Annotated in this window: 372 protein-coding genes, 3 tRNA genes, 1 pseudogene and 1 riboswitch (1 of these 377 only partly in view); of the genes and pseudogenes, 219 read left to right on the top strand and 157 right to left on the bottom strand. The window is 59.3% G+C overall.

Features of this window, described 5'->3' with window-relative positions; all coding sequences use genetic code 11:
• On the bottom strand, positions 1-779 hold the 5' portion of the coding sequence (locus tag HDF16_RS01885) for a 1,9-bis(guanidino)-5-aza-nonane synthase (RefSeq protein ID WP_184213468.1). It extends 295 nt beyond the left edge of the window; only the first 779 of its 1,074 coding nucleotides appear in the window; it begins with the start codon at positions 777-779; its stop codon lies off the left edge, out of view.
• 340 nt (positions 780-1,119) lie between these two features.
• On the opposite strand from HDF16_RS01885, the gene HDF16_RS01880 reads away from it, so the two are divergent.
• Positions 1,120-3,561, top strand: a complete 2,442-nt coding sequence (locus tag HDF16_RS01880) for an ABC transporter permease (RefSeq protein ID WP_184213467.1) — start codon at positions 1,120-1,122, stop codon at positions 3,559-3,561.
• A 1-nt stretch (position 3,562) separates the two neighbouring features.
• On the opposite strand, the gene HDF16_RS01875 is transcribed toward HDF16_RS01880, so the two are convergent.
• The 3 genes from HDF16_RS01875 to HDF16_RS01865 all read right to left on the bottom strand — a co-directional run bounded on the left by HDF16_RS01875 (position 3,563) and on the right by HDF16_RS01865 (position 4,802).
• Positions 3,563-3,763, bottom strand: a complete 201-nt coding sequence (locus tag HDF16_RS01875; protein ID WP_184213466.1) for a helix-turn-helix transcriptional regulator — start codon at positions 3,761-3,763, stop codon at positions 3,563-3,565.
• Between the two features lie 2 nt (positions 3,764-3,765).
• On the bottom strand, positions 3,766-4,191 hold the full coding sequence (locus tag HDF16_RS01870; protein ID WP_184213465.1) for a hypothetical protein: 426 nt from the start codon (positions 4,189-4,191) through the stop codon (positions 3,766-3,768).
• Positions 4,192-4,271: 80 nt separating this feature from the next.
• On the bottom strand, positions 4,272-4,802 hold the full coding sequence (locus HDF16_RS01865; RefSeq protein WP_348641215.1) for a DUF2062 domain-containing protein: 531 nt from the start codon (positions 4,800-4,802) through the stop codon (positions 4,272-4,274).
• Positions 4,803-4,918: 116 nt separating this feature from the next.
• Here HDF16_RS01865 and HDF16_RS01860 point away from each other — a divergent pair, with 116 nt between their 5' ends.
• From HDF16_RS01860 to HDF16_RS01850, 3 genes are all read left to right on the top strand, one after another.
• A complete protein-coding gene (locus HDF16_RS01860; RefSeq protein WP_184213464.1) occupies positions 4,919-5,719 on the top strand; it encodes a lysophospholipid acyltransferase family protein in 801 nt (266 codons plus the stop codon).
• A gap of 147 nt (positions 5,720-5,866) precedes the next feature.
• The gene (locus HDF16_RS01855) at positions 5,867-6,715 is read left to right on the top strand and encodes a GNAT family N-acetyltransferase (protein WP_246408573.1); all 849 of its coding nucleotides are present in this window, start codon (positions 5,867-5,869) and stop codon (positions 6,713-6,715) included.
• A 5-nt stretch (positions 6,716-6,720) separates the two neighbouring features.
• Entirely contained in the window at positions 6,721-7,527 is an 807-nt protein-coding gene (locus tag HDF16_RS01850; RefSeq protein WP_184213463.1) for a lysophospholipid acyltransferase family protein, read from the top strand.
• A gap of 6 nt (positions 7,528-7,533) precedes the next feature.
• Here the strand turns inward: HDF16_RS01850 and HDF16_RS01845 are convergent, their stop codons facing one another.
• A complete protein-coding gene (locus HDF16_RS01845; RefSeq protein ID WP_184213462.1) occupies positions 7,534-8,379 on the bottom strand; it encodes a purine-nucleoside phosphorylase in 846 nt (281 codons plus the stop codon).
• Positions 8,380-8,524: 145 nt separating this feature from the next.
• Between HDF16_RS01845 and HDF16_RS01840 the strand changes: the two genes are divergently transcribed.
• Positions 8,525-9,073 (top strand): AhpC/TSA family protein, encoded by a 549-nt coding sequence (locus HDF16_RS01840; protein ID WP_184213461.1) that lies wholly within the window; start codon positions 8,525-8,527, stop codon positions 9,071-9,073.
• 2 nt (positions 9,074-9,075) lie between these two features.
• Here HDF16_RS01840 and HDF16_RS01835 read toward each other — a convergent pair whose 3' ends face one another.
• From HDF16_RS01835 to HDF16_RS01825, 3 genes are all read right to left on the bottom strand, one after another.
• Positions 9,076-10,314 carry a NupC/NupG family nucleoside CNT transporter gene (locus HDF16_RS01835; protein ID WP_184213460.1) on the bottom strand — a complete coding sequence of 413 codons (1,239 nt, stop codon included), beginning with the start codon at positions 10,312-10,314 and terminating at the stop codon, positions 9,076-9,078.
• 95 nt (positions 10,315-10,409) lie between these two features.
• Entirely contained in the window at positions 10,410-11,066 is a 657-nt protein-coding gene (locus HDF16_RS01830; protein WP_184213459.1) for a hypothetical protein, read from the bottom strand.
• A 153-nt stretch (positions 11,067-11,219) separates the two neighbouring features.
• Positions 11,220-12,431 (bottom strand): phosphoglycerate kinase, encoded by a 1,212-nt coding sequence (locus HDF16_RS01825; protein ID WP_184214160.1) that lies wholly within the window; start codon positions 12,429-12,431, stop codon positions 11,220-11,222.
• Positions 12,432-12,564: 133 nt separating this feature from the next.
• Between HDF16_RS01825 and HDF16_RS01820 the strand changes: the two genes are divergently transcribed.
• Positions 12,565-13,227: a DUF6629 family protein gene (locus tag HDF16_RS01820; protein ID WP_184213458.1), complete on the top strand. Its 663-nt coding sequence runs from the start codon at positions 12,565-12,567 to the stop codon at positions 13,225-13,227.
• Here HDF16_RS01820 and HDF16_RS01815 read toward each other — a convergent pair.
• Positions 13,193-13,846 (bottom strand): pyridoxamine 5'-phosphate oxidase family protein, encoded by a 654-nt coding sequence (locus HDF16_RS01815; protein WP_184213457.1) that lies wholly within the window; start codon positions 13,844-13,846, stop codon positions 13,193-13,195. The genes HDF16_RS01820 and HDF16_RS01815 overlap by 35 nt on opposite strands.
• Positions 13,847-13,984: 138 nt before the next feature.
• Entirely contained in the window at positions 13,985-14,992 is a 1,008-nt protein-coding gene (gene gap / locus HDF16_RS01810; protein ID WP_184213456.1) for a type I glyceraldehyde-3-phosphate dehydrogenase, read from the bottom strand.
• 225 nt (positions 14,993-15,217) lie between these two features.
• Here gap and HDF16_RS01805 point away from each other — a divergent pair, with 225 nt between their 5' ends.
• The 7 genes from HDF16_RS01805 to HDF16_RS01775 all read left to right on the top strand — a co-directional run bounded on the left by HDF16_RS01805 (position 15,218) and on the right by HDF16_RS01775 (position 21,447).
• Positions 15,218-16,069: an ATP-binding protein gene (locus HDF16_RS01805; RefSeq protein ID WP_184213455.1), complete on the top strand. Its 852-nt coding sequence runs from the start codon at positions 15,218-15,220 to the stop codon at positions 16,067-16,069.
• Between the two features lie 56 nt (positions 16,070-16,125).
• Positions 16,126-16,890 (top strand): ATP-binding cassette domain-containing protein, encoded by a 765-nt coding sequence (locus HDF16_RS01800; protein WP_184213454.1) that lies wholly within the window; start codon positions 16,126-16,128, stop codon positions 16,888-16,890.
• Entirely contained in the window at positions 16,890-17,525 is a 636-nt protein-coding gene (locus tag HDF16_RS01795) for an ABC transporter permease (protein ID WP_184213453.1), read from the top strand. Before HDF16_RS01800 ends, HDF16_RS01795 begins: the two co-directional genes overlap by 1 nt.
• Complete coding sequence (locus tag HDF16_RS01790) at positions 17,522-18,505, top strand: glycine betaine ABC transporter substrate-binding protein (RefSeq protein ID WP_348641214.1); 984 nt, start codon at positions 17,522-17,524, stop codon at positions 18,503-18,505. Before HDF16_RS01795 ends, HDF16_RS01790 begins: the two co-directional genes overlap by 4 nt.
• A 91-nt stretch (positions 18,506-18,596) precedes the next feature.
• Positions 18,597-19,076, top strand: coding sequence for a DUF1203 domain-containing protein (locus tag HDF16_RS01785; RefSeq protein ID WP_184213452.1), 480 nt, complete (start codon positions 18,597-18,599; stop codon positions 19,074-19,076).
• The gene (locus HDF16_RS01780) at positions 19,069-19,566 is read left to right on the top strand and encodes a DinB family protein (RefSeq protein WP_184213451.1); all 498 of its coding nucleotides are present in this window, start codon (positions 19,069-19,071) and stop codon (positions 19,564-19,566) included. The genes HDF16_RS01785 and HDF16_RS01780 overlap by 8 nt, the downstream gene beginning before the upstream one ends.
• Before the next feature lie 180 nt (positions 19,567-19,746).
• A complete protein-coding gene (locus HDF16_RS01775) occupies positions 19,747-21,447 on the top strand; it encodes a uroporphyrinogen-III synthase (protein WP_184213450.1) in 1,701 nt (566 codons plus the stop codon).
• A 19-nt stretch (positions 21,448-21,466) separates the two neighbouring features.
• Here the strand turns inward: HDF16_RS01775 and HDF16_RS01770 are convergent, their stop codons facing one another.
• Positions 21,467-21,916 (bottom strand): DsrE family protein, encoded by a 450-nt coding sequence (locus HDF16_RS01770; protein ID WP_184213449.1) that lies wholly within the window; start codon positions 21,914-21,916, stop codon positions 21,467-21,469.
• Positions 21,917-22,007: 91 nt separating this feature from the next.
• Here HDF16_RS01770 and HDF16_RS01765 point away from each other — a divergent pair, with 91 nt between their 5' ends.
• Positions 22,008-23,063, top strand: coding sequence for a radical SAM protein (locus HDF16_RS01765; protein WP_246408571.1), 1,056 nt, complete (start codon positions 22,008-22,010; stop codon positions 23,061-23,063).
• A 79-nt stretch (positions 23,064-23,142) separates the two neighbouring features.
• On the opposite strand, the gene HDF16_RS01760 is transcribed toward HDF16_RS01765, so the two are convergent.
• A complete protein-coding gene (locus HDF16_RS01760) occupies positions 23,143-24,309 on the bottom strand; it encodes a lactonase family protein (RefSeq protein WP_184213447.1) in 1,167 nt (388 codons plus the stop codon).
• 78 nt (positions 24,310-24,387) lie between these two features.
• On the opposite strand from HDF16_RS01760, the gene galK reads away from it, so the two are divergent.
• From galK to galE, 3 genes are all read left to right on the top strand, one after another.
• The gene (gene galK / locus HDF16_RS01755) at positions 24,388-25,542 is read left to right on the top strand and encodes a galactokinase (protein WP_184213446.1); all 1,155 of its coding nucleotides are present in this window, start codon (positions 24,388-24,390) and stop codon (positions 25,540-25,542) included.
• Positions 25,543-25,677: 135 nt separating this feature from the next.
• On the top strand, positions 25,678-26,730 hold the full coding sequence (locus HDF16_RS01750; protein WP_184214157.1) for a UDP-glucose--hexose-1-phosphate uridylyltransferase: 1,053 nt from the start codon (positions 25,678-25,680) through the stop codon (positions 26,728-26,730).
• A gap of 168 nt (positions 26,731-26,898) precedes the next feature.
• A complete protein-coding gene (gene galE, locus HDF16_RS01745; RefSeq protein ID WP_184213445.1) occupies positions 26,899-27,876 on the top strand; it encodes a UDP-glucose 4-epimerase GalE in 978 nt (325 codons plus the stop codon).
• Between the two features lie 195 nt (positions 27,877-28,071).
• Here galE and HDF16_RS01740 read toward each other — a convergent pair whose 3' ends face one another.
• Both HDF16_RS01740 and HDF16_RS01735 read right to left on the bottom strand, forming a co-directional pair.
• The gene (locus HDF16_RS01740) at positions 28,072-28,638 is read right to left on the bottom strand and encodes a hypothetical protein (protein ID WP_184213444.1); all 567 of its coding nucleotides are present in this window, start codon (positions 28,636-28,638) and stop codon (positions 28,072-28,074) included.
• A gap of 142 nt (positions 28,639-28,780) precedes the next feature.
• Positions 28,781-30,385, bottom strand: a complete 1,605-nt coding sequence (locus tag HDF16_RS01735) for a DHA2 family efflux MFS transporter permease subunit (protein ID WP_184213443.1) — start codon at positions 30,383-30,385, stop codon at positions 28,781-28,783.
• Between the two features lie 62 nt (positions 30,386-30,447).
• Here HDF16_RS01735 and HDF16_RS01730 point away from each other — a divergent pair, with 62 nt between their 5' ends.
• Positions 30,448-31,866: a M28 family peptidase gene (locus tag HDF16_RS01730; RefSeq protein WP_184213442.1), complete on the top strand. Its 1,419-nt coding sequence runs from the start codon at positions 30,448-30,450 to the stop codon at positions 31,864-31,866.
• A 385-nt stretch (positions 31,867-32,251) separates the two neighbouring features.
• On the opposite strand, the gene cobA is transcribed toward HDF16_RS01730, so the two are convergent.
• From cobA to HDF16_RS01690, 7 genes are all read right to left on the bottom strand, one after another.
• Entirely contained in the window at positions 32,252-32,980 is a 729-nt protein-coding gene (cobA, locus tag HDF16_RS01720) for a uroporphyrinogen-III C-methyltransferase (protein WP_184213440.1), read from the bottom strand.
• Positions 32,977-33,630, bottom strand: a complete 654-nt coding sequence (locus HDF16_RS01715; protein WP_184213439.1) for a precorrin-2 dehydrogenase/sirohydrochlorin ferrochelatase family protein — start codon at positions 33,628-33,630, stop codon at positions 32,977-32,979. The genes cobA and HDF16_RS01715 overlap by 4 nt, the downstream gene beginning before the upstream one ends.
• A 145-nt stretch (positions 33,631-33,775) precedes the next feature.
• Positions 33,776-34,723, bottom strand: coding sequence for an AI-2E family transporter (locus tag HDF16_RS01710; protein WP_246408710.1), 948 nt, complete (start codon positions 34,721-34,723; stop codon positions 33,776-33,778).
• A 218-nt stretch (positions 34,724-34,941) separates the two neighbouring features.
• Complete coding sequence (locus HDF16_RS01705; RefSeq protein ID WP_246408569.1) at positions 34,942-35,550, bottom strand: shikimate kinase; 609 nt, start codon at positions 35,548-35,550, stop codon at positions 34,942-34,944.
• Between the two features lie 235 nt (positions 35,551-35,785).
• Complete coding sequence (locus HDF16_RS01700; RefSeq protein WP_184213438.1) at positions 35,786-36,100, bottom strand: hypothetical protein; 315 nt, start codon at positions 36,098-36,100, stop codon at positions 35,786-35,788.
• Positions 36,100-36,795 carry an RNA polymerase sigma factor gene (locus tag HDF16_RS01695; RefSeq protein ID WP_221312422.1) on the bottom strand — a complete coding sequence of 232 codons (696 nt, stop codon included), beginning with the start codon at positions 36,793-36,795 and terminating at the stop codon, positions 36,100-36,102. Before HDF16_RS01695 ends, HDF16_RS01700 begins: the two co-directional genes overlap by 1 nt.
• Before the next feature lie 121 nt (positions 36,796-36,916).
• Positions 36,917-38,014 (bottom strand): ThiF family adenylyltransferase, encoded by a 1,098-nt coding sequence (locus HDF16_RS01690; RefSeq protein ID WP_184213437.1) that lies wholly within the window; start codon positions 38,012-38,014, stop codon positions 36,917-36,919.
• A gap of 287 nt (positions 38,015-38,301) precedes the next feature.
• Between HDF16_RS01690 and HDF16_RS01685 the strand changes: the two genes are divergently transcribed.
• The 5 genes from HDF16_RS01685 to HDF16_RS01665 all read left to right on the top strand — a co-directional run bounded on the left by HDF16_RS01685 (position 38,302) and on the right by HDF16_RS01665 (position 48,586).
• The gene (locus HDF16_RS01685) at positions 38,302-41,622 is read left to right on the top strand and encodes a POTRA domain-containing protein (protein WP_348641213.1); all 3,321 of its coding nucleotides are present in this window, start codon (positions 38,302-38,304) and stop codon (positions 41,620-41,622) included.
• Between the two features lie 32 nt (positions 41,623-41,654).
• Positions 41,655-42,401 (top strand): peptidylprolyl isomerase, encoded by a 747-nt coding sequence (locus HDF16_RS01680; protein ID WP_184213436.1) that lies wholly within the window; start codon positions 41,655-41,657, stop codon positions 42,399-42,401.
• Complete coding sequence (locus HDF16_RS01675) at positions 42,398-46,774, top strand: translocation/assembly module TamB domain-containing protein (RefSeq protein ID WP_184213435.1); 4,377 nt, start codon at positions 42,398-42,400, stop codon at positions 46,772-46,774. The genes HDF16_RS01680 and HDF16_RS01675 overlap by 4 nt, the downstream gene beginning before the upstream one ends.
• Before the next feature lie 51 nt (positions 46,775-46,825).
• Positions 46,826-47,638, top strand: coding sequence for a BON domain-containing protein (locus HDF16_RS01670; RefSeq protein ID WP_246408567.1), 813 nt, complete (start codon positions 46,826-46,828; stop codon positions 47,636-47,638).
• A gap of 81 nt (positions 47,639-47,719) precedes the next feature.
• A complete protein-coding gene (locus HDF16_RS01665) occupies positions 47,720-48,586 on the top strand; it encodes a UbiA-like polyprenyltransferase (protein WP_184213434.1) in 867 nt (288 codons plus the stop codon).
• Positions 48,587-48,641: 55 nt separating this feature from the next.
• Here the strand turns inward: HDF16_RS01665 and HDF16_RS01660 are convergent, their stop codons facing one another.
• The gene (locus HDF16_RS01660; protein WP_184213433.1) at positions 48,642-48,971 is read right to left on the bottom strand and encodes a CsbD family protein; all 330 of its coding nucleotides are present in this window, start codon (positions 48,969-48,971) and stop codon (positions 48,642-48,644) included.
• 93 nt (positions 48,972-49,064) lie between these two features.
• Entirely contained in the window at positions 49,065-49,214 is a 150-nt protein-coding gene (locus tag HDF16_RS01655) for a lmo0937 family membrane protein (RefSeq protein WP_184213432.1), read from the bottom strand.
• Positions 49,215-49,384: 170 nt separating this feature from the next.
• Between HDF16_RS01655 and HDF16_RS01650 the strand changes: the two genes are divergently transcribed.
• The 5 genes from HDF16_RS01650 to HDF16_RS01630 all read left to right on the top strand — a co-directional run bounded on the left by HDF16_RS01650 (position 49,385) and on the right by HDF16_RS01630 (position 55,200).
• Entirely contained in the window at positions 49,385-50,251 is an 867-nt protein-coding gene (locus HDF16_RS01650; protein WP_348641212.1) for a prephenate dehydratase, read from the top strand.
• A gap of 207 nt (positions 50,252-50,458) precedes the next feature.
• Positions 50,459-52,912: an endopeptidase La gene (gene lon, locus HDF16_RS01645; protein ID WP_184213431.1), complete on the top strand. Its 2,454-nt coding sequence runs from the start codon at positions 50,459-50,461 to the stop codon at positions 52,910-52,912.
• 152 nt (positions 52,913-53,064) lie between these two features.
• Positions 53,065-53,463 carry a DUF6321 domain-containing protein gene (locus HDF16_RS01640; protein ID WP_184213430.1) on the top strand — a complete coding sequence of 133 codons (399 nt, stop codon included), beginning with the start codon at positions 53,065-53,067 and terminating at the stop codon, positions 53,461-53,463.
• Between the two features lie 43 nt (positions 53,464-53,506).
• Entirely contained in the window at positions 53,507-54,205 is a 699-nt protein-coding gene (locus HDF16_RS01635; RefSeq protein ID WP_348641211.1) for a molybdenum cofactor biosynthesis protein, read from the top strand.
• Positions 54,202-55,200 (top strand): VWA domain-containing protein, encoded by a 999-nt coding sequence (locus tag HDF16_RS01630; RefSeq protein WP_184213428.1) that lies wholly within the window; start codon positions 54,202-54,204, stop codon positions 55,198-55,200. Before HDF16_RS01635 ends, HDF16_RS01630 begins: the two co-directional genes overlap by 4 nt.
• Before the next feature lie 11 nt (positions 55,201-55,211).
• On the opposite strand, the gene HDF16_RS01625 is transcribed toward HDF16_RS01630, so the two are convergent.
• The gene (locus HDF16_RS01625; RefSeq protein ID WP_246408565.1) at positions 55,212-55,682 is read right to left on the bottom strand and encodes a DUF1810 domain-containing protein; all 471 of its coding nucleotides are present in this window, start codon (positions 55,680-55,682) and stop codon (positions 55,212-55,214) included.
• Positions 55,683-55,730: 48 nt separating this feature from the next.
• Here HDF16_RS01625 and HDF16_RS01620 point away from each other — a divergent pair, with 48 nt between their 5' ends.
• The 5 genes from HDF16_RS01620 (at position 55,731) to HDF16_RS01600 (ending at position 60,879) form a co-directional block, all read left to right on the top strand.
• The gene (locus tag HDF16_RS01620) at positions 55,731-56,606 is read left to right on the top strand and encodes an inositol monophosphatase family protein (protein WP_184213427.1); all 876 of its coding nucleotides are present in this window, start codon (positions 55,731-55,733) and stop codon (positions 56,604-56,606) included.
• 45 nt (positions 56,607-56,651) lie between these two features.
• Positions 56,652-58,103, top strand: a complete 1,452-nt coding sequence (locus HDF16_RS01615; RefSeq protein ID WP_184213426.1) for a hypothetical protein — start codon at positions 56,652-56,654, stop codon at positions 58,101-58,103.
• 88 nt (positions 58,104-58,191) lie between these two features.
• A complete protein-coding gene (locus HDF16_RS01610) occupies positions 58,192-58,452 on the top strand; it encodes a 4Fe-4S dicluster domain-containing protein (RefSeq protein ID WP_184213425.1) in 261 nt (86 codons plus the stop codon).
• An 85-nt stretch (positions 58,453-58,537) separates the two neighbouring features.
• Positions 58,538-59,290 carry a DNA repair protein RecO gene (recO, locus tag HDF16_RS01605; RefSeq protein ID WP_184213424.1) on the top strand — a complete coding sequence of 251 codons (753 nt, stop codon included), beginning with the start codon at positions 58,538-58,540 and terminating at the stop codon, positions 59,288-59,290.
• The gene (locus HDF16_RS01600) at positions 59,287-60,879 is read left to right on the top strand and encodes a hypothetical protein (RefSeq protein WP_184213423.1); all 1,593 of its coding nucleotides are present in this window, start codon (positions 59,287-59,289) and stop codon (positions 60,877-60,879) included. The genes recO and HDF16_RS01600 overlap by 4 nt, the downstream gene beginning before the upstream one ends.
• Positions 60,880-60,881: 2 nt before the next feature.
• Here the strand turns inward: HDF16_RS01600 and HDF16_RS01595 are convergent, their stop codons facing one another.
• Entirely contained in the window at positions 60,882-62,507 is a 1,626-nt protein-coding gene (locus HDF16_RS01595; protein WP_184213422.1) for a hypothetical protein, read from the bottom strand.
• Between the two features lie 105 nt (positions 62,508-62,612).
• Here HDF16_RS01595 and HDF16_RS01590 point away from each other — a divergent pair, with 105 nt between their 5' ends.
• Both HDF16_RS01590 and glyS read left to right on the top strand, forming a co-directional pair.
• A complete protein-coding gene (locus HDF16_RS01590) occupies positions 62,613-63,575 on the top strand; it encodes a glycine--tRNA ligase subunit alpha (RefSeq protein ID WP_184213421.1) in 963 nt (320 codons plus the stop codon).
• 91 nt (positions 63,576-63,666) lie between these two features.
• A complete protein-coding gene (gene glyS, locus HDF16_RS01585) occupies positions 63,667-65,748 on the top strand; it encodes a glycine--tRNA ligase subunit beta (RefSeq protein ID WP_184213420.1) in 2,082 nt (693 codons plus the stop codon).
• 70 nt (positions 65,749-65,818) lie between these two features.
• On the opposite strand, the gene HDF16_RS01580 is transcribed toward glyS, so the two are convergent.
• Both HDF16_RS01580 and HDF16_RS01575 read right to left on the bottom strand, forming a co-directional pair.
• On the bottom strand, positions 65,819-66,373 hold the full coding sequence (locus HDF16_RS01580) for a hypothetical protein (RefSeq protein ID WP_184213419.1): 555 nt from the start codon (positions 66,371-66,373) through the stop codon (positions 65,819-65,821).
• 239 nt (positions 66,374-66,612) lie between these two features.
• Positions 66,613-67,275 carry a hypothetical protein gene (locus HDF16_RS01575; RefSeq protein ID WP_184213418.1) on the bottom strand — a complete coding sequence of 221 codons (663 nt, stop codon included), beginning with the start codon at positions 67,273-67,275 and terminating at the stop codon, positions 66,613-66,615.
• 104 nt (positions 67,276-67,379) lie between these two features.
• Between HDF16_RS01575 and HDF16_RS01570 the strand changes: the two genes are divergently transcribed.
• The 11 genes from HDF16_RS01570 (at position 67,380) to HDF16_RS01520 (ending at position 80,489) form a co-directional block, all read left to right on the top strand.
• Positions 67,380-69,887, top strand: coding sequence for an LptA/OstA family protein (locus HDF16_RS01570; protein ID WP_184213417.1), 2,508 nt, complete (start codon positions 67,380-67,382; stop codon positions 69,885-69,887).
• A gap of 2 nt (positions 69,888-69,889) precedes the next feature.
• A complete protein-coding gene (gene lptB / locus HDF16_RS01565; RefSeq protein WP_184213416.1) occupies positions 69,890-70,618 on the top strand; it encodes an LPS export ABC transporter ATP-binding protein in 729 nt (242 codons plus the stop codon).
• Positions 70,619-70,822: 204 nt separating this feature from the next.
• Positions 70,823-72,649, top strand: a complete 1,827-nt coding sequence (rpoN, locus tag HDF16_RS01560) for an RNA polymerase factor sigma-54 (protein WP_184214141.1) — start codon at positions 70,823-70,825, stop codon at positions 72,647-72,649.
• 53 nt (positions 72,650-72,702) lie between these two features.
• On the top strand, positions 72,703-73,356 hold the full coding sequence (gene hpf, locus HDF16_RS01555) for a ribosome hibernation-promoting factor, HPF/YfiA family (RefSeq protein ID WP_221312421.1): 654 nt from the start codon (positions 72,703-72,705) through the stop codon (positions 73,354-73,356).
• Positions 73,357-73,436: 80 nt separating this feature from the next.
• Positions 73,437-74,417: an RNase adapter RapZ gene (rapZ, locus tag HDF16_RS01550; RefSeq protein ID WP_184213414.1), complete on the top strand. Its 981-nt coding sequence runs from the start codon at positions 73,437-73,439 to the stop codon at positions 74,415-74,417.
• 10 nt (positions 74,418-74,427) lie between these two features.
• Positions 74,428-74,877, top strand: a complete 450-nt coding sequence (locus tag HDF16_RS01545; RefSeq protein WP_184213413.1) for a GNAT family N-acetyltransferase — start codon at positions 74,428-74,430, stop codon at positions 74,875-74,877.
• An 88-nt stretch (positions 74,878-74,965) separates the two neighbouring features.
• Positions 74,966-76,819, top strand: coding sequence for an ABC transporter ATP-binding protein (locus tag HDF16_RS01540; RefSeq protein WP_184213412.1), 1,854 nt, complete (start codon positions 74,966-74,968; stop codon positions 76,817-76,819).
• Positions 76,816-77,736, top strand: coding sequence for a YicC/YloC family endoribonuclease (locus HDF16_RS01535; protein WP_348641210.1), 921 nt, complete (start codon positions 76,816-76,818; stop codon positions 77,734-77,736). The genes HDF16_RS01540 and HDF16_RS01535 overlap by 4 nt, the downstream gene beginning before the upstream one ends.
• A gap of 56 nt (positions 77,737-77,792) precedes the next feature.
• Positions 77,793-79,589, top strand: coding sequence for a glycoside hydrolase family 13 protein (locus HDF16_RS01530; RefSeq protein ID WP_184213411.1), 1,797 nt, complete (start codon positions 77,793-77,795; stop codon positions 79,587-79,589).
• A gap of 128 nt (positions 79,590-79,717) precedes the next feature.
• A complete protein-coding gene (locus HDF16_RS01525) occupies positions 79,718-80,170 on the top strand; it encodes an SRPBCC family protein (RefSeq protein WP_184213410.1) in 453 nt (150 codons plus the stop codon).
• Positions 80,151-80,489, top strand: a complete 339-nt coding sequence (locus HDF16_RS01520) for an ArsR/SmtB family transcription factor (RefSeq protein ID WP_184213409.1) — start codon at positions 80,151-80,153, stop codon at positions 80,487-80,489. Before HDF16_RS01525 ends, HDF16_RS01520 begins: the two co-directional genes overlap by 20 nt.
• 23 nt (positions 80,490-80,512) lie before the next feature.
• Here HDF16_RS01520 and HDF16_RS01515 read toward each other — a convergent pair whose 3' ends face one another.
• A complete protein-coding gene (locus tag HDF16_RS01515; RefSeq protein ID WP_184213408.1) occupies positions 80,513-81,613 on the bottom strand; it encodes an alpha/beta hydrolase in 1,101 nt (366 codons plus the stop codon).
• A 4-nt stretch (positions 81,614-81,617) separates the two neighbouring features.
• Positions 81,618-82,391, bottom strand: a complete 774-nt coding sequence (deoC, locus tag HDF16_RS01510; protein ID WP_184213407.1) for a deoxyribose-phosphate aldolase — start codon at positions 82,389-82,391, stop codon at positions 81,618-81,620.
• Positions 82,392-82,572: 181 nt separating this feature from the next.
• Between deoC and HDF16_RS01505 the strand changes: the two genes are divergently transcribed.
• The 6 genes from HDF16_RS01505 to HDF16_RS31515 all read left to right on the top strand — a co-directional run bounded on the left by HDF16_RS01505 (position 82,573) and on the right by HDF16_RS31515 (position 90,929).
• Positions 82,573-83,568, top strand: a complete 996-nt coding sequence (locus HDF16_RS01505; protein ID WP_348641209.1) for an LLM class flavin-dependent oxidoreductase — start codon at positions 82,573-82,575, stop codon at positions 83,566-83,568.
• A gap of 47 nt (positions 83,569-83,615) precedes the next feature.
• Positions 83,616-84,647: a purine-nucleoside phosphorylase gene (locus HDF16_RS01500; protein WP_184213405.1), complete on the top strand. Its 1,032-nt coding sequence runs from the start codon at positions 83,616-83,618 to the stop codon at positions 84,645-84,647.
• Positions 84,648-84,956: 309 nt separating this feature from the next.
• Positions 84,957-85,709: a hypothetical protein gene (locus tag HDF16_RS01495; RefSeq protein ID WP_184213404.1), complete on the top strand. Its 753-nt coding sequence runs from the start codon at positions 84,957-84,959 to the stop codon at positions 85,707-85,709.
• A 43-nt stretch (positions 85,710-85,752) separates the two neighbouring features.
• Positions 85,753-87,201 (top strand): DUF4331 family protein, encoded by a 1,449-nt coding sequence (locus tag HDF16_RS01490; RefSeq protein ID WP_184213403.1) that lies wholly within the window; start codon positions 85,753-85,755, stop codon positions 87,199-87,201.
• Positions 87,202-87,235: 34 nt separating this feature from the next.
• A complete protein-coding gene (locus HDF16_RS01485) occupies positions 87,236-88,612 on the top strand; it encodes a tetratricopeptide repeat protein (RefSeq protein WP_221312419.1) in 1,377 nt (458 codons plus the stop codon).
• 19 nt (positions 88,613-88,631) lie between these two features.
• Positions 88,632-90,929 carry a sulfite exporter TauE/SafE family protein gene (locus HDF16_RS31515; RefSeq protein ID WP_221312417.1) on the top strand — a complete coding sequence of 766 codons (2,298 nt, stop codon included), beginning with the start codon at positions 88,632-88,634 and terminating at the stop codon, positions 90,927-90,929.
• 2 nt (positions 90,930-90,931) lie between these two features.
• Here HDF16_RS31515 and HDF16_RS01475 read toward each other — a convergent pair whose 3' ends face one another.
• From HDF16_RS01475 to HDF16_RS01465, 3 genes are all read right to left on the bottom strand, one after another.
• Positions 90,932-91,570 (bottom strand): CPBP family intramembrane glutamic endopeptidase, encoded by a 639-nt coding sequence (locus HDF16_RS01475; protein WP_184213400.1) that lies wholly within the window; start codon positions 91,568-91,570, stop codon positions 90,932-90,934.
• 13 nt (positions 91,571-91,583) lie between these two features.
• Positions 91,584-92,891, bottom strand: a complete 1,308-nt coding sequence (locus HDF16_RS01470) for an NCS2 family permease (protein WP_184213399.1) — start codon at positions 92,889-92,891, stop codon at positions 91,584-91,586.
• Positions 92,892-92,990: 99 nt separating this feature from the next.
• On the bottom strand, positions 92,991-93,383 hold the full coding sequence (locus tag HDF16_RS01465) for a hypothetical protein (protein ID WP_184213398.1): 393 nt from the start codon (positions 93,381-93,383) through the stop codon (positions 92,991-92,993).
• Between the two features lie 198 nt (positions 93,384-93,581).
• Here HDF16_RS01465 and HDF16_RS01460 point away from each other — a divergent pair, with 198 nt between their 5' ends.
• Positions 93,582-94,088, top strand: coding sequence for a cupin domain-containing protein (locus tag HDF16_RS01460; protein ID WP_184213397.1), 507 nt, complete (start codon positions 93,582-93,584; stop codon positions 94,086-94,088).
• Positions 94,089-94,180: 92 nt separating this feature from the next.
• Here the strand turns inward: HDF16_RS01460 and HDF16_RS01455 are convergent, their stop codons facing one another.
• From HDF16_RS01455 to purU, 3 genes are all read right to left on the bottom strand, one after another.
• Positions 94,181-94,678, bottom strand: a complete 498-nt coding sequence (locus tag HDF16_RS01455) for a M15 family metallopeptidase (RefSeq protein ID WP_184213396.1) — start codon at positions 94,676-94,678, stop codon at positions 94,181-94,183.
• A 114-nt stretch (positions 94,679-94,792) separates the two neighbouring features.
• Entirely contained in the window at positions 94,793-96,448 is a 1,656-nt protein-coding gene (locus tag HDF16_RS01450) for a cryptochrome/photolyase family protein (RefSeq protein WP_184213395.1), read from the bottom strand.
• Between the two features lie 67 nt (positions 96,449-96,515).
• Positions 96,516-97,370 carry a formyltetrahydrofolate deformylase gene (gene purU, locus HDF16_RS01445; RefSeq protein ID WP_184213394.1) on the bottom strand — a complete coding sequence of 285 codons (855 nt, stop codon included), beginning with the start codon at positions 97,368-97,370 and terminating at the stop codon, positions 96,516-96,518.
• Between the two features lie 127 nt (positions 97,371-97,497).
• On the opposite strand from purU, the gene HDF16_RS01440 reads away from it, so the two are divergent.
• From HDF16_RS01440 to HDF16_RS01430, 3 genes are read left to right on the top strand one after another with little or no spacing between them, the layout of a single operon-like run.
• Entirely contained in the window at positions 97,498-99,057 is a 1,560-nt protein-coding gene (locus tag HDF16_RS01440) for a glycoside hydrolase family 32 protein (RefSeq protein WP_184213393.1), read from the top strand.
• A gap of 30 nt (positions 99,058-99,087) precedes the next feature.
• A complete protein-coding gene (locus HDF16_RS01435) occupies positions 99,088-99,912 on the top strand; it encodes a penicillin-binding transpeptidase domain-containing protein (protein ID WP_221312415.1) in 825 nt (274 codons plus the stop codon).
• Positions 99,909-101,612, top strand: coding sequence for a SpoIID/LytB domain-containing protein (locus HDF16_RS01430; protein ID WP_184213391.1), 1,704 nt, complete (start codon positions 99,909-99,911; stop codon positions 101,610-101,612). The genes HDF16_RS01435 and HDF16_RS01430 overlap by 4 nt, the downstream gene beginning before the upstream one ends.
• Here HDF16_RS01430 and HDF16_RS01425 read toward each other — a convergent pair.
• The 3 genes from HDF16_RS01425 to HDF16_RS01415 are packed head-to-tail and all read right to left on the bottom strand — an operon-like array spanning position 101,609 to position 108,140.
• Positions 101,609-102,352: a hypothetical protein gene (locus HDF16_RS01425; protein WP_184213390.1), complete on the bottom strand. Its 744-nt coding sequence runs from the start codon at positions 102,350-102,352 to the stop codon at positions 101,609-101,611. The two genes, HDF16_RS01430 and HDF16_RS01425, sit on opposite strands and share 4 nt — an antisense overlap.
• A complete protein-coding gene (locus tag HDF16_RS01420) occupies positions 102,349-107,070 on the bottom strand; it encodes an alpha-2-macroglobulin family protein (protein WP_221312413.1) in 4,722 nt (1,573 codons plus the stop codon). The genes HDF16_RS01425 and HDF16_RS01420 overlap by 4 nt, the downstream gene beginning before the upstream one ends.
• Entirely contained in the window at positions 107,067-108,140 is a 1,074-nt protein-coding gene (locus HDF16_RS01415; RefSeq protein ID WP_221312412.1) for a DUF1175 family protein, read from the bottom strand. The genes HDF16_RS01420 and HDF16_RS01415 overlap by 4 nt, the downstream gene beginning before the upstream one ends.
• 142 nt (positions 108,141-108,282) lie before the next feature.
• Here HDF16_RS01415 and HDF16_RS01410 point away from each other — a divergent pair, with 142 nt between their 5' ends.
• The 3 genes from HDF16_RS01410 to HDF16_RS01400 are packed head-to-tail and all read left to right on the top strand — an operon-like array spanning position 108,283 to position 114,165.
• Entirely contained in the window at positions 108,283-109,449 is a 1,167-nt protein-coding gene (locus tag HDF16_RS01410) for a recombinase RecA (RefSeq protein ID WP_184213387.1), read from the top strand.
• Complete coding sequence (locus HDF16_RS01405; RefSeq protein ID WP_348641208.1) at positions 109,446-110,948, top strand: DNA polymerase Y family protein; 1,503 nt, start codon at positions 109,446-109,448, stop codon at positions 110,946-110,948. The genes HDF16_RS01410 and HDF16_RS01405 overlap by 4 nt, the downstream gene beginning before the upstream one ends.
• Positions 110,941-114,165, top strand: coding sequence for a DNA polymerase III subunit alpha (locus HDF16_RS01400; protein ID WP_184213385.1), 3,225 nt, complete (start codon positions 110,941-110,943; stop codon positions 114,163-114,165). Before HDF16_RS01405 ends, HDF16_RS01400 begins: the two co-directional genes overlap by 8 nt.
• Before the next feature lie 57 nt (positions 114,166-114,222).
• Here HDF16_RS01400 and HDF16_RS01395 read toward each other — a convergent pair whose 3' ends face one another.
• Positions 114,223-117,933: a TonB-dependent receptor gene (locus HDF16_RS01395; protein WP_184213384.1), complete on the bottom strand. Its 3,711-nt coding sequence runs from the start codon at positions 117,931-117,933 to the stop codon at positions 114,223-114,225.
• Positions 117,934-118,132: 199 nt separating this feature from the next.
• Here HDF16_RS01395 and HDF16_RS01390 point away from each other — a divergent pair, with 199 nt between their 5' ends.
• The gene (locus tag HDF16_RS01390) at positions 118,133-119,224 is read left to right on the top strand and encodes a LacI family DNA-binding transcriptional regulator (protein ID WP_184213383.1); all 1,092 of its coding nucleotides are present in this window, start codon (positions 118,133-118,135) and stop codon (positions 119,222-119,224) included.
• Between the two features lie 92 nt (positions 119,225-119,316).
• Positions 119,317-121,452, top strand: coding sequence for a beta-glucosidase (locus tag HDF16_RS01385; protein WP_184213382.1), 2,136 nt, complete (start codon positions 119,317-119,319; stop codon positions 121,450-121,452).
• Positions 121,453-121,476: 24 nt separating this feature from the next.
• Here HDF16_RS01385 and HDF16_RS01380 read toward each other — a convergent pair whose 3' ends face one another.
• The gene (locus HDF16_RS01380; protein ID WP_348641206.1) at positions 121,477-122,244 is read right to left on the bottom strand and encodes an IclR family transcriptional regulator; all 768 of its coding nucleotides are present in this window, start codon (positions 122,242-122,244) and stop codon (positions 121,477-121,479) included.
• A 574-nt stretch (positions 122,245-122,818) separates the two neighbouring features.
• Between HDF16_RS01380 and HDF16_RS01375 the strand changes: the two genes are divergently transcribed.
• Positions 122,819-126,427 carry a TonB-dependent receptor gene (locus tag HDF16_RS01375; protein WP_184213380.1) on the top strand — a complete coding sequence of 1,203 codons (3,609 nt, stop codon included), beginning with the start codon at positions 122,819-122,821 and terminating at the stop codon, positions 126,425-126,427.
• 126 nt (positions 126,428-126,553) lie between these two features.
• Positions 126,554-128,743, top strand: coding sequence for a glycoside hydrolase family 3 C-terminal domain-containing protein (locus tag HDF16_RS01370; protein WP_184213379.1), 2,190 nt, complete (start codon positions 126,554-126,556; stop codon positions 128,741-128,743).
• Positions 128,744-129,371: 628 nt separating this feature from the next.
• Here HDF16_RS01370 and HDF16_RS01365 read toward each other — a convergent pair.
• The 3 genes from HDF16_RS01365 to HDF16_RS01355 all read right to left on the bottom strand — a co-directional run bounded on the left by HDF16_RS01365 (position 129,372) and on the right by HDF16_RS01355 (position 135,501).
• Positions 129,372-131,489: a glycoside hydrolase family 3 C-terminal domain-containing protein gene (locus tag HDF16_RS01365; protein WP_246408563.1), complete on the bottom strand. Its 2,118-nt coding sequence runs from the start codon at positions 131,487-131,489 to the stop codon at positions 129,372-129,374.
• 246 nt (positions 131,490-131,735) lie between these two features.
• A complete protein-coding gene (locus HDF16_RS01360; protein ID WP_246408561.1) occupies positions 131,736-133,937 on the bottom strand; it encodes a GH92 family glycosyl hydrolase in 2,202 nt (733 codons plus the stop codon).
• A gap of 145 nt (positions 133,938-134,082) precedes the next feature.
• Positions 134,083-135,501 (bottom strand): DUF3863 domain-containing protein, encoded by a 1,419-nt coding sequence (locus HDF16_RS01355; protein WP_184213378.1) that lies wholly within the window; start codon positions 135,499-135,501, stop codon positions 134,083-134,085.
• 475 nt (positions 135,502-135,976) lie between these two features.
• Between HDF16_RS01355 and HDF16_RS01350 the strand changes: the two genes are divergently transcribed.
• From HDF16_RS01350 to HDF16_RS01320, 7 genes are all read left to right on the top strand, one after another.
• Positions 135,977-136,984: a LacI family DNA-binding transcriptional regulator gene (locus HDF16_RS01350; protein ID WP_184213377.1), complete on the top strand. Its 1,008-nt coding sequence runs from the start codon at positions 135,977-135,979 to the stop codon at positions 136,982-136,984.
• Between the two features lie 25 nt (positions 136,985-137,009).
• Entirely contained in the window at positions 137,010-138,137 is a 1,128-nt protein-coding gene (locus tag HDF16_RS01345) for a glycoside hydrolase family 76 protein (protein ID WP_246408559.1), read from the top strand.
• An 83-nt stretch (positions 138,138-138,220) separates the two neighbouring features.
• The gene (locus tag HDF16_RS01340; protein ID WP_184213376.1) at positions 138,221-141,763 is read left to right on the top strand and encodes an alpha-mannosidase; all 3,543 of its coding nucleotides are present in this window, start codon (positions 138,221-138,223) and stop codon (positions 141,761-141,763) included.
• Positions 141,764-142,336: 573 nt separating this feature from the next.
• Positions 142,337-145,762, top strand: a complete 3,426-nt coding sequence (locus HDF16_RS01335) for a TonB-dependent receptor domain-containing protein (protein ID WP_184213375.1) — start codon at positions 142,337-142,339, stop codon at positions 145,760-145,762.
• 139 nt (positions 145,763-145,901) lie between these two features.
• Complete coding sequence (locus tag HDF16_RS01330; RefSeq protein ID WP_184213374.1) at positions 145,902-147,083, top strand: tetratricopeptide repeat protein; 1,182 nt, start codon at positions 145,902-145,904, stop codon at positions 147,081-147,083.
• Complete coding sequence (locus HDF16_RS01325; RefSeq protein ID WP_348641205.1) at positions 147,073-148,719, top strand: tetratricopeptide repeat protein; 1,647 nt, start codon at positions 147,073-147,075, stop codon at positions 148,717-148,719. Before HDF16_RS01330 ends, HDF16_RS01325 begins: the two co-directional genes overlap by 11 nt.
• 14 nt (positions 148,720-148,733) lie before the next feature.
• Positions 148,734-149,663 carry a tetratricopeptide repeat protein gene (locus HDF16_RS01320; RefSeq protein WP_184213373.1) on the top strand — a complete coding sequence of 310 codons (930 nt, stop codon included), beginning with the start codon at positions 148,734-148,736 and terminating at the stop codon, positions 149,661-149,663.
• Positions 149,664-150,252: 589 nt separating this feature from the next.
• Here HDF16_RS01320 and HDF16_RS01310 read toward each other — a convergent pair.
• Positions 150,253-151,584, bottom strand: a complete 1,332-nt coding sequence (locus tag HDF16_RS01310; protein ID WP_184213369.1) for a sensor histidine kinase — start codon at positions 151,582-151,584, stop codon at positions 150,253-150,255.
• Between the two features lie 83 nt (positions 151,585-151,667).
• Positions 151,668-152,345 (bottom strand): response regulator transcription factor, encoded by a 678-nt coding sequence (locus tag HDF16_RS01305; RefSeq protein WP_184213368.1) that lies wholly within the window; start codon positions 152,343-152,345, stop codon positions 151,668-151,670.
• A 192-nt stretch (positions 152,346-152,537) separates the two neighbouring features.
• On the opposite strand from HDF16_RS01305, the gene HDF16_RS01300 reads away from it, so the two are divergent.
• From HDF16_RS01300 to HDF16_RS01290, 3 genes are all read left to right on the top strand, one after another.
• Positions 152,538-155,528, top strand: coding sequence for a TonB-dependent receptor domain-containing protein (locus tag HDF16_RS01300; RefSeq protein ID WP_184213366.1), 2,991 nt, complete (start codon positions 152,538-152,540; stop codon positions 155,526-155,528).
• Between the two features lie 51 nt (positions 155,529-155,579).
• Positions 155,580-156,509, top strand: coding sequence for a WG repeat-containing protein (locus HDF16_RS01295; RefSeq protein ID WP_184213364.1), 930 nt, complete (start codon positions 155,580-155,582; stop codon positions 156,507-156,509).
• Positions 156,510-156,572: 63 nt separating this feature from the next.
• Entirely contained in the window at positions 156,573-157,472 is a 900-nt protein-coding gene (locus HDF16_RS01290) for a WG repeat-containing protein (RefSeq protein WP_184213362.1), read from the top strand.
• A gap of 163 nt (positions 157,473-157,635) precedes the next feature.
• Here the strand turns inward: HDF16_RS01290 and HDF16_RS01285 are convergent, their stop codons facing one another.
• The gene (locus HDF16_RS01285; RefSeq protein WP_184213360.1) at positions 157,636-158,607 is read right to left on the bottom strand and encodes an alpha/beta hydrolase family protein; all 972 of its coding nucleotides are present in this window, start codon (positions 158,605-158,607) and stop codon (positions 157,636-157,638) included.
• Positions 158,608-158,700: 93 nt separating this feature from the next.
• Entirely contained in the window at positions 158,701-160,461 is a 1,761-nt protein-coding gene (locus tag HDF16_RS01280) for a hypothetical protein (RefSeq protein ID WP_184213358.1), read from the bottom strand.
• Positions 160,462-161,031: 570 nt separating this feature from the next.
• Between HDF16_RS01280 and HDF16_RS01275 the strand changes: the two genes are divergently transcribed.
• The 5 genes from HDF16_RS01275 to HDF16_RS01255 all read left to right on the top strand — a co-directional run bounded on the left by HDF16_RS01275 (position 161,032) and on the right by HDF16_RS01255 (position 173,713).
• The gene (locus tag HDF16_RS01275; protein ID WP_184213357.1) at positions 161,032-163,695 is read left to right on the top strand and encodes an RNA polymerase sigma factor; all 2,664 of its coding nucleotides are present in this window, start codon (positions 161,032-161,034) and stop codon (positions 163,693-163,695) included.
• Positions 163,696-163,744: 49 nt separating this feature from the next.
• Positions 163,745-167,749 carry a TonB-dependent receptor gene (locus HDF16_RS01270; protein WP_184213356.1) on the top strand — a complete coding sequence of 1,335 codons (4,005 nt, stop codon included), beginning with the start codon at positions 163,745-163,747 and terminating at the stop codon, positions 167,747-167,749.
• Positions 167,750-167,757: 8 nt separating this feature from the next.
• Positions 167,758-169,062: a hypothetical protein gene (locus HDF16_RS01265; RefSeq protein WP_184213355.1), complete on the top strand. Its 1,305-nt coding sequence runs from the start codon at positions 167,758-167,760 to the stop codon at positions 169,060-169,062.
• A gap of 69 nt (positions 169,063-169,131) precedes the next feature.
• Positions 169,132-172,515 (top strand): MBG domain-containing protein, encoded by a 3,384-nt coding sequence (locus tag HDF16_RS01260; RefSeq protein WP_184213354.1) that lies wholly within the window; start codon positions 169,132-169,134, stop codon positions 172,513-172,515.
• Positions 172,516-172,729: 214 nt separating this feature from the next.
• Complete coding sequence (locus HDF16_RS01255) at positions 172,730-173,713, top strand: YncE family protein (protein ID WP_184213353.1); 984 nt, start codon at positions 172,730-172,732, stop codon at positions 173,711-173,713.
• Positions 173,714-173,953: 240 nt separating this feature from the next.
• Here the strand turns inward: HDF16_RS01255 and HDF16_RS01250 are convergent, their stop codons facing one another.
• From HDF16_RS01250 to HDF16_RS01240, 3 genes are all read right to left on the bottom strand, one after another.
• The gene (locus HDF16_RS01250; protein WP_432432227.1) at positions 173,954-174,499 is read right to left on the bottom strand and encodes a glutathione peroxidase; all 546 of its coding nucleotides are present in this window, start codon (positions 174,497-174,499) and stop codon (positions 173,954-173,956) included.
• A gap of 309 nt (positions 174,500-174,808) precedes the next feature.
• Positions 174,809-174,883: transfer RNA gene (locus HDF16_RS01245), tRNA-Cys, on the bottom strand.
• 81 nt (positions 174,884-174,964) lie between these two features.
• Positions 174,965-175,039: transfer RNA gene (locus tag HDF16_RS01240), tRNA-Gly, on the bottom strand.
• 366 nt (positions 175,040-175,405) lie between these two features.
• Between HDF16_RS01240 and HDF16_RS01235 the strand changes: the two genes are divergently transcribed.
• The gene (locus HDF16_RS01235) at positions 175,406-176,854 is read left to right on the top strand and encodes a PAS domain-containing sensor histidine kinase (protein ID WP_184214128.1); all 1,449 of its coding nucleotides are present in this window, start codon (positions 175,406-175,408) and stop codon (positions 176,852-176,854) included.
• A 311-nt stretch (positions 176,855-177,165) separates the two neighbouring features.
• Entirely contained in the window at positions 177,166-178,677 is a 1,512-nt protein-coding gene (locus HDF16_RS01230; RefSeq protein WP_184213352.1) for an ATP-binding protein, read from the top strand.
• Positions 178,678-178,700: 23 nt separating this feature from the next.
• On the opposite strand, the gene HDF16_RS01225 is transcribed toward HDF16_RS01230, so the two are convergent.
• The 3 genes from HDF16_RS01225 to HDF16_RS01215 all read right to left on the bottom strand — a co-directional run bounded on the left by HDF16_RS01225 (position 178,701) and on the right by HDF16_RS01215 (position 184,136).
• Positions 178,701-179,150, bottom strand: a complete 450-nt coding sequence (locus HDF16_RS01225; protein ID WP_184213350.1) for a hypothetical protein — start codon at positions 179,148-179,150, stop codon at positions 178,701-178,703.
• Positions 179,151-179,557: 407 nt separating this feature from the next.
• Positions 179,558-182,104 carry a transglycosylase domain-containing protein gene (locus HDF16_RS01220; protein ID WP_184213348.1) on the bottom strand — a complete coding sequence of 849 codons (2,547 nt, stop codon included), beginning with the start codon at positions 182,102-182,104 and terminating at the stop codon, positions 179,558-179,560.
• A gap of 160 nt (positions 182,105-182,264) precedes the next feature.
• Positions 182,265-184,136: a proline--tRNA ligase gene (locus HDF16_RS01215; protein ID WP_184213346.1), complete on the bottom strand. Its 1,872-nt coding sequence runs from the start codon at positions 184,134-184,136 to the stop codon at positions 182,265-182,267.
• 328 nt (positions 184,137-184,464) lie between these two features.
• Between HDF16_RS01215 and HDF16_RS01205 the strand changes: the two genes are divergently transcribed.
• Positions 184,465-185,157, top strand: coding sequence for a Crp/Fnr family transcriptional regulator (locus HDF16_RS01205; protein ID WP_348641203.1), 693 nt, complete (start codon positions 184,465-184,467; stop codon positions 185,155-185,157).
• Positions 185,158-185,441: 284 nt separating this feature from the next.
• Here HDF16_RS01205 and gcvP read toward each other — a convergent pair whose 3' ends face one another.
• From gcvP to HDF16_RS01175, 6 genes are all read right to left on the bottom strand, one after another.
• Complete coding sequence (gcvP, locus tag HDF16_RS01200; protein WP_221312410.1) at positions 185,442-188,441, bottom strand: aminomethyl-transferring glycine dehydrogenase; 3,000 nt, start codon at positions 188,439-188,441, stop codon at positions 185,442-185,444.
• A 122-nt stretch (positions 188,442-188,563) separates the two neighbouring features.
• A riboswitch (glycine riboswitch) is annotated at positions 188,564-188,667 on the bottom strand.
• Between the two features lie 95 nt (positions 188,668-188,762).
• Entirely contained in the window at positions 188,763-189,293 is a 531-nt protein-coding gene (locus tag HDF16_RS01195; protein WP_184213342.1) for a hypothetical protein, read from the bottom strand.
• A gap of 141 nt (positions 189,294-189,434) precedes the next feature.
• Positions 189,435-190,217, bottom strand: coding sequence for a tetratricopeptide repeat protein (locus tag HDF16_RS01190; RefSeq protein ID WP_184213340.1), 783 nt, complete (start codon positions 190,215-190,217; stop codon positions 189,435-189,437).
• Entirely contained in the window at positions 190,207-190,989 is a 783-nt protein-coding gene (locus HDF16_RS01185; RefSeq protein ID WP_184213338.1) for a hypothetical protein, read from the bottom strand. The genes HDF16_RS01190 and HDF16_RS01185 overlap by 11 nt, the downstream gene beginning before the upstream one ends.
• 75 nt (positions 190,990-191,064) lie before the next feature.
• A complete protein-coding gene (locus HDF16_RS01180; protein WP_184213336.1) occupies positions 191,065-191,646 on the bottom strand; it encodes a DUF7002 family protein in 582 nt (193 codons plus the stop codon).
• A gap of 44 nt (positions 191,647-191,690) precedes the next feature.
• Complete coding sequence (locus HDF16_RS01175; RefSeq protein WP_184213334.1) at positions 191,691-193,007, bottom strand: MFS transporter; 1,317 nt, start codon at positions 193,005-193,007, stop codon at positions 191,691-191,693.
• Between the two features lie 136 nt (positions 193,008-193,143).
• On the opposite strand from HDF16_RS01175, the gene HDF16_RS01170 reads away from it, so the two are divergent.
• Positions 193,144-195,120, top strand: a complete 1,977-nt coding sequence (locus HDF16_RS01170) for a hydantoinase/oxoprolinase family protein (RefSeq protein ID WP_184213332.1) — start codon at positions 193,144-193,146, stop codon at positions 195,118-195,120.
• Complete coding sequence (locus HDF16_RS01165) at positions 195,117-196,700, top strand: hydantoinase B/oxoprolinase family protein (protein WP_184213330.1); 1,584 nt, start codon at positions 195,117-195,119, stop codon at positions 196,698-196,700. Before HDF16_RS01170 ends, HDF16_RS01165 begins: the two co-directional genes overlap by 4 nt.
• An 87-nt stretch (positions 196,701-196,787) precedes the next feature.
• On the opposite strand, the gene HDF16_RS01160 is transcribed toward HDF16_RS01165, so the two are convergent.
• The 7 genes from HDF16_RS01160 to rsmA form a co-directional block, all read right to left on the bottom strand.
• Positions 196,788-197,624: an SDR family oxidoreductase gene (locus HDF16_RS01160; RefSeq protein WP_184213328.1), complete on the bottom strand. Its 837-nt coding sequence runs from the start codon at positions 197,622-197,624 to the stop codon at positions 196,788-196,790.
• A 117-nt stretch (positions 197,625-197,741) separates the two neighbouring features.
• A complete protein-coding gene (locus HDF16_RS01155; protein WP_184213326.1) occupies positions 197,742-198,083 on the bottom strand; it encodes a DUF6632 domain-containing protein in 342 nt (113 codons plus the stop codon).
• Between the two features lie 251 nt (positions 198,084-198,334).
• A complete protein-coding gene (locus HDF16_RS01150) occupies positions 198,335-201,361 on the bottom strand; it encodes a M14 family zinc carboxypeptidase (RefSeq protein ID WP_184213324.1) in 3,027 nt (1,008 codons plus the stop codon).
• Positions 201,362-201,638: 277 nt separating this feature from the next.
• Entirely contained in the window at positions 201,639-203,036 is a 1,398-nt protein-coding gene (locus HDF16_RS01145) for an amidohydrolase family protein (RefSeq protein ID WP_246408557.1), read from the bottom strand.
• On the bottom strand, positions 203,036-204,355 hold the full coding sequence (locus HDF16_RS01140; RefSeq protein ID WP_246408555.1) for an amidohydrolase family protein: 1,320 nt from the start codon (positions 204,353-204,355) through the stop codon (positions 203,036-203,038). The genes HDF16_RS01145 and HDF16_RS01140 overlap by 1 nt, the downstream gene beginning before the upstream one ends.
• 227 nt (positions 204,356-204,582) lie before the next feature.
• The gene (locus HDF16_RS01135) at positions 204,583-205,041 is read right to left on the bottom strand and encodes a single-stranded DNA-binding protein (protein WP_184213322.1); all 459 of its coding nucleotides are present in this window, start codon (positions 205,039-205,041) and stop codon (positions 204,583-204,585) included.
• 44 nt (positions 205,042-205,085) lie between these two features.
• Positions 205,086-205,898 carry a 16S rRNA (adenine(1518)-N(6)/adenine(1519)-N(6))-dimethyltransferase RsmA gene (gene rsmA, locus HDF16_RS01130; protein WP_184213320.1) on the bottom strand — a complete coding sequence of 271 codons (813 nt, stop codon included), beginning with the start codon at positions 205,896-205,898 and terminating at the stop codon, positions 205,086-205,088.
• A gap of 99 nt (positions 205,899-205,997) precedes the next feature.
• On the opposite strand from rsmA, the gene glgA reads away from it, so the two are divergent.
• Entirely contained in the window at positions 205,998-207,446 is a 1,449-nt protein-coding gene (gene glgA / locus HDF16_RS01125) for a glycogen synthase GlgA (RefSeq protein WP_184213318.1), read from the top strand.
• Here glgA and HDF16_RS01120 read toward each other — a convergent pair.
• The 3 genes from HDF16_RS01120 to HDF16_RS01110 are packed head-to-tail and all read right to left on the bottom strand — an operon-like array spanning position 207,443 to position 210,558.
• Entirely contained in the window at positions 207,443-208,807 is a 1,365-nt protein-coding gene (locus HDF16_RS01120; protein ID WP_184213316.1) for an APC family permease, read from the bottom strand. The two genes, glgA and HDF16_RS01120, sit on opposite strands and share 4 nt — an antisense overlap.
• A gap of 42 nt (positions 208,808-208,849) precedes the next feature.
• Positions 208,850-209,659: a hypothetical protein gene (locus HDF16_RS01115; RefSeq protein WP_221312409.1), complete on the bottom strand. Its 810-nt coding sequence runs from the start codon at positions 209,657-209,659 to the stop codon at positions 208,850-208,852.
• Positions 209,660-209,682: 23 nt separating this feature from the next.
• On the bottom strand, positions 209,683-210,558 hold the full coding sequence (locus tag HDF16_RS01110) for a DUF488 domain-containing protein (RefSeq protein WP_184213314.1): 876 nt from the start codon (positions 210,556-210,558) through the stop codon (positions 209,683-209,685).
• A 255-nt stretch (positions 210,559-210,813) separates the two neighbouring features.
• Between HDF16_RS01110 and HDF16_RS01105 the strand changes: the two genes are divergently transcribed.
• Positions 210,814-211,107 carry a BrnT family toxin gene (locus HDF16_RS01105; RefSeq protein WP_184213312.1) on the top strand — a complete coding sequence of 98 codons (294 nt, stop codon included), beginning with the start codon at positions 210,814-210,816 and terminating at the stop codon, positions 211,105-211,107.
• Complete coding sequence (locus HDF16_RS31145) at positions 211,082-211,333, top strand: BrnA antitoxin family protein (protein WP_221312407.1); 252 nt, start codon at positions 211,082-211,084, stop codon at positions 211,331-211,333. The genes HDF16_RS01105 and HDF16_RS31145 overlap by 26 nt, the downstream gene beginning before the upstream one ends.
• A 306-nt stretch (positions 211,334-211,639) precedes the next feature.
• On the opposite strand, the gene HDF16_RS01095 is transcribed toward HDF16_RS31145, so the two are convergent.
• Positions 211,640-213,247: an ArnT family glycosyltransferase gene (locus HDF16_RS01095; protein ID WP_184213308.1), complete on the bottom strand. Its 1,608-nt coding sequence runs from the start codon at positions 213,245-213,247 to the stop codon at positions 211,640-211,642.
• A 54-nt stretch (positions 213,248-213,301) separates the two neighbouring features.
• Complete coding sequence (gene uvrC / locus HDF16_RS01090) at positions 213,302-215,353, bottom strand: excinuclease ABC subunit UvrC (protein ID WP_184213306.1); 2,052 nt, start codon at positions 215,351-215,353, stop codon at positions 213,302-213,304.
• 241 nt (positions 215,354-215,594) lie between these two features.
• On the opposite strand from uvrC, the gene HDF16_RS01085 reads away from it, so the two are divergent.
• Positions 215,595-216,374 carry an OmpA family protein gene (locus HDF16_RS01085; protein WP_348641202.1) on the top strand — a complete coding sequence of 260 codons (780 nt, stop codon included), beginning with the start codon at positions 215,595-215,597 and terminating at the stop codon, positions 216,372-216,374.
• A gap of 167 nt (positions 216,375-216,541) precedes the next feature.
• Here the strand turns inward: HDF16_RS01085 and HDF16_RS01080 are convergent, their stop codons facing one another.
• The gene (locus HDF16_RS01080; RefSeq protein ID WP_184213304.1) at positions 216,542-216,757 is read right to left on the bottom strand and encodes a DUF3311 domain-containing protein; all 216 of its coding nucleotides are present in this window, start codon (positions 216,755-216,757) and stop codon (positions 216,542-216,544) included.
• A gap of 136 nt (positions 216,758-216,893) precedes the next feature.
• Between HDF16_RS01080 and mazG the strand changes: the two genes are divergently transcribed.
• The 3 genes from mazG (at position 216,894) to menC (ending at position 219,924) form a co-directional block, all read left to right on the top strand.
• On the top strand, positions 216,894-217,757 hold the full coding sequence (mazG, locus tag HDF16_RS01075) for a nucleoside triphosphate pyrophosphohydrolase (protein ID WP_184213303.1): 864 nt from the start codon (positions 216,894-216,896) through the stop codon (positions 217,755-217,757).
• A gap of 144 nt (positions 217,758-217,901) precedes the next feature.
• Positions 217,902-218,684 carry a GNAT family N-acetyltransferase gene (locus HDF16_RS01070; protein WP_184213301.1) on the top strand — a complete coding sequence of 261 codons (783 nt, stop codon included), beginning with the start codon at positions 217,902-217,904 and terminating at the stop codon, positions 218,682-218,684.
• Positions 218,685-218,790: 106 nt separating this feature from the next.
• Positions 218,791-219,924 (top strand): o-succinylbenzoate synthase, encoded by a 1,134-nt coding sequence (menC, locus tag HDF16_RS01065; protein WP_184214108.1) that lies wholly within the window; start codon positions 218,791-218,793, stop codon positions 219,922-219,924.
• Between the two features lie 8 nt (positions 219,925-219,932).
• On the opposite strand, the gene HDF16_RS01060 is transcribed toward menC, so the two are convergent.
• On the bottom strand, positions 219,933-220,775 hold the full coding sequence (locus HDF16_RS01060) for a hypothetical protein (RefSeq protein ID WP_184213299.1): 843 nt from the start codon (positions 220,773-220,775) through the stop codon (positions 219,933-219,935).
• 181 nt (positions 220,776-220,956) lie between these two features.
• On the opposite strand from HDF16_RS01060, the gene HDF16_RS01055 reads away from it, so the two are divergent.
• Together HDF16_RS01055 and HDF16_RS01050 are read left to right on the top strand one after the other, a co-directional pair.
• Positions 220,957-221,364: a bactofilin family protein gene (locus tag HDF16_RS01055; protein ID WP_184213298.1), complete on the top strand. Its 408-nt coding sequence runs from the start codon at positions 220,957-220,959 to the stop codon at positions 221,362-221,364.
• A gap of 89 nt (positions 221,365-221,453) precedes the next feature.
• Entirely contained in the window at positions 221,454-222,089 is a 636-nt protein-coding gene (locus HDF16_RS01050; RefSeq protein WP_184213296.1) for a class I SAM-dependent methyltransferase, read from the top strand.
• 153 nt (positions 222,090-222,242) lie between these two features.
• Here HDF16_RS01050 and HDF16_RS01045 read toward each other — a convergent pair whose 3' ends face one another.
• From HDF16_RS01045 to HDF16_RS31140, 3 genes are all read right to left on the bottom strand, one after another.
• A complete protein-coding gene (locus tag HDF16_RS01045) occupies positions 222,243-222,545 on the bottom strand; it encodes a hypothetical protein (RefSeq protein WP_184213293.1) in 303 nt (100 codons plus the stop codon).
• A 135-nt stretch (positions 222,546-222,680) separates the two neighbouring features.
• Complete coding sequence (locus tag HDF16_RS01040) at positions 222,681-225,128, bottom strand: APC family permease (RefSeq protein ID WP_246408552.1); 2,448 nt, start codon at positions 225,126-225,128, stop codon at positions 222,681-222,683.
• Positions 225,129-225,205: 77 nt separating this feature from the next.
• Positions 225,206-225,337, bottom strand: coding sequence for a hypothetical protein (locus HDF16_RS31140; RefSeq protein ID WP_281383390.1), 132 nt, complete (start codon positions 225,335-225,337; stop codon positions 225,206-225,208).
• A gap of 50 nt (positions 225,338-225,387) precedes the next feature.
• Here HDF16_RS31140 and lnt point away from each other — a divergent pair, with 50 nt between their 5' ends.
• From lnt to HDF16_RS01005, 7 genes are all read left to right on the top strand, one after another.
• Positions 225,388-227,121, top strand: a complete 1,734-nt coding sequence (gene lnt, locus HDF16_RS01035) for an apolipoprotein N-acyltransferase (protein WP_184213291.1) — start codon at positions 225,388-225,390, stop codon at positions 227,119-227,121.
• Positions 227,122-227,173: 52 nt separating this feature from the next.
• On the top strand, positions 227,174-227,998 hold the full coding sequence (locus HDF16_RS01030; protein WP_184213289.1) for an alpha/beta fold hydrolase: 825 nt from the start codon (positions 227,174-227,176) through the stop codon (positions 227,996-227,998).
• Between the two features lie 66 nt (positions 227,999-228,064).
• A protein-coding gene (prfB, locus tag HDF16_RS01025) for a peptide chain release factor 2 (RefSeq protein WP_184213287.1) occupies positions 228,065-229,196 on the top strand; the annotation gives its coding sequence in 2 pieces (ribosomal slippage) (positions 228,065-228,133 and positions 228,135-229,196; 1,131 coding nt in all).
• Between the two features lie 100 nt (positions 229,197-229,296).
• Positions 229,297-230,028, top strand: a complete 732-nt coding sequence (locus HDF16_RS01020) for a class I SAM-dependent methyltransferase (RefSeq protein WP_184213285.1) — start codon at positions 229,297-229,299, stop codon at positions 230,026-230,028.
• A 68-nt stretch (positions 230,029-230,096) separates the two neighbouring features.
• Positions 230,097-230,588: a DinB family protein gene (locus HDF16_RS01015; RefSeq protein ID WP_184213283.1), complete on the top strand. Its 492-nt coding sequence runs from the start codon at positions 230,097-230,099 to the stop codon at positions 230,586-230,588.
• Positions 230,585-230,989 carry a CoA-binding protein gene (locus HDF16_RS01010; protein ID WP_184213281.1) on the top strand — a complete coding sequence of 135 codons (405 nt, stop codon included), beginning with the start codon at positions 230,585-230,587 and terminating at the stop codon, positions 230,987-230,989. Before HDF16_RS01015 ends, HDF16_RS01010 begins: the two co-directional genes overlap by 4 nt.
• 39 nt (positions 230,990-231,028) lie before the next feature.
• Positions 231,029-233,140, top strand: a complete 2,112-nt coding sequence (locus HDF16_RS01005; RefSeq protein WP_184213279.1) for a protein-disulfide reductase DsbD family protein — start codon at positions 231,029-231,031, stop codon at positions 233,138-233,140.
• Between the two features lie 128 nt (positions 233,141-233,268).
• Here the strand turns inward: HDF16_RS01005 and HDF16_RS01000 are convergent, their stop codons facing one another.
• Positions 233,269-233,727, bottom strand: coding sequence for a VOC family protein (locus HDF16_RS01000; protein ID WP_184213277.1), 459 nt, complete (start codon positions 233,725-233,727; stop codon positions 233,269-233,271).
• 134 nt (positions 233,728-233,861) lie between these two features.
• Between HDF16_RS01000 and HDF16_RS00995 the strand changes: the two genes are divergently transcribed.
• Positions 233,862-234,527 (top strand): hypothetical protein, encoded by a 666-nt coding sequence (locus HDF16_RS00995; protein WP_246408550.1) that lies wholly within the window; start codon positions 233,862-233,864, stop codon positions 234,525-234,527.
• Between the two features lie 98 nt (positions 234,528-234,625).
• Here HDF16_RS00995 and HDF16_RS00990 read toward each other — a convergent pair whose 3' ends face one another.
• The 4 genes from HDF16_RS00990 to HDF16_RS00975 form a co-directional block, all read right to left on the bottom strand.
• On the bottom strand, positions 234,626-235,960 hold the full coding sequence (locus HDF16_RS00990) for a replication-associated recombination protein A (protein WP_184213275.1): 1,335 nt from the start codon (positions 235,958-235,960) through the stop codon (positions 234,626-234,628).
• On the bottom strand, positions 235,957-236,772 hold the full coding sequence (locus HDF16_RS00985) for a TrmH family RNA methyltransferase (RefSeq protein WP_184213273.1): 816 nt from the start codon (positions 236,770-236,772) through the stop codon (positions 235,957-235,959). The genes HDF16_RS00990 and HDF16_RS00985 overlap by 4 nt, the downstream gene beginning before the upstream one ends.
• A 9-nt stretch (positions 236,773-236,781) precedes the next feature.
• Positions 236,782-237,276 (bottom strand): GNAT family N-acetyltransferase, encoded by a 495-nt coding sequence (locus HDF16_RS00980; protein WP_184213271.1) that lies wholly within the window; start codon positions 237,274-237,276, stop codon positions 236,782-236,784.
• Between the two features lie 101 nt (positions 237,277-237,377).
• On the bottom strand, positions 237,378-237,977 hold the full coding sequence (locus HDF16_RS00975) for an HAD family hydrolase (RefSeq protein ID WP_184213269.1): 600 nt from the start codon (positions 237,975-237,977) through the stop codon (positions 237,378-237,380).
• A 105-nt stretch (positions 237,978-238,082) separates the two neighbouring features.
• Here HDF16_RS00975 and HDF16_RS00970 point away from each other — a divergent pair, with 105 nt between their 5' ends.
• The gene (locus HDF16_RS00970; RefSeq protein ID WP_184213267.1) at positions 238,083-238,727 is read left to right on the top strand and encodes an L-threonylcarbamoyladenylate synthase; all 645 of its coding nucleotides are present in this window, start codon (positions 238,083-238,085) and stop codon (positions 238,725-238,727) included.
• Between the two features lie 48 nt (positions 238,728-238,775).
• Entirely contained in the window at positions 238,776-239,444 is a 669-nt protein-coding gene (locus HDF16_RS00965) for a YdcF family protein (RefSeq protein WP_184213265.1), read from the top strand.
• A 17-nt stretch (positions 239,445-239,461) separates the two neighbouring features.
• On the opposite strand, the gene HDF16_RS00960 is transcribed toward HDF16_RS00965, so the two are convergent.
• The gene (locus tag HDF16_RS00960) at positions 239,462-240,394 is read right to left on the bottom strand and encodes a DUF92 domain-containing protein (protein ID WP_184213263.1); all 933 of its coding nucleotides are present in this window, start codon (positions 240,392-240,394) and stop codon (positions 239,462-239,464) included.
• Between the two features lie 109 nt (positions 240,395-240,503).
• Between HDF16_RS00960 and HDF16_RS00955 the strand changes: the two genes are divergently transcribed.
• On the top strand, positions 240,504-241,862 hold the full coding sequence (locus tag HDF16_RS00955; RefSeq protein WP_184214102.1) for a YncE family protein: 1,359 nt from the start codon (positions 240,504-240,506) through the stop codon (positions 241,860-241,862).
• Between the two features lie 77 nt (positions 241,863-241,939).
• Here HDF16_RS00955 and HDF16_RS00950 read toward each other — a convergent pair whose 3' ends face one another.
• Both HDF16_RS00950 and HDF16_RS00945 read right to left on the bottom strand, forming a co-directional pair.
• Positions 241,940-242,806 (bottom strand): anti-sigma factor, encoded by an 867-nt coding sequence (locus tag HDF16_RS00950; protein ID WP_184213261.1) that lies wholly within the window; start codon positions 242,804-242,806, stop codon positions 241,940-241,942.
• Positions 242,803-243,348, bottom strand: coding sequence for an RNA polymerase sigma factor (locus HDF16_RS00945; protein WP_348641201.1), 546 nt, complete (start codon positions 243,346-243,348; stop codon positions 242,803-242,805). The genes HDF16_RS00950 and HDF16_RS00945 overlap by 4 nt, the downstream gene beginning before the upstream one ends.
• 253 nt (positions 243,349-243,601) lie before the next feature.
• Between HDF16_RS00945 and HDF16_RS00940 the strand changes: the two genes are divergently transcribed.
• Positions 243,602-244,384, top strand: coding sequence for a TlyA family RNA methyltransferase (locus HDF16_RS00940; RefSeq protein ID WP_184213257.1), 783 nt, complete (start codon positions 243,602-243,604; stop codon positions 244,382-244,384).
• Positions 244,385-244,404: 20 nt separating this feature from the next.
• A complete protein-coding gene (locus HDF16_RS00935) occupies positions 244,405-245,256 on the top strand; it encodes an NAD(+)/NADH kinase (RefSeq protein WP_184213255.1) in 852 nt (283 codons plus the stop codon).
• Positions 245,257-245,414: 158 nt separating this feature from the next.
• Here HDF16_RS00935 and HDF16_RS00930 read toward each other — a convergent pair whose 3' ends face one another.
• The 4 genes from HDF16_RS00930 to HDF16_RS00915 are packed head-to-tail and all read right to left on the bottom strand — an operon-like array spanning position 245,415 to position 249,877.
• Entirely contained in the window at positions 245,415-246,164 is a 750-nt protein-coding gene (locus HDF16_RS00930; protein WP_348641200.1) for an ABC transporter ATP-binding protein, read from the bottom strand.
• The gene (locus tag HDF16_RS00925) at positions 246,157-247,263 is read right to left on the bottom strand and encodes an ABC transporter permease (protein WP_246408548.1); all 1,107 of its coding nucleotides are present in this window, start codon (positions 247,261-247,263) and stop codon (positions 246,157-246,159) included. The genes HDF16_RS00930 and HDF16_RS00925 overlap by 8 nt, the downstream gene beginning before the upstream one ends.
• Positions 247,260-248,594 (bottom strand): ABC transporter permease, encoded by a 1,335-nt coding sequence (locus HDF16_RS00920; protein ID WP_184213253.1) that lies wholly within the window; start codon positions 248,592-248,594, stop codon positions 247,260-247,262. Before HDF16_RS00920 ends, HDF16_RS00925 begins: the two co-directional genes overlap by 4 nt.
• Positions 248,594-249,877 carry a Fe-S-containing protein gene (locus HDF16_RS00915; RefSeq protein ID WP_184213251.1) on the bottom strand — a complete coding sequence of 428 codons (1,284 nt, stop codon included), beginning with the start codon at positions 249,875-249,877 and terminating at the stop codon, positions 248,594-248,596. Before HDF16_RS00915 ends, HDF16_RS00920 begins: the two co-directional genes overlap by 1 nt.
• A gap of 175 nt (positions 249,878-250,052) precedes the next feature.
• Between HDF16_RS00915 and HDF16_RS00910 the strand changes: the two genes are divergently transcribed.
• The 3 genes from HDF16_RS00910 to HDF16_RS00900 all read left to right on the top strand — a co-directional run bounded on the left by HDF16_RS00910 (position 250,053) and on the right by HDF16_RS00900 (position 252,229).
• Positions 250,053-250,922: an RNA polymerase sigma factor gene (locus HDF16_RS00910; protein ID WP_432432232.1), complete on the top strand. Its 870-nt coding sequence runs from the start codon at positions 250,053-250,055 to the stop codon at positions 250,920-250,922.
• A gap of 48 nt (positions 250,923-250,970) precedes the next feature.
• On the top strand, positions 250,971-251,474 hold the full coding sequence (locus HDF16_RS00905; protein ID WP_184213247.1) for a hypothetical protein: 504 nt from the start codon (positions 250,971-250,973) through the stop codon (positions 251,472-251,474).
• A gap of 116 nt (positions 251,475-251,590) precedes the next feature.
• Positions 251,591-252,229, top strand: coding sequence for a DUF3106 domain-containing protein (locus HDF16_RS00900; protein WP_184213246.1), 639 nt, complete (start codon positions 251,591-251,593; stop codon positions 252,227-252,229).
• A 148-nt stretch (positions 252,230-252,377) separates the two neighbouring features.
• On the opposite strand, the gene HDF16_RS00895 is transcribed toward HDF16_RS00900, so the two are convergent.
• Entirely contained in the window at positions 252,378-253,355 is a 978-nt protein-coding gene (locus HDF16_RS00895; protein WP_184213244.1) for a KpsF/GutQ family sugar-phosphate isomerase, read from the bottom strand.
• Positions 253,356-253,504: 149 nt separating this feature from the next.
• Between HDF16_RS00895 and HDF16_RS00890 the strand changes: the two genes are divergently transcribed.
• From HDF16_RS00890 to alaC, 3 genes are all read left to right on the top strand, one after another.
• Positions 253,505-254,182 carry a TlpA disulfide reductase family protein gene (locus tag HDF16_RS00890; RefSeq protein WP_348641199.1) on the top strand — a complete coding sequence of 226 codons (678 nt, stop codon included), beginning with the start codon at positions 253,505-253,507 and terminating at the stop codon, positions 254,180-254,182.
• A complete protein-coding gene (locus tag HDF16_RS00885; RefSeq protein WP_184213242.1) occupies positions 254,179-254,664 on the top strand; it encodes a protein-disulfide reductase DsbD N-terminal domain-containing protein in 486 nt (161 codons plus the stop codon). The genes HDF16_RS00890 and HDF16_RS00885 overlap by 4 nt, the downstream gene beginning before the upstream one ends.
• A 115-nt stretch (positions 254,665-254,779) precedes the next feature.
• Positions 254,780-255,961: an alanine transaminase gene (gene alaC, locus HDF16_RS00880; protein ID WP_184213241.1), complete on the top strand. Its 1,182-nt coding sequence runs from the start codon at positions 254,780-254,782 to the stop codon at positions 255,959-255,961.
• A gap of 163 nt (positions 255,962-256,124) precedes the next feature.
• Here alaC and HDF16_RS00875 read toward each other — a convergent pair whose 3' ends face one another.
• Positions 256,125-257,681, bottom strand: a complete 1,557-nt coding sequence (locus tag HDF16_RS00875) for a GGDEF domain-containing protein (protein ID WP_184213240.1) — start codon at positions 257,679-257,681, stop codon at positions 256,125-256,127.
• Between the two features lie 374 nt (positions 257,682-258,055).
• Between HDF16_RS00875 and adh the strand changes: the two genes are divergently transcribed.
• Genes adh through HDF16_RS00860 form a run of 3 tightly spaced genes read left to right on the top strand, consistent with a single transcriptional unit; the run spans position 258,056 to position 260,922 of the window.
• Positions 258,056-259,591 (top strand): aldehyde dehydrogenase, encoded by a 1,536-nt coding sequence (gene adh, locus HDF16_RS00870; RefSeq protein ID WP_184213239.1) that lies wholly within the window; start codon positions 258,056-258,058, stop codon positions 259,589-259,591.
• A gap of 19 nt (positions 259,592-259,610) precedes the next feature.
• Positions 259,611-259,997 carry a DUF779 domain-containing protein gene (locus tag HDF16_RS00865; RefSeq protein ID WP_348641198.1) on the top strand — a complete coding sequence of 129 codons (387 nt, stop codon included), beginning with the start codon at positions 259,611-259,613 and terminating at the stop codon, positions 259,995-259,997.
• A 31-nt stretch (positions 259,998-260,028) separates the two neighbouring features.
• Positions 260,029-260,922: a DUF1684 domain-containing protein gene (locus HDF16_RS00860; RefSeq protein WP_184213237.1), complete on the top strand. Its 894-nt coding sequence runs from the start codon at positions 260,029-260,031 to the stop codon at positions 260,920-260,922.
• 3 nt (positions 260,923-260,925) lie between these two features.
• Here HDF16_RS00860 and gltX read toward each other — a convergent pair whose 3' ends face one another.
• The 4 genes from gltX to HDF16_RS00840 all read right to left on the bottom strand — a co-directional run bounded on the left by gltX (position 260,926) and on the right by HDF16_RS00840 (position 266,565).
• Positions 260,926-262,449, bottom strand: a complete 1,524-nt coding sequence (gene gltX, locus HDF16_RS00855) for a glutamate--tRNA ligase (RefSeq protein WP_184213236.1) — start codon at positions 262,447-262,449, stop codon at positions 260,926-260,928.
• A 34-nt stretch (positions 262,450-262,483) separates the two neighbouring features.
• Positions 262,484-263,581: a glycoside hydrolase family 130 protein gene (locus tag HDF16_RS00850; RefSeq protein WP_184213235.1), complete on the bottom strand. Its 1,098-nt coding sequence runs from the start codon at positions 263,579-263,581 to the stop codon at positions 262,484-262,486.
• 281 nt (positions 263,582-263,862) lie between these two features.
• The gene (locus HDF16_RS00845; RefSeq protein WP_184213233.1) at positions 263,863-265,059 is read right to left on the bottom strand and encodes a glycosyltransferase family 61 protein; all 1,197 of its coding nucleotides are present in this window, start codon (positions 265,057-265,059) and stop codon (positions 263,863-263,865) included.
• A gap of 174 nt (positions 265,060-265,233) precedes the next feature.
• Positions 265,234-266,565, bottom strand: coding sequence for a sugar porter family MFS transporter (locus HDF16_RS00840; protein ID WP_184214094.1), 1,332 nt, complete (start codon positions 266,563-266,565; stop codon positions 265,234-265,236).
• Positions 266,566-266,944: 379 nt separating this feature from the next.
• On the opposite strand from HDF16_RS00840, the gene HDF16_RS00835 reads away from it, so the two are divergent.
• From HDF16_RS00835 to HDF16_RS00815, 5 genes are all read left to right on the top strand, one after another.
• Entirely contained in the window at positions 266,945-268,063 is a 1,119-nt protein-coding gene (locus HDF16_RS00835) for a substrate-binding domain-containing protein (RefSeq protein ID WP_184213231.1), read from the top strand.
• Between the two features lie 237 nt (positions 268,064-268,300).
• Entirely contained in the window at positions 268,301-273,265 is a 4,965-nt protein-coding gene (locus tag HDF16_RS00830) for a GAF domain-containing protein (RefSeq protein ID WP_184213229.1), read from the top strand.
• A gap of 5 nt (positions 273,266-273,270) precedes the next feature.
• On the top strand, positions 273,271-273,648 hold the full coding sequence (locus HDF16_RS00825; RefSeq protein ID WP_184213227.1) for a response regulator transcription factor: 378 nt from the start codon (positions 273,271-273,273) through the stop codon (positions 273,646-273,648).
• A 7-nt stretch (positions 273,649-273,655) separates the two neighbouring features.
• Positions 273,656-275,215, top strand: a complete 1,560-nt coding sequence (locus HDF16_RS00820) for a PP2C family protein-serine/threonine phosphatase (RefSeq protein WP_184213225.1) — start codon at positions 273,656-273,658, stop codon at positions 275,213-275,215.
• A 49-nt stretch (positions 275,216-275,264) separates the two neighbouring features.
• Positions 275,265-275,684 carry a VOC family protein gene (locus HDF16_RS00815; RefSeq protein ID WP_184213223.1) on the top strand — a complete coding sequence of 140 codons (420 nt, stop codon included), beginning with the start codon at positions 275,265-275,267 and terminating at the stop codon, positions 275,682-275,684.
• An 11-nt stretch (positions 275,685-275,695) separates the two neighbouring features.
• On the opposite strand, the gene HDF16_RS00810 is transcribed toward HDF16_RS00815, so the two are convergent.
• A complete protein-coding gene (locus HDF16_RS00810; RefSeq protein WP_184213221.1) occupies positions 275,696-277,789 on the bottom strand; it encodes a beta-galactosidase in 2,094 nt (697 codons plus the stop codon).
• Between the two features lie 331 nt (positions 277,790-278,120).
• On the opposite strand from HDF16_RS00810, the gene HDF16_RS00805 reads away from it, so the two are divergent.
• The 6 genes from HDF16_RS00805 (at position 278,121) to HDF16_RS00780 (ending at position 285,436) form a co-directional block, all read left to right on the top strand.
• Positions 278,121-279,410, top strand: coding sequence for an MFS transporter (locus tag HDF16_RS00805; RefSeq protein WP_184213219.1), 1,290 nt, complete (start codon positions 278,121-278,123; stop codon positions 279,408-279,410).
• A 101-nt stretch (positions 279,411-279,511) separates the two neighbouring features.
• Positions 279,512-280,744, top strand: a complete 1,233-nt coding sequence (locus HDF16_RS00800) for an ATP-binding protein (protein ID WP_348641197.1) — start codon at positions 279,512-279,514, stop codon at positions 280,742-280,744.
• A 124-nt stretch (positions 280,745-280,868) separates the two neighbouring features.
• Entirely contained in the window at positions 280,869-281,492 is a 624-nt protein-coding gene (locus HDF16_RS00795; RefSeq protein ID WP_184214081.1) for a response regulator, read from the top strand.
• A gap of 16 nt (positions 281,493-281,508) precedes the next feature.
• Positions 281,509-282,261, top strand: a complete 753-nt coding sequence (locus tag HDF16_RS00790) for an RraA family protein (protein ID WP_184213217.1) — start codon at positions 281,509-281,511, stop codon at positions 282,259-282,261.
• A gap of 176 nt (positions 282,262-282,437) precedes the next feature.
• A complete protein-coding gene (locus tag HDF16_RS00785) occupies positions 282,438-284,000 on the top strand; it encodes a PLP-dependent transferase (protein ID WP_348641196.1) in 1,563 nt (520 codons plus the stop codon).
• A gap of 17 nt (positions 284,001-284,017) precedes the next feature.
• The gene (locus HDF16_RS00780; RefSeq protein ID WP_348641195.1) at positions 284,018-285,436 is read left to right on the top strand and encodes an amidohydrolase/deacetylase family metallohydrolase; all 1,419 of its coding nucleotides are present in this window, start codon (positions 284,018-284,020) and stop codon (positions 285,434-285,436) included.
• 7 nt (positions 285,437-285,443) lie between these two features.
• Here HDF16_RS00780 and HDF16_RS00775 read toward each other — a convergent pair whose 3' ends face one another.
• From HDF16_RS00775 to HDF16_RS00755, 5 genes are all read right to left on the bottom strand, one after another.
• Positions 285,444-286,196: a beta-propeller fold lactonase family protein gene (locus tag HDF16_RS00775; RefSeq protein WP_184213213.1), complete on the bottom strand. Its 753-nt coding sequence runs from the start codon at positions 286,194-286,196 to the stop codon at positions 285,444-285,446.
• A gap of 15 nt (positions 286,197-286,211) precedes the next feature.
• Positions 286,212-287,702 (bottom strand): FAD-dependent oxidoreductase, encoded by a 1,491-nt coding sequence (locus tag HDF16_RS00770; protein WP_184213211.1) that lies wholly within the window; start codon positions 287,700-287,702, stop codon positions 286,212-286,214.
• Between the two features lie 23 nt (positions 287,703-287,725).
• Entirely contained in the window at positions 287,726-288,220 is a 495-nt protein-coding gene (locus HDF16_RS00765) for a RidA family protein (RefSeq protein WP_184213209.1), read from the bottom strand.
• A gap of 23 nt (positions 288,221-288,243) precedes the next feature.
• Entirely contained in the window at positions 288,244-289,533 is a 1,290-nt protein-coding gene (locus HDF16_RS00760) for a selenocysteine synthase (protein WP_184213207.1), read from the bottom strand.
• Between the two features lie 101 nt (positions 289,534-289,634).
• Positions 289,635-293,018 carry a TonB-dependent receptor gene (locus HDF16_RS00755; RefSeq protein WP_184213205.1) on the bottom strand — a complete coding sequence of 1,128 codons (3,384 nt, stop codon included), beginning with the start codon at positions 293,016-293,018 and terminating at the stop codon, positions 289,635-289,637.
• Between the two features lie 392 nt (positions 293,019-293,410).
• Here HDF16_RS00755 and HDF16_RS30160 point away from each other — a divergent pair, with 392 nt between their 5' ends.
• The 11 genes from HDF16_RS30160 (at position 293,411) to HDF16_RS00705 (ending at position 306,351) form a co-directional block, all read left to right on the top strand.
• Positions 293,411-293,671 carry a hypothetical protein gene (locus HDF16_RS30160; protein WP_221312403.1) on the top strand — a complete coding sequence of 87 codons (261 nt, stop codon included), beginning with the start codon at positions 293,411-293,413 and terminating at the stop codon, positions 293,669-293,671.
• Between the two features lie 46 nt (positions 293,672-293,717).
• On the top strand, positions 293,718-294,806 hold the full coding sequence (locus HDF16_RS00750; RefSeq protein ID WP_184213203.1) for a sugar kinase: 1,089 nt from the start codon (positions 293,718-293,720) through the stop codon (positions 294,804-294,806).
• A 14-nt stretch (positions 294,807-294,820) separates the two neighbouring features.
• A complete protein-coding gene (locus tag HDF16_RS00745; protein ID WP_184213201.1) occupies positions 294,821-295,471 on the top strand; it encodes a bifunctional 4-hydroxy-2-oxoglutarate aldolase/2-dehydro-3-deoxy-phosphogluconate aldolase in 651 nt (216 codons plus the stop codon).
• A 980-nt stretch (positions 295,472-296,451) separates the two neighbouring features.
• The gene (locus tag HDF16_RS00740) at positions 296,452-297,987 is read left to right on the top strand and encodes a clostripain-related cysteine peptidase (protein WP_184213199.1); all 1,536 of its coding nucleotides are present in this window, start codon (positions 296,452-296,454) and stop codon (positions 297,985-297,987) included.
• A 13-nt stretch (positions 297,988-298,000) separates the two neighbouring features.
• Positions 298,001-301,000 (top strand): CHAT domain-containing protein, encoded by a 3,000-nt coding sequence (locus tag HDF16_RS00735; RefSeq protein WP_221312401.1) that lies wholly within the window; start codon positions 298,001-298,003, stop codon positions 300,998-301,000.
• A 41-nt stretch (positions 301,001-301,041) separates the two neighbouring features.
• Positions 301,042-301,629, top strand: a complete 588-nt coding sequence (locus tag HDF16_RS00730) for a hypothetical protein (RefSeq protein ID WP_184213195.1) — start codon at positions 301,042-301,044, stop codon at positions 301,627-301,629.
• Between the two features lie 7 nt (positions 301,630-301,636).
• On the top strand, positions 301,637-302,485 hold the full coding sequence (locus HDF16_RS00725) for a hypothetical protein (protein WP_184213193.1): 849 nt from the start codon (positions 301,637-301,639) through the stop codon (positions 302,483-302,485).
• A gap of 304 nt (positions 302,486-302,789) precedes the next feature.
• Positions 302,790-303,209: a hypothetical protein gene (locus tag HDF16_RS00720; protein WP_184213191.1), complete on the top strand. Its 420-nt coding sequence runs from the start codon at positions 302,790-302,792 to the stop codon at positions 303,207-303,209.
• A gap of 373 nt (positions 303,210-303,582) precedes the next feature.
• Complete coding sequence (locus tag HDF16_RS00715; RefSeq protein WP_221312400.1) at positions 303,583-304,746, top strand: hypothetical protein; 1,164 nt, start codon at positions 303,583-303,585, stop codon at positions 304,744-304,746.
• A 106-nt stretch (positions 304,747-304,852) separates the two neighbouring features.
• The gene (locus HDF16_RS00710) at positions 304,853-305,929 is read left to right on the top strand and encodes a C1 family peptidase (RefSeq protein ID WP_184213187.1); all 1,077 of its coding nucleotides are present in this window, start codon (positions 304,853-304,855) and stop codon (positions 305,927-305,929) included.
• Positions 305,930-305,940: 11 nt separating this feature from the next.
• Complete coding sequence (locus HDF16_RS00705; RefSeq protein ID WP_184213185.1) at positions 305,941-306,351, top strand: hypothetical protein; 411 nt, start codon at positions 305,941-305,943, stop codon at positions 306,349-306,351.
• 340 nt (positions 306,352-306,691) lie between these two features.
• On the opposite strand, the gene HDF16_RS30155 is transcribed toward HDF16_RS00705, so the two are convergent.
• Both HDF16_RS30155 and HDF16_RS00695 read right to left on the bottom strand, forming a co-directional pair.
• Positions 306,692-307,456 carry a type II toxin-antitoxin system HipA family toxin gene (locus HDF16_RS30155; RefSeq protein WP_221312398.1) on the bottom strand — a complete coding sequence of 255 codons (765 nt, stop codon included), beginning with the start codon at positions 307,454-307,456 and terminating at the stop codon, positions 306,692-306,694.
• A 485-nt stretch (positions 307,457-307,941) separates the two neighbouring features.
• Positions 307,942-308,304, bottom strand: a complete 363-nt coding sequence (locus tag HDF16_RS00695) for a helix-turn-helix domain-containing protein (protein WP_184213181.1) — start codon at positions 308,302-308,304, stop codon at positions 307,942-307,944.
• 192 nt (positions 308,305-308,496) lie between these two features.
• Here HDF16_RS00695 and HDF16_RS00690 point away from each other — a divergent pair, with 192 nt between their 5' ends.
• Positions 308,497-308,784: a helix-turn-helix domain-containing protein gene (locus tag HDF16_RS00690; RefSeq protein WP_184213179.1), complete on the top strand. Its 288-nt coding sequence runs from the start codon at positions 308,497-308,499 to the stop codon at positions 308,782-308,784.
• Here the strand turns inward: HDF16_RS00690 and HDF16_RS00685 are convergent.
• The 3 genes from HDF16_RS00685 to HDF16_RS00675 are packed head-to-tail and all read right to left on the bottom strand — an operon-like array spanning position 308,781 to position 309,995.
• On the bottom strand, positions 308,781-309,089 hold the full coding sequence (locus HDF16_RS00685; RefSeq protein WP_348641246.1) for a DUF6036 family nucleotidyltransferase: 309 nt from the start codon (positions 309,087-309,089) through the stop codon (positions 308,781-308,783). The two genes, HDF16_RS00690 and HDF16_RS00685, sit on opposite strands and share 4 nt — an antisense overlap.
• Positions 309,090-309,124: 35 nt before the next feature.
• Entirely contained in the window at positions 309,125-309,310 is a 186-nt protein-coding gene (locus tag HDF16_RS00680; protein ID WP_184213175.1) for a hypothetical protein, read from the bottom strand.
• Positions 309,311-309,317: 7 nt separating this feature from the next.
• The gene (locus tag HDF16_RS00675; protein ID WP_184213173.1) at positions 309,318-309,995 is read right to left on the bottom strand and encodes a helix-turn-helix domain-containing protein; all 678 of its coding nucleotides are present in this window, start codon (positions 309,993-309,995) and stop codon (positions 309,318-309,320) included.
• A gap of 501 nt (positions 309,996-310,496) precedes the next feature.
• Here HDF16_RS00675 and HDF16_RS00670 point away from each other — a divergent pair.
• Genes HDF16_RS00670 through HDF16_RS31760 form a run of 4 tightly spaced genes read left to right on the top strand, consistent with a single transcriptional unit; the run spans position 310,497 to position 312,715 of the window.
• On the top strand, positions 310,497-310,748 hold the full coding sequence (locus HDF16_RS00670; RefSeq protein WP_184213171.1) for a PqqD family protein: 252 nt from the start codon (positions 310,497-310,499) through the stop codon (positions 310,746-310,748).
• 11 nt (positions 310,749-310,759) lie between these two features.
• Positions 310,760-312,130 (top strand): phosphotransferase, encoded by a 1,371-nt coding sequence (locus HDF16_RS00665; RefSeq protein ID WP_221312396.1) that lies wholly within the window; start codon positions 310,760-310,762, stop codon positions 312,128-312,130.
• 19 nt (positions 312,131-312,149) lie between these two features.
• Positions 312,150-312,524 carry a lasso peptide biosynthesis B2 protein gene (locus HDF16_RS00660; RefSeq protein ID WP_184213169.1) on the top strand — a complete coding sequence of 125 codons (375 nt, stop codon included), beginning with the start codon at positions 312,150-312,152 and terminating at the stop codon, positions 312,522-312,524.
• 5 nt (positions 312,525-312,529) lie between these two features.
• Entirely contained in the window at positions 312,530-312,715 is a 186-nt protein-coding gene (locus HDF16_RS31760; protein WP_221312394.1) for a DUF4113 domain-containing protein, read from the top strand.
• On the opposite strand, the gene HDF16_RS00650 is transcribed toward HDF16_RS31760, so the two are convergent.
• Positions 312,708-313,214, bottom strand: a complete 507-nt coding sequence (locus HDF16_RS00650) for a hypothetical protein (protein WP_184213168.1) — start codon at positions 313,212-313,214, stop codon at positions 312,708-312,710. The genes HDF16_RS31760 and HDF16_RS00650 overlap by 8 nt on opposite strands.
• Positions 313,215-313,267: 53 nt before the next feature.
• On the opposite strand from HDF16_RS00650, the gene HDF16_RS00645 reads away from it, so the two are divergent.
• From HDF16_RS00645 to HDF16_RS00630, 4 genes are all read left to right on the top strand, one after another.
• Positions 313,268-315,463, top strand: coding sequence for a DEAD/DEAH box helicase (locus tag HDF16_RS00645; RefSeq protein WP_184213167.1), 2,196 nt, complete (start codon positions 313,268-313,270; stop codon positions 315,461-315,463).
• Positions 315,447-316,958: a hypothetical protein gene (locus HDF16_RS00640; RefSeq protein WP_184213166.1), complete on the top strand. Its 1,512-nt coding sequence runs from the start codon at positions 315,447-315,449 to the stop codon at positions 316,956-316,958. The genes HDF16_RS00645 and HDF16_RS00640 overlap by 17 nt, the downstream gene beginning before the upstream one ends.
• A 71-nt stretch (positions 316,959-317,029) precedes the next feature.
• Positions 317,030-318,229, top strand: coding sequence for an HNH endonuclease (locus HDF16_RS00635; RefSeq protein WP_184213165.1), 1,200 nt, complete (start codon positions 317,030-317,032; stop codon positions 318,227-318,229).
• A gap of 487 nt (positions 318,230-318,716) precedes the next feature.
• Positions 318,717-319,583 carry a hypothetical protein gene (locus HDF16_RS00630; protein WP_184213163.1) on the top strand — a complete coding sequence of 289 codons (867 nt, stop codon included), beginning with the start codon at positions 318,717-318,719 and terminating at the stop codon, positions 319,581-319,583.
• Positions 319,584-319,847: 264 nt separating this feature from the next.
• Here HDF16_RS00630 and HDF16_RS00625 read toward each other — a convergent pair whose 3' ends face one another.
• On the bottom strand, positions 319,848-322,241 hold the full coding sequence (locus HDF16_RS00625) for a hypothetical protein (RefSeq protein ID WP_184213161.1): 2,394 nt from the start codon (positions 322,239-322,241) through the stop codon (positions 319,848-319,850).
• A 294-nt stretch (positions 322,242-322,535) separates the two neighbouring features.
• On the opposite strand from HDF16_RS00625, the gene HDF16_RS00620 reads away from it, so the two are divergent.
• Entirely contained in the window at positions 322,536-323,957 is a 1,422-nt protein-coding gene (locus tag HDF16_RS00620; RefSeq protein ID WP_184213159.1) for a zinc dependent phospholipase C family protein, read from the top strand.
• A 187-nt stretch (positions 323,958-324,144) separates the two neighbouring features.
• Here HDF16_RS00620 and HDF16_RS00615 read toward each other — a convergent pair whose 3' ends face one another.
• Together HDF16_RS00615 and HDF16_RS00610 are read right to left on the bottom strand one after the other, a co-directional pair.
• Complete coding sequence (locus tag HDF16_RS00615) at positions 324,145-324,963, bottom strand: AAA family ATPase (protein ID WP_184213157.1); 819 nt, start codon at positions 324,961-324,963, stop codon at positions 324,145-324,147.
• Positions 324,960-326,432 (bottom strand): Mu transposase C-terminal domain-containing protein, encoded by a 1,473-nt coding sequence (locus tag HDF16_RS00610; protein WP_184213155.1) that lies wholly within the window; start codon positions 326,430-326,432, stop codon positions 324,960-324,962. The genes HDF16_RS00615 and HDF16_RS00610 overlap by 4 nt, the downstream gene beginning before the upstream one ends.
• Before the next feature lie 160 nt (positions 326,433-326,592).
• Between HDF16_RS00610 and HDF16_RS00605 the strand changes: the two genes are divergently transcribed.
• Entirely contained in the window at positions 326,593-327,168 is a 576-nt protein-coding gene (locus HDF16_RS00605) for a recombinase family protein (RefSeq protein WP_184213152.1), read from the top strand.
• A 29-nt stretch (positions 327,169-327,197) separates the two neighbouring features.
• Here HDF16_RS00605 and HDF16_RS00600 read toward each other — a convergent pair whose 3' ends face one another.
• Entirely contained in the window at positions 327,198-327,911 is a 714-nt protein-coding gene (locus HDF16_RS00600; protein WP_184213150.1) for a hypothetical protein, read from the bottom strand.
• Positions 327,912-328,684: 773 nt separating this feature from the next.
• Between HDF16_RS00600 and HDF16_RS00595 the strand changes: the two genes are divergently transcribed.
• Positions 328,685-329,140: a nuclear transport factor 2 family protein gene (locus HDF16_RS00595; protein WP_184213148.1), complete on the top strand. Its 456-nt coding sequence runs from the start codon at positions 328,685-328,687 to the stop codon at positions 329,138-329,140.
• A 113-nt stretch (positions 329,141-329,253) separates the two neighbouring features.
• Here HDF16_RS00595 and HDF16_RS00590 read toward each other — a convergent pair whose 3' ends face one another.
• Complete coding sequence (locus HDF16_RS00590) at positions 329,254-329,694, bottom strand: nuclear transport factor 2 family protein (RefSeq protein WP_184213146.1); 441 nt, start codon at positions 329,692-329,694, stop codon at positions 329,254-329,256.
• 303 nt (positions 329,695-329,997) lie between these two features.
• On the opposite strand from HDF16_RS00590, the gene HDF16_RS00585 reads away from it, so the two are divergent.
• The 3 genes from HDF16_RS00585 to HDF16_RS00575 are packed head-to-tail and all read left to right on the top strand — an operon-like array spanning position 329,998 to position 333,438.
• A complete protein-coding gene (locus tag HDF16_RS00585) occupies positions 329,998-330,714 on the top strand; it encodes a recombinase family protein (protein WP_184213144.1) in 717 nt (238 codons plus the stop codon).
• Positions 330,715-330,717: 3 nt separating this feature from the next.
• Positions 330,718-331,461 carry a DUF2971 domain-containing protein gene (locus HDF16_RS00580; protein ID WP_184213142.1) on the top strand — a complete coding sequence of 248 codons (744 nt, stop codon included), beginning with the start codon at positions 330,718-330,720 and terminating at the stop codon, positions 331,459-331,461.
• 30 nt (positions 331,462-331,491) lie between these two features.
• Positions 331,492-333,438, top strand: coding sequence for a hypothetical protein (locus HDF16_RS00575; RefSeq protein ID WP_184213140.1), 1,947 nt, complete (start codon positions 331,492-331,494; stop codon positions 333,436-333,438).
• A 335-nt stretch (positions 333,439-333,773) separates the two neighbouring features.
• On the opposite strand, the gene HDF16_RS00570 is transcribed toward HDF16_RS00575, so the two are convergent.
• Entirely contained in the window at positions 333,774-335,048 is a 1,275-nt protein-coding gene (locus tag HDF16_RS00570) for an ATP-binding domain-containing protein (RefSeq protein ID WP_184214078.1), read from the bottom strand.
• A gap of 31 nt (positions 335,049-335,079) precedes the next feature.
• On the opposite strand from HDF16_RS00570, the gene HDF16_RS00565 reads away from it, so the two are divergent.
• Complete coding sequence (locus HDF16_RS00565; protein ID WP_184213138.1) at positions 335,080-335,853, top strand: hypothetical protein; 774 nt, start codon at positions 335,080-335,082, stop codon at positions 335,851-335,853.
• 33 nt (positions 335,854-335,886) lie between these two features.
• Here HDF16_RS00565 and HDF16_RS00560 read toward each other — a convergent pair whose 3' ends face one another.
• Positions 335,887-336,927, bottom strand: a complete 1,041-nt coding sequence (locus tag HDF16_RS00560) for a tyrosine-type recombinase/integrase (protein ID WP_184213136.1) — start codon at positions 336,925-336,927, stop codon at positions 335,887-335,889.
• 143 nt (positions 336,928-337,070) lie between these two features.
• Positions 337,071-337,157 (bottom strand) — tRNA-Leu (locus HDF16_RS00555).
• A gap of 172 nt (positions 337,158-337,329) precedes the next feature.
• On the opposite strand from HDF16_RS00555, the gene HDF16_RS00550 reads away from it, so the two are divergent.
• Positions 337,330-337,590: a UBP-type zinc finger domain-containing protein gene (locus tag HDF16_RS00550; protein WP_184213134.1), complete on the top strand. Its 261-nt coding sequence runs from the start codon at positions 337,330-337,332 to the stop codon at positions 337,588-337,590.
• A 50-nt stretch (positions 337,591-337,640) separates the two neighbouring features.
• Here HDF16_RS00550 and HDF16_RS00545 read toward each other — a convergent pair whose 3' ends face one another.
• From HDF16_RS00545 to uvrB, 8 genes are all read right to left on the bottom strand, one after another.
• A complete protein-coding gene (locus tag HDF16_RS00545; RefSeq protein ID WP_246408543.1) occupies positions 337,641-337,874 on the bottom strand; it encodes a hypothetical protein in 234 nt (77 codons plus the stop codon).
• Positions 337,874-338,428: a DUF420 domain-containing protein gene (locus HDF16_RS00540; RefSeq protein WP_184213132.1), complete on the bottom strand. Its 555-nt coding sequence runs from the start codon at positions 338,426-338,428 to the stop codon at positions 337,874-337,876. Before HDF16_RS00540 ends, HDF16_RS00545 begins: the two co-directional genes overlap by 1 nt.
• Entirely contained in the window at positions 338,428-339,420 is a 993-nt protein-coding gene (gene cyoE / locus HDF16_RS00535; RefSeq protein ID WP_348641194.1) for a heme o synthase, read from the bottom strand. Before cyoE ends, HDF16_RS00540 begins: the two co-directional genes overlap by 1 nt.
• A gap of 89 nt (positions 339,421-339,509) precedes the next feature.
• On the bottom strand, positions 339,510-340,298 hold the full coding sequence (locus HDF16_RS00530) for a dienelactone hydrolase family protein (RefSeq protein WP_184213130.1): 789 nt from the start codon (positions 340,296-340,298) through the stop codon (positions 339,510-339,512).
• Between the two features lie 50 nt (positions 340,299-340,348).
• Positions 340,349-340,942 carry a YdcF family protein gene (locus tag HDF16_RS00525; protein ID WP_348641245.1) on the bottom strand — a complete coding sequence of 198 codons (594 nt, stop codon included), beginning with the start codon at positions 340,940-340,942 and terminating at the stop codon, positions 340,349-340,351.
• A gap of 128 nt (positions 340,943-341,070) precedes the next feature.
• On the bottom strand, positions 341,071-341,331 hold the full coding sequence (locus tag HDF16_RS00520) for a hypothetical protein (RefSeq protein WP_184213126.1): 261 nt from the start codon (positions 341,329-341,331) through the stop codon (positions 341,071-341,073).
• A gap of 266 nt (positions 341,332-341,597) precedes the next feature.
• Positions 341,598-342,548 carry a PQQ-like beta-propeller repeat protein gene (locus tag HDF16_RS00515; protein WP_184213124.1) on the bottom strand — a complete coding sequence of 317 codons (951 nt, stop codon included), beginning with the start codon at positions 342,546-342,548 and terminating at the stop codon, positions 341,598-341,600.
• Between the two features lie 34 nt (positions 342,549-342,582).
• Positions 342,583-344,571 carry an excinuclease ABC subunit UvrB gene (uvrB, locus tag HDF16_RS00510; protein WP_184213122.1) on the bottom strand — a complete coding sequence of 663 codons (1,989 nt, stop codon included), beginning with the start codon at positions 344,569-344,571 and terminating at the stop codon, positions 342,583-342,585.
• A gap of 42 nt (positions 344,572-344,613) precedes the next feature.
• On the opposite strand from uvrB, the gene HDF16_RS00505 reads away from it, so the two are divergent.
• Genes HDF16_RS00505 through HDF16_RS31510 form a run of 3 tightly spaced genes read left to right on the top strand, consistent with a single transcriptional unit; the run spans position 344,614 to position 348,078 of the window.
• The gene (locus HDF16_RS00505; protein ID WP_184213120.1) at positions 344,614-345,201 is read left to right on the top strand and encodes a histidine phosphatase family protein; all 588 of its coding nucleotides are present in this window, start codon (positions 344,614-344,616) and stop codon (positions 345,199-345,201) included.
• Positions 345,202-345,224: 23 nt separating this feature from the next.
• Positions 345,225-346,370 (top strand): glycoside hydrolase family 5 protein, encoded by a 1,146-nt coding sequence (locus tag HDF16_RS00500; RefSeq protein WP_184213118.1) that lies wholly within the window; start codon positions 345,225-345,227, stop codon positions 346,368-346,370.
• Between the two features lie 49 nt (positions 346,371-346,419).
• On the top strand, positions 346,420-348,078 hold the full coding sequence (locus tag HDF16_RS31510) for a M20/M25/M40 family metallo-hydrolase (RefSeq protein WP_348641193.1): 1,659 nt from the start codon (positions 346,420-346,422) through the stop codon (positions 348,076-348,078).
• Positions 348,079-348,084: 6 nt separating this feature from the next.
• Here the strand turns inward: HDF16_RS31510 and HDF16_RS00490 are convergent, their stop codons facing one another.
• The 5 genes from HDF16_RS00490 to HDF16_RS00470 form a co-directional block, all read right to left on the bottom strand.
• On the bottom strand, positions 348,085-348,780 hold the full coding sequence (locus tag HDF16_RS00490) for an HAD hydrolase-like protein (protein WP_184213116.1): 696 nt from the start codon (positions 348,778-348,780) through the stop codon (positions 348,085-348,087).
• 25 nt (positions 348,781-348,805) lie between these two features.
• Positions 348,806-349,726 (bottom strand): DUF4097 family beta strand repeat-containing protein, encoded by a 921-nt coding sequence (locus HDF16_RS00485; protein WP_184213114.1) that lies wholly within the window; start codon positions 349,724-349,726, stop codon positions 348,806-348,808.
• Positions 349,727-349,759: 33 nt separating this feature from the next.
• Positions 349,760-350,962 (bottom strand): efflux RND transporter periplasmic adaptor subunit, encoded by a 1,203-nt coding sequence (locus tag HDF16_RS00480; protein WP_184213112.1) that lies wholly within the window; start codon positions 350,960-350,962, stop codon positions 349,760-349,762.
• Between the two features lie 88 nt (positions 350,963-351,050).
• Positions 351,051-351,659, bottom strand: a complete 609-nt coding sequence (gene lexA, locus HDF16_RS00475; RefSeq protein ID WP_184213110.1) for a transcriptional repressor LexA — start codon at positions 351,657-351,659, stop codon at positions 351,051-351,053.
• Between the two features lie 80 nt (positions 351,660-351,739).
• On the bottom strand, positions 351,740-353,392 hold the full coding sequence (locus HDF16_RS00470; protein WP_184213108.1) for an alpha-L-fucosidase: 1,653 nt from the start codon (positions 353,390-353,392) through the stop codon (positions 351,740-351,742).
• A gap of 311 nt (positions 353,393-353,703) precedes the next feature.
• Here HDF16_RS00470 and HDF16_RS00465 point away from each other — a divergent pair, with 311 nt between their 5' ends.
• Positions 353,704-355,977: a putative bifunctional diguanylate cyclase/phosphodiesterase gene (locus HDF16_RS00465; protein ID WP_221312390.1), complete on the top strand. Its 2,274-nt coding sequence runs from the start codon at positions 353,704-353,706 to the stop codon at positions 355,975-355,977.
• A 545-nt stretch (positions 355,978-356,522) separates the two neighbouring features.
• On the opposite strand, the gene HDF16_RS00460 is transcribed toward HDF16_RS00465, so the two are convergent.
• Positions 356,523-357,110: a TetR family transcriptional regulator gene (locus HDF16_RS00460; protein WP_184213104.1), complete on the bottom strand. Its 588-nt coding sequence runs from the start codon at positions 357,108-357,110 to the stop codon at positions 356,523-356,525.
• A gap of 115 nt (positions 357,111-357,225) precedes the next feature.
• Here HDF16_RS00460 and HDF16_RS00455 point away from each other — a divergent pair, with 115 nt between their 5' ends.
• Both HDF16_RS00455 and HDF16_RS00450 read left to right on the top strand, forming a co-directional pair.
• On the top strand, positions 357,226-357,606 hold the full coding sequence (locus tag HDF16_RS00455; RefSeq protein ID WP_184213102.1) for a DUF4267 domain-containing protein: 381 nt from the start codon (positions 357,226-357,228) through the stop codon (positions 357,604-357,606).
• 159 nt (positions 357,607-357,765) lie between these two features.
• On the top strand, positions 357,766-358,197 hold the full coding sequence (locus HDF16_RS00450; RefSeq protein WP_184213100.1) for a DUF1772 domain-containing protein: 432 nt from the start codon (positions 357,766-357,768) through the stop codon (positions 358,195-358,197).
• 9 nt (positions 358,198-358,206) lie between these two features.
• Here HDF16_RS00450 and HDF16_RS00445 read toward each other — a convergent pair whose 3' ends face one another.
• Positions 358,207-358,992 (bottom strand): LytR/AlgR family response regulator transcription factor, encoded by a 786-nt coding sequence (locus HDF16_RS00445; RefSeq protein ID WP_184213098.1) that lies wholly within the window; start codon positions 358,990-358,992, stop codon positions 358,207-358,209.
• Positions 358,973-360,013: a sensor histidine kinase gene (locus HDF16_RS00440; RefSeq protein ID WP_246408541.1), complete on the bottom strand. Its 1,041-nt coding sequence runs from the start codon at positions 360,011-360,013 to the stop codon at positions 358,973-358,975. The genes HDF16_RS00445 and HDF16_RS00440 overlap by 20 nt, the downstream gene beginning before the upstream one ends.
• A 287-nt stretch (positions 360,014-360,300) precedes the next feature.
• Between HDF16_RS00440 and HDF16_RS00435 the strand changes: the two genes are divergently transcribed.
• The 3 genes from HDF16_RS00435 to HDF16_RS00425 all read left to right on the top strand — a co-directional run bounded on the left by HDF16_RS00435 (position 360,301) and on the right by HDF16_RS00425 (position 363,803).
• Entirely contained in the window at positions 360,301-360,834 is a 534-nt protein-coding gene (locus HDF16_RS00435; RefSeq protein ID WP_184213094.1) for a nuclear transport factor 2 family protein, read from the top strand.
• A 63-nt stretch (positions 360,835-360,897) separates the two neighbouring features.
• Complete coding sequence (locus tag HDF16_RS00430; RefSeq protein ID WP_184213092.1) at positions 360,898-362,088, top strand: hypothetical protein; 1,191 nt, start codon at positions 360,898-360,900, stop codon at positions 362,086-362,088.
• Between the two features lie 200 nt (positions 362,089-362,288).
• Positions 362,289-363,803 (top strand): serine hydrolase domain-containing protein, encoded by a 1,515-nt coding sequence (locus HDF16_RS00425; RefSeq protein ID WP_348641192.1) that lies wholly within the window; start codon positions 362,289-362,291, stop codon positions 363,801-363,803.
• 76 nt (positions 363,804-363,879) lie between these two features.
• Here the strand turns inward: HDF16_RS00425 and HDF16_RS31505 are convergent, their stop codons facing one another.
• Positions 363,880-364,506: a TetR/AcrR family transcriptional regulator C-terminal ligand-binding domain-containing protein gene (locus tag HDF16_RS31505; RefSeq protein ID WP_184213088.1), complete on the bottom strand. Its 627-nt coding sequence runs from the start codon at positions 364,504-364,506 to the stop codon at positions 363,880-363,882.
• Positions 364,507-364,627: 121 nt separating this feature from the next.
• Between HDF16_RS31505 and HDF16_RS00415 the strand changes: the two genes are divergently transcribed.
• Together HDF16_RS00415 and HDF16_RS00410 are read left to right on the top strand one after the other, a co-directional pair.
• Positions 364,628-365,599 (top strand): cytochrome D1 domain-containing protein, encoded by a 972-nt coding sequence (locus HDF16_RS00415; RefSeq protein WP_246408539.1) that lies wholly within the window; start codon positions 364,628-364,630, stop codon positions 365,597-365,599.
• A 54-nt stretch (positions 365,600-365,653) separates the two neighbouring features.
• Positions 365,654-366,487: a COG4705 family protein gene (locus tag HDF16_RS00410; RefSeq protein ID WP_184213084.1), complete on the top strand. Its 834-nt coding sequence runs from the start codon at positions 365,654-365,656 to the stop codon at positions 366,485-366,487.
• A 196-nt stretch (positions 366,488-366,683) separates the two neighbouring features.
• Here the strand turns inward: HDF16_RS00410 and HDF16_RS00405 are convergent, their stop codons facing one another.
• Entirely contained in the window at positions 366,684-367,652 is a 969-nt protein-coding gene (locus HDF16_RS00405) for an alpha/beta hydrolase (RefSeq protein ID WP_184213082.1), read from the bottom strand.
• A 109-nt stretch (positions 367,653-367,761) separates the two neighbouring features.
• Between HDF16_RS00405 and HDF16_RS00400 the strand changes: the two genes are divergently transcribed.
• From HDF16_RS00400 to HDF16_RS00390, 3 genes are all read left to right on the top strand, one after another.
• Positions 367,762-368,418 (top strand): TetR/AcrR family transcriptional regulator, encoded by a 657-nt coding sequence (locus tag HDF16_RS00400; protein WP_348641191.1) that lies wholly within the window; start codon positions 367,762-367,764, stop codon positions 368,416-368,418.
• Between the two features lie 238 nt (positions 368,419-368,656).
• The gene (locus tag HDF16_RS00395) at positions 368,657-369,127 is read left to right on the top strand and encodes a DinB family protein (RefSeq protein ID WP_184213080.1); all 471 of its coding nucleotides are present in this window, start codon (positions 368,657-368,659) and stop codon (positions 369,125-369,127) included.
• Positions 369,128-369,539: 412 nt separating this feature from the next.
• Positions 369,540-369,878 carry a response regulator gene (locus HDF16_RS00390; RefSeq protein WP_246408681.1) on the top strand — a complete coding sequence of 113 codons (339 nt, stop codon included), beginning with the start codon at positions 369,540-369,542 and terminating at the stop codon, positions 369,876-369,878.
• A 79-nt stretch (positions 369,879-369,957) separates the two neighbouring features.
• On the opposite strand, the pseudogene HDF16_RS00385 reads toward HDF16_RS00390, so the two are convergent.
• A pseudogene (locus tag HDF16_RS00385) lies at positions 369,958-370,257 on the bottom strand (transposase); the annotation flags it as partial.
• Here HDF16_RS00385 and HDF16_RS31500 point away from each other — a divergent pair.
• Positions 370,193-370,342 (top strand): hypothetical protein, encoded by a 150-nt coding sequence (locus tag HDF16_RS31500; RefSeq protein ID WP_348641249.1) that lies wholly within the window; start codon positions 370,193-370,195, stop codon positions 370,340-370,342. The pseudogene HDF16_RS00385 and the gene HDF16_RS31500 sit on opposite strands and share 65 nt — an antisense overlap.
• Before the next feature lie 264 nt (positions 370,343-370,606).
• Here HDF16_RS31500 and HDF16_RS00380 read toward each other — a convergent pair whose 3' ends face one another.
• The 3 genes from HDF16_RS00380 to HDF16_RS00370 form a co-directional block, all read right to left on the bottom strand.
• Positions 370,607-371,155, bottom strand: coding sequence for a DUF4145 domain-containing protein (locus HDF16_RS00380; RefSeq protein ID WP_221312389.1), 549 nt, complete (start codon positions 371,153-371,155; stop codon positions 370,607-370,609).
• Between the two features lie 286 nt (positions 371,156-371,441).
• A complete protein-coding gene (locus tag HDF16_RS00375) occupies positions 371,442-374,696 on the bottom strand; it encodes a vitamin B12-dependent ribonucleotide reductase (RefSeq protein ID WP_184213076.1) in 3,255 nt (1,084 codons plus the stop codon).
• A 396-nt stretch (positions 374,697-375,092) separates the two neighbouring features.
• Positions 375,093-375,932: a Crp/Fnr family transcriptional regulator gene (locus HDF16_RS00370; RefSeq protein WP_184213074.1), complete on the bottom strand. Its 840-nt coding sequence runs from the start codon at positions 375,930-375,932 to the stop codon at positions 375,093-375,095.
• A gap of 178 nt (positions 375,933-376,110) precedes the next feature.
• Between HDF16_RS00370 and HDF16_RS00365 the strand changes: the two genes are divergently transcribed.
• The 5 genes from HDF16_RS00365 to HDF16_RS00345 all read left to right on the top strand — a co-directional run bounded on the left by HDF16_RS00365 (position 376,111) and on the right by HDF16_RS00345 (position 380,631).
• Positions 376,111-377,835: an amidohydrolase gene (locus tag HDF16_RS00365; RefSeq protein WP_184213072.1), complete on the top strand. Its 1,725-nt coding sequence runs from the start codon at positions 376,111-376,113 to the stop codon at positions 377,833-377,835.
• A 151-nt stretch (positions 377,836-377,986) separates the two neighbouring features.
• Positions 377,987-379,384, top strand: a complete 1,398-nt coding sequence (tldD, locus tag HDF16_RS00360; RefSeq protein ID WP_221312498.1) for a metalloprotease TldD — start codon at positions 377,987-377,989, stop codon at positions 379,382-379,384.
• On the top strand, positions 379,384-379,692 hold the full coding sequence (locus tag HDF16_RS00355; RefSeq protein ID WP_184213069.1) for a hypothetical protein: 309 nt from the start codon (positions 379,384-379,386) through the stop codon (positions 379,690-379,692). The genes tldD and HDF16_RS00355 overlap by 1 nt, the downstream gene beginning before the upstream one ends.
• A gap of 231 nt (positions 379,693-379,923) precedes the next feature.
• Positions 379,924-380,235: a hypothetical protein gene (locus HDF16_RS00350; RefSeq protein WP_184213067.1), complete on the top strand. Its 312-nt coding sequence runs from the start codon at positions 379,924-379,926 to the stop codon at positions 380,233-380,235.
• Positions 380,236-380,259: 24 nt separating this feature from the next.
• Complete coding sequence (locus tag HDF16_RS00345) at positions 380,260-380,631, top strand: type II toxin-antitoxin system HicB family antitoxin (RefSeq protein ID WP_184213065.1); 372 nt, start codon at positions 380,260-380,262, stop codon at positions 380,629-380,631.
• Positions 380,632-380,658: 27 nt separating this feature from the next.
• On the opposite strand, the gene HDF16_RS00340 is transcribed toward HDF16_RS00345, so the two are convergent.
• Positions 380,659-381,879, bottom strand: coding sequence for a VWA domain-containing protein (locus HDF16_RS00340; protein ID WP_184213063.1), 1,221 nt, complete (start codon positions 381,877-381,879; stop codon positions 380,659-380,661).
• On the opposite strand from HDF16_RS00340, the gene HDF16_RS00335 reads away from it, so the two are divergent.
• The 3 genes from HDF16_RS00335 (at position 381,878) to HDF16_RS00325 (ending at position 385,045) form a co-directional block, all read left to right on the top strand.
• On the top strand, positions 381,878-383,281 hold the full coding sequence (locus HDF16_RS00335) for a TldD/PmbA family protein (RefSeq protein ID WP_184213061.1): 1,404 nt from the start codon (positions 381,878-381,880) through the stop codon (positions 383,279-383,281). The genes HDF16_RS00340 and HDF16_RS00335 overlap by 2 nt on opposite strands.
• A gap of 154 nt (positions 383,282-383,435) precedes the next feature.
• Positions 383,436-384,710, top strand: coding sequence for a sugar MFS transporter (locus HDF16_RS00330; RefSeq protein ID WP_184213059.1), 1,275 nt, complete (start codon positions 383,436-383,438; stop codon positions 384,708-384,710).
• A gap of 68 nt (positions 384,711-384,778) precedes the next feature.
• Positions 384,779-385,045, top strand: coding sequence for a hypothetical protein (locus HDF16_RS00325; protein ID WP_184213057.1), 267 nt, complete (start codon positions 384,779-384,781; stop codon positions 385,043-385,045).
• A gap of 223 nt (positions 385,046-385,268) precedes the next feature.
• Here the strand turns inward: HDF16_RS00325 and HDF16_RS00320 are convergent, their stop codons facing one another.
• A complete protein-coding gene (locus HDF16_RS00320) occupies positions 385,269-387,353 on the bottom strand; it encodes a S9 family peptidase (RefSeq protein WP_184213055.1) in 2,085 nt (694 codons plus the stop codon).
• 215 nt (positions 387,354-387,568) lie between these two features.
• On the opposite strand from HDF16_RS00320, the gene HDF16_RS00315 reads away from it, so the two are divergent.
• Together HDF16_RS00315 and HDF16_RS00310 are read left to right on the top strand one after the other, a co-directional pair.
• On the top strand, positions 387,569-388,357 hold the full coding sequence (locus HDF16_RS00315) for a TPM domain-containing protein (RefSeq protein ID WP_184213054.1): 789 nt from the start codon (positions 387,569-387,571) through the stop codon (positions 388,355-388,357).
• 89 nt (positions 388,358-388,446) lie between these two features.
• The gene (locus HDF16_RS00310) at positions 388,447-389,028 is read left to right on the top strand and encodes a LemA family protein (protein ID WP_184213052.1); all 582 of its coding nucleotides are present in this window, start codon (positions 388,447-388,449) and stop codon (positions 389,026-389,028) included.
• 134 nt (positions 389,029-389,162) lie between these two features.
• Here the strand turns inward: HDF16_RS00310 and HDF16_RS00305 are convergent, their stop codons facing one another.
• Both HDF16_RS00305 and HDF16_RS00300 read right to left on the bottom strand, forming a co-directional pair.
• Entirely contained in the window at positions 389,163-389,510 is a 348-nt protein-coding gene (locus HDF16_RS00305; protein WP_184213050.1) for an STAS domain-containing protein, read from the bottom strand.
• 14 nt (positions 389,511-389,524) lie between these two features.
• Positions 389,525-389,965: an ATP-binding protein gene (locus tag HDF16_RS00300; protein WP_184213048.1), complete on the bottom strand. Its 441-nt coding sequence runs from the start codon at positions 389,963-389,965 to the stop codon at positions 389,525-389,527.
• Between the two features lie 235 nt (positions 389,966-390,200).
• Between HDF16_RS00300 and HDF16_RS00295 the strand changes: the two genes are divergently transcribed.
• From HDF16_RS00295 to HDF16_RS00280, 4 genes are all read left to right on the top strand, one after another.
• On the top strand, positions 390,201-392,261 hold the full coding sequence (locus HDF16_RS00295; protein WP_184213046.1) for a M13 family metallopeptidase: 2,061 nt from the start codon (positions 390,201-390,203) through the stop codon (positions 392,259-392,261).
• 35 nt (positions 392,262-392,296) lie between these two features.
• On the top strand, positions 392,297-393,571 hold the full coding sequence (locus HDF16_RS00290; RefSeq protein ID WP_184213045.1) for a magnesium transporter MgtE N-terminal domain-containing protein: 1,275 nt from the start codon (positions 392,297-392,299) through the stop codon (positions 393,569-393,571).
• 121 nt (positions 393,572-393,692) lie between these two features.
• Positions 393,693-394,748: a CgeB family protein gene (locus HDF16_RS00285; RefSeq protein ID WP_184213043.1), complete on the top strand. Its 1,056-nt coding sequence runs from the start codon at positions 393,693-393,695 to the stop codon at positions 394,746-394,748.
• A 181-nt stretch (positions 394,749-394,929) separates the two neighbouring features.
• Positions 394,930-396,180, top strand: a complete 1,251-nt coding sequence (locus HDF16_RS00280) for an Nramp family divalent metal transporter (RefSeq protein WP_184213041.1) — start codon at positions 394,930-394,932, stop codon at positions 396,178-396,180.
• 6 nt (positions 396,181-396,186) lie between these two features.
• Here the strand turns inward: HDF16_RS00280 and HDF16_RS00275 are convergent, their stop codons facing one another.
• Positions 396,187-398,064 carry a SpoIIE family protein phosphatase gene (locus HDF16_RS00275; protein ID WP_184213039.1) on the bottom strand — a complete coding sequence of 626 codons (1,878 nt, stop codon included), beginning with the start codon at positions 398,062-398,064 and terminating at the stop codon, positions 396,187-396,189.
• Between the two features lie 114 nt (positions 398,065-398,178).
• On the opposite strand from HDF16_RS00275, the gene hemW reads away from it, so the two are divergent.
• The 3 genes from hemW to HDF16_RS00260 are packed head-to-tail and all read left to right on the top strand — an operon-like array spanning position 398,179 to position 400,887.
• A complete protein-coding gene (hemW, locus tag HDF16_RS00270) occupies positions 398,179-399,351 on the top strand; it encodes a radical SAM family heme chaperone HemW (RefSeq protein WP_184213036.1) in 1,173 nt (390 codons plus the stop codon).
• Positions 399,348-399,830, top strand: a complete 483-nt coding sequence (locus HDF16_RS00265) for a GNAT family N-acetyltransferase (RefSeq protein WP_184213034.1) — start codon at positions 399,348-399,350, stop codon at positions 399,828-399,830. Before hemW ends, HDF16_RS00265 begins: the two co-directional genes overlap by 4 nt.
• Positions 399,831-399,864: 34 nt before the next feature.
• The gene (locus HDF16_RS00260; RefSeq protein WP_184214072.1) at positions 399,865-400,887 is read left to right on the top strand and encodes a GntG family PLP-dependent aldolase; all 1,023 of its coding nucleotides are present in this window, start codon (positions 399,865-399,867) and stop codon (positions 400,885-400,887) included.
• On the opposite strand, the gene HDF16_RS00255 is transcribed toward HDF16_RS00260, so the two are convergent.
• Together HDF16_RS00255 and HDF16_RS00250 are read right to left on the bottom strand one after the other, a co-directional pair.
• Complete coding sequence (locus HDF16_RS00255) at positions 400,884-402,695, bottom strand: CHASE3 domain-containing protein (protein WP_184213032.1); 1,812 nt, start codon at positions 402,693-402,695, stop codon at positions 400,884-400,886. The genes HDF16_RS00260 and HDF16_RS00255 overlap by 4 nt on opposite strands.
• A gap of 75 nt (positions 402,696-402,770) precedes the next feature.
• A complete protein-coding gene (locus tag HDF16_RS00250; RefSeq protein WP_246408536.1) occupies positions 402,771-403,202 on the bottom strand; it encodes a response regulator in 432 nt (143 codons plus the stop codon).
• Between the two features lie 322 nt (positions 403,203-403,524).
• Here HDF16_RS00250 and HDF16_RS00245 point away from each other — a divergent pair, with 322 nt between their 5' ends.
• The 8 genes from HDF16_RS00245 to HDF16_RS00210 all read left to right on the top strand — a co-directional run bounded on the left by HDF16_RS00245 (position 403,525) and on the right by HDF16_RS00210 (position 410,817).
• A complete protein-coding gene (locus HDF16_RS00245) occupies positions 403,525-404,229 on the top strand; it encodes a winged helix-turn-helix domain-containing protein (RefSeq protein WP_184214070.1) in 705 nt (234 codons plus the stop codon).
• Positions 404,230-404,276: 47 nt separating this feature from the next.
• Complete coding sequence (locus HDF16_RS00240) at positions 404,277-405,701, top strand: sensor histidine kinase (RefSeq protein ID WP_246408534.1); 1,425 nt, start codon at positions 404,277-404,279, stop codon at positions 405,699-405,701.
• Positions 405,702-405,825: 124 nt separating this feature from the next.
• Complete coding sequence (pstS, locus tag HDF16_RS00235) at positions 405,826-406,833, top strand: phosphate ABC transporter substrate-binding protein PstS (RefSeq protein ID WP_184213030.1); 1,008 nt, start codon at positions 405,826-405,828, stop codon at positions 406,831-406,833.
• A 231-nt stretch (positions 406,834-407,064) separates the two neighbouring features.
• Complete coding sequence (pstC, locus tag HDF16_RS00230; protein WP_246408678.1) at positions 407,065-408,036, top strand: phosphate ABC transporter permease subunit PstC; 972 nt, start codon at positions 407,065-407,067, stop codon at positions 408,034-408,036.
• 2 nt (positions 408,037-408,038) lie between these two features.
• Positions 408,039-408,959 carry a phosphate ABC transporter permease PstA gene (gene pstA, locus HDF16_RS00225; protein WP_184213028.1) on the top strand — a complete coding sequence of 307 codons (921 nt, stop codon included), beginning with the start codon at positions 408,039-408,041 and terminating at the stop codon, positions 408,957-408,959.
• The gene (gene pstB / locus HDF16_RS00220; protein ID WP_184213026.1) at positions 408,959-409,717 is read left to right on the top strand and encodes a phosphate ABC transporter ATP-binding protein PstB; all 759 of its coding nucleotides are present in this window, start codon (positions 408,959-408,961) and stop codon (positions 409,715-409,717) included. Before pstA ends, pstB begins: the two co-directional genes overlap by 1 nt.
• On the top strand, positions 409,717-410,379 hold the full coding sequence (gene phoU, locus HDF16_RS00215; protein WP_184213024.1) for a phosphate signaling complex protein PhoU: 663 nt from the start codon (positions 409,717-409,719) through the stop codon (positions 410,377-410,379). The genes pstB and phoU overlap by 1 nt, the downstream gene beginning before the upstream one ends.
• 96 nt (positions 410,380-410,475) lie before the next feature.
• On the top strand, positions 410,476-410,817 hold the full coding sequence (locus HDF16_RS00210; RefSeq protein WP_184213022.1) for a hypothetical protein: 342 nt from the start codon (positions 410,476-410,478) through the stop codon (positions 410,815-410,817).
• On the opposite strand, the gene HDF16_RS00205 is transcribed toward HDF16_RS00210, so the two are convergent.
• Together HDF16_RS00205 and HDF16_RS00200 are read right to left on the bottom strand one after the other, a co-directional pair.
• Complete coding sequence (locus HDF16_RS00205) at positions 410,798-414,403, bottom strand: UvrD-helicase domain-containing protein (protein ID WP_184213020.1); 3,606 nt, start codon at positions 414,401-414,403, stop codon at positions 410,798-410,800. The two genes, HDF16_RS00210 and HDF16_RS00205, sit on opposite strands and share 20 nt — an antisense overlap.
• On the bottom strand, positions 414,396-417,125 hold the full coding sequence (locus HDF16_RS00200; protein ID WP_184213018.1) for a PD-(D/E)XK nuclease family protein: 2,730 nt from the start codon (positions 417,123-417,125) through the stop codon (positions 414,396-414,398). Before HDF16_RS00200 ends, HDF16_RS00205 begins: the two co-directional genes overlap by 8 nt.
• 78 nt (positions 417,126-417,203) lie before the next feature.
• Here HDF16_RS00200 and HDF16_RS00195 point away from each other — a divergent pair, with 78 nt between their 5' ends.
• The 3 genes from HDF16_RS00195 (at position 417,204) to HDF16_RS00185 (ending at position 420,546) form a co-directional block, all read left to right on the top strand.
• On the top strand, positions 417,204-418,133 hold the full coding sequence (locus HDF16_RS00195; RefSeq protein WP_184213016.1) for an SCO family protein: 930 nt from the start codon (positions 417,204-417,206) through the stop codon (positions 418,131-418,133).
• A 95-nt stretch (positions 418,134-418,228) separates the two neighbouring features.
• The gene (locus HDF16_RS00190; protein ID WP_184213014.1) at positions 418,229-418,612 is read left to right on the top strand and encodes a hypothetical protein; all 384 of its coding nucleotides are present in this window, start codon (positions 418,229-418,231) and stop codon (positions 418,610-418,612) included.
• 38 nt (positions 418,613-418,650) lie between these two features.
• Complete coding sequence (locus HDF16_RS00185; protein ID WP_184213012.1) at positions 418,651-420,546, top strand: ABC transporter ATP-binding protein; 1,896 nt, start codon at positions 418,651-418,653, stop codon at positions 420,544-420,546.
• 66 nt (positions 420,547-420,612) lie between these two features.
• Here HDF16_RS00185 and xylB read toward each other — a convergent pair whose 3' ends face one another.
• Positions 420,613-422,085 (bottom strand): xylulokinase, encoded by a 1,473-nt coding sequence (xylB, locus tag HDF16_RS00180; protein ID WP_184213010.1) that lies wholly within the window; start codon positions 422,083-422,085, stop codon positions 420,613-420,615.
• 309 nt (positions 422,086-422,394) lie between these two features.
• On the opposite strand from xylB, the gene HDF16_RS00175 reads away from it, so the two are divergent.
• The 4 genes from HDF16_RS00175 (at position 422,395) to HDF16_RS00160 (ending at position 427,065) form a co-directional block, all read left to right on the top strand.
• The gene (locus HDF16_RS00175; protein WP_348641190.1) at positions 422,395-423,906 is read left to right on the top strand and encodes a TolC family protein; all 1,512 of its coding nucleotides are present in this window, start codon (positions 422,395-422,397) and stop codon (positions 423,904-423,906) included.
• Positions 423,903-425,174, top strand: a complete 1,272-nt coding sequence (locus tag HDF16_RS00170; RefSeq protein ID WP_184213007.1) for an HlyD family secretion protein — start codon at positions 423,903-423,905, stop codon at positions 425,172-425,174. The genes HDF16_RS00175 and HDF16_RS00170 overlap by 4 nt, the downstream gene beginning before the upstream one ends.
• Positions 425,175-425,281: 107 nt before the next feature.
• Complete coding sequence (locus tag HDF16_RS00165; RefSeq protein ID WP_184213005.1) at positions 425,282-425,875, top strand: Dps family protein; 594 nt, start codon at positions 425,282-425,284, stop codon at positions 425,873-425,875.
• A gap of 158 nt (positions 425,876-426,033) precedes the next feature.
• Positions 426,034-427,065 carry a VTT domain-containing protein gene (locus HDF16_RS00160; protein ID WP_184213003.1) on the top strand — a complete coding sequence of 344 codons (1,032 nt, stop codon included), beginning with the start codon at positions 426,034-426,036 and terminating at the stop codon, positions 427,063-427,065.
• On the opposite strand, the gene HDF16_RS00155 is transcribed toward HDF16_RS00160, so the two are convergent.
• Positions 427,049-427,777 (bottom strand): energy transducer TonB, encoded by a 729-nt coding sequence (locus tag HDF16_RS00155; RefSeq protein ID WP_184213001.1) that lies wholly within the window; start codon positions 427,775-427,777, stop codon positions 427,049-427,051. The genes HDF16_RS00160 and HDF16_RS00155 overlap by 17 nt on opposite strands.
• Before the next feature lie 225 nt (positions 427,778-428,002).
• Here HDF16_RS00155 and HDF16_RS00150 point away from each other — a divergent pair, with 225 nt between their 5' ends.
• Together HDF16_RS00150 and HDF16_RS00145 are read left to right on the top strand one after the other, a co-directional pair.
• The gene (locus HDF16_RS00150) at positions 428,003-429,601 is read left to right on the top strand and encodes a UbiD family decarboxylase (protein WP_184214067.1); all 1,599 of its coding nucleotides are present in this window, start codon (positions 428,003-428,005) and stop codon (positions 429,599-429,601) included.
• Complete coding sequence (locus HDF16_RS00145) at positions 429,598-430,374, top strand: acyloxyacyl hydrolase (RefSeq protein ID WP_184212999.1); 777 nt, start codon at positions 429,598-429,600, stop codon at positions 430,372-430,374. Before HDF16_RS00150 ends, HDF16_RS00145 begins: the two co-directional genes overlap by 4 nt.
• Before the next feature lie 18 nt (positions 430,375-430,392).
• Here the strand turns inward: HDF16_RS00145 and HDF16_RS00140 are convergent, their stop codons facing one another.
• Positions 430,393-430,785 (bottom strand): hypothetical protein, encoded by a 393-nt coding sequence (locus HDF16_RS00140; RefSeq protein ID WP_184212997.1) that lies wholly within the window; start codon positions 430,783-430,785, stop codon positions 430,393-430,395.
• A gap of 31 nt (positions 430,786-430,816) precedes the next feature.
• The gene (locus HDF16_RS00135; RefSeq protein WP_184212995.1) at positions 430,817-431,395 is read right to left on the bottom strand and encodes a hypothetical protein; all 579 of its coding nucleotides are present in this window, start codon (positions 431,393-431,395) and stop codon (positions 430,817-430,819) included.
• A gap of 59 nt (positions 431,396-431,454) precedes the next feature.
• Here HDF16_RS00135 and nuoI point away from each other — a divergent pair, with 59 nt between their 5' ends.
• Both nuoI and HDF16_RS00120 read left to right on the top strand, forming a co-directional pair.
• Positions 431,455-431,958: an NADH-quinone oxidoreductase subunit NuoI gene (gene nuoI, locus HDF16_RS00130; RefSeq protein ID WP_184212993.1), complete on the top strand. Its 504-nt coding sequence runs from the start codon at positions 431,455-431,457 to the stop codon at positions 431,956-431,958.
• A gap of 259 nt (positions 431,959-432,217) precedes the next feature.
• A complete protein-coding gene (locus HDF16_RS00120; protein WP_184214066.1) occupies positions 432,218-432,823 on the top strand; it encodes a DUF4126 domain-containing protein in 606 nt (201 codons plus the stop codon).
• A gap of 252 nt (positions 432,824-433,075) precedes the next feature.
• Here the strand turns inward: HDF16_RS00120 and HDF16_RS00115 are convergent, their stop codons facing one another.
• From HDF16_RS00115 to HDF16_RS00100, 4 genes are read right to left on the bottom strand one after another with little or no spacing between them, the layout of a single operon-like run.
• Entirely contained in the window at positions 433,076-434,434 is a 1,359-nt protein-coding gene (locus HDF16_RS00115) for a cytochrome c3 family protein (RefSeq protein ID WP_184212989.1), read from the bottom strand.
• A gap of 46 nt (positions 434,435-434,480) precedes the next feature.
• Positions 434,481-435,362: a hypothetical protein gene (locus HDF16_RS00110; protein WP_184212987.1), complete on the bottom strand. Its 882-nt coding sequence runs from the start codon at positions 435,360-435,362 to the stop codon at positions 434,481-434,483.
• A complete protein-coding gene (locus HDF16_RS00105) occupies positions 435,363-437,636 on the bottom strand; it encodes a cyclic nucleotide-binding domain-containing protein (RefSeq protein WP_184212985.1) in 2,274 nt (757 codons plus the stop codon). It abuts the gene before it with no gap.
• On the bottom strand, positions 437,633-439,405 hold the full coding sequence (locus HDF16_RS00100; protein ID WP_184212984.1) for an NADH-ubiquinone oxidoreductase-F iron-sulfur binding region domain-containing protein: 1,773 nt from the start codon (positions 439,403-439,405) through the stop codon (positions 437,633-437,635). The genes HDF16_RS00105 and HDF16_RS00100 overlap by 4 nt, the downstream gene beginning before the upstream one ends.
• 209 nt (positions 439,406-439,614) lie before the next feature.
• On the opposite strand from HDF16_RS00100, the gene HDF16_RS00095 reads away from it, so the two are divergent.
• Positions 439,615-440,976: a multiheme c-type cytochrome gene (locus HDF16_RS00095; RefSeq protein WP_184212983.1), complete on the top strand. Its 1,362-nt coding sequence runs from the start codon at positions 439,615-439,617 to the stop codon at positions 440,974-440,976.
• Positions 440,977-440,999: 23 nt separating this feature from the next.
• Positions 441,000-441,644, top strand: a complete 645-nt coding sequence (locus HDF16_RS00090) for a DinB family protein (RefSeq protein ID WP_184212982.1) — start codon at positions 441,000-441,002, stop codon at positions 441,642-441,644.
• 34 nt (positions 441,645-441,678) lie between these two features.
• Here the strand turns inward: HDF16_RS00090 and HDF16_RS00085 are convergent, their stop codons facing one another.
• Positions 441,679-443,298 (bottom strand): GlcG/HbpS family heme-binding protein, encoded by a 1,620-nt coding sequence (locus HDF16_RS00085; RefSeq protein WP_184212981.1) that lies wholly within the window; start codon positions 443,296-443,298, stop codon positions 441,679-441,681.
• A gap of 150 nt (positions 443,299-443,448) precedes the next feature.
• Here HDF16_RS00085 and HDF16_RS00080 point away from each other — a divergent pair, with 150 nt between their 5' ends.
• The 8 genes from HDF16_RS00080 to HDF16_RS00045 all read left to right on the top strand — a co-directional run bounded on the left by HDF16_RS00080 (position 443,449) and on the right by HDF16_RS00045 (position 452,308).
• A complete protein-coding gene (locus HDF16_RS00080) occupies positions 443,449-445,407 on the top strand; it encodes a CHASE2 domain-containing protein (RefSeq protein WP_184212980.1) in 1,959 nt (652 codons plus the stop codon).
• Positions 445,404-446,201 carry a DUF928 domain-containing protein gene (locus HDF16_RS00075; protein ID WP_184212979.1) on the top strand — a complete coding sequence of 266 codons (798 nt, stop codon included), beginning with the start codon at positions 445,404-445,406 and terminating at the stop codon, positions 446,199-446,201. Before HDF16_RS00080 ends, HDF16_RS00075 begins: the two co-directional genes overlap by 4 nt.
• A gap of 27 nt (positions 446,202-446,228) precedes the next feature.
• Positions 446,229-447,116, top strand: coding sequence for an MBL fold metallo-hydrolase (locus HDF16_RS00070; protein WP_221312387.1), 888 nt, complete (start codon positions 446,229-446,231; stop codon positions 447,114-447,116).
• Between the two features lie 96 nt (positions 447,117-447,212).
• The gene (locus tag HDF16_RS00065; RefSeq protein WP_221312385.1) at positions 447,213-448,892 is read left to right on the top strand and encodes a vWA domain-containing protein; all 1,680 of its coding nucleotides are present in this window, start codon (positions 447,213-447,215) and stop codon (positions 448,890-448,892) included.
• Positions 448,893-448,917: 25 nt separating this feature from the next.
• Entirely contained in the window at positions 448,918-450,114 is a 1,197-nt protein-coding gene (locus HDF16_RS00060) for an extracellular solute-binding protein (RefSeq protein ID WP_184212977.1), read from the top strand.
• Between the two features lie 37 nt (positions 450,115-450,151).
• A complete protein-coding gene (locus HDF16_RS00055; protein ID WP_184212975.1) occupies positions 450,152-450,904 on the top strand; it encodes a PspA/IM30 family protein in 753 nt (250 codons plus the stop codon).
• Positions 450,905-450,928: 24 nt separating this feature from the next.
• Positions 450,929-451,738, top strand: coding sequence for a hypothetical protein (locus tag HDF16_RS00050; RefSeq protein ID WP_184212973.1), 810 nt, complete (start codon positions 450,929-450,931; stop codon positions 451,736-451,738).
• 54 nt (positions 451,739-451,792) lie between these two features.
• The gene (locus HDF16_RS00045) at positions 451,793-452,308 is read left to right on the top strand and encodes a GNAT family N-acetyltransferase (RefSeq protein ID WP_184212971.1); all 516 of its coding nucleotides are present in this window, start codon (positions 451,793-451,795) and stop codon (positions 452,306-452,308) included.
• Positions 452,309-452,327: 19 nt separating this feature from the next.
• Here HDF16_RS00045 and HDF16_RS00040 read toward each other — a convergent pair whose 3' ends face one another.
• The 3 genes from HDF16_RS00040 to HDF16_RS00030 form a co-directional block, all read right to left on the bottom strand.
• Positions 452,328-453,428, bottom strand: a complete 1,101-nt coding sequence (locus tag HDF16_RS00040) for a gluconeogenesis factor YvcK family protein (protein WP_184212969.1) — start codon at positions 453,426-453,428, stop codon at positions 452,328-452,330.
• 129 nt (positions 453,429-453,557) lie between these two features.
• On the bottom strand, positions 453,558-454,121 hold the full coding sequence (locus HDF16_RS00035; protein WP_184212967.1) for a TPR end-of-group domain-containing protein: 564 nt from the start codon (positions 454,119-454,121) through the stop codon (positions 453,558-453,560).
• A 147-nt stretch (positions 454,122-454,268) separates the two neighbouring features.
• Positions 454,269-454,919 (bottom strand): DUF4254 domain-containing protein, encoded by a 651-nt coding sequence (locus HDF16_RS00030; protein ID WP_184212965.1) that lies wholly within the window; start codon positions 454,917-454,919, stop codon positions 454,269-454,271.
• A 155-nt stretch (positions 454,920-455,074) separates the two neighbouring features.
• Between HDF16_RS00030 and HDF16_RS00025 the strand changes: the two genes are divergently transcribed.
• From HDF16_RS00025 to HDF16_RS00005, 5 genes are all read left to right on the top strand, one after another.
• Positions 455,075-456,160, top strand: a complete 1,086-nt coding sequence (locus HDF16_RS00025) for a glycosyltransferase family 9 protein (protein ID WP_246408532.1) — start codon at positions 455,075-455,077, stop codon at positions 456,158-456,160.
• A gap of 51 nt (positions 456,161-456,211) precedes the next feature.
• Positions 456,212-457,717, top strand: coding sequence for a D-glycero-beta-D-manno-heptose-7-phosphate kinase (gene rfaE1 / locus HDF16_RS00020; protein ID WP_184212963.1), 1,506 nt, complete (start codon positions 456,212-456,214; stop codon positions 457,715-457,717).
• Positions 457,714-458,694, top strand: coding sequence for an ADP-glyceromanno-heptose 6-epimerase (rfaD, locus tag HDF16_RS00015; protein WP_184212961.1), 981 nt, complete (start codon positions 457,714-457,716; stop codon positions 458,692-458,694). The genes rfaE1 and rfaD overlap by 4 nt, the downstream gene beginning before the upstream one ends.
• Before the next feature lie 45 nt (positions 458,695-458,739).
• Positions 458,740-459,945 carry an ATP-grasp domain-containing protein gene (locus tag HDF16_RS00010; protein WP_184212959.1) on the top strand — a complete coding sequence of 402 codons (1,206 nt, stop codon included), beginning with the start codon at positions 458,740-458,742 and terminating at the stop codon, positions 459,943-459,945.
• Between the two features lie 376 nt (positions 459,946-460,321).
• Complete coding sequence (locus tag HDF16_RS00005; RefSeq protein WP_221312383.1) at positions 460,322-461,101, top strand: WecB/TagA/CpsF family glycosyltransferase; 780 nt, start codon at positions 460,322-460,324, stop codon at positions 461,099-461,101.
• Positions 461,102-461,373 lie beyond the last annotated feature (272 nt).

Below are 461,373 nucleotides of genomic sequence, written 5' to 3'. Positions count from 1 at the left end.
GCGAAGTTCTTCGGAACGCCACCGCAGACCATCAGCAGGCCGGTGGAGGGATTCTCGATCTTCAGCTTGGTCAACTCGTAGAAGTCCTTGGCGGAGTCGATTGAGACGACCGGCTGACCCTGGCGTGCATGCTGGTGGGCGACCAGGCCGAAACCGGCCGAGCAGTCCGAGAACGCCGGGATGAAGATCGGCACATTCTTCTCATAGGCCGCGTGAACGATGGAGTCGACACCGCCGGCGGCGAGGGTGTGGCCCTTCTTCTCGAGCCATGCGCCCATCTCGCGGAGAAACTCGCGCGAGCTGTAGGGGCGCGTTTCGAGCGAGTTGGTGATCTGCTCGATGGTGTCGTCGCAGATGCGAAGCTCATCTTCGTCGATGAAGGTGTCGTAGATGCGGTCGATGGCGAGCTCGCGAAGGGTGGCGTCTTCGTTGCCGTACTTGTACTGGTCCTCGGCGATGTAGTGCTTGAAGCCGAGAGCCTCGAAGAAGTCCTGGTCGACGATGTTCGCGCCGGTCGAGACGATGGCGTCGACCATGTTGTTGCGGATCAGGTCGATGAAAATCTGCTTCATGCCCGCCGAGACCATGGAGCCGGCGATGCAGAGGATGACGCCGCACTCGGTGTCGCGGAGCATCATGTCGTAGATGGAGGAAGCACGGTGTACGTCGCGGGAGCTGAAGGCCATATCGGCCATCGCGTCGACCAGCGAGACGACGTTGTGCTGCTTGATGTCGAGGTGAACGATGGGGCGGCTGAGAAGTTCTTTTTTCGTTGTCATATCACTACCAGAATATCAACTCCCGACCGCTGCGGACGCGGGTTTCGATAATTTCCGATGAACGGAATTGCCGCAGACCCGTATCTCCAGGGAGGCTATTTTCAGAAGGTCGACGGGTGGGCAGACCTCCGGCTTAGGTGTCCATTGATGGGAGGTGCTGTCCGCGTCTGGACAGTCGCCGAACTCTACGCTCGAACGCAGTATGGTGGAGGGTCTCGCAAATCGCTGGAAACAAACGAAAAGGTCCGCCAAGCAAACGGGCTTTTTGTTGGGCATGGAATTGCCTTTCCCAGTTACGGATATCGGGCCAGGATAGATTCGCGATTAGCCGGGAGGCGATATGAAGGTCTTGCTGCAGGATGTTCGCTACTCGTTACGGCAGTTGGTAAAGAGCCCCGGATTCTCGATTACGGCGATCCTGTCGCTGGCCTGCGGCATTGCCGCGACCTCTGCGGTCTTCAGCGTCATCTGGGCCGTGCTGATGAACCCGTACCCTTACGCGAACGCCGACCGGATGGTCCATATCAATCTGCGTGGCGCGCGGCCGGGGGGCGAGCAGGGCTTCGGCACGACGGCATCGCAGTGGCAGCAGTTCCGCAAGAATCCAGCTATCGAGGACGCCATCATCACCGATGACTGGAGCCTTACGGTCACGGGACAGGACATTCCTGAAGATGTGAGCGGGTGCTTCATGTCTTCCAACGGCTTCGATTTCTTCGGAGTCGCGCCCGCGCTTGGCCGCAACTTTGAACCCTCGGATGCGATCGATGGGCAGGAACCGTCGCCGGTGGTGGTGCTGAGCTACAAGTTTTGGCAGAGACATTACAACTCTGATCCGTCGATCATCGGCAAGACGATCGAGATGGTGCGCAAACCGTATACGGTGATTGGAGTCGCGGCACCGCGGTTCACCTGGAACGACTCGGACGTATATGTTCCGCTGAAGATTACGCAGGAGACAGCGCATGCCTATGATCTCGAGGCGCGGTTGAAGCCAGGTGTAAGTCACGCGATTGCCGAGCAACAGTTGCAGGGGATGGTGACGCAGTTTGCGAAGGACTCTCCGACGCACTATCCGCTGAAGCCGGGGCCGGTGCTGGTACAGGGCTTGAACGATATGTTCCTGGAGCAGATCGGCGGGACGCTGGCGATGCTCTTTGGAGCCGTCCTGTTGTTGCTGGCGATCGGCTGCGGCAATGTTTCGATCCTGCTGCTTGCGCGAGGAACGGCGCGGGAGCACGAGTTCGCTCTGCGAGCCGCGATCGGAGCTTCGCGCTGGCGGATCATGCGACAACTCCTGACCGAGTCGCTGATTCTTTCGCTCACAGGAGCTGCGCTCGGCGTATTGCTTGCAATCAAGCTGTTGGCGGTCATCGTGGCATTGCTGCCTGATGGTGCCTTCCCGCATGAGGCGGTGATTGCGATCAATCTGCCGGTGCTGGTCTTCAGTGTGGTGGTGGCGATTGCGACTGGCATCGTCTTCGGCATGATGCCCGCGTTGCGGCTGTCGCGACCGGATGTGCGCGAGGCAATGCAGGCGGGGAGCCGCAAGGTCGCTGGCTCGGTCAGTGGTAAGGCGACCAGCAACGCGCTGATCGGAGCCCAGATCGCCCTGACCTTATTGATGATGGCGGTTGCGGGCGACGCCGTGCAGGGCTTTATGAAGCTGCTGCAGCGGCCGCTGGGATACAACCCGCATAACGTGATGTCGGTGGGCATACCGGTTCACGAGAACACCCACAAGACGATCGCGGAACGGACAGCATTCTTCGAGGCGCTGCTCGAAAAGACGGAGCAAACACCAGGGGTACAGATGGCGACGATCTCGACCAACGCGACCCCGCCCTCGAACGGCTCAAAGCTGGAGTTCGAGATCATGGGGCAGCCATCGGCGGCGGGTCAGCCGATATGGGTGAACTGGGTAGGTGAGGGCTACTTCCCCGTATTGCAGATAGCGCTCAGCCAGGGCCGTTTCTGGACACGGACGGAAACCCACAACGCAGCCAAGGTCGCCGTGATCAACCGGACCATGGCGGATAAATACTTTCCTCACGGTGACGCGCTGGGCCACTTCATTCGCGTATCGGCCCAGAAGGCGGAGCCGCCTTTTTTTCTTACCGCTGATGGCGCGGATAGCTGGCTGCAGATCGTTGGGGTAATGGCGGACAAGCTGAACAACGGGCTGCGGAAGCCGGTCACTTCGGAGATCTTTATCCCCTACACGCTGGCAGAACCGATGCATACGCAGATTCTCGTGCGAGCAGCAGGTTCACCGCTGCCGATGATCCACAGCATCGGCCAGCAAGTACAAACAGTGGATGCCGATCAACAGATCAGTGGACGCATCTTCGACCTCGACCATTGGATCCAGCGCGAGCCGGAGTACGCGCAGGGACAGCTGGTATCTTGGCTGTTCGGAGCTTTTGCTGCGCTTGCGCTGTTGCTGGCTGCGGTGGGTCTGTACAGCGTGGTGTCCTACACGGTCGCGCAGCGGACGAACGAGTTTGGCATCCGGATGGCGCTGGGCGCTTTGCATGCCGATGTGCTGGGCCTGGTCTTCCGCTCGATGACGGTGAGCGTAGGCGGCGGCGTTGCGGTTGGAGTGCTGCTGGCGCTGTCGCTGCATAAGCTGCTGGCACATCTGTCATCGGACACGGAGCAGGGGTATCTGGCACTTCTGCTGGCGATCGTCGTGCTGACAACGGTTGCGCTGGTGGCGAGCGGAATTCCCGCCCGCCGCGCTGTGAAGATCGAGCCGATGGAAGCGCTGCGGTACGAGTAGCCTATGCCTGCTCGTGGCCGTCAAAGATGGCCTCGATGGTGGTCTCGAAGAGCCGGGCAAGCTTGAACGCCAGCGGAAGGCTGGGATCATACTTGCCCGTCTCAATAGCATTGACGGACTGGCGCGAGATGCGGAGTTCCTTGGCCAAATCGGCCTGGGACCAACGGCGTTCTGCGCGGAGGACACGGAGGCGGTTTTCCATGCCTATTCGTTGCCTACGGGGTTGCGGCGGAAGATCGCAACCTTGGCGATAGCGGTGATCGTCATAAAGATGGGGAAGTTGAATAGGACGTCCATCCGCGGAATGCTGGTGTGGACCTCCAGCAGACCCCAGACGCAGGTGATGGCGAGCAGACCGCCTACTCCCCACATCATGGCCTCGGTTAGCAACTTGCGCTGAAACTCGTCGCGCTGCCGGGCGAAGCCGGCGGCGGCGGCAATCAGCATCGCGACCATCGAAACGCCAGCGGCAAGATCGATTGTCCATGCTCCGACGCTATCTTTGACCGGCTTGGAAAAGATGAGCAGGAAACAGAACGGCATGTAGATGGCGTAGAGGATATAGAACGGCCGCATCGCGCGGATACGCTCGCGGCGGGTCATGTTGGGGGAGCAGGTCGAAAAGAGCATGTCTAGTCTCCTTGAATAAGTGACAAGGAGACTTTACTTATATAGTGACGACAATGTCAAGGGTCATTGACATATCTTTCCTAAAAAGTCGAAATGGGTGTCGCTAAGGCCGCGTGATGGGCCTCCGCGCGGACCAGCATGCGCCGAAGCACGGGAGTCAGAATCGCAGCGATCAGCGGTAGCAGGATCGCCCCAGCGATTGCCCACATGGCGAGCGCATGCCACTCCCACAGCCAGACGCTCTTGATGAGAGTCCACGGATGGGAGCGGACCTCGGCGAAGAGGACTTTGGGAGCCAGAGGAATGGGGCCGGTCTGGAAGACGAAGGCCCCGAACTTCAGAAACGGGAAGAGCAGCACGACCTCCACCGGGTACATGAGGTGGTTGGCGAGCTGCGATGCCGGCAGGTTCAGCCGAAAGAGCAGAGCGAGGCCGAGGCATAGAAGCGTCGTGGAGCCGAGCAACGGATTGACGCCGACGACGAGTCCCAGCGCGATGCTCCACGCCAGCTTCTGTGGGCTGGCGCCCATGCGCAGCAGGGCCAGCACGGGCAGCACAATGCTGCGATACAAAAACGGATGGCGGTGCTCGGGATGGGCGGGGAGGCTCACAGCAGACAGGATAGACTGCAAAACAGTGGCAAACGATTAAAGCTGCGTAGGAATTGGTTAAGGTACCAATTACGAACCGGGAACTCCGAGTTTGAAGTGCAGGAGCAAGGCAGAGGATGGGGAGTTTGCGGGCGGTAGCGCGCGGCATCAAGTTGATGGGGTACTTTATGCAGGCGGCGGGTGAGTTGATCGTCGACCAGCCGGAGACCAGGCAGCGCCGCGCGGAGTGGTTGCACCTCTTCTGCTCGAGAGCGATGAAGGGCATGGGCATCAAGGTCGATTTGGTGGGCACGTTTCCCAGCCATGGCGCCGTCATCTCGAACCACCTCAGCTACCTGGATATCGTTACCCTGGCCTCGCTGCATCCGTGTGTCTTTGTCTCGAAGATCGAGATTGCGGACATGCCGGTGCTGGGCTGGATGACGACGCGGGCTGGAACTGTGTATGTCGAACGCGGCCGTGGCGGCTCTGCCTTGCGGGCCAGCAAGGCGATGAAGGCTGCAATGGACGACGGCTTGCCCGTCGTCTTCTTCCCGGAGGGAACCACGTCGAATGGGCGCAAGCTGTTGAAGTTCCACTCTGGCCTGCTGGGGCAGGCGCTGGCGGCGAATGCGCCCATGACGGCGGCGTTTATCCGCTACAGCCTGAAGGAGAAGAATGATCCGGGAGTCACCGTGGGCGAAGATGTCTGCTGGGGCGACAAGTCCTTGTGGCAGCACGTCTTCGGCTTCCTGGGTCTGCGCGGTGTCCATGCCGAGGTGCGGTTTGGGGATGCACCGATTGAGTTCTCTCAGGACCGGCTGCATCGCAAGGCGGCGTCGGTGGAGGCGCAGGCAGCGGTCGCCGCGCTGGGAGGCGATATTCCGGTTGAGTTCGACAACCCGGTGGTTGCCGGTGCAGACCTCGTGCGTGAGTAGTGCGTGAATAGCCTGTGAATACGGGGTTGTATCGAAAAGTGTGCACCATTTTCGATTCAACAAATGTTTACGTGACGTAGACGTGCTGTAACAAATCGCGCCGCAGACTCAGAGTCGAAGTCAGATCCTGAAGTCTTCGGAGAGTCGATGCTCACAGTGACCGCGTCCCCTTCCGTACTCATGCCCCCGCCTGCGGTGCTCGATCCGGCGGTAGACTCCAATCTTCAAATCGCGACCGAAGTTCGCGCTCCGCGCAAGGAGGACCTGCGGCTGGAGGCAGGCGCCTACGTGGCGCGCCTAGCGGTGACCGAGCAGGAGCGGAACGACACCTACCGCCTGCGCTTCATGGTCTTTAATCTGGAACTGAATGAAGGCTTGCAGTCGGCCTATGTCGACGGCTACGACAAGGACAAGTTCGACGATGTCTGCGACCACCTGATTGTCGAAGAGAAGGCGACGGGCGAGATCGTCGGGACCTACCGCATCCAGATGGGCGACGTGGCGGGCCGCAACTTCGGTTACTACAGCGAGCAGGAGTTCTGCTTCGCTCCGTATGAGTCGATGCGCTCGCAGATCGTGGAGTTAGGCCGCGCGTGCATTCGCCGCGACCATCGTTCGCCTGAGGTGTTGAACCTTCTGTGGCGCGGGATCGCGCGCTACTCGTTGATGAACGGCGGAAGATACATGATGGGCTGCTGCTCGCTGACCTCGCAGAATCCCGACGAGGGCTACGCCGTGCATGACTCGCTGAAGAACTGGATGGTTGAAGGTGCGCTACAGACTGAGGCGAAGGGCGAGTTCCGGATGCCGGATCGGACATGCGCGGCCTCTGAGGAGCGCGCGCCCAAACTGCTGCGGGCTTACCTGACCATTGGGGCGAAGATCTGCAGCGGCCCGGCGATTGATCGCGAGTTCAAGACCATCGACTTTCTTACACTGCTCGACCTGCAGACGCTGCACCCGCGCGTGGCGACACGGTTCCTCGAGGTACGCTAACGAGTATGGTGGTACGGTTCTTCCGGAGTCTGACACGGAGTTTGCTGCTGGTGGCGCTGCTGCTGGCGGCAACGGTGGATCTGTGGATTCGACGGCCAAAGTATGGCGCGGGCGGTGCCATCTGGATACACGGGTGGTGCCGCAGGATCGTCTCGGCGATGGGCATCAAGGTCACCGTGACCGGTTGGTTACCGGAGTCCGGCGCTGTAGTCTCGAACCACCTCAGCTACCTCGACATACTTCTGTACAGCGCGACGCGGCCGTTCATCATGGTGGCCAAGAGTGAGATCAAAGGCTGGCCGTTGCTGGGCCGCCTGACCGCTCAGGCGGGGACCGTCTATGTGGATCGCGGCGGTGGGCCGCCGACTTACCCTGCGGTCAATCGAGCCATGGCCGCGGCGTATCAGCGCGGCCTGCCGGTGCTCTTTTTCCCTGAGGGAACGACGACCAACGGCGAAGGTGTGCTGCCGTTTCGGCGCGGGCTCTTCCACTCAGTACTGAATAACGGCATCGTCATGCGGACTGCGGCGCTGCGGCTTTCGATCCACGGAGAGAATGGCGCGGCGATCGTAGCGGATGACGTGTGCTGGTGGGGTGATGCGTACTTCGGCCCGCATATCTTCAAGTGCCTGGGGCTTGAAGGACTGGCAGCGCAGATTGACTTCAACGACACCCCGGTTGAAGGTGCGGACCGGTTCGTTCTTTCAGAGAATGCGCAGGCGCGAGTGGCGGAGAGCTACGCAGCTTTAGCTGCGGAGGGCGTCTTTACCGCGAATCTGCAAATTCATCGCGAAGTCGCAATCTCGGCCTAAGATTCTTCAGCCTGCAATTTGCGGCACCAGCGCTACTAGCAGCGACGTGAACTTCTTCTCGACGTTCCTACCGATCTCCAGCACATCCTCGTGGTCGATCGCCTGATCGACCACCCCGGCCGCCATGTTGGTCACGAGAGAGATGCCCAACACGTCGAGCCCCATGTGGCGCGCCACGATTACCTCATGCACCGTTGACATGCCGACAAGGTCTGCGCCGAGCGTGCGGAAGGCTCGAATCTCCGCAGGCGTCTCGAAGCTTGGCCCGAGCACGGCGAGGTAGACGCCCTCAGTCAAGACGGATCCCTGCTCCTTCGCCTCGTGCACGGCGAGTTCACGGAGCCGAGGCGTGTAGACCGTGCTCATGTCGAAGAAGCGTTGGCCTGCACCGGGAGTCATGGCGAAACGAGGCTCGTTCGCTCCACCAGCTGCGTTCATGCCGGTCAGGTTGATCTGGTCGGAGATGACGACGAGTGAGCCTGGCGACAGAGTCGTGCGGATGCCGCCGGCGGCGTTGGTCACGATGAGCGTTTTGCAGCCGAGCAGCCCGAGGACGCGCGCGGGGAAGACGACCTCCTCCACGGGATAGCCCTCATAGGCATGAACCCGACCCTGCATGACGGCGACCGGAACTCCGCCGATAGTTCCGAGTACCAGCTTGCCGGAGTGTCCCACGACGGTCGACTGCGGGAAGTGGGGGATTTCGGCGTAAGGAATCGTGACGGCATCCTCGACCTGCGAGGCGAAGGCTCCGAGACCGGAGCCAAGGATGATGCCGATGGCAGGTACAGACGGGCTTAGGCTGCGGATGTGTTCAACGGCGGCGGTGGCGAGGGTGTATTGGTCGGTCATAGGAGGTCAGTAAAGTGTACTTGCTGCCGCAAAGATCGGCGTATGCCTACCGCGAGATGGCAAGGTGGCCATCCTTGTCGCCGCGCGAAATTTCCTGCTTTCTATTTTTGCGGACTGTGCATAGAGTTTTGATCGAGGTGAAGTTGTGGCGACGGCGCAATCGTCGGTGGGCAATCAAAGCGATCTCGCGAAGATGCTTGCTGGGATCCATACCGAATCCGGCAAGGATCTTCTTTCGCTCACGGCGGAATCGCCTGTGCTGCTGGTCTTTCTGCGGCACTTCGGTTGCTCGTTCTGCAGGAAGGCGATCAGCGATGTCGCCGATCTTAACCCTGAACTGAGTGCTAAAGGGGTGAGGCCCGTCTTCGTACATCTCGGCACCCGCGAGATTGCGAAGGCGCACTTCGACTTCTACAAGATCTCCGAGGTCGAGCGCATTCACGACCCGCAGGCGAGCATCTACCAGAGTCCGGCTTTTGGGCTGGGCCGGAGTAGCCCATGGCTGACGCTGGTCAATCCGTTTGTATGGTTCGGATGGCTGAAGGGCAATATCTTCAAGCACGGCATCGGAAAGATCCAGGGCGACGGACACCAGATGCCGGGAATCTTTCTGCTGAAGGGCGCGAAGATCGAGCGGAAGTTTATCTATCGCCAGATCTCTGACGAGCCGCCGTATCGCAAGCTGATCTCCTGAAACTATTTGATGAGCATGGACACGATGCTTGCCGACATCAGGTTCGCCATCGTACCTGCGAGCATCGCGCGAAGTCCAAGTTGGGCAAGATCGTTGCGACGGTTGGGAACGAGTGCTCCGATGCCGCCGATCTGCATGCCGATCGAGCCGACGTTAGCGAAGCCGCAAAGGGCGAAGGTCGCGATAGAAAAGGTGCGCGGCGCGAGGGTTGATTTGATTGCGCCAAGCTGAGTGAAGGCGACGAATTCATTGATCATCGTGCGTGTACCGAGGAGATTGCCGATCACTTTCGCCTCGCGCCAGGGGATGCCGATGAGCCACGCGACCGGCGCTCCGACAACGCCAAGGATTGCGTTGAGCGAGTGTGGGAACGGAATGTGTCCATGGGCCCAGGCGAAGTTCGAGATGCCGAGCATGATCGCGTTTGCCAAGCCAACCAGCGCGACGAAGCTGATCAACATGATAGCGACGTTGAAGGCGAGCTGGCCGCCGTCGATGGTGCCGCGCGCGATCGCGCCGATGAGGTTGTCTTTCTCATGGACCTCTTCACGTGGCATGTTGACCGTGCCAGCGGTGGCGGGAACTTCGGTCTCAGGTACGAGCATCTTCGCGACCAGGATCGTTCCCGGGGCGGTCATGATGACGGCCGAGAGCAGGTCCTGCGCGTTGATGCCGAAGCTGATGTAGGCCGCCATGATGCCGCCCGAGACGTGCGCCATGCCGGAGGTCATGATGACCATCAGCTCACTGCGCGTGGCCCCGGCGAGAAATGGCCGGATGGTCAGCGGAGCTTCGGTCTGCCCCATGAAGATGCTGGCGGCGACGTTGGTGGACTCAGCGCCCGAGGTTCCCATCGTCCGCTGCATGATCCAGGCGACGGCGCGGATGACCTGCTGCATGACGCCGATGTGATACATCACCGCGAAGAAGGCGCTGACGAAGATGATGGTCGGCAGCACGGCGAAGGCTAGCGTGGCAAGGGGATCGCCCGGTGTACCGATGTGGCCGAAGACCAGAGAGGAGCCGTCCGCGGCGTGGCCGAGCAGCGACGTGATCACGGTCGAGATGCTGTGCAGGATCACCTGCCCGGTGTTCCACCTTATGACCAGGAAGGCGAAGAGGATCTGCAGCCCAAGGCCCCAGGCGACGGTGCGCCACTTGATCGCTCGGCGATTGGTGGAGAAGGCATAAGCGAGGCCGAGGAAGACGATGAGGCCGAGAAGACCGGTGAAACGTGCCAAATGGAGGCTCCTGAGAGTAAGCGGGCAACTTTGCGAATGGGCTGAGTGTACTGTACTCGGGGAAAATTCAGCGGGACGATCAAAATCAGATTTGGTCACTGCTTTCTGACAGGTACCAAATTCCATGTGCATACGGCTGGCAGATTGAGGAGCTCGGATTCTGTAAGTTTCTTCTCAACCTCATGTTTTGACAACGAAATGATGAAACCCTCAGTGAAGTCGGAAGAGCAGACTCCCGAAGACCACGCATTAATCGCAAGCAGGAGATGATCATCATCCAGCCACTTGATCGCTGTGGTGTTTATCCCAGGAGTTTTGCAAACGAGCTTCGCATCTGCCACGAACTTGTTTTCCGCGAGCTGAACCAAAGTCCTATCTTCGATGATGCTTCCGGCGGAGGCAACTCGAAAGAGCTGTGTTTCTGCACTCGATGCATTCTCCTTCCATGTCGTGGCAAACGCCCCCGTTCGGGAGACCGTAAGCCAACCCTGCGCTGCTTCGAAGTCCTTAATGTTCTGAACTAAGGTCTTGCCATCTCGCTGAAAGCTAAGTACAGCTTCTGTGCTTTTGGGGTCGTGACGCTCAATTCGAATTGCAACTCCGTCCCGCTCGACCCTTATCGGCTTAGCAGGATCGTCATCCATCGCATAGAAATACGCACCGTCTTGAGCACACCTGTCGATGGCTCTATGAGGAATGGTGGCGTGCGTCGAAACAAACGAAAACCATATGGCGAGGATTACAGGGTTCATGAGCAGCAGGCTATCAGGAGAGAAGAGTTTCGCTCGTCCCACTTTGTATAGCAAGAGCGAAATGGGGGCCTCTCCGCTACGCCTCTCGCGATAAGCTGCGAGAGGCTCCGGTCGAGATAACGAGTTCATTTGAGAGACATGGTTTGGCGTGGGCTATTTATCTGTCAATGCCGCAACTCCCGGCAAAGTCTTGCCTTCCAGATACTCAAGGCTCGCCCCGCCGCCGGTGGAGATGTGCGTGATCCTATCGGCAAAGCCGGACTTGTGGATGGCTGAGACCGAGTCGCCACCGCCGACGATAGTCGTCGCCTCTTCGTTGTGCGCCACTGCAGCCGCGATGGCGTTGGTGCCGTGTGCGAAGGCGGGCATCTCGAAGACGCCCATGGGGCCGTTCCAGATGATAGTGCGGGCGTTGGCGATCTCATCGGCGAAGAGCTTGATGGAGGCAGGGCCGATGTCGAGCGCCATCAGGTCGGCGGGAAACGCTCCGTCGCCGGAGAAGATGGTCGTCGTGGCTTCGGGGGAGAACTTGTCGGCGAGAACGTGGTCGGTGGGAAGAAGGAAGCGGACGCCCTTCTCCTTCGCCTTGGCGAGTGCGGCCTTCGCGATGTCGAGCTTGTCGGCTTCGACGAGCGACTTGCCGGTGCTCTGACCCTGCACGTTGAGGAAGGTGTACGCCATGCCTCCGCCGATGATGATGGCGTCCGCCTTCTCGAGTAGGTTGTCGATCACGCCGATCTTGTCCGAGACCTTGGCTCCGCCGATGATCGCGACGAAGGGCTTGTCGGGTTCGGTAAGAGCTTTGCCCATGTAAGTCAGCTCTTTCTCCATCAGCAGACCGGCGGCGGACTGCTTGACGAAGTGGGTGATGCCTTCGGTGGAGGCGTGGGCACGGTGGGCGCTGCCGAAGGCGTCGTTGACGTAGATCTCGCAGAGGTTCGCTAGTTGCTTGGCGAAGGCGGGATCGTTCTTCTCTTCTTCGGCGTGGAAGCGGAGGTTTTCGAGCAGAAGCGTCTGGCCGGATTCGAGGTTCATGGCGATCTCGGTGGCCACTTCGCCAACGCAGTCGGGAGCGAAGGCGACGTTCTCGTCCTCATCGAGCACATGGTCGAGCAGGCCGCGCAGGTGGTCGACGACCGGGCGCAGGCTCATCGTCACGACGGGCTTGCCCTTGGGGCGACCGAGATGCGAACAGAGGATGACCTTGGCGTGGTGGCGGAGCGCGTACTCAATTGTGGGAAGGGTCTCGCGGATGCGGGTGTCATCGAGAATGGCGCCATCGGGCGAGAGGGGAACGTTGAAGTCGACGCGGATGAGCACGCGCTTGTCTTTGAGATCGAGATCGCGAATCGAGAGCTTCGGCATGATGGGATCAGGATACTTGATGTCAGTGGAGGAGGTATTGGCGGCATATTGCACATCTCAGAGTCGAGACGTGGGGCACCCGGCTTTGGCGGGAAGTCGAGTATGATCGGCAAAAAAGCAGGAGAGCGTGCGTATGTGTTTTTCGGCTACGGCCAATTTTGTTGGGAGCGGTGTGCTCGCCGGTCTTGGAGTGTTGACCTTCACAAAGGTGAAGCATCGGCGCGAACTGCTCTTTGCCGCGCTGCCGACGATGTTTGCGGTGCATCAGTTTATCGAAGGGTTTGTGTGGCTGGGGCTCGATGGCGTTCTGTCTCCTGCTGTTACGCACGGCGCGGGGGAGGCATTCGTTCTCTACGCACAGGGATTGTTGCCGTTCCTTCTGCCGTTGAGTGTGTGGTTGTTCGAGCCGACAGCGACGCGACGCAGAGCCATGCTGCCGTTTGTAGCGATCGGGACGGTGACGAGTCTCTACATGTTGTGGGCGCTGATGACGTATCCGTTGGAGATTTCGGTGCGCGGGAACAGTATCGTCTACGTGAACCAAGGGACGAACTACACAACGCTGGCTATAGCGTATGTGATCGCTACCTGCGGATCGCTCTTCTTTTCAAAGGTGCGCGACATGGTCATCTTTGGACTTGCGAACCTGGCCATTCTGCTGACAGTGATGGCGGTGAAGCGGTATGCGTTCACTTCGTTGTGGTGCGCGTATGCAGCCGTCGCGAGCGTCGTTATCCTGGCGTACTTCTGGAAGAGCCGGTTTACCCGGCCGTTCCGGTACGGCGAGGCGATATAGCGTCAAGCTTGCCGCGAAGGGCTGCGTTCTCGGCCTCTAGCGCCTTGATACGATCACGAATGGGTGCGAGCGACGGTTCCAGTTCTTCGATGGTGTAACGCGGCGTGATGTGCTGCGGGCAGTTCCAGTCGAAGGCCTCGACGTGGATGAGAATGACGCGCTCGGCGACATCTTTTGGGCTTGCTGGGCGCAGGGCCTGGAGGAGTTCTAAGGCGCGGGCATCGTTCTCATGGACTTCGACGCGGCCGAGGATCTTCAGGCGCGTCTGGTTGGGGTAGTCCATGAAGAAGAGCGCGACGCGGGCGTCGTGTTCGAGGTTGCCGACCGAGATGTACTGCTTGTTGCCGCGCAGGTCGGCGAAGGCGATGGTCTTCGGATCGATGACGTGGACGAAGCCCTTCTCGCCGCCGCGATGCTGGACGTAGGGCCAGCCGGTCTCGCCGACGGAGGCCATGTAGAAGCTGTCGCGAAGGGCGATGAAGGTGCGCTCGCTAACGCCGAGGGAGTCGTCGGGCGGCCCGGACTCTTCCATGCGCTGATACTGGGCGCGGCTGTTGTGCTGCTTCTGGTGGGCTTTGACGAGAGGAGTGAAGGCCAGTTCGGGGAATCGACGGCTCATGGCGGCGGTGCTCGTTCCGGGCAGGTGGACTCGCTGCCTAGGATTGAGATTCGAAAGTCGGCCCTAAGGTTCAGAATTCGTATCAGCAAACAAAAAGGCCGGAGCTGGGCTCCGGCCTCTCGTGTATACGAAATATGACTACAGGCCCTTTTCCACCAGGAACAGAATCAAGTCCTTCACCCGGCTGGAGTAGCCCCACTCGTTGTCGTACCAGCTGATGACCTTGCCGGTGTTGGTGCCAACCACCTTCGTAAGAAGAGAGTCGAAGATGCTGCTGAGGGGGTTGCCGCGGAAGTCGGTCGAGACGAGCTCTTCGTCGGTGTAGCCGAGGATGCCCTTCATCGGACCTTCTGCTGCCGCCTTGATCGCGGCGTTGATGGTGTCGATTGTGATCGGCTTCTCGGAGACGAAGGTTAGGTCGACGACCGAGACGTTAGGGGTCGGGACGCGGATGGCGAAGCCGTCCAGCTTACCGGCCATCTCGGGGACGACTAGCTTGAGTGCTTTTGCGGCTCCAGTCGAGCTCGGGATCATCGACAAGGCAGCGGCTCGGGCGCGGCGGAGATCCTTGTGCGGCGTGTCGAGGATGACCTGGTCGTTGGTGTAGCTGTGAATCGTGGTCATGATGCCGCTGGCAATCCCGAAGGTGTCGTGCAGAACCTTTACGACCGGGGCAAGGCAGTTCGTCGTGCAGCTCGCGTTCGAGATCACGTTGTGCTTTGCGGCGTCGTACTTGTCGGAGTTGACGCCGAGGACGAGAGTGATGTCTTCGTTGGTCGCCGGGGCGGAGATGATGACCTTCTTTACGGTCGAGCCAAGGTGGGCTTTGGCCTTCTCGGCGTCGGTGAAGAAGCCGGTGGATTCGACGACGATCTCCGCGCCGACGGAGGCCCAGTCAAGCTTGGCGGGGTCTCGCTCGGCGAAAACCTTGATCTTCTTGCCGTCGACGACGATGCTGTCGCCTTCGACCGAGATCTCGTTCTTCAGGTTGCCGAGGATGGAGTCGTACTTGAGCAGGTGGGCAAGAGTGGCCGGCGTGGTGAGGTCGTTGACGGCGACAAATTCGATATCTGGATTGCCGAGGGCGGTGCGGAATACATTGCGTCCGATACGGCCGAAGCCGTTGATGCCAACCTTAACTGCCATAAGTCGATAAGCTCCTGTGGTGCGTCGTTCTTTCCGGTTCCAATTGTAGTGCGAGGGGAGTTTCGCTGCATGAAGAGAGGTGGACAGAACCCCATCTCAAGATCGAGATGGGGTGATCCGGAGTTTTGAACGGGTATCGGGGAAGGTGCGCCTCATTTGCGGCGGCGCGGAGCGCCCTGTTATAACCTCCACATGCGCGAGTTGCGCGAATGGATAAGCGACAAAATGAGAAGACGGACGAAACGTGGACCGAATGAGTCGGAGTCCACAGGCAAGAGCGGCCAGGAACTGCCCTCAGGCCAGCAAGCTCCTTTGAGGCCCAATTACCCGGAACCGATCGCTCCCCGGCCGGTTCAGGCGGAGGCTCCCCAGACCGTTCGTCAGTCATTTGACGCGCCGTTGACCCCGATTCCTGAGCCCTTTTCTCCGGCTACGGGCGAAGAGAAGATTGTGGTCGAGACGCAGCCGGAGAGCCTGGGCGCGGCTGCGCCATCGGCTGAACAGGCGGCTGCAGCTGCCAAGTCGCCTCGTGGGTATGTCGTGCTGACAATCGGCCTGCCGGGTTCCGGCAAGACGACCTGGTACAAGCGCCGCGGCGTCACACCGCTTTCGAGCGACCTTCTGCGCAATCTGCTATTCGACGACATTACCGAGCAGCGCTACCAGGGGTTGGTGTTCTCGACGCTGAGGTCACTGCTGCGGGCACGGCTGATCGCCAAGATGCCGTGGAACTATGTCGACGCGACAAACCTCTCCGCGCACGAGCGCAAGCAGTGGATCAAGATGGCGAAGAGCTTCCAGTATGAGGTTCAGGCGGTCTTCTTCGACGTCCCCCTGGCCGTGTGCATGGAGCGGAACCGTCAGCGCGAGCGCGTCGTTACCGATGAGGTCATGCTGAAGATGGCGGAACGTCTGCGGCCGCCTTCGTTCAAGGAAGGCTTCGACAAGATTACGGTCGTCCGCGTGAAGGGACAGCCGGGGAGCGGACTTGACGCCGCACCCGAGGCCTCCGCAGAGCCGGAAGCACCCGACGCGGCCCCAGAGATGGAGCCGATTGCGGAGCAGGCGACCGAGTAGTTTTCGGTGCCATATCGGCGCGGATTCTAACGCTCTTCCATCGCGAGAGGGACGAATTGACCGAGGCTGGCGTCGAGTTCGCAAATATCAGTTACACACTGCCCGGACAGGGGAACCTGCCCGGGCGTTCTCTTTTGCGCGATATATCGCTGCGGCTCGAAGCAGGAACGACGACCGCTTTGCTTGGCCGCAGCGGCTCCGGTAAGACAACACTCTTGCGGATGGTCAATGGATTGGTCTCACCGACATTAGGCGAAGTGTTGGTTCAACAAAACGCAGTAAGTCAATCAAATTTAGATACTTTGCGACGATCTATCGGCTACGTCATCCAAGAGGAGGGGCTTTTTCCACATATGACTGTGGAAAGGAACGCAGGTATGGCACTGGAGCTTGCGGGACAGTCGAAACAGCAGATCTCGCGGCGTGTGGCCGAGGTGCTGGGACTCGCGGGCCTCGACTTTGATGAGTTTCGCGGACGGTATCCTTGGCAACTCTCTGGCGGACAGCGGCAGAGAGTCGGGCTGGCGCGGGCCCTGGCGACCGATCCGGCGATCCTGCTGATGGATGAGCCCTTCGGGGCGCTCGATCCCATGACACGCGCCGAGATGCAGACCATGCTGCAGGATCTCCTCGGGCGGATGAAGAAGACCGTTCTTCTCGTCACCCATGATCTTGACGAGGCGCTTTATCTGGCGCAAAGGGTCGTCTTTCTGGAGCAGGGCGAGGTCGTTGCTGATGTATTAGCGAGTGAGGTTCTCGCGTCGGCCAATACTCATGTAAAACATTATGTTTCGGCTGTACATCGCGCGGTGCAAGCTTGATGGCATTTAAGCAATTCCTGCATTCGCACGGCTGGGAGATAGCTCGTCTCACCCTCGAGCATCTCTGGCTGACTTTAAGCGCGATGTTGCTTGCGGTTGCGATAGGACTGCCGCTGGGCATACTTTTGACCCGGAAGCAGAAGCTTGCAGGTCCGGTCATCGCTTTCGCAAATGTGGTGCAGACGGTGCCTTCGCTGGCGCTGTTTGGGCTGCTGCTACCGGTGACCTGGCTCGGAGAAAATGCTGCGCGGCTGGCGATTCTGGCGCTTACTGGATACGCTCTTCTGCCTATCCTACGAAATACCTATGCTGGTGTGTCCAGCGTCGATCCGGCGTTGATCGATGTATCCAATGCACTTGGAATGAATGGATTGCAGCGACTTATGAAGGTAGAACTTCCGCTATCAGCGAGCGTGATTCTCGCCGGGCTGCGGACGGCGATGGTGACTTGCATCGGGGTAGCGACGATTGCTGCGGCGATTGGAGCTGGAGGGCTGGGCGAACTCATCTTCCGGGGAGTCGCGAGTGTGGATAACGGGCTCGTCCTGGCTGGGGCGATTCCGGCGGCGTTGCTGGCACTGGCGGCGGATACCGGACTGGGAATGCTGGAGAAGCGGCTGGCGGTGAAGAGGTGAGGCGGAGGGAGAAGGGACCGGCAAGAAGGGGGAAGGCGGCTGGGTGGGGTCTGATTCTTCTTCTGGTTCTGCTGATTGGCTGTGCGCCGCCGAGGTCTTCGCGGATTACGATTGGGGCGAAGAACTTTACTGAGCAGGTGGTGCTCGGGGAGCTGCTGGCGCAGGAGATTGAGGCGGTTTTTGCACAGGAGGGACAGGCTGGCTATCGCGTCGAGCGGCGGTTCTACCTGGCGGGGAGTTACATTTGCCAGCAGGCTCTGGTAAGCGGTCGGATCGACGGCTATGTGGAGTACTCGGGGACGGCGCTTACGGCGATACTGAAGCAGCCCCTGCCGCCGGTGGGGCAGCGGGATGCAGCGGCGGTCGCGACGACCATTGCGCGGATCTATCGCGAGCGGTACAAGGTCGAGGTTGGACCGGGGCTGGGCTTTGAGGATACGTTTGCGATGGTGGTTCGAGGTGACGACGCGAAACGGCTGGGCGTGAAGACAATCTCCGATGTGGCTCGGCTGCAGGGGGCTGACCCCACATCTCAGAATCGAGATATGGGGGACCCGGGCATTGAGCGGCTCGGAGTTGGGTATGAGTTCGAGGAGCGGCCGGATGGGCTGAAGGGGCTCGAGTCCACTTATGGGCTGAAGTTTGATGGCGCACCGAGGGTGATGGATCTTGGGCTGCTGTATCGGGCGCTTTCGGCCAAGCAGGTGGATATGGTGGCGGGGAACTCGACCGACGGGCCGATACGGGCGCTTGGGTTCGTGATCATGGCGGACGACAAACACTACTTCCCTCCGTATGAGGCGGTCCCGCTGTTGAGGCAAGATTCGGTGGCGAAGCATCCGGAGATTCAGACGGCGATTACGCGACTGGCGGGGCAGGTGGGTGCGGACGAGGTGCAGACGATGAACGATGCGGTCGATGGGCAGCACCGCGACGTGGGCGACGTCGTGCGGGAGTTCCGCAGGCAAAAGGGATTGTAAGTTCGCTTGAACAAAGCGGAGTGTCAGATGGGGCGTGAAAGGCGATCCTTCTTCTGACGGCTGATCGTCATGGCCGAGGAGGAAGGGAATAATGGAGATTCAAGCGATCGCTTTACCGACTGAGGTTGCGGAGCGGGTGTGGAAGACGATGAACTCGCCGGGGTATGGTCATCCGGCGTCGAACGCGTTGGCGAAAGGACACGGGCCATGCCGGCATTGCCTGCGGCCATTCCGGATTGGCGAAGAAGAGCGGACGCTCTTCACCTACAGTCCATTTCGTGAGAATGGGATGATTCCGTTGCCAGGGCCGGTATTTATCCACACGGAGCGCTGTGAACGATTTCAGCAGCCGAGCGGGTATCCGGTTGAGTTGGTGGCCTATGGCGCGGTTCTTGATGGCTATGATGGCGATCAGCGGATGGTAGCGCAGCGGAAGGTTGCCGACGGCGGCCATGAGGCGATGATCGTGGAGATGTTCGAAGATGTGGCTGTCCGCTATGTAATGGTTCGGGATCTGAAGGCGGGATGCTTCGATTTTCGCGTGGAAAGGAAGGTAGATTCCGATGGTTGAGCCGTGGCTGCGGGGGACGCTGATTGACGTGGACGCGGTGCGAAGGCAGGTGCTCCATGCGCTGGAACTTGCGGGCGAAGATGTAGAGCGATGGTGCTCCGGGCTGAGTGATGTGGAGATGAATGCGGGGCCTTTCGGGCTGACGCCGGTGGCGTTTCATCTGCGGCATATTGCGAGGAGTCTCGACCGGCTGATGACGTATGCGGAGGGGCGGCAGCTTTCAGATACTCAGATGAGCACTTTGCGGAGCGAGCTAGAGCCAGGGGCGGTGGCTTTGGAGGTGCTTGGGGAGTTCCGGGCGGGTTTGAAGACCGCGACGGAGCGGGTGCGGGCGACCTCTCAGGCTACATATGAAGAACCGCGAGGCGTGGGGCGTGGGATGTTGCCAAGCACCGTGGGAGGGTTGCTGGTGCATTGCGCTGAACACACTCAAAGGCATGCGGGGCAGACGGTGACTACGGCCAAGGTGGTTGTGGGGATGCGGGGTTGAAAGTGGCTCCGCTAGCCGTGCCTACTCGAAACGGGTAACATTGTGAGCGTCAGGCTAAATAAAATTCTGTGAAAAGACGCTAGTCCAACCGTGGGCAAGGTCTAGCCAGTTCAGCGCAGTTTCTTCGGGCGTTCAAGAGCCTGTCCGCCACGTCGCGGCAGGACTCGGAAGGAGATACACATGGCACATGCCTCATTCGACGGATTACGCGTTCTGTCGCTGGAGTCGCGCCGTTCCAAAGAGGTTGCCAAGCTGATCAAAACGTACGGAGGAGAGGCGTTTGTCGTCCCTGCCGTGCGCGAGGTGCCGCTGGATACTCCACAGCCTGTCCTCGATTTCGCAGCATCGCTGATCGCCGGCGAGTTCGATATGGTGGTCTTCTTCACCGGGGTTGGAGTCAAGGCGATGATGCAGATCATCGAGACGAAGTACTCTTCGGTGGAGTTTCTGACGGCGCTGCGCAAGACGCGGGTGGTAGCTAGAGGGCCGAAGCCGCAGGCGGCGCTGCGGGAGTTGAATGTGCCGAGCTCCGCCATTGCGCCTGAACCATCGACCTGGCGCGAGTTGCTGGACACGATCAAGAACGAGTTTGCAGATGTCCTTCCGGAGATGCGCGTCGCCGTGCAGGAGTATGGTGCGACAAATCCGGAGTTCCTGGCGGCGTTGTCGGAGATGACGACGCAGGTCACCAGGGTGCCGGTGTATCAATGGGCGCTGCCCGAGAATCTTCAACCGTTGCGAGAGTCGGTGCTGGCGGTTGCGAACGCCGGGGTCGACGTCGTGGTATTCATGTCGGCGGTGCAGGTGATCCACCTCTTTCAGATCGCGGAGCAGATGGGATGTGTAGACGACCTGCGCGCGGGAATGGAGACGATTGTGGTGATCTCAATCGGGCCCACTACCACGGAGGTGCTGTTGCACTACGGCGTGCAGCCGGACTTCGAGCCCTCGCGACCGAAGATGGGGTTCGTCATCAACGAGGCAGCGCAGTACGCTGGCAAAGTGCTGCGGCAGAAGAAGAGTGGAGTAGATGTGGCGCTGGCTACACGCTTGGCCGGACTCACGTTTTCATCCAGTGCCGCGAAGACCGATCAAAACGGGGATGGAGAAGCGGTAGCCATTGCAAGGCCGGTGCGTAAGGTGGCGGCGTCTACGCCGACCATGGCAGGCTTCCGCGATGGGCTGGGGCCGATGGACTTTCTGCACGAGATCAGTAGCCGGATCGCGGCGGCGGACTCCTTCCACACGGTGCTGGAGCGAATCGTCGAGTTTGTGACAACGGCCGTCCCGTGCGACTCCTGTTTTATCTACGTGCTGGAAGACCAGAACCTGGTGCTGCGGGCTTCGAAGAATCCGCACTCCGAGGTGGATCGCGTTGGCATGCCGATCGGGCAGGGCATTACGGGGTGGGTCGCGGAGCATCGCGAGCCCGTGGCGATTGCCGCGAACGCCTCGATCGATCCGCGATTCAAGGCGTTCAAGAACCTTCCGGAGGACCACTTCGAGGCGATGCTTTCGACGCCGATCATGACCGCAAGTAAGGTCGTGGGCGTCATCAACCTGCAGCATCGTCTGCCCTACCAGCACAAGACTTCTGAGATTCGTCTGCTCTCGATGCTGGGCTTTCTTGTGGGCGCAGAGATTGAGCGGGCGCGGCTGGAGAGCGAGAACCTGCAACTGGCCAGCCGCCTCGAGACGCGCAAGGCGGTTGATCGGGCGAAGGGAATTCTGCAGCGCGACATGACGATCAGCGAGGACGACGCCTACCGGATGATGCAGCGCGAGAGCCGGCAGAGGCGGAAGTCGATGCGCGAGATCGCGGAGGCGATCCTGTTGAGTGAGGATCTGCGGAAGATGCGGCCGGAATCAGTCGCAAAGTAGATCGGGTTGCTTGCACGGGTTATTCCGTGATGACGCGGTCGGCCCATTCGACGAGCGAGACAAAGATGGGCGGGCTGCCGAACTTCGCGCCCCACTGGTCTAAGTCTGTTTGCATGACTGCTCGTGCACGGCTGCAGGCACCGCAGGCGTAGATCTGAACATGCCTTTCAGCAATCTTCGTGAGGGTCTGCTCTAACGGCGCCCAGCCAACTGGAACAACTGCGGCGGCAACTGACTTTCGCATAAGCGAGACTGCCTCTCCAAGCAGGAAGATCTGCACCGTGTGTCCTGCCTCAGAGAGAGCGAGGCCGTGCAGGAAGGGAAACGCGGCCTTGGTCGGATCATCCGATCCCCAGGCGCTCTTCATCATGATGTTCAGGGATTTATGTGGAGTTCCCTGGCCTAGCGCCGACGCTGCTCCGGCAAAAGGTAACGCGACTAATTGACGAAGGAATGACCGACGCGCCATGAGAGACCTCCCAAGTGCGAGCGAAGTATAGCATTCGGTCTGGCGGGGCTAAACTGTAAGTATGGCGCTCGCGGTGGAAACAAGGCTTACGTTGGCGGAGATATCCGCAAAGATAGATGAGGGAACTCGCATCGATGTGGATGAGGCGCGGTGGCTCTGGCTAAACGCTTCGGCGGAGGAATTACAACAGCTTGCCTATAAAGTGCGGGCGCGGTTCCACGCGCCGGGCGAATGCACGTACATGGTTATGCGAATCATCAACTACACCAACGTCTGCGTGGCGCAGTGCGACTACTGCGCGTTCTACAAACTGCCCGGTCAGGCTGGCGGATACGTGATGTCGCATGACGATGTCTTCGCGAAGATCGATGAGTTGATCGCGCTGGGTGGCGATCTCGCGGCGTTCAACGGCGGCTTCAATCCGGCACTTCCGCTGAGCTACTACTGCGACTTGTTTGCAGCGATACGGGCGCGATACGGCGACTCCGTCGAGTTCTATGCACTGACGATTGCGGAGTTTATGTATCTTGCGGATCATGCGAAGATCTCGAACGCAGAGGCTGCGCAACGGCTGAAAGCTGCGGGTGTGCGGTGGATCACTGGCGGCGGGTCAGAGATTCTGACGGAAGATTTTCGGTCGCGGCACTCGAAGTTCAAGTACACGGTGACGGAATACTTTGAAGCGCAGCGGGCAATCGTCGAGGCCGGGTTGAAGACGACGGCGACCATGGTGATCGGGTTTGATGAGACGCTCGATGAGCGGCTGGAACATCTCGATCGCACGCGACAGTTTCAGGACGAGACGGGCGGGCTGGCGAGCTTTCTCTGCTGGACGTTCAAGCCTTACTTCACGCAGATTGGCGGGATCGAGATTACAACAGCGGAGTATCTGAAACATCTCGCGCTTTGCCGGATCTTTCTAGACAATATCCCGCGGATTCGGACCTCGGTGCTGACGCAGAATCAGCAGGCGCTCGAGGGGTTGAAGTATGGAGCGGATGACTTCGATCTGCCGATCGAGGATGAGGTGACGCAGAAGGCCGGAGCTACGATCAGTTTGGACTTCGAGCGGATTCTTAGCTATGCGCGGGAGTTGGGGTTCGAGCCGACGTATCGCCATGTGGCGCTAGCGGCCGCAAAAGCGTAGGGCGGTTCGTGCCTTGCACGAATGTCCCATCCACGACCAGGTGCGAGTCATGGATGGGGCACCCAGCGTGTCGCACGCTCTAGCCGCGCGGGAAGAGCAGACATTGCGGCTTCGAGAGCGGGTAGCTCTTACCGATCTCCGATAGCTGGCCGGAGGTGACGTCTCTCGGGAAGACTGCGATGTTATCTGAAGCCTGATTGGCAACGAGCAGGAAGCGCTCGGTGGGGTCGAGCGTGAGGTGGCGCGGAATCTTGCCGCCGCAGGAGCTGCGCCGCTGAAAGGTGAGGCGGCTGCCGTCGGCGGAGACGGCGATAGTGGCGATGAAGTCGTCGCCGCGATTGATGTAGTAGCCGAAGCGGGCGGTCTTATCGAGGACGATGTCGCAGCCGGTGACCTCACCGGGATGGGGCTGGGTGGGGAGCTTGAGTATTTGGCCGGTGGTCAGGGTGGCGGTGTCGGCGTCCCACTTGAGCACGATGATCTGGCAGCCCATCTCGGTGACGCAGTAGGCGAACTTGCCGTTGGGATGGAAGTGCAGGGTGCGCGGGCCGACTCCGGCTGGTGCCTTCCACGCGGGAGTATCGGCGGGAGTTAGCTTCCCGGTGGCGGCGTCGAGCGCGTAGACGTGGATCAGGTCGAGGCCAAGATCGTTGACGAGCAGATATTTGTTGTCCGGCGAGACCGTGACGCGGTGGGCGTGCGGAGCTTCCTGGCGTTCGGCGTTGGGGCCATGGCCGGTGTACTGCTCGAACGAGACGGGATCGCTAAGATGGCGATCGCCCTCGAGCTTGAAGGAGATGGCGCTGCCGCCAGAGTAGTTTGCGGCGAAGACGGAGGCGCCGGTTTGGTCGGTGGTGACGTGACAGGGGCTGCCGCCTTTGGAGGCTTGCTGGCTGAGCTGGGTCATGGTGCCAGTGGCGGGATCTAGGGAAAAAGTTGAGACGGCGCCGCTCCTCTGACCGCCGAACTCCTCGAGTTCATTAGCGACGATAACGGTCTTGCGGTCGGGGGTCATGATGAGGAACGTCGGATTCGCGGCGGCGGCGGCGAGGCCTACTTTTTTTAGCTCGCCAGAGACGGAATCGAAGCCATAGGCGTAGACGCCCTTGCTGGTCGCGCCGGTCTGGGTGCCCACGAGTAACAGCTTTCCGGGGATGGCGCTTTGGGCGGATACGAAGGGTGAACGCAAGGCAATAGTCGATGCAGCGGAGGTAGCGAGGAAGGCGCGCCGTGTAATCGAATTCATCACGCCATTGTCTCTCAAATCAACAGGTTTTGCCGGGCCGCACTTCGTGCCGTAGGATAAGCGGGGAGAAAGATCGCCTTGAACGCTACAGAGCTAAAGACATTCCATGAATCCGCAGAGGGAACTTCCGCGCGCGTCTTTCGGGCGCCGGGCAGGGTCAATCTGGTTGGGGAACACACCGACTACAGCGGCGGCTTCTGCATGCCCGCCGCGATCAACTTTGAGACTTTGATTGCCGCCTCACTCCGTGCCGACCGCATCTTGAAGCTGACCTCCGTCGACTTCGGCGATAGTGTGGAGATCGACCTGGACACGCTGCCCATGGACCGGCAGAAGCACTGGAGCGGGTACGTGATCGGGGTGGTATGGAGCCTGCGGCAGGCCGGGATCGAGGTTCCGGCAGCCTCGTTGACGATTACGGGAAACGTTCCCCTGGGTGCCGGACTGAGTTCTTCGGCATCGCTTGAGATTGCGACCGGCACAGCGTTGCTCGCCCTCGGCGGCAACTCGATTACGGGTGCCAAGCTGGCGCGTCTTTGTCAGATCGCTGAAAACGATTACATGGGAGCGCCCGTCGGCATCATGGACCAGTTCGTCTCGGCCAACGGTAAGGCGGGAAACGCGCTGATTCTCGATACGCGGGCGTTGACCTTCGATCTTGCGCCGATTCCACCTCATCTCCGGCTGGTGATCGCGAACTCCATGGTGAAGCATTCGCTCGCCGACGGCGGAGCTTACGCTTCGCGGCGTCGCGAAGTAGAGGAAGGCGCTGCGGCGATTGCAGCATACAAGCCCGGCGCGACGCAGTTGCGGGATGCCACGCTTGCCGATCTTGAGGTCTGCAAGCCATACATGTCTGTTGAAGCGTACAAGCGGAGCAGGCACGTGATCTCGGACAGCCAACGCGTGCTCGACGGTGCGGAGATGCTGCGTAAGGGAGACATTGAAGGCTTCGGCGAGATGCTGAACGACGCGCACCGGAGCTACCGCGACGACTTCGAGGCGAGTTGCCCGGAGTGCGACATCCTGCAGGTGATCGGGCAGACACAGCCGGGCTGTTATGGCTCGCGGCTGACCGGCGGCGGGTTTGGCGGATGCGTGGTGAGTGTGGTCGAGGCCGAGGCGAGCGATGCCTTTGTTGCGGCGATCAAGGCAGAGTACATGGCACAGACCAGCATTCATCCTGAAGTGTATGTTTGCGCGACGGCGGATGGGGCGGGAGAGTTGAGTTAGGGGCGATCTGCATGAGAGGGCTTGCGGGTTCGAAGTGAAAGCAGATCCTCCGCTTCGCGAAGGATGACAAGTGCAGGGCGCGGGATGACAAGTGCTGGGCGATTACAGGGTTGTTGGGAAGGAAAGAACGTGGCAATGAATGAAGTGCTGAATAAGAGACCGCACCGCCGCTATAACCCGCTGCGGAAGTCGTGGCTGCTGGTGTCGCCGCAGCGAACGCAGCGCCCGTGGCAGGGAGAGACGGATACGAGCAAGCCAGTTGCTGGGGCGGTACACGATCCGAACTGCTATCTCTGTCCGGGCAATACGCGGACGAGTGGCGTGGTCAATCCGGACTACAAGAATGTCTATTCGTTTACGAATGATTTTCCGGCGCTGAGGCTCGATGGCGACCCGATTCCTGCGGGGCCGGTGACGGACTCGATCGCATCGCGGCTGATGAAGGTCGAGCCCGAGGCTGGCACGGCGAAGGTGCTCTGCTTCCATCCCAATCACAGCCTGTCGCTCTCTTACATGACGGTTCCTGACCTGAAGCTGGTCGTGGACGCCTGGGCCGACGAGACGACGGAACTGGGCGCGATGCCGGAGATCAACTACGTACAGATCTTCGAGAACCGCGGCGCGATGATGGGCTCGAGCCTGCCGCATCCGCACTGCCAGATCTGGGCGACGGAGCATGTTCCGGACGAGCCCGCGCTCGAGGGTGAGGCGCAGCTTGAGTATCTCAAGGAGTATGGAACCTGCCTGCTCTGCGACTATCTTGCTGAAGAGTTGAAGCTGGACGAACGCGTAGTGTGCCAGAACGACAGCTTTGCGGCGGTGGTGCCGTTCTGGGCGGTGTGGCCGTTCGAGACGCTAATCTTGAGTAAGACTCATGCGGGGACGATGCCCGAGTTGTCAGACAAGCAGCGGACGGATTTGGCCGACCTGCTGATCCGGCTTACGACTCGGTACGACAATCTCTTCAACACCAGCTTTCCTTACACGATGGGCTTTCACCAGGCCCCTACGGATGGTGCGAAACATGACGAGTGGCACTTCCATGCGCACTTCTATCCGCCGCTGCTAAGGTCGGCGCAGATCAAGAAGTTCATGGTCGGATTTGAGTTGCTGGGGATGCCGCAGAGGGATATTACGCCGGAGTCGGCTGCGGAGCGGTTGCGGGCTTTGCCGGAAGTTCACGTATAACAGGCTAGATCGAGGCAAAGCGTACCTCAGCGGCTAACGCCGCGAGGCGCTGAGATTTTATGGCGCGGCCGAAGCCTTGCCCATAAGCAAGACGGGCTCAAACAGGCCGTCTATGCAGTAAAGCGGGCAACTCAGCAGGGTGGACGAATTCGAGGCTGAAGGAGAGATATGGTGATTCTGGTAACGGGTGGAGCGGGATACATCGGTGGAACGGTAACTCGGCTGCTGCTGAAGGCCGGCCACAAGGTCACCGTGTACGACTACATGAGGCATAAGCAGGACTCGGTTGTGGCCGAGGGCGCGACGCTGGTGAAGGGCGATATTGGCGACGCGGAGTTGCTGACCAAGGTACTGACGGAGAAGAAATACGACGGCGTGCTGCACTTTGCGGCGCTGATCGAGGCGGGCGAATCGATGGTCAAGCCAGAGATCTTCTTCCGCAACAACACCGCTTCGACGCTGAACCTGCTGGAGACGATGTTGAAGACCGGGCACAATAAGCTGGTCTTCAGCTCGACAGCGGCCTGCTACGGCGAGCCGGAGTCTTCGCCGATCTTTGAGGAGGCAAAGCTACAGCCGACCAATGTTTATGGCGAATCGAAGCTGATGGTCGAGCACATGCTGCGCTGGTTCAACCAGATTCATGGCTTCCGTTACGCGAGCCTGCGGTACTTCAATGTGGCCGGCGCGATCGAAGGCTACGGCGAGAAGCATGAGCCGGAGTCGCATCTAATCCCCTTGATTCTCGACGTCGCGCTAGGTCGCCGGAAGAGCATTCGCGTCTATGGCAGCGACTATCCGACGCCGGATGGCACTTGCATCCGCGACTACATCCATGTGGCCGATCTTGCGGATGCGCACTTGCTTGCTCTCAAGGGGCTAGAAGAGAATTCGAAGCTGATCTACAACATCGGCAACGGGCAGGGATTCTCGGTTCGCGAGGTGATCGATTCAGTGCGGCGTGTGAGCGGTCGCGAGATTGTGGTCGAAGAGTTTGGACGGCGGCCGGGTGATCCGGGAGTGCTGGTAGCAAGCTCGGCGAAGATTATCCGCGAGCTGGGTTGGTGCCCGAAGTATCTTGAGCTCGACCAGATTATTGAGAGCGCCTGGAAGTGGCACAAGCATCTTTATGGCGAACCGAAGTAGGTCGGTGCCAGGTAAGAATCGCGTAGGCCAGAGCAAAAGGCGAATGCGGGGGGCTCTCTACTACGCCACGCGATGATGCTGCGTGGATTCGGTCGAGAGGACGAATTGGTAAAGTCCGGAGACGAGTGCAAAGAAAAGAAGGGCTGCCGATGATTCGGCAGCCCTTCTGTTCTTGATCTGGGGAGGGTCTAGGTGTTAGCGGTGACCGCCGCCACCATGTCCCCCGCCACCGCCGTGGAAGCCTCCGCCACCACCGCCGCCATGGAATCCGCCGCCGGCGTTACCGTGGAATCCTCCACCGCCGCCAAAACCACCGCGCGCCGCGCCGCCACCTGGGTGAACTCCGCCACCGTATCCACCGCGGAAGCCTCCGCCGTAGCCGCCACGGTATCCGCCGCCGTATCCGCCGCGATAGCCGTACCCACCCCGATAGCCGTATCCGCCGCGATATCCGTAGCCACCACGGTAGCCGTATCCGCCGTAGCCGTATCCGCCTCTACGGAACCACGGACCAGCACCGATGAAGATACCGCCGGAAAACCATGACGGGCCGTAGTAGCCGTAGGGCGCGCAGGCATAAGGCGCATAGTTGTAATAGCCGTAGTCACAGACCGGTGCCGGGTAGTCGTAGCCCCCGCCGTAGTATTCCTGGCCACCGCCTACGCCAATACCGACCGCAACCTGGGCGTTTGCAGTGGGTGCCGTCGCCGTCAGTGCGATTACGAGTGCCCCGAGTAGAGCAAGATATTTGAAAGACCGCATTTGATACTCCCTTCAGCCAGTCTGCTCGGACTTCGGGGAGATCGACACCGAGGAGCGAAGCAGCCGTGCAGGAACTCGACGTTACTTTAGTCGTAGCTCCTATGTATTTGAACCACGGTTCAGGGAAAAGGTTGCGGATAAATTAATGTCCGCCCATGGCCTCGGGATCGGGCTTGGCGCGTTTCGCGGGCAGACGCATGATAAAGGGCAATGGAATCAGGCAGACAAGCGTGCATGCGAGCAGGAAGAAGGCGTTCTGATAGCTCAACATGGAAGCTTGGCGGAGCAACTGCTGATACGCCTGCCCCATGGCGATCTGGCCCGCCGCAGCGGACGAGGTTCCCCCGCGCATGAGTAGTTCGCGGATACGGTCGGTGAAGAAGTGATAGCCGAAGCTGCCGGGATAGGCGTGAGCGGATAGCCGCTGCTGATTCACCTGTGCGTTGCGGGCGAGGAAGGTGGTCAGCAGCGCGGTGCCCGCGCTTCCGCCCAGGTTTCGGGCGAAGTTCGACAGGCTTGAGATCTGGTTGGTCTTCGACGGTGGCACACCGACGTAGTTCAGCGTGCTGATGGGGATGAAGATCAGCGGCAGGCCGATGACCTGCAACATGCGCCAGACGGTGACCGTGTGGAAGGCGGTGTTGAGGTCGAGACGAGTGAGGTTGTAGATTCCGGCGGCGGTGGCGGCGTAGCCGAAGGCGACCATGATGCGGGGATCGAAGAGACCGAGCGAACGACCGGCCACCATCATCATCGCCATCATGACGAAGCCGGCGGGCGAGAGGACTTCGCCGGCGCGCTCGGCGGTATAGCCCAGAAGCCCTTGCAGGTATTGCGGTATGAGGACGGTCGAGCCGAAGAGCACCATGCCGAGGATGAGCTGGAGGAAGACGGCGGTGCCGAAGTTACGATTTTTCAAGAGTTTGAGGTCGACGATCGGGTCCGGGTGGTTCCACTCCCAGAAGCAGAAGAAGATCAGGGTGCAGGCGGCGATCATCGCGCAGAGCTGGATCTCGCCCGAGCCGAACCAGTCTTTTTCCTGGCCCTTGTCGAGGGTGAACTCGAGGAAGCCGACGCCGATGGCGACCAGGCCGAGGCCGGTGAAGTCGACCTTCAGGTGCTTGGCGGCCTCGCGGCGTACCTTCAGGAACGGTGGATCTTCGACCATGCGGTTCGAGAGCCAGAGCGAGAAGAGGCCGATGGGGATGTTGATGAAGAAGATCCAGTGCCAGTTGAAGTTGTCGGTGATCCAGCCGCCCAGCGTTGGACCGATGGCGGGGGCTACGACGACAGCCATGCCGTAGACGGCGAAGGCCTGGCCCCGCTTTTCGATGGGGAAGGTGTCGGCGAGGATGGCTTGTTCAGAGGGCGCTAGGCCTCCGCCGCCAGCGCCCTGCAGGATACGGGCGATGATGAGTAGGGGAAGGCTGGTCGCGATTCCGCAGAGGAACGAGCAGATGGTGAAGAGCGCGACGCAGGTCATGTAGAAGCGCTTGCGGCCGAAGCGGTTCGAGAGCCAGCCGGAGATGGGGAGGACGACCGCGCTCGAGACGAGGTAGCTGGTGAGAACCCAGGTGGCCTCTTCGCCCGACGCGCCTAGTGATCCTGCGATGTGTGGCAGGGCAACGTTCGCGATCGACGTGTCCAGCACCTCCATGAAGGTGGCGAGGGTGACGGTCAAAGCTACGGCCCATGGATTGTGGCTTGGCTTCCAGGGAGCTTCAGACAAGTGTGAATCAGATGGCATTGCGTACGCCTATGATAAATATCGATAGCTATTCGTGGTTTGGATAAAGGTACAGGGTGTCGATGAAGATTGTTGCAGGGTGTGGTTTCCGCTCGATACAGCGTTTACTTGCGGTTGCTTTGCTGGCGAGCGTGGTAGATGCAGGGGCGCAGCAGGGCTGGGTGGTAAGGCCGGAGTGGGTCCGGGCGCATGAGGAGTTCCTGGCAAGCGATGCGCTTGCCGGACGCGGGAGCGCGACCCGCGATGAGCAGATCGCGGCTGAGTATGTGGCTTCGGAGTTTGTGGCGTATGGGCTGAAGCCCGCGCCGGGGATGTCTGGAATGATCCAGGCGGTCGATGTTGTCGCTCCTGACTTGGATGGCAAAGCGACCTTGACGGCGGGGGACGTAAGTCTTGCCGAGGGAACCGACCTGCGGGTGTTGTTCCCGTCTGGAGTCGGGGCGAACGGACCGCTGATTCGGCTGGCCGCGGCCGACGCCCCTCAGGCGAATATACCGAGGGGATCTATCGTGCTCCTGACCGACCTTCCCCCGAATACCAACGGGCTGCGAAACTCCTTTTTCCTGCGCGGATCGGGTGCTGCCGTAGTGCTCTTCGCTGAGAACGATGCCTTGCGTGCGTATTTGGCCAAGAATCCTCACCCGCATCAACTGATGCGGCTGGACCAGGAGCTGGGCGACACCACGCCCCTGCCGGCGACGGTTGCGGCAGTAAGCGCGACTGCCATGGCGCGGCTGCTGGCAGAGAAGCCGGGAACCGTCGCCACGCTGACGGTCCACGCGCTGCTGGCGAAGCCAAGGAAGACCTACAACGCGATTGGATACCTCGTGGGAAGCGATCCGGCAGCCGGGACGATCCTGCTGTCGGCGCATCTGGATCATCTGGGAACGGTATCGACTCCAGCGAACGGCGACGCGATCTATAACGGAGCGAACGATGATGCTTCGGGCACGACGGCGGTACTGGAGTTGGCGCACGCATTGGCAGCCGGACCGCAGCCCCGGCGCAGCGTGCTCTTCGTCTGCTACGGAAGCGAAGAGGCAGGTGAGCTTGGATCGGAGTTCTTCGGCAAGCATCCGCCGATTCCGCTCTCGCAACTCGTCACGAATATCGAGTTCGAAATGATCGGGTCGCAGGATCCAAAGATGCCAAAGGGCACGCTGCTCTTTACGGGTTGGGAGCGGTCGAACCTTGGACCGGCTCTGAAGGAGCACGGAGCCCTGGTGGGGCCTGATCCGTATCCGGAACAGCACTTCTTTCAGCGTTCGGACAACTACCAACTGGCGCTGCAGGGGGTTGTCGCTCATACGGCTGCGGGGTGGGGAACGCCGCCGACTTATCACCAGGCGAACGACGACCTGGCTCATCTCGATCTGGGATTCATGACCGGGGCGATTCAGTCGCTGGTGGAGCCGATGCGATGGCTGGCTACGAGTGACTTCAAGCCTAGTTGGAATGCGGGTGGACAGCCGAAGAGATAGTTGCCTGACGAACGAGTAAGGCTTTGCGATAACCTTTGCTAGTGGGATCCAGTTTGTTGATCGGGAGAGATATATGACGACCGTGGAGATTACACTGCCGGATTAGCTTGCTCAGGAGACTGCGAAAGCCGCGGCTTGCGCCTGATCCTGACGACGATGAGGTGAATGGGACAGCGATCGCTGCGAAAGCTCCTCTTGTCGTTACAGGAGATCGTACTCTCTTGTCGGTTTCGACCTTCGATGGCGGACGGATTGTGACCGTGCAGGAGGCTTTACTGGCTTGCGTCAGCGGAGTCTAAGCGCGTTAGCTGTGGGAGTGGAATGCGAGGGTTCTTCCCCTTCGCATTGCTCAGGGTCAGAATGACGGCCCTTGTGGGCATGGGGTCTACTGAAGGCGTATGGCGCGACCTATTAACAGGATGACGGGGGCGGGGCCGATCTGGGCGCTTCCTAAGTTGCCGAGGGTGGTGGCGGTGACTTTTTCTTCGATGGTCGAGGCCTTGGAGACGGCGACGCAGGGAGTATCCTGGGCGATGTCGGAGTCGACCAGGCTGGCGGCCAGGGCGGCGAAGTCGCGGCCGGGCATGTAGATGACGAGAGTGGATTCGTCGGGGAATGCGCCTGACCAGCTTGGCGAGAGGGTGAGCTTGCCGGCGGCGTGATGCGCGGTTGCGAGGATGAGTTTTGAGGCTGAGGTACGGTCGGTGAGCGGCGTCTTCAGACTGGCGGCGACGGCGAAGGCGGTGGTGATGCCGGGGACGATCTCGAAGGGGATTTCCGCTTCGCGGAGGGCGGCGATCTCTTCGCCTGCGCGACCGAAGATGAGCGGGTCGCCGGATTTAAGGCGGAGGACGGAGCTGCCGGCGCGAGCATGATGAAGCATGAGGACGTGGATCTCTGCCTGCGTGATGCGGGGCTGGCCGCAGCGCTTGCCGACGGGGATGATCTGGGCGGAGGGGCTGGCGAGGTCGAGGACGGCGTCGGAGACGAGGTCGTCGGGAAGGATGACGTCTGCGGTCTGCAGCAGGCGATGGGCGCGGATGGTCAGCAAGCCGGGATCGCCGGGACCTGCGCCGACCAGATAGACGGTGCCGGGGATGGCTTCGGTGTTCAAGAGGCAGGCTCTGGTTCGGGAATGGGATTGGTCTTGGCGTGCTCGCGAGCGAGGACGCGCGAGGGGCATTGGTCGAAGCCGCAGACTTCGCGCTGTGCGAGTTGATGGAGCAGGAGCTTGCGCTCTTCGTTCAAAGGCTCCATCTGGGTGACCTCGCGGCGCAGGTTGCCGAGGTCGGTGAGCCAATCACCGGCGTCTAGCGGAAGTTGCGCGTTGATCTCCTTGCGCAGGCGCTGTGCGAGGGCAGGGCTGGAGCCGGCGGTGGAGATGGCAATCTGGAGGTCGCCGCGGCGGACAACGGAGGGGAAGTAGAAGTCGCAGAAGGGCGGGTCGTCGACGGCGTTGACCATGATCTCGTTAGCGATGGCTTCTTGATAGACGGCGCGGTTGACGGCGGGGACGTTGGTCGCGGTGACTACCAGGAAGTATTTTTGCGTGGTCAGATCGCCGGGCTCATAGGGGCGCTGGTGGAGGGTGATGTCTCCGCCGACGGCGAGGTCGAGGATGCGCGGGCGGGCGTCGGGAGCGATGACGGTGACGTTCGCGTTGGCGGCGCGGAGCGACTCAATCTTGGACTCGGCGAGATTGCCCGCGCCGATAACGAGGCAGCGGCGGCCGGTGAGCTTGAGGAAGATCGGGAAGAGGTCCATGCGAGTGCTCCGCTATCGATGATAGCGGGTTTGGCTGGAGATAGTTTCGAGGGAAAAGGGCGACATAGGGCGGGCCTTCGCTGGCTGGAGACTTGGGGCGTTGCCCCAGGCGGGTATGGATTGAACGTTCGGCACTGCAGACTTGCTAGGTTTTTTTGACGGCGTATTCGTCGAGGAGGACGACGATGAGCGCGGCAGTGGGGACGGCTACGAGAGCACCGACGATACCTGCAAGAGCGGTACCGACGAGCAATGCGACCAGCACTGTGAGGCCCATCAGGTCGACGCTCGACTTCATGATGCGGGGAGTAAGGAGGGCGTTTTCGAGGTTGACGTAGATGAGATAGAAGATGAGTACTTCGAACAGCTTGGTCCAGGAGTCGATGGCGGCGGCGACGCAGACCACCGCCATGGTGATGATGCCACCGGCGACCGGGATGATGTTGAAGAGGCCCATCAGGACACCGAGCAGGACGGCGTAACGGATGTGGAAGACGAGGAAGACGATCGTGCTGGTGACCCCAAGGCAGAGCATGAGCAGGCCTTGGCCGAGGAGCCACTTGCTCATCTTGGCTTCAGCTTTGCGAAGGGTGTTGTCGAGGCGACCGCGCTCAGATCGTTTGATGAGCGAGAGGAAGAACTCGTAGGCGTGTTCGCCTTCGAGCATGAAATAAAGGCAGAGGAAGGCAGCGGTGAGGATGTCAAAGATGTGGGCGAGCCACATGGGCAGCGAGGTCAATAGATAGCTGGCGGTGGCTTCGATCGCTCCCTGGGCCTTCTGCGCGATGGTGTCCAGGCCGAGCTTGTCCGCCATCGGGAGATGTTTCAGCTTGGCGGCGGCGAGTGGTATGCGCTGCGGGAGGTCGGTGAGGAACTGGCTGAGGTCTCGGGTGACGGGCGGTAGCGCGATGAGGAAGAAGAGTGAGAGTGCGAGGCCGACGGCAAGAAGCATGATGACGATGCCGATGGGGCGCGAGGGCTGCCAGCCGCGAATCTTTATCTGGCAGATGCGGTTGACGATGGGCATCAGCACGACAGCGAAGAGGGCGCTGACGTAAAGGATCTCGAGCTCTTTGGCAAGCTTCCACGCCAGGCCGAGGGAGATGAGGACGGCGAAGAAGAAGACGATGGCACGACGATGGTCTTTGGCCGAAGCTTCGACGGCTTTGGCGGAAGCAATCTCGGCTGCGGCGAGTTCAGCAGTCGGGGGAGAGACGGGCTCTGAGGTGAGGTCGTTCAGCGTGCGCTCCTTCAGAGCTCGGATGATTTCAGGTACATCGAGTGAGATGCGTCGAGAGGTTACGGTGTCGCTCAGCGGGTTCGCTTTGGCGCGATGGTGAGGGCTATAACCATGGCTTCGACGGCTTCGTTGGCCTCGATGGCGGAGGTGTCGATGGTGTGGTGGGCGAGTGCGCGGTAGACGGGCTGGCGCTGGGCGAAGCGGAGTTCCGCGAGGGTGGGGTCGGCCAGGACAGGGCGCGAGATGCCTTGAAGGACGCAGCGGTCGAAGAGAACAGAAAATGGAGCATCGAGGAAGATGGTGGCGGTGGCGGGAGTCTGTTCGAGTAGCAGGCGGTTGGTGAGGATCTCAGGGGTACCGCCGCCGAGAGCGATAACGGTGTTGGACTTGCCAAGCGCTGAGACGAGGGCGGTGGATTCAAGGCGACGGAAGTGGGGCTCGCCATGGAGCGCAAAGATATCCGGTACGGAGAGGCCGGTGCGCGATTCGATGTAGTGATCGAGGTCAAGGAAGTTCCAGCCAAGACGAGCGGCAATGAGACGGCCGAGGGTGGTCTTGCCAGAGCCCATGAAGCCGGTGAGCACTATGCGGCGAAGTGCGGGGTGAACGTTCGCCTGTGATGGCGTGATTGACTCCATTGTCTCTTCCAAAGCAGCTTCGGAATGGCTGGCGGTCTTCATGACTTCTCCGTAGTGTATGAGGTGAAAATACAAAAGCCGCAATCCTTTTGGGATCGCGGCTCGGAAAGTTCGAAGTTCTCTGAGGGGTTATCAGGTTTCAGAGGGACATGCGAAGGCTCCACTGGCCGCGCGAGGGCACCAATAGGAGCTAGTAAACGACACGGGCTGGAAGCAGTTCGTCACGTCAAGAAAGAATGTACACCCGCAGTAAGCGGGTGGCAAAGATTATCTGAGCTTACTGTGTTGATTTTGCCGCAAGAATCTCAGACGGAGTTTCCGGGTCGATGGATGCCGACTTGAGGCCGCTCTGAATGTTCTGCCAAACGGCGTCGCTGGGCTCTTCGACAGGGTCATCGAACATGCCGCGAGCAGCTTCCACAATCGCTTCAAAGTCGCGAACCAGGGCTGCGGCGTCTGGATTTTCAAGCAGGAACGCCTGGAGCCGGGAATCATCGCTGATGCTTCCCGTGCCGGTGGCGAAGAATTCAGGGAGTCGCTGTTCGAACTCCGCAAGGGTCATTTTCTCGGTGCTATTGGACGTTTGGGTCATTAGACGGCTTCCTTGAGCAGGCCAGGCTCAGATTGTGGCTCCGCCTTGCGAAGAAGTTCGCGGAGTTTGAGGCGGGCCTTGTGCAGCTGCGACTTACTGTTTCCGGTGGAGCACTCGAGCATCGTCGCGATCTCGTTGTGTTCGAAGCCTTCTACGTCGTGAAGTACGAAGACCATACGATATCCGGGAGGGAGAAGAGCGACGGCGCGCTCGAGAGCAACGCGGTCGAGCGAACCCGAGAGCTGCGGATCGCGCTTGCCGAAGTCGCGTTTAGGAGCATCTTCTTCTGATGGATTGATGGTCTCTTCGAGCGAGACCAGGTTCAGCCCCTTCTTGCGAAGCTGCATCAGCACTAGGTTGACCGTCAGACGGTGCAGCCAGGTGGAGAACGCAGATTCGCCGCGGAAGCTGCCGAGCTTGCGGAAGAGATGAAGGAACGCCTCCTGGGTCATGTCTTCGGCTTCGGAGACATTGCCCAGCATCCGCAGGCAGAGTGTGTAAACGCGGCGCTTGTGCAGGGCATACAGCTTCGAGAAGGCTTCGGGATCACCGGCCTTCGCGCGCTCAATGGCATCTGCTTCGCCCGCGATAGGCGGATTCCTCTTGAAGAGGCCGGAGTTCGGTTTTCCCTGTGTGGACTCAACAGGAACCGGTGCGGTAGCCGGACTGGCTTGTTCTAGGGTCGTTTCCTGCATTGCTTCGTTCGAGCCTTCCTTGAGTGGTTGGAAGAAAGTGTTCACTACGGGACTGATGCGTATGACGCGCAACCAAACCCGTAGGTTGTATCGGGCAATGGTCGTGCCGACGGCCCTAGGCTCATGACCCGACGAAACGGGCGTAGAGCGAGCGAGCAATCATGGGGTCGGTCGTACCTTGAATGATCGCACGGCCATCGGCGAACAGAGTGATCGTGTGCGGCGGCCGTTCGAGGCGCAGAAGCAGGTCGTTCGAGCGGACGAGGCCATGCGGCGCGAGCCGGGCGTGCATCGCGGCGAGATCAACGGGGCGGTGATGTTCGTGGATCTGCACTGAGTTGCGGCCGCAGAGCGTGATGTGTGGCCGGGCGGTTCCGGCAAGATGCGTGAACTCACGCTGGCCGCAGACGGTGCAAGACGGATCGGGCTTAGTTGCCGAAATCTCCGACCGGTCGTTGGTCCAGAGGTCGAAGGAGAGGAGTGAGCGGCGCATGAGAGCCGACTGGCCGGTCAGGTACTTCAGAGTCTCAGTGACCTGAATTGAGGCAGCAAAATTGACGGCGGTGGAGAGAATTCCGGCAGTGTCGCAGGTCTCGGTGGTGCCGGCGGGCGGCTTGGGGAAGATGCAGGCGAGACAGGCGGTAGCTTCCGCGCGGGTGCGATCTTCGTTTATGGGAAGGACGTTCATCGTGGCCGCGTAGGCGCCGATGGCGGCGGCATAGATCCAGGGCTTGCCCTGTTGAACGGCGAAGTCGTTGATAAGGTAGCGAGTCTCGAAGTTGTCCGTGGCGTCGAGGATGATGTCGGCCGTCTGAAGGAGTTCGTTGATGTTTGCGGGGACGAGATCGGCGATCTGAGGGGTTACTGTGATCGTGGAGTTAAAGAGGGCGATCTTTCGGCGGGCGGCTTCGGCTTTAGGTAGAGCGTCGGCGGCGTCGGCCTCATCGAAGAGCACCTGGCGCTGAAGGTTTGAGGCTTCCACAAAGTCGCGGTCAATCAGGGTGAGATGGCCGACGCCGGCGCGGGCGAGCAGCGATGCCGATGCCGCCCCGGTGGCTCCGCAACCGACGATCGCCACGTGGGCCGAGGCAAGCCGCTGCTGGCCGGATTCGCCGATTCCGGGAAAGAGGATCTGGCGGCTGTAGCGTTCGTTATCCGCAGGGACGCCGGGAGCAGCGGCGGGCGGATTGACGAGTGGAATTTGCAGCGATGCGGCCATAAATGTCGGTTTCCATCCTGCCACAAGATCGCTATCCCGACCGGCGACGGATGAACTCTTACTACGTAGTATAGAGAGGATGAAGCGGTTCGGCTTACGGTCTGACTTTCGCAAGAAAATTTGCATCCTAGACAATTGAATCGGAATGACGTGGGCTTCGAGCGCATGGAAAGGGCAATCGGACGCGGGCCCATCGCGTCTCCCTTCCAGGATCAAGACATTGAGGATGAGGCAAAGGAAGTTGGACTGCTCGAAGATTCTGCGGGCCCATCAAGAGGAATTTGCGAGTGGTTTTTGAGCGTGTGTTGGTGAAGATTCGGAGGGTGTGTCCCGGTGCCGCTGGCTGGGGATTGCACGCCGTGCTCGGGATCGCAGGGATGACGGTCGCTCTTTCCACTTCACCGAGCGCTGTCGCTTTCGGACAGGCTGCGAACCCAGCGTCCGAAAGCGTCCCGCCGGTGACTGCTCCCGCGCCTGCGGTCGTTCAGCACGCTCCGGTTCCAGACGCAGCGCAGGGGGCACCGGCTGTTCCCACCACGGCCCAACGCGACTTGCAGGCTGGCGGAACCAAGGTCGCCGATGAACCGGCGCTGAAGACGACGATCTTCCAGTGGAACGGCTTGAAGGTCGCGGCGATTCGCTTTGAGGGAGTAACCTTCGGCCCGAACGATGCTCTCCCGAAGCAACTCCCGCAGCAGCCAGGTGAGCCGCTCGATCCAGAGAAGGTGCGTAACAGCTTGCGCAGGTTGTTCGCTAGCGGGCGCTATCGCACGATTGGCGTGAACGGTATTCGGAACGGTGACTTGGTGACGTTGATCTTCAGCGGCCCGTCGCGGTATTTCGTTGGACGGGTGAACATTGAGGGTGTCAAGGGCGAGCAGCTTTCGTCGCTGCTGGAGTATTCGACGAACTTGAATCCCGGCGCTCCCTATGTGGAAACGGCCGTCCCGACGGCGACCACACTGGTGAAACAGACGCTGGCGCAGAACGGCTTTTATCAGCCGATCGTATCGGTGACGACGACTCCGGACGATGCGAGCCAGCAGATCAACATTACCTTCCGGATTGATATCGGGCCGCAAGCGCGAATCGGCAACGTCGCGATGCAGGGCAACGATCCTGGCCTCGCCCTCGAAGAATTCCGTAAGAAGAGCAAGCTGAAAGAGGGCCGCAAGGTCACGCGAGAGACGACCTCAAATGCGCTGAGCAGGCTGCGGACCCAGTATCAGAAGAAGGACCGGTTGGAAGCGACGGTGGCGTTGCAAAAGTCCACCTACGACCAGCCGAAGAAGCGGTTGAACTACGACTTCCACGCAAACCAGGGTCCCGTGGTGAAGGTGTCGATCGAAGGGGCGAAGGTCTCGACGAGCCGGCTGCATCTGCTAGTACCGATCTTTGAGGAAGGCACGATCGACAATGACCTGCTGAACGAGGGGACGCACAATATCCGGGAGTTCCTTGAACAGCAGGGATACTTCGACGCGACGGTCGAGGTAAAGGTGATTGGGGAAGATACGCCGAGCGAGCAGGTGGTCTACTCGGTCGACCGTGGGGTGAAGCACAAGGTTGTAAGTGTCACGCTCAAGGGGAACAAGTACTTTGAGTCCGACCTGCTGAAGGAACGGATGCGAGTACAGAAGGCGGACGCGTATCTGCGCAGCGGGCGATACAGCCCCGCGCTGGTCGACTCCGACATCAGTTCGATCCAGGCGCTCTATCGCGCCAACGGATTCAACGAGACGACGGTCACGTCGGTCGTCGATGACATCGACAATGCCCCGAATGGCAAGCCTCTGAAGGCTGCGCAGATCAAGGTCACGCTGACGATTGTCGAAGGGCCGCAGCAGAAGTTCGGCGCGATCGAGGTGGCGGGCGTTGATACAGCACGCTCTGCGGCGGTGAAGAATCTTTTGAACTCGCAGCAGGGACAGCCCTTCAGCCTGATCTCGCTCTCTGGCGATCGCGACGCGGTGCTGAGCTACTACCTGAGCAATGGCTTCGACCAGGCGCGTGTCGAGGTGAAGCAGGCGAAGGATGCGAACGATCCGAAGCTGACGAACGTCGCCATCAACGTGATGGAAGGCCATCAGGTATTCGTCGATCATGTGCTGGTGTCGGGCGATACGAGGACCAAGCCGAAGGTGATCGACAACACCTTGCAGTTGCACCCGGGCGACCCGCTGGACCAGAGCGCTCTGCTCGATACGCAGCGGAAGCTCTATAACCTTGCGCTGTTCAACGAGGTGAATGCGGCGGTGCAGAACCCTGATGGAGATGCTGCACGAAAGAATGTGCTGATCCAGTTGCGCGAGGCGAAACGCTGGGATGTGACTTACGGTTTCGGGATTGAGGCGCAGACAGGTACGCCAGCGGCTGGAACGCTCTCGAAGGCCTCCGCCATTCTGCTCGGTGTCGACCCGAACCAACCCACGAAGATTGAAGGGTCGGCGAGCGTCAGTCCACGAGTTTCGGCGGATGTCTCGCGCATCAATCTCTTCGGCACGGATAAATCGGCGACGTTGCATACGACCTACGGATTGCTCGAAAAGGTGGCGACGCTGACTTTTGTGAATCCGCATCTTCTAGGGAATCCGCTGCTGACGGCGTCGGTCTCAGGCGGGTATTCGAATGTGCAGAACATTACGACGTTCAAAGCGTCGACGCTGCAGTTCGATTTCCGTGTGACGCAGAAGTTCCGGCGCACGGACACGTTTATTTACGACTTCCAGTATCGTCGGGTTGCGGTCGATCCAAACAGTCTGCAGATTTCGGCAAACCTGATTCCGCTGTTGTCACAGCCTGTGCGCGTGGGCGGCCCCGGAATTACGTGGTTCCACGACACGCGCGATCCAAGCCCACTCGATGCGGGGAAAGGATCGTACACCTCGGTGTCCGAGTTTCTGGCAACGTCGAAGTTCGGGTCGCAATCCGACTTCAACCGCTTGGACCTCACGAACTCTACCTACTACACCTTTGGCAAGCGTAAGTACGTTCTGGCGCGCAATACCCGGCTCGGATTCGAGACAAAGTTCGGCAAGAACCCGAACGTAGGGAACGCTTCCTGCGCAGGCATTCTGCTCGATACGAACGCGTCCTGCGACGCGGTTCCTTTGCCGGAACGTTTGTACGCTGGTGGGGCCAGTTCACACCGTGGGTTTCCGCTGAACGGGGCCGGTCCAAGGGACCTGCAGACAGGATTTCCGGTGGGTGGAACGGCGGCGTTTGTGAATTCAACCGAGCTGCGCCTGCCTGCGGCAACGTTGCCTTATGTCGGTGATGGCCTGGCCTTCGTACTCTTTCATGACATGGGAAATGTCTTCCAGAACGTGGGCGATATGTTCCCAAGCTTCTTTCGCTTCAGGCAGCCGAATGAAGAGACCTGCGCGGTAGTAAATCAGCAATTCGGGACCTGTAACTTCAATTACTTTTCGCACGATCTTGGAGTCGGCGGTCGTTACAAGACTCCTGTGGGACCAATTCGCGTCGATTTTAGTTACAACTTGAATCCGCCCAAGTATCCGGTGATTGCGGACTTCAACGGTCGCGATCCGTATGAGGGCAAGGCGGGCAAGTTCAACTTCTTCTTCAGCATCGGACAGAGCTTCTAGTGTTCAGAGACAACAGCATTCGCAGGAGATCGATGAAAGATAGCGAGGCAAATCTGTTGCGGGTCGCGGTGCCGATGGGGCTGATGCTCCTTTGTGTCCCTATGCTCGCCCAGAATGCGGCTGAGGCTAAGTCGCAAAGCACCGCTGCGAAGGATGCCGGCGCGACGCAGCTTGACCGCGTTGTTGGGATTGTCAATGGCGATCTGATTCTTGAGAGCGATGTGGACGAGGAGCGCAGATTTGCAGTCTTCCAGCCCTACAGCGAGCCGACGGGCTCGTTCTCTCGGGATCAGGCGATTCAGCGATTGATCGATCGCACGCTGATCCTGCAGCAGGCAAGGGAGCAGCCGAGGAAGCCGATCACCGACACCGAGGTGCAGGCAAACCTGGCGGACCTGCGCAAGGACATTCTTGCTTGTAAGCAGTACAAATGCGAGACCCCGGAGGGTTGGCACCAGTTCTTGAAGGACAACGGATTCACGGAAGAGGAGTTGTTGCGTCACTGGCGCGACCGGATGGAGACGCTGCAGTTCATTGAGGACAGGTTCAGGATGGGGATCCGCATCTCGGATCAAGAGGTGCAGGACTACTACACGAAGACGCTGCTGCCCAAGTATGCGGCGCGTAAGGCGACCGCGCCGAAGCTGGATTCCATCAGCGACCGGATACGCGAAATTCTTTTGCAGGAACAGGTGAGCGCATTGCTTGAGGACTGGCTGAAGGCGCTGCGCGCGTCGGGCGATGTACGGATGGTGACGGCGGACGAGGTGACGCGATGAGCGTGCCTGAAGAGCCGGTAGTTCCGAAGGGTAAGAAGCGGCCCCACATCGCGATAAGAATATCGAAGGCGATGGCGTGGACGATTTTGGTTGTGGTGGTGCTGATCGTAGCGCTGCTTGGCACGGGCTGGTGGTACACGACGACACCAGACTTCCAGCGTCGCGTCGGCAGCGAGGTTGTCAAAGTTCTTGAAGACGCAACCGGCGGCAAGGTGGAACTGCGGCAGATGCGCTTCAGTCTGCGGCATCTTGCGATTGAGGCCGACGGCCTCATCATTCATGGGACGGAAGGGCCCAGCGAAACGCCTTATATAGCCATCGACAAGATCGATGTAAGGCTGAAGATCTCAAGCTTCCTATCGCACACCGCCGGGGTGGGGCTGGCCTCGCATGTCGGGTTGAGCTTGCTGCGTGTCGAGCATCCGCAGATTCATCTCATCATCGATAAGGATGGCAAGACGAACCAACCCGTGCCAAAGCATCCGAGCACGAGCAAGGAGCCGCTGACCGACACGCTGCTCGACCTAAAGGCTGGCCAGGTGGAGTTGGTGAATGGCGTCGCGCTCTTGAACGATCGTGCGATTCCGTTTGATCTAACGGCGCGTGATCTGGATGCAGAGGTGCACTACATCTCGTCGAGCGATCGCTACGGGGCTACGGTCGACCTGAAAGACTTACGCACCAAGATGACGACGTATCCCGAAGCGCAGTCGAAGCTGCACGTTGAGGCTGAGTTGGGCCGCGATGCGGCGAAGCTGACCAAGCTGGAGTTGACGACGGGTAAGAGCACCCTCGTCAAGGCGAACGCATCGCTGGAGCATTTCGCGCAGCCGGAGTGGCAGGCAGCGGTGGATGGATCGCTGGAACTGAAGCAGATCGGGATCCTTGCCGGGTTCAATGGATTAACCGGCGGAGTGGCGGACCTGAACCTGCGCGGACATAACTGCACAGTCGCACCGGCAGTAGCGCAGAAGCATCTTCCATTCTGGCGGCGCAGACATCCGAAGGCGGAGCAGGCACCGAGCTCTAAAGTGCTGCCTCCTGACCCGGATTGTAAGGCGGGCTACCTGCTGGTTGGTGAGGTGAAGATCCACAAGGCTGGCTATGAGGACCAGGATGTGCGGTTGCATGACATCGATGGATCGGCGCACCTGAGAATCACACCGGCGGACCTACTGCTGACTACGCTGACGGGATATCTGCCGGGCGGTGGAAGCGCGGAGGGCGACCTTCGCATCACGAACTGGCTGGGCGAAGTGCCCTCGGATACGACCTCCAAGTCTCCAACTACAGTGGCGGCTGCGAAGACGGCGAACCGAACTGCTGCGATGGTGAACGCTCCTCCGCCGGTGATGGGTTCTGTCGCTATCGCAAAGGTACAGCCCGCGCATGCGTATCTGACGGCCACGGCGAAGGGAATTCCGCTGCGAACGATCATGGACGTGGCGGCACCGAAGGGCTATGGCGATCTCGGCTTCGACACCACAGTGAGCGGCCCGATTAAGGCGGAGTGGAGCGGACCGGCGAGCGCTCTTGCGGCTTCGGTGCAGGTGGATGGCGACTTGAAGTTCGCGCCATCAGGCTCGAAGCGCGCGGGTGCGGCGAGCAACATCCCGGTCAGCGGACAGGCGCAGGCGCACTACGACGGCAAGTCCGAGGTCGTGCGCATCTCGAGGATTCAGTTGCTCACGCCGCAGTCGACGCTTAATGCGAGTGGTGTACTGGGCGTGAATGTTGGCGACCCGTTGACGGCGCTGCAGGTGAATCTTTCGGTGCGCGATCTGGGCGAGTATGACCAGTTGTTACAGACGCTGGGCTTGGAATCGAATGGCAAGAAGGGCAGCGCGGCGATACCGCTGGTGCTGCATGGAGGGCTGGAGTTCCAGGGTTCGGCCTCGGGGGCGATTGCAGACCTCGATGTGAAGGGACATCTGCAGGCGCAGCAGGTAGAAGTCAAGCTCGGTACGGGAGAGACGCAGCAAGCGGATGTGCTGGTGGATTCAGTGATCGCGGACGCTGAGTTTTCGCCGTACTCCGGGTTGGCGGTTGCAAGTTCGACAATCACGCGCGGAACGGCCGTGCTGAACGTGGGAGGTTCGGTGAAGCCGCATAAGCTGGTTTCAAAGCGGCGCACCTCCAGCTATGTGTGGGACGACGACACGGCCGTGAACGCACAGGTGCAGCTCGCGAACGCGCAGATGGGGGACGTGTTGCAGATCGCCGGACAGCAAGGGAAGTATCCAGTGACCGGCACTTTGAATCTGCACGGAAACGTGAACGGGACCCTTGGCGCGTTGAACGGCAGCGGCAATGTCGCGCTGGCGAACGGGGTTGCGTATGGAGAGGCATTCCAGGGAGTGAACGCCGACCTTACCATGCAGGGAAAGGCGATCGAAGGCAAAAACGTCGTGTTGAAGGCGCACGACATGCAGGTGACCGGCAACGGGGGCTATGACATGGGAAGCGAGCGATTCCATGCCCATCTGCAGGGCGACAATCTGTTGCTGTCGAAGCTGGACACGGTGAAGAAGTCGGGTGTCGCGGCAGATGGGACGCTGACGCTGGTGGCCGACGCGAATGGAACGATCGAGCAGCCAGGGCTGACTGCGAAGTTGCGGCTGGCGAATGTGACCGTAAGCGGCAAGGCTGTGGGCGAGGTCGCGGCGGACGTTCACAGCGAAGGCAAGATCATGTACCTGACGGCCCACGCTACCGCGATTGGGACGAAGATAGACGCTACCGGACAGACTCAGTTGACAGGGGACTATCCGACGCAGGCAAAGCTCAACTTTGCCGGACTGGATGTGGGTAAGGCGGTCGATATGTTCTCGACTACCGGGCTTAAGGCGACCTCAAACATCGATGGAACGGTCACGGTCAACGGACCTCTGAAGACGCCGATGAAGCTCGAAGGCAATGCGGCGCTGAACAACTTCAGCGTGAAGTTGCAGGGCATCGACCTGAAAGCAGCGGAGCCCATCCGTGTGAGCCTCAAGAGTGGTGTGGCGACACTGGACCAGTTGCACATCACCGGGACCGATACGGATCTGCATGCGGGAGGAACGGCGCAGGTCTTCGGTGCCACTGATCCAAAGGGCGGCGCGCTGAATCTGCATGCGACAGGCAGCGTCAGCCCGGCGCTGGCGCACGTCGTCGACCGTGAGGTTCAGGCAAGCGGCAAAGTGAGCTTCGACGTGGCGACCGTGGGTCAGATGAAGGACCCGCAACTGACCGGCAAGATCAAGTTCGAGCATGTGAACGCCAGCATGGAGAGCATCCCGAACGGTCTGACCGATATGAATGGCACCCTCGCCTTCAACGAGGACCGGTTGCAGGTGGAGAGTCTGACCGCTACGACCGGCGGCGGCAAGGTGACGATCGGCGGATTTTTCAGTTATCGCGATGGGCTGTTCGCTGACCTGACGCTTGGCGCGGATACAGTGCGCGTGCGTTACAACGGGCTGAGCGCGACGGCCAACGCGAGCTTGAAGCTACAGGGCGGCCCGGACAGTCTACGGCTGGGCGGCAACATGCTCATTACGCGATTCGGCGTGGGCGCGAACGTGGACTTTGCGGCGTTTGCGGGGTCAGGGGGAGTGGCCGCGCCGCCCGATCCAAATTCGATCATGGACAAGATTGTGCTCGACGTTCATGTGACCAGCTCGCCGCAGTTGGACTTCCAGAACTCGTACGCGAAGCTGGCCGGAACGGTGGACCTGACGGTACGCGGAACAATCGCCTCGCCCACCGTCCTGGGACGCATCCAGGTGACCGATGGCAGCGCGACCTTCGCCGGCACGACGTATCAGTTGCAGCGTGGCGATATCTACTTCTCGAACCCGGTGCGGATCGATCCGGTGATCGATATCGATGCGACGGCGCGCGTGGAGAGCTATGACATCACCGTTGGCCTGCATGGGACGTCGACAAACCTGAAGCCGACGTATCGCTCGGAGCCGCCGCTTAGCGAGGCGGACGTCTTCAATCTGCTGGCACTGGGGCGTACGCAGGAAGAGGCGCAGATCTACCAGGAGAAGCAGGTACAGGCCGGTACCGATCCTACGACCAGCGCTCTGCTGGGCGGAGCTCTGAACGCTACGGTGAGTAACCGAGTCTCTAAGCTCTTCGGCGTAGGCAGTGTAAAGATCGATCCGGCGTTCGTGGGTACGCTGGGTAACTCATCGGCGCGTATCACGGTCGAGCAGCAACTTACGCAGCAGCTTACTTTGACTTATGCGCAGAATGTGAATCAGACGGCGCAGCAGTTGATCCAGGTTCAGTACCAACTGAACCGGAACATGTCGATCGTGGCGACGCGCGATGAGACGGGCGTCTTCAGCGTCGTATATAAAATTCGCAAACGCTATCGTTAACCCTGATTTTTGCGTCTTATCTGCGTAAGGATGCCCATTAGTTCGGCGATCATGCCGCGGGGCAGAGCGGAGACGACGATGAACGGCAATGGAGTAAAACGTGCAACAAATGCGGCGATAGTCGCCGCTCTATTAGCTGTTGGCAGCGCAGGATTCGCAGCGGCGCAGAGCGCAAGCCCGGCAGACGCGCAGATTCAAGCCGACGTGATGAAGGCGCTGAGCAACAAGCACTTTGCCAATGTAAAGGTAGATGTCTCGGGCGGGATGGTGACGCTGACCGGAACCGTCGATGTTTACAGCGAGAAGGAAGACGCTGACAAGAAGGCACATCATCGAAAGAACGTCGCTGGCGTGCGCAATGAGATCACGGTGGCCGGCCCCACGGTTGAAGACTCGACCCTGCGGGACAAGATCGGCGAGAAGATCGCGTATGACCGCGTGGGATACGGAACGACGGCCTTCAATGCCATCACCATTGGAGTACAGAATGGTGTGGTAACGCTTGGCGGCGTAGCGTACGGCCCGATGGATAAGGACTCTGCGCTTAGCGAGGCTGCGAATTATCCCGGCGTGAAGGATGTCGTCGACAACATTGAAGTAGCGCCGCCTTCGCCAATGGATGACCGAATTCGTATAGCTACAGCTCGCGCGGTCTACGGCTATCCTTCGCTGAACAAGTACTCGATCGATCCGGCGAAGCCGATCAGGATCACCGTGGTAAGCGGCAACGTGACGTTGTCGGGTGTGGTCGATAGTAAGGCCGACAAAGATACTGCGGGGATTCGCGCGAACTCTGTTCCGGGTGTGTTCAAGGTGACGAATAACCTGCAGGTCGAGGGATCGTCGAACTCGGCGTCGAAGTAAGGATCTCGGTGGATCTACGGGGCGATGGCCGGGCAAAGGTGCCCGGCCATCGTTTTGCCTGAAAGCTCATAGAATGGATGTATGAGTTCGTTGATGAGCAGGACGGGCGTTGCGCTCGAGATGATCAAGTGGGAGCACAGCATCTTTGCGCTGCCCTTCGCTTTGACTGGAGCAGTGCTGGCGGCTGGCGGGTGGCCTAAGGTATCTGTATTTCTATGGATCGTAGTGTGCATGGTGTCAGCGCGGACGGCGGCGATGGCGTTCAATCGGTTGGCCGATGCGGAACTGGACGCGGCGAATCCTCGCACCGCCGCGCGGGCGATTCCTGCAGGCGCGTTGAGCAAGGGATTCGTAGGCGGGTTTGTCGCCGTATCCGCGGTCGTGTTTTTCCTGGGCGCAGCCATGTTGAACCGGCTCTCACTGGAGCTTGCGCCGGCTGCCCTTGGAGTAGTGCTGGTATACAGCTACATGAAGCGAGTGACGCGGTGGTCTCATCTGGTGTTGGGACTGGCGCTGGGTATTGCGCCATCGGCTGCGTGGATAGCCGTGCGAGGCAGCTTCGATCCCCGGATCGCGGTGCTGACGCTTGCGGTAATTCTATGGGTGGGTGGCTTCGATATTCTCTATGCGTGTCAGGACTTCGAACACGACCGCCGCGTCGGACTAAATAGCGTGCCGCAGTCGTTCGGAATTGAGGGCGCCTTCTGGATGGCGCGCGTCATGCACTTCATGATGATCCTGGTGCTTTTGTGGCTTGTTGAGCTATTCGGGCTAGGGAAGATCGCGACGGTCGGAATAGGGGCGGTGACAGGACTTCTCATATATGAGCACGCGATCATCTCGCCGAAGGACCTGCGAAGAATGAATGCAGCTTTTTTTACCCTTAATGGTGTGATCTCTGTGGTGCTTTTCGTCTTTGTGGCTACTGATGTTTTATTGAGCCGCTAAGAAGAGCAAAATAAAAGCCCGCTCATTGAGCGGGCTTTTATTTGATGGCAGATAACTAGTGCTTCGCTTTCACATTGTCTGTGTGGCGAATAACGCTATCCTTCAGGTTCTGTGCGGAGTTTACAATGCTATCGCGGACCGAGTGCGCCTTCTCGTGACCTTCCGCTTCGGCTTCCGCGCGGCGAGCCTCAGCGCGGGTATGCGCGTCGTCAGAGACAGCATGGGCGGCTTCCTTAGTGTTGCCCCATGCCTCCTTGGCTGCGCCCTTTACCTGATCGGCGGCGCCAGAGTTAGCTAGCTTTTCGTTCCCGGTAGCTTCGCCGACTGACTGCTTTACCTGACCCTTGAGTTGATCAAACTTACCCGTGAGTGTTTCGGTGGCCATGATTACTCCTAGATAAATCGTGAGAGGTTATTAGATATGCTTCAAAAAAATGTACTTGGAGTTCGCTTTCAGCGTTTACTGCGCCTAATAAATCTAAAGCGCGCGCCGGCCCTGAAGCAGGTTGAAGATTAAAACGATAATTGCGAGAACGAGAAGAATGTGAATCCACGATCCGAGAGCCGCGCCGCTTACCAAGCCGACAACCCAGAGAAGGAAGAGGATGATGGTGATCGTCCAGAGCATTTGAGTGAGTCTCCTGTTGCCGGGCCCTTGATGCGGCCGGGCGATTGTGCTTATAAACCGCCTACCTTTCATAAGGTGCGAGGTGTAAGAATGAGGTTGCCAAACGCTGTTGCGGAAAACATTTTATTTCGCGTATGCGCTGATGGAACGATCTTGAGAGTGGGGTAGAGGTGGAGTCGAAGTTACGCATCGCGATTCAGGGAGAACTTGGATCGAACAGCCACATGGCCGCGTTGGAGCTGCTCGCCGCGAGCGGAGTGCCGGTCGAGATCGTGCCTTGCGCGGTCTCGGCGATCGTATTTGAAAGGTTGATGGAGACCGATGGGGCTCGGGCAATCGACGGCGCCGTATTGCCCATCGAGAACAGCCTGCACGGAGCAGTAGCGGAACACTACGACCTGATCGCGGCGAACCGGGTTCGGATCGTCAGCGAGAGCTTTCTGCGGATACGCTTCAACCTGATTGCAATGCCGGGAGTGCAGATAGGGGATTTGAAGCGCGTGATGTCGCATCCGGTTGCGCTGTCGCAGTGCCGGAGATATCTGGCGGCTCATCCCTCGCTCGAAGTAATCCCTTTCTACGATACCGCCGGCAGTGTGAAGCATGTGATGGAGATGCAGCTTCGGGATACGGCGGGCATCGCTCCGGAACTGGCGGCCCGGCAGTATGGCGGCGAGATTCTCGCACGAGATCTCGAAGACCATGCCGCGAACTTCACCCGGTTCCACCTGGTCTGCCGGGAAGATCGGGTTGCGACGCTGCCGGCTGGGCTGATTCCGGAGAAAGTAAGCAAGATGACGGTTGCGTTCACGGTCGAACACCGTCCGGGAACCCTGGTTGAGGCGCTGCAACTTCTCTCTTCGGCAGGTGTGGATCTGACCAGGATCGAATCGCGCCCGGTACCGGGGCAGCCCTGGGAGTATGTCTTCTATGTGGAGTTCCGGTTCACGGATGTGGCGATGGCGGAGACGGCGCTCTCGTCGCTTGCGTCCCACTGCCACATGGTGAAGGAGTTGGGGCGCTTTCTTGCCGCCTGACGGCGATAGCCCGCATCGTATATGCTTTCGGCGCGGTCAGATTGGTAAACCTGCCGCACAAGGGGTAGGGGCAAGGCTGACGAGGGCGCTATTGACGCCGATGAGAACGGGATGTGGCTGGGTGAGTCCGGAGATTGAGAGTCGGCGGTTGCGACTTTTATTAATCTTCGGCATCGAATAGCATGAAATATGACAGAAGGACACTCAATGCCAAATGACTTTGTAAGCGTAATCAATCCCCGGGGAAGCGAGAACTCAGGCGAAGGTTCTTCCGCTAACGGCGGTCAGTCACCCCTTCCTGTGCTTCCTGTTCGCGATACCGTGCTGTTTCCACATGCTGTTTTGCCGCTCACGGTTGGCAGAGAGAGCTCGATTCAGCTAATCCAATCCCTTGGCGAGGGCAAGACAATTCTCGTCGTTGCCCAGCGCGATGCACGTCAGGACACGCCTGAAGGCGCGGACCTCTATTCAATCGGCACTCGCGCGACCGTACACAAGGTCGTGAAGATGCCGAACCAGAGCCTCTTTGTCTTTACTGAAGGCAACGAGCGTGTTCGCGTGGGCGAGTTTACCCAGCTTTCGCCTTTCATGACCGCGGAGTATGAGACGGTTCCAGAGACGGAGGTCACGGTCTCACCCGAGATTGAGGCACTTCAGCGGAACGTCGTCAGCCAGTTCCAGCAGATCGTGACCTCCTCGCCGACGCTGTCGGATGATCTGCAGACGATCGCCATTAACATTGAAGAACCCGGCCGGCTGGCGGACTTTATCGCGTCTTCACTGCCGTTTTTGACGACGACAGATAAGCAGGAATTACTGGAGACGCCGAGCGTTCTGGCGCGGATGGAGCGCATCAACAAGCACCTTGCCAAGGAGCTTGAAGTCCAGCAACTTCGCAACAAGATCCAGACCGAGGTGCAAGATTCCGTTCAGCAGTCGCAGCGGGATTACTACCTGCGCGAGCAACTGAAGGCGATCCAGAAAGAGCTTGGCGACCTAGACGACTCGCAGAAGGATACGGCCGATCTGAAGGAGAAGATCGAAAACGCCGGCATGCCGGAGGAGACGAAGAAGGACGCTCTGAAAGAGCTCTCGCGACTATCTCGCATGTCGCCGATGGCAGCGGACTACTCGCTGACCCGGAATTACATCGAGTGGCTGGCGGTGCTGCCGTGGGCGAAGTCGTCCGCTGGCGAGATCGACATCCCGAAGGCGAAGGACTTCCTGGATGAGGACCATTACGGTCTGAACAAGGTGAAGGACCGCATCCTGGACTACCTCTCGGTGCGGCGTTTGAAGCCGGACATGAAGGGGCCGATCCTGTGCTTCGTTGGACCTCCAGGCGTGGGCAAGACCTCGCTTGGCCGCAGCATCGCGCGGGCGCTGGGACGCAAGTTCAGCCGCATCTCGCTGGGCGGCATGCACGATGAGGCGGAGATTCGCGGACATCGCCGTACATATATCGGCGCGCTACCCGGACAGATCATCCAAAACCTGAAGCGCGTCGAGACGAACGATCCGGTCTTCATGCTGGACGAGATCGACAAGCTGGGCCGAGACTTCCGTGGCGACCCCGCGAGCGCTCTGCTGGAGACGCTGGACCCGGAGCAGAATAATACGTTCCGCGACAACTATCTCGACCAGCCGTTCGATCTTTCAAAGGTGCTCTTTATCTGCACGGCGAACCAGCTGGACCCGATTCCGGCTCCGCTGCTGGACCGCATGGAGATCATCGAGCTGACCGGCTACACCGAGGAAGAGAAGGTACAGATTGCGTTCAAGTACCTCATCCCGCGCCAGACGAAGGAGAACGGAATCGACCCAGCGTTGATCGAGTTCCCTGAGGAGAGCGTCAGCCTGATCGCGCGGCACTATACGCGTGAGGCGGGTGTTCGCAAGCTGGAGCAGCAGATTGGAACGGTGTGCCGCAAGCTCGCCAGGAAGATCGCTGAAGGACGTACGGACAAGCTGGTCATCACGAAGGAGATCGTGCACGAGTTCCTTGGCGGCATCAAGGTTCGCGTCGACACCGAGATTGCGGAGCGTACCAAGCGCGCTGGCGTGGTCGTCGGATTGGCATGGACACCGGCGGGCGGCGACATCCTCTTCATCGAGGCCAACAAAATGAAGGGCAAGGGCGGCTTCAAGATCACCGGCCAGATTGGCGACGTGATGAAGGAGTCGATGGAGGCGGCGCTGACGTGGGTCCGTTCGAACGCGGCTTCGCTGGGGCTCGAGGAGGACTTCACGAAGGATGTGGACATCCACATCCACGTGCCGGCGGGCGCGATCCCGAAGGACGGTCCTTCGGCGGGCGTGACCATGGCTACGGCACTCGTGTCACTCCTTACCGACGCCCGGGTTCGGCCTCTAACGGCGATGACGGGCGAGATCACGCTGAGCGGAAACGTTCTACCGGTTGGCGGAATAAAGGAGAAGTTCCTTGCCGCCAAGCGGGCTGGTGTTCGCGACGTGATTCTACCGGTCGACTGCAGGCAGCAGGTTGAAGAAGACCTGACGCCGGAGCAGATCGAGGGCGTGAATATCCACTATGCGAGCGTGATCGAAGACGTGCTGGCGATTGCCCTCCCCAGGACAGAGCAGGAAGCCGTGATCGACGAGGTTGTGCGCGAGGAGATATTGCACGCAGCCGAGGTATAATCGCTTCTTTGCAAGGATGAAGGCGGCCGGGATATCTCCCGGCCGCTTTTTTGTTTCGTGAAGACGGTTTGCCGGGGAGGGTAGGCGGTTGAGTTTCGGATCGCATCGAAGGGCTGAAGTGGAGCGGTTCAGTTCACGGAGGCGATGGAGACATGGCGACTAAGAAAGCAGCGACAAAGAAGACAGCGGGGAAGAAGGCCAGTTCGAAGAGGGCTTCGGTTTCGATTAAGAAGGAAGGTAAAGACCCTAAGGGTGGCCTGACTCAGGCCGGACGCGATGCCTACAACAAGAAGACGGGAAGCAACCTGAAGCCGGGAGTGAAGGGAGCGGCGGACACTCCGGAAAAGAAGAGGCGGAAGGGATCGTTTCTGACGCGGCACTTCACGTCTCCGCGTGGCCCGGTGGTAAAGAACGGGAAGGCGACGCGGCAGGCGCTCCAGGCGGCGGCGTGGGGCGAGCCCGTACCAAAGACGGAGGCGGATGAGAAGAAGCTGGCGGCGAAGGGACGGAAACTGTTGGAGGAGTATCACGGCGAGAAGGGTGACTCGTAGGGCCAATAGGAAAGCCGTTTGCCCGCAAGGGTATTCTGGTGATGTGCGGATTCGACTGCTTTATTTCGGGATATTGAAGGACACTCTTGGACAGGAGCGGGAGTCGCTGGAACTCGGCGATGCGGCTACGGTGGAGGATGTGGTTCGCCTTCTACGGGCACGTGCGTCTAACGGGAGTGATGCGATATGGCATTCCATGGCGGTCGCGGTGAACCGGGAGTATGCAGGCTCTGCGACCGTGCTGCGCGATGGTGACGAGGTTGCGTTCCTGCCGCCGGTCAGTGGAGGAGCGGGAGTGAAGGTCGCGCTGCAGCGGGAAAAGATCGACAGCGAAGAGGTTGTCGCGGCGCTGAAGGCGGGCGAGGATGGGGCGCTCGTGGTCTTCGACGGCATTGTGCGCAACAACACCCGCGGTAGAAAGACGATGTATCTCGTCTATGAAGCCTACGAAGATATGGCGCTGGAGCAGATGCGAGGTTTGGCGAACCAGACTCTGGGGAAGTTTGCGGTAAGAGATGTGGCGATCGTGCACAGGCTAGGGAAGCTCGAAGTTGGCGAGAGCAGTGTGCTGATCGCGGTGGCTTCGGCACATCGCGGGGCGGCGTTCGAGGCATGTCGATGGGTGATCGACACGCTGAAGAAGACGGTGCCGATCTGGAAGAAGGAGCATTTCGTCGATGGCGCTGTGTGGGCCGATGGCGAGCCGTTTCCGGATGAGATTTCTACGGTGGCGCTGGGATGAAGCTCGCGGCGGTAATGGTTGGATTGAGTTTCTTAGCCGGGCAGGCTCCTGTGGAACGACGGCCGCCGATGCAGACGCTGAAGGTTCAGACGCGGCTGGTCAACATTCCTATGAATGTGGAGGACGGGCATGGCGCGCCTATCGCAGGCCTAACAGTAGACGACTTCTCGCTTGCCGAGGACGGTAAGCCGCAGAAGATCGCGTTGTTCGAGCGCTCCACAACCACACCACTTTCTATTGTGCTTGCCATCGACGCCAGCGAAAGTGTGTTGCGCGACGAGAACTTGGAGCGCAGCGCTGCGAAACACTTCATCAAGGCGCTGCTGCGCGAGCAGGACGAGCTTGATTTGATGGACTTCTCTGACACCGTACGCGAGATCGTGCCTTTCACCAACGATCAAAAGCGCATCGATGCTGGGCTAGGTAACCTGCAGCGTGGAGACGCGACGGCGCTCTATGACGCGATCTACCTGGCATCGCAACGGCTGGGAGAGACACATAAGGAAGTCCTGGCGAAGAAGAAGGGCAGTCGCACGAATGCGGCACCGGTTGACGATGCCGATTCGGCTGCCATCCGTCGCCGGGTGATCGTGCTGATCACCGACGGGACCGACACAGTGAAGGGCTCGCGCTACACGCAGGCGATGGAGCAGGCGCAGCGTGCGGGCGCGATGGTTTACTCGCTGATTATCGTGCCAGTCTATGCGGATGCCGGTCGCAATACCGGTGGCGAACACGCGTTGATCCAGATGGCGGAAGATACGGGCGGGAAGTACTACTACGTCTCCGACCCGCGCGATCTTGAACCGGCGCTTAGGCGGGTCTCGGATGATTTGAGGACGCAGTATTTGTTGGGATACTACGCGCCGCCTCGGGATGAAGAGCGCGATGCGGATGTGAAGCTGCATGCGGTTTCGGTCAAGCTGAAGGATGCGGGGTTGGCGGAGAAGAGCGAACTGAGGTATCGGAAGACTTACTACGATGAAGGGCGCTAGGGATGCCTCAGCTACTTTGCCCCAAGCAGTTCCAATGTGCGCGGATCGACGCGTCCGTCGAAATATCTCTGAAGCACGTCCTTGAACAGAGCGTTCTGTCCGGAGGTCTGGGCGAAGAGGGTCATCGACGATCTCAGCTTGAGGTCGTCGGGCGAGCCGAAGATCTGGCTGATGGACCTTCCTTCGATCTGCATAAGAAGTTCGCAGCACTCACGCAGCCTTGGCCCGAGCATGGGATGTTCCAGGTACGCCTCGGCTTCCTGAAAGGATGAGATTGCGAAAAAGATCGATGTCTCCGTGTGCCCTAGCCCACGAATCTGCGGGAAGATGAACCACATCCAGTGACTGGACTTCTGGCCTGCGCGAAGCTCACTGGTCACGCGCTCATAGATGCCGTTCTGGGCATCGAGGAATCGGTTGAGGTTATAAGGATCGGAGCTGTTCATGGCTTCATACGCGGTTGAGGGAATCGTTCGCAACATCCCTAAGGGTACGCCTGGCGGTAGACTTGAGTGGAGGAAACGCGGTCTATGAGGAAGTTTGAGTTTGCGCACGTTGCCGAAGGAATCGCTCGTCAGGCCGGAGCACTGCTGCGAGGGTTTTACGAGAAGGGCGTGACCGCCGAGTACAAGGGCGACGTCGACCTGGTGACCGAGGCCGACCGCGCCAGCGAACAGTTGATCGTGTCGAAGTTGAAGGCGGCATTCCCGGAGCATGGAATCTATGGCGAGGAGGGGACGCGGGAGCATTTGGAGAGCGAGTACCGCTGGTATGTCGATCCGCTGGATGGGACGACCAACTTTGCGCATGGATTTCCTTCGTTCTGCGTAATTCTGGGGCTGGAACACCGACCGCTGGGTCTGTCCGATGAGGCTGACGGGGAGATTGTGGCGGGCGTTGTCTACGATCCTCTGCGCGACGAGATGTTTGTCGCCGAAAAGGGCCGGGGTGCTTGGCTGAACGGGCGGCAGATCAAGGTGTCGAAGATCGCGACGTTGGCGGAATCGCTGACAGCGACCGGGTTTCCCAGTCAGAAGCGCCATGAGAATCCGAACGTTCACTTCTATCAGCAGATCACGCTGCGATCGCACGGTGTGCGGCGGGCTGGGTCGGCTGGGCTTGATCTGGCCTATGTGGCTTGCGGGCGGCTGGATGGCTACTGGGAGTTCAAGCTGAATCCGTGGGACACGTCTGCCGGGATGCTGCTGGTGCAGGAGGCGGGCGGGACGATCACGCACTTCGACGGCGGGAAGTTCACGCTGGACAGCCGCGAGGTGCTGGCGACGAACGGCCTCATCTTCCCGGAGATGAAGCATATCTTCACCGAGATGTTCGCGGGGCGAGATCTGGAGCGGATTCCGACTCCGGCAGAGTTTGCGGCGAAGCGGGCTGCGGCAGCGAAGTAGACGGTCTGGCGCGCGGGCGAGTCTAAGTGCAAAGGGTGAGTGGATATGAAGCGCTTCTCTCCGATTGCTGCGGGCGTTGTGCTGCTGGCGCTGATTGCGAGCGGAGAGCGGGGGTATGCGGCAGTTGGGTCTGAGACTTCACCTGCGGGGAAGAAGTTTGAGCAGGCCGTGGAGCGGACGGGGAACCTTCATCTCCCTCTAAACCGGGCGTACTTGTACCGGCAGGCGGCGGGCGCGGTGGCGCAGCGAGACAAGGCTGAGGCGGTAGGTTTGCTGAAGCGGGCGTTGTCGGATATCGACGCTGCGGAGGTCGCGGCGCGAGCGGCGGCTACGGTTGATGACGCGGTGTTGCGACAGCTTGAGATGGGGCGGCGGTCGACGATTTTGCAGGTGCTGCGGATCGATTCCGGGGAGACGCTGCGGTTGCTCGCCGCTCCGCAGACGGCGGATGGCGACATGGAGCTGCAGCGGCAAGTCTTCGACCGGGTTGCGTCGGACCGCGCATCTGCAAAGGGTATCGATCTTGTTCGCGATGCTGCGGCACGGAAGCTGGAGTTTGGGGTGACCCCGGCAGTGGTGGCTGGCTATGACATGCTGCGGAGGCGCGACGCCGGGGCGGCGAAGTTGTTCGGAGCGGCGATTGTCTTCCGGCTGAAGACAATCGATCCGGCGAGCGATCCGCTGGCTGTGACCTCGGCATTCGCGCTGCTGAAGCTGCAGAAGGGGGATGGCGGGCGGCGCGAGTCGAAGGTAAATCTCAGCGCTTCGGCATTGGAGGCGGATTCGTTGACGACGTTGTATACGTTCATCGGGGACGCATTTCTGGAGGAGCAGGATCCGACGGTGCTGGCGTTGACGGAGAAGCCGACGGAGTACATGCAGGCGATGCAACAGTATGCCCCGGAGAAGGCGGATGAGTTGACGCAGGCGTTGGCTGCGGCATCAACAGCGGCTGCCACTGCGGCCACTTCAGCCGCAAAGACGGCGGTAGACGCGGAGCAGCCGACGGCGGAGGAGAAGGCGCAGCTCGAAGCGGCGCGGGCTCAGGTTCAGGCCCGGTTGGCGGCGCAGATAAGGGAGACATACGCGCATACAAGGCAACTGTCACAGAAGATCGGGCAGACGAGTTTGAGTGGGGAAGAACGCGATAACGCGGTGTTTGCGGCGGTGGAAGAGGCGAACCGGTCGCTGTCGCTGGGACGGGCGCTGGCCAAGGACCTTGAGCCTGAGGCGTTCAACAATGGGGAACTGGAGTTTTATGGATTCGGCCAGTTGAACGGAGTTGTCGATTCGGTGTCGTCCATTTTGCAGCGTTACGCGCTGGACCATCCAGGGGTAGCGGAGGATGCGGCAAGCAGGCTTGACGGGACGGAAGTACAGACCGAAGTGGAGTTGCAGATAGCAATTCGCGAGATGAACGGACGCGTTGGCTTTTCCGGAGACCGTGACGGCCGCAGACACCGCATGCAGGATGACGTGGAACGGCCGACCCTGTGAGACGCTTCCGGGCGAGGGAATTCGCTCATAGTGAGTCTGCTGCTAGAATCGAGGAGCGGGATTTCAAACGACATTAGGAGAAGATCGAATGGCATACGTAATCGCAGAACCGTGCATCGGAACGAAGGACTCAGCGTGCGTCGACGCATGCCCGGTGGACTGCATCCACCCTAAGAAGGACGAGACTGGTCATGGCGAAGCCGAGCAGCTCTTCATCGACCCCGTTGAGTGCATCGACTGCGGCGCTTGCGTTCCCGTTTGTCCGGTCTCGGCGATCTATGCCGGTGACGATCTTCCGGAGAAGTGGGCAAGCTACCAGGAAAAGAACGCAGAACACTTCGGACGCTAACCGTACCGGTTGGATATTAAAAGCGCGCGCAGCCTTCGGGTTGCGCGTCGCTGTTTCTGTTGATGAGGGAGCAGAGGCATAGGGAATGATCCAGAGAGTGGGCGAGGCGATTGTGCTGCGAAGCTGGCCCTTCCTGGAGGCCGACCTGATCGTGAGCCTGTTTACGCGGGAGCAGGGACGGGTGAAGGGTGTAGCGCGTCATGCAATGCGGTCGCGGCGGCGGTTTGGCGGTGCTCTCGAGCCGATGACCTATGTTCGGGCCACCTATGCTGAGCGGCCAAAGCAGGAGCTAATGCGGCTGGATGCGTTCGAAATCATTTCTTCGCCGTTGTCGCGACCTGTGGATTACGCACGGACTGCGGCCCTGCAACTGGTGTCCGAGGTGATCGAAGAGGCGCTGCCGGAGCAGGCCCCGGAGGATGCTGTCTTTCGGCTGGCACTTTCGGTGATGGAAGAGCTGCAAGTGGGATGGGTGTGGCTGCCGGTGACCTACTTCGCGCTATGGATGAATCGCCTCATGGGATGGATGCCGGAGCTTGGGCATTGCGTCGTGTGCGGCGAATACCTGCGTGGACAGACCTTGTATTACTCGGCAACGAGCGATGGAATCACCTGCGCGGACGACCGGAGACCCGGAGCGGTTGCGCTTTCGGCAGGATCGGCTGCGCTGGCGGAGAGGATCTTCCGCGCTCCTCTAAGCACATTTCGCGGAGAGAATTTCCCCAAGGCATGCGCGGCTGATCTGCGGCGGTTCGCGCTGGAACTGCTGGAACGACATCTGGAGCGACGGCTAGCGAGTGCGCGAACGCTTGAGCGGATAAGGATGGAGAAGAGTTGAACCGGCACGGCTATGCTCTCTCCGCGACTGCCGAACAGGTCATTGAGCGCGGCCTGTGTCTCTGGCTGCTTGCCCTGGTCGCCACGTTTGTCTTGATCACCCGCCATTGGCCGATGGCCGGGGACGCGACGTTCATGCACTATGTGATCTTCCTGATGAAGCATGGAATGGTCCCTTATCGCGACATCGTCGATATGAACCTCCCGGGTTCTTACCTGCTCGAAGGGGCGGAGATGCGACTGCTGGGGCCAGGCTCCATCGGCTGGCGTCTGTATGACTTTGCGTTGATGCTATTGGCCTCGGTTTCACTCCTAACGATCCTCCGCCGGGAGGGAGGTCTGGCCGGCATTCTGGCCGCCGCGCTGTTTGTCCTGATCCACGGAAGAGACGGCATTCTCATGTCCGGCGAGCGCGACTTCGCCGGGGCTGTGCTGCTGCTTGCGGCGGTTGCATGCCTGTTTGCGGCGATGCGACTGCAACGCATCTCTGCGGTCGCTATGGCGCTCGGCGCGGGTTTCGGGGCGCCGCTGAGCCTTGCCTGCTGTATTAAGCCGACGTTCATCCCGATGGTAATCTGTCTTCTGATCTGGACAGAGTGGATGCGGCGGGAGCGCTCGCAGTCCGTGACCCGGGTGTTTGTGCCGATCGCAACGGGGCTGCTACTTCCGGTGTTTGGATGCTTTGATTTTCTGCTCCGCGAAGGTGCTCTCCTGGGATTTTCGAGCGAAATGCACGGGCTTATTCCGTACCACGCGTCGATCGATCCGCGGAGCTTTGGCTATCTTCTGGACAACTGCCTTTCGCCAGTAGCTGGGCTGTTCTTTCTCTGGTTGCTCGCAGCCTGGATGCTGCGAAAGCAGTCATCCAATCCTGAACGTACCGCGCTGATCTTCTGCGCCGTATGCGGCCTGCTCTCGTACTTGCTACAGCGAAAGGGGTTCTGGTACCAGCGTTATCCCCTGCTGGCATTTCTGCTGCCGGTCTTCATGATCGACTTCAGCAGGCTGGTGAAGGACCGGTCGTGGCCGCGCTTAATTGGGATTGCAGGCTTCGTCTTTGGCATTGTGCTGGCGAGTTTGTGCGTGGTTCGCCTGGCAGGTTTCGAGCGCGCCGAGCCTCAGCGGCCTCTTCTGAACGATCTCTCGGCGTTTGGACCGCCGTCGAGTCTCTCCGGCCATGTGCAGTGCATGGACACGATAGGCGGTTGCCTGGACGCGCTCTACGCTGGCGGGATTGTGCAGAGCACCGGATTTCTCTATGACTGCTACCTGCTGGGCGGGCGGGGTGCGGACCGAAACGGAGTCGTGATTGACGATCTGCGCCGTCACTTCTGGCAGGAGATGGCGCTTGACCCGCCGCGATTGGTTGTTGTGACAGACTCGGTCTGCTACGAGGGTGCGCGGAGCTTCGACAAGTATGCGCGATGGCCGGAGTTTCAGAGCTATCTAGCGTCAAACTTTGACATGGTGAAGCAGAGCGGTCCACAAGCGCCAACCCACTATTGGAGCCGGCTGCTGACTCCGTATGGCTACCGCATCTATATGAGGCGTACGGACAAGGGCAGCACCGCGGCGATCATGGCGCGGTGACGCTACCTTTGCACCTGATCGTGAAGTTTTTCCAAATTCAAGGATTGTTCGGGTTCGATTCCATGATGCTGTTGCAGGATCTGGGCGATCTCCCCATGCAGAGGCGAATCGGTGCGCACCAGCCAGCACTCCCGGTCACCCTCGCCGTACTGCCAATGCTTCCGCTGACGGTAGAACTCTGAACCGTAGGATGTGAGCCATAGCTCGTAGTGGGCTTGAGCGGCTCCGAAGACGAGATTGCGCGTAAGGTGCTGCCATGTACGGGCGGTGTAGTTAGACGAGGAAGGTGATGCGACACAACTCTCAGTCCAGTCGGGATGGAAGACGATCAGGTCAGGCGCAAGTGCGACTACGTCTGAGCTCTGGAAGAAGCGGTGGGCGAACGTTGGCGTATTCAACCCCCAGGCATCGTAGGTCGTCCAGCCTGAGAAGTAGGGAAGAAAGCCAGCCTCCGAGGTGAGGATGGTGCCTCGTACCGGGAGCCTGCCGAGAGCTTCGGAGATTGCCTTCACCTCTGTGAATTGGCCATCGCGGAAGGTTCGAATCTCTCGCCATTGTGGACCCCCCAAGAGAACCAGCCATGCGATAAGACCTGTGCGGAGTACGACCACCTGGCTCGTTGAAAGCTCAACCCAGTTGAGGGCAAGGAGGATGGCCGCAAAAAGAGGAATGTAGAAGAAGAAGCGTCCGCCGACGTTCTGATCCAGTCGCATGGCCCAGTAGAAGAGGGTCGGGCAGAGGACGAGCGGGATCGTCAGCCAAAGGTGCTTTGCCCGGCGCAGGATCAGCAGCGGCGCGATCAGGATGGCTGCGAACTCGAGATAGACAAGGCTGTCGTGAATGGACTTTGGCACGAACAGACCGGCAAATCGGGGCGTATCGGATTTGACCAGGAATGGCAGCGGCAAGAACTCCCCGAAGTAGTGCCAGCGCCACAGAAAATAGAGCACCCCCGGAACGACAAAGAAGCCACCGATAACTGCTGAAGAGCGCCCTCGCGACGGACTCTGCACAATGAGCCCGGCGAGGAGGGGAGCAACGAAGAGAACTCCATCCGGTCGAAAGAGGCATAGCGCGAGCGCGAAGAGTGCGGCGGGCGCGACGCGGCCTTTCACCGTACAAAACACCAGCGCGGTCAGCAGCGCGGCATCAGTCAGGACGGCAAATCCGGATGCTGCCGCAAGGATTTGAGGGACCAGCGCGATCGATCCTGTAATGAGCAGCAGGCGGCGCACCGTGAGCCGAAGGTCCGCGAGCCTCAGGAGCAATGCCGCAATCGTCAATATGGAGACGACGTTGAAGAGCGTAGTCGTCCACAGAGGAGCGAGCCCCACTCGCATCCCAGCAGCAACCAGCGCCATCCATGCAAAATCCGTCGCTCCTTCTACGCGTGGCCCATTCGCCAGAAAGGTGATAGCGCCATGCGAGGCAAGGTTGCGGCTGTATTGGAACAGGATGGCGGCGTCTTCCGCAGGCAGGAAGTGAAGCGGAACCAGGACGATCAAAATGAGCGCTACGCCGCCAAGCGCAGTAAGCAAAAGGATAAGAGTCTGGTCGAAGATCGATTTTGAGGGCGGTGACTCGAGTTCTGCCCTCGCACTTGTGATCGTTCCCAGTCCTTCACTCATCCCTCAATCTTCGCACGCACCTCTACGCGGAAGGCAGAGCAGGAAGGCACCGCGGCACGATAGAATCAAGGGATTCTGAAGTTTTGAGAGAGATGTACGCGACGCATGAGTGCAATCGTTGAAAAGAAACAAGCGCTGACGTTTCAGGAGCTGTTGTTTACGCTGCAGAAGTTCTGGGCGGACCAGGGGTGCGTGCTGCAGCAGCCCTACGATATTGAGGTCGGCGCGGGCACCATGTCGCCGGACACCTTCCTGCGCGTTCTCGGGCCGAAGCCGGTGCGGATCGCCTATGCACAGCCCTCGCGGCGGCCAGCCGATGGGCGCTACGGCGAGAACCCAAACCGGCTCTTCAAGCACACGCAGCTGCAGGTAATTCTGAAACCGCCACCGGTGCGGATTCAGGAGCGGTATCTGGAGTCGCTGGAGGCGATAGGGATCGACCTCAGCGAACACGACATTAAGTTCGAAGAGGACAACTGGGAGTGGCCGGTTGGCGGCGCATGGGGTGTCGGGTGGCAGGTGATGCTCGATGGCCTCGAGATCTCGCAGTTCACCTACTTCCAGCAGTGCGGCGGCATGGACCTCGACCCGATCTGCGGCGAGATTACGTATGGGCTGGAGCGCATCGCGGGCTTCCTGCAGGATGTCGACTCGATCTACGACATCGTGTGGGCGGTTGAGCCGGACACGGGTAAAAAAGTGACCTATGGCGACATGCGTTTGCCGGAGGAAGAGCAATATTCGGCGTATGGGTTCGATTACGCGAATGTGGCTTCGCTCTGGGCGCATCTGGATCTCTACGAGAAGGAGTGCCTTGGGCTGCTGGAGCAGGCTAAGCTGCTTGATGCGGATGAGAGTGCCGATGCGTTGAAGATCAAGCGATTCCCGGTGTTGGGAGCGTATGAGCTGGCGCTGAAGTGTTCGCACCTGTTCAATCTTCTGGATGCGCGGGGAGCGATCTCGGTGACCGAGCGCGTGGGCGTGATGGCGCGGATTCGCAACCTCGTAGTGGGCGTTGCCAAGGCTTATGCGGCGCAGGGACAATCGCTCGCCACGAAAGTCACCTAACCACATACCTTGTCATCCTTCGCGAAGCGGAGGATCTGCTTCTTCTTTTGCATTTGTCCGTTTCGCACCAGTACTGAATTGAGTAAAGAAAATGTCTGAATTCCTATTTGAGATTGGTCTTGAAGAAGTTCCCGCCCGAATGATCGCCTCTGCGGAAGCGGAGCTTGCTCGTCGCGTGACGACGCTGCTGGAGCGCGAGCGGTTGATCATTGCCGGTGCGGAAGTGAAGAGTTATTCGACGCCTCGCAGGCTTGCGGTGCTGGTGTCCGGCGTTGCAGCGAAGCAGGAAGACCTGGCCGAAGAGATGCTTGGCCCTTCCGCGAAGATTGCCTACAAAGATGGTGTGGCAACCCCTGCTGCTGTGGCCTTCGCGAAGAAGGCGGGCGTTACGGTCGAGGCGTTGAAGACGGTCGAGACGCCGAAGGGCGAGTACCTTGCTGCCACCTCGCTGAAGCCAGGACGCACGGCGGCGGAGGTGATCGCCGAAGCTCTGCCGAAGGAGCTTGCGGGCATCTATTGGGCGAAGAACATGTACTGGCGACCGGGCAAGTCGGAGCGCTTCGTGCGGCCGGTGCGCTGGATGGTGGCGCTGCTCGATGACGCGATTGTGCCGGTGGAGTTCGCTGGATATACGGCGTCGAACGCGACCTATGGCCACCGCGTGCTGGCAGGACCGAATGCGATCACGCTCGCGCAGCCTGTTGAATACGCTGCGACGCTGGAGAAGGCGTTTGTGCTCGCAGATGTTGAGGCGAGGCGGCATAAGATTCGCAAGGCGCTCGACCATGTTTGCCGCACGCTTCCAAATACACGCTGGCGTGAAGATCATGAATTGGTGGATAAGATGACGCACCTGACGGAGTGGCCGTCGGTGATTGCGGGTGGGTTTGAGGTCGAGTATCTGACGCTGCCGGAAGAGGTGCTCGTCACCGTAATGCGCGACCACCAGAACTACTTCGCGGTCGAGTCGGCGGATTGCAAACTGGCACCGCACTTTCTAGCGGTGCTGAATACGGTTGCCAAGCCCGAGGGCGAGGCGGTCATTCGTCATGGCAACGAGCGCGTGCTGCGGGCGCGGTTCAACGACGCTCGGTTCTTCTGGGAGTTTGACCAGCGTGTTCCGCTCTTGGAGCGGGTTGAGCTGCTGAAGAAGGTCACCTTCCAGAAGGAACTTGGGAGCTACGCGGCCAAAAGCGAGCGCGTTAGTGAACTTTGCAAGCGGCTGGCAAATTTAGTCATTCAGCGGCTTATGGATCTTGAGTACAACGCTCTCTTGGACGCCGCTTCTCTCGCTAAGACCGACCTTACTTCCGAGCTTGTGAAAGAGTTCACCGAGCTCCAAGGCATCGTCGGCGGCCTCTACGCCCGCGCTCAGCGGTTTAGCCCTGTAACTGCCGACGCCATCTACGATCACTATCTCCCCACATCGATGGATTCGCCCATCCCACGCACCGTCGAAGGACAGATTCTAGCCCTCGCTGACAAAGCAGACACCATCGCCGGCATGTTCTCCCTTGGCCTGGAACCCACTGGTTCAAAAGATCCCTTTGCCCTCCGTCGCGCTGCGAACGGCATCGTGAAGATTCTTGCGGAGAGCAAACTGCCACTCACGCTGAGCGAGATCGCGCTTTGCTCAGCATCTGATGCTGTAAAACCTCGCATTATCGCTTTCTTTGCGGAACGTGTAGATTTTTATCTTCGCGAGGCGCGTGGCCAAGCGTATGACGTTGTAAAGGCCGTACTCGCCGTCGGCGGCGACGATGTTCGCGATGCCATCGCCCGTGCAGAGGCCGTGACCGGTGCTCGCTCCTCAGCCGACTTCGCAGCCATCTCGGCCGCATTCAAACGCATGAAGAACATCCTTGCGCAGGCGAGCGAAGTTAAGATGCAGGACGTTGATTTGGCACTTCTTAATGCTCCGGAGGAGAAGGCGTTAGCGGAACGTTCTGCTGTGGTTGCGGCTTCGGTTGAAGCTCTGCAAGACGAGAGGCGCTACGACGAGTCTCTTGTAGAGATTGCCTCGCTTCGGCCGCAGGTGGATGCGTTCTTCGATGCTGTGATGGTGATGGCTCCGGAGCCGGAGATTCGCGCAAATCGGCTGGCGCTGCTCGCTCGGATCACCGGCGATTTTTCGCGGATCGCGGATTTTTCGGAGATTGTGGTCGCGGGGTAGAAGCGGCGCTGAAACGAGTGATGCCCCCATCCATCGCGTGAAGCAAAGGCGCGATGGATGGGGCATCAGGCTATACGGGTTTCAAGGAGCAGGTGAATGCCGGTAAGTCCATTCCCAGATATTGGCCGGCGCTTACCAGTGTCGATCGATATTCGGAACCGGCGGGGCCGTTCCAGTAGCTGCAATGCAAATGGTTGTCGACGATCTGAAACTTCGTGCCGTAGTGGTCGCCCCTGTAAAGCCATCCTGTGGCTTTGCAATCGAGATGATAGCTACTATTCGAATCGTCATCCTTGATATGCCACGTGGACCATCCGTCTTTATCCGGAGGTCCCAGATAGAACTTCAGTGCGTTTGAGCCCGGCCCGCCCTTCACGAAGACGACATAGTCCCAAAAGGACGTGGACGCATTGACACCTACTGGGTAGGTGTATCCGCTAACGAGATTGCCCTTATCGTCTTTCCATTCGGCCTGGAGATAGTACATCGCCACGGCGGTTGTCTTCTGTTCTTCCCCGGCGGGGCGGGGTAGGGGAGCGGAGGTGGGGATGAAGGGCTGGTCGTCGATTGACGGGCCTTCAAGGGTTCTGACAAGTTCCGGAGTTGCTTCCACGACGTTTGACATATGTTTCTCCTTTTCTCTGTGTGACTAATGAGGAGGCCCACTGCAGGCAGAAGTATTAGCCCTTCTTCGGTAACTGTCAAGGGGGAACGAAAGTAACTTTCGTTGCAACAAGAAACACTGGAACTGTTCGATGGATTGTCGTCGCAGACGGTCGCTGCTGGGGTCGTTCTCTGTCCGCACCAGTCGGAGCAATGGCCCGGAGTTAGAATGACGACTCCCTATTCGAGGCGAAGAGAGGACTAATTGACCCGCTGGAGCCGGTCGATCAGCTTCTGCACCAGCGGCTCGCCGGACTCGGTCCAGAGCAGGCGGCTGGAGATGCCGCAGTGGCGTTCGACCAGTAGCGTGAAGGCCAGCAGCATCTCGACGTTCTTCTGGATGTAAGTCGCGGCGGCATCGCTGTTCGCGGTCGAACTCTCAGCAGCTTCGAGAACCTCATCGTCGAGTATCCACGGGGTGTCCAGGCCGAAGTCGACGCGGATATGGCCGTTCTGGTCGAAGCTGGCGTCGTCGAACTGGGGGCCGAAGCCCATGATCCGGACCGTGGAAGGCTGTTCTTTCCACACAGCTTCGAGGCCTTCTTCGGTATCTTCGATCGTCGGTGACCAGAGGTTCCACTTCATCTCGAACTCGTAGGCCATGTCTTCGTAAAGCTGCTCGGTCGCCTCAGCGACAGCGTTTTCGATGCTGGACTCTTCACCCGTCTCGCTGCGGTCGTCGTTGACGTAGAGGCGCTGGTAGGTGGGCGATTCGGTGAAGCCTAGCGGATAGGCGGAGGCGGCTGCGACACGCTTGTCGCCACTGACGGTGGCGAACTGGCGCAGCACGCCTGCCAGTGTTTCGGGAAGCGTGGCGAAGCGGAAGTTTGGGAACCAGAGACTGAGATAAAGCTGATCTGCCATTATTCGATCCTAATCTTTAAACGCACTCTTTTAGATGCGCGACCGCTGGTTTGGACGCTGCCGACCGGGCTGCGACCGGAGGGTGAGAAGATAGAAGCATAGCGATGCGCACCTCAGTAGAACGATTGCGAATAGGGTTGCTGGTGGGCGCGGGCCTGTTGGTTCTGGTGATCGCGGCGTTTCTCGGGTATGCGCGGTACCGGGTGGGTAAGGTGATCGCGGACCTGCCGGGTAAACTGGGCGCGACGGTCACCAAAGAGTTCAACGGATATACCTACTCGCAGTCTGACGGCAAACGGACAATCTTCACCATCCATGCCGCAAAAGCGATGCAGCATAGCGACGGAAAGTTGACGCTACACGACGTCAGCATGATCCTCTACGGGCACAGTGGCGACCGGGCGGACCGTATCTCCGGAGACGACTTCGAATACGACACCAAGGCGCAGGTGGTGACGGCGATCGGAGTCGTACATCTAGACCTCGATGCTTCGGCTCCTACTGGCGATCCCAACAGCGATGCGAGGAAGCACCTCTCTGGTCCGGCTCAGTCGGGTCACGACGACGCGACGCTTGGTGGCCATGTCATTCATGTGAAGACCAGCGGCCTGGTCTATACGAAGCAGACCGGGGTCGCGACGACCGACCAGGGGCTGGAGTTTGCGTTTGGTGGATACACCGGACATGCGGTTGGTGCGGTGTACAACTCATCCACCGGGCAAGTCGTGCTGCAATCGGCGATCACTCTCAGCGGCGTGGACAAGGGGCGACCGATCTCGCTGCGAGCGTCGCACGGAGAGCTTGATCGGACAGCGCGGAGAGCGGATTTCAGAGACGCAAGATACAGCTCGGCAGGGCAAGTGGCACAGGCCGACATGGCACAGATCCACCTTCGTGAGGACAACAGCGTCGAGCGGATAGACTGCATGAACAACGTCGCGCTTGAAGACGGCGTCCAGGGAAAAGTGAACTCCCAGCGCGCCGAGATCTCGCTCTCCGCGACGAATCGCCTGAAGGCGGCGGTGCTGACCGGTGGCGTACGCTTCGATCAGCAGAGGCCGGAGCGGCAGGCGCAGGGCGAGTCGGAGCGGGCCAATCTGGAGTTCGACGAGCATGGAGATCTCAGCCACGCGGTAATGCAGGGTCGGGTGAAGACAGTCGAGCATCTGCGTGCGTCTGAGGCGAATGCCGCAAGTCCGGAACGGACACTGGCCAGTGACGCGCTAGAGGTGTGGCTTGCTTCGGCGGGTGTAGGCGCGCGGTCACAGGTGCGGGATATGAAGGCGACGGGGTCGGTGTCGATGTTGACGGCAGGCGGACGCAGCGCCTCCGATGCCGCCGCGAGAAAGTTCTCGGGCGACCTATTGACGGCGCATATGGTGCCAGTCAACGGGAGTCCGGAGATCTCAACCGTGCATGGCAGCGGGCACACGGCGATCGAGCAGAAGGGTGCAGATGGAATCTTCCAGAAGAGCACCGGCGATACGCTGGACGCGATATTTCACCAGATCGCGGGCGCTGTAGGGAAGAGCAGCCCAGAGCTTGCCAGCGCGATCCAGCAGGGTGGCGTTGCGATCGAGCGTACTGTGCCCGCTAAGGTTGCTGGAGCGGCCTCTGACGTACAGCACGCTACCGCGCAGAAGGCTGCCTTCGATGCTGCGACGAATCACCTAACGCTGACGGGCGATGTCGCGATGAACGATCCGGGGCGACAGATCTTGGCAGCGAAGGTGGTGATTGCGCAGGGCTCGGGTGATGCGACGGCTGATGGCGGAGTTAAGGCGACCTATCAGCAGGCGGGATCGGCTGAACCGGCGCATGTGCTCGCGGCGCGAGCGGAGTTGAGCCGTTCCTCTGGCAAAGCCGTCTTCTATGGGCGTGGACCCTCGGGGGCTGGAGCGGCTCGCTTGTGGCAGGCAGGCACTGGAGGGCAGGGAGGCTCTCAGGTCGAGGCTCCCGTGCTGGTGTTTGAAGAGACGGGCGGGAGCGACAAAGACAAGTCGCGCAAGGAAAGCCGTTTGACCGCGCGGGCGGAGACTGCTGGGACTTCGGGCATGGTCCACGCGGTTCTCGCCGAAGGCAACGCCAGCAAAGGCGGTGGTGCGAAGCCTGCGGGACAGTTGGCGAAGACTTCAGGCACCGGCGTAGCGCGGATCGTGAGCAGCGAGATGGTGTACTCCGATTCGGAGAAGAGAGTGGACTTCACCGGCGGGGTCCGGATGATCGATGGTTCGGGCGAGGTCAAGGCACTGAGCGCGGTGGTCTATCTCGCAGCAGCCACACCTTCTTCGCCGGGCGCCAGCAGCCACGCTGCAACCGCAGGCGGACTGCTGGGTGGAAAGTTGGACAGGATCGTAGCGAACCACCAGATCGAACTGACCCAGCCGGGTCGAAAGGCTACCGGCGATCGTCTTATCTACACGGCAAGCGACCAGATGTTTGTGCTCACCGGGACTGCATCGGCCCCGCCCCGTGTGGTCGATGCGCAGCAAGGCTCGACGACTGGAGCGGCGCTGCGGTTTCATTCAGGGGACAATAATGTCGTGATCTCCGGAACGGACGGCGAGGCTCCAGCGCGCAAGGTGGAGACGGAGACGAGGGTGAAACAGTAGCGATGCGGAGACTGGTTACAGAAGAAATCGGCAAGTCCTACGGCGGTCGCGAGGTCGTGCGCGGCGTCAGCCTGGAGATTCAGCAAGGCGAAGTGGTGGGCTTGCTGGGGCCGAACGGCGCCGGTAAGACGACGAGCTTCTACATGATTGTGGGGCTGGTTCGGCCCGATGCGGGGCGGGTTCTGTGCGACGACAGCGACATCAGCCGGCTGCCCATGTACCTGCGGGCGCGGAACTACGGCATCAGCTATCTGCCGCAGGAACCTTCTATCTTTCGCAAGCTGACGGCCGAGGAGAACATCATGGCCGTGCTGGAGGCGCAGCCGCTTAGCTGGGAGAGTCGCCGTATCCGCACAGACCGGTTGATCGAGCAGATGAACCTGGGCCACGTCCGCAAAACTCGCGGTTATGCGCTAAGCGGTGGCGAGCGCAGGCGTGTCGAGATTGCGCGCTGTCTTTGCATCGAGCCGGCTTTCATCCTGCTGGACGAACCGTTTTCGGGCATCGACCCGATCGCGGTGCTGGATCTGCAGGAGATCATCTTCGGGTTGAAGAAGAGTGGGATCGGTGTGCTGATCACCGATCACAATGTCCGGGAGACGCTCTCCGTCACGGACCGCGCGTACATCATCGCCGAGGGCAAGATCTTCAGGACAGGTACGCCGGGCGAGCTGGGACGTGATCCCGAGGTGAAGAGGATCTACCTGGGCGAGAGTTTTTCGATGGATTAGGTAGCAAGAGGCTCCTGAGAGGAAGGGCTTCCCATATCGGTTCCACACCCGCCTTCGCCGGACAGTTTCTGGCAGCCGAGTGTAGACTGGGGCCAAGCCGGTAATTCAGATATCCGTCGAGGTAATTAGAAGCCGTTGGCAAAGCGGTAGAAGACGGAAACCCCCTATCTGCCGGTCTTGATTCACTCCTGCGAGGGCCTTGATATAGTGCTGCAACCCAAGCTCAACCTGAAGGTCTCGCAAAGACAAGCGCTGACGCCCGGCCTGGTACAGATGGTCAGTGTTCTCGCGCTCAATAAGCTTGAGCTGCGCGAGATGATCAACACTGAGATGATCGAGAATCCGGTGCTTGAGGAGCTTGAAGAGTCCGTCTCGACGCTGGAAGAGCGGTCCGGCCTCGAAGGCGACCGGGAGCGCTCCGCCGAGGAGGTTGCCGCCGAAAGCGAGCGAGTCGAGAAGGACCCGTTCGACGAGATCGACTTTGGCAGCTACTTCCAGGAGTATCTGGATCCCGGCTTCAAGACGGCCTCGAACTTTGAGGAGTATGACAAGCCTTCGTTTGAGAACTTTCTCTCGCAGCCCAGCACGCTTACGGACCACCTGACCTGGCAGCTTGGCTCGCTCCCTCTGACGCCTGCGGTGCGGGCCGCAGCGGACCTGATCATCGGAAACCTGAACGCGGATGGCTACCTAACGGCGACTGATGAGGAGCTGGTGGAGTTTCTTCAGCGGCCAGTGGCCCCGGGACGATTGGAACCCATCTCTATTGAGCGGGGGAAGAAGCACTGGCCAGCGCCAACCGAGACGAGTCCGGCCGAAGACGACAGCGAGGCCGGACTCGAAACTTGGCCGGCGCAGGGCGAAGCGGCCGCTCAGCTTGAGACGAGCGACCTGATCGGCGCGGTGGCAACTGCTTTCGAGAGTGGGACGATTCAGATTGCAGCCTCAGTTCCACAGCACACCGGTGGAGCGTATGACGCCCTTCACGCGGCGCTTGATGTGGTTCACCAGCTTGATCCGATCGGGGTGGGCGCGCGTGATCTTCGCGAGTGCCTCTTGCTGCAGATTGAGGCGCAACAGCGCGAGGCAGGGATCGCGCTGAAGCGCCGTGAGCGCTACGCCCGACAACAGATACTGAACGAAAGGAATGGCTTCGACCTTGATGGGAGCGAAGAGCCGGCGCTCAATGTAGCCGTTGCAGCGGAACCTGCTTCCGGAACCGGCGCAAACGTCTTCGAGATTGCCCTCCATATCGTGTCCCACTGCCTCGCGCTGCTGCAGAAGAAGGACATGCGCGAGTTGACACGAAGCTGCGGCGCTTCAGCTGACAAGGTGCAGGCGGCGGTGGACTTTATCCGCACCCTTGATCCCCGACCGGGCCAGCGCTACAACCACTCGGAGACCCGGCTGATCGAGCCGGACGTCGCCTTCGTAAAGCGCGACGGCGAGTACGTCGTGCTGATGAACGAAGAGGAGATGCCCACGCTGCGGCTGAACCAGGGCTATCGCAAGATGCTGCGTCAGAAACAGACCGAGAAGGACGTTCGCGAGTATGTGAAAGAACGGTATAAGTCCGCTATTCAACTCCTCCGAAATATAGAACAGCGAAAGAACACAATTGTGCGGACTTGCGAAGTCATCGTACGGCGCCAGGCAGAGTTTCTTGAACACGGTGAATCCGCCTTGCGGCCGATGATGATCAAGGAAGTCGCCGAGGAGATTGGCGTCCATCCTTCAACTGTCAGCCGTGCCGTCGCGAACAAATACGTGCATACCACGCAGGGCGTCTACGAGCTTCGCTTCTTCTTCTCCGAGGGCGTGAACGGACCGGAGGGCGGCGATCTTCCGTTGGTCCTGCTTAAGCGTAAGGTTAAAAAGCTGATCGAAGATGAGGACTCTCGCAAGCCCCTTACCGACGATCAGCTCGCGGCTGAGCTGCAGCGCCAGGGCATACAGGTGACACGGCGCACGGTAGCGAAGTACCGCGAAGACATGCAGATTCCCAGCACCCACCAGAGGCGTGTACGTTAGCCTCGTGTGCGGAGTAAAGTACTTTGGCGAGATGTTGAGTTCGCGAGGTGAAGATGGATATCGAGTACACAGGTCGCCAGACCGTTGTAGGGAAGAAACTCAAGACACAATCTGAAGCAGGACTTGCCCGGATAGCCAAGCTGGTGGGTAAGACTGCGAGCGCCCATGTATTTCTGACAACCGACAAGTACCGGAGGATCGCAGAAGTCACGTTGAAGACGCGCAAGCAGAGCATGGTCGCGACATGCGAGTCGGAAGAGATGGAGGCCGCCTTGCACGATGCGCTGGCCAAGCTGGAGAAGCAGGCCATCCGTCACAACCAGAAGAAGACGGCAGAAAAGCGGCATCCGAAGTCGACCGCAAAGGATGCCGAACTGCAAAGCGAGGCAGGCGAGCCGGTGAAGGCGGTTCTGAAGAAGGCGTCTGTGAAGTCTGTCGCTGCAAAGAATGGCAATGGCGCTAACGGAAGCGTGCGCAAGGCGGTGCCGATGGTGGTGCACTCGTTCCCGTCCCGCTCGCCGCTGGTGGAGCCGCACGTGGTGAGGTCGATCGACTCGTCGTCGATGCGGCCGATGTCGCTTGAGGAGGCAGTGAAGGAAGCAGCCTTTCGCGACAAGGACGTCTTCGTCTTCCGCGATCGCGATGCTCAGGTGATGGTGCTGCATCGCAAGCGTGACGGCAAGATGGAGCTGATCATCATTCCGTAGTCGCATCTTCCCCTGCGGAGCAGGCGCGTTGCGACAAGGTTGTAACGCGCCTGCCTGCTAGTGGATGCTAGGATCTCTGGATGCGATCGAAGACTGCTGACAAGTCAGTCAAAGCTGTAGATAAGCGGGACAAAGCGAAGCCGTCACGAGGACCGCGCAAAGTAGCCGCGAAAGGCGCTGCCCCTGCGCCGATCCCGGATCAGTTGGTGATCCTCACTGGAATGTCCGGGTCAGGCAAGCTCTCCGCGCTGAAGGCCTTCGAAGATCTAGGTTTCTATTCTGTCGACAACCTGCCGCTGGAGCTTATTCCCAGGTTCGCGGACCTGGTGCATCAGTCAGCCGCGATCGACCGCGCGGCGTTGGTCGTCGATGTCCGTGAAGGCGCGAAGTTGAACAGCTTCCCGGCGATCCTGAAGCAGGTGCGGAAGGTGCTCGCGACGAAAGTCGTCTTTCTCGAAGCCACGGACGACGTGCTGGTCAGGCGCTTCTCCGAGACTCGCCGGCCACACCCGATGATGGGACGTGGCAACGGAACCGGTGAGACGGTTTTGAAGTCGCTGAAGGCGGAGCGCAAGCGGCTCGACCCGATCCGCAACGTGGCGGACATCACCATAGATACGTCGCGCTTCAATGTGCATGAGCTTCGGGCGCATATCAACGCACAGTTTCAGCGCGGCGACGCTGAACACAACCTCACCATCTCCTCGATCAGCTTCGGCTTCAAGAACGGCGTTCCCGCGGAGGCCGATCTTGTCTTCGATGTTCGCTTCCTGCCCAATCCGCACTTCATTCCGGAGTTCCGGCCTTTGACTGGCAAGCATCCCAAGGTCGCGAAATATGTTCGGCAGTTTCCGCAGACGAAGGAGTTCCTGGACAAGACGACGGACATGCTGACTTTCCTGCTGCCGCACTACATCAAGGAGGGCAAGAGCTATCTGACCGTGGCGTTCGGATGTACGGGCGGGCAGCATCGGTCTGTCTTTATCGCGGAAGAGATGAAGAAGCGGCTAGCTGGCGAAGGATATCGCGTGAAGGCAGCGCATCGGGACATGCCGCGTTAAGGCAACGGATATGGATGGTCTGGCGATTCGTGAAGCGGTGGCGAGCGACGTGGCTGCGATGCTAAAGCTCTATGAGCTTGGCGATCGTGCGAGCGATGAGGCCTTCACGCTTGATGAGGGTGTCGCGCACCTGGAGATGATGCAGCGGAACCCGGCGCTTCGCGTCTATGTGGCGTGCGATGGCGATGTGGTCGTAGGCACTTACGAATTGCTCATCATGGAGAACATGGCCAAGCGCGGGCGCAGGTCGGGCATTGTGGAAGATGTGATGGTGCTGCCGGAGTATCGCGGGCGCGGTGTCGGCAAGGCGATGATGCAGGATGCTATGGACCGGTGCAGCGCTGCGGGCTGCTACAAGCTCACGCTATCGAGCAACCGGATGCGCGAAGGGGCGCACCGGTTCTATGATGCGCTGGGATTTACCCGGCACGGGTATAGCTTCCGGGTGGAGCTAGACTGAGTCGAGCCTCTGCCTTCGCATAGCGCCGTAGAATGGAAGAGATGGAACTATCAATAAAGACCAAGGCATATGGCCGAAGTAGGAGCGCATGAAGCGTATCTGGCGGCTTCTACTCTACGTGCGGCCCTACGCAGTTTACTCGCTGGCGTCTGTCTTGTTGATGGCGACGGTCGGGGCGATGGCTGCGTTGCGAATCCTCCTGGTCAAACCCATCTTCGATCAGGTGCTGAGCCCGGATGCGCCTTACGCCGATGTGCTGAAGTTCCACGTGCCTTACTTCGATCGCGATTTCAGCCTGCGCTTCCTCGTCCCGAGCCACTTTCACAACTCGTGGGACATCGTCGCTTATGCGCTCGTCATGTCGGCGATCATCAAGTCCGTATGCGACTACGCGGGCACCTACATGATCAACTACGCCGGCTTCGGCATGATCACAGACCTGCGCAACGATCTGTACAACGCCGTGCTGCGGCGCTCGGTAGGCTTCTTTCAGAAGCACACCACCGGGACGCTGCTCTCCACGCTCATCAATGACATCGAGCGAGTTCAGACTGCGATGTCCAGCGTGCTCGGTGAATTCCTGCAGCAGACCTTCACGCTGATCTTCATGGCCGTTGCGGTGATCAGCCTGGGCGGCAAGATGGCTTGGATACTGCTGCTGTTCATACCGGTCGTGATCTCGTCCGCTCGAAGAATCGGACGGCAGGTTCGAAGGACGACACGCAAGGGGCAGGACAAGCTTGCGGAGATTCAAAACATCCTGCACGAGACCATTACCGGCAACGGCATCGTGAAGGCGTTCGGCATGGAGCTGTGGGAGATGAATCGCTTCCGTCGCGCGGCCACGCGGCTCTTTCGCGCGAACCTAAAGTCGGTGTCGGTGCAGGCAATCAGCTCGCCGCTGATGGATGCGATTGGCTCGATCGCGATTGCGTTGCTGCTCTTCATCGGCAGGCGGCAGATCATCGCGCACCACATGAAGACGGGCGACTTCATCGCATTTCTCTTCGCGACATTTTCTCTCTACGATCCGGTCCGGAAGTTCGCGATGTTCTACAACTCGTTTCAGCAGGCGCTGGGTGCGAGCGAAGACATCTTCAAGTTCATGGATGCGCAGGACGATGTTCGCGAGAAGAAGCGCGCGCATAAGCTGGAAGACTTCAGAGGCAGCATTGTGTTTGAAGGTGTTGGGTTCGCCTACGAGAGCGAAGGTGAGATCAAGCAGGTGCTCCGCGGCATCGACTTGAACGTGCCGCGCGGCGAGGTGCTCGCTCTTGTCGGACCAAGCGGAGCGGGGAAGTCTTCGCTGGTAAATCTGATTCCGCGGTTCTTCGATGTGAATGAAGGGCGCATTGTGATCGATGGGCACGACCTGCGCGACGTGACGATTGAGAGCTTGCGGCGGCAGATCGGCAAGGTGACGCAAGAAGTCGTGCTCTTCAACGATACGGTCCGCAACAACATTGCGTATGGGCAGCCGGATGTACCGCTGAGCAAGGTGGAAGAGGCGGCGCAGATGGCGCTGGCACACGATTTTATCCTGCGCATGCCAAACGGCTACGACACGGTGATCGGTGAAAAAGGTGTTCGGCTCAGTGGCGGTGAACGCCAGCGGCTTGCAATTGCTCGGGCGATCCTAAAGAACGCTCCGATCCTCATTCTCGACGAGGCGACCTCGGCGCTCGATACCGAGAGCGAGGCGTTTGTGCAGGCGGCGCTCGCGAACCTGATGCAGGGGCGGACGGTGTTCGTCATAGCGCATCGGCTTTCGACGGTGCGAAATGCCACGCGGATCGCGGTGATGGAGCAGGGCAGCATTACCGAGATTGGGACTCACGATGAGCTTCTAGAACTCTCGGGAACGTACCGGCGGCTGCATGACCTTCAGTTCCGCACGGATGCTGCGGAAGGCGATGAAGACTCGGTGGAGGGAGCTGCGTGAGCGAGAAGAAGGGTTTGCCGATCCACTCGATGACCGGCTATGCGAGCCGTCGTGTGGATGCTGAGGAACGGGCAAGTTTTACGATGTCGTTGAAGAGCGTGAACCATCGCTTCTTCGATCTGCAGCTTCGTCTACCGCAGGGATGCGATGCTCTCGAAGGGCAGTTGCGGCGCATGCTGAAGGAGCAGATTCATCGCGGCCATGTGGAGTTTTCGCTCACGCTGGAACGACAGACGCGCACGGGGTTGTACTTCAACGACGAGCAGATTGCCGCATACGTCGCGGCGTTTCGCGACTGCGTAGCGCGGCATGGTCTTGAATCCGAGCCGGACCTGAACGAGGTGCTGCGCGTGCCGGGCATGATGACCAGCACCCAGAGCAACTCGCGCGATGAGGCGGTAATGCTTGAGGCTCCAGTGATGGCGGAGCTGGCATACTTGATCGCCAGCTTCAACGCGGTGCGTGCAGAGGAAGGCTCGGCGCTGGTCGCGGAGCTTCGAGCTTCGATGCAGCGGCTCGATGCTGCTGCCGTCGAGGTGGCGGAGCTTCGCGAGAGTGTGCGAACGGCGAATTACGAACGGCTGCGGGCACGCATTGCGGAGCTGACCGATGGCCTCGGCGTCAGCGAAGACAGGCTGCTTTCGGAGGCTGCATTGATGGCCGATCGCAGCGACGTCGAAGAAGAACTGGTGCGACTGCGGACGCATGTCGCAAGCCTGCTGACGATGCTTGACGAGGGCGGCCCGGTAGGCAAGCGGCTCGACTTTCTCTTGCAGGAGCTGAATCGCGAGGCGAACACTCTACTCTCGAAGACCGGTGGAGCGACGGCGCAGAACGGCCTGCGCATCACAGAGTTGGGCCTCGAGATGAAGGTCGAGATCGAACGTGCACGCGAACAGATTCAGAACCTCGAATAACTGCCAGCGCAACGGCTCCGCAGGTATTATGAGTGCTCGCAGGATGAGGGTAGATCATGGCCAAACGTGTTTTCAAGATTGCGGGAGTTTTCTCGCTTGCGTGTCTTCTAGGTGGATTGAACCAGCCCAATCGGGCGTTGGCGCAGAGCGCGCCGGTCGCTGAGGTCAATGGATACGAGCCGAAGTGGTGGAAAGAGGCCGTCGTCTACCAAATCTATCCGAGGTCTTTCAAAGACTCGAACGGCGACGGCATCGGCGACCTGAACGGAATCACGGAGAAGCTCGACTACCTGCAGAAGCTGGGCGTGAACGTGATCTGGCTGAGCCCGCACTACGACTCGCCGAACGCCGATAACGGGTACGACATTCGCGACTACGAAAAGGTGATGAAAGAGTTCGGCACCATGGCGGACTTCGACCGTATGCTGGCGGGCATCAAGCAGCGGCACATGCGGCTGATCATCGACCTGGTGGTGAATCACACATCTGACGAGCACAAGTGGTTCGTCGAAAGCGCGAAGAGCAAGACCAATCCCTATCGCGACTACTACATTTGGCGCGACGGCAAGCCTAACCCCTCGGCGCCGAATGGCTTCGATCCGCCGAACAATTATCCGAGCTTCTTCTCGGGTTCGGCCTGGCAGTACAGTGCGCCTACGAAGCAGTTTTATCTACATCTGTTCGCGGTGAAGCAGCCGGATTTGAACTGGGACAATCCGAAGGTGCGCGAATCGGTCTATAGCCTCATGCGTTTCTGGCTGGACAAGGGAGTCGATGGCTTCCGCATGGATGTGATTCCGTTGATCTCGAAGCAGCCGGGTTTGCCTGACCTGGTGCCGGGGACGGACTTCGTAAAGCTCTGGGCGAACGGCCCTCATCGCGACGAGTACCTGCAGGAGATGAACAAGAAGGCGCTTAGCCCGTATGACACGATGACTGTCGGCGAGGCGATCGGCATCACGCTTGCCGAAGAGCCCAAGATCATAGATGACAATCGCCATGAGTTGAATCTCGTGTTCAACTTCGACGCGATGCGGATCAGTCGCGGCGACGGTTACTCGGCGCGCAAGTGGACGTTGCCGCAGTTCAAGGCGATCTATACCAACCATGCAAACGTATTGAGCAAAACAAGTTGGGACACGGTCTTCCTCTCAAACCACGATGCTCCAAGGCTGGTCTCGACCTTCGGCGACGACTCGGCGGAGTTTCGCGTCCCTTCGGCGAAGCTGCTGGAGACGATGATTCTTACGCTCCGCGGTACGCCGTTTCTCTATGAGGGCGATGAGCTGGGAATGACGAACTATCCGTTCACCAAGCTCTCGCAGTTCGATGACATCGAAGTGAAGAACGCGTACAAGGCGAAGGTGCTGACCGGCAAGATGAGCGAGGAGCAGTTCGTCGCGGAGGCACATCAGTTTGGCCGAGATAACTCCCGCACGCCGATGCAATGGGATGCGACTTCGAATGGTGGCTTTACGACGGGCGGCAAACCCTGGCTCGCGGTGAATCCGAACTACGCGCAGATCAACGCGGCTTCAGAAGTCGAGGACAAGGATTCTGTCTTCGCGTATACGCAGCAGTTGATCGCGCTGCATCATGCTCATCCGGCGCTTGTCTATGGCGACTATAAGGATCTAGATCCGGAGAACGACAAGGTCTTTGCCTACACGAGAACGCTTGGTGACGAGAGGTTCCTTGTGGTGTTGAACTTCTCTGGGAGTTCCATCGAGTTTGCATGGCCGGATGAAGTCAAGGCTGCGAGGCTCGTACTGGACAATCTGCCCGGCCTGCATGGAACTGGAAAGGGACGGCTGTCGCTGAACCCTTGGGAGGCGCGGATTTATAAGTATTAGTGCGCCCGAGATGGATTCGAGATAAATCTGGCAATCCCATTTAACAGCTTTTTGGTTGCACATCGCGACGCTGTTCTTTATGCTTTCGAATATGCAACCATTGAGTTGCTTATGCGGAGCATAACTTCATGAATGATCGGATCGAAAAGCGGATTGAGATTTCTGCACCAATATCTCGCGTATGGCTTGCATTGACGGACTCGCGGCAGTTTGGCGAGTGGTTCCTGGTCAGGATTAATGGGCCTTTCTCGGCGGGGCAGCCAATCGGCGGGCAGATCACGCACCCGGGGTATGAGCACGTGCGGCTGGAGATTGTCATCGGGATGATCAATCCTGAGACGTACTTTTCATTCACTTGGCATCCGTATGCGGTCGACCCTAAGGTGGACTACTCGACCGAGGAACCGACGCTAGTGGAGTTTCGTCTTGAGCCGGTTGCGGTGGGGACTTTGCTGACGGTGACCGAGTCCGGCTTTGAGAAAGTGCCCGCAGCGCGGCGAGCAGAGGCATTCCTGCGGAATGACGGTGGATGGGCGCAGCAGATGAAGAATATAGAGGCGTATGTCCACAAAACGATATAGAAGTGAGCGTGAGCGCGCGGCAGTGTTTGCGGCGCTGGGCGATGAGACGCGGCTAGCGCTGCTGACGAAGCTGGCGAGCGGCAGGCGGTATTCGATTGCCGAGTTGACCGAAGGAACGAAGCTGACTCGACAGGCCGTGACCAAGCACCTGCGCGTGCTGGAGAACGTGCGGGTGGTGCATGGCCGGAAAGAAGGCCGAGAGAGTCTCTTCGAGTTCGATTCCAGGCCGGTGATGGAGATGCGGGAGTATCTCGATAAGGTGTCGCAGCAGTGGGACGGAGCGCTGGTACGTCTTAAGGCCTTTGTGGAGGCCGGCTAAGCGCAGTCCAATTTCAGACAGAGTCAGCGCGACGAGGGTTTGTAGTCCTGCCACACATACTCGAGCGCCTCGGCGAGCGTCTGCCGTCGCACCGCCGGGTCTACGTGGCCAGCATCGCGGGCGAAGACGAACTGGTAGTGATATCCCTTTGCAGCCAGTGCTTCAGCCATCTTCTCGTTGGCCAGCACCCAGTCGTGCATGTCGTCGCGCATGATGTTTGGATTCAGCAGATCGCGGTCGCCCACTTCGAGCCATAGCCGAAGCGGTTTGCGTGGTGCGCCGGGGATCAGGTGCTCGTGAAACTCCCATGCGCCGTGCGGGGTTTCGGGCGAATACGGCCACTGCTGATTCAAGTAAGTGCCGGAGTAAGTCAGTACTCGGTGATATAGCTCCGGGTGATACCACGCCATAATTAAAGCGCATGATCCACCGGAGCTTCCGCCCGTGGTGGCGCGGCCATCGGGATCCTTCGTCAGTTTGACATGATACCTGGCTTCGACTTCAGGCAGGACTTCGCTCTCGACAAACTCGGCATAGCGGCCGGACATGGTGTCGTACTCGAGGCCGCGTTCGCTGCCTTGTGCGTCTCCGCCACCGTTGCTGATCGAGATGGCAATCATCGCTGGAACGCGCTTCTGTGCGATTAGGTTATCGAGCACGGTGAAGAGCGTCCGGTCCGGGCCGTCGGCTCCAACGATAAACGGAGCAATGGTTCCGGCCATATACTGCTTCGGAATATAGACCGTCACTTTGCGGCTGTACGGAGCGGGATGGCTGGTGGTGACGATGAGTTTACCCGGTTCCCTCGGGTCGACGATGCCGAAGGTTCCGGGTTCGCGCGCTATGCCGGGGTAGAGCTTGCTGTCGGCAGAGTTCAGGGTGAACTCGGCGATGGTGCCTTGTGGCACGCCGGTCTGAGGCAGGCTTTCGGGGACGCTGGTGTGAGTGGGGCCGAGGATGAAATTTCCATCGGCATGCTTCGGAGGAAGCTGGCCATCCGCGAGTTCGACCGCAGCGGGATATCCCGGAGTAAGCGGGTCGCGTGCGGGCGGCGTGGGCCGGACCTGAGCGAGCGCCACGCCCGCAGCGAATATCACTCCAGCGAACGTGGCGAATTTTACCATGGCGTCAGTATCCGGTCGACGGAGGCGTAGTGGCTGCCTGGCCGCTAAGCTCCGCGATGATTCGAACGCTGGCGCTGGCTCCGATGCGCGTGGCACCCGCGTTCAACATGGCTGTCGCATCAGCCAGCGAGCGGATGCCTCCTGAGGCCTTTACGCCGGCGTGATTTCCAGCGACGCCGCGTAGCAGAGCGATGTCGTCGGTCGTGGCTCCGCCGGTCGAGAAGCCGGTGCTTGTCTTGAGGAAGTCGGCCCCGGCGGAGAGGGCAAGGTCGGAGGCTCGAAGCTTTTCCTCAAAGGTGAGCAGGCAGGTCTCGAGGATCACCTTTACGATTGCTCCGGCAGCGTGAGCGAGATCGACCACGCCGCGAATGTCCTGGCGGACAGCCTCGAAGTCTTCCTTCTGGCCGGACTTGAGCAGGCCGACATTGAGGACCATATCTACATCATGTGCGCCTAGCTTCAACACGCGCACAGTCTCGTCGCGCTTGGAGCTGGAAAGCGTTGCGCCGAGAGGAAAGCCGATGACCACGCCGACGGGAACGCCGGTTCCCGCGAGCGCGTGGACGGCGGTCGAGACCCAGGTGGGGTTGACCATGGCGCAGGCGAAGCGGTGCTCGGCGGCCTCGGCGCAGAGTGTGAGGACTTGAGAGCGTGTCGCTTCGGGCTTCAGCAGGGTGTGATCGAGTACCGCGGCAAGGTTGGCTGGGGAGCTAAGTGTATGGGCGGCAAAGGCTGCGGCGTCGAATGCGGGAAGATCGGAGATAGCAACGGTGTTCAATGGAGCTCCTGCGGGTCGTTCAGTGTTGCGGGGAGGTTAGCACGCCCACGTTCAGGAGACGTGCGTCTACGGCTAAAAGTATGAACTATTCGGAGCCCGGTTGGCGAGGCGTGGGTCGTTCGGCGCGGTGACACATCTATAGAGTGTGGACGAAAACAGTAAACACGGTCTTAAGCTTTCGGTGCTCGATCAATCGCCGGTACCCGAGGGAAGCACGCCCGGACAAGCGCTCGAAAACTCGATTGCACTAGCGCGGAGGGTCGACGAGCTGGGCTATCGGCGTTTCTGGATGTCCGAGCATCATGCGATGGACACGCTGGCGTGTACGGCTCCGGAGATCATGCTGTCCCGGATCGGTGCGGAGACGAAGCGGATAAGGCTTGGGTCTGGCAGAATCATGCTGCCTCACTACTCCGCATTTAAGGTGGCGGAGGTCTTCCGTACGCTGCATGCGCTGTATCCCGGACGAATCGATCTCGGGATTGGCCGCGCTCCGGGTGGTGGGCCGGTGGAATCGCTCGCGTTGAAGCGAGACCGCAAGACGGGTATGGCGGACGACTTTCCGGACCAGGTGAACGAGTTGTTGGCCTATTTAGGAGAGGGATTCCAGGAGCGTCATCCTTTTGCAAAGATGCGGGTTTCGCCCGAGATGCCCGGCGCCCCTGATGTATGGATGCTGGGCTCAAGCATGTGGAGTTCGTCCGCCGCCGCTGGGTTTGGCCTGCCGTATGCGTTTGCCCATTTCTTCAGCCCGGTTCACACGCGTCCGGCGATCGAGGCCTACCAGCGAGGATTTCTGGCCAGCAGGCGTGCAGACGGTCGTGAAGTTCCAGAGGCGACGGTGGCGGTTGGCGTGATCTGCTCGGAGACCGACGAAGAGGCCGACTATCTTGCTTCGAGCGTGCGTGTGCTGCAGCGCCGGATTAGGCTTGGAGATCGCCGCCCCGTCGCATCACCGGAGACGGCGTTGCGCGAGCTGCAGGTCTTTGGCGACATCGCCGTTGAAGAGGGTGAGTGGCCGAGATACTTCGTGGGAACTCCGGCCAGGGTGGGAGAGCGGCTACGGGAGATGGCGGCTGACCTCGGTATCCAAGAACTGATCGTCAATACGATCGCCTGGGACCACGCGGCGCGCATCAGGAGCTACGAGCTGTTGGCGCAGGAGTTCGCGCTTTAGGCTCACGTACACTTAGGGGAAAGAAGACTTTCCCTGGAGCGTGTGCGATGAAACTGCGAGTTTTGTTAGTGGCGGTGGTGTGTCTCTGTGCTGCTGTGTTGCCCGCGCAGGAGAAGCCGTGGCCGATCAAGGTCGTCATCGTCACCACGTTCGAGCCGGGTGAGGACACCGGCGACGCTCCTGGGGAGTTCCAGTACTGGGTAGAACGCGAGCACCTCGACGAGAAGATCGAATTTCCTGGCGGAGTCAGGGCGCTCCGTATTAACAAGTCGCATGACGTGCTCGGCATCGTGACTGGGATGACGCTGTCGAACGCCGGCCCCTCGATGATGGCCCTGGGCCTCGATCCGAGGTTAGACCTCAGCCACGCGTACTTTCTCGTAGCGGGGATTGCTGGCGTCGATCCCAAGGTAGGCTCGATCAGCACGGCAGCCTGGGCCAGCTACGTGGTGGGCGATATCTCTCGACAGATCGACAGCCGCGAGGCTCCCGCAAGCTGGCCGTATGGGATGTTCGTCATCGGAGCTCATGAGCCCAATGTCCTGCCTGCAACGCAGATGTCCAACAACCTGTATGAGTTGAATGGGAAGCTGGCGCACTGGGCGTTTCTCGAGACGAAAGATGTGAAGATTCCCGATAACGCTGCGATGCAGCAGTCACGGGCCGGCTGGACGGGATATCCAAAGGCGAGCGAGCTGCCGGTGGTGCTTGAAGGCGACAGCTTTGCGTCGGACACGTACTGGCACGGCAAGGTGATGACCGGGTATGCCGAGGACTGGGTGAAGCTATGGACTGGCGGTCGCGGCACCTTTGCGATGACTAACATGGAAGACTCGGCGATCGCCGAGGCGATGCAGCGGCTCGACCGGCTGCATCGCGTGGACTACCAGCGGCTGATGGTGCTGCGCGTAGGAAGCAACTACAGCATGCCGCGTCCGGGGAGGACAGCGCTTGAGAGCGTCAGCGCGCCTTACATTAAGTCGACGGCCTTCGAATCGACGTGGCTGGTGGGCAGCACGGTCGTCCATAAATTGGTGACAGAGTGGGACATCTATCGGGAGCAGATTCCCGGAAAATGAACCGCAGATCAATCTGCATGCTGTGGATGAATGGATGGACTGGTTCGGCGTTCCCGCTTTGGACAAAAGCGGACAAAGCCGGACAGCCATCCATTTTTTATGAAATTCCTCCTTTACTTCCCCCACTATTTCCGCAATGATGGCAGGCGTCGCTGCAAGCGTCCCCTTATGCACCGCTCGATCGGGCGAGGTGCCTTTATGCCTTATAGTCTTGCGGCAAAGAAGTCTGGAAATAATTTTCGCCAGCTGAAAACCAGAATTGTTTTTCTCACGTAAGTGAATCAGATTGGAAAACCTATGAGCAGACCCATGAGCAGACTTAAATTTGATCTGGCAGCGAGATGTCTCTGCGCTTCCGCGCTTAGCCTGGTGCTGGTCGCATGCGGTGATTCGGGTTCGTCTACTAAAACGCCGGTCTCCGGTTTGGACGACGTAAGCGGCAACTACGTCTTCCACGCGAGTGGGACTGACTCGAACGACGGGGACTACTCCGTGCTGGGCAGCTTCGTCGCAGATGGAAAAGGGAACATCACCAGTGCCGTCGCGGACTATAACCTGGGTTCGGGTATTGATCCGAATGTTGCGTTGACCGGGACTTATACGGTGACCAGTGGGACCGCAACGATCAACCTTACGGATGGCGGTTCGGTCAAGGATTCCTTCTCGGCAAACCTCGCGGTCTCGGGAACGACGCCGATCCAGAACTTCGACGGTTCAGGCAGCGGGATGCTTTATAAGCAGACCACCTCAGGCTTTGTGACGCCGGGAACGTACAGCTTCTCGGTAACTGGCGAAGGACAGGGAACGATCACTGGCAGCGGGCAGTTTGTTGCCGGGACGGGTGGGACTTTCACCGGTGGCAACCTGACGTTCACCGACGCGCAGACATCGCTTAGCTACCCAACAGTGACCGGCTTCCTGGCGACGCCGATGACGAGCGGTCGCGGACAGGCGGCGCTGGTCGGAAGTAATCTCGCCTACTACGTGGTCGGCCCAAACCAGATTCTCATGCTTGGACTCAATGAGCAGAACCTTCTATATATTCCGGCGACCAAACAATAGACATTTGGAACAACGGCCTGCACTGCGGGCCAATGGGGGAAACATGAAGCACACGAAGAACTGGATGCGCGCAGCGGTAGCTTTTACGGTGATGGCCGGTACGGTCGCTTTCCTGACCCTGGCGCCATCCAGGCAGATGAAGAAAGTCTACGGCTCCGACCATCGCGAGGCGCCAACAGTCGACGGTCTGCCCGAGGGCGACATCACCGACCTGTATTCCTTTACCGATCCGAACGACTCCACGCGCGTCGTCTTCATAGTGAATGTGAACCCGTTCGCTCAGGCAGCTGAAGGCGGAAGCTATGCCTTCTCGCCCGAGATGCTCTACCAGTTCAAGATCGACAACACCGGCGACGCCCGCGAAGACCAGGTCATCCAGATCGTCTTCGACCAGCCCGGCCAGGGGCAGACGGCCTCAGTCTACGGCCCGGCTGTACCCACAACCACAGGAGCTCGCAACACGTTGGTGACCAGCGCGCCCACGGCGACGGGCAAGTTCGGTACCGTCTTCGGCAGCGCAAGTGCGGTGCAGGCTTATGTAGGACTTCGCGACGATCCCTTCGTCTTCGACTTCGCCCAGTTCACCCGTATTCTGAACGGCAGCCAGGACCTCTTCCGTGCGGTTGGCCCCTTCCGCGGTCGCCCCGTTCGCGCCGATGGAACCAGCGGCGTCGACACCTTCGCCGGCTTCAACGTCACCTCCATCGCAGTCTCGGTGCCGAAGGCGATGTTGCGCGGAAGCACCTCCAAGATCAACGTCTGGGCGACGGTGAGCAAGCTGGTTCCCACCCGCCACGGTCAGAACACCTATGATCAGTTCGAGCGGATGGGTCAGCAGGCGATTGCGACCGTCTTCGTCCCGGCCGCTCAGCGTGACGCGTTCAACTTCGCAATCCCTGAGAATGACGTTGCCGCCTATTCCAGCCTGATCCCGGATGCTCTGACGACCACCGATAACGACGGCACCGGCAACACCACTGCTGGACGCGCAGCCCTGCTACAAGCTGAGGGTGTCGCCGCCCTTCCAAACGGAGCTCCGTTGCTTCTCGGTACGAACTTCGGCAACACCAGCAAGGACCTGCTGCGCATCGCTCTGCTGCCGGATGTGCAACGTCTCGACCTTGATATTCCCTACGGTACGCTCGCTATCGGCCAGTTCGGCCTTCAGAACGGTCGGCCGCTGGACTACTCGACCATCGATGTTCCTTTTCAGCTCATCCGTCAACTTGCCGACGTTCAGTTCCCGTCGGGCGTCACAGGTGGCGGCACAGCTACAGGCAGGGCGGCTCTGAACTGCACCGCCTTCCCGCAATGCCAGGACCGTCGCGTTCTCGTGGTGCTGCAGGGCACACAGTTCATCAAGCCCGACAACACCATCGTCAACTATCTCGATGGCAATGACTATCCGTTCCTCGCGACCTTCCCGTATATCCCTGCACCGCATCCGCTTCCAGGAGCCGCAGGGACGATCGATTACCCGACGCAGCAGTAGAATTGTGTCGAGCAATTGATCACGGGGATTTGGTATGAAACAACATGCTTCGATGATCCAAACGAGGGCCTTCCTGAAGGCCCTCGTTGTTTTCCTGGCAATATCTTCTGCTGCATTTGCACAGGAAAAGCCCCTTTCGGCGGATAAAGCCTCCGATGCTCGGATCCGCTTCTGGCAGATGCAGGTAGCGCGTGATATCGAATACTGGGGCAGCTACAACGAGCTTGCCGCCGCTTATGCGCAGAAGGCGCGCGAGACCGGCGATATCAGCTACTTCCAACTCGCCGAAGGGTCGCTTGAACAATCTCTGAAGTTCGAATCGACGCACAAAGAAGCGGCGCCGGCTTTCGCGCAACTGGCGACGGTACATCTCTCAGAGCACAAGTTCCGCGAGGCAGGAGAGGACGCCGAGAAGGCCATCAAGCTGCTGCCTACCGACCTCGCGGCATATCCCTATGCTGGCGACGCTCAGCTCGAGCAGGGCAACTACGAAGCGGCGCAGAAGTTCTATGACTACGTAAAACCTCCCGAAGATGGCACGCAGCATCCGGGGATCGAGTTTCTGGCGGCAAGTCACGGCGCCGGTCTGCACTGGATCAAGGGAGATACGTCGAAGGCATTTGACGACCTCGAGCGCGCGATCGTACTTGGGCAGGAGATGCACATGCCCGCCGAGAACCTTGCCTGGACGGAGTTCATGCTGGGGGAGCAGAGCTTCCAATTAGGCGATCTTGCCAAGGCGGAGGAGCGCGAGACAAACTCTCTGCGCGACTTCCCGAAGTATCATCGGGCGCTGGCCGCGATGGGCCAGATCCGCGCCGCGCAGGGGAGATTTCCCGAGGCGATAGACTTCTACAAGCAGGCGATCGCGATCATCCCGCTTCCGCTTTATCTCGCGGCCTTGGGGGATGTGTACACCGTAAGCGGCGACAAGACGAACGCCGAGAAACAATACGCGACGGTGGAGTTCATCGGCCGTTTGAACGAGATCAACCAGCAGGTCTACAACCGTGAGCTGGCGCTGTTTTATGCTGACCATGATCGCCAACTTCCCGAAGCCCTGAAGTTGGCGCGCAAGGAGTTCGATGTGCGGCATGATGTCTATACATCCGATGCGTTGGCGTGGGCGTTGTTGAAGAATGGACAGACGCAGGATGCGAAGCAGGAGATCGAGCGCGCGATGCGGATGGGGACGAAGGACGCGATCATGGAGTATCACGCAGGCATGATCTACGCAGCCGCGGGCGACAAGGCGAAGGCATCGGAGCATTTGGAGCGCGCGCTTGCGATCAGTCCACGGTTCCACGTTCTCTTTGCTCCGCAGGCGCAGAAGACGATTGCGGCATTGAAGGCCGAAAGCCAGACAACCGCAGGGATGGATGCAGGAAGAGATCATGCGAAGCAGAACTAGAATTCGGACGAGCGCGCTTGTGTCCCGTGCTGCAGCGCTCGTGCTGATGATGGTTTGGGCGGGGTCGTGCCTGGCCCATCCCATGGGCAACTTCAGCATCAATCACTACTCCGGCATCCACATCGAGCGCGACGCGATTGAAGTGCGTTACATCATCGACATCGCCGAAATCCCGACCTACCAGGAGATTCAGAACGCGGGCATCTCGGCTCGTGCGGACGATCCGGCGTTGCGACCTTATCTTGCACAGCAGGCTGCGGCGTGGGAGAAAGGGCTTCGGCTGGCAGTGAATGGCGAGGCCGTGAAGCTATCACTGGGCAAGCCGAGCGTGATCTTTCCGCCGGGCGCGGGCGGTCTGCCGACGATGAAGATCGGCGTGGTCTATCGCGGCAAGGTTGCTGCAGGCGACGGTCATCTTCGGCTACATTACTCCGATGGCAACTACGAGGGACATGCGGGCTGGAAGGAGATCGTCGTTACCACCGGCAGCGGCATCACGCTCGAAGGTCCGCAGCCGTTCAAGGTTGATCGCAGCGCGCAGCTAACCGACTATCCGACGAATCTGCTGAATAGCCCTCCGCAGGACCTTGAGGCGGAGTTCAACTACTCGGTCGCAGCGCCTCTTATCGCCGAGAGCAAGCCTATAACTCCATCCGTGGCCTCGGCATCGGCAAAGCAGTCGTCGGCCAACACTGACGCGATCGTGAAGCCAGCGCCAGCGCAGCCTTCCGCACTCGCGCCGGTCGTAGCCGCGCCCGAGCCGGATTTAAAGCTGCAGGCGAATAAGCAGGCCACCCCGCGCAACAAGTTCACTGAACTAATGACGAGACCAGGGTTGGGGCTGGGCTTTTTGCTCACGGCTGCGTTTCTCGCGGCCGGGCTTGGAGCGATGCATGCTCTCGAGCCGGGCCACGGAAAGACCATCGTCGCCGCTTACCTCGTCGGTTCGCGCGGCAAGACTAGGCATGCGGTCGGCCTTGGCGTGCTGGTAACTGCTGCGCATACAGCTGGGGTGTATCTGCTCGGAGCGGTGGTGCTCTATGCGTCGAAGTACGTCATCCCGGAACAGATCTATCCCTGGCTAAGCATCTTCTCCGGGCTGGTTATCGCAGTGATGGCGGTCTACATGCTCCTGCGTGCGTGGACAGGTGTCAGCGAGCCCGACCAGGATGCGGACGGCGTGATGCACTCACACTGGTACTCGAAGAAGCGCGACGACGTGCAAGCTACAAGTGACAAGACCGTCTCCCTGAAGCAACTCCTGCTGCTGGGGATCACCGGCGGCATCATTCCATGCCCGGCGGCACTGGTAGTTTTGCTGAGCGCGGTCTCGTTGCATCGCATCGGCCTGGGACTCTTCCTGATCGTCTGCTTCAGCCTCGGCCTCGCGATCGTGCTCATCGCGATTGGCATTGCTATGGTTCGCGCGCGCACGCTGCTTTCGCAATGGAAGAGCGATTCCCCGTGGATTCAGCGGTACATCCCGATGGCCTCTGCCTCGGCGATGCTCATCGCGGGCCTGGCGATTGCCGCCACTGCACTTCCGGCGACTGGCATCTCCTTCCACTGGAGCTCGCTTACGGATGGGCACGCGGGATCGTTCGTCGCGATCGTCGCTTTGGGCCTGGTGCTAGGGATGCGGCATTCGACTGACCCCGACCATGTCGTCGCCGTCTCGACCATCGTCAGCCGCGAGCGATCAGTGAAACAGGGCGCGATCATCGGCATGATGTGGGGCTTTGGGCACACGCTGACCATCTTCATCGTTGGCGCGGCGATCATCCTTTTCAACCTCACCATCCCGCCGCGCATCGGTCTCTCGATGGAGATGGCAGTTGCCGCGATGCTTATTCTGCTGGGCGTCCTGAACCTTACAGGCGTGCTGCGGAGATTGACGGAGCGGTTCACCCCGGCGCCTAAGAATGATGTGCTTATGGATGGCGCGGCTCCATCTTCAGGGGCGATCGGGCGTCTAGTTTCACGCTTCGGCTACTATCACCTGCTAAGGCCGCTGGCCATCGGCCTGGTGCATGGGCTTGCGGGTTCAGCAGCTGTTGCGCTGTTGGTGCTATCGATGATTCACAGTCCAGCGTGGGCCATTGCTTATCTCGTCATCTTTGGCCTGGGAACCGTCGCTGGCATGATGCTGATGACCACCGTAATGGCGATTCCGGTCGCACTCACCACGAATGGATCGATGAAAGTCCTAACGACGGCTTCGGGTCTGGTCAGCGTCTGCTTCGGCCTCTTCCTTGTCTATCACCTCGGCTTCGTGGATGGCCTGTTCACCAGCCACGTCCACTGGACTCCGGAGTAGCGTCACTGTAGCTGCGCTCGCCCGTGATAGAAGAAGTCCCCCAGACCCACAGTGAACAGCCAACAGCCGTAGAGCGCGTGCTCGACCGACGAGGTAAGCAGGCTGTTCGTCACACGGTAGCGCCAAGCGAAGATCAGGCCTCCAAAAAACGTCAGCGTTACCGCGATCGGGTTCTGATAGACGATGTGCATGAAGCTGAAAGCTGTGGCGCTTGCCAGGATCAGCGTCCACTCCGAACTGAGCAGCGAGTTATAGCGGTGCATCAGAAAGCTACGGTAGATGACGCCCTGCGGGTAGACGGAGAGGATGGGATAAAAGACCATCAACGTCGCCCACACTCGTGGCTTTGCGCGGACTAAGTTGAAGAGCAGGTCGGGCGCGAAGAGCCTGACTCCCACATAGAGCAACAGCGAACCTGTCAGGAAGAGCGCGATGATGGAGACGAATTGTGCCGCGAACGGATGGGGATTCCACAGTCGCGACCTGTCGAAGGTTGCATCACGCCGAAGCTGCCAGTAGCAGTAGAGCGCCACTATCCATAGCACCGGCAGCGCGGGGACCGTCCAAGGTGCGAATCGGTAGGCGAGTGGCATCGCCACGAACAGTACAAGAAACTCCGTGATGAGCGCGGCTGGCGGCATACAGTCTCCGTGCTCAGTGTTTGGCGACGTAGACGAACCGCAGCGCGAAGAGCGTCGCGAGGATGTAGAGCATCCAGTCCTTCTTGCGGGCGCGACCTGTAAGAATCTGCAGTGCGGCGTAGCTGGTCAAACCGAAACTCAGTCCGTCTGCAATGGAATATGTAAGCGGAATGGTTACAAGTGTGAGGAACGCCGGAATGGCAATCGTAGGCTCGTGCCACTCGATAGTGCCGACGCCCGCCAGCATCAGGCCGCCGACGATGATCAGAGCGGGTGAGGTAGCGAAGGTCGGAATCGCCCCGACCAGAGGAGCGACGAACATCGCGACGAGGAAGAGCAGGCCGGTGACGATGGCCGTAACGCCGGTGCGCCCGCCCTCCGCGACTCCAGCAGCCGACTCGATATAGCTGGTCACGGTGCTGGTACCGGAGAGTGCGCCGAAGACCGTAGCGCTGGCATCGGCGAAGAAGATGCGTTCGAGCCGGGGAATGGTGTGGTCCTTCGACATCAGGCCCGCGCGCTCTGCCACTGCGACGAGAGTGCCGATGTTGTCGAAGAGATCGACGAAGAGGAAGACGAAGATGATCTCGAGTGCTCCATGTTGCAGCGCTCCACGAACATCGAGATGGAAGGCCGTAGCCCTGATCGCGGAGATACTGTACGGCATCGGTTGCCAGTGAACACGGTGGAGCGCGATGCCCAGCAGCAGGGTCCCCAGGATGCCGATCAGCATCGACGCTTTCACGCGGAGCACCTGCAGGACGGCGATGAGCATGATGCCGAACAGCGCGAGCGCCGTTTCGGGGGAACTCATATTGCCTAGGGTCACGGTCGTCGCGGGACTGGGCACGATGATGTTCGCGTTCCGCAGACCGACGAAGGCAATGAAGAGTCCGATACCTCCGGCGACCGCAGCGTGAAGCTGGTGTGGGATGGATTCAAGCAGCTTCTGTCTGACGCCGGTGAACGTAAGCGCGAGAAAGATCAGTCCGGAGAGCAGGACTGCGCCGAGCGCCGCTTCCCAGCTGATGCCCATCTTCATCACGACCGTGTACGTGAAGTAGGCGTTCAGCCCCATGCCCGGCGCAAGTGCCAGCGGGTAGTTCGCGACAGCTCCCATCAGAATGCTGCCGAAGGCAGCGCACAGGCAGGTTGCGGCGGTGACGGCGGCGAGCGGCATCCCGGTCTGCGAGAGGATACTGGGGTTCACGAAGATGATGTACGCCATCGTGATGAAGGTGGTCAGGCCGGCGAGGGACTCGGTGCGCCAGTTGGTGTTCAGCCGTTCAAAGCCGAAGTAGCGTTCGAGGGATTGGCGCATTAAGGGCAGGTCTCTCGCGTGGAAATAAATTTGTAGTGATTAATTCAAGAATAGAGCATTTCGCGAGCCAGCGACGGATGGCTGCACAGCAGCTGGCCGCTACGCGCCGCCGACCCGGTCAACATGCGCGACGGTCTTGGCGAGCCGCGCCTGGCCGTGTTGCGCATAGCGTGTCTCCACGCGGACGTAGATGTGCTCGATGCGGCTGACGCGATACGCAGCATGCTGGGTTGGCGAAGCGTCTCCAGGCAGCAGGACGATGTCTCCGGGCTCGGGCAGCGTGTGCAGCGTCTCGAGCGGCACCAGATTGACGGTGGTGCCGTCTTCAAGGTTGAACTCCAGGCAGTTCTCGCTGTAGCTCAACCCCGCGCGGGCCTGCTTCGCCTCCTCGCGGGCCTTCCAGGACTGGTAGTAAGTTCCAACGAGTGTGGGGAGACCGACCAGAAAGCTGAAGAGACTTGTATAGGGTGATAGCGAGGTGACGGGAATCATGGATAGTTTCCTATTGCGATTGCTGAAGAGCGTGTTACCGGAGCGGTGAACGAGGATGCGAGGACTAGGCTTGCCGGTTCACAAGACATCTTCATTGCTGGAAGGTTCGTTTTGCAGGCTTTGCTGCTCATACGGGGTGAGAGCTTGCATGGGATAGTGGAAGGATAACTTAGGTTTAAGGATTCGTATGGAGATTCGATGACTGCAGTGGAAGTGAAAGACCTATTGGGGCTGAAGCCTCATCCCCAGGAGGGCGGCTGGTACGTGCGAACGTACGAGTCGGCAGAGACGGTGCCCGCAACAAACTTCGTCGATGGCCGATACGACGGCCCGCGCAGGATGTCGACCGCGATCTACTATCTGCTGGAACCGGAGACGTTCAGCGAGATGCACTTGTTGCAGTCCGACGAGATCTTTCACTTCTACGCGGGCGACGCGCTGGAGATGCTGCAGCTCTTTGCAGATGGCACGGGCAAGCGAGTCGTTATCGGCAATGACTTTGTTGCTGGCGAGCGACCGCAGGTGTTAGTGGAGCGCGGTGTTTGGCAGGGATCGCGGCTGGTGCCTGGCGGAAGGTGGGCGCTGCTGGGGTGCACCGTCAGTCCCGGATTTGAGTTTGTCGACTACACAGAAGGCAAGCAGGCGGAGCTGACGGAACGATGGCCTGAGTGGGCGGAGTTGATTTCCGGGTTGACGAAGGTGTGAAGCGGTTCGAGCTCCGCACGAATGTCCCACCCATGCGATGAAACTGCATGGATGGGCACCCGGACTGCGTAGGAGCGTTTGTTCCAGGTGAACTAGACGGCGTAAGCGCCTGTCGTAGCCTTATCCCAGATCGCGCTGAGATCTGCGGGACCAGCCCCGTAGTCGGTGCGCATAGCGATTGAGGGAGATGCAGGAAGCTCGGTGAGCTGAAAGTGGTCGAAGTCTCCCAGCGATCCCTTCCAGTCTCCGCCCCACTCCAGTCCCTGCGCTTTCATGGCGGCGACCATGTGCTGAAACTGCGGCGTGGAGGCGTTCCAGTTGACTTGCCCGCTATTTCCCGTCGTGTAGGGAACGATATCCGCGGCGAGCCCGTAGTTGTGCATCGACTGGCCAGCCTTAGCGTTGGTCACAATTTTCCCGGTTGTCGTGCGGCCCTGCGCGTAGAGCGCATTCTGCTCGTCTGCCGAACGCAGCCCGGAGACGACAAGGATGAAGGTTCCGTCGGCGTTCAGCGCGTCCGACGCGGCGCGAACCTTGGTGGCAAACTCAGGACAGACACTGCTGAGGGCGGTTTCACTGCGGGGGTCCATGGACTCTCCTGTTTCCATTGAGATAGCTGCGGGGCCTAAAGTCAGCCAAAGAGATTTTCTTCAGCGGACTATTGTGTGTCAGAGTAGGCGATCGTGTCACCTCATTTGCAAACGTCAATATTCCAGGTGCGGAAGCTGCTGAAGCTCGTCAATTGCCTTCTGTGCGCGGGCGCGGAGCTGCACCAGTTCGATCGGGGATTTTTTGCGCAGCGTGGTATATGGCATCTGCAGGCGGAAGTTGTTTCCAAGCACGGATTCATTGCGCTCAAGGAAGGTCCAGTAGAGCGCGGTGAAGGGACACGAGCCTTCACCCGTGGAGCGTTTGGGGTCGTACTGGCAGTGGCCGCAGAAGTTCGACATCTTGTTGATGTACGCGGCTCCGGAGACGTAGGGCTTGGTTGCCGTTAGTCCGCCATCGGCATAGGTGGCCATGCCGAGAACGTTCGTCTCGACTACCCAGTCATAGGCGTCGACGTAGGCGAACCAGAACCAGTCGGTGAGCTGACGCGGGGAAAAGCCGCCGAGCGTGGCGAGATTTGAGAGCACCATAAGCCGCGTGATGTGGTGCGACCATCCCTCCTCTATGACCTGAGCAACCACGGTATCGAGGCAGTGCAGGCCTGATTTGACGCCCCAGTATGCCGCCGGAAGTGGCAAAGAGGCAGACAGGGCAGAGGGTGTGGCACCGGCATAGACATCTCGCGACGGCTTTGACCCTGCTTCCTGAGCCACAGTGCCGGCAAGCAGACGATATCCATCTGTCTGCTGGTGCAGATGCCGCATGAACTCGCGCCATCCAAGGATCTGGCGAATAAATCCCTCGGCGCTGGCGAGCGGGATGAGGCCCTCCGCGCAGGCCGCTTCCACATCGGCGGTCATCTGTGACGGCAGTAGACGTCCGAGATTGATGAGTCCCGAAAGGCGGCTGTGGAAGAGCTGAAGTTCGTCGTCGCGCATCGCATCTTCGTAGGGGCCGAAGTGGGGCAGCAGATGCTCGAGTGCAAATGCCCATGCTAGGTCAGCATCCTGCTGCGTTACAGGTGAGTTGAAGTTTGAGATCAAACCGAAGTGGTGCGGGTAGGTCTGCTCGACAAGTGTGATGACTTCATTTGTAACTTCATCAGGAGCAAACACGGGTGGCTGAGGAATGAGCGGCAGGCCCTTGTAAGGCTTACGGTTTTCGGCGTCGAAGGAGAACTTTCCACCTCGCGGCTTGCCCTTGTCCATCAAAATCCCCGTCTTCTGCCGCTGGGTCCGATAGAAGCGGTCCATCACATAGGAGCGGCCCGATTTATAGGGCCCGAAGACGCTAAGGAAGTCTTCGATGGTAGACAGCCAGGTCGTATCGGGAGCGAGCTTGATCTTGAGACCGTCCAGAATTGCCGCTTCGATGTCGAGTCGAAGCTCACGCTCCGCAGGCTGCATCATGGACAGTTCGGGAAGCGGGAGACTTCGCTGCAACTCGAGCAAGGCCCGCGCGTGGCTCTCTTCAGAGAACTGGTAGATCACCTTGCAGCCGCGAGCCGCCTGTTCAAGTGCAAAGTGGCGCATGTTGCTGATGAGCAGGACGAGCTTCTTCTTGTGATAGGGACGGCGGTGGGCCTTCGCGGTGGACTCAACGATGACGATCCCGGTCGCAGAGGCTGGCTGCTCGGTGAGCGGCCCGGTGCGATCGGTGAAACGGTCGTATGGAACGTAGATCCACCGGCGGTCTTTCAGGTCCTGCGGAGTGGGGTAGGCGAGGCGAATCTGTTCGGCGAAGATGGCCATCTTCTAAGGCTATCGACTGCCAAAGCGTGAGTATCGTGCGATGAACATTTCGCGCGCGGCTTTCAGTCTAGGAAAAGATCACGGTTTTGTTCGCATACGAAAGGATGCGGTGGGCGAGATGCCAGCGAACGCCACGCGAGAGCACGAGGCGCTCGAGATCGCGGCCCTTCTGGATGAGGTCGGGCAACTGGTCGCTCTGGGCGACGCGGGTGACGTCCTGTTCGATGATCGGCCCTTCGTCCAGCTCTTCGGTGACGTAGTGGCTGGTCGCGCCGATTAGCTTGACGCCGCGCGCGAAGGCCGCGTGGTAAGGCTTCGCCCCGGTAAAGGCAGGGAGGAATGAGTGATGAACGTTGATGATCCGGAGCGGATGGGCTTCGACAAAGCGCGGCGACAAGATCTGCATGTATCGGGCGAGCACGATGAGGTCGATGTTATTAGCGGCGAGTAGTTCAAGGTGCTGCACTTCGACGGCCTGCCGGGTAGCCGGCGTAACGGGCGTGAAGTGGAACGGAACTCCATAAAACTCGGCCAGCGGACGTGCACTCTCATGGTTACTGACGATCAGCGCAAGCTCGCAGGGCAACTCGCCGGTCTGGTGACGATGCAGCAGGTCGGCGAGGCAGTGCAAGTAGTGAGAAACGAAGATGGCGACCTTCTGTGGCCGGGCCGGGAAGGTGATCTTCCAGTTGAGGTTCATCGACGTGGCCAGGGGAGCGAAGAGAGCGCGGAACTGCGCGTCATCGCAGGGGAGTTCCGTCTCGAACTCCACGCGCATGAAGAAGAGGCCGAGCGCGGCATCCTGGTGCTGGTCTGCGTTCAGGACGTTGGCGTCGTAATTGTCGACGAGGAAGTTCGCGATGGCCGCGACGAGGCCTTTGCGGTCAGGACAATCGATGAGCAGAACGGCAGTGGTCGGCATAGTGAGTTCGTAGAAGTTTACAGGACAAGTATTACGTCGCCTGTATAGCAACCTGCTTGACAGTTTGTGTGCGAGTGAAAGACCCTTTGGCTTGCTGGCCTTCGCTCGGCGGCAGAGGAGCGAGTCTATGAAGAGTTCCGATCCGATTCAAGGTAGGTCGCTCAGCCGTCGCAGGCTGCTCGCATCCGCGGCAGCCTCTGCCGCCGCGAGTCTTTTTCCGCGCTGGGCAATGGCAGAGGACTCCGCTGCCAATATCGCCACCGATCCGCGCCGACCCCAGTTCCATCTGCTTCCGGCAAAGAACTGGATGAACGATCCCAATGGGCCCGTCTACTTCAATGGAAAATACCACATGTTCTGCCAGTTCAATCCGCTGGCCGCGGTGTGGGGAGACATGAGCTGGTACCACTCCGAAAGCCCCGACATGCTGCACTGGAACCATAAACCGCTGGCGATGACGCCTACGCCAGGCAGCCCGGATGAGTACGGATGCTTCTCAGGTTCAGCGATCAAGGTGGGCAAGCGTGTGTACCAGGTGTACACCGGCACGAAGCTCTCATCGCCGGAGCTCGCGACCATTCGCGATGGCGAGAACAAGATCCAGGAGTCGCAGTGCATCGCGTGGTCGGATGATCCCGCGTTGGTGAAGTGGACGAAGCTTCCGGAGCCGATCATCCCGCTGCCGCCGCCGGGGATGAAGATCACGGGCTTTCGCGATCCTTCGGCGTGGAAGCAGGGCGACTGGTACTACATGACCGTGGGCTCCGGCGAGGCTGAAGTGGGCGGCTGCGTGCTGCTCTATCGCACGAAGAACCTTGTTGACCCGAAGTCATGGGAGTACATGCACAAGCTGACCAGCGGCGAGTGGACCGGCAAGAAGACGGCTAACCCCTGCGACGACGGCGAGATGTGGGAGTGCCCGGACTTCTTTGCGCTCGATGGCGGCCATGTGTTGATTTATTCGACGCTGGGTAAAGTTATCTGGGAGTCGGGCCACCTTGACGAAGCGACGATGACCTTCACGAAGAAAAAGACCGGAGAACTCGACCTCGGTGCGTTCTACGCGCCAAAGACGCAACTCGATGCGAAGGGACGAAGAATCCTGTGGGGATGGATTCAGGAGAAGCGCAGCGACGCTGAGATGAAAGTCGCGGGTTGGTCGGGAATGATGAGCCTGCCGCGAGTGTTGAGTTTGGATGTGGATGGAACGCTGCGGGTTAGAGTCCTGCCCGAGGCCGTGGGTTTACGGGCCGGAACATTGCCCTCCAAAGGATTGGAGGTTGGACAGAAAGACACGCCCGTGTTTCTGACTATGTTGCCAAAGGCTTCGGGTGAGGTTCTCTGCGTTGGCCGCAAGGGTGCGCGTATGGAATTCACCATCAATATGAAGAGCGAAGAGATTCTGAAGGCGACCTATACGCCGGAGACTCACAAGTTCGTGGTCGACAGCAAAGAGGTTCAGCTTGAAGCTTCTGACGAGCCCTCGCTGCACGCCTACGTCGATGGTTCCGTGATTGAGCTGATCATCAGCGAGCGCATTGGTTACACGAAGCGTTTCTACTATCCGGATTCGACTGCGCCGGACATCGGCGTAGGAGCGACCGGCACGGCAGACATAAAGTTGGCCGGATGGAAGGTTGGGCCGATCTCGAAGGACCGGCTAACCACACCGATTTTTACAATCTAAACTAGCCGGATGGGAGTGCGGGCTGGCCGATTGATCGCGCGTTGTTATGCCGCAGCTCTGCTTGTGGCGTCTTTTCAAGGTTCGGCCGCCGCCTCGAACATTGAGTCAGACGCGCTGGCGAAGGCCCTGCGCCGAACCCAGGCGGCTGGGATCGTAATTGATAGCAAATCTGGAAAAGTGCTGGCCCTCATGGGCAGACAACAGCGGGCGACTCCCGGGTCTTCGATCAAGCCCCTGCTGCTGGAATTTGCATTGGATCACGGCGTTATCACAAGCGGCACACAGGTCTTCTGCGACCTTCATCTTCGCATCGCCGGCCGCAATGTGGATTGCACGCATCCGGCTGACAGGAACACATTTAACGCGGAGAGCGCTCTGGCCGAGTCCTGCAATCGCTACTTCGCAGAGCTTGGTCGGCGCTTTACCGGGCCTTCCTTGGAGCAGGCGTTGCGAGAAGCGCACCTCGAACATCATTCGGTCGCGAACGCCTCAGCGGAGGTGCGCGAGTTGACCGCGCTAGGCCTGGAGAACGTCACGGTCACGCCACTTGAGCTGGCCGAAGCCTATCGCGAACTCATGTTGAAGCTGCCTGCGGGCGGCCCGGTCGAGCGAGGCTTGCGAGAGTCAGTGGACTACGGCATGGCGCACCCAGCGGCGGTCGAAGGAGTCTCGATCCTCGGCAAGACCGGCACAGCACAGAATCGCGGAGAGACGTGGACACACGGCTGGTTTGGGGGAGTCCTGCCTGGGCGCATGGTCGTCGTCGTCTTCGTTCCGCACGGCGACGGTGGAACCGCAGCGGCGCTCGCGCGACAGTTCTTCGTTGCGATGCGCAATGCGGAAGTTCGCCAATGAGAGTCCTTCTCGCTCTTGCGATGACGCTCGCACTAATCACGATCGCGGGAGCACAGTCGCAAAACCTCCGTATCGACAATTCAGGCGGCCGCGATGTTACCGTCACGTTGTTCTCGACGCGGGATGTTCGTGACTTGACCCTGACTCCGATAGGCGCACCCGCATGGATAGCGGAGTGCTCCACGTGCGCGCATCGCATCCTCACTGCCCCGATGCACTTCAGCGGCCAGAGTGAGCTCTTCGCCGGCGGTACCCTACGCGTCACCGATATCGCGTCCGGAGAGCAGAAGACCGCCGTCGGCCTGTGGCATGTAAAGTCCATTGCCGGGACGCTTGATATCGTGTTGACGTTGCCAAGCGAGCGCTACGTCGCCGCCGTTCTCAGCGCGGAGACGGATGCCAAAGAGCCAGAGGAGTCATTGCGTGCAATGGCTGTCGTCGCGCGGACCTATGCGCTTAGCGGTCCACATTACGCTGTGCCTGCGGGTCATCTGAAGGCCGATCTCTGCGACAGTACCGAGTGCCAGGCCGCGCGATTTGGGGCGGTCTCGAGCAGCATCGAGCAGGTCGTGTGGCAGACAGCGGGCGAGACACTGTGGTTCGGCCAACGAAGAGCGGAGGTCTATTTCAGCCAGAGCTGTGGAGGTATGACGGAAGAGGCTTACGCGGCGTGGGCTGCGGTTCATGCAGCGCCGTACCTCAATGCCCACACCGATCCTTATTGCGTGCGTAGAAACGCATCTGGATGGCACACGGAGATAAAGCCAAGTGAGCTGGCTGCGATTGCTACGACGCAGCATTGGCGACTACCCACGGAGATTGTAGCGGTAAAGGTTACAAAAAGAGGCGCCGGACATCGCGCGCTACTTTTGGAGTTCGCCGGGCCCAGCGGCAACCGGTCCCAGGTCAGCGCGAGTGCACTTCGTCTCGCGATCGGACGAGCTCTCGGATGGAGCAAGGTGCGCTCTGATTGGTATGAGATCGGTGTCCGAAATGGAGCGCTGATCTTTGATGGAAGAGGCTTCGGCCACGGTGTGGGACTATGTCAGTTTGGCGCGACCGAGATGGCCGTCGAACACAAGTCCGCCCGCGAGATACTCGCGTTTTACTTTCCGGGAACACGCGCCGGTATCGGCCCGGATGACGGCGGCTGGATCACGGACAGCGTCGCTGGAGTGGCGGTTCGAAGTGCCCGGCAACTCACTCCTCAGCAAAGGGAAGAGACCGAAGCTTCATGGCAGCAGGCAAAGACAATGTTTGTGCCGCGCGCCTCTGTCACGCCGGAGATCGTCTTCGCGCCTTCTGCCGAACTCTTCCGCCAGATGACCTCGCAGCCGGGATGGATGCTTGCGAGCACCAGCGGATCACGCATCGTCATCAACGCGAAAGCTACACCTGGCCTGAAACTGCAAAAGACGTTGCAACACGAGATGCTGCATGTGCTGGTGGAGTCGGAGACGTCGGCGAAGATCCCGCTATGGCTAAGAGAAGGTCTGGTTGAGGCACTCGGCGGTCAAGCCGGAAGCAACATGCCGAGCGATTCGGCAATCGAGTCTGAGTTGAGCCGTCCCACATCCCGCGAGGCCAGCGAACAGGCGCATCGAGCCGCCGGTGCAAGAGTGCAAGCGATGATCTCTCGTTACGGCCTGGCGCAGGTACGAAGCTGGCTCGGTTCTGGTGTGCCCGCAAACGCTAACTAGGCTGCCTTCGTCTCCACCCGTTCGATGACCGCAATGGCTGTCGTGAACGATAGGCAGATGAGGCTGAGATCGACCAGCATGACCGCGCCCAGACGCAAGACAAGACTGATGGACTCCACCGGCAGGCCATGGCCAGGTGTCCACTGCAGCAGCGCATGCGTGAGGTGCGAGCCGATGACTGCGGCGAGCGCGAAGACGATCCAGTAGGTAAACGAGAATGCCAGTCGCAACGCAGCACGTCCCCGCCGAAGCGCCAGCAGCAGAGCGAGCGAAGCGGCCAGCAAAAGCCCCGATGCAAACCAACGCAGCACGGTCCATAGATCCTCGAGCCAGTCGTAGAGATGGTTGTAGCTAAGGAAGTTCCGATAATGAGCCGAAGTTCGGGAGTTCAGATAGCCAGCCAGCAGGGAGTTGTTGGTGCTCCAATGGTCGAGGAGAGCGCTCCACGCAAACCAGAGCAGAAGCGATACGGCAAGCGCCACGGCACCGATCTGGATGCGGATGCGGCCGTCGCTGTAGGAGATGGGGCAGGTCTGTAGCAGCAGAAACGACTCGCCGCCAAGCGCGAGGATCGCGATGACAAGCGCCATGATCAGAGAAAGCACCTCTTCAAGGACGCTGGCATCCGGCACACGCAGCCAGAGCACGAACAGGATTGAGACGATGGCAGCGAGACCAAGCTGTTGCAGCAGCAGGCGAAGGCGAAACAGGCCGCGCGCACGACGAAGTATGGCTGTCAATGGGCACCTCCGTTGAGAGAGGCAACGTGCAGCGATAGCGAGTCGCTGGTAGCTTGCACCCCAGGCTGATACATAGGAGCGACGCGCGCGGGATTGATGTGGAAGCTGCCCGGGTTGACGACCTTGATAAGGTAGAAGACTTCCTGGCGACCGCTGAAGGTTGACGAGAAGAAGGCGGCGCGATCGTCGTGGAACTCGCGACGTGTGTACCACCAGTACCAGCCGCCGGGACGGGTCTCGATGGGATAGCTATCCTCACTACGGATGAACTCGGTTCCGGCGGGGATGGGATCTTCGAGCAGGAGATACTTCATGGGGCTGCCGTTGATGGCCTCATGCACGGCGAGGACATCGCCGATCTGAGCTTCGCCGGTAAGCGGTTCGAGAGTGTAGATCAGCCTGCCATCCTTTTGTTTTGGCTGCAGCTTGTAGTAGTCGCGGGTCAGGTTTAGCGAGAGTGTGCCTGCCTGATACTGGCTGCGGTCGGCGGAGTAGTAACGGCCGCTGGCGCGCCAGTAGATGCGTCCGCTGCCGCTGCGACGAACGATCTGGACATCATTGCTGCCGGGCTGGAGCTTCGTCGTATCGAGGTCGATCGCGAATGTCGTGCCGCTGAGAGCATCGGCTTGCGTGAAGTGTCGTTGGCCGGCGGAGTGACCGTTGACCAGGGCTTCGACGGTGAAGTCGGCTTCGAGCTCGTGTGATGCCGCGATGTAGTCGACCAGCCCGAATAGCACCATAGCCGTTTGCTCGGTGGATTGCCACCATCCGTCGCCGTTGCGTTCGAGCATCAACCACTGCGCCGCGGGCGCGAGCAACGGGCTGTCGGGATGCACTTTCGCGATCAACCGGACGGCGTACGCGGTGGCCTCGGCGTCGTTGGTCTGTTCGGAGTCGAGCAGCGGAACGTATGAGCCGATCCAGTGGACGAGATCGCCCTGCTTGACCGCAGAGGATTCGAGCAGCGCCTCAATCTGGTTGGCGCGGTCGTCCTTCCACTCGAGCATCGCGAGGCCGCTCATGGCTAGGCCCTCGGGCTGCAGATCTTTGCGGCGGTCCCACTCCAACTCCATCGCCGCCTTGCGTGTCGCTGTGGCCTCAGAATCGTACGGAGGATCGCCTGCCTCGGCCAGAGCATAGAGCACGGCGGCGCGGAGGTCAGGACGCATCTTTGGATGTTCGTGGAGTGCCGTGGCGAGGTAGTGCTGGCCCCTGTTGAGCATCTGCGACTGCTTGCCGTGCAGAGGAAGATACTTCGCGCCCTGGCCGATGCCGCCGACGACGTAGGCGGTCATGAAGACCTGGCTCGTATCTTCTTTCCACCATCCCCAGCCGCCATCGTCGTGCTGGTAGTCGGCGAGGCGATCGAGACCGGCTTCCATCTTCGCGCGCAGGTCGGCTTCATCGACGCGCTTTGCGGAGGGTAGCTTGCCCAGCGTCTCGGCTACGATCACGTTCGGCAGGAAGCTCGACATAGTCTGCTCGGTACAGCCGTAGGGGAAGGTTGTGAGATAGTCGAGCGCGGAGACGAGGGAGCCTGCGATCGAGGAGTTCACTTCAATCCGGAGCGAGTGTGCAGCAGCGTCGGTAGTCTGGGGGAAGAGGATGTTGGTCTGTGCGTGATCCGCAGATTGTGGGATGACGCCGCCGTGCGCGACCGTCTGTACGACGCCTGCAGGTTCGACGGGCAGCGTGATCTCGAGCGCGTCGGACTCGACGGGCGTGACGGCTGAGGCAGTGAGCTTCGCTGTACCGATGTGCGCCGCGTGAAGCTTCCACTGTGCAGTAGCCTCGCCGCGGCTCGGCACACTGACGGTCTGCTCCGATCCGCCCAGAACATCAAGACCTTCCACGTCAAGAGAAAGCTTCGTCTGCTGCGCAGAGTCCAGATAGTTATGAACGATAACCGGGATGACGATCTCATCACCCTGCACCAGGAAGCGCGGCGTCCCCATTCTTACGAGGACGTTCTTGCGCACAAGAACGCGGCTCATTGCGGAGCCAGCCTTCGAGTCCGCGGTGATCGCATGGACGGTTGCACGCCATGTGGTCAACGAGTCCGGGAAGGTGAGCGTGACACGCGCGTGACCGGATGAGTCAGTGCGGACTGACTGTGCCCAGAAAGCGGTGTCAGGGAAGGCCTTGCGGGCCCGCGGTTTGTCTTCATTGCCCGGCTTTACCTGGGCAAGTTCCGGGCGATATCGCGCATTGCGCAGCGCCAGCATAGGAGACTTTGTCCCTGCCTCGCCGCTGAAGTAGTAGCTCAACGAAGAGTCGACCGAGGAGTTGTCATAGCGCTGCGGATAGAGCCGCGTAAGCATGTCGCCGCTGGCGTCGGGATGAATCGAGTAGATCGCCTCATCGACGACGCCGAAGCTCAAGTCTGCGCTCACCGGCTTGCCCGCGAAGTCAAGCGTGGTGACGTCGTAGTCGGCCTTCTGCTGCGGCTGGAATGTGTCGCGGGTCGGCACAATCTGTACCTGAAGCTGCTGCTGTGCGGGCGGGACCTTGATGATCTTGCTGGCCTGGTAAAGCGCGCCGTCCTTCACGTAGATGGCGTCGACAGTAATGTTCGGCTGGCTTTCGGAGGTGATGGGGATGTCGAAGGCAAGGGTGCGGCCGTCAGAGGTGATGACCTCGCGGCGGAGGACGGTATCGCCCTGAACGACGATGAGGGCATGGAAGCCAGCGGTCTCGGATACGAGGCTGAGGTGGGCAGTGTCGCCGGGGGCGTAGGACTTCTTGTCTGCGACGATCTGCGAGGTCTGCGTGGAGTCTTCGCCATAGGCAGACTCGCCTGCGCCCATGATCCAGAGGTAAGTGTCATCGCTGACATCGCGCGTGCCGGGCTGCACGGCGCTGGCCGCGGCTTCGAGTTCGGCGGAGCTGTACTGCTTCGACTGCACGAGGACTTGTCCGGTCGCGTTGCCGCTTGCATCCGTTGTTACATCGACAGCCCCGCCTTGCGTGGCCTCTGTCTTCCCGTTCTCGTAGTGGCGATAGACGAGCGCGATATGGACGTGGGTCTGCACCGGCTTGTCGTCGTAGTCGATGGCGGTGATGCGGAACTTTGCAGACTCGCCTGCATGAACTGCGTAAGACACAGGCTCGACGTTGACGCGGAACGTTCCGTAGGTGGCGAGGAATCGGCCCCGGCCGGTGACCTCGCGATTCGCCTCGTCGGTGACTCCGGCCTCGACGGTGTAATCGTAGTCGGCATGCCCCTTGTCGTCGGGCGGCGTGGGGACCTGGATGACGAGGCGGCCCTGGGCGTCGAGTTTGCCGGTCTTCTCGTCCTGCGCGTCGCCCGCGTAGCTGTAGGAGTCTGAGCTGGCATCGTCGGACGGTGGCCCGGAGTTGTCTTCGTCCTCGCCCCACCAGTAGTGGCGTTCGCGATAGATGCGGTACTTCACCTTGCCATTCGCGACCGGCTCGCCGAAGAAGTAGCGCGAGTCGATGGTGACGGCCATGTCTGTGCCCTGTAGAACGCGCTTGCTGACGGCTGTCACCTGCACGCGATACTCGGGCTTGCGATATTCCTCGACGTGGAAGTCGCCGCCGGAGATGCGGTCGTCGCCATCGCCGACGCTGATGCTGTAGTAGCCGAGCGCGGCGTCTTTGGGCAGATCAAAGTCGCCAGCGACGAAACCTGCGGGATCGGTCGGAATGGATCGCTCGAAGATGGTCTTCGACTGGTCGTCGACAACGGTGACGTGAACGGATTGCGGCTTGGGAAGCATGAGCAGGTTGCCCTGGTGCTCGCGCAGGATCGCCTTCCAGTGGACAGTATGTGTGGGCCGGTAGACCGGTCGGTCGGTGTAGATATAGCCGGCAAACTTATCGTTGGTGGAATAGTTCAGCGAGTAACTCTGAGGCGTTGCGACGGCGACCTCCGCGCCTTTGCTGCCTACCACCCAGAAGTTATCCTGCTGTGTCTTGCTGCCTGGGATGGAGAGCACCGCTACGCCGTCTTTGTCGGTCGTCGCGGTGTCCGCCTGTTTCTGGCCAAAGCCTGCTGCGACCTGTACTCCTTCAACAGGAGCACCAGTAGCGCGGTCAACGACGAAGGCCATCACGCCACCGGGGCCGGTCCTCGTGACGAGGACGTTCTTGCTGATCATCAGTAACGTGTACGCCTTGTACTGGCCATCGGTCGCTTCGACAAGGTATAGGCCGGAAGAGAGATCTTTGACGGCAAGATCGTTCGAGTCCGAAATGTACGTCGCGGGTACAATCTGCCGCCAGCGCGCCACGAGTTGTCGATCGTTCAGCAGCGGAATCTGTGCGAACTGCACCGCACTGACGATGCGGCTGCGGCTGGATAGCTTTGCCTGCTTTTCTCGCAGCGCCGACCGGGCGGCGTGCGAGAACTGGCCACGGAAGAAGTCGCGGATGTCCTCCCAGAGCTCTACCTTCCAGTCATGAAACTTCTCGATCCATGTGCGCTCGTCGATCTGCTCGGACGGCCCGAACGGGCCGGTGTCGCCGAAGGAGTGCAACTCGCGAAGGTTCTCGATAAACCGGACAGGATCGTTGACGCGATAGACGCGGAACTCAAGCGCATCGACGTTATGGGTGTAGAGATGGATCTTCGGCTGCTCGCCAGGAGCGTAGCTGCGGCTGGTGCTCAGGTTAAAAGAGACAGCCTTGTCGCGATCCTGGGCGTGTGCGGACATCAGCCCTGCCAGAAGAAACATGAGAAAAAGCCGAAGCTTCATCGGGAGTCCTCGCGCAGAATATTCCAGCGATAGACGCCAAGGAAGTTCGAGTTCTCCGGCACTGGCCGCCAGCGGCGGTCAGGATGGTTCAGCAGGTCGTGGAGCAACACCCTGCGCACTTCGCCTCGTTCTCTGCCGATCGGACCCGTGTGATACACCGCCCAATTATGCCCTGAACCGGTGAGGATCATCGAATGAAAAGGAGAGTTTTGTTCAAGCTGGCGAAAGAAGATCAGGTCGCCCGTCTTTGCGGTGCGAAGATCGCGCGAGACGAAGAAGGTGTTGCGCTGCATCAGTGTCTTCGCGTCGGCAAACTGCGCGAAGGCGCCGTTGCGGGCATCGTCAGCCAAGTATCTGCCCGAAGTAACCCGGAAGAGGTTCGCGCCGAGCGGCGTGAACGGATACGCATACTGCTGCACCGACGGAATGGGCGGCAGGGAATCGAACGGCTGCTCGGACTGCCACGCCGCGTCATGCGCGTGCAGGCATCCGCGATAGGCCCAGCGCAGCAGCGCCGCGCAGTCATCAATCTCGCCCGGCAGCCGGTCGGGAGGAAGCGATGCTGCCGTATCGGCGAGCGCAGAGATCCACTCGCGGAAGGCGAGGCGGTCGGCTGCGCTGTGCAGACGAAGGGCATCGGGCGTTCCGTCGCCGAAGGAGTCGTTGTCGTCTTCGGTGAAGTGGAGGTGGATGGTCGTTTTGGTGTTTGCGGAGAACTCTACGAGGCTGCGCATACCGGGGAGGACGGGGCTGACAACCTTCAGAATGGTCTGCCCGCCTTGCATCTCCACGCGGGTCTGGAGGTCGGAGAATGTGGCCGGGCTGTCAGATTGCTGCGGTCCGATGGGATGGATCTCGCGAGTAGGCGGCGCGCGGAGAGTTGCCACCTGGTGCCACCCGCCATCGGCGGGTAGCGTCACGTCGCGCGAGCTCAGCACCAGTTTGCCGTGATGGCTGGAAAAGTAGACTCCGGCGACTGCGGCCACAAGCAGAATCGCAGCGAAGACCAGCCACCCTCTCCGAATCAATTCCCGCAACATAGATCGAATTAGAGCATGGCGTATGTGCATTCTGGATTCCGGCTCGGATTCAGAAGCAGTAGTAGAGAAATTCTAAGGCCTTTGTTTGCCTCTACTTTTGCCGAAAGCTGCACTACTAGCTGTGCAGTGCCATTGCGCAAAGAGGAGAATAAGGCGAATATAAGGCGAAGATATGCCTTCCGCTCAGACTCTCCGTAAACAGATCGAAGCCACTCTCGCCGCCAAGGTGCCAGCCGCGCTGACTCCGGCAGCCAGGACAGTCAGGCCTGGACTTCTGTCAGGCATTAGCGCAGTGGACGGTCTGTTGCACTGCGGTGTTGCGGAGGGTGCCATAACCGAGCTGGTCGGCGAGGAGGGCTCGGGCCGCACCTCGTTGGCGCTGGCCTATCTGGCGGCCCTTGCCCGGACGGATACTGTCTGCGCCTGGGTCGATGTGGCCGATGCACTCTGCATCGAAAGCGTGGCCGCCAATGGCATGGATCTCGAACGCCTGCTCTGGGTGCGATGTGGACAGCCGCGATTGCAGAGTTTCGCTCCCCCACGTCCGAGTGCTCCCAGCCGTGTCGAAGCCTGCAACACACAACCACGTCACACCGGCGGTGGAAGCCCGCATCCGCGCTCCGAGGGCCGGGATATGCCGCAGGCGATCGGCAATCTGCTTCAGGCCCATGGTGGCTTGCTCGACCATCAGCTTCGCCGCGAAAGGAAGATGATCGGTACGCCGGGAGCTCCGAATCGGCCTTTGGACAAGCGTCCTAGTCCACGCGAGGAGCAGGTGAACTCCGATCGCCTGCCGCCGAGGCGCGGGGATAATCTGGCCATCGCTCCCCGCTGCGCGGAACCGCAGCCCCGTCGTGTGCCGCAAGTGGCTTCCAGCGAGCGGATGCTGCTCCAAAAAGCATCCGCACAGAATGCATCGCATGTTCGTAGCCCTTGGCCTGCGCTCGACCAGGCGATACGCACTACCGATTTGCTGTTGCAGGGAGGTGGCTTCGGTGCCATCGTGCTCGATCTCGGGAGCACCCCGCCGGAGATCGCATGGCGCATCCCGCTGGCGACGTGGTTCAGGTTTCGTGCCGCCTGCGAGCGATCACGAACGAGCCTTGTGCTTCTGACTCAGCATCCCTGCGCGAGAAGTAGTGCAGAGCTTGTCGTGCGGCTTGAGACCGGAGCCATGGAAGCGCAAACTCGCGTCATGACTGGCATCCGCTACCGCGCCGCCATCGACCGCAGCCGGTCTGAGGAGAGAGCCGCCCGCGTGATCCCCATCCGCAAACCGATGCAGCGCGAACGGCCAGGCCAATGGACGAGCCATGCCGCATGGGGGCCGCCGGGGTGAAAGACCCACTCTATATCTGCGTCCATATACCGGAGTTTCCGGTACAGGCGCTGCTGCGTCTGCGACCGGAAAAGTCGCAGTCGCCGGTCGTCGTCGTGGAAGGCGATCCGCCTTTGGAGCAGGTCAGCAGCGCGAACGTGCGTGCCATCCAGCTTGGTGTCGCACACGGTATGACGGGGGCGGAGTTGGAGATGTTTTCGGGCGTGTCTGTGCTTCGACGTTCGGCGGTCGAGGAGCGCGTCGCGCGCTCGGTTCTCTTGGAGACGGCTGCGAGATTCACACCGCGCATCGAGATCCAACGATCCGCCGGTACGGCTTTTGTGATGGCGCTCGATATGACTGGCACGTCGCGGATCTTTGGCCCGGCTGACCGATCGATAGCTGCAATAGCCCGCGCCATGAAGCCGCTACATTTTTTCGTGCAGTTGGCGGCAAGCGCCAATCTACATGCGGCTGTCTGCATAGCACCGTCTGCGCGCAGGCAGCACCTTGTGATTCCTACAGGACAGGAGGAAGCGCATCTGCGCCGCCTGCCGCTTGCCGCGCTTCCTCTCACCGCGCAGCAGACAGAGACCTTATCGCTATGGGGGCTGCATACGCTAGGCGATCTTGCCGCTCTGCCGGAGGTAGACCTTGTCGTGCGTCTGGGGCAGGAAGGCAAGCGACTAAGGCTGCTTGCCCGTGGCGAACATCCACACCTGATGGTCCCTGAAGAGCCGGCATTTTCGCTCGAAGAGTTCATCGCCTTCGATGCGCCTGTAGAGATGCTTGACTCGCTGCTCTTCGTAGTTGGCCCGATGCTCGACCAATTGCTTGCCCGCGCACAGAACCGCTGCTACGCGCTGGCAAGCGTGACGATCAAGCTCGGCCTCGATGGCGGTGCCGAGCATGAACGTACCCTCAAGCCAGCACTGCCGGTGGCTCAAAGAGAGGTGTTGCTGAAGCTGCTGTACCTCGATCTCCAGGCGCATCCTCCATCGGCGGGGGTGATGAACATCTTCCTCCACGCCGAGCCCGGAGATCGGAGCAAGGTGCAGATGGGACTCTTCGCGCCACAACTGCCGGAGCCCACGCGTCTCGACGTAACCCTGGCACGCATCGCCGCGCTGGTCGGCGAGGATCGCGTAGGTAAGGCCGTTTTGCTCGACAGGCATCGGCCGGACAGCTTCAAGATGGAGCGCTTCACGGTTCCGAAGTCGGTGGTGAAAGAGGAGACGGCACGGCATACGATTGCGCTTCGGCGCTGCCGCCCTCCTGTCAATCTTTCGGTTCAACGTGAAGGTCGCAGCCTGGCCTCGTTCTGGTTCAACAGCAGGCTCTACAAGGTGCAGCAGGCATACGGCCCGTGGCGTAGAAGTGGCGACTGGTGGTCGTCTGAGGTGTGGTCGCGCGAAGAGTGGGACATTCAAGCTGCGGCAGATCCTGGCAACTCGCTGTTGTGTCTCATCACGCATGATCTTCTCGGCGACCGCTGGCAGATGGACGCGCTCTATGACTGATCCCTCTGCGGAGTACATCGAGCTCCATGCTGCCAGCGCGTTCAGCTTTCTTGAAGGCGCATCGCAACCCGAAGCTCTTATTCGAGCTGCCGTCGAAGTGGATATGCCCTCCATGGCGCTGCTCGACCGCAACGGCTTCTATGGTGCCCCACGATTTCATTCGTCCGCGAAGGAGAATGGAGTGCGCGCCCACATCGGCGCGGAGATCGCTGTCACTGATCTTGGAGATCGCCTGCAGCCGCCGGAGTGGTTGCCGCATCAGCACAGGGCAGAGCCGGTACGACTCCCTCTGCTGTGCACCTCGCGCGCCGGATATCAAAACCTTTGCCAGCTCATTACGCGCTTCAAAATGCGTGAGCCACACAAGAGCGAAGGCGCGGCGCGGGTCGATGACCTTGCGGAGTTTCGCGATGGCCTGATCTGTCTTACCGGCGGGGATGAAGGTCCTCTCGCGTCCGCTCTTCACGCAGGAGGCGAAGAGGCAGGGCGTCATTGTGTCGAACAGCTCACCGAACTCTTCGGTCACGGGAATGTCTATGTCGAGCTGCAACGCCACGGCGATCGCGCCGAAGAAGTCCGCAACCAGGCCGCGCTTCGCATCGCCGAGAGCCTGCACCTGCCCATCCTTGCCACTAACGGAGTCCGTTATGCGACGCAGTATGAGCGTGAGATGCTCGACATCTTTACCTCTATCCGCCATCATGTCTCGCTCGATGAAGCAGGCCGTCTGCTGCAGTCCAACTCGCAGCGGCAGGTTCGCAGCGCCCGAGCGATGCGCCGCATCTTCAGCGATCTTCCCGAAGCCATCGAGAACACACTGTTGGTCTCACAACGTCTGCAGTTCGAACTGAACGACCTCGGCTATGAATTCCCGCGCTTCGATACACCGACCGGCGAGCCAATGGAGATCTTCCTGCGCAAGAGAGTCGCCGAAGGCATCGAGAGCCGCTACCTGCCGAAGCGCGACCCCGATCTGCATGAGCGCGCGAAGAAGCAGGCCGAGCGCGAGCTCGCGCTCATCGAAAAGCTCGGCTTCGCCGGCTACTTCCTGATCGTCTGGGACATCGTCCGCTTCTGCAAGGGCAACGACATCCTGATCCAGGGGCGAGGCAGCGCGGCGAACTCGGTCGTCTGCTATGCGCTCGAGATCACGGCCATCGATCCAGTCGGCATGGACCTGCTGTTCGAGCGCTTCCTCAACGAGAACCGCAACGAGTGGCCGGATGTCGATCTGGATCTCCCTTCGGGCGACAAGCGCGAGCAGGCCATTCAGTATGTCTATCAACGCTACGGCGAGCTTGGCGCTGCGATGACTGCGAACGTCATCACCTATCGCGGCAAGTCTGCGGCACGCGAGGTCGGCAAGGCGCTTGGCTTCGATGAGGAGACGCTGGGCCGACTATCGAGTCTTATCGGCCATTGGGAGTGGCGAAAGAAGGACGAGACTCTCAGCGACAACTTTAGCCACGCAGGCTTCGACCTCGGCCACTGGCGTATCGCCAAGTATGTTGAGCTGTGCGAACGCATGCAGGACCTGCCGCGCCATCTCGGCCAGCACTCTGGCGGTATGGTCATCTGCCAGGGCAGCTTGAACAAGGTCGTTCCGCTGGAGCGTGCTTCCATGCCGGGCCGCAGCGTGGTGCAGTGGGACAAGGAGGACTGCGCCGAGCTTGGCTTGGTCAAGATCGACCTGCTCGGCCTAGGCATGATGGCCGTGATGAAGGACTGCCTTGACCTTATCCCAAGACATTATGGAGAAGATATAGACCTGGCACAGCTTCCCGCCGATGATCCAGAGGTCTACGCGACCCTCCGTCGTGCGGACACAGTAGGAATGTTCCAGGTGGAGAGCCGCGCCCAGATGGCCTCCATTCCCCGCAATGCTCCAACCAAGTTCTACGACCTCGTCGTACAGGTGGCGATCATCCGTCCTGGCCCGATCGTAGGCAAGATGATGCATCCCTATATGCGCCGCCGACAAGGTCTCGAGAAACCAGAAGCTATTCACCCTAAGCTAGATGAAGTATTGAAGCGCACACTCGGCGTCCCGCTCTTTCAGGAACAGCTTTTGAAGATGGCCATGGTGGTTGGAAACTTTTCAGGTGCTGAAGCTGAAGAACTCCGCAAGGCTGTAGGCATGCGCAGATCAGTCAAGCGCATGGGCGAGTTGATGATCCAGCTTCGCAGGGGCATGGGCGAGAATGGAATCGATGCAGAGAAACAGGAACTGATCGTGCAAAGCATCCAGTCCTTCGCGCTCTATGGCTTTCCTGAATCGCACGCCGCAAGCTTTGCTCTGATTGCCTATGCCTCAGCCTACTTCAAGGTGAAGTATCTTGCGGCCTTCACCTGCGCGATGCTCAACAACCAGCCGATGGGCTTCTACACAGCCGCCACGCTAGTGAAGGATGCTCAGCTTCACGGCCTCCGTGTGAAGCCCATTGATGTGCAGATATCGCAGACATGTTGCACGGTGGAGCGTGAGCCCAGCGGCTCGCTTTCGTTACGCCTCGGCTTGAACTACGCCCGTTCCCTGAAAGCCTCTACAGCGTTGCAACTGGTGAGCGCGCGCCACTCACGCGGCCCCTTTCAAAGTGTCGAAGACCTGTCACTGCGTGTGCCCGCGTTGAATCGCGGTGACCTCGCGCAACTGGCGCGCATCGGAGCTCTCAACTCGCTTGGCGGTGTGGAGCACAGGCGCGATGCCATCTGGCAGATCGAGCAGGTAAGCCGTCCCGTCGGCCCGTTGCTGCAACAGAGTGAAGCTGCGCCACGCTCCACGCATTCGCCATTGCTGAAGATGAAGACCGATGAGCGGCTGGTCGCGGACTACTCCGGCACCGGCCTCACCACTGGCCCGCATCCCATGGCCTACCGTCGCCGCGAACTGAAAAGCATGGGAGTATCCTCCGCTATTGAACTTCGTCAGCAGCAGGATGGCCGCCGGGTCATCGCCGCCGGTTCGGTCATTGCGCGTCAGCGTCCGGGTACGGCGCAGGGCTTCATCTTTCTCTCGATGGAAGACGAGACAGGAATCTCGAACATCATCATCACTCCGCAGCTCTACGAACGCGAGCGCGTCCTCGTTACGCGAGGCAGGTTTCTCAAGGTCTATGGCAAGCTGCAAAACCAGGACGGTGTCGTGCATGTGAAGGCTGAATCACTGGAACACCTTCACGCCGCGGCAATTGAAGTACGCTCACACGACTTTCATTAAAGAAAAAAGGAGCCATCCTCCTAAGAGAATGGCTCCGGTTGATACGGTGAATGCGGGTTAGAAGGTGTAACGCGCACCGAACTGGAATTGACGTGGGGTGTTGATGGTAGCGGTACTCGATCCGAAGAGTGCTGCCTGTCCATACGCTGGGTTGAAATTGCCGTCGGGGCCGGCCGACTGCGTCAAAATAGCATTGACGCCTGGGACGTTCGGGGCAGCGAGCTGCTTCCTGTTCGCGACGTTATAGCAGGAGATGTCAAAGCGTATAGCACGTTCATTGGCCATAGTGAACGCCTTGTAGAGGGAGAGATCAACATCCTTCGATCCTTCCGTGCGGACATGATCGAGATACGCTGGAGCTGTACCCGGTATAAACGAGGTAGCTGGCTGCGCAAAGCAGTTATAGTTGAACCACTTTTCGACAGTGTGGGGCGCTCCCTTGCTGGGATCGCAGATTAGATCCGATCGCTGGTTGAAGTAAGAAACGTTCGCGTTTATCAGGTTGCCCGAGCCTGGCGAAGCGATGGGAACGCCTGTGCTCAGGTAGAGGATTCCGTTCGTTGTCCAGCCTCCGAGCGCTCCGTTTCCAATGCGGCCCAAGTCCAGCGCGCGGCCCTGACCGATAGGAAGATCGTATGAGACATGCCCGGTGAACTGGTACTTCACATCCTGCGGGCTGATGGAATGTTCAAGGCTCAGATTCTTCCAGTCCTGCGGACTCCCAGCGTGAGATCCAACGAATCCAAGCGGCGGGTTCCCATCATCTGTGATCAGCTTCGCCCAGGTGAAGGAGGCCAGCGTCGTGAAGTGCTTGGTAAGGCGCTTCTGCACCTTGGTCTGCAGCGAGCTGTATTCGGAATCGCCACCGGGATAGCCGTGGATGTTAACTCCATTGCCCGCGCCATAGCCGCCACTGCCAAACTGCGGAAACTGCTGCAGCGATGCCCATAGCGGAATGGTTGCAGCTCCATAGTTGCTGTTGGTCGCGGGCTCCAGGCTGGCATACGTATTCGGAACCATGGTGCAGGCTGGATCCGAGGTATCTACACAGAGGGAGGCCCCGTACTTGCCGATTGTGCCGAGGTCGAGCTGATTGAGGTCGGCAGAACCAAGTGGGATGAAGAGCCCGCGGCTGCCCACATAGCCGGCACTCAGAATCACCTGATGTGGTAATTCATACTCCACCCCAAGATTGAAGTTATAGGTCGTAGGCGTGCGTTGCGAGCGCAAGACCGTTTGTAGGGTTGTGCCCAGGTTGTTGGCCAGACCGGTGGGCGAGGAGATCAGTGGCACCACGCCATTGGGGAACGGATTGCTCAACGAGTAGATGCCGGTGGTGCTGGGTCCTGGATCGCCTGCTGCCGCTCCTTGGCAACCGGAGGTTCCGTTGTAGGTCGTGTTGCCGTCGGCGTTATAGCAGGTGGCGTTCCAGGTTGTCTGAGACGAGAAGCCGTCGCTGTCCTGGCCTGTCCCCGCGACCATGTGAGTGCTGGGGCCGTAGTAGTATCCCGCGCCGCCGCGTACCACGAGGTGATCCATCGGCTGCCACGAGAATCCGAGGCGAGGGCCGAAGTCCTTGAGGTTCGTCGCAAAGGGAGAACGTGCTCCGCTGCTCGCATAGATCTCAGCACCGGTATAGGAGAGGCCACCTATGGAGTTCGCGGCATTCGGGTTGAAGTATTCGAGACGGTCGTGGCGCTCGGTCCGACCGCCGAAGATGTCCCAGCGCAGTCCCGCAGTAATCGTGATTGTCTTCGTGGGCCGGTAGGTATCTTCGATGAAAGAAGCGTAGTACGGGCTGGACTCGGCGGCAAAGATGTCCTTGGTGAAGTTGGGATAATCGCCTGACTCCGACCCAGGTATGGTTCCGATGCCTGCAAGGAAGGACGCGAAGTCACTGCCGCCAGAGCTGCTTGCAATGGATTGATCGGTCCCGCTGATGTCAAAGGCATAGGAGCCGGAGGCCGCAGGTGGCTGGCCCACGTTCAGGAAGCGCTTCATGTATTCAAATCCGAAGTTGATCTCGTGCTTGCCCAGCGCCTTGGTCAGGGTTGCGCTGACGTCGCTGTTCTGGCTGGCAAAGCGGAAGGTGTTGTAGTCGGCCGTGCCGCCTACGCCGCCGCCCACGTCGCCGAAGGTCATGAAGGGAAGCCCCTTGATGACCTGCTCTGCTGCCAACGAAGCAGGAAAGCCCAGAGCAGTAAGATCAGTACCATTCTGCGCCGGATCCCCGCCCTGATTTTCGAAGTGGCGGGTAAACGAATAGCGAAGCTGCAGCACCGTGTTCGCGTTCAGCGTGTAGTCATCCGCGAGCAGGATGTTACGGCCGTTGGTCACGTTCTGGGCGTAGTTCAGGTCATAGGCATTGCCGAACGCGTTGAAGGTGGAGGTGAAGAGGCGGTCGAAGGAGAAGCGCCCGAAGATCCGCTGCTTCTCGCTCTGGATCCAGTCCACGCGGACGTCGAAACGCTGCGCAGTGGTTGGATCGAGACCCGGAGCGTAGAAGTTGTTCAATGCGCCATTGGTGGCCGAATCGCAGGAAGCTCCCACGTTGCACTTCGGCATCTTCGCGAGAAACGCAAGGGCGATCGGATTAGGATTGGCGATCTTGTTGCCGGCGAATGCCTGGCGAGTGCCATCCGCATTGTCGGGTAGCGTTGGGTCGTAGATGGTGAACGAGTCGGCAGAGAAGTCGCCGGTGCGTTCCGCGCTGGTGGGCACAGTAAATATGTTCGAGCCGTCGAACTGCTGCTGCTGCGTCGCTTCATAGTCGCCAAAGAAGAAGAGCTTATCGCGCTTGATGGGGCCGCCGATCGCACCGCCTTCCTGGTAGCGATGGAACGACGGAGGCGTGTTGGGTTGGCCGGCGGCGAGCTGACTTTGCTTATTGAAGTACTCGTTGGCCGCCAGGACATCAGGGCGAATGACAACGAAGCCGTCGCCGTGGAACTTGTTAGTGCCGGACTTGGTCGCCAGACTGATCACGCCTGCTCCGCCGCTCTGGTAAGAAGCTGGGGTGTTCTGTGTCTCCACGCGTACCTCGTCCACACCGTCTTCGGGAATCTCAAGCGCCGGGATGATTGCTGCCGCGTTGTTCTCCGCGATGCCCACGGGGCTTCCGTCCACCATGTAATAGACCGATCCGACGATCGCTCCGTTGATCGTGTACGACGAAACATCGACTCCGGGCCGTCCGCTCGAGATGTTCGTGATGGCAAAGGAGCTCGAAGAGTTGTTGGATCCGTTGGCTGCTGTGACACCGGCGCTCAACTGGATGAGGTCGAAGACATTGCGGGTAAGCAGCGGAACACGATCGATGGTCTCTGCAGTGATCAACTGTCCCACGGTCGAGTTGCTCGTTTCGGCAAGATCGCTCGTCTCGGTCACGTTCACCACGTCCGACGCCGAGCCCACGCGGAGCGCGACGTTCACAGTGCTGACCTGGTCGACCGTGACTGTCACATTCTCCTGTGCAACGCTTTCAAAGCCGTCTTTGCTCGCCGTAACTTTGTACTGGCCTGGGTTCAGGGAGACGAAGGTATAGAGGCCGGCAGCCGTGGTTCGTGTACGCTGGGTCGCCCCGTTTGCGCTGTTGAGCAGAGTCACCGCGGCACCGCCGACGACAGCGCCGCTGGGGTCGGTGATGGTGCCATTGATGCCGCCTCGGCCAGCCTGGGAGAATGCCGGGATCACGCTCAAAACAAGAAGGCTTACAAACAGTGACAGCCTCCGCAGGGAAGGGGAGTTGTTACACCGGCCAAGAAACATGAAAGCCTCCGCATCGATGGGATTTGAATTGACGTGGGATTCACGGCCAATTATTGTGATTCAAACGTTTGAATGGTCTTTGAGTGATAGGTATAGGACTCGCTCTTCGGCATGTCAAGGGAAAAATCTTTTACATGCCGACCGGAGTCCGTTCCGGGCCGAAACAAACGATGCGCTAAGGCCAGCGAGGTAACGAAAGATGCCGCAAAAGAAGTCTGGCCATGTGACCCTTACGGACGTTGCGCGTGCCAGCGGATTCTCCGTCTCGACCGTCTCCATCGTCCTCAGCGAAGCTCCGCTCTCGCAGAATGTCGCGGCCGCCACGCGAGAGCACGTTCGTGCGATGGCCCGCCAGCTTGGCTATCACCCGGACGCACACGCTCGCTCGCTTCGCCGCCGCAGCACCCAGACCATCGGCGTGCTCGCCTTCGATCTCTCCGACCCCTTCTGCATTCCCATCATGCGCGGCATCCAGTCCGGCCTCCACTCCGCGGACTATCTGCCCCTGGTCATGGACGCGCAGACCCAGCGCAAGCTCTTCGACGGCTACCTGAATCTTCTGCTGGAGCGCCGCGCGGAGGGCCTGATCGTCATTGCAAGCTGGGTCTTCGAAGAGACCAACCTGCTCGCCGATGTTCGCAAGAACAACGTTCCCATCATCATCGTCGGCCGCGACCTTACCTCACGCGGTATCAGCTCGATCCTGGTCGACAACGAGGCGGGCGGAGCTCTGGCGATGCAGCATCTCAGCGACCTCGGCCACCGTAAGATTGCCGTGATCCGCGGCCCCCAGGGCATGAGTGACAGTGAGCCGCGCTGGCAGGGCATTCAACGCGCAGCGGATCAAAGCGGCACAACGCTCGATCCTCGCCTGGTCTTTGAGCTGCCCGCGCTCGCCGACCCGGAGTCAGGCTTCGAGGGCGGCTGCAGGCTGGCACGAGAGATGCTGGCTTCGGGGCGCTCCTTCTCCGCAGTGCTCGCCTTCGACGACCTCACAGCGCTTGGTGTAGTCCGGGGACTCACGGAGGCAGGTGTCCGCGTGCCCGAGGATTGCTCCGTGATGGGCTTCGACGATGTGCTCCCCGCGCGTGTCGCTACACCTTCCATCAGCACCATTCGTCAGCCACTGAACGAGATGGGTCTGAAGGCGGCGGAGCACATCCTCCACGCCGTCAAGGTCAAGACTTCTCCAACCTCTGAGCCGTCGCTGCTGGTAAAGGCTTCGCCAGAGCTGATCGTAAGAAGCTCAACCGCATTGCGGCAAAGCAAGAAGAAAGGGAAGGCCAGTTGAAAAGCTTTCTGACACTGCTTCTATGTGCGGCTTGTTCTCTTCCACTCGCGCTCCCGGGCCAGACTCCCCCAGCGAAGAAACCCGGGGCGTGGATGGACAAGTCACTTTCGCCTGATCAGCGCGCGGACCTTCTGCTGCGACAGTTGACGCTCGACCAGAAGCTCCAGTTGATGCACGGTACAGGCGATCCTCACGAAGGTCCGGTCGATCCTCACGCGTCCGAGAGCAATGGCGGTTCCGGATTTGTCATAGGTCTGCCGGAGATAGGCCTTCCGGGCATTCAGATAGACGACTCCGCCTATGGAGTCGCATACTCCGCAGGCAGTGGCCGCTACTCCACCGCGCTGCCGTGCAATCTCGCTTCCGCTGCAACCTGGGACCCTCTTGCGGCGCAGAAGTACGGCCAGATGATTGGTCAGGAGTTGCGCGATCAGGGATACAATATGACGCTCGGTGGGGGCGTGAACCTTGCCCGCGAGCCTCGCGATGCACGCACCTTCGAGTATCTCGGCGAAGATCCACTGCTTGCGGGCACGATGGTGGGCAACCTCATCCAGGGCGTGCAGTCGACTCATGTCATCGGAGACATCAAGCACTTCGCGATGAACGATCAGGAGAGCGGTCGTCACGCCGTCTCTTCAAACATCGGCGAACGCGCCATGCGCGAGACCGATCTGCTGGCCTTCCAACTCGGCATTGAGATAGGTCATCCAGGCGCGGTGATGTGTTCGTATAACCGCGTCAACGAAACCTATGCGTGCGAAAACGAGTTCCTGCTGAAGACCGTGTTGAAGGGAGACTGGAAGTTCCCCGGCTTCGTCATCTCGGATTGGCTCGCAACGCACTCGACGGTGCAATCCTCCCATGCGGGTCTCGACAACGAAGAGCCCGAGAACACCTTCTATGGCCCGGCGATGAAGCAGGCCGTCGAGAGTGGCAAGGTTCCGCTCGCTGAAGTAGACGACCACGTGCATCGCATTCTGCGGACTATGTTCGCCGCAGGCGTAGTGGATGACCCGCCGAAGAAACAGGTGCCGGATGTCTTCGTCCACGCGCAGCTTGCACGCGAGATAGAGCAGAAGTCGATTGTGCTGCTGGAGAACCGCGACCATCTGCTTCCGCTCGACGCCGGGCATATTCACACCATCGCCGTGATTGGCCGCAACGCCGACAGGGGCATGATCTCCGGTGGCGGCTCGGCGCAGGTCGATCCGCCCGGAGGCAACGCCATTGGCGATATTCCGGAGGCCGAACGCAAGGCCGACTGGCAGCGCGCGATATGGTTCCCGGATGCGCCGCTTGCTGCGATCAAGGCAACTGCGCCTGGTGTGAGGGTGACCTTCAACGATGGCTCAGACCCCGCTGCCGCCGCGGCAGCAGCGGAGGGCGCGGACGCAGTCCTATTCTTCGCCTACCAGTGGATGGCAGAGGGCGTGGACCTGCCGACCCTCGGCCTGCCAGACGGACAGGATGCCGTGATCGCCGCCGTCACCCAAGCCAATCCGCATACGGTCGTCGTGCTGGAGACCGGCGGTCCGGTCCTGATGCCGTGGGTCAAAGATGTATCGAGCATCGTCGAAAGCTGGTACAGCGGAAGCATGGGAGCAACCGCGATTGCGGATGTTCTCTTCGGCGCGAGCAATCCGTCGGGCAAGCTGCCGATCACCTTTCCACTCGCGGACGCCGACCTGCCGCATCCCAAACTCATCACGCCACCGCCTGCCTCGCAGGAGGACTGGACGGACTCCGACAAGATGTCGCTCAAGCTACTGCAAGGCCTTCCATCGTTTGACGTCACTTACGACGAAGGTCTGAAGGTCGGCTACAAGTGGTACGACGCCGAGCATAAGCCCGTGCTCTTTCCCTTCGGCTTCGGCCTCTCTTACAGCACGTTTGCGTATACGAATCTCAGCGTAACAACCGGCTCCGCCCTCTCTGTCAGCGTCACGGTGAAGAACACCGGGACACGCGCCGGAGACGAGACGGCTCAGATTTATGCGGCCATGCCAGCATCAACCGGCGAGCCACCGCAGCGCCTCATCGGCTGGGTGAAGGCTTCGCTGCTGCCAGGAGAAGAGAAACGTCTCTCAGTGGAGATACCGCTTGAACGACTCGCCGTATGGAACGAGAGCGGTCATAGGTTCAGTGTCGATCCCGGCACCTACACCATTACAGCGGGCCCCGACTCGAGAGACCAGCCGTTACACCAAAGCATCAACCGGCCTTGATCCACCCCGCCGATACAGGGCGGGTCAGGGAATCAAACCGCCGATCGCAGCCGTAATCTCTCCCGCAGCGGCCTCAAGCGGCTTGATCATGTCGTCGATCGCAAGGCCCTGGGAGGCATGGATATACGGTACTGTAAGAGCTCCGAGAGCTGAGCCACGGTCATCGAAGACCGGGAAGCTGATGTTTACGACTCCCTTTACAAGGTAGCTCTCACGCTTCTCGTATCCCGCACTGCAGATCCGACTCAGGTGAGAGTTTAGATCGCGCGGCAGCGCCTTCCCGGTCTCCCGAACCCAATCCGCAAGTGTTCTTTGCCGCTGCTCTTCCTTTTGGTGAGCAAGAATCACATATCCGCTAGCTGCGGCCATCAGGTCTACCGTCGACCCCAGCTTTACGTAGAAACCTATGTCTGTAGGTGCATTCACCTGCGAGAGGATTACGACCCGGCTGGTCTCCAGAACGCCGAGATGGCAGGACTGTAGCGTCTGATGCGCCAGCCGCTGCATCACCGGAAGCGCGCTCGCCAGCAGCCGCTCCGTTGGCGGATGCTCCTGCACCAGCTTGAACAGCTTCAGGGTCAGTGAATAGCGATCGTTCCCCACCTGCGCAATGTATCCGCGTTGCTCCAACGTCAGAAGCATGCGGAAGATCTCCGAGACCGTCCGGTTTAGCGCGCGGGCCAGTTGACTCTTCGTCATGCCCTCGGTCTGACCCGCCAGAAGCTCGATCACGTCCAACCCCTTGTCGAGCGCAGGGGTCGCATAGTTTGCTACTTTCAATTCTTTTGCCACGATCCTCCTTACGAACATCCTTATCAATCACTTCCACACAACCGCCACGCCCCCCACCGAGGGGAGGAGTGAACATAAGGGACACTTTGCGCAGACGTTGCATCATACCTCGCGCGAATCGTGAGCGGCTTTTCCTGCCGCCGAATCGATGGCTGCTGAAGAGTCCTTGACAGTCGTTAGTTAACTCATGTATCACATGGGTTTCATGGATGCAAAAGATGTTTCACGTGTAGTAGACGTCGGCATCCAAAGGTCAGTCCAAAGATCACCATGAAGTTCGGAAGTATTTGCGCATATCCCGGGCAAGCCATTCAGGCGCATTCCTGCGCCCGGCTTCGCGTTGTCCCCGATTCCGCGCGCTCCGCTTCTTTGCCGCACCCGCATCGCCGGTACCTCCGGCTTCCTGAATCACTTTCGGCGGGTATATCTCCAGCCACCCCATGACGACCTACTCCTCCTAAAGCCCTGTTACGACTTTCTAATCAGGTGTTTAGGCGGTCAAAGCTAAATCGGTTTACTGAATCGATTTACTCAATCAGCCGGTTGTACAACCGACCCTTCAACGAGGCCAACAATGCGATCCACCCTAAGAAACGCCATCCGGCAGCAGAGCCTGACTCTGCTCGTCCTCCTGCTCACCTTTGTGGGTATGAGCGTTCAGTTACTCTCCGCTCAGACCACCGCCAGCCTCTCGGGCACGGTAACGGACGCCACCGGAGCGGTCATCCCCGGCGCAACCGTCGCCATCACCAATAACGCCAGCAAGGACCAGCGCAAGATCGAATCCAATGGCGCGGGATACTTCACCTTCGCCGGTCTCATCCCCGGAACCTACACGGTCGACATTACCGCGAACGGCTTCCGCGGCTTCCGCCAGTCCGACGTCTCCGTCAACCCCGGCGACGTCCGCGCGCTCACCAATCTCACCCTTGAGATCGGCGGTTCGAACGACACCGTCACCGTCGCCAGCAGCGTGAACGAGATCGCTCCCCAGGACTCCGCCGAGCGTAGCGCGTTGCTCAGCACCCACGACATCGACCGCCTTCCCATCGCCAGTCGTAACCTCTCCGAGCTCCTCAAGATTCTTCCCGGCGTCACCACGACCGCCAGCGGCACCGGCAACGGGCCTGGCTTTGACTTCTCCGATAACGGCTCCTCCGGGTCGGCGGTCGGCGTCGGTCTCAGCACTAACGGCGCTCCGTATCGCGGTGGTACCGCGTACCTGCTCGACGGCGCGAGCATCATCGATCCCGGTTGCGCCTGTTACTCCATCGCCACCGTCAACCCGGACATGACCCAGGAGGTCAAAGTCCAAACCTCCAACTTCGGTGCCGATGCGGCCCAGGGGCCTGTCGTTATCAACAACATCAGCCGCTCCGGCGGCGCGGAGTTCCACGGCCAGGCCTACTTCTACGCCCGCAACGGCGTGCTCAACGCCAACACCTGGCAGGACAAGCACAGCTCCACTCCTACCGCTCGCCCCGACGCCTCCTACTACTACCCAGGCGGCAGCATCGGTGGCCCGATTCTCATCCCCCATACCCACTTCAATCACGCCCGCAAGCTCATCTTCTGGGCCGGATTTGAAGACTTCCGTCAAACCCTCCCAGCTGCTTCGCCTTTGACTTCCTTTGTCCCCACCACCGCGATGCGCGCCGGAAACTTCAGCCTGACCGACCCGGACAACGCAAAGCTCTGCGCGGCCAGCACCGGGAACGATTTCTGCCAGTCTCTCACCGGCGGCTTCGCTCCGGACGGAACTCCGCTCACCGGGACTCAGATTCCGACCCAGTACCTCGACGCCGGAGCCCTCGCTTTACTGAAGCTCTTCCCAGCCGCCAATACAGATCCTTCCACCAACTCCGCCGGATACAACTACTTCCTGCAGCCTTCCAACACGCACGACGGCTATGTGTATCGCGGCCGCGTCGACTATAACCTCAGCGACAAGGACAAGGTCTTCGTCAGCTACCAATACGGCAGCGACTCCGAGACCTCCGTCTCCCACATCTACTACACCCCGTCGAACTCCGTTGCTTACCCCGGCGGTCCGCTCGTCAGCCCGGTACACTCGCACGTGATCAGCGGAAGCTACATCCACTCCTTCGGTTCCGCCGCGACGAACGAACTCCGCATCTCGGCCGGCTGGCTCGACAATCCGTACAAAGCCTCAAACCTTTCGGCAGTTGACATCTCTACCCTCGGCTATCCCTACGGGACTGTCTACAACGGAGCCTCGGCGATCGTGCCTTCGATCAACTCGCCCGGAGCGCGCACGCTGCCTGACATCTCGCAGCCCGACCTCTATCAGCAGGGCGGCACCTTCAACTCCAACAAGAAGTCTCCCTCGGTCTCCGATGACTTCACCTACGTCTACAAGACCCACACCTTCAAGGCGGGTGCCTACTGGAGCCGCGCCGGAAACAAGCAGGGAACCTACGGCTTTGTGAACGGCTCGCTCTCCTACGCCAGCGGTGCGAAGGTCGACCAGATCACCGGCCTTACCATCGGAACCACCAACCCCCTCGCTAACTTCCTGCTGGGCATCAGCAGTGGCTTCACTCAGAACAACACCAATCCCGTCGATGACATGCACTACACCACAGGTGCCGGTTACGTTCTCGACAACTGGAAGGCGACCAGGAAGCTCACTCTCAACCTCGGCGTGCGTCTCGAACACCTTGGCCGCTGGCAGGATGCCTCCGGCACCGGCCTCGCTACGTGGGAACCCACCCGCTACGCCGATGACGTAGCCGCTGGAAAGAACCTCCCCGGCGTCTACTGGCATGCCATCGATAAGAGCGTTCCCAACGGCGGCTCGCCCGTCACCTACCTCTTTGCCGAGCCACGTGTCGGTCTCGCCTATGACGTCAGAGGCGACGGCAAGACCGTCGTTCGCGGCGGCTGGGCGGCCTATCGCTGGAACGACCAGTACAACGACTACGCTGGCCCGCTCGGTACCGCTCTCGGCATCAAGACCTTCAACTCCACCAGCGGCGATGCCATCACGCTCAGCGAGATCAGCGGCCTCGGCGCAAACTCTGCTTCACTCGGATCGCTTCCTTCCAGTGTCTACGCCACCGATGCCACTGACGATAAGGTCGGCGTGAGCTACGCTTACAACCTCACCATCTCCGAACAGCTTCCCCACGCGATGCTGCTTGAGGTGGCCTACGTCGGCAACAATAGCCAGAACATTCTGCTTGGTGGCCAGAGCAATGGCTCCGGCGTTGGCGGAACCGGAATCATCAACCAGAACAAGATTCCTCTCGGCGGTCTCTTCAAGACCAACCCCGTGACTGGCGCGGCTGCTCCGACCGACCCCGAAAACACCCCCAACGTCGTTGACTACTACCCCTACTATCAGGGCTATGGCTCAAACGCCATCGACGTCGACACCCACAAAGGCTACGCCAACTACAACGGAGCCCAGTTCAGCCTGATCAAGCAGGCGGGACGCTCCTCCTTCAACGCCAACTACACCTGGTCCAAGTCGCTCGGCATCGTCTCCAGTACGCTCGATGCCTTCAACGTGCGCAACAACTACGGCGTTCTGAACATCGACCGCCCCCACGTTGTGAACACTTCATATGCGTTCGATCTTGGCAAGCTCTACAACGGCAACAAGATCGTCGAAGGCGCAACCAATGGCTGGACTGTCACCGGTACCACCACATGGCAGGCCGGTGGAAACATCCAGGCCAACACCAGCCAGAACCTTGGTCTCACCATCCAGAACACGACACTGAACCATACCATCGGCTCCTCCACCTACTACGGAACGCCGGTTCAGTCTGTCCTTCCCATCCTCACCTGCAACCCTACTGCTGGCCTGAAGACGTACCAGCACATCAACCTCGATTGCTTCACCGCGCCGCAGCTTGGCCAGGTCGGCATTCGCCAGTTTCCGTACCTGAGCCTTCCTTCCTACTTCAACTCAGACCTCGGCGTCTACAAGACCTTCCGCGTCACCGAGTCGCAGTCTCTTGAAGTGCGCGGTACGATGTTCAACTTCCTCAATCATCCTTTGCCCGGATTCAGCACCACCGATCTGGTCGCCCTCAAACTACAGACCCCCAACAACTCCACCTTCACCTCGCAGGTCTCGAACGCAGATCGCGGCATCACGGATGCCAAGTACGGTCAACGCTCCGTTTTGCTTGCGATCAAGTACCGCTTCTAGACGGATAACTTTCCCTCCAAAGCCCTGGCTCCGGTGACGGTGTCAGGGCTTCTTTTCTGTAACGCGATCTCTGTACACTTCTTCTGCTTGATAAACCGATTGACCCAGCAACGCCAGACGAGAGCCATGACCAGACAAGTCTTCGCAAAGATCTTCGCCGCCTGCCTCTGCCTCGGAACCGCCGCCTCGGCCTTCTCTCAAGGTTCGACCGAGCCCTTCCGCAACCCCGATCTCCCGATGGAGCAGCGCATCACCGATCTGCTCTCGCACATGACGCTCGAGGAGAAGATTGCCTGCCTGGGGACGAAGACAGCGGTGCCGCGTCTCGGCGTGAAGAGCTTTGGCAGCTCTGAAGGCATCCACGGTGTCGTTCAGCGTGGCGGATACAGCGGGCCGCCGATCGAGACGACACAGTTCCCGCAGCCTCCCGGCATGGGCGAGACCTGGGACCCGGAGCTGGTCAAGCAGGCCGCTGGCGTCGAAGGCTACGAAGCCCGCTACATTACCCAGACGGCGAAGTACAACCGCCAGATCCTCATGCTCTGGGGCCCGCAGTCCGATCTCGCGCGCGATCCTCGCTGGGGCCGCACCGAAGAGGTCTACGGCGAAGACCCGTTCCTCAACGGAACCATGGCCACCGCCTTCATCCATGGCCTGCAGGGCGACGATCCAAAGTACTGGCTCTCGGCTGCGCTGCTCAAGCACTTCCTCGCCAACAGCAACGAAGACTTCCGAACCTCGTCCTCTTCAGACTTCGATCAGCGCCTCTTCTGGGAGTACTACTCCGTGCCCTTCCGCATGGGCTTTCTCGATGGCGGAGCGAAGGCTGTGATGGCCTCCTACAACGGCTGGAACGGCACACCCATGGTCGTCAATCCCATCCTCAAGAGCATCCTGCAGAAGCAGTGGGGCGTCGATGTGCTATCGAGCGACGGCGGTGCCGTCAAGCTTCTCGTTGATCCGCGCCACGCCTTTCCTGATCAGAAGTCGGCTGTCGTCGCCAGCCTCAAAGCCGGCATCAATCAGTTCCTCGATACCTACCAGGACGAGACGAAGGCCGCCGTCAAGGAAGGCCTGATCTCCGAAGCCGAGATCGACGATCTCCTTCGTCCCAAGTTCCGCGTTACGATTCGTCTCGGCCTGCTCGATCCCGACGACCTCGTCCCTTACTCGAAGATCAAAGACTCGCCCGAGCCGTGGGCCACCGAGAAGCACAAGGCTATCTCCGAGAAGGTAGCGCTGGAATCGGTCGTCTTACTCAAGAACGAGAAAGCGCTCCTTCCGCTCAAGCGCGAGAGCCTCAAATCCATCGCCGTCATCGGCCCACTGGCTGACTCCGTCCACTGGGACTGGTACGGCGGCTTCCCACCCTATGCTGTCACGCCTCTGCAGGGCATCACGCATCAGGCCGGATACGGCATCAAGATCAACTACGCGGCAAGCGAACTTCACCAGGCCGCGATCGATGCCGCGAAGGCGTCCGATGTCGCAATCGTTGTCGTTGGCAACGATCCTACCTGCGGACCCGACATGGCGAAAGACTGGCACGACACCGTCGATGGCGGCGGCACGCTCGCCTGCTCGGTCGCCAGCGATGGCAGGGAAGGCCGCGACCGCGAGAGCATCACCCTCGAGCAGGAACAGCTCATCAAGCAGGTCTACGCCGTAAACCCGAAGACCGTCGTCGTCCTCGTCTCGAGCTTCCCTTATGCAATCAACTGGTCGCAGGCCCACATTCCCGCGATACTGCATATCACGCACGCTTCGCAAGATGAAGGCACGGCCATCGCGAAGGTGCTCTTTGGCGACTACAACCCGGGCGGTCATCTCACCGCAACCTGGCCCAAGTCGCTCGACCAGCTCCCGCCGAAGATGGACTACAACATCCGCCACGGTGACACCTACATGTACTTCAAGGGAGAGCCGCTTTATCCCTTCGGCTTCGGTCTCAGCTACACGACATTCAAGTACTCGAACCTGAAGGTGAGCCCGCCGCAGCCCGCGAAGGATGGCTCCTACTACAACGTCAGCGTCAACGTGACCAACACTGGCGATCGCGCGGGTGACGAAGTCGTTCAGTTGTACGTCAAGCACATGGCGTCGAAGGTCGAACGCCCCGTAAAGGAACTGAAGGCGTTCCAGCGCGTTGCGGTCGAGCCCGGAAAGACGCGAACGGTCGAGCTCTCGTTCAAAGTCTCATCGCTTGCGTATTGGGATGAGAAAGAAAACGCGTTCAAGACTGAATCTGACTCTGTGAACGTGATGCTTGGAGATGCCTCGAACGACATCAAGCTCTCCACTGCGCTGCCACGTTGAGTGAGCAGATGGTCTGTTAAAGCTCACCGAGCTATCGTGGCACCACGGCGAAGACCTGGCTCGTGAGTATCTGGGAGACATGGTCGCCAGCTATTCGCGTAAGCGCGTCATTGATCGTGTCGGTCGTATTCTTCGTTGCGATATGAAGTAAACGAGTTGACTTTGCGGTCGTCTGACACAGCTTATATTTGTTGTCGATTGTTTCCCGGGCACGAAAGATCAGTTCTGAGCGCACAATGAACTCCATGGTTTCTTGCGGCGCTATGGCCATAACCTGCCGGTTTACGCGGGTGAAGTGCGGGTATCTCACGTGGAGACTTCGCTGGCTGGTTGCCCGAAGTCTCAAGCTGGATCGAATCATCAGCTAAAAGCAGCGCGCTTAGGCGGCCTCTAAATCCGAACTTGGTTCGGATAATTCAAGCATATGCTCTAAAACCTGTTTGTCACGATAAATCGCGAGGAGCAACGGTTCGCATATGTCGGCAGAGCAACGCTGAGGGATGACCGGCGGGCCCTCAAGGCAGGCTTTGGAGCGGGCTAATTTGGAGCCCAGCTGCCATCGATACAAGCCGGGTTAGCGCCATTCCTCATCCGATCCGTAGTCGACAAGGACGGATCGGATGAGGATCTACTTGAGCTGTAAGGTTGTCTTCAGAGCGGCTTCGGATGATCCCCCGGCCCACAGGGTGTAGCTTCCCGGTTCGACAACCCATTTGTTCTCGGTGTTCCAAATCTGCAGTTGCTGCTGTGGTACTTCGAAGGAAATCGTTCGGGTCTCGCCAGCTTTGAGGTGGACGCGAGTGAAGCCCTTGAGTTCTCTTTCAGGAGTCTCCACGCTGCTAAAGTCACGACGCAGGTAGAGCTGTACTACGTCGTCTCCATCGCGCGATCCCGTATTTGTAACTTCCAATGTTACGTTTATGTTCTGCCCGTTCTTCAGCGTTGGCTGCGTTGCCGTCATGCGGTCGTAGCGAAACGTTGTATAGCTAAGGCCCCATCCGAAAGGGAACAGAGGCTTGCCGTCATCGTCGACGTATTTATGCACGCGGGAGGGATCAGAGTTGTAATAGACGGGCAACTGGCCAGTGCTCTTTGGGAAGGTGGCGGTGAGATGGCCCGCTGGGTTGTTGTCGCCGAAGAGTGTCTCCGCAATCGCCTGGCCACCGAGTTCGCCGGGATACCAGCACTCGAGAATGGCGGGGACGTGCTGCGCGGCCCAGTGGATGGTTAGAGGCCTGCCATTTTCAAGGACAAGCACAATGGGCTTGCCGGTCGCGACGATCGCTTCCAGTAGAGGCTCCTGGTTACCAGGTAGATCAAGGTTCGTGCGATCGAAACCTTCACCTTCGACTCCCTGCCACTCTCCCATTCCGAGGATGACAACATCGGCCTGTCGCGCCATAGCGACAGCCGCGGAGATATCTTTTCCTTCGTCGAAGGTGACAGTCGCATCCGGCACCTCTGCCTGTATGCCTTCGAACATGCTGATATGCTTGCCGTTCGTCTCGCGCTCATAGTCTCCATAGCGCGCGATCTTGCCGTTCGGACCAATGACAGCGATGTGTTTCGTGGTCTTCGTAAGAGGCAGAAGGTTGCCATCATTCTTGAGAAGTGTCATCGATTCGCGGGCAGAACGCAAAGAGACGGTAAGATGCGCCGAGGTGCGTTCGGTGCGAGACGTAAGTGTGGTGTCGACGAAGGGATGATCGAAGAGGCCCAGCATAAATTTCACACGCAACACGCCGCGCACCGCACGATCGAGATCCGCAGGCGGAAGCGTGCCCGCTTTGATGCAATCGACCAGAGCCTTTTCGAATACGGCATGGTCGAAGTCGTAGAACTGCATATCGACGCCTGAACGAATGGCAAGACAGGTTGCCGCCTGAGGCGATGACGCGACGCGGTGATCTTCGTAGAGTCTGCGAATGGCTCCGAGATCGGACAAGGCAAAGCCACTGAAGTCCCATTCTCCGCGAAGAATCTGCTTCAAAACCAAGGGGTCCGCAGTCATCGGAATCCCGTCGATCTCGTGGTATGCAACCATGGTGGCCATGGCGTGGCCTTCGCGAAATGCGGGTTCGAAGGCTGCGAGCATCTGGGTGCGCAACTCACGTTCGCCCATGTGGACGGGCGATGTGTTTTCGCCGCCATCCGGGGAGCCGTGCCCTACAAAGTGTTTCGGCTCGGCCACTGCGGTGTGATCACTGGCCAGCGAATCACCCTGCATGCCCTGCACGTAAGCCAGGCCAAACTGGCCGGTAAGGTAAGTGTCCTCACCGAAGTCCTCCTCGACGCGGCCCCAGCGTGGATCGCGCGCCAGGTCGAGCACGGGGGCGAGGATCATATCGACGCCGTGCGACCGCGCCTCCGCAGCGATGGCCGCGCCTGTCTCGCGTGCCACCTGGGGGTCCCATGTGCCGGCGAGACCGATGGGCGCTGGAAAGACGGTGCCGGTGTCGTAACCGTGTAGGCCTTCTTCAATGAAGAGTGCGGGAATGCCGAGCCTGTTGTGGGTGATCACCCACTTCTGGATGGCGTTCGCCTGCTCGGCCGTTGGGTTCAGATCATGAACAGCACCGACACCGAGGCTCCCCCAGATGGCCTCTGCTTTCTCAGGAACGAAAGCAGCATCCAGCGCCGCATGGGTCTCATCAGTGTGGGCACTCACAATCTCTCTCGCGCTGGAATACATATCAAGCTGGCGGGCCTTCTCCTCGGGCGTCATGCGCGAGAGTAGGTCGTTCAAGCGTTCTTCCAAAGGAACATGGGCATCTCTGAACTTTGCCGCGTGCGCGACTTGTGCGCCGGCGAAGTGGGGTGAAAACGCTAACAAGATTGCTGCCAAACGCGGCCACGCATGTACACCCATATAAGTCGAAGTGAAAGCTTTCAAGTTGTCTTACCTTTCTTGTCAGTTCCCATGCTGTCGCGCGAGTGCGCCCGGAGAAGACTACAGCAATGGCTGAAGTCGATCGATGGTCATATGCCCTATCTACTCGAAGAGCGACGGATCCACCTCCATCGAAGCAGGCGGCAAGGATCTCTCCTGCGATCCCAATGATGTGTTCGGAACATCGCCCATAGTCAGTTCGAGTGTGCCTCCATTGAGCACGTCCTTGTGCTCGATCCAGAGGTGGTCCAAAGCTGTGCCGTTCCACCGGATGGACTGCACATACTTGTTGTCGTGTGAAGACGCGGGTGCGGCGATCACGAAGTCTTTCCCGTTCTTCAAATGGATCGTCGCCTTTGTAAAGACCGGGCTGGCCACGTCATACACGGGAACACCGGGTGTCACCGGATAGATTCCCATCATCGAGAAGACAACGAATGCACTCATTCCGCCCCCATCTTCATCACCCGGAATGCCTTGGAGATCATCGCGGAAGTACGCGTCCAGGATGATCCGAATGCGTTTCTGCGTCTTCCACGGCGCGCCGAGTCGGTCGTAGATATAAGGGATGTTCAGGCTGGGCTCGTTTGCCATCGAGAATTGACCGATCATCGACGTTGAATCCGGGAACTTTGCCTGGAACTCATAACGCGAATGATCGAGCGGTTCGCGAAACAACTGGTCCAGGTTGGCCTGGGCCTTCGCTTTGCCACCCATTAGCGTGAACAGCCCTTCGTAGTCATGCGCCACGTCCCACGTGTAGGTCCAGCCATTGTTCTCGTCGTAGTATTCGCGGCCGCCTAGTCCGCCGCCGAACTTTGCGTCCATCGGCTCGATCCAGTTGTCCTGGTCATCCTTGGGCCACATCAGCGACTTGTCCGCGCGATATAGATTGCGGTAGTTGGCCGCACGCTTCATGAACAGCGCATGGTCGTCGGGTTTGTGCAGCACACGGGCCAGTTGCGCGATGGACCAGTCATCGGTGCTGTTCTCCAGTGTCACTGGCACAGGTTGGCGCTTCTCAAAAGAAGCCACCTCTGCAACGGTCTCTTTCTCCCCAGGCTGAAGCGCGGGCATATAGCCATGTGCGCTGTAGAAGTCATCGAGCACGGTCTTCGGACCGAGCCGCCACGGCAGCATGGTCTGCTCAAGCGACCGCTTGCGCAGTCCCTCATAGGCAACCGGTAGATCAAAGTTACGGATGCCTTTGCTCCACGCATCCGCGATCCACGGAGCAGCATGGTTGCCGTTCATGATTCCCGCTGGCCCGGAGGTCAGAGCGAAGGTCGGCATGATGCCGCCCTGCTGATACATCCGTACATACGACTGGATTTTATCCGCCTGCATGTCTGGATTGAGTAGCGTCTGCAGCGGTTCCATTGCGCGGAAGGTATCCCACAGCCAGTTATCCACGTAGAAGGGACGGGCATCTTCATGCACCTTGTGGTCGTATCCGCTGAAGTAACGACCATCCTCAGTGATATTGATCATGCGCTCCATGCAGCGATAAAGCGCTGTGTAGAAGACGCGGCGCTGTGCTGGTGTGCCTCCCTCCACCACGATGCGACCCAAAGCTTCGTTCCACTGCGCTCGGGCATTCTCTTTCACATGCTCCAACCCCCACGCGGGAATCTCGCGCTGGAGGTTCTTCTTTGCCTGGTCGAGACTGATGAACGAGACCCCATAGCGGAAATCAAGCACCTTTGCGCCGGGTGCCGATAGCGTCAAGTGATCGCCGTCGTTCTCGTGTGTCGTCGCTACTGAGACTGGCTCGTTGGTCTCTGCGTAGAAGTAAGCGGCCATGCCCATGACGCTCTCTTCGCCTGCAATGGCGTTCTTTGCCATAACCTGGAGAGAACCTGCGTGAAGGTTCCTCACCTGCAACTCAGCTTTGCCGTTCGGAAAGCTGAAGCGGAAGTAGCCAGCCTGGTGGGCAGGCGCAAACTCTGTCCGAATCATCGACTCGTCGAATCTTGTCGAGTAGAAGTAGGGCGTTGCATGCTCAGCGTCATACGTAGCGGGCGTGTCTTCGCCGGGCATCACCGCAAACAACTCGGGCTGCCGGTGCGACAGAATCGTGAGCGGAAAGTATTGGATCTGATCATCCAATGCATCCTTGCGCATGGGATACATTCGGACCATGCTGTTTGGCAGATACGCCGTGGGCCGCGTCGGCTCCAGTAAGATGCTGACATTGCCGATGGTCGGATCGACTTCATCCACTGGACTCTGCGCGCGAACCGACGAGCACAGCATCATCGAGACAGCTACGGCAACACAAACATTACTCAAACGGAAAGCCATCGATCGGAACTCCTGCATCATTTCAGTGCACGCGCAATAGACGTGCAAACCACAGTTGCCGAGTCTATCGCGTTGGCGTAGCGAGACGACAACGACGGAATGCGGTAATACCGTCATCGGCTAAGTCAACGGCGTGAATCTCGACTCATTTGATATTGAGCTCCGGGATATTGCTAAAGATGAACGCCCGGTCTTCGAGAGATAGCTCGGCGATCGAGATGGGTTTGTCCTGCGGTCGAAGCTGCTTCTGGTTGATGCGGTTCATCAGGTCCCAGGACTTCTCTGGCCTCTCGGGACTTGGGTCGGGCGGTTCATGCGCGGTGAGATCGTAGCGTGTGAAGTCGATGACCTTTCGTGGCGAGTTCTCGTGCCAGTCGCGAAGGAGCGCTAGGCGAAAGTGCTTATTCATGAACCACTCGATTTCAAGATTGTTATAAGAGTCGCCGAGGCCGGAGCCGCGTTCGAGGAAGTTGTAGTTCCATGTTTCGTTCGTTGGATGCGCCTCTCGCCAAATGGAGCCGAACTCGCCGAAGCTCACAAACTTAGTATCCGGCCAACGTTTTTTGGTGTCTGTAACCCAAAGCTCAAGGGCGGAGCAGACGAGGTCTTTGCCGAACTCATGAACCATCTGTGCCTCCCAGATGTTGGTGACCCAGCCAAACTTGTTGCGCACAAAACCTTCGTCGAAGTGAATCGACTGCGTGTGCATGACCTCGCGATGTCCAAGATCGATGCCCCATCCGACATAGGTTTCGATCGGCCCGACACCACGCCGGCTGTTGTAGCCCGTGATCTTGTGATCGAGAGCGCCGCTCTTGCGGGCGCAGATGAAGTCCATCGTCCAACCGTCGAGATTCACGCAGTCGATAAAGTCCGCTGCCGACTGCGCGGGCTTGCAGAAGTGTTGCGTCGAGGGATAGAAGGGATATGATGGGGAACCATCCGCGCCTCCTCCATCGATCGCATGTTGCGACCAGATGACGGCGTGTGCCGTGTGGATGTCCTCCTTCTGCGCGAGATAGGCGAGGTTGTCTGCGGAAAGGAAACCGCCCATGATGGCCTGCGGACGATACCCCTTACCGACGAAGTTCGAGATGATCTGGATCGCCTCCGTCATCTCGCGATTGACTCGCTCACGAGGAAGATACATCGCCGGAAAGTATCCCGGGAAGTACGAGACCTCATCACCATATCGCTCGTGGCACTCAACGGCGTAGTCGCGAATCTGACGGTAATTCGTACGCTTGTCTTCGAGTGCATTGAGGGTGAAGCCCCAGGTCATTCTGCCGTCGGGGTTCGAGCGGGAGAACGCCTCGCGCATAGACTTGACGCCATCGAGTGTGTGCCAGGTCGACTCGTCGCGGTCCAACAGCTTTACGTCGCGAGAGACTTCCCAGGGCGTGGTGCGAATCATGATGCAGAAGGTCACGAATCGATTGCCATTGAGTTGTGGTGATATCGGCGACCGGGAGAAAAGGTTACCGGCAGAGGCGAATCCCCGCGACTCCGCCATGATGCCGGCTCCAGTCATAGCGGAGCCACTGAGAAATTTTCGACGGTCCATGGGTAACTCGCATCCTTCGCTGCGGTTCGAAAGTTCGTTACTGATCGTATAGCCAAATGGATTTCGTGGGCTTGGCGGTCGAGGAACCTAGGGTCGGGAATTCATGTGATCGCGGAAGGATGCAAGAGTTTTGAGTGCGCGCTGGAACTTTGAAGGGGTCTGGACCGTACCCGATGAGAGTCTTCCTCCATGAGAAACTCGGGCAGATTTGAAAGTCTGCTTCGTCTCCTTGCAAGGTTGCAGGTTGCTTTGCCACGTCTAGGATCAAAATGGCGACTGCTATTCTGAACTCGCTTCCGCCTCAGCAGCGCTTGGGGCATAGGCACGGCATTTTACTTTCGGCAATCCTTGTGTCGTTTAGTTTGGATACTTGCGGCTTTTTGTAGAGAGGATCGCGGGTTCTCTCGAAAACGTTTCAGGGTGGAGAGGCCGGCGGACGGTCGCCGTCACAAGCCGGTCTCAGATTGGTCAACATATGGCAATACCGAAAAGTAGTGTGCCGACGCTGGTGGATGTCGCACTGGAAGCTGGCGTATCACTCAAAACGGCATCGAGGGTCTTGAACAACTCTCCCGAGGTACGAGAGGAAAAGGCAGCCAAGGTCCGGGCAGCGATGGAGCGTCTCGGATATCGCGCCAACGCGCTGGCTCGCGGCTTGAAAGCCCAACGATCGGCAGCGGTGGGAATGATCGTTCCGAATCTCTCCGACCCGTTCACCGCGAACTCCGTGCACGGCCTTCAGGCAGCAGCGCGGGAGTGCGGATATGCGGTCATCCTCGCAAGTTCAGGCGGCGATGTCGAGTTGGAACGGTCAGAGATTCAAGCCCTGATCGGACGACAGATCGACGGTCTCGTGATCGCTCCCGCTGACAGCCGTCACGATACGTTTACCGGCGTGATACCGGCGGACGTCCACGTGGTTGCGCTCGACCAGGTATTGAAGAACGCCAAGCTCGACTCCGTTACCGTCACGAATCGTCGAAGCGCACGCGAAGCCACTGAACATCTTTTGGGACATGGATTGCGCCGCGTGGTGGCAATTGGGGCGCGACCACATCTTTACACCATGAAGGAACGGGTGACCGGCTACCGCGCGGCGATGCGCGCGGCCAACCTGCAAGAGCGAATCTGCATGGTGGAGCACGAGAATGTGCTCACGCCGCAGTGGTTCACGGAGCACATCTTCGCATTGCACAACGCGGACGCGATCCTAACGCTGAACTGGGTCTGCACGATGGCGGCACTGCGGGGACTGCGGCAGCTCGGGAAGTCTATAGCAAAGGATATTGCGATGCTTTCCTTCGACGACTTTGATCTTGCGGATCTGATCTCTCCCGGACTGTCCGTGGTTGTGCAACCTGCCGAAGAGATTGGCCGGGCCGGCGCGAGCTTACTGTTCGAGCGGTTGAACGGAAGGACAGGAAGCTTCCGGTCAGTGGTCTTGCCAGCGAAGCTGGTAATCAGGCAATCTTGCGGATGTTAGCTGGGTGATGGGAGACATTGGAACGATGAAGGACCTAACTCGCCGAGCGGGATCTCTCTTGCTCGTTGCAGCCTCTCTTATTGGCTGTGCCTCGCATACATTGAAAAACACCGCCACTGCCGTACGTCAAGTGGACAATCGCGATCTGCGAAGGGCCAGCGATGCGATGGCTGCGCTGCTGCGGTCGTATGTTCCGTCGACGGGATTGTATGAGACGACGGGGTGGTGGAACTCCGCGAATGCTACGACGACAGTAGCCGACTATGCACGGGTGAGCGGTAAGCGCGTCGAGTACGAAGTCACACTCGCGAATACCTTTACGGTGGCGCAGAAGCAGGGTGCGGGATTCCTCAACAAGTTTTATGACGATGAGGGCTGGTGGGCTCTGGCCTGGATCGATGCGTACGACCTGACAGGTGACAAGCGCTATTTGGAGATGGCGGAGTCGATCTTCAAGGACATGGCTGGTGGATGGGACGATACGTGCGGGGGCGGCATCTGGTGGAGCAAGGATCGGCAGTACAAGAACGCGATCGCGAATGAACTGTTTCTGTCGGTAGGGGCGCATCTGGCTAACCGAACGCGCGGAGCAGAGAGGCGGCAGTATGCGGCTTGGAGCAGGCGGGAGCTGAAGTGGTTTCGCGGCACAGGAATGATCAATGGCCAGGGGTTGATCAACGATGGGCTGGGTAAGGCCAAAGATCAGACGAGCGGAGCCGGGTGCGCGAACAACGGGCAGACTACGTGGACGTACAACCAGGGCGTGATCCTGGGCGGACTGGCCGAGATGTCGAAGGCTGGGCACGCAGCGGAGGAGCTAAAGCTCGCGCGCGAGATTACGCATTCGGCGATAGCGCATCTGGCGGACAAGGATGGAGTGCTGCACGATCCATGCGAGCCGAAGTGTGGCGATGATGGGGTGCAGTTCAAGGGGATCTTCGTGCGGAACCTCGCGGAGCTTTACCGGGTGTCTCAGGAGCCTGAGTTTGCAGCGTTTGTGAAGGGAAATGCAGAGGCGGTGTGGACTAAGGCTCGCGGTCCGGAGGATCGGCTGGGAGAGACTTGGTCCGGCCCCTATGTTGCCGCGAACGCGGGAGCGCAGAGTTCCGCATTGGATGCTCTGGTGGGAGCGGTTGTGGTGGGCAGCAAATAGGATCTTTGATGCCCGATTGACAACGATGTCAGAAGTGAGGAACAATCCTCTGCGTCACCCCTTTTGCCCTGGAGAGAGTACCGATGAGATTCCGTTGGAAAACGATGCCCGCTGGCTTGCTGATGCTTTTGACCTTCCCGAGCCTTGCGAATGCGCAGAAGAAAGACGCCCCGGACTTGAGCAAAGACCCGACGCTGTACGTTGTCGGATACGCGCACCTCGATACCGAATGGCGGTGGGAGTATCCGCAGGTCATCGACGAGTATCTGCGCAAGACGATGGAAGACAACTTCAAGCTGATCGATAAGTACCCGCACTACATCTTCAACTTCAGCGGAGCGAACCGTTACCGGCTGATGAAGGAGTACTTCCCGGAAGACTTCGCGAGGATGAAGAAGTATGTGGATCAGGGGCGCTGGTTCCCGGCGGGTTCTTCGATGGAAGAAGGCGACGTAAACGCACCAAACGCGGAGGCGATCATCCGGCAGGTGCTCTACGGGAACGACTGGTTCCGCACGGAGTTTGGCAAGGCGAGCGCGGAGTACATGCTTCCCGACTGCTTCGGCTTCCCGGCGTCATTGCCTACGATCCTGGCGCACTCGGGCGTGAAGGGTTTCTCGACGCAGAAGCTGGTGTGGGGATCTTCGGCGGACGCGGGTGGCAAAGAATCGCTCGAGAAGACGCCTGAGGGGACGCCGTTCAATGTTGGCGTGTGGGTGGGGCCAGATGGAGAGAGCGTTTTGGCCGGCGTAAATCCCGGCAGCTACGGTGGGCACATCACTACGGATCTGAGCGCTCCTTTGCCGGAGGTCGCGCCAGACCCGAAGATCGCCGAAGACGAAAAGAAGATCAAGGAGATGGAGGCTCAGGGCGAGGCTTTGCAGAAAGAGCACAAGCCGATCGACCCGAAGCTGATCGAGGAATATGAGAAGCTTCGCGCCGAGCATCGCGATCTCGTGCGCCAGAGGGAAGACCAAAGCTTTGACCGGCACCAGGGAGACTGGGCCGCCCGTGTGCAGTTGAACGGCAAGGTGACCGGGGTCTCAACGGATTATCACTACTTCGGCACGGGCGATATCGGTGGCGCTCCAAGTGAAGAGTCTGTCAAGGCACTGGAAGCAATCGTTACCAAGGGCAGCGTAAGCTTCCGGAAGACCGACCGCTTCGGCGACGACCGGGTCACCGAACCAGAGACACCTGCGGTGAAGGTGGGCGAGGGGCCGGTGCATGTTGTCTCCGCGACAGCAGACCAGATGTTCCTCGATATCACGCCGGAGCAGGCTGCGAAGCTGCCGCGCTACACGGGTGAGATGGAGCTCACGAATCACTCGGCTGCGTCGTTGACCTCGGAGGCGTACCAGAAGCGGTGGATTCGTCGCCAGGAGCTGTTGGCCGATGCGGCGGAGAAGTCGTCCATCGCGGCGGAGTGGCTTGGAGCACGGCCTTACCCCCTGCAGCGGTTGAATGGCGCATGGACATTGGCGATGGGAGCACACTTCCACGACCTGGCTGCGGGAACGGCGACACCGCGCTCGTATGAGTTTGCGTGGAACGACGACGTGATTGCGCTGAACCAGTTTGCGGGCGTGCTGAGCAACGCGGTACAGGGAATCGCATCGAGCATGGATACGCGGACCAAGGGCGTTCCCGTGGTGGTCTTCAATCAGTTGAACATTGCGCGGGAGGATGTCGTCGAAGCGAAGGTGAACTTCGAAGGTGCGATGCCGCAGGGTGTTCGCGTGACGGCTGCCGATGGTACGGAAGTGCCGTCGCAGATAGTGAACGGCAAGGTGCTGTTCGTCGCTAGCCTTCCTTCGGTTGGGTACGCGGTTTACGATGTGCAGCCGATTGAGACGAAGACTGAGGCAAGCGCGTCGCTGAAAGTTTCGGATAAGGAGCTTGAGAACAGCTACTACACTGTGAAGCTCAACGACGATGGAGATGTGGCGAGCATCTTCGACAAGACAGCGAACAAGGAGTTGCTGGCATCCCCTGCAAAGCTCGCGATCTCCTACGACAACCCGAAGCAGTGGCCAGCCTGGAACATGGATTGGGACCAGGAGCAGGCTGCACCGAAGGAATACGTTTCGGGGCCAGCGAAGATCAGGGTGGTCGAGAATGGACCAGTCCGCGTTGCGATCGAAGTGACGCGTGACACGGCAGGATCGCACTTTGTACAGACCGTGAGCCTGTCTGCGGGAGATGGCGGCAAGCGGGTCGAGTTCAGCAACGTGATCGACTGGAAGACGAAGGAGTCGAACCTGAAGGCGAGCTTCCCGCTCACGGCGAGCAACGAGATGGCGACCTACAACTGGGACATTGGGACGGTCCAACGGCCGACGGCGAAGCCGAAGAAGTTCGAGGTGCCTTCGCACCAGTGGATCGACCTGACGGACGAGAGTGGCAAGTTTGGTGCGACGGTGTTGACGGACAGCAAGAATGGATCCGACAAGCCGACGGACAACACGCTTAGGCTGACACTGATCGTGACCCCGGGAACTGCGGGCGGATACGAAGACCAGGCAACGCAGGACTTTGGACATCATGAGTTCACGTACGGTATTGCGGGACACTCGCTTGACTGGCGGACGGCGCAGACAGACTGGCAGGGGCAGAGGCTGAACTCGCCGCTCTACGCCTTTGAAACGGCGAAGCACGAGGGATCGCTGGGCAAGACGTTCTCGCTGCTGAAGGTGGACAACCCACGCATTCGTGTCCTTGCAGTGAAGAAGGCCGAGCACAGCGACGAGGTAGTGGTGCGGTTGGTGGAGCTCGACGGCAAGCCGCAGGACAAGGTGACGGTGTCGTTCGCTGCTCCGATTACAAGCGCTCGCGAGATGAATGGGCAGGAGCAGCCGGTTGGACCGGCAACAGTAGAGCAGGGAGCACTGGTGACATCGTTCGGTGGCTATCAGCCGCGAACCTTCGCTCTGAAGCTGACGCCTTCAACAACAGCTGGCGACAGCGTGAAGTCGGCTACGGTGGCGCTGAAGTACGATCTTGCTACGGCGACGACCGATGGAAGCAAGTCTGCTGGCGGATTCGATGGCAAGGGGAACTCGCTTCCGGCGGAGATGCTTCCGACGGAGATCAAGTTCAACGACGTGAAGTTCGAGCTTGGCGCAGCGAAGACGGGCTCGGCGAACGCTGTTGTCGCGAAAGGGCAGGAGATCAAGCTTCCTTCGGGACAGTACAACCGTGTCTATGTGCTGGCAGCTGCGGCAGATGGCGATCAACAGGGAGTCTTCGAGGCAGGCGGAGCGAAGACGGAGCTGAAGATCCAGGACTGGGGCGGCTTCGTCGGTCAGTGGGACGATCGGCAGTGGAGCAAGGCCGACTACAAGAACGACAACTATGGCGAGATGACCGGGCTGAAGCCAGGGTTCATCAAGCGCGCGGACCTGGCCTGGTACTGCAGCCACCATCACGATGCAGCTGGCAAGAACGTGGATTACTCATACTCCTATCTGTTTGCGTATGAGATAGATCTCCCCGAAGGAGCAAAGACGCTGAAACTGCCGAACAACAAGAACATCCGCATCATGGCAGTATCAGTCGCGCAAGAGGGGCCGAAGGTTATGGCCGCTCGGCCGCTCTATGACGTGCTTCCGGTGGGAACGAAGTAAGCGCCTGAAGTGTACTTTTGGCGATGCAAGAGGTTGAGCGGTTCGGGTGCTCTGTGACCCGGGCTGCTCACTTCTTGCTGCGCTAGCATGCCAGTTGGGCGAGAGGTACGATTGCGCCGAACTGAAGATGGGCCATGGGCTGCTTCGACTTTTAAGCCAAATCATTCCGTGTCGATAGCCCGTTAATTACTTATCTAGTGGAAGATCTCCGCGCGTCGACAGTCATTCGGATCACTCCGTGCCGGTCTCGCCGAGCCTAAGTGAGGGCGGCCAGCCACCCGCAGCAATGGCCCGCCACAGCATGTTTCGCAGGATAGGGAAGCGGCGGATGGCTAAGGTAAATTGTGTAAAAAACCTGTTGACAACGATATCATTGCGGGCGTAACTTTCGCCTCGATCAAAATTTGACAACGTTGTCTTATTTCTACGTCAGCGTGGCAAGTCCACGTATGACTTTGGGGAGGAACTATGATGCACCTGAATCGGCCCTATCGTTCAGAGCGAGGCGGTCTTTGGTTTAAACCGGTCGCATTTTTACTAGCGATTTTCGCTCTGGCAATCTCTCACCCAAACTTGGCATTGGCCCAGGCCAACGCCGGTGTCACCGGAACGATCACAGATGCCACTGGCGCGGTCGTATCGGGCGCCAACGTGACCATCACCAACGACGGTACCTCTGTCGCCTCCCATCTCACGTCAAGCAGCGCAGGCTCCTACACAGCCAAAGGCTTGAATCCTGGTAGATACACAATTACCGTCGACGCACCCGGCTTCAAGAAGGCGGTCCTCACTGGCGTGAACGTCGACGTCAGCGTCATCGCCACCTTGGACATCACTCTCTCCAACGGAGACGCAAGCGAAACGGTCGAGGTCACATCGAGTGCCATCGCGCTCAACACAACCGAACCACAGCTTGGCAGCACAATTGAGCCGGAGGTTGTGGCCGCGCTTCCTGTACAGGTCTCCGGTCGTGGCCGCCAAATCGACCAGCTCCAGTTCCTCGCCCCTGGAGTTACGGGCGACAGTTTCTCTCACCGTGATGGCGGCGGTGCGGACTTCGAGCAGGAAATCCTCTACAACGGCATACCGGTCGCTCAACCAGAGACCGAAGGCTACACGCAGAATTTCAATCCGCCCTTCGAGATGGTGCAGGAGTTCCGTGTAGAGCGTTCCACCTTTGCTGCCCAGTTCGGCCTCGGACAGGGCGCCCTCACCTATCAAATGGCCTCGGGCACGAATAAGTATCACGGCGATCTATTCGAAATTAATCGCAATAGCTTGTTCGATTCAGTGGGCTTCTTCAACGGCAAAGCTTACAACGCAAATAACCCGCACGATCACGCCCCGACCGACCACGAGAATAACTACGGCTTCACAATCGGCGGTCCGATCCGCATACCCCATCTCTATGATGGTCGCGACAAGACGTTTGGGCATTACTCGCAGGAGTGGTACAAGCAGAACAACTCAGACACTGACCAGGCAACTGTGCCGACTGCGAGGGAGAAGACTGGCGACTTCACAGATTACGTAGATGGAACCGGGCAGCTGATTAAGATCTACGATCCTAAAACCGGGCAGCAGTTCGTCTGCAACGGCGTGGCGAACGTGATCTGTCCAGACCGCATCAGCCCACTTTCGGCCACGCTCCTCCCGTTTCTTCCGGATCCGGATCTTCCCGGGCTGGATAAAAACAAGAGTCCCACTCCAAACACTATCCCGAACATTCAGCATAACTGGGGATTCACAGTTGATCAGGTGTTGACGCAGTCGCAGGGCATTCACTTCAGCATGTGGCACAACAATTTCCACAACACTGGATTCGACAACCCTCCTTTTGTAGTCGCACCGAATCCGTTGAGCAGTCTTCGTGACTACCCAAACAAAGGGAGCGGGTACCTGCTGACGTATAACAACGCGCTTACTTCACACCTTGCAATGACGGCCGGTATTGGTTGGATCGGAGAGATCAACAACCAATTCAACAACAACCGTTATGACTTCGCGGGTGCACAGCCAGGTGCGATTCCGGTCATCCCCAACATGATCTTCGATGGCCAGCACTCACTGACAAAGTGGGGTGTGAATGGTGCAAACACGGGATCGGTAAATCGGAAGCTCGGTATTGCAGTTGTCAATAACTGGCTCTGGTCGAAGGGACGCCACACCTTTAATATTGGTGGCGAGTTCCGCCGTGCCTACCAGGACGATAACGAAGAGCAGACCGCCGGCGGCGCATTCAATTTCAGTCAGCGTACGACCGCAACGCCAGACGCTTTGGGTACCACCGGCAGTTCGTTCGCGAGCTACCTGCTTGGGATCCCGGACTCGGATAACCGCGCCAACAGCCAGGAACTGAAACTGCGCAATCTTGACATATCACCCTATGTGCAGGATGACATCAAGTTGACTTCGAAGCTGACATTGAACGTGGGTGTTCGTTGGGACATCCAGGTCCCCTTTACAGAAAATGGCAACAAGGTTGTTTTCTTCAACCCCAAGGGTACCGATGCCCACTTTGCCAATGCATCTGGTAATCCAATTCCCGGTGCTGCCACAAAGTTTGGATCTTGCGACGGCTGCGCTGGCTTCACGAGGGCTGAGACGCATTTCGGTCACGTTGGTCCGCGCGTTGGGTTCGCTTACAAGCTGAATAACAAGAGTGTCATTCAAGCCGGTTTTGCTGTGGCATTCCTTAATGGTGGTGCGTATGAGTATGGAACGAACAAGGTAGCCGTCAACTTCGGGAACCTTCTTGTAGGAACCTATAACCGTAACTCAACTGGCTCCACGTCCTCAGCCGTGGGTCAATGGGATACTGGCACTCCAATCCTGCCCAACCCTCCCGCCACACCGTTCTCAACCGGACTTGGCGCCGGCACCCAGATCGAAGCTTTTGACGGCAAGAAGAGCGGCTTTGCGCCTTACTCCCAGCAATGGAACGTAAACTACCAGCGCGAACTTCCGTACAACCTCTTCCTGACAGCGGCGTGGATCGGAAATCGCGTCATCCACCTCCCAAGCAATATCAACCGAATTGACCAGTTGGACCCCAAGTACCTCGCTCTGGGAGATGACCTCAACCTCAAGTTTGACGATGGCACAGCTCAGGCAAAGGGATACACCGTCCCCTACCAGAACTTCGTCGCTGACTTCGGCGGTTCGGCGACGGTGGCCCAGGCGCTCGCTCCCTACCCTCAATACTCCTACATCGCTAATAACTTTGAGGGCTACGGAACGAACTACTACCAGAGTGCGCAGATTGAAGTCGATAAGCGCTTTACCAACGGTCTGTCGTTTCTGATTGGCTACACTCTCTCCCACCAGATGGATAATGCCAGCAGCGGTTTTTCCACCTTCACGAATGGCGGTATCAACAAGTATGACCAGAAGCCGGAATGGGCCGTCTCGAGCTCCGATGAACTTGAGACTTTGAAGGTCAGTGGAACTTATCAGCTGCCCATCGGCCCAAACAAGAAGTTCCTCAACAATCGCGGCGTAACGGGTCAACTCGCCGGTGGTTGGCAGATAGGCTGGATCACTTCGTACCAATCTGGTACTCCTTTTGGGGCGACCCAGAATGGACAGCCATTCCCAAATGGCTTCTATCGTCCAACCCGTGTAAGTTCAGTACCGCTTGGGACAGCCAGCTACAGCAGAGCTCGCGATTCATTCGCTGGCAAAGTATCCAAGCCGATCTTCGACCCCACGTCATTTGTTGATGCACCCAAATACGTGCTTACCGACACGAAGAGGAACTTTAGTGAACTGCGAAATCCAGCGAACTACAACGAGGCCGCAAACGTCTCCAAGAAGTTTTTCTTCGGGGACCGCTTTACCGGTGTCTTGCAGATCGACTACTTCAACGTTTTGAATAGAACGCGTTTCAACGGTCCAGATAGCAATGTCGACGATAAAGGTCAGTTCGGGTACGTGATCAGTACAGGCTCACAGATCCCCAACCGACAAGGGCAGGCGCAGTTCCGGCTCGAGTTTTAAACGGACATTCCGCCGTTTACAACATTCACGCTGCATCCATCGGGGCTGCCTTCGGGCAGCCCTGCTTCACTTTACGATGATGCCTTGCACACCATGGATACGAGCCAATGACGCATAACATCTTCTATAATCTCCTCAAATGAGCGCTGCCCGTCTCTCCCTCCGGCTCAATCTTTCGCTCAGTCTGTTGCTTGTTTTTTTCGTGCCTCTATCGGCGTCACCTCAGGCCAAGGGCGATGAGGTCTCGCCCGCGGTAGAGCGCCTTTACGCCGAGGCGACCCAAGCCCAACAAGCTAACGACACAGCCACAGCTATCGCAAAGTATCAGGCGATGATCAAGCTGGCTCCTCACCTTGCCGCAGCCTACAACAACCTCGGCATGCTGTACTTCAATGATCGCGACTATGAGCACGCCGTCGAAACGTTAGACCACGGACTTAAACTCCATGTCAGCATGCCTACCGCGACGGCCATGCTTGGCCTCAGCTACTACCAGCTTGGCCAGAACGCCAAGGCCGAACCGCTGATCAAGAAGGCTTTGTCTGGCAAGCCCGACGACGACCAGCTTGAGCTGGCTCTCGCGCAAGTACAGATCAAACAGAGTGAATATCAACAGGCCGCAGCCACGTTGAACCACTTTCTAGAACGAAACCCGAAGGACCAGAACGGGTGGTACCTGCTCGGAAAGACCTATCTGCAGATGTCGCAGGATGCGCTGGGAAAGATCAATCAGATCGACCCGAACTCTGTCGTAGCCCATGAAATCACCGGCGAAATTGACGAGAGTATGCATAACTACGAACTGGCTCTGGTGGAATACAAGAAGGCGATTGAGCTTGCGCCGAACCAGCCGGGAATACACTTGCACGTCGCAAATACATACTGGTTAATGACCAACTGGGAGCCGGCTGAAAAGGAGTTTGCCGCAGAGCTGGCCATCGACCCAAACAATTGCAGCGCGAGATGGAAGCTCGCCAACTCCATGCTCGAGCTGAACGAGCCGGCGGACAAGGCGCTGGCTGAACTTAATCAATCCGTGGAACGTTGCCCTAACCTGATGCAGGCCCGGGTAGACCGCGCTCGCGCGCTTGTTCGTCTCGAACGCCAGCAAGAGGCCTTGCCTGATCTAAAGCTGGCGTTGCTCGACAATCCCCGGGAGCCATCGATCCACTTCCTCCTCGCGTCCGTGTACCGTGCCGCAGGAGATCAGGCGCAGGCCGCGGAAGAGACGAAGATCTACGCGCGTCTTCAACGTGAGGCCCGCGAGGCTGTGGCCGCCCAGGCAGCAGATGTGGTGCGGGTGAAGAAGGATGCTCAGTAAAGTAACGGCGCGATTTTACGGGCTATCTCTATGGCTGTTTCTACTGCTGCTGGCCGGGCGTTCGCTGGCGCAGGTCCCGACGCCGGTGCGGATTGCGGACGCGAGTTGTGCGAAATGTCATGCGGAGATCTGTAACAAATATTTGATGACTCCCATGGCGAATGCAAGTGGTGCAGCAAGTGAACGACCGCACCCCTTGAGCACTGTGCAAAGCCGGGCCGGAGTGTCGTACACCATCACAAGCGACGTTACGGGAGGCAGGGCGAGCCTTCTCAGCATGACTAGTAAAAGTGAGAGTAAGACTGTTTCATTGGACTACTTTCTTGGCTCAGGACATCTCGGTACAACCTACATCTACGCAGCCAATGGATTTCTCTTCGAGTCTCCTATCGCCTGGTATGCGGCTTCCGGGAACTTTGATATGAAGCCTGGGCTTGCAGGGATGTCACGTGTGGTGCCAGCGCTCCCGTTGCAAAGCGGATGCCTTCGATGTCACATGAGCGAAGTAAGGCGTAGCGATCCTGGAACTCTCAACCGTTACAAGAACTCAGCCTTCCTCCATACCGGTGTAACCTGCGAGGCTTGCCACGGCGATAGCACTGGGCACGTCTCCAGCGGTGGCAAGATCAAGGTAATAAATCCCGCGCGACTGGATGCTGCGAAGCGGGATTCTATCTGCATCAATTGCCATCTGGAGGGCGACGTACTGGTCGAACGCGCTGGCCGCTCAGCCCTCGACTTCGTCCCGGGAGAATCCATCACGGACTTCGCCTCTTACTACGTGTATGGCGGCAAAGCTGCTACAGCCCGCGCGGTAAGCGAGGTCGAACAATTCGCACAGAGTGGTTGCAAGCGGGCCTCGGGAGAGACGATGTCATGCACCAGTTGCCACGATCCGCATTTCACTCCTGACAAGGAACAGCGCGTTGCGTTCTACCGGAGCAAGTGTCTTACCTGCCACAGTAATGCGAAGTTCGCGGAATCGCATCACCCCGAGACTAAGGACTGCACCAGTTGTCACATGAAACAAACCGGCGCGGAAAATATCCCGCATGTTGCCTGGACCGATCATCGAATACTCCGAATCCCGGAGGTGGCCCAGCCTCAGCGCACGCCGGCAACAAAGGAACTCGCCGCAATTTTTCCTGAGGCCGGTACGAAGCGGGATCTGGCGATGGCTTACTACAAGGCAATGCTCGCCGGAGATAAGGCGCTGGAGCCGACGGCCTGGGGGCAGTTGAACGGTGTTCGCAGCGATTTGGCCGGAGATCCCGAAGCGCTTGATGCGTTAGGCGTGATGGCCGCTGCTCGAGGAGACGAACCGTCGGCGGCGGACTTATTCAGAAAAGTCTTATCGATCAATGGGAATGACCTAACAGCCCTGTCCAATCTAGGGACGATCATGGCCAAGGAAGGGAAGTTAGAAGAGGCCCAGAGTCTTCTGAATGCCGCGTTTGCGAGGAACCAGGATATTCCGGGTCTGGCATCGAATGTGGCCAGGGTAGACTGCATGGCGGGGAACTCCGACGCGGCAAAGAAGGTCCTGCAGGAAGCGCTCTTCTATAACCCTGGCCTCGAAAGCTTAGAGTCTCTAAATACTCAAATGTCGCACTGCCCAGCGACGAACGTACGATGATGCGAAGGCTCAAGATGGCAATCAAAGCTCGATCCGTAGCGTTGCTGTTGCTTGCGTCCGCCTGTGCGTCGACGCCGGCGCAGAGCGATCCGCTATCGGAGCCGAGAAGACTCCTGGCGCGCGGCCTTACTAAAGAGGCCGAGACAGCGGTCGACGCCGTGCTTCGGACAGATGCAGGCTCCGTCGAAGGTCACTATCTTCGCGCGGAGATCTTGTTTCGCGAGCAGCGAGCGAAAGAATCTCTCGCGGAGTTCACAGCGGCGGCCAAGGGAAGAAATCCGAACGCCCGTGAGTTTGGGATGATCGCGTCCGATTACGTCCTGATGGAAGACTATTTCGACGCCGACCGCTGGTTCACCGAAGCGACTGTCCACGATCCGGGTGAGGCAAGCTATTGGTACCTTCTCGGTCGAACGAAGTATAAAGAAGGCCAGTACGAAGCCGCCATCGCTTCATTCGAACATGCGTTATCTCTTCGTCCGCGCTATGTGGAAGCAGAGAATAATCGAGGTCTGGCACTCTCCGCTCTCCAGAAGAAAGACTCCGCCATGCAGGCGTTTCAACGAGCGATCGATTGGCAGGGAACTGCCGGAACAGATGCCCAGCCTTACTTCAACCTTGGGACCTTGCTCCTCGAGCAGAACGATCTTGTAAAGGCCGTGGATCTTTTGAAGGAGGCGGTTACTCTGTTCCCCGCCAATCCCAGAATGCACGAGGAACTGGGGAAGGCCTACGTCCAGCAGGGCGATCTCGTCCAGGCTCAACACGAGTTGGAAGTGGCGGTCGCCTTGTCGCCGGAGACCTCGTCACTCCACTTTCGCCTGGCGCAGGTTTATAAGAAGCTATCGAAGCCTGACCTCGCAGAGCGCGAGTTCGCTATCTGCGCAAAGCTCGTAGGCACGCATTCGTCCAGGGAAGCTCCCAATCCTTTTGGCCCGGAGTAAAGAAATGTCCACACAAAGGCTTTGTCACTCCAATGATAGAAAATAGACGATAGACAAAGACGCCCGACAAATAGAGGTCACGTATCGCGATGTCGCGTCCTGCCAAGCTGAAACCGAGACCGTCTCATCCGTTTGTTTTAGAGGCCCTCGCATCCCTGAATCCAGAAGTGCGCAGGATGTTTTCCGGATGGGCCGTCTATGTCGGCAATCACCTCTTCATGATGCTGCTGGATCACGCAAAATATCCGCAGGACAACGGCGTCTGGCTCGTACTTTCTCAAGGAACTGATCCAAAGGACGTGGGTCTTCACCAGGACTTGCCATCTCTTCGCTCTATTCACGGCTTAGGCGGAAAAATCGGTCACTGGCTTCTCCTTCCGGTCGATGATCCCGAGTTCGAGCGAGACGCCCTTCACGCATGTGATCTCATTCTGAGCCACGATCCACGTTTGGGTCGGATTCCGCAGTCGAGACGGTAGTGGATACCAGTTGTAGTCATAGAAACTGGGTACAAGGAGCTGGATATCGCAATTGTTCAAACACAAGTAGACATAGCTTGTACCCTCCTGACGCGTCCCATGGCACCTGATTATTTTCGGGCTGTATGCCGGGACGGCACTCCCGGATCGAAGCTGGGAAGGTGAAATGTGACAACCGTACCCTTGTTCGCTTGGCTTTCGATGGTGAGGGTGCCAAGGTAAAGTTCGGCGATCCATTTGGCTATAGATAGCCCAAGCCCGACACCATCGCGCGTGTCAGAACGAGCCGCGTCTACGCGGTAGAAGCGATCGAAGACCTTAGGCAAGTCGCCAGCCGCGATCCCGATCCCGTCATCCGCTACCTGAAGCCGTGCACCGGCGGTCGTATCGTAACGGACAACGATGTTGCCGCCGGCGCCGGTGAACTTGATGGCGTTGTCCAGCAAGATGGTAAGCAGGCGGCGAAGATGAAACGCGTTCATGCGTAGGACCGGACCTACATCTTCCGCGATCTCCCAATGGAGATTTTGTTGTTTGTCTCTCGCTAGAGGCTCAAATCTCGCACATACTTCCTGGATCGCGGGTTCCACATCGCATTCGTCCGCTTCAACGAAGACGTAGTCGGCGTCGGCACGGGCGAGGGTAAGCAGGTTATCGAGCAGGTCACTTGTGCTGCGGGTCTCGTCGACGATCTCAAGCAGGGCCTCGCGGGTCTCCCCGTCGAGACCAGGATTCGCGAGACTGTACTCGGCGGTCGTTCGAATGTAGGCGATGGGGCTGCGGAGCTCGTGTGAGGCATCGGCGGTGAACTGCGTAATCCTCGAAAGCGTGGTCTGAATTCTCGCCAGAAGACTATTCCACTCAATGGCGAGCTGACGCAGTTCATCGTTGGCCGCTGGCACCGGCAGCCGGCGGGAGAGGTCGCTGGTCGAGATGTTTTGTGCCTCGGTGATCAGGCTGTTGATGGGTCGCAGAGCGCGCCGGCCTAGCCAGTAACCGCCAACACCTGACACAAGAAGAATCACGGGGATCATCTTGCACAAAGCAGAGGTAAAGGTGTCGAGAAGTATCTTGTCTTCAAGCATGGTCGAGGAGGCTCCTAAATAAGCCGGTGCACCGCCATAGGCCACTGGGTGGCACAGCTGGCGATATTCGTCTTTCCCTACCCGGATGGTATGCATGTACGGCAAGGCGCACGGCGTCGATCCAAGAACTTCTGTCGCAGGAGAAGCTGCCATCGGAAAGAGCAGCTTTCCGTCCTTGTTGAAGATCTGAATCAGCTGGCCTTCGGGCAGAATTCCTACCAGTTCGTCGAGCCGGAGATTCAGCATATCGATGCGCTGATCCGGTAGAGAGCTCAACAGCGCTTCTACCCGCGAGGCGCGCATGCCCAGTGTGCGATCTTTCCATGCAAGCAAGCTGCCGGCCAGAACGAACCACATCACCGCGCCGAAGATCATAAGTCCCAGGCATAAGATTGCGGCATACCAGGTAGTGAGCCGCAGGCTGATTGAGAAGCTCCGGGTCAGGGGCTCACCGTCTTCAGCATGTACCCGACCCCGCGCACGGTATGGAGAGATGCCGTCGGTTGATCGGAGTGGATCTTGGCTCGCAGGGATCCCATGAAGACGTAGAGAGTGCTTTCACTGAAGTTTGAGTCCATCCTCCAACCTATCTCTGCGAGAGTATCTTTGGGCACGACGTGGCCAGCACGCTGCATCAGGACTTCGAGCAAGGCGAACTCCGTCGGGGTCAGAGAGATTGACTGATCTCCAACCGCGACGCTGCGCGTATCGCTGCGAAGTTCGAGGTTCCCTATGCGGAGGTTCCTGGGATGAAGATCGGGTGCTCGCCGGGTGAGCGCTCTCAACCGGGCCAATAGGACGCTCAAGTCGAACGGCTTCGTGAGGTAGTCATCTGCTCCGAGATCGAGGCCTCGAACAATATCTTCATTGCTGTCACGGGCAGTCAGCATGATGACCGGTACCTTGTTGTCATCGCGGCGAAGATGTTCCAGCACGGTGTAGCCATTCATCCTGGGAAGCAGTACATCAAGGATCATGGCATCGAGACGGTAGTCGGTGGCGAGATTGAGAGCAGCTTCCCCGTCGTGAGCGACGACGGTCGAATAGCCCGCGCGTTCGACTGCGCGTTGCAGCAGATTCGCCATCCGCACTTTGTCTTCAACAATCAGGACGCGCATTCCCGAAGCGTATGGGTGGACTGTGAATATCGGGTTACAGGGGCGAATCTTTAGATTGCCTTTAGACAGCTCGCCTACTCTCCAGTTATCGAAAGACTTCCAGAGATGGGTCTCGTGTTAAGAGCGACGCCATCTTTCCTTCTACCCGCAAGGGTAACCAGCTTCAAGCTGCATCGATCAGGAGTTCGAATCGTGAACGCTCGCCGTAGGCTTTTGTCTTTCTCATTCTTCCTTGTCGCTCTGATGACTCTTCCTCTGCACGCGCAGCTTGATCGGGCGACCTTGAAGGGCACCGTGACCGATTCGACGGGAGCGGCTGTTCCCGGGGCCGAGGTGCAGGTGCTTATTCCAGCCACGGGGTTCACCCGGGCAGTGCATACCAGCGCCGCCGGGGAGTATGTGCTCCCTGGGCTGCCGCTTGGCCAATGCACGATCACAGCGACTGGTAGCGGTTTCGCTGCGAAGAAGATCGACAAGGTCGCCCTTACGGTGGGCGACACCCGTACCGTGGATGTGCAGCTGGGGGTCGCCTCCGAACAGAGTGTCAGCGTCTCGGCTTCGACCGCCACGCTTGACGAGGAGAGCGCGGCAACGGGCGGGGTCATCGGGCACGAGCAGGTGCAGAACCTCCCCATCAACGGACGCAACTGGGCGGGGCTAATGATTCTTGCTCCCGGAGCGATCAACACCGGTAGCGGAAACCAGACCAGCATTCGCTTCGCGGGCCACGGACTGGACGACAACAAGATCATGTTCGATGGTGTGGATGCGACCGGAATTCTGCGGCAGTCGGAGAAATCCGATCTGCGTATCCAGATCTCTTCCGAGTCGATCGCCGAGTTCCGTGTAAACTCAGCGCTCTATTCGGCGGAGTTCGGTGGAACCGGTGGCGGCCAGGGCGATGTCGTCTCACGCACCGGCTCGAATCAATTTCACGGTAGCGTCTACGAGTTTCTGCGCAACGACAGACTGAATGCGCGTGCCTTGTTCTCCACCCGCCAGTTACCGCTTCGCCTCAACCAGTTCGGCGGCAGCTTCGGCGGTCCAATTGTGAAGGACCACACCTTCTTCTTTCTCAACTACGAAGGTCTGCGCCAGCGCGTGAGCACGCCACTAACCGGCTTCGTTCCGAGCCCCGCGTTCCTCCAGCAGACAATCCAGAGCACACCCGCAATTGCCCCGCTCCTCAAGGCTTATCCCACCGGCCAGACGCAGAGCACGACCAATGCAAACGTCTATAACTGGACCGGCTCCGGCAATCTGACCCAGAGCGAAGACTTCGGTCTCTTTCGACTCGACCAGCAGTTCAGCCCTAAGACCTCTGCCTTCGTTCGAGTGAACTTCGACCAGGGGCGTGTTGTCGCTCCGAACGGCGATGGCACAGGGACTCTTCTCGACTCCATCAGTACGCAGAACAGCCCTAAGAACGGCGTGGTCTCGGTGCAGCACACGTTCTTCCCGACGCTCTTGAGCGACGCAAAGATCTCCGTGAATCGCACTCCTTACACGACGCAGAATGTTGGTCCGACGACGACACAACTGGCGGTCACGGGCTTCACCACACTCCACGACAACCTCTACCAGATACAGAATTCGACTGCCTACTCGTTCGGCGATACGACCTCCTGGTCGTTCGGGCGCAGCAGCCTTTCGTTCGGCGGGGGATTGCGGCGGGTCGAGATCAATCTCGGCAATTCTGCCGAAACACAGTTCTCCTACACAAGCATTGCGAAGTTCGCTGCGAATGCAATGGACGCCGCGAACGTATTAGCGGCAGTTCCAACCGAGGGCGTACGGAAGACGGAGTACAACCTCTTCGTGCAGGACCAGTACAAGCTGCGGCCAAACATTACGCTCAGCCTTGGCCTGCGGTACGACTACTTCGGAGTCTTCAACGAGGTGCATGGCCGCGACTTGCCCTTCGATCCGCTTACCTGCGGAGGTTTCTGCACGTCGGGCAGCTCCTTCTATAACTCTGACCCCAAGGACATCGGGCCTCGGGTCGCGGCCACCTGGGCCCCTGCGTTCCTGCATGATCGGACAGTTCTGCGTGGAGGCTATGGTCTTTACTTCGGTGAAGGACAACTGGGCGACCTGACAGGACCGTTGAATAACCTGACCTCTCGTCTTGCTCTAACCAGTGCACAGATTCCGGGATTGAGCTATCCGGTCAATCCGTTCCTGGCACTCGGGGCGACGATCGCGAGTGCTCCGCGTGGCCTCTATCGCGGCCGCGTCAATGAGCAGATCAACCAGTGGGGATTCTCCGTGCAACAGAAGATGCCCTTCCAGATCCTCACAGATATCGGCTACATCGGGAGCCATGGAGCGCACCTGCCTTCTCGCACTTACCTCAACGTTCTCGATCCGGTGACGAAGACACGTCCGCTGCCAGCGTTCGGCCAGGTCGACTTCAAGAAGATGGGCAACAACGCGAACTTTGCCGGTCTGACCGCCGCTCTCAGCCGGCAGTTCTCCTCTGGCCTATACTTCGCGGCCACCTATCTTTGGTCGCACTCTACCAACGACGGATCGACCGGCGGAGGCGAGCAGGACTATCCAGAGAACGTCGCCTGCCGCATCTGCGAACGCGCGAGCAGTGATCAGGACATCCGCTCCAACTTCACGGCAAGCGCTATCTATGAACTGCCCTTCGGTCACGGTCGCACCTATCTCAACCACGGAGTTGCAAGCCAGGTGTTGGGTGGATGGCAGTTGAGCGGAATTGGTCTGGCCCGCACAGGCCTGCCGCTTAACGTAACTATCTCGCGCAGCGCCGCTTCCATTCCCGATGGAAACTCGACCTCGCCGCAGAGACCAAACCTTGTCCCCGGCGTCTCCCTCCTTCCGGCTCAAGGCCGCTCTCCGCAGCATTGGATCAACGCTGCCGCTTTCACAGCACCTGCCGCAGGCACTTTCGGCAATGCACCAAGAAATCTGCTGCGCGCGCCGGGCACATGGCAGATCGACACGTCGCTTGAGAAGAACCTCTTTACCGGCGATCGTTTTGCGTTCAAGTTTCGTGCTGACGGCTTCAACATCTTCAACCACGCAGAATACGGGCTGCCGGCCACCAACGTCTCTGCGTCGAACTTCGGCCAGATTACGACGCAGCTGACGCCAGGTGCCACAGGAACCGGCACGCAGCGTGTGTTTCAGCTCAGCGTCCGCCTCAGCTATTAGTCATCCGATAAAACCTTATCCGCACGTCGACACCAAGGAGAACCTCTGTTCATGACTTCGCTTTCCCGCCGCCGTTTCGTACAACTCGCATCCGCTGTCAGCCTTATGCCCGGCCTCTCCTTCGCTGAAGGCAAACGAAAGAACCTTTACGCTGTGAACGTCTGTGGCCGTTGGGGATTCATCAATCAGGAAGGACAGATGAAGCTCCCGGCCAGGTATGACGCCGTCTTCGGCTTCGCCAGCGATCTCGCTGCTGTGCGCGTCGAAAACCGCTGGGGCTACATCGATCGGAAGGGCAAGGTGGTCGTCACCCCGCGCTTCGACGAGGCCCGTAACTTCCACTCCGGGATCAGCCCAGTCCGCAAGGGCAGTGAGTGGGGCTTCATCCGTCCCGATGGGAAGTATGCCTTTCCTGCCCGCTTCGAACTCGCACGCAGCTTTCAGGATGATCGGGCGCGCGTCACGCTGCACGGTAAATGGGGATATATCGATGCCAACGGCGAAATGGCGATTGCGCCGAAGTACGATGGCGCGAACGGATACAACGAAGGCGTCGCCCCGGTGAAGCTTGGCGGCAAGTGGGGTTACATCGACAAGAAGGGCGAGACAGTGATCCCGTTCGAGCATGACCTCGCCGCCAGCTTCAACTCCGGTCTTGCGGCCTTCGCTGCCGGTCCTAAGTGGGGCTTTCTGCGCAAGGACGGTTCGGTCGCACTGGAACCCACCTGGGAGAAGACCGGCGAGTTCAGCGAAGGCGTTTGCCCCGTCAGGATGGATGGCAAGTGGGGGCTCATCGACCCGGCAGGCAAGGTGATCATGCCGCCAAAGTACGACGAGATGGATTCCTTTACAGATGGCCTGGTCGCAGCGAAGCAGGGGACGCAGTCGATCTACCTCGACCACAGCGCAAAGACAGTGTGGCAGCAGAAGATGGATTGCCCTTCAGGCAGTTCGTCAGGAGACTACAAGAAGCCTTCTTAATGGGTCTGCAATACCGGTTCTCGATAATGAAACCGGTATTGCAATCCATAGGGAGGGCGTCCGATGCCCACACGCCGGAGATTTCTTGTCACGGCCGCGATGGCATCGGCCGCGCAGTGTGGCATCGCTCGTGCCTCGAATCGACCTGCTCCCCTCTATCCCGTTGAGATCTGCGGCAAGTGGGGTTACATGAACAGCATGGGCCGAGTGCTGATCAAGCCGCAGTTCGATGAGGCCTGGACCTTCTCCGAGGATCTTGCGGCGATTCGGATCGGACATCTGTGGGGCTATGTCGCGAGAGACGGCGGCGTCGCGATTCGGCCCCAGTTCGAGGAGGCGCGTAACTTTTGCTACGGCCTTAGCCCGGTTCGATCGGGAGAGAAGTGGGGCTTTATCCGCAAAGATGCGACGTTCAGCATTCCACCTCAATTTGAGGTGGCGCGGAGCTTTCAGGATGAGCGTGCCCGCGTACGCCTCAACAGGCTATGGGGGTACATTCGGACAGATGGATCGTTCGCTATCGAACCACGCTATCTGGGTGCCGAAGGTTACGGTGAAGGACTCGCCCCTGTCCAGAAGGGCGGTTCATGGGGATACATCGACAAGGCTGGGAAGATCGTCATCCCTATGCAGTTTTCCCTGGCTGAGACCTTCCATGAGAAATCCGGGGCCGTGAAGATTGGAAGTCTCTGGGGCTTTATCGCCAGGAATGGCCAACTTATCATCCCTTGCACATTCGAAGAGGCCGGAGCGTTTGCGGATGGCCTCTGTCCTGTTCGCCCGCATGCAACCTGGGGCTTCATCGACAAGTCTGCTCAGTTTGTTATCCCCCCTCACTTCGACCGGGCAGACCGTTTTGTGGACGGCCTCGCGCTGACCCGATACCAACAGAGCGATCAATATATCGACCGGCAAGGGCGTACCGTGTTGTTAGACAAGTCACACTTTAGCCTCAACGGATAGCATCAGCGCGGACCACGAAAGTACTGCCAAGACCCAAAGTCTCTCCGAGACGTCGACGTACTGCGAGCTCATGGCACTGTGCGGGGCTGGCACGTCAGGAATCGGATCTCGGTCTTTCGGAAGACCGATCGGAGGCCTTGCTCGCATTTCTCTCGCCAAATAGCTACCGGTTCAACTTGTCCGAAAGCCATTGCAGAATCGCACCGTCGTTCATCGCTCGTTCGCGATATTCGATCTCGGTTGCGTATTCAACCTGGAATAAGCCTCGCGCGGCATCGCGCATTTTAGCAACCGCAGCAGGAGGATTCGACGGATTGGGCGTGACGAGTTGAAGGCGGACCCGCGAGGCTGCGAGATGAGGAAGGGTAGTCAGCGGGTCAAGATTCGAGAGAGCTTGAAGCGCGTTGGGCTGGATCAATTCAGTGCGCTGAAACTCGGGAACGATGGGGGACGCGGCGAACCAGTCAGGCCAATCGCCCCATGCATCGAGAACGTCGATCGCCCTAAGACGCGGGTCGACAGAAGCGGCGAGTAAAGCGATGGTACCTCCAGAACCTTGGCCAAACATTCCAATGCGAGTGGAGTCGATATCATGCCGGGTTGCGAGATAGTTCAAGATCTTCTGTACGTCGTGCACGGATGTTGTGAGTGATTCAGGCAGCTCGCTGACGAACCATCGCTTCCACGGACGATTCCGGTAACGCTCACCCGTGAGCGCCGAGACAAAACCGACAGCCACCAATCCGCGCTGCGTAACGCCGCGGCACCAGGCATCGCTGTAGAAACGATCGCTGCTGGAAGGCCAGCTATAGAGGTAAAGAATTGCTGGAAGAGGCTTCGCCGAGCCATCTTTCGCGGGAAGATCGGGCTTGACGATGAAGAGATCGATTGGGTCACCGGATCGCCACTGTACCCGGACCAACTCACGGGTATATCCAGTGCCCTGGGTTACGCCGCCAGAGATTGGGTTGGTAGCCGGAAAGGAGATGCCCCTAATTGAAAGTTGATCGAGCGGTTCGGCCACGCCAGCATACTCCGGCGGGAGCGCGACCGCTTGCGCGGAGCCGCGCTTTGTAAAGAGAACCGCCGGCAACGCGATCACAACGAGGAGCAGGATACGAAGAGGAGACGTCATAAGAGTCAAAGTAGATGGGGTCGAAGTTGCTAGCCAGGGAAGAGAGGCCGGGATTTCTCCCGGCCCTCTGCCTGCACGCTTGCGTTGTTGTGACTAGGGTAGCTGCGGAAGAGTCGAGCTCTGACCTTCGTACTGGTTGGTGTAGTTGTTGGTGGTAACACTTGGCTGAACGCCGCTGGCAGGATTGAAGTACACAACTGCTCCGCCGACATCGCCACCGGCCTCAGTGGTCCCACCGAGCGCGTAGGTCTTCAAGGTACGCGTGCCGCCGATGGTGCAGGTGACATTCGAGCCCAACGGGCCGTCGGTCGGTGTGGTTGTGATGCCTGTGAGGGAGAAGTGAGCGCGGTAGATGCCCAGGCCGGGATCGTCCTTGGCAGAGGTGGTGCCGCATTGCGGGGTGAAGGGAACAAAGTCAGGCAGGACGGTGTCTGCTACGGTCTCAGCCTTGTTGACGATCGCCTGGACGTTAGCCTGGTCGGTGGAGTCGGTGATGACCCGATAGGTTGACCAGGAGCGGTAGGTGCCATTGCGCAGGTTGGGGAAGGTGGACTTGGGGGACGCGTTCGGGCAGCTGAACGTGGTTGAGGTCCCACAGACCGGGATCGCTCCGGTGCTGTAGGTGGCCTGGATCGGATCGACGCCATCGAGGGTCAAGTACTTGACGTTGACGGCGTTTCCACCGGTCTTGGTGTTCAGCGCCTCATAAGAGAAGAAGGCGTAGCCGATGGAGTCGGCGACCGTGTTTACCTGGCTTACAACCTGACCCGTGCCGATGGCACGGATGCGCGTTCCAGCAACGCCGCCAACCGTGGTGCAAGCCTTGTTCAGGCCGTTGTTACCGGCAACCGCGGGATTGACGCCCTTCTCCTGAGAGGTGGTGCCGCCGCTGGTTGTGGTGCGGAAACGGAAGTCGGTGAACTCCGTCGTGTTCATAGTGCCGGATAGCGGTTCACGCAGCAGAACCGTGACCGGAACGGAGGCGGCGCCACCAACCACGCTGGCGTCGCACTCATCACCACCGAAGAGGGTCAGAGCTTTGTTGGTGGTCTTGACGGCGACGTTGGCCACCGATGCATTTCCGAGATGTCCCGTCGCGGTGTTGCTCTTGTTGGCGATGAAGACAATCGGAGCTGCGCCGATGGGAAGGGTGATGGGGGTGGGAGCGGTCTGTGACGACTTGATGGGATCAGTGCCACCGAGCGCGAAGAGCACCGGCGTAGCTGTTGAGGTGCTTCCCGAGACGCCACTCTTGATCGGGGTTCCGATGCCAGCCACCGTTCCAGCGTAGCCGAGACCGCTATAGTCGGTGGTGTTAAGCGCCGCCAGGGAGCGCTTGGTTGCGAACAGTGCGTCCTCGGGGCGGATGTCGGTGTTGGCGGCGGTGATACGCGGTCCGGCATGCAAGAGGGTTGTCACCAGCGCGGGGAGAACGGTGTCGGCGGAAGCGTCATCCCATACGGGAAGGGCATTGCCGGCAGCTGGCGCGGGCGTGGGGAACGAGAGAATAGCGAGGGCTTCGAAGGCGCGGACACCGACGGTTGAGTCGACGCTGATGTAGGCCCAGACGTTTCCGGTGGTCTCGCTCCAGACGACCCAGATGTTTCCGCCCTCATCCGCGATGCTGGTGGAGCGAGCGTCATGGATCTTGGCGACGCTGTTGACGGTATAGTGCTTGGCGCTGCCATCAAGCTTGGCAAGCTGATAGGCGGCTTCGGCGAAGACGCCGTACTGCGCGGACGATCCCGCTTCCAGAACCTTCAACTGATAGGTCGAAGCGGCGTGCGCGGTTCCGGTAAACGATAGAGCGGCCCCAGCGAGGCAGCCCATGGCAAGTGATTTGAACATCTTCATGCGAACAACTCCTTCAAAGCGTTTTTTAGCGCACCTTACGAAAGACGCAAGGAGGCCGTCAGATTTTCGCGCGGTCTTACATCGCGCAGGTGGGGGCGGCACCCGGAAATGATGGGTGGAAGCGGTACAGCTTTTCGAAAGACAAAGTCGATCTATTTCAGCAACGTTCCAAGGACGGTGACTGCCGGCCCAGTGATTAGGGAGGGCCCGCTTAGCTGACATTGCGTTCAATGCCAGCCACTGGAACCATGCGCTTCTTTCTGCGCCCGAAAGTTAAGGAGGGATAAATACTGAATAAATTACCAACCAAATAAAGCTCGATGAATTGTTTGTTGCGCTACTCCGAATCCACAGGATTGCGGACCCATCTGTTACAGATAACGAAAATATCCGCCGATCCCGCACCTTCGAAATTATTCAAAGGTTGTCACCATAAACTGCCGCAATTGACCTATATCTCTCTTGAACAAATGTTTTCGTCGTGAGGATCAAGTGCTGCCTAACAAGACGCACCCGATAACAAGTCAGATAACTCCGGAAGAGGTCTATACCTCTCGATTTGATTGGCTCATGCGATGGGCCCTGCATTTTTGCGAAAACGATCGGCAAGCCGCCGAAGATCTGGTACAGGACACATTTACTCAAATGCTCTCTTCGTGGGATCGAATTAGAAATCTCGAGCAGCCGGAGCAATTTCTTTATAGCTGCTTGCGTTACGGATTTCTTCGCCAGCGAAGGCTGAGCCGCCGCATCGTCCTCGAAGGGCTTACCGCGGTGGACTTCGAATCGGTAGTCGTGAGCGCACGAGAGACGCGCGGACATGAAGTCGAGTGGCAGAATGACCTGCGTTGTGTCGTCGCTTTCCTGTGCTGGAGAAAAGAGACTGTACGGTCCGCCAGCCTGCTGATCCTCCGCTTCTTTCATGGGTTCTTTCCTGCGGAGATCGCACAGATTGCGATTCTTCCGAGGACAGCCGTCTATGACGCAATTGACTACGCGCGCCAGGAGACGAAGTCCTACCTGAAGGACCCTGGAAAGCTTCTGGAAATGCATCGTGGAGCCCCGCCAGTATTGCAGCCCAGCACCTTGCTACCGGACGACCAATTCGCTGAAGACCTGATGCAAGGAATCTTCGATTCATGCCGCAGTAAATGCAAATCGCAGCGTGAATTACTCGAACGCTACCGGCAGGGTGCCGGCGTACCTATCGATCATCATCTTCTGGCGCATCTGGCAAGTTGCCGGAGATGTCTCGACGTGTTGATCGAGAAGTTCGAGCTTCCGCCACGGGGTACGCGGTCGCTCGACGATTCACTGGCATCGGCCCCGCGGGCCACCCGGCCCGGACCCCGCCAGGTTGTTGCCGAGGCGGTTCATCAGCAGTCTCTGAAGATGGCGCGCCTGCGTTGCGAGGAGGCGTTACAGCACCGGCCGCATGGGTTGGTGCTGTTCGTGGATGGCCGTGCCATCGCATCGCGCGACGTTCGGTCGGACGTGAACGAGCTCCTGGTCGAGTTGCCCGAAGAGACTGCCCCCGAGTTCCTGGAGGTCGTCAGCGAGCAGGGACTCATTCTCCTCAGCACCTGGGTAGGAGCGGGCGGTGGCGAGCAGAGCTTCAGCGCCACCTTCCCGGATGAGCGCTCGATGGAGATCGACTTGCGGATCGACGATGCGGGATGCGAAGTGCACCTTCGTTATGTTGATCCCGTGCTCGGAGCCCGGATGAGCCGGATGGATGAGGGAAGCTTCGCCCCGAAACCACAGTGTAAATCGGGCTGGCTAAGCGATTTTTTTCTTCACCTGCGAGCGTTAGCGGGTTCGGTCAGCCTGCCCGTCTTCGCCACCGTGGCGGCGACTCTGCTCGCCTGCGTTCTCGTTGGGCTCCGCCCTGCGACGAGTCGTATGACCAACGACCTGCCCAGCGCTCAGACCGTTCTGGAGCACTCCATTGCGGCGACTGAGGGTAATGGAGTCGAGCAGCAGACGATCCGGATTCGATTGGCTGGTGCGGGGACAGTCGTTACGCTGCACCGCGACCGCTCGCATAAGCACACTCCCATGCGGCAAGCAGTTCCGGAGATGCCTTTGGCTGTCGATACGAAGCTGGCAGAGGCGGGTATGACCTGGTCGGATCCGCTGTCCGCGGGTGTCTTTGAAGGTTGGCGAGCCAAGCAGGTTCACCCTGTTGATTCGATCTCCGAACAAGACGGGGTCGTTACCGTGGCGACGAAGCTCTCTTCAGGCGCGGTACGCAGCTCGGCGCTGAGCGTTCGCGAGTCCGATTGGCACCCCATCGCACGCGTAACGCACTTCGCCAATGGCGAAATAGTAGAGGTCGCGGAACTTGAAGACGTTGTCCTTCCATGGCAGCAGAGCTCGATCCAGTGGTTCGAGTCTGATGCTCGGCCAACTATCCGCATACCCGCGAACCTCGGAAAGAAGCTGGACACTGCTCCATCTGCCAGCGAGCTTGCGGCAACGGAGCTAAGTGCGAGGCTGGCGCTCGCTCGCAGCGGAAGTGATTTGAACGAGCGGCTTTCTATCACTCGAGGAGAGAAGACGGTAACCGTCGAGGGACTGATTGCGGACCCCGCTCGCCGCAACGAACTGCGGGTAATTTTGGCTGACTTGCCACACCTGAGTGTCCACCTCCGCACTTTCGAGGAAGCCGAAGCGAAGGAGGGCAAGACCCGCAAAACGACAGAAGAGCACTTCGCTGTATCGGTCGCCACTGGAACGATCTCCGGCTTCGATCAGTGGATGCTTAGCCAGCACTACGCGACAGACGATGTCACACGGCTGCATGCCGTGTTATTCGACGCGGTCAGCGCGCTACGGCAGGGGCAGAGCTCTCTTGCGCAGATTGACGGAGACGGCCGGACCAATTCACTGAGCCCGGAGGCAGAGCAAGACTACGAGGAGCTATGGCGCATCTATGTGGAACGAATTGCGAGGGCCAGCCGGTCTGAGGCCAAGCTTCTAAACGAGCTGCACGTCTCTACACGGACCGAGGCCACTTCTTCATCTTCGCTAAGCGATGAGGTGCAGCAGAATGCAGCGATCTGCCTCCGTCTGCTCTCGGGTGCCGCCAGCCAGCAGGACGATGCGCCTGCTCTCCTGCAACAACTGGCCCGTGTACAGCCGGGGCTAGAGGCGCAGGTGCAATCTTCCATGAACATCAAAAACGGTGCTTCATCGACCGCGCTGAACGCGAACGCCGCTCGCCGTCCGTAACCGAACTCCGAAGGTGCGCCTTCAACGAAGAGCAATGAGGCCAAGACCGATGATGAAGCGATGGATTCAGATGTTGAGCTGTGGGCTGATGCTGCTGCTCGCCGTGGCAGCGAACGCACAGACAGCCCGGTTCAGCGGACAGATCTCCGATGCCCAGGGAGCGGTCATCACAGGCGCTCAGATTCAGGTGCTGAACCTGGATACGGGCACGATATTATCCGCACGATCGGACGGAGAGGGTCACTTCACCGTGCCGTTCCTTGCGGCCGGGCACTATCGCGTGGATGTAGTGAAGGACGGCTTCAGTTCCGTCAGCAGCGCGGATATCACGCTCGGCGTCGGGCAGGTCTTTGTGTACGACGCGCAACTTCAGGTTGGCAACCTCAAGACAGACGTCAGTGTCGAGGCAAGCGCTATTACGCAGGTCGAGACCCAGAACGCCGAGATTGCCGGGACGATCACGGGACGCGAAGTGACGAGCATTGGCTTGAACGGTCGCAACTTCGTCCAGTTCATCGATCTTGTGCCGGGAGTGTCGAACCAGACGCAACAGGACGAGGCCAAGGTGGGCCAAGCCGGGAGCGTCGCCTACTCGGTGAACGGCGGACGCACGGAGTACAACAGCTTCTCCATCGATGGCTCTGAAACCTTGAATACCGGCATCAATAAGGACCACAGCACGCTGATCGTGACGCCGAGCATCGATGCCATCCAGGAGATCAAGGTACTCACTTCGAACTATGGGGCGCAGTACCCGAGCACGGGCAGCGGAACCACGATCGTCACGACGAAGTCGGGCACCGATAAGCTGCACGGAAATCTATTCGAGTTTCTTCGCAATGAAGCGTTCAACGCCAAGGGCTACTTCGATGTAACCAAGGGCGCGCCACTGTATCGCCGCAACGACTTCGGTGGCACAATCGGCGGACCGATCGTGATTCCGAAGGTCTACGATGGCCGCGGAAAGACACACTTCTTCTTCTCGGAAGAGGCCCGTACCGAAAAGTCTCCGACCCCATATCGCCAGGCCGTGCCTTCTTATGCAGAACGCTTGGGGGACTTCAGCGACGTCTGTCCCGCGGGATACAACGACACCAGCGTTACGGTCGACAAGAGCAAATATCCGGACTGCCCTGTTGTGGGCGCGGGATTCAACGGCGCAGCCATCGGGCAGATCAATCGCAATGCGCAAGCGATTCTGAACACGGGTATTATTCCGGCGCCGAACGCGACCTCCGGCTGCAACTCGACCGTCGGTTCCTGCTACAACGTGGATGTCTCGCTGCCCACTTACTATCGCGAAGAGCTCTTTCGCTTCGATCACGCGATCAACTCGAAGGTGCAGGCGAGCTTTCGCTACATACACGACGAATGGGACGAGACGACTCCGGTGCCTCCGTACTCGTTCCTACAAAATAGCTTTCCGACCATACAAAGTCGGTATTACGGACCTGGCCTCAGCATGGCGGCGCGAGTGACCGCGTCGCTGACTCCGACTCTGCTGAACGAGTTTGTGGTGAGCTTTACCAACTCGCGCATCAAGCTCTCGAACGTGCACGGAGCGAACGTATCTATCCAACGGCCAGCCGCACTCGATGCGCCCTGCGCGGTGGACCCGAACTTTGACAGCGGCCAGACGGCAGCCGTGCTGATCCAGTGCCCGGCGACGACCATCTTCGCGAATGGCAGCAAGGGGCTGGACGGTGTGGCGAAGCTGCCGGGTATCTCCATCTCAGGCAACAACGCGGAATACGGCGGCCTGGGATTCAATGCGGACCCGGCCTATCTTCCGTGGACCCATACCAATCCCGTCTACAGCTTCGCGGACAACATCACCAAGGTGCTCGGCAAGCACAGCCTGCAGTTCGGCGCGCAGTGGGTCATCTATCAGCGCAACCAGGACAACACGCCCATCGGCGCGGCAACCGGAGAGACGCAGGGGATCTATACCTTCAACAACGTAAAGTATGGCCTAACGGGAAACTCCTTCGCGGACTTCCTCTACAACCGGCCGCAGCAGAACATTCCGTTGCCGGGCGATCCCGGCTTCAACGCCGCCGGGGAATCGTCGGGCGGGGTCTTCAGCTTCCAACAAGACAGCGGCCAGACGAGATACCGTGAGCGCTACCAGATCATCGAGCCGTATCTGCAGGATGACTTCAAGGTCTCTTCAAGGCTGACGATCAACGCCGGCCTGCGTGTGAGTCTCTTCGGAAACTTCCATACCGCGAACGACAACGTCTACAACTGGAATCAGAAGTACTTCAGCAACACGGTCGCCGCGAGCCTGCAGGTAAATCCTCTTACCGGCGAACTGGTCGACAAGTCCACCGGGATTTCGTTTGCCCTCAATCCCGCGAATCCACAGAGCGGCCTTGATCCCCGGGTATTCAACGGATTGTCGCGTTGCGGCACGGGCGGTGTTCCGGGAAGCTGCGCTTCAAGCCACTGGTTCAATCCATCGCCTCGCATTGGTTTCGCGTGGGACGTGTTTGGCCAGGGCAAGACTTCGTTGCGGGGCGGCTATGGCGTCTTCTTCGAGCACGGGACGGCGGATGAAGCCAACACCGGATCGCTCGAGGGCAGCTCTCCGATCGTGCTGGATATGACCGCGTTGAACGTCGGCAGCTGGAGCAACGCCGGACGCAACGTGGCCTATCCCCTCAACGTCACTGCGATTCCATTCAAGCAGATCTGGCCTTATGTGCAGCAGTGGAGCGTGAGCGTGCAACAGGAGCTGCCGAAGGGCACACTGGCGAGTCTCGCTTACGTCGGAAGCAAGGGCACGCACCTTGCCCTGGAGCGGCAGTTGAATCAATTGCAGCCAATCAGCGCTGGCCAAAATCCGTTCGGCGCGGGGCAGCCGCTGGTCCGCAGCGGATACAACGCATTCGCGCCAACGACTCCCATCGGAGACTGCTCTTACACCGGCAGCGGCGACAGCTTGTCCTTCGTCACCACCAACGGCACTGTGGTGGGGGCGTCCGATGCCGCCTTCCCCAACATGCAGGCGGCGTGCTTTGGGACGGGATCGAATAACGGAACGGGATTCGCCGCGAACCCCGTCGCGGTGCAGCCTAATGCGCTGCGCAAGTTCGCACCGGGGCTGGGCGAGATCTACTCGCTCGAGGACATTGCAAACTCTAACTATGGTGCACTTCAGGCGACGGCCCGGCGCACAGCGGCGAACCTGACGCTCGGCGTGGCTTATACCTATAGCCATTCGTTCGACAATGCCTCGGACCGCTCGGATGCGACCTTCGTCAACTCCTACGATGTGCGCGCCAATCGTGCGAGCTCGAACTTCGACCAGCGCCATCTGCTGCACGTGAGCTACGTCTACCAGGTGCCTCTGCTTGCCATGTGGCAGCACTTCGTCAGCAACATCAATGCTGATCCCGATCCCGAAGATGCTACCGTGCCGGACCGTCCACCATCGGCCTATGCCAACAGCGCCGTGGCGAAGCAGATCCTGAACGGTTGGGAGCTCTCCGGCATAACGCTCTTTGAGACCGGCATTCCGTTCACGGTCATCAACAACGGCAGTCCCGCAGGAATCTCAACGCTGGATAACGCCGGCGTCGCAAACGGCCAGGGCGCGGGCTCTTACCCGGACTTGATTGGCAATCCTTATGGCCGCAGGCCAACGGGGGGGACCAACGCGCAGAGTGTCGGCCCGCTGCTGTTGAATCCCGGCGCCTTCGCTGCGCCGCGAGGCCTGAGCTTTGGCAACGCGGGACGCAACTCGTTGCGAAATCCGCGACGCACCAACTCGGATGTTTCGCTGGTGAAGAACTTCGCAATCAGTGAACGCTACAGCCTGCAGTTCCGCAGCGAAGCGTTCAACGTCTTCAACCAGACCCAGTTTCGCATTTACGATCCGCTGCTCGGCAACCAGGCGCAGAACACGCTTAGCTGCTTCGGACCCTACGCGACAGGCTACTCCGGTGCCGGCGGTGACGGCACAAGCTGCCTCACCGGAAGTTCGTTCCTGCATCCCGTCGATGCGCACCGGCCCCGCACGCTTCAACTCGCGCTGAAGCTGGCGTTCTGAGGACCTTTATGCAGACAACTTTTCGTGGTTCACGATGGATCGCCCTGGCTGTCACCTCAGGATTCTTGGGGTGCGGCACAGGAGCGCCCGACAACTCGGCGAACCTATCGCCATTGCCACCGGTCATAACACCGGCGAGTACGACGACTTATGCCGGGGTCGACAATCCCGGTTATTACTCCGTCATCCTGGATGATGTTCAAAAGCAGTTCAGCTATCAGGCCATCACGTTTCCGGCTGCGGCGCAGGCAGGCTACTTCAACGAGACCGATGGCGTAATGAACTTCGGCAATACCAGCGGGGCACAGCGCGGACTCGCGGTCGAGCAGCCGGGCTCCGCAGGGGTGCTCCGGCCGGGGGATGTCACTGCATTTCCCGTGCCCTTAGTGGCTCAATCCGACTGCTTCGCCATCATCGGCAGGCTGCGCTATATCTACCTGACGATGGGGCCGCACGCGGCGTCGGGAACCGCAGACGAGTCCTCACTTACCCCGGCCTATGGAACATTTACCACCAGCACGTCGACGGATGGAAAGAGTTGGACCTTCGGCGACAACCATGGCTACCAGATCCCTTACTACGGAGCCGGTTCCGCGCAGACTGAGAACGGAACCGATCCGCTGACCTATGCCGCTACCTGCGCGAGCAGCAACGGAGTGGGCACGATCGCCGCCAATCCGTCGGCAGTCTTCGTCACACCGCAGGACTCGCCAGCGAGCAATCCTACATTTCACTTCAATCCCAACGGCCTCTTCGTCGAAGACCGGTCACCCACTCAGGCTCCGGCGATGACCCGCTCCGCGCTGTATGGGGAGATCGGCATGGCCGTTCCAAACTTTCCCATCAGCACCACGGACCTCGCGACCGGGACGTATCGCGGTCTGGTATACGAGTTCGATCCTTCGAGTGACTCCCGCACCCACGCGGTCTCATTTACTCCGCCAACGGATAAGTCGTCGACGCTGGCTGGCGGCATGTATGCCAACGACAATCTGACTCAGACTCCCGCAACTACGTACACGATCACGCTGGGAACGCAGGATGCCGCACTGAACGGTCTCTTTACGTCCGCTCAACTTTCAGTCCTGGACCCCAATGGTGTCTGTCCAAGGGTGGCGCAGGATGCGGGCACTGCACCCTTCATCAAGGCAGGATTCAACCCGTCGGGTAGCCCGGTATGTCTTTCCCGTGGGGTGGCCATCGCAAGCAAGATCGCCGGCAAGTACGTGATCTATTTCAGCTCCTACGATGCTTCGAACTCGGGCTCGGCAGACGTTACCCAGCTCATTCAGTTTTATCTCTATCAGCAATAACCATCAGCACTGTGCGCACGAGAAGAACACCCGCAAGAAGAACCGGCAAGAAGAACAACGGAGCGACTCATGAACCGGAAACTCTATTCGCATATATCCTTCGCCCTCGCGTGGCTGCTTTGCGTTGGCCTGCTGGCGAGCGTTCCGCCTGCCCATGCGCAGTCGGTCGCGGATTACGCGAACAGCACGGCGCATCTCACGATCGGCTCGGGCACGGCGACGACTCTATACGCCGGGACCTTCGGAGCCGTAGCGCCGACTGACTTGGCGGCTACGACGGACGCGATGGTCAGGGACTCGGCGGGGAACCTCTACTTCGCAAACACCTATGAGATCGACATGTACTACACGGCGGACATCTCAGGCGCCGTCCCGCCCCTGCTCCAGTTTGCCGCTCAGAACGCGTCGACTCCCTTCACTCCAGTGAAAGGAAACGTCTATGCTATCGCCGGCAATGGCAACAATGCAGGGCTGAGTTGCGGCGGTGGCGCGTGCGGAGATGGATCCTTTGCGGTGAACGCCACCCTCGGCTACATCGGTTCACTTCTCTTCGATAGCACCGGCAGCCTCCTCATGGCGGATGAATCCAGCTATGCCGTGAGGAAGATCGATCGGAGCACAGGATTCATCACCACCATCGCGGGCGATCCAAACCATACGATCAGCGCCGCATCGGCGAATGGGACGACCGCGGCCAACTCGACATTCGTTTCGCCGAGCTCGCTTGCGTTAAGCAATGGTGTTCTCTATGTCGCCGATGGAGGCGCAAACCTTGTCCGTGCGATCGGTACGGATGGGACGACGACAACTATCGCTGGCGACATCACTCAGCCCGGCACTTTCTGCAGTGACACCACCTGCGGCGAAGGCGGCCCAGCGACCAGTGCCGTGTTGGGTGGCGTGTACAGCATCGCGCTCGATTCGGCTGGAAATCTCTATCTGTCTGAGCTTCAGACGAACGTAGTCCGCAAGGTTGGCTCGGACGGCAGCATCCACACCGTGGCAGGCGTGATCGGCTCCTCTTGTGGAGGCTCGAATTGTGGCGACAACGGTCCGGCGACCTCGGCTCTTCTGTTTTCCCCGATTGGAATCAGCGTAGATGCCAATGACAATCTCATCATTACGGACCAAGCTGACAACGCGATCCGCGCCGTGCGTCACAGCGATCAGATGATCTTCACGATCGCCGGCAGCATCACCGCAAGCCCATCGGCTACGCAGGCCCAGGAAGCTGCGCTAGACGGCAGCCCGGCTTCGTCTCTGATGCTGACCAACCCTTCGTTCGCATTCATCGACTCAACCGGCGGTCTCAATGTCGCGGACACGAGCCTGATCTGGAAAGTAGATGGCCCTGCCCAGAAGCTAGCGCAAACCATCGAGTTTCAGGCCCTCCCGACTGTCACCTACGGCACCGCGCCGATCACTTTGATGGCCCAGTCGATCGGCCCCGATAGCAATCCCACGAGCCTGACGATCACTTACGCGGTAAGCCCGGCGAACTTAGCGAGCATAAGCGGATCGAAACTCACCATCACCGGTGCAGGCAACATCACGATTACAGCCAGCCAACCGGGCGACACGACCTACATGGCGGCCACGCCCGTTACACAGACACTCAGCGTGCAGAAAGCCCCGCTCACAGTGGCAGCGGACAACCTCTTCTTCACCTACAACAGCTCCTCTACATTGCCGCAACTCACTTATCACCTGGGTGGATTGGTGCTCGGTGAGACGGCGGCAACGGCTGTCACCGGCCAGCCGGTGCTCACAACAAGCGCCACGCCGAAGTCCGCCTCCGGAACCTATCCGATCACGACTGCGCTAGGCACGCTGGCTTCGGTCAACTACGCTTTGACGCCGCAGAACGGAGTGCTCACCATTACCGGCGGCGTGGCGCAGACCATAAGCTTCAGCGCCCTGCCTGACGTGACCTATGGTGTCTCGGCCATAACGCTTGGCGCTTCATCGAGCTCGGGTCTTGCGGTCTCCTATACCGTCTCCGGTCCTGCAACGATTCTTGGCTCGCGGCTGGTCGTAAACGGAGTCGGGGCGGTTTCCGTCACCGCGGCGCAGGGGGGGGACGAAAACTTCGGCGCCGCGACACCGGTGACACAGATCTTCACGGTCAAGCCCGCGATACTCAGCATCAAGGCGAATGATGCCACTCGAGCCTATGGAGCGACCAATCCTGCCTTCAGCTACACGGCCACCGGCTTCGTAAATGGTGATGGGCCTTCAGTGCTAAGCGGAGCTCCGGCCTTCCTTCCACCTGCGGCAAGCTCGGCTCCCGGCCAGTATCCTCTCGGTCTGGACCCAAGCGGCGGTACTCTGTTTGCCTCCAACTACACCTTCAACTTCCTTCCAGGCACGCTCACGATTACGAAGGCGGCGCAGACGATTACCTTTCCCCAGGTCGCCGACACTCCGTACGGGAACTCCGTGATTCCCTGGAAGGCGACCGCGAGCTCCAGTCTGGCAGTGGCCATCGCCGCCACCGGTCCAATCACCTATGACCAGATCGAATTCTCTCCCATTCCTCCCGACCACTCCGCCGTGATTGGCACGGTCACTGTGACTGCAATTCAGCCCGGGAACGATCTGTACGCGGCAGCTCCCCCAGTCACGCAGACCTTCCAAACCACGCGGGCTCAGCTTCAGGTGAACGCAAACAATATGACGCGAGCGTTTGGAGCGGCAAATCCGAACTTCACCTACTACTTCGCGGGTAGCACGAGCGCAGTCATCGCGGCCAATACCTACTCGGGCATGCCACAGCTGACGACAACTGCTGACAGCAGTTCTCCGCCTGGCGACTATCCGATCGTGGTAACCCAGGGAACGTTCAGTTCGCCCGTATGGACGCTGCAGCCGATCAACGGGACGTTGACCATCCTCCCGGCTGCCAGCTTCACCCTTTCAGCGACGCCCTCGGCCCTGACTGTCCCAATCGGCCAGAGCGCCTCGGTGAAGATTACGTTGACGCCATTAAACGACTTTGCCGGATCCGTGACGGTAGGCTGCGGCGCGCTTCCGGCAGGAGTTACCTGCACCATGAATCCCCAATCGCTGACTCCGGTTGCCGACGCGAATGGATCCGGGCCTGGACCAGCCACGGGAGTTCTGACCATCGTAGCGGCGGGAACCCAGGCCTCGTTACAGCACGGTCCAGAGGAGGTTCTCGCAGGTGCACTCTTATTTCCAGCGGCGACAGGGGGTCTCCTCCTGGTCTTCGCCCGAAGGAGATTTGCACATCGTGGGGCCGGCCGGATGATCCTCTTCGGCGCGGTTCTATTACTTCCACTGTCCTCGCTGATCGCCTGCGGCGGCAACGGAAAAAATTCGCAAAGTGGTTCCCAACCAGGCACCTCGATGATTCAGGTGACCGGCAGCGGAGTTGCCCCTGATGGGACCACGGTGATGAATCAACTCAACCTCACCATCACCCTGCAATGAGTTTCCCCTGTGCGGCGCGCCGCTTCTGAGCGTTCCCGCACAGGGTTTGTTCGAGTATCTTTTCCTTCCGCGTCTGGCGGACGGCTCGACCCCTTGCGTTTGCACCTTCTGTTCACACCTCCCAGACGATCCGGTAACTGCAGCCGGACTCGCATCGCGCCCAGTCAGCGAAAGCTGGCACCACTCCAGACCTTCCACCTGCTTTGAAAGGGAAATGAAAATGTTGAAGTCGCTTGCGTTCGCAACTCTCGCAGCCACCGTTGCCGTGGCCGCGCCCGCCCAAACCATCAAAGCCACCATCCCGACCGCCCAGCCGACGGTGGGACTTGGAGCCAATCCCATCACCAACAAGATCTATGTTGCCGCCCCCACGTTCGGAGGCTCTGCGGACGCGATCCTCGTGATCGACGGCAAGACGGATAAGGTCATCAAGCAGATTCCGGTCCCTGTAGGCGCCGCGAACTTTGTCGTCGTCGACTATCTTCGCAACCTGGTCTACGCGGTTGGCTGCGACAACTACTCGGCCACTTTCTCCTGCCTGGAGACCGAGATCAATGGCAAGACAGATGCGGTCGTCACCACCCAGACGATCCTCACGCACCCGGGAGACGGCATTCTCGGCGTTGCCTTTGATCCCATCTGCCGCAAACTCTTCATCGCGAACGGCAGCGATTCTCGTGTCGATGTGATCAACGCAGTGACCGGCAAGATCGTAGAGAACATCAACACCAGCAATCTGGAGCCGTTCGGCATTGCCTTCAACCCCGTCGATCAAAGGCTGTACATCCCCTTCGTGACCGGCCAGGCGGAGGTCTTCGATGTTCGCCACCACACTCGCATCGCTGACGTCATCGTAGGCGATACCAATATCTTCGCTGCGGCCAACCTGGTCACCGGCCACGTCTTCGTCACCAATGATGACCTCGGCGTAGCCACCACGATAGTGCTCGACAAGGATGGCACGGTCCTCGCTCAGATCCCGGTGCAGGATAATCCGTACGGTGTGGATGTCGATCCCACTACGAACAAGGTGTACGTTGCCAACACGGGGACGGGCAACTTGACGGTGATTGATGGCAAGACGAACGCAGTCACGGCGACTCTTAGCGGAGTCAACGCCAACTACGTTGCCGTCAACTTTGGTAGCCGGAAGGTCTATTTGTCGGGCAACACGGGTATCACGGTCGTCGCCGAATAGTCCGATTCTTGTGAAACAAGGACACGGTTTCATGATGGGCGATCCAAGAGCCTTTGGATCGCCCATCGTGTTTAAAACTAGATCTACCTGGGTGCCTAAGGAAAGATTCCTGATACGCGCGGAGCCAGGACAACCCGAATAGGCACCTGATCGCCGAGGTGATCTGCAAGGCAGGACTCAGCGATCAGGCGTCGGCCCGGTCATTGGCTCATGAGGAACTGGCCTCAGGCATCGCAGCGCCTAGGACTTCAGCGCAGACTCGATCGCCGAGATCACCTCTGGCGAATCCGGGGTCACGGCCGGTTCAAAGCGAGCGATCGGTTGCCCGTTGCGGGCGATGAGGAACTTGGTGAAGTTCCACTTGATCTCGCCGCCAACGTTGGGTGCCGCAGTGAGGTACTTGTAGAGCGGCGTCTTATCGTCGCCCTTTACCGAGACCTTCGACATCATCGGAAACTTCACGTGGAACTTGGCGCTGCAGAACTCTTTGATCGTTGAATTGCTGCCGGACTCCTGGTTGGCAAAGTTGTTCGCGGGTACGCCGACGATCACCAGACCCTTATCCTTGTACTTCTCGTAGACGGCCTCGAGCGCGGTGTATTGAGGCGTAAATCCGCAGGCGCTGGCGACGTTGACCACCAGCAGCACCTTGCCCTTATAGGCCCCCAGGGTGGTGGCGTCACCGTCGATGGAGTTCAGCTTGAAATCGTAGACGGGCGCGCCGGCATCAGCCACAGCCACGCCGCTCAGGACCAACAACATCAGCATCAGGTAGATCTTTCGCACAGGTGCCTCCAGAAAATCATTCCGTGCCCAGTGTAACTGGGCGGCTGATATAAGCCGCAACGCTCGTTCCTGAGCAACTTGTCGAAGTTCACATGTGGCTGGGAGTAAGCCGATTCACTCTTGGGCTTCAAACTGTTGGCGGATCCTGAAGGTAGCGGGAAGTCGCCAAAGACTTGGAGGGGAACGTGTGGCTCGCTGTTTGCAGCGATGCCCATATTGGAATGAGCATCTTCGCAATAAACATAGAGGATCAGCCGACTCCTAGAGTCCATAAGTCGCGGTGTAGATCGGTGTAAGTTTTTAGGAAATTGGAGGCGCGGGTCGGGATCGAACCGACGCATAAAGGTTTTGCAGACCTCTCCCTTACCACTTGGGTACCGCGCCTCGGGCAGGCTGAGACAGGCCCATCGCAATCTAAGGACTCTCAGCAAGCTGCCGAGAATGATAGCGCGAACTGGCGCTGATTGGAGCGGGAGACCGGGGTCGAACCGGCGACATCTTCCTTGGCAAGGAAGCACTCTACCACTGAGCTACTCCCGCTCACCTGTAATGAAGTATAGCTACTCGTTGCTGCGAGGTCAACGCGGTGGGGCTTCGGCAGAAGGTGGGTCGCATCCACAGTATGCGGAAAGACCGCTGTTCATGCGGCTCTGGCTCGTAGGTGGGAAAAAGATTCGATCACAAGTCAATCTGTTCGCGCGTGTTCGCCGTATATCGCTGCGCCAAGAAGTATTGCGGGGGCCACTGGCAGGTGTTTCAGCAGTGCCAACGAATGCAAGTCGCAGAGGGGGCCATCTTGCGCCAACCTGCATCCTACCCACCAGAAGCGGACGGTAAGCTGCCCGGTGCTGAGGGTTTTGAAGGGTGGGGCAGTTGGTACAAACAGAGGTGGAAGGCAGGGTTTCCATGGTGGAAGGCTCGCAGGATCGGCATTGGCAGGCGCTGCTCGATTCCGCCGGCGAAGGCATATGGGGTCTGGATCTTGATGGGAACTGCACGTTTGTGAATCAGCTTGCGACGAACATCTTCGGCTACGAGAGCGAAGAGATGCTGGGCAACAATATGCACGCCCTGACCCACCATCACTATGCCGACGGTCGCGAATATCCCGATGAAGAGTGCCCTGTGTACGGGGTGTTCCGCAACAAAGGGGCACTGCGTCAGATTACGGAATCGATGTTCCGAAAAGATGGCAGTCCGTTCCTGGCAGAGATCTCGGCGCAGCCCGTGAAGGTCGATGGACGGATCGTGGGTGTGGTGGTGACGTTCCGGGATGTCAGCGACATCCGTCAGCAGCAGGAGGAGTTGCAAAAGGCGTATGAGCTTGCCGAGCGACGGACGGCTGAGCTCGATGCGGTGATTGAGAGCATTCCCCATGCGATCTTCATCCGGACTACCGACGGAAAGACACGGCAAAACCGGCGGGCGCTCGAGATGTCGGGCCATGCGTTCCCTTCGCAGTTGAACACGATGGATCGCGCGCTCAAGGGAGAGGCGAGCACAAAGACGATCCGCCGGGCGAACACGTGGATCCAGAGCGACGCTGCGCCGATCGTGTTGAAGGACAAAATCATAGGAGCGGTCGCCGTAAATACCGATATCACCCAGGACCGGCTGCAGGAGGACATGTTGCGGAAGTCCGAGAAGCTGGCTGCAGTGGGGCAGCTTGCGTCGGCGATCGCGCATGAGATCAACAATCCTCTTGAGTCACTGACGAACCTGCTGTACCTGATTCGGCAGACAGAGAGCCTTGAAGATATCCAGGAGTATGCGTCGATCGCGCAGAAAGAGTTGACGCGGGTCAGCGAGATCACGGTTCAGACGCTGCGTTTCCACCGTCAGCAGAACAATCCCCAAAGTGTAGATCTGGCGGAGTTGCTGCGGTCGATCATTTCGCTTTACAGTGGAAGATTTTTGGTGCGCGGGATCGGGGTGGACTGGAAGCTTGAGGTTTCGCCGAAGGTATTCTGCCTGGAGGGCGAGATACGGCAGGTGCTGAACAATCTCATCCGAAACGCGATTGACGCCATGTCTGGTGGAGGGCGTCTGGCGGTGAGGTTGCGGCCCGCACGCGACGGTGCAGGGCGGCAAGGTGTACGGATTACGATTGCGGACTCCGGCGAGGGAATCAGCCCGGAGATTATGAGCCACCTGTTTGAGCCGTTTTACACGACCAAAGATGCGACCGGGACGGGGCTGGGATTGTGGGTAAGCAAGGGAATCGTCGACAAGCATGACGGAACGGTGGCGGTAAGAACGCGCCGGGCTGGCGCTGGCCCCGGGGGCACGGTGTTTTCGATCTGGCTGCCGGTAGAGAATTCAGGGCTGCGAACCCTGAGCGGAGCCGAGGGATAAGGCAGCTAAGCGGGTGGAACGGATCGCAAGAGTTGTGCGTATAAGAAATACGGACACTTTTGATCTGATTTGTAACGTTGAGCGGGTTGTTGTCATCTATTCTGCATACGAATGTGTTTTTGGAGTTTCGGCCTGGGAGTTTGGGGCGGGTCCACTCATCGCTATTGCGCTGCGATGAAATGGGACATGAATGCTCAACCAGATGCCCGGGATGACGTTTCATCTTGAGGTTTCCCTCAGAGATGTACCTGTCACAATAGAGATGATTGAACGGATGGACGCGAGGCCGATGGGGCTGCGGGAGGGAATGAATGGGCACTCAAAGTAGCTACGATCTGCTGGCGACGATGCCGCCGGCTGCGCCACGGGTGTTCATGGCCGAGCCCCAGGTGCCGACGCCGGTGGACCAGATTGTCGCGGCTCTGAAGAGTGTGCATCCCCTCCAGGGGCTGAGCGACTCCGAGTATGAATGGCTTGCAACCCGCGGAACCGAGTGGGCGGGTGAAGACGGCAACCTTGTATTCGTGGACGGCGGTCCGGTCGACAAGATGCACTTCATTCTCAAGGGCGAGATCCACGTTCGGAGGGCGAAGGGATCAGCGGCGCAGATCTTCATTGGACGTGCGGGACAGATGACGGGGAAGATTCCGTACTCGCGGATGAAGACGTATGGCGGCGACGGGTACTGCGTGGGGTGTGGCTGGTCGCTGAATATCGATGAATCGATGTTTCCGGAGATGCTGGCGGCGATTCCATCGATGACGCAGCGGTGCGTCTCCGTGCTGCTGGACCGGACGCGCGAAGTCACCCGCATGGAGCAGCAGGGCGAGAAGCTGCTGGCGCTAGGCAAGCTGGCGGGGAACCTCGCACATGAACTGAATAACCCGGCTTCGGCGGCGCAGCGGGCGGCGGCAAGCCTGTTTGGGGATTTGAAGAGGTTCGGGCAGTCGCGCCACGACCTTGGAAGAGCGATCAAGTCGGACGATCAGAATATTGCCCTGAAGGCCTGGTATGAGCGGACTCGCGAGCAGATGGCGGACTTCTCCGAGATATCGAATGCACGCTTCAGCCCGCTGGTGGTCGCGGACCGCGAGGACGCGCTGGCGGAGTGGCTTGAGGGGCACGGGATTCCCGAGGCTTGGGCGCTGGCTCCGTCACTGGCGGAGAGCCCGCTGACCATTGCGCAACTGGATGATCTGGCGGAGATTGCGTCGCCGGAACTGATGGTGCTGGGCATTCCGGCGTTTGCGATGTCGCTGCGGGTGGAGCGGATGGCGGAGACGGTGATCGATTCGACGGTACGGATCTTCGATCTGATCTCGGCGATCAAGGACTATTCGTATATGGACCAGGCTCCAATCCAGGATGTAGATCTGGCGGAGTCGATTGAGCGGACGATGGCGATGCTGCAGTCGCGGCTGCAGGGGATCTCGGTGGTCCGGGAGTATGATTCCGCCCTGCCTCGAATCAGTGCTTATGGCAGCGAGTTGAACCAGGTGTGGACGGCATTGATCGAGAACGCGCTGGAGGCCATGGAGGAGACGGCTGATCAGGAGCCCACGTTGAGGCTGAAGACGACGATCTCCGGCCAGTCGGCACTGGTGGAGATATGGGACAACGGGAAGGGGATTCCGGATGAGCTGCGGTCGCGGATCTTCGAGCCGTTCTTCACGACCAAGGCTCCGGGACGCGGGCTGGGGCTGGGACTCGATACGGCGCAGCGGATCGTCAATAAGCACTCGGGAAGTATGACCGTGCAATCGAAGGCGGGGGCGACCTGTATTCAGGTGCGGCTGCCGCTGAACCAGGCGCAGGCTTACTAGAGGCAGAGTGTAGGGGATAGGGTTCAGGGCGTAAGAGAGAACGGGTCGCCGACTGCTTCGGGTTCTATTTGTTTGAGGTATAGCTCCCATGCCTCCTGCTGCTCCTCTTCTGGTTGCTGTTCTTCCGCGGGCAGAGCGTAGTGGAGTTTGGAGAGATTCGCGTTGGCCATCTGGATGGCATAGAGGATGGCGGAGGCGCGGTTGTGGTCCAACTTGTCCTGCGCGATGGCGGTGGCTACGAGCGAGAGCGCGGTCTGGATGGACTCGGGCGTGTCAAGGTCGTCGAAGACGAAGGGGAGGGCGCGATCCTTTTTGGGAGAGACCGTCTTCCTGTTCGGTGGAACGGCACGGACCGCGGATGGTTTTTGCTTTCTCCAGCGGTAGTGGAAGTAGCAGAGGTCGGTTCCTCTGAGGGCAGGGGATTGGCAGACTTTGCCGTCGGAAGATTTGATTTGGGTGCAGAGAGCGTACATGGCGACTCCTTCGTTCTTTTTTAGCCACCCCCAGGGATGGTTTTGGATGTTTGTGTAAGTTTCATAGAATGAATGGTTTGGCGTGAGGCTTTCGGCTAAGGTCTTGAAATAGCGGAATTTGTTGCTGAGGGAGACGAGTTAAAAGCGAAAGGCCCGGACACCGTCCGGGCCTTTCGCTTTTCGATCTAAATTAAGGATATCAATTTGCGGGTATCCTTTGGGCAACTTTTATCTCTTCTGGAATGTTTCGGTTGCGGGGTTTTCGGGCTTGACAGCGATTTTCGCGTCGGTGGCTAGAAGCGGATGAAGATGATGGCCCGGATCAGTACTGGGAACGTTTCGTTTCCCACCCATCGCGATGAGACTGCGATGGGGCACCCGGTTTGAATTGGCTGGCCAAGCAGATGCTATTGGGGTGGGGCGTTGGGATCAGGATTTGGTGGGGGAGTCTTGGGTTTGTCGCCGCCACCGAAGATGCGCTTGAAGATGTTCTTCTTTTGTTGAGGTTGCTGGCCAGGCACATCCGGGGCAGCATTGCCGTCGGTATTGGGGCCGGGTTGAGTAGGTTGAGGCTCGGGCTGTTTGTCGCCGCCGATGCCGAAGAGCTTCTGAAAGAAGTTCTGCTGCGACTCGCCCATGTGACTGCAGGTGTTCTGCGGAGCGGTGCCGGCGAGGAAGGAGATGTAATAGTCGTTGGGGCAGGACTGGTCGGCGGCGAGCCAGGATTCCTTGTCGATGCGTACCGCCTGGACGCCGGATGGGGCGGTGAAGGACTTCATGTCCGAGTACTGCGGTAGCTTGATGGCCCGGTTCATGAACTCAGCCCAGATGGGGGCGGCGGCATCGGCTCCCTGCAGGGGACGGCTGAGACCGTGAGAGACGTCCGTGTAGTCGTCGTTGCCGACCCAGATGACGCAGAGAAGATTCGAAGAGTAGCCGGCGAACCAGACGTCGTGCGAGGTGCCGGTCTTGCCTGCGGCGGGAGCGGTGAAGCCGTGGGCCCGGGCAGCGGCACCGGTGCCGAAGGTCATGACGTTTTCCATCAAGGACTGCGTGAGATAGGCGGTTCGCGGGTCGAGGACCTGCTTGGCTTCGGGGGCGTAGTCCGCGACGATGTCGCCGTTGGGATTGCGAACGCTGGCGAGCAGCCAGGGCTTGAGGTGAACGCCGTTGTTGGCGAAGACGGTGTACGCGCCGGCCATGTCGATGGGTGTGGCGTTGTAGGTGCCGATGGCGACCGACGGTGTTCCCCGGGCGTTGACGATGCCGGCGGAGCGGGCGAGAGCGGCGACGTTCTCGTAGCCGACCTTCTGCGCGAGGGCGATGGTGGCGATGTTCAGCGAGTGGGCGATGGCCTGGACGGCGGTGACCATGCCGGGATATTCGCCGTGCTCGAAGTTGCCGGGGATGTAGGATTGGCCACCGGTGCCGAAGTCCTGAGCGTCATTATTGAGCTTAGTGAGAGCGGTGAAGACGCCGCCGTCGAGCTCGGTTCCATTGAGCGAGGTGTTGTACGCGGTGGCGTAGACGAATGGCTTGAAGATGGAGCCGGTGGGGCGTTCGGCGACAGCGTGATTAAGCTGGCTGTTGGTGTAGTTCCGTCCGCCGACGAGGGCGAGAATCTGGCCGGTATGGGGGTCGATCGCGACAAGAGCGACCTGGGGATAGGTGATACTTGTGTCGTCTTTTTTGTGACGCTTGCGGATCAGCTCGTCGACGTTCTTCATGCCTGCTTCAACTGCTTCGGATGCAGACCGTTGGAGGTCGGGATCGAGCGATGTGTAGATGCGAAGGCTTTGTTGTCCGAGGGCCTGATCGCCGATGCGTTGGACGAGCTGGTCGTGGACCAGGTCGACGAAGTAGGGTGCCTCGCTGGCATCGACGTTGGGCGGGGCGAGGCGGAGAGGCTCGGCCTTGGCGCGGGTGGCTTCGGTCTGCGTGATGGCGCCCGTCTCGATCATGGAGTCGAGGACGACGTTGCGGCGCTCAACCACTCGTTCTGGTGACCGGTAGGGGTTGTAGTAGCTGGGGCGCTGGAACATGCCGGCGAGGGTCGCGCACTCTGCCAGATCGAGTTGCTTGAAGTCCTTGCCGAAGAAGGCCTGGGAGGCTTCGCCGACGCCGTTGATCTCGAAGCTGCCGCGGTGGCCGAGGTTCATCTCGTTCACGTACATCTCGAAGAGCTGCTGCTTGTTGAAGCGGGCTTCGAGCTGGAAGGTGATGAGCAGCTCAATCATCTTGCGCTTGTAGCTTTTCTCTGGGGAGAGGAAGAGATTCTTGGCGAGCTGCTGCGTCAGGGTGCTGCCGCCGCAGCGCTTCTTGCCGGAGACGAGATCGGTGACGCCGCACTTGATGAGGCGGAGGTAGTTGACGCCGCCGTGCTCGAAGAAGCGGCGGTCCTCGATGGAGGTGACTGCCTCGACCATGCGCGGGGGGATCTCGTCGTATTTGACGAGGCGGCGCTTGACGCGGCCCTTGTCTTCGGAGAGAGCGGTGATGAGCTGGGGCTCGAGCTTGTAGCCCTGCAACGACGCTCCGTTTTCGGCGGTGATGGAGGTGACGACACCGTCCTCGGTAGCGATCGTTGCTCCGTCGGTCGAGTGGAAGGACTCCGTGCCGGGCTTGATCTGGATGCTGTCGCCGGAGAGCTGGAAGGTGCCGAGCGCGGGATTGCCGTTGTAGCCGGCGGACTTCAGTTCGCGGGCGATGGTGCCGGCGGTCAGGTGCTGGCCGGGGCGGACCTCGCGGGAGCCGGAGTAGATCTGCGCGGTGTTGGCGAAGAGGGGGCCGGAGGCGAGGCGGTCGTCAACCACTTTTTGATATTTGAAGTAGAGGACGCCGAAGATGCAGGCAAAGAGGATCGCGACGCCGAGGACGGCGATGAGAGCGCCACGCAGGATCGTGCCGCCGAAGGTCTTGCGAGTGCGGTTGCCGAGTTTGAGTTTTACGGGCATTTAGTTTGGGTGGTGCGGGATGCTTAGAGCAAGTACGGATTCGGGGCTGAAAGGTTCGGACAGTTTGGGTTGGGCGAACCGAGATGCAGGTCCTTCAACTGCGGCTCTCGTATGAGGCTGCGAGAGCCTTCGCTCAGGATGACGGCTTTGGACGTGGCGGTTAGATAGTTCGCTGAAGAGTTGAGACGATGTCAGCCAAGGCAACGTCGTGGGTCTGGTTGAGCAAGCGGTCTACCAACTCGACTTTGCCTTCTGAGAGTTTCTTGCCGATGTTGATGCGGTAGGGGATGCCGATCATCTCGGCGTCTTTGAACTTTACTCCGGCGCGCTCGTCGCGGTCGTCGAGGAGGACATCGAAGCCTGCGGCGGCGAGGTCGTTGGCGATGGACTCGCCTGCGGCTAAGAGGTCGGCTTCCTTGATGTTGGTGATGGTGACGACGACCTCGAAGGGGGCGATAGCAGAGGGTAGAGCATAGCCTTCCTGCTTGCTCTCAGGGTTAGACGCAAACTTCGCGGCCGACGTCTCGATGGCAGCTGTAAGAATGCGCTCGATGCCGATGCCGTAGGAGCCCATGATGGGCGTGACTTCCTTGCCGTCCTTGTTGAGGACGGTCGCGCCCATGCTCTGGGTGTACTTGCGGCCGAGCTTGAAGATGTGGCCGATCTCTACAGCCTTGCCGAGCCGCAGGGGCTGGTTGCCAATCGGATCGAGCTCGCCTTCGAGGACGTTGCGGATGTCGGCGGTCGCGGTGACGGTGAAGTCGCGCGATGGGGTGACGTTGCGGAAGTGGTAATCGAGCTTGTTGGCTCCGGCGACGAGGTTGCTGCGGCCCTGCAGGCCGAGGTCCATGATGACTATCGTCTTCAGGCCTTCGCTTGTGGTCTCGCGGGAGACGCCCTTCAGCTTGGCGAGTTCCTTGCCGGAATTAAGGCCGTTGAGCGAGCCCTGGGTCATGACTTCGGCGATGCCTACGGGACCGAGGAATCCCGCCGGGCCGCCGATGTGGAGTTCCAGTTCAGCAGGCAGCATGGGGCGGAGTTCCGCAACGCCTGCGATGGCGCAGAGCTTGGTCTCGTTGACCTGGTGGTCGCCCCGCAGGAAGGCTACAACGGGGCGTAGCGGAGTGTCGGCTGTGGGAGCGGCGACGGTGCCCATGAAGGCGACGCACTTGATGTCCTGCGAGGGCAGCATGCCGAGGAACTGGCAGATGTCGGCGATCGCGCCCTTGCCGGGAGTGTGAACGAGCTCGGGGAGGCCGTCGCCGGTGGGGGCGAGGTCTTCTACCGGAGAGAGGACGGAGACGGCCTTTTCGAGGTTGGCGGCGTAGCCCGATGCGGATGAGGCGATGAGGTCTTCACCGGCTTCGGTGTAGACCATGAACTCCTGTGACTGCGAGCCGCCCATGGAGCCGGAGTCGGCTTCGACGGCTACGTATTCAAGACCGCAGCGGTCGAAGATGCGGCGGTAGACGGCGTCGTGCTTGATGTAGCTGGCGTCGAGCCCGGCCTCGTCGATGTCGAAGCTGTAGGCGTCCTTCATGATGAACTGGCGGACGCGTAGGAGGCCGGACTTGGGGCGAGGCTCGTCGCGGAACTTGGTCTGAATCTGGTACCAGATCTGGGGGAGCTGCTTGTAGCTGCGGAGTTCGTTGCGGGCGATGTCGGTCATGACCTCTTCGTGGGTCATGCCGAGGCAGAGCTCCGCGCCCTTGCGGTCCTTGAGGCGGAACATGTTGTCGCCCATGACGGTCCATCGACCGCTGGCCTCCCAGACTTCCTTGGGGTGGATCGTAGGCAGCAGGAACTCCTGGCCGATGCCGTCCATCTCTTCGCGAACGATGGCGATGATCTTGTTGATGGCGCGCTGGCCGAGCGGCAGATAGCTGTAGATACCGGCTCCGAGCTGGCGAATGTAGCCGCCGCGCAGGAGCAGTTTGTGGCTGGCAACTTCGGCGTCGGTGGGGGCCTCACGCAGGGTGGGGATGAAGAGTTGCGACCAGCGGTGGACGACTTGCTTTCGAGCCTGCTGCATTTTTTAGGTGATACCTTTCAGCGCCCGGGTGGGCGGGGCGAAGCTGCCTGTCCATTCTACTTTGGCGGGAGACGCGATGGAGCGGAGCGAATCGAGGGAGAAGGGAAGTCGCCGTGGCCGGTATGGTTCACGAACGCGAGAAAGTCGACAAGTCCTTCGCTATATGTAGCTTAGCCGACAGACATGCAGCAAAACCTCGATTTAGTGTTATCTCACTATCCCCAAGTTATGCAGCAGCAAGACACGGGCGTTCCTGGGAAGCAAAGTCACGACTCGCAAAAGGAAGCTAAAGTTGGCAATCGAACGATGGCACGTAGCAGAGAAAAAAGTGCCACAGAATTTGATCCTGTCGCGATTGCCTGAAGGCCAGCTTGCCACATTGGGAAGATTCCTTGTGCCTGTGGATCTCCCGCTGGGGATGCGGCTCTCCGAGCCTCACCAGCCGGTGGAGCATGCCTACTTTGTGCTGACGGGATTGATCTCGACGGATGCGCTGACCTCTTCAGGCGAGTCGGTCGAGGTGGGCGTGATTGGGCGTGAGGGGTTCGCCGGATTGGCGGGTTTGCTCGGGCATCCGCAGATGCAGCATTCGGTACAGGTACAGGGCGCAGGGCATGGTCTGCGAATTCGGTTGTCGGTGCTGCGTGAGGAGTTCCTGAAGGGCGGCATGCTGGCAACTCTGGTGCATGACTTTATCTATCTGCAGACGGTGCAGATGTCGCAGTCCGTACTGTGCAACCGGCTGCATGCGGTGGAGGCGAGGCTGGCGCGCTGGTTGCTGACCTCGGCCGACCGGAGCGAGAGCGAGTTGCTGATGTTGACGCAGGAGTTCCTGGCGCAGATGCTGGGGTCAAGACGGTCGACGGTGACGGTGGCGGCGGGTGTGCTGCAGCGGCAGGGGATGATCGACTACAAGCGGGGGAAGATCCACATCGCGGATAGGGCGAAGCTGGAGGGCGCTAGCTGTGAGTGCTACCAGATTGTGAAGTCGGCGTATGAGAGGGTTTTGCCGGGGGAGTAGTGGCGGTGGTCTGAGCCTTCGGCGGTTGGGGCAGAAAGGTTCTTGGCAGTAGTGGCGGAGGCAAGTGGTGGCGGGTCCTTCGACTGCGGCCCTTGCGGTGAAACTGCAAGGACCTTCACTCAGGATGACGGAGATTTGTGGGCGGGATGGGGAAGGCGGTTCGTGCTTCGCACGAATGTCCCACCCATCGCATAAAACAACTGCGCGATGGATGGGGCACCCGGATTTGTGGCGTTGCTGAAGCAGATTCCCTTCGGGAATGACAAACAAGTAAAAAGGGTGGGCTATTCGCTGATGGCTTCGGCGTACTCCGCTGTGGGCGGGCAGGAGCAGAAGAGGTTGCGGTCGCCGTAGGCGTTGTCGATGCGGTTGACCGGCGGCCAGTATTTATCCTGACGGCGCGAGGTGGGCGGGAAGCAGCCCTGGCTGCGGGTGTAGACGCGGTCCCAGACGTCGTCGGTGAGATCGAATACGGTGTGGGGCGCGAAGCGGAGAGGGCTCTCGGTGATGGAGTGCTGGCCTTCCTCGACGGCGCGGATCTCGTTGCGGATGGCGATCATGGCGTCGCAGAAGCGATCTATTTCATTTTTTGATTCCGACTCTGTGGGCTCGACCATCAGGGTTCCCGCGACCGGGAAGCTCATCGTCGGAGCGTGGAAGCCGTAGTCGATGAGCCGCTTGGCGAGGTCATCGACACTGACGCCGCTGGTGGCTTTCAGCGGGCGCGGATCAAGGATGCACTCGTGGGCTACGCGGCCATGCTCGTTCTTATAGAGAACGGGGAAGTGCGGGTCGAGGCGGGCGGCGATGTAGTTGGCGTTGAGGATCGCCGTCTCGGTAGCCTGAGTGAGCCCTTCACCACCCATCAACAGGATGTAAGCCCAGGAGATGGCGAGAATCGAGGCCGAACCGTATGGGGCGGCAGAGACCGGGCCAACGGGACTGGTTGAGTCGAGGCTCGGGTGGCCGGGGAGGAATGGCGCGAGGTGGGCGCGGACGCCGATGGGACCTACGCCGGGACCACCGCCGCCGTGGGGGATACAGAAGGTCTTGTGCAGGTTGAGGTGCGAGACATCCGCGCCGAACTTGCCGGGGTAGACGAGGCCCACCTGGGCGTTGAGGTTCGCTCCATCGAGATAGACCTGGCCGCCGTGGGCGTGGACGATCTCGCAGATCTCGCGGATGCGTTCTTCGAAGACGCCGTGGGTGGATGGGTAGGTGACCATGACAGCGGCGAGGGTGTCGGAATACTTTTCGGCCTTGGCGCGGAGGTCGTCGACATCGACGTTGCCGTGATCGTCGCAGAGGACGCCGACGACTTCCATGGCGGCCATCTGGGCAGAGGCAGGGTTTGTTCCATGTGCGGAGGCGGGGATGAGGCAGATCTTGCGCTGCGATTCGCCACGGCTGGCGTGGTACGCGCCGATGGCGAGGAGGCCGGCGTACTCGCCCTGCGCGCCGGAGTTGGGCTGGAAGCTGAAGGCATCGTAGCCGGTGATCTGGCAGAGGCGCTTGTCGAGATCAGCGATCATCTCGGCGTAGCCTAGCGCTTGATCAGCCGGGACGAAGGGGTGGATGTTGGCGAACTCCGGCCAGGAGATGGGGAGCATCTCGGTGGTGGCGTTGAGCTTCATGGTGCAGGAGCCGAGCGGGATCATGGCGCGGTCGAGCGCGAGGTCGCGGTCGGCGAGGCGGCGCATGTAGCGGAGGATCTCGGTCTCGGAGTGGTACTGGTTGAAGATGGGATGGGTGAGGAATGCGCTGGTGCGGAGGAGCGGCTTGGGGAGCGACTGCTCGGCGGCGTCAGAGTAGAAGATGGGGTTCTTGCCGGGGCAGAAGGCCTCCCAGACGGCCTTGATGGTGGCCTCTGTGGAGGTCTCGTCGAGCGAGATGCCGATTTCCTTCGCACTGGTTCTGCGGAGGTTGATGCCGCCTTCTACGGCGCGGGTGTGGATGGCTTCGGCTTCTGCCTCGGGAAGAGTGACGGTGATGGTGTCGAAGTAGAGCTTGGTGGTGATCTTGTAGCCGAAGGAGTCTAGACCGGCGGCAAGTTTTGCGGTCTTGGTGTGGATGCGGTTTGCAATCGCCTTCAGCCCTTCAGGCCCGTGATAGACGGCATACATTCCGGCCATGACGGCGAGCAGAACTTGCGCGGTACAGATGTTGGACGTGGCCTTCTCGCGGCGGATGTGCTGCTCGCGGGTCTGCAGGGCGAGGCGGTAGGCCTTGGAGCCGCGGGAGTCGATGGAGACGCCGACGAGGCGGCCGGGGAGGTTGCGCTTGAACTCATCCTTTGTCGCTAAGAACCCAGCATGAGGCCCTCCATAGCCTAGCGGGACGCCGAAGCGTTGGGTGGTGCCGATGGCGAGATCCGCGCCGAGATCGCCGGGGCTGGCGAGCAGGGTGAGGGCGAGGGGATCAGTCGCCATGACGGCTACCGCTCCTGCCGCGTGGAGGGCGGCGATGGTCTCGCGATAGTCGACGATGTCGCCCTTGGTGCCGGGGTACTGGAAGATCGCGCCGAATACTTTTTCGGGCTGGAGTTCAGTGGCGGCGTCGCCGATGACGAGTGTCCAGCCGAAGGGCTTGGCGCGGGTTTCGAGCAGGGCAATAGTCTGCGGGTGGCAATCCTGGTCTACAAAGAAGACGCTGGATTTTGCGGCTGCGGACTTCGCTCCGCGCTTGGCCATGGCCATGGCTTCGGCGGCAGCGGTGGCCTCATCGAGCAGAGAGGCGTTGGCGATGTCGAGGCCGGTGAGGTCGGCGACCATGGTCTGGAAGTTGATGATGGCTTCGAGGCGGCCCTGGCTGATCTCAGGCTGGTAGGGCGTGTAGGCCGTGTACCAGGCTGGATTTTCGAGGATGTTGCGCTGGATGACGGCGGGTGTCAGTGTGCCGTAATAACCCTGGCCGATGAGCGACGTGAGGACCTTGTTCTTGGCGGCGACCGAGCGCATGTAGGCGAGGGTTTCGGGTTCGGTGAGCGCGGGGCCGAAGGTGAGTTGGCCGGGGGCGAGGATCGTGTCTGGGACGGTCTGGGCGATGAGTTCGCTAATGCTGCTGACGCCGAGGATCTTAAGCATAGCGGCGGCATCGGCGGCCGAGGGGCCGATGTGGCGACGCGCAAAGGCTTCGGAGGTGTCGTGCGCGATCGAAACCGTGGCCGGAACTTCGAGGGTGTTGCTGTCGTTCGCGGAGGCGTCGTTCATGGCGCCGGTGGTCTGGTCTTGTGGCTGGTCTTGTTCGAGGGTCGTCTGGTCGGAAGTCGAGGGCGTCAGATTCATGGGGCGCGATCCTTTTGCGGCTGAGTCATCAGCCTGCCTGGTGCGCCCCCTCTGTCCGTGTGCCTGAGATTGTTATCCCGTCGGCGGACATCTCGATGGATGCCTCTCTCCAGAGGTTGATACAGCTGGTCGCGGTCCTCTTTGCCTGAGAGTTTCCGGGGCGGTTGCTCCTTCGGCGCCGAGCTTTTCTAGTGAGGAGAAGCTCGATCTCTCCCGCGACAGCGTGAATCAGGTTCGACGGCAAACTGGAAGTTTGCCACTTGGTTAATGGTATGCGGAAACGGGTGGGAGTACAAACCTGGATGTGGGAAATGAGGTCGATTATGTCGCGAAGACGCGATCCGGATGTTCGCGCGTGTAGCGGATCCATGCTTCGTAGATGACAGATTTGCCCCTGCCGAGATTGTCTAAATCCCAGGCGCGGCGCTTGATCTTGTCCGCTTCGTCGCGCCGGCCGGCACGTTCGAGAATCTCATACGGGTTGCCGTCTTCCACTTTTCTATGGGCGAGAAGCGGTAGCATCATGTGCTTCGCGTCGCTGAAGCACTTTGCCAGTTCGTGTAAACCGAGTTCGCGTAGACCTGCTTCGGTTTGTTCGACCAGACCGGGTTCGCCGAAGTTGCCGAAGTGCCAAATGATGCTGTCCAGCGTAAGGCTGATATCGAGACAGTGAGTGGCAGCCATGGCCCTCAGACCCACGGGAAGTGTTGCCAAGGTCGCTGAAAAACTACCGTCAGAACTATAGGCATTGCCCGGAGCGCGGGCTGTTAGAAGAGCCTCAAGCTCCTTCTTTAGACCGGCGTCGTCGAGACCGAGAGGCGGATAGTGGTTTACGTCGACGGGCTCAGACATAGCGAAAGTCTATGACAAGGATCAGGGTTTGGCAGTATAGACAGCCCAAATGCGGGGATTCTTCGCTTCGCCCAGAATGACGGCGGATCGGTGTTGCTTTAGCTCGTGGGGAGTGCGTGCTCCCTGGTCGAAGCTCCTCCGCTACGGGTCGCGGTACTCGCGCCGCTTGAGCTCCCGAATCGCCTGTTCATGCCCTTGCATCGCCGCCAGTCGCGTCCAATGGCGGGACTGAGTATAGTCGTGCTCCACACCCTGCCCCATGGCGTAGAGGTGGCCTAGCTGAAACTGGGCCTCGGCGTTGCCCTGATCTGCCGCTTTGCGATACCAGGAGGCGGCTTGCGTGTAGCTGAGCGGGACGCCCTGGCCGATGTAGTAAAGGTCCGCCAGCTTCTGCTGGGCTTCGGGGAAGTTCTGGGTGGCGGCGAGGCGATACCAGTAGGCGGCTTCGGCGTTGCTGGGTTCGACGCCTTCGCCTTTGCGATACATCAGGCCGAGGTTGTACTGCGCCCAGGCGAGGTTGCTGTAGGCGGCGCGCTGGCACCAGGCGAAGGCCTCGGCGAAGTCGTTCGCCGCGTAGTAGCGGAAGCTGAGATTGGCCTGGGCGTAGGCGTGGCCTTGCTCGGCGGCCTTGCGCTCCCAGGTGGCGGCTTCGGCGTCGTCTGGGAGAATGCCTTCGCCTGCGTCATACATCGTGCTGAGGAGATACTGCGACTCGGCGTGGCCCTGCTCGGCGGCGAGGCGGAAGTTGGCTGCGGCTTCGGTGAAGTTGCGGGCGTTGTAGTCGGCGACGGCTTGCCGGTAGTGCGGGTTGGAGGCGGCGTTGGCGGCGTCGCGGCGACCGCGCGCGATGATGCTGGAGCGGGTGGAGTTCAGCGCCAGCGTCGTCCCGGTGGGGATATGTTGCAGCCCAGTCTTATTTTCCATGGGCGGTGATCTGGCGGTCGATGCGCTCGAAGCGGGTTCGGGCGTCGGCGATCTGGTCGCGGAGGCTGGCGGCGAGCTCGGTGAGCAGGTCGCGATGTTCGCGGGCGGCGGCTTCGGCGTCGAGGTGGAGTTGGGCGATGTCGCCGGAGAGGATCGTGTAGCGCTCGGCGTCGAGGGCGGCGATGTCGCGCTCCGCGTGCTGGATCTGGCGGGTGATGCGGAGAAGCTCGGCGGCCTCGTCTTCGCCGGTGATGAGGGCGTTGATCTCGCGGTGGTCGTCAAGCAGGCGTTGCAGGGTGTCGGTGTCGCCGCGTTTGTAGGCCTGGTTGGCGAGGGCCATCAGCAGGGTGAAGTGGTTCTGTTCGGCGTCGTCGCGGGCGAAGTCGGGGTGGATGCGCTTGGCGACCTCGCGGAAGAGGGTCTTGAGAGTGGGCGGCGGATCGAACTCTTCGGCTTCGCGGGCCTCGCCGAATGCGGCGTCGTGGGTCTCCTGCGCCTGGCGTCGGGTCTCCTCGGCGCGGCGGCGGGCGGCTTCGGAGTCGTAAAGTGAGACTTCGCGTTCGGCGATGCGGGCTTCGAGATCGTCGAGTTCGGCGTAGAGAATGCCGACCTGGCGGAGATAGCGGCCTTCGAAGGTCGTGAGCTGGGCGCGGAGCTGGGCGAGCTCCGATTCGCGCTCCGCAAGCGTGGAGCGGACGGCGGCGAGCTGCTCGCGTCTCGTGAGGAGAACAGCGGCGTTCGGAGTTTGCTGGAGGATGATCTCAGATGGCATGCGGCTTCCCGTGAGGGCAGGTTCCAGTTTAGCGGACCACTCTTCCAATATCGTTTCTCGACCGCTTGGATTGAGCTACAAGGCGATGCTGGACATCTGTAAGACATTTGGGATGGTTTTGTCGATGCTCAATTCCGCCGGGGTGTCACGCTTGTTTTTGTAGCTATAGGCGTGGAGCGGGATGAAGGACGCTCGACCGCGGGGGCGGGGATTGTAGAGAAAGGAGCCGGAGTTGATCCGGCATAGTGAAGCATGTTCGCCGTGCGTGCTGAGCAGTGCCGCGGTGTCGACGTCGAGCAAGAGATTGTCATACGCGGCATAGGATCTGGCTAACACTTCCGCCTTCTCTTTTGAGACGAAGAAGAAGATTTTGCTGTTCAGCAGGGTGATCCATTCAGGGACGGTGATGCCCACCAGGCAGGATTTCATCTTGGATTCCTGCGCGGCATGTTGATCGCGCAGGGTGATGCCATGCAATTGCTGGATGCAGCGGCGTCGTTGCTTCAGGACGGCAGCGGTCTCTTCCGAGCTGAAGCTGTATAGGTCGGCCAGAGCCTGCGCGCTGAGGAGACCATGCTCGCGGATGCTGGGCAAATTGGAGGCGAAAGTAAGGTGATAAAGGCGAGGAAAATGCCTCGTGAAAGTGCTGACGTCCATCAGTCCATTATGCGGTCAGCATCCTCAAGGGCAGCGATAACCGGTCAACAGATGGGAGAGGATGGGCGCGTCGATGACGGCACGTTTTGCAATCTGGATGCGATCATCGCTGCGCCGAGAAACCCGGCGGAGGTGAGGACTAATGCGGGGCCTATGCCGTGGGTCTGGGAGAGTTTGCCTATGGTGTAGGGCGCGGCGGCGCTGGCGATGCGGCCGAGGTTGTAGGCCATGCCCATGGCTCGGCCTCGGAGGGCGGTGGGAAAGGCTTCGGCGGCGATGACGGAGAAGCCGGAGAAGAAGCCGGTGCCGAAGAATCCTACGAGCGGGCCGAGCAGAAGGACAGCGGTCGCGCTGCCAGCGAGGGTGTAGACGGGGACAAGAGCAGCGGCGATGACGAGATAGGTGATGTAGACGCGCTTGCGGGCGAAGCAGTCTGCGAGGACGCCGAAGAGGGTGTAGCCAAGGAAGGTTCCGGCCTGCATGAGGATGGTGAAGGTGGAGGTGCGGACGATGTTGAGGCCGTGGCCTCCCTGGGCGCTGGGGAGCGAAAGGAAGGCCGGGACCCAGGAGAAGAGTCCCCACCAAGCGAAAAGGCTGGCGGCGTTCATGCTGGTGATGATGAGGGTGGAGCGGAGGAGTGGGGCGTGGAACAGGTGCTTGAAAGAGGTCGCTGGGGGCGAGGGTTGTGGCGAGACCCACTCATCGCGATGCTGCTGCGATGAATGGGGCACAGAGTTGATGGCTGGGTTGGGATCTTCCTGGGTGGTGGGTTCGTGGACGCTTCTTCTGATCCAGAGGGTGACGAGGGCGGGGGCCATGCCGATGAGGAAGACGGCGCGCCATCCGAGGTGCGGGCTGAAGCGGGGCATCACGATCGCGGTGATGGCGGCGGCGAGCGCATAGCCTACGGCCCAGGCGCTTTGCACGAGGCCGAGAGCGCGGGCGCGGTGGCTGGTGGGCCAGGTCTCGGCGACGAGCGCGGCGCCGGCGGCCCACTCGCCACCCATGCCGAGGCCGAGAAGGATGCGACATGCGGCAAGTTGTGGAGCGGAGTGGGTGAAGGCGCAGAGGCCGGTGGCAAGGCAGTAGATCAGGATGCTGGCGGAGAGGGCCCGGGTGCGGCCGAATCGGTCGGCGACGAAGCCGAAGAAGACTCCTCCGATGGCGGCGGAGATGAGAGTGAGCGACATGATGCCGCCGGCTGTGGCGGCTGATATTTGCAGGTCTCTTTCAATGGCGGGGATCAGGAGCGAGAAGAGCATGACGTCCATGCTGTCCAGCATCCAGCCGAGAGAGGCGGCGATGAGGGTGTTGCGGCGGGTTGGGTTCTTCGCTAGTTCGAGGAAGGTCTCGGTGGGCATGGGTTATGGGGATGGTAACGGAAGTTCGTTGGCAAGTAAGAGGAAAGCGCTCGAGCTTCGCTCGATGCCCACATCTCAGAGTCGAGATATGGGGCACCCGAGTTGGTGGCGAGAGGTGAGGCATTAGGCTGGTGGGATGCGGGTTGCGATCGATAGCGGTGGGACATTTACGGATTGTGTGTATCTGAATGGCGGAGAGCTGAAGGTGCTGAAAGTGTTCTCGACGCCGGAGCGGCCGGGGGATGCGGTGCTTGCGGCTGTTATGGCTGCGGTGGGTGAGTCGGGTTCGGTGCCGGAGGTGAGACATGGGACGACGGTGGGGACGAATGCGATGCTCGAGCGCAAGGGGGCTCGGGTAGCGTATGTGACGACGGCGGGGTTTGAGGATGTGATCGCGATTGGGCGGCAGGCGCGGCCGAGTTTGTATGACTGGATGCGGTCGCCGCTGCCTTGCGTGGTGACGAAGGAGTTACGGTTCGGTGTGAATGAGCGGATAACTGCGGAAGGCGTGGTGCTGCGTGCTCCGACCGATGCGGAGTTGCGTGAGCTGGTGGCAGCGGTGCGAGCGAGTGGGGCGGAGGCAGTGGCGGTGTCGCTGCTCTTCGGGTTTGCGAATCCGGTGAATGAGAGCAAGGTGGCGGAGGCGCTGAGCGAACTTGGAGTTCATGTGTCGGTCTCGCACGAGATCCTGCCGGAGTTTCGCGAGTATGAGCGTGGCGCGACGGTGGTGGTGAATGCGTATCTTGCTCCGAAGATGAGCGGGTATCTGACGGCGTTGGAGGCTGGGCTTGCGGCGAAGTTTCCGGGTGCTTCGTTGGGAGTGATGCAGTCTTCGGGAGGGATCGTACCAGCACGGCTGGCGGCTCGGGAGCCGGTGCGGACGGTGCTCTCCGGGCCGGCTGGCGGGGTGATGGGAGCTTGGCGGGTGGCGCGGGCTGCGGGTTTCGAGAAGATCATCGGGTTCGATATGGGTGGGACTTCTACCGATGTTTGTCTGATCGATGAGACGGGGCCGCAAAGTACGAATGAGGCTGTGGTGTCGGAGCTTCCGGTGAGCGCGCCGATGCTGGATATCCACACGGTTGGAGCCGGTGGCGGCTCGCTGGCGCGGTTCGATGCGGGCGGGGTGCTACATGTTGGGCCGGAGTCGGCGGGCGCAGTGCCGGGGCCAATCTGTTACGGCAAGGGTGAGCACGTCACGGTGACCGACGCGAATCTCGTGCTGGGGCGGCTGGACGCCGATCGTTTTTTGGGTGGAGAGGTCCGCCTGGATGTAGACCGAACGAGAGAAAAGATGGCCAAAGGGAATCGTGGGCTGGGGATAGAGGGGTATGCGGAAGGAATTCTAAGGCTGGCCGAGGCGGCGATGGAGAAGGCCATCCGTATGATCTCTGTCGAGCGGGGGCATGACCCCCGGGAGTTTACGCTGGTGGCGTTCGGCGGAGCGGGGCCACTGCACGCGTGCGCGCTGGCGCGGGCGTTGCGGATTCCAAGGGTACTGGTGCCGGTGATGCCGGGAGCGCTGTCTGCGCTGGGGATTCTGATGGCGGATGTGGTGCGGGATTATTCGCGGACGGTGATGTCTTCGGTGTCGGGTGATTCAGATTTGCAACTATTGGAGTTACATTTCGATTCGCTTGAGGCGAAGGGTGCCGAGGAGTTTCGCGAGGAAGGGTTGACGGGGGAGAGTGAGCGGACGGTCGACCTGCGGTATGTGGGACAGGGGTATGAGTTGAACGTGGCTGCGGGTGAGGGGATGATGGAGGCGTTTCATGCGCTGCATCGGAAGCGGTTTGGATATGCGGATACTTCGCGGGCGGTGGAGGTAGTGACGGTGCGGGTACGGATGTCGGCTCGGACTGAGGCACTTGACCTCCCGGTGCATCTGGTGCGAGAGGGTGATGGGTCGCAGGCGGTGGTGGAGGATTCTTTGATTCATTTTGACGGCGGGTGGCTGGAGAGCAAGGCATATGACCGCGATGCTCTGCGAGCCGGAGATCGCTTCGTGGGGCCTGCGCTGATCACGGAGTACAGCGCGACTACCGTCGTCCCGCCCAGATGCGAGGTGTCTATCGATACGTTCGGCAATGTTGTGATCGAGGTGCAGCAATGACTCTTAGCAGAACCGATCCGGTGGGGCTAGCAGTGTTTAAGAGCGCAACGCACTCGGTGGCGGAGGAGATGGGAGCGGTGCTGCGGCGGACTTCATTTTCGCCGAACATCAAAGAGCGGCGGGACTATTCCTGTGCTGTGTTTGATGGCGATGGTGCCGTGGTAGCGATGGGCGACCATATGCCGGTGCATCTGGGGTCGATGCCGATGTCGGTGCGGGCGGCGATTGATGCTGTGAAGATGGAGCGGGGGGATGTAGTCGTGTTGAACGATCCCTATGCGGGAGGGACGCATCTGCCGGACCTGACGATGGTGTTGCCGGTGTTTGTTGAAGGCGAGGCCACTCCGGTGATGTATGTGGCCGCGCGCGCGCATCACGCGGATGTCGGTGGGATGTATCCGGGGTCCATGGGGCTTTGCCGGGAGATCTACCAGGAGGGGTTGCGGATCCCTCCGGTGCGGATTGTGCGCGGGGGAGAGGTGGTGCGCGATGTAATGGCGCTGATCCTGCACAATGTCCGGACGCCGATGGAACGCGAAGGCGACCTGATGAGCCAGATCGGGGCCTGCCGCGTTGGGGCGGAGCGGGTGGGCGAGTTGATCGCGAAGTATGGCGTGGCGCGGCTGCGTGAGTTGATGCGGGGGCTGCTCGACTACTCCGAGGAGTTGATGCGGGCAGAGATTGCCAAGGTGCCGTCAGGGAAGTATGAGGCGGAGGACTTTCTCGATAACGATGGGTTTAGCGATGAGCCGATACGGATTGCGGTGGCCGTGACCTTCGATTCAGGTGCGGGGTCCGTCGCGGTGGACTTTGCCGGATCGAGCGAGCAGGTGCGGAGCAGCATCAATGCGGTGTATGCAATCACGTACTCGGCTGTGTACTACGTGTTTCGGTGTCTGCTTGCAGAAGACGCGCCGGCGACAGCGGGGCTTATGCGGCCTGTGACGGTGATTGCGCCCGATGGTTCGATAGTGAATGCACGGTTGCCGGGGCCGGTGGCGGGCGGGAACGTTGAGACTTCGCAGAGGATTGTGGATGTGCTGCTGCGAGCGCTGGCGCTGGCTATGCCGGGGAGGATTCCGGCGGCCAGTTCGGGGACAATGAACAACCTGACGATTGGTGGCGTTGATCCGCGCACAGGCCGGAGCTTTGCGTACTACGAGACGATCGCAGGCGGGATGGGAGCGCGGGCTGGGGCGGATGGGGTCTCGGGGATTCATACGCACATGACGAACTCGCTGAATACGCCGGTAGAGGCGCTGGAGTATGCGTATCCGCTGCGGGTGCGGCGGTATGGGTATCGCAATGGGTCGGGCGGAGACGGGGAGTTTCGTGGCGGGGATGGAATTGTGCGGGAGATCGAGATGCTGGGCGAGGCGCAGGTTACGCTGCTGGCGGACCGTCGCGTCTTTGCGCCGTATGGATTAGAGGGTGGTGGTGCCGGGGCGTTGGGGAGGTCTTCGCTGGTCTCGGGTGAAGAGGTGAGCGAATTGCCGGGGAAGTGTTCGGTGGCGGTGAAGGCGGGGGATGTGGTTCGGGTGGAGTCGCCGGGTGGGGGTGGATGGGGTTTGGTGAGATGAAAGCGGTTCGTGCTTCGCACGAATGTCCCACTCATCGCATAAGACAAAGGCACGATGAATGGGGCGCCCGATCTTTGCGCAGTCTGTTCAGTTGCCGCTTAGGCGGGCGAAGAAGGTGGCGTCATCGCCCGCGTTGAGGGTGACCCATTCTTCGTCGGACATGGAGCCTCGGAGAGCGATGAAGGGGACGGCGTCGGGGCCTACCAGGTGCCGCAGGGTCCAGGTGCCGCTGTTATAGACGTCGAAGATCGCTTCGGCGACGAGTGAGGGCGGCACGGGCTGCTGGAGCGAGTTGGCGAACATGGCCGCGAACCGCGCCCCCTGGTGGTAGGGCGACGCGGGTGCGGAGACGCCGATACGCTGGGCCATGGCGGTGTCGATGACGCCGGGCTCGACGAGGGCTACGCGAACGTTGAAGGCCTTCATCTCTCCGGCGAGGCCTTCGGTGAGAGCTTCGAGCGCCCACTTCGAGGCGCAGTAGGGGGTCATGGGTGGGCAGGACATGCGGCCGGCGATGGAGCTGATGTTGAGGATGCAGCCGCTCTGCCGCTCACGCATGGATGCGACGACAGCCTGGATGCAGCGGATGGCGCCGAAGTAGTTGGTCTCCATGACGGCGCGGAAGTTGGCCAGCGATTGTTCTTCGACGGAGCCGAGCATCTCGATGCCGGCGTTGTTGATGAGGACGTCGATGGGGCCATTGGCGAGCAGGGCTTCGATGCACGTGCTGACGGAGGAGTCGGAGTCGACGTCCATGGTGAGGACGGTGATGGGAAAGGATTCGGCCTTCGCGATCTCAGCTAACTGCGGAGCGTTGGCTGGCGTGCGCATGGTGGCGAGGACGGTGTGTCCGGCGCGGGCGAAGGTGAGTGCGGTCTCGTAGCCGATGCCTTTGCTGCAGCCTGTGATGAGGACGGTGGCCATGGTTCTCCTTCGAAGCGCTGAGGTTGCCGTTGGGTTACGGCATGAACTGGGGCTTGAGTTTCAGAGCCCGGCCAGCATACAGGAAGGGGGTTGCAGATTTCGCGGAAATTTCGGGGCTCAGGCAATCGTCGACAGGGGCTTCGCAGGAGCGAGGGCGATCAGGAGAACGCCGATCAAGGCGAGGACGGCGACGCCGATGAGCTCGCCGTGGGCGATCATGTCGCGCATGGCCTGGGTGCCCATCAGGGCGGCGTGGGCGAGGCTCGACCATGCGGTGAAGGCGATGAGGCTGCGATGCGCGGAAGGGTTGCGGATGGCGAGGAGGAGAAAGACGCCGAGCGTGACGTAGAGGCTGAGCATCATGGAGAGCGCGGGCTGCTGGCGGATGAAGAGAATCATCGGGTAGGCGAGGGCGAGAAAGATGACGCCGGTGATGCCGAGGGTGATTTTGAGGGGCATGCTGGTCTCCCGTATTTGTGGGGTGATACGGGGATGGTGAGGTGGGAGTTCCATGGCAGAAAGATTCGGGACGCGTGGGCGATGCATAGTCGCTCGGGGTCCTTCGACTGCGCCACTCGCGATGGGGCTGCAAGTGGCTTCGCTCAGGATGACGGGGGTTTGGGCGAGGGGAAGGGAAGACGGTTCGTGCTTCGTACCAATGTCCCACCCATGGCCAAGTGCGAGCCATGGGTGGGGCACCCGATGTGAGGCTACTTCGTTGTTGGGGTGAGGTGGTCGAAGTTCATGATGGCGTTGAAGACGAGGTTGTAGCTGCCGATGGTTTCGCCTCGGTAGACAGGGTTGTTGGCGAAGAGGAGGACGTTGCCGGTGCCGAGGTGGGCGTCGATGACGATGGCTCGTTCGGCGATGGAGCTTGATTTGTCGAGTAGGCCGGAGAGCAGGAGGTTCTTTCCGTCGTTGAAGCGGAGGATGACCTCCGGGCGCAGGGCGGTGGGGATGAGTTGCGGGTTGTTGCGCATCTGCTCTTCGTTGAGGGGGCGAGGCTGCCAGGGTTCCTGTTTGGGAAGAATATCTGGTGCGACGTTGGTACGACCTTGCGGGGTGTCGGACTCGTCGGCGCTGCCGCGGCCGGTGGGGCGGTTTTCGTAGGGGTCGAAGAGGGTGCGTCCACCTCGGCTGCCGTAGGTGTTGGAGACGTTGAAGGCCATGCCGTTGGCGCTCATGACGGGCAGGGTCTTGCCGTAGCCGTAGGCGATGGGGCTGGCCTTGGCAACGAAGACGCTGGAGAGGACGGTGCCAGTGACGCGGACATCGTTCGTCGATGCGATGCTGACGCCGGGGGCCAGGCCGGTCTCGGCGGCGAACTGGGCGGTGTCTTCGCAGGTGATGAGGAGGCCGCCTTTGGCGACGAAGTCCTTGAGGTGGGCTAGACCCTCGTAGCCGAGACCGGGTCGGGTGTCGGCGGTGGAATCGAGCAGGCCCATGTTGGGTGTGAGGTCTGTCTTCTGCCACGGCATGGGGTTGGTGCTGGCGTTGATCGGCACGCCGTCGATGATCTGCTGCGCGGAGGCGCGGCCTACGGGAGCGAAGACGATGACATCGTACTTGCTGCGGAGATCTTCTTCAGCGGAGACGGTCTGGGTGTTGATGTAGGCGAAGGGGACGCCGGTCTTATCGAAGGCCTGACGCCACCAGCCTTCGGTCTGGGTGCCTAGCCAGGTGTGCATGAAGGCTACGCGGGGAGCGGTGACTGCATGGGTCGCGGCTGACGGGGCGGAGCCGAGCTTCGTTGCGTTGAGCGAGAGTTTCTTGAGGATCGGAGAGAGGTTGGAGTCCGACACGCTGGAGATGAGAAGTGACCCTGCGGGGAAGGTGTGGCCTTCGGCGTCGAAGGCCTTTTCGGTGACTTCGACGTGGGCGGATTTGGCCGCATAGAGCAGCGCGAGGAGGCTTGTCTGGCCGGTGTTGGCGATGGCATAGATTGTGCCTGTGCCGGTTACATTTCCTGCCGCTGCGCTAAGGTCAGTGACCGAAGACATCTTCGACTCGAGGATGACGGGGTCGACGACGCGGAAGGTCTTGACGTTGAAGAGCTGGGAGAAGCTCCAGCCGGTGTCGTCGTAGGGGTGCTTCTGCGGGTCGTCGGGTGCCCAGTACTGTTTGTCGAGGAGAGCGTCGGCGGTGCGGGAGTAAGGCTGATCGAGACGGATGACGTAGCTGCCGGCGGGGAAGGTTTTTTCTTCCGTCTTGTTGTGGGTATCGGCTACTGCCTCGGGCTTATCTTCAGTTTTATCTTCGGTTTTATTTGAGGGCTTCTCGGACTTCTTCGAGACGGGGACGGCGACGGTGACGGACTCGCTGAGCTGGCTGATCTCTACGTGCTGAAGCTGGAGGACGCTCAGAAGTTGAAGCTGGCGGTTGAGCTCTTCCGGCGAGGCGGGGAGGATGTAGGCGGATGGGCCTTCGATGCTGGGCTTGAGGACGCTGCGCTTGCTCTTGAGGTAGTAGTTCTCGAGGAAGTGGTGCGTGTTGTGCGAGAAGTAGCTGATGGTCGAGAGCAGCGCGGATTCTTCGTAGTTGTTGTTATCGCGCTGCGACCAGGTGACGACCGGCTGGGGCGGGTTCTGGCGATACCACGTCCGGCTGTATTCTTCGGGATCGAGGATGCGCTTTTCGGTGTCCGCGCCGCCGTTGCCGAAGGTCTCGTAGAGTCGGCTGATGCCATTATGTAACCCGGCGAGGAACATAAGATAGCCGGGGCTCCAGGTGTCGAAGTCGCCGTGGGTGAAGACGCCGGGCATGGAGAAGGACTGCATCTGCGCGACGTTGTTCCAGGCGAGGTCGGCCCACTCATCAGCGAGGAGGGGGTCGATCCAGGCGTTGTAAGGGCCGTCGCCTACGGTGTTGTCGTAGAGGAAGGGGACGGACTCGTGGAGATCATGCAGGACCTGCGCGTGGTTGTCGATGTAGGCGTTGAGGACGTTGCGGGTCAGGTTCAGCGTCATGCCCATGGCGTCGCGGTTGTTATCGTGCGCGACGTAGTGGCCCCAGTAGGGCAAGCGTGGATACATCTGGCCGGGATGGGCCTTGTGCCACTTGTAGAGATCGACCATGCGGTCGCGGCCGTCGACTTCGACGACGGGCGTGATGAGGACGACCATGTGCGAGCGGATGTACTTGATGTAGGGCGAGTCGTCGACGGCGAGGCGGTAGGCGAGTTCCATCAAGGCTGTCGGCGCGCCGGTCTCGGGGGAGTGGATGGTGCCGGTGATGTAGTAGACGGGGTAGGAGGCGTCGATGAGCGGCTTGGCCTTGGCGTCGTCGAGGCCGATGGTACGTGGGTCGGCGAGCTTGGCGAGGCGGGCTTCGTTCTCTTTGTAAGACTTCAGCAGAGCTTCGTCGGCCACGGCTACGGCGATCATCTCGCGGCCTTCTTCGGAGTGGCCGATGGTGGTGACCTTCACGCGCGGGCTGGAGGCCTCAAGCATCCGCATGTACTTGTAGACATCTTCGGCGTAGGGGAGCATGTCGGGCGCTCCGGCGATGTTGCCGAGAACTTTTTCCGGGGTGGGCACGGTCTTCGAAGCCGGGAGGTAGTCGACCAGGTGCGAGGTGAAATGAGGATCGGTGGTGTATTCGTGGATCTTCGCGGTGTAGGCGTCGTCGATGGGCTGTTTGGGGTCGCGGGCGAAGGTGTCGTTGAGGGTGGTCTGGGCGGATGCCAGCGAAGTGGCGAAGACTGCAACGACGGCGAGGAGATAGTGACGAGATGTCATCTGGCCTGATTCTTTCTTTGGGTTTGCTAGGGCTGTTTTATTTAGAAAGGCTTTGCTTCGCCATCCAGAAGACGACTAAAGCAAAAATGACAAAACACGCGCTTCGTGTACTGACCCTCGCATAGTCTTCTTCGGACACTCTGGTCTTCATGCCGATCATTGAATACCAGCGATTCGTTAGGGTCGGCAAGACTCTTGGGAAAAATGCACTTACAAATGCGACTGAGGCAAAAAGGAGTAGGGGCAGAAGCATCGCAAATCTGTGCATTTGACTCTCCTATTTAGCGGTACCGGTCTTCGGAGCATACTCGTCGCGGAGGCGGGTTTGGCGGGTCTCCATCGGGATGGAGACTCCGTCGATGAAGACCTGCTTGACGGAGGTGCGGACATCCAGCGGGTCGCCGTTGGCGATTACGATGTTGGCGGTCTTGCCGACGTCGAGTGAGCCCAGCTTGTCGGCCACGCCCCAGATCTCTGCGGGGTTCAGGGTGATGGACTTCAGCGCGTCGTCGTAGGGCATGCCGTAGGCGACGGCCATGCCGGCTACGTAGGGAAGGTTGCGTAGAGATTGCGCGCTGCCTGCTCCGCCGGAGTCGCCGGGAAGGAGGGTGACCTTGACGCCGCGTTTGGTGAGCTCGGCGGGCAGGGTGTAGACGGCATCGAAGCGTTCGTTAGCGCGGGGGAACTCGTAGATGGGGCCGAACATTACGGGCACATGCCAGGCGGCGATCTTGTCGAGGATGTCCTGGCTATGAGTCACGTGGGCGAGGACGATCTTCAGGTGAAACTCCTGCGCCAGACCCATGGCGACTTCGATGTCGTGGCCTTCGTCGGCGGTAACGATGACGGGCTTCTCGCCCTTCAGGTAGGGGATGAGGGCTTCGTTCTTTAGGTCGAACTTGGGTGGGTCGGATTTTTTATCTTTGCTGTCTTTTGCTTCGGACTTCTTCGCTGCGGCGTCCTTCTTCTGCATGTACTCGGTCGCGTCGATGAGCGCCTGCCGGAGTTGCGTGATCTCGCCCATACGCGTTGATGGGAACTTGTCTTTGCGCTTAGGGTCCGCGCCGAAGTTCATCGGCAGTGCCACGTCTTTCGTGAGGATCATGGCGTCGCGGTCGCGCCCCGCGAGCTGTATAAACATGGACTGGCCCGGCATGGTGTCGGTGTCGATGGGGGCGACGATGGCGTTGGTGATGCCGTTGAAGCGGGCGATGGGGATGTGCTCGGTCTCGGCGTGGAAGGCGTCGTAGACGTGCATGTTGGGGAAGATCTCTTCGCTGGTCTCGACGAGGTCGTTGTTGACGTCGTCGGAGGCGATCTCGCTGAGACCGAGTGTGGATTCGGAAGCGATGAGGCCGGGATAGACGGTGAGGCCATGGGCGTCGACGATGGTTGCGCCGGTGGGGACTTTGATGGAGGCGGCGGTGCCTACGGCTAGGATCTTGCCGGATTGCAGGAGCAGGGTGCCGTCTTCGATGGTGCCGTGGGTGACGGTGAGGAGCTTGCCGTTGGTGATGGCGGTGATGCCTGCGGGAGGGGTTGTGTCGACCATGCGGGCCTGGGCGTGGGCGGCTGTGGCGGGGATGAGAGAGGCAACGGCGAGGGCAAGAGCAAACGCAGATTCCCTTCGGGAATGACAAAGAGAGAAGCGGGAATGACAAACAAGAAATGGCATTAGTTGCCTCCTTCGTCGGAGCCGTCGTGGGAGCCGCCGGATTCGGCTTCGTGCATGACGCCGTTGAAGTGCGGTGTGCCGAAACCTTTCAGGCTGGTGTCGAAGAAGAGGTCGCCGTCGATGTAGACCTTCTCGGCGCGGGCGTAGGTCGAGAGCGGGTCCATGTTCCAGATCACCAGGTCGGCATCCTTGCCGAGGTCAATGGAGCCGGTGTGGTCCTGCACACCGATGACCCATGCGGGATTGAGCGTGACCATCGCGATCGCTTCATCCTCGGTCGCTCCGCCGTAGTGGACCATCTTGCCGGCCTCTTGATTGAGACGGCGGATGTGGTCGTTTGAGTCGCTCTTCAAGGCGACGCGAACGCCTTCGCGCATGGACATGACGGCGTTCCAGGGAATGGCGTCCCAGGCTTCGTCTTTGTATCCCCACCAGTCGGCGAAGGTGGCGATGGCGGTGTCGTCCTTGGCGATCTTGTCGCCCACCTTGTACATCTCGAGCGCATGGTGGAAGGCGCGGATCTTGAACCCGTACTCTTTGGCGATGGCCTCTTCGGTGAGGAACTCGTCGGCGCGGTAGCAGTGGATCTGAACGTAGAGCTTGCCGCTGAGGATGTCGGCGAGGGCTTCGAGCTTGAGGTCACGGTGCGGGGTGACGAGGTCCTTATCGCCTTTGGCTAGCTTGGTGTTGTAGTCGTCCCACTCCTTCTTGTAGACCTTGGCGTCTTCGAAGGACTGGCGCATGACTTCGAAGTTGCCCATTCTTGTTGACGGTAGTTGGTTGCGACCACCATAGACGCGCTTGGGGTTTTCGCCGCTGGCGAATTTTATGGAGCGTGGGGCGTTGGGGAATAGAAGATCTTCGCGGTTGAGGCCGAACTTGTTCTTGATGACGACGGCCTGGCCGCCGATCATGTTGGCGGAGCCGTGGAGAAGAAGCTCTGTGGTGACGCCTGCGGCCAGGGCCTGGTAGAGCGCCTTGTCGGTGCTGTCGAAGGCGTCGATCATCATCATGCTGGGGGTGACCGGGCTGGTGGCCTCGTTCACGTCGTTGCCGAGAGCAGAGTGCGAGTGGGGATCGATGATACCTGGCGTGAGGTATTTTCCCGTCGCGTCGATGACCGTGGCTGAGGCGGGGGCGCTGACCGTGGCGCCGATCCCGGCGATCTTGCCGTTGTGAACCCAGACGCTCCCGTTGGCGATGGTGCCGTGGGAGGCCGTCATTACGGTGGCATTTTTTATGACGAGGTCGGGGACGGACTGGGCTGCGACGGGGATAGTGGCGGAGAGAAGGCAGAGGGCGACGCGGGCGGGGATCAAGAGGGTGCCTCCGGTTGAGCGGTAGAAGCTAAAGCGTACCTCAGCGGCTAAAGCCGCAAATCGAAACGGAGTTTACGCGGCACGGCTGAAGCCGTGCCCTTAAGCAAGGCTAGAGCGAAATGCGGGGATTCTTCGCTGCGCTCAGAATGATGCCTGGTCGCAGCGAGTTCCCAATGAGAAATCAGTGATGAAGGGTTGACGGTCGGACAGCGCCCGGGGTTTCAGAGTTAGAAGGGGATGTCGTCGTCGGTGATGCCGGTGTCGCCGTAGTCGGGTGCGCTGACTGGGGCGGACTGGTTATAGCTCGTGGATGAGGACTTGGAGTAGCCGCCGCTCGATTCGCCGCCCTGCTTGCTGCCCAGAAGGGTGAGTTCGTTGACGAGGATCTCGGTGCGGTACTTCTTCTGGCCGGACTCCTTGTCGTCCCAGGAGCGCGTCTGGATCTTGCCTTCGATGAAGAGCTGCGTGCCCTTCTTGACGTAGTCGCGGACGACTTCGGCGGTGCGCTGGAAGCAGACGAGGTTGTGCCACTCAGTCTTATCGGCCCAGTTGCCCTGCGCGTCTTTAGCGCGGTCGGCAGTGGCGAGGGTGAAGCTTGCGATGGTCATGCCGCCTGCGGTGGCGCGGATCTCGGGATCTTTGCCTACGTTGCCGAGAAGAAGAACTTTATTGACGCCTTTTGCCATGGTGATGTGCTCCAATTTTCTGCTGGTTTCAGAGGTTGAGGATACTACAGACCGCGTGGGTGCTGGGCGAGCGCGCGGTAGAGGGCCGCTAGCGGTTCGAGGGCGAGCGATTCGGCTCGGGCCTGTGGAGGGATCTCTGCAGGCCAGGCGGCGGCGAGGGTCTCGGGGTCGTAACTGGCGGCGCGGAGGTTGTTATGCAGAGTTTTTCGCTTCTGGGCGAAGATCTGTTTCAGGAAGCTGTCGAATCCGGCGGGGTCGACCTGCAACTCTTCGAAACGCGGGGCGAAGTGCAGCCGGAGGACGGTGGAAAAGACGTCCGGTGGCGGATTGAAGGCCGAGGGCGGAAGAGTAAAGAGGTTGTCGACCTCGGCGTTGACCTGCGTTGTGGCGGCGAGCAGGCCGTACTCCTTCACGCCGGGAGAGGCGGAGAGGCGGTCGGCGACCTCGCGTTGCATCATCAGGACGGCGCGGTTGAGCAAGCCGGCGCGGCCGGCGGCGAAGAGCTGCAGGAGGATGTCCGAGGTGATGTAGTAGGGCAGATTGCCGATCACATCCGCCGTGGTGCCTTCAGGGATCAGAGCCGCGAGATCAGTCTCGAGAACGTCGCCCTGGACGATGGTGACGTTAGGCTGGTCGCGGAATTTGAACGTAAGTTCGGCGGCGAGGGAGTGGTCTAGCTCAAGGGCGATGAGGCGCTGGGCGCGCGGGGCGAGCAGCGAGGTGATGGCTCCGTGGCCGGGGCCGATCTCGAGGACGGTGCGGTTGGAGATGTCGCCCAGAGCGTCTACGATGGCGTGGCGGGCGTTGTCGTCGACGAGAAAGTTCTGGCCGAATTTCGGTTTGCGCTTGTTGGACATTGCTGTGTATAGAGTAGCCCGGCGCCAACAATTGCGGCGGGGCTGAGCGGCGCTGCATCAGAGTTGAAGGACAGCGCGAAAGCGTAGAGGATGAAGTGCATGTATATCGTGTTTGCAGCATCGGAGTGCGCACCCTGGGCGAAGACGGGTGGATTGGCGGACGTGGTCGCGGCTCTGCCGAAGGCATTGGTGGCTCTGGGGCATAAGGTCAGCGTCTTTATCCCTTACTACCGGCAAGTGGCGAAGCTGGCTCCGGAGTGCCCGGTGGTGCTGCCGAGCGTGACGATTCCGTTTCCGCACTACAACCGGTTTGTGCAGATTCTGGACGGCGGAGTGACCGACGGCGTGCAGCTTTACTTCGTCGCGAACTCGGAGATGTTCGACCGCGAGAGCTTCTACGCGACCCCAGGCGGCGACTATCTCGACAATGCGGAGCGGTTTGGGCTTTTTAGCCGGGCGGTCATCGAAGCAACCAAGGTTCTAGGCGTTCCCGATGTCTTCCATGTGCATGACTGGCAGACTTCAATCCTCGCGGTTCTGCTGAGGTCGACCTACTTCTTCGATCCGGTGATGAAGGGCGTCCCTGCGGTCTTGAGCATCCACAACGCCGGCTATCAAGGCTGGTTTCCGCCGAGCACGATGGAGTTGCTGCTGCTGCCGTGGGACATGTTCACCTTCGACAAGCTGGAGACCTATGACTCGGTGAATTTTTTGAAGGGCGGGGTGCTGTATGCGGACGCGATCACCACCGTGAGCCGGAAGTACGCCGAGGAGATTCAGACTTCCGAGTTTGGCAATGGGCTGGAGGGGATTCTGCAGCGCCGGAATGCGGACCTGTTCGGGATCTTGAACGGCGTGGACTACGCGGAGTGGGACCCGGCGCATGACTCGAACATTGCGGCGCACTATACGGCGGAAAATCTTGCAGGGAAGAAGAAGTGCCGTGAAGACCTGCTGCATGCGTTCGGGTTGAATGACGTTGCGGAGACGACGGCGGTGATCGGCGTGGTGTCGCGGTTTGCTACGCAGAAAGGCTTCGACTTCATCGTCGCCATCATGGATCGGCTGGTGCAGGAGGACATGGTGCTCGTCATCCTGGGCAACGGCGAGGAGTACTACGAACGCCTGCTGACGGAGACGGCGAACCGCTTCCCGGGCAAAGTCCGCGTGCAGGTGAAGTACGACAACGTAATCGCGCACAAGATCGAGGCGGGATCGGATATGTTCCTGATGCCTTCGCGGTATGAGCCGAGTGGCCTGAACCAGATGTACAGCCTGCGCTATGGGACGGTTCCGGTGGTTCGCGCAACCGGCGGCCTCGAAGACACGATCGACGAGCGGCATGGCGGGCAGGGGAATGGGTTCAAGTTCTGGGGATATGACCCCGAGGACCTGCTCGACGCGATCAAACGGGCGCTGGCGACCTTCCTGAACAAGGAAGAGTGGACTGGAATGATGCAGCGCGGGATGGCGCAGGACTTCAGCTGGGAGCATCCGGCGAAGGAGTACGTGCGGGTGTACGAGCGGGCGGTGAGTAACCGGAACTAACGAGTCGCCGAGCGGCTCCTGAGTGCGTAGTGGATCGGGATGCCGCAGAGGATGATCGCGAGGCCGATGAGGGAGTTGCGCGGATCGTTGTAGATGGAGAAGACCGCGATGCCGATGGCGGCCAGGATGAAGATCGCCGGCAGAATCGGGTAACCAATCATGCTGAACGGACGGGTAGCCGGGTCATCGCGGCGGCGGAAGACGAATACCGTCGACACGGTCAGCCCATAGAAGAGCCACATCGCGAAGATGGCGAGCGAGAAGAGCGCCTGGAATCTTCCGATGAACAGCAGCAGCAGCGAGGTCAGCGTCGCTTGAAGGATGAGCGAGGTATCGGGCGTCTTGAATCGCCGGTTGACGTGGGCGAGGCCCTCGAAGAAGAGGCCGTCGCGGGCGGCGGCGAAGGTGACCCGGGCTCCTGAAAGCGACGACCCGACGAAGGTCGCGGCCATACTGACGGACATGCCGATGGTGACCAGCGCCGCTCCCCAGTGACCGGCGACCAGGCGCATGGCGTCGACCGTTGGCCGGTCGGCGAGCGCGATCGCGGTGGCGGGAAGGACGTACTGGATCGCCGCGTTGGTCAGCATGTAGAGCGCTCCGACGATGGCGATTCCGCCAACCAGCGCCAGCGGCATTGACCGTTGCGGGTTCTTCACCTCGCCAGCCATCTGGGTCACGTCGGACCAGCCGTCGTAGGCCCACAGAGCGGCGATCAGCGCGACCATGAAGCCGGTAAGGCCGCCTTTCGCGCCGGTAAACGAAGTTGCAAAATTGCTCCATCCGCCGTGATGGCCGACGGCGAAGAAGCAGAATCCGGCGATGACGAGGATCAACAAACCCTTCAGCCATGTCAGGACGAGTTGGACGTTGGCGGACTCCCGGGTGCTGAGGATGTTCAGCAAGGTGATGGCCCAGACGACCCCGATGCCGACCACCTGGCTCCACAGCAGAGGGCCGAAGGCGGGCTGCGAGAAGAAGCTGAAGACTTCGAACGAGCCAAGCACGCGCGTGAGCCCGGCGACGATCGTGGCCAGCGATGCGGGCTTGCCGATCGAGATCCACGACCACATATAGAGGAAGCCCATGAGGTCGCCGTATGCGGCCTTGATGAAGGCGTACTCGCCGCCGTAGAGCGGGCGGGCGGCGGCGATCTCGGCGTAGGTCATGGCGCCGAAGAGCGAGAGCAGCCCGCCGACGATCCAGACGGCGTAGACCATGCCGGAGGAGCCGACGGCTGCCATCATCTCTCGGGGGACGAGGAAGATGCCGCTGCCGATGATGATGCCGACCACGATGGAGGTGGCGTGGGAGGCGTTGAGGACGCGCGGGAGCTCGTGGTCGGAGGGTGACTGGGGCATGTGGGTTGTGTGGAGGGTAGCACAAGAAGTACGGGCGAAAATCTAAAACAAGCTTTCCTGAGTCATGTGCGGCGGGTGAAATGTGCCGATGATAACGAAAGGATTTCTTGCCTTACGTACGTGCCATTCGTAGGTTGTGCCAAGGAATAGGTATAGATCTTTGGTCTTGACAAAATCGTCCATGTATTTCTGGCGCACCTTTTGGACGGCCTGATTTTTCCCATAGAGTTTTTCGCAATTCCAATACAGCTGGCCAATTTCCCAATCCTCGATCATCAGTTTGCTCTCTACGCCAGCGTCGTCTTTGAAGCGATACGAGAATTTGTATGGCAGCTTCGGCATGATCCTGAAATCGTCGAGGTTTTGATCTTCGAAAAGGTGACCCTGCTTCAAGCCGTTGAGAATTCCAGTGATCTTATCGCGCGGCCACTCGGGTTCCGCAGCTTCTGCGACGAACTCCAAGACCGCCGACGGCCTAAACACTGCAAGCGAGATCTTGTTGTCGTGCGCCTGATCGATGATCTCTTTCAGGTTTGTGTAGATCTTCTGGTTGCCAAGAACCAGCTTTCGGCGATCCGCCCATTGACGCTCGGTGCCAACTTCATCAAGTAGCTTTATGCCGCTTGTCTTGAGAACACGGTGACTTTCGGGTCGCTGGTCTCCCTTGTTGCGAGCAATGTCTACCTCGACCCACTGATATTTCTTGTACTGCTGCTCTTCGTCGAGTAGGCGGAAAGGAATGGGATAGAGCCGGATCCACGAGCCATCCTCACGAAAGCCGGCTGTGCAGGCCAGTTCCGTATATTTCTCCGAAATCGTCGGATAGGTTTTGACGGCGATCAGGACTTTCACTTTGGCATGCTCTTTATACGGCCTCAGATATGACGGATATCGTAATCCCAATCCGGAAGTGCAGACAATGCTTTTGCGACGCGTCCTCGATGACACATGCAGACAGCTTCCTCAAAACATGTAATCGCAACTCGCTTGTTTTTTAGGAATATCTCGAACAAGCTTTGTAAAGCTCTTCCATTTTGCCTCAACTCAAGCTTTTCGTAGGAATCGAATAGCCGATCATAATCGGCTTGGACAATCAAATCCTGCCGTCTGTCAGAAGCGATGCCAAGCTCCGGAATATGCACATAGCCGATTCCGAGCTTCTTGGCAGTTTCGGAAAGCGTCTTTTTAGAGAAGCCATATTTTCGGCTAAGGGGATTGCGGCGCACATCTACGAGCGTCTTGACATTGTTCTTGATCAAACGATTCAGGTAACCCTCAAGAGAAGACCCTTCGTAGCCGATCGTAAAGAAACAGGGGGCGACGGCGGCGGGGCGAGCAGCCGTAATTGCGTTGACTTCGTGAGTGTTCATGATCTTCGCGGCGCGTTCGCTATTGATCGCGTAATAGGGATAGCGCCGGTAAACTTCCTGCATCAGCCTAGCGCCACTCAGATGGGAGTATTTGACGTAGCAACGATCAAAGGCTGACCCGCCGAATAGCCCTTCGGTGAGAAACCCGTCCTGTAGTCGCCAATCTTCGGTGTCTTCCAACGCTCCAATCTCGACAAGGCGGCGCTTGTCTGCGTAGGACTGGAATGAAAAACCGCCGAATCTGTAGGGCACGAATTCAAAGTCAGGTTCTTGCTGGAACTCCTGCGTGAACAGGAACAGATATTTCTGGAAGTCCGTGCTAGGTAGGTGGCCACCGAAGGCGCTGAGCAGTCCGATTAGCGTTTTCTGGCGGTAATTCATGATCGACCTTCATTTCCGAGTACGAACTCAAGAGTACAGATTAGCTGCTGAGACGACTGGAAGAAAGGGCATGCACGATCGCCGTATCCGACTAGACATTCGATGTGGGGCGGTGGGTTGCCATGAAGCCGCCGATCATGAGCGGCCGTGATTTGCGCAAATGCCTACTCATCGCGAGAGGCAAAGGCGCGATGAATGGGGCACCGTTGTCGCAACGTGTACACGTTTGTGTATTATTTGAATGAACGGTGACGCGTGGACCTCGCATTCGAGTGGGATGAGCGAAAGGCCAACGCCAATCTGAAGAAGCATCTGGTCTCGTTTCTCACGGCTGCAGCCGTCTTCGAGAACGAGATGCTGGAGCGCATCGACGACCGGGAAGATTACGGCGAGGTGCGATGGATTGCTCTCGGAAGGATCGATGAAGAGGTGTACCGGGTCGTCTACACGTGGCGCGGTGAAGACGTGATCCGCATGATCAGCGCACAGAAAGCGAGCAGAGATGAAAGAGAGGTCTACCATCGTGCGACATTCGGCAACGCAGATTAAAAGGCTGCGGTCGAGCGGCGCGGATAAGACGAGCGCGAAGGCTCCGGAGGCGGAGTCGCTGGGAGCGGAGTTCTGGAGCAAGGCTCGGGTGGTGATGCCGCGCGTGAAGACATCCGTTCATCTTCGCCTGGATAGCGATGTGGTGGAGTGGTTCAGGGCAAACGGCAAGGGCCACCTGACTCGGATGAACGCTGTGCTACGGGCGTATGTGGACGCTCAGAAGTAGCGGTTCCCACTCATCGCGAGAGACAAAGGCGCGATGAATGGGGCACATAAGGATTTCCCCTCGCCACCGCTCCCCCGCTGGCACCCTACCCTTTGTCATTCCCGAAGGGAATCTGCGTTTGCTCGCATGCTCCACCATCGATCAAATAAAAGTGCCGATTTCACTGTTAACTAACTCGCTATTAGAGGCTAACTCCCAACGTTTGAATATTTTGCACGAAAGTATGGGGGAGGGTAAACCTGCGAAACGCAGATTCCCTTCGGGAATGACAAACCAAAAGGCGGCTGACGAACAAGCAAAAGAAGCCTAGAAATAGTCCTTCTTGGAGGGCCATTGTTCGAGGAGGCTGAACCTGTGGCCGTCGGCGTCGAGCTTGCGGCCGGTGCAGAGGAAGATCGGCTTGTGTTCGAAGGGCATGGAGTAGGTCGTGCCCATGTGGCCGACGACCTCGACGTGGTCGAAGAAGTTCAGAAGGTGTTCGCGGTTGGTGCGCTCGACGAGGATGATCGAGTCGCCGTTGTAGCCGTGCGGGCCCCAGAGGAAGTAGTTGTTCTGGCCGGAGAGGGCGGGCGGGAGATTGTGGCCGAGGAAGTCGACGGCACCGGCTTCGCCGTAGTTTTCGGCGACGATGCCGGTGATCTTCTGCTGCTCGGGAGGGAGCGAGTCGAAGACGTGCTGGATCTGGTCGACCTCTTCCTGCCAGCCGAAGCGGTCGGCGTAGAACTGCGGGAGCGGGCCGCTGGAGAATCGCTCGGAGTTGCTGCTGATGTGGTCGAGGCCGGTGGCGTGGGTGTAGGCAAGCCACTGCGCCGGCGGCATGAGCGGAAGTGCGAGCGGGAGGATGAAGATGGCTCCGAGGATGAGGATGGTGGCGTAGATGGGGAAGGCGATGGCGCGGTCTTGTCTTACCCATTTACGAGCGGCGAACTGTGTCTCCCAGGCGATACCGCCGGCGGCGAAGAGGATGGGGTAGATGGGCGAGACGTAGTAGTCCTTGGCGTGCTCGAGCATCATGATGACGAAGAAGAGGACGAAGGTAATGCCGAGCCAGCGGGCTTCTTTGCGGCGAAGGAGGCGAATCAATCCAGGCACCCAGATGAAGGCCAGGAATGGGCCCATGTTGAGGACTTGCTTGAGGGTGAAGGCGATGGGGGAGAGCTTGATGGACTTGTTGCCGAGCTGGCCGTTGCGGAGGAACTCGAGGGTGGGCCAGTGATTGTGGATCTGCCAGAGAAGGTTGGGAAGGGCGATGAGGATGAGGACGGCGGTGCCGATGGCGGCCCACTTGGTGAAGAGGATTCGGCGCTGCGGGGTGAGGAGGAGGGCGATCAGGAGGGCGATGAGGAAGAAGGTCATCGAGGGCTTGTTGAGGACGCCGATGCCGCCGGAGATGCCGAAGAGCAGCCAGAACTTTTGCGAACTGGCGTCGGCTTCGTTCTTGAGGATCAGGATGAGGGCGAGGAGGCAGGTCATCCAGAACATGGACTCGCAGGAGTTCATGGAGAGGAAGCTGTCGGTGCCGAGGTACTGCGGGACGAGCAGGACGCCGAGCATCGCGAGGCCTTGCGCGGGCCGGCGGCCTCCGAGGGCCCAGACGAGCATGCCGGTGAGGAAGACGCGGGCAGCTCCGGCTAATGCGGAGAGGAAACGCAAGCCGGCCAGGGAGCGGCCAAAGAGGAGCTCCGAGGCGCGGGCCTGGAGGGCGACGATGGGGCCGTGGTCGACGTAGCCGAAGTCGAGATGGCGGCCGCAGGCGATGTAGTAGAACTCGTCGCGGAAGTAGCCGTAGCCGATGTGGGCCTCCCATAGGTTGGCGGCTACGTGGATCGCGAGCTTGATGGCGGCGAAGAGGAGGGCCAGGCGCAGGGCAGCGCGGAGGGTGGGGTCGGCGGGACGGACGACTGTGGTGGCCATGTGGAGGAGGATACGTCCTGATTTGAGAATTCGTTCCGGTAGGATGATTCGGAGTTAGGAGATTTGGACGAGGGAGGGCGTTGATTCTGCGGCATCTTCGGCGAAGTGGGATTTGATCTTCGTGGCGATGGCTGGGGAGACCACGGCGGTGAGGGCGTCGTGGGTCGCTTGCTTGATGCCGCGGACGCTTCCGAAGTGCTGGACTAGGCGCTGGCGAGTGCGGGGGCCTACGCCGGGGATGGCGTCCAGTTCGCTTTCGCGGTCGCGGATCTGGCGACGCTTGCGGTGGTAGGTGACGGCGAAGCGGTGGCTCTCGTCGCGGATCTTCTGGACGAGGTGCAGGACAGGGCTGCGGCGGTCGAGGACTACGGGGTCGTTCTCCTGGCCGTAGACGTAGATGATCTCTTCTTTCTTGGCGATCGAGGCGAGGGGTTGGAGGGTGACGCCGATCTCGGCTAGAGCGTCGGCGGCGGAGTGGAGCTGGCCGAGGCCGCCATCGATGAGGATCAGGGAGGGGAAGTCCTTCTTGTCGTCGAGCAGGCGTTTGTAGCGGCGGTGGATGATCTCGCGCATGGAGGCGAAGTCGTCGACGCCGGAGACGGTCTTGACTTGGAACTTGCGGTAGTCCGCCTTCTTCATCGCGCCGTCTTCCCAGACGACCATGGAGGCGACGGTTTCGGCGCCCTGGATGTGGGAGATGTCGAAGCATTCGATGCGCTTTGGCAGTTCCTCCAGAGTGAGGGCGTCCTGGAGGGCTTGCTGGATGGCCTTCTGGTTGGGCTGGAGGACGCGGAAACGCTGGTCGTAGGACTGGCGGGCGTTTTGACCGACTAGGTCGACCAAGGAGCGTTTGTCGCCGCGGCGTGGGGCGGCGATCTCGATGCGATGGCCGACTTTCTCGGAGAGCACGTCGGTGAGGATCGCGCGGTCGGGGAAGTCGACGGGGAGAAGGATGGAGCGAGGAATGTAGGACTGGTCGAGGTAGAGTTGCTTGAGGAGAGCGGAGAAGAAGGCGGAGGGACTGAAGGTTTCTCCGGGTTCCGTGATGGGGGAGGCTTCGAAGGCGATCGGACTAGCTTCGTTGATCTCGGGAGCGGATTGCGCGGGGTCGGGTTCGGTGGCAGACCCACTCATCGCGTGAGACAGAGGCGCGATGAATGGGGCACCCAGTTCCTGCTCCGCCTCAGAGTCCAGCGCCTCACCTGTCGATTCGTTCAACGATTCACCGAAGAAGGCGTTCATTTCGGGGAGGTCTTCCCAGAAGAAGTCGCGGCGGTCGACGATCTTGCCGCCGCGCATGTGGAAGAGGTTGACGGCGAGCATCTGGTTTTCGAAGTGGAAGCCGAAGACGTCGGCGTCTTCGTTGTCGGCGGTGGCGATGCGCTGCTTGTCCTGCATCTGGTGGACGGTGACGACCTGGTCGCGGAGGCGGGCGGCTAGTTCGAAGTGCTCGGCCTCGGCGGCTACGGACATGCGGGCGGTCAGCTTGCGCTCGAGCTCTTCGGTGCGCCCCTCGAGGAAGAGCTGGACGTCGCGGACGGTCTCTTTGTAGGCCTCTGGCGTGACGAAGCCTTCGACGCAGGGGCCGAGACAGCGCTTGATGTAGTACTGCAGGCAGGCGCGGGGGTGGTAGCGGTTGAGGTCGATCTTGCAGCTGGGGATGAGGAAGCTGCGGTGGATGAGGTCGACGAGGCGGTAGGCCAGATTGCCCGGAAAGTACGGCCCGAAGTAGGCGCTGCCGTCCTTGCGCAGGCGGCGGGTGACGAAGACCTTGGGAAAACGCTCGTTGAGCGTGAGCTTGATGTAGGGGTAGGTCTTGTCGTCGCGGAGGAGGATGTTGAAGCGCGGCTTGCGCTGCTTGATGAGATTGTTTTCGAGGGCAAGGGCCTCCCGTTCATTGTCGACGGTGATGTATTCGACGTCGACGGCCTCGCGCATCAGAGAGCCGGTCTTGGCGTTCATCTGGCTGGCTTCGAGGAAGTAGGAGCGGACGCGGGCGCGGAGGTTTTTGGCCTTGCCGACGTAGATGACCTCGCCTTCGGCGTTCTTGTAGAGATAGCAGCCGGGAAGGGTGGGGATGGTGCGAATTTTTGCGAGGAGATCCATGCGCCTGTTTCAAGTGTAGATGTGCCTGGCGCGACGTGGATACAGCGAGTCGAAGCTGGCGCTAGACCGGGAAGAATTGACTGGAACACGGGGAAAAATTACCGAAAGTCTTTTCACGGCTTTTCCGTGTCTTTTGTGGAAAAGGCCCATCTTCCTGATTAGAAGCTGCTTAGTCTAGCCAGCCAACGACGGGGCAACGGCTGCATCTAAATGGAAGTAATACTGAAAGTGGAGAACGACTATGACAACTTACGCTTCTGGTAGGGTGCGGGTGCAGGGAGCATCGCGCGCGATGTATACGGCGGGGATCTTTGCCGCCGGAGTTCTGGCGATGGGTCTGGGCGTGACGGGATGCGCGTCAAAGAATTATGTGAAAGCGCAGACTGGCCCCCTGGTTCAGCAAACCAACGAACTTGACGCGAAGACTGCGTCGGATCACCGTGCGATCGGCGACACGGATGAACGCGCCCAAAAGGGAATCGCGGGTGCGCAGGCTTCGGCGGACGCTGCGAATCAGCATGCGAACGCGGCGGGCGAAGCGGCGAATGCCGCCGGCCAGAATGCACAGGATGCTTACAACCGCGTGGATACTCTGAGCGGCGTCGTCGCAAACCTGGATAACTACAAGCCGGTCTCGGATGTCAGTGTCACGTTTGCGTTCGATAAGTCCGTGCTCACTGCGAGCGATAAGAAGCAGCTGGACGACTTTGCAGCTTCTTTGAGCAGCACAAAGGGCTATTTGTTGGAAGTTACGGGCGGAACTGACTCTACTGGGGACGCTCAGTACAACTATCAGCTCAGCCAACGGCGCGCAGATGCTGTAGTTAATTACTTAGCGACTCAATACAACGTTCCGCCGCACAAGTTTTATCTAATCGGGATTGGTAAAGATCAGCAGGTTGCATCCGATAAGACAGCTACGGGACGCGCAAAGAATCGCCGAGTTGAAGTGAAGTTGATGAGCAACATGGGCCCGCAATCTCAAGGACCGGCAACTACAAATTCGAGCGGTGGGCAGTAGACATCGCCAACAAGCTGCTACACCAAACCTCGCCTTACTTCCGCACGACCAACCCGCTTTCGGGGCGAATCGGGAACCATCCGGATCCGCTTTCCCTCCCACCGCGACGGAACCGCTTTTATAGGGTTCCGTTAGCCTCTTTAACGGTAGGGTTTCGGGGAAGGGGTTCAGGGTGTAGTGTCGCGGCGGGTGCGGAGATAGTAGAGGGCGAGGATAGCTGAGGTTAGAACGACCCAGAGGAATTGGTACCAGTAGAAGAATGGGAAGCCGATGAGCGCTGGGGCGGCGCGGGTGTACAGCTGGGGGAAGCAGAGGCCTAGATAGGGGAGGAGTAGAAGAAGCTTCCACGCTCGCGGTGTTCCGGATTGGGTTCTGGGTGGCATCGCTGACTTATTGTGGCATGGGTGGGGTGAAGCCTCTCAGCTTCCCCCTTCTAAGTGAAGTGAAGGATCCCCGCATTGCGAGTGATGGCGATACTGTAGGCTTTTCGTAGCTGGGGAGGACTGCTGCGTGGAGTCGATGGAAAAGAAAGAAGCGGCGTTTGCTGAGGCCGTTGCGATTATGGCCAGGCTGCGCGGACCGGATGGGTGTCCGTGGGACCGCGAGCAGACCTTTGACAGCATCAAGCGGCATACGTTGGAGGAGACCTACGAGGTCTTTGACGCGATTGAGCGGCGGGCCTGGCCTGATTTGAAGGATGAGCTCGGTGATCTCCTCCTGCAGGTGCTGTTCTATTCGCAGATGGCGGCGGAGGCGGGGTACTTCGATATTCATGACGTTGCTGTGAACCTGAATGCGAAGCTGATCCGAAGGCATCCGCATATCTTTGGAGATGCAACGGCTACCGACGCGGACGCCGTGCTGCGGAACTGGGAGCAGATCAAGCTGGAGGAGAAGCAAGCTGCGGGAGTGAAGGCCGCTTCTTTGCTCGATGAAGTGCCGCGGTCGATGCCGCCTTTGCTGGAGGCGGGAAAGCTGGGGTCAAAGGCGGCAAAGGTGGGGTTTGACTGGCCTAATGCGGATGGCCGGGCGGCTGAGCTTTTCCAGAAGCTGGATGAGGAGATTGAGGAGTTGAAGGCGGAGGTTGCCATTTCGTCGCGCGAGGCAGCGGAGGATGAGTTGGGCGATGTGCTGTTCACTGCGGTGAATCTGGCCCGGCATTTGAAGATAGATCCGGACGCGGCTCTGCGTGGGGCGAATGCGAAGTTCCGGCGACGGTTTGCGGGGATGGAAGCCCAGGCGGGCGATGAAGGACTTCGTGGGAAGAGTGCGGCGGAGTTGGAAGAGTTTTGGGCGAAGGCGAAGAGGCAAGGTGCTTCTTCAATCAAGAATGGGTCCGGCGAGGAAGATGAAATCAGATCCTCCGACTTCGTCGAAGGATGACAGGGAGATATTGTCGAAGGACGGCCGGGAAATACTGCTAAGAATGAAAAGTAAAATGCGGGGGTCTCTCCACTCCGCCGCGCGATGAGGCTGCGCGGCTCGGGTCGAGATGACGGCTTTGCAAAACGAGAGTAGGGGAGTTCGATGGACGGGCGGAACGGCGATGTCTTGATACGGATGGCGGTGGGACTGGAAGAGTTTCAGCAGTGCGTCGATATCCAAGGTGCGGTTTGGGGATATGACGACAGCGATATCGTTCCGCGGCGAATGTTCCTGCTGGCGATGAAGATTGGCGGACAGGTCCTGGGTGCGTTTGCTCCCGACGGGAAGATGATCGGATTTGCCATGGCGTTGCCGGCTTATCGCGACGGCAAGCCCTATCTGCACTCGCACATGCTGGCGGTGCTGCCGGAGTACCGCAATGCGGGGTTGGGCCGGCGGCTGAAGCTGGCTCAAAGGGATGACGCGATTTCGCGGGGGATCGAGCGGATGGAGTGGACGTACGATCCTCTCGAGACAAAGAACGCGTATCTGAATATCGCGAAGCTGGGAGCGATCTCGCGGAGGTACGAGGCTAACTTCTATGGACCGTCGACCTCTGCGTTGCAGGGCGGATTGCCGACGGACCGGCTTTATGCTGAGTGGTGGCTGCGGTCGGAGCGGGTGGAGAGGGCTCTAAGTGGCGAAGCAGCAACGTTTGAGCCGCTGGAAAGAGTCGTTGTTCCGAAGGAGGTTGCGGAGTGGAAAGCTGCGGCTGACCTGCGTGCCCACGCGGCGGCAGTGCAGACGGCAAACCGCTTGGCGCTGCAGGACGCGTTTAGCAGGGGGATGGCGATTCTCGGGTACGAGCGTGACGAACAGAAAAATGGCGTGTTTTTGCTGGGGGAATTGGAAAAGTCCACAACCCTGGACGTGGATGTCCGATAGGATAGATCGTATTCGCACCTGAGTCGACCTCGAAGCTGTTGCCGCCGATTGCACGTAATCAAAGCAGTTAATGCCACGAAACAACAGGACAGGAACTATGTCGACGATCACGATCGATGCCATCCACCTTCGCGAAATCAATCTTCCATTAGCGCATCCTTTTGAGACGAGTTTCGGGGTGACCGACGCGCGCAGGATACTGCTGGTTGAAATCGAGTCTGAAGGACTGACTGCATGGGGCGAGTGTGTCGCGGGCGAGCATCCCTACTTCTCGGACGAGACGGTTGATACCGCATGGGGCGTGATGACGGGCGAGCTGGTTCCCAGCCTGCTGAACGCGGGGGAGAAGCTTCGAGGCGGCGGGAACTGTCCCCATATCTTTGGCCAGGTGCGCGGTCACCGCATGGCCAAGGCGGCACTGGAGAACGCGGTCTGGGACCTAGAATCGCAACGTCAGGGCGTGAGTCTGAGCTCCCTGCTCGGCGGGGTTCGCGAGATGATTCCGTGCGGCGTGTCGATTGGGATACAGAGCTCGCTGCCGAAATTGATGGAGAAGATTGAAACAGAGTTGGCGGCCGGGTATCAGCGGATCAAGCTGAAGTGCAAGCCGGGGAACGACACAAAGATGTTCGAGGCGGTGCGGAACCGCTGGCCGGACATCACGCTGAGCTGCGATGCGAATTCGGCGTACCGGATGAAGGACTTCGATCACCTCATCGAGTGGGACGCGTTCAACCTGCTGATGATCGAGCAGCCGATGTGGTACGACGACTTTTACTTTCACTCGATGCTGCAGAAGCGACTGGAGACTTCGATCTGTTTAGATGAATCGATTCGCAATCGCAGAGATGCGCTGGCGGCGATCGATATGGAGTCGTGCCGGATCATCAATATCAAGAATGGGCGTGTAGGCGGTTTCAGCGAGGCGATTGCCGTACACAACGTTGCGGCGGAGCGAGGCGTGCCGGTGTGGTGTGGTGGAATGCTGGAGACGGGGATTGGGCGGGCGCACAATATCGCGCTGTCGTCACTGCCGAACTTCACGCTGCCGGGGGATGTATCCGCTTCGAAGCGTTACTGGTCGGAAGACATTATTGAGCCTGAGGTGACGGTGAGCAGCGCAGGTGAGATTGTGGTTCCGCAGGTGCCAGGAATGGGATTCGAAGTGCGGCGAGAGCGGATTGAGAAGCTGACCGTGCGGCGAGAGACGATGAAGGCTCGTGCGCGGGAGCTGGTGTAGCTGGTTCTCTACTTCGGCAGCGGTGTGTTGAGCAGAAGGTGGATGGCATCTTGATAGCTCATGGGGCTGGGCATGGGCTGGAAGTCCAGGGATTGAAACTCCTTTTTGACAGCAATGGTTTTCACCATGAGGGCGCGGGCGGTGACGTCCTCATGAAAGCTGGTCATGTTCCAGCGTGAACCGGCTGCGGATGCCTGTTCGAAGTCGAGTTTGCCGCCAGGATAGACGTGGGCGAGCATGCCCCAGCCAAAGTTGACGGGACGGAAGATGTCGCCGGTCATGTGGACGATGGTCTTCGCGTTCGCGTCGATCCAGATGCGTCCGCGCAGGCCTGTGAGGGCGACGCTGGTAGTGTTGGGTGGATTGAATGCGGGGTCGGGGACGTAGTCGATGACGACCTGGGGCGCGGAGCTTTCATGGCTGGGCGACTGATCGGGTGCGTAGGTGTAGATCATGGCATCTGGCATGACCTTGATGATGTCGATGGCCATCTTCTTGGAGCTGTTTTCGTTCTTCACGTGGCGGGCGTAGTCGGAGGGGTGATCGAGAAGGCCGGTGAGACGGTCGCGCTCGGCCTGATCCTCTTCAGGCGTGAGGGGCCGGTTATCGCGCATGATGAGGCGAGCTACAGCGCCGTCTTTGGACTCGATGACGTCGCGGAGCTCGTCGCCTCTGTCGTCGATGGCGCGCTGGCGATAGCGGATGTAGGAGCCGGAGTGATTGATGATATCGACTTCTTTGGCGGCGGCATCGACGGCCCAGGATTTTGCTGGCGCGGAGACGAAGGAGGTGTGTTGGGCTGGGAGCAGCGGAGCCATCGCAGCGCAGATAGTGAAGAAGGCGATGCGCATCGATGTGTTTCGGGTTGGAATACGACACCTCTCAGGAGTATGGCGAGCGCGCCTGTCGCGATGATGCAAGCATCGCATGAGGTAAGACGTTCTTTCAAAGGACAAGGTTGCGGTTGCCTGTTGAGGTTGGCTTGGGTATAGTTCGGGCTAACAAGAGAAAGCCAACGGAGATGCCACAAGCATGAAGCCAGCAGAAGCGACGACAGTGATTGGGCGGTCGGTGACGATCCACGGCGAGATTACGGGCAGCGAAGATCTTTACCTTGACGGCTCGGTGGAGGGGACTCTGACGCTGGCGGGAAACCGGCTGACGGTGGGGCCGAACGCGCACATCGTTGCGGACCTTGAAGTGCGCGACATCGTGGTGTACGGGCGGGTCGAAGGGAACATCAAGGCGTCGGGGCGAGTGGACCTGAGACAGACGGCAGAAGTGACGGGAGACATCCTGACGTCACGGCTGTCGATCGAGGAGAAGGCGTCGATTCGCGGACGTGTGGATGTGGGAACCTCTGCGCCGGGCGGGGTTGCTGCGAAGAGCGCGACTGCAGTCGTAGCGGAGTCACCATTGTTCGATGACGTAAAGGTCTAGAACGATGACGCAAAGGTCTAGTAGGGATCGGCACTAGAGTGCTACTAGACCGGCGGCGTGCGCGGCTCTAGACTAGTGAACAGATCCCCATGCTCAATTTCTTTGGCAGTCACGGCTCCACAAGCGAACGCGAAGAAGCCGTCCGAGAGTCGCGCAAGTCGAGCGGGTGGGCACAGTTGCAGAAGCATCTTGCAACTCACGAGGGACTGCGAATTCTCGACATCGGGCCTACTTCTGCGATCAACATCAACTACATCACAAGCCTTGGCCACAGTATTTATATGGCGAACCTTGTCGACGAGGCGGCGAAGCCTGAGTACATGGTCGCTGGCGAGGGTGGCGAGGCGAAGCACTTCGATGTAGAGCGGTTTGTGAAGGCTAACCTGGACTTTGCCGGACGCATGTTCGACGTGGTGACCTTCTGGGACACTGCAGATTATCTGCCTGCGCAGTTGCTGGCTCCGGTGATCGATCGGATCCATGAGGTGATGCTGCCGGGCGGCGTCCTACTGGGCTTCTTTCATTCGAAGTCGAATGCAGGCGAGGTTAGATTTTCGCGCTATCACCTGACTGCGACAGACGCGATTGATATTCAGCGGACGGGGGCGCATCCTATCCTGCATGTGTACAACAACCGGCAGATCGAGAAGCTGTTACACGCCTTCAGCGGATATCGATTTTTTCTGGCGAAGGACAATTTGAGCGAAGTGCTCGCGACTCGTTGACGAGACTGCGGGGAAACGCAAAGACTTAAAGCGGAAAGGCACCCGGGGATATCCGAGGTGCCTTTTTTCTCAATCGCGTTGCCTTAGTACGAGCCTGATTTGCGGGGCCGAATACATATTGGATACATATCGAATGCAGATCTTGGGGAAAAGTTACTTTGCTGCCAGTTTCTTGCGTTCAGCCCAGCGCTTCTTCATCGCGTCAGCGATGGCCTTGCGGCCTTCAGGGCTCAGTTTGCGCTTGGTCGCCTTGGCAGTTGCCTTAAGCGGAGCCTTTGCAATGATCTTGGTTGAAGCGATCTTTGTGGAGGCGTTCTTGCTGCCTTTTGGCCGTCCACGCTTTGCTCCGGTCTTGACTGGTACGGGTGTCGATGTTGTACCAGAGATGATATCGCGCGCCTGCTGCAGCTTCGCGATCTGAGAATCAATTTCCGCAAGAATCAGACTTACATCCACTTGACGCCTCCTAAAAAATCGCGTCTCGCAAGTTATCCAGCAAAGAGCTAAGTATCGCGACTTCTTTGAAGAAGATACAGAAATAGAGTTAGCTTTGCAATTGTCAAGTGGAAAAGATACTAAGAAGTAAACGAATTATTCTTTCGATCCGGGAATAATCGCGGCTGATTCGATGTCATCCACGTCGCCTTCTTCGATGGATTCATCGTTTTCGTCCACTGCTTCGATCAGGTGTTCGCTGCGTTTATCGAATATCTCGAAGCGCGGATCACCGAGTCTCTGGAACCTGCTGTGTTCCTCAATGGATCGCCGGAGATCGCGAAGGGTGCCTTCGCGATCGCGCGAAAACTCTTTAGCCATGCGGCTTAATGCATAGGTGATGACGTCGCTATGATGCAGGTCGTGCATCTCGGGCGACTTGCGAAGACTGAGCCAGATACGATGCACCACCTGTACTTCACGCTGTTCGATAGCCGGTGCATGAGGGCCGATGTGGAAGCTTGTAGCTTCGCCTTCTGGCCTGACGACATAGAAGGTGAATTGCCGCTTAGGCTCCGGAAGCTGCTCCCATGCCTGGCCGGTGTGGTATGCCTGCTCCTGAGCTGTGAGCTTTGAAGAAAGCCCGCAGACGACCGCGCCAGCGTCGAGTGACTGTGCGGTTTGGACAAGCGCGGCGAAGATATCTCCAGCAGGAACGACAAGCAGCGAGATATGTTTGCCAAAGCTTTCGGCGACGGAGACGGCCTTGGTGAAGAGCATCTGCTCGTGCTCGCTGAAGAGCTGGTCGTCGGGGCTTAGATAGTCCGGGCCACCCGCGCCCATCATGCGCGCGGCAAGGACGACGAGATCCTGCTCGTCCGTATTCGTGCGGGATAGCGCCCACTTGAGCGCGAAGGGAGCGCTGGCGTCGCGCATGGAGACGATGACGGAGCCGGGACGAATGTCGAGAGCCTCCGTGCCGATGTCGTCGCGATGCTCAAGCTGGAAGTGCTCTTTCATCTGCCGGGCGGTGGCGTCGTGACGTCTTTTGTTATCCCGTTCGGACAACGAGAAGATGACGAAGAAGGTCGCGGCGAACAAGATACCGCTGACTGTGGCAACCGATTTAGTGAAGAGATTGACAATGGCGGTGGTAAGAAGGACGAGAAATACAGAGAGAAGTCCCAGGGGAATTTCTGTCTTGCCGACCTTGATATTTACGGGGACTTTCCAGCCGCGTTCGCCGTGGTATTTGAAGCGAAGTACGAGCATGGCGAGCGAGTTGAAGGTGAAGCTCCAGATGACACCGAAGGCATAGGCTTCGCCGAGCATGATGACGTTACCGCGCGTCACGAGGATGGTGAATAACTGCAGCACGACGACGAGGTTGACGATGCGATAGCTGGTGCCGAACTTATGCTGCGGCTTGCGAAACCAGTCGGAGAGAACGCCATCCTCCGCGACGCGCATGAGGACGCCGGTTGAGCCGACGATGGCGGTGTTAACCGCTCCGCCGAGGATGAGGAAGCCTACGATCACGACGAAGATGCGGAAGGCGATGCGTGCAGCAAGCGGACCGACCATGAACATCGCCATGCCGGCGATCAGGTTGTCGCGATAGACGGAGACGCGGACGCCATCGGGAATGATCATGACCGCGAGCAGCGAGCCGATACCAGTGAAGATGAAGCTGTAGATTGCGATGACGATGGCGGCGCGCTTGAGGTTCTTGAGCTTGGGATGCTCGATCTCGCGGTTGACCTGGGCAAGAGACTCTTCTCCGCTCATCGCGAGGACGGAGTGACCGAAGGCCATGATGACGCCGAAGAGGCCGAGAGTCTTGGCGAAGCTGGTGTTCTTGAGGAAGCCGAGGGCGTCGTTGCTGAACTGAAGGTTGGACGGAATGGGGAGTGGAGGCAAGGGTGAGTGATTACGAAGGACGGTGAAGAATCCCCATGAGAGGAGGATGACGACCATGACGGTCGTGATCTTCATGACCTTGAGGGCCTTGTCGCTGGACTCTTCGATGCCCTTGATGTTCTGCCACCAGAAGTAGATGGTGACGATGAGAGCGAAGACGGCCGAGGTTCCGTCGGTGGGGAACTGGCGAGCTGCGCCGCTGGCGTGGGTGAAGGCGCCGTGGAGCCAGCGATGATCGGAGCCGAGGCGGAAGAGTTCGTTGAGGAGGCCGACGATGTACTGGCCGGCGGAGACACCGGAGATGGGGCCGGTGAGGATGTAGTCGAACATCAGGGCGGAGACGCTCAGCTTGGCGAAGGTGCCGCCGAGGGCCTCTTTGACGATGCGATAGACGCCGCCGCGGGTGAACATGCTGCAGCTTTCGACGTAGACGGCGCGGACGGCGAAACTGAAGAGCATAACGCCGAGGATGAACCAGGGGGCGGACTTGCCGACGGCCTCTTCGGCGATGCCACCGGCGTAGAAAGCGGAGGAGCCGAGGTCGTTGAGGACGATGGCGGCTGCGCGCCAGAAGGAGATGAACGTCAGCATCACGGAGGATGCGACGACGAGGCGGATGCGGCCTGAGGGAGGGCGGTTTACAGTTTGAGAGGAGTTTTGCGGGGCTGGCGGACTGGTCTTCATGGATTATGCGGGATCCGTAAAACGCGCTGGCGCGTCGAATACGAAAGAAACTCTGAGAGGAATCGGTAACTTCAAGACTATTCCTCTTCGCCGATCAACTCCGTCAAATCTTCGACGAAACTAATGAGAACGACGACGGCCGATCCCACAAGTCCCATAAAGAAGAGCGGCACCAGAATCTTCGAGACGATGTGGATAAGCGGATCCATGTACATCGATTGTAACTCCAGTCAAATCTCCAGTGATAAGTTAGTACTCGATGCGATCCATTCCTGCGCGGGTGTGGGCCCTTGCGGCCCTGTCGGGACTATTACAGATTCTGCCATTCCCAATAGCGGGGCCAATCCCACTTTGGCGTACTACGTTTGCCTGGGTGGCGATTCTGCCTTTGCTTTTTGCGTTGCTCGGTGATGACCGCCGGGGTGAGCGGTTTTCACCATGGCAGGGCGCGCTGATCGGCTACCTGAGTGGAGTCATCTGGTATGCGGGGAATTGCTACTGGATCTATCAGACGATGTATCTATACGGTGGCCTGCCGAAGCCGGTGGCGCTGGGGATATTGGTTCTGTTTGCGCTGTACCTCGGGCTCTATCACGCGCTGTTTGGCGCGGTAGTGGGAGGGTTGCGACGTGCAGGGTTCGGGCGGAACGCGGTGCTGCTACTGGTGCCGTTTGCATGGGTCGCGGTTGAGCTGGCGCGGGCCAGGATTACGTCGTTTCCATGGGACCTGCTGGGGATGACGCAGGTGGATAGTCCGCTGCTTTCGAGGCTCGCTCCGTTAACGGGAGCTTATGGTCTTTCGTTTGTGGTGGCGCTGGTGAATGCGCTCTGGCTGGTGCGGGTGAAGGTAAAGAGTGCGCGGTTCGTAAGGCCCGCGTTGGCCGCTGCGGCCTTGATGGTGTTTGTGGGCTATGTGATCACGATCCATGCGCTGCCGGAGGTGAAGGTAAGTCCGCCGACAGGAACGGCGACGCTGGTGCAGGAGAATCTTTCGGTGGGAGCGGAACGCAAGGGACCGCCGGAGTCGCAGGCGGAGAAGCTTGATTCGTTTACGCACTTCAGCACGCATCCTTCACCGACGTTTCTCGCGGGAGTTCCGGAGATGGCCGGAACCCCCGAGGTGGTGATGCTGCATCGCGGAGGCAAGGATGCACAGCAGGTTCCCGAAGCGGAAGACCAGACGCAGACGTGGACGCCTAAGACGGATCTGATCGTATGGCCGGAAGCTCCCTCGGATTTTTATACGACCGACCCACAGTTTCTGGGTGCGATGCACCAGTTGGCAGATGGGAGCAAGTCGCTGCTGATTATTGGCAGCCTGGGACTTGCGCCGAATCCTGATCCGGCGGAGGGGCGGCAATATTTTCTGTATGACTCGGCGGCGTTCTTTCGACCGAACGATGCGGGTATATCGCGGTACGACAAGATCCACCTGGTGCCGTTTGGCGAATATATTCCGTTCAAGAGTCTGCTGGGATTTGCTCATAAGTTGACGGCCGGAGCAGGCGATATGGACCGGGGGACGGAGCGAACTGTCTACCAGGTTGGCGGACACACGTATGCGGCGTTCGTCTGCTATGAGTCGATCTTTGGCGATGAGATACGGCAGTTTGTGAAGAACGGTGCGCAGGTGCTGGTCAATATCTCCGACGACGGCTGGTATGGAGACACGGGCGCGGCGTGGCAACACCTGAACATGGTGCGGATGCGGGCGATCGAGAATCACCGGTGGATTTTGCGGTCGACGAATACCGGAGTGACGGCGGCGATCGATCCAGCGGGCCGTGTGGTGGCGGCTGCGCCACGGCATGTGAGGACGAGCCTGCATACGGCGTTTGGATATGAGGACGATGTGACGTTTTATACGCGGTATGGGGACCTCTTTGCGTATGGATGTCTGCTGGTGACGCTGGCCGGACTTGCATGGGGTGCGTGGCAACGGACAGGCGCGAGATACGGTAAGGGCAGTCACGCTGTGCTCGCTCGGTGGTGATGGTGAATGTGGTCTACTAATTTCGCTTTCGACATTCTTCCAAGGAGCACTCATGCCCACTATTACGACGAAAGACGGCGTCGAAATCTTCTACAAGGACTGGGGAACGGGCCAGCCTATCGTGTTTAGCCATGGATGGCCGTTGTCGTCCGACGACTGGGACACGCAGATGTTGTTCTTCCTGCAGCATGGGTATCGGGTGATCGCGCATGACCGCCGTGGGCATGGCCGTTCGTCGCAGGTTGCGGATGGTCACGATCTCGACCATTACGCGGATGACCTGGCCGCGCTTACCGAACATCTCGACTTGAAGGATGCGATTCATGTGGGGCACTCCACGGGCGGAGGCGAGGTAACGCGCTACCTGGGCCGGCATGGGGAGAGCCGGGTGAGCAAGGCTGCGCTAATCAGCGCGGTAACGCCGCTGATGGTGAAGACGGAGGCGAACCCCGAGGGGCTGCCCAAGGATGTGTTCGACGGTTTGCAGGCGCAGCTTGCGGCGGGACGCTCACAGTTCTATCGCGACCTGCCGTCTGGACCGTTTTACGGTTACAACCGTCTCGGCGTGAAGTCGTCGGAGGCGGTGATCGAGAACTGGTGGCGGCAGGGCATGATGGGTGGCGCAAAGGCGCACTACGACGGCATTGTGGCCTTCTCTCAGACCGACTTTACTGAGGACCTGAAGAAGATCACGGTGCCGGTTCTGGTGATGCACAGTGAAGACGACCAGATCGTGCCGTATGTGGCGGCGGGTCCGAAGGCGGCTGCGTTGTTGAAGAACGGACGGCTGATCACATACAAGGACTTTCCTCACGGAATGCCGACCACGCATGCGGAGACAATCAATGCGGACCTATTGGCGTTTTTAAAGGGATAGGCTGCGTGCGGCAGCAGGCGGGGATGAGTCAGGAAGTATTCGGTGAGTTTGCCGTAAACTAGAGAGATGATTAGCGATCTCGAATACTCTTACTCCCCAGTGCGCGACAAGGTTCGTGACCTGCGGGAGTATCTTTGACGCTCCCCGCCTACGACGTGAACTAGCCACCATTGAAGAGAAGACCGCCGACCCGAGTGTCTGGGCGGATGCTTCGCGTTCGCAGCCGTTGATGCGGGAGCGGAAGCGGCTGGAGACTCTGCTGGCCGATGATGCCGATCTGGCTCGGCGAACTGACGACATCGAAGCGTACTTCGAGCTGGCGAAAGAAGGTGAGAACACTGAGCCCGATCTTGAACGCGAGATTCCCGCGCTGGTGGAGTTCGCCGAGAAGCTGGAATCGAAGACGATGCTTTCGGGGGAGACCGATCCGCTAAATGCGATCGTCGTCGTGCATCCGGGCGCGGGTGGGACGGAGAGCCAGGACTGGGCCGAGATGCTGATGCGGATGTATATCCGCTGGGCGGAGCGCGAAGGCTTCAAGGCGGAGCTGAACGAGATTCAGGATGGCGACGAGGCAGGCATCAAGTCGGCGACGTTCACGATCACGGGGGAGTTCGCGTTTGGGCTGCTCTCGGGCGAGACGGGCGTGCATCGGCTGGTAAGGATCTCTCCTTTTGACTCGGCGAAGCGGCGGCATACGAGCTTTGCGTCGGTCTTCGTGTCGCCGGAGATCGATGACACGATTGTGATCGACATCAAGGTTGAAGACTTGCGGATCGATACGTATCGCTCGGGCGGCAAGGGCGGACAGCATGTGAATACGACCGATTCCGCGGTACGAATTACGCATATTCCGACGGGGCTGGTGGCGGGCTGCCAGAATGAACGGTCGCAGCACAAGAACAAAGAGCGCGCGATGAAGATGCTGCGATCGCGGCTGTACGAGTACGAGCTGGATAAGAAGAAGGCGATCACGAAGAAGCTCGAGGACTCGAAGCTGGATATCGGGTTTGGATCGCAGATTCGGAGCTATGTGCTGCAGCCCTACCGGATGGCGAAGGACCTGCGGACGCGGGTTGAAGTGGGCGATGTCGATCGCGTGCTGGATGGGTATCTTGAGCCATTCATCCGCGGCTATCTGCGGATGCGGCGCGAGGGGAACTTCCCGGCTGCAGGGGCAGACGGCGACGATCTGTAGGTGTGACATCTGTCACTCGCATGGGTGACAGATGCCCCTTTGATTGCAGGGACGCTTGGCGGATACTCCTTCCATGCCGGTATGACCGGGTGGAGGAGTGATGACGAAACCTGACTATGGCGTGGATGCGCCGACGGTGCTGCGCAACCTGTTTCTGTTCGGCTCTGCGTGCCTGTTCGCCGCTGGATTGATTCATGGGCCGATCCATATCGGCAACGTGATTCTCTATCTGCACGGCATGTTTCTGTGGACAGGCGTGGCGCTGGTGCTGGAGGGGTTTCTCTACCTGCTGTATGTAAAGGTGGGGAAGATGCACCACCGCGATTACATTCTCAGGTTTCATGCGTGGCGCGGCGATGAGCAGGTGCTGGATGTGGGCTGCGGGCGCGGACTTCTGCTGATTGGATCAGCGAAGCGGCTGGGCGCGGGCGGCCACGCTACGGGCATCGATATCTGGTCGACGGTGGACATGGGCGGCAACGCGATGGCCGCGACACAGAAAAACATCGAGCTCGAGGCAGTGTCGGATCGGTGCTCGTTGATAAGCGGAGGCGCGCAGGAGATGCCATTTACCGACGCCTCGTTCGATGTGATTGTGTCGAACCTTTGCCTGCACAATATCTACGACAAGGCGACACGGCAGCAGGCTCTGGCGGAGATTGTGCGGGTGCTGAAGCCGGGCGGCCAGGCGCTGATCTCGGACTATAAGCTGACGTCCGAGTATGCGCGATACCTTCGCGAGGCCGGATTCGAAGTGGTGAAGAAGCGGGGAAATGTGTGGGCTACATTTCCTCCGCTCGCTGTTGTGTTGGCTCGCAAGCCGGTGAGTTGAAGGATTTTGCGTTCGCGGCGACTACGTCCTGCATCCAAACGTCACTAGAGTCTGGAGGCGAACGGAAGATGGCGGTTGATAACCAGAGTGCGGAAGTCGTAAAGGAGCTGCTCGCTCTGCTTGAAGGGAAGCAGGCGCATGCGGACTTTGAGAAGGCAGTGAAGGACTTTCCCGTGGAGCTTCGCGGGGTCGTGCCGGAGAAGCTACCTTACTCGGCGTGGCAGTTGGTGGAGCATCTGCGGATTACGCAGCGGGACATACTGGAGTTCTGCGCGCCGCCTACGGGCGGGTACCAGCCCATGGAGTGGCCGAAGGCGTACTGGCCGGAGTCTGCGGAGCCACCGTATCCGGGATCGTGGGACCAGACACTGGCGGCGATTCGTTCGGACCAGAAAGCGTTTGAGGCGCTGTTGCAGAAGCCGGGAGTGGATTTGTATAAGCCGTTTCGATGGGGCGATGGGCAGAACCTGCTGCGCGAGGCGATGCTGATCGCAGACCACAATGCGTATCATCTTGGGGAGTTGGTGGTGCTGAGACGGCTGCTGGGGATCTGGAAATGAACGAGCCGGAGACAATTCGTGATTTCCTGAATGCCAAGACGATTGCCGTCGTGGGCCTCTCGGCAGATTCGGAGAAGCCAAGCCACTTCGTGTCGGAGTACATGCAGCGGCATGGGTACAGGATCATTCCGGTGAATCCTGCTGCGGACACGGTCCTGGGCGAAAGGAGTTATGCGTCCCTGAGCGAGTTGCCGGAGAAGCCGGACCTGGTAAATGTCTTTCGTGGCGCGGCGGTGATTCCCCGAATCGTGGAGGAGATGGCGCAACTAGGTTTTTGTAACCTTTGGGTGCAGTTGGGGATCATAAACGAGGAAGCTGCTCTGAAGGCTGAGGCCAACGGCATGCATGTCGTGATGGACCGCTGCATCATGGTCGAGCATCGGCGTGCGGGGCTGGCCTAGTCTCTCTGGATTTCAAGATTCAGCCTACAATCGAGGTTCATGAAGATTCGTCGCTATCTCTCCATCTTGTTCGTCGCGATGTGTGCGATTGCCGTGTCGGCGCAGGCTCAACTTACTGCGATTGGCGATGGCGGCCCTGGTCCGGTGAAGGCGCAGCACCTGACGGCTGAGCTGGTGACGCTCGGGCAGACGATCGCTCCGGGCAGCACGCTGCAGGCCGGCCTGGTGCTGACGATGGAGCAGCACTGGCACGTTTATTGGCTGAATCCAGGAGATGCGGGTGAGCCGCCGCATATCAAGTGGACTTTGCCTGCGGGGTTGACCGTTGGGCCGCTGATGTTTCCTGCTCCGAGCCGGCTGCCACTTGGGCCGCTGATGAACTACGGCTATGAAGATACGGTCGCGTATCCGTTTACGTTTACTGCCTCGCCAAAGATGAAACAGGGCCCTGTGCATGTCGATGCGCTGACCGACTGGATCGTGTGCGCGCAGGTGTGCATTCCGGGAAAGGCGCATCTTGGGTTGAGTTTGACGGTTGGACCTGCGGGGGCACCCATTGCTCCTGCGGGTGCACTGGGTGAAGCTTTGAGCCTGCTTCCTAAGCCTCTGCCTGCCGATGCGCAGGTGACCGTGACGGGCGGGAAGAAGCAGCTCGCGATCACGCTGAAGAGCTCGTCGATTACAAACCTCCATCTGGATGATGTGGAGTTTTATCCAATCGACGAGGAGCAGGTCGCCAATGCGGCGGACCAGGTTGTGACGGCAACACCCGATGGATTCCAGATGCGGGTGGTGCGGGCGGATGAGAAAGAGAAGCTGCCGAAGGAACTGCACGGGCTGCTGAAGATGTCGGATACGGAGTCGTATGAGTTTACGGCTGCGGTGGTGCCGGGTGTGGTGGAAGCTGCGCCGGTGAAGCAGGCTGCGGCTTCGGGCGTGACGACGCTGGGGGCGATTGGGCTGGCGTTTATCGGTGGCATCATTCTGAACCTGATGCCGTGCGTCTTTCCGGTGCTGTTCCTTAAGGGGCTGGCGCTGGTGCAGTCGTCGGGCGAGGAACGGAAGGCGCTTCGTAGTCACGGGCTGGTCTACACGCTGGGGATCCTAGTGTCGTTCTGGGCGATTGTGGGCGTGCTGCTCATCTTGCGCGCGGGCGGGAGCCAGGCAGGGTGGGGATTCCAGTTGCAGTCGCCGGCGTTCATCGTGGTTCTGGCCTCGTTTATCTTCTTCTTCGCGCTGTCGCTGGCGGGAATGTTCGACATTGGCTTGTCGCTGACGAGCGTTGGCGGAGAGCTTGCTCAGAAACAGGGTTATACGGGAAGCTTCTTCACCGGCGTATTGGCGACGGTAGTAGCGACTCCTTGCACGGCTCCGCTGATGGGAGCCGCGATTGGGTTCGCTCTGGTGCAGCCTGCATGGATCACGTTTGCGATCTTCACGGCGCTGGCGCTGGGGCTAGCTACGCCGTATCTGCTGTTGAGCTTCCAGCCGGCATGGACGAAGATTCTGCCTCGGCCCGGTGCCTGGATGGAGGTGCTGAAGCAGTTGACCGCAGTGCCGCTGTTCGCGACGGCTATCTGGCTCGCTTATGTGTACGGCAGCCTCAATTCGGGTGGAGCGGCCAGTCCGAGCGAGGGAGTCTATAAGCTGTCGTTGCTGCTGGGATGCTTCCTGGTGCTGGCGGTTGCAGGATGGGTGCTGGGCAAGTGGCCGGCTAAGTGGGGCAGTTTTGCTGCGGCAGTGGCGCTGATTGCGCTCGCTCTGGCTGTGCCGCTGTATCAGCCGAAGGATACGAATCTGGTATGGGCTCCTTACTCGCAGGGGGCTCTGGATGCGGCGCGCAAGGATGGCAAGCCGGTATTTATCGACTTCACGGCCGCCTGGTGTTTGAGCTGCCAGGTGAATGAGAAGCTGGTGCTCCATGCTGCAGATGTTCAGAAGCAGTTGAGCGACAGGAATGTTGTACTGCTAAGGGCTGACTGGACGAAGTACGATCCGGAGATCACGAAGGAACTGGCTTCGCTGGGGCGCAGCGGCGTGCCGACCTACGTGATCTATCCGAGTGCGAAGGACGCGGCGCCGGATGTGCTGCCGGAGTTACTTGAAAAGGGCCTCGTGTTGGACGCGATCAAGCGGGACGCGGCGAAGTAGGTCTGCTTGATCGAGAAAACGCTAGTGTGAGCGGTTTACGTCCCACCCATGCTCTGCCACCCCAGCGAACAAAAACGTTCGCCGGGGACCCCGGACGCCGCATGGATGGGGCACCCGAGCATTTCGAGCTAGGCGCGGCCTTCGAAGTAAGCGTCCGAGGCGATCTTGATCTGCTCGTCGCTGAGCTGGGCCTTGGTCTGGCCCAGTGACCAGATGTGGCCGTAGGGGTCGACGAGCTGGCCGTAGCGATCTCCCCAGAACTGATCGGCAAGCTCCATCTTGATGAGAGCGCCGGCGGCTACGGCGCGCTCCCAGAAGGCGTCGACATTTTCCAATACAAGATGCAGGGTGATGGGCGAGCCTCCGAGGGCTTCGGGCACCATGGACTGGCCGCCCATCATGCCGGAAAAGTCGTCAGAGAGCATGATGCTGCCGCCGTTCACGAGCAGGTGGGCGTGCGAGATCTGCTGCATGGGGCCTGCGGTGTGGCGGGTCAACTCGATGGCGTCAAATGCGGTCTTGTAGAAGTCGATGGCTGCGGCGGCGTCGGAGACGACGAGATACGGGATCAGGGGCGGATACGCCATAGCGAAACCTCATAAAGAAAATTATCTTCAACCTACCACGCCTGCGTGGGTCGCACATACGTCGAACCAGCAGCCGCTTCCGGACGCTGGAAGCTGCAAGCAGGCCCGTGCAGACGACGTGTAAAGGAGATGCGATGAAGAGCGCGAAGATTCTCAAAGGTACGGTGCTTGCTTTCACCTGCGCCATGATTCCGATAGCGATAGCCCCGTTGGCGGGGGCCAGGACCAGTAAGCCGATTGTGCCGACTTACGTACTGCAGGCGCACACAGTGGCCGTGGTGATTGACCCTGACGCGGGTATGTCCCTGGATAATCCGCAAGCCAATGAAACGGCTCGGAAGGATGTCGAGACGGCACTTGCGAATTGGGGTCGCTTTACAACGGTACTTGGGCCGGAACAGGCTGACCTGGTGATCGTGCTGCGGAAGGGTAACGAGAAGGCGGTCAGTGAGACGGTGCCGGCACCACGGCAGAACAGTCGTCCCGGTGTGATTACTCCGACGCAGGATGGGATCGGCATCGGGGGGCAGCAGGGGCAACAGCCGGGAGGCATGGGAGGTGCTGGGGACGGACCGGCCAATGGTACTAGAGGGTCCGCTCCACAGCTTGAGGTTGGGAAGACGGACGACTCCTTCATTGTTTATGCGGGCAATGTGGATCATCCGCTGGATGGTAATGCTGGGTGGCGCTGGGTCAGGAGAGAGGGGTTGCATTCGCACGATGTTCCTGCTGTGGTGGAGTTCAGGAAGGCTATCGAGGAAGCGGAGAAGCAGGCGGCGAAACAGGGGAAGCATCCGTAGAGAGAGAAGAACAAATGCGGGGGTCTCTCCACTTCGCCGCGCGATGAGACTGCGCGACTCCGGTCGAGATGACGGGATTTTTGGGGGTACAAGCGGAGCTACTCACGTTTGGCGGATTTAATGCGGGCTATCTCTTCCATGCGCTGGGCGAGGGCGCGCTCGCGGCCTTCGTTGGTGGGGTGGTAGTAGCGGCGGTTGGCGAGGCTCGGTGGCAGGCACTGCATGTCGGCTACGCGGCCTTCTACGTCGTGCGCGTATTGGTAATTCTTGCCGTAGTCGAGGGACTTCATCAGCTTGGTCGGCGCGTTGCGGAGATGCAGCGGGACGGGCTCGGCGGCGGTCTTTTCGATGTCGGACTGAACTGCGGCGTAGGCGGTGTAGACGGCGTTCGATTTTGGCGCTAGCGCGAGATAGACGACAGCTTGGGCGAGGGCAAGATTGCCCTCGGGAGCGCCGAGGAAGTGCATCGCGTCGCGCGCGGAGAGGCAGAGATTTAACGCCTCGGGTGCAGCGAGACCAATGTCTTCGACGGCCATGCGAACGACGCGGCGGGCGCAATACATCGGGTCTTCGCCTGCCTCGAGCATGCGGCCCAGCCAGTAGAGGGCGGCGTCGGGGTCGGAGTTGCGGACGCTCTTGTGCAGGGCGGAGATGATGTCGTAGTGCTGCTCGCCTTTTTTGTCGTAGAGCAGGACGCGGCGCTGCATGGCCTCGGAGACGAGGGCCTTGGTGAGCGTGGTTTCGCCACGACCTTCGGCTAATTTAGCTGCTACGTCGAGAGCGTTGAGAGCATTGCGGGCGTCGCCGCTGGTGTAGGCGGCGATGGTGGCGAGGGCTTCTTCATCCGTGGTTATGCCGGACGCTCCGAGGCCGCGTTCGGTGTCGGCGAGGGCGCGTGTGAGGAGGCCGATAACCTGCGATTCAGAGAGGCCTTGGAGGGTGTAGACGCGGCAGCGGGAGAGCAGCGCGGCGTTGATCTCGAAGGAGGGATTTTCAGTCGTTGCGCCGATGAGGCGGATGGTGCCGCGTTCGACATAGGGGAGGAAGGCGTCCTGCTGCGCCTTGTTGAAGCGATGGATCTCGTCAACAAAGAGGATAGTGCGGGAGCCCATATGGGAGGCGCGTTCGGCGTCGACCATGACCTGCTTGATCTCCTTGATGCCGGAGAGGACGGCGGAGAACTCGATAAAGCTGGCCTGGGTGCGGTGGGCGATGATCTTGGCGAGAGTTGTCTTGCCGGTGCCGGGAGGGCCCCAGAAGATCATGGAGGTGGGATCGTCGTGTTCTATCGCAAGACGCAGCGGCTTACCTGGACCAAGCAGGTGATCCTGGCCGACGTACTCTTCGAGGGTGCGGGGGCGCATGCGCTCGGCGAGCGGCGTGGTGCGCGGGTTGGCGGCTGCTGCGATTGGCGATGTGTCGAAGAGGCTCATGCTTTGGTCTTCGATGATGCGGCGCGTTGCTGCGCTGCTTCATAGAGGAGCAGCGAGGCAGCGATGGCGGCGTTGAGGCTCTCTACGCGACCGGGGCAGGGAATCGTGACGAAGATGTCCGCCAGTGCGAGGAGTTCATCGGAGAGGCCGGAGCCTTCGTTGCCGATGAGGATCGCCGTTGGTTGCGATAGATCGGCTTTGTGGGCTGGGATGACTTTGTAAGCATCTTCGGCGACGGCAGCGGCTATCTGGATGCCTTGGGACTTGAGCGAGGAAAGGTCTTCGAGCGTGGCTGCGACGACGGGTGTCCGGAAGACGCTGCCGGCGGAGGCGCGCAGGGCCTTCTGGTTCCATGCGCTGACGGTGCCGGGAGTGGAGAGGATGCCGGTTGCGCCGAAGGCTTCGGCGGAGCGGATGAGGGTGCCGAGGTTGCCGGGGTCTTGTAAGCCTGCGGCGACGACAATGAGGGGAGTTTTTTCGAGGACGGCATCGAGTTTGTGCACGGGCGGGACGAGGAGGGCGGCGATGCCCTGCGGGGACTGGGTTTCAACGACGCTGGCGAAGATGTCGTTGGCCAGCCAGAGGACTTCTACGCTCTTCGGAACTGATCTGGGGAGTTCGCGGCGCTCGCTGATGAAGATGGTCTTGAGTACCATGCCGCTGCGCAGGGCTTCGTTGAGGAGGTTATCGCCCTCGATGGCGACGAGGCCGCCCGAGAGGCGTGCCTGCCCGGCGAAGGCGGCGCGGAGTTGTTTGATGCGGGCGTTGGAGCGGCTGGTAATGACTGCGCTCGCGCTTTCGGAGAAGGCCATCTCCCAAGTTTACGCGCCTGTTGAGTGGCGGGCGTGGTACTCGCGGTCGAGGATGGACATGAGCGTCATGGAGTAGAAGTGGCCGTCGCGGAAGGCTGCTTCGCGGAGGACGCCGTCGACAGCAAAGCCGAAGGTGGCGTAGACGTGTTTCGCGCGCGGGTTGGTCTCATAGACATCGAGGAAGAGGCGGTGGGCTTTGTACTCGTTGAAGACGCGGTTCGCGATGAAGTGAAGGAGCTGCTTGCCGTGGCCCTGGCCGGGGGCGGAGATGACGACGCGCTTGAGTTCGATGGATTGGTCGGTGGATGCGACGCCGAGGAGGATGGCGTAACCGACTACTTCCTGCTCGTCGTCTTCGACTACGAGGTAGGCGGAGTCTTCGTCGGCGAAGGTTTTAGCGTGTTTGGCTTCGGGCCAGGTGCCGATGAAGGTGTGGAACTCGTGGCGGTGTTCGAGGCGGACGATGTGCGGGATGTCTTCTTGCTTGGCGTTGCGAATATGCATTGAGGGATTTTATGTGTCGGAAAGTAGTTCGTGCTTTGCCCGAACCCCGACCCATCGCGTGAAGCACCGGCGCGATGGATGGGGCACCCGGATTTGGGTGGCTATCGTGCGGCGCGGACTGTGGGGGAGTCGATCTTGACCCACTGCATTCCGGCGGCTTCGGCGGAGGCGATGCCGGGGTCGGCATCTTCGAAGACGAGGCAGTCTTCGGGGGCGATGCCAAGGAGGTTGGCGGCTTTGAGGAATGGCTCGGGGTCGGGCTTGCCTTTGGTGTACTCGCCGGCGCAGACCAGAAGATCGAAGCGGTCGCGGATGCCGAGGGTGTTGAGCGAGGCTTCTACGGAGCGGCGCGGTCCGCCGGAGACGACGGCAAAGGGAATCTTGCCGTAGCTGTGCTCGATATGTTCGAGAACTTCCGGTATCCCCTGTAGCTGCGGGAGCATCTCGACGAAGAGCGCTTCCTTGCGCCGCAGGACTTCATCGACGGGCATGTGGAGGTTGTTTACTTCGTTGAGCGCGCGAATGATCTCGTCGACGGGGCGACCGCCCCAGGCGTAGAACTGCTCTTCGGCGAAGGCGCACTCCCACTCGCGAAGGGCTTTGCCCCAGGCGACGAAGTGGAGGGGCATGGAGTCGACGATGGTGCCGTCGCAGTCGAAGAGATACGCCTTGAAAGGGTAGTCGGGGATGGCAAGCTTCATGTTGTTATGGTCTCAGATTCGGAGCACGCAGGACGAGGCCGTGGCCGATCAGTGCCAAGGGCGATATGCTAAGGTTCTGGCTTGACGCCCAACAAGGAGTAGCGATTGACGGCTGAAATTTTGCGGATTCATCCCGACGAGCCTGAACCGGCGCTCATCAAGACGGTTGTGGATAGCCTGAACATGGGCCATGTCGTCGCGCTGCCGACGGATACGTTCTATGGGCTTGCGGTCGATCCGGTCAATCTACGCGCGGTCGATCGAATCTACGAGATCAAGACGCGTGCTCGCCACAAGCCGCTTTCCCTGCTCATCTCCGAGGTGGCGCAGGCCTATGAGCTGGCGCGAGGCTTTGACTCGGCGTTCGACCGGCTCGCTGAGAAGTTCTGGCCGGGGCCGCTGACGATTATTGTCAAGGCCGGCGGCAAACTGCCGCTGCGGGTGACCGCGAATACGGGCAACGTGGCGTTGCGTGTGCCGGAGGCGGCGATCTCGCGGGCGGTGGTAGCCAAGCTAGGGCTGCCGATTACGGCGACCTCCGCGAACCTGAGCGGCTTCCCGGAGTGTACCTATGCGAACTGCGTGCGGGACCAACTGGGCGACCAGATTCCGTTGATTGTGGATGGAGGCCCAACGGCGCGGGCCGTCCCGACGACGATTGTGGATCTTTCGGGCGGCGGGAACTCGTGGATGATCGTGCGCGAGGGAGCCATTGCAACCCACGAGATTGCTCTGGCGCTGCAGCATTAGAGGCGTAGCTGGTCAAGAGCTCTGAACTTATACTCAAGGCTTACCTGAATGACTTCTCCCATCCGTTCAACTCGAAGCCGCGCCTCCGGGAATTTTCTGCGGAGAGTGATTGGCGTTGTTTTGCTGGTGGCGCTTGGCTGGTTTGGCTGGGTGTATCTGCAGATCGACATGGTGGCTCGCGAGGACCATGCGCAGGCAGCGGACGCGATCGCTGTGTTTGGGGCGGCGGAGTATTCGGGGCATCCTTCGCCGGTGCTCCATGCGCGGCTGGATCATGCGGTAGCGCTCTATAAGCGGCAGATTGCTCCGCTGGTGATCACGCTGGGCGGTGGCGGGGATAAGGACTCCGGCACGACCGAGGGTGGAGTCGGCAGGGACTATCTGCTGGCGAACGGTGTTCCGTACGACAAGATCGTCGCGGAGACGCGGTCGGTCGACACGGAGCAGCAAGTGCAACGGCTGGCGGCGATTGCGCAGGCGGATGGGTTGGAGAAGATCGTGGTGGTGTCGGATGGCACGCACCTGTTCCGCATTCGGGAGTTGTGCAGGTCCGCAGGGCTGAATGTGTATACGTCTCCTCGTCCGAGCGTGGGGCATGTGAGTGATTTCGAGATGCTTCGACGCTACGTACACGAGATGTTGAGCTACACGTCGATGCGGTTGAATCTCCACGCGAGCTGGATGCACCGGTGGCTGGAGAATAAGGACGAACTCTAACTTCGCGGATTCCGGCCCTAGAGCCTTGTTGAGAGGATCGGATAGAGCAGGACGTGAGCGGTCCAGGCGACTATGGCCGCAAAGACAGTCGACGCGAAGTTGACGAGATCGTTATTGAGCCAGCCCTTGCGCTCGACGGTCGCTCCAAGGATGCTATCGAAGATCAGGCCGCCGACGGCTCCCGCGAAGATGCAGAGCGCGGGGCCGTACGTGTAGGCGAAGGGGCTTGCCATGATGACGAGCATAGCGCCGAGCATCCCGGCTAGAGTCCCAGCGACACTGACTCCTCCATCGGTTCCTGGCGGGACCGGGCGACCTGATGTGATGAGGATCGTCGCCCCTAGACGAGTGCTGGCGAGCGCCTGACCGACCTCGGAGGAGACGGTATCGGCGGTGGCCTCGGCCAAAGCCGCTACGCAGGCGGCGAGGCCGAAGGTCGAGATAGGAGTTCCGTGACGACCTGTCGCAGCGAGCAAGCCAGCCGCACCAAGATTGGCGATAACCTGGGAGGCCCGTCTGCCGCTTCGAAGTTCCGCGACGCCGAGTGATTCTTTGCGCGACCTGCCGAAGCGGGTTGCGGCAAAGGTGAGGATGAATAGCGCGATCAAAGAGAAGATTGCGGAGTTTTGAGCGTCGAAGCCATCCGCCTGCCGCAAAAGCAGGTTCATGCAGATGACACCGCCCATAGCGGCGGCGGGTGCGGTGGCGGAGCGGATGAGCCAGACGAAGAGGGCGAAGACGACGCTGAAGACGCAGGCGGCGTAGAAGGATTTGTGGAACGGCCCGGCGGCGTGCAGACGCCACGATTCGACTGCCAGCTTGAGGATCAACAGGATGCCGACGGCACCGGTGAGCAGGTCGCTCTGCTTGCGGTCGCGCGAGGCAGGGACAAGCTTCAGACCTCCCGGTGGGACAACGGGTTCGGTGCCAACGATGGGTCGGTCGGTCATTTCACGCTTCATGCCACGGCAGTCCTGTTCAGTGATTTACAATCGTGACTTGAGCATAGCCAACACCAGCGGTACCGTGGGAGCACTTTTGCAATTAGCAGGGAATCAGATGTCGGCAGGGAACCAGGTGTCGCAGAGTTCGCGGCCAGCAGCCACGCGTTATGGTCGTCGCACGGCAGTAGCGGCACTTGCCATGAGTTTATTGGCTGTTGCAGGATGCGGAAATAACTATCGTCCGGTCATTACGGCGATCAATCCGGTGGGACCGGCAGGCCAGCCGACGAAGTACGCGGTGGCTATCTCCGATCCGAACCTGGGTGACGTGAACGGTACGCTGCCCGGGCTGGTGACGTTTGTCGACTTCTCCGGCGACACCGTGCTGATCACGGCAAACATCGGCGTTAAGCCCTATTACCTGATCCTCGGGGCGAGCGGATCAACCGGTCTGACGCTGAACCAGGATGGAACAGTGAACTCCTTCGGGATCTCGACGAGTCTTCTGTCGAGCGCCGTCTTGCAGACGACTCTGCTGGCGACACCCGCAGACAAGCCGCTTCCGGCGAGCATCTTCCCTCAAGGAACATATACCTATATCACTCAGCCTGGGCGTAGCTCTGTGGCTGAGCTTTCGGGCAGTCCTTTGACGCTACAGCAGGAGCTTGCGCCAGTCGGCCCAACCCCGGTTTATATTGCGGGCGTGGCTTCGGCACCGCGGATCTACGCGCTCAGTCCGAGCGCGACGACCGGCTCTTCAGGGACGGCATCGGCGATTGAGACCGCTGGGAATACGATCACTACCTCGTTGCCGACCGGCGTGAATCCGGTTTACGGCGTAATGACTGCGGATGCGCGACGCGCCTTTGTCATGAACCAGGGTTCAAACAACGTCTCCGTGATCGACGCTCAGAACAATCAGCTGGACACGGGCGTGACCAACGGAATCATCCAGGATCCAAACGCCGTTGCTCCGATCTGGGCGGACTTTGCGCCGACGCTGTCGGAGTTGGTCGTTGCGAACGAGGGAACGGGTTCCGATAACGGAAGCGTGAGTATCTTCAGCATCCCGCTGTGCTCGGCGCTATCGCCGACCGGCAATCCGAATTGCAACGTAAATAATCCGATCGATGCTACGGGCTTCGGCAAGCTGGTAGCGAACGTCCAGGTAGGCAAGAATCCTCTGATGGTGGGCGTGCTGCAGGACGGCACCCAGGCCTATGTCATCAACCAAGGGGACAGCACGGTCTCGGTGATCAATCTGAAGACGAACACGGTGTCGGCGACGATCCCGGTTCCTGCAACCCCGAACCCGACCTTCCTGGCAGTGACGACGGGGACACCGACGGGCAAGGTCTACGTGACGTCAACGACCTCCAAGTTCATGACCGTGATTCGTACGGATACGAACCAGGTGGATACGACGATCTCACTGCAGGGATATGGTATCCAGGTGAGAATGACGGCGCAGTAAGTTTTACGTTTTGAGTTAGAAGCAGAAGAAGGCCATCCTCGCGGATGGCCTTCTTTGTTTGAACCTGACTGGCTTAGTTATTCGCCCTGCAGGACGATAGGTGGCGTTGGCTTCAGCGAGCCGCCCTGGTCCTCGATGGTGATTCCGAAGGCCTTGGCGATGATGCCCTTCGGGATCTCCGGCATGATGACGGTGGCATCACCATGCGCGTCGGGGACGAAGGTGCCCGCAGGGACGGGGCTGCTTCCGTCTGCTGGGATGATCCAGAGTTCGTAGGTCTTCAACGGTTCAAGAGGGTCGAGGTTGCTCGCAGTGAAGAGCAGCGCGCCCTTGCCTGCCACATAGGAGGCCCGACCTACGGGCGTCGTCTTCGTGGGTGTCCTCACGAGGGTGACGCGCATCGCGTCCGGATCGGTAAGAGCGCCCATGATGGCGCGTTCTTTCTCTGAGGACGCTGATAGAGATGCCATCTCAGAAGCCTGCTGAGCGACGGCGGCGCGCAACTGGTCTCGATCACGATAGAGATCGGTTGCCAGGATCGTAACTCCCGCAGCAACTGCCCATCCGATCCAACTAACCCACGGAAGCACTCGCGCGGCGGAGGTATGCTGAGCAGCGACCTCGCCGTCCATGGAGATGTGGTCTACGAGAGGGCTGCCGAGATCCTGGTGCACAGGCCGGTCGAAGGGGATGATCTTCTTCTCGCGGGCGACCTGGGTCATGAGTCTCTGGCGGGCCGGTGGAGGGGGGGCGACCATCTCCGCAGTGACGGCAAGAGCGGCGAGGTCTCCACGAAGCAGGGCGATGGCGTCGGTACAACCGGCACAGACTTCCAGATGGGACTCGATGGCTTCGGCCTCCTGCTCAGTCAGGAAGTGCATCGCGTAGAGCGCGAGATCATCGTGTTCGACATGATTGTTTACGTTCTGATTGTCTACGCTCATGACTGGAAGGCCTTTCTCAGCGTGAGGAGCGCGCTGCGGATGCGAGTTTTCACGGTACCCAGGGGGTCGCCAGTCATCTCTGCAATCTCGGAGTGAGTCAGGCCATCGAAGAAGGCCATCTCCAGGGTCTTGCGTTGTTCCGCGGGCAATTTGTGGATGACGAGCCGGGCTTTCTCCATCATGACGTTCCGCTCGGCCTCGTTGCCGAGGTCGCAGGGCGAGGCAAGAGCCACGTCTTCGACGTTCTCTGTGGGCCGCCTTCTGCGCAAAGCATCGATCGAGCGGTTCCGCGAGACGACTGCAAGCCAGCCACCAAGGCTACCTCTTGTCGCGATGAAGCTATCGGGATTTCGCCAGACCTGCATAAAAATTTCCTGTAATACATCTTCTGCCGCAGCCGGGTCGCGCAGCACCCGGAGCGCGACGGAGTAGACGACCTTCGAATATCGGTCGTACAACGAAGCCATGGCTCGTTCATCACCCCGCTGAACGAGTGAGAGGAGATGAGCGTCCTCCTGCATCGACGGTGGAGGGATGTTCAACAAACCCGTGTCTCTGTACATAGGAACGCACCCACAAAAGGATCGGATTGCCTTGAAATCTGCAAAGACGTGCAACGTCTGCAACTTCGGTTATCGAAGAGATGACGCAAAGGTCACGTGTGTGTCAGCAACCAGACCATGATAACTGCAATCGTTGGAAGGCGTTATAGAAAGTGCGGCAGTGTAGCCTTATCCAAGCGCTCACAGAGCGCGGTTTAGAGGAGATAAGGGTATTCGTGATACAGCGAACAAGATGCGGCTCGACAAGCTGCTGGTAGAGAGCGGCCATGTGGTGTCGCGGGAACGGGCGCAGGCGATGATCATCGCTGGACGCGTGCTGGTCAATGAGCAGCGCATCGATAAGCCCGGAACGTCGGTTGCCGCCGACGTTACCATCCGTATGCTGGGCGACGATTTGAAGTACGTGAGCCGGGGTGGGTTGAAGCTCGAGAAGGCCCTGGAGCACTGGAAGATTGATGTCACGGGGCTCGCCTGCATCGATGTGGGAGCCTCAACGGGAGGCTTTACGGACTGCATGCTGCAAGCTGGAGCCCGCAGTGTGTTGGCGGTGGATACCGGCTATGGACAGATCGCCGAGAAGTTCCGGAATGATGAGCGCGTAACGCTACGCGAGCGGACGAATGCAAGGCTGTTGAATGAAGGCGAGTTGGTGCGTGAGGACGCTGCCGATACTCCCGTGTTTCTTGCGATGGACGTCTCGTTCATCTCGGCGACTCTGGTGCTGCCTGCTGTGCTTGGGGCCCTCGCACTGCCTGGCGAGCGCTGGCGAGGAGAGGTGGTCGTGCTGGTGAAGCCGCAGTTTGAAGCGGGGCGCGAGAACGTAGGCAAGGGAGGGATCGTGCGCGATCCCGACGCGCGAAAGTATGCGATCGAGCGAGTGTGGGAGTGCGCGGAGTCGCTGGGAGGAACCGGGCTTGAGGTGATCGATTCGCCGATACGCGGGATGGAGGGCAATCATGAATATCTGCTTCATGTGTTGTTCACGGGCACCGAGGTTGACGTGCAGAGGGACTGAAAGCCGTTACACTAATGCAGATGCACCTGGCCGCTATCATCTCAAAACCGCAGAAGCCTGAGCTCAGGACGATCCTTCCTGATCTGATCGCGTGGCTCGCCCGCCGTGGGTACAACTCCATCGTTGACCCGGACAGCGCGCACTACATCGATGCCTCGGACCCGATTGATCGCGAAGAGATGCCGGAGCAGAATCCCGATCTCGTGATCGTGCTGGGGGGCGATGGAACGCTGCTCTCCGCAGCGCGCGCGTTCGCCAAAACGACGGTTCCGATTCTCAGCGTGAACCTTGGGTCGCTGGGTTTTCTAACCGAGATTCCGCTCGCCGAGCTTTATACAACGCTCGAAGCATGGTGCGAGAACTGCGCGGGGATTGAGCTGCGCAGCATGATGCGCATTGAACTCTTCCGCAACGGCCAGCTCTACCAGAAGTGGGACGCGTTGAACGACGCGGTCGTGGCGAAGGGCGCGATCGCCCGCATGGCGAACTTTATCGTCGCGCTGGATAATCAGTTTGTGGCTTCGTTCCGCGCGGACGGCGTGATCGTCTCTACACCGACTGGTTCTACTGCTTATAACCTTGCGGCGGCGGGACCGATCGTGATGCCGAGTGTCGATGCCATGATGGTGACACCGATCTGTCCGCATCTGTTGACGATTCGTCCGATCGTGGTGCCGGGAGAGTCGACGATCAGCGTGCATCTCGAGGGTGTGCCGAGCCAGACCTTCCTGACAGTGGATGGTCAGGAGGCGGTGGAGATTCATCGCGGGGACAGCATCAGTTGTTGTAAGTCCGAGTACAGCGTCAGGCTGCTGAGACTGCGGCCGAACGGGCTGTTCAATGTGCTGCGGTCGAAGCTGAAGTGGGGTTGAGTTTGTGGCGAGACCCACTCATCGCGTGAGACAAGAGCGCGATGAATGGGGCACAGGTTTTGGGTGGGTTCTAACTAGGACAAAGGCGAAATGCGGGGGTCTCTCCACTACGCCTCGCTTCGGTCGAGATGACGGCTTTGAGGTGGGGTGGGTTCAAGTTAGCGCTGCAGGCGGATCATCCTTGACGACGACGTGGGGTGGCAGAAGACCTTGCCGTGGCTGAGAGCGATCTTGCGTTGCGCGAGCGCGGCCATCTCCGGGTCATGCGTGACCATCACGATGGTGTGGCCGTAGCGGTGAAGTTCGCCGAGAAGGTTCGCGACGATCTTCTGGTTGGCGGCGTCAAGATTCCCCGTCGGTTCATCAGCCAGCAGGATCGGGGGATTGTTGATCAACGCGCGGGCAATGCAGACACGTTGCTGTTCGCCGCCGGAGAGCTCGCTGGGTAAGTGCGAGATGCGTGCGCCGAGGCCGACCTTCTCAAGCGCGACGCGGGCTTCAGACTCGTCCGTCATGGAGTGGAAGTACTGCGCGAGCATGACGTTCTCGATCGCCGACAAATAAGGAATGAGGTGGAACTGCTGGAAGATGAAGCCGATCTTGTCGGCCCGGAAACGGTCTAGTTCGGTCGCGGACATGGAGGCAACGTCTGTGCCGTCGATCTTGAGCGTGCCGCTGGTGGGGCGGTCGAGGCAGCCGAGCATGTTGACGAGAGTGCTCTTGCCGGAGCCGGACGGGCCGGTGATGGCGACCCACTCGCCGGAGTTGATGGCGAAGGTTGCAGAGTCGAGGGCGCGGACGACGTTGCCGTGGCTGGCATACTCGCGCGTCACTGCGTTCAGCGAGATGACGGATTCGGTTCCGGGGGTCGACAACGTCTCTTCGAGCACTCGCACGTTCTTATTCACCCTTCAGGAGCGCGGCTGGTTGCAGGCCGCGCAGGACGCGGGCGGGGAAGAGAGCTGCCATCACCGCGATCGCCATGTTCAAGAGTAAGACAAGTGGAAGGACTTCGATGCGCGGCAGCGATGCGGTGCCGAAGTTTGTCTCGCTGATCGCCCATGCAAGCGCGGAGCCGATGATGTATCCGGCGATGACTCCCGCGAAGGCGAGGAGCGCAGCTTCTAGCAGGAAGAGGCTGATGAGCTGCGATTGCGAGCCGCCGAGTGCCTTCATAAGAGCAAAGTCGCGGCGGCGTTCGAGGACGCTCGCCGAGAGCGTCGCCAGCACCGAGACCCCGACGGTAAGCGCGATGAGCAGCACGGCGGCGTACATCAGCGTGTGGGTGCGGTCGACGATGCGCGACTCACCTTCGACGAGCTGGCGGACGGGCTGAACCTGCATTCCGGGGAGGGCGGACTTGAGGCCCGTTATGGCGGCGTCGATCTTCTGCGCGTTGCCGGAGATCTGGACTTCGATGACGCTGGTAGTTGTGCCTGTCCATGCCGTGAAGGCTGGGAGAGGTATGTAGATGCGGCTGTCTTCATCTCCGCCGGTCTTGATTCGCCCGGTGCCGTGAAGAGTGAGAGGCTTGCCTGCGAAGGTGAGCTTGACGGCATGCTCGTCGGCGATAAAGTTGGCGGCGCGCTGGCCTATCAGTGCGGCTTGCGTGTCGGATGGATCGGGCCATGCGCCGTTTTCAATCGCCCATGAGGCATCAAGCTTCTTGACCGCGGCGAAGTCGGTGCCGGCGACTACTACGGGAGTGCCTCGATCGGTGGTGGCTATGGCGTAGGCGAAGGGCGCGACGAGAGCATCGCTACCTGCTACCTGCCGCACTTTGGCTAGAGCATCTTGCGGCAGAGCACTGGATGCTGGCGCGGTGATGACGATGTTTGCGCCGAAGCTGCGGAACTCGTGGTGGAGCTTGGCGTCGAGGTCAGCGTAGAGGGTGAGGAGGGCGGTGGCAACTCCCGCCGACACGGTTAGGGCGACGAGCGCGGAGAGGCTACGGGCGCGGCGATGGATCAGCGACCGGCGGAGGATGGTGCTCATGCTGAGCGTCATGCGTCCGCTCGCAGGATGGATGAGGGGTCCATGCGCAACGCCTGCCGGATAGCAGGGGTGCTTCCGGCGATGGCGACGATGAGAGCGAGGCCGACGACGATGGGCAGCAGCACGGGATTGAGGACCGTTGCGATGTGGATCGAGGCGAAGGTGGTCGCGGTGCCAGTGGCGAAGATCTTTGCGCCTAGCCACGCGGCGAGTGAGGAGCCGATGAGGTAGCCGCAGGCTCCCGCGAAGACCGCTAGCAGGCCGGTCTCGGAGTAGAACAGGAGGGCGATGGCGGAGCGGCTGGCACCCAGCGAACGCATGAGGCCGATCTCGGCCCGGCGTTCGAGGATGGCGGTTGCCATGGCTGCGGAGACGGCGAAGCCTGCCGCCAGCAGGGCTGCCGCGCTGATCAGCCACATGAGGCCACTGATGCGGGAGAGGACTGTGCCTTCGCTCTGCTCGACCTGGCGAACCTGTTCGGCGTTCGCTCCGGGGATGGCCTCGCGGATCTGGTAGGCGATGGAGTTGGCGTAGGGGCTGCAGTACCAGAGGTCGTGTTTCTTGCCGGTGAGCTTGTCGGGGTCGGAGCGGGCGAAGGCGTCCTCGGGCTTGGTGCGGGCGGAGATTTCTACTCGGGAGACGGCATTGTCCGCACCCAATCCACCTTGTGCTATCTGAAGGGGGACCAGAACTTCATTGTCTGTATCGTCGCCAGTCGAAACGATACCAACCGCGCTCGCTTGGCCATGGCCATCGACCGCTTGCTGTGTCGGGCCATTCAGGATGAAGCCATCTCCGACCTTGAGGTTGAGACGTTTAGCCAGGGACGCACCGAGCACGACCTGAAATGTGTCACTTCCCTTGAAAAGTTGCGGCCATTGCCCGGTTAGCTTCCACCAAGGATGAAGTTGTGGAGCGCCTGTTCTAAGTCCGCCGAGATCATGATCAAACCATAATCCACGCTCTTTGACCGGGATTGGAGCGGAGTTCATATTTCCAACTATCGCGACGGAGTCGACGCGGAGTTCTGGACTTACACCGGTGATATTGTTTGCCCAGAAAATTCCCCTCAGCTTGATGAGGTCACTCTCGTGGAGGTAAGCCCCACCGTTGGCAGGCTTCAGATTCACGCCACCGACCTTGACATCGAGCGAGTCCGCAACCGGCGTCACGACGATGTTTGCCCCGTAGACCGCCAGCTCCTGGTGAATCCGGTCGCCGATGGTCGTGGCCAGCGCCAGCATCGCGGTCACCGCCGTAGTGCCGAGCAGGATGGCGACTCCGGCCAGCAGCTTGCGGCGGCGCTGGCGGCGAAAGCTCTCGTAGAGGAGGCGGAGGAACATTACTTCTTGAACACGTCAGTCAGCGCCTTCAGGTCGACGGCGGCGATGGTCACCTGGCCTCCGGCGATGGTGGACTTCAGAGGGACCGGGTTGCAGCCGCCGGGCTGGCCCATCGACGCGGCGTTCAACGGCGAGGCGCACATCTTGCAGGTGATGCCCTGGCTGCCGATGTAGAAGCCGACCGGGCCGCAGATCTGGCAGGCATCGGCGACGGAGACGAGGTTGCCGTCGGGCTTCTTGAAGAGGAGGAAGCGGATCTCGCGGCTGCCGCCGTTGCCGTCGTCCACCATGACGCCGTAGCGGTGGAGCTTATCGTCGTTGATGTCGGCGACGGGAACGGTGACCTGGCTGCCGACGAGGGTGACGGATGCGGTCGGACTGAGGGCGGTGGTGCTCTTGGCGTAGATGAACTCGGCGGTCGAAAGGAAGATGAAGAGGAAGCTGGTGCCGACGACGAGGTTCATCCACAGCTTTTCGCGGCGGGCGGTCCAGGCGGCCTTGCGCTTGTCGGATGCTGAAGCATCAGCGGGCAGGACTGCGGGGACGCGGCGCTTGTACTCCATCAGCACCATCAGGCCGGCCAGCGCGAGCATGGTCACGAAGAAGAAGAGGTCGTTGCGGACGATCGGGCCGATGAGACGCATCTCAGCCGCGCTGGAGGGGAGGACGCCGTTCTCGGAGAGTTCGTGAAGCCCGCTGACGATGAGCTGGAAGGTGACGAAGTAGAGGATCACCGTGGTGACCTTGAAGAAGCGCTGCAGGTTGATCTTGACGCTGCCGCGGATGAAGAGCACGCCGAAGACAACGGCCACGGCGATGCCGAGCAGGGTCCCGGTAAAGCTGAGAATCTCGGTGGAATTCAGAGACACGGCGGAGAGGATCAGGACGGTCTCTACGCCCTCGCGCAGGACGAGGAGGAAGACGAAGAAGAAGAGGCCGAGCTTCGAGACGCCCTTTTCACTGCTCGCGCCGGTGAGGTTGGCGATCTTCGTCTCGATGTCGCCCTTCATGCCGCGGGCGGTCTTCTGCATGAACCAGATCATGCTGATAACAAAGGCGGCGGCGGCGAGCATGACCCAGCCTTCGAAGATGTCCGAGTTGAACTGGGTGCGCGCGATGACGACCGCGACTCCGACAGACGCTGCAACAGCGGCGCCGAGCGCCCAGAAGACGGTTTTTTTCAGCTCCGTGCGGCCGATTTTACCGAGGTACGCGAAGATGATGCCGACGATAAGAGCGGCTTCAACGCCTTCGCGGAGAGTGATGATGAACGCTTGAAACATTTCTAAGCCTCGGTTCGGACGCGATCGTGGCGTGAACAACTGGACACGCTGTTTGGCTCATAGAGTCAACCTCTTGATGTTATATGCGACTACTTTGGTCGTCAATTGAGCTGGCCGGTTTGTGTGATGGGAGCCAAGGACTTTCCGATGATTAGAATGGTAGGGAGTCATGGCCCTGTCCTCATCCAAACCCGATTCGGCGAAGCGGTCCCCGCGCGGAGCGGAGTCCGATGATTTCGGCAAGGCGGATGGAACGGCCAGCGAGGACGAAATTCCGGACGAGATTCTGGACGAATCGGGGGAAGAGTCGGAAGATTCGAGCGCGGAGACGCAACAGGACGAGGATTTTGGGGTTACACCGGGTGAGGGCGATGACGACATGGCTACCCTGGCTGTCAATCCGGATCTTGGTAATGGGCGGTCGCCGAACGCGCTGCCGGTGCTGGAGTTCCTCCGCAGCGATCGCGGCTACGAAGGCATGGAAGACTCCGAGGTGATGTTGCGGCTTCGGGCCGGCGATATGGCGGCGTTCGACTACCTGCTGGCGCGGTATCGCAGGCCGATCATCCACTTCATGTACCGGATGGTGCATAACGAGTCTGTTGCCGAGGAACTGGCGCAGGAGGTCTTCCTCCGCGTCTACCGCTCACGCGAGAGCTACCGGGCAGAGGCCAAGTTCAGCACCTGGCTCTACCGGATCGCGACCAACCTGGGTGTGAATCATGCCCGGGATACACGCCACGAACGGGCCGCTTCGACCGTCTACCTGGATGAGACGGACGAGGAGACGGGGACGTCGGTGGATGTAGCCGACTCGACCCCCGGCGTTGAGGACAAGATTCTGCGGCGCGAGCGGATGGCCGCCATCAAGCAGCATGTGATGGCTTTGCCGGAGCGGCAGCAGATGGCGGTATTGATGCACAAGTACGAAGGTATGGACTACAAGCAGATTGGCGAGGTGTTGAAGCTGAGCGAGTCGGCGACCAAGTCACTGCTCTTTCGGGCGTACCAGACGCTGCGTGAGAAGTTGAAGGACTTTGTTTAGAGATTGGGATTTGGGTGGCAAGTGACCGCCCGGTTGGGAGTGGAAATTATGAGCTGCAAGAATTACCAAGACGAGTTGGCGGAGAGTTTGTTTGGCGGAACGGCTTCGGCTGAGCTGACGAAGCACATCGCGGAGTGCGCGGAGTGTGCCAAAGAGGCGAAGGGGCTGCGGGCCACGATGGATCTGCTGGATACGTGGAAGGCTCCCGAGCCGTCGCCTTACTTTGACCAGAAGATGACGGTGCTGATGCGCGAGGAGCAGGCGAAGGCTCCAGCGGGATTCTTTGAGCGGATGCGGGAGTATCTTCTGTTGAGCACCGGCCGGCAGTTTCGTCCCGCACTTGCGGGAGGGCTGGCCCTGGCGCTGCTGCTTGGCGGCGGCGGATATGCTGGGGTGACTGTACTGACACAGCAACACCAGCAGGTGCAGGCTTCGGCGGCGGTTGACGATCTACAGATCCTCGACCGGAACGAACAGGCGATCCAGCAGATGGATCAATTGCTGGACGACGATGGGCCGGGTCCTGATGGCTCGGACCAGCCGGCGAGCTGATGGATGTTCCGGTGGGAGCTGTTCGATTCGGATAGGTACTGCGGCACTGGTTTGATTTCCCCTGATTTGCTTTCCCCTCGACGGGGTCTTCTGAAGGAGTTTCTGGTTACAGAGTGATGGCGGTTTCGATCTCAACTCGCGCAGGTGTATCCGCGATACTGGCGGCGGTGCTAATAACCGCCGCCGGCTGTGCGTCTGCTGCTGGCGGGCAGGCTCCGATTGTGAGGCAGGCGCCTGCGCCGCAGTCGGCGCCCGGATCTCAGCCGCCATCTGGACCGAAGCCGACGAATCCGTACAAGGAGCATCTTCCGGAGTGGATGGATCGGCACCGCGACCTGACGCCGGAACAGCAACAGCAGGCTCTCAAGAGCGAGCCTGGGTTCCGCCAGCTTTCTGCGGATACCCAGCAGCGCATGCTGAACCGGCTGGCGCAGTTGAATGCCATGGCGCCCCAGCAGAGAACGCGAGTCTTAGAGCGGGCCGAAGAGATGGAACATCTCAACCCAGGCCAGCGCCAGCAGGTACGGGGAGCGATGGCGGAGTTAGGTCGTCTACCGGCTGATCGCCGAAAGATCGTGGCGCGGGCGTTCCGCGATCTGCGAGTGATGCCTCTGAACCAGCGCCAGGCTTATCTGAGTTCTGAATATCTGCATCGGGAGCTGTCGCCCCAGGAGCGAGTGACCCTCGGCAACTTGATGGCAGTTGAGCCGCTGCTGCCGCAGACGAACCGCCTCATGGTTCCGCAACCGCAGTAGTTCGGATGTGTATTCTGCCGACGCTCTCTAGAGCGTGGCGAAAAGGTTCGAGCAGTTGGGGTGATGTGAGCCTCGTCGGGGTCCTTCGACTTCGCGCTGCGCGCTTCGCTCAGGATGACGGATCTAGGGCAGGTCTTGGGTTTTGGAACTAAGCGATCTCCAGCGCCCAGATGTCATGCAGATGGACGACTCCGAGCACTTCCCGCGTCCCTGCATCGGTGACGATAAGCGAGGTGATCTTCTTCTGCTCCATTAAGGCGAGCGCGGCAGGTGCGAGCGTCGTCTCCGCGATGGTGACGGGGTGGGGATTCATGATCTCGGCGGCGGTGTGTTCGAGCGCATGGGGACCTTCGCGTTCGAGCAGGCGGCGGAGGTCGCCATCGCTGACGATGCCGAGGAGTCTGTCGTTAGACAGAACGGTTGTCATGCCGAGCTTCTTGCGCGACATCTCGTAGATGACCTGGGTCATTGGCGTATCGGCGGAGACGTGAGGCAGGGCTTCGCCCGAGTGCATGAGATCGCGGACCGGCGTCAGGCGGCGGCCGAGATGCCCGCCGGGATGAAGGTTGGCGAAGTCTTCCGGCTGGAAGTTGCGGCGGCGGCTAACCTCGATGGCGAGTGCGTCGCCGAGCGCGAGCATGACGGTGGTCGAGGCTGTAGGCGCCAGGTTCAGAGCGCAGGCCTCTTCCGTAATGCTCGTGTCGAGCGTGATCTGGCTGGCTGCAGCAAGGGTCGAGCCGAGCGCGCCGGCGAAGCTGATGAGCGGCACACCGAGGCGCTTGAAGACAGGAATCAGGCGGAGGATCTCTTCGGTCTCGCCGCTGGCGGAGAGGGCGATGGCGATGTCACCCGGCGTGATGATTCCCAGGTCACCGTGCAGGGCTTCGGCGGGGTGAAGGAAGAGTGCGGGCGTTCCGGTAGAGGTGAGCGTGGCGGCGATCTTTCGGGCGATGAGGCCGCTCTTACCCACTCCAAGGAGGATGACGCGGTGTTTCGTCTCGCAGCAGGCGGCCAGGAGGTCGACGGCGCGGGCGAAGGGCTCGGACATGGCGGAATCGAGGCGTTCGGCGAGGGAGAGCAGGGCGCGGGCTTCGACGCGGACGAGATCAGACGGGCTGGAAGACATCGAGGTCGATGCTAGCAGAGCGATGCTGTAGTCTCCCACCCGGGCTATAGAGTTTGTATCGTCAGATGTATCCTAGGCACCGATTTTCTATCCAACGCAGTAGACTTGAAGTTGGCGGTGCGCGGGTGCGCCTGCCGGAGGATGCTGGCGTGAAGAAGAGTGCGTTTTTTGTAGCGATGATGGTCTTTGGTATCAGCCTGATGATCTGGGCGGGTGTGTACAGCCTGCGGGCTCGGAAGCTTAAGGCCCAGCAGGCGCAGGCGAACCACATCGTGTTGACGAAAGATGGCGCCGCGAATCTGGGCGATGGCGCAGGTTCGTCAGGTGAGACGACGGCCCAGGATATTCCGCTGAAAGGCAAGCCCGCCCCGGCGTTTACGCTAGTAAATCTTGAGGGCAAGAAAGTCTCGCTGGCCGACTACAAGGGCCGTCCTGTGGTCGTGAACTTCTGGGCTACGTGGTGCGCTCCGTGCAAGCTGGAGATGCCGTGGTTCGAGGAGTTCCGGCAGAAGTACCAGGCGCAGGGATTTGAGATTCTCGGCATCGCAGAGGACGACGCGGGCAAGGACGAGATCGCGAAGACGGCGAAGAAGGTTGCCGTGACTTATCCGATCCTACTGACGGACGGCAAGGTAGCTCCCGCCTATGGCGGCGTGGATATGCTGCCGACCTCGTTCTACATCGATCGGAAGGGACTTGTGACTACGGAGACGATTGGGCTGGCTTCGAAGGACGAGGTTGAGGCGAATATCAAGAAACTGCTGGGGCCGGATGGCGCTTCGACGGCATCTCTTAGCTCTGCGCTTCCTGTAGGTCCGGGGCGATGAAACTGTTCGCGCTGGCTGCCTTTCTTGCGGCTTCCGCTGTCCCGATGGGACGGGCGCAAGATGTGGCGTTTGAGAACGCGTCAAAGCCTAAGACCTATCTCGTCTACGCCGCCGAGCCGCAGACGATTGCGGCGGGTAAGAGGGCAGTGGTGGAACTGCACTTCAAGGTGCAGGACGGCTTCCATGTGAACAGCCATACTCCGAAGTCGGAGCTGCTGATTCCTACGAACCTCAAACTCGATGCGGCTGATGGTGTGAAGGCTGCGGCGCTGGAGTATCCGGCGGGTGTGCCGTACAGCTTCAGCTTCGAGCCGAACGAGAAGCTGGATGTTTATCAGGGCGCGTTCATTGTGAAGCTGCCGGTGATGGCAACGCGAGGTGAGCATGTGCTGACCGGAACGCTGCGGTACCAGGCTTGCGACCATGCGGCTTGCTATCCGCCGAAGACGCTGCCGGTGCAGGTGATGTTTACCGCCAAGTAGGCGCGGTGTTGGCAAGATGGATTCGGAGCGGGAAGAGTTTTGTTCGCGCCCTGTTTTATGCAGGATTTCCCTCGCCGCGCGGTGATTGAATGGAGTAGGGACAGGTCCAGACAAGATGGAAGAGTTTAGAAGGCTGACGCGGCTGCCCGCGTATGTATTCAACATTACGAGCGAGCTGAAGGCTGCGGCGCGCAAGCGCGGCGAAGACATCATCGACTTCGGGATGGGCAATCCCGATGGAGCGACGCCGAAGCATATCGTCGACAAGCTAATTGAAGCGGCGCAGAAGACGGCGACGCATCGGTACTCGCTGTCGCGAGGTATACCGCGTCTGCGCAAGGCGATTTGTAACTGGTACAAGCACAGATACGATGTCGATCTGAATCCTGAGAACGAGGCGATCGTCACGATTGGGTCGAAGGAAGGCATCGCCCATCTTTGCCTGGCGATGCTGGATGACGACGACACCGTTGCGGTGCCGAACCCGAGCTATCCGATCCACATCTTCGGGCCGGTGATTGCAGGATCGAAGGTGCAGAGCATCGCGCTCGATGGTACGGATGAAGAGGCGCTTTGGCAGAAGCTGGAGTACGAACTGCCACGCATGGAGCCGCGTCCTAAGCTGCTGATCCTGAACTTCCCGGCGAACCCGACGACGCAATGTGTCGAACTGAGCTTCTTTGAAAAGCTGGTGCCGCTGTGCAAAGAACTAGGCATCTACATCGTGCATGATCTTGCGTACGCGGACATTGTGTTCGACGGCTATCGTGCGCCGAGCGTGCTTGAGGTTCCCGGTGCGAAAGAGATTGCCGCGGAGTTCTTCACGCTCTCGAAGAGCTACAACATGCCTGGGTGGCGCGTGGGCTTCATGGTCGGCTGCCCGAAGCTGGTAGGTGCGCTGGGGCGGATCAAGAGCTACTTCGACTACGGGACCTTTACGCCGATCCAGGTGGCTTCGATTGCCGCGCTTGAAGGACCACAGGAGTGCGTCGCCGATATCGTCGAGACCTACAAGTGCCGGCGGGATGTGCTGGTTCCAGGGCTGAACAAGCTGGGATGGGCGGTCGATCTGCCGAAGGCGACGATGTTTGCCTGGGCAAAGATCCCTGAGCAGTACAGATCGCTCGGATCGGTGGAGTTCTCGAAGAAGCTGCTGCTCGATGCAAAGGTCGCGGTGAGCCCGGGTGTGGGCTTCGGTGAGCACGGCGACGGGCACGTGCGATTCTCGTTGATTGAAAACGAGGAGCGGACGCGGCAGGCGCTGCGCGGCATCAAGGCGATGTTCAAGGCGGGCTAGGCGAACTTGTGCCTCGGTGTTCTGTCGGATTTGTGGCGGAAAGGTCCGAGCGGCGGTGGCTACATGGACTTAGTCGGGGTCCTTCGACTTCGGTTGGCGCAAGAGCGCGCCAACCTCCGCTCAGGATGACGGATATCTCTTGAATGGCAGGAGATTCAGGACACTAGGCGGGGCGCCGCATTGGTTCGACGAGCTTTGGAGTTGCGGTGCAGACGCGGTTTCGTCCGCCTTCCTTGGCGAGATAGAGTGCGCGGTCTGCGGAGGCGATCAGCTCGGCCGGCGACATTCCCTTGGCTGGCACGATCGAGGCGCAGCCGATGGAGACGGTGACACAGCCGGTCGGATTTCCCTCGTGAGGGACGCAGGTTTCGGATACCGACCCGCGCATCTGCTCCGCGAGTTCCTCGGCGATGCCGGCTGGGGCTCCGGGCAGGATGGCGGCGAACTCTTCGCCTCCGTACCGGGCGACGAGGTCGTGCTGGCGTAGCGGCTTCGCGCTGAGGGCTGCGGCGATTCCGCGCAGACAGTCGTCGCCGGCGACGTGGCCGTAGTGGTCGTTGAAGGACTTGAAGTGGTCGACGTCGATCATGAGGAGCGAGATGGGGGTAGCGTCGCGGATGGCGCGCTTCCATTCGGTGTCCAGGATCTCGTCGAAGCGGCGACGGTTGGCCACGCCGGTGAGTTGATCGATGGTGGCGAGGTTCTTCATCTCTTCGAGCGCCTGTTGTAGCTTCTCGGCGAAGTTGCGGCGTTCAACGAGGATGACGGTTAGAGGGAAGACGAAGAGTACGGCGAGTGTGGAGTAGGTCTGAAGGATGAATTCCTTCTGGTCGGTCCAGCCTTCAGCCTGCAAGTGGAAGGGACCGAGGCCGCGGACGCTGAAATATGCGGCGACCAGCGAGAGCATATTGGCCCCAATGACGGCTCCACTGAAGCCCAGCCGCAGAGCGACAAAGAGGAGCACGGGGTAGGGAACGAAGGCGAGAGGATAGCGCGCCTGATTGAAGGTGAAGAAGGAAACGGTAAAGAGTCCGGCGAGAAGCACGAGGGTCTGCGGCAGTGCCTTTGGACGGAAGAGGTCATAGGTCTCGCGGCTGACGAACGTGACGATGAGGGGCGTCCAGAGTGCAGTGCCGACGGCGTCCGGTAGCGCCCACTTCATCATGATGGACCAGAAGCTTCCCTGGGCTGGGGAGAAGTACCACGCGGCGGGCATGCTGGAGAGAGCCGGGCCGAGGACGATCGCAAACGCGGCGAAGCGGATGGCGAGGTGTGGCTCGATTATCCATTGCCGAAGCGAGCGGAAGCGCGGCAGAAGGAATGCGGAGAAGAGGACCTGGGCGAGGTTGCACGGGGTGGCGAGCGCCATCTCCGGGATTGAGTCGTGCGCGGCGATTTCGTTTAGGAACGAGGCCATCGTGAAGCCGCCGATGATCCACGGCCAGCGCTTTTTTTCCGTGATGAGGAGAAGAGCCAGGCCGATGGCGTTGTGGGGCCAGTAGATGGACCAGCCGTCGTTTGAGGGGAGGATGCTCTCAAAGAACCAATTGCCAAGGCTGAAGCCAACCACTGTGAGGATGAGTATGCCGAGGCCCGAGAGGGTGGGCCGATCCATCATCCATAAGTTGAGCCGCGAGAAGGCCGCAGACGCGACGATGCTTGTCTCCGGAGAGGAGATGTTGCTTGTGTCCGGCGGATCGACGTCATATTGGTGCTTCATGCGTTGCCTGGTGAGTCTCTACCGTCTCACTCCCAAACTTCTTTTATGTCAAGAGAATGAGTTGAAAATTTCCCCGGCCCGAGGATACCTGACCTTCGCCTTCGGGTGTAGCCAATAATCGGGCCGATTCTTCAGGTAATGCAGTGACTTGCGCAATATCTCACGCTTTGGAAAGCAAAGGAATAACACGCAAGCGGTGCCGAAGCTGACCGGGAGGGGTACGAGCAGGACGATACGACTGGATTTTCCTGGGTGCGGAGGTTTAGGATGCCGCGTGCTTCAATTCCGTCGGCGACAGATTCCCTGGCTGGCGGGTCCTTCAGACGCTTCGCGATAGAAGCGAATAACGCAAGAGATAGAAAAGGAAGGTAGCTATGTCGACCGCGACACTGACGCAACTGCAGCCCGGCAAGTATGGATTCCCCGTGGAGTTCAAGAAGCGTTACAGCAACTACATTGGAGGCGAATGGGTCGCGCCGATCTCTGGTGAGTACTTCGATAATGTGTCTCCCGTAACGGGCGAGGTCTTCTGCGAGGTGGCGAGATCGAACGCTGCGGACATCGACCGCGCACTGGACGCGGCACATGCGGCGAAGAAGGCCTGGGGCAAGACGCCGGTTGCACAGCGGGCGCGGATTCTGGAGCAGATTGCACAGAGAATCGACGACAACCTAGAACTGCTGGCGACGGCGGAGACGTGGGACAACGGCAAACCGATTCGGGAGACGATAAACGCGGACATTCCGCTGTGCTCGGACCACTTCCGCTACTTCGCCGGCTGCATTCGGGCGCAGGAGGGCGGCATCTCGGAGATCGATCAGGATACCGTCGCGTATCACTATCACGAGCCGCTGGGCGTTGTTGCCCAGATCATTCCGTGGAACTTTCCGCTGCTGATGGCGTGTTGGAAGCTGGCTCCGGCGCTGGCCGCTGGCAATGCGATTGTGCTGAAGCCGGCGGAGCAGACGCCGGTGTCGATCCTGATCTTGATGGAGCTGATCGGCGACTTGCTGCCGAAGGGCGTGCTCAACATCGTGAACGGCTTCGGCGTGGAGGCGGGCAAGCCGCTGGCTTCGAGTCCGCGCGTGAACAAGGTCGCGTTTACCGGCGAGACGACGACCGGGCGGCTGATTATGCAGTATGCCTCGCAGACGATTATTCCGGTCACGCTGGAGTTGGGTGGGAAGTCGCCAAACATCTTCTTTGCCGACGTGATGGCGGAGGACGATGCTTACTTCGACAAGGCGCTGGAGGGTTTCACGCTCTTTGCGTTCAACCAGGGCGAGGTTTGTACGTGTCCGTCTCGGGCGCTGATTCATGAGTCGATCTACGACCGGTTTATGGAGCGTGCGTTGGCCCGGGTGAAGGCGATACGGATGGGCAATCCGCTAGACGCTTCAACGATGATGGGGGCTCAGGCATCGCAAGAGCAGACGGAGAAGATCCTGTCGTACATCGACATCGGGCTGCAGGAGGGCGCGCAACTTCTGACTGGCGGACATCGTAAGCAGCTTGAGGGCGGTCTGGAGAACGGCTTCTATATCGAGCCGACGATCTTCAAGGGCCATAACAAGATGAGGATCTTCCAGGAGGAGATCTTCGGGCCGGTGCTCTCGGTGACAACGTTCAAGGACGATGAAGAGGCTCTGGCGATTGCGAACGATACGCTCTACGGTTTGGGCGCGGGAGTTTGGACTCGTGACATGACGCGGGCGTACCGATTTGGGCGGGGGATTGAAGCAGGCAGGGTCTGGACGAACTGCTATCACGCCTATCCGGCCCATGCGGCGTTCGGAGGGTATAAGCAGTCGGGAATTGGGCGGGAAAATCACAAGATGATGCTCGACCACTACCAGCAGACGAAGAACCAATTGGTGAGCTACAGTCCGAATGCGTTGGGGTTCTTCTAGATTGCAGGAGTTGAGAACAGTGACGGAGACCGAGGTTGTACCGGAGCAGGTGGTTGCGACTGATGCCGCTTTTGGCTTGATAGCCAAGCTCGAGGCGAAGCACGGGCCACTGATGTTCCACCAGTCGGGGGGCTGCTGCGATGGCAGCTCCCCGATGTGCTATCCGAGGGGAGAGTTCCTGATCGGCGGGCAGGATGTGCTGATGGCGAAGCTGGCGGGGACGCCGTTCTACATGCACCAGAGCCAGTTCGAGTACTGGAAGCACACGCAGATCATTCTGGATGTGGTGAAGGGGCGAGGTGGGATGTTCTCGCTGGAAGGGCCGGAGGGCGTGCGGTTTCTGACGCGGTCGCGGGTGTTCAGTGCTGGTGAGATCGAGGCGCTGAGGGAAGCCGGACGAATTTAGATCCGGTCATTCCAGGTTTATTCTGGAAGGCATGAGAGACGTTCGGCGAATCGCCCAGATCCTGACACTAAGCACTACAGTAGTTCTATTTGCCGGCGCAGTACGGGGGCAGGCTCCAGACTATGCTCAGGAGCGTGCCCAGCGCGCGCAGGGGCTGACCAGACCGTATGGTTGGTTCTCGCTGATTGCGCTGGATTGGTTGAAGCCGGGAACCAGCACGGTTGGTTCGGCGAAGGACAACTCCATTGTTTTGCCCGGTGCGCCGGCTCATCTTTTCACACTGGAGCAGAAGGACGGCAAGGTGATGCTGCTCAAGGCGGATCCGTCGTTGACCGATCAGGGCAAGCCGGTCGGTTCGGGGGCTATCTTCGGGGATGGCGAAGACGATGCCGCTGCGCTGACATCCGGCACGTTGAAGATGTGGGCGATTGATCGCGGCGGCAAACGGTATCTGCGGGTGAAGGATTCGGGAGCCCCTGCGCTGAAACACTTTCACGGACTAAGCTGGTACGCGCCCGAGCGGCAGTATCGCGTGGAAGCGCGATGGGTTCCATATACCACACCGCATACGCTGCGGGTGTTGAACAAGCTGGGGCAGATAACGCCGGTGAAGGTGCCGGGTTATGTCGAGTTTGAACTGGATGGAGCGAAGCTCAGGCTTACGCCGATGGACGCGGACAAGGACGGCCTGTTCTTCGTCTTCCGCGATGTGACGGCGAAGACTACGACAGACGGAGGCGGGCGGTTCCTCTCAACGGGCGCGCCGTCGGCTGGGCTGGATAAGCCGGGTACGCTCGTTATCGACTTTAACGAGGCGGTGAATCCGCCGTGCGCTTACTCTCCCTACGCGACCTGCCCGCTGGCTTCGCCGGAGAATCGGTTGACCGTGGCAGTGAAGGCGGGAGAGAAGCGCTACGAGGATTGATCGCTAGCGTTTGCCGGTGGCGAGCTTCTTCTGGGTATCAAGGAAGCGCCTCATGCGGTCGAGGGTGCGGGGCTTGCCGAAGACGATGAGGCTTTCAAGCAGTGGCGGCGACATGGTGCTGCCGGTGATGATGGCGCGGAGGAGCATGAAGTTCTCTTTGACGCTCCACGTGTGAGATTCGCCAAGGGCTTTGAGGGCGGGTTCGAGGGCTTCTACGCTCCAGGCAGTGGCTTCAAGGGCGGTGAGCTGCTCGGCTGCGAAGGCCAGTGTCTCTTCGAGCGTGCGCTTCTTGGGCAGGAAGACGGCTTCGGTGGGAAGGACGTCTTCGGCGAAGAAGAAGTGGGTGAGGTCGCCGAACTGGCCGAGGGTTTCGATGCGGGCCTGGATCAGGACAGCGATCTGCTTCAAGTAGTCGTCCGAGAGGATGGTCGCGCGGAGGCGGGAGTAGAAGTCTTCGGGCGTGATACGGCGGAGGTACTCGCCGTTGAGCCACTTGAGCTTGGTGAGGTCGAAGACCGGGCCGCCGAGGCGGATCTTGTCGACCCGGAAGCGGGCGAGCATGTCTTCAAGGGAGAAGATGTCGGCTTCGCTGGCTTTGCCTGAGGGGACGGCGGCGACGGCGGCGGTTTCGGGGTTGACGGAGTCGGACATGCCGCCGCCCATGAGGCCGAGGAAGTTAATGACGGCTTCGGGAAGGAAGCCGGCCTGGCGATAGAAGACCAGCGAGACGGGATTCTTGCGCTTGGAGATCTTGGATTTGTCCAGATTGCGGAGCAGTGGCATGTGCCAGAAGCGTGGCGCGGGCCAGCCAAAGGCCTGGTAGAGCAGGACGTGTTTGGGCGTGGAGGAGATCCACTCTTCGGCGCGGATGACGTCGGTGATGAGCATGAGGTGGTCGTCGACGACGTTGGCTAGGTGGTAGGTGGGGAAGCCGTCGGACTTCATCAGAACCTGATCGTCGACGTTGGTGTGTTCGAAGGTGATGTCGCCGCGTAGTTCATCATGGAAGGTTGTGGAACCTTCGAGTGGGACTTTCATGCGCGCTACGTATTCTTTTGATTCGGCAAGGTTTGTGTTGACAGTTTCAGGCGATAAGTTGCGGCAGGTTCCGGCGTAGCGGGGCGGTAGCTTGGCGGCCATCTGCTGCTTGCGGGAGGTTTCGAGTTCGTCCGGCGTGCAGAAGCAGCGGTAGGCGGTGCCGTTGGCGAGGAGGATTTCGGCGTGGTCGCGGTAGATCTGGGTGCGCTCGGACTGGCGGTAGGGGCCATAGGGGCCGCCGACGTCAGGGCCTTCGTCCCAGGTGAGGCCGACCCACTTGAGGGCGTCGAAGATCATCTGTTCGGAGGTGGCGACGAAGCGGGCGCGGTCGGTGTCCTCGATGCGGAGGATGAACTGGCCGCCGCGCTGGCGAGCGTAGATGAAGTTGATCAGGCCGATGTAGGCGGTGCCTACGTGGGGGTCGCCGGTGGGCGAGGGAGCGATGCGGACGCGGATGGGGGCGGCGGGAGTTTCGATTACTTCAGGCATTTTCAGGATTGGTCTCGACCTCCGATTATAAAGGTCATGGCGCGGCCGGCGACTGGACGACACCTACGGCGGAGTCGGCGCAACCGTAGTAGAGGAACCAGCGGTTGTGGAAGTGGACCAGGCCCTCGGCGAAGGTGGTTCCGGCGGCGTATTGGCCTGTCTTCTCGAAGGGCTCTTCGGGTTTCAAGGATGGGGTATCGTCGCGGGCGATGAGCTTTGATGGGTCGTCGGCGGCGAAGAGGGCCTGGCCTGCGGCGTAGGCGTTCGCGCCGAGAGTGGGATCGCCGTGGTCAGGGTCATTCTTGCCGTTGTAGAGCATGACGATGCCTGCCGCAGTGAGGATGGGCGGGGGACCAGTCTCGGGAAAGCCGCTGTCGAAGTGGCCGGGGCGGCGGGTGAGGACTTCGATGGGGTTGCCAGAGGTGTCTTCTACGGGTGTCCATTGGATTAGGTCGGGGGAGGTGGCGAGGTGGATTGCTCCTTCACCCCAGTACATCCAGAATTTGCCTTGGATGCGGGCGGCGATCAGGTGACCGCCTATGAGCTGGGTGACAATGCCGCCAGACTTGTACTGCAGGTGGTCGTATTTACCGCTTTCACTACCGTTAAATGCAGGGCCAAACTTCGTCCAATGGATTAAGTCTTTGGATGTGGCGATACCGATGCTGTAGGTGACGCGGTTCCACTGGGTGTAGGTGATGACGTAGGTGTGATCTGGCGATTCGACGATGCGTGGGTCTTCAACCCCGCCGGGCCACTCACGGGATTGCTGGGCGTCGTGAGCGGGGTAGAAGACAGGGTTGGGGCGGCGGGTGAAGTGGATGCCGTCGGTGCTGGAGGCGAGGCCGAGGCGGGAAGTGTGGAGACCAATCTTCATCTCGCCGGTGTTGTCCTCCGCACGATAGAGGACGAAGATTCTGCCGTCGCGGACGATGGCGGCGGGATTGAAGGTGTGGAGAGCTTCCCAGTGGACGTCCTCGTGGCGGATGGGGTCGTGGAATGTGGAGGATTTATCGGGAGAGATGACCGGGGCGGACAGGGGGCGGGTAAAAGGCCCTAGTTGCCAAAGCGGTGATTGGGATGAAGCGGATGTGGTGAGGATTAGAGCGAAGGCGAGGACGGGGAGTTTCATGGTCTGCAAGTATGCAGGATGAAAGGGGAGTTCGTCTGCGGGGGAGGAGCGAGAAGCAGGTCCTCCGCCTTCGGCGAAGGATGACAAGGATTGATTGGTGGATGACGGGGAGCGGTGGTGGCCGCCCCACTCATCGCGATGCTGCTGCGATGAATGGGGCACAGATTGGGAGTGCGAAGGGCGTATAAAGCGAAATGCGCGGTCTCTACACTGCGCCGTGCGATGAGTCTGCACGGATCCGGTCGAGATGACGCTTCTTTCTCAACCTCGATCGGTCAGTGCTAAGCGACCGGGGAAAGTCTCATCTCGTTGGTGAGAACGCGGCGGAGGGCGGCGAGGTCGACGGTGAAGTCATCGTGTTCGGTGACGTTCGCGTTGGTGCAGAAGTGCTGGTGACCTGCTCCGAGGGCGAGGGTGTAGAAGTAGCCGGCGGGCCGCGCTTCCGGGTAAAGGACGCAGACCTTGAGATTCTCGCCGTAGATGATTGCGCCCAGGCCGGCTCCGTGCGGGGAGACGATGGCTTCGGCGTTGCGCAGCAAGGCGACCTGCTCGGCGAATGTGTAGTCTTCCATGAATATCTTCGCGAAGCCGAAGCGGGCAAGCAGAGCGGCGGTCTCATCCTCGTTGATCAAGCGGCGGTGCTTGGCGCGGCCTCTGGAGATAAAGTAGCGGCCGGTTGCGAGGTCGAGTTTAGGTGTTCCCAGGCTGAGATGGGTGCGGCGGCGGATGAAGTCGAAGTAATCCGGCGGGAAGCATGCGCTGGCGCGAGCGGAGATGTAGGAGGGGAGAACGAAAGTCTCGAGTTCGAACCACTCGTTGGGATCTACGTATTCGAGGGTGAAGTTTTCCGGGAGGATGGCTTCGAGGGAGCTGCGGTGTACCGGACCGATCTCCGATGACATGAGCAGGGTGAGCGGGCGGCCCTGCATGTGAACTTCAAGGGAGCGAAGCTGGGGAAGGCTGTCGACCGTCCAGTGCCAGTTGTTGTAGTGCCACGGGTGCTGGACTGAGGAGAATATCCCGGAGCGGCTTGTGATTCTGCGAGGACGAAAGGTTCTGCGGAAGGTGTAGTAGCGCTTATAGTCCAGGACCGATTCAACGACATTGTGCCAGCGAGCATCGAAGACGAGGCCGTTTTTGGGGGAGAACTTGGCTGAATTTATCTCACAAGTGAAGATGGCCGCGCGCGAGAGGCGACCTTCGACGATGTCCTGGCAAGAGCGGAGGAAGGGATCGCAGGTATAGTGGCGACCGACGGTGTTGAGATCGATGGTCTCCGCCGGGTGGAGGAGCTTGAAGTTGGATACGAGGTCGGGGCGCTCTTCCGCACTGAAGGGCTGGTTGAGCAGAAGGCGCGAGAGGCCCAGGGCGGTGCAGGTGCCGATGATAGCTCGATAGCCTTTGTATGCGAGGCGATTGCTCAGACCGCCGAGGCCGTGAAAGTGTCCGCTAAGGGAGGTCCTAAGGGATCTTGACATCGAGGTGGCAGCCACTGACATTCCTTGCGCGGGTATTGCGAGGCGTGCAGACCTGGCCCACGGTTCTCATCCAGTGTACAAAGTGGCGGAGTGATCGGTATGGCACAAAATGGGTAGAGGAATCCAAGTCCCACATCCCCGTGGCGGATGTGGGACCTGGATTCGATCGAAGGATTAGTGGATGCCGAATTGGGTCTGGATCTGTTCGAGGGATCGCCCCTTGGTTTCGGGATAGATGAAGAGGACGACGAAGAACTGAAGGAGCATCATCACCGCGAAGAAGGCGAAGGGCGTTCCCTGAGAGAACTTGTCGACAACGACGGGGAAGTAGAGGGTGATGACGGCAGCGCTGATCCAGTGGGCTGAGGAGCCGATGCTTTGGCCCTTCGAACGGACGCGATTGGGGAAGACCTCCGAGATGTAGACCCAGATGACCGATCCCTGCGAGATAGCGAAGAAGATGATGAAGACGACCAGGAGCCAGACGAGCAGGTCCTGGTGAGTGTGGGTGTAGAAGATGGCGGAGACGCCGGTGAGGGCGATGGCGGTGCCGACCGATCCTATGAGAAGCAGGGTCTTGCGTCCGAGTTTGTCGATGAGAGTCATGCCGAGGATTGTGGCCAAAAGGTTGACGAGGCCTACGGCGACGGCTTGCAGCGCGGAAGAGCTATTGCTGAAGCCAGCGGCTTTAAAGATCGGGTTGAGGTAGTAGAGGATGGCGTTGATTCCGGCGAGCTGGTTGAAGAGGCCAATCGAGGCGGCGAGGAAGATGGGGAGGTTGTACTTGCCGTTGAAGATGGGTTCCTGCTTCTGATGAAGCTCGGCGTGGACGGAGTCGATGATCTCCTGGAGCTCGGCGGCGGAGTTGGGCGAGCCCATCATCTCGAGAACCTGCTGAGCTTCGAGGTTCTGGTTCGTGGTGACGAGCCAACGCGAGCTGCGGGGGATTCCGTAGAGCATGATGAGGAAGAGCGCGGAGGGCAGGATGGCGACGCCGAACTCCCAGCGCCACTCGTTCGCGCCCAGATGGAAGAGGGTAATGATGAAGTTCGAGAGGTAGGCGAGCAGGATGCCGATGACGATGTTGATCTGGAAGAGGCCGACCATACGTCCGCGCCACTTGGCGGGGGCGAGCTCCGCGATATAGACGGGGCCGAGGACGGAGGATCCGCCGATGCCGAGACCACCGATGAAGCGGGCGACCATCAAAGAGTCCCAGTTCCAGGCGAAGGCGCAGCCGACGGCGGAGATGGTGTAGAGGATCGCCATGATGCGGAGGGCTTCGCGGCCGCCGATCTTCTGCCCAAGGACGCCTGAGCACATGGCTCCGATGACCGTGCCGACGAGGCCAATGAAGACGGTGAGTCCCAAGGTGGACGGGGTCAGGTTGAAGACTTCGGTGAGTTGCTGTTCGGCGCCGGCGATGACAGCGGTGTCAAATCCGAAGAGCAGGCCGCCAAGTGCGCCGACGATGGTGGCTTTCATGAGGTAACGATTCAAAAGGATCTCCGAGGGATGACAGCAGTTTTCAGGTCAAGAAAGTTATACGCCAGTGTGAGTGGTCCCGTCGCCAGAGCTGAGTCTGTGAACAGGTTCGGAGAGAACCAGGTCCGCAGGGTGAGCCGCTGATCTGCGCGGCAGGCGAAGTGGGCAGAGCAGCTTAACGCCAGGAGTCTAACGATACCTATAACCAGAAGATGGGATGTGCATTCTTGACGGCTTCCCCTTAGTGTCAGAGGACTGTGCTTTTTTGCAGGCATGAGGTGTGCGAAAGCCATGCCTGCGCTGCGGAGTCTCCATCCGCCCAATGGCCGTCAATGGATAATAAGGACGGCGCAACCTGGGACGTTAGACGAGCTGCATAAACGAAAGACGAGGACGTGACGTGACGCTAGATGATCCGCTTACGAACCCACCAGGTGTACCCAAATACAAGCAGATCTATCACTTGCTGCGACAGTCAATCGAGGACGGGACTTACTCTGCGGGGACGCGGCTCCCGAGCGAAAATGAGCTGGTAAAGCGGCTTTCGGCGAGCCGGCCGACGATTGGACGGGCGTTCGCGCAACTGGAGTCCGAGGGATTGATCCAGCGGCGGGCTGGTTCCGGGACGTTTGTCTCGAGTCAAGGGGCGATGCCAAATCCGAGCTTCGGGCTGTTGATCCCGGATCTTGGGGTGACTGAGATCTTCGAGCCGATCTGCCAGGGAATCTCGCAGGGGCAAAATGGCGATCATCACGATTTGATCTGGGGACCGCTGTTTGACCGTGATGCGTTGAAGGAGATTCAGGCCGAGCGTCTCTGTGAGCACTACCTCGCGCGGAGACCCGCTGGTGTTTTCTTTGCGCCGCTGGAGTTGACGGAGGGCAAGGACGAGACGAATCTTCGAATCGCTAAGCGCTTTGAGGATGCAGGGATCCCGTTAGTCCTGCTCGACCGCGACATCGTCGAGTATCCGAAGAGGAGCCGCTATGACGTTGTCGGGATCGACAATCACAGGGCGGGAGTGGTGATGACGGAGCACCTGCTGGATGCGGGGGCTCAACGGATCGTCTTCTTTGCGCGACCGTACTCGGCGCCGACGGTCAACATTCGAGTTATCGGCTACCGAAGCGCGATGGAAGCTCGAGGACTAGAAAAGTCAGTTCAGATGGTTTGCTTCGCTGATCCAACGGATGCGGACGTGGTCGAGGACATGCTGAAGCTGCATCGTCCGGACGCGATTCTGTGCGCGAACGATGTTACGGCTGTTCAATTGTTGACGACGCTGATGCGGTTGGGTGTGCGCATCCCGGGAGACGTGCGAGTGACAGGGATGGACGATCTGAAGTATGCGAGCCTGTTGCAGGTGCCGCTGACGAGCATACGTCAGCCGGGTCTCGCGATTGGAGCAACCGCCATGATGGCCATGCGCGATCGGGTTGCGAACCCGGAGTTGCCGGCCAGGAACTTCCATGTCGACTTCGAACTGATGGTGAGAGATTCGTCGAAACGGGAGTTGTGATCAGGTTCAGGACGATGCTGGTTACGCTCGAGGTGACCTAGGTTCCGGAAAGAAGTACCTCCGGAGTCTTTCTCTCGGCCTGCGGTTCCCGATCACATTGCATGTGCGTAAGTCGCGTGTTAGAAAAGGGTACCGGTTCGGAGCACGAACTGGTTTACCCCTAAAATCCGGCTCTCGCGTTCCCCTGGAAATCACTTGGTCCGACGTTTCGCTTCCCTCACGCACGTATGTGGAGTGATGCTTGCTCCGATGATTCTGTTGCTGACTTGCCTTCATACCGAGGTGAGAGCATCTGCTGCCGCCATAGAGAAGAAGGGAACCGAGACAGGCATTCCGGTCATCCAGCCGCACTCCTACAAGGAGTACAAAGACTTCGGCCAGGTCTGGACGGTGGCGCAGGATCGCCGTGGCGTGATCTACATAGGGGTATCGGCGGGCGACATTCTGGAGTACGACGGGGTAAGCTGGCGCAAGATCCAGACGCCTATGTCGGTGATCCGTTCTCTGATGCTTGATAGCACGGGTAGAGTTTGGGTGGGCGGAAGCGGAAACTTTGGCTATCTGGAGCCGGACGCAGTTGGCTCAACGCACTTCGTCTCGATTCTGGACCATGTGCCGGCCAAAGACCGTGGCTTTACGGATGTGTGGCAGGCGCTGCCAACTCCTCAAGGCGTCTTCTTCCGGTCCTATGAACTCCTCTTTCGCTGGGACGGCAAGAATATGCACGTGTGGACTCCTGATGCGAAGGCCAAGTTTCAGGCGCTTTCAGAGGCTAACGGGCACATTTACACGTCCCAGGATGGAGTTGGGCTACAGGAGATCGTCGGCGACGAACTTCGCAGTATGCCGGGGGGAGACTTCTATAAGGCATCGCGGAAGCTCTTCCTGCACCCATTCGATGATGGACGCATGCTTGTCTCCGCGCGCAATGGGACCCTTACGCTCTACGACGGGCAGAAGGTAACGCCGTTTCAGAGCCAAGCCGACGAGTACCTCGCGAAGCATCCGATCTACACATCCACGATGTTGAAGGACGGCAGTCTGTGCATCACTACTCTGGATGGCGGAGCAGTCATCATTGGGCACGACGGTACCCTTCGTCAGATCATCGACAAGGCGGACGGTCTGCTCGACTCCGGTGCCTTGAGCTCTTTTCAGGACCGGGACGGCGCAGTTTGGATCGGCACGGGATACGGCATCACGCGCGTCGAGGCGAATTCACCGCTCTCGATATTTTCTACATTCGTGCTGGAAGATGCGGTTCGTTTTCAGGGCTCTATCTATGTTGCAACGGCCTCCGGGGCGGACTCGGTACAAAAGCTGGTCTCCGATCCGCGTACGAACCGCCCCACGTTTGAGAAGATCTCTGGTGCGACTCAAGCGTTCCGGCTGAGGGTCTTCAAGGATCCCCAAGGCAAGACGCCGGACCAGTTGCTGGTAGCCACGAGCGAAGGCGTACTAAGAGTCGAAGGCGACAAACTGGTGCGCACCACGCCTGCCGCCGAGGCGGCCAGGGAGCAGAGCTATACGATCCGCCAATCGGTAAAGAGACCCGACCGCGTCTTTATCGGGCATGGCGACGGCGTCGGTTCCATGCGCTGGGACGGACACCAGTGGATCGACGAAGGCCGGCTGCCCATTGTCTATGAGGCGAGAGTGCTGGCCGAAGACCCCAGTGGAGTGCTCTGGGTAGGCGGCACAGACGGAAAGCTGCTAAGAGTCGAGGTGCCGGCGTCAGGACTGCGCGAGGCGAAGGTTGAGGTGATCTCGAAAGCCGAGGGAGTGCCGGAGGGAAGTGTGTTCCCGGCCTTCATCGACGGCGCCCTTTATGCCTCCCCAGGTCTCATCAAGGACATGCTGCGCTGGGACCCTGCAGCGCACAAGTTCGTTACCGACAATCGCTGGGTGCTCCCGCTGGATGCCCCAGACGCAAGCTCAACTGCGTATCAGGATGAAGACGGCAGCGTATGGTCGGTTACCTCTACATTCGACAATGCCCGTATAGGACGATTCTTCAAGCAGCCGGATGGAACCTGGCGCGTGGACGAAGATACCTATCGTCCGCTCACACATTTTCAAATCAACAGGCCGTTCGTTGATGGTGATGGCTCTATTTGGGCAACCGGTGAATACCTTCTACGTCTGAATCCTCAAATAAAGCAGCCGGAGACGCAGAACTTTCCACCACTCGTCCGGCAGGTCATGTCCGGAACGAAGGTCGTCTTTGGCGGCAGCCCTGTAGGCACGGAAGAACCTCGGCTGCCTCCAGCTACACGCGCGCTGACGTTTCAATTTGCGTCGTTATCTTTTGGGAACTCCACGAATACGAACTATCAGTATCTGCTCGAAGGCGCGGACAAGGACTGGTCGGCGTGGGGCAAGCAGAAGGAGGCAAACTACAGCGGGTTAGGGCCAGGCGAGTATCGCTTCCGCGTTCGCTCGCAGGCCGATGGCGGACGTGTAAGCCCCGAAGGCGACTTCGCGTTTACGATTCTGCCGCCGTGGTACCGGACGAAGATCGCTTATGCCGCATACGCGATCTTGTTCCTGCTGATTACGTACCTTGCTTGGCGGTTGATCAGTCGCTATGAACGCCAGAAGGCGCGACGCAAGACGGAAGAGCTTGAATCCCAGGCGAGGCAGCTTGAGGCAACGGTCGATGAGCGCACCAGCGAGGTGCGAGCGCAGGCTGCGGAGATTGCGGCGCAGAAAGACTCGATTGAGCTGCTGAGCGAGATTGGCAAAGAGATCACGGCTTCGCTGGATCTGAACACGATTCTCTTCAAGCTGTATGAGCGGGTGAACCAGATTGTGGACGCGAGCATCTTTGGCGTGGGGCTCTACCGGCCGGAGAAGAAGCTGATTGAGTACAGCCTGGCAATTGAGAATGGGAAGCGGTATGCCCCTTACACGCGCAGCACGGAGGACAAGAACCAGTTTCCGGTGTGGTGCATCGAGAACCGCAAGCCGATTTTGCTGAACGACGTTGCGACAGAGTATGCGAAGTACATTCCTGCGTATGAGCACAATGGATTGGCGCTCGAGGACGGGACCGAGGCGAGGCCGCCGGCTTCGATGATCTATCTACCGCTGATCGCGCAGGAGCGGGTGCTGGGCGTGTTGAGCATTCAGAGCTTCAAGAAGAATGCGTATACGGAACAGCATCTGAGCCTGCTGCAAAACCTCGCTGCTTATACGACGATCGCGCTGGATAACGCGAATGCGTACATGGTCATCAATGAGCGCGAGCACGAGGTGCGGGAGCGCGCTGCGGAGCTGGTGACGATCAATCGGATTACACAGGCACTGGCCACGCAGCTCGATCGTGACAGCCTGGTGCAACTGGTGGGCGACCAGGTGCGCGACCTCTTCCACGCTCCGATTGCATATGTGGCGTTGCTGAACCGGGCGACGATGATGCTGAACTTTCCGTACGCGTTCGGTGAGGAGGCTCAGCCGCGGCCGTTTGGGACAGGGCTTACTTCGCAGATCATCCGGACGGGACGACCGCTCCTCATCAATGAGGACATGGAGCGCAACCGGTCGAAGCTGGGCATCGAGCAGATTGGCGTGATGACGGCATCGTACCTCGGCGTGCCGATTCCTTCAGGCGGACAGATGATCGGCGTGATCAGCGTGCAGTCCACCGAACAGGAAGGCCGCTTTACCGAGGCGGATCAGCGACTGCTTTCGACAATTGCATCCGCGGTAGGAGTTGCGTTCCACAATGCGAGCCTGTTTGAGGATGCGAGTCATGCCAGGGCAGCGGCGGAGCAGGCCGATGCGGCAAAGAGCTCGTTCCTTTCCACTGTCAGCCATGAGCTGCGCACGCCTCTGACATCAGTGCTGGGTTTTGCGAAGATCATTCGCCGCAGACTTGAAGAGCGTCTGTTCCCACTGATTTCAAACGACGACAAGAAGATCGCGCAGACGAAGACCCAGGTGATTGAGAACCTCGGAGTGGTGGTGAGCGAGGGCGAGCGGCTGACGAAGCTGATCGACGACGTGCTCGACCTGGCGAAGATTGAAGCGGGCAAGTTTACGTGGAACATGGGGACTGTCTCCGTCGCGGAGGTGATCGATCGCGCGGTGGCGGCGACGGCCTCGTTGTTTGAAGCGAAGAAGCTGATGCTGGTGCGGACGATTGAGCCCGATTTGCCGACCGTCACGGGCGATTCCGACCGGCTGATTCAGGTAGTGATCAACCTTATTTCGAATGCGGTGAAGTTTACGGATGAGGGATCGATTACGTGCTCGGCGGAGTTGAAGGACGGGCAGATCGTGGTTGGAGTGACGGATTCGGGGATCGGGATTGCTCCAGCCGACCAGCCAAAGGTCTTCGAAAAGTTCAAGCAGGTCGGCGATACGTTGACGGACAAGCCAAAGGGTACGGGGCTTGGGCTGCCGATCTGCAAGGAGATCGTGGAGTATCACGGCGGCAGTATCTGGGTGGAGAGCGCGCCAGGGCAGGGAAGCACGTTCTCGTTCAGCCTGCCGATTGCGGCGCAGACACAGCTCGATCTGCTGCCGGTGCGACGGTCGATCAATATCGAGTCGCTGGTGAAGCAACTTCGCGAGCGCGTGGAGACGCACCAGCCTCATGACAAGTCGATCCTTGTGGTCGATGACGATCCGAATATCCGGTCGCTGTTGCAGCAGGAGCTGACTGAGGCGGGTTACAAGGTGCGGCTCGCTGAAGATGGGCGCAAGGCGTTGGCGCTGATCCGCGAGGAGACGCCGGGACTCGTGATCCTCGACGTGATGATGCCGGAGATGAATGGATTCGATGTTGCTGCGGTGTTGAAGAACGATCCCGCGACGATGGATATTCCGATCATTATTCTTTCGATCGTGGAAGACAAGGAGCGCGGCTTCCGGCTTGGTGTGGATCGCTATCTGACCAAGCCGATCGATACGGCGTCGCTCTTCCACGAGGTGGATACGCTGCTCGACCAGGGCAAGTCGAAGAAGAAGGTGATGGTTGTCGATGAGGACGCTTCGACGATCCGCACGCTGACGGATGTTCTGGAGACGCGCGGGTACACGGTGGTGGAGTCGAATGGCTCGGAGCTGGTCTCGCGAGCGGTGCTGTCGAAACCGGACATCATCATACTGAACTCGGTGCTTTCCAGTGACGAAGCGGTGCGTGCGCTGCGCTTCGAGAAGGGTATGGAGAACGTCCTTTTCCTGATCTACCAGTGACCTCTATGAAGATTCTTATCGTTGATGACGAGCCACATTTGCGGATGCTGATCCAGCAGACCCTGGAAGAGCTGGAAGATGAAGGCGTCGAGCTGTTGATGGCCAGCAATGGCGAGGAGGCCATTGACATGATCCAGGAAGAGCAGCCGAACCTGGTGTTCCTGGACGTGATGATGCCGAAGAAGAATGGCTTCGACGTATGCCACGCGGTAAAGAACGAGCTGAAGCTGAACCATATTCACATCATCCTGTTGACCGCAAAAGGCCAGGAGTTCGATCGGCAGCGCGGGCAGGAGGTTGGCGCTGATCTCTACATGACCAAGCCCTTCGATCCGGACGCTCTGGTGGCCAAAGCGCGGTCGGTGCTGGGCCTGGAACAGTGAGACTGCCATGGCCGCGCTAAGCCTGAAGACGATTGCGAGCCGTCGTTCAAGCAGCTATCCCGCGTTGGTTGCGATGTGCGAGGCGCTTGGCGGCAGTGTTTGCGTAACGGATGCATCAGGCAAGGTTTTGCTTGGAGAGTTGCCGGGCACAGATAGGTTGAGTGCCGGCGTGCCGGTGCTTCTGGACGATGCGACGCTGGGATACGTCACGGGACCGCCAGAGGCCGCGAAGGCGCTCTCTCTGCTGCTGGCGCATCTAGCTTCGCGTGAGGCTGAAGGACGGGCGCTGGCGGCGGAGGTGCTGCATCTCTACCGCGAGGTCCACCTGATCGAACAGCTCTCGGAGCAGCTTGCCGCGCTGCTCAATCTGAATGCGGTGGGCGAGTCCGCACTGGCGCAGGCACAACGGCTGATCTCCGCAACGCATGGGTGCATCCTTGTCCGCGAGAAGGACGATAGCCCGCTGCGTGTGGCGGCGTTCTTCGGCAGGCTTGAGGGTGGCGACGGTGGGCCGCTCGCGACCGGATCGCAGTTTGCACAGTCGATTCTTGATCGCGGCATCGCGGAGGTCGTGAATGATTGCGGCAGTGATGCGAGGCTGTTTGATTCGGAACGGGCACTGAATGCGGTGATCTGCGCTCCGCTGCGGGCGGGGCAGCGGTCAGTGGGCGTGATTGCGCTGGCCCACACTGCGGCGGGAACCTCGTATTCAGCGGCCGATTTGAAGCTGGTCAATACGATTGCGTTGCAGACGGCGACTGCGATCGAGAATTCGTTTCTGTGCGCGGACATGGTGGGAGCGGTGCGGGACCGCGAACAGCTTGCCGCGCTGCAGCATGAGTTGGAGACGGCGCGGACGATTCAGCACCTTCTGGTGCCGCGAATCTTCCCGCCATTTCCTGAGCGGAAAGAGTTTGAGCTGCATGCGCAGATGACCTCGGCGAGAGCGGTTGGCGGGGACTTCTTCGACTTCTTCCTGGTGGATGAGAATCGGCTCGGCGTGGTGATTGGGGATGTGTCGGGCAAGGGAATTCCGGCGGCGCTGTATATGGCGTTGACGCGGATGCAGGTGAAGTCCACGGCTATCCTCGGGATGTCGCCTGCGGAGTGCTTTCTTGAGGTGAATCGCGTGCTGGTGCGGGAGCGTGTGAGCGCGATGTTCGCGACTTGCTTCTATGGACTGCTGGACCTGGTGACGGGGGAGTTTCAGTATTGCAGCGCCGGCCATAATCCGCCGTATGTGACGCGCGCGGCTAGTGGAGAGGTGGAAGCGCTTGCAGACGTTGGGGGAATTCCACTGGGACTGTTCGACGGGATGGGGTATATCGTTAGCAGCGTGCAATTGATGCCGGGGGATGCTGTGTTCCTTTATACGGATGGAGTGTCCGAGGCTCAGAACATCGCGGAAGAGGACTTCTCCGACGAGCGTGTGATCGGGGGCCTTGGAGCGAATTGCGAGTTGGACTGCCGCGCGCTGATCGGTGAGATGTCGCGCAGAGTAGCGCTGTTCGTCGATGGAGCGCCGCAGTCCGATGACATTACGATGCTGTCGGTCCGCAGGTTTTAGGCTTGTCGCCGATGCGCATAGACTAGGGCTTTAGGGAGACTGAAGCCTGATGCAATTGACACCGTTTCATATCGCATTTCCTGTCGATGACCTGGAGGCCGCGAGGCATTTCTATGGCACCGTTCTTGGATGTCCGGAGGGTCGGAGTGCGGCTCACTGGATCGACTTCGATTTGTTTGGACACCAGATTGTTGCTCACTTCAAGCCGAAGGTCGCGACCGAGAACTACGCCAATCCCGTGGACGGGCATGACGTGCCTGTGCCGCACTTCGGGGTTGTGCTGACGATGACTCGGTGGAAAGAGTTTGCCGAGAGGTTGAAGTCTCAGGGAGTGAAGTTCGTGATTGAGCCGTACATTCGGTTCCAGGGTGAGGTGGGTGAGCAGGGTACCATGTTCCTGCTCGACCCGGCGGGGAACGCGCTGGAGTTCAAGGGATTCGACGACTTCGGTAGTCTCTTTGCGAAGTGAAGCTGGCGTAGTCAGGGCTTGGTCTGGGTGCCTTCTTCCACGATAGCGGCTCCCCATGCAGGCAGTGCTATCGTGCCATCTTTCTGGACGGTAGTTCCTGAGAGCAGGTCTTTGCCTGTGGGGAAGCCGTAGCTGGCCTGAACTGGCGCGGCTGTGTAGTTCAACACGTAGTGGACGGCTTTGCCATTCGCGAGCACGCCGCTGCGCATGATGGTGGGGAAGTGGAGCGTCTGCTGCGGTCCCCAGAGGTTGGCGCGCTCGACGGCTTCCTTCATGATCTTCTCGGCGAGAGCATCGCTGGGCATGAAGCCGATGTAGGTGACTTCTCCTTTGCCATAGGTGTTGCGGGTGATCGCGGCGTACTTGCCCCAGACGGGATGATGGTACTGGGCCAGGATTGTGGCAGTCGTGGGCGTTAGCAACTCCATCCACCAGCGTGCGGAGTTGTCGGCGGTGCCTACGTGATAAGGATCGCCATCGAGCGAGACGCCTTCAGGGATGGTGAACTGGTTGTAGTGGATGCCCGCAGCCTCTGCCACAGCGCCTCCTTGCGGGCCAGACCGGACCTTGACGTTCTCATCGGAGAAACCGCTCTTGAAGGTGTAGACGAGATGACCGCCCGACTTCGCGAAGGCGTTGAGGTGTTCGATCTCGGCGTCTGACGCGGCGTAGAGGGCCGGGACGACGATGAGCTTGTAGCGGGAGAGATCGGTGGTTGAGGGATCGATGAAGTCGACCTCTTCGTTCATGCGATAGAGAGCGTCGTAGAAGGGCCGCATGACATCGTTGTAAGTCGTGCGCGAGGTCCAACCGAACTTGAAGGCGTTGAATGCGGTCAATGCCTGGTTGCTGACGTAGATCGCAATGCGATTCTGCTTCTTCATGTTGACGAGTTCGGGGCCTAGGCGGGCGAGGTCTTTGCCAATGGTGGCGGCTTCGTCGTAGGTGGGGTTGGGCTTTTCGTCCTGGCTGAGCAGGCCGCGCCAGTAGGTTTCGGCGGCGTTGTTGGTGGTGCTCCAGTGCCAGTATTCAAGCATGTTGGCGCCGGAGGCGAGATGGCTGAAGGCCTGGAGGCGGAGTTGGCCGGGGTAGGGAGTCCACTCGGGAAAGCCCTGGGCTTCGGTCTCCATGACGAGATAGTTCTGGCCGCCGCGTATGGAGCGGGCGATGTCGCCGCCGAAGGCGATCTCGGTGCCGGTGAGGTGGTCTTGCGTGGGGTGATAGATGTCGATGCCGGCGACATCGAGAACGCGTGCAGCGTCGAAGTGATTGACCTCTGTCTGAACGCCGTAGGAGTAGCCGCGCCAGTCGAGATCGAAGTTCTGGGTGAGGAACTGGTCGGGGCGATCGTGCTGGCGGATGAGCGATGCCTGCCAGCCGAGATACTCCGTGACGAGGCCACGTTGGAACTCCGCGAAGGCGGAGGAGAGGCTGGCGTTGATGGAGCCGTTCGCGGAGGGGAAGTCTTCCCAGCGATTGATGCGGTTGCTCCAGTAGTCGAGGCCGAAGTCGTGATTGAGCTTGTTGAGGTCGGGATGGCGGGCCTGCATCCACTTCACGAAGGCGGCCTGCACGTTAGGGCCGCTGGTGTCGTAGTACTTGGTCTCGTTGTCGACCTGGTAGCCAATGACGCTGGGGTGATCCTTGACGTGGTCGATGAGTGCGACGATGACACGCTGTGCAGCGGCACGGAAGTTCGGGTTGGTGATGTCCATGTTCTGGCGACGGCCGTAGATGCCGGGACCTTGCGGCGTGATGGCGAGGACGTCGGGATGCTCGCGGGCGAGCCACGTGGGAAAGGCGTAGGTAGGCGTGCCGACGATGACCTTGATGCCAGCCTTGTCCATGGCGTTGAGGACGCGATCGACATGGCTGAAGTCGAAGACGCCTTCCTGCGGTTCAAGGGTGCCCCAGGTGGACTCCGCGATGCGGACGACAGTGATGTTGGCCGCCTTCATCATGCGGATATCTTCGTCGAGGCGGTCGGTGGGGGAGTACTCCTCGTAGTAGGCTGCGCCGAAGAGGATGGTTTGAGACGGGACTTTGGGCGATTGGCTCCAGGTGAGGTCAGTTGAGAGGGCGGCGAGGGTGATCAATGAAGCCATGAATAGCAGGGAATACGTTTTCGCGAATCTCAATTTTTTAGCCCTCGCAGCAGTGATTGGAGCGTATCGGATCTTCGACTCACTTGGAAACGGAGAGAGCCGAATAATTTGCTATAAGCTTAGCGAATTCTGGTGAGGAGCGCCGGAGCACCGACGCCGCGCCTCGTCCGCTTGCCCATTTTGCTTGAGCTCTTTCAAGAATTCGATCTTCGTGGGACATATGCCCTAGGCTATGGGCACCTTTCTCCGGGAAGATGGATGTCAGTCTAATGACAGCACTTCTCATTTCGTATGGGCCTTCTCGGCGCGAGCCTGTAGAGCAGGGGGAACGATGATCAAGGTCGTACCTCGAATCCGAGTCCGGTACTTTCTTGGTTTCTGGCTATTTGTTCTGAGCGGCGTTGCCTTTCTCGATCGCACGAACATTTCGATTGCCGGGCTGGACATCAGCCGGGATTATGGCTTGAACAACCAGTCTCTGGGATGGGTGTTTTCCGCATTTCTTATCGGGTACGCCGGGTTCCAGTTGCCGGCAGGAATTCTGGCGGCACGGTTCGGGCCCAGGTGGGTGCTGACCCTCGGAGTACTATGGTGGGGAGCGGCGACGGCGTTGATTACTGCCCTGCCGACCGGCCATGCACACACGATTGGCTTGTTGATCGCGGTGCGGTTCCTGCTGGGTGCGGGCGAGGCGGTGATTTATCCCGCAGCGAACCAGTTTGTCGCGTCATGGATTCCACAGAATGAACGCGGGGTGATGAACGGCCTGATCTTTGCGGGCGTTGGGGCAGGAAGCGGCCTGACACCCCCACTGTTGACGTGGATCATCCTTGGCGAAGGCTGGCGGGCTGCGTTCTGGTTCAGCGCGTTCGTGGGCTGCGCGGCGGGCATGGTCTGGTGGGTGTTCGCACGCGACAATCCGGAGGAGCATCCGGGCGTGTCGCGAGCAGAGCTGAAGGAGATCCGGTCGGGTCTGACGTTCGATTCGCGTGACGGCAGGCGAACGGGAGAGAGCGTCATCTCCTGGAAGGCGCTTTTTGCCCGGCGCGACCTGGCAGCGTTGATGGCTGGGTACTTCAGCTTTGGATATATCGCATGGGTCTTCTTTAGCTGGTTTTTTCTGTACATGGCGCAGGTACGTGGGGTGAATCTAAAACTGAGCGCACGCTACGCGATGCTGCCTTTCCTGTGTATGACAGTGTTCTGCTTAGTAGGCGGTTCGCTGTCGGACCGACTGACGAAGCGGTTCGGTCTGCGATTCGGACGTTGCTATCTGGCGGCGGCGTCATTGCTGGCGACGGCAGTGTTCTTGATAGTGGGTTCCCAGGTAAGCAGCCCGCAGTGGGCGGGAATCATCCTCGCCGGGGGTGCCGGCGCGCTCTATATGTCACAGAGCAGCTTCTGGTCGGTCTCGGTAGACATTGCGGGTCGAAGCTCGAGCGTATTCTCTTCCCTGGTGAACATGGCAGGGCAGTTCGGCGGAGCATTGACTGCAACCATGACGCCATGGATCGCGCAAAGGTTTGGTTGGACGACTTCGTTCGGTGTCGCTGCGGTGATGGCTGTCGTGGGGTCACTCTGCTGGCTGGTGGTGCATCCGGAGCGGGCGCTTGAGGACTGACGGAGTCAAGAAGACTCAGAATCTCGTGGAATAATGACCTATTGACTCTCAACCAGGGTGTTTCTCCAGCGATGGCATGCATAAGGAGGCCGCTGTATTTCGTGCTGGCTGGCGCAATGTTGCTGGCGGGCAGAGGTGTGGAGGCACAGATCGTGCCCTATCCAACGCCATCCACGGAGATGACGACATCCGCAGGTCGAGACCGGACCGGAACGGTCGTGTTGGATGGAACTTCGCCGGCAAGGGTCGTGATCCAAGGCTGGTCTCTGGGGTCCGAGACCGGGCCTACAAGCGTGAGCCTGGAGCCGCTGGTCTTGAGCGCAGGGAACCGCGACCTGGTGATCTTTTTCGGTGCGGCGCAGGAACATGACGTCGATCTAGAGTTTCGCTACCGCCTGACTGGATATGACCCTGACTGGACCGTGACACGGAGCAAACTTGCCCACTACCGGCGACTTGGCCCGGGGCACTTTGAGATGGAAGTAGAAGCCCGTCAGGCAGGCGGACAGTGGCCCGGAACCGCAGCGACTCTCAAGGTCGTCCAACGGCGATTCTTCTACCAGACGTGGTACTTTTACGTCCTGGTTGGGGTAGGAATGGTGTTGCTTGGGACGCAGCTACTGAGCCAGCGAGATCAATTACTGAAAGGCGAGATGGGGATTGTGCTGGAAGAGCGGAACCGGATCGCGAGCGACTGTCATGACACCCTCATGGCCGGATTTGCAGCCATCTCCTGGCAACTGGAGGCGACGGCGAAGTTGTTTCGGGATACTCATGCAGATCTGACGCCCGCGGCGAAGTCCTGTGAACTGGCACGCAGCATGGTCTCGCACTGCCAGGCAGAGGCGAGGCGAATTATCTGGGACCTGCGCGACACCGAAGAGTTGACCGACAACCTCTCGCAGGCGCTGACACGCGCTTTGGCAACTCACCGCACGCGGGAAACAATCGAGACGACGTTTGAAGTGTATGGCGACGAGACTCCCATTGCGCCCGGGGCGGTACACCACCTCGTTTGCATCGGGCAGGAGGCCATTACGAATGCGGTGCGCCACGCGAAGGCGACGAATATTCACATAGCACTGCGGTTTGGTACCGATTCGCTGAACCTCTCGGTGAAGGACGATGGCAGCGGATTTCATGTGTCGGACGCATCGACCCGGACCGGGCACTTCGGGATTCCGGTCATGCAGGAACGCGCGAGGAAGCTTGGCGGAGCTCTGCGGCTGACAAGTTCGGCGCAGGTAGGGACTGAGGTTGCGGTGACGGTTAGTTTTCAGGCAATCGATCGCTCGTCGAAGCAAAGGGATGTGGTGCCTTGGATTGGGGTCTAAGCTCGGCGTCCAGGCCAGGGAACCGCAGGATTGGGAAGTTGATCAAGGGGACGTAACTATGTACGGAGACCAGGAAGTTGAGAGCGCTACGGAACGGCCAGGATATCCGGTACGAACTTCGGGACTGAAGCCGATCCGGGTCCTGCTGATTGAAGATCATTTCCTGGCGCGAATGGCCTTGCAGAGTGTGCTTGCGGGTCACTCCCAGATCAAGGTCGTCGGTGAAGCGTCGGATGGGGAGCAAGGCATCGAGCAGTTTCGCGCGCTGAAGCCGGACGTGGTGGTGCTCGATCTGCGACTGCCGCGGGTAAGCGGCTTCGAAGTGATCGTTGCGTTGCGCAAGATGGCCCAGCCGGCGCGAATCGTGGTGCTTTCTAACTATCACGGATCGGAAGATATCTATCGCGCGGTGCGCTCAGGTGCCATGGCCTATTTGACCAAAGATGCGAGCGGAGAGGAGGTCATCAACGCCATTCGCAACGTGGCCCGTGACCTTCGGTATCTTCCGCGGGTCGCGCTTGATCGTCTGGCGGAGAGGACTCCCGCAGTCGAACTGACACCTCGTGAGAGTGAGGTGCTGGTGTGTATTACCCAGGGGCTATCGAACCGCGAGATTGCCGAGGCGCTGCGAATTGCAGAGAAGACGGTGCGGATTCATGTGTCGTCCGTGCTGGACAAGATGGGCGCGCGGGATAGAACCCAGGCGACCATCTACGCTCTGCAGCGTGGCTTGGTTCACTTTGATTAGATGAGGAGCGTGAGAGATGAGAATCGGCGGACGAACTGTCTTTGGTAGCGTCGCGGCGTTGTTGTTTGTCGTAGCGGGAGTCCGTGCGGACACTCCGCTGACGGCAGCGGACTACGAACACGATACGGCGCGGATGCTCGAGGCGTATCGGCATGTTGAAGCGGCGTCGGTCTCGGATGCGGAGGAGCAGCTTCTTCACGAGAAGCACTACATGTCGCATAAGGTCCAGGCGATCTTCCCCACCAAGTTTGCGGGCATCGCGCTGACGGTCCTGTTGAAGAAGGAAGAGAACAACGATCCGGCTGCGCTGGCGGGGATGCTGAGCGCGATCGACAGCGGTGGCCCCGGCTCTGTCTACGTGATGAAGGTGGAGGACGGCGAAGACATCGCCGGCATGGGCGGCCTGATGGGGACAGCCATGTTCGCGCGAGGATTTGCCGGAGCAGTCGTCGATGGCGGAGTTCGCGACCTGCCGCAGTTGAAGCGGATCGGCTTTCCTGTGTACGCGACGGGACCGGTGCCTTCGACCTCGGTCTCGCATTATCGCTTCGGTGGGATGAACGGAACCATCGATGTCGCGGGTGCAAAGGTAAGTGGCGGAGACATCATCGTAGCTGACCAGGATGGCGTGGTCGTCGTGCCGCGGGCTCATGCTGTCGAGGTGCTGCTGCGCGCGCAGAAGCTGGATGAGAGCGAGCACAGTATGTATCCGTATATCGAAAAGTTCCACTCCATCGTGGAAGCAGTGAAGCAGTTCGGGCGAATTTGATTGCGAAGCATCTAGGGCATTTGACCTAGCAGGGTACGGGGCTTCCGCCCGATGACAGGACCATTACAACGGAGTGCAATGGAAGCTCCATCGAAAGCCAATATCAGAGAAGCAGGAAAGACGGGAAAGCAACGATGCGCCTTTTGAAGCGTGGTAACTGGTCGAGACGAGACGTATTGAAGCAGTCCGGAATTCTATCGGCGGCGCTTGCTGCGGCTCCTGTCAGCGCTTCGGCGGCGTTGCTGACGGGCGAACCGGGTGCCATGCCGGTCAACACCGGAACGGCCACTGAGAATCTCTACACAAAGATCGGCGTGAGGCCGCTCATCAATGCACGAGGCACGTTCACCATCATTACAGGCTCGCAGTCACTGCCGGAGGTGAAGCAGGCGATGTTCGAGGCATCCCATCACTACGTGCATCTCGACGAGTTGATGCCCGCCGTAGGCGCGGAGATCGCAAGCCACATGGGAGCGCCGAGCGCGATCGTTACGGTAGGGTGTGAGGCCGCGATCGCCCTTGCAACGGTGGCTTGTATCTGCGGGACCGACCCGGAGCTGTCGCAGTCGCTCCCGTACAAAAAGAAGCGCAGCCAGGTGATTATTCCCAAACACTCGCGCAACCCGTATGACTTCGGCGTGCGCATGTCCGGGCCGGAGATCGTCGAGGTCGAGAGCGATGATGAGCTGCGATCGAAGATCAACGAGAAGACGGCGATGATCTATATCCTCTCCGGCCCGCGCGCGTTCGAAGAGCCGCTGTCGATCAAGACAATCTGCGCGATCGCGAAAGAGAAGGGCATCCCCGTATTCGTGGATGCTGCGGCGGAAGAGCCTCTCGTGCCGAACATTCATCTCGCTGCAGGGGCGACGTTCGTTGCTTATTCGGGCGGCAAGTGTATGCGCGGCCCGCAGACGGCTGGCGTTCTGCTTGGGCCGAAGGATCTATGCGCTGCGGCTTTCTGGAACGCGGCGCCCCATCACAACTGGGGGCGCGCGCTGAAGGTGGGCAAGGAAGAGGCGATGGGCATGCTCGCCGCTGTGCGCGCGTGGTACAAGCGCGATCACGAAGCAGAACAGCACCAGTGGCTGGAGTGGGACAAGTATATTGCGGAGACGGTGAAGGGCATTCCGACGGTGACGACGGAGATTCGCATGCCGAGCGCGGACCTCTCGAACCGCGCGCCTACATTGCAGATTCGCTGGGATGGCGCAAAGGTCGGCATCACCGGAACCGAGCTCGTCGAGAAGCTGGATAAAGGGACGCCGCGGATTCTGGTTGACGGCGGACGTGGACGCCGGCCAGAGATGATGGAATCGTCCATCGGCATTATGCCGTACATGATGCAGCCGGGCGACTACAAGACCGTTGCCGATACCATCGCGAAGTATCTGCGCAATCCGGGCCACTATGACAACCCTCCCGTCTACACCGGGCCGCTCGCGAACCTTGCGGGAAGCTGGAATGCGACCATCAACTACTCTCGCGGCGTCGGGCTGCAGCAGTTGGAACTCAGCCAGGATGGCGATGCGTTGAGCGGCACGCAGAAGGGCGAGGTTTACAACTCGCAACTCAAGGGTAAGGTCGTTGCAGATCACGCAACGCTGTCGGGAACGATGCAGGTGAGCGGCACCGAAGTTCCGTATACCTTCACCGGCGTTGTCGCTGGCAACACCTTCGCCGGCGACGTAAAGCTTGGCGAGTACGGCACAGCTACTTTCAAGGCTGTTCGGGCGTAACAACACTAAGGAGTGACATGGGAATCATGGGTCTTCGTCGTCGTCTCGCGGGCATCTGTACGGCTGCAGTTCTGTTGTCAGCTTCGTCGCTATGTATTGCGGCGCAGGAGGGTGGCCCGGCAGCGCCGGTTCCGCCCAATCCTCTGGCCTATGACCTTCTGTTGAAGGGCGGCCATGTGCTGGACGCGAAGAACAAGATCGATGGGCTGCGCGATGTAGGCATCAAGGACGGAAAGATCGCGGCTGTTGGTGAGCATCTTGAGGCAAAAGACGCTCTGAAGACCGTCGATGTTCATGGCTTCTACGTGACGCCGGGACTGATCGACATCCATGTGCATGCCTATGCTGGGACTGGCGAGAAGAACTCCTACGCGGGCGACAACTCGGTGTACCCCGACGGCTTCACCCTGCGCACCGGTGTGACCACGGTCGTCGATGCAGGTAGCTCGGGCCGGAAGAACTTCGACGACTTCAAGGACCGCGTGATCGATCGCTCAAAGACGCGCGTGCTGGCTGAACTCAACATCGTAGGCGCGGGCATGCGTGGACCCAAGTACGAAGACAACCTCGACGACATGGATGGAAAGCTAACCGGCGAGAAGGCGAAGCAGTATCCCGGCGTAGTGGTGGGCATCAAGAGCGCGCACTTCAGCGGGCCGGAGTGGAAGCCCTTCGACCAGGCTGTCATCGCAGGTACGGTCGCGGATATTCCTGTGATGATCGACTACGGCGCGAACCGGCCTGAGCGGCCGTTGTTGCAGCTTGTGTCAACGCATCTGCGACCGGGAGATATCTATACGCACTGCTTCTCTGGCCTGCGCGGCGAGCAGAATCCTCAGACCGGCGGGCCTTCGGAAGCGCTGGTCGTGATGCGCAAGCGTGGCATCTACTGCGACGTGGGACATGGCGGCGGATCGTTCTCATGGACGGTGGCTGGGCCGATCGTCGCGACGGGATACAAGCCCGATTCGATCTCGACCGACCTGCATATCACGTCGATGAACAACGGCATGAAGGACATGCTGAATGTGGCCGACAAGATGATGGTTCTGGGCGAGACCATCCCCGAGGTGATCGAGCAGATGACCTCGGCTCCAGCGCATGAGATCAAGCAGGATCAGCTGGGGAATCTGTCTATCGGCTCCGGTGCCGATGTCGCGGTGCTGTCGGTAGAGACGGGGCGTTTCGGCTTCGTCGACATGTACAACACCAAGCGGACGGGCACGAAGAAGCTGGTGTGCCAACTGACGCTGCGCGATGGCAAGGTGGTCTACGACCTGAACGGTATCTCCGCAGATACGTGGGATGCGAAGCAGCACTCGGCAGATGTGCGGCAGGCATCGCGCTGGACGACGTTCAACGAGCGGCCCATCGGCAAGAGCAAGTTTCCGCTCTCGACACCGGCTGGTACGCCGGTCCCTGCGACTCCGAAGTAGAGACTAATTACAGATCGAGCAGAGCGAGACTGGCCGCGTGTTGCGCGGCCATTTCTCGTTTAAGGGCCGCGCCAGCTCTGTCACGCTGGACTGTCTTCTCCGGCGAGGTCTTGATCGTGAGGACGCGCCTAAGTGAGGAATTCTCTTGTATCTCGAGGTGCTCCACGTGGTCGGATGTCATGGCAAGGATCACGGACGATGACGCCTGGAATGCGACGCTGAATTGCGATGAAGCCAGCCCCGCAAGCTTGAGTGGAGAAGGCGTCGGAAGCAAGGCTCCATCGCTACCTATCGGAAAGAGGTTGAAGATCGTCGAGGTTGTTGACGCAATGACGAGATGCCTTCCGTTCGGGGCAATCGCGATGCGGTCTGGCAGCGTTGCGGCAAGCGTGAGCGGTTCGTCGCTCAACAGGGAAAGACTTGCGCTGGCGGTGTCGATGCGGAACGCGGAGACGGAGCCGCGAGGACGATGCTGATGCTCAGCGATGCAATGGGCGACGTACAGAACAGGCAGCGTGGGATGAAGAACGATGGCCCGTGGAGCAGCGGCAGCGGTTGAGGAGGAAAGCCGCCAGCGGCCATTGCTGACGCGATGAACCTCGATGCGTCCCGGTTCTGAATCGTCGGCTGCGGCAATTCCGGCGAAGGCGAGTCGCGTTGCGTTCGCCGGGGCCATCGCTCGCACGATACGCGAGGACGCGGGCGCTGCAAACGCCACGGTTGAGAGGAAGCGGCGACGTGTGAAGGGCATATGAGACATGGCTTCTCCGGATGCTCAGGCGCGGATGCTCATGGAGCTATGAAAGATGTTGTGGGGGTCGTACCGCTGTTTCACCGACTGCAGGAAGGGATAGAGCGTGCCCGTGCCGTAAAAGAGTTGTGGCCAGTGCGAGTAGCGCAGCATGTCGGAGTCGGCGTAGTTCATGTAGCAGCCTTCGAAGTTTTCGCCGAGCGGAGTGCCCTGGTATTCGGGTGGGATATGAGGTCCGGTGTAGACGGCGGTGAAGAAGTCATCGGTGAACTTCAGGCGAGCTGCGTCTTCCTCCTGGGTGCGCCAGTAGCACTGCCATTGCAGTTTCATGATCGATGATCGTTGCGCGATGGCTGTGTCGCGCCCTCGTTCGGGCCGGTTGATGGCGCCACCGTATGAGTCGATGCTGAGGTAGGTTCCCTGGGTCTGGTTGCCGGAGTTCGTGAGGTAGCGATAGATCGCCTTGCACTCGGCTGCGGTGAAATTCTGCTTCATGTATGCGGACTTGTACTTGGCGCGGCTGCCTCCTCCACTGCCGCCGCCTGCGAGGGTGGCGTTGAGCCAGGGGCGGCGTTCGATCTTATAAGCCGGTGCCGTGGTCGATGCTGGATCCGGGTTGAAGCCGGAGAAACGGTCCAGGAACTCTCGCTGAATAGAGAGATCGCTTGCGGTGCCGTCGCTCTGAACGAACTGTGTGTGGATACCGAAGCGTGCACCTGCGTGGTCGTCCGGCACGAGGAAAAGGATGGCGAAGAGGCCCCAGGTCTCGGGGTCACGGCCGCGCGTGTTCCAGTAGTCACCATAGGTGGTCAGGAGTTTGATCAGGCGTTCTTCCGTCATGGAAGACCAAGAGAACCAGAGGCTCGCCTCGGCAACCTCGCGCGGGGCTGGCGGTAGATGATCGAAGTGGAAGCGGGTGATGACACCGAAGTTGCCGCCGCCCGCGCCACGGCACGCGCGAAAGAGATCGGGATCGTGCTGCGCGTCGACGTGGCGCGGAAGGACGCGGCCATGGGCGTCGACGGTGAGGATATCAATAGCGGACAGCCAGTCGGAGGTGAGGCCGTGCAGTCGTGAGAGCAGACCGTAGCCGCCGCCGGAGATGTGGCCACCTGCTCCGACCATGTAACACGTGCCTGCAGGAAGAGTGACCGCATAACGCTTGAAGAGTGTCTGATAGACATCGCCTAGCAGGGCACCGGGCGCGATGCGGAATGCGCCGTCGTGACGGTCGACGAGGTTGAAGGTGGAGAGGTCGAGGATTGCTCCGCCGGGATTGTTGGCGACGAAGTCTTCGTAGCAGTGGCCGCCGCTGCGGACTGTGGGCCGCAGGCCGGAGGCGACGATGTGCTGGAGCGCGGCGGCTATCTCATCTTCGTTCGAACAGATGACGATACGGCTCGCCGCCTCGGCGCCGGTCGCGGGAAAGCGCAAGTTGTGGCCACGCTTGAGCGTCTCAAAGCGTGGGTCGCCGCGTTCAATCACGGCCGGCGCGTCGGGGAGATTGGAGAGCATCGATCTCAAACCTCGTGGTGAATTTAGATATAGGCGATGCAGTCGATCTCGACAAGGGAATTTCCGGGGATGCCGCCAGCGGGGGCGATTGTTGTGCGGACGGGGGGAATCTTGCCCCAGCGATTCGCGTAGGAAGTGTTCATGCGTTGCCAGTCCTTGATGTCGTTCAGGTAGACGTTCACCTTGAGCACTTTTTCCATCGAAGAGCCAGCGGCGATGAGGTTTTTCTCAAGCTCATCGAGTACGTGTTTGGTGGCTTCTTCAATCGTGCCGGGCTCGTGGTAGCCGACGCCTGCGAGGAAGAGCATATTGCCATAAGAGACCGCGCTCGAGAAGAGTGGCGGCGCGGCGTTCGGGTTGTCCGAGTTCTTCGCGGGGTAGGACTTCTTTTCGGGCTTCGGAGTTGCAGCTTCGGCTGGCGTCGCGAGTACGGCTGCGCCAGTAGCTACAGCAGCGGCCTTCGCGGCGTTCTTCAGCAGGCCCCGGCGTGAGGTTTGATTCTCGGACAGCTTGGACATCTTGATCTCCTTGTAGAGCTGGGTCAGGCTTTGGGGTTGGAGAGGACGGTCTTGAGATGTTGGCCGACGATTTCTGCTTCGCCGGGCTGCATCATCCAGGTGCCGATGACGATGGTGTTCTCGTTGGAGTGCGTTCCGAGGCGGCCAGACGTTCCGGTGGCCGGGTTCAGCTCGATGCGCGGCCGCATAGTTTGGAGCCGCGCCTGTACCTGTTTTGGAGTGATACCGACGACCTTGGGGTCGTAGGCAAGGATAAGATGCGGAACGTGGTTCGCGATCTCCGGCATGAAGACTTCACTGCTCAGCGTGGGGATGTCTTTCAAGATGCCGGAGATGGTGTTGGCGCGGCGCAGGTACTCGGCCTGGTTGGCCTCATCGCTTTGTTCGAGCAGCCAGTCGACGGCAGCGACCATGCCGACGATCTGTTCCTTGGCGACCTTCATGCCCCGACCGACGGCGTCAGAGTTCGGGCTGTCGTTTTCGTTGGCGAGATCGATGAGATGTTTCTTGCCGAGGAGTAAGCCGGCGTTCTGCGGACCGCGAATGCCTTTGCCTCCGGAGAAGCATACGAGATCGTACCCCATGCCCGTGTACTTCCAGAGGTTCTCGATTGGCGGCATGTCTGCGGCGGCGTCGAGATGGCAGGGAACACTGTGGCTATGGGCGATGTCAAGCCAGGTCTTGCGGTCGATCTCACCTGCCTCGGCGGAGTTAAAGAAGTTTGTCATCACCGTGTTGGGCGAGAAGGCACGCTTGTAGTCCTCGATGGTGACGACCTCGACAATGCGCGCGCCGCAGAGTTGCATGGCGTGATCGTACTCGTAGCGATGGGCCTTCTGCACGATGACTTCGCTCTTCATGCCGGGATGATCCTTGCCCGGCCACACCTCCTGAGGGATCTGGTCAGGGCGGCAGTTGTTGGCGGACATGATGCAGGCCGCGGTGGCGAGCGTAAGAGCGGCGGAGGCTCCTGAGGTAACGAGTGCGGCCTCACAGCGGAGCTTGCGGGCGAGATATGCTCCGGAGGCCTGCTGCAGATCCTTGAGCACGACCGGATGCAATGCGGCCTTTGCGACGGCACGCTGCACCTGCGCCGGCATGATAGCGGCGGTCAGATAGGTGTAGGTGCCGGCGGCATTGATGATGGTGTCGACGCCGAGTTTGGCGTAGTAGTCGTCGGAATCATTCGGAGTTTCAGCGCGAGCGGTAAAGACCGGCAACGCAGGGGCAACGCCTAACGCTGCAAAAAGTCCCTGCGACCAGCGTAAAAAACTGCGGCGCGAAAGTGGATCGATAGTGGTTGAAGAAGGCATGGCTTACTCCCTGACAGGTACATGCGGCAACATCTACGGCGAAAAGAAGAGAGGCGCGGGCGCATGGATTGCGATCGCGCCTCTCTTGCCAGAGTAATGGGTTAGAAGATGATTTTGCCGGAGAGCTCGAGCACACGAGCTCCGCTGAAGGTACCGGGGACCGATTGGACCGCTGTGATCTGGCCGAATCCTGAAGGGAAACTCAGGCAGGAGTTTACGGCGCAAGCCCCGGCGGTGTTGATTCCAAGGCCAACAGTATTTCCACCACTTGCGTTGGTGTTGGGGCTTTGTCCACTGGGATGGTTGAAGAGATTGAACGCTTCGGAACGGAACTGAATCTTCGCCCATTCACCAACGGCAAAGTCCTTGAAGACCGCAAGATTCTCGTACTGAAAGCCGGGGCCGACGAGGCTGTTGCGGTGGAGGTTGCCGTATCCGACCAGCCCTTGGCTGTAGTTGACAGCGGGGGCATAGGCGGTTGTGTCGATGCACGAGTTGGTGTTCCCGCTCAAGCCGGAGTAGGCGTTATGTAGGTTGCACTTTGCCTTCTCGACGTGAACCCAGGAGGGACGCTGTGTCCCCTGGTCCACGCCCGCAGAAGTGGTGTTGCTGCTCATCTGGATGGTGTACGGCATGCCCGCCTGGATGTTGACGATCGCGCTTGTGTGCCATCCACCGAGCGTTTCGCGGGTGAGCAGGTTTGCCGTGGTTAGTTTTGGCAGAGCGTAGGTGAACTCCGCAACGAAGCGATTGCGAATGTCCCAGTTCGCGTTGCCGTAGTCAGCGCGGATGTTGTATTGCTGTGAGGTCGTTCCACCAGCGTTCGAGTCGGGAGAGAGGTCCAGGTCATGCGACCATGTGTAGCTCGCCTGGCCGGAGAGGCCGTGGAACTCGCGCTGGCGAAGCACTGCAGTGAGCGCGTTGTAGTGTGAGTATTCATCTTCCTGGAAGGTGCGGATGGAGCCGAAGAGCTGGTTCGGCCGCTGTGAGTTGAGTGACTTCACAGTGGTGTTAACCGGGTTGAGCGGCTCGTTGTTGTAGAAGCTGCGGTCGAGATGGAGAGAATGGGATCCGAGATATTGCAGTTCGAAAGCAGCTCCCTTCCAAAGCTCCTGGCCGATGTCCGCGTTCCACTGGTAGCTGCGCTGGGTCTTTAGGTTTACCTCGGGTGTGTAGGCATTGACGTAGGTTCCTGCCACGCCAGCCACCGGAGAGGTCTTGCCTGCTCCGTTGGTTGGATTGGTGAAGGAGAGAGGCGCAGCCTTGGTTGTGCTGTAAGTGACGGCCGCCGCGAAGGGATAGTTCGAGGTGAGCAGCGTGTAGGTGTTCAGTTGGTTCGGGTTGTAGTAGAAGCCGACGCCTCCGCGGAAGACCGTCTTTTCGGTGAGCCTGTAGTCGAGTCCGAGGCGTGGGCCCAGGTTGTCCGTTTGTGCCTTGCCAAGCTTGTAGCCGGGGGTTGGCGTGTAGCTGGCGCCAAGGGTCGCTGTCGAAACCGGGATGAGCGCCGTCTGTGAATCGTTCAGCATACGGGCATAGCCATTCAAACTGTAGGGTGCTGTAGGCAGATCGTAGCGGAAGCCGTAGTTCAGCGTTAGCTTCTGTGTGACCTGCCAGTTATCCAGCGCGAAGAAGCCGTCGCGCCACTCGCCAACAGAACCCTTGATCGTGTCGATAGGAGTGGTTACGTTGTTCACGAGACCGAGGACGAAGTCCGCAGGAGCATATCCAGTGCTGACCAGCGGGCCGGTGCAGGCCCCGTTCGTCTGCGTACAAGCTGTCGAGGAGAAGCCGATCGTTCCCAGCGGATTATTGGTGGCTTCGCGGCCCAACGTGATGCGGCGGAACTCACCGCCGACGGTGATGCTGTGTTTGCCGCGCGTGTAGCTGAGCTGTTCGTACAGATCGTAGGTGCGGTCATCCTGAAACCAGTTGCTGCCCGCATTGCCTACGCCCTGGAAGTTCGCGATGGTAAGTACCGGGACACCGGGGTTGTTGTAGAGCGTGTCCGCGTTGAAGCCCGGGATGCCGAGGTCGGTGCCAGCACTCTTTTGCCCCGCTGTATACCAGTAGTTCAGATTCTCAGCGATCAGCTTGTTCACACCGATATGCAGATCGTTGACCAGCGCGGGCGTGAGGATATGGGTGTACCCGAAGGCAAAGTTGCGGCTGTTCGTCGGACCGTTCGAAGCATTCGCCGCGAAGGAGGTGCCGGAGACGAAGGTCAGGTTCTGCCAGTAGTACCGGCCGAAGAGTTTGATCTTGTCGCCGATGTTCTCATCGATGCGATCGATGGACTGCTTGATGACGATGTCGCTGGGGTAGGAGTTGTTCAGGTTGTTCGCGATGCCGGACTGGTTGGGCGCGACCATGTACGCCTCGTACTTCTTCGCGATGGCCGCGTCGGGAGTCGCAAGCTGGCTGGCGGGGATCTGATTGTTCGGGTACGGAAGGCCCGTGGCGGGATCGTAGATCGTCCCGGTATAGGCGCTGAAGTCGCCTGCCTCAAATGCTGGTGTCAGTACCGAAGAGACCCCGGAGCTTTGGCCGATCTGGTTCAGCTTCTCGTAGGAGCCGAAGAAGAAGGTTTTATCGCGGCCGTTGTAAAGGTGCGGGATAAAGACCGGACCGCCGAGGTTGAATCCGTACTGGTTGAAGTGCAGGATCGGCTTGGCCGAACCCGGCTTCGCGGTGAAGGGATATGCGTTGAGTGCGGTGTTCTCGATGTAGTCGTAAACAGCGCCATGCAGCTTGTTGGTGCCGTTCTTGCTGGTCATGTTGACGTGCAGGCCAAGGTACGAGCCGTACTGCGCGGAGTAGTTGCCGCTCTGCACCTGCACCGCGGACACCATATCTGCTGCGGGATGGTCGGGCGTCGTCGAGATGAGATTGTTCATGATGGAGACGCCGTCGAGCGAGATGCTGTTCTGAATCTCGCGCTGGCCCGCGCCTTCGATGTCTTCGCCCGGAGGATTGCCCTGGTAGCTGGTCTTCGATCCGATGTAGACGTTCGACGAAACGGCCGCAATATCGAGCGCGTTGTGGCTGCTCACGGGAAGCTCTTCAACAGCTTGTTGGCTGAAGGTCTCGGCCAGGGTCGAATCGTCGGTCGAGAGGGGCGGCGTGGTGGCGGAGACTGACACCACATCGCTCACGCCGCCGGGTTTCAGCGTGAAGTCGTTGCGGACGGCGAGGTTGAGCGTGACGGTGATACCGGTCTTGATCGACTTCGAAAATCCACTCTGCTCGATCGAGACGGAGTACGTGCCCGGAATGATGAAGCTGATCGAGTAGTAGCCTTCGTTGTTGGTCGTTCCTTCGGTCGCGACATGGGTCTGCTCGTCGGTCGCAACAACGTGTGCCCCGGCGATGACGCCTCCGCCCGCATCGACCACGGTTCCTACCAGAGACGTGTTGTTGGCGATCTGCGCATGCAGGGCGAGAGGGGTCAACAGGTATGCAAGACAGTAGAGGAACGCTTTTCTCATGGTGGTCTCCTGATTGAAAACTGGCGAATCATTTCAGATCGACCGTTTTGCCGGACACGCGCTACGGGCAAGAGGTGCGAACGGGCGTTAGTTGTTACTTGAGTGTCACGATTGGATTACAGCCAGAAAAAGATGTCATGGGTCTGTTGCCGGGTAAGTGTCTAGGGCAAAAGACCTAAGAGCGGCAACTCCGCAAGGGTGTCCGCGCGGAAGGGTTCGCGCTCTCGAAGGGATCGCGGTATCTCTCTGCGCCTATCGGACCTATCGCGCTGGTGGGCTTGTGCGTCGAAGGATAATAATTCCTCACCGAGCGCTCTCCTGGAGATTTCACGTGGATTGCGGTAGTCGACAGCACTGCGGACCGAGTGACAAGCGAGAGCAGCACACAGAATGTGCCGGATTTCAAAGGCGGCTTGGAGTTCCAGAAGCTGGCGGAAGATGGGATGGACCGCATGCGGGTCTATGACCGCAAAGAGTACTCTGCGGTGAGTCTTGCCGAGCTGCGCCCGACTACATGCTCCGAAGTTCAGTGCCCGGTTGTAATCTCCAGGCAAGTGCCGACGGCGGAGTGTCACTCGAATTCACAAGCTGTAATGCGCGAACTCCCGACTCCCTTTGGCATGCCGTTCTTTGACAAGATACGTCTCTCTTAGGCATTTTGAACATTGACACTGAGCGTGTCCAAAGGAGGAAGTTGCTTTGGAAGATGGATTCTCAGCGAAGCCGTCCGAAGGTGAAGGCTACGATCTCGTCTCTCTCGGCGAAATACTGCTTCGTTTCGATCCGGGAGAACGTCGCATCGTCGGCTCACGCAGCTTCCGGGTGTGGGAAGGAGGCGGAGAGTACAACGTGGCGCGCGGCTTGCGCCGTTGCTTCGGCCTACGAACCGCCATCGCAAGTGCACTCGTAGACAACGCCATTGGAAGATTGATCGAAGACCTGGTCTTGCAGGGTGGGGTAAGTACAGACCACATTCAGTGGCGAACATTCGACGGCGTAGGCCGCGATGCTCGGAATGGTATCTATTTCCTCGAGCGTGGCTTCGGAGTCCGCGGCGGCCTGGGCATGATGGACCGCGGCCACACAGCCATGGCTCAACTGAAGCCTGGCGACATGGATTGGAGTCAAGTCTTCTCCCGTGGCGTTCGTTGGTTTCACACCGGTGGCATCACGACCGCCCTCAGCGAGAGTGCGACAGAAGTCGTGCAAGAGGCGATGCTCGCGGCGCGAGCTCATGGTGCGATCGTGAGCTATGACTGTAACTATCGCCCATCGCTCTGGAGCTCTCGCGGTGGCCGCCAGGGCTCAATCGAGGTGAACCGCTCGCTGATGCCACTCGTCGACGTGTTGCTAGGCCACGAGGGCGACGTCGCTCGAACAGCCGCAGCGTCTTCCAATGGCCCCGTCTGGCACACGCTCGATTCTTTCGGCGAGATGGCCGCGCGAGTGCAAGAAGAGTATTCCAATCTGAAGGTGATCGCCTCCAGCGTGAGAAGGGCACAGACGGCCACCAGAAACGATTGGAGCGGCTTCGCATTCGCAAACGGTAGAGCGGTCGACGGTCTTCACTGCCCTATGCTTGAAGTTCTGGATCGGGTCGGCAGCGGAGATGCCTTCGCCGCAGGGCTTATCTACGGGCTTCTTGCAGGTCGAGAGATTGACTATGCTCTCAATTGCGGTATCGCGCACGGGGCACTTGTCATGACGACTCCCGGAGACTCCTCGATGGCTTCGCTCGCAGAGGTCGAACACTTGATGAGCGGTGGTCACGCAGCAACCTCACGTTAGGCTGGAAGGAAACTATGACGAAGTACGCAGTGATGGAGCAGATGAGATCGGTGGGGTTGGTGCCCGTACTTCGCGCCGATAGTGAAGAGCTGGCGCTTGAACTGGTTTCAGCGATGTACATGGGCGGCATCACTGTGTTCGAAGTGACCATGACGATTCCCGGAGCCATTCGTGTGATGGCTCGGCTCGCTAAAGAGCGGCCCGATGTTCTGATTGGCGCGGGAACTGTACTTGATCCGGAGACTGCGCGTATCTGCATGCTCGAGGGAGCAAGGTTCATTGTCAGTCCTTCGTTGAACATCAAGACCGTCGAGATCTGCCAGAGGTACGACGTCGCGGTGCTTCCAGGTGCGCTCACTCCGACCGAAATCGTAACGGCATGGCAGGCGGGCGCAGATGTCATCAAAGTCTTCCCTGCAAATGCAATGGGCGGCGCGAGCTATCTGAAGAGCATCAAGGCCCCGCTTCCGCAAGTCGAAATGATTCCTACCGGCGGGGTGAGTCTCGAAACAGCCAGGAGCTTTCTGGATGCGGGGGCCTTCGCTCTGGGAGTAGGAGCGGACCTCGTGGATGCGGCAGCCATGGCTCAAGGGAGAGCACATGAAATCACGTCCAAGGCAGCGCGGTATCTGGATATCGTGCAGCGCTTCAGGACTGAAAGCTAGCGCAAGTTAGCAAGCTGCCAAAGGTTTGCTGACCGGGCAATTCCGTCCTACTCACTCGCTTCCGATCGAACCGATCCCCTCCGAACGACGGGATCGGTTCGATCGGAAGCGGCCCCGGCTCCCATTTCATGCTCTTCCTGGGCATGTTCCAGCACCTCCTAATCTAAATTAGTAACTTAGGCACGAACCGGCACCAGTGCTTTTCGCGCATGAAAAAGCCTCTCGAGCTGAGAGGCTTTGATCTTCGTAATCTATTCATTTTGATGAGCTTATCTTGGTGCCGGGAGAGGGGGGCGAACCCCCACGACCTTGCGGTCGGCGGATTTTGAGTCCGTTTCTTGCCCTTTTGCAGGGCTTCGCATAGCGTTGCAAAAACTCGCAAATCGCCAGCAACCACAGGGGTTTTAGTAACTATGGCATGTTGCATGGGATCGCACCAAATCGCACCAAATTCCGGTACAAACCGGCACCAAAACCGGCACCAGAGTTCTGCCCATTTTTCGAAATCGCACCCGTCGGAGTTCCGCTCCAATCGCGGCGATGGCCGAGCTTAAGCTGCACCATAATCGATGTCGCGTTACAGGCAATACATCCGCCGATTCAGCGCGAACTAGATGCAGAATTCTCTTGATTCTTTCGGGGCTGACGTTCATCCTAGCCTAACCGGCCCCAACATTCTCTTTTTCGCCACTCTTCGCCTTGCCGCGAAAGCTTTGAAATGCTTTGTTCATGAACCCATAACTCTATAGGGAAGCGATAGCAGACTGTTCATGACTTGTTGCGTGGCGCGCGAGGGATTTGGGCAGTCGCAAATGTGAAACCCGAGAATCAGCTGGATATCTATCAGGAGAAAAAATCTCGATGACGACGCATAGGGCGAAAATCGGTCAGGCAAGAACAGGCTGGACGGGCATAAGTCGGCAGAAGACACGCAACGAAGAAAGAGTCGAGAGCTGCGGGAACCTTCAGGAGGTGTCCCTGTGACCCAAGATTATGGTTCCGCTCCATCGGCTTCGAGGAAGCGCTGGGTCATCCTTCTGGATATCGCAGCAGACGGACAACTGGCAAACTTTGGAATTGAGTCTTTAAAGCAGTTGAGAAATTCAGCGTGCAAGAACATTGATTGTGCGGATAAGGCGGAAGTTTGGGTGGCTGCCCAGATGACGGTGGATGCGCCGTCCGGCCAGAAGGCGATTCCGCGCTATATTTTCGGCCCAGGGAAGAAGGGAGAGCGTCTCTCTGACTTCGTCGCTGGTCGTTTCGACGCGCCAAAGGGTATGACGGAGCAGCAAGCTCTGGTCAGTTTTTTGCAGTGGGCCTCCGAACACGCCGAGCTGGAAATAGCTGACCACTATGCGCTGATCCTGTGGGGGCATGGGCCGCAACTGCTGATGCAGCCGCCGCCGGCACCTGGATGTCAGGACGTCAGCCTCTATTTGACTCCGGGCGATCTGCGTGACGCTCTGCAGAAAGTTGCCGTGGTGCCGACGCCGCACAAGGGCATCAAGTTCGATTTAATAGGATTTGACGCATGTTCGATGAGTCTGGTCGAGGTGGCCTACGAACTGCGCGAACACGTTAAATACATGGTCGCCTCCCAGGAAGAAGTTCCGGACCTGAGCTTCCCCTACGATACGATCGTCTCTCTGTTCCGGCAGGGGGGAGACAACGTTGAAGAGATGTTGCGGCAGGGCGTGTACAAGTACATCCAAACCTACATCGACTACATCACGGACGCCGTCACGGAGATGACGCCGGCAACGCTCACCGCCCTGCGTCTTGTGAACTGCAGTCAACTGGAAGATGCACTGTGCGAGCTGGTGCGCGCGTTTGGTAAGGCTGAGAAGGAATCCGGCCTTGCTGCGCTGTTGATCGCGGCCCGGGAGCGGACGAGAGACTTCGTCAGCGGCCTGTATGTGGACCTTGCCGATTTAGCTGCAGAGCTGATGAACATACTGAATGCTGGAGCCAACACGACAAAGGGTGGATACGGTGGTCAGGTGCCTGCCCCTGGAGATGTGAGCTATTGGCGATATGCCATCTACGAAGCCAGCAAAAAGATCATTGAAGCGCTGGAGGAAGATACTGACGGTACACACAGCAGCGCCCTAGTGCTGGCAAACTGTTCTACGGACGGTGCGTGTAACGGGGGATCGCTCTACATGCCGTATCTTTCCAACGACCAGTGGATTGACATGAGCAGGCCCATGTTCAAAGGCGGAGACCCGTCACGCGGGGGCAAAGACTTCTCCTCTGTATTGAATGACGTGGCACCGCAGCAGTTGCTTCACGCTCGGCACACCCTGATCAAAAACACGGAGTCCTACTATGAAGACCTGGCATTGTCGCAGGATACTGGCTGGTACAAGTTCATCGTGGAGCAATGGACCCCGATCCTGGTGAGGATGGCATCGAGAGACCTTAACGTCGTGTACTCCGCAACCCAGGCCGCCCGGAACGTTTGCCGGGAGTCAAAGGTCCGAGCCACCCCTAAGTGTAAGGAGCTTCCGGCCTGACTTGAGAAGCTATATGGTGCGATTGTGTCTGACTCGAAGAACGGCGATCAAGAGACACTGTGGCAGCAAGAGGAGCCGCGAGGGCGCATTTGCGCTGGTCGCGGCGCTTGCGCTAAGTTTTTCGGGACACGTGGGGTATCCGCAAATGCCGGCTCTGGGTGGGGCGCCGCGGGTGGCCAAGGCCGGCGATCGAGCGTTAGCGGAGGCGGAATACACTGAGGCGGATGCGTCTCGCGGGAAGCTGACACGGAGGGATCTGCTCGAAGCTATACAGCTTTACCGTGCGAGCTCCGCTGAATTCCTGAAAGCAGGAATGCGGGAGCAGGCTGCATCCGCAGTGATACAGGCTGGGAACACTAGAAGCATGATGAGCGGGTTTGCGCAGGCGATCAGTGCCTATCACCGTGCGCTTGTCCTTAGTGGCGACGCGAAGCCCGTACGTTGCGCGGCGCTGACCAGACTGGCCTGGACAGAGGCAAATATTGGCAGCGGCGCCGACTCACTGCGTGATGCCGCAGATGCGGTGCAGGAATGTGTTCACCTTAAAGACGACGATGCACCGGCTTATGCCCGCGCGGTGGAGGCGGAGGGTGAAGCCCAGTTCTGGTCCGGGCAGGTAGGCAAGGCGACCGCAAGCCTGACACGGGCGCGAGAGCTTGCAGCTGGAGCTGGCGATATGGAAATAGAGGCGTTGAGTGCGATGATGCTGGCCTACAACGTCCATCCTGACGATCCGGTGGCAGCGCGGCGGTTGCTTGCGAGTTCGATGGAGCTCTGGTCGCGGAACGGCAACCGGTATGGCACCGCCCGGGCGGAGCTTGTGGCGGCCTATTTTGCCGGACGTGAAGGCGACTACGCCGCCGCGGAGTGTGCCGCAAGAAGCGCGCTTGCACTCTTCGAAAGAATTGCGGACAGCGACAATGCCGCGATAGCTTACAACAACCTCGGAATGGTGGCGCGGAACTTCGGCGACGAAGACGCAGCTATCGTGGCTTATACGAGGGCGCGAAGGCTGTTTGCGGCTGCCGGCGACGAGCTTGGTGAAGGAGATGCGATCTCCGGGTTGATGGAACTTTCAGTTGCCAGCAACTACCTTCGCAGCGCGGGTCCGGAACTCTATGCGCGAGGACGCGCCATCGCGAAGGCCACTAACGGCAAGGCGTTGCTGGCAACAGCACTTGTGGGTACGGGCGACATCGACCTGAGTAAAGGGCGAGCCAGGGCTGCGCGTGATACATACAGGAAGAGCCTTGACGCGGCCCGCGAGGCGCGGAACCCTCTGGAGATAGCCCTGGCACTTGGTCGCCTTGCGCGAGCCGCCGTTGCCATGGGCGATCTGGAGGAAGCACTCAACCTTCACGCGCAGGCATTGATCCAGGAACAGCAGGCTGGAGCGACAGAAGATGTAGCGAGAACCCACTATCTCCGGTCGCGGATCTATCTTGCGCGCGGCGACCCACGGCGCGCCTTATCCGAGATCAAGACGACCATTTCAGCGATCGAATCGCAGCGCCTGCGGATCGCCAAGTTCGAGTCGCGTGCGCAATATTTCGCGTGGGTACACGAGTATTACGCGCTCTACACTCGGATTCTGATGACGCTGAGGCGGTCCGAGTCGGCAGAGGAGTTTGCAAGGCTCGCCCTCGAATCGTCTGAGCGTAGCAAAGTACGCGCGTTCATCGACGAGTTGGTCAGAACTCCGCAAGATGCGAGCTGCTCCGTTTTTCACAAGGAGGCCGACCAGCCAGAGCTGGCACCGGCCTTGACCGGGGCCGACCCGCTATCCGCGCCGGCGAACCCGGTAGCATCATCTCTAACCGCGGAGCAGATTCAGGCGGAGATGAAGAAGAGTGGGGCGGCGTTGGTTGAGTTCGCGCTGGGAGAGGAGCGCAGCTTCGCGTGGTTCGTGGATGGCAGCCGGATAGCAGCGGTTGAACTTCCGAACAGCGCGTGGATACAGACGCGCGTGGAGAGACTCAGGAGAGCCCTGGAGCCGCCGGAGTCGCTCGGGGGCGAGACGCCGGAGGGGTTCTTAGAGCGGCATAAGACGCAAAGGCGGGTGGCGCAAGAGTTATCGGTCCAACTTGGAAAAGTTCTTTTTGCTGACATGCCCCGGCTTAAGGGTAAGGAGTTGATCATCGTCCCCGACGGGGCATTGCAGTATCTTCCCTTTGGCGCTTTGGCGACAGCAGATGGAACAAAGCTGGTGGAGCAGAACGACATCACGATACTTCCTTCGGTTTCGGCGCTCATGGCGCTGCGTAAGAGCACTGCCAGCCGCCCGGAGCCACAAAACAAGGTCGTCGTGATCGCGGATCCACTTTATGAGTTGCCGGGTATAAACGGTAAGTCGAGCCCAAACGCCATCGCTTCACGGACGATATTGCGATCCAGAGAGTTGACGCGGGCACTGACCGATTTGCACCTGCCTGGAACGATCCCAAGCCTTCCTGGATCACGCCTGGAAGCATCGAGTATCCAGAAGATCATCGGCGTGTCAGGTACGCGATTGGTGTTAGGCGCTGAGGCAAGTCGCAACACCGTGCTGGGAGGCGCATTCGCGCAAGCCCGAGTGGTGCATTTTGCCACCCATGGCCTGCTCGATGCACGGCGCCCCGAGAACTCCGGGCTGGTGCTGGCAATGTTCAATGCGCAGGGAAAGCCGCAGGACGGATATCTGCGGATGGGCGATATTCACAGTCTGCATCTGTCAGCGGAGCTGGTGGTGTTAAGTTCGTGTGAGTCAGCGCTCGGCAAAGATATGGGCTCAGAAGGAATCGTAGGACTGCCGCGGGCGTTTCTCTATGCTGGTGCGCAACGGGTCATTGCCAGCCTGTGGAAGGTGGACGACGAAGCTTCGGCGATCCTGATGGCTTATTTTTATCGAGAGCTCAAAGACGGAAGGAGTCCGGCAGCGGCACTTAATCGGGCGCAGCTCAGGATGGCGCGCAATCAAAAGTTCCACGATCCATACTTCTGGGCAGCGTTTTTTATTGAAGGTGAGTTCCAATAAGGCAGGCGGGAAAGACGATGGACCTTACAATGAAGCATCCTATGAACGATCCTGGTCCTCCGCAACAAAAAGATATGCCTCAGACGGATTTCGATTTCTTCCTACGATGGCTCTCGCCGGACCACGGGCAAGCCGGGGTCGAATATCTGGATATCAAGCGGCAACTTACAAAGCTTTTTGTTCGGAAAGGCTGTGTGGACGCTGAGGACCTTGCTGCCAAGACGCTTGAGAGAGCCGCTCAAGTGTACTCCAAGTCACAGGACTATCCTTCGGCGATTCGCCTCTGTTACGGCGTGGCACGGAACATGTGGCGCGAATATTTGGACGAGCTCAAGAAAAGGCCGGTGTCTCTGGAAGATGACTGTATCCCGGCAGGCAAACATATAAATGAAGACTTCACGGAACAAGAAGACAGATGCTTGAGCCACTGCCTGGGCAAACTTTCGGATTCAGAGCGCAAGCTTATTTTGGAATATCACCAGTTTCAAGGACGCGAAAAGATCGAGAAGCGTAAACACCTTGCCGTGCAAAACGGCGGACTCAACAGTCTGCGGATTGCAGCTCACCGGATTCGCCTCAAGCTACGCGACTGCATTACAGGCTGCTTGCAACGCTCTGCCTATAACTAGATTCCTGATGGTGACGATGATGTACGACTCTACATATGATGACGCGACAATTCGTTCCTACCTGCTGGGGAAGATTCCCGACGAAGACGAACTGTCGGAGAAGTTTGATGAGAAGATGCTGCTCGATCCCTACTTTTCCGAATATGTGGGTTCTCTGGAAGACGACCTCCTTGAAGAGTACGCGGATGGTCTCATGACGGCTGCCGACTCTGACGCGATGGAGTGCCATTTCCTGGTGCCGCCTGAGCGCCAACGGCAACTTCGATCGGTGCTGCTGATGCGTCGGTTGCCGCGGCTGACTGCGGCCCATGCTGGCGTAGCTTCGCGGTGGCGCGGTGCAGTCCTGACGATGCCGGACAGAAGAGTCTTCCTGAAGATAGCCGCAGGGCTCGCGTTGGGTTCAAGCGCGCTGTTCTTCTGGAACCAGCAACACGAGCGGCATATCGCAGAGGAGCAAAGCCAGGTTGCGATGGCCGTTCAAGTGCTCCCCAAGGCAAGCACGTGGACCGCCGCGCCTCCCACTGAGATAGCGACGCTGCTGCTCTTTCGGCCCGGATTGAGCCGTGGGCGGGAAGCCGTGCCACAGATCACTATGGCTAAGTCCACTGCTAGACTGCACGTGTCAATCGCTCTGACCAGCTCTCTTCTCACGAACAAGCTGAGGGTAGAAGCAGAACAGGGTGGAACGGTCTTCTGGTTCAGCGACTCTGTCGAAGCCAAACGGGTGGCAAACGGCGCTGTCCTGGCTTTGGACATTCCTGCTTCCGCGGTGCCGTATGGTCGCTGCCGGATCCTCGTGAAGGAGCAGGGCTCGGGAGAAACTTCTTATTGGTTTGAAGTTTCAAGTGCGAAGTAGTCTGTCCGTCCTCTAGGAATGGAACTCGTCGACGGTGCATAGGTTAGACCGAGGGATAACTTCGCGATCCGAAGCCTTACGGTGTTTACCGCTGGCTCCGAAGTTCGACCTGACTCTTCTCCAAAAAGATCTATCTCCCAAGAATAAATTAGAAATACTTTTCTTTTCCTCGCATAGCAATGTGAAGGCTCAAGGTTCCACGCAAGCATGGTTCTGCCCTAAGTGCGTCCTGACGCAATAGAGTCGCCAAACCAATGATGCAGAACCCGCCAGAGCCTGATATCAGCTACTGAAGGGGAGAGATATGAATCTGCAATCGTTGGTGGCGACAAGCTTAGCGCTTAGCGTGGCCGTTGAGCGTGTGATCGAGATACTTAAACAGAGCGTGGGAGCAACGCCGCTCTTCGCGTGGCTGTTTGCTCCGAGCACGAATCCGCAGATGGAGTCGTGGCGATGCACCGCAATTCATCTGCTGTCGGCGCTGATCGGCGGTGCGATTGCGAAATTCTCGGGAATCGATATTTTGAGCTCTCTTGGCGCGAGCGCGGGAGCACATCCGGTCCTCTCGTACGGGGTGATGGGGCTGTTATCGGCTGGAGGCTCGGCCTTCTGGAACCACGCACTGGATCTGATCAAGGCGGTCAAGATCGACAAAGAAGATACGGCCAGAGCGCGGGTAGCCGCCGACTACCACCTGAGCGACCCGAAGGTTGTGAACCTTTAGCCACTGCTCGGATGGCACCGCCCGAATGGGCCGCGTCCAGATTCGGAAGACCCTACGGGCGGCTCCTGATTGTACCTCATGACAAACAAGGGGGCAGAGCCCCAGATAACGAAATCGTTACTCAGAGGAAAAGACCATGACAAAGCGGATCTCCATCTCAATCCTATTCGTGCTATCAGCTCTCACGATGCAATCAAGACCCATACATGCTGGACAGATATCAACGCCTACGGCAACCGATTACTCAGCGGCGGCAAAAAAGTCGTGCAAAGTGGATGAGAGTGAGACGGATCCTAAGAAGCTCGCGAAACAGGTTCGCTGTCTGCAGAACGCAGAGCGTATTCTTCGCGAAAAGGCGTTGGTTGAACGCTCCTTGAGCGTTGCCGCAAGCCGCATGGCAGTGGTGGTCGCAGCGCAGCCGCCAAGCCAGGGACAGAACAACCCTGCCGGGTTGGGCGCTGGGGCTGGGGCTGGGACTGGAAACTCGGCTCCGACTCCTACTGCGGTAGCCAACGCTACTGAGATTCCATACGTAGGCGGCTCGGCATCCAGTACTCCTACGACCTGTGGAACCGGGAGTTCGTCTCCAGCGGTGTCCTTGATTCGCGTGCATCGCGAGATTCTGACGCCGGACACGGCAGAAGACGATTTTGGTTATCGGCTCGGCAGACGTTTTGCGGTCTATCAGGTTACCGTCGAGAACCTGAGCCCCGACTTTCAATACATGCTGCAGGACGTGAGTATCGACTTCAGTCCTTACTTATCCCCCGCAGGAACGCCGGGGTCGTACCGGTTCTCTGCATCGGGCCAGGATCTCACCCTCTTGCGCGGGGTTCCCGAAAAGGGCCAGGACTACGATCCTCGCAACCGGTACTTACACATCTTTCAGGGAATAGGTTCGGTGGCTGCGGGAATCAGTGGTTTGACCTCATTCTCTGACGTAATGGGAAGCGCGGTGGCTCAATTCAACGGTCCTTTCATCAACGCTTACACCAACATGCTTCCCGACCACACTGCGACACAACTCAACCGGCTAAGCGATAGTGCGTTCATCACGAATACGATCATCAATAAAAAGAGCAGCAAAGCCATCGCAATGTTTATCCCGCTCGATGAAGTAATGAATCGCGGAGATCAAAAGCAGTACCTCCGCGATCCTTTTGAGTACGCCGGACTCACCGGTGGAGTAAACATGCTTTACACCGCTGATGTCTGCGTCGATGGAACGTTCATCCAAACGGCGATTCCGGCACCGGCATTGTCCACAGCGACGGTGCCAAAAGGTTCTAAACCAGACACCACGGTCACGATGACTCTAACAGGAACGGACATCGCGCAGGGCGACACCCAAGTCGTGCTAGGTGGCACTAAGTCCTTTGTCTTCGGCACCGTGACAACAAGCGACGGCAAGACCGCATCGGCGATGGTACACCTACCGGCTGATTACGTACCGGGAACCACAACCGCGACACTGCGTTCGAGCAGCAATCCGACGCTCACTTCGAGCACTCCAGTAATGATCACCGAACAGCAATAGCCCACTTCTTGCAAATAGGATTCGGCCAAGCTCCACTCGATCCGCAAGAGCTCAACGGCCTTCGCAATTCTTCTTACATCAACCTATGAAAAGCCAGGAGAATACTATGTCACAACTGCAAGAGAGTTCCAATTTACGCCGGCTGCCCCTGCTGAAAGGGAGCCATCGCATCTCAACCTCCACGCTCCCCGAGCTTGTCCAAGAGACGTTCCACGCGCTTGGGTACCATACCGTCGAACAGGTTCTTTCGGTCCTACAGCTTTTTGGGCATGAACTCGACGAAAGGCTGGGCCTTCCCGTTAGTCAGATTATTGCGGAGCAATTCGCGGGGATCGCTCCACCCCAGGCTCCCTTCGCGGTCAGGAGCGCGAGGTACCGCCACGGTGCGAGGTTGCGGCAACCTGCGCAGGCCATCCTGCCTGCTGCTCTGCCGCCGCCGCCTGCGACCGCGGCCGCGCTGCCCTCTGCGAATCCAGGGGATGCGGACGTCAACCTGATTCCGGAGATGCAGGCGATTCGTGATCAGGCGTACCGCGGCACCTGTGTCGGCTTCGCTTCCGTTGCGTGTCTGGAACACGCCCTGTTCAAGAGCAGGAGAGATCAGATCGCTCTGTCCGAGCAATTCGCTTACTGGAACGACAAACAGCATGATGGGATCTCTAACCAGCCTGGCACGTTTCTCGAATACGCCATGCCTTTGCTTCAGACCGATGGCACCTGCCTGGACAATACCTGGCCATACGTTCGCAACGATATCGCTGGAAACGAGGGGCAGGACCCTCCTCCCGCAGGCGCCGCCACGGAGGCTTTGTCTTATCGGGCAACAGCCGTGAATATGTTGGACTGCGCTGACATCTCCCAGATAAAGGCAGAGCTGGATCAAGGGCGTTGTGTTGCTGTCGCAGTGGCCTACTTTCGCGACTCCTGGGAGACAGACGAGATCAGGAACAGCGGTCGGGTGACACTGCCTTTTCCGGGCACGGTCACTCACGAGGGTCACGCTGTCTGTCTCGTGGGGTATCAGGACCTGCCGGACGATGCTCCGAATGGGTATGGGCGCTTCCTCCTTAGGAACAGTTGGAACGGCTATTGGGCTGTTGCGGGAGAGTTCGGAGTTGGGTATGGCAGTATGCCCTACAGCTATCTGACAACCTACGGACATGAGGCGTATTCTCTGGAGTAAGAGGGTCCCTTATGGCCTATGAATACATCGACAAGCTTGGAGTTGGCGCGTCCACATGTGAGAAGCTGCGTTCACTGGGCGTCGCCACTCCTCACGCTTTGTTGTCTAAGCTCGAGTTTTCTCCCGAGGACAGCGTAAAGTTCCTTGGCAGGGTTGAGTTTGAGCAGGTAGTGCGTGAGCTTAAAGGACAGGGAGCGGCAGAGGCTGACTATGGTGAACTGCCGCCCTTTCGACCATCTCTCGGTGCCAGGTTTGCGGAAGCCTCGCCGGCAAGCCTGCACGAGCGCGATCAGCGAAATGCAATCTCTGCTGAGATTGCGGCACTGCGAAAAAGTGGAGATTGCACCTCCGAGACTCAGCAAAGACTTCAAAATCTTGAGCAGTCCATGCGAGACAGTTTGAAGGCTTCGTCTTCGCGCTGATAAAACTCTGGATGCGGATAATCAGTGGGCATATTCTCGACTTTCGCGGTCGAATCAAGATTCCCAAGGTTCTAGAGAGAAGCTACCCCTTGATCGGAGTATCTGTGCTCCGTCGGCCCGGATCGCCCAATACCGTGCTGGGAACGGATATCGAGAGCGAGTGCGCACATCTCAGTCACACGAACTTATCGGTCGGTGAGTTGGGATCCGCAGCGGATTGGCGGTCCGCTGCGTGTGACGCGGCCCTTCCCTCCATGCCATGATGCGTGTACGGTGCGCGAAGAGCTCGGCCATTGCGAGAGATACGGCTTCCGCAACCGGCCCCGCTTCGAAAGTACCTCTATTCGAACGCGGCTGCCATAACGTCCTGCTCCGCTTTGGAAATTCCGAACCTGGTAGCCTCTGTTCTCCATCCGACCACAGCCGCTTCAACAGACTCTAGCGCTGCGTCTGCTTCAGCGGAGGAGATCCCGTAGGTCTTGTAGGCATTCATGGCGACGGAAATATCACATGTGCTCTCTGTTTCGTCGATAGCAAGCGAAAGCTCATCGCGATCGACGGAAGGATTGATGTCGTATGCCGGCGAAAGACGAATCCCCTGTGCGTCGACGAAGAAACCGTGGTTGCGGAGATGGTCGTCCGTGTTGTGAATGCGAACGTTCAAGAGAACTCGCCGGAACAGTTGCTCACAGTCGGCATGGGTGTCAGCACCTCTGGATTGCAGGAGTTCAACAAGCTCCAGGTAGCTCGCTCCTGCTTCCCCGTCCTTCCTCTGTGTGAGAGGCATTGCTGAGACAAAAGCGACACGCCCCCCTTTCGCCGTTCGGTCAAACCTTTTAGCGAGAAAGGTGGTGAATGCACTCTCTGCGTAATGGAGTGCTCTGGCGTCTGGAACCTGAATACCTGATTTACGTACAAGTGAATGAGCCACCAGCTCCCAAGCTCCGATGTCTCGCGTGTCTTGGCGGCTCGGGAACTTGGCTATGCAGAGGGTTCCCTTTTCATCTCGGACGGAAGCCTTGGGACGAGCTCCTCCGAGAGAGCTCCCTGGGGCGATAAGCTGAGCTAGCCACTTCGCGTAGTCGGGATGTTCCTCGTCGTTCAAGTGCCGCTCAAACTGAAGGCTCGCTGCTTGCAACTCCCGCAGCGAAGTAAGAGGCGGCGCGGCGAATCTTGTATCACTATCGACGTAAGGGCCGCCTGGCGGTTTGAATCGCAGTGCGCCGAGTCGCGTTTCGTCGTGGACGCCCAACAGAAAATCACACTCCGTCAGCGTCCGCGGACGAACTCCTTCATGACGCGCACGAGCATTTTCCCGGCGCTGCATCAGTACGCGTCCCCAGCGGTCCGGAGACGAATCGGTGAAGATGCCGAAGTTCGATCGATCCGCAGAAGGATACTGACGACCTTCGCCTAGTGTGAGGTCAGGGTCAAAGGCAAAGGCCTCCGCCTGATCAAGCCAGGCCTTGGCGTACTTGAAAGAAAAGAGTTCCCCCTTACCGCTCCGCTGACAGTGAAGCGTTCCCATAAGATTTGGCTCGGCCGTTTGGACGGCATCCAGGTAGACCTCGACCGTCTCTATAGCCGCCATCACCCACGTCCTTCTGCTTGATCCAGTGCGGTCTCATTCTTCGCAGCGGCGAGGCGTTTAGGGGCCCTAAGTTTGGCGGTGATTCCGGCATCTTGCAGCTTTCGACCCAGTTCATCGTCCTTGGCCAGCAGTGCCAAATCGTCTTCCAACCTCAATACCTGCATCACCCGCGCGTACACCCCCAGCGCAACCGCCGGGTCTCCCTGCTCTACCTTAGATAGGGTGCGCCTCGTGATTCCTGCGCGTTGCGCCACGGTCTCCGCCGAGTACTTGCGTCGGAGCCGTGCAAGCTTTAAATGAGCGCCGACCCCATCGAGCAAGCGGGCAACCCGTGGTACGAGCGATGGTGTTGTCTTCCCCATAACAAGCAATAAAATACACCAAACAGTATTCTATGTGTCTTATATTGCTCATTATTGCGAAGAATGCCTTTGCAAGCACCGCTGCAGCGGAAGATACACTGTCAGCTGCCGAACGCAGATTGAGAGGGCCTACTTTGGCTTTGCGACCGCAACTTTCGTGATGATTAGCTTCGCCCGATATACTTAGCGACCATGTTGTTCCTGATCGATGTTGGTGAACAGATTGCGACGCGACGGAAGGCAGCCGGCTTGACCCAAGCCGAGCTTGCGAAGATGGCGCGCGTTAGCCGGTCAACGTTGGACACTCTTGAGAATGGCAGAATGGGTGACCTCGGATACACGAAGGTAAACAACATCCTGATTGCGCTCGGCTTGGAGTTTAAACTTCAGGTCGCAGTGAGTAAGCGGCCCACTCTTGATGACTTGATGCTCGAGAATGAGCGCGAAGATGCGGAACTGCGGCGTACTTCTCGGTTCTAGTCCTCTGCCTTCCCTCGGTCCTCCTTGATCGCCTCCATCCAACGCGCGAAAGTTAAATCGGCTTCGCCGACACTGCCAAACAGGTAAGGCCTGAGCTCTTCGCGATAGCGCTGCTCGAACACTTCAAGATCAAATGGCGTAGTCCGTGCAAGAAAGAGCATGTCCTGAAAGTCGCGATCATTGTCACGCTTCAACTTGCAGAGGGCGATGTCGTAGGGATCCATTGCGAACAGATGGATGTTTTCGAAGACACCTTCATAGATCGGGGCGAGCCGCTCCTCATACTCGTACGGAACTTGTGCAATGCCGACGAAGTCCAGGTAGACTCGGTGCTTCCTTGCTAAAGAAGAACCTTCCCGCCAGCTTCAAGCAGCCGATTGCGTGAAGCGATGGGCGCTACATCGATGACGTCCAAGTCAACCGTCGTCCGTGAGGAGCCGTAGTGCTGCGTGACAGCGAAACCGCCGATACAAGGGATCTTGGTCGGCTCGCCGGCGATTGGATCAAGTTCTCTTAAGAACGACAACCACGGCTCAGGCAACGTAGTTCGCAAGGTCCACCTCCGAGAGTCGGGTGTCTAGGTTCCAATGCGCAGCAAGTTTCGACCTCACGGCTCGGACATGTTGTTTGCGAGACAGAGGCCACGACTCTTGGCACAATGTGTCTTCCTTCGCAAGGCGTGCGTCCTCTAGTTCCCGCAACACGGGCTCTAAGACATTTAACACAACAAGTGGGCCGTTCTGAAGTGCCATCCTATTCGCCAGCGATGCGACGAAGCCGAGGCGATTTTGGCGGTTCCTTAGCTTTACTTCTCTGAGGAGCCAAGACCAATCGAGATGTGGATACTTCAGCACGACCCATGGAAGACCTTCCGTGGTGCGCACATCGAGGTCGGAGTGATCCAACGCATCGAGTAGAAACTCGGCCGGATTGCGAAGACGGCCAGACAGGTGTGCGTATCCCGGATACCCCAGCCTTCCAAGTTCCGAGGCGAGCGTTTCGTCGCTGTGCCTCGGAAGCGGGTTCAATGGTAAGGCCGTCGGTTCTCCACCAAAGAGCTCTGCCGCACGCTGCGCCACTTCAAGGCTGACATTCCTCTTCCCGGTCTCCATATGGGAAAGCATGGGCTGCGAAAGCCCGAGGAGCTTCGCTGCCTGGACCTGTGAGACACCCTGTCGCTTGCGGACGGTTTCCAGTGCGAGTCCGGTCATATAAATCGCCTCACAAGCAATATTACACTTTTTGTAATATTTTGTTCGATATAGAACTTGGCTATCGATCAACGGCAATCAGAAACACGTTGCCAGAGCACAAGAACGAGGGGTAAACGTCAGAGATCATCGAAATCGTCAGGCAATGTTGTCTGTCCAATCGTTCGATAGTGGTCAAAAAACTCGTCCAAACTTCCCAATGTTGGATCGAGGCTAGTTGCTTCCGCTCTTGCCCAATCTAGCCATCCGCGTGCATAGGAAAGGTCAGCAGGTGCCTCTGATTTCATCTTGTGCTCAACGTTTGCTATCAACCGATGAAGCGAAACAGCCTATTTCCTGCACACAGAATAGGGCTCTCAGCGTCTGGAAACCCCGTGTTTTCTGAGGGCGAAGTATGTTTGGCCAAAAGGCACGTTTCCCCTTGCAAGGGGATGCGGCAGGGGTAAGCTCGTCTTCACCGCCGGTCTCTCTTCACGACCAACGCGCCTACCGAAGGCCATCATGAACGACAACTCTCATCTGCGAACCATCGCAAACCAGGATGGAGCGGCTGTGCTCGACACCCAATTGGGGTCCATCGCAACCTTCAACTCGACCGGAGCCTACGTATGGCAAGGGCTGGAGCGAGGGGACAGCTTGGAGAGCATCATTGACAGCCTGTCCCGCGACACGGGAGAGCCACTTGAGGTTGTGGCACGCGATGTGGCCGGCTTCGTTGCGGCATTACGGGCGCAGCGGTTGTTGTCTCACTGAGGATGCACGCCATGACAGCAGCAACCCATCAAGATGCGAACCCATATCGCGTGGTTCTCGTGCATCCAGAATCGCACGGCTTGTATGCGTTGGACAGTGAAGGTCATGTTTGTTTGGTGCGTATCCTCGTGGAGCAAGGGACACGTCCCGCCAGACAGTTGCAGGTGAGACTTCGTGACGAGTGGGGGCTTGCCGTTGTCATACTGGACATCCTGGAGACGAGCGACAGCGTGTCGCCCTGTGCGATTGCGGAACTCCTGCAAAGCGACGTTCCTCACGAATTCAGAAGTGTCCGATCCGAACAGATTCCAAGCTGCGAGCTTTCGGAACAGGAGCGCATCCTCCTACAAGCGATGCTCGACGGCGCTATCGCGAACCCATTCGCCCGCATCGGTTGGATATATGAAGCCATTGCGTACCTGGAGGAGTCGACAGGCAGGAAAGTGTCTTCCGTGGCGGATGTGGATCAATTCAACGCGGGCGGAGCCTTTTCCCTTGTGCGCTTTCGGATGACAGACGAAGGCGACTTTTGGCTCAAAGCGACCGGAGCGCCCAACACTCACGAACGCGTGGTGTTGTCGCTGCTCTCCAGACTTTGCCGAGGCTTTGTTCCTGAAGTCGTGGCGGAGATTCCCGCTTGGAATGCCTGGCTCATGCGTGGGGAAGGCGACGGTATCGCGATGTTGCCGAACGATGCATCCGGGGTTCTACGTGTGTTAGAAGCCGCAGTCGATACCCTTGCCGCGTTACAGATCCGCACGGTGGAGTCGCAATGGGATTTGTTCCAGGCTGGCGCGGTGGACCACAGAACGCATGTGTTGCGGAGCGAAGTGGATGCGCTGTTTTCTTACATGGAAGAGGCGATGGCCAATCAGACCTCCACCAAGGTGCCGCGTATCGAGGCGAAGCGGTTGCTGGAGCTTCAGAAGCTTTTCGAGAATGTTTGCAGTTGCATGGAGGACTTGAATGTCCCGGACATGGTTCTGCACGGGGATATGAATCTCGGCAACATCGTCGTGGCGCAGGACCACTGTGTCTTTATCGATTGGTGTGAGACGTATGTGGGGAACCCGCTTGTCACCCTGGAGCATCTCCTTCTGCTCAATCCAATCGAAGACGAAGTCCTCAAACTCGCCTGTGACAAACACCTCAAACAGAGGTACAGAGGGGCGATGTCCGGGATATGCGATCCAAGGATTCTCGAAGAAGGTTTTGCCCTGGCACCTGTCGTGGCTGCTGGATCGGCGATCTATGCCCGGGGAGACTGGTTTCGGACACCGCTACGAGACGATCCACGACGACAAGCCTATGTCCGAAGCGTTGCCCGTTCGATGGATCGGGCGGCACGGGAGCCAGCACTGTGCAGGGCACTCTCCGTTTGATCGAAGAGTTGGAGGATTCATGTCACGACATGTCGTTCAAAGCTGGCTTTTACTGCTGTACTGCGATTGGTTGATGCGTTTTCGCGGGTTTCAACGGATACACGCGGTGGTGCGGAAGCAGCGACTTCACGCTGTGGCAGATCGACAGCCGAGCCAACGCGAGCTCTCGGACGCCATCGATCTTGCTTGTGTCTTCTACTTCAAGCGCGTGCTGTGCCTTCAGCGATCCGCAGCGACGGCAATCCTGCTGCGCCGTCACGGTTGGAGCGCGGAGATGGTGATCGGCGCGCAACTGCTTCCATTCCATTCCCACGCATGGGTCGAAGTCGATGGACAGGTCGTCAATGACAAGCCCTATATTGCGGAGATCTTCCAGGTGTTGGAACGCTGTTAAGTGGGGTGCGTGATGAGCATCATCTACGGTGTGTTGAAAGAAAGCGGAGATTCAACGCAACCCTCGGGCGCGATACCGTCCGCATCCTCGGTGCAGGTCCAAAGGAGGCCGCGTGGAAGCTCAGGGCAGAGTACCGTTCACCACGCTGGACCACACGGTGGGATGAGTTGCCAAAGGTCCGAGCTAGATAGAGGGCGAATCAGATACAGGGACAATGGAGGTTCCCTCTAATCGCAAACCACGGGTATGGAGGAGTTCTTCCCAGCCACGGCGAGTGCCTATGTCGTTCCGAGAAAGCAGTTCGAGCTCTTCTTCACGCGCTGAAAGCTGTGCGTACTCGGCAAAACGTGGATGCAGTGGGTCCAGAAAGGTCTCCTTCCTGTGCAGGATGGGTGGATTTTGAGACTCGGTGTAGGCGTCCACATACTCCTGAACTAGAGCCAAGTGGTGGCCGAGCCATCCTACATCGATCAGATGATTAAGACCGGCCGGCTGGGTGAGGATAAAATCCTCTGCGTCTTCACAGAACTTCGCAAGCCGAGGCGACTCTAAAGTCTCGTCCCCCCAGCAGGAGCGCCGCCATGCTTTTACGAGAACTTGATTCTTACCTTCAGCAGTCTTCCAGACGATAAGCCGATCGTGTTCTCTGAGCACGTCTTCAATCGGGTAAGCCCTCATGAGAGCTAACAAACTTTTCCAGGTACTAAATCTCAGCAGCCTTTCCACAGCATTAGGTCCATGCGTTGACTGTTTCAGCACGTGATTTTGGCCGTGACGAAGAAGTGCGAGTTGAGCTGCTTACCAAGAGCAAAACCTGGGTGCCAATTGGAGTACTCGATCTTGACCTTAGTCGAAACAATCAGGTAGCAGTGGACGCGTTTCGCTATCGCGCTGCAGAAGGCATGATGTTGTGTGCAGCCGGTGCCGAGTTGCGATTTAGAAGCACTTTGGAATCAGAAAACCGGTTACGACGAACGGTGGCTACGAAACGGATTCTGGAACGCAAATCCGTCTACCCTGATCTGATTGATTTTTTCAAAGCAAGTAGCAGCGCTGAACCAACTTCTGCGCCGTTTGGATCAACTGCAGAGCACATTGCAAAGCAGTATGCTCTTAACGAGTCGCAGACCAACGCATTCTTGACGGTCTGCACAAGCAAGCCCTTGGGGCTCTTACAGGGGCCTCCAGGAACAGGCAAAACCAAATTCATAGCTGCGCTAATTCACTACTTGCTTACTCACGGTGTCATCCGGAACGTGTTGCTGGCTAGCCAATCGAATGAGGCAGTGAATAACGCGACCGAAGGGGTATTGCGCCTCTTTCGGTCAGGTGATTCGGAGCCAAGCCTAGTTCGTGTTGGGCAAGAAGGACAAATATCAGAAACGCTGAAACCATACCATTCAGCCAAGGTGGAAGCACATTATCGTGAGCAGTTTAGAGCAGGGCTTAAGCAGCGGTTCCGCTCCGCAGCACAACACATTGGCCTAACGGTTGAGTTTTCCGACGACCTGTTTCTTATGGAATCGACGGTGTGGCCGGTATGGAACCAGCTACAGAGCACGTTGACCCATAATGATGAACAAGAGCATGAGGAAACACATAGCCGAGTGACATCGCTACAGCAAACACTTTTTAACCTCCAGCAGAAGCTACAGATGCGCTCTGGTCAGGAGGTTAACTGGTATAGCGCGGAGGCCTACGAAGACGCGATTGCGCTTCTCCTCAAGAAGCATGCCATTACATCCGCAGAACAGGTGAGGAAATTGCGAGGCGTTGCCGGCCTAGCACGGGACTGGATGGGCAGCGTCACATCTCGGGCTCGCAGCTTCGAAGAGTTCCTGGCAAATACCCGTCAAATCGTGGCCGGCACGTGCGTTGGTCTCGGAAGATCGTCCCTGGGGTTATCGACGGCCCGCTTCGATCTGGTGATTATCGATGAAGCGGCGCGGTGCACTCCAAGCGAGCTTGCGGTTCCCATGCAAGCTGGTAAGTGGATATTGCTAGTGGGTGATCATCTTCAACTTGAGCCTTTTCATCAGCCGGAAGTCATTCGTGAAACACAGCGCCGGCTACAGGTCCCAAAAAGAGAGATCATCCAAAGCGATTTCGAGCGGGCTTTTGCTTCACCTTACGGAAGACAGGTGGGCCAAACATTAGATGTACAGTACCGGATGCTATTCAACATCGGGGAGCTAGTATCGAGGGCGTTCTATAGGAGGAGCTTGCGTCATGGTCGAGCCGAGCCAATGATCCCCGCCTCTGCTCTCCCTGAAGAACTCAAACATCAACTGCTGTGGCACGCAACAGATCGATTTGGCAGCAAAGCCTATCAAAAAGTGGCAGGCCAGAGTGGCATGAGTCTATGTAACTCGACGGAGGCGAATGCGATAGCCGATCTGCTCCGACGCCTAGACAATCACCAACCATTCCTAGAATGGCTGGCGACCTTTGACTCAGAGCAAAAAGCAATAGGTATCATCTGCACCTATGGGGCACAAAGCGAACTGATACGACAAAAGCTCCGTGCGATCGGCCTCAGCCCCATGATGCTTAATTCCTGCAAGGTAGACACGGTTGATAGCTACCAAGGCAAGGAGAATCCGATTGTCATCCTTTCACTCGTCAGGCATAACGACGATGGAAAAATGGAGGCCGGGCAGAAGACAATTGCTCCGGGCTTTATGTCTCGAGCGAACCGGATTAATGTGGCACTCTCACGAGCTATGGATCGCTTGATTATAGTTGGAGCTTTTCAGCGATGGCCTAACGGCGGCACGATGGACCGCGTGACTTCCTTCTATCAGGAAATGATGGAAGAGGGTTTTGCTCACCTCGTTGAAGCAACCGCTGAGATCGAAACAACAGATCACACAGAAAAGCGCAAGGCCGCACCCAAGAAAACGTGGAAAGGAAAGTCCTTCCATGCCCGCAAACGCTGAAAATATTCCAGAGGTTCAAGAGCCGTCAGAAGCCGCGCTTGAGGACAACAACATCGTGGATGTGGGGATTCTGCAGTTGCGGCTCCCTTGCCGCGCATTTCAGATAGCCTACAAGGTGGCGGAAACTGGCGAACTAAGCCTAACAACCGAATTTCTCCTGCGATTGCTGCGGTTAGCGGACGGCTTACCCGAAACATCGATTAGTGAGTTCTTTGGTTTTACGCCAGACGAGACGCAGTTCGTAGTTGATTATGTTGAGGGCAAAGGCTACACACAGCGTAGGAATGGGAGGGTGTCCCTCACAAGTGGAGGACGCAGCCTCTTTGTGGGGAGCGAAGAGCCTGCATTGTTCGAAGTGACACCAAAGCTTGAACGCTTCGATTTCGACCTTGTTTCATACACGCCCGCAGACACATGGAACCGTCTGGGCGAATTTGAAAATAAGCTGCCCGAGCTCTCCATCGCCTCACATTCAGCTGGCGAGAATACTTCAGAGCATGTCTTACGAGCATTTAAGAGGTATTTTCAGATCTTCTTGCAAAGAAAAGGGGGGCCTAAGCTTGATCGACGCAAGCTTTACACGGTCGATGCCGTACACGCCGATCTCCGTTTCAGTGTGCTTGTTCCAGTAACGTTGTCGGTGAGAATTGATGAACCAAGCTTTCTTGAGGCTGACCTGCTTAGCTGGAAGACTGGGGCGGAACTAGATGATCGCGGGTCAGTAGTTGAAAGCTGCGTGAAGTTCGCTAAAGAGATTACGTTCCGAAGTGATCAAATCAGCTCCGCGTCAGTGGATGCGTTGCAAGAGTGTGCGCCTTTACAGATGAGCGGATTCGTCAAGGGTCATGTTTTCGACTCTGGTGCTTTCTTCCGGGCCACTATGCAACAGGTGGGGGCGTTCAGGATTGATCGCCCCACTCTAAGAGTAGTAGGGCAGGTTTGGACGAACGCGAACCGCGCTCGACTAGCTTCAGCGTTGCACTACGCTAAGGTCCAGGAGCGCACTCTTCCGGAGCTACTAATCTGGCTGAAACCGGCGACTCCATACTGGGGTGCCACAACTCGCTTGCAGGACACCATAGAAGCGGTCAACCGAACTTTCATGCGCGAAGGCGAGGACACCAACAGGACACTTAGGTCGGTGGTCATCGGAACTGAAGATAAACGTGCTGCAAACGCGCTGAAGCACGTCTTTGGAAGCGTGCTGCATACACGGCCTCAGGATCTGCCCGGCGGCCTTGAGCTGCTGATTGTGCCAGGAGTGCTTGCTTACATGGCTGTTCATGGTCCTCTCGGTCAAAAGGAAGGTTTCCCGATACCGCTTGGGGTGATGACATTTGACCTTGAGGCTGTGAAGCGGGCTCAAATCGAGCTATCGAAGATCTTAGCTACGGCCCATTCAACGCAATTCTATTGCGATTGGTTAAGCGATGACGTTATGAGTGAGGTACACAACGTCTTGCTCGGATCGCCACGGATTCAGTCAACGATTTAGCGATGAGGTGGACTACGCCTCGATGGCAAGGATGTTATGAAGCGAGTGTCATAGGCCTGTAAACTTTACCGATGGCTGACACCATTTGGAGTGACTTGAGGACGACTCTTGAAGAGGGGGAACCTGTCCGCTATTGGGGACCCTTTCGGGGTTATACCTATGGCACATTCACGTTGCAAGAACTGACGGCCGACTCGATCACCATCATTATTCCTTCTGGTGAACCAAGGAAGATCTCGAAGCGGAACTTTGAAGAATTAGCTGGAATGTTAGACGGGTACGCCGCGCGTGAAGTCTCTGGCGACGAGGTGAAGCGCCGAACGGGGAGCTCCGCATACATCTTCAGCTTGGTCCAGGAAATACGTAGCCGGAGAGACCGGCCGCAGCGCACCATTGGTGATCTGCTTCTTCCGAAAAGCAGAGTATTCTTAAAGGCCGAGTACGGTCCCGTGTCCCAAAGTTGGCCAGCCGCATCGTTCAGCGATCCGCAATATGCTCAGCAACTTGCGGCCGATATGAAAGTGGATCAGGACTTAATTCTCTTTTCCGGCACACAGTCAGAGCCCACGCCCAAACACTATAGGGGAAGACTGATGTGCATCTTTCACGTCTATCCTGGGCCGCCTATCGATTCGGGCCTGGTGGTGGATCCGGCTGCACTCGCGTCGTTTCAAGATGGCAATAAGAATAGGTTTGCTCACTCTCTTCCGGCCAGTGTGGCGTGGGGTCTTCCCGAACTCCCTTCCGCTCGCGAACTTCTCGGAGATACATACTCTCACCTTGGACAAGGCACGTCGCGACAATCGTATGTGGAAGTACCACGTGAGCGTATTGCCCGGCTCAACGCGGTGCTTATCACCCGAATCCCAATCGCTACGCCGCAACTACAGGAAGCTGGATTGCTGATTCCCCAAGATGAGCTGGATCGTCAACTGAACCAGATACTTGCCCGGCTTCTGGCGCGTGCGCAGCAGAGTGGGGCAATGCAGAGCCGCCAAGCTCCATTAAGGATCATAGAGATCACGAAAGCTCAACTTCGAGAACTATGGCAGCGGCAACAAGGTTTATGCCGACTCTGCGGTGCCTCCATTCCCTTAGACACCATCAATCCTCTCTTGCTGCCCTCGGCTGACCGTATTGATAATGACGACGGCCACTACAGCCTTGCAAACACTCAGTTGACGCACCGCGCTTGCAATCTCGGCAGAAACATTGGAAGCATTGAGCAGTTCGCTGAGTGGTTACACCTGGCGAGACAGGTACACCCATGATTTAGGACTAAAAACTAAAATAGTCCGCCGTTAGTTTTCTCGCGGCTAATGCACTGCGACGCGAGCGGCGTTCAAACGGGAGATCCACGAAGCTTCTTAATGCCTGTGCCACTGGGGTATACCCTAAAGCGGTGTTGCATACGAGTTTACTGCGGAAACGCCTCCCCTGTCCTGGCCTCGCTTGCTCGCACGACCCGGTCTAAGAGAAGAGCAGCCTTTCGTACTGGATTGCCCGATCCATATATTGCTCCTGAAAGGCGATGACGCATCTTACATCGGCGGAAACGCTAGCAGCCCATTTCCTAAGCTCGGGAGACCACCCGAGGATGTTGTAGGAGAGTTGAGACTTTCCGCCTCGAAGGCGGTTCCGAATTTACGGCCGTAAAGTCTTGTGGTCCGTGTGATCTCTGCTCAGACATACAGACTTGCATTTATGATAGCCGTGCGATAGGACTGATCGTCAGGATCCGCACGTCAAGGAGGTTTCGTGATCAAAACGCGTGCAGTGCTTTTTGCTGTGAGCTTAGGTATGGCAGCTTCTGCCCATAAACTTCACTCACAGGGAGCAGCGAAAGAGGAGTTCCATCCATCAGCTGCGGACGTTCGCGGCTCATTCCAGCAGACAGGTAAAAACTGTCCAAGCGTCGCGGTGGCCAAGTGGGTCATCGCTACCTTCGGTGTGAACACGCCAACCGGGCCATTTTCCAAACTCACGACCCAGCGCGGCACCTCACTTGTTCTGGCAGATGGCAGCACAATCTTGCTCACGGCTGAGCAGTTAAAGCTGGCGAGGCAACACTCGCAATACGAAGACAAAGAGAGCACCGGCTACAAGCCGACTCTCGACGCGGCACATCGCGCCGCAATTATCGAGGAAGCTAATGCTATTTACGCGGCAGAAGCAATTCAGTTGTCTAATGCTAAGGACAGACGGAAAATCCAAGCTGGCGATACAGGCAAGTTTGTGACGCAATTGAAGAAGCTCGATGCAAGTAAGCATGAGGTTGATGACGATTTCCAGTGGCTGAACATGTCTGTAAAAGATGTCAAGAAGCTCGAAACCGAACCGAATACATTCGTTTTTGGAAATCAGCGCGATGACACAGAGCAGCCCCATGTCACATTTGGCTACATGTCGGGTTCCGGACCTATCTATGACGAGTATGGGACGGCTGCATCTCTGGCTTCGTTCGATGCCGAAAATCATTCTGGTGGGATACTCTTTTGGAGGTACGCGCTGTTGAGTAAAGGGGGAGAACCAATACAAGTAGCGCGTCAGTGTGCCTTTCCAGCAGGAGACGCGAAGTATCAATGGTTGAAGGATCCTTCTGGAAAGGGGACTTGCAAACAGTAATACGGTTCCGCGGCTAATTCTCGCCGCACGCTCTTGCTTGCACTGGCAAGTGAAAGCTATTGCTCAGCGTGGTGACGCCCAGTAACATGTGGCCATGCCTGCGCTGAGAAAGCCAGCTTCGTCACTTTCTATGACGGACTCATCTAAGTCAGATCCTACCTTTAGACCCAGACTCCGTAATCGCAGTGGGCAACGAATGCCGGGCGTCTTCGTATCCCTTTCCTGAGGTCCCAAGTGCCGCCCCCTTTATCCTAACCTCTGATGTTAGTTGGTTATGCTCAAGGTCTTGCCAAGGTCGATCTCCGCTTTAACTGTAGGATCCACGACCGCGAATATCGCATACATGCCCGGAGCAAGAGTAGTTCCGGGGAAAACAGCATTTCCTGTCGTAACAGTGCCGGCGAAAGTGCCAGTGGCTGCGATGGAATTCCCGTTCTGAGGCTTGATGCGCAACTGGACTATTTGATCTAGGTTGGCACCTTGCAATGCAAGGGTAAATCCTATTGCTGTGGCCGTTATGGGCAACGAAGCAGGCGAAACGGTAACAACTGGCAGCGGAGCGACGTTGATATCAGTCGCGAGCGACGAGATGTTGTGCCCCGCAGTATTGTCCGTCATTAGTAGCGTGTAGGCCTGCTCGGCCATGGACCGAATTGCCGCTGAGTCTAACAGTATCGTGGCTGTAGTCCCGCCGTTAGCCACGGTTGGGGTCACAATTGCAGCGAACGACCCCGGGCTAGTCTTGCTGCTGAGCATCACCTTCGCTATGGTCTGTAGACCACTCCCTATGAGAGTGCAAGACATGCCAGACGCCGGCGCGCTAGCTAGCAGGTAGTTACCGCCCGTGTTTTTCTTAATATCACTACAGACCACGGCGGATACCGCCGTTCCGCTCAGCTGACTTGGAAACACAATCGTGTTGCTGGAGACGAGGGCCAGGGTACGCTTTTGAATCACTCCACTGGAGGTTGTCGTTATCTTGACATTCCCGGTAATGATGCATTGGGTTTTTGAGGGCGAATCCGGGTCGTAGGAGGGTGATACCTCTAAGGTTCCAACGGAAAAAATCAAGCTGAACGCTCTGTTAACGGTGGAGAGTTCACCGACAGCAGGATTTAGCGTATCGGGCGTGATTGTCGCCGGTGCAAAGGTGGCTCTAATAGGGTAAGAGGTTCCGCCTGGGCTTACGACGCATTTGAATCCTCCGGTGTCAATACTGTAACCCGTGATTGCTGTGCCATCGGGCGTCGCAACAGTTGCGTCGGTGACCCAAGTGAGCATCGTGGGTGAGGTAACAGGAAGCTTGCTCCAGCCAGCGGTACGAGAGGCGAGCCGGACCTGCGTTGTACCCGCCCACTGCAGTGGTTTCCCCATAGGCAAGCTAAAGGTCATAGCTGGGAACTGCGGATCTGTCAGAGTGATGCCCGGGTCATTCAACTTCGTCGGGTCAGCAGTGAGGGCAGTTGTCGTTGCATCAGAGTCATTGAGCTGAAAGGAAACGGTGATCTGACAGACTGGGTAGCTGGCGGCGTTGGGCGTGGGGAGCGTTAGAAAGTCAAGGTTTGGCACGCCGTACAGGGTATTTGTGGCGGTTGCTGTCCAGGCTGTCTTTTTGCATAGTGATGCGGGCCAACCCTCTTCGGCAACGACGCTCTGTTGACTCACTCCGGCACTGATGGGATTGGCAGGTGGGGGAATGGGCGTGATGCCTCGCTTCATCTGAAGAAGAAGGGCGCTGAGGTCGGGCAGCTTTGCTGAAATAATCTGAGATGGGGTGCCGCTATAGAGATAGGTGCCGAAGGTGTGGGCGCTCGACTGCAGATCTCGCGTGATCTGCGTTTTTATGTCCGCGGAGGCACTGACGATCGGGAACGAGGTGGCAAAATTCGCGCTCGCGAGCATCGAGGTGGAGTCATCTGAAGAACTTAGCGTTTCAACGGAAAGTAGGGTGGCTTTTTTAACATAGTAGAGATTACTAGGATGGCGAAGTGTCCACTCGGCTGCAGTCATGCTCGCAAATAGCCAGCGAAACGAGTCGCCCGAGGTGTCGTAAAACATCATGTCGAATGGAGATTCGGCAGTAGTGATGAGGAAGTTCACAGTCTGATCATGCTTGGTATCTGATTTCAGACTGACGCCTCCCTTGATGGAGTAAAGAGGCATGGAGAAGCTGGGGCTCGCTGAGGCGTAAGCGTTGCCAAGGCTCTCGCAGTCATATTTGATGGCTATCTGAGTTGTCCCCCAAATAGAGAGAGCCTTCGCATCTGGGACCGTTGAGAGGCCCATCAAGTCTGAGTTGTCGCCTCTTGGAAACATAGTGACGCTATCATCTGATTTGGGTGTATCGAAGAGGCGAAGGAAGGAGTCAGCATAGAATATGGTGGCTTGATCCCCCTTGACTTGCAGGGTTTGATCCAGCCAAGCAACAAAGGCGTCTTGGGCCCCTTTGATTTTCACCTGGTCTTTTAAGGTGAGCTTGTCTTGCGGTTTGATGGCGTCCTTGGGCTTGACCAAGATAGGCGGCCAATACTTGCATGTGTCGCTGCTTAGGATCGTCTTGGCCGCATCTGCTACCCCTTGCCCGAGAGTTTGCCCGTCAAGCTGAAGTGCAGGGGAGGCGCAGAGAAGCACTGTGAACAATATCGGGTAGAGGCGCATTTGACATCCTTGGCTGACTGTTCGGTGAGCGCAATTATAGAGAGATGTTGTGCAACGATGACAAGAATCGTATATCTATTTTCGGTTCCAAGTGTTGGTCGACTGACAGGGCGTTCCACTGGGCCCGCTAACGAAAGCGTCTTGTAAACGAAGGCTCAGTTCTTCAATGCTGCGGTTGGCAGTCCAGATACCCTAAATCGCGATTCCGGTCTTCAACATGTCACGCTTGTGACTTTGAGGTCAACCTGACAAATTCTTACCGCATACAATAAAGCTCTTGCTATTCTTGCGAACATGAAAACACTTCGGCGGCTTGTTGCCATGGCTCTTCTTGCGCTGCTAAGTTTCGCCTCGCCACGGCCAGCTCAGGCCTATGGCCTTGCAACGCATTTGCTGATCGTGGATCTGTTGTGGGATCAAACAATTTCCAAATTGCTCATGGACGCATTTCCGAACACTACTGGGAAGGAATTAGGGGAGGCACGGCGTTACGCCTACAGTGGAGCCGTACTGCAGGATGCCGGCTACTACTATTACAGAGGTAGCGCGAAGGCTGTTGAGGAGGTAGAGCACTTTTCCGACATGACGCATTATGCGCGTAGTGGCGACTTTGTGACGAATCTTTTTGCGACTGCGACGGATGTGGATGAGCTTGCGTTTGCCCTTGGTGCCCTCACCCATTACATGGGTGATATCGAAGGCCACTCGCTTGCAACGAACCTGAGTGTCCCGCTGTCGTTCGCGAATCACTTCCCCGGTTACCACATAGTAACCTATGAGCAGCTGCCCGCCGATCACTTGCAAGTGGAGTTCGGATTCGACGTGAACGCTGCGAAGTTGATGCGTCTTCGCCCACCATCGCAGTTCAAAGGCCAGAAGCCGGATCTGTCACTTCAGCAACTAACTTACGCGTACTATCTCACCTACGGAATGCACAGGGATCTCACCTGGACAAGGGACGGGTTCAGCTCACGAGCTTTCTATGCCAGCTCCCATTTTATTTTGCCCACGGGAACCTACCTTCGAGCTCGGGCAAACAGAGACAGCCCCACTCAGGAGCCAGATGCGGTAGGACTTCAAGCACGAATACACAGGGTAGTCGTCGCCGAGCAATGGAAGCAAAGTAAGCCCTACGGGTGGATGCCGCGCCCGCTGGCAAGGCTGCTTCTCTTACTTTCGGCGAAGTCAAAAGCGATGCCTCCTAGTTCTACGACGCAGGAGTATTATGCGAAGTCGCTGATGGTGACCTTAAAGAAGCTTGAAGTGATGATTGCAGCAATCGACCCACACGCAGCCGTTTTTCAGCCCTTGTGGCCTGCGGATCCAGCAACTGGCATTGCGGGCGCTCTGCCGAACATGAACCTGGACACCGGTACTGCCGAGACTCCCGGAACATACGATCTAAGTGATAGGATTCACCAGAAGTGGCTAGCAGATTTGGCCGAAACACAGAAGAGTTTTCCCGCTTGGCCGGTGCCTCCTTCCGCTCAAACGACTTTGAAGAACTATTTCACTCTAAGGTCTTCTAATTGGAACGCAAATGAAGTTACAGAAGAGCTTGCACTCATCAAGTTGCTGCCTGCATTGTCGAATACCACGCCCTGTCCAAATTCAGATCCCATATATAAGCAGGCTTTCGGTTGGCATATGGTTGACCCCGCGTCATACTCACGTCCAAAAGAGCTGCGTCAGCCTATTTGCCCCTACCACCCTTGATCAAAGGCACGTTCGCCTACGAAAGGCGAGGCACTGCAACATCAGCGGTGGGTGCGGCGGAATTAGGTAATGATGTTGCGATGGATGCCCGACTGTTTGTTGAGCTATACCTCAACGATACGTAACAGCTTCCTCGAAATCCCGTATCGTGTGATCTTCAGAGCTATGTGGCGGGCTTTCTCCAGCGCTAATTGACGCCTATGACAAGGTTACTCCGAGCGGCGTTGACCACGTCGTCTGTAATGACCTTGAGCTCATTTACTTGGAGAACGCGCTCGATCTGCAGGAACAGTCTTCGCAAAAGGCGGAAGTTTCCTCCTGTGATCCTGGCGATGCTCGCGATGGCCTGAGCGTCTGTGAAGTCGGCTCCATCGAGCTGCAGACCGAGCCGTTGCCAGTGCCGTGTGAGCACAAACGACAGTTCGTCTCCAAGCAGTGGCCGGTAGTGGTGGGCGAAGCCTACCCTACTGAAGAGTTGCGGGTAGCGAGACATACGCTTTTCTATGCCTGGCATGCCGATCAGGATCAAGCCAATATCGTTACGGTCGAAGAGGTCACGCAGATAGTCCAGGGCGATCGTGTTGAGGCGTTCCGCCTCGTCGAGGATGACCAACTCCACGTACTCCCAGGGCAGAGCGCGCATCGTCTTGCCCGTATGCTGATCGATGCAGACATTGATGCGGCCTACCAGCTCGTCGAGCTGATGCCGAAGCGTACCGAAATTAGCTCCAACATCCGGTGTATAGAAGAGGACGCGTGACTTCGCGAGCGTTGCGTAGACCTTCTTGTCCGTTTCTTCGCGAGGTCCCCAGCGGGTAAGGAGCGGCTCCACGGTCTGCCAGTGAGCGTACCGTCTAGCCGACTGAGTTTTGCCCACGCCTGCCGGGCCGTAACAGAGACCAATGTAGCGATCTTTGCGAACGGCGTTTGCAAATTCCAAGAACCGTCGGTGCTCTTTGGTGACGATGAAGGGCTCCGCACGGCGGGGCACTTTAGTTGTTCTCATAGGTCCTCCCGGTAGGTGCGCAATTTCGCCTTTTTGGGTTCGGTGGCGGCGGGCCGTGAGACAGGTATTACTGCCGCTTCGGTTTGCGGGACGAGGAACTCTGCGACCGGCGTAACACGTTCCCTGATCTGCCCACGAAGCGTGCGGCGATGCGCTGAGCGCGCCGCCTCGATGTCTTTCAACGTGATGACCTGACCACAGTGCTCGGGACTGACAGCGCGGCAGAGGAAGCGGTTCCGGTGAAACACGCGGATTTCGGCAACATCGCGTGGATCGTATCGGATCGTGACGGCCTCTTTGACGTACGCCGCCAGGGTAGGGTCCATGTACCGGATTCCTTGAAAGTGGATGCCGTCCCGATGCACAGTGCGGGCTTTCGCGACTGAGATCAGCAGCAAGTCCAGAGCTTCAAGGCTGTTCGGCATGCGAGGCAGCCAGCCGTCGCCAGCCCAGGCGACTTGCGGCGCAAGCCGGATCTCGCGATGCGTCCGGGAATTGTAATTACCGATAAGGAAGATTCCGAGGGTGCGATCCAGTTCTGCCAGGGACAGCCTGGGTTCAGTTGCCGGCTTGCCGTGCATGAGGTAGCCGGGTAACTCTGGCAGCAGTTCAGTGTTGAGGGTTCCAAACAGACGCTCGATCTTTCCACGTCCTTGAGGACGGGCGATTGTTGAGTAGACCAATTCGAAATGCAGGTCCACAGCGACCTGCTCAAGGGGCTTGCTTGTAAAGTCGCTACCGTGGTCGACGTAGAGCGCGTCCGGAATACCGCACACAGCCCAGGACGGCTCAGCCTTTCTCCAGATCGCTTGGCGGAGCGCAAGCGATGTCTGAAAAGCCGATGGAGCATCTACGAAGACCGAGTATCCGGCCAGAGCACGAGAGTGGTCGTCAATGACCGTGGTCAGCCAAGGTCTTACCGGTTTGCCGCTTGCGTCTCTAATGAGCAGGTCAAGCTGCGTGTGATCAGCTTGCCAGACGGCGTTTGGACGAACGGCACGATGGCGATGCACCAGTTCATACTTGTCGCGGAAGCGGGCAGGACCTTCATGAGCTAGCGTCGTCAAGGCCGGATTGACCCGAGAGATGATGGCGTACACGGTGCTGTACGAAGGAGTAGGCCATTCCCGCTCTTTGCAAAGTGTGAGAACACGCCGATAGACAGCTGCTGCAGAGGGTCGCGGTTTCTTGAGGAACAGTCCTTCGATCAACCCCACCGCTTCTATCGGCAGCTTACGGCGTCCGCGGTCCCCACGGGTCCGCCGCACGAGGCCTGTCAAACCATCGGCGCGATATTGGGCTAGCCACCGCTCAACAGTTCGCAAACCGACGCCCGCTGCCTGCGCCGCTCTCGGAAGTGGAACACCCCGCTCTGTGTGGAAGCGGAGTACGCGGAAGCGAGTCATCGCTTGCTCACGCTGGGCGTCGGTGAGTTCGGCTAAAGTAGGCGATTTATCTTCCAAGCGCATCGCGACACCCTTGGACTACACTCGGAAACGTGTCCGTAAGACGATCCCTCAACGGACGTTGTGCGGAGGATCACCGGATCGCGGAAATACAGCAAAGCTTGTCTCATTAACCTGGTACGGTGATATTCTCACGCGAGGCCCCCCAAACGTGCCACTTTCTATGCCCAAGACCCTGATCGGCTACGCGCGATGCTCCACAGACAAACAGGATCTCTCTGCACAGCGGGAAGCACTCACTGAACTGGGCGTCGCTGCGGAACGGATTTATGTCGATCACGGACTGACCGGAACGAACCGGGCCCGACCAGGGCTGAACCAGGCACTCGCCGCTGTCCGCAAAGGCGACACGCTGGTCGTCCCGAAGCTGGATCGGCTCGCCCGCTCCGTTCCAGACGCACGTTCAATTGCAGATGAGTTGGCAGAACGGGGCGTGACCTTAGCGCTGGGCCAAAGCCGCTACGACCCGGCCGACCCCATGGGCAAGATGTTCTTCAACATCTTGGCTACGTTCGCGGAGTTCGAAGCTGACTTAATTCGGCTCCGCACCCGGGAAGGCATGAAGATCGCTCGCGCAAAAGGCAGACTCCGGGGCAAACAGCCCAAGCTGTCAGACAAGCAGCAGAAGGAGCTGGGGCGCATGCATGGAACAGGCCAATATACAATTAGCGATCTGGCGGAGTTGTTCTCCATCTCCCGTCCGACCGTCTACCGCACATTGTTGCGGAACATCGGCTGAACGCAGCAGAAGATCACTGTTGGTCAACATCAGATCAGCTGGTCATCAGTTGTAGAAGCAGGAGGGTCTTCGACCCTCAGGAGTCGCGATCCCAGCAAAAGCGTCCAAATAGGCAAGGTGACAACACCGAGAAGCGAGCCGATAGCGAGAACGAGATGCAGTATGCGATTGATCTCGGTCTGCTGAAGCGTTTCGTCATCCACGGGGACGGCAGGTACCCTCAACATGTTTGGGTAAACAAAGACTGCTAGTCCTGGAAAAACGGTTCCGACTAACACCAAGCCCAGTCCAACCACGATTCCAAAATACCTTAGCCAGCGTGGAAGCAATCTGGATAAGCGCACATTTACAACGATGAGCCAGGCACCAAACACCCCTTGGGGAAGCATGTAAAACATGTCGTTTACGATCTTGCCGACTGAAAGCAACAAGAGAACAGCAACAAGAGAGATCGCAGCAATACCCCAAGTGATCGTGCCCCTACTAAGGCTGGGAGCATTTTGAAGCGACAGTGTTTGTAATCCAAATGCAAGAGGTATCCACAAGATGAACTGAAGAACGACTCCAACATCGTGAGCTCTGAACAGGAGATAGACTCGACCTGAAGGAATCCAGGTCGTCCGACTCGTCACGGCAGCCATGAGTAAGGCGAAGGCAATGAGACCGACGACCCCACTCGCAATTGCCAGCCATCCTCTCGTTCGCCATGGAAACGCCACACCAGTGAAAGCTGTTTTGCTCATGCACTACCATATCCTTCATTGTTTCTGATTGACTGTTCTTCCACTTCTGGCATCTAGACGCGAATCGAGTAAGTCGATACATCCGTAGGGCACGGTAGCGCCGAAGCCACATCAGCGCTTGAGGGAAACCTCCATGCGCCACGCGGCTTGAGCACCTCCTGCAACGTGGCGATACGGTGCACCCTACTTCAGGCTTCTTCAGCTAAGCGATACTGCCGGTTCGCGGAGTTTGCCAATGTCGTCCGCAAAGAGCGCTACATCGGTCTCTGCTATGGCTAACTGACGCCGATTACGAGTGTACTGCGGGCTGCGTTGACCACGTCGTCGGTGATGACGGTCAGTTCGTTGACTTGGAGAACGCGCTCGATTGCAGGAATAGCCTGCGTAGAAGGCGAAAGTTTCCTCCTGTAATCCTTGCAATGCTCGCGACCGCCTGTGTGTCCGTGAAGTCTGCCCCATCAAGCTGCAGGCGGAGCTTTTGCCAATGTTTGGAAGGCCCTTAGCCCGGTTCGCTTGAGTGCTCGGGGAGTGCTCTGGCGATGTAGCGTAAACCGAGGACATACTCGGCTGAATCGCAAATTAGCAATTTTTATCGTGACCGTAGTTGGTTTGATGAGCCAATCCCGGTTTATACGCTTGACGTTTGACGGGATATGTACGGCCCCCGATTGGAATAAATCTAGAGCTTTTTCTTATTCGCACAGTTCTCAGGACGCGGTTTCATTCGCCGCTATACTACCGTGAAGTCAACTCTGCAGAAACAAGGCGGTTCCATGGCGTCCATTTCACGAGTGTTCACAGCAGCTGTTCTCAGTTTCGCATTGGTTCCTATCTCCCACGCACAAGTGCCTGCCGATGATGCGGCCCTTCAGAAGGGACTACAAGTCATTGCAGATGACTTCATGCTTGCGTGGCAAAAGCAGGACAAGACAGCCCTGTCGTCATTTCTTGCGCCAGAGTTCATCTTTGCAGGTCCCGGTGGCTACCGCTCGCGGGCCGTTACGCTCAACGGCTTGGGACACTGCGAACTGGGCACGTACACTCTGAAAGACTTTGAAATGCGTCGCACCTCGGCAGAGTCTGCGGTACTTCTTTATAAGATTCACCGCGACCTCACGTGCGGCGGAGAAAAAGAACTCGCGAACACGATCAATGCCGATGCCTTCCTCCGTCGCGATGGGAAGTGGCTCATGGTGATGACTACAGAGATTGTTGTGGACAAGCCATAGCCAGAAAAGTGCCGCTTCACCCGTCAGGATCTGTCATACAAGGACCTGAGCGCGGCGGTAGGTATAGAGACATGAAGCGCCTACCGGGCTGAAACAGCAGCGGCGCTCTACTTCTACGGCGCTGCGATATACGTGGCTTGCCGCGCGATCAGCATCCAGGCCCTTTCCTGGTTGCGCTGCCAGACATCGGTGTAGCGCCGAATCTTCGGCTTGCCCGCATCCGGACCAACGGCTTCCGTCAACTCCTCATGCCCCATCAGGATCACCACACCCCCAAATACGGAGCTCGATTCAATTATGTCCTTGAAGGCGCTGTACTTTATGTTGCCCTGCCCCAAAAGCTTCAGGACGGTGGTCCGATCCATGATCGTATTACCCGGACTGTTGACCTTCATCTGAGGAGACCAGATTTTTTCAAGTGCTGCTGGATCCTTTGCGCGCATGGCGGGGCCGATCCCTGCTCGGACGGCCATGACCTCCCGGACTGGATCGCTCTGTGCTGTAAGAGGCAGCGAAGTCGTGGCAAGAATTACAAAAGCTATCAACATTCGCATGGCATCACTCCGTTAGATGACGCTACCTTCCCATCTCCCGCACTCTGCAACAACGGTATCTTACTGATCCATATTATCTTTGGGTGTAAAGAGACTTATAGCAGTAGCCGGAGCGGAGCTCACAATTGTTGAGAACAGGCCCAGTCACTCGTTGAGGCGAGATCCGAGTTCGACTCGTACCGCAACTCAGCGGAGTCCCAGGACACCCGTGGGCCGCCAAATAGCGCTGAAGAACAACCGCCACCAATCATTGAAGGTCACACCCGTATCGGAAAGGTGAGAATCTCCTTTATGATACGACGAATGGCGCGGGTCAAAGAGCTTACTGTTACAAAAAGGAGCGTGAATCGGACGAAGCCGACGAAGGCTCCGAAACCTGCTCGATCCGCGCAGCCGACCAAAGCCTTGAAATCGGTTCGGCCCGCCAAGGGGCAGTGCGTGGGGTACATCCGCGTAAGCACACTCGATCAACGCGAGGATCGGCAGCTCGAAGGCGTGAGGGTGGACCGCCGTTTCGTGGATCACGTTTCAGGAAAAGACGTAAAGCGTCCTCAGCTGACGGCGATGCTTTCGTTCGTCCGTGAGGGAGACACAGTGGTGTGTCACTCGATGGATCGACTCGGCCGCAACCTGGACGATCTTCGCAAGCTGGTGTTTGGCCTGACCGAGCGCGGCATACGCGTCGAGTTCCGGAAGGAAAATCTCATCTTTACCGGCGAGGACTCGCCGATGGCGAATCTGCTTCTGAGCGTGATGGGAGCCATTGCAGAGTTCGAGAGGCAGTTGATCCGTGAACGCCAGCGAGAGGGAATTGAGCTGGCGAAGAAACGGGGTGTGTACAAGGGCAGGCCGAGAACGTTGGGTGCGGAGATAGTCGCCTCGCTCGTGCAGAGGTTGGAGCTCGGAGAAAAACCCTCAACACTTGCGCGAGAGTTTGGGATTTCACGGATGACTCTGCACCGCTACCGAACGAAGGTGAGCGGCGAAGAAGCCAAGATCGAAGAAAAAAAACGGAGGTGATCAGTGAAAATCTGGCGCTATATGGACCTAGCTAAATTCACCCACATGCTTGCGACCCAATCACTGTACTTCGCCTGCACGACCCAGATGACAGACCCCTATGAAGGCTGGTTGCCGCGCAGCCATATCGCAGCGATGGATGGGATAAACGCTTCCTATATCAATCAGTTGAGAAATACCTGCGACACGATACTGGCTCAACCGAATTTTCGAGGTGATCCGGCTACACTCGACGCCATCGTTGAAGATGCTCGGCAAAAGCTGGATTTCACGAAGGTCAATCAGGAAGTGAACCGAAAGTTTGGCCTGAATTGCTGGCATATAAACGAGAGCGAGTCGGAAGCCATGTGGCGGCTCTACGCAACTACGGGCAGTGGAATTGCTATCGAGTCCACTAAAGATAGGCTGAGAGGCTTGTTGACCGCAGACGGCATCATTGTGGATCGGGTTCGGTACATGGATTTTGAAAAAGACGAGATCGAGAAAGGCCATCGCCATTACGGTCTTTTCATCAAGCGAAATTCATTCGCTCACGAGCAGGAATTGCGGGCAACAATCCTGTTGCCAACACCGGGCATCGGGACATCGGTTCCCTGCGATATGAACGCTCTGATCGTGAACATTCACATTGCTCCCCAGGCTCCCCTTTTTTATACCGACACCGTTAAATACATCGTCGACCGTGCGGGCCTGGGCATCACAGCTCCTGTCATCCGATCCACACTTTTAGATGATCCCTCAATATAATCGGGGCGACGCGTAGAGATGGGTTGAATTATGAGCGGTGCGAATTCGAGAGCTGACCGTCTTCGTGAGATTGGCAAAGCGGTTCATCAGGCAGCGACGGCAGACGTAGGGGCCACGCTCAATAGCGGTGTTGCCGAGTTCATCAAATTCCCTTTTTCCTGCTCTCCCGGAAAGCTCATAGATTCCGCTGGCAGCGTCTCAGATCACTTTGCTTGCGTGGTTCATGCAGCAAGAAGCGGGGTTGCTACCGGTGAAAACATACCGGCAGATAACGCTTGCGCGGTCATCGATCTGATTGAAGACCTGGATTTGAACGAGCTGCGATCCGCACATGCCCGTTGCCTTGCGGTGAAGCGGCTTCAGAGAGCCGAGCTGCCAAAAGACGACAAGACGCCTATTGCTCAGATGACAATGACCGTTATCTATGCTCGCCGCGCGGGCGTGTCTATCGACGTTCTTGCTGATGAATTCCGGTGTTTGAACGAGGGTCTAGAGCATTCGGATTGGATCGAGATGGTGGCCGTATCGGCTATTGCGGTCATTTCGTATGCCTGCCAATTCGCGGGACGGTCAGAGTTGGGCGGCATGTTTTCGCCTGCCAAAGGCGCAAAAGACAGTTACTCACCGGCCTGTTACACCATTCCGACGATGATGCCCAGCAAGGATGGAACATTCAACAAGATCATCTCGTTCATCTCGGCCTATACCGTTTTCTACTATCCCGGTGTGCGGGTCGACGGATGGCAAGAGCTGATGAACGGTGTTTGTCAGACGGCGATCACCCTTCCTGGTTATCAGTACAACATCAGCGGCGATATTCGACCTGTCCCTCCTGAACACTACGTGGGGCGGTTGATGTTGCCCCGGCCATACCTGGTGGAATCAGCAAAACCCAAGGAGCTGCTTGCCACGCTCAATTACCTACCGTGGCAGGATGGCGGCGTTATTCTCCTCAAAGGAAAACTGCCCCTCGAAGGGCTGATGATCTTCCTTGGCAAAGACGCCTTGAAAAAAGGCGGAACGATCCGAAGCGGCCCACAGTCGCAGGAGTCCTATGTTTTGCCAATCACGCCTGCCGATTTTGCTTTGATGATGACGCGGCTACGCAACCAATCCAACATGATCGTTCGGCGGGAAGAGTCTAAATTCGTCATGGAAAAGATGGCTGACGAAGGCACCAGAACACCATTCATGGCGCGTATTTTCATGGGCCTCTTGCAGCTACGGGATACTGCATTCCGCGATCTCAAAGAGCGCCAGCAGTTCGACGCGCTTCTTGATCAGGCACTCACCCCGCTCATGGCCGCGCGTACGGCAGCTAAAGAGATTGAAGAATCGTGGCGAAGCCACTCTGAAGCTGTAGCGTCAGGAGCGGCGGTTAAGGTCAAAGACGGGACCGTTGAAGTGGTAGGGGATTTCTATCGAGGTTTTCGCCGCGAAGTGAACGCGTTTCTTTATGACGCCGCCAAAGCCTTGAAGGAGGGAGGCCAGAAAGTCGGCACCAGTGCCGGTAAAGATATCGGATTCATGTTTCAGAAAGAGAATCCCTATCAAAAAGGCCTTGCAGCCATGCGCGCTACCGATCCAGTGCTTGCGGCTTACATGGAGGCGACCCGCAATCATTGGTCACAGCGTTTGATAAAGGCCCGCAACGATCTAGACCACAATGGCTGGACATTGCCGCGTGTTGGTTACGAACCTTTGGACGGCCAGCGCGTGGTGGCCCATCAACCCCTGATCGATGGGCAGCCAACGATTGAATTCGTTACCCATATGCTTGATCGTGTCAGTTGTTTTGTCGAAGAATTCTTCGCCTACTGCTTCCGAACCCGCTTCCCCAAAGAGATAGACCTTACGGAAATTGCACTCTCAGAGCGGCCCGCCCAGGCGCCGGAACGGTTTAGGATCACGCTCAAAACTGGTGGTTTGCCTTCCTGGGAACTAGTCTACCCAACTCGAAAATTTGAAGATCTCTAGGCCTATCAATGCGATTCATCGGTTGGCAGAGATGTTTATCTGTGGTCCTCCAGGCTTTTTGGTCTGACGATCCTGTCGATTGTCGAGATGGACACCCCGAACGACTTCGCAAGATCGACCTTGGTTCCTTCCGGCCCGCCCACAAAGCTTTGATCTGGCGAATTTGCGGCGGCGACAGCTTGTGCTTACTTTGCTCTCAGTCTGTTGATCTCGTTGCCATTGCGCGTTCTGGCCGTATGTTGCGGGCGGGACAAGTAGCAGAGTAGCGATGGCGATAGAACTGGGCCGGAAGAGCGGTACATGCAACCTCTCTTTCATGTTTGACGATGCGATGGTTAGAAGCCAATGCCGAAATCGTGCTGCTGTCGGACAGGCTGTGCAAGTTCAGGCGCCGCAATTTCTTTCGAAGCAGAGAAAGCGTGCTGCGGCTGGTTGGTGTACAAAGCGAGATCCGTTTTCGGAGAAACGCACTGGAAAGTCTGTTGCGAAAGGCCATCGCCTGTTGCGATCACGCGTTCCGCGCGGAGGTTCTTCAGGCCATCGACGGCGTAGCCGTAGTCGATGTTCCGGGACTTCTCTGAAGAAACCTCTGCGGTCTTGCCGGAATCGAGCTTCACTGTCATGGAGTGGTCCTGACCGATGCGGGTTACGGTGCCGAGGTCACCGGATTGGATGCCGATCTCCTTGTCATAGCTGGTAAAGCGAATGCGCTCACCTTGTGCGATTTCGCGGGTTTCCTCTTGGTAAGTCCGGCTCTCGCGTGTTTGCGTGCGGAGCTGCGCCGGGTTGTAGGAGACTTCTTCACGCGTGGCGTCGAGTTGAACCGAAAGGACGTTGCCGCGCGGCTTCGTGGATACGACCGTGGCCTCACTGTCGTGGGGAATGCCATGAAGGCTGGGGCTGCCGGTCTTGTAGTGGATCTTGTCTCCGGGTTCGTAGCTCTCCACGCGCATTTTGCTGCCGGTGTCTTTCTCCACTAGAACCGGGACAGCCTGCGCGTCCCGGCCGAGTTTGCCCTCCGCGTAGAGGTCGGCACGGATGAGCTGCGTCAGCTCGTCGCGTTCCGTGCGATCGGGAGCGACGATCACGCTACGCTCTGGACGGCTGACGTACTCGCTGGCAACGGCGGCGAGCCGTGAGTGGGCATTGTTGTACTCGTGGACCTGGACGACCTTTGGAGCTTTGGGGGGCTGTACGACTTCGGCCTTTTCAACCTTGGTTGTGAAGTCGAGCGCGGCCGTCTTGGTTACATCCGTAGCGAGCCGCGCACCCAACGTTTCAGCGTCGTTCGTGTAAATCCTCGCGTCCTGGGAGGCGCGTGAGATGGCGACATAAGCGAGGCGGTTGTTGATGAGGCTGCGCGAAGAATCGGTGTCGATGTTGGCTATCACGCGGTCTGCCGTGAGTCCCTGGGAGCTGTGCGAGGTGACGGCGTAGCCGTGGTCGAACTGCCGGAACTCTGCAGGGTTGAAGCTGACAGAACGCTTCTCCTTCCCATCATGACTGGGAATTCGATCGGGCGACCGGCGCGGAGATCGACGAACTGCTGGACTGGGGACCACCTCCACGAATGACCGGGAGCTATCTCGATCCATTGCAGACGGAGTCATCGTCTTCGAAAGACAAACGTATAGATAATTGATGCTCAGATCAGAACTCAAGGCCGGTATTGACTATGCTTTTCGCGAGAAGCGGGTTTTGGGATGCCCTCTTGCCCGAATTAAGCTGATTGCCCATGTCAGGGGCAATCGGTGGAAGGCTAAATGGATCGACACTCATCCAGGTCTCGTCGATTACGTCACAACCGCCCAGATCATTGCGCCATGGAGTGAACAGAAGGGCTTCCTCCGAGAAGAAAAGGAGCTCGCAGAGCTACGCGAATACAACTTAGAACACGGATACGATGGCAATTTTCCTATATGCGAGGCCCTTCAACAGGTGTTCGAAAGCGTGCAGGATGAGCTCAGCTACGATCACGGGGTTCTTCGGACGACCTTAGCCCCTCTCAATCGTCTCCGCACACGCAGCGGCCTCTCAGAGTACGCGCTTCGGTCTCCCGCGTTCCAAAGTCGTGATGGCTCTCTGCGACTCCCGCAGGATCAGGCGGAAGAACTCGCGCGCAGCTTCTGCCGGACCGAACCTGCCCCAGTCTTGATCAGTATTGAGACCACAGAGCGCAACTGGTCAGTAGATGTTGCTCGCCCTGGAAATGAGTATCTGGTGCCATTACTCAACCAATACCGTGCTTCGTGGGCGATCATCCGTCAGTGGTGCGGTTCTGATGCGGCGGTGGCGGAGCGAGACAAGAGGATCGAACTTCTTGAGCGGCTCGTATGGGATGCTATCTACTCGCTGCAAAAGGCTGGATCGGAGAGCGAAGCTGCAAGGCTGAGGCGCGCAATCGACCGCCGTTGACCCTTTATGGCCGGGTCGCTCCAGCAGAGCCCATCATCCAATCCTGGGATCCAGCTTCTCGATTGCGGCCTGGTTGTGCTCGGGTGCGAGGTGCGCGTATCGAACAGTCATCGAAATTGTCTTGTGACCCGCGAGTTCCTGAGCAGTTCTCAGATCGACTCCTGCCATGATCAGTCGGCTGATGAATGTGTGTCGCAATGCATGCCAAGTAAGCCTCGATACCTTGGAATCCTCGACCACCCGATCGAACCAAGCACGCGAGTCGTTCAGATCTCGACCGTACTTCGATTGAAAGATCCGTCCCTCATGTGGGCGATCTGCGTGCAGTTCTTCAAACGCCTTCACGCAAGTTTTGTTCATCGGGATCTCACGGCTGCTCCCGTTCTTCGTCTCATCGAGCAGGATGCGCTTGCGCCGGAAGGAGATCTGGTTCCACTCTAAACTGTACTGCTCGCTCTTTCGCATTCCCGTGTTCAGGGCAATATCGAACTCGGGCATATGCCGAGGGCAGCGGATGCTGATGGCTTCCCGGATCTTCGCTTCCTCCTCGGCAGACAGGAAGCGTAGTCGCGCATTCTTCTCTGGCCGCTGCTCTACGAGGCGAGCCGGATTGCCTGAGACCTTGCCATCAGCGAATGCGATCTTGAACGTCTTCCCGAAGACATTCTTGTAGCGGTTCTTCGTCGCCGGGGACCAATCGTGCTTCTTCAGCCAATCGTCGATCTCCGATGGCTTGATCTCATCAGCAACTCGATTTCCGAAGTCTTTCAGGATGATGTTCATCCGAATGCGGAAGTTCTTGACGTCCTTGCGACCGTGTTCGATGTACCACTCAAGAGCATGCTTGCCGATCACCTCAAACTTCACGCCCTTATTTTTCATGTTCGCAGGCATCTTCGCGCCGCGTAAAGCGTCGGCGCGCCGGACCCGGTAGAGGTCGACGGCGTCGCCTTGCCTGCCGACCTTTTCCCGGTGCTCGCGACCATCGACGATGTAGCGAACCCACCAGATACCAGAGCCAGGCACTTTCTCGAATACGCCGCGCTCTTTACGAACCACCCTTCGTCTTGGCATCGATCTATCCTCCTCAAATCGACGATAGCAAAACAGGTACAAACCGGCACCAAAACCGGCACCAGCGCTTTTTGAGCATGAAAAAACCTCTCGGACTGAGAGGCTTTGGTCTTCGCAACCTATTCATTTCGTGGATGTTATCTTGGTGCCGGGAGGGGGGGTCGAACCCCCACGAGGTTGCCCTCGGCGGATTTTGAGTCCGCTGCGTCTGCCTGTTCCGCCATCCCGGCTCGGTCCGACGGGAACGACTCCAGCATCTTCAATCTGAACTGGGCCTGGCCGGTGCAGATTGGCTCGCGTCGGTCGAAAGTCGCGTCCGTAGATGCCAGTATCGCATAGACCAAGACCGATTCGCGACCCTCACGGTCGATGCGGTATACCTGTTAGCGAGCGAGGTGAACCATGCAGTGCAAGCACCTGGGGCAGATGCGGGACGTTAGTGCGAACACAAAGGGATGTGAGGAGTGCTTGAAGATCGGCCAGGAATGGGTCCATCTACGCCTGTGCATGGAGTGCGGGCATGTGGGGTGTTGCGACTCGTCGATAGGGAAGCACGCGACGAAACACTTCCATGGCACCAAGCACGCGATCATGAGGAGCATCGAGCCGGGCGAGACCTGGGGTTGGTGTTTCATAGACGGAGTGATGCTAGACATGCAGTGACCCGCAAGTTTGCGGTTCTACGAATTCAAATACGCAGCATCGCGAGCACGTTATTTTTTGCGGTCTCCGACGAGTTTTGAAAGACCGAGCGCGAGGGTGAGCCCGCCAATCGGCAGGCATCCCATAGCAAGCATGAGGGCTAGCCACCCCAGGTTGGTGTGAGGGCCTTGTCGGCGGGTGATGCCGCCGAAGGCGACGAAGATGAGCAGCGCCGAGATCGCTCCGGTAAAGAAGAGTGCGGAGCCGGTGCGTAGAAGAGCGCGGGTGTCGTGCTGCATGGCCATTACCGCAACGCCGATTGCATGATGTAGACGATCACGCCGGTGATCGAGACATAGAGCCAGATCGGGAAGGTGTAGCGGGCGAGTTTGCGGTGGGCGGGGAAGCGGCCGGTAAGCGAGAGGAAGAAGGTAATCAGGATCAGTGGCAGCGCGATGATGGAAAGGATGATGTGTGAGGTGAGGAGCTTCCAGTAGAAAGGCCACCAGGGGCTCAGGCGATTGAAGAGGGTTTCACCGTGAAGCGTGAAGTTGGTCAGGTATGAGACTAGAAAGATCGCAGAAAAGAAGAATGCGGAGAACATGGCTGCACGATGCGAGGCGAGCCTGCGGGAGCGGATGAAGATGTAGCCCACGATAAGAGCGACTGTAGCGCAGGCGTTCAAAACGGCGTTCAGGAAGGGAAGCGAACGCAGATGGGTGCCAGTGACATCCGACGGGGCGTGGAAGTAGACCAGGTAGCAGATGAGCGCGCTGGCTAGGGCGCTGGCGACGATGATCGCCGCGATGATGGTGGGGGGAGTGCGGAGAGTATTTGGCTTGGGCAGCGTGGCTTGCATTAGAAGAGCAGTCGTCCTTTGGCGTCGAGGGTCATTGCGGCAAGCAGCAGGGGTAGAAAGATGACCGAGTAGCGAAGCAGTTCGCGTGCGTAGATGCGGGACTCAGTGGAAACGGGGTCGCGCATGATGCGGGCGAAACGGAGGGTGTACCAGAGATAGCCGATGGAGAGGACCGCCGCCGCTGCACCGTAAAAGTACCCAGTCGTGTGAAGGGCGACCGGCCAGAGACTCACTGGAATCATGAGGACTGCATAGAAGAGCGCCTGGACGACGGCCATCTGCGCTGCGAACTTTGCGGGCTCCTGCGTCGCGGTGAGCTTGATGCCTGCTGCGGCGTAGTCTTCGCGGTACATCCAGCCGATGGCCATGAAGTGGGGGAATTGCCAGACGAAGAGGATGGCGAAGAGCGCTACGCCGGGCCATTCAATAAGGCCGCGAGCGGCAGTCCAGCCGATGAGTGGGGGCAGAGCTCCTGGGAATGCACCGATGAAAGTGTTAAGGGTGGTGAAGCGCTTGAGCGGGGTGTAGATGGCAACGTAGCCAACCGCGGTAAGAAGTGTCAGTGTACCGGTGATGGGATTTGTAACCTCGGCCAGATAGAGGGTGCCGAGGAAGACGGCGAGAAAGCCGAGGACAAGACCGTGGGCCAGGCCGATGCGACCGGCAGCCATGGGGCGGTTGGCGGTGCGGCGCATCAGGGTGTCGGTACGGCGTTCGAGCGCCTGGTTGAGGATGCTGCTGCCGAAGGTGACTACCGCGATGCCGGCGAGTGCTTGGAGCGCTCCGGGGTGGAAGGGGCTGATGCCGGAGCGAAGGCTGCCGAGATAGAAGCCGCCAGCGGCCGTGATCACGACCATGAAGGAGACGCGGGGCTTGAGCAGCGTGGCGTAATCGGCGAGCAGAGAGACCTTTCTCTGTTCTGCAAGCTGCTGAATCAAGGGCGTGCCCTCGCGTTCGCGGTCGGCAAGATCGCGTTCGGGCCGGGTTGTCACGGAAGCTGCCACTCCTTCAAGAATAGCGCGTTCTGTTTCGGCGCAGGTCCCGTGCCTTGCCTTTGTGATCGCGCTATTCGGTAATCGACTTAGTGGCGGGTCTCCGTGCTGGCAGGCGCTAAGGCGGAGAGATCGCCTTCGCCGAGCTTGCGGTGGAAGAAGTCGAAGACGAGTCCGTAGAGCGAGTAGGCGAGTTCGGGATCGTAGCGGATGCCTTCATCACGCATGAAGGCGTGTGCGCCATTGACCTCGTGCCAGCTCATGCGGGTGCCGAGTTCGTTGAGACGGGCGAGGACCTTCATGCGGCCTTCCAGGGAGATGTGCGGGTCCTGGCGTCCCCAGATCATCAGTAGTTCGCCCTGGATGTCTTTGGCGCGCTCAAGCGAGTCGTCGTTCATGCCAGCACCGAGCGAACCTTTGTGGATGTCGGTCGCATAGAAGCATGCCGTGGCAAGGACGTCGGGGTTCATCCCGGCGCGGAATGCGAGATGGCCGCCGATGCAGATGCCCATGGAGCCGAGTTTGCCAGTGCAATCTGGGCGGGAGGCCAGGTGGTCAAGCACGGCACGGGCGTCGGTATCGTAGCTGACGAGCTTCTTGGTGGTCTTCAGTTCGTTGCCGCGGTCGGAGCCGGCCTGGTCGTAGGCGAAGACGGTGCCGGGGGCTTCAAACTCGTGGTAGATCTCCGGCATAGCGACAATGTAGCCGTGGCCGGCCAACATGGCGGCTGTGCGACGGATGGGCGCGGTGATCTGGAAGATCTCTGAATAGAAGATGATGCCGGGATAGCGACCGGGCGCTGCGGGGCGGACGATGTGCGTGCGCATGGGGCCGTCGGGGGTATCGAGGGTGACGTACTCGTCGTTGACGATGATCATTTTTAGGGCCTCTCTTTCGCAGAGCGATTGTATATGGCGGAGATTGCGGACTATCCCTTGGGGAGGAAGCGAGACCTGGGGAAGCCGAAGATGCGAATCTGCAGGCAGCGCGAGGCTTCGAGTGAGTAGGTGAAGGCGCGGCGGATGAGGCTGTATTCGGCGGGCCATGAAGCAGGGTGGGTGCGCCAGTCGAAGGCGAGGTCAAGGTGGGAGTTTGGGAAGGCCTGAAGGATCATGGCGGCACGGCCAAGGTGCGCGGAGGAGCTGATGACCTCTGCGGTGTGCCACTGATGGGACCGCATAATCTCTGACGAGTAGAAGATGTTCTGGATCGTATTTTCGGCCTGTCGCTCTTCCGTGATAGACGCTGCTGGGATACCCTGGCTGACGGCGAAGGCGGCCATCACGTGAGCTTCGACGAACCGGTTGTGGGCCGCGCCGCCGGTCATGATGATGGACGAGGCAACGCCGTCCTTGTACTCGCGAACGGCTTCGAGGACACGCTCTCGTTCGTCCGGCGAAGGCGTGCCGTCAGGGTTGGCGGGGTAGCCCAGGACGATGAGGGTGTCGAAGTGGGTGGCGGAGGTGTTGTGACTGGGGATGGTGGCGCGATTGATGGCCACAGCGGCACTCGCGAGGAGCACCAAGGCAAAAAAGATCCAGACTAGTCTCACAAAGTCAGCTTAGCAGGAGCCTGTGCGGGGTTGATGAAGTGTGCTTTGGCGGCTTCAGCGATATTTGTCGAGCTTGTCGAGCTTCGCCTTGAGGGTCGTCAGCGCTCCCTGCAAGGTGAGGTGTCCAGAGTCTGGATGGCATAGCTGCCGGTCTGGACGTCTTTTTGCGCTCCATTCAGGAGGCTGCGGATCTCCGGCCGCAGCGCGTGACCGCCAGAGCTGATAGTCCCTTCGATACGCTTCCGGAATACCTTGTCGGCGTCGTAGCGGCCAACGTCTTCCTCCCAGGCAGGCTTGACATTGGGCAGCACGGGTGCGGCGGAGGTGCCACCGCCGGGGGCAAGGGCGGCACGGGCCATGATTTTCCTGCCGACGTCTTCAACGGGGGGCCGAACCAGTCCGTTCTTTGAACGGCATCACGGTGATCCGCTTCTGCTTCGGAGCAAGTGATGGGACTACGGAGAGGCACAAGACAGCGGCAACGCAGATTCGAAATCGAAACATCTCCATGATTTCTGAATACGGATGCCGTACACGCAGCTTTCAGAAAACAACCATGTATTTGGGTTATTCCTTGCACCATGGTCTTACCCGAGCGTAACCAGATGCTATGAGTGGCGCAAATCTAGTAAAGCTCCCCGAAATGAAGTTTTTCGAGCTCGGCGGGAGTATCGAGCGATTGAAAGGTGGTGGCTGGACCGAGGTCAAGCGGTGGCTGCCACGAGTGGAGAGCCCAGACCACCTTCTTATCGGGAGTGACCTCGAGTAGCTGCAGGCTCCGTTGAGTTGGGGAGGAACTCCATTCGTTCACCCAGTTGTCGATCACTGTATTCCCGTTCGGCAGGCGCCACGCTTGCTGGAGATTGTCGAACTTACATCCAGGTGCTTCTTGCGGAGTGAAGCTCCACGTTACATCGCCACGATGCGTCACTTCTCGAACTCCGACGCTGTCGGTGATGAGGACGTTGCCGTTCGCGAGAGGCGTGACACCCCAAACGTGCGTTCCGGGAAACGACCATACCTCTTCGCCGGACGAGTTGTATTCCACAACCTTGTCGAGGTCCATGTGAGCGACGAGCAAAGTGCCGGCGGAAGTGAGTCGAGCATGACGGAACTGCGGATGGACGTTGACTGGCAGTTTGGTCTTGAGCGGAATCTCTTTTTCAAAGATGCCAGTTCGTTTGTTGACGATTCGTATAAGTGCCGGTGCTCCGTTCTGGATGAATAGAACACGATCATTACCGATCGGCACGGCGGTATGAATTTCGCTGCCTGCGGGCGCGTCATAGCGCCAGACGACTTTCTTCTCCGGTGTGATCTCTTCGACCGCGAACTGATGAGCGAAGAGGATGTTTCCATTCGAAAGCAGGACAGCGTCGCTGATCTCACCCTTGCCTGCTGGGTCGGAGTAGGACCATACGATTTTGCCGCCTCGGATGATGAAGATCCGGCGCTCATGGGATTCCCCGGCGTAGAGGAAGTCGTGGCGGGAGAGATCGTTGTTACCGGGTGTTGACTGGGCGTAGCTGCTGAGCGACAGAGCTATGCCGTAGACGACGATTAGAGCAGATTTCATATGCTGACTCCAGAGGAACGCGCAGCTAGGTTACTTATGAGAAGAGAAACTCCTTCGTGCGAAGTTCCTTGACGGTGTCTCTAAGCTTCGCCGCCTTTTCAAACTCGAACTTCTTCGCCGCTTCGCGCATGTCGGATTCGAGTTTACTGATGTAGACGTCGAGCTCCTGCTGTGTGGAGAAGTCGGGCATGCCTTCGGCTTCGTCGGTGAGGTCGGCGTAGTCGGCTTTCAGGATTCCGGCCAGGCCCATCTCGAGTGGGCGGATGACAGACATCGGGGTGATGCCGTTTTCTTCGTTGTACGCGACCTGCTTTTCGCGGCGGCGGTCGGTCTCGTTGATGGCGCGCTGCATGGAGTCGGTCATCTTGTCGGCGTAGAGGATGGCACGGCCTTCGAGATGGCGGGCGGCACGGCCGATGGTCTGGATCAGAGAACCTTGGGAACGCAGGAAGCCTTCCTTGTCGGCGTCCAGAATGGCGACGAGGGAGACTTCGGGAAGGTCGAGGCCTTCGCGGAGAAGGTTGATGCCGATGAGGACGTCGTACTCGCCCTTACGCAGGTCGCGAAGAAGTTTGATACGTTCGAGCGTTTCGATCTCGGAGTGCATGTATCGGCAACGGACGCCAACCTCGGTGTAGTAGTTGGCTAGGTCTTCGGACATGCGCTTGGTGAGAGTCGTCACCAACACGCGCTGGTCTTTGCTGACGCGGTCGCGAATCTCGGCGAGCAGGTCATCGATTTGCCCCTTGACCGGACGGATCTCTACGGGCGGGTCTACGAGACCCGTCGGGCGGATGATCTGTTCTACGACAACTCCAGCGGCCTTGGTTAGTTCGTATGGGCCAGGCGTAGCGGAGACGTAGACGATCTGGCCGGTGCGGCCTTCAAACTCTTCGAACTTCAAGGGACGGTTATCCATCGCAGAGGGAAGACGGAAGCCGTAGTCGACGAGGTTCTGCTTGCGGCTGCGGTCGCCGTGCCACATGCCGTGAAGTTGCGGGACGGTAACGTGGGACTCGTCGATGAAGAGGAGGAAATCGCGAGGGAAGTAGTCGAGCAACGTCGGTGGCGGTTCGCCGGGAAGACGACCGGAGAAGTGGCGGGAGTAGTTCTCAATGCCGTGGCAGTAGCCGACGGACTTGATCATCTCGAGGTCAAAACGAGTGCGTTGGTGGATGCGCTGAGACTCAACGAGTCGGCCTTCTTTTTCAAGCTGCGCCTCCCACTCAAAAAGCTCGGCGAGGATGGAGTCGGAGGCGGCCTTCTTGCGTTCCGGTTGCACTACATAGTGCGACTTCGGGTAAATCGGCAAGCGGCTGTACTTCTGCTTGACGGTGCCGAAGAGGGGGTCGATCTGCGAGAGGGAATCGATCTCATCGCCGAAGAGCTCGATGCGGTAGGCGTTCTCGTCGTACGTAGGGTAGACCTCAATGATGTCGCCTCTCACTCTGAACGTCCCGCGGCGGAAGTCGACGTCGTTGCGGTCGTAGAGGATCTCGACGAGGCGGCGGGTGATGTCTTCGCGCTTGATCTTCTGGCCCTTCTCTAGCAGCAGCAACATGCCGTAGTAGGCCTCTGGCGAACCGAGACCGTAGATGCAGCTGACGGAGGAGACGATGATAGCGTCGCGGCGTTCGAAGAGCGAGCGTGTGGCAGAAAGGCGTAGCTTGTCGAGCTCCTCATTGATGGTGGCTTCTTTTTCGATGAAGAGGTCGCCGGAGGGAATGTAGGCCTCGGGCTGGTAGTAGTCGTAGTAGGAGACGAAGTACTCGACGGCGTTGTTCGGGAAAAAGGTTTTGAATTCGTGGTAAAGCTGCGCGGCGAGGGTCTTGTTATGTGCAAGAATGAGGGCCGGGCGTTGTAGCTCTTCAATAATCTTGGCCATCGTAAATGTCTTGCCGGAGCCGGTGACGCCCAGGAGCACCTGGTCCTTCTCGCCGGCGTTGATTCCGGAGACGAGTTCGGCGATGGCGCGGGGCTGATCTCCCTGGGGCTTGTACGATGTTGTGAGCTGGAAGTCCATCCTTACAGGATAGAAGAATAAGCGAAGAAATGGGAGATTCTGATGGCTGAGCTTTGGTTGATTCGACACGGTGAAACAGAGTGGAGTTTGAGTGGAGCACACACCAGCCGCACGGATATCTCCTTGACTGACCATGGGCGGGTGCGTGCAGAGGAGTTGAAGGCGTATCTGAAGGGGAAGACGTTCGCCGCTGTCTTCACCAGCCCGATGCAGCGGGCGCGGGAGACGTGCAAAATCGCTGGATATGGGGACGTGGCCGTTGTCGACGAAGGACTGCGCGAGTGGGACTACGGCATCTTCGAGGGAAAGACGACGAAGGAGATTCGCGCCGAGTCAGGGAATCCCGCGTGGTCGGTGTGGATTGACCCGATCACCGACGGCGAAACGGCTGAACACGTGGGTGAACGGGCGGATGGTGTGATCGCGCGATCGCTTGCTGCGGCGGGAGATGGAGGGACGGTGGCTCTGTTCGCTCATGCGCATATTCTGCGGATTCTGGCTGCGCGATGGATCGGGTTGCCGGCTACGGGCGGAAGTCTGCTGGCCCTGGGGACGGGATCGTTGAGCGTGCTCGGATTTGAGCGCGAGACGCATGTAATCAAGAGCTGGAATCGCGAGTTCGAGGAGTAAGAAGCACTGCGAGGACGGGCCTGATGAAAAAGTTTTTGGGAGCGCTGCTTTGCGCGCTGGTGGTGATGACCGGTGCGGAGCGTATTGAGGCGCAGAGCCTGGGCTCCGGTTCAGGCAGCGGAATTGCGTTCTTCCGGGCGGCTCATCTGAAGCGCGGCATCAACCTGAGCATGTGGTACGCCCAGGACTCGGACTACTCAGCCAAACACTTGGCGGAGTACACCACGGCCGACGACTTTCGGCTGGTGAAGTCGCTGGGCTTCGATCACGCCCGGCTCAGCATTAATCCCGAGCCATTGATGGCCGCGGGTAAGCCCGACGCACTGGATACTGAAGCGATTGCGCGGCTCGATAAGACGGTCGCTGACATCACCGCGACGGGACTCATCGTCATCCTCGACATTCACCCTGATATGCCATTCATGGACGCGCTCGGCAAAGGCGATCAGTCTGTCGCCAACCTCATCACGTTCTGGAAGACCTTCGCATCGCACTACGCCAGCACCGATCCGAACAAGGTCTACTTTGAGGTGCTGAACGAGCCGCACTTCGACGATGTCTACCGATGGGCCGGTATCCAGGCGAGCCTAATTCCGACAATTCGGGATATCGCGCCGAGACACACCATCATCGCAACCGGAGCGAAGTGGGGTGGCGTCGAGGGGCTGAAGCTGCTGGAGCCCGTCCGCGACGACAACGTGATCTACAGCTTCCATGACTACGATCCGATGACCTTCACGCACCAGGGCGCGACCTGGGCGGGCGAGTCTCTCAAGCCGCTGCGCAAGGTGCCTTATCCTTCCACTGAAGAGAACGTTTCGCCCTTGCTGGGTCTCGAATCGACGGAGCAGGGCAAGAAGGACCTTGCCTGGTACGGCAAGCAGCACTGGGACGCAAAGAAGGTCGACGAAGAGATTGCGACCATGGCGGACTGGGGAACAAAGCACCATGTCCCAGTCTGGTGTGGCGAGTTTGGCGTGTACCGCACTTACTCCGATCCGGCGGCGCGGGACGCGTGGTTGCACGATATGCGGGTTGCGTTCGAGGCCCACCACATCGGCTGGTCCATGTGGGACTACCAGGGTGGCTTTGCGATCGTGACCAAGGCTGATGGAAAGACTACAGTCGACAAGGGTGTCGCAGAGGCGCTGGGACTGCACGGCCAGTGAGCTATCGGATAGGTGAAGATTTTGTATCGATGATTCCAGGAGCGTTTGAGTGAACCTTCACCGCAGTGTCAGCCTTGTTGTCGCAAGCTTTCTAGCATCTGGAGCGTCGCTCGCCCAGACTCCAAACAATGACGCCGTTGCAGGTCGTGCGTGGTGGCACCACGTACAGGTGCTGGCGGATAACTCGATGCAGGGCAGGCAGACGGGCAGCGCTGAGTATCTTCATGCCGCTGCGTATGTCGTTGATCAGTTCAAGTCCGACGGGCTTGAGCCTGCGGGCAAGGACGGCAGCTTCTACCAGCCGGTGAAGTTCGAGGTGCAGCGGGTGCTGGCGGAGAAATCGTCGATTGCGCTTACGGTCGATGGGAAGACCGCGCCGCTGGTCTTGGGAGAGGACGCGATCCTCGGGACACGCTCGCCGCAACCGAAGACGATCAACGCGCCGCTGGTCTTCATCGGATACGGGCTTCATCTTCCGGAGGCGAAGTATGATGACTTCAATTCGCCGGAGTTGCCGGCTTCGGAGTTGAAGGGGAAGATTGTCGTTTATATCAACGGAGGACCGGCAGACCTGCCCGGGCCGCTGAAGTCCTACGCTCGTACCGCGCCTTTTCGCAAGGCACTGCGTGATGCGGGCGCGGTGGGAGCGATCTCTATACCGACGCCGAAGTCGATGGACTTTGGCTGGGCCCGAGTGGCGAGTGGAGCTTCGCAGCCGGGAATGCGGCTCGCAACCGATCCGAATGCGAAGGCGCTGGCGACGAGGCATCCTGCGCTTGAGGATATCGACGGAGAACTCTTCGCGGCGACCTTCAATCCGACCCAGGCAGAGAAGTTATTTGCGGGAACAGGCCATACATTCGCTGAGGTCTTAGCGCTGGCGGATGCACAGAAGCCGCTGCCGCGATTTGCGTTGGGAAAGTCGCTTACGGCGACGGTGACAACGGAGATCACGCAGGTGGAGTCGCCGAACATCGTCGCGAAGCTGAAGGGATCTGATCCGAAGCTGGCTGCCGACTATGTTCTGGTCTCCGCACACCTTGATCATCTCGGTGTAGGCGCTCCGATTCATGGGAAGACGATTTATGCAGGCGCAATGGACGATGCTTCCGGCGTGGCCACGGTGCTGGAGGTGGCGCGTAGCATGGCCGCGAACCCGGTACGGCCGAAGCGGTCGATGTTGTTTGTTGTCTTCACGGCGGAGGAGAAGGGACTGCTCGGCTCGCGTTACTTCGCAGGGCATCCGACGGTGCCAGAGAAAGAGATTGCTGCCGATCTGAATCTCGACATGTTCATGCCGATCTTTCCGTTGAAGAAGCTGCATGTGCAGGGTCTGGAGCAGTCGACGCTTGCGGATGATGCAAAGGCTGTCGGTGCAATCCATGGGATTGAGATTGCAGTCGATCCTGAGCCCGATCGGAACTCGTTCATTCGCACCGACCAATACAGCTTCGTGCAGGCGGGAGTTCCAGCGCTGGCGTTCAAGTTTGGATGGACGATGGGCTCGCCCGAGTACAAGGCGTGGAGGGCGTGGCTGGCGCAGCGGTATCACTCGACCGACGACGATCTGACGCAGCCTGTCGATTACGCGGCTGCGGCGCAGTTCAACAGCTTTCTTGCCGATCTAGCGCGGACGGTGGCGAATGATCCTGCAACGCAACACTATCTTGATTCGAGCTTCTTCAAGCGCTTTGAAGCGGCGAAGTAGCTGGCGTTAGAGGCCCACCAGCAATGGCCAGTCTTTGGGCGAGTGCGCGATGTGTGTCGGGACAGCCGCTTCAAGTGTGTGCGGCGCGAGGCCGAAGGTGCAGCCGATAGAGCGGGCACCGCAGTTGTGGGCTGTGAGGATATCGACGTCCGAGTCGCCGATCATGATGGTCTGAGGCGGCTCGATGGTGTGGACGGTAAGACTCGATGCTTCGGCGATCAGCGTCAGCAGTCCATGTGGGTCGGGCTTCTTGGTGTGAAAGCTGTTGCCGCCGTAGTTCTGAAAGAAGAAGCGGTCGAGCCCGAAGTGCGCGCAGATCTCCCTTGAGGGAACGACGGGCTTGTTGGTCAGGACGGCCATCGGCAGGGTGGGATGAGCCGCGCGGATGGCTTCGAGAGCTTCGATGACTCCGGGGTAGACGTAGGTGAAGTCGAGCTTGTGCAACCGGTAGTAGTCGAGGAAGTATGTAAGCGCCGCAGTTACATATTGCTCATCGGTCGAATCGCCTTCGGGATCACCGAGAGCGCGGCGCACCAGCATCGATGCGCCATCTCCGATGTAGCTTGCGATGACCTGTTGTGGAAGCTCAGGCTTGCCGAGGTGCTTGAGCATCGCGTTGACTGAGTTGCAGAGGTCAACGCGAGAGTCGATGAGTGTGCCATCGAGATCGAATACGAGGAGCTTTGGAGAGGAAGAAGACACTCAATTTAAGGTAGCAGATCGAGTGCTAGTGGACCGAGATGTCCCCCGATCCAGTGCTGACGCGGACGGTTGGGCCGCCGCCGTGGATCGTGCCGACGATGTGCTGTTTGTTGAGGGTTCCCTGCATCGTGATGGGTGCGTCGACTCTTACCGAGCCAGAGCCGGTGTCGGCATTGAGGTTGTAGTGGGCGTCGGAGGGAAGGTTGAGATGGATGGAACCCGATCCGGTGTCGAGCTTCCAGTCGGTGGAGGGATTGCCATCGATCTCTACATCGCCAGATCCTGTCCGCACGTGAACTCCGCCGTTTACGCCGTAAAGATGGATCGATCCTGATCCAGTTCCCGCCTTCACATCGCCGGCAACCTGCTGATGGAACTCGATATCGCCCGATCCCGTCTCGAGGCTGGCAGCTCCGTGAATTCCGTTAGCGCGAATAGTTCCGGAGCCGGTGACAACATGCGGTGTGGGACCGACATTGCTGAGGCGAATGTCGCCTGATCCTGTGTCAGCCGACAGCACGGAAGCGACGTTTGAGACGTCGAGATCGCCTGAGCCCGAGTTGACCTTCAACGTGGTCGAAGCGGGAAGGCTGATGTCGTAGTCGATCTCGATGTTGCGGAAGCGGTTTGAATCGCCGTGTGTCTCGCCGATGGTGATGGTGTTGCCACTCTGCACGATGGGAGGATTGGAGGTAATGTCGCGCACGCGATCTTCTTCATTGCCGTGGCTGCCGAAGTTCCATCCGTGTTGCGACTTTACCTTCGCGTTGATACGGACTTCTGACTGCGATCCGGTACTTACGTGGATGTACCCCGATCCAGTCGAGACGGTGATCGCAGGAGCCCCGCTGACATTCAGAGTCTTCGCGAAGGTGCCTTCAGCAGCGAATGCGGTTGACGTTGCGCCTGCCAGGGCGATGACGAGAGCAAGATTCTTGAGGTTCACGGGGTGCCTCCTAGAAGATATTCGATAGCCAGCTTACTGCTGAAGAATGACGGTGTCGCCGGTCTTGAGGCCAGCCAGGATCTCGGTCTTCGTTCCGTTTGAGATACCGGCCTTGATCGAGACTTTGCGCTTCCCGGCCTTCTCCTGGGCATCGGGCACTTCAACGCTGGCGTTCCGATCTTTGTCGTAGATTACGGCCTGCTCCGGGACGGTGAGGATGTTCTTATGCTCGTCGAGGATGATTTCGGCGTTAGCGGTCATGTTGGCCTTGAGCTCTCCGCCGGGGTTGTCTATGGACACGCGGACTTCAAAGGTCGTGACGTTGTCCTTCTCTACGCCAAGGGGTGCGATGCGCGTCACTTTACCTTGGAAGGTCTTGTCTTTGAACGATTCGACCTTGATGCGCGCGGGCTGCCCCATGTAGACCTGTCCGATGCCGCCTTCGTCGACCTTACCCTGAACGTAGACCTGGTGGGTGTCGCCGATGGTCATGACCAGGGTTGCGGTTGAACCCAGGACGAGAATGGAGCTGACCGCATCACCTACTTCTACGTCGCGGGAGAGGATGACACCATCCATGGGCGAGACGATGGTGGTGTAACTCAGTTGATCTTCAAGCTGCTTGAGCGAGGCCTGGGCTTGCGCGACCTGGGCCTGCGCCTGGTGCATCTTGGAGGTATCAACGGCAATCTGCGACACGGCGCGATCACGGACGTTGGCGGCTGCGAGATACTTTTGCTGAGCGTCGTCGAGCGATTGCTTCGAGACTACGCCATCCTTCGACATCCCCAGAGCACGCTCGTAGGTGTGCTTGTACATGGGCAGATCGGGAGCCTCGGCATTGACCTTGTCGTACTCAATGGCGGCAGCGGCGGCACGGAGGTTCGATTCAGCTGCCTCTAGGGTCGCCTTTTGCGCGGCAACCTGGTCGAGCACCTCCTGTTGATCGAGCTGGGCAAGGACCTGTCCTTTGTGGACGATGGCATTGATATCGACATCGAGGCGGGTGACGATACCGCTGGCTTTGGACTTTACTTCCACCTTGGTGATGGGCTGGACTTTACCGGTTGCGACGACCGAGCGGGCGATGTCACCGCTCTCTGCCTTGGCGAGCTGAGAAGGCTCGAAGGTTGTCTTCTTGCCCTTCGCCACCAGGGTTACACCAAGGACGATGAGGAGAACGAAGCCGCCTAGTCCGCCCCAGAGCCAGATGTTCCTGCGTTTGCGTTGTGCCATGAACGAAATCCTCCAAGTCTTTACGTTTCACATGCTGTTACGCAGACGCTCGAAGGATGGTTCCGTGAATAAACAGGGAAGTGAGGCTTCAGGAGTATTTGCGGAGCATGCCGAGCACCCGGCCCTGTATGGCGACGTTGGCGGCGGGCGCGTAGATCGGCGCCATTTCAGCGTTCGAGGGTTGGAGACGGATATTGGTGCCTTCACGATAGAAGCGCTTCAAGGTGGCCTCTGCTCCGTCGATCAGAGCGACAACGATCTCGCCCTCGCGCGCGGACTTCGTGCGTTCAACCAGGACGTAGTCTCCGGAGACAATGTGCTCGTCGCGCATGGAGTCGCCGCGGACTTCGAGAGCGAAAACTTCGCGGTTACCGATGATGTCGTTGAGAGAGATGCTCTCGGCGGATTCAATGGCTTCAACCGGTTGGCCGGCTGCGATGCGCCCCATCAATGGGAGGCGGTCAGAGGTAGTCTTCTTGGGCGGACGCACAGGGATGACGTCGATCGAGCGGCTGCGGTTATGGGCGCGCTGGAGGAGGCCCTTACTCTGCAGGTTGGTCACATGCTTATGCACGGTGGCAAGGCTGCTGAGCCCAAGACCGGCGGCAATCTCCTCGTAAGACGGAGAGTAGCCGTTCTTATGGGTGAAGCTGGAGAGAAAGTCTAGGACCTCTTTTTGCCGTTTCGTAATTGCCATGCGATTGATTGTAGCGAATAAAAGGCGAAGCGCAAGGGTCTTCTAAGAATTATCTCCGATGAACCTCGGACAATACTCGGCTAGAGCTTCTGCAGAAGGACTTGGCCTGAAACTGCACCTTCGACCGTGCCCGTGATCTGGACGGCGCCGCCCACTTCGGTGATGTCGAGAATCAGCTCATCGTGTTTTCCCGCAACCGGCTTGACCAGGTTGGGTTGGGAGAGGCCGTGAAGAGTGAGGACGACAGATCTTAGAGCGTCGACTTCACCCGATGAAGGAACAAAACGGAGTCGATACTGCTTGGCGCTGTCGATCTTTGACGTCAGATCGAGCGAGAATCTGCCGTCTCTCCATGAGCCGGCCAGATTAGCGGCCCACACTTGTGGCTTAGCGTCCCAGCCTGCAGGAGGAGCGACCCCGATGTTGTATGCAGCGAAGGTGCGCAGCCAGGGAGTTCCCTTATGGACCGTCGCAACCATGCGAAGGGCATCGATCGTAGTAGGTCTTACGGGTTGAATGCGCTTGTGGCCGATCGAGGTCCCGGTGCCCAGTTCGGTCCACACTCCATTGGTTCGTCCATCGATTCGATACCCACGGATGCGTTCGCCCTTTGAGGTGTCTTCCTGAAGCACAACGGTGTCGATCTTTGCCGGGACGGGAAGACTTAGGAGAATCTCCTCGCCGCTGCCTGAAAGGGCCGCGATGGGCTTGGCGAATCGTTGCCGAAGCTGGGTTCCGAAGCCGGCCGCGGCATCGCAGTCAGGCTTGGATAGAAGACCGTCGCGGTTGACAGGGATGTTGAGTAGAAGCTGGCAGCCCCGGCCTACCGAGCAGTAATAGATAGTGAGGAGCTGATCAACAGTGAGGACTTTCTTCTCGTTCGTGGTGCTCCAGAACCAGTCTGGGCGGCGAATGGAGACGTCGACCTCGTTGGGCATCCAGGTGTCGCCGTCGGGGTCACTGTTGAGTGAGGTTGCGGTACCCGATTTGGCGTCGGTGCGGCTGATGCCATTCCAGCAGGGATTCGGGGCAAAGCCGTCCTCGTTGCCGACCCAGCGGATGGTGGCCGAGGGGCCCTGGAAGACCATGGCGTGGGGCTGGTATTTGGTTAGGATGTCGGAGACGGGGGCCGCGGTTGAGCCGTCGAACCAGACTTCGACCATCCCGCCGTAACGGGAGAGGACCTCGGTGAGTTGCTCGCGGTACATAGCGTTGTAGCGCTGCTGGAGCTCAGGGGTGGCGCAAATGCCGCCGGTCTTGGCGCCGAAGTGGTCGTCGCGGGGGCAGACGTAGACGCCGAGCTTAAGGCCGAACTTGCGGCAGGAGGCGGCGACGTCCGCGAGGACGTCGCCCTTGCCGTCGCGCCAGGGGGTGTTGCGAATGCTGTAGTCGGTGGTGTGGGTCTGCCACATGCAGAAGCCGCCCTGATGCTTGGCGACGAAGACGATGTACTTTGCGCCGAGAGCGACGGCGGTGCGGGCCCATTGGTCGGTGTCGAGGTGCTTCGGGTCGATGACGGAGAGCGGCGTAGAGAGGTTGTCGGACTCGACGTCCTGCCAGGTGTTGGGGGCGAAGTGGACGAACATGCCGACTTCGAGATCCTGCCAGGCGATCTGATCGGGGGAGGGAAGAGCCCGTGCAGTCGATGCGCCGGCTGTCTGGCCGAAAGCCTTACGAGCGGCGAGGACTAGTCCGAGTTGCGCTGAATTGAGGAGAATCTGGCGACGGTTCATAAAGTGTCTGCAGCAACTTGATTCTTGCAGACCGTCTCCGGAGTGTCGAACTTGTCAGTTGAATTGCTCAAAGGTGGCGGGTTACGGCTCCCCACGTGAACAAAGTGTTGAAAGGCTTCCGCGAATCGGGGTACTCCTTAACGGATCACCTGAGTTCCTTCATGAGTCCGTCTCCTGACGCTTCTGTGTCATTTGTCGCCCTAGCCGTCCTTAGTAGGCTTGGGGGAAGCCCAGCGCTCATGCACATCGATTGAGGCATGTGTGCTCTCACCGCTAACGTAGGTGGATGCTCGATAGATGTCCAAATGCAAATGACCCGCACACATCGAGCCCTGTTCTTCAGCGCAATCGTTGCGCAGTTGGCGCATGCGGGGATGTTTCTTGTTTTGAAAGACGCCACATTCGCTTCGAATGTGGTTCAGGTTGTCATCGCCTTACTTTGCACCGTAGTTTGCCTGGTCAAGGCGAAGGAGTCCGCCCGAGCGGGTTTTCTGCTTCCCTGGGGGCTTCTGGCGAGTTCCATTTTCCTGTGGACGGCCGGACAGATGCTGTTCGTGATTCCCTTGATTCGGCCCCAGGCGAGATTATGGGAGAACGCCAGTAATATCCTGTGGCTTCTATTCTCTTTTCCATTCTTGCTTGCCTCGTTTGTTCGATCGCCGGGAGAACGGCGTGACGGAGCCAGCTGGCTCGATTTCGCACAGGCTTTTCTCTTTTTTTGCACCCTGTTTGCGCTGGTTTTCAGCCATCCAAGCATCATCAGCTTGTCGCAAACCTACGAAGTGCAGAGTGTCGCACTGGCGCTCGCGTTTGCGCTTCGATTCTCAGTGTCGGCTCGCGGAGAAGAGCGACTCTTCTACAGAAATGCAGCGGTCTTTACCATCTCTTACGCTGTGTTTTCCATCATCGGGTACGTGGCGGAAGATCATGGCTTTCCATCTGGTTCTTTGATGGATCTCTGCTGGACTGTCCCGTTCACCTTACTTTCGCTGCTGGCGATGCAGCCTTCTCTGGCGACGTACCCGCAGAGCAGGCCAAGTCAGCTCCTGAATTCCTCCGGGCTGCACGGAATCTGTGCGTTCGGCCTCGCGACGATGTCGCTGACGGCGTCGGGTCTGCTGGCCAGGCATCGACCGCTGTTTGGAGGTTGGGTCGTTTTCGTGGCGTTCTGTCTGCTTGCGGCGCGGACGATAGCGCGCGAGCTTCAACTTCACCGGGTCCATACGCAACTGGAGGACTTCGCTCTGCGCGACCCACTCACGGGGCTCGCCAATCGGACGGCTCTTGAACGCGCTTTGGTGGGGCGAGATGAAGTAGAGAACCGCAATTCCGATCGCCAGACTGTTGTCCTCTTCATTGACCTAGATCGGTTCAAGCTTATCAACGACGGGTTCGGGCATCACTTCGGCGACCTGGTACTCAAGGAGGTCTCCAACCTACTGCGGCTCGCCACCCGAGAGCAGGACCTGATTGCACGGCAGGGCGGAGATGAATTCGTTGTACTGTTGGACCGCATCGATCTAGCAGGCGCCCAGGAGGTCGCGGACAGAATTGGAACGATGATCAGGAAGCCGATCCAGATAGCGGGCAAGACCGTTCATCTGAGCGCAAGCGTCGGTCTGGCCAGCCGTGGATTTGGCGAAGGTGGAGAGACGCTGCTCGAGGATGCCGACTGCGCTATGTACAACGCGAAATCCCTGGGCAGGGACCGTATCGAACTCTTCACGCCGGAGCTTCTGATCAAGGCAAAGAGCGCGCATACCCTGCACACCGATCTGCGAGAGGCGCTGGCTGATGGACAGATCACGGTGCACTACCAGCCGATCTACGGCTGTGAGAGCGCAGAGATAAAGGGCTTCGAGGCGCTCGTGCGGTGGCGCCATCCGAAACGAGGGTACATCTCTCCTGGGGACTTTATCCCTATTGCGGAAGAGACCGGATTGATTGTCGAGCTGGGGCAATACGTCCTGCGCATAGCATGCGCTCAGTGCCATGCGTGGAACGTGCAGTTTGGACGGGAGCTGGCGATCAGCGTGAACGTATCGGCCCGACAGTTTGCGGACCGAGGATTCATCCGGACGGTTACCGAAACTCTTGAAGCATCCGGCTTGAGGCCGCAATTGCTGAAGCTGGAGATAACGGAGACCGTGCTTCTCGGAGGATATGGCGGGATAGGAGAGATGTTGTCCGAGCTTCGAAGTGCGGGCATAAAGATCGCCCTGGATGACTTCGGAACCGGGTACTCGTCTTTGAGCTACCTCATGAACTTCCCCTTCGATATCCTGAAGATCGATCGGAGCTTCGTCTCTCACATTCATCACGACTTCAGGCGCTCGGAGACTGTGCGGAAGATTGTGGAGCTGGCGGCAATTCTTGGAATGAGGACGATCGCGGAAGGCGTTGAGACGGCGGAGGAACTGGCTTGTGTGCGCGATCTCGGTTGCGATTTTGTTCAAGGGTATCTGCTGTCAAGGCCGTTAGCTCCGGAAGCCGTGTCCGCTCTGCTCTCCCTTGAGATAAAGGCGGCTCAAAGCCCTTCATCGAAGCCGGTCCATTCGGGTCACTTTACTGCGCTTGCGAGCTAGTTGGCGGGATGCGGTTTGATGGGATCGTCGAGGCTTTGATTGTTGTGCCAGCGAGACTGCCTATGCGGTGCGCACTTTAGCAAAGCGGCAATCTCCTCGTTCTGCCTAGTTCCTGCAGAGATCTATATTCCGACCAGATGTCTCTAAGCTGTCCGATCTTGCGATATACACGGCGCAACATAGAAATCTGAACCTTGTGCTTAGCCATTCCTTGAAGTAAGGAGTGGCGTTGAAAATACGTTCCTCACTAAGTGAACGAACTTGGGCTCCGCTGTTTGCAGAACCGAAGTTCCATGCTGCTGACGGTCTAGTCTAATGTTGGCTTGCGCATAAGGATGAAGTCGGGCTGCTATATCTTTGAGCAACTTAGCGACATGCATACCCCATAAGGTTGAACCAAATGAACCCCATAAGGCTGAAGTTCCACCATGGATTTACTCATAAGGTTGAAGTTTCCAGCCTTCTGTTCCCGGCCGATTAGTTCAGACCCATTACGGTGCGTTCCTGCTTTATCAAACACCCAAAGCGTCGAGGAACGCCGATGCCTATGCAGTCTCCTCTTTCGAAAAACTGAAGAGCTCCACGAGCGCTTTCACGCGCTCTTTCTGACGGCTGGGTGGAAGTCGCCTGGTTCTTGTAAGCTCGGCGAGGCCATGGAGGCTCGCCCAAAGCATCTCGGCGAGAAGCTCTGGCTTAGAGCTCTGCCCATGAAACAGCTCCATGAACTGCGTAAATGCGAATCGTAACTCCGAAGGAGTTGCGGCCTCACCGAACGGGACGCTCAGGCTCAGCGAAAACATCGCCTCATAAAGTGCAGGTGAAGATGCCGCGAATTCGAGATAGGCCTCCGCTACCCGTTCGACTGGACTTCCACGCTTGACCCGTCTCCGTGCCTTCTCCAACACCTGGCCAAGTTCCTGGAATCCTTCGGTCGCAACTGCGGCGAGAACTCCTTCGCGGCTTCCAAAATGAGCGTACAGAACGGGTTGGCTGTAGGAGATTTCGTCAGCCAGCCGCCGAACGGTGACATTCGACCAACCTTCAAGCTCCGCGATTCGTCGAGCAGCACTGATGATTTGTGCCCGGCGAGCCTGCTTGTCCCGCAGCTTTCGTTCTGCAATTCGGTTCGTCACGAGTTGTCTCTGTCGCCCTAAAGAAATTATAGCGCCGCTAGAAAATTGCCGCACCTATCTCTTCCGTCTCGCATCTATTATAGCGTTGCTAGATTAAGTATCACGGAGATGCGCCATGTACACCGTTACTCCACTCGCTCTTGCCATTCTCGTCTCGGTTGCAATCCTTGTGATTGGTTGTTTCTACCTTGCATCTCCGGAACGGATACTGGGAGGTTTCGGTCTTAAGCCACCCGCACACGATGCTGACACCCGTGCGTGGCTACGTCTAAAAGGTACTCGGGACATCGCGTCTGGATTGGCGGTGCTAACCCTGATGTTGACCACGAACAACCGCACCGTAGGCATCGTTCTCCTCGTTCTTGCCATCATCCCTTGCGGCGATATGTCCACCATTCTTATGTCGGGCGGCCGAAAGGCTTCCGCGTTCTTCGTTCATGGCCTGACCTGCGCGGTAATGCTTTTCGCCGGCCTACTGCTGATTCGCGCGTTTTGAGGCAAATTCGCCAAAGGATGCCTCACCCTCGTGTACTCACTCCATGTGGGGCCAAGTTATGAGGAAGGTGGTCCTTGCCGGCCTCAACGACCGTGAGGCTAGGATTGCGGTCATCCATGCTAGGGTTCCCTCTACCAGAGAAATCAATAGGAGTCGTTTATGCACATCGTCAACCTGGCCACACTCTTCATCGTCCTTTCTCTAGTAGGCGTTGAGTTTTCTGTATCCGCATTCGTGAACCCTGCCGCGTGGCGACTTGACCCCGAACCGCAGTTGAAGCTGCTGAGCCGCTTGGCTGTCGTGCTTGGGAAAGTGATGCCGATCTGGTACCCCGCCTGCGCCCTGCTGTTAGGCATTCAGACCTGGCTACATTGGCATACGGCGGATTCGGGAATTCTACTTGCCGCAGATACGCTCTGGGTGATTGCGTCGGTTGGAGGGATCATCTTTCTCGTCCCTCTCAATAACCGCATTGCAGCAGGTGACTCTGATTGGCAGCAGATCCATCGGGCTTGGGATGGGAGACATCGCCTGCGTATTACAGTTCTCGCAGTCGCAGCCATCCTGCTCTCATACGTGACGGTGTGCTAAATCGCAGGTCTATAGTTTCTGCCCGAGTCGCTTTTCCATCGAACTGCGATAACTTCTGCTGACGCGAGGGTGGGAACCATCCTTCAAGAGAACCTCGAACTCTCCATGGGAGAGAGCCTCCAACTGCACAATACTTTCAATATTGATGATTGCGGAGCGGTGTATACGGAGAAACCGGATGGGGTCGAGGCGATGCTCCAGATCAGCCAACGAAGCCCGGTAAAGCATCTCTTTTCCGGAGACATGAAGAGTGACATAGACTCCGGCCGCTTCGATCCAGTCGACATCCTTCAATCTCACAAACTTTGTAATTCCATCCGTCTTGATCGCTAAGCGGTCCAGGTGCCGCGTCTCGATCGCTTGGGAGCTGAGCACCTGCGCAACGTTTTGTCCGAATTCTAAAAGATGAAGGTCGTCCGTCCGCCTCTTCGCGCGAGCCAACATCGTCTCGAATCGCTCATCACTGAAGGGCTTAAGCAAGTAGTCCAAGGCATTCGCTTCGAAGGCGCGCATTGCATGCTGATCATAGGCTGTTACAAAAACCGTAAAGGGCATGATCTCGGACCCAACAGCTTCAATCACTTCAAGGCCATTCAGCTCTGGCATCTGCACATCGAGTAGCACCAGGTCGGGCCTTTCGCTCAGTATCATTCGGACTGCGGTCTCTCCATCCCCTGCTTCCTGGACGGAAGACACTTCCGGATCCTGAGTCAACAGGTCGGAGAGACGCTGGCGGGCGGGCGCCTCATCATCCACGATGAGCACCCTGATGCCATCACGCGATAGAGCTGTCATCAGCTTCCTTTCGTTTGTGCAGCGGAAATGACATGGATACCTCTGTCCCACCTTCACTTCTTCGCCGGACATCGAAGTGACTCGCGTCGTCAGGGTACAGTCCGGCAAATCGTTCGCGCGTCACAGACAGGCCCACTCCCTTATGCGTATCGAACGACCAGCCAGTGGGCAACCCCACACCATCGTCCAGTACTTGAAGAACAAGTGTCTCTTCGAAGCGTTGCGCACTCAAGATAATCGCCCCGCCCCGAGCTCGTTTGGAGATGCCGTGGCGTATGGCGTTTTCCACCAAGGGTTGGATGATGAGGCTGGGAACCAGAGCATCTCTCACGTCTGGAGCGATTTGCATCTCGACCTTCAGGGAATCGCCGAAGCGGATCCTTTGGATGGCTAGATAGTGGTCGAGGAAAGCTAACTCTTCAGCGAGTGATATCTCCTGAACTCCTTGCGAGTTCAGAGAAAGCCGTAGCAGGTCGCCCAGGTGTTCGATCATCTTCCTCGCGAGCTTGGGCTCCCGCTCGACCTGTGAGGAAACGGTGTTGAGCGCATTGAAGAGGAAGTGTGGATCTAACTGCATACGCAATGAATTGAGACGAGCTTCTGAAAAGTTTCTCTGCAGGCGCTCCATCTGCAGTTCGGCGGATACGAACCGCTGGTGATAACGGTAGGCTTCCCACACGCCCACGATCAGGCAGTACACAAGCATGCTCCAGAACATCTCCATGTAAGCTTCCTTGATGACTGCCATCCCGGATAGCCTGGACCATTTGCCTGCACCGAGCGCCGCACTTAGAACCGACTCGACATAGCCATAGAGGATGGATACGAAGGGCCCTAAAGCGAAGAGTGTGATGACGCGGGGAACGATTCGTTGCACCGCGAAAGGAAGTGCACGATCCACGGCGACGATGCCGGGAACCAGGATTCCCCAAGACCACCATTGAGCCAAAGCCGATATAAATATCCGGTGCAGGTCACGGCTCCGCTCTAGCTGAGGTAAAGCGAAGATCGCCGCAACCAACGTCCAAAAGACGACTGAGACGACCGACCACTTGAGAGAAGTTTTCATCATGGCTCTTCCAGCCATTCTGACAGATCACAATCGTCTCCGTGGCCCGGGAAGGTCAGTTGCGAGAGTTCGGATCTCCTTGTGCTTTATTCCGCGTCCCGCTCATTTGATCTGAATACCGGCCTGCACCAGCCGGGACCGTTTCAGAACATAATGTCCAACTGGGCCTCGGATGTAAGTAAATTCACGCTAAAGATCCCTGCTCGCAATGGCTGGCGTCGTCTTTGAGGGGATAACAAATGAAGCATTTCATCCGCACCCTGCTCTTTGCTCTAACGATTCCGGCAGGCGTCGTCAGCATTGCCCAAAGTCCATCAACTACTGAGGGCAATAAGACTGTATCTGCTGGGACCACATCGGACACTGTAGATGTTCAGCATGTGATCGATGCCTACCATGAAGCGGTTCTTGCTCACGACGGTCCTCGCCTCGCGAGTTTATTCATTCCTCAAGGCGGTATGTGGCTCAACGTGCTCTCCGATGACGCTTTCGCTCGGGTCAAAGCCAAATCGCCCGATGCGGCAAAGATTCGTGTCGGAAGCTATACAGACTTTGCGAAGATGGTCTCGAACTCAAAGGCTAGCTTCAACCCGACGCACACGAATCTGCAGCTGAATAGCGATGGGACGATTGCCTCGGTGTACTTCGATTACGTGTTCCTGATCGACGGAAAAGAGCAAAATCGGGGAAGCGAGACGTGGGTGTTAGTCAAAGGTCCAGACGGTTGGAGAATAGCGGCCGTGACCTACTCATCAAATCCACACATTTCTTAAGCCGTTCGTGCATGACTAATGGCCAAAGCTTACCCAACCCAACTGTACGACCGGAGTAGTTACATGCCACGGCCTCGGGTTTACCCTCATTTCATTCTCTTCGGCTTCATCACTCTTTGCCTTTCTCTGCCTGCATCCGTCAGCGGAGCGGGGCCCGATGCCAAAGCAGGCCAGGTGATCTCGATGGCCGCAAATCATTGGCATCCGGCCGGCGAGAAAGTTGACGTGCAATACGTTATGAAGGAAGGATTCCCCGATGGGATGATCGTTCTGAAGTCGGGTGATCTCGCCCTCAACGATCTCTCATTTCGTGACGGCACCCTTGAGTTCGATATGAAGCCGCTCGCTCAAGACATTCCGGGTATGCGCTTCCGGCAGCGTGACTCTCAGAATGGTGAGGAGTTCTATATTCGGAGTTTCCCTGATTGTCGGGCCGAAAATGATTGCATCCAGTACAGTCCGGTAATCAATGGCTTCATGCTCTGGAACGTCTATCCCCAGTATCAGAGACGGGCACCTGTCGTCTTCGACGGCTGGAATCACATCCGGCTTGTCATCTCAGGCAAGCGAATGAACGTTTTCATCAACGACTCCGTTCAGCCGACGCTCGCTATTGGAGAACTTCTCGGAAACACTCGGCAAGGCGGTTTGGAACTGCACGGTCCCGCTGCATTCGCCAACCTCGTGGTCTCACCTGGTGAGACGGACGGGTTATCTCCTGTCCCACTTCCCGACAGCACGGGAAGCGATACCAACATCGTGCACGACTGGCTTTTAGCACCCTTGACGTCTCTGCACTACGGGTCTACTCCCAGATACGCAGAATCCCCGCAGGAGCCGAAAACATGGAAGCATATCCGTTCCGAGCGATTTGGAATCGTGAACCTCAATCGACAATTCAAGGGTTCCAATGAGGCGCCTGCGCTCACCTGGGTTAAGACATCGATAGATTCTGATAAAGATCAGCAGAAACGGATCTCTCTAGGTTGGATCGGCCAGACATGGGTCTTTGTGAATGGATCTCTGATCACGTCTGGCAAGAACTTCTACTACCCGGAGTCAGAGCGGCGCAGCCCGGACGGTCGCCTCTCTCTGAACAATGGCTCCTTCATGATTCCACTACATCGTGGCCACAATGAAATCATGATTGCTCTGTATAGCTCAGTCCACGACGACGCACGATCTCGAACCGCTTACGGGTGGGGCTTCGCCATGCGCTACGAGGACATGCGCGGTCTCGTAGTCCTACGCTAGTCAAACTTGCTAACAAGTGAGATCAAGAGCTTGCAGAGCCCCAGATTCTTCCAAACATAACTTGAACGAAGCGCTTACCTCTGCGAAGAGAGGACTGCTCACCCCATTCGTCGCGCGATGTTTGACGAAAGAGTACCGTCCTATACATAGGATGTTGCGCCGCAAACATGGCGTTAGAAGGCTCATACATGGATGCAAGGGTGAATCGACGCGAAGTAACAAAGTGGATGCTTTCAGCTTCAATTGGTAGCCTTGCGGCGGAGAGGCTGAGCGCCAGCACGGCGAACTTCCATGGTGCGCATTCCAGCGCAGACTTTGGATCGGTACGGGACAGAATTCAGCAGGCGATCGCGCGGGGCGATGCCACCGGCGTAGCCATTGCAGTGATTGAAGGCGGCCGCATCGTCTGGGAGGAGGGATTCGGATGGGCCAATCGGGAAGCGGCTCTGAAAGCTACATCGCATACCCCATTCAGCATGGCGTCGATCACCAAGCCCTTCACTACGACCACTCTCATGACACTGGTTGCTGAAGGCAGACTATCCCTTGACACGCCCGCGAACGGAACTCTTCTGGGAAGCAAGATCATCGGCAAAAATGGTGACGCGAATGCGGCAACCGTCCGCATGCTCGGTGCGCACGTTAGCGGTCTTCCGGGCATGTACGAGTCTTATGGCGATGACGAAGCAAAACTCGTTCGTAGTCCGAACGTTCTTCTTGAAGAATACGGCAGACTCGCGTACCCACCGGCAACGTGCTACGAGTACAGCAACATTGGATACGCGGCGCTTGGCGCAATTGCATCAGGTCTCACGCAGTCGGAATTTGGGCCGCTTATGCATCGGGCTGTGCTTTCCCCACTCGGACTGAACGACAGCTTTTTCGGTAGTGATAACGTCCGGGTGCGAAACGCTGCGAAGCGATATGATCCGCTTGGTCACGCCATACCGCACTGCACCACATCTACGCCCGCTTCGGGTGAACTGTATGCGAGCGCTCACGATCTTGCTCAATTCATTCTCTTCAACATGGGCCATCGTGTTCATAGCCCGGCAACGATTCTGAGCAAGACTGACATCGATGAATTGCATCGACCAGTCTTCGTCGGGCCATCCGGTGTTGCGTCCACCTTCGGCTGGTTTGCGAGCCACACCGCCTCCGGCGTTCCTTTCTTCTTCAAGATCGGTGGAGACCCCGGAGTTGCCAACAGAATGTTTTTCGTCCCTTCAAAAGGCTTGGCCTGCGTGGTTGTCACAAATCAATCGAATGCGGGCGAACTGGCTTACAGCGTCTGTGACGAGGTGATGACGAGCAAGCTGCCGGAGTGGCGCCGTCCCATAGAAGACTGCGGCTCTCCCAGCACTCCCTTTATCGCGGATACCTCATACCGAGGACGATGGATCGGAGTTCTCGAAGATGGCGGTGCAAACATGCCCATTGTCCTGGATATTGGGTCAGGTCAATCTGCGACTCTGGCCATCGGGAGCAACCGAGCCGAAGAGATCACCGAAATGCGCACCGAGGGAGAAGCGTTTATAGGCACTTGCAGTGGTCGGATTGACTCGCCAGACGCGATCAGAGTCGGAGCCAAAACACTCAAACTTAAGCTCCTTTCAAGCGGCGATCGGCTAGTCGGCAGAGTGTTCGCGATTGCCGGTGATCCGAACTTCAAGAATGCAAGTCTGCCTTATGTTCTCAACTTGAGTCGCAGTTGAGCGCGTGACAAGCCCTCATAGAGATGTCTGGGAGTAGAGCTGACGCAGGAACGGCTCCGCCCCAAAATCGCTTCCTTTACTTTAGTAGTAAGCGTCGAATGAGGCCTTCAACATATGACGGTGATATAGGCTGTCCACTCACCAGCACGCGATAATAGATCGGTGAGAGTAACTGCTCTACGGCAGCCTCAGTGTCGAATTCCGGGGAGAGCTCGCCGCGCTTGACCGCTTGTTGAAAAGGGAAGAGGTCTCGAAGACGTTGAGGCTCGATAAATTGAGTTCGAAGGCGGATAGCCAATTCCGAGTCGTGTTGTGCCTCTGCGAGCAGGGCGCGGAAGACGGCTCCCGTATCTGATTCTGCCAACATCTTTGCCAGCCCAACGAGATGATGCTTAAGATCAGTCTCCAAATTCCCTGAATCTGGAGGAAGTGAGGCCTGTGCCATGTCTTCCACGAAAGCATCCATCAGCACGTCCGTCTTCGATGTCCACCAACGGTAGATTGTCTGCTTCGCGACACCTGCCGCAGCTGCGATGCCTTCGATCGTCACACCAGCGAATCCGCGCTCGACCAGCAGATTGTCGGCAGCTTCAAGGATCGCTGTGCGAGCCTCTTCACTTCTCCCGTGGCGATTCCCGCGATGTTCAACCGGGGAGGGGACTTTTTTGGCAGCTCGACGTGGTTTGCTCGATTTTGTAGTCACCGTACTCCTTGACTAGACGGTTCGTTGCGTCTAGTGTAGCTTCATGTCCTACTCTAACGTTATCTTCAATTGCTCTCAAGTCAGACAGCTCAGAGCCGCAACGCTACTTGGAGCTGCTTTTTTGTCCATTCCTTTCTTCCTCCCTGAAAAGGCGTCCGCGCAGGCGGGCACGATCCTTGCGATCAATGAAGGAGAATCAACTCTTTCGATCATCAATCCCAAGAGCGGCCAGGAGATAGGCAGGGTCGCGGAGGGGGGAGTCGCTGGCCATGAGGTCGTGGCTTCGTTCGATGGCAAGACAGCGTATGTCCCCATCTATGGCGACTCAAGCGCAGGAGAGCCGGGATCGGATGGCAGCGAGTTGGTTGCCATCGACCTGGCAACGCACATGATCGTGGGGCATGTCGATTTTGGCCATGGTGTGAGGCCACACCAGCCCACGCTCAATCCGCACGACGGCATGCTTTATGTCACCACGGAACTGGACCAGACGATAACGGTCATCGACCCCAAAAATATGAAAATTGTGGGCACCATTCCAACCGGCCAGGCGTTGAGCCACATGATGGTGATGGATCACGAAGGGCGATTCGGATACACGGCGAACATTCAGCCGGGAAGCGTCTCCGTGCTCGACATGCATGAACGGAAGCTGCTGGCGATCCTCCCCGTGGCGGCTAAGATCCAGCGGATTGCAATCTCTGCAGACGACAAGAAAATCTTCACAACCGATCAGACAAGACCGAGAGTCGCGGTGATCGATACGGCGACTCGCCAGGTTGCATCGTGGATTCCGCTTCCGGCGATTGGGTATACCCTCACCACTACCAAAGATGGACGTTGGCTGCTTATCGGCATCCAAAGTACGTCTCAGGTCGCAGTAGTCGATCTCGAACTGAGCAAGGTCGTACGGACAATCGATCTTCCAAAATCACCACACGAAATTCTGATGTCGCCTGATGGAACGACAGCTTACGTGTCCTGCACAGCCAATGAGCAGGTTGCGGCAATCCGTGTTTCGGACTGGACGGTGACGAAGCTCATTAAGGCCGGTACTAGGGTCGATGGCCTGGCGTGGGCGGAGCAGCGCTGATCACTCGCTGCTCCGGATCAGGCAAGCAAAAGAGTAGGTTGAAAGGCTCGAATCATGAATGAGGGTGTACAAGATCTAAACGAGCCGGCAATAGGCCAGAAGCCGTCCTCGCTTGTCCAATCCATGCGCAGTGCGAACGTCCCCACGGTCGATGCTCGATACTGGTCGGCAATCACACTCGCAAGCATCTTCGGTTGCAACCTCGGTGATTGTCTTTCGTTCTACGCCCATTGGAATCACTGGATCGGGTTAGCTCCTCTGGCGGCGATCTTTGCCCTACTGGTCGGAGGTGAACGCCGGTCAACGCGTGCAACACAGGCGTGGTATTGGACTGTCGTGATTGTGCTTCGCGCCGCAGCGACGAACCTGGCCGATCTCGCCACCCATACATTTGAGTGGCCCTATGTGCGCGTCATCCTTGGATTGACTGTCCTCCAGATACTTGTGATCTGGCCGGTCTTGCCTCGATCACTTCTGCCAGAGGGAGATCCAACGAATAGGCCGGCGACGACTGGCTGGTACTGGCTCTCTTTACTGACCGCCGGGACTTTGGGCACCGCAATCGGAGATTGGTCCGCTGACGCCCTCCATCTCGGTACCGGTTATGCCACGATCGCATTAGGCGCAATCTTCGCTGTCGTGCTCCTCATCGGAAGAGAATCCAGATGGACGACCAAATCGGCTTTTTGGTCTGCGATTGTTGCCGTTCGGGCTGCCGGAACAACAGCAGGCGATTGGATGGCTTTCCGCGAGGAACCGGGATTAAGCAATGGCCTGAACCTTGGACTGCCTCTCAGTACAGCCCTGAACTGCGCTTTATTTGTGGGTATTCTGCTTTTGTGGAAGCGCCATCTTGGGAGTCGGAAATTTGCCGATTCCGGCGATTGAGATCTAACTTGTCGCAGGTATATGTAGATTGCGGACTCGAGCTGCTGAGAGCCGTTCGTTCCAGGAATTCTGATCCACGATAGCAGTCGATCAGGAGAGCTTGTCCCGCTTGCCGAGGCGACGAACACCTCGGCAAGTTCCTCGGCGGCTTTTGCGGCAAGCGACCTGTTCTGGGTGGACAATGGCGTCGACTGTTTCACTCTTCATTGGCCGCATTTGCAAAGCGCTCCATGAGGAAGTTCCCGATAAGTTGAAGGGTCGCTGTCGAGGCCGCCAAGCGTCCCAAGCCCCCCAGATATCCATGGACCATCCCTTGCCATACGTCGAGTCGAACGTCGACTCCCGCCGCCGCCGCCCGCTCAACCAGGCTGATCGAATCGTCAAGCAGGACCTCATCGTTGCCGACATGCACACGGAGCGGTGGTAGTCCCTTGAGATCAGCGTAAAGCGGGGAGGCAAGTGGGTCGTCCGGACGATTTCCTTCCAGATAGGACCGCACTAGTTCGTCGGCTTGCGACTGGATGAAGTATGGATCGGCAACAGCCCGCGTCGACCAACTGCCTCCGGACAGGGTTAGATCGGTCACCGGCGATAGGGCCACTCCGCCAACCAGCGCTCTCCGCCCCGGCTCATTGCTTGTTGCAGCAAAAACGAGCAGGCCAAGGGCGAGGTTGCCACCAGCGGAATCACCCGTCACGGCGATTTTCGTGAAACCTCGCTCAATCAGACCGAGGTAGCAGGCTCGTACGTCTTCAGCCGCAGCAGGGAAGGGATGCTCCGGAGCAAGCCGATAGTCAGGCACGAAAGCCGCTACTCCGACACTCAGCGCGATATGGCCTGCGAGGTGGCGAAACGCCTGTGCGGAGCCCCAGTTGAACCATCCGCCATGGAGGTGCATCACGGCCTCGCCGGGGCGCGCGCCTTCGGGCCGGCACCACCATCCCGAGACACCCCCTACAGAGTCAGCCTCGTAGACGACGCCAGCCGGGGCAGAGACGCGCTCCATAATGGCGTTGAACGGAACGCGAGCGGCAACTCCCCGAAGCTTGCCCTTGTTGGGCTCGACGATGGCGCGCATGGCGGTCATGGCCGCTTCATCCTCCGCGCTCAATGGATGCTGCACCAACCATGAAGCTGTACTTTGATCCTCTCGAAGCGTCTGCATTGTTGTTCCTCCTGTTTGTTCAGCTAATCGAACTATCACACTTTACTAGACGTAAAGTAAAGCAACGCGATGCATTTATTTTTACGCCTCGTTCAGGTAAGTTAAGGTTGTGTCGAAATCGAAGCCCAAACCGCTGCCGATGGGAAGACCACGCAGCGAGGCGGCCGTCTCACACACTGCGATCATGGACGCCGTATCCGGCTTGCTGGAAGAGAAACCCGCTCGCGACCTGACCATGGATGCGGTCGCAAAACGAGCGGGAGTCGGAAAGCCGACACTGTACAAGTGGTGGCCCTCCAAGGCCGCCCTCATCATGGCCATGTTCCATGAGCGGTTCAACGTCATTCCCGAGATGCCGGGTGCAACGACGGCAGAAGAGGCACTGCGAATAAGGGTGAAGCACCTTACCGTCCAATGTAATGGCCTATTCGGAAAGGTGGTCGCCGACCTGATCGCTGAGGGGCAGGGCGATCCGTCGATCCTGAAGGAGCTCTACGAGAGCCATATTCGCCCGCGACGAGCTGCGACCATTGCCGACATCGAGCGTGGAGTGGCATCGGGCGAGTTCGTGGCTGAGACTGACTCTGAACTCCTCCTCGATGCGATTGTCGCGCCACTGTATCTTCGGCTTCTGCTCCGCCACCCCGCTCTGACGGAGGAGTACGGAAATCAACTCATCGATAAGGCGCTCCTCGGTATACGGAACCCCAGGTGGAGGGGCGGACGACGGAAGCGGGACGTCAGTCAGCCAGGATTGGCAACTTAGGGTGTTTGGTGCGAACGGACGCCAACCGTGCAGGCCGTCCCGCACGTCTTGTAGCCGTTTCACTCCTCGTCCAGACCGGGCTGCAACATAGGGACGCCAGAGGATGCGGGGCGGGTTATCTTCCGTTTAGGAGATTCCCTATGTTCGCAATTCGCCATTTCATGATCGCTACCATCCTGTTAACGACTGCTTCTATGCCCCTAACCGTGACGGCGCAAACGGCGGCAAAGCCCGACCCTTGAGCCAGTCGTTCGATAAGGTGCTGTCGCAGTTTGAACTTCAGTTCGTGGCGGTCTCGAAGGCGATGCCCAGTGAGAAGTATGACTTCACCCCGGCTACGCTTGGACTAGCGGGGGCTGACTACAAGGGTGTGCGAACCTTCGCTGCCGAGGTGAAGCACGTGGCCGAGATGAACTTCGTTATCTATAGCGTCATGAGCGGACTCAAGCCCGACATGGACATGGATTCCATCAAAGACCTGAAGAGCAAGGACGAAATCCTCTCTGCCGTGACTCGCTCGTTCGCTTACGGACATAGAGCTTTACTCACTCTGAATGCCGGGAACTCCAGCGAAATGCCTCCAGACTCTCACGGAATGACAAAGGCTGGAATCGCCGCGTACGTGATGGTGCACGACGCAGACCACTACGGGCAGCTTTCAGAGTATTTGCGGATGAATGGAATCGTTCCGCCCCAGAGTCAGAAGTGAAAAGAGGGGATCGGCGGGCGGGTGTTTCGAATGCGGCTTTAGCCGCTGAGGTACGTTTGGCTTTCGTGGCGGAACAGCTTATAGCTCACGGCGAGGAGCTTGGGCGCTTCGGGCGAGTGCTGAAGCGTACCTCAGGGGCTAAAGCCCGTTGCCTGGGGAGTGGATTTGCGGCACGGCTGAAGCCGTGCCCTTAAGCAAGACGGTCTTTGGTGGCTAGTGGCGGGTGAGGCTGCGCTGGGCGAGGAGTTTGGAATAACTCGGGGTGATCCCTTCCCTCTTATTTATTGCGCAAAGGATTGATAAGAAGGATGTGGTGCTATACCAAGGTGTTCTTAGAGAAGCTTAGGTGTACCTCGGTCGCGAGAGTTATTCTGTGGAGCGAAGCGTTTTGCGCAAGGAACTTGTCAAGTCTATGTCGGCCAAAAAGGTGTTGATCGCGGACTATGAAAGATCGGTTCGGGAGAGCCTTGGGCTGGTCTTCGCGCAGCACGGTTGCGAGTGCAGGACGGTGGAGGAGGGCGAGGAGGCACTTGCAACTGCGGCGGCGTGGGTGCCGGATGTGGTTGTTATGGATCTTTTGCTGATCGAGAACGCTCGGACCCACAGGGACCGGATACCGGCGGCGGTGATCCTGTTGCTGACCTCGACGAGCCCTCCGACGTTGCTGAAGGCTGCGGAAGAGTTGGGACTTCGGGTGTTCCAGAAGCCGGTGAGGCCGCAGATTTTGCTGGAGGCGGCTGGAGCTTTGTAGATGGCTGGGTAGATGCTGAGCTGTAAGGGTAAAGAGCGGCAGACTCGGCGAGACCTGCGCGGACGGGATTTTCGTGGATGTAGTTGCGGCGGATCTGGAAGTCTTCTGCGTCGCGGATGCGGTGGTCGGTGAAGCTGCGCTGCCAGACGGGGAGCTTCGAGGCGAGGCGTCGGGAAAAGCCTCCTTTGATGAGGCCGATGGCGCGTTCGAGGGTGATGGTTTCAGGTGTGAGCAGGAGATGGATGTGGTCGGGCATGACGACGAAGGCGTGGAGTTTGTAGTTGCCTTCGCGGCGGTAGTGCTGGAGGGTGTCGATGAGGAGTAAGGCGTTGGCTTCGACCTGGAAGAGGCGGCGGCGATTGGAAGTCGCTGTGGTGATGAAGAAGGTGCCGGGTCGGGCGGTGCGCGTCGGAATCGCCATGATGAGTGGCAACAGCGTAACGCAGGCTTTGCGTCGCTGGTGAGATTATTTTTCGCGAAGAAGGTCTTGCTTAAGGGCACGGCTTCAGCCGTGCCGTCTGGCGAGTGTTTGGAGTGCGGCTTTAGCCGCTGAGGTACGTTTTGCTTTCGTGACGGAACGGGTTATAGCTCACGGCGAGGAGCTTTGGCGCTTCGGACGAGTGCTGAAGCGTACCTCAGGGGCTAAAGCCCCTTGCCTGGGGAGTGGATTTGCGGCACGGCTGAAGCCGTGCCCTTAAGCAAGACGTGAAAGTGAGGCCAATCCATTGCTACGGCAATAGGGGTTTGCCGGCCGCCGCTAACTTCGCGTTCAACTTATTCTTACGATCTCTATCTTTTTCAGGCTTAACAAAATAGTGATCAAAGAGTTCTTCTAAGACATCGAGGTTCCACTCTGCTTCATGGGGTTCGACTGGTAGGATCACTCCCGTAGATTGCTCTTTCTGAGGGTGTGCGGCGAAATTACCTATATTTCTTACGGCCGCTAATTGAGCGGCGAGGTGCGACGATAGAACATTGCTGGCTACGATCTCTTCAATCTCTTTGGCGAGATTGCTCTTCTTGACTTTTGCGTATTCGCGAAGCAGATGTTGCAAACACCGTCGGCTGAGCGCAGCGCTCGCTTTAGGACTGATCTCGAGAACTTGAGCGGCTTCTTCGAAATCTTCGCGCAAGGAATGAGGAACTTGAGGCGGGCATTGTCGGCCTCCACCTCTCGGCCAGACCATGAACTCTTCATGATCTAAGGCGATGTCAACCAGAACCGAGTCTTCTTTTCCGGTTTTTATGACATCCGCTATGCCCTTGATAAGGAACATGATTGGTTGTTCGCACTCAGGGCACTGTTCGGCTTGAAGTTCCCATGCGACCTATCCTCCCTCAAAATCAGTGCTTTCCGATTTGTTATCTTCTGGCGGGCTTTCCCAGTAGTACATTATCGTCACCCGGCTTGGATCCCAATTTATTGCCACGTTACAGTGCGGACATTTCATTTACTTTCCTCACTACTCGATCGGAAGATTTAGCGCCTATCCAAAGGCCACAGCCCTGGCTTTCGCCAGGGCTGTCCTTAGTCGTAGTCCTTACAAACAATCCCAGCTAGTTCTAGCTGCAGCCGCTGGTGCTGCCGCATTCGTTGCAGCGGTAGCAGGAGCCGTTTCTGGTCATGATGGCTCCGCAGGTGGCGCAGCTTGGGCTGTCGCCCATGTCGATCATGGAGCGCATGGCAGAGGCGGTGTGGTAGATGCCGCGATCTTCGAAAGACGAGGGTGTAGGGTCCAGGGTGTAGGGTGTAGACGGCTCGAGGCCGCTACGGGCCTGTAGGTCGGGTGCGATCCCTTGCTGGGGTGCGGTGCGGTCGGCGTACTCGGGGGCTTCGAACGGGTTGGGTTCGAGTTCCACCGAAGCGGCGGCGTTGAGGCTCACCGTGTTGCCGGGAGCGGTGACCTGACCGGCGACCGGGACAGACGCTGCCTGCTTCATGCCGGCGAATAGGTCGAGCTGGGTGCCGGAGAGGAAGCGCATCTGGATCCAGCGGAAGATGTAATCCATGATGGACTTGGCGTAGCCGATCTCGGGGTTGCCGGTCCAGCCGGAGGGCTCGAAGCGGGTGTGGGCGAACTTCTCGCAGAGCACACGCAGCGGAACGCCGTGCTGGAGGGCGAGTGAGACTGCCGTGGCGAAGGAGTCCATGAGGCCGGAGACGGTGGAGCCTTCCTTGGCCATGCGGATGAAGATCTCGCCGGGGCTGCCGTTGGGGTAGAGGCCGACGGTGATGTAGCCCTCGTGGCCGCCGACACCGAACTTGTGGGTGACGGAGGCGCGCTCGGCAGGGAGACGGTGACGGACGGCGCGAGGCGGGGCCTGCGCGTCGACAGCGTCGGAGTTGAGGAGGCTGGCTTCGGCGATCTGTCTGATCTGGGTCTGAAGCGTGGTGACCTGGGCTTCGAGCGTGGCGATCTTCTGCTTCCCAAGTTCGATGGCTGCGGTGTCTTCAACGGTGCTGCTGACGGCCTTGGTGCCCTTCTTGTTGTCGTCGGTTTGCGCGGAGACGTTGAGGGGCTGGGTTCCCTTGGAGTTGTCGCGGTAGATGGCTACGGCCTTGATGCCGAGACGCCAGGCCTCGGTGTAGGCGTGGGCGATGTCGTCGACGGAGCAGTCCTGCGGGAGATTGACGGTCTTCGAAATCGCTCCCGAAAGGAAGGGCTGCGCTGCGCCCATCATCTTGATGTGGCCCATGTAGGAGATGGTGCGGGTTCCTTTGGCGGGCTTGAAGGAGCAGTCGAATACGGCGAGGTGCTCGGGCTTGATGGCGGGAGCGCCTTCGATGGTGCCGGTGGCGTCGATGTAGCTGACGATGGCGTTGACGTCGGCCTCGTTGTAGCCGAGCTTGATGAGGGCCGAGGGGACGGTGTTGTTGACGATCTTGATCATGCCGCCGCCGACGAGCTTCTTGTACTTGACGAGGGCGAGGTCGGGCTCGACGCCGGTGGTGTCGCAGTCCATCATGAAGCCGATGGTGCCGGTGGGGGCGAGGACGGTGACCTGCGAGTTGCGGTAGCCGAACTTTTCGCCGTGGGCGAGAGCGCCGTCCCAGGAGTGCTTGGCGGCGGAGACGAGTTCGTTGAGCTGCGGGGCGACGAAGGGCTCGGCGCTGGTCTTCGACTTGCCGATGTTGTTCACTTCGGCGCGGTGCATGCGGATGACGTCGAGGAAGGGCTCGCGGTTGACGTAGAAGCCGGGGCAGGCTCCGCCGGTGATCTCGGCACGCTGCGTGATCGTGGTGGCTGCGCCGAGCGGGTTGCAGGTTTCGGCGATGCGCGAGGACTGCCAGTAGGCGTCGCCCGAGAGGATGGCGGTGACGGCACCGGCAAAGTCGCGACCAGCGTCGGAGTCATACGGCAGGCCGAAGGCCATGAGGAGCGCACCGAGGTTCGCATAGCCTAGGCCGAGCGGACGATAGTCGTGCGAGTTCTTCGCGATCATCTCGGTGGGGTAGCCAGCGGAGTCGACGATGATCTCCATCGCGGTGGTTACGATGCCGATGGCGTGGCGGTAGGCGGCGATGTCGAACTGGCCGCCGGGGGTGAGGAACTTCAGCAGGTTGAAGCTGGCAAGGTTGCAGGCCGAGTCATCGAGGAACATGTACTCGGAGCAGGGGTTGGAGGCATTGATGCGGGCGGTGTTCTTCGACGTGTGCCAGCGGTTGATGGTGGTGTCGTACTGCATGCCGGGGTCGCCGCACTGCCAGGTGGCTTCGGCGATCTTGTGCATAAGGTCGCGGGCCTTGTACTCCTTGATCGGGGTCTTGTCCTTGACGGTCTTCGTGGAGAAATTGCCGTCGGATTCGACTGCCTGCATGAACTCGTCGGTGACGCGGACGGAGTTGTTGGCGTTCTGGAAGAAGATTGACGAGTAGGCTTCGGAGTCGGGGCCTGAACCGTCGTAGCCGGCCTGGACGAGATGCCATGCCTTCTCTTCTTCTTTCACCTTGCACTGGATAAAGTCTTCGATGTCTGGGTGGTCGACGTTGAGGATGACCATCTTGGCGGCGCGGCGGGTCTTACCGCCGGACTTGATGACTCCGGCGAAGGCGTCGAAGCCGCGCATGAAGCTGAGCGGGCCGGAAGCGGTTCCGCCGCCAGAGAGGGTCTCCATTGATCCGCGGATCATGGAGAGGTTCGAGCCTGCGCCCGATCCCCACTTGAAGAGCATGCCTTCGGTTTTGGCGAGGGTGAGGATGGAGTCGAGAGAATCCTGAACAGAGTTAATGAAGCAGGCGGAGCATTGGGGCTTGGAGTAGCCGGTGACGGAGAACTCGACGGCGCAGGAGTGCTTGTTCCAGTGCCAGTTCTGGGCGTCGGAGTTGGGCTCGAGGCGGTCGCAGCCGACGTTGAACCAGACGGGCGAGTTGAAGGCTACCTTCTGGTTTAGGAGAAGGTGGGCGAGCTCGGCGTAAAAGATTGCGGCGTCGTCGGCGGAGGCGAAGAAGCCGTCGCGGATGCCCCAGTCGCGGATGGACTCGGCGACGCGGGTGATGAGGGCGCGGACGCCGTCTTCACGCTCGGCGGTGCCGTTCAGGCCGTGCAGGTATTTGCTGGCTACGATGTTGGTTGCGGTGACGGACCAGTCGGAGGGGACTTCGACGTTCTTCTGTTCGAAGATGAGGTTGCCCTTCCAGTCCTGGATGACGGCGTCGCGGCGTTCCCAGGTGATCTCGTCGTAGGGCGAGACGCCGGGTTTCGAGAAGTGGCGATTGAAGGTGAGGCCGGGGGCGGAGTTCTTCGGAGAGGAAGGAGCTGGAGCCGATGGGGCCTGCTTTGCGGACGTTGCGGGTGCCTGGGTGGGGATGGTCGCCATGCTGGTAAATCTCCTCTGGATGGATCAAATATCGTTCAAAAAAATCGATGTTGCGGTGAAGCTAGATGCCGTTCAGAACCTGGGGGTCGAGCGAAGAATCGGGGCGTACCTTGCGGCGAAGACGACGGGCGCTAGCGTGCTTCAAAGGATGCTCTGCCGAGGACGCGAGAGGCTCTGGCGACGTTTCGGGAGGAGGGAATTTTGAAGTAACGATGAATTTCTGCGGCCTTGCAGTCGTGAAAGTACCGCCCCCTATGGGGTATGTCAAGTATAAAGCACTACAGGTTGTGTTGCACTTGTGTGTACCGGGTTTTGCGGGTCGATCTCGCGGATGGGACGAAGAAACTCGGCGGATTCGCTGTGGAAGATCGCTGCGCAGCCCGATTCGCGCAGGCTTTACGTGCGGTTTACATTCCCTGGTTTGAGGGTAGCTGACTGAGGCTCGTCGGAGGGATCTCTAAAGGTGGTTATTTTTGAGGAAAAAGTGGATAAATCGGCACGGAATTCAGGGGCCGTAAACGGATCTTCGGATCGCAGGATATTCGCGAAGTTCGAAGCGTCGGCGAGGTAGTCGAAGAGCGTTCGATAGCACTCGCAGGATCGGGCCTCGAGGCCGAGGCGATTAAGGATTCGGATTTTGCTTCGGGAGTAGATGATGAGGCCGTCGAGTTGCAGCTTTCCGGCGGCGACAGTGACGGTGGAGCGGTTGCAGCCGAGCATAGCCGCGATGTGTTCGTGGGGCAGGTGGATCACTGACGATTCCATGCGGTCAGCACAGAGCAGGAGCCAGCGCGCCAGACGCATCCCGACACTATGTCGAGCATTGCAGCCGGCGGTCTGAGCGGTTTGAAGGAAGTGAGCCTGGTTGGCGCGGAGGGCCAGGCCGTGGAACTCGCCGTGGCGGGCAAACTCCAGTCGGGCATTGGTGACCGTGGCGGCATATCCGCGTCCAGCAATCTGCATGTAGACGCGGTTTAGGCTTCGCGCAGTGCCCATCATGGAAGAACCGCATAAGACGGACTCGAAGCCCATCACGCCGATTTCGACCTGAGAGCCATCCTCAAAAGAAGCAGTCATCGAGGCGACTCCGTCTTCGAGAAAGATGATCTGGTGCATCTCGGTGCCGGGGACTTCTATGTCGCGACGAAGAGGCAGCATCAACGATGTAAGGTGCAGGCGTTGGAGGATATCCGGGTGGAGTGCGTGAAGCATGGCATTGCGATAGACGAGGGGCATTGCGCGCCCACGATCCAGACGGATGAGAGACTCGTCTGCGGCGAGTGTACTCCGCGCGACATAAGAATGCGTGGCTAAAACTGCTCAAGGAATTTTGGTGCGACTTGAAGCGAACCGGAGATGCTGTAACGTAAGCGTACTTATTACAAAATTTGAGCCTTTCTCAGGAGCAGATGCGATGCGATTCGCCTTATTTGGGCTATCTCTGGTAACAGGAGTGTTGTGGGGACAGGTGGCCCCGGAGCCTGCCGACCTGGTGCTGCGACACGGAACGGTTTTGACGGTGGATGCCAAGGACAGTGTGGCCGAGGCGGTGGCGATTCGGGACGGCAAAGTTGTATCAGTCGGTACGGATACGAGCATGGGTGCGTGGATTGGCGCAAAGACAAGGGTGATCGACCTGGCGGGCAAGTCGGTGACTCCGGGGCTGATCGATACGCATGCTCATCTGCTGAGCACCGGGGCGGACGAGATAGTGGGTGTCGACCTGGGGAGGGCGGCCAGCCTTGCCCAGTTGACGGAGCTGGTGAAGGCGCGGGTGGATGCGACTCCTGCGGGGGAGTGGGTGCAGGGTTCGCGTTGGAACGAAGGGATTCTCGCTGAGCATCGCGGCCCGACGCTGGCAGAGTTGGATGCGATCTCGGGTGGGCATCCGGTGCTGCTGGAGAACGTGACGCATCACTACGCGATCGTGAACAGTGCAGCGCTGGCCATGGCGAAGATTGATGTGTCAACGAAGGATCCGGCAGGCGGAAGGATCGAACATGACACCACCGGGAAGCCGACCGGCATGCTGCGCGAGGAGGCGGCGGTGCGGCTGGTGTCATCACACATTCCCGCGATTACTGCGGAGCAGTACAAGATGTCCTTGCGGAGCGGCATTGCGACCATGCACTCGGAGGGAATGACGGGCGTGAAGGACCTCAATTATCCCGTCGAGTGGTCTGCCTATAAGGAACTTGCCGGGACGGAGGGGCTGACGATTCATGCGTGCAGCCTGATCTGGGCGGGATATTCGCTGGAGAGCGCAAAGGCGGCTCTGAACGAGATCTTGCAGGCGCGAAAGGACGAGAAGACGCTTCCGGGAGGAGACTTGAAGGTGTGCGGGGCGAAGATCCTGCTAGATGGCAGCGCTACCGGAAGGACGGCATGGAGGTACGAGGACTACCCGGTGGATGCGCGGCATCCTGCGTCCACGGGGCATGGGTTCTCGACGATCGAGCCAGATGTCTACAATAAGATGGTGCTGTTGTTCAACGACGCTGGAGTCTCGGTGGGGACGCATGCGATCGGCGACCGGACGATCGACCTCGTTGTAGATGCCTATGCGGAGGCACTGCAACAGAAGCCGACGGTGGGGCTGCGGCACAGCATCATCCATGCGCACGAGCCGACGGAGCATGCCATCGCTGCGATGGCGGAGATGCAGAAGAAGTACGACGCCGGGATTCCCGAGACGCAGGCGGAGTTTCTGTGGTGGCTCGGAGACACGCTGCCGGGTTCGTTCGGGCTTGAGAGGGCACAACATTTGATGCCGCTCGCGACGTATCGGAAGAACGGGATGATCTTTGCCGGCGGATCGGATTATGGGGTGACGCCGCTCGCGGCGCGGTATGGACTGTGGGCGTCGGTGGCGCGGGAGCCATTGAAGGGGACGTTCGGGCCGCATCCATTCGGCATGGAAGAGGCTGTGGATGTGCATACGGCTTTGAAGAGCTACACAATATGGGCTGCACGGCAGATCTTCGCGGAGACGGAGACCGGATCGGTCGAGACGGGCAAATGGGCGGACCTGGCGGTGTGGGACCGGAATCCGTATGCGGTGCCTACCGCCGATCTGAAGGAGATGAAGTGCATGATGACGCTCTACAAGGGGAAGGTGGTCTTTGAGCGGGCGAAGTAGAGGACGGACGGTTTTGGCGCTGAATAGTACCGTGTCGTTTGCACAACATTTGCTGCTTGCGGAGTGAGGGCCTAGAATCAAGAATGTGACTATACCTGCACCGGACCACAAACGTTACTTCATCGAGAAGTTGGGGCTTTCGGAACGGTTGATGGAGCGCTGCCTCGGCGAGGCACTTTCGGCAGGCGGAGACTACGCCGACCTTTACTTTGAATCAGTTACGTCGACCTCGCTGGGTATGGACGAGGGTCTGGTGAAGACGGCGAGCCAGGGAATCAGCGTCGGCTGCGGGATTCGCGTGGTCTCAGGCGAGCGAACTGGTTACGCCTATACAGACGATCTGTCGAGCGAAAAGTTACTCAAGGCAGCGCGGACGGCTGCGCTGATCGCGAGCGGCCCGGCGAAGGAGCTGATCAGTGGTTTCCGACAGACGGAGACTCCGTCGCTCTATCCGATTGCCGGCGCTGAGAGCGACACCGATATCGCAACGAAGCTGAAGCTGATCGAGCGGGCGGACAAAGCTGCGCGTGGGTTCGACTCCCGGATTACGCAGGTGCGCGCTGGGATCAACGACGAGCTGCGGCGGATTCTGGTCGCTGCTTCGGATGGGACGTTTGCCTCGGACACGCAGCCCCTGGCTCGTTTCAACGTGTTTGTGCTCGCGAAAGATGGAGCGAATACGGCCAAAGGGACGAGCGGCGGCGGCGGTCGCGTGGGGTTGGACTTTTTTGAGGACGCCCGGGGCGTTGGTGAAACGGATAAGAGCCCGGAGCACTTTGCCCGCGAGGCCGCCCGGACGGCGATTCTGCAGCTTGGAGCGGTGGCTGCCCCGGCGGGCGAGATGGAAGTCGTCCTGGGGCCGGGATGGCCGGGCGTGCTGCTTCACGAAGCTGTCGGGCACGGGCTTGAGGCAGACTTCAACCGGAAGAAGACATCGGCGTTCGCCGGTTTGATCGGGCAACAGGTGGCGAGTTCGAAGGTCACGGTGGTGGATAACGGGTTGATGCCGAACCGTCGCGGATCCATCAACATGGATGACGAAGGGAATCCGACCCAGGAAACCGTTTTAATAGAAAACGGAATTTTGAAGGGGTATCTATCGGATAAGTTGTCGTCGCGGTTGATGGGGACGCCGAATACGGGAAGCGGAAGGCGAGAGAGCTATCACCACATCCCCATGCCGCGGATGACGAACACGTACATGTTGAACGGCGACGACATGCCGGAAGACATTATCAAGAGTGTGAAGCGTGGTTTGTACGCGGTGAACTTCGGTGGTGGCCAGGTGGACATCACAAACGGCAAGTTTGTGTTCTCGGCGAGTGAGGCTTACCTGATTGAGGACGGAAAAGTGACGCGGCCGGTGAAGGGCGCGACGCTGATTGGAAATGGGCCTGAAGCGCTGAAGTATGTGTCGATGGTAGGCAATGACCTTGCGCTCGATGAAGGTATCGGGACGTGCGGCAAGGCTGGGCAGAGTGTTCCGGTAGGAGTTGGAATGCCAACGATTAAGCTCGACCGCATGACGGTCGGGGGAACGGGACAGTAATGGCGGTCGAACGCGAAAAGATGTACGAGTGTGAGGTGAAGCGTCGCCGGGTAAAAGAAGGCGGCGGGTATGAGCCTTTCTGGAAGGTCAAGGAAGTCGCGGTTGCCCTGAGCGATAGCGACACGGAGTTTCGCTGCAAGGATTGTTTTGGCGAAGTAAAGCTGCTGGGCCGCAACGGCAAGGCAGGCACTATTCCTTATGTAGAGCACAAGCTGATTGCAGACTCCGAGTTCTGCATCGGCGGCCTTCTTTTCAAGAAGGCGACCGACGGACGAGAGCCGAAGACTTCGGCGAAGCCGGTCGAGTAATACCGTTTTCGGAACGCGGGCTCGTTCGAGGAAGATTTTCCCTGTAACGATCTTCCATCTGCCCGCACTACAACAAGGCTCTGGATTTCCCCTCTTTGACTCCCCGGGCGAACGAACGTCCGGGTTGAGACCGGGAGGGTGGAATCCTTCCTCGACACCATGACGTGTCGACTCAAGACGTCCAATCCAAGCACTCCAACCGTACGTGATTAAAGTGTCCGGAGGAATTCGATGGCAGCAGCAGAGCGCGAGCAGTTTCATGTATGTCAGGTCAAGCGTCGTCGCGTGAAGGCAACGGGAGGGTATGAGCCCTTCTGGAAGGTAAAGACGGTAGCGGAAGCTCTTGAAGATGCGGACACCGAGTTCCGCTGCAAAGACTGCGGTGGAGCGTTGAAGCTATACAAGCGTCGTGCCGAGAACGGATCGGCGGCGCATGTCGAACACAAGTTGAAAAGCGATTCCGAGTACTGCCCGTCGGGCCTGCACTTTCTGAAGGCAACCGATGGACGGGAACCTCGTCCGTCACAGTTTCCCGTGCGCTGACGGGAATCGCACTAAAGGTCCTCTATGATTCGTCGTTATCTCGTCATCTATCAGATCGGTTCCGGCCACATGAGCGCGTACGTGCCCGATGTCCCTGGATGCTCCAGCATCGGGCACTCGCTCGAGGAGTTGCGGGAGAATATCCACGACGAACTGGAGTTTCATCTGGAGCGGATGGCTCTGGAAGGGCGCTCGCCGCAGGAGCCGTTCATGGGAATGGATGACGTTCCTGCGGGTACTCACGCGGAGTGGATGATGGTGAAGCCTATGCCGGAGGAGAAGACGCTTTCGCTTGATGCGAAGATTCGGCGGCGGTTGCGGAGACCTTTTGGGTTCAAGTGGAATTGGTTTTCGCGGGATGCACAGATTGTGCGGGTGAGGACGACCTTCATCTAGACGAAGCCGTGTAACGGCTCGTTTCGATTAAGGCTGCGCATAGTAAGCGTATTTTGTCCGGGTTTTCAACCCAGGCTTCGCGACGACAACCTCGATACGATGGTACTCATTCTCCGACTCCCCCTGCACCTCGTTAAACGAGATCTTGTAGGAAGACTTCGTTTCCGCGAAACAGGTCTTCAATTCATTTTCAAGATCGTTGGTTGAGTTCAGGACAAGCCCTCCGCTCTGCGCTGCGAGGACCTGCAGCGAAAGATCGCCAATCTCCACCTGGCCGGCCTTGCTCACACCCTTCAGGAAATTCTGGTAGTAAAACGTCCGTTCCGTAGCTTCGTCAGTGCCGAGTGGATTCAGGCTATAGAGCGTAATTTGGGCCTGCAGCATTTGCGTGGCGAAGCCAACAATATCGCGGAAGAGTCCGTCCTGCTGCCTTGAGGTTAGATTGATTTCCGGCCCGGTTAGCAAGGGCCAGCCCGGAGAGACCCAGAAGACTAGCTTGCGGCCCGGACGCAGGCTTTCATGCGCTATCAACTCAGTCATGGCCGCCATCGAGAGGTTGAAGCGATCCTGCTGCTCATGCTGAGAAGATCGTGTCGTGGTTCGAAATCCTGTCACGTAGTGATCGAGTGTGTCGCTCAGTTCCTTTCCATTGGTCGAATAGCCCTGTTGAAGTTGCAGGCCATGATCTGTAAAGAAGGCCAAGGCCGTGGGCACGGGTAGGCTTTCATTCCTCTTGAGGAATTGTTCGATCCGTATTCGCTCATCTGCGAGTCGAACAAAATTGAGATTCACCGAGTCGATCACGAGGATCACCTCGGTCGGGCTTGTGTCTGCAGCAACTGTTTCGAACTGCGTGATCTTCGCCGGCGAATTGTTGTCCTTCAGCATGAAGTCCTGCTGGGTCAGCCCAGCTACAGGCACACCATCTTTCGCCGTCACCACCACGTTAAGGGACACTTCTCTGTCCTGCTTGGGGTGAGGTCGCAACGGCGCCTGAGCGTTCAGCGCGACGAGTGGAATCATGAGCAGAGGCGTCAGGAGCGAACGGGAAAGGGTACTCATGCGAAATAGGATGCTGTGCAGTCCGCCAACGGTGCGATGTTTGAGATGCCGGTCGGGATCGTCCGCTTCGCGCAGAGTGAAAGGGAACGTGCTGGTGCGGGTGTATTGCGTCTGTCGGGCCGGTCGCGGCGGATTTGCGCGATCTCGAATACGATTGAGGAGTTGATCTTCTCGAGGAGTATTCATGTCTGCCTTTGTGTCCGCGCCGTCATCTTCTGATCTAAAACAGCTTGCGTTTGATGTCGTCGCGAAGGCGAAGAAGGCTGGCGCCAGCGATGCCGAGGCCGTCGTGTATGAGGGCGAGGAGTTTGGCGCGCTTGTGCGGCTGGGGCAGGTGGAGCAGTTGAAGGAGTCGGGGTCGCGGGCGGTGGGGCTGCGGGTGTTTTTTGGGCAGCGGACGGCGAGCACGTCGTCGTCAGACTTTTCGGCGGAGTCTATTGAGCGTCTGGTCAGTGGGGCAGTAGCGCTGGCCAAGGTGACCAGCGAAGATCCGTTTTCCGGGCTTCCCGAGGCTGAGGCGTTTGGGCAGGTCGAAGGGGATCAGCATCTTTACTTTGAGGATGTGAACGAGATGCCGCCGGCGGAGCGGATCGAGATTGCTCGGCGGAGCGAGGCTGCGGCGATGGCGTATGACACGCGGATTACCAACTCCGGTGGCGGAGACTTCGATACATCGACATCGCACAAGATCATGGTGAACTCCCGCGGGTTTGTTGGGGAGTATCGCAAGTCTTATTGCGGGTTTTCGGCCTCGCCCATAGCGCAGGGCGAGACGGGTGGAATGCAGCGGAACTACTGGTACTCGAACTCGCGAACGACTCGGCTGCTGGAGTCGCCTGAGGATATCGGGCAGGAGGCTGCCCGGCGGACGCTGAAACGGCTGGGTGCTCGGCAGGTGAAGACGCAGGCTGCACCGGTGGTGTTTTCGCCGGAGATCGCGCGGTCGATTATGGGAAACATCTTCGAGGCGTCGAATGGAGACGCAATCTATCGGCATGCGACGTTCTTTGCGGACATGCTGGGCGAGCGTGTGGCGGGCGAGAACATTACTGTAGTCGATGACGGGACGATGGTGCATCAGGACGAGCGGTTCGGCGGCATTGGCGGATTTGGGACGGCGCCGTTCGATGGCGAGGGGCTGCCGACCCGGCGCAAGGTGATCGTGGAGCGCGGGATTCTGAAGAACTACGTGATGAATACCTACACGGCGCGGAAGCTGGGGATGGCGTCGACGGGGAACGCATCGCGGGGACTGGCGGGGAATCCGGGGATCGGTGCGGGGAACTTCTATCTGGAGGCGGGGACGATGACGCCCCAAGAGATTATCGCTGACGTGAAGAATGGGCTCTATGTGACGGAGACGATGGGGTTCGGGGTAAACCTGGTGACGGGGGACTACTCGCAGGGCGCGAGCGGGATGTGGATCGAAAACGGCGAGATCGCGTATCCCGTGGAGGAGATCACGATAGCGGGGAATCTAAAGGACATGTACAAGAATGTCGTGGCCATTGGGAATGACCTGGTGTTCCGGGGAGCGAGCGCGGCACCGACGATCCGGGTTGAGGGGATGATGATCGCTGGCTCCTAGGCAGCTCGGGAAGTTGCACCAGAGATGGATGGGATCATGTAGTATCGTCAACGAAAACCTTTGCCGGCTGCGTGGCCCGGTTTGGGCAGAGTCTGGACAAAAATAAAGACAGGCGGCGCAAGAACCGCACTGAGAAGGCAGCGAACCTACACCGATGGCGATGACAAGCACAGGCACCCCCAGGACACTTTCCGCAGCTCCAGGATCCACCAATTACAGCGCCATGGCGATGGTTACAACGCTGTTCTTCTGCTGGGGCTTCTGCACGGTTATTAATGACGCGGTGATTCCGCACCTGCAGTCGATCTTCACCCTGTCCTACCTCCAGGCATCGCTGATTCAATTGGCGTTCTTCAGTTCCTACTTCGTGTTTGCGATGCCTGCGGGCAAGCTGGTGGAGTGGATTGGCTATCAGAAAAGCATGGTAGTGGGTCTGCTGACCATGGGAGCCGGAGCGGTACTGTTTGTGCCAGCAGCTGCGGTCGGTGCCTACAGCTTCTTTCTTATTGCCGAGATTGTGCTAGCAGCCGGAGTGACCGTTCTCCAGGTCGCCGCCAATCCGTATGTCACCATCCTTGGACCGCCGGAGACGGCGTCGAGCCGGTTGAACCTAACCCAGGCATTCAACACACTAGGTGATACCGTTGCTCCGTACGTCGGTGGAGCGCTGATTCTCAGCGGCACGGCAGCCGCCAATCCGCTTCACGTCTTCCGCCTCCCGTTTCTCACTATTGCGGGCGTGGTCGTTGTGCTCGCTCTGGCGATTGCGTTGTATAAGTTTCCGCGGATTGAGACGACGCAGGATTATCGGCCAGGTAGCCTCGATATTTCTAAGGACAGCATCTGGCATCATCCACACCTCTGGCTGGGGGCGATCGGGATCTTTGTGTATGTGGGAGCCGAGGTTTCGATCGGGAGCTTCCTGGTGAAGTACTTCAACGATCCTCTGATCGCTGGATTGCCGCTAGAGAAGGGCGCGAAGCTGGTCACCTTCTACTGGGCCGGCATGATGGTGGGCCGGTTCATCGGCTCGGCGGTGATGCAGAAGATTGCGGCGAACAAGATTCTGGGATGGGCGGGAGTTGGAGCGTGCGTTCTGGTACTGGCTTCGCTGCTGGGGACGGGATACTTCGCATTGTGGACGATTCTGGCGGTAGGCATCTTTAACTCGATCATGTTCCCAACCATTTTCACGTTGGCAGTGGCCGAGCTTGGGCCGCTGACCGGGCGAGGATCGGGCCTACTGGTGCAGGCGATTGTCGGGGGAGCGATCTTCCCGGTGATGATGGGTGCGTGTGCGGACCGGTTCGGCGTACACCATTCGATGGTGCTGCCGTTCCTTTGCTACATCTTCATCATCTACTACGGTTTCAAGGGGTACGAGATTGCGCCGGATGAGCCGAAGGCGCAGCTTGCTGCGGTTTCCTAGGCGACTCTGGCTGCATGCGGGTATCTTTTGTAGATCACTACCTAACTGAAGGCAACATGGAGATGAATATGACGAAGACGATTTGGACTGGATTGCTTGCTTCCACTCTTGTTCTGGGTTCGATATCTGCGATGGCGCAGACCGCCGGGCAGGACATCAAGGATGCCGGTCATGAGACGAAGCAGGCTGCGAAGGACACTGGCCACGGCATCAAGAAGGGCACAAAGACGGGCTATCACAAGACCAAGAACGGCACCAAGAAGGCTTATCACAAGACCGGTTCGGGGATTGCCAAGGTTGGGGACAAGATGGAAGGCAAGCCGAAGCCACAGTAGATTTTTGGACATGCGAGCAACAGTAAAGGGTCCTCTTGGAGGGCCCTTTACTGCGTTGGGCTGAGGTGGTCTCACTTCCACCTTAGCCACTATGTTGCCGGCGCGAAGTTGCCGCACGAGGCTGCGAATCGTGCCTCAGCGGCTAGAGCCGCACTATAACTGCGCCACTTGTGGCACGGCTGAAGCCGTGCGCTTGGGCGAAACGAGGGCTCTCAACAAGGTCTTAGACCACATGGAGTTGGGTGAGGAGGAAGGCGTAGTCGAAGGCGACCTCTTTGAGGTAGTCGTAGCGGCCGGAGGCTCCGCCGTGGCCGGCGTCCATGTTGATGTGGAGCAGGAGGGGCGCATCGTTCTGCTTGAGAGTGCGGAGCTTGGCGACGTACTTGGCGGGCTCCCAGTACATGACCTGCGAGTCGTTGAGGCTGGTCTTGACGAGCATGGCCGGGTACGGACCGGGTTTGAGGTTTTCGTAAGGGCTGTAAGAGAGCATGTAGGCGAAGGCATCCGCCTCGTTGGGATTGCCCCACTCTTCGTACTCGGCGACGGTGAGCGGGAGCGTGGCGTCGAGCATAGTGTTCATGACGTCGACGAAGGGGACGTGCGAGAGGACGACCTTGAAGAGATCGGGGCGCTGATTGACGACGGCTCCCATCAGGAGACCGCCGGCGCTGCCGCCTTCGATGGCGACGCGGGTGGGGTCACCATACCCTTTTTGCGTGAGCTGCTCGACGGCGGTGGTGAAGTCGGTGAAGGTGGTGAGCTTCTGCATCATCTTTCCGGCGTCGTGCCAGGGGTCGCCCATCTCGCCGCCGCCGCGGATATGGGCATAGGCGAGGACGAGGCCGCGGTCGAGGAGGGATAGGCGGGCGCCGCTGAAGCTGACGGGAAGCGCGTAGCCATAGGAGCCGTAGCCATAGACGTAGAGCGGGTTGGTGGCGTCGCGCTTGAAGGTGTCGCGGCGGTAGACGAGGGAGACGGGGACTTCTACGCCGTCGGCGGCGGTGATCATCACCCGCTCGGAGGCGTAGAGGGCTGGGTCGAAGCTGCCGGGGACTTCCTGCATCTTGAGAAGGGTAGAAGTTGCGGAGGCGATGTCGTACTCAAAGACAGAGGCGGGCGAGACGAGGGACTGGTAGCCGTAGCGGAAGACGGTGGTGTCGAACTCGCGATTGACGTGGGTGCCTGCGGAGTAGGTGGGTTCGGGGAAGGCGATGCGGGCGGATTGGCTGAGATCGCGGTCGCCGCTGAGCGGGAAGACGTCCATGACCGGCAGGCCGAGCTCGCGGCGGGAGGTGACCAGGAAGGTCTGGAAGAGGTCGAAGTCTTCGAGGGGAGCGTCGGGGTTGAGGGGCAGGAGTTCCTGCCAATTCTCGCGGCCAGGCGTAGCGATGGGCGCGGTGACGAGGCGGAAGTTGCGGCCAGTGTCGTTGGTGCGCATGTAGAGGACGCCGTCGCGGTGGTCAGGGTAGTACTCCTGATCGTCGATGCGGGGGGCGATGAGTTGGAAGCGATCGGTGGGGGTGTCGGAGGAAAGAATCAGGCACTCATTGGTGGTGTGGCTGCCGATCTCGACCATGAGGAGCTTGCCGTCGCGGGTCTTGCCGACGCCAAGGTTGAAGCGCTCGTCTTCTTCGTGAAGGACGATCATATCTTCAGAGGTTGGGGTGCCGAGGGTGTGGCGGAAGAGGTGGTCGTGGCGCTTGGTCGTCTCGTCTTCGGTGGTGTAGAAGAGCGTCTTTGAGTCGGCGGCCCAGACGAGGGAGCCGACGCGCAGGGCAGTGTCGGGTAGATCGAGTCCCGTGGCGAGGTCGCGGATGTGCAGTGTGTACTGGCGGAAGCCGGTGTTGTCCGTGGTGTAGGCGAGGATGGTCCCGGATGGGGTGACGGCCATGCCGCCGACGGACATGAAGGGCTGGCCTTCGGCTAGTTTGTTCACGTCGAGGAGGATCTCTTCCGGCTGGCTCTCGTCGAATGCGGGACTGGTGGCGACTCGGCGGCAGTGCAGAGGGTATTGCAGGCCGGCGACGGTGCGAGAGTAATACCAGAATCCGTTCATGCGGTAGGGAACGGACTCGTCGGTCTCCTTGATGTGGGAGAGCATCTCGTCGTAGAGCTGCTTCTGGAGCGCCTCGGTAGGGGCCATGGCGGCTTCGGTGTAAGCGTTCTCGGCGTTCAGGTAGGCGAGGGTCTCGGGGGAGGACTTATCGCGGAGCCAGGCGTAGTTGTCGGTGAGATCGACGCCGTGCAGAGGGGTGACGGTGGGCTCGATGCGGGCTACAGGCGGGGCGGTGGTTACGGCGAGAGTCATGGGATGAGGATATCGCGTCTGATAGAGGGCGGAACTTAGTTGATGGGCGGCGCGTAGAATCGGGTGGGATGTTGCGGGATTTCTTTGGGAGTTTTTTGAAGCGAGTGGCGGACAGAGCGGAAGGCGTACCTCAGCGGCTAAAGCCGCAAGTGTTTGGGGACGTTCATGGCACGGCTGAAGCCGTGTCCTTAAGCAAGACGTTGTCTTCGCGGGGGATGGTTTCTCGGCGCTTGCTTGCTCTCGCTGCGGTGCTGTCGGTTTCGCTGGGCTGTTTGCACGCCGAGACAGTGGCCAAGCTGCCGGCACCGACAGGGTATGTGAATGACTTCGCGGGCGTGTTAACGCCGGAGACGAAGCAGCAGGTAGAAGCCCTGTGTACCCAAGTGGATCAGAAGGCTAAGGCGCAGATTGCGGTGGTTACGGTCAACTCGATCGAAGCGAATGACGGTAGCGAGACCTCGATAGAAGAGTTCGCGGTTGCGCTGGAAGAGAAGTGGAAGGTGGGTAAGAAGGGGACCGACCGAGGTGTGCTGATGCTGCTGGTGATGAATCCGCGGCGCGGGCGTATCGAGGTAGGGTACGGACTCGAAGGGATTCTGAACGACGCCAAGGTGGGAGATATCGGTCGCGCCATGGTGCCGGCGGCGCAGGCGAATGACTACAACACGGCGGTTCCGCTGGGAGTATCGAAGATCGCCCAGGTGATCGCGACCGATGCGGGCGTGACTTTGACGCAGGCACAGCCCGTTCATCGTTATCATGAGCAGCAGGTGGGCACGCCTGTCCATCTGAGCTTCTGGCAGGTGGTGATCGGCGGGGGCGTTTTGCTGGTGGTGCTGATCTTTCTGATCAGTACCGGCAATGCCGGCTGGATCTTCGTTCTGTTGATGCAGATGATGGGCGGAGGTGGTGGAGGTCGAGGCAGGGATGACCGTGGCGGTGGGGGCTTTGGCGGATTCGGCGGTGGCGGTTCGGGCGGCGGAGGGGCTAGTGGCGATTTTTGAGGTGGACATGTAGACGGTAAGTAAAAGCGCAACGCAGATCCCCTTCGGGGGCGACAAACATCAGGTTTGAAGGACGAGGAGAAAGACAGATGAAAGGTTTATGGATTGCGCTGGGCGTCGTAGGGCTGATCGTGGTGGTGCTGCTGGCGGTCGGGGGAAGCTACATCGGCGCGAAGAATACGCTGGTGCAGAAGAATGAGGATGTCGACGGAGCTTACTCTACGGTGAATGTCGAGCAGCAGCGACGGCTTGATCTGATTCCGAACCTGGTGGCGACGGTAAAGGGCTATACCAAGGAAGAGTCGACCGTGCTGACGAACATTGCGAATGCACGCGCGGGTGTTCTGGGAGCGCCGGACCGTGCTTCGAGCATCCAGGCGAATACGAAGCTTGATGTCGCTCTGGGACCGTTCTTCCGTCTGCAGGAGCAGTATCCCGACCTGAAGAGCAACGAGCAGTTCATTCGTTTGACCGACGAACTGGCGGGGACGGAGAACCGGATCACGGTTGCGCGTAAGCGCTACAACGATACGTTGAAGGACTACAACATCTACGTGCAGCAGTTCCCGAACAGCATCTGGGCGGGGATGGCGAACTTCAAGTATCGGGATGAGTATTTCAAGGGAAATCCTGAGAACGGAAGCGCGCCGAAGGTGGACTTCAATAACTAGTGGTTAGCGAAAAGTAGCGAATTAGCGGAAAGACAGAAAAGGCCAGCGCCTCCAGAGGATCGGGGCGCTGGCCTTTTCGCAAGCTGCTGACTTTCGCTAACTCGCTAACTGCTGCTTCTACGCTGCTCTCTCGCTTACTTCGTGAACGACGCGATCGCCGACGCTTCGTCGTCCTTTACGTCGAACACGGTGTATAGCTTGGTGATCTGCAGGAGATCGTGGACTTTCTTGGTCAGGTTGAGCAGCTTGAGTTCGCCGCCGGAGTTCTTGACGGTGGTGAACGCGCTCACAAGTTCTCCGATGCCTGAGCTATCGATGTAGGTGATCTCGCCAAGGTTGAGCAGGATCTGCTTGGTTCCCTTTGCGAGAACGTCGCGGACGGCATCACGGAGGGTAACGCTGCCCTCGCCGAGGGTGATACGGCCGGACATGTCGAGAATCGTGATCCCATCAACCTGGCGGGTGCTGACCTTCATGCTCATTTTCTATGTTCTCCTTATGTACCCGATTGCGCGGGGGGACGTTGCTTGATGAGAGTAAGTTCGGTACCGGGATGCAACTGGCGAAATTTTACCTCATCCATGAACGCTCGAATGAGGAAGATACCGCGTCCGGAGCCGCGCAGAATGTTTTCCGGTGCGAGTGGATCAGGGATGGTGTCGGGATCGAGTCCTGGCCCCTGGTCACAGATCTTGATGGTGAGAGCCTCCGCGGTGGTCTCGAAGGAGGCTTTTACGGTCTTGTTCGCATCGTAGGCATTTCCATGGAGGACTGCGTTGACTGCGGCTTCGCGGATCGCCATGGAGATGTTGGAGACGGTGTCTTCGTCGAAACCGGCAGTTGTTGCGCAGAGCTCTGCCGTTTGCTCAATTTTATTGACGCTCTCGATCGACGAGTCGAGGGTGTAGCTGACACGGCTTGTAGTGGAATCGGCCAAAAGTATCCCTGCCCCCGGGTCTCTCGAATTGCGTCTTTCGAATTGCGCGGACTGCGCTCTGCGTTGCCGTGTTGGTCAACCGGATGTCAACGAATTCATCCGATGTTGGCAGTTTGCTTGTGGAAAGGGGGAAAGTCAAGAAGACAGGTTTGGCTAAGTTGTAAGCGATGTGGCGGCCACCCGGTTTCTCGTGGTTTGCGGGTTGGGATAGGATGCGGTTACGAGGGTCGAGTTCATGTTTGGTTTCTTCAAAGGGGTAGCTCTGTCGGCTGCGATTCTGACGGGGTGTGTTGCAAGCGGCTGGAGCCAGCAAAAGACAGAGGCGCAGCCGCTGACGGCGATGCCCTATTCTCCGAGTCTCGACCTAACGAATCTTGATCGCAGTGTCGACCCGTGTGCGGATTTTTACAAGTTCTCGTGTGGCGGTTGGCAGAAGAACAATCCGATTCCGGCGGACCAGTCTGGCTGGAGCGTCTACGCCAAGCTGGGTGATGAGAATACCCAGTTTCTCTGGGGAATCCTGAAAGAAGACGCAGCGATGAAGCAGCGGACGCCAGTCCAGCAGAAGATTGGCGACTTCTTCAACGCGTGCATGGACACGGCGGCGATCGACAAGCGGGGCGACGCGCCGATTGCGGCGGGGATGGCGAGGCTGGCGGCGCTTCCGGACCGGGCTGCGGTGATTGCGGTGCTGTCCCGGTTGCAGCATCTGTCGTCCGGGAACTACTTCTTTCGCTCCGGTCCGGATCAGGATCCTGATGATTCGAACAAGATCCTGGTCGAGGTGAACGCGGGTGGGCTTGGTCTGCCGGACCGTGACTATTACCTGAAGACCGATCCGAAGAGCGTCGAGAACAGGACAAAGTACGTTGCCTATGTGGCGCAGATGCTGACTCTGAGCGGCGAAACTCCGGAGAAGGCGGCAAGCGATGCCGATGCGATCCTGAAGATCGAGACGGCGCTTGCCAAAGCATCGCTCACGAACGTGGAGCTGCGCGACCCTTATAAGACATTTCACAAGATGACGGTGGCCCAGTTGAGCGCTGCCGATCCGGTGGTGGACTGGTCCCGATACTTTGAGATTCAGGGAGCGCCGGGGCTAACGACCTTGAACGTTGCGCAACCGGAGTTCATGAAGGCGGTCGACGCCGAGCTGACGAACGAACCAGTCGATGCGCTGAAAGCGTACCTGCGCTTCCATCTCGTGACGAATGCCGCTCCTGCGCTGTCGGAGCCCCTTGCGACGGCAGACTTCGACTTCTACCGCCGCTATCTGCGTGGAGCAAAGGAGCAGCCTCCACGTTGGAAGACGTGCGTTCATGGCGTCGATAACCATTTAGGGGAGGCGCTGGGACAGGAGTTTGTGGCGCGGACGTTTACCGCAGACACAAAGGCAAAGACGGTCCTGATGACCGGGCAGATCGAAGACGAGATGCAGGTGGAGATCGAACACCTCGACTGGATGAGCGACGCGACGAAGAAAGAGGCGCTGCGCAAGCTGCACGCGGTGCGGAACAAGGTTGGATATCCGGATCACTGGCGCGATTATTCTTCGCTGACGGTGAAGCCAGACGACTACTTTGGCGACGTAGAACGGGCGCTGCAGTTCGAGCGGGCTAGGCAGTGGGCCAAGGTGGGCAAGCCGGTCGACCGTGACGAGTGGGGCATGACTCCGCCGACTGTGAATGCTTACTTCAATCCGCAGATGAACGACATCAACTTTCCGGCAGGCGTGTTGCAGCCACCGTTGTATGACCCGAAGCTGGACGACGCTCCGAACTATGGCAACACGGGAGCCACGATCGGGCACGAACTGACACACGGCTTCGATGATGAAGGTCGTCAGTTCGATGACAAGGGCAATTTGAAGGACTGGTGGACGAAGGACGATGCCACCCACTTCGAAGAGCGCATCAACTGCGTGCGGGACGAGTATGCAGGCTTCGTCGTTGTCGATGACATTCACATCAACAGCAAGCTGACCAGCGGCGAAGATGTCGCGGATCTCGGCGGGACGCTGCTGGCCTACATGGCGTGGAAGAAGGCGACCCAGACGGAGAGGCTGAAGCCAGTCGACGGATTCACGCCGGACCAGAGGTTCTTCGTCGGTATGGCGCAGTGGGCTTGCGAGAACGCGCGGCCGGAGAACCAGCGGGTGCAGGCGCTGACTGATCCTCACTCACCGGGATTTGCGCGGATCAATGGCGTGGTGTCGAATATGCCGGAGTTTGCGAATGCCTTTAGCTGTAAGGCTGGGCAGCCGATGGTGCGGGCGAAGGCTTGTAAGGTCTGGTAACGGTACATGAAGGAAAGACCAGGTTATAAGACCGCATGACGATGAACGCGAATATCCGGACGAGTGTTGCGACGCTTATGGGAGCGGCGGTGATGGACGCTCGCGGTACGACGATGGGTCGGGTGAGCGAGTTTGCCGTGAGTCCGATGGAAGACTCGGGGCACGTTCGCGGCGTGCTGGTGCGGCTGCAGGGTTCGGGAAGGAAAACGAAGCCTTCGCTGTTGCCGATCTCTGAGATCCATCTTACGGAGACGGGCGAGATGCAGTTGAAGGGAGATGCCGCATCGCTTCTGGTGCCGGGAGATGACGAGTTTCTTCTGCTGGAGCGCGATCTTCTGGATCAGCAGATTATCGACGTGCATGGGCATAAGGTCGTGCGGGTGAACGATGTCGACCTGGTGTGGGAGCCGGAGAAGGACGGCTCAGGCGGAATCAAGCTGAGAATCGCAGAGGTGGAAGTCGGCGTTCGCGGGGCCATTCGCAGACTGCTCAAGGGGCTTCCGGCGAGCGCGGTAGATGGGTTGGCGTGCCGGGTGAAGTCGAGCGTAATCCCATGGGAGTTCGTAGACCTGATCGACCGCGATCCGGGGCGGCGGGTGAAACTGAAGATTGAGCAGGAGCGGCTGTCGCGGATGCATCCCGCAGACATTGCCGAGATCCTGGAGGAGCTGGCGCCGGCGGAGCGGCAGGCTCTATTCAACAGCCTGGATGAAGAGGTGGCTGCCGAGGCTTTGGAAGAAGTTGAGCCGAAGATGCAGAAGCTCCTGATCGCGGACCTGGACTCCGAGAGTGTGGCTGGGATCGTTGAGGAGATGGATCCTGGTGCGGCGGCGGATCTGCTTTCTGAGCTTACGGAGGAGCGGTCGGACGCGATCCTCGAAGAGATGGATCCGGAGGAACGGCAGGAGGTCGAGGATTTGCTGGAGTTCTCGGCGGACTCGGCTGCCGGGCGGATGACGACGGACTACGTCGCACTGGGGCCGGGAGCGACCGTGGCCAATGCGATTGCGGCGCTGCAGGAGTATGAGGGCGATGTCGAGACGCTGACAGACATCTACCTGCTAGGCGAGGACGAGAAGCTACATGGGATTGTTCCGCTGGTGAAGCTGGTCCTGACTGGCGGCGACGTGGAGCTGGCGACGCTGACAACCGGGCATCTGGTGACGGCTCATGTGGACGAGCGGGCTAAGAAGGTGGCGGAGCTATTCGATAAGTACAACCTGCGCTCGCTGCCGGTGGTGGACAAAGAAAAGAAGATGGTGGGCGTGATTCTGGCCGAGCATGTGATTGCGCAGCTGCGGGAGCGGTAGGGCGAAGGATGGAACAGGCAACGGCAGAAGCAAAAGCAGATCCTCCGCTGCGCGAAGGATGACAAGGTTTGTGGCTGAAAAATGACAAGGTTTTGGCGCTGAAGGATGATGCGATTTGGGAATGAAGATTTTGTATGCAGGGACGCTGACGGAAAACGATACGGCGTTGCATCGGTTGTGGGCGTTGGAGCGACTGGAACATACGGTGGTGCCGCTGGCGTTCGCCGGATTTGAAGCAAAGAATCCGGTGCTGCGGAAGGTACTCTTTCGGCTGAGTGTGGGACCGGGAGTGGATCGCCTCAATGCGGATGTCTTGCGGTTGGCGGAGACAGAACGGCCGGATATCTTCTGGGGCGACAAGATGCTCTGGATTCGACCGTCAACGCTGAAGAAGCTGCGGGCAATGGGCATCGCGACGGTCAGTTACATGATCGACAACCCATTTGGGACGAGGCAGGATCCGGGCTGGCGGCTGTACATGAAGGACATCCCGTTCTACGACCTACATGTTGTACAGCGGGACAAGAACATTTCGGACTACAAGGCGCGGGGTGCGCGGGATGTGATCAAGATTCAGACGGCGTACGAGCCGACGCTCAACTTTCCGCCGCCGGCTGAATGGAGCGATAAAGATTGCGATCGCGAGGTCTCATTTATTGGGACGCCCTATGACGACCGGGCTGAGACGCTGACTCGGTTGTGGAGAGAGGCCGGTTTCGCCGTGACGGTATCGGGGAATGAGAGGGCCTGGCGGCGAGCGTTCGACGCGGAGGCGTTCGCGGGGATATTCCGACATGGGGAGTTGTACCGCAATGCGTATCGCGAGGCGATCTGGAAGTCGAAGATCAACCTGAGCTTTCTGACGCACTCCAATCAGGACGAGTTCGTGCATAAGAGCTTCGAAATTGCTGGCAGTGGGGGATTTTTGCTCGCCGAGCGGTCGGAGGGGCATATGCAGCGCTTCGTTGAGGATGAAGAGGCGGTCTTCTTCACCGGATATGAAGAGCTTGTCGCGAAGATTCGGCGATACCTGCCGGATGAGGCTGCGCGGCGGCGGATTGCGGCTGCAGGTAGGGTTCGGGCGGAGAGGGACGGATATTACAACGATCGACAGATGCAGTTGATTCTGGAGCGGGTGGCGGCAACGATACCCGATGTGAAAGCTGCGGCGCGTTGAAGTCACCCGTTGCTGCCGTGAGCTAACCTACATAGGCGGCGCTGTCCGGCTTTGGTCTGCGCCTGCGCGCAAGGCTTGCCCGCTAAACAAAATCAGGAGAAGGAGGAGGGCCGATGATCGGTCGCGTGCTTTATGCAGTTTCGAAGATCGTTGATGCCTGCCTGCTCGCTGAGGCGCGGCTATGACGTTCTGGCGGCAGTGGCGGACGCGCATCTTTCTCTTTCTTGCGGTGCTGGGGCCGGGATTCATTACCGCGAACGTAGACAACGATTCGGGCGGAATTCTTACGTACTCGCAGGCGGGTGCGCAGTACGGCTACACGCTGCTGTGGACGATGATTCCGATCACGCTGGCGCTGATCGTGGTGCAGGAGATGTGCGCCCGGATGGGCGTGGTGACGGGCAAGGGCCTTAGCGATCTGATCCGCGAGGAGTTCGGGCTGCGGATCACCTTCGGCATGATGATCCTGCTGGTGTTGGTGAACTTCGGCAACGTGGTGACGGAGTTTATCGGCATTGCGGGCAGCATGCAGTTGTTCCACATCAGCAAGTATCTGAGCGTGCCGATCTGCGCGGTCATCGTGTGGGCCCTGGTGGTGAAGGGCGACTACAAGAGCGTGGAGAAGGTCTTCCTGGCGGCGAGCGTCTTCTACATCGCCTACATCGTGACGGGCGTGCTGAGCGGACCGGACTGGCATCTGGCGCTGACCGAGACCGTGAAGATGCCGCCCGTGAGCGCGTGGAAGGACAAGACGTATCTGTACATGACGCTGGGTGTGATTGGCACCACGATTACTCCGTGGATGCAGTTCTACCTGCAGTCTTCGATCGTGGAGAAGGGCGTGACGATCAAGCAGTACAAGGCATCGAGGCTGGATGTGATCGTCGGGTCAGTGTTCACGGACATCGTGGCGTGGTTCATCGTGGTGGCGTGCGCGGCGACGCTGTATACGCATGGGATACGGAATATCAGCGACGCTTCGGTGGCGGCGGAGGCGATGAAGCCGCTGGCTGGACAGTACGCCTTCATCCTATTCGCGGCGGGGCTGTTCAATGCGTCACTGTTTGCGGCTTCGATCCTGCCGCTGTCGACCGCCTACACAGTCTGCGAAGGATTGGGGTTTGAACATGGCGTCGATAAGAGCTTTGGCGAGGCACCGTTCTTCTACTGGTTCTACACGCTGCTGATCGTGTTGGGAGCAGCGACGGTGTTAATCCCAAACTTCCCGATGTACCAGGTGGCCGTGCTGTCGCAGGTGCTGAACGGCGTGCTGCTGCCACTGATCATGATCTTCATGCTGCGGCTGATCAACAAGCATGAACTGATGGGGAAGTATACGAACTCGCGGTGGTTCAATGTGGTGGCTTGGGGGACGGCGGGGATCGTGATTGCGATGTCACTGGTGCTGGTGTGGAACCAGCTCGTCGGCTAGTCGGCGTTAGATGACGCGGAGGACGACTACCGTCTCGTCGTCGAAGTGGTCTGTCCCGGCCTGGAATTTGGTGACGGCATCCAGAATGGCTTCGACGGTGGACGCAGCAGTCGGGCAAGGTTGCTGCTGTAGAACGTGGTCTAGGCGCTCGGTGCCGAACATCTCGTGCTCTGCGTTTTCGGCGTCGACGATGCCGTCGGAGAAGAAGACAATCATGTCGCCGGGCTGGGTGGAGAAGGTGAACTCTTCGTACTCCGCGTCAGGAAAGAGGCCGAGCGGGAAGCCTTCGGCTTCGATGGTCTTGACGACGCGGTCGGCGGGGTCGTCGCAGTTGGTGTTAGTGACGAAGACGGGCTGGACCGAGCCGGCGTTGGCGATCTGGAGCGTCTGGTTCTCGTCGTCCCACACGGCCATGAGCATTGTCACGTACTGGGCGTCGAGTTTGCGTTCTTGGAGTTGATTGTTGAGCGCTGCGAGCATCTTTCCAGGCGATAGTTGCCTTGTCGCGAGTGACCGCAGGATTCCGCTGACCAGAGCGGCGTAGAGGGCAGCGGGCGCGGCCTTGCCCGAGACGTCGCCGATGGCGAGGGCGGTACGACCGTGGCCGTAGTCGAGGAAGTCGTATACGTCGCCACCGATGGAGCGGGCGGCGAGGAACTTCGCGGCAATCTCGGCGTGGGCGGGTTGCGGCGGCTCCGAAGGCAGCAGGCGAAGCTGGACCTCGCGGGCCATCTCGAGATCGCGCTCCATGCGCTGCTCTTCTTCGGAGATGCGCTGGTAAAGCCGAGCGTTGACGATGCTCACGCTAAGCTGCGCGGCAAGGGTTGCAAGAGTGCGCTGATGGTCTTCGTTGAAGTAGTTGACCCGGGTGTGTTCGAGGTCGATGACGCCGATAACGTTGCCTTTGTAGATCAAGGGAACCGCAAGCTCTGAACGAGTCTCACGGTTCACGGCGATGTAGTGAGGGTCTTTGCGAACATCGGGAGCGAGCACGGGCTGGCGGGTCTCCGCTGCGGTGCCGATGATGCCGTAGCCGAGAGGCACGGCGCGTTCACGGATCACGCGTTCGCCGTAGCGGGAGCTGAAGCGATGCTCGAAGTGTTGGGTGCGCTCGTCCCAGAGGAGAATGGAGAACATCTGGAAGTCGACGACGCGCTTGAGGACTTGGCCGACGCGCTCTAGGAGGTCATCGAGGTCGAGGATGCTGGAGATCTCGCGGGAGATCTCGGCGAGGACGGTGAGGGTCTGCGCCTGGCGGGAGACGCGGGTGTAGAGCCGGGCGTTCTCGATGGCGACGCCCATGCGGGAGGCGGTGAGCTCAAGCAGGCGGCGGTGTTCCTGGGTGAAGAATGCGGCGTGTTCGGACTGGATGTCAATGACGCCGATGACCTTGTTTTTGACGATGAGCGGGACGGCAAGCTCGGAGAGCACCTGATCGTGGATGTTGATGTAGTTCTCGTCCTTCTTCACGTCGTCGATGAGCATGGACTTGCGCTGCAGGGCGGCCTGACCGACGATGCCGTGGCCGATCTTGATGCGCATGCGTTCGGCCTCGGGGGTGTGGCCGGTCTGGAAGCGCATGCGGAGTTCATTTGTTTTGTCGTTCAGAAGAAGGATGGCGAAGATGCGGTAGTCGATGACGGCGCGGACGAGGTCGGCGACACGGTGCATCAGGGTGTTGAGGTCGAGCGTGGTGTTGAGGGCGTCAGCGAGACGGAGGAGGAAGTCGATCTGGAGGGGTTCGAGGCGGGCGGAGACGTTCGCCAAGGGCTCAGCGCCGGACTCGATTGCCGATGCGGGACGGTAGTCACCTTCGAAGCGGTCGTGGGGCGTGATCGGGTCTGCCCCGGCTGCGGTGGAACGCGGTTTGGAAGAGATGGCCATCGATTAGATGCGATGATACTACTCGGGCTGCGGTGGATGAGTCTGCGGTGGGGGGCTGCGGTGGTGCGTGGGCGGCGCTTGCGTGAAAGAATCTAAAGCGAGGCCGTTTCGTTCATGGAGTCATTGGGAATCTATATCTCGGTGCCGTTCTGCAAGGCGAAGTGTACGTTCTGCAACTTTGCTTCGGGGGCGTTCGGGCTGGAGCGCATGAACGCCTATGTTGACGGGCTGGTGGCTGAGATTGCGGCGGCTCGGGCACGGGCTGTCGAGTTAAGGGCGGAGCTTCCGGGTGTGGTCGATACGATCTACTTCGGCGGTGGGACGCCTAGCCTGCTTGAGCCGGTCCAGTTGCAGAGGATCTTCGCAGCTCTGCACGGGGAGTTTGCGATTGCGGCCGGTTCCGAGGTTACGGTGGAGTGCGCGCCGGGGCAGATGTCCGAGGCGACGCTGGACGAGATGATCCGGCAAGGGGTGAACCGGGTCAGCTTCGGGGTGCAGTCGTTTGTGGATGCAGAGGCTGCGGCTGTGGGAAGGCTGCATACGGCGGAGCAGTGTCGGGCGGAGATTGCGCGGGTGCGGGCGGCGGGGATCTCTGAGATCAGCCTGGATTTGATTGCGGGTCTGCCTCGGCAAAGTGCGGCGAGCTGGGAGTTATCAGTCGATGCTGTGATCGACTCCGGAGTTCCACACGCGAGCGTCTACATGCTGGAAGTCGATGAGGAGTCGCGGCTGGGCAAGGAGTTGATCGCGGGCGGGCCTCGGTACCAGGCAATGACGGTGCCTAGCGATGAGGCGATGACGGAGTTTTATGCGTGGGCGATCGAGCGTTTCGGCGAGGCGAGATTGGAGCAGTACGAGATCTCGAACTTTGCGAGGGATGGTCACGCTTCGCGGCACAACTTGAAGTACTGGCAGCGAGCGCCGTATCTGGGGTTTGGGGTAGATGCGCACTCTATGCTGCGGCGGGGTGAGGGCGCAGTACGGCTCGCCAATGCGGATTCGCTGGAGGCGTATGCGGTGGGAGCGGAGCGCGAGGTGACCGAAGTGGATGAGGACGGCGCGTTTGAGGAGGCGCTATTTCTGGGTCTGCGAAGGAATGTGGGCGTCAGCCTGGATGATCTGAAGGCTGAGTTCGGAAGTGGCCGGGTCGAAACGTTTGCGGGTATGGCTGGGGAGCTCGCAAAGGATGGATTGCTCCAGCAGCATGGAGCGCGGGTGATGTTGAGCGAACGGGGGCGGATGATCTCCAATGAGGTCTTTGGTGAGTTGCTGCGGGTTGCGGTGTGAATGATCTCGATGTCGTTGAGGCGGTTCAGGCAGACCATGCAGTTCTAGCGAATCTGCTGGAGTTTTACGTTTATGACTTCAGCGAGTTGCTTAACTTGGAGGTCGGAGAGAGTGGTCGGTTTGATTATCCGGGGCTTTCGCTCTATTGGTCGGAATCTGATCGACATGCGTTTCTGATCAGGAAGGATGGAAAGCTGGCCGGGCTCGCGCTGGTGCAGAAGGTGGAAGAAGTGTGGGACATTGCGGAGTTCTTCGTTCTGCGTGCCTACCGTAGAAAGGGAGTTGCGAAACACGCGGCGAAAGAGGTGTGGTCGAGGTTTCCGGGCGAATGGAGAGTGCGCGTTCGGGACCGAAATCTTCCGGCGCTGCGTTTCTGGGAGTTGGCAATAGCGGAGTTTGCGGGGCGAGAGGTCCAGCCCATTGCGACTCAGGTTGAGGGCGAAGACTGGAGCTTCTTCAGTTTTGAATCGAAGGGTTGAAGTGGGCAGGACCTACAAAAGGGGTGAAGTGGAAGTGATTGATCTGAGGAGTGACACGGTTACGAAGCCGTCCGAGAAGATGCGGCAGGCGATGGCAGCGGCTGAGGTCGGAGATGATGTTTACGCTGAGGACCCGACTGTGAACCTGCTTGAGGCAAAGGCAGCGGAGGTCTTCGGGCGCGAGGCGGCGATTTTTATGCCGACCGGGACAATGGGGAACGTGACGGCGATCCGCCTTCATACACAGCATGGGCAAGAGGTGATCTGCGAGGCGCGGTCGCATGTACTGGACTGGGAGATGGGCATGATTGCCGCGTTTGCCGGATGCCAGGTGCGGACGGTGGCGGCCGAGCGGGGAATTTTGACGTGGCAGCATATTGCTCCCGTCATCGCGCCGTCGATCTACTACCGGGCGCAGACGGGGCTGATTTGTGTCGAGAATACGCACAATATGGCGGGTGGGACAGTGACGCCGGTGGTAGTGTTCGAGGAGATCTGGGCGGAGGCAAAGAAGGCTGGGCTTCCTGTGCATTTGGACGGGGCGCGGGTCTTCAACGCGGCTGTGGCGCTGGGTGTGCCGGTAGCCAAACTCACGAGCGGGTTCGACACGGTGATGTTTTGTCTTTCAAAGGGGCTGGGCGCGCCGGTAGGCTCCATGCTGGTGGGATCGAAAGATCTGATGGCGCGAGCAAGGAGCATTCGCAAGGCGCTGGGCGGAGGAATGCGGCAGGCGGGCGTGCTTGCGGCGGCCGGGCTGATTGCGCTCGAAGAAGGACCGGGTCGGTTATCTGAGGATCACATTCATGCGCGGATTCTGGCCGAGGCGGTTGCGGAGTCGGGACTGGTGGAGATCGATCTGGAAGCGGTGCAGACAAATATCGTAATTTTCCGGCTGATCGCGGGGGATGCGGCAGGGTATGTGGGGCGGCTGAAGGGACGGGGAGTGCTCGCGAGCGCAATCGGCCCGGATGTGGTGCGGTTCGTCACGCACCTGGATGTGAATCGCGGTGCCTGTGAGCGAGCCGCAGAGATTGCGGTGGAAGAGCTAGAGTGCTAGTCGGCACCGCCGGGTGAGATCACCGGCTGGGTGCTGAGGAAGACGCGGGCAACTGCGCCGCGGGTATCTTTGCGGCTTTCGAGGTTGATGATGCCGCCGTGTTTGCTGACGATTCCGCGGCTGACCCAAAGACCGAGGCCTGTGCCTTGTTCGCCCTTGGTGGAGAAGAACGGCTGGAAGAGCTTCGCGGAGGCGGCGTCGGAGATGCCCGGGCCGTTGTCGAGGATCTCTACAAGGACGCCGTCGGCGTGGCGTTCCGTTGCGGAGGAATCGGCGGGCAAAACGTGCTTGGCAGTGACTTCAACGTGGCCGCTGGCACCGGCGGCTTCTACGGCGTTGATCACGAGATTGGTGAAGACCTGGCGAAGCTCGGCGGGGAAGCCGTGGATGGTGAGATCTTCGGGCGCGGTGAGGTGGACCGTTGATTGAAGATCCTGAACGCGATGATCCAGCAAAACCAAGGTGCCGGAAAGGATCTCGCGGATGTTAATCGGGATGGGCGCGGTGGACTCGCGGTAGAGGCTGAGCATGGAGCGGCTGATCTGGGTTACGCGATCGATCTCCTGCCGTGCCATCTCCAGGAACTGCCTGTTTTCTTCCTCCGTGCTGCCAGAGCTCATGAGATAGAGCATGTTGGAGACGGAGTCGAGAGGATTGTGAATCTCGTGAGCGATGCTGGCTGCGAGTCGTCCCGCGACAGCAAGTTTCTCGTTGGCGATGAGCGCTTCCTGGGTCCGAAGGGCTACGGTGACATCGCGGAAGACCAGGACGATACCCGTGATTGTGCCGTCCTGATCGCGAATCGGCGCTCCGCTATCGCTGATGTTGATCTCGGTACCGTCCTGGCGAACGAGGATCGTGTTGCCGGCTTTATCTGGACCGAGGCCGACGATCGCATCGAGGCGTTTCACCTTGTGAACGGGATCTTCGATGAGCTGGCGAGTCTCACCGTTCAGGATGTGAAAGACAGTGTCCAGGGGGCGGCCCAGGGCATCATCGATCTTCCATCCGGTCATGTCGGAGGCGACCTGGTTCATCATCCGGATGCGGCCATCGGCATCGCAGGTGATGACACCGTCGCCAATGGATGCGAGGGTGGTACGAAGCTGCTGCCCGGAGAGGTAGAGTTCCTCGTTCTTGACGCGGAGCGTGTCTACCCAGGTCTCGTAGGCGTCGGAGACAACGTGAAGGCGGTTGCGGGTGAAGAGTCCAATGAAGATTCCGGTCACGATGGCGAAGAGGCCGAGGCCGATGACCATGTCGCGTACTTGAACGCGCCAACGGTCCACGCGGTAGGCGCGATGGGCCTCATCGGCCATAACGACGGCCTGGAGATCGGCTCGCACCTTATCCATGTGCTGCTTTCCAAGCTGATTTAGATCGAGATCGTGCAGCCCAGCCTCCTGGCCGCTGGCCTGGGTCATGGCAATCACGGGCCGGGCATAGGACTCGATCCAGACTTCGTGATCGGAACGAAGCTGTGCGATCAACTGGTGCTCGGAGCGGTTCAGCTTGAGAGCTTCCAGCTTGTCGAAAGCGGCGGGCAGGAGATTAGAGGCCTGATCGTAGGGGCCCAGGAAGCTCCGTTCGCCGGTGACCTCGAAGCCGCGAAGTCCTGACTCCTGATCAACGATCAAACGTCCGACCAGATTGGTCTGCTGGATGGACTGGTCAGAGTCTTGGATAAGTCTGACGGTATCTGTGGAACTGACAATTTGCCAGGACAAGGCGGCCGCGACAAGCACCAACGAGATCACTGGGAACAGAAGTACCTGACGCACAATGCGATTGAAGTGACTTAAGTTCAATGCCCCATCCTATACTTCTACGATGCAATCCGGTCACTAAAGCTCAATCGAGATCCAGGTTTGGCAGCGCCTGTGTTATTCGGAGGTGTGGTCGTGCCTTCCCTGGCCGTCCTCTAAACGAGTCAAGGTGAGCATGACGCGGAGTTTCTTCAGTAACATGGGGGCGCCCTCTCCCTTGGTCATATAGACGTCAACCAGCGAGGTGACCTCGGGGGGAAGACCAAGGTAGGCGGAGAGCAAAAGTATAGGAACTTCGGGACGCATCTCCCGAAGACGGGTGGCGACTTCAGCGCCGTTCATGCCAGGCATTGCATAATCCAGGACGACGGCGTCAATGGGGTGCTGGGAGAAGAGTTCGATGCCCTCGCTGCCATCCAGGGCCCCGAGGACGGTGTAGCCCGCCCGTTCAAGGAGAATTCTGCGCACCCTGAGGCCAATCAACTCATCGTCGATGCAAAGGACAACCGGCGTTTTCATCTTGCGCGTCGGCGCCTCACTTTCAGGCATGTCTTCGGGAACAGGAGTCCTCTCATCTTGAGTGAAGTTGTTCAAGCTCAGCGCCCCCCCCTTTTCACTATCTTAACAGTACGACGCTTTAAAGGGGGATTGGGGTCGCATGCGAAGGTGGAACAAAGGATGCAACTTTCGGTCCGGCCAGCGCCCGGACAGGTTGTTGTGTATCTTCGGCGGCGCCGTGAGTCAGGGGCAATACATTCATCTTCTGTTTGCAATTGATTGAAAAGTAATAGGGTACTCTGAGCTTATGCGCCAACTTCTCGATCATCCAGACACCGATTTGGGCAGCGCATGGAATACGAGGGCAACAAATTTGAGTCAGACAATCTTCGTGTTGGAAGACGATGCGGACATCTCGCGGCTCGTCCAGTACCACTTGGAGAGCGCAGGATATGCGGTCCGTTCGTATCTCGCAATCGGCCAGATTCTTTCAGATGCAGAACGTCAGCCACCTTCGCTTTTTTTGCTGGACATTATGGTTCCGGGCGGCGATGGACTGGATCTCTGCCGGCGCCTTCGCCAGAATGCGAACCTGAGCTCGATTCCAATCATCTTCCTGACCGCCCGCGCGGCGGAGAACGATCGCGTTCAGGGCCTGGAGCTTGGAGCGGACGACTACATCACCAAGCCCTTCGCGACCCGGGAACTGGTCGCCCGAGTTAAGGCAGTATTGCGGCGGTTCGAGCGGCCAACTGCGCCTTCGGTGCTGAAGTTCGAGAATATCGAGATCGATGCCAGCGCAATGCAGTTGCGCGTCGGTGGCGAACTGGTGACCACGACGGCGACCGAGTTCCGCCTGCTGGACTACCTGGCAAGGCATCCCGGACGAGTTTTCAGCCGCGACCATCTTCTGGATGCGGTCTGGGGCGATGCTCGTTTCGTGACACCTCGCTCAGTCGATGTGTATGTACGTCGAATTCGCGAGAAAATTGAGGCAGACGCCGAAACGCCACGGTTCCTGAAGACGATGCGCGGGGCCGGCTACAGGTTTGAGATTCCCAAAGTCGTCCCGGCGTAGCTGCGAGTCGATGGGATGCGTGATGAAGCCGAAGCGGAGCAGTCTGGTTGAAGCGTAGTTTTTTCGTTACCGTTTTTCTACGGCTGACCCTCGCCATGGCCTTCGTGGCGGGGACGCGCGCGTTGTTGCCGCAAAAGGACTGGTACATTACTGTCCTTGCGGTAATTGGCTGGGCAGCGCTCGCGGCGGTGTGGACGACCTATTCCGTGCGGCAGGCTATATCGCCACTTGAACGAGCTGCGGGAGCGATCGCCGATCGGCCGGACGAGGTGGCTGAGGGAACGCTCTCCGACGGAGAAGGCGGCGACTTTGAGCCCGGATATCGCGACTTCGAGAGGCTGTCGAAGGCGTTGGCGGGCGCGGCGGCGCAGGTGGACCAGTCCCTGGAGCAGTCCAAGGAGAGTCGTCGCGAACTTGAGGCTCTACTCGACTCGATGCAGGATGCCGTGATCGCAGTGGATGCTGCCGGACGTATCCAGTGGAGCAACCAGAAGATGCAGCGGCTGATGCCGGGAGCGTCTTCACGCGGCACGCTCGGGAGCGGTTCGGTGCGGGTGGGACACGCCCTGGTGCAGACGATCCGTGACCCAGAGGTGCTCGCGTGCGTCCGGTCGGCTCTCGATAGCAGGACGGTCTGCGAACGGAAGTCGACGACGTTGTTGCCGGGCAAGACGTTTGAAATCAATGCGTCGCCGATGCCGGGGGGAGGCGCGGTTGCTGTACTGCACGACGTGACCCGAATTGAGCAGGTGGAGCGGACGCAGCGCGACTTTGTCGCAAATGTGTCCCACGAGCTGCGGACGCCGCTGACATCGATTACCGGATACGTGGAGACGCTGCTCGATCACGAGGAGTCCTTAACGCCGGTGGCCCGGGAGTTTCTGTCGACGATTTTGAAGAATGCGACGCGAATGAACCGGCTGACGGAAGACCTGCTGGTGATGGCGAGGATCGAGTCGACGGAGCAGAAGCTCCAGCCTAGCCCGATTCCTGCGGATTCGCTGGTGCGTGAGGCGATTGAGGCAATGAGCGGCCTGGTGCAGGATTCGGAGGCGGTCCTGGAGATTGGCGAGGTGACCAGCCGCCAGGTCTTTGCCGATCATGATGCGGTGATGCAGGTGTTGAGCAACCTGATCGAAAATGGCATCAAGTACGGACGGACGCGTAGCAATGAGTTCTCCCGGGTGGTGGTCTCGGCGAACGAGATCTCGGAGCCGTACGAGATGGTGGAGTTCCGGGTGCGGGATTTTGGACAGGGAATTGCATTCGAGCATCTGGGGCGGATCTTTGAGAGGTTCTACCGGGTCGACAAAGCGCGGTCACGGGAGTCCGGAGGCACCGGGCTGGGGCTGGCAATCGCCCGTCACATGGTGGAGGCGCAGGGGGGAACGATCCGGGCAGAGAGCGAATTACACCGCGGCAGCACGTTCATCTTCAGTCTGCCGGTTGCGCAGTATCCGGTAACTAACTAAAGATTGCAGTGATTGCGGGTGGTTTATCGGGTATTTCGCCGGGATGTAACTGTCCCGTAACATCGTCCGATCACACTAAAGAGGAGTGGCAAACCCAAGATCTATATCTTACCGAGGTACACGAGTGAAACTGAACGTTATTGCAGCAGGCTTGCTGGCATTGACCGCAAGCGCGGGAATCGCCCAGAACATCAATGGCGCCGGTGCTACTTTTCCGAATCCCATCTACTCGCGTTGGTTTTCTGAATACAACAAGCTTCACCCCGAGGTAAAGATCAACTACCAGCCGATCGGTTCGGGCGGCGGTATCCGCCAGGTCTCGGAAGGCACGGTTGACTTTGGCGCGACCGACGGTCCGATGAACGATCAGCAGATCGCCGATTCGAAGATCAAGACGATTCATATTCCGACGGTTCTGGGTGCGGTGGTTCCGGTGTTCAACATCCCGGGTAATACGAAGGATCTGAACTTTTCGTCCGAAGTGATCGCTGACATCTACCTCGGCAAGATCTCGAAGTGGAACGATCCCCGCATCGCCAAGGACAACCCAGGCGTGCAGTTCCCGGACAAGGCGATCCTGCCGGTGTATCGCTCGGACGGATCGGGTACGACCTACATCTTTACGGACTTTCTCAGCAAGGTCAGCTCGGACTTCCAGGGCAGGATCGGCAAGGGCACGTCGGTGAAGTGGCCGACGGGTATCGGCCAGAAGGGTAACGAGGGCGTTGCCGGAATGGTTCGCCAGTCTCCTTACTCGTTCGGATACGTTGAGCTGATCTACGCTCGCGCCAACAACATGCAGTTCGGGGCGGTAAAGAACAAGGCCGGCAAGTTCCTGAAGGCGACGACCGATGGCGTGACGGCCGCTGCTGCGGCTGCTGCCAAGTCGATGCCCAAGGACTACCGGGTTTCGATCACCAATGCCGATGGTCCGGACTCCTACCCGATCTCAAGCTTCACGTGGCTGCTGATCCCTGTTCAGTCGGCTGACCCGGCTAAGGGTAAGGCGCTGCAGGGCTTCCTGGAGTGGATGATCACGACTGGCGAGGGCGAAGCCTCCAGCATGACCTACGCTCCGCTGCCGAAGCAGGTGCAGGAGATGGTCAAGCTGACGATCAAGACGGTCAAGTAACCTGCTTCACTCGGCCGGGGACGCGCGCATCGCGTCCCCGGCTACTTCCATCTCATCTGCGTTCATGCTCCTTCCAGTGGTTCAGGGAGGATACCGCGTGGGCATTCAGGAAAGACCGTGTCGCTTACACAAATGACGACCAACTCCGAATCCAATCCATCCGAGCCGCGTTCGACGGTTCGCGCCCTCGATGTTCCTCTGCCGTCCGCGCCGGTGACGACAGGTCCCGCGATGGCCGACTTGCCACCATCGCCCGTACGCCAGTTTCTATCTTCCAGAGGCAGTGGCAAGATCGCCGACCAGGCGTTTGCCGGGTTGATGTTGACCTGCGCTCTGAGCATCTTCGCGATTGTTATCTTTATCGCAACGATCCTTGTGCTGCGCTCGAAGCTAAGCCTGCATGCCTTCGGCTTCAAGTTCTTTACCAGCCAGGCGTGGGATCCGGTCAGTGGCGACTTCGGCGCGCTTCCGTTCATTTACGGGACACTTGCGACGTCCTTCCTCGCGTTGCTGATGGCGGTTCCGTTAGCGCTGGGTGTGGCCGTATTCCTGACAGAGCTCTGCCCCAAGATGCTGCGCGCACCGATCTCATTCCTGACTGAACTGCTGGCCGCTATACCGAGCGTTGTCTACGGGCTTTGGGCGGTGTTCGTTCTCGTGCCGATGATGCGCGACTCACTTGGGCCGTTCCTGGTGAAGACGCTTGGGTGGACGGGATTCTTCGAAGGCGCGAACTTTGGCGTTGGCTTACTGACAGCGAGCATCATCCTCGCGATCATGATCCTGCCCATCATCTCGTCATTGACTCGCGACATTATGAACGCTGTGCCGAACAGCCAGCGTGAAGCGGTGCTGGCGCTGGGCGCGACGCGGTGGGAGATGATCCGAGTAGGCGTGTTGCGGAACTCGCGCATTGGTATCGTCGGCGCAGTGATGCTCGGACTAGGACGCGCGCTGGGCGAGACGATGGCCGTCACGATGGTGATCGGAAATCACGCGGAGATCAACAAGAGTCTCTTCGCGCCGGGGTACACGCTGGCCAGCGTCATTGCGAACGAATTCTCGGAGGCAACGGGCGATGTGTATCTTAGCGCGCTGATCGAGATCGGGCTTGCGCTCTTCCTGGTGACAATTGTGGTGAATACGATTGCCCGCCTGCTGGTATGGGCAGTGACGCGCGGCGCTCCGGCGAGGGTGGCATAACCATGAGCACAAAACCTGTGACACCAGTCCCGCCGATGCGTGAGCCGACGAACTTCAACACCAAGCGAATGAAGCTGGATCAGCTTCGTCGCAGCTTCGTGAACAACCTGGTATCAGGGCTGGCGATTCTGAGTACGGTGGTCGTGATTGCGCCGCTGCTGATGATCCTCGGCTACCTGATCTACAAGGGTGCCAGTTCGCTGAACTTCGCCTTCTTCACGCAGATCCCGAAGCCAGTGGGCGAAGACGGCGGAGGCATGGCGAACTCGATTGTGGGTTCGGGCGTGATCCTGTCGCTGGCAAGCCTAATGGGAATTCCCGTAGGTATTGCCGCAGGCGTCTACCTGGCGGAGTTTGGCCGAGGGAAGATGCTTGCCAACGCAGTGCGGTTTACGGCTGACGTGTTGAATGGTGTGCCTTCGATCGTGATGGGCATCGCGATCTATTCGCTGATCGTGATGCAGCAGAAGCATTTTTCGGCTTTCGCGGGCGGAGTCGCTCTGGCGATCATGATGGTGCCGACGATCACTCGGACGACGGAAGAGATGCTGATGACGGTGCCGCATGCGATTCGCGAGGCGGCGCTTGGACTCGGCGTGCCGAAGTGGCGGACAGCAATTTCGGTGAGCCTGCGAACGGCGTCGCCGGGCATCATCACTGGCTGCATGCTGGCGTTTGCGCGTGTCGCGGGCGAAACGGCACCGCTGCTGTTTACGGCATTCGGCAACCAGTTCTGGAGCTTGAGTTTGACTCAGCCCATCGCTGCGCTGCCGCTGCAGATTTATATCTACGCGACCGGACCCTATGACGAGTGGCATCGTCTGGCATGGGCTGGATCGTTAGTTCTGATTATGTTGATTATGGTTTCGGTAACGCTGGTCCGCATCTTTGCCAACCGCGGCGTACTCAAGGGAGGTAGCTAGTGGGAGTTGGCATTCAAGTTGAACATCTGAACGCCTGGTATGGAACGACGCACACGCTGCAGGATATCGATGTCCATATTCCAGCGAACCATGCGACGGCGCTGATTGGGCCTTCGGGCTGCGGCAAGTCCACGTTCGTGCGCTGCCTGAATCGGATGCATGAGACCAACCCGATCGCGCGCGCGACCGGCCTGGTGAAGATGGGCGATGTGGACATCTACAAGGATGCCTCGCCGGTTGAGATTCGACGCCGCATCGGCATGGTCTTCCAGCGGCCGAATCCGTTTCCAACGATGTCCATCTACGACAACGTCGTGAGCGGTCTGAAGCTGAATGGCTTCCGCAATCGCAAGGTGCTGGACGAGACGTGCGAGCGCTCATTAAAAGCTGCGGCCCTGTGGGAAGAGGTCAAGGACGATCTGAAGAAGAAGTCCGGTGCCAGTCTTTCGGGCGGACAGCAGCAACGGCTCTGCATCGCTCGCGCGCTTGCGGTCGATCCTGAGGTGTTGCTGATGGACGAGCCCGCTTCGGCCCTCGACCCCGTCTCGACTTCGAAGATTGAAGACTTGATCTTTCAGTTGAAGAGCCAGTACACGATCGTCATCGTGACGCACAACATGCAGCAGGCCGCGCGTGTGGCCGAGAATACGGGCTTCTTTCTGAACGGAAAGATGGTCGAGTTCGACTCGACGCATAAGATCTTCACGAACCCGCGCGACAAGCGAACGGAAGATTACATCACCGGGAGGTTCGGCTGATGCGCGTTCGCTTTCATCAAAACTTAGACGATCTAAAGGAAAAGTTGCTCGTCATGGCGGGGATGGCCGAGCAGGCGATTCAACGCTCCATCGAGGCTTACAGCACGCGCGATTTGAGCATCTGCGAGCTTGTCTTTCGGGCTGAACCTTCGATCAATCGGCTGGAGCGCGAGATCGACCAAATGGCGCTGGACCTTCTTGCAATGGAACAGCCGATGGCTGTCGACCTTCGCTTTATTCTTTCCGTGATTCGCATCAATGCGGACCTCGAACGGGTTGGCGACCAGGCGGTGAACATCGCCGTGCGGGTGAGGGAGATGGGCGCGTTCGCGAACTTCGATCTGCCGGTAGATATCCCGAAGCTGGCTTCGCTTTCTTCAGCGATGGTGCGGAAGTCGCTGCAGGCGTTTATCGAGGCGGATGCGGATCTTGCGCAGTCGGTCCTGAAGATGGACGACGAAGTGGATGAGATGAACGATGCCGCCTTCTATTCGTTGAGTTCGCTGATCAAGGAGCGTCCGGAACTCACGCCGCAGAGCCTGAATGCGCTGATCATCTCCAGGAACCTTGAACGCGTTGGCGATCATGCGACGAACATTGCGGAAGATGTGATCTTCTGGGTGCGCGGCGCGGATGTGCGGCATATCGCCAACGTTGAGTAGTAGCAACATGGCGGTTGCGTTAGTGGCAGTAAGGTCCAAGTGATGAAATGGATTGAGCGCCTTCGCAAGAGCATGCAGCCAAGGACGAGAAGTCCCTTGGTTGCGAGGCTCGACGAGAGCGGCATCGCCCAGAGACTCGATGAGTTAGAGTTGTTCATCGCTTGGAAAGATTTGGCCTGGATAGTCGCTTATAAGAAGGACTGTTTTACGGTCGACGATATACGGCTGGTTTTCAGCGATGGAAAAAGCCAAATTGAGCTCTCAGAGAGCGCTCAGAGCATTCCAGAGGCGAACGTCGTTCTAGCGGCCAACGTCTCGTTGGCCGTACCTGACTGGTATGAGCGACTGATGGTGAGCCCAGCGTTTGAAGCGACACCGACTATCGTTTATAGGCCTCAGGCAGCAATCGGGGTAGAGACTAGGGAATCCACCAGTTGAGTTTTGACAACATTGGGTAGTAGAGGGCGAGTCTGATTACGGTCTCGTCTTCTTTTTGCTTGAGGATGGCGGCGTAGGCTTCGAGCTGCGGAGCGTACTTCTCGCGTTCTTCGGCTAGGAAGGCATCGAGGCCTTCGGGGCCGTGGGTGGTGGTCTTGTAGTCGACGATCCATAGGTGATCGGAGCCTGCTGCAAGTGGATCGGCACCGGCACGGAAGACGCGGTCGATACGGATGTTGCTGCGCTGGGTCGCCCAGGCGGTGAGGGCGAACTCGGTTGCCGAACCTTGATGCGGTGAGAGCAGCCAAAGGCCGGTGGGATCTTTCAACGTGGAAGCGAGGGCGTGCAGCACGCGCTGAGTGAGGCGCTCGACCATCGTCGGAGGCAGGCCTTCGGAGCGCAGGATGGCGGCGACGCGAGGTGTCCATCCGGGGAGCGCGTGGAGGAGGTTCGCGGCGGATTCGCCAGTGGCGATCTGTTGCGTGAGAAGTTCGAGGAAGGCGTGGACGGCGTTGCCGAACGCGCGGGCTGCGACGGAGCCTTCGGGGCGTTCGAAGTGGAGCGACGGGGCTTCGTCGGTATCGCCGTAGGGGAGCGGGCGTGGATTGGCGAGACGGGTGGCGGGATCGAAGATGATTGGGAGGCGCTTCAGGATTGCAGGGCGCTTGGACTGAGCTTGATCTGTCACCGATGTACTTGCCGCGATGTCTTCGAGGATGCCTTCGGGTATGGGGGGAGGGAACTCCGTCACATTGGAAGGCGATTGTGCGCTGGCCAGCGGTCCAGCGAAAGCGGCTTCGGCGGCTGGCCACGCGGCTTTGAGGAGAGTGCCGGCGGCGGGGTTGATCTCGCCCTTGGCGGAGAGCTTGGGGGCGGCGAAGAGGTGAAGCTCCTCGCGGGCGCGGGTGCAGGCTACATAGAAGAGGCGCCTGGTTTCGGCGGACTCGCGGGACTTGTGGATACCTGCGATCCACTTGTTGAGCTCTGCGGAGTCTTCGCCCCTGCCCGCGATGGGAGCGAGGATGAAGTGGGCCGCTTCGTCTTGATCGCTAGTGGAGGCCGAGGAGTCGAGTTCGACCCAGGAGAGGAATTCGCTGTGGTTGCGGCCGCTGGTGCGTTCAAGCGCGGGGACGATGACGACGTCCCATTCGAGGCCCTTGGCTTTGTGGATGGTGAGGAGTTCCACGGCGGTTGGGTCGAGCGACGGCGCGGCAAACAAGCGTTCGAGGCGAGCTTCGAGTGCGGCGATGGCGACGCTGCCTTGCTGCTCTTCCAGATCTTCAAGCAGGCGGAGGTAGCTGTGGGCGTTGGCGAGTTCTGAGCCGTCGAGGTAGGCGTCGCCGCCGAGCGAGCGCCAGGTGCGCTCGACCGTCTGCGCGAAGGGAGCGCGGTGGCGCTGTGCGGCGGCGGCCGCGAAGACCGGCCAGATGCGTTCGAGGCGTGTGATGGCCTCGGGAGGAAGCAGGTCGCCGCGCTCGGCGATGAGCGCGTGCATCGTCCAGTCGGAGAAGGCGGGGTCGTCCGCGCCGGTGAGGGTGTGGAGTTCAGAGAGGTCGAAGCCGCACCACGGCGCGTGCAGCACGGCGAGCCAGGCGGTGCGGTCGGCGGGATGAAGCAGGGCGCGGGTGAGGGCGAAGAGGTCCATCACCTCCGGGCGCTCCTTGAGCGGGTCGATGTCGACGGCGCGATAAGGAATTGCAGGTACTTCTTTGAACGTCGCGACGATTCTTTCGAGGTGGCTGCGGGAGCGGACGAGGACAGCAATTTGCCACGGCTTCTGCCGGTCTTCAGGGAGCGGGCTGGCTCGCCAATACTCGATGATCTCGCGAATCTCAAGGGCGCTTGCCTGGCGGTGCTTCTTCTGTTCGCTGGAGGCTTCGCCTGGTTTCACGTAAGGGAGGACGTCGGCGTGCCAGACGCGGTCGCCGCTGTCTTCATCGCGCGGACGCATGGCGGAGGCGGCGACGAACTGGACTTCGCCCGAGTGAGTTTGCGCGGTGGGTGAGGAGAAGATCTGACTGAAGTCGTCGTTGAAGTCGCCTACTAAACCAGCTTGCGAGCGAAAATTCGCAGTCAGTCTCAGCAGGCCGAGATGGACGTCGCCGAGTTGTTCGGTGGACATGGCGTGGAGGAAGCGCTCGACGCGGGCCTGGCGGAAGAGGTAGATGGACTGCTTGGGGTCGCCGACGAGGAAGGCGGTCTGGCTGTGGCCGTCGAAGTGCGCGGTCAGCATCTGGATGAGTTCGTACTGCGAAGAGGAGGTGTCCTGCATCTCGTCGACGAGGATGTGCTGGAGGCGGAGGCCGAGTGCGGCTTCGAGGTCGTCCGGGCCGGTGTCGGCGCTGAGGGCGGTCTTGGCGGCGAGTGCGATCTCGGCGTGATCGCACTCGCTGCGTTCGGCGAAGACGATCTGGAGCTCGGCCATGGCGTGGTTGAGGACGCGGAAGAGATGCTTGGCGATGAGCCACTGTTCCTGCGGATACTTGGCGGGGGGAAGCTCGTCGAGTTTGCAGAGTGCGGCGAGGAGATCATCGCGGTCGTGGAACTCTGCGATGAGCGCCTTGAGGTTGGCCTGTTCGGACTTCGATAGCTCGAACTTGACGATGTTTGCGGAAACCGCTTTACGCAAGGTCTTTTCTTTTGTCAGCAGGAGGTGAATCAGTGCCCGCCAGTGGTCGAGGTCTTCGGCGCGTTCGCCGGGGGAGAGATTGCGGTTCGCGCAGATGGCGATAGGCGAAGTCGCTCCCTTGTAGCCGGCGATGTGGGCCATGGATGTGGCGGCGAGCGTAAGTTGGCGGAGGAGGTGCTCGGGGAAGTGGCGGGTGACCTGCGTCAGCGCGGTGCAGATGGCGTTGTCCAGCGCTCGTTCGAGCTTTGGCAGGACGTGCGTGTCGAGGTAGGTGTCGTCGAGTTCGCGGCGGCCGAGTGGGACCAGTGCGCCCCATTGGTCGCGAAGGCGGAGCATGGATGCGAGGAGGCGTTCGCAGTTGGCGAGGTCGCCGTCGCGATGGAGCAGCACTTCGCGGAGAGCCTTATTCAAGGGGACATCGGAGCCGCCAAGTTGCAGAAAGGTGCGGTGGGCGGCGATAGCGTAGAGCTCGCCGGCCTCGTCGACGACATCGCGGCGGCCACCGGTGCCTGACAGCACAGGCAGCGAGTTCGCGATCTCCGAACAGACGGAGTCGATGGTGCGGATGCGGAGACGGTTGGGTTGATCGACCAACGACCAGTTGAGCTTGCGGTCGCGTTCGAGCGCGGCGAGTGCCATGGGGCGGGTCTCGCGGTCGAAGTCGTTTGCCGGTTCGCTCTCGCTGGTCGCGTTCTGAAGCTGCGAGAGGACGCGCTCGCGCATCTCGGCGGTTGCCTTGCGGGTGAAGGTGATGGCGAGGATCTGTTCCGGGCTGGTGACGGATTCGTCGGCGAGAAGCCTGAGATAGCGCTGGATCAGGAGGCCGGTCTTGCCTGAGCCGGCGGGGGCTTCGACGATCCACGAGTGGTGGATGTCGAGGGCGCGTTCGCGCTCGGCGGCGTCGGGCAGCGGGGGCTTGGTGGACTTGTGTTCGTCGATTGCGAAGAGCTCAGCCATAGCTCTCCTCCGCGACGGTCACGGGCGATTCGTCTTCATCCGTGGCGGATTCGAGCAATTCGGGGTCGACGCGGCATAGGATTCGCTGGGCGCAATAGGCGCAGGTATTGGGGTACTGCTTCGGGCGGACGCGGGCGTCGCCTGCCGCGAAGTCTTCGGCGAGAGCAGTGAGGACGCGCCGCCACGCTTCGATCTGGGCATCGAGCGAGCCGATGTCGGGAACGGAGGCGTTGAGCAACTGGCCGGGTTCGCTGGCATAGCCGGCGAGGCTCATGCCAGTACCGGGGCGCAAGCGGATGAAGCCGACTCCTGCAAGTGCGCCGGGATTAGAGAGGGCGGCGTAGAGCGGAAGTTGGGGGTCGTCGGGCCGGTCGCCCTGCCAGTGCCTGGTGAGGGCATCGCCCGTCTTGTAGTCGAGCAGGACTTTGCCTGCGGGGTTGCCTTCTTCGTCAAGCAGGGTGTCGATGCGGTCGATGCGTACGTCGAGCGTGAGCGGGCCGATGGCGAGGTCGACGTACTTCTCTTCGAGCGCCTTGATGGCGAAGGGAGATCGTGCAAGTTCGGATTCCAGCCAGAGGCCAATGATGCGGTGCAGGCGCTCGCGCTGGATTCCCAGGTAGGCCGGGTCCCATATGGGATCGAACGGGTGTCCGGGGTCGGAGATGCGGTCGAGCGCGTGGGTGATGGCGAGGTCTACTGCGGCCCGACGCTCGGCCAGTGGTAAGGCGCGAAGGGCGGACTGAGTCTGGAGTGCATCCCATAGGCTCGCCATGGCTGAGTGAACGAGGCTGCCGCGTTCGCTGGCGTCGAGACCGGAGGCTGGAGCCTCGAGCGGCTTCGAGGCGAGGCGCGCTTCGGCGAAGGCGCGGAAGCCGCAGGCCGCCTGGTTCTTCAAGATGGATGATCCGCCACGAACCTTGGAGGCAATGAGTGGGATATAGCCTGATTCGGGAAACTCTTCAAGTGGAACGACGGCGACTGGCGTTGACGGCTGCAGTATTTCTGCAGGGGTGAGATTCAGTATGGCGAGGAGAGGCGACGGGCGCTGGTGTGCGTCTTCCGTCTGCCGCGCGTAGCTGAAGACAATATGGGGCGCTGAAAACGCAAGCCGATGCGTGATGGCGCTGGCGTGGGCGATGTCGAGCGCCGGATCGCTGCCCGGCATGCCGAATTCGCGCTGGATCTTCCATCCCAGGAGCGGGTTTGTGCCGGTGGATGGTGGCCATATGAGGTCGCTGCAACGCAGGAAGAAGACAGCGTCGAAGAGCGATCCGGCGGCTTCCTGTGGGCTCATGATCTGGACGGGAGCGTCGCGGGATTCGGGCGCGAAGAGGGTGCGGTCGAGGACGCCTTCAAGTTGGCCGAAGACCTCGGCGAAGGTGGGCCGGGTGCCTTCGAAGTCGAGGGTGGCGAGCTCGTCTAGGGCTGACTCCCACTTGCGGCGGGTCTGAAACTCGACGCTGGTGTCGCGGGTGAAGGTGGCCCAGCTGACGGCGCGGAGGAGGTCACGGATGGCGTCGGTCCAGTCGGCGAAAGGCTTTTGCTTGGTGATCTCGGGGAGGTTGCGTTCGGCGGCGCGATGCAGACTGTGAAGTTGACGAAGAAGGCCGCCGAGGCGGGCGGCGCGGACGCGGGAGTTCTCCGCGATGCGGATGATGGTGTTGAGGCCGAGCTCGGGATGCAGGAGGGTGGAGGTGCGGAGTTCGTGGGCGTCGAACTCCGCGCGGAGGTCGAGATCGCTGGCAGGGGTGAACCACGGCGAGAGGAGAAGGCGGCTAAGGTCTCCGATGGAGAGCGGGCCGGTGGCGAGGCGGAGGATGCTTATGGCGCTGGCTACCATCGGCGCCTGTGCGAGCCTCTGGCCAAGGGAAAACTCGTAGGGGCCGTCGGCGTGGGCGGCGATGCTGTCGAGCTCGGGGGCCAGTATCTGGCGGAAGGCGCGATCGATCTCACCGCGTTCGGAGGCGATGTCGGGGTGGATGACCGCGACGCGGGCTGTGGGGTGGGCTTCGAGAAACTCACGGACGCGGATTGCTGCTTCGGTGAGTTCTAGCTCGGGAGTTTCGGCGGCGGCTAGTAGCTTGCGGTCGGCGATGGGCGATGCAGGGAGTTCTTTGACGACCGCACCAGCATCGCTGAGGGCGGCGAGAAGAGCGGACTGCGCTGGAGTCATTCTGTCGAAGCCGATGAGCAGAACTTCGCCCGTGGGAAGCTTTTCGCGAGTGAGCATTATTGCGTTTTCTAGTTCCGATGGAGAAAGATACGCGTCAGACTTCGAGCGAAAGTTGAACGATTGTGCCCAGCGCTGGAAGGTTCGGGTGTCCTCGCTGACGCCGAGGTCTCGGAGCCGCGACTGGCCGCGATAAGCGCAGAGAAGCTGCCATGCGCCGGAGGCCATGGCGGCTAACGAGTCGACGGATCGGAGGCTGGAGTGGGCGGAGTCGGCGGCTATGATCGAGCGCCAGACGTGGAGTTCCTGGGTGCTATTCAGCAGCAGGCGGGTGGCTGCGCCTTCTAGCAGAAGTTGATGCCAAAGGGTGGAGGTCCAAGTCTCCCAAGGGAGGATCGCGGGGGGTTGCCAACTTGGGCGGCCGGAGTTGCGCAGGTCGCGGTCGTAGGCGAGGCGCAGGGTGCGTGCGGCGCGCTGGTTGCCGGTCAGGATTGTGCCGCCGCGAGCGAGGACTTTGAGGATCTCCGCTGGCAGACTGCTCTGTGGCTCCATGCATCGTTTATACGCTGCGGGATGGTGGAGAAGAGCGCCGTGACTTCCTGCATGGGAGAAGGCTCTATCATCAGAGATATGCAGAGAGTTGTCGAAGGAAGATGGGAGCGTTTCGCGGGCCTGTTCGTGGTGTTGTTTCTTGCGGCGATGGTCTCCGGTTGCAGGCAGGCTGCGGCGCCGCCGGCTGCCTCGGGGATTACACGAGACTTCAAGATCCGCGGCAAGGTCCTAGCGACTGACGTTGCGGCGGGGAAGATCACGCTGGATCACGAGGCGGTGCCGGGGTTCATGGACGCGATGATTATGCCTTACAAGCTTGCCGACCCGAGCATCATGAGCGAACTGCACCCCGGCGACAAGATCGTCGCGGATGTGCTGGTCGACCAGATCGATGCCGATCCGGCGGGCGGATACAAGAATGCGCGGCTCACGGATGTCGTCGTAGTCGCGCAGTCGAAACCGGACTATAAGCCGGCGGTGCAGTTTCATGTTCCTACAGCCGGTGACCAGGTGCCGAACTTTGCGTTGCTGAACCAGAGCGGGAAGACGATCCATCTCGACCAGTTCAAGGGCAAGGTGGTGCTGATGACGTTTATCTATACGCGCTGCACTCTGGCCGATTTTTGTCCGAGGATGAGCCGGAACTTTGCGGAGATCGATAAGGCATTGCAGGGCGATCCGGCGACGTACGACAAGACGCATCTGTTGAGCGTGAGCTTCGATCCAACGTATGACACGCCTGCGGTCTTGAAGAGTTACGGCGGTGCGTACACGGGCAACTATACGAAAGAGAAGTTCGCGCACTGGGACTTTGCCGCGCCACCGGTGAAGGAACTGCCGGAGATGACTCAGTTCTTCGACGTGGGCGTGACGCCGGATGGAAAGGCGCTGACGCACTCCCTTTCAACGGTGCTGATCGGCAAGGATGGCAAGGTAATCGCGTGGTATCCGACGAATGATTGGGTGCCGAGTGAGATGGTGGCGGCTGTGAAAAACGCGGCTGCCTGAGCTGTAGATTTGTGGCGGTCTCACTCATCGCGAAGATGCTGCGGTGAATGGGGCACAGAGTTTCAACGTAAGGGGTTTTAGAGGAGTCAAGGGTAATGGCGAAGTTGACGATTGGATTTGGTGTTGTGCTGATCTTGTTGAGTGCCGTGGCTTACACGCAGTTGGGGCAGCACTCCCATGGGATTCATTCGCTGATCCCCGGAGCTTTTGGGCTGCTGCTGGTGATCTTTGGCGCGCTGGCGAACACTCCCGTGGCGAAGAAGCGGATGCTGTTCATGCACATCGCGGTCACGGTGGGGCTGCTGGGATTTCTAGGGACGATTCCGGGGATTCTTGGCGTGCTGCAGATGGCTTCCGGGCATAGCATTTTGCGACCCGAAGCGGCGAAGGTGCAGGCGATCATGGGAACGATTTGCCTGGTATACGTGCTGCTGTGCGTACGGTCGTTTATCGCGGCAAGGCGGGCGCGGCTGGTCTAGGAGCGTCTTGCTGAGGCCCCGGCGTAGAATCGAGTCATATGTCTACGAGCACAAAACTTGGGGGCTCAGCGATGCCCAGTGGCGATAAACCTTTGCGTGGGGCAGGTCGAGCGACGGTTGCGGAGCTTTCGGCGAAGAGGCCGAAGCCGCCGTTGAAGAAGGTGATGCCCGAAGTCTGGAAGCTGGTGAAGCCTCGGCTTTGGCTGATCAGCGGCAGCTTTTTGCTGATGCTGGTGAACCGGCTTTGCAGCTTCGTGCTGCCGGTTTCGGCGAAGTTTCTCATCAATGACGTCATGTACGGCGGCAATATGAAGAAGCTGCCCATCATCATTGGTGCGGTAGCAGGAGCGACGTTTCTGCAGGGTGTGAGCTCGTACTCGCTGACGCAGCTGTTGTCGACGGAAGGCCAGCGGCTGATCTCCGATCTGCGCAAGCAAGTTCAGCAACACATCGGGCGGCTGCCGGTAGCGTTCTATGACGAGAACCGCACGGGAACGCTTGTTGCGCGCATCATGACGGATGTCGAAGGCGTGCGTAACCTGGTGGGGACGGGGTTGCTTGACTTTGCGGGTGGCATTCTGACCGCTGTTATCGCGTTCGCCATCCTGATCAAGATCAACCCGCGGATGACGCTTTTGACCTTCGTCATTTTGCTGGTGTTTGGCGTGATTCTTCAGCGGGCGTTCAAGACAATTCGCCCGATATTCCGCGAGCGCGCGAAGATTAATGCCGAGGTGACGGGGCGGCTTACGGAGTCGCTCGGCGGTGTGCGCGTGGTGAAAGGATATCACGCAGAGGAGAGCGAGGCGAATGTCTTCGCGAAGGGCGTGACGCGGTTGCTGGAGAACGTCATCAGTTCGCTGACGGCGCAGTCGTTGATGACGCTGTCTTCGACGATGGTGCTGGGCGTGGTGGGCGGCATCATCATGTTCCTCGGCGCGCATGAGCATGTTGCTGGACGGTTGAGTGTCGGCGACTACGTTGAGTACACGATGCTGCTGGCGTTCATGATCGCGCCAATTGTGCAGCTGGTTTCGATTGGGACTCAGTTGACCGAAGCGCTTGCGGGGCTTGATCGCACGACCGAGATCATGAACGAGATGCAGGAGGACAGCGAGCCGAGCCGCAGCATTGCGCTGCCGGAGATCAAGGGCGATGTCGCCTTCGATAACGTCTTCTTCGAGTATGAGAAGGACAAGCCGGTCCTACATGGCATCAGCTTCGATTCGAAGCCGGGGACCGTGACGGCGCTGGTTGGATCGTCGGGATCGGGTAAGTCGACGATCATCAGTCTCATCTGCGGATTCCATACGGCCACCGGCGGAGCAATCTTCGTTGATGGCGTGGACCTGGCGACGGCACGGTTGAGCAGCTATCGTGAGCAGCTTGGCGTGGTGCTGCAGGAGACGTTTCTTTTCGATGGAACGATTCGTGAAAACGTGCTCTTCAGCCGTCCAAGCGCGACGCATGAGCAGTTGATGGAAGCTTGCCGGATCGCTCGCGTGGACGAGTTCGCGGAGCGCTTTCCGGAGGCTTACGAGACGATCGTTGGCGAACGCGGCGTGAAGCTCTCGGGTGGGCAAAGACAGAGGATTTCGATTGCGCGCGCGATTTTGGCTGACCCGCGAATTCTGATTCTGGATGAGGCAACGAGTTCGCTGGACTCGGAGTCGGAGGCGATGATCCAGAATGGGCTGAACTTCCTGATGAAGGGAAGGACGACGTTCGTGATCGCGCACCGGTTGTCGACGATTCGGAAGGCCGATCAGATTCTTGTCATTGAGCGGGGAAAGATTCTCGAGCGCGGGACGCACGACGAGCTCTATAAGCTGGGCGGGCGGTACTATGACCTTTACACGCGGCAGCATGGGTTGGAGGCGAACCTCTTCCTTGCGCCGGGTGAGGGAGACAAGGTCGAGGCAGTCACGGCTTAGGAAGCGCTCGAACTCCGCTCGAAACCCCACCCATCACGGTGAAACTGCGACGGGTGGGGCACCCGGTTACGCTCGGCCGATGTATTTCAGAGCAGGGTAGATTTTGATGTACTCGGCGTAGGCGGCTTGCATAGCTTCGGCGGACTTCGGCTGGATCGTCTGGGCAATACGAATAGTGGCTTCACATGCGGCTTCGACCGAGGGCCACGCGCCAATTCCGGTTCCGGCTAACAATGCCGCTCCGAAGGCTCCACCTTCTTCCGCTTCGAGCAGATCGACGGGATGGCCGTAGACGTCGGCCTGAATCTGTCGCCAGAGCGGGCCACGGGCGCCGCCGCCGCCGAGACGGATAGCGGTGACCGGGATGCCGAGTTCTGAAAACAAGGTGAACGTGTCCTTCAACGAAAAGGCGACGCCTTCCAGCACCGCACGGACAAAGTGGGCGCGGGTGGTCGAGGCAGTGATGCCGACGAATGCGGCGCGGGCGGTGGCGTCGAGGTGCGGGGTGCGCTCGCCGAAGAGGTAAGGCGTCCAGAACAGGCCGTCGCTTCCAGGCGAAACGAGTGCTGCCTCGGCGGATAGCTCATCGTAGCTGGCCGTTGCCGCGAAGGTGTCGCGGAAGTAGCGGAGGCTCAATCCCGCTCCGTTAGTTACTCCCATGACGTGCCATAGGCCTGGAGCGGCGTGGCAGAAGGTGTGCAGGCGTCCGAGGCGATCCATGGTGGGCTTGTCGGTCGATGCGAAGACGACGCCCGAGGTACCGATGGTGGCAGAGACCGATCCGGGCTTGAGGATGCCCATGCCGACGGCACCTGCGCCTTGATCGCCTGCTCCTGCCGCTACTGGAGTTCCGACCACGAGGCCAGTTACACTCGCTCCGTCGTTTGAGATGCGGGCGCAGATCTCGGGGCCCTCGAAGAGCGGAGGCAGCCAGGACATGGGAATACCAGAAATGCCTGCTACCTCCTCCGACCAGCGTCGATTCGCGACATCGAGCAATAGGGTACCGGAGGCCTCTTGCATGTCCATGGCGAACTCGCCGGTGAGCTTGTAGCGGATGTAGTCCTTGGGGCAGAGGACATGGGCGATCTTCGCAAAGCTCTCGGGATCGTGCTCGCGGACCCACAGGAGTTTGGTCAGGGTGAAGTTCGGCAGCGCGGGGTTGGCCGTGAGTTCGATCAAGCGGGCGTAGCCGATGGTCTCGGTGAGCCAGTCGCATTGCGGCTGGGTGCGCTGGTCGCACCAAATGAGGGCGGGGCGAATAACGCTGCCGCTGGCGTCGAGCATGACGCAGCCGTGCATCTGTCCGGTGAGTCCGACGGCTTCGATAGCGGAGCCGGGTTGGCCGCTGGCTGCGATGGCTCCGGAGATGGCAGCCTGGACGGCACGCCACCAGTCGTCGGGGTGCTGTTCGGCCCAGCCGATGTGTTCGGAGTGGATAGGAGCGTGCTCAGTGCTGTGGGACGCGACGACTGTGCCTGCCCGATCGATCAATACGGCGCGGGTGCCGCCGGTGCCAACGTCAATGCCCAGTAACATGACCAACTTCTCCCTGAAAAATTCTGAATGCCAATAGTAAATCGTTTAGTTATGCGAGAAGAGAGAAAGAAATCGCGATGCCGGTATTCGACCGACATGGTCTAACGGGCGTCCCTCGATCAGTGATCGTCTTTTTTGCACACTCATGCACCTTAACTGCATCGAATCGAGTATTGACGATCTGGAACGATGGTCCGGCAGCGGCCGGTCACCAGGTGGGCCGGTAAGGTTCCGAAATTCAGGTCCTCAGACTTGAAGCAGCGAGTGCAGGTTACGATACCGAATATGGGTTTAAGAAGAAATGTAGAAGTGGCGCGAACGCCGCTTGCCGTGAAGAGTGCGACATGGGGCCTTCTGGCGGTGATGGCGACCGGCACCGCGGCGTACGGCCAGGCGGCGGGAGGTCCGGGATCTACCTCGGGTTCCAGCTCCGGGCTGAGCACAGCGCAGGTGAATCAGGCCCAGCAGCAATTGACGACGGGAAGTGTGTCCGGCGGCTCGAGCGGCCAGGTCACCTCCGACTCTTTCAAGGGAAGTGTGGTCAGCGGAGTCGCGACAGACGGCGTGATCGATCTGACGATTGACGACGCGATGCAGCGCGGTCTACGCACCAACCTTGGCATCATCTTGCAGAGCTCCTCGACGCTGAATGCGAATGGGCAGAGGCTGGAGCAGTTGCAGGCGCTGCTGCCGACAGTGACGGGGACAGGCAGCTACACGGTAGAGCAGGTGAACCTTGCCGCCTATGGAATCAGCTTTCCGGGATTGAAGCAGATCGTTGGACCGTTCCAGGTTGAGGACTTTCAGGCATCGCTCTCGCAGACGCTGTTCAATCTGCCCGCTCTGCAGAACTATCTTCAGGCGAAGCACAACTTCAAGAGCGCGAAGTTCTCTGCGGAAGATGCGCGGGACATGGTGGTCTTGACGGTCGGCAATGCCTACTTGCTGTGTGTCGCGGATGCGGCTCGGGTCGAAGCGGTGAAGGCCGAGATGGCGACATCGAAGGTTTCGCTCGATCAGGCGGTCTCCGCGCACGACGCGGGGACAAGCCCGAAGCTCGACGTGCTTCGTGCGCAGGTGGACTATCAGAATGAACAGCAGAGCCTGATCTCGACTGAGAACCAGTTGGCGAAGGACAAGCTGGCTCTGGCCCGGACGATCGGTCTGCCTCTTGACCAGAAGTTTGCGTTGACCGACTCTGCCCCCTATGCGGCGATGGACCACGTTGACCCGAAGACGGCTTTCGATTCAGCGCTCAAGAACCGCAAGGACCTGAAGTCGCTTGACGAGTCGGTGAAGGCTGCCGAAGCGCAGAAGAAGGCAGCATGGGAGCAGCAGTTGCCGACTGCGGACGTGAATGGTTTCTTCGGCGACCAGGGAACGACGCTGGGTCACTCGCACGGCGTGTACTCGGCGACCGGCGAAGTGACGGCCCCGATTCTGCAGATCGCCAAGACACGCGGCGATGAGCAGGTGGCGGGCGCTGCCTATACGCAGGCACAAGCGAAGCTGTCCGATCAGGTTCAGCAGGTCAACCAGGACATTCGTTCGAGCATTCTGGATATTGAGGCAGCGGCTAAGCTGGTTGAGGCGACGAAGTCGAATGTCGATCTCGCGACCGAGGCGCTGAACGAGGCGCAGCAGCGATTCCATGAAGGCATCTCGGACAATCTGCCGGTATCGCAGGCTCAGAGCCAGTTTGAACAGGCCAACGATCAATACATTAGCGCGCTCTACCAGCACAACGTTGCCAAGCTTTCACTGGCGCGGGCGCTGGGCGTCGCGCAGACAAGTTACAAGGATTATCTCGGAGGGAAATGACCTTGGCAGATCAAGAGAATCAAACGCAGAATCAGAATCAGAATCAGGACCAGAATAAAGACCAGAACCAGGCTCCGCCGGAGACGCCGGAGAAGAAGTCGCGGCGCAAGTTTATTGTGATCGCGGTGCTGATCCTTCTGGTCATCGGCGGCGGGCTATTCTACTGGCACTCCACGTTTTCAGAGGACACGGACGACGCGCAGGTGGATGGCGATCTGTACGAGGTTAGCTCGCGTGTGACCGGACAGGTAGTCAAGGTCTACGTGCAGGACAATCAGACCGTGCAGGCAGGCCAGGCGATCGCGGACATCGATCCGAAGGACTATCAGGTCGCGTTCGACCAAGCGCAGGCGAACCTCGCGAGCGCTGAGGCCGACTACGAGCAGGCGCACGTAAATGTGCCGATCACGAGCGTGACGTCTTCAACGTCGATCAGTACATCAGGGTCGGATGTGACGGCTTCGTCGGCCGCAGTTGCGCAGGCGGAGAAGCAGAAGGAGGCCGCTGATGCTCGCGTGGTTCAGGCCAAGGCGAATGCGCTGAAGGCGCAGCTCGACGTGGAGCGGTACACGCCACTGGTGCAGAAGGACGTGATCTCGAAGCAGCAGTACGATCAGGCTGTAGCCACGGCGAATGCGGACACCGCGGCCGTGCTCGGGTCCCAGGCGGACGTAATTGCTTCGCAGGAAGCGGTACGCCAGGCGCAGCAGAAGGTCGCGCAGTCACGATTCCAGGCGCAGCAGGCAGCGAAGAACGGGCCGCAGCAGGTGAAAGCGCAGGAGGCTAAGGCGCAATCGATGTTGGCAAGTGTGAAGCAGGCGCAGGCGAAGCTGGAGCAGGCTCGGCTGAACCTTGGATACTGCCATATCATCGCGCCCGTGGCGGGCATCGTGAGCAAGAAGAACGTCGATGTAGGCGTCAATGTGAGCATCGGACAGGATCTGCTGACGGTGGTGCCGGTCACGAACCTATGGGTCACGGCGAACTTCAAGGAGACGCAGCTCGACAAGATGCAAGTTGGACAGGAAGTCAAGCTGGAGGTTGACGCGCTTGGTGGCCGCAAGTTCTCGGGCAAGGTGACGCAAGTTGGCGGAGCGACCGGTTCGCGCTTAAGCCTGTTCCCTCCGGAGAATGCAACGGGCAACTATGTGAAGGTGGTTCAGCGGATTCCGGTGCGGATTGACTTCACGAACCTGGACAAGGAGAACGGGGACTTCAAGCTTCGGCCGGGGTTCTCGGTGACCCCGATTGTGACCGTGAAGCAATAACGTTCAGATAGCATCAGGCGGCATATATTGTTTGCAGGCGAGAGAGGCCGGGATACGGGAAACCGCACCCGGCCTCCTCGCATCTGAACGCGAAAGAGGTGTTTCGAATGGCAAAGGGAAGCAAGGGATTGAAGTCTGCTCCGGCGAATGATGCGCCGCGCTGGCATGCAAAGGCACAAGAGATACAGAAGTTTGGGACTGTGATTGTCGACATGCCCCACTTTTTGACGGCATCTGTCCGCGAAAAGATGGTGGGGAAGCTGAACCAGCTACTTGCAGACTCGATCACGTTGCGGGACATGTACAAGAAACACCACTGGCAGGTTTCGGGGCCGACCTTCTACCAGCTCCATCTGCTGTTTGATAAACACTTTGACGAGCAGGTGGAATTAGTGGACACGATTGCCGAGCGCATCCAGATTCTCGGCGGAGTGAGCATTGCGATGGGCGGCGACGTGGCACAACTCTCGCATATTCCGGCCCCCCCAAAGGGACGCGAAGAGGTTCCGGTGCAGATTTCGCGTCTGCTTGAAGCCCACAAGCACATCATGCAAGAGTGCCACGATATTGCCGAGGCAGCGGATGACGCCGGCGACGATGGCACGAACGACATGGTGGTGAGCGACATTTTACGGGCGAACGAGCTTCAGTCGTGGTTTATCGGGCAGCATCTGGTGGAGATGCCCCTGATTTTGAAGTAACGGCAGCCTCGTAAGAGCGAAAAGCAGATCCTCCGACCTCGTCGAAGGCTGACAAGAGTAAACTTAGGGGCCGGAGGCAATTTCTCCGGCCCGTTTGCTTTGGCATTTACGTGGCCGAATCGAAGCGGTAAAGTGAGACATCTACTGGTTATCAGGCCATGCCCATTGCGCTCGGATTATTCGTTAAATACGCTTACCTCATCCTCTTCGTATGGGTGCTGGTGGAGCAGTTCGGCGTTCCGATTCCGAGCATACCTCTGCTCCTGACGGCGGGAACCCTCTCTGCAACTCACAAACTGAGCGCGTTCATAGCGTTGCTGTGCGTGCTGGCTGCCTGCATGGTCTCAGACAGCATGTGGTACCTGCTGGGACGGAGCTATGGGAATCGTGTGCTGAAGCTACTTTGCCGGTTCTCGCTGGAGGCTTCCACCTGCGTGACCAAAACCGAGGGATACTTTACGAAGCGCGGACCGGTGACGCTCCTCTTCGCGAAGTTCGTTCCAGGACTTTCGACCGTCGCTGCGCCAATTGCCGGGCAGACCGGAATGCCTTTTGGACGTTTCCTGCTCTACGACCTTGTTGGATCGATTATCTGGGCCGAGGCGTATCTGCTGGCGGGCCGGTTTTTCGGCGACATCGCGAAGAAGAGCGCGCCGTTTCTTCATATCCTGGGCCACTTTGCGGGTGCCTTGTTCATCGTGATGGTGCTCGGCTTCTTCACCGTCCGCGTCGTGAAGCAGCGCCGCTTCCTTGCCAGCGTGAAAAGGATGCGGCTGGAACCTGGTGAGTTGATGGAGATGATCGACGAGGCTGCGAAGATGGGCGAACCTGCTCCATTTATCGTTGACCTCCGCCATCCGCTGGATTATCTGCCCGATCCTCGGGTTCTGCCTGGGGCGGTGCGCGTTGGCCCGACGGAGCTGGCTTTGCATAGCGACCGAATTCCTCGTGACCGCGATGTGATCTTGTACTGCACCTGTCCAAGCGAGGAGACCAGCGCTAAGGTAGCAATGCAGCTTCACAGGATGGGAATCAATCGCGTGCGACCGCTGCGCGGCGGCTTCGACGGGTGGAAGGTTGCCGGGTTTCCTCTGATCGACTATGTCGATGACACTGCACCAGCAGAGACTGCTTCGCTGGTGCAGATCGCTCTGACTGAGTCGGAGACCACGGTCAACCAGCCAGCTTAAAGTTGACCGTGATGGTCGTCTCGACCTCCGTCGGTTGTCCATTCAAAAGATAAGGTGAGTAGCGGGCGTTTCGAATCGCCTCGAGCGCCGCGTTGCGGAGAAGTGGCGGGCCGCTGGTGGCGTGGGCGCTTTCGATGTGGCCCGCCTTCGAGATGATCGCCTCGACCACGACGACTCCTTCGGTTCGGGTGCTGATGGCGATGGGCGGGTATACCGGCCTGATGGGAGCGAGCAGCAGGCCGGCGGAGACTCCGCGCGAGATGTGGATGGGGCCAGCGGTCGACGCGGGGGCTAGGGAGACTCTGGTTCCGGTGCCTGTCGGGGATGTGCCGATGCTACCGGGGAACTCGCCGGGGCCGGTCATACTGCCAATGTTGGCGAATGGTGGGGCATCGTCGACGGTAGAGTTGATCGGGCCGAGATTGCGCACGTTGGGGATTGGGGTGCCTGAAGCTGGCGGCGCTGCTGGAGTGGATGATGTGTTCGCGGAGTGCGTAGCTTCGATGTGCGGAGCGCGAGGCATCGGCGGCTTGATCGGCAGAGTGATGATGGGCGCGTCGGTGTGGAAGGTGAGGACGTCTGGATGCAGTAGGGGCAGGGCGATTACGGCTGCGACAAGAGAGCATTGCAGGGTGAAAGAGACGATCGTGGTCCAGCGCTGATTCGGCGACGAGAGACGGTTCTGCGACTCCATGAGACTGTCTTCAAACATTGAGGCACCTCTCCAGAGAACTGCTTGAGTTCGGATCAGGTGCGCCTCTGCGAGAAGGCGTCCGTTGTTGAGTTAGACACCTGTGGGGTGTGGATGGTTCCCGGAGCGGATTGAGTTGCGACGGGCGAACGTCTGGTGCTGAGATTTGGGGCCGGTCGCAGTGCGGCCCGCGACGGCGGGTAACATGGAGTCTGTGCCGTGGCGATAGCGCGGCGGGAGATGGCATTGGCTTACGACGATCTGCGCGACTGGATAAAGAGGCTCGACAAGGCTGGGGAACTGAAACGGATCAAGGTGGAGGTGGACCCGATCCTGGAGATGGCGGAGATCGCCGACCGCACGGCAAAGCTCGGCAAGGGAACGGCGAAGGCGGGTGGGCCGGCGCTGCTGTTCGAGAATGTGAAGGGCTACCCCGGGGCGCGGGTGCTGATGAACCAGTTCGGCAGCCTCGACCGGATGAAATTGGCACTCGAGACTGACTCGCTGGATGCGATCGCCGAGCGGATTCGAGTCCTCATCAAGCCGGTGATGCCGGTGGGAATGCTCGACAAGTTGAAGATGCTCCCGATGCTGGCAGAAATAGGTAGCTTCTTTCCCAAAGTGATCAGCAGCCGCGATGCCGCGTGCAAACAGGTGATCAAGCGGGCGGATCGCGGCGACGTGATCGACCTATTGAGCTTTCCGGTGCTCAAGACGTGGCCGCAGGATGGTGGTCGCTTCATCACGCTGCCCTGCGTCGTGACGAGAGATCCGAAGTCCGGCAAGCGCAATGTCGGCATGTACCGGATGCAGGTCTACGACGGACAGACGACCGGCATGCACTGGCAGCGGCAGAAGGTCGCAGCGGAGCATATGCGCGAGCGTCTCCGCGCGGCTGCGGGAGATGTGGCGGCGGGCGTGGACCTGATGGCGTTGACGGCAGGCGGAACGGCCGCGGCGGTTTCGACCGGTAGTATTCCTTCGGTGGCGCAGGCGAAGATTCGCGGTGAACGGATGGAGGTCGCCGTGGCGATCGGGACCGATCCGGCGACGACGTTTTCGGCGATCGTACCCGCTCCCCCGGATGTCGAGGAGTACCTGATCGCGGGCTTCTTACGGCAGAAGCCGGTGGAACTGGTGAAGTGTGAGACGGTGGATCTCGAAGTGCCTGCGCACGCGGAGATCATTCTTGAGGGTTACGTAGAGCTTGGCGAGCTGCGGACTGAGGGACCGTTCGGCGACCACACCGGCTTCTACACCATGCAGGATGAGTACCCGGTCTTCCACATCACATGCATCACGCATCGCAAGGACCCGGTGTGGGCCGCGACGCTGGTGGGCAAGCCTCCGATGGAGGACGCCTGGATGGGTAAGGCGGTGGAGCGGATCTTCCTGCCGTTGATGCAACTCACCATGCCGGAGATCGTGGATGTAAACCTTCCGGCTGAAGGCGTCTTTCACAACCTGATGATTGTGGCGATAAGAAAGTCTTATGCCGGACAGGCGAGAAAAGTTATGAGCGGTATCTGGGCCATGGGGCAGGCGATGTTCACCAAGTGCGTCATTGTGGTGGACGAAGACTGCGATGTGCAGGACGTGGCGGAAGTCACGCTGCGGGTGGCGAACAACATCGATCCGGAGCGCGACATCCAGTTCACGCTGGGGCCGGTGGACTCGCTCGACCATGCTTCAAGGCTGCCGAACTACGGGAGCAAGATGGGAATCGATGCGACGCGGAAGTGGGCCGCCGAAGGATTTACCAGAGAGTGGCCGCCGATGCTCACCATGGACAAGGAGGTAAAGTCTAAGATTGACGCTATTTGGAAAAAACTGGGGATTGAATGACGCTAGCTGAGCTGTTGAAGCGGTCTGTCTTGTTTTTATGTCTTGGAGTTTCTCTACAAGGAGTTGAAGCGCAGGTGAAGCCGGACGGGCCGGACATCTACGGAGCGAAGAACAAATTCGGCGTGATGGCCGAGTACTCAAACGATTCGAGCCACATCATCCTGGGGCAGTCGGAGAACATCAAGCTGGGGGCTGTGGGCGTGCAGTATCAAAGGCGGCTTTTCGCTACGCGCTACTTTGTCTTTTCATATGCAGCGGAGTTCCGCCCGGTGATACTGGAGAGCATTCCGACGCAGACACTCACAATTACTGAGGTATTCGGAGGGTCGACCATACCGCCCCAGACATTTACGGATTCGCCTTCTCTGACTGCCAGGTGCGTTCCCGGGGATGTCAAATTTAGTCCCCCGGCGGTCCCACCTCCGTACATCTACGCCTCTGAGATCATCACCACGTGCGGCAGGCAAACGAACTTCGCACAAGGGCTGTCGCCGGCCGGGTTCCGAGTGAACTTTCGTCCCCGGCACCGGCTGCAGCCGACCTTCAGCACTCTGGAGGGATATATCTTCTCGACGAAGCCGCTGCCGATAGCTGGTGCCGGATCGTTCAACTTTGCCTTTGAGCTTGGCGCGGGGCTGGAGTATTACCTTGCGCCCAAGCGGTCGGTCCGGCTAGAGTACCAGTTGCAGCATTACTCGAATGGCTACACCGCCGATACGAATCCGGGCGTGGACAGCGGGATCTTCAAGCTGAGCTACAGCTTTGGGCGTTAGGCATTTTCCGTGCAGGTGTTATCGAAGCTGAACTGGACTCTTTCCGAAGACGAGGAGACCGAATCCGGCTGCAAAGACTACGTAGATCAATGTGATCATCAGCAGGATGCCCTGGTGGTCTCCGGCGCTGACCAGACGTACCAGGGCCATCGCGACGGCGAAGAAGTGAAGCAGGTTCCCCAGGGCAACGGGTCGACTGTAGATGCCTCCGATAGCGTTGTCCTTTGCCATCCAGTTAAGGATGGCGAAGCCCAGATAGAGAGCTCCGGCGACCTGTGCAACCAGGGTTGGCATAAAGCCGATTGCGCCTGGGCCAAGGAATTTCTCCGGGGCAAAGGTTGCGATAAGGCCAAGCGTAGCCATGAAGAGGGCGCTGAAAAACAGGAGAATGCGTGAGTTCGACAGTTTCATGCGAGGGCTTTCCTAGTCTTTGTGCGTCGATCTACTCGACTGTTTTGAAGGTCAGAGACTTCAGATTCTGGACCCAGCGCTGAGGGCGGCTGTCGCCGGGGATGACAAGCTTGAAGGCGCCATCTTTGTCGAGATGGGTGCCGTCCAGGGTGTCGGCGACGATGGCCTTTTTGCCGCGAATTGTGGCCAGGGTTTCATAGGTAGAGAGAATGACCTTGTAGCCGTCTGTGCCTTCCGCGACCAGAATGGTCTTGAGCAGGGTATGCTCGTTAGTCTTGGTGAAGGGAAGGCCGAGCTTGTCGAGGAGTGTCGCGATGGTAACGCCGGTGTAGGTCTCGGCGGCCTTGGTGTGGCCGTTGGTGACGGCTACAGTCTCGTGCGGAAGCGTGGCAAACTCTGCAGGGGAGATGGTGATGCTCTTGTCGCCAAGTCTGACGGTGAAGCTGGTGGATGCCACCTTTGGTTTGGCCTCGTGCATGGGCGCCATGATCTCGGGCTTGTTGCCGGGGCCGTCCTGCGCCATTGCGGGGGCGGAGGCGAGCAGCGGCGAGACGATGAGTGCCAGGGCTACGGTTGCGTCCCGCAGGCGGAAGATGCAGAGGTTTTTCATGGTGCCATTTTAGCTTGGCACCGGCACAGGACTGAGCGGGTGCGGTTTATACTTGGGCTATGTCTATCTTGAAGAACGCCGCCGCTATCGCAAAGGGAATGAGCATCACCTTCGGCCAGATGTTCGAGCCGACCGAGGTCGAGAACTACCCGGACGGCAAGGGACCGATGCGCGGGGCGAAGTTCCAGGAGCGTTTCCGCGGCAAACACCAGTTGCAGCGCGATGAGAATGGCCTCGAGAAGTGCGTGGCGTGCTTCCTGTGCGCGGCTGCCTGTCCTTCAAATTGCATCTACATCGAGGCGGCGGAGAACACCGAGACGGTGCGGATTTCAAGCGCGGAGCGCTACGCGAAGGTCTACAACATCGACTACAACCGGTGCATCTTCTGCGGCTATTGTGTGGAAGCCTGCCCGACGGATGCGATCACGCACGGACATGGATTTGAGCTTGCTACGTTGAATGCTACGAACCTGGTGATGCGGAAGGAAGATCTGCTGGTCCAGGTCCAGATGGCTCCAGGTGCGATCGGCTCACAGAGTGACGTGGCGGAGACGCTCGCTTAAAGCGACGCGATTTAGCAGGCGGGGCGGAGGCGGTTGCGTTCGACCATCGAGGCGCTGCAGGTGCAGGTCTTTTGGCGTTTCTCGTTGGGTTCATCGCGAACCAGAATGGTTTTGCCGCAGGCGACGCATTTTAGGATCGTCATGGTCATGGGGCGGTTATAGGCTTCCGCGATGGAGGCTAACAATGGCACTTTGGAAGTAGCACTTCGCGCGGCGGTACCGTTGTGGGCGGGCTTGGTGCTAGGGTCTCGATATGCAGATGCCTGAGTTCTCGCAGGGCGACATCCTCGCGTTCGTAGTGGCAACGGGGTTTGCCGCCGGGCTGAACGTATATGCGACAGCGCTTGCGCTCGGGGCGATGGCGCGGCTGCATTGGATCGAACTGCCGGTCGGCCTGGAGCTGCTGGCGAATACGTGGATACTCTCGGCGAGCGGCGTACTATTCGCGATTGAGGTCGTTGCGGACAAGATTCCAGGGTTCGACCTGATCTGGAATGCGCTGCACACGTTTGTGCGTATTCCAGTGGCAGCTCTGATGGCCTATGCGGCGGGGTCGCAGTTGCCTCCAGCGGCGCATGTGCTGGCTACGTGCATGGGCGCGGGGTTTGCTGCGATTGCGCATGGATCGAAGTCCGCGGCGCGTGTAGCGGTGACTCCGAGCCCGGAGCCAGTATCCAACATCGCGCTAAGCACGGCGGAGGATGCGGGAGCGGTGGGTTTGAGCTGGGTGGCGGTGCATCATCCGATGACCGGCGCGGCGGTTGTGATTGCGCTGGCGGTTGGTGGGATTGGACTGATGTGGTGGGGATACCGGCTGGCCCGAGGCGGTGTGCGCAGGTTGGTTCGACGGCGCACAGCACATTGAGCAAAGGCGGGATGTACGGTAGCATTTGAGTGTTGGAAGGGAGAATTTCGAGATGGAGTCTTCGCACAAGTCCACCCCGTGGTGGGAGAACTACTGGCAGGCATTCGTGATCGCGTTTGGATTGATCTTTCTTACGCTGCTGGTGTCGTTTCACCCGGTGACCTGGTAGTCATCAGGGCGAGTCTAGTTTGAAATAGTAGGGAATGGAAATGGCCTCTCCATGGGAGAGGCCATTTCTATTATGGGCGACGATTACTTGCTGCTGAGCTGGTCGATGCGGAAGCTGGGCTGATGGCCGTCGTTAGTGCCTGTGCGTAGTTCGGCCTTGAGGGTCTCGTGGTACTCGTGGCAGAGGCTGCAGCCGCTTTCGGCATGGCCTGATGAGAGAGCCGGGCCTTGGGGACGGCTCTGGCCGTCGTGGCACTTCTGGCAGACGGCGATGTTGGGCATCAGGTTGTCTTTGCCGCTGGTGCTGGTGAGCGCCGGGGTGTGGCACTCTTCGCACTGGACGGTGTTATGCGCGGTATGGCTGAAGAGCGCGGCGGAGAAGAAGCGCTGCGGGGCGTGAGACGGGGCGATCATCGGAGTCTCGATGGGGGCGGAGGTTTCGAGGCTCGCGTTGAGCAGACGTGCGTTGGAGAAGGTTGGGGCGGCTGCGTTGGGTGCGGCGGCGACCATGCCCGGGAGCGATCCGGCGTTCGAGACGGTGTGGCAGAGAGCGCACTTCTGGCGAAAGAGGATGGTCTCGGCTTTGACCAGCGCGGCCTTGTCTCCTGGTGCGGCTTCGGCCATCTTCACGCGGACGAATTCGAGAGCCTTGGCGGCCTCGGCGTGGGGTGCCTGCTCTTTGACTTTTGTGCTGAAGTCGAGCGAGTGGCAGGACTGGCAGGAACGCTCGAAACTGACGTTGGCCATGCGGCCGGAATGGGCGGTGTCCTTGCCGGCGGGATCTTCGACCTGGTGGCAGTAGGAGCACTGGAGCGTCGTCTTGGTGTTGTTCGGGCCGGTGAGATCTTTCTTCAGGTGGACGGCGTGGTTGTACTTCAGTCCGTATGCGGCGTCGCGAAGTTCCGGTGAAGCGGTGCGGAGGACGCGGAAGTCAGGGTGGCCCTTGGTGAAGCCTTCAATGTTGGTCGCGACGGTGGCGGGAACGTTCTTAACTTCAAGATTGGCGTGGCACTGGGTGCAGCCGGTGACGGGAGCGGCGGCGAGGTGCATGGCTCCAACGTGTTCGACGTGGCAGGTGCTGCATTGTTTGGAGGCGACGGTCTGGTTCGCGTGATGGAGGCCGACGGTGTGACAGCTCTCGCAGGCTGAGCCAGGCACTTTGCGGGCGGAGCCGAATCCTACGGGAAGGAAGCTCGCACCTTCGATAACGGGCTTGTGGCAGGTCTCGCACTTCTGGCCGAAGACGGCGTGCGATGAGGAGATGGGACCAGAGGAGAAGGCCTGTGCGCTGTGGACGGAAGAGGCGATGATCCAGACGACGGCGGCGATGAGAGCAGCGCCGGCCAGCCGCCACTGCCACATGCGGATGGGAGAACCTTTTTTGAAGTAGTTGAGGTCGTGCCGCTTGGCTAGCAGTTTTGTAGTGCGTTTGCGGATTGCCATGCGGTGACCTCCTTTCTTCGAGACAGCTAAAGGCAGCGAGAAGCAGCTAGTAGTGCAGGGCAACTACAGCGTGGATGAAGGCAAGCAATAATAGCGCGGCGGAGATGGGTAGGTGGATCAAGAGCCACCCATGGAGCCAGTGGTGAAGGCGGACCTGGTGGTCGAGCTGGCGCTTCTCGTTGCATATCTCTTCGAGCGCGGAGATCGGCTGCCAAGCGGTCGCGGGGAAGAGTTTGCGATAGTCTTCAAACTCGCGCTCGGCGTTAGCGCGGTGGCGGAGATCCATAGACTTCGAGTCTTTTCCTTCCGCGCGGAGATAGGGTTCGACACGTGACTCGAAGAAGCCATCGAAGGCGGCGACTTCGGCGCTGTACTCGGGGACCTCGACGAGCGTCATGGTGACGGTGGCGCCAGGGCCTCGAGCGGGGGCCAGCATCTGCGTCACGTTGGTCGCGTGTTGGCGGGCTTCCGCTACCAGTTGTTCCCGGATGACGCCAATCTGATCGTAGATGGTCTCGTACGGAACTTCGCGGAACATGCGCGTGGGCAGCGTGTGCTGGAGGTACGCGCCGTATATGCCGCTAAAGACGACGATGAAGGTGAGCGTCATCAGGATGAAGGCGAGGAAGCCGCGGGCGTGGAAGGCGGCGTGGAAGAGCACCATGGGCAGGGCGAGCGTGCCGAGCCAGAGGTGGGCCTTCATCCAGACGCGAGCGGAACCGATGCGGATGATGCGAAAGCGTTTGCGGACGGCGAGCAGCGCCGCGAAGACCATGAACCCGAGAGCAATGACACCGAAGGTAAGGCCGACGGCAGTGCTGCCCGCAGGCGTGGTCATGTTCGCGTAGGGAACATAGATCGCCGTCGACACCGCGAGGAGCGCGATGGAGAACCAAAGCCACGGACGGTGCGTCTCGTCGATGCGCATCTATCTCTTGACCTCTACGGTTGAGCTTAGGGCCGAGTTGATGCCGATGGGCACGCCGGTGTGGATGTCCTGGCCGAGGAGGTTCGAGAAGAACTCGGTCGGATTGACGCGGTGGGCGGCGTCATGGGGGCAGGCGTAGACGCAGCTTGGTTCTTCGAGGTCGTGGCAGAGGTCGCAGGAGGTGGCCTTGCGGACCTTGCCGTGGTCGCCGGCGTCTTTACCGTCGCGATCAAACTCATGCACGGTGATGTTGCCGTAAGGGCAGTTCTTGGCGCAGAGGCCGCAGCCCACGCACCAGTCCTCGATGATGACTTCGAGCGAGTTGCGGCGGCGGATGGAGCCGACTGGGCAGCCCACCATACAGAGCGGATCGCGGCACTGGCGGCAGGATGTGGCGACGAGATACTTGTCGAAGCGGACACCGTCGCGGAGCAGACGTGTAACTCCGTCATGGGCCTCGGCACAGGCTTTGACGCACTGATCGCAGCGAGTGCATTTTTCTAGGTCCAGGATGAGGAGGCTCTGAGCGTCCATCAGGCCCTGGGCGAGGAAGCTGTGCAGTGGCTCGTTGTTGGCGCGCTCATTGGAACGTTTTAGGTTGAAGAGGTTTTCGCGGTCGCGCTGGCGGGCGACGTTCTCGATCTGGATGCGGACCTCGGGGAAGCGGGTCAACATGTCGGCGAAGTCGGGCGCGTAGATCTTTACGACTTCAACGTGATCAAGTGCGGTGCAGGTCGCGGTGCGTGGCACGTCGCGCAGAAGCCCCATCTCGCCGAAGTAGCCGCCGCGCGGAAGGTAGGCGAGGACCATCTCTTCGTCGTTGCGCATCTGGCTGACGCGGACGAAGCCGATACGAACGAGGTAGAAGGAGTCGGCGGGATCGCCTTCGGTGCAGATGACCTGACCGGGAGCGTAGCGGACGAGCTCGACGCGGTCGCGAAGGACATCGATGAAGTCTTCGCTGATGGTCGAGAAGATGGGTACGCTGCGTAGGTGCGTGCCGAGAGCGCGGCCGCGATAGTTGGCTTCGAGCTGGCTGCGGAAGGTCTTGTTCTTCTGCATCACGTCGAGGACGTTGCGCAGCATCTCGAGCATGACGCAGTCGGTCTTGGCGCGGACCGTGGCAGAGCGTGGATAGAAGCTCATGCAGGTCATCTCGCCGAAGAGATCGCCCTGTCCGAGCTGTGCGATGGGATTGTCGTAGGGCAGGTCGACGGGAGCGTCGATGCGGATATGCGTGGGATTTTCGGGGCGTTCCTCGTCGCGCTTGTTGGTCTTGATCGGCATGAGCGCGCTGCGCATCTTGCTGAAGAAACCTTCGGGTTCGCTGGAGGTGGTGACGTGGGCGCGCGGGCTGCCGAGGAAGACATCGACCGTGCCTTCGAGGATGTAGAAGGCGGTCGAGCCGTTGTCGCCTTCGCGAACGATGATCTCGCCGGCGGAGTAGTTGCGGCGGACGACCGCTCCGGCGTTCAGCTCCAGGAAGGTTCCAGAGACGCCTTTGAAGATGGGCAACGCGAGAAGATCTTCAGTCTCGACGGAGAAGGCTTCAACCTTCGGGCCGTTCTCTTCGATGAGCTGTTGAAGGAGGTTCTGGCCGAGGACCTTTTTGTTGGTGAGCGCGCCGGTGGGGCAACTGACCATGCACTCTCCGCAGGTGACGCAGGAGGAGTTGCCCATGGGCTCGTTGGCGTCAAAGGCGATGGTGGTGAAGTAGCCTTTGCCTTGGCGAGCGATGACGTTGTTGTGACGAATCTCAGAGCAGCCGCGGATGCAGCGATCGCAGAGGATGCAGGCCGCGTAGTCGACGTGGATGGCGGGCGAGGTATCGTCCTCGCTCATTACGGGGACGGCGCGCTTCTTGAATCGCACGTCGGGAGGCAACATGCCTGCTGCCGCGGCTTGAGTTTCGAGCTCGCAATCGCCGCTCTGCTGCTGGCGCAGGCAGGGGGACGGATGGTCAGTGAGCATCAGCTCATAGAGCGTCTTGCGGACGGCTTTGATGGGCTCGGTGTTGGTGTGGACGACCATGCCGGGCTCGGCCTTGAAGACGCAAGCGGCCTGTAGGGCGCGCTCGCCGACGTCGCAGAGACAGATGCGGCACGCGCCGACGGGGGTCTGGTTCTGCTGGTGGCACAGAACGGGAATGGTGATGCCGAGTATGCGCGCGGCGTCGAAGACGGAGGTGCCGTGCGGAACGGTGACCTCGCGATCGTCGATCGTGAGCGTCATCATCTCGTGCTGGTGCGGTGTACCAGTCGCGTGCTCGCTCACTGGGCGCTCCGTTGAAGTTCACGCTTTTGCGGGGCACCGTTCGGAAAGCAGATATTCGCGCTGCAGTAACCGTCTTCGAGATGCTGCCGGATAAGTTCCGGGAAGTGCTTGATGACGGACTGAATGGGAGCGGGCGAGATCTGGCCGAGGCCGCAGAGTGATGCCGTGCGGAGGACGTTCGAGAGATCGCGAAGCATGTCTTTATCACCCGCGCCGACGTTGCCGTTCGTCCAGTTTTCGAGGAGATCGACGAGCTTCTGGGTGCCTATGCGACAAGGGGAGCATTTGCCGCAGCTCTCGTTGCGATAGAAGGCGGTCGAGTTCAGAGCCATGTCGAGCATGCAGCCGTGGTCGGCCACAACGACGACGGCACCGGAGCCCACCATGGAGTTGAGCGCCTTCAGCTTGTCCCAGTTCATCTCGATGTCGAGCATGCTTGCCGGAAGATAGCCGGAGGATGGACCGGAAGGGGCGAAGCCGATGACCTCGTGGCCATCTGGCGGGCCGCCTGCGTACTTATAGACCAGGTCGTGATACGAGGTGCCCATGGGAACCTCGAAGACGCCGGGATGTTTGACGTGGCCGGTGACGCCGACGAACTTGATGCCGGGTGAACCGGGCAGACCGGCGTTGTGGTACCAGTCGCCGCCTTTCCCGAGGATGGTGATGGCGTGGCAGAAGGTCTCCACATTGTTGAGAGCCGTAGGCTTACCCCAGACCCCGGAGTTGACCGTGCGCGGCGGCTTGTTGCGCGGCTCGGAGCGATTGCCCTGGATGGCTTCCATGAGTGCCGTCTCCTCGCCGCATATGTAGCCGCCGGGCGAGACAAAGACTTCAAGGTCGAAGTCGATTCCCGTGCCAAGGATGTTCTTGCCGAGTAGTCCCAGGGAGTAGATGTGCTTGAGTTCCTCTTCGAGGACTTCGGTCTGCAGTTCGTACTCGTGGCGGATGTAGAGGTAGCCACGTTGCGCACCTACAATCGCACCGCAGACCATCATGCCTTCAAAGACCATGTGGGGAAGGTACTGCAGGATGAAGCGGTCCTTGATGGTGCCGGGCTCGCTCTCGTCGGCGTTGCACACGACGAACTTTTCTTTGCCCGGAGACTTGCGCGCGCCCTCCCACTTGATGTGAGCCGGGAAGCCAGCGCCGCCCATGCCGCGAAGCTCGCCGGTCTTGAGCTTGCCGAGGGTCTCGTCGAAGTTTTTCTCGGCTAAAAGCTTGCGAAAGATGCTGTAGTGCTCTTCTTCGGTGGCGTAAGGGTCGCATTGGATGGCGAGGCCGCGCTCTTCCGGGCTGCGCGGAGCTGGGCTATGGCCGTATTCGCGCGGAGCCAGTATCTCTTTGTCGACCATCGCCACAACGTCGCGGAAGTTGCAATGTTCCTTGTAGTGCTCGTTGATGCTGACGACGGGAGCGTGATCGCAGCGACCGACGCAGGAGATGTCGCGAACCTGCACGAGGTCGGTCGCGTGGGCGTACTGCAGTTCCAGCGACTTCTTAAGCTGGCGCGAGCCGTTGAGATGGCAGCTCATGTCGTCGCACACGCGGACGTCGACGCGGATCGGCGGCTTCAGGCGGAAGTGCGGATAGAAGCTGGCGACCGTGTGAACGTCCTTGACGCCGACGTTACGGCGCGTTGCGATGCGCTCGATCTCTCGGATGGGAACGAAGCCGATCTGTTCCTGCACGTGGCGCAGGTCTTCGAAGACACCGAGTTTGTTCCGTCCTGGTTCGATGCTGGTCAGGACTTCAGGCATGGCGCTCATCGTGCATACGCTCCAACAGGTTTCGGCGAGGGGGAAATTCTCTTCTGGGCTTGCGGGTCAATTTAGCAGAGAGACGGGTGCGAGTCTACTAACTTAAGTGTTCGTTTCCTATCCATCGTTGCGAGGGAAATGAAAAATAAGTTGGTTGCAATAGGGCGGTGCTCAGGATATAACGGCTGCAACTAAATCAACTTGCGAGGACGGCGCTTGTGCGTTCGCTGAAAAAGATCGGCTTCCTGAGTACGGTGTTCGTGTGGGGCTGGATGTATGCGGCGGGCGTGCAGGCCGGGGCACAGGTTGTGGCTCCGGATCATCTTCATGCGATGTTGAAGGAGTCGGCGAGCGATCCGGTTGCTGTGGGCAAATATGTCGGGCCGGGATCGTGCTCGGCGAGCGCGTGCCACGGTTCTATTTCGCCTAGAAACGCAACCAAAGTTCTGCAGAACGAGTACAGCACCTGGGTGACGGAAGACAGTCATGCCCGGGCTTATGCTTCGTTGACGGGGAGCCTGGGGCGGCAGATGTCGGCGATTCTGAAGATCGGCCCGGCGGAGAAGTCGCAGCGGTGCCTGGTGTGTCACGCGATCAGCGAGCCTGCATCGCATAAGGCGCGCGAGTTCGATAGCTCCGAAGGCGTGAGCTGCGAGAGCTGCCATGGGCCCGCGTCGGAGTGGCTGGGGCCGCATATCCAGCCAACCGCGAAGCATGCCGATATGGTGCGGCTTGGCCTTGTCGACAGCAAGAACCTGACCATCCGCAGCGAGAAGTGCCTGACTTGCCACCTGGGAGCGCCGGGGTTGAAGGTCGATCATGAGTTGATCGCCGCTGGACATCCCGACCTGCGATTTGAGCTGGATTCGTTTACGGCGATCGAGCCGCCACACTGGGTGGAGAAGAACACCGATCCTCTATTCGGGATGCGGGCGTGGGGAATTGGACAGGCTGTCCAGCTGCGGGAGAGCATGTTGCGGGTCTCGCGCGCGGCCAAGAGCGGGCCGTGGCCTGAGTTCAGCGAGATGGATTGCATTACGTGCCACCACTCGCTTACCGGGCCGGAGAGCTGGCGGCAGAAGGAAGGCTACGCGGGACATAGGCCCGGCGATGCGCCGTATAACGTCTCGCGGTACATCGTCTTCCGGAAGTTCGCGGAGGAGATCGATCCTTCGACAAATAACGAGCTGGCAGATGCTACGGCTAAAGTCGCGATGCTGATTACGACGATGAGTCCGGATCGCGAGGCGGTGCAGACAGCGGCGAACCGCGCGGCTGAGCTTTCGAACAAGCTGCTGGGCGAGGTGCAGGCGGCCTCCTACGATCGCGCGCGGACTCAGCGGCTGATCAAGAGCATTGCCAGCGAAGCTGACGCAATCTCGAAGCAGGGCGAGCGGGCGGCGGAACAGGCGGCGATGACCGTGGACTCGCTTTATATCGCGACGGCGAAGGCTGGAGCGACGAATGCGGAGACGCGGTCGGCGATTGATGCGCTGTTTGTTCAGGTGAAGAACCCTTCGGCTTACAACGCACCGATGTTCGCGGAGTCGATGAAGCGGGTGGGGAACTCGGTTCGGTAGGCGGAAGCGATGGAGGTATTCCGATGAACGATATTGTGCGAACGAGTCGTCGTGGATTTCTAGGTGCTTCCCTGGCTGCTGCGGGCGGAATGTTTGCTCCAATGGCTTCCGCTGCAACTTCAAGCGACGGCATCAACGTGCTTGGACCGAAGCCCGGATATACTCCGCAGATAGGGACTCTCGTCTCGATGCTGACCTGGATGCGGCCAGCCGTCACGAGGTACTTGAAGGGGATCACGCAGGCTAATCTCGATGTGCTGCTGGATCCGAAGGCCAACAGCATCGGCGCGTTATTGTTGCACCTCGCGGCTACGGAGCGTCTCTATCAGCTCAATACGTTCGAAGGTGTCACCGACCTCGATCATCTGCCGAAGTCTTATGACGAAACCTGGGGCGCGGCAATGGACCTGGGCGACGCTGGTCGGAAGACGATTAAAGGGCACGACCTGAACTTCTACCTGGATAAATTGCAAGCGACCCGCGAAGTCTCTCTCGCCGAATTTAAGAAGCGGGACGATGCCTGGCTCATGGCGGTCGATGAGAAGTGGGGCTGGGGACCAACCAACAACTACTGCAAATGGTTCCATGTGTGCGAGCACGAGTCGCATCATGCAGGTCAGATCGATCTCCTGCTGAAGCGGCTGCCGGGGGCGAAGGCGGACGGCTGAGCGCTCTTATACCGGCCTCCGCAATCGCGGGTGATCAGTCGGTCGGATTCGGTGGAAATTTCTGATACGTGAGACGGACACTGCGATCGAAGTAATTGTCAGCGCGGATGGCGGTGGGTGCCGCGAAGCCAACCGCTCCACCAGCCGCAGCGAAGTCGTCCTGGTCGACACCGTCGCCTGATACACCAAGACCGCCAACCAGCTTGCCGTTGATATAGAGCGGCGTGCTGCCTGGGAAGAAGACGATCCCGTTCTGGTTGGCGCTCTTCGGCTGCGACCCGTTGGTGCAAGGATTGTTCACGTCGTTGACGAAGAGCGGATAGAAAGGCCCAGGCGCAGTGCCGTCAATACCTTCCGGATAGAACGGCTGCGCGGCGAAGTCGAGGGTACGATTGGTGATCGCAGTTCCCGCAGGTGGGCCGCCGGGGAGATCTGTAGCCACAGGCGTGCCACTGAAGTAGACGACATTGCGGGACTTCGCGACAGCCACATCGACACTGAAGAGCGTTGCATCCGGCATGCGATAGAGAGCAAGGAGCGAGCCGTCGAGATCGGCGACCGCTATGACGAAGCGTGCGCGGACGCCAGCGGGCAACCGGATGGCGGCGCGGGTAAGGTTCCCCGTTGCGACTGCGTTGGCGACGATCTGTTCGACCTGCGCCTGGGTAAGGCCGCCAAGCGTGCTGCCTCGTTCCTCGATGAGGTCGCCTTCGGGGGCAGCGCCGGAGGCTGCGGACGGACCGACGCTGAAGGTGCCTTGCGAGTTGCCGGCAAAATAGCCGTCGGGCATGGTGGTCTGCATAACGAAGGGGAGCGTGACGCCGCCCAGGACGACGGCGCCGGGATAAGGGACGATGGGTGTGAAACCGATGCCGATAGTGCCAACAACGGCGGCGTATTCGACGACGGCGTTATAGTTCGCCGTCGGATACGCAGTGACCACGCCAATTCCGCCAGCGACGTGGTTGTTCTTGAAGATGGGAACTCCGCCGGGGTTGACGGCGTTGGGGTCAGAGTCCAAGAGGTCGGCCTTGCCGGTAAGGATTCCCAGGCCAGGCTGCGTGGGTTGGTTCAGCAGCGTGGGGACGGGCAAGCTCTGTCCGGGGAGATAGGTGGTGTTGAAGCCGCATCCGCGGTTGGTGTTCTCGATTCCGTAGAGTGGTGCGGACTCGGTGTTCATGATGCCCGGAGGAAAATGAATGCCGCTGAGATAACGCACAGTGCGGCTGCCAATCGGGGCCTGGTCGTTCGAAAAGAAGGCGGCGGTGCGAGCAAGCGCGGCGGCGACTTCATCAGCGGGGCGAAGGATGCCGAAGTTCGCCGGAACGAGCGCGTGGGGATCAGCAAAGGTGCTGGAGTAGACGGCGATGATCTGGCCACGGCGGTCGCTGATAGCGATGGTAAGCGGGACGTTGATGGAGCCGGCTGCTGCCTGGACGATATTTTCGACATCAAGTTGTGTGAGCAGATTCGAGAGCGGCGCCACGACCGGCGGCGGAATGGCCTTGGAGTTCGTTCCATTGCCGCAGGAGATGACCGTAAGGCTAAGCGCGAGACATAGCGCGTACGTGGCACGGGTATAGGTGCGGCGATCGAAGGGCAGCGTAGCAGCGCGTCTGCGAGCGGCGCGAATGAGTGTATGACGGATAGGCAAAAAATGGCTCCGTTGGGTCGCACACAGCTTAACCGATCCCAGGCAGGTTGCCCAGCGTTTTTGCACGTGTCGACGGAGTGGGAGAGATTGGCATTGGCCCATTCGTAACTCGTGCCGACGATTGCCGCCTAGTATGATGGGCGCAATCGAATGAAGCATGAGTTGAGCCGGCGCAGGAAGTATTTCAAATTTGTATGGCAGTCCGCGGCGATCGCCGTGGCGGCCTGCGTTGCCGTGTTCTTCGCTTCGAGGTTTACCTCGTTCACCGACCTGGATGCGTGGACCTATGACTTTACTTCGATTACGGGCGGCGACGACTCCGTCTCCAAGGACGTAGTGCTGGTGGACATCGACGAGGAGAGCTTTGCGCGGATTGGGAAGTACCCGATTCCCTGGACCACGGTCGCGGATCTGCTCACGAAGATCGGGGCACAACGGCCGAAGGTTGTCGGGTTGGATATGCTTCTCTCGGAGGCACGGACGCCGGAGGACAACCGCGCGATGCAGACGGCCTTGACCTCGGCGGGGGTGGTGGTTGTGGCGAGCCAGAACTCGGCGGGTGGTCTTCCGCCATTGTTGCCGTTGTTAATGTTCTGTCAGCCGGAGAATGCGAAGGCGGCGTCCGGGTTCTGTACGGAAGGTGCACCGGGGGCTGAAGGGTATGCCGTGATCAACCTGCCGTTCGATCAGGATGGCTATATCCGGCAGATGCATCTCTATTTTGCGGGTCCGCCACGGAGTGAGTCATTTCCGCTCTTCCTGGCGGAGCAGTATGCCGGGGACTCGGTTAGTCAGGCCGATCGCAATGGCCTGACCTTTCTTGGGCGCAGGTTCTACTTTGCTGACTATCGCAATGGCACCGCGTTGATCGGATCGTGGTCACACCAGCCGGTGCCGACGATACCTGCCTGGAAGCTGCTGTCGGGTGCGGTGCCAGCCGATGCGCTGACTGGGAAGCTGGTGCTGATCGGGCAGACGAACGACGCCGCCCGGGACCGCCTGCTGACACCGGTGTTTCGTCATGCGGAGCCGGATGGAACCAGGCTGCGACTGGGTGGGACCGAGATTCTGGGGGCGGCGATACGCAGCCTGCTGGAGGGCAAGGTCGTGCGGCCGGCCATTCCGCTGGTGCGATGGACGGTCGTGTTGATTGTGTGCTGGCTGTCGGCATTCTTGATCCTTGCGCTGCGGACGACCGTGGGGGTGGGCTTTACGTTAGTGCTTGCGGTGCTGCCGAGCGTCCTGTCGGTGTGGCTATATGCGAAGTATCGGTACTGGCTGCCGTTTCTCCCGGTGCAGACCGGGGTGGGACTCGCGCTACCGATGTCGCTCGGGCTGCAGTATGTGCTGGAGCAACTGGTCTCGCACGAGGCGCGCGAGCAGCGCAAGCAGTTGATGAAACTATTCTCAAGCTACGTCGACCCGGCGGTTGCCAGCACAATCTGGGATCGCCGGTCCGAGGTCTCGCTGAGCGGCGAGGAGCGTGTTGCGACGGTGGTGTTCACCGACATTCGAAGCTTTACGAAGATGAGCGCGGGGCGGCCTCCGGCGGAGGTGCTGAGCTGGCTCAATCAGTACCTGACTGCGATGGATATCGTGATCCGTAGGTACGACGGATTCCTGAACAAATTCATCGGTGACGGCCTGATGATCATCTTCGGGTTGCCGTTGAGCCATGGACCGAGTGAAGACGCGAGGCTTGCCGTAGAGGCGTCGCTGGCAATGCTCGAGGCGGTCACGAAACTGAACGAGTTGAACGCGGGAAATCCGGAGATACCGCAGTTGCGTATAGGAATCGGGATGCATACGGGAAGCCTGATGGCTGGTAGTATCGGTTCGGCCAGCCGCCAGGAGTATTCCGTAATTGGATCTACCGTAAACCTGGCTTCCCGTCTTGAAAGCTTGAACAAGCCGTTCAAGACAGAGATACTCATGAGCCAGGCGACGCGCGATATGATTGCCAGGGACTTCGTAGGTGTCAGGTCGCTGGGGATGACAAGTGTCGCAGGGCTTGAGGATCAGATCGAGGTGTTCACGGTCGATCCGCAGCCGAAGATGGAGCCGAAGTACCGGGCCTTGATTGATAAGAACGTGAGGGTACATCAATGAAAACTGTTGGAGAGCTTGCTGCCATGCGCCACCCCATCAAGAACGGAAGAGTTTCCTTGCTGCGCTTGGTTACGACGCAATCGATTGTCGCGGGCGCGATCTGCTGCGTTCTGCTATACGGAGTTGCGGGACAATCACAGAGCCCTCCACCGCCCCCGGCAAAGAGCACGCGCGTGCGCGCCAAGCTCGATGGATTCGATATCGCGCCGACCTCGGGCAAAGCTCCAAACCAGATTGGCGGAGCATCGCGCGATCTTGGCGCGCTGACACTGTATGCGCCAAAGCTGGCCAAGGCCTACACGCTGACGCCAACATTCTTCTGGAGCGCAGAGGACGATCGGGCGGAGTTCACGTTCAAGCTGGCGGCGATGTCGGCGCAGGAGAGCCCAATCTACGTGAAGAAAGTTGCGGGCGGCAAGTTCACCTACCCCTCTGACGCGCCAGCTCTGAAACCCTCCGAAACTTACGTGTGGTCGGTGCAGCCTGAGAATGACCTGATGGGCGGCATGGCCTCCGCTAGCCTGCTCATCGTGGGCGGCAGCAACCGGGATACTGTGGCTAGTGCTCTATCGAGCGCTAAGGTCGTGGCCGATCAGCCTTCACCCGACGCGGCGAAGATCTATGTCGATAATCGGCTTTGGTTCGACGCCCTTTCGGAGTACACGGCATTGATCGAAAAGCATCCTGACATGTCCCAGTATCGAACGGCTCGCGCCCAGTTGTACGATCAACTCCCCGCGACTCAACCGTTGGCGGACGCCGATACGGCAGCAGCAGCCAAAGGACAGAAGTAGCCGAGCACTGCACGGGAGTTGTGCCCTTTGAGCGAGACAGTCACGCCTGAGTCTTTGCTGCATGCGGAATCTACAGAACACCCCAGGATCGAGGTTCGAGCCTGGGGTGTTCGCGGCTCGTTGCCGACACCGTCATTGGAAGTATTGGGTTTTGGCGGCAACACTCCATGCGTGGAACTGAAGTTCGGCAATGAAGCCGGATGCCGTCAGCGGCTCATCTTCGACGCCGGCACCGGCATTCGGAATCTGGGGATGCACCTGCTGAAGTCGCAGTGTACGGACACCAGTTTCCATATCTTCTTAACCCACTTTCACTGGGACCATGTCCAGGGGTTGCCATTCTTTCAGGCGCTTTACCGGAAGGAAACGAAGATCACCTTCTATTCCAACCGGACACCCGAAGAGCTAAAAGAGATTCTCTGGGGCCAAATGGTAACGCCCTATTTCCCGGTGCGCTTCAGCGACATTGCGGCGACAGTACACTTCGTCCAGATCTTAGAAGCTCCGCTGGTGCTGGGGGAGGTCGAGGTGAGTTCTTTCTGCCTGACCCATCCACAGGGCTCAAGCGGATTCTGCGTTACCTATCGCGGCAAGAAGATCGTCTACGCGACCGACCACGAGCATGGGCAGGAGGACGCAGACCTGCGACTTCTGAATGCGGCGAGAGGGGCAGATCTGCTCTTCTACGACGCGCAGTACACGCCCGAGGAGTATCCGCACCGGATGGGTTGGGGACATGGCACGTGGCTGCAGGCGACGCGGGTCGCGGCAGCGGCGGGGGTGAAGCAGTTGGTGCTGTTTCATCACGATCCTAGCCATGACGACTTGAAGATGGAGGCGATCCTTGCGGACGCGCGGTCAAAGTTTCCTTCCACTGTGGCGGCGCGTGAGGGCGAGACGTTGATCGTACGATAGGTGGAACTTTTACGCGTGGGCTGCGTAGAAGAGAACGGCAGGGACGCGGCTGAAGCAACTGGCTGTATGCTGAAGCTGCGACGGCCGAGGTCTCCGATGCGGGTATCGAAGTTTGTTGGTGTCTGTGTGCTGCTGCTTGCGGTGGGATGCAAGCGGGCAAAGGCTCCGTCGAGCGGGAATGGAGACGCATTGAAGCCGGCCGGAGCCGACGAGATCCGCCTGGTTTTCACTTATGGTTCCGAGAAGCAGAAGTGGGTTGAGGATGTGACTGCCGCGTTCAATAACAGCGGAGCAAAGTCGGCAACCGGCAAACACATTACGGTGCAGGGGATTCCGAAGGGCTCAGGCGAAGTAGTTGAAGACCTGCTCAGCGGGCGCGACCACGCCGACGTAACGAGTCCGGCTTCCGGAGTCTTCGTGAAGCTCGGCAATGCGCGCTCGAAGGCGGCAACTGGCCAGGACCTGATTGGAAGCACGCAGAATCTGCTCCTTTCGCCGGTTGTGATCGCGATGTGGAAACCTATGGCGGAGGCGATCGGTTGGGGCAAGAAGCCGATTGGCTGGGACGACATTCTGGCGCTGGCGCGGGACAAGAAGGGATGGGCGAGTTATGGCTATCCGCAGTGGGGAGCCTTCAAGTTCGGTCACACACATCCGGCGTATAGCAATAGCGGCATCATCTCGCTGATTGCGGAGAACTATGCGGCGACGGGCAAAGTTCACGGGCTGACGCTGGCCGACGTGAACAGCCCGAAGACCAAGACATTTGTGCAGGGGATTGAGAACTCGGTCGTCCACTACGGCAGCTCAACCGGGTTCTTCGGGCGCAAGCTGTTCGACAGCGGGCCGGAGTATCTTTCCGCGGCGGTGCTCTACGAGAGCATGGTGGTTGAGAGCTACAAGCAGCCGAACTCGATGCCGTTCCCGGTTGTGGCGATTTACCCGAAGGAAGGGACGTTCTGGAGCGACCATCCCGTGGGCATCGTGAACCGTGAGTGGGTGACGCCGGAGCGCAAAGCTGCCGCGCAAATCTACATCGACTACCTGTTAGCTAAGGCGCAGCAGGAGAAGGCGCTCGATTATGGCTTCCGGCCAGGATCGACGGATGTCGCCGTGGACAATCCGATTGACGAAGCCCACGGTGTCGACCCGAAGCAGCCAACGACGACACTGGAGGTGCCATCGCCGGATGTCATTGCGGCGATCCAGTCGCAGTGGGATGACACCGAGAAGAAGTCCGCGGACATTGCGCTGGTCATGGATACTTCGGGCAGCATGCAGGACGATAACAAGCTGACCAACGCGAAGGCGGGAGCGAAGCAACTGGTGTCGCTACTAGGCGACAAGGACGAGTTTTCGCTGCTGCAGTTCAGCGATACGGCGGGTTGGGCGACGAAAGACCAGTCGCTGGGCGAGTCTCGTAAGGAATCGAATCGCGCGGTGGACTCCTTGTTTCCGGGAGGACAGACGGCGCTCTACGATGCAGTGGATCAGGCCTACACGCACTTGCAGGAGCGGCCAGCCGACCACATCCGGGCGCTGATCGTGCTGACCGACGGAGACGACAACACGAGCAAAGAGGCGCTGAGTGATCTGATAAAGAAGATTCATGCCGACGGCGAGACGCATACGATACGCATCTTCACCATCGCGTACGGGAGCGACGCACAGAAGACTGTGTTGACTCAGATTGCGACTGCGACGCAGGGCAAGGCTTATGAGGGAACGCCGGGGAATATCGTTGAAGTGTTCCGGGATATTTCGACGTTTTTCTAAAGGCTATTGAGGGTTTGAGGCAGTTATGGCTGGAAGTTCGGGAACACCTTCATTGACGTGGCTGGGCAAAGTGGTCATCGCGATCTTCGTGGTGGGTTGCGTCGCGGGAGCGTATCTGCTGGCGAATAAGCGGCATGTGCTGCCGGATGCAATGTCGAGCAGCGGGCTCGCTTCGGTCGGCGGGGGCGGGAAGGCGGTTGAGTTCGGCATCGCCTATGGGACCGAGAAGCAGCGCTGGCTGGAGTGGGCGGTCGGTCAGTACAACGCTACAGCCGAGGGGAAGAACGTCAAGATCAATCTCATCCCAATGGGGTCGATGGAGGGCGCGCATGCGGCAGTGGCGGGCGACAAGCGGATCCAGGTATGGTCGCCGGCGAGCTCTGTCTACAAAGACACCTTTGTTGAGGACTGGCAGGCGAAGTATGGCAGTAACCCAATCGTGCGGGAAGAGCCGCTGGCGCTGACACCGATGGTCTTCGTGATGTGGGAGGAACGGTACCAGGCGTTTCAGAAGCACTACGGGAACGTCGACTTCGACACAGTGAACAAGGCGCTGCATGAGACTGGCGGGTGGCAGACGATCGGTAGCCATCCGGACTGGGGGTTGTTCAAGTTCGGGCATACAAATCCAGGGGAGTCGAACTCCGGCATACAAACGCTGGTGCTGGCGGGGAATAGTTACTTCAAGAAATCGAGCGAGCTGACAGTGAGCAATGTAACGGACGCAGGCTTTCAGGGCTGGCTAGGAAAGCTGGAGGCGGCGACGAACAGCGACTCGAACAGCACCGGCAACCTGATGAAGGAGATGGTATTGAAGGGGCCGTCTTCCTACGACGCGTTGCTGGTTTATGAGAGTGTCGCCATCGACTACCTAAAGAACGCGGAAGGCCGATGGGGGGCAATCCACGTCATCTATCCCGAGTACAACACCTGGAACGATAGCCCGTACTATGTGTTGAACGCGTCGTGGAGCAGCGATGACCAACAGCGGGCGGCGGGGAAATTCCTCGACTTTCTGCTGAGTGAGCCGGTACAGAAGGAGTCGATCGTCCACGGTTTCCGGCCGGCAAATACGAATGTGCCGATGCGTACGCCGGACAGTCCATGGACTCGGTTTGCGGACAATGGGGTTAAGATCGATCTGGGAAAGATATGCCCTCCGCCGAAGGCGGAGGTTGTGACGAATCTGCTGGCTAGCTGGCAGAGGAGAGATTCACGGTAGGTAGATTTGTAGCTGCACGAGTTACATAAGGAGTTTTATGTTCAGTCGGATCGGCAATCTGTTCAAAGGTTTTCTGGGACTCTTCGTGTCGGGTCTGGAGCGGCGGAACCCCGCAGCTCTGCTCGAAGTCGAGCAGGAAAACCTTCGCAAGCAGGTAGGCAAGTTCAACAGCGGACTTGCAGCGCATGCAGGTCTGGTGGAGCGGCTGATTGGGCAGGTGCGAAAGCTGGAGAGCGACCAGGCGGACCTGCGCGCGAAGACTGCGGCAAACCTGAAGCTCGGCAATCGCGACGCGGCGGGGCAGTACGCTCTGCGGCTGCAGACGATCGACCGCGAGCTCGATGAGAACCGCAAGCAGATGGAGCAGGCGGAGACGACGTACAAGGAGCTGGTACGGGCTCGGGATGTTGCCTTCTCCATCGCGCGGCAGAAGATTGAGTCACTCAAGGCGGGCATCAGCGACTTGAAGATGAAGCGCGCGATGGCCGAGATCACCGAGATGGCTTCGGGAATGGTGACGGAGCTGGGCGGATCGGGCGATACCTTGAATCGTCTCGAATCCATGGTGCAGGAAGAGCGGTACAAGGCCTCTGGCCGGGTTCGCGTTGCGGTCGACAGCCTCGACCTGCACGATGTGCACATCAAGGAGGCCGAGCAGAGCGCTCTGGCCGAGCAGGCTCTGGCAGCGTTCGAAGCGCAACAGGCTCCCAAGCAGGTGAGCGGCGGCGTAGAGACCGTGCCCGAGGTGATGCCGACGACGCTTGCGACGGACGACGTGAGGAAGCGGTAGTCCGGGTTCTCCGGGCCCGCAATTATGTGGCGCTACTTCAAAGCAGCGTTCCTGGTGGGGGTAGATGTCCCCGGCGTGGGACGTCTACCCATCAACGCGATGGCAGCGTTCGCTGTGGCCGCTCTGGGCTTCGTGGAGCCGAGCGTGTGGCTGGCCGGGCTTGGGATCGAGGCGGCTGTCGTCTCATCGCTTGCATTCAATTCGCGATTCCAGAATGTTGTGGATGCGCTGGCGCTTCCTGCTTCAGTGAAAGCTGAGGCGGACAAGCGTTCGGCGTTGATCGCCGCGCTACCCGCTAACCTGAATGCGCGGCTGGTCGCCTTGCATAAGACCGCCACGCGAGTGATCGCGATCTGCCAGAAGCTCGGAGCGGAGCCTGAGACGATCGCAGGCACGCAGGCAAGCCTCGACAAGCTGGAGTGGATCTGTCTGAAGCTGCTGATCGCGCGGGATCACCTCGTCAACGATCTCGGTTTGGAGTCAGCGGAGAGTCTCGATGGGCGGATTGCCGCGCTGCGGAAGCAGCTTCCGGATGGCACCGGGGCTGCCGCTCCTTCAACAGGGCTGCAGCGGTCGCAGATGGCTACGCTGGACCTGTTGGAGCGGCGGATGGCGAATCTGAGGAACCGGGAGACGTTGCTCGCTGAGAACGAGAGCGATCTTTGCCGAATCGAAGCGCAGGTGGAGTTGATGCGGGAGAATGCCGCGATCGAAGGAAAGCCCGCAGCGGTGGATACGGAGATCGAGTTTGCGAGTGATCTGCGGTCGACTGAGATCTATGGCACGCATGGGGAGCTTGTAAGGGATTTGGACGCAGCGCGGTCGGGATCTTAGGGAGCTTGGTTTCGGATAGCTCTCGAAAGCGAAGTTCCTGAATATTATCGTTCTATGGCAGACAGCATCCTTGTACGCGCAGCGGTAGCAGAGGATGCAACGGCCATTGCTGCCATCTACGCGCCGCATGTGCTGAACGGTGTAACTTCCTTCGAGGTAGTGGTGCCGGATGTTGCGGAGATTCTACGGCGCAGGGAAGCGGTGCTGGAGCTTGGGCTGCCCTATCTTGTTGCGGAGATCGACGGGGAGGTCGCTGGCTATGCCTATGCCAGTCAGTTCCGGCCGCGCGCGGCGTATCGCTTCACCGTCGAAAACTCCGTCTACGTTGCAAAGCGCTTTCAGAGACGTGGCGTAGCGCGCCATCTGATGCGAGAGCTGATCGAGCAGTCTGCGAGAGCGGGCATGCGTCAGATGATCGCAGTGATCGCTGAGCCTTCAGGCAGCACAGCTTCGGTTGCGCTGCATCGCTCGCTCGGCTTTGAAGAGGTTGGAGTGCTGTGTGAAGTGGGGGAGAAGTTCGGCAGAGCAGTGGATGTACTCATCATGCAGAGAGCACTGATTTCAACATGATGGCCTATTCGACTGACTTCTACTTTGCCCTGCTGTGGAACTGACGCGGGGTGGCGGCGACGGGCACCTTCGCTGAGCGGGCGGCCAAGCCAAGTTCCAGCAGGCGTTCGGTGACGCGGTCGTGGTCATGGCGGAGGACGTCGCCTTCGTGAACGAAGTTGCCCGTGATCGGTTCGACACCGAGCGAGCGGACGCGGTCAAGATCCGCCTCGATGGGCTGTTGGCCCTCGCGAGCATATCGTTCAAGCAGCGCGGGCGAGATCGGTGCCGTGTTGATGAGCGCGTAATCGAAGAGGGGACGCTTTTGTCCGCCGGCATGGCAGAGGATTTTTTCGATGTGCTGTGACGCGGTTAGGCCGAGGGACTCGTTGGCCTGGGTCATCAGGTTGCAGACGTAGACGCGGGTGGCCTTGGAGGCGGCGATGGCCTCCGGGATGCCGCGTACGAGCAGGTTAGTGATGAGCGAGGTGTAGAGAGATCCGGGGCCGAGGGTGATGAGGTCAGCCTGAGCGATCGCGTCGAGCGTCTCGGGGAGCGGTTCAGCGGTGGGCGGGTTGAGCATCAACTCGACGATGCTGCGGCGGCTGGCGGTGATGTTGGTCTCGCCTTCGACGAGGGTACCGTCGTCCATCTGGGCGGCAAGGGTGACATTGGTGTTAGTAGCGGGATAGATGCGGCCGCGCGTCGCCAGAATCTGCGAGGACATCTGGACAGCCTGGGCGAAGTCTCCGGTGATCTCGGTGAGGGCGGCGACGAAGAGGTTGCCGAAGCTGTGGCCCTGAAGATCGCCGCTATCGAACCTGTGGCGGAAGAGCTTCGAGAGGAGAAGTTCGTCTTCGGAGAGCGCGACCATGCAGTTGCGGACGTCGCCCGGAGGGAGCATCTTCAGGTCTTCTCGGAGACGGCCCGAAGAGCCCCCATCGTCGGTTACGGTGACGATCGCTGTGAGATCGCGGATCATGCAGAGATGATCGGCGCAATCGGAGACAGCCGAAGATCCGGAAGGCGCGGCCACGTAGCGCTTCAAGCCGCGCAGCAGTGTGGAGAGGCCAGTGCCTCCGCCGATGGCGACGACACGGAGGGGCGCGCGAGAGGCAGTGGAGACGGGAAGCGTAGGCAAGAGGTGGTCTGTCGCAGTTCGCTGGAGGCCGAGGGCCGAGTGTTCGACGCGCAGAGGCTCTGGTGGCGCGCCGGACCTTATCCAGTTTATGCGAAGCGGAGGGATTGCGCTGAGGTCCGGCGCGACGTTCTAGACCTCGGGGTAGAGGAGGTCGGTAAAGCGGGGATCGTCGGCCATGTCCTGAAAGTCGGAGTCCGAGCGTGCCTGGATGCGATTCCGATTATTGAGGCGGATGGCTTCAGTGAGGTGTTCGAGGCAGGTATGCGAGTCGCCGGTCATGCTGGCGAGGACGGCGAGGCCGTAGAAGGCGTAGTCGGCGTTCTGCTTCTCGGCGAGGATGGCCTTAAACTCCTCGCGGGCGTCTTCGTAGTGGCCGTTGTTCAACAGGGAGATGGCGTAGTCGTAGCGCTCCTCGTGGCTGCTGAACTGGGTCTTGCCCTTGCTGACCTGCAGCAGGCAGGCGCTGATGTACATGCGGATGCGGTCCGCAAGTTCGGGTGGCCCCTCGGCGAGGAGCTTGTCGAAGGCTTCGTGGGCAGCCTCGTACTTGCCGGTCTGCATCAGGCGCAACGCGGACTCATAGTGCGCCAGAGAACGATTGCGCGAGTCGTCCTGGGCCGCAGGCACGGTACCAGCAAGCGTTCGAGGAGCGCGCTTGGCGTGAAGGGTGTTTGCCGATTTCGCCTGGGTCATGCTCTTCCTATTCCTTCTTGTTCTTCTACAGCCAGCATGATGACTGAATCCGTTAGTTTGTTCAACCGGTCGCCGGAAAGTTCCCGGGGCTGGTTGTATAACGTGCGCAAGCCCGTTCCGGTTTTATACGCAGAAGAGGGGGCGCGGTCAACAACCCTTATACACTCCGGGGCCGCCGTAGAGGACGGGATTGAGTTGTGGGTCGTTGTACATCTTCATCTGCCGATAAAGCTTAAAACGACGTTCGCCCGCGAGAACCTGTTTCCAAAGGGTATCGAGACAACAGGCGAGGTCGGTGCGCTGTTCTTCTAGGATGTTGAGGCGGGCGAGGTTGCGGAAGCGGTGCGCATCGGTGGCGGTCTCGCGCTGGGCCTCCTCGCGGGTGTGATAGATCTTCAGCGAAAGAATGCTGAGGCGATCGATAATCAGCCCCGGGGGTTCGGAGTTCAGCGGAGCGTCCTTATGCTCCTGCGGCACCGCGCACAGCAACGTCTGGTCGATGTTCTCGACCAGGTCATTCCGGTTCTGATTGAGCAGGTCGATGGCGTGTTTGACGGTGGCGATGTTCTCAGCGGTGGCACTGGCGTCGCGAGCCAGGTCCTCTTGATGCCACAGGTCGAAGTTCGCGCGATGCTGGGCGATGATCGATGCCATGATGCCGTCAAGAGGGATGGTTGTTCCGGCTTCTTCGTCTGGCAACGAAAGATGATAGTCGCCGACTTCGAAGTGGGACGCATGATCATGCCAGAGGAGCGTAGCGTGATCCTGGGTCCGAATTATCTGAACTGCATCAATCATATTTTTGTCTTGAACCGGTGTTTTCAAAATCCACCGGCGTTGAGTCTGCGGACCGTGGCCAACATGTCCGCAACAAAAACTGTATCAGCATTGGGCGGGCAAGCGTGATGGGAGTGAGTTGCCGCAAGGCCTAGCAATCAAGCAAACTGAGTAGCTTGAGTACATTGGCGAACGAATCGAAGAAGCGAGTGTTGATCTACAGACTGGGCAGTCTTGGCGATACGGTCGTGGCATTGCCTGCGCTTCATCTGGTGGCGCGGGCGTATCCGAACGCCGAGCGGAGGATGCTGACGAACATCCCGGTGAACTCAAAAGCGCCCGCGGCGGAGGCGATTCTTCGCGGGACCGGACTTGTAGACGGCTACTTCAACTACAAGGTGGGGACGCGCAGCCTGCGGGAGCTGGCTTCGTTGTGGTGGCAGCTGGCGCGGTGGCGGCCGCAGGTGGTGGTTTACCTGGCGGCGTTTCGAAGCGAGGCTGCGGTCATGCGGGACAGCCGGTTCTTCTCCCTGTGCGGAATCAGGCGACAAGTCGGAGTTCCGCTGACTAGGGCGATGCAGGAGAATCGGTGGATCGAGGAAGATCAGGCGCTGGAGGCTGAAGCGAGCCGGTTGGCGCGGAATATCGCCGAGCTGGGCGATGCCAGTGTCGATGATCCGAAGAGCTGGGACCTGCGGTTGACCGAGGCGGAAAGGGCGAGAGCCCGCGAGGCGCTGGCGACTACCGGGAAGATGCCCGTGATTGCGGTGAGCGTGGGGACGAAGGTGCAGTCGAAGGATTGGGGTGCGGCGAACTGGCGAGAGTTTCTGGGACAGGTCGCGACGGCAGCGCCGGGACATGCTCTGGTACTGTGTGGAGTTGCGGAGGAGTTCGACGCGAGCGAGGCTGCGGCTGAAGGTTGGCGGCAGGCAGGCGGAAAAATGGCGGTGAACCTCTGCGGTAAGCTGACGCCACGGGAGAGTGCGGCAGTCTTCGCGGAGGCGAGACTCTTCATCGGCCACGACAGTGGCCCGATGCACCTGGCGGCGGCGGTGCAGACGCCCTGCGTGGCGATCTTTGCGGCGCGGAACCGGCCTCGGGTCTGGTTTCCCTACGGACGACAACATAAGGTGATCTATCACCAGGTCGATTGCTGGGGGTGTGGGCTCGAGACATGCGTGGTGGAGCGTAAGAAGTGCATTACGTCCATTACCGTGGACGAGGTGATGGACGCGGTGCGGGAGATTCTAGGACGGAGCTAGAAGGCCTTGGTGGCGGAATTGCGGAGGGCTGGAGTGGTAGACTCGACGCAAATGTTGCCTGAACTCTCCGCAATTCTGGACCTACTTGAAGGTGGTTTTGGCCGGCTGAAGATACTCGTCGTCGGCGACCTGATGCTTGACCGTTACATCTTCGGCGAGGTGGACCGTATCTCTCCCGAAGCTCCCGTTCCAGTGCTGCGGCACGCACGCCGGTATGAGCGGGCTGGAGGCGCGGCGAATGTCGCGATGAACCTCACCGGCCTGGGGTGCCAGGCGTATCTGGCAGGCTTCTGGGGCGATGACGGCGAGAAGAAAGAACTGGCGGCGATTCTGGAGCAGGGTGGAGTCGATACAGTTGGAGTCGTCTCGGGGACATTGCCTACGATCTCGAAGACGCGGATTGTCGGGCGGGTGCAGCAGTTGCTGCGGCTCGACATCGAGAGCCAGGACGATCGGCCTGAAGTAGAGAACGATCGTCTGCGGGAGCGAGTGGTCGAGCTTGCCGGGAAGATGAGCGCGGTGATCCTTTCGGACTATGCCAAGGGCGCGCTCACACCGGGGCTGTGCGAGGCGGTGATTCGCGCGGCGAAGGAAGCGGGAGTGCCAGTGTTTGTCGATCCCAAGACGCCGGACTTTGGGAAATACTCTGGTGCGACGACGGTGTGCCCAAATTTGAAGGAACTGGCGCTGGCGACAGGTATCGCGGCTCATAAGACGGGCGAGGTGATCGCGGCGTCCACGGGGTTGCTGTCCGAGCATGACCTGAGCTTCCTGACGGTCACGATGAGCGAGAAGGGAATTACCGTAGTCGAGCCGTCGGGAAGCTATCACTCTCCGGCGCGGGCGCGTGAGGTCTTCGATGTCTCTGGCGCAGGAGACACGGTGATCGCGACGCTCGCTGCTGGCGTCGCCGGTGGGCTGAAGGTGAGGACGGCGGTTGAGTTTGCGAACCTTGCCGCTGGGATCGTCGTGGCGAAGGTTGGTACGGTTCCGGTGGCGCGGCACGAGTTGATCGCGGCGCTCACGCCAAGCTCAGGGATCTCGTCAGGCGACAAGGTTCTTGATCTGGAGCGCGTGACGAAGCGTGTCGCGGAGTGGCGGGCGGCGGGCGAGACGATCGTCTTCACGAATGGCTGCTTTGACCTGCTGCACGTAGGACACATCGCGCTGCTGGAAGATTGCAGGCGGTTCGGAACGAAGCTGATCCTCGGGCTGAATACCGATGCTTCGGTGTCGCGTTTGAAAGGACCATCCCGGCCGATCGTGGGCGAGCGAGAGCGAGCGAAGGTGATGTCCGCACTGGCAGCGGTCGACGTCGTGGTGCTCTTCGATGAAGACACACCGCTCGAGTTGATCCGCAGTCTGAAGCCGAACGTGCTGGTGAAGGGTGGGGACTATTCGGTGGAGACGGTTGTGGGGCACGAGGATGTGATCGCCTCGGGGGGCCGGGTGGAGATCGTGCCGACAGTGGAAGGATTTTCGACGACGAACATCGTCAGGAAGATGGCGGAAGGTGGGCAGCAGTCGGCGGCTAAACTGGCCGAGGTGTTGCGTTGATCATTGTCACGGGTGGCGCGGGATTTATTGGCAGTAACCTGATCCATCAGCTCAACGCAGCAGGCGAGCGGGAGATTCTGCTGGTGGACAACTTCGCGCCTGCTGCGACTTTGAGTGGGCCGAAGTTTCTCAACCTCCACGGCGCGAAGTTTATGGACTACATGGACAAACATGAGTTCCGCGCCGCTCTGAAGGCAGGGGAGTTCGAGAGCGTGAAGGTGCGGGCGATCCTGCATCAGGGTGCATGCTCGAACACGCTCGAAGACGACGGCCGCTACATGATGGACAACAACTTCACCTACTCGAAGGAGCTGTTGCGATTCGCGGTGGAGCGATTGATCCCGTTCGTCTATGCGTCCACGGCAGCGGTGTATGGGGCCAGCCTGAAGTTTGCCCCGGTGGCGAAGAACGAGCGGCCATTGAATGTCTACGGATACTCCAAGCTGGTGTTTGATGATTTTGTACGACGGCTAGCGCCGCAGTTCCAGAGCACCGTCGTAGGGCTTCGGTACTTCAACGTCTATGGGCCAAGGGAGCAGCACAAGGGCCGCATGGCGAGCGTGATCCACCACTTCACGAAGCAATTGAAGGAGTCGGGTACGATACGGATGTTCGAGGGCTCGGGCGGCTATGCGAATGGAGAGCAGCGCCGGGACTTCGTCTTTGTCGATGACCTGGCGCGGATGAACCGGTTTTTCGCCGGGCTGCTGCCCGAGAGCCCGAAGATGCCGGTGAAGGGCATAGTCAACGCCGGAACCGGCGAGGCGAGGACGTTCAAGGCTGTGGCGGATGCGTTGATGCAGGTGCATGGGCCCGGAAAGATCGAGTACATACCGTTTCCCGGGGATCTGAAGAACAGGTATCAACACTTCACCGAAGCGGATACAGCGGGCCTGCGCGAAGCGGGATATGCGGAGCCGTTTACTCCGCTCGAAGAGGGCGTAAGAAGGACGTTTGAAGTCGAACCGGTGAGCTAGGGCGTTGCTCGTAAGTGCGATCTGAAATGAGTTCGGAGGGTCGAAATGATTGAAGCGCCGGGGATTTTATGTATCAGCACGTATGAAAAGGGGCAGGCGTTCCTGAAGGAAGCCGCGCGGCTGGGGTGCGAGGTAACGCTGCTGACCGTCGATGGGCTGGTCAACGCTGATTGGCCGCGCGCGTCGCTGAAAGAATTGATCACGATGCCTGAGGGTCTAACGCCGGAGCAGGTTTTGAACACCGTCTGCTACCTGGCGCGGAGCCACCGATTCGATCGCATCGTAGCGCTCGACGAGTTCGATCTCGAGGTCGCTGCGCTGCTACGTGAACACATGCGGCTGCCTGGAATGGGCGAGACGGCAACCCGGTTCTTCCGCGACAAATTAGCGATGCGGGTTCAAGCGCGGGCGTCAGGAGTCGCGGTGCCAGAGTTTACCGGCGTCTTCAACTACGACGAAGTTCGAGCGTACATGGCGGCAGTGCCGGGACCATGGCTGCTCAAGCCGAGGACGAACGCGTCGGCGATTGGTATCAAGCCGATAAATCATCCGGACGAGCTTTGGCCCATCCTCGACCAGCTCGGCGACCTGCAGAGCCACTATGTGTTGGAGCGGTTTGTCGCTGGCGAGGTCTATCACGTTGAAGGGGTGAGCTGGAAGGGGGATGTCCTTTTCGCTGCGCCGCACAAGTACGGGCATCCTCCGATGCAGACGATGCACAAGGGCGGCGTGTTCACGACGCGATCATTGCCTCCAGAGTCTGACGATGCGAAGGGACTAGTGGCAATCCATGCGGCGACCCTGAAGGCACTGGGGATGTACTCCGGCGTGACGCATACGGAGTTCATCAAGTCGAAGGCAGATGGTAAGTTCTACTTCCTCGAGACGGCAGCGCGGGTTGGCGGCGCTTACATTGCGGAACTGGTCGAGTCTTCGAAGGGGGTCAACCCGTGGGTCGAGTGGGCACGGATTGAAGTCGCAACCCTGTTGAAGATGGAGTACTGTCTGCCGAATTCAGTGCGTGAGGAGTATGCGGGGAGCGTGATCTGCCTGGCGAAGCAGGAGGAGCCGGACCTGAGTGGTTATAGCGATCCTGAAGTCGTGCTTCGCTTGAAGAAGCACCATCATGCCGGGCTAATTGTCAGGTCGGCATCGGCTGAGCGCGTGGAGTCGTTGGTCGACTCTTATGGTGCTCGTTTTCTGGACGAGTTTTGCGCGTCGGAGCCGGTGCCGGACAAACCGTCAGCGTAAGCAGCTTCCGCGATATCGATGTTTGAGGGAGAGGCAGACGAGAGGGTGACGGCGCTGGGGCTCGTCGCTTCCTCGACGTATCCAGCTTTTTTTACCGAATTCCTATGATGACAACTGGTACAGATCAAGCCGGACGACCCACAGCGGTTCATCTAACAGCACTGTGCTATCTCGATGATTCTACTAAAATGCGCGTTTGAACCTACGGAGCTTTGGGGCTTTCAGGCTGTGCGACCGAGAAGGAATTCCGCCCAAAGTTGGGGTAACATGGAAACCATCCACACCTCTTTATTTTGGCCTGTTCGTTGTGCACGCGATGATGTGCCCGAAAGCACTTGATTGTCATAGCCTAGCCGGAGCTTGATTGGAGTCGCACTTGGAAGAACGAGCGCAGAGCACAATATCTTTACTTGACATCCAGTTTAACGACTACACGCTTCCCGAGTTGCTTGCAGCCGTGCGCGAAGGAGTAGGGGCCCGTGACCGACGGATCATCGCGAACCACAATTTGCATAGCCTCTTTCTTTTCCATCGGAACCTCCGTCTCCGAGAGTTTTATCGGCTTGTCCACTCCTCGCACATTGACGGGATGCCTCTCGTTTGGATCGCCCGGAAGTATGGGTATGACGTTTCCCGCGACCGGCGAATCACCTACGTCGATTTTTCGCCTCCGCTACTTGAAATGGCGAATCAGGAACATTGGCGAATCTTCTATATCGGATCGCGTCCCGAAGCCTGCGTGGCCGGGACGGAAGCGGTGCGAGTCCGTTACCCAGGCATCAAATGGGAAGCCACAAATGGTTACTTCGATATGACGAGGACGGGGGCGGCCAATCAGGACCTCGTCCGCCGTATTCGAAAGTTCGCCCCGGACATTCTGATGGTGGGCATGGGGATGCCGCGACAGGAACAGTGGATCGCCGAAAACCACGCTGATATCGAAGTGGGTGTGATCCTTCCTTGCGGCGCGGCAATCGACTACATCGCGGGTGCGGTTCCGACTCCGCCGCGATGGGCAGGCAGGATGGGTCTAGAGTGGCTCTTCCGACTGTTTGCTGAACCAAGGCGGCTAGCTTCTCGTTACCTTATCGAACCCTGGTATGTCATCGGACTCCTTCTGCGCGACCGCCTGAAGCGCGTCGCCGCGCCCAAGTAAGCTCAGTGTTGCGTGCCGAACCTAACCGGCTTAACTTCAGCCTAAATCGATACGGAAGACAATCCTTTGTTGATGCGGTTCCGGATCTACAGGTCAGAGAGGTGGCTCGGTTTGTTTGAACAGATTCCTTTGGTTCTAAGGTGGAGGTTCTGTCTTGGTTAGGCTGCCATATGTTCTGTAAGCGTACGTCGACTCCCTCTGGCTATGTTTCCTGATCGTGGTTGAAGATTGCGGCATGCTGCAGTCAGGTATGGGTGAGGGTCGTCGTGTTC

Source organism: Granulicella aggregans, from assembly GCF_014203275.1.
Classification (GTDB): Bacteria; Acidobacteriota; Terriglobia; order Terriglobales; family Acidobacteriaceae; genus Edaphobacter.
This window is presented reverse-complemented; position numbering and strand designations above follow the sequence as displayed.

What these genes read in the sequence shown, in the direction of transcription:
- HDF16_RS00815 (WP_184213223.1), top strand. Translation starts at nt 275,265, where the DNA reads ATGCAATTGACACCGTTTCATATCGCATTTCCTGTCGATGACCTGGAG.
- HDF16_RS01265 (WP_184213355.1), top strand. Translation starts at nt 167,758, where the DNA reads ATGCAGACAACTTTTCGTGGTTCACGATGGATCGCCCTGGCTGTCACC.
- nuoI (WP_184212993.1), top strand. Translation starts at nt 431,455, where the DNA reads ATGTCTATCTTGAAGAACGCCGCCGCTATCGCAAAGGGAATGAGCATC.
- gap (WP_184213456.1), bottom strand. Translation starts at nt 14,992, where the DNA reads ATGGCAGTTAAGGTTGGCATCAACGGCTTCGGCCGTATCGGACGCAAT.
- HDF16_RS00155 (WP_184213001.1), bottom strand. Translation starts at nt 427,777, where the DNA reads ATGTTTGAAGACAGTCTCATGGAGTCGCAGAACCGTCTCTCGTCGCCG.
- HDF16_RS00675 (WP_184213173.1), bottom strand. Translation starts at nt 309,995, where the DNA reads ATGACCGGACTCGCACTGGAAACCGTCCGCAAGCGACAGGGTGTCTCA.
- HDF16_RS01620 (WP_184213427.1), top strand. Translation starts at nt 55,731, where the DNA reads ATGAGGAAGTTTGAGTTTGCGCACGTTGCCGAAGGAATCGCTCGTCAG.
- HDF16_RS00430 (WP_184213092.1), top strand. Translation starts at nt 360,898, where the DNA reads ATGCCACGGCCTCGGGTTTACCCTCATTTCATTCTCTTCGGCTTCATC.
- HDF16_RS00765 (WP_184213209.1), bottom strand. Translation starts at nt 288,220, where the DNA reads ATGTCCAAGCTGTCCGAGAATCAAACCTCACGCCGGGGCCTGCTGAAG.
- HDF16_RS01150 (WP_184213324.1), bottom strand. Translation starts at nt 201,361, where the DNA reads ATGACATCTCGTCACTATCTCCTCGCCGTCGTTGCAGTCTTCGCCACT.
- HDF16_RS01350 (WP_184213377.1), top strand. Translation starts at nt 135,977, where the DNA reads ATGGCAATACCGAAAAGTAGTGTGCCGACGCTGGTGGATGTCGCACTG.
- HDF16_RS01490 (WP_184213403.1), top strand. Translation starts at nt 85,753, where the DNA reads ATGAAGCACACGAAGAACTGGATGCGCGCAGCGGTAGCTTTTACGGTG.
- HDF16_RS01165 (WP_184213330.1), top strand. Translation starts at nt 195,117, where the DNA reads ATGACTCTTAGCAGAACCGATCCGGTGGGGCTAGCAGTGTTTAAGAGC.
- gltX (WP_184213236.1), bottom strand. Translation starts at nt 262,449, where the DNA reads ATGCCTGAAGTAATCGAAACTCCCGCCGCCCCCATCCGCGTCCGCATC.
- HDF16_RS00190 (WP_184213014.1), top strand. Translation starts at nt 418,229, where the DNA reads ATGGCGAAGTTGACGATTGGATTTGGTGTTGTGCTGATCTTGTTGAGT.
- HDF16_RS01475 (WP_184213400.1), bottom strand. Translation starts at nt 91,570, where the DNA reads ATGCCGCCAGCCGCGCTCATCACGGAGTTTCTTGTACTGTTCGTGGCG.
- HDF16_RS00810 (WP_184213221.1), bottom strand. Translation starts at nt 277,789, where the DNA reads ATGGCTTCATTGATCACCCTCGCCGCCCTCTCAACTGACCTCACCTGG.
- HDF16_RS00975 (WP_184213269.1), bottom strand. Translation starts at nt 237,977, where the DNA reads ATGAAGCTTGCCATCCCCGACTACCCTTTCAAGGCGTATCTCTTCGAC.
- HDF16_RS00315 (WP_184213054.1), top strand. Translation starts at nt 387,569, where the DNA reads ATGGTTTCTCGGCGCTTGCTTGCTCTCGCTGCGGTGCTGTCGGTTTCG.
- HDF16_RS01270 (WP_184213356.1), top strand. Translation starts at nt 163,745, where the DNA reads ATGATGAAGCGATGGATTCAGATGTTGAGCTGTGGGCTGATGCTGCTG.
- HDF16_RS00575 (WP_184213140.1), top strand. Translation starts at nt 331,492, where the DNA reads ATGAGCGGTGCGAATTCGAGAGCTGACCGTCTTCGTGAGATTGGCAAA.
- HDF16_RS00705 (WP_184213185.1), top strand. Translation starts at nt 305,941, where the DNA reads ATGGCCTATGAATACATCGACAAGCTTGGAGTTGGCGCGTCCACATGT.
- HDF16_RS00365 (WP_184213072.1), top strand. Translation starts at nt 376,111, where the DNA reads ATGCGATTCGCCTTATTTGGGCTATCTCTGGTAACAGGAGTGTTGTGG.
- HDF16_RS00035 (WP_184212967.1), bottom strand. Translation starts at nt 454,121, where the DNA reads ATGACCCAGGCGAAATCGGCAAACACCCTTCACGCCAAGCGCGCTCCT.
- HDF16_RS00670 (WP_184213171.1), top strand. Translation starts at nt 310,497, where the DNA reads ATGAACGACAACTCTCATCTGCGAACCATCGCAAACCAGGATGGAGCG.
- HDF16_RS01780 (WP_184213451.1), top strand. Translation starts at nt 19,069, where the DNA reads ATGGTTGAGCCGTGGCTGCGGGGGACGCTGATTGACGTGGACGCGGTG.
- HDF16_RS01010 (WP_184213281.1), top strand. Translation starts at nt 230,585, where the DNA reads ATGAACGAGCCGGAGACAATTCGTGATTTCCTGAATGCCAAGACGATT.
- HDF16_RS01450 (WP_184213395.1), bottom strand. Translation starts at nt 96,448, where the DNA reads ATGGCCATCTTCGCCGAACAGATTCGCCTCGCCTACCCCACTCCGCAG.
- HDF16_RS01610 (WP_184213425.1), top strand. Translation starts at nt 58,192, where the DNA reads ATGGCATACGTAATCGCAGAACCGTGCATCGGAACGAAGGACTCAGCG.
- HDF16_RS01415 (WP_221312412.1), bottom strand. Translation starts at nt 108,140, where the DNA reads ATGCACATACGCCATGCTCTAATTCGATCTATGTTGCGGGAATTGATT.
- HDF16_RS01330 (WP_184213374.1), top strand. Translation starts at nt 145,902, where the DNA reads ATGAGCGCTGCCCGTCTCTCCCTCCGGCTCAATCTTTCGCTCAGTCTG.
- HDF16_RS01160 (WP_184213328.1), bottom strand. Translation starts at nt 197,624, where the DNA reads ATGGCCACCGTCCTCATCACAGGCTGCAGCAAAGGCATCGGCTACGAG.
- HDF16_RS00560 (WP_184213136.1), bottom strand. Translation starts at nt 336,927, where the DNA reads ATGCCAAGACGAAGGGTGGTTCGTAAAGAGCGCGGCGTATTCGAGAAA.
- HDF16_RS00780 (WP_348641195.1), top strand. Translation starts at nt 284,018, where the DNA reads ATGGGAATCATGGGTCTTCGTCGTCGTCTCGCGGGCATCTGTACGGCT.
- HDF16_RS00290 (WP_184213045.1), top strand. Translation starts at nt 392,297, where the DNA reads ATGACGATGAACGCGAATATCCGGACGAGTGTTGCGACGCTTATGGGA.
- HDF16_RS01190 (WP_184213340.1), bottom strand. Translation starts at nt 190,217, where the DNA reads ATGGAAAATAAGACTGGGCTGCAACATATCCCCACCGGGACGACGCTG.
- pstA (WP_184213028.1), top strand. Translation starts at nt 408,039, where the DNA reads ATGAGCACAAAACCTGTGACACCAGTCCCGCCGATGCGTGAGCCGACG.
- lptB (WP_184213416.1), top strand. Translation starts at nt 69,890, where the DNA reads ATGCGGAGACTGGTTACAGAAGAAATCGGCAAGTCCTACGGCGGTCGC.
- HDF16_RS00310 (WP_184213052.1), top strand. Translation starts at nt 388,447, where the DNA reads ATGAAAGGTTTATGGATTGCGCTGGGCGTCGTAGGGCTGATCGTGGTG.
- HDF16_RS00465 (WP_221312390.1), top strand. Translation starts at nt 353,704, where the DNA reads ATGACCCGCACACATCGAGCCCTGTTCTTCAGCGCAATCGTTGCGCAG.
- HDF16_RS00895 (WP_184213244.1), bottom strand. Translation starts at nt 253,355, where the DNA reads ATGTCTTCCAGCCCGTCTGATCTCGTCCGCGTCGAAGCCCGCGCCCTG.
- HDF16_RS01440 (WP_184213393.1), top strand. Translation starts at nt 97,498, where the DNA reads ATGAAGAGTTCCGATCCGATTCAAGGTAGGTCGCTCAGCCGTCGCAGG.
- HDF16_RS00285 (WP_184213043.1), top strand. Translation starts at nt 393,693, where the DNA reads ATGAAGATTTTGTATGCAGGGACGCTGACGGAAAACGATACGGCGTTG.
- HDF16_RS00915 (WP_184213251.1), bottom strand. Translation starts at nt 249,877, where the DNA reads ATGTTTCAAGCGTTCATCATCACTCTCCGCGAAGGCGTTGAAGCCGCT.
- HDF16_RS01015 (WP_184213283.1), top strand. Translation starts at nt 230,097, where the DNA reads ATGGCGGTTGATAACCAGAGTGCGGAAGTCGTAAAGGAGCTGCTCGCT.
- HDF16_RS01540 (WP_184213412.1), top strand. Translation starts at nt 74,966, where the DNA reads ATGAAGCGTATCTGGCGGCTTCTACTCTACGTGCGGCCCTACGCAGTT.
- HDF16_RS00295 (WP_184213046.1), top strand. Translation starts at nt 390,201, where the DNA reads ATGTTTGGTTTCTTCAAAGGGGTAGCTCTGTCGGCTGCGATTCTGACG.
- HDF16_RS00435 (WP_184213094.1), top strand. Translation starts at nt 360,301, where the DNA reads ATGAAGCATTTCATCCGCACCCTGCTCTTTGCTCTAACGATTCCGGCA.
- HDF16_RS01185 (WP_184213338.1), bottom strand. Translation starts at nt 190,989, where the DNA reads ATGCCATCTGAGATCATCCTCCAGCAAACTCCGAACGCCGCTGTTCTC.
- HDF16_RS00850 (WP_184213235.1), bottom strand. Translation starts at nt 263,581, where the DNA reads ATGAAACTCCCCGTCCTCGCCTTCGCTCTAATCCTCACCACATCCGCT.
- HDF16_RS01060 (WP_184213299.1), bottom strand. Translation starts at nt 220,775, where the DNA reads ATGCGCATCGCCTTCTTCACTATCTGCGCTGCGATGGCTCCGCTGCTC.
- HDF16_RS01215 (WP_184213346.1), bottom strand. Translation starts at nt 184,136, where the DNA reads ATGCAGCAGGCTCGAAAGCAAGTCGTCCACCGCTGGTCGCAACTCTTC.
- HDF16_RS01735 (WP_184213443.1), bottom strand. Translation starts at nt 30,385, where the DNA reads ATGCCATCTGATTCACACTTGTCTGAAGCTCCCTGGAAGCCAAGCCAC.
- HDF16_RS00515 (WP_184213124.1), bottom strand. Translation starts at nt 342,548, where the DNA reads ATGAAATCTGCTCTAATCGTCGTCTACGGCATAGCTCTGTCGCTCAGC.
- HDF16_RS01420 (WP_221312413.1), bottom strand. Translation starts at nt 107,070, where the DNA reads ATGAAGCTTCGGCTTTTTCTCATGTTTCTTCTGGCAGGGCTGATGTCC.
- HDF16_RS01700 (WP_184213438.1), bottom strand. Translation starts at nt 36,100, where the DNA reads ATGACCCAAACGTCCAATAGCACCGAGAAAATGACCCTTGCGGAGTTC.
- HDF16_RS00145 (WP_184212999.1), top strand. Translation starts at nt 429,598, where the DNA reads ATGACGCTAGCTGAGCTGTTGAAGCGGTCTGTCTTGTTTTTATGTCTT.
- HDF16_RS01395 (WP_184213384.1), bottom strand. Translation starts at nt 117,933, where the DNA reads ATGTTTCTTGGCCGGTGTAACAACTCCCCTTCCCTGCGGAGGCTGTCA.
- HDF16_RS01580 (WP_184213419.1), bottom strand. Translation starts at nt 66,373, where the DNA reads ATGTCAAACGTCGTGGAAGCAACTCCGGAACTTGTCAGAACCCTTGAA.
- HDF16_RS00745 (WP_184213201.1), top strand. Translation starts at nt 294,821, where the DNA reads ATGACGAAGTACGCAGTGATGGAGCAGATGAGATCGGTGGGGTTGGTG.
- HDF16_RS00405 (WP_184213082.1), bottom strand. Translation starts at nt 367,652, where the DNA reads ATGCAGACGCTTCGAGAGGATCAAAGTACAGCTTCATGGTTGGTGCAG.
- phoU (WP_184213024.1), top strand. Translation starts at nt 409,717, where the DNA reads ATGCGCGTTCGCTTTCATCAAAACTTAGACGATCTAAAGGAAAAGTTG.
- HDF16_RS00075 (WP_184212979.1), top strand. Translation starts at nt 445,404, where the DNA reads ATGAAAACTGTTGGAGAGCTTGCTGCCATGCGCCACCCCATCAAGAAC.
- HDF16_RS00120 (WP_184214066.1), top strand. Translation starts at nt 432,218, where the DNA reads ATGCCTGAGTTCTCGCAGGGCGACATCCTCGCGTTCGTAGTGGCAACG.
- HDF16_RS01285 (WP_184213360.1), bottom strand. Translation starts at nt 158,607, where the DNA reads ATGACGTCTCCTCTTCGTATCCTGCTCCTCGTTGTGATCGCGTTGCCG.
- HDF16_RS00500 (WP_184213118.1), top strand. Translation starts at nt 345,225, where the DNA reads ATGAAAAAGTTTTTGGGAGCGCTGCTTTGCGCGCTGGTGGTGATGACC.
- HDF16_RS01290 (WP_184213362.1), top strand. Translation starts at nt 156,573, where the DNA reads ATGCCCACACGCCGGAGATTTCTTGTCACGGCCGCGATGGCATCGGCC.
- HDF16_RS00330 (WP_184213059.1), top strand. Translation starts at nt 383,436, where the DNA reads ATGGCGATGACAAGCACAGGCACCCCCAGGACACTTTCCGCAGCTCCA.
- HDF16_RS00690 (WP_184213179.1), top strand. Translation starts at nt 308,497, where the DNA reads ATGTTGTTCCTGATCGATGTTGGTGAACAGATTGCGACGCGACGGAAG.
- HDF16_RS00165 (WP_184213005.1), top strand. Translation starts at nt 425,282, where the DNA reads ATGGCAAAGGGAAGCAAGGGATTGAAGTCTGCTCCGGCGAATGATGCG.
- HDF16_RS01355 (WP_184213378.1), bottom strand. Translation starts at nt 135,501, where the DNA reads ATGGACCGTCGAAAATTTCTCAGTGGCTCCGCTATGACTGGAGCCGGC.
- galE (WP_184213445.1), top strand. Translation starts at nt 26,899, where the DNA reads ATGGTGATTCTGGTAACGGGTGGAGCGGGATACATCGGTGGAACGGTA.
- glyS (WP_184213420.1), top strand. Translation starts at nt 63,667, where the DNA reads ATGTCTGAATTCCTATTTGAGATTGGTCTTGAAGAAGTTCCCGCCCGA.
- HDF16_RS00950 (WP_184213261.1), bottom strand. Translation starts at nt 242,806, where the DNA reads ATGAGCGTAGACAATCAGAACGTAAACAATCATGTCGAACACGATGAT.
- HDF16_RS01485 (WP_221312419.1), top strand. Translation starts at nt 87,236, where the DNA reads ATGAAACAACATGCTTCGATGATCCAAACGAGGGCCTTCCTGAAGGCC.
- HDF16_RS01000 (WP_184213277.1), bottom strand. Translation starts at nt 233,727, where the DNA reads ATGGCGTATCCGCCCCTGATCCCGTATCTCGTCGTCTCCGACGCCGCC.
- HDF16_RS01855 (WP_246408573.1), top strand. Translation starts at nt 5,867, where the DNA reads ATGCTCACAGTGACCGCGTCCCCTTCCGTACTCATGCCCCCGCCTGCG.
- HDF16_RS00305 (WP_184213050.1), bottom strand. Translation starts at nt 389,510, where the DNA reads ATGAGCATGAAGGTCAGCACCCGCCAGGTTGATGGGATCACGATTCTC.
- HDF16_RS01750 (WP_184214157.1), top strand. Translation starts at nt 25,678, where the DNA reads ATGAATGAAGTGCTGAATAAGAGACCGCACCGCCGCTATAACCCGCTG.
- lnt (WP_184213291.1), top strand. Translation starts at nt 225,388, where the DNA reads ATGCGATCCATTCCTGCGCGGGTGTGGGCCCTTGCGGCCCTGTCGGGA.
- HDF16_RS00090 (WP_184212982.1), top strand. Translation starts at nt 441,000, where the DNA reads ATGAACGATATTGTGCGAACGAGTCGTCGTGGATTTCTAGGTGCTTCC.
- HDF16_RS01760 (WP_184213447.1), bottom strand. Translation starts at nt 24,309, where the DNA reads ATGAATTCGATTACACGGCGCGCCTTCCTCGCTACCTCCGCTGCATCG.
- HDF16_RS00940 (WP_184213257.1), top strand. Translation starts at nt 243,602, where the DNA reads ATGCGGCTCGACAAGCTGCTGGTAGAGAGCGGCCATGTGGTGTCGCGG.
- HDF16_RS00920 (WP_184213253.1), bottom strand. Translation starts at nt 248,594, where the DNA reads ATGTTCCTCCGCCTCCTCTACGAGAGCTTTCGCCGCCAGCGCCGCCGC.
- HDF16_RS01325 (WP_348641205.1), top strand. Translation starts at nt 147,073, where the DNA reads ATGCTCAGTAAAGTAACGGCGCGATTTTACGGGCTATCTCTATGGCTG.
- HDF16_RS01430 (WP_184213391.1), top strand. Translation starts at nt 99,909, where the DNA reads ATGAGAGTCCTTCTCGCTCTTGCGATGACGCTCGCACTAATCACGATC.
- rsmA (WP_184213320.1), bottom strand. Translation starts at nt 205,898, where the DNA reads ATGTCCAACAAGCGCAAACCGAAATTCGGCCAGAACTTTCTCGTCGAC.
- HDF16_RS00140 (WP_184212997.1), bottom strand. Translation starts at nt 430,785, where the DNA reads ATGAAACTGTCGAACTCACGCATTCTCCTGTTTTTCAGCGCCCTCTTC.
- HDF16_RS00410 (WP_184213084.1), top strand. Translation starts at nt 365,654, where the DNA reads ATGAATGAGGGTGTACAAGATCTAAACGAGCCGGCAATAGGCCAGAAG.
- HDF16_RS00590 (WP_184213146.1), bottom strand. Translation starts at nt 329,694, where the DNA reads ATGCGAATGTTGATAGCTTTTGTAATTCTTGCCACGACTTCGCTGCCT.
- HDF16_RS00955 (WP_184214102.1), top strand. Translation starts at nt 240,504, where the DNA reads ATGTCGGCAGGGAACCAGGTGTCGCAGAGTTCGCGGCCAGCAGCCACG.
- HDF16_RS00050 (WP_184212973.1), top strand. Translation starts at nt 450,929, where the DNA reads ATGTGGCGCTACTTCAAAGCAGCGTTCCTGGTGGGGGTAGATGTCCCC.
- HDF16_RS01595 (WP_184213422.1), bottom strand. Translation starts at nt 62,507, where the DNA reads ATGAGTGAAGGACTGGGAACGATCACAAGTGCGAGGGCAGAACTCGAG.
- HDF16_RS01860 (WP_184213464.1), top strand. Translation starts at nt 4,919, where the DNA reads ATGGGGAGTTTGCGGGCGGTAGCGCGCGGCATCAAGTTGATGGGGTAC.
- HDF16_RS31140 (WP_281383390.1), bottom strand. Translation starts at nt 225,337, where the DNA reads ATGGATCCGCTTATCCACATCGTCTCGAAGATTCTGGTGCCGCTCTTC.
- HDF16_RS00080 (WP_184212980.1), top strand. Translation starts at nt 443,449, where the DNA reads ATGAAGCATGAGTTGAGCCGGCGCAGGAAGTATTTCAAATTTGTATGG.
- HDF16_RS01050 (WP_184213296.1), top strand. Translation starts at nt 221,454, where the DNA reads ATGCTCAATTTCTTTGGCAGTCACGGCTCCACAAGCGAACGCGAAGAA.
- HDF16_RS00570 (WP_184214078.1), bottom strand. Translation starts at nt 335,048, where the DNA reads ATGACTCCGTCTGCAATGGATCGAGATAGCTCCCGGTCATTCGTGGAG.
- HDF16_RS01455 (WP_184213396.1), bottom strand. Translation starts at nt 94,678, where the DNA reads ATGGACCCCCGCAGTGAAACCGCCCTCAGCAGTGTCTGTCCTGAGTTT.
- HDF16_RS00565 (WP_184213138.1), top strand. Translation starts at nt 335,080, where the DNA reads ATGCTCAGATCAGAACTCAAGGCCGGTATTGACTATGCTTTTCGCGAG.
- HDF16_RS01145 (WP_246408557.1), bottom strand. Translation starts at nt 203,036, where the DNA reads ATGCCATTTCTTGTTTGTCATTCCCGCTTCTCTCTTTGTCATTCCCGA.
- HDF16_RS01275 (WP_184213357.1), top strand. Translation starts at nt 161,032, where the DNA reads ATGCGATGGGCCCTGCATTTTTGCGAAAACGATCGGCAAGCCGCCGAA.
- HDF16_RS01805 (WP_184213455.1), top strand. Translation starts at nt 15,218, where the DNA reads ATGAGAAGACGGACGAAACGTGGACCGAATGAGTCGGAGTCCACAGGC.
- recO (WP_184213424.1), top strand. Translation starts at nt 58,538, where the DNA reads ATGATCCAGAGAGTGGGCGAGGCGATTGTGCTGCGAAGCTGGCCCTTC.
- HDF16_RS01135 (WP_184213322.1), bottom strand. Translation starts at nt 205,041, where the DNA reads ATGGCAAAAGGCGTCAATAAAGTTCTTCTTCTCGGCAACGTAGGCAAA.
- HDF16_RS00695 (WP_184213181.1), bottom strand. Translation starts at nt 308,304, where the DNA reads ATGGGGAAGACAACACCATCGCTCGTACCACGGGTTGCCCGCTTGCTC.
- HDF16_RS00875 (WP_184213240.1), bottom strand. Translation starts at nt 257,681, where the DNA reads ATGAAGCACCAATATGACGTCGATCCGCCGGACACAAGCAACATCTCC.
- HDF16_RS00135 (WP_184212995.1), bottom strand. Translation starts at nt 431,395, where the DNA reads ATGAAAAACCTCTGCATCTTCCGCCTGCGGGACGCAACCGTAGCCCTG.
- HDF16_RS00935 (WP_184213255.1), top strand. Translation starts at nt 244,405, where the DNA reads ATGCACCTGGCCGCTATCATCTCAAAACCGCAGAAGCCTGAGCTCAGG.
- HDF16_RS00200 (WP_184213018.1), bottom strand. Translation starts at nt 417,125, where the DNA reads ATGGAGCCACAGAGCAGTCTGCCAGCGGAGATCCTCAAAGTCCTCGCT.
- HDF16_RS01655 (WP_184213432.1), bottom strand. Translation starts at nt 49,214, where the DNA reads ATGCTCTGGACGATCACCATCATCCTCTTCCTTCTCTGGGTTGTCGGC.
- HDF16_RS01850 (WP_184213463.1), top strand. Translation starts at nt 6,721, where the DNA reads ATGGTGGTACGGTTCTTCCGGAGTCTGACACGGAGTTTGCTGCTGGTG.
- HDF16_RS00900 (WP_184213246.1), top strand. Translation starts at nt 251,591, where the DNA reads ATGGCGGTTTCGATCTCAACTCGCGCAGGTGTATCCGCGATACTGGCG.
- HDF16_RS01515 (WP_184213408.1), bottom strand. Translation starts at nt 81,613, where the DNA reads ATGGTAAAATTCGCCACGTTCGCTGGAGTGATATTCGCTGCGGGCGTG.
- HDF16_RS01305 (WP_184213368.1), bottom strand. Translation starts at nt 152,345, where the DNA reads ATGCGCGTCCTGATTGTTGAAGACAAAGTGCGGATGGCGAATCTGCTG.
- HDF16_RS00710 (WP_184213187.1), top strand. Translation starts at nt 304,853, where the DNA reads ATGTCACAACTGCAAGAGAGTTCCAATTTACGCCGGCTGCCCCTGCTG.
- HDF16_RS00725 (WP_184213193.1), top strand. Translation starts at nt 301,637, where the DNA reads ATGGTGACGATGATGTACGACTCTACATATGATGACGCGACAATTCGT.
- HDF16_RS01630 (WP_184213428.1), top strand. Translation starts at nt 54,202, where the DNA reads ATGAAGCTCGCGGCGGTAATGGTTGGATTGAGTTTCTTAGCCGGGCAG.
- HDF16_RS00275 (WP_184213039.1), bottom strand. Translation starts at nt 398,064, where the DNA reads ATGGCCATCTCTTCCAAACCGCGTTCCACCGCAGCCGGGGCAGACCCG.
- HDF16_RS00805 (WP_184213219.1), top strand. Translation starts at nt 278,121, where the DNA reads ATGATCAAGGTCGTACCTCGAATCCGAGTCCGGTACTTTCTTGGTTTC.
- HDF16_RS01410 (WP_184213387.1), top strand. Translation starts at nt 108,283, where the DNA reads ATGCCTTCCGCTCAGACTCTCCGTAAACAGATCGAAGCCACTCTCGCC.
- HDF16_RS00610 (WP_184213155.1), bottom strand. Translation starts at nt 326,432, where the DNA reads ATGCGCTTGGAAGATAAATCGCCTACTTTAGCCGAACTCACCGACGCC.
- HDF16_RS00885 (WP_184213242.1), top strand. Translation starts at nt 254,179, where the DNA reads ATGAAACTGTTCGCGCTGGCTGCCTTTCTTGCGGCTTCCGCTGTCCCG.
- HDF16_RS01080 (WP_184213304.1), bottom strand. Translation starts at nt 216,757, where the DNA reads ATGCCACCCAGAACCCAATCCGGAACACCGCGAGCGTGGAAGCTTCTT.
- uvrB (WP_184213122.1), bottom strand. Translation starts at nt 344,571, where the DNA reads ATGGACTTCCAGCTCACAACATCGTACAAGCCCCAGGGAGATCAGCCC.
- HDF16_RS01705 (WP_246408569.1), bottom strand. Translation starts at nt 35,550, where the DNA reads ATGAAGACCGCCAGCCATTCCGAAGCTGCTTTGGAAGAGACAATGGAG.
- HDF16_RS01825 (WP_184214160.1), bottom strand. Translation starts at nt 12,431, where the DNA reads ATGCCGAAGCTCTCGATTCGCGATCTCGATCTCAAAGACAAGCGCGTG.
- HDF16_RS01345 (WP_246408559.1), top strand. Translation starts at nt 137,010, where the DNA reads ATGAAGGACCTAACTCGCCGAGCGGGATCTCTCTTGCTCGTTGCAGCC.
- HDF16_RS00380 (WP_221312389.1), bottom strand. Translation starts at nt 371,155, where the DNA reads ATGTTCCTTATCAAGGGCATAGCGGATGTCATAAAAACCGGAAAAGAA.
- hpf (WP_221312421.1), top strand. Translation starts at nt 72,703, where the DNA reads ATGGATATCGAGTACACAGGTCGCCAGACCGTTGTAGGGAAGAAACTC.
- HDF16_RS00540 (WP_184213132.1), bottom strand. Translation starts at nt 338,428, where the DNA reads ATGCAAGCCACGCTGCCCAAGCCAAATACTCTCCGCACTCCCCCCACC.
- HDF16_RS00280 (WP_184213041.1), top strand. Translation starts at nt 394,930, where the DNA reads ATGACGTTCTGGCGGCAGTGGCGGACGCGCATCTTTCTCTTTCTTGCG.
- HDF16_RS01170 (WP_184213332.1), top strand. Translation starts at nt 193,144, where the DNA reads ATGCGGGTTGCGATCGATAGCGGTGGGACATTTACGGATTGTGTGTAT.
- HDF16_RS00980 (WP_184213271.1), bottom strand. Translation starts at nt 237,276, where the DNA reads ATGCATATTCGCAACGCCAAGCAAGAAGACATCCCGCACATCGTCCGC.
- HDF16_RS01670 (WP_246408567.1), top strand. Translation starts at nt 46,826, where the DNA reads ATGCCGCGGGGCAGAGCGGAGACGACGATGAACGGCAATGGAGTAAAA.
- HDF16_RS01280 (WP_184213358.1), bottom strand. Translation starts at nt 160,461, where the DNA reads ATGAAGATGTTCAAATCACTTGCCATGGGCTGCCTCGCTGGGGCCGCT.
- HDF16_RS01005 (WP_184213279.1), top strand. Translation starts at nt 231,029, where the DNA reads ATGAAGATTCGTCGCTATCTCTCCATCTTGTTCGTCGCGATGTGTGCG.
- pstC (WP_246408678.1), top strand. Translation starts at nt 407,065, where the DNA reads ATGGCCGACTTGCCACCATCGCCCGTACGCCAGTTTCTATCTTCCAGA.
- HDF16_RS01225 (WP_184213350.1), bottom strand. Translation starts at nt 179,150, where the DNA reads ATGTACGCTCTCTGCACCCAAATCAAATCTTCCGACGGCAAAGTCTGC.
- HDF16_RS00205 (WP_184213020.1), bottom strand. Translation starts at nt 414,403, where the DNA reads ATGGCTGAGCTCTTCGCAATCGACGAACACAAGTCCACCAAGCCCCCG.
- HDF16_RS01695 (WP_221312422.1), bottom strand. Translation starts at nt 36,795, where the DNA reads ATGCAGGAAACGACCCTAGAACAAGCCAGTCCGGCTACCGCACCGGTT.
- HDF16_RS01665 (WP_184213434.1), top strand. Translation starts at nt 47,720, where the DNA reads ATGAGTTCGTTGATGAGCAGGACGGGCGTTGCGCTCGAGATGATCAAG.
- HDF16_RS00860 (WP_184213237.1), top strand. Translation starts at nt 260,029, where the DNA reads ATGAGAGACGTTCGGCGAATCGCCCAGATCCTGACACTAAGCACTACA.
- HDF16_RS00505 (WP_184213120.1), top strand. Translation starts at nt 344,614, where the DNA reads ATGGCTGAGCTTTGGTTGATTCGACACGGTGAAACAGAGTGGAGTTTG.
- HDF16_RS01195 (WP_184213342.1), bottom strand. Translation starts at nt 189,293, where the DNA reads ATGTCTGAGCCCGTCGACGTAAACCACTATCCGCCTCTCGGTCTCGAC.
- HDF16_RS00985 (WP_184213273.1), bottom strand. Translation starts at nt 236,772, where the DNA reads ATGGCCTTCTCCGAAAGCGCGAGCGCAGTCATTACCAGCCGCTCCAAC.
- HDF16_RS00530 (WP_184213130.1), bottom strand. Translation starts at nt 340,298, where the DNA reads ATGATCATCGTCAACGACGAGTACGTCACCCTCGATACCCCCGACGGC.
- HDF16_RS01870 (WP_184213465.1), bottom strand. Translation starts at nt 4,191, where the DNA reads ATGCTCTTTTCGACCTGCTCCCCCAACATGACCCGCCGCGAGCGTATC.
- HDF16_RS01615 (WP_184213426.1), top strand. Translation starts at nt 56,652, where the DNA reads ATGAAGCGCTTCTCTCCGATTGCTGCGGGCGTTGTGCTGCTGGCGCTG.
- HDF16_RS01660 (WP_184213433.1), bottom strand. Translation starts at nt 48,971, where the DNA reads ATGGCCACCGAAACACTCACGGGTAAGTTTGATCAACTCAAGGGTCAG.
- HDF16_RS01040 (WP_246408552.1), bottom strand. Translation starts at nt 225,128, where the DNA reads ATGAAGACCAGTCCGCCAGCCCCGCAAAACTCCTCTCAAACTGTAAAC.
- HDF16_RS00030 (WP_184212965.1), bottom strand. Translation starts at nt 454,919, where the DNA reads ATGATTGATGCAGTTCAGATAATTCGGACCCAGGATCACGCTACGCTC.
- HDF16_RS00055 (WP_184212975.1), top strand. Translation starts at nt 450,152, where the DNA reads ATGTTCAGTCGGATCGGCAATCTGTTCAAAGGTTTTCTGGGACTCTTC.
- HDF16_RS00790 (WP_184213217.1), top strand. Translation starts at nt 281,509, where the DNA reads ATGAGAATCGGCGGACGAACTGTCTTTGGTAGCGTCGCGGCGTTGTTG.
- HDF16_RS00345 (WP_184213065.1), top strand. Translation starts at nt 380,260, where the DNA reads ATGATTCGTCGTTATCTCGTCATCTATCAGATCGGTTCCGGCCACATG.
- HDF16_RS00390 (WP_246408681.1), top strand. Translation starts at nt 369,540, where the DNA reads ATGTCGGCCAAAAAGGTGTTGATCGCGGACTATGAAAGATCGGTTCGG.
- HDF16_RS01375 (WP_184213380.1), top strand. Translation starts at nt 122,819, where the DNA reads ATGCGATCCACCCTAAGAAACGCCATCCGGCAGCAGAGCCTGACTCTG.
- lexA (WP_184213110.1), bottom strand. Translation starts at nt 351,659, where the DNA reads ATGGCAATTACGAAACGGCAAAAAGAGGTCCTAGACTTTCTCTCCAGC.
- HDF16_RS01180 (WP_184213336.1), bottom strand. Translation starts at nt 191,646, where the DNA reads ATGGACGTCAGCACTTTCACGAGGCATTTTCCTCGCCTTTATCACCTT.
- HDF16_RS00640 (WP_184213166.1), top strand. Translation starts at nt 315,447, where the DNA reads ATGCCCGCAAACGCTGAAAATATTCCAGAGGTTCAAGAGCCGTCAGAA.
- HDF16_RS00965 (WP_184213265.1), top strand. Translation starts at nt 238,776, where the DNA reads ATGACTTCTCCCATCCGTTCAACTCGAAGCCGCGCCTCCGGGAATTTT.
- HDF16_RS01575 (WP_184213418.1), bottom strand. Translation starts at nt 67,275, where the DNA reads ATGGCAGATCAGCTTTATCTCAGTCTCTGGTTCCCAAACTTCCGCTTC.
- HDF16_RS00720 (WP_184213191.1), top strand. Translation starts at nt 302,790, where the DNA reads ATGAATCTGCAATCGTTGGTGGCGACAAGCTTAGCGCTTAGCGTGGCC.
- hemW (WP_184213036.1), top strand. Translation starts at nt 398,179, where the DNA reads ATGGAGTCATTGGGAATCTATATCTCGGTGCCGTTCTGCAAGGCGAAG.
- HDF16_RS01360 (WP_246408561.1), bottom strand. Translation starts at nt 133,937, where the DNA reads ATGGCTTTCCGTTTGAGTAATGTTTGTGTTGCCGTAGCTGTCTCGATG.
- HDF16_RS00585 (WP_184213144.1), top strand. Translation starts at nt 329,998, where the DNA reads ATGGCGCGGGTCAAAGAGCTTACTGTTACAAAAAGGAGCGTGAATCGG.
- HDF16_RS00995 (WP_246408550.1), top strand. Translation starts at nt 233,862, where the DNA reads ATGAAGAGCGCGAAGATTCTCAAAGGTACGGTGCTTGCTTTCACCTGC.
- HDF16_RS01590 (WP_184213421.1), top strand. Translation starts at nt 62,613, where the DNA reads ATGAGTGCAATCGTTGAAAAGAAACAAGCGCTGACGTTTCAGGAGCTG.
- rfaE1 (WP_184212963.1), top strand. Translation starts at nt 456,212, where the DNA reads ATGTTGCCTGAACTCTCCGCAATTCTGGACCTACTTGAAGGTGGTTTT.
- tldD (WP_221312498.1), top strand. Translation starts at nt 377,987, where the DNA reads ATGGAGCGCTGCCTCGGCGAGGCACTTTCGGCAGGCGGAGACTACGCC.
- HDF16_RS01815 (WP_184213457.1), bottom strand. Translation starts at nt 13,846, where the DNA reads ATGAGCCGTCGATTCCCCGAACTGGCCTTCACTCCTCTCGTCAAAGCC.
- HDF16_RS00370 (WP_184213074.1), bottom strand. Translation starts at nt 375,932, where the DNA reads ATGCCCCTCGTCTATCGCAATGCCATGCTTCACGCACTCCACCCGGAT.
- HDF16_RS01095 (WP_184213308.1), bottom strand. Translation starts at nt 213,247, where the DNA reads ATGGCCACCACAGTCGTCCGTCCCGCCGACCCCACCCTCCGCGCTGCC.
- HDF16_RS00450 (WP_184213100.1), top strand. Translation starts at nt 357,766, where the DNA reads ATGCACATCGTCAACCTGGCCACACTCTTCATCGTCCTTTCTCTAGTA.
- HDF16_RS00595 (WP_184213148.1), top strand. Translation starts at nt 328,685, where the DNA reads ATGGCGTCCATTTCACGAGTGTTCACAGCAGCTGTTCTCAGTTTCGCA.
- HDF16_RS00820 (WP_184213225.1), top strand. Translation starts at nt 273,656, where the DNA reads ATGGCCGCGCTAAGCCTGAAGACGATTGCGAGCCGTCGTTCAAGCAGC.
- HDF16_RS01820 (WP_184213458.1), top strand. Translation starts at nt 12,565, where the DNA reads ATGTGTTTTTCGGCTACGGCCAATTTTGTTGGGAGCGGTGTGCTCGCC.
- xylB (WP_184213010.1), bottom strand. Translation starts at nt 422,085, where the DNA reads ATGTTACTGGGCATTGACGTTGGCACCGGCGGCACCCGCGCCGTATTG.
- HDF16_RS01875 (WP_184213466.1), bottom strand. Translation starts at nt 3,763, where the DNA reads ATGGAAAACCGCCTCCGTGTCCTCCGCGCAGAACGCCGTTGGTCCCAG.
- HDF16_RS01230 (WP_184213352.1), top strand. Translation starts at nt 177,166, where the DNA reads ATGGGCACTCAAAGTAGCTACGATCTGCTGGCGACGATGCCGCCGGCT.
- HDF16_RS01830 (WP_184213459.1), bottom strand. Translation starts at nt 11,066, where the DNA reads ATGAACCCTGTAATCCTCGCCATATGGTTTTCGTTTGTTTCGACGCAC.
- HDF16_RS01020 (WP_184213285.1), top strand. Translation starts at nt 229,297, where the DNA reads ATGACGAAACCTGACTATGGCGTGGATGCGCCGACGGTGCTGCGCAAC.
- HDF16_RS01340 (WP_184213376.1), top strand. Translation starts at nt 138,221, where the DNA reads ATGAGATTCCGTTGGAAAACGATGCCCGCTGGCTTGCTGATGCTTTTG.
- HDF16_RS00545 (WP_246408543.1), bottom strand. Translation starts at nt 337,874, where the DNA reads ATGGCCATGCAGCACGACACCCGCGCTCTTCTACGCACCGGCTCCGCA.
- HDF16_RS01110 (WP_184213314.1), bottom strand. Translation starts at nt 210,558, where the DNA reads ATGAATTACCGCCAGAAAACGCTAATCGGACTGCTCAGCGCCTTCGGT.
- HDF16_RS01570 (WP_184213417.1), top strand. Translation starts at nt 67,380, where the DNA reads ATGCGCACCTCAGTAGAACGATTGCGAATAGGGTTGCTGGTGGGCGCG.
- HDF16_RS01235 (WP_184214128.1), top strand. Translation starts at nt 175,406, where the DNA reads ATGGTGGAAGGCTCGCAGGATCGGCATTGGCAGGCGCTGCTCGATTCC.
- HDF16_RS00615 (WP_184213157.1), bottom strand. Translation starts at nt 324,963, where the DNA reads ATGAGAACAACTAAAGTGCCCCGCCGTGCGGAGCCCTTCATCGTCACC.
- HDF16_RS00600 (WP_184213150.1), bottom strand. Translation starts at nt 327,911, where the DNA reads ATGAGCAAAACAGCTTTCACTGGTGTGGCGTTTCCATGGCGAACGAGA.
- HDF16_RS00320 (WP_184213055.1), bottom strand. Translation starts at nt 387,353, where the DNA reads ATGACTCTCGCCGTAACCACCGCCCCGCCTGTAGCCCGCATCGAGCCC.
- HDF16_RS00185 (WP_184213012.1), top strand. Translation starts at nt 418,651, where the DNA reads ATGTCTACGAGCACAAAACTTGGGGGCTCAGCGATGCCCAGTGGCGAT.
- HDF16_RS00605 (WP_184213152.1), top strand. Translation starts at nt 326,593, where the DNA reads ATGCCCAAGACCCTGATCGGCTACGCGCGATGCTCCACAGACAAACAG.
- HDF16_RS00110 (WP_184212987.1), bottom strand. Translation starts at nt 435,362, where the DNA reads ATGCGCATCGACGAGACGCACCGTCCGTGGCTTTGGTTCTCCATCGCG.
- HDF16_RS01320 (WP_184213373.1), top strand. Translation starts at nt 148,734, where the DNA reads ATGGCAATCAAAGCTCGATCCGTAGCGTTGCTGTTGCTTGCGTCCGCC.
- HDF16_RS00340 (WP_184213063.1), bottom strand. Translation starts at nt 381,879, where the DNA reads ATGAATACTCCTCGAGAAGATCAACTCCTCAATCGTATTCGAGATCGC.
- HDF16_RS01465 (WP_184213398.1), bottom strand. Translation starts at nt 93,383, where the DNA reads ATGATTCCCGTCACCTCGCTATCACCCTATACAAGTCTCTTCAGCTTT.
- HDF16_RS00335 (WP_184213061.1), top strand. Translation starts at nt 381,878, where the DNA reads ATGTCTGCCTTTGTGTCCGCGCCGTCATCTTCTGATCTAAAACAGCTT.
- gcvP (WP_221312410.1), bottom strand. Translation starts at nt 188,441, where the DNA reads ATGAATCTGACGCCCTCGACTTCCGACCAGACGACCCTCGAACAAGAC.
- HDF16_RS01530 (WP_184213411.1), top strand. Translation starts at nt 77,793, where the DNA reads ATGGCCAAACGTGTTTTCAAGATTGCGGGAGTTTTCTCGCTTGCGTGT.
- HDF16_RS00455 (WP_184213102.1), top strand. Translation starts at nt 357,226, where the DNA reads ATGTACACCGTTACTCCACTCGCTCTTGCCATTCTCGTCTCGGTTGCA.
- HDF16_RS00195 (WP_184213016.1), top strand. Translation starts at nt 417,204, where the DNA reads ATGCAGAGAGTTGTCGAAGGAAGATGGGAGCGTTTCGCGGGCCTGTTC.
- HDF16_RS01545 (WP_184213413.1), top strand. Translation starts at nt 74,428, where the DNA reads ATGGATGGTCTGGCGATTCGTGAAGCGGTGGCGAGCGACGTGGCTGCG.
- HDF16_RS01525 (WP_184213410.1), top strand. Translation starts at nt 79,718, where the DNA reads ATGAATGATCGGATCGAAAAGCGGATTGAGATTTCTGCACCAATATCT.
- HDF16_RS00550 (WP_184213134.1), top strand. Translation starts at nt 337,330, where the DNA reads ATGCAGTGCAAGCACCTGGGGCAGATGCGGGACGTTAGTGCGAACACA.
- HDF16_RS01730 (WP_184213442.1), top strand. Translation starts at nt 30,448, where the DNA reads ATGAAGATTGTTGCAGGGTGTGGTTTCCGCTCGATACAGCGTTTACTT.
- HDF16_RS01625 (WP_246408565.1), bottom strand. Translation starts at nt 55,682, where the DNA reads ATGTTGCGAACGATTCCCTCAACCGCGTATGAAGCCATGAACAGCTCC.
- HDF16_RS01400 (WP_184213385.1), top strand. Translation starts at nt 110,941, where the DNA reads ATGACTGATCCCTCTGCGGAGTACATCGAGCTCCATGCTGCCAGCGCG.
- HDF16_RS01310 (WP_184213369.1), bottom strand. Translation starts at nt 151,584, where the DNA reads ATGTGGTTCGTTCTGGCCGGCAGCTTGCTTGCATGGAAAGATCGCACA.
- HDF16_RS01255 (WP_184213353.1), top strand. Translation starts at nt 172,730, where the DNA reads ATGAAAATGTTGAAGTCGCTTGCGTTCGCAACTCTCGCAGCCACCGTT.
- HDF16_RS00620 (WP_184213159.1), top strand. Translation starts at nt 322,536, where the DNA reads ATGAAAACACTTCGGCGGCTTGTTGCCATGGCTCTTCTTGCGCTGCTA.
- HDF16_RS01260 (WP_184213354.1), top strand. Translation starts at nt 169,132, where the DNA reads ATGAACCGGAAACTCTATTCGCATATATCCTTCGCCCTCGCGTGGCTG.
- glgA (WP_184213318.1), top strand. Translation starts at nt 205,998, where the DNA reads ATGTATATCGTGTTTGCAGCATCGGAGTGCGCACCCTGGGCGAAGACG.
- HDF16_RS00760 (WP_184213207.1), bottom strand. Translation starts at nt 289,533, where the DNA reads ATGCCTTCTTCAACCACTATCGATCCACTTTCGCGCCGCAGTTTTTTA.
- HDF16_RS00730 (WP_184213195.1), top strand. Translation starts at nt 301,042, where the DNA reads ATGAACGATCCTGGTCCTCCGCAACAAAAAGATATGCCTCAGACGGAT.
- HDF16_RS00375 (WP_184213076.1), bottom strand. Translation starts at nt 374,696, where the DNA reads ATGGCGACCATCCCCACCCAGGCACCCGCAACGTCCGCAAAGCAGGCC.
- HDF16_RS01845 (WP_184213462.1), bottom strand. Translation starts at nt 8,379, where the DNA reads ATGACCGACCAATACACCCTCGCCACCGCCGCCGTTGAACACATCCGC.
- HDF16_RS01390 (WP_184213383.1), top strand. Translation starts at nt 118,133, where the DNA reads ATGCCGCAAAAGAAGTCTGGCCATGTGACCCTTACGGACGTTGCGCGT.
- HDF16_RS01175 (WP_184213334.1), bottom strand. Translation starts at nt 193,007, where the DNA reads ATGCCCACCGAGACCTTCCTCGAACTAGCGAAGAACCCAACCCGCCGC.
- HDF16_RS01470 (WP_184213399.1), bottom strand. Translation starts at nt 92,891, where the DNA reads ATGCGCCAATCCCTCGAACGCTACTTCGGCTTTGAACGGCTGAACACC.
- HDF16_RS01690 (WP_184213437.1), bottom strand. Translation starts at nt 38,014, where the DNA reads ATGGCCGCATCGCTGCAAATTCCACTCGTCAATCCGCCCGCCGCTGCT.
- HDF16_RS00775 (WP_184213213.1), bottom strand. Translation starts at nt 286,196, where the DNA reads ATGTCTCATATGCCCTTCACACGTCGCCGCTTCCTCTCAACCGTGGCG.
- HDF16_RS01640 (WP_184213430.1), top strand. Translation starts at nt 53,065, where the DNA reads ATGGCGACTAAGAAAGCAGCGACAAAGAAGACAGCGGGGAAGAAGGCC.
- HDF16_RS00735 (WP_221312401.1), top strand. Translation starts at nt 298,001, where the DNA reads ATGGTGCGATTGTGTCTGACTCGAAGAACGGCGATCAAGAGACACTGT.
- HDF16_RS01370 (WP_184213379.1), top strand. Translation starts at nt 126,554, where the DNA reads ATGACCAGACAAGTCTTCGCAAAGATCTTCGCCGCCTGCCTCTGCCTC.
- HDF16_RS01460 (WP_184213397.1), top strand. Translation starts at nt 93,582, where the DNA reads ATGACTGCAGTGGAAGTGAAAGACCTATTGGGGCTGAAGCCTCATCCC.
- HDF16_RS00520 (WP_184213126.1), bottom strand. Translation starts at nt 341,331, where the DNA reads ATGGCCCGTGCCGCCCTTGCCCCCGGCGGTGGCACCTCCGCCGCACCC.
- HDF16_RS01295 (WP_184213364.1), top strand. Translation starts at nt 155,580, where the DNA reads ATGACTTCGCTTTCCCGCCGCCGTTTCGTACAACTCGCATCCGCTGTC.
- HDF16_RS01880 (WP_184213467.1), top strand. Translation starts at nt 1,120, where the DNA reads ATGAAGGTCTTGCTGCAGGATGTTCGCTACTCGTTACGGCAGTTGGTA.
- HDF16_RS01495 (WP_184213404.1), top strand. Translation starts at nt 84,957, where the DNA reads ATGAGCAGACTTAAATTTGATCTGGCAGCGAGATGTCTCTGCGCTTCC.
- HDF16_RS01120 (WP_184213316.1), bottom strand. Translation starts at nt 208,807, where the DNA reads ATGCCCCAGTCACCCTCCGACCACGAGCTCCCGCGCGTCCTCAACGCC.
- lon (WP_184213431.1), top strand. Translation starts at nt 50,459, where the DNA reads ATGCCAAATGACTTTGTAAGCGTAATCAATCCCCGGGGAAGCGAGAAC.
- HDF16_RS00770 (WP_184213211.1), bottom strand. Translation starts at nt 287,702, where the DNA reads ATGCTCTCCAATCTCCCCGACGCGCCGGCCGTGATTGAACGCGGCGAC.
- HDF16_RS01785 (WP_184213452.1), top strand. Translation starts at nt 18,597, where the DNA reads ATGGAGATTCAAGCGATCGCTTTACCGACTGAGGTTGCGGAGCGGGTG.
- HDF16_RS00065 (WP_221312385.1), top strand. Translation starts at nt 447,213, where the DNA reads ATGCGGGTATCGAAGTTTGTTGGTGTCTGTGTGCTGCTGCTTGCGGTG.
- HDF16_RS01500 (WP_184213405.1), top strand. Translation starts at nt 83,616, where the DNA reads ATGAAACTGCGAGTTTTGTTAGTGGCGGTGGTGTGTCTCTGTGCTGCT.
- HDF16_RS00060 (WP_184212977.1), top strand. Translation starts at nt 448,918, where the DNA reads ATGGCTGGAAGTTCGGGAACACCTTCATTGACGTGGCTGGGCAAAGTG.
- HDF16_RS00350 (WP_184213067.1), top strand. Translation starts at nt 379,924, where the DNA reads ATGGCAGCAGCAGAGCGCGAGCAGTTTCATGTATGTCAGGTCAAGCGT.
- HDF16_RS01055 (WP_184213298.1), top strand. Translation starts at nt 220,957, where the DNA reads ATGAAGCCAGCAGAAGCGACGACAGTGATTGGGCGGTCGGTGACGATC.
- HDF16_RS00665 (WP_221312396.1), top strand. Translation starts at nt 310,760, where the DNA reads ATGACAGCAGCAACCCATCAAGATGCGAACCCATATCGCGTGGTTCTC.
- HDF16_RS00480 (WP_184213112.1), bottom strand. Translation starts at nt 350,962, where the DNA reads ATGGCACAACGCAAACGCAGGAACATCTGGCTCTGGGGCGGACTAGGC.
- HDF16_RS00635 (WP_184213165.1), top strand. Translation starts at nt 317,030, where the DNA reads ATGGCTGACACCATTTGGAGTGACTTGAGGACGACTCTTGAAGAGGGG.
- HDF16_RS00445 (WP_184213098.1), bottom strand. Translation starts at nt 358,992, where the DNA reads ATGACAGCTCTATCGCGTGATGGCATCAGGGTGCTCATCGTGGATGAT.
- HDF16_RS01715 (WP_184213439.1), bottom strand. Translation starts at nt 33,630, where the DNA reads ATGGACCTCTTCCCGATCTTCCTCAAGCTCACCGGCCGCCGCTGCCTC.
- adh (WP_184213239.1), top strand. Translation starts at nt 258,056, where the DNA reads ATGTCGACCGCGACACTGACGCAACTGCAGCCCGGCAAGTATGGATTC.
- purU (WP_184213394.1), bottom strand. Translation starts at nt 97,370, where the DNA reads ATGCCGACCACTGCCGTTCTGCTCATCGATTGTCCTGACCGCAAAGGC.
- HDF16_RS00990 (WP_184213275.1), bottom strand. Translation starts at nt 235,960, where the DNA reads ATGAGCCTCTTCGACACATCGCCAATCGCAGCAGCCGCCAACCCGCGC.
- uvrC (WP_184213306.1), bottom strand. Translation starts at nt 215,353, where the DNA reads ATGGATCTCCTCGCAAAAATTCGCACCATCCCCACCCTTCCCGGCTGC.
- HDF16_RS01740 (WP_184213444.1), bottom strand. Translation starts at nt 28,638, where the DNA reads ATGCGGTCTTTCAAATATCTTGCTCTACTCGGGGCACTCGTAATCGCA.
- HDF16_RS01680 (WP_184213436.1), top strand. Translation starts at nt 41,655, where the DNA reads ATGAAAGATAGCGAGGCAAATCTGTTGCGGGTCGCGGTGCCGATGGGG.
- HDF16_RS00045 (WP_184212971.1), top strand. Translation starts at nt 451,793, where the DNA reads ATGGCAGACAGCATCCTTGTACGCGCAGCGGTAGCAGAGGATGCAACG.
- HDF16_RS01675 (WP_184213435.1), top strand. Translation starts at nt 42,398, where the DNA reads ATGAGCGTGCCTGAAGAGCCGGTAGTTCCGAAGGGTAAGAAGCGGCCC.
- alaC (WP_184213241.1), top strand. Translation starts at nt 254,780, where the DNA reads ATGGAAGAGTTTAGAAGGCTGACGCGGCTGCCCGCGTATGTATTCAAC.
- HDF16_RS01220 (WP_184213348.1), bottom strand. Translation starts at nt 182,104, where the DNA reads ATGCCCGTAAAACTCAAACTCGGCAACCGCACTCGCAAGACCTTCGGC.
- HDF16_RS00960 (WP_184213263.1), bottom strand. Translation starts at nt 240,394, where the DNA reads ATGACCGACCGACCCATCGTTGGCACCGAACCCGTTGTCCCACCGGGA.
- HDF16_RS00825 (WP_184213227.1), top strand. Translation starts at nt 273,271, where the DNA reads ATGAAGATTCTTATCGTTGATGACGAGCCACATTTGCGGATGCTGATC.
- HDF16_RS00170 (WP_184213007.1), top strand. Translation starts at nt 423,903, where the DNA reads ATGACCTTGGCAGATCAAGAGAATCAAACGCAGAATCAGAATCAGAAT.
- HDF16_RS00325 (WP_184213057.1), top strand. Translation starts at nt 384,779, where the DNA reads ATGACGAAGACGATTTGGACTGGATTGCTTGCTTCCACTCTTGTTCTG.
- HDF16_RS01385 (WP_184213382.1), top strand. Translation starts at nt 119,317, where the DNA reads ATGGACAAGTCACTTTCGCCTGATCAGCGCGCGGACCTTCTGCTGCGA.
- HDF16_RS00905 (WP_184213247.1), top strand. Translation starts at nt 250,971, where the DNA reads ATGAGCTGCAAGAATTACCAAGACGAGTTGGCGGAGAGTTTGTTTGGC.
- HDF16_RS00845 (WP_184213233.1), bottom strand. Translation starts at nt 265,059, where the DNA reads ATGTCAAGATCCCTTAGGACCTCCCTTAGCGGACACTTTCACGGCCTC.
- HDF16_RS00010 (WP_184212959.1), top strand. Translation starts at nt 458,740, where the DNA reads ATGATTGAAGCGCCGGGGATTTTATGTATCAGCACGTATGAAAAGGGG.
- HDF16_RS01155 (WP_184213326.1), bottom strand. Translation starts at nt 198,083, where the DNA reads ATGCCCCTCAAAATCACCCTCGGCATCACCGGCGTCATCTTTCTCGCC.
- HDF16_RS00625 (WP_184213161.1), bottom strand. Translation starts at nt 322,241, where the DNA reads ATGCGCCTCTACCCGATATTGTTCACAGTGCTTCTCTGCGCCTCCCCT.
- rapZ (WP_184213414.1), top strand. Translation starts at nt 73,437, where the DNA reads ATGCGATCGAAGACTGCTGACAAGTCAGTCAAAGCTGTAGATAAGCGG.
- mazG (WP_184213303.1), top strand. Translation starts at nt 216,894, where the DNA reads ATGGAAAAGAAAGAAGCGGCGTTTGCTGAGGCCGTTGCGATTATGGCC.
- HDF16_RS01085 (WP_348641202.1), top strand. Translation starts at nt 215,595, where the DNA reads ATGACAACTTACGCTTCTGGTAGGGTGCGGGTGCAGGGAGCATCGCGC.
- HDF16_RS01770 (WP_184213449.1), bottom strand. Translation starts at nt 21,916, where the DNA reads ATGGCGCGTCGGTCATTCCTTCGTCAATTAGTCGCGTTACCTTTTGCC.
- HDF16_RS00250 (WP_246408536.1), bottom strand. Translation starts at nt 403,202, where the DNA reads ATGCCTGAAAGTGAGGCGCCGACGCGCAAGATGAAAACGCCGGTTGTC.
- HDF16_RS01795 (WP_184213453.1), top strand. Translation starts at nt 16,890, where the DNA reads ATGGCATTTAAGCAATTCCTGCATTCGCACGGCTGGGAGATAGCTCGT.
- HDF16_RS00660 (WP_184213169.1), top strand. Translation starts at nt 312,150, where the DNA reads ATGTCACGACATGTCGTTCAAAGCTGGCTTTTACTGCTGTACTGCGAT.
- HDF16_RS00925 (WP_246408548.1), bottom strand. Translation starts at nt 247,263, where the DNA reads ATGACGCTCAGCATGAGCACCATCCTCCGCCGGTCGCTGATCCATCGC.
- HDF16_RS01775 (WP_184213450.1), top strand. Translation starts at nt 19,747, where the DNA reads ATGGCACATGCCTCATTCGACGGATTACGCGTTCTGTCGCTGGAGTCG.
- HDF16_RS00355 (WP_184213069.1), top strand. Translation starts at nt 379,384, where the DNA reads ATGGCGGTCGAACGCGAAAAGATGTACGAGTGTGAGGTGAAGCGTCGC.
- HDF16_RS00100 (WP_184212984.1), bottom strand. Translation starts at nt 439,405, where the DNA reads ATGAGCGCCATGCCTGAAGTCCTGACCAGCATCGAACCAGGACGGAAC.
- HDF16_RS00755 (WP_184213205.1), bottom strand. Translation starts at nt 293,018, where the DNA reads ATGAGAAAAGCGTTCCTCTACTGTCTTGCATACCTGTTGACCCCTCTC.
- HDF16_RS00470 (WP_184213108.1), bottom strand. Translation starts at nt 353,392, where the DNA reads ATGAACCGTCGCCAGATTCTCCTCAATTCAGCGCAACTCGGACTAGTC.
- HDF16_RS00160 (WP_184213003.1), top strand. Translation starts at nt 426,034, where the DNA reads ATGCCCATTGCGCTCGGATTATTCGTTAAATACGCTTACCTCATCCTC.
- HDF16_RS00115 (WP_184212989.1), bottom strand. Translation starts at nt 434,434, where the DNA reads ATGGCAATCCGCAAACGCACTACAAAACTGCTAGCCAAGCGGCACGAC.
- HDF16_RS00830 (WP_184213229.1), top strand. Translation starts at nt 268,301, where the DNA reads ATGCTTGCTCCGATGATTCTGTTGCTGACTTGCCTTCATACCGAGGTG.
- HDF16_RS01070 (WP_184213301.1), top strand. Translation starts at nt 217,902, where the DNA reads ATGGACGGGCGGAACGGCGATGTCTTGATACGGATGGCGGTGGGACTG.
- HDF16_RS01030 (WP_184213289.1), top strand. Translation starts at nt 227,174, where the DNA reads ATGCCCACTATTACGACGAAAGACGGCGTCGAAATCTTCTACAAGGAC.
- HDF16_RS01520 (WP_184213409.1), top strand. Translation starts at nt 80,151, where the DNA reads ATGTCCACAAAACGATATAGAAGTGAGCGTGAGCGCGCGGCAGTGTTT.
- HDF16_RS31500 (WP_348641249.1), top strand. Translation starts at nt 370,193, where the DNA reads ATGAGGAGTAAGGCGTTGGCTTCGACCTGGAAGAGGCGGCGGCGATTG.